The following is a 461,373-nucleotide window of genomic DNA, read 5'->3' as shown; positions in this document are numbered from 1 at the left end:
TACTTTTTATTAAAAATAACAAGCAAGGAAAAATGCTATGTCGAATCGCAAGCAAGCGAGACTGGAAGCAAAACAGTTTATTGAAACTCTCTCGGTACAGCCGTACCCAAATTCAAACAAAGTCTATGTAGAAGGTTCACGCCCGGATATCCGCGTCCCGATGCGTGAGATCTCTTTAGCTGACAGCCTTATCGGTGGTACCAAAGAGGCTCCTGTTTTCGAGCCAAACGAATCAGTACGTGTTTATGACACCTCTGGTGTATACACTGACCCAAATCACTCTATCGACCTTTACAATGGCTTACCGAAGCTTAGGGAGGGCTGGATTGAAGAACGAAACGACACTGAAGTTCTTCAAGATGTCAGCTCTGTTTACGCAAAAGAGCGTTTGGAAGATGAAACGCTGGACGAGCTGCGTTATGGCAACCTGCCTCATATCCGACGTGCTAAAGAAGGGCACTGTGTCACTCAGCTTCACTATGCACGTAAAGGGATTATTACGCCTGAAATGGAGTTCATCGCTCTGCGTGAAAATATGGGGCGCGCTAAGTATCGTGATGAAGTGCTAAACCAGCAGCACCCAGGCCAAAACTTTGGAGCCAATCTACCAAAAGATATTACTGCTGAGTTTGTCCGCAAAGAAGTGGCAGAAGGTCGTGCCATCATTCCATCAAATATCAACCACCCAGAATCAGAACCAATGATTATCGGGCGTAACTTCTTAGTCAAAGTGAACGCGAACATTGGTAACTCGTCGGTGACATCTTCAATCGAAGAAGAAGTAGAAAAACTCGTATGGGCCACGCGTTGGGGTGGGGATACCGTTATGGATCTCTCTACCGGGCGCAACATCCACGAAACCCGTGAATGGATTTTACGTAATAGCCCGGTGCCAATTGGTACTGTTCCAATGTATCAGGCGCTAGAAAAAGTAAATGGTATTGCGGAAAACCTAAACTGGGAAGTGATGCGTGACACCTTAATCGAGCAGGCAGAGCAAGGCGTGGATTACTTTACTATTCACGCAGGTTTGTTACTCCGTTATGTTCCGATGACGGCAAAACGTGTTACTGGCATCGTTTCTCGTGGTGGCTCCATCATTGCTAAATGGTGTTTAGCACATCATCAGGAGAGCTTCCTTTACACTCACTTCCGCGAAATCTGTGAAATCTGTGCTAAGTATGACGTTGCACTTTCGTTGGGGGATGGCCTACGTCCTGGCTCAGTCGCAGACGCTAATGACGAAGCACAGTTTGCTGAATTAAGAACTCTTGGCGAGTTGACCAAGATTGCCTGGGAATATGATGTACAGGTGATCATCGAAGGCCCAGGACATATCCCAATGCACATGATCAAAGAGAACATGGATCAGCAACTGGAACATTGTCATGAAGCGCCATTCTACACGCTCGGTCCACTAACTACTGATATTGCACCGGGCTACGACCACATTACTTCCGGTATTGGTGCGGCGATGATTGGTTGGTATGGCTGTGCAATGTTGTGTTATGTCACACCTAAGGAACACTTAGGTCTGCCAAACAAGGAAGATGTGAAGACTGGCATGATCACCTACAAGCTGGCTGCACATGCTGCTGACTTGGCAAAAGGACATCCAGGTGCACAGGTCCGTGATAATGCGCTATCTAAAGCACGTTTTGAATTCCGTTGGGAAGACCAATTTAACTTGTCATTGGACCCGGATACCGCGCGTTCTTTCCATGATGAAACACTGCCGCAAGAGTCTGGGAAAGTGGCTCACTTCTGTTCAATGTGTGGTCCTAAATTCTGCTCGATGAAGATTTCTCAGGAAGTAAGAGAATATGCGAAAGATACTGAGCAAGTTGCTGCTGATCAGGCGATTTCTATCAAAATGCTGGATGATCCGTTAGAAGGCATGCGTCAAAAGTCAGAAGAGTTTCGTGCCACAGGGTCAGAACTTTATCACCCAGCTGTACACGCTGAGGTGGATGAGTAATGACTAAAATCCTTATTCCGTCACCATTAATAGAGCTAACGGGTTTCGTTCAGCAAAGTTTATTATTGGCGAAAGAACAGGGTTTTAGTACTGAAAAACTTGAGTTGGGCATTAGCCCAACTCATTTAATTCAGCTTGTTCTCGACCCAAATAAAACACTGAGCGTGGGCACGGATCTAGTTGATGGATTCGATGAAGCTTTAACTGGTGATTTTACGCTTTATTACCAATCGAATTTACCTTTGAAGGAAACGAGTCAGCAAAGTTCCTCGGCTATTTTTATTGGTATTGCGGATACTTCTCCAACGCCAAACAGCGATGGCAACACCGCTCTGTTAGATATCTGGCGTCATCCAATTACTGATGAAGTAAGAGCGTTGTCAGCGAACTTGTCAGCATCAAACACCTTCCAAGCAGAGCATCACTTAGCTTGGACAGTGACGCTGTTGGCTCTCGAATTTCCAATTGAAGACGCTTTGACATTAGCTCGTGCAATGACGAATGTTTCACGTGAAACACTGTTTAACGGTGAAACATGCACGCTTCACGAGTGGGCATCTCACTTTACTGATTTTCCGACTCCGATTCTAGAAGACGCTCGCTTGGGTATTCAAGTTGGTTGGTCATCGCAAAGCGAAGCGGTCAGTTTTCCCTGCCTTGATAAAGAGAGCTTAGGGCTTTATCCCGTTGTTGATGACGTCAGTTGGATAGAGCGGCTTCTGCCGTTGGGTATTAAGACCATCCAGCTGCGTATCAAAAATCCTGACCAGTCTGATCTCGAAGAACAGATTATTCGCGCTATTGAACTGGGACGTCAATATGATGCGCAGGTCTTTATTAATGACTATTGGCAGCTTGCTATTAAGCACGGCGCGTTTGGTGTGCACCTTGGTCAGGAAGATATCGAAGAATCTAACTTGATTCAGTTGAGTGAAGCGGGGATTCATTTAGGACTGTCAACGCATGGTTACTATGAGCTGCTGCGAATTGTCCAAATCAATCCAAGCTATATCGCGCTAGGTCATATATTTCCGACCACGACCAAGCAAATGCCATCAAAGCCACAAGGTTTGATTCGTTTAGCTTTGTATCAAAAGCTGATAGACAGCATTCCATATGGAAAGCAAGTTGGCTATCCAACTGTCGCTATTGGCGGTATTGATCAATCAAATGCAGAGCTGGTTTGGCGATGCGGTGTATCCAGTTTAGCTGTGGTTAGAGCCATAACGTTGTCTGAGTCGCCAAAATCGGTGATTGAGTTTTTCAATCAATTGATGGGTAGCGCTCAGCCATTGCATGTAGTGGAGAATGAAAGTGCTTACTGATAAAGAATTCATTCGCTATCAACGTCAAATTGCGTTACCTGAAATCGGTGAATCAGGACAAGCGAATCTAAGTCAATCTCATGTCCTGGTTATTGGCTGTGGCGGACTAGGAAGCGCTGCGGGGTTGTATTTGTCAGCCGCTGGAGTGGGTAAGTTGGTTGTTGTTGATGATGACCATGTCGATAGTAGCAACTTACAACGACAGGTTGTTTATCGAGAGCGTGATATCAACCGGATGAAAACTGAAGCTACTGCTCAGCAGTTAGGTGCCCTTAACTCACTGGTTCAAGTTAGAACTATTCCGAAACGTCTCGATAAATCTCAGCTGCAATTAGAAGTGATGCTTGCCGATGTTGTGCTCGACTGTAGTGACAACATGCCAACTCGGCAGCTGATTAATCAAGTCTGTTTTCAGCAAAATACGCCTTTGATATCTGCGGCTGCTATTGGTTGGCAGGGTCAGTTTGCTGTATTTGATTACTCAGAGGAACAACAGAGTTCGGGGTGTTACCGTTGCCTGTATCCATTTGATGAGTTGAAGCAAGGCATGAAGTGCAGCGAAATGGGGGTTGTCGGTCCTGTGGTTGGAACACTAGGAAACTACCAGGCCTTGGCAGCTATTCAAAAGCTGGCGACAGGTAAGTTTCATGTGGCTAGTGGTCACTTGCACCTATTTGATGGTGCATGCATGACTTGGCAAACCATGGTGATCAACAAGGACCAAGAATGCCAGGTTTGTAGAAATGCGAACGAGCCACAGCACTGAGTTAGGAGAAGAGTCACAAATGACACCACCAAATCATTTGATAACTGAATTGAACGACGCCACAAGTGGAAAAGATAAGTTGGTCATCATCACTATTAATGACCAACCTCAGCAGGTCGCGTTAAACGCTAACTTACAGCAAATCATCACACAGTTTTCTCTACCAGAGGTAGGCTGTGTTTTTGCCATAAATAATCAAGTTGTACCGCGTAGCGAATGGGCAAGCACGGTACTGTCAGAGGGAGATAGTATCTCTCTGTTTCAAGCCATCGCAGGGGGATAATGTCGATGCTGAAAATTGGTGATAAAGAATTTCAATCTCGCTTGTTCACAGGAACGGGCAAGTTTTCCAATAGCGCTCTTATGGCTGAAGCAATTCAGGTTTCAGGCTCTCAACTTGCAACGATGGCACTTAAGCGTGTAGACGTAAATGACCAGCAAGATGATATTTTGCAGCCTTTAATTCATGCTGGCGTGAATTTGTTACCGAACACTTCGGGTGCCAAAAATGCTAAAGATGCAGTTTTTGCCGCTCAGCTTGCGCGTGAAGCGTTAGGAACCAATTGGGTCAAACTCGAGATTCACCCTGACCCGAAATATTTAATGCCTGATCCGATTGAAACTTTAGCTGCTGCAGAACAACTGGTTCGAGAAGGCTTTATTGTTTTGCCATATTGCCACGCCGACCCTGTGTTGTGTAAACGACTAGAAGAAGTTGGCTGTGCAGCTGTTATGCCGTTAGGTGCACCGATCGGTTCGAACAAGGGCATTGTTTCTCATGACTTTCTAGAAATCATTATCGATCAGGCAAATGTGCCTGTCGTGGTTGATGCTGGAATTGGTGCACCTTCACATGCTGCACGTGCGATGGAAATGGGTGCGGATGCAGTACTGGTCAATACAGCGATCGCCGCAGCAAACGATCCAGTTGCTATGGCAAAAGCATTTAAGATGGCAGTAGAGTCGGGTCGGATGGCTTATGAAGCAGGTCTTGCAGGGCAGGTTTCTCATGCAGTTGCTTCAAGCCCGCTAACGGCTTTTCTTGATGATCTGTAAAAGAGAGGTCTTAACATGAGCTTTTATGACCACTTTAAGCAGTTCAACTGGGATGATATTTCCATGTCGATATACGCCAAATCGGCCAAGGATGTGGAAAGGGCGCTGGCAAAACCCAAACGAGATTTGGAAGATTTCAAAGCGCTCATTTCTCCTGCTGCAGAACCGTATCTTGAACAGATGGCGAAGGTTTCTTATTCGCTGACGCGTAAGCGCTTTGGCAATACCATGTCGCTCTATATTCCATTGTACCTTTCTAACCTTTGTGCCAATGCTTGTACTTATTGTGGTTTCTCTATGGAAAATCGCATTAAGCGCAGAACGCTAAACAAAGAAGAAGTGGCGGCGGAAATTGAAGCCATCAAGCGAATGAAATTCGACAATGTCTTGCTGGTAACAGGCGAACATGAAACCAAAGTAGGAATGAAGTACTTTCGCGAAATGGTGCCGATGATAAAGCAGCGCTTTAACTATTTGGCGATGGAAGTACAGCCTCTGGATCAGGATGAATATGCCGAGCTGAAATCACTGGGCTTGGATGCCGTGATGGTTTATCAAGAAACGTATCATCCATCGACCTACGCAGAGCATCACCTGCGCGGAAACAAAATGGACTTCCGATACCGCTTAGAAACACCAGATCGGTTAGCTAAGGCGGGAATCGACAAGATAGGTATTGGCGCGCTTATCGGGTTAGAAGAGTGGCGAACGGATTGCTTTTTTGCCGCGGCTCATCTTGATTACCTTGAGCGTACTTATTGGCAATCACGTTACTCGATTTCATTCCCTCGACTCCGTCCGTGTGCAGGTAATGCGCCGACCAGTGGCTTACAACCAAAATCAGTGATGACAGATAAACAGCTCGTCCAACTGATTTGTGCATACCGACTGTTTAACCCCGAAGTAGAGCTTTCGTTGTCGACACGTGAATCACCAAAGTTTCGTGATAATGTTTTGCCTCTTGGGATTACTAGTATGTCTGCGGCTTCTAAAACTCAGCCTGGTGGTTATGCGACAGAAGAAGTAGAACTCGAACAGTTCGAAATCAGCGATGAAAGAAGTGCAGCTTCAGTAGAAGATATGATCAGAGCAAAAGGTTTCGATCCAGTATGGCGAGACTGGCACTCTGTTTATTCAGGATAATTTAGGTGTGCCAGATGGTAAGTGTTTCACGTGAAACATCGTGAGTGGCTAGATGATAATAAAACGAAGTATTGAACTTTATCTGACGACCTTTAAAAAAGGCTCTCCATTTGGAGAGCCTTTTGATTTTGCATCTTAGATAAGTTTGAGCGTATTTATTACGAATGTGCCAAAGGCAGAGTGGCTTCGCGTAGCCAGTCTTTTACATCGCCTTCGACAAGAGGGCTGATTTGCTCCCAGACTTTTTGGTGGTAATCATTTAACCAAGCCAGTTCTGGACGAGTCAGCATATCCACGTTGATGTTACGTTTGTCTATTGGGCAACGAGTCAGTGACTCAAATGACAGAACAGGGAAGTCACCGTTAGTTTGTGTTTCCACTACGAGCTCTAAGTTTTCGATACGGATACCGAATGCGTCAGTACGGTAATAACCTGGCTCATTGGATAGCACCATACCTTCTGTTAGCGGTACATTGATTTGTCTTTTAGAAATGCTTGCAGGACCTTCATGTACACTAAGGAAGTGACCGACACCATGGCCAGTACCGTGGTCGTAATCGTAACCTTCTGCCCAAAGGTGTTGGCGAGCCAATGTATCGATCTGGTAGCCACAAGTACCTTTCGGGAAACGCGCACGAGCAACACCAATATGTCCTTTTAACGCCAGAGTGAATTGCTTGATCATTTCCGCTGATGGTTGGCCAATCGCAATGGTACGCGTGATGTCGGTTGTACCATCTAAGTACTGACCTCCAGAGTCAACCAGATAAAGCGTATTCATTTCTAGCTTACCTGGAACTGGTTGGTTCTCGTGGTTGTAGTGACACATTGCGGCGTTACCACCGGCTGCTGAGATCGTATCGAAGCTTAGGTCCATCAATGTTGGGTCTTCTTTACGGAATGCTTCTAATGTGTCTGCGAGTGTTGCTTCATCATGAAGATTACCAGCCGCTACTTCTGCATCTAACCAACATAGGAACTTACTCATCGCAACGCCGTCGCGTACGTGACACGCTTTCATACCCGCAATTTCAACCGCGTTCTTCGCTGCTTTCGGCATTAGACATGGATCTGCCGCCGCGATAACCGATGCGCCGGAATTCTGTAGAACCAGCTTAAACCATGCATTGCTGATTGCTGGATCGACTAATACCTTTTTGCCAGTCATCGCTTCAAGACGAGACTGAAGTGCTTCAGGATGATGAACGGTGACACCAGAACCTACGTGTGCTTCAAATTCATTTGGCAGTCTAGCTGGGTCAAGGAAGTATTCCACGGTGGAATCCGCATGAAGAATAGCATGGGACAGAAGTACGGGTAGGCGAGATACATCCAAGCCACGAACGTTCAATAGCCAGCAAATAGAATCAAGTGCGGTGATGACTGCACTGTCAGCGCCAGCATTTTTAATTAGCTGAGCGATCTCCTGACGTTTACTTTCGCTAGATTGACCAACCGCTTCCGTTGGCATCAGGCGAACATCAGACACCACTGGAGCTGGGCGATCATGCCACAATTCATCAATCGGATTACTGGTTAGCATGTTAAGCTCAAACTTACCGGCCAGTTTCGCCTGCGCCGTATCTAGCCATGCGGAGCTATGCATACGTGGGTCAATCGCTACTGATGCTCCCGCTGCAAGATTGTCTTTGATCCAATCAAGCGCTGGCTCTTCAATCAGGTGGCGGTATTCAAATAGTTCTGCAGGCACTTGTTTGGTGACTTGAACGGTATAGCGGCCATCAACAAACATAGCTGCTTTATCTTTCGTAATGACGGCTGCTCCGGCTGAACCAGTAAATCCGGTTAGCCAATGTAGGCGTTCGTTATGAGCCGGAACGTATTCACCCAAATACTCGTCTTCGTGTGGGATGAGTAGGGCATCAATATTGTGTTGAGCAAGCCATTCGCGAATCGCGTTCACGCGGCTTTGTGTATCGTTATGCATCTGTGTTATTCCTTCAATTACGGCTCCTTCATGCTCAATTTGGGAGCTGTTTCCTTCTGCTTAGTGCAGTATCGAATTAAACATTCTTAAGTTTAATCCTGGGTACAACAGGCCTAGATGAGCCAAAAAGGACTATCGACTGTTAAGCTACTCATTTTAACCGTTAAGCGCAAATTGAGTCCGAGTTTTTATCTAAGGTGATCGGTTTTTTGCGTGATCATCGTGCGTAACCAGTTCAGTGCCGGGTCGTTTTCTCTGTCTCTATGCCAGAACAAAGTATATGCCATTGGCGGAAATTCGAGTGGCAATGGCAGAACGGCTAAGTCGAGTTGCTTAGCTGCCAACTGAACAAAGTGACTTGGTGCTGTGAAGATAAAATCGGTATAAGAACACAAACTTGCGGCACTATTGAAATCTGGAACTGTGACCGCGATGTCCCGTTCTGCGCCAATATCGGCAAGGCGATAATCCAATAACCAGCGATCATTACCGTCGCAACGCACCTGAACATGTCGCAGAGATAGGTAAGACTCAAGGTTCCATTTTTGGTTGAGTGCTGGATGGTTCTTACGGATAATACACATTTGATGATCGCGATAGATTTCCTGCTCGCAAATATCATCCGGCGGCAGTAGGGTAAGTTTGGCATCGTTAATGTCGATGTCTTTCCCAGTTAAACCCAAATCCAACTCGCCGCGTTGTAGCATTTTAAACGTGTTATCCGACCACGGATGGGTGCTGATGGTCACGCCGGGTGCCTGCTGAAAGATTGCGGGTAAAAAATGAGGCAATATTAAAGGGTAGACGCTTTCCACCGCAGCGATTTGAAAGCGGTACTCACTGCTTTGTGGAGAAAACTCTTCAGGCTGCGTTAGTACTTCCAGCTGGTTAATCAACAGATCGAGTTTCGGTTTTAGGAATAGAGAACGAGGCGTGGGTGTCAGTCCATGTGAATTACGAGTAAACAAAGGGTCGTCAAACTGAGTGCGCAGTTTGGCGAGTGATTTACTCACCGCTGATTGGCTAAGGCAAAGTCGATGCGCGGCTCGGGTCACGTTGAGCTCTTCCATCAGAACTTTAAAACAAACCAGCAGATTCAGATCAATACGTGCCAACTTCTCTATATTCATTATGATTTTCCTTAAAGGAATAATGGTCATGAGTATACATCATTTCCATTCATATCATCAGATGATTAAGCTTCACAAATAGTTCTTGTTCAATTTGGAGTGTAGTGTGTCTAGCCATAGTTCTAACAGTAAAATGCAGATGGCGTTATTGACCCTTTTGGTACTTTTTAGCCCGCTTGCGATAGATATTTATCTTCCTGCTTTACCTCTTATCGCTTCCACGTTTCAGGTAGATAATGCGCTAGCACAAGACACGATCACTTGGTTTTTGTTTGCTATGGGTGTCGGTCAGCTTTTTGCCGGCCCGCTAGCAGACAAACTCGGACGTCGAACTGTTGCATTGGGTGGTATCACCATTTACGCAATGAGTGCTTTATTGGCGTGGAGTGCTCAAAATATTGAGTGGATGTTGATGTCCCGACTGCTACAAGGCTTAGGCGCATGTGCGACATCAGTGGCAGCCTTTGCAACAGTTCGCGATATCTTTGGCCCTGAAAAAAGTGGCAAGATGATTAGCTACCTTAATGGTGCTATCTGCTTTATCCCGGCTTTGGCTCCTATCCTGGGTAGCTGGTTGACGCAGCAATTTGACTGGCGTGCGAATTTCAGTTTTATGGCTGGTTTCGCGGTGGTTTCTGGTGTGTTGATGTTCTTTATGATGAAGGAAACCAACCCTGCGACAGAAAAACAAGCGGTATTCAAACTCAGTCGTTACTGGGCTGTGCTCAGTACGCCGTCTTTCATTTTCCACGCATCGCTGTGTTTGATGGCAATGGCCGTAATCCTTGCCTATGTGACTTCTGCGCCGTCGGTACTGATGACAGGAATGGGTCTATCGATGAATGAGTTTACGTTCTGGTTTGGCGTGAACGCAGTAATCAACATCGCTGCGTGTATGCTCGCACCTAAGTTTATGGATCGTTTTGGTACGCATAACACGCTGGTTGTGGGTATTTCGACCTTAGGTCTGGCAGGTGTGGTTATGATGCTGATGAATGGTCAGAACACCGCGTTCTCTTTTATGCTGCCAATCTTTATGTCTTCGATCGGTTTCGCTCTCATTCTTGGCGGAGCGGCGGGTAAGGCGCTAGAACCGTTTGGTGATAAAGCGGGTACGGCGGCAGCGTTACTTGGATTGTTCCAAATGAGTGGCTCTGGTTTATTGGTTGGTACGTTGCAGCGTTTATCATTAGATCCGCAAACACTAATTGCACTTCAAATGTGGATTATGCTACCTGCACTTGTCATATTGTTTACCAAAGTAGGTAAGAATTGGCATTCAAGCTTCGCGAAAGCGTAAAACTGTGTAATTTAGTATTTTCCAATATGAGGATCGAGTGTATATTTGTCGTTCACACTTTTCCTGACACCATAATGGAATTCAAAAAGTAATGTCGTTAACTACGTATGAAATGGCTCGTATTTTAGAGCAAATGGAAGAATCACCAGAAAAGGTGATGTTTGGTAAGTTGCTTAATGAGCTGGGCAATCAAAGCTCCGAGCGCATTCGTAGTGCGGCAAAACAAGTACCACTGCCAATCCTGCGTGATATTGTGTACCAATTCCAGCAAGTGATTGAGTCACGTAAAGGCGAGCAAGTAGAGCTATTAGCGAAAGATATCGCTCAGAAGGGTATCTCTGCTGATGAGTTGTTAGCTTACCTAAACAAACAATAAAAAATCCCCGCTACTGCGGGGATTTTTTTATTTCATCAGTTTATTTTTCAAAGCTTGATCCAGAGAAAGCGGACCTGCGCCCCATACGATGAGCATTAGAATCATCAGCCCCCAAAGCTGGTGATCGTAGAATCCTTTTTCCCAAAGTAACGGATAGGACACTACGGCGACAATATTAAAGAGAAATAAAATCGCAGCCATTGGGCGAGTCATAAACCCCAGAGCGACGAACAGTGGCAGCGTTAACTCAGCTGCCGTCCCTAGATAAGCAGCTAACTCCCAAGGTAATAACGGCACCTGATATTCCAGCTCGAATAAGTAAAGTGTGCTATCCCAGGAGGTGATTTTGACTAAGCCTGAATTCAGAAACACCCAAGCGACCCATAAACGGCAGAAAAGCAGCAGCAAAGGTACAAACGCAGCTTGTAGGGTATGAATCCACTGATCATATCGTCCAACTAAGTTTTTTACATTTTCTGTCATCGTGGACTCCTTACATCTCTTTTATGGTAAAGCCGTCAATCAGGCCAAGAGCGGTAATGTGGTTAAGTTCGTCTAGCATTACTTTTGGCATTTCACTCAACGAGAGTTTGTTTTCTAGAGCACACAACACGCGAAATGCCTGAGGCGTCAGCTTATAACAGACGACTTGGTCGCGTTGATACGCAATCACTCCTTGCTGAGGTTGATTGATATTGAGTTGTTCAAGTTGTTGGCTTTGAATCGCATGGAACAAATCAAACACGGCATAATTGGAATCAAAGCCTGAGCAGCCAGCTCTCAAGTGGAAGACTAAATTGGGCTGTTGTGATTCATTTACATGAGCAAGGTCGGCCAGGGGAATCAGATTCTCTGTCGTTCTTGCGTTGCAGTGAGTTTGTCTTGTCACATCGAGACACCATTCAAATCGGGCGACTTCGGCGCAATAGGGCGCATGCGACATGACTTGGTCAAACTTCTTAATGGTTTTATGAAAGCCTTTGCCATAGTGAGTAACGTGACCTTCGGTCAATGGATGGCTCAGCACATGTTGCCTAGCTATTTGTGTAAAACACGCTTCACCCACTAATGCTTCAACCATAGGGTAAGTTGCCGACAAAACTTCACTTAAGCTAATGATGAAGTTGTTGCGATAAATCTGTATGCGTTCATCTGCGCTGAATTGATCAGCGGTGATACCGCAGTCTTCTCCCGATGTTTGATAGTGAAGTGCTTTGGCGAACTGGCTTTGTAAGGTAGCAAGGTTCATGATGCCTTCCTCGCAGATTCTAAAGCGGAAAAGGTTTGGTATTCTGAAAGAACACGTTTGGCTTTATCGGCTTCTGCTAGCAACACTTCAGGTGCGGGAATATCAAGATCCCACTCAATTAAAGTCTGTCGAGGACCATGCTGTTTGACCCAACGGCGATAGAGTTGCCATACTTCTTCGCTGACAGGACGGCTATGGGTATCAATCCAAATCTCACCTTTTTCCAATTTTTTGATAGTAAACCCGGCGAGGTGAATTTCATCGACTTTGTCAGCAGGGATTCCTGCTAAATAAGTGTCGCAATCAAAACCATGATTGAATGCCGAAACGTAGACATTGTTTAGATCGAGTAATAATCGGCAGTCTGTACGTTTCTGAACTTCAGCTAAAAACTCCCACTCACTAATGGTGGAATGCTGAAATTTCACATAACTTGATGGGTTCTCGATTAAGATTTCACGCTGCAGATAGTCCTGTACTTCTTGTACGTTTCGCGTGAACACGTTCAGAGCTTCTTCGGTATATGGCAAGGGTAGCAGGTCGTTAAAATAGTGACCTCCATGCTCACTCCAGCTTAAGTGGTCAGAAACAAACATCGGATCAATCACATCGATAAGGCTTTTAAGCTGGGCGAGATGCTCCTGACTGACTCGTGCTACCGAACCCAGTGACAAGCCAACACCATGGCAGCTAATTTGATAATGGTTACGAAGCGCCTGTAGCTGAATTCTTTCGGCCGAGTTGGGTTGAAAATAGTTCTCGCTGTGAACCTCTAGCCACGACAAGTCCGACGGGTTGCGACTGAAATAATCTAGGTGAGGCATGCGTAACCCAACCCCAACGAGGTTTTGCAAAGCTTGATGTTTCACGTGAAACTCCTTTTCCAACGAGTTCTGGAGAAAAAGGGCGTGTGGATAGAGCCTTCACACACCCTGACGAGCATCATGGGGACAATTAAGATGAAGAAGTGCTACCGCCCGCCAATTTGTCACATAAACCTTTTGGCACAACCACGAAGGCATCTTTTTGGCTGTCTTGTTTAGAGGTGCCGGCACAAGAGCTGTTTTTGGTTGCACAGTCGTTCTTACCTGCCTTGGCTACGCCATAACACTTTTCTTGTTCAGCTGCGACGGCAGATGTTGCAGTCAGCATTGTGCCGCCTAGTGCGATTAGACCCGTTACGGCAGCGGTAATAGCAAGATTCGAATTTTTCATAATAATTTCCTCTGAGTAGTTTACTTTACTTCCATTTCGCAAGAAGAAGCGACACCATGTTGTTCAGTATTTGTCCACTTGCTTAATTTATGAGATAGGAAGGAGAGGTAAAAACTTTCAGTGAAATTTGCCATTAGTCTCTATTTTGGTTGCTCTTTTGATATAAGCGACTGAAGAGGTGAGTAAAAAAACAGCGAGTTTTTTCTCAAGTTTTGTCTAAACAGCGCCCAGCTGTTTAGGTTATAATCGGTTTTTATGTATAAATAACCAGTAGCTCATCATGATGGATCCATCTCTATTACTCGACGGTTTGAACGATAAACAGCGTGAAGCCGTTGCAGCACCTCTAGAAAACTTGCTCGTCCTTGCTGGTGCAGGGAGTGGTAAGACTCGTGTTCTTGTTCACCGAATCGCCTGGCTGATGTCTGTAGAACAAGCTTCTCCGTTTTCAATTATGTCAGTAACTTTTACTAACAAAGCGGCAGCGGAAATGCGTGGCCGTATTGAAGAGTTAATGATGGGCAGCGCATCTGGCATGTGGAATGGTACTTTCCATGGTATTTGTCATCGTATTCTTCGCGCGCACTATCTTGATGCCAAGCTACCGGAAGATTTTCAAATCATCGATAGCGACGATCAACAGCGACTACTTAAACGCCTGATCAAAGCACAAAATCTGGATGAAAAGCAGTGGCCTGCACGTCAGGTTGCTTGGTGGATTAACGGTAAAAAAGATGAAGGTCTTCGCCCGGCGCACATCGATGCGTACCACGATCCGGTCACCAAAACTTACTTACAGTTATATACCGCTTATCAGGAAGCGTGCGATCGCGCTGGTCTGGTCGACTTTGCGGAAATTTTGCTTCGCGCTCATGAGCTACTGCGCGATAACAAGTTTGTCCGCGAACATTACCAAGCGCGCTTTAAACATATTCTGGTCGACGAATTTCAGGATACCAACAACATCCAATACGCTTGGCTGCGTATGATGGCAGGGCCTGAGTGTCATGTGATGATTGTGGGTGATGATGACCAGTCCATTTATGGCTGGCGTGGTGCGAAAGTGGAGAACATTGAGAAATTTACTCTTGAGTTCCCAAGTGTTAGCACCATTCGTCTGGAGCAAAACTACCGCTCGACCAAAACGATTCTGGAAGCATCGAACACGCTAATTTCGAATAATACTGAGCGTATGGGTAAAGAGCTTTGGACCGATGGTGTCGTTGGTGAGCCAATCTCGGTCTACAGTGCTTACAACGAGTTGGACGAAGCCCGTTTTGCCGTTACCAAAATTAAAGAGTGGCAAGACAAGGGCGGTGTCCTTAATGATGCCGCAATGCTCTACCGTAATAACGCCCAGTCTCGTGTACTGGAAGAAGCGTTGATTCAAGCGGGTCTTCCATACCGTATTTATGGTGGTATGCGATTCTTCGAACGTCAGGAAATCAAAGACGCCCTGAGCTACCTTCGTCTGATTGCCAACCGTAATGATGATGCGGCGTTTGAGCGTGTGGTGAATACACCAACGCGTGGTTTAGGTGATAAAACACTTGAGACGATTCGCCGTGCGGCTCGTGATCGTGGTTGCACTATGTGGGAAGCCAGTATCGCGATGTTGGATGAGCAGGTACTTGCTGGTCGTGCTGCAGGCGCATTAAGCCGTTTTATCGAACTCGTTACCGCACTGGAAGACGATACGCTAGAGAAGCCTCTGCACGAGCAAACTGACCATGTGATCAAGTATTCCGGCTTATTTGCAATGTACGAGAAAGAGAAGGGCGAGAAGTCCAAAGCGCGTATTGAGAACTTGGAAGAACTGGTCACCGCAACGCGTCAGTTTGAGAAACCTGAAGAAGCAGAAGAAATGTCACTGCTTACCGCATTCCTGACTCATGCGGCTCTGGAAGCGGGTGAAGGCCAGGCAGACGAGTTCGAAGATGCGGTTCAATTGATGACTCTGCACAGTGCGAAAGGTCTGGAGTTCCCATTAGTGTTCATGGTGGGTGTCGAAGAAGGCATGTTTCCAAGCCAGATGTCTGCCGAAGAGGCCGGGCGTTTAGAAGAAGAACGTCGCCTTTGTTATGTCGGTATGACGCGTGCGATGCAAAAACTCTACATCACTTATGCAGAAATGCGTCGTTTGTATGGTCAGGATAAGTATCACAAACCATCACGTTTTATTCGCGAACTGCCGGAAGGTTGTCTGGATGAAGTACGCATGAAAGCGCAAGTCAGCCGCCCGGCAAGTAGTGGTCGCTTTAGCCAAACCACGGTAAAAGAGAACTTTAACGAGACGGGTTTTGCGTTAGGCTCACGCGTGATGCACCCTAAGTTTGGCGAAGGGACCATTATTAACTTTGAAGGTAGTGGCCCGCAAAGCCGCGTGCAAATTGCCTTTAATGGTGAAGGGATTAAATGGTTAGTGACTGCTTACGCAAGACTTGAGAAGCTGTAAGGCCTACAAGAAAAAGTGAATATAAGAGCTGCTTCGGTGGCTCTTGTTATTTCTGGCGCTTTTAAAAAGAAAAACCCCGAGGGCTTGCGCCCGTCGGGGTTATAGTCTTACTCGCAGCAATCCAGCTACTAAAAGTGCTCCATGCATCAAATCCATGATAGTGTGCTGATTCCTTCAGCTTATTCCTTTCGTCGCCTTCCTAGCGGTGTCCTTGACCTTATCCTGGTCTGCTAACAATCCTCGTTAGCTCTCATCACTTGTTCCCTGAGCGGTGTCCCTGACATCATCCTGATGTTCAATCCTTGCCTCGTCCAGAGGTGTCCATTTCCCGTCCTTAGTAGCAACCATCCTAGTCACTATTGATTCCGTTCAATGTCCAGTTTTGCATTCCATGCCCGACTATTCATCCTGAATAACCGTTTCTTCATCCTGAAGTCTACCAAATCCTTGGTAATTCCTGTTCCGTGTCAGCATCCTTCCGACAGGTTTAATATTACGTTTTTCATGCCTCTCGGCAATGGTGGAAATTCACATTTTTATGGTTTTAATGCAGCTTAAAATAGCACTTTTCTTATTATTCAATGTCTTATGCATTTTGTAGGGTGCTTTTTCTACTAAAAAAGCGTGTTTTACCTAACCCTTTGTGCGAGATCTCGCACAAAGGGGTGGGCCAAAGACGCCTAGTTGCCGATCGCGATTCCTTCTCGGCGTGGATCGGCTGCACCTTCTAGGCCATCTGAGGTGATTCGAATGGCGTGTAAACCAGAATTCAGATCTCGAATTTCTGTAGTAAAGCCAATCTTTTCTAACTCTGGTTGTAAGCGGGTGGCCGCAGTACCTTGCTCTATATCCAATGTGCCAAAGCGGTTTAATAGCCTTGGTTGATTGATAGCATGCTGGATATCCATATCCCATTGAGTATGAGCAATAATGGTTTGAGCGACGTAACCAATAATGCGGCTGCCTCCCGGCGAACCGATGGCCATATAAGGTTTATTGTCTTTGAGCATGATCGTTGGAGCCATAGAGGAACGCGGACGTTTACCTGGCTCTAAGCGGTTAGCTATCGGAGTTCCATCTTGATGAGTTCGGAAAGAGAAGTCGGTCAATTCGTTGTTGAGTAAAAAGCCACGAACCATTAACCGTGAGCCAAAAGCGTTTTCAATCGTTGTGGTCATGGATACCACATTGCCCTGTTTGTCGACGATATTGAAATGGCTGGTGGACGGAAGCTCTATCGATTCATCCATGCTGAGATTCATTGCATGAGACCATGGAGGGTTTCCGGCAGAGGCTTCTGGCAGTGCTTTACCAACTTCTATCAAGCTAGCTCGCTCTTTGAGGTAGTCGGCATCCAGCAGACCTGCGGTTGGCATGGGTACATAGTCCTGATCTGCCATGTATTTGCCACGATCCGCGAAGGCGAGGCGAGAGGCATCCGCAATCACTTGCCAAGATTTGGCACTTTCTGCGCCCCAGCCTTTGAGATCGTAATGCTCACTGATGGCCAGAATTTGTCCTACCGTTAATGCGCCGGAGCTTGGTGGCCCCATACCGCAGACATCATAGCTTTGATAAGCCACACATACCGGTTCGCGTTGCTTTATTTGGTAGGTATTAAAGTCTGACTGTGCGAGTACTCCCGGATTACCTGGCGCATTTTGGACCGTATCGATGATGTCCTGGGCGATATCACCCTGGTAAAAGGCCACAGCGCCTTTCTCTGCAATCGCAGTTAAAGTTTGCGCGTATTGAGGGTTTTTAAGGGTTGTTCCCGCCGATTTAGGTGAACCATCTGGATTAAAGAAATAAGCTTTGGTCGCAGGGAATCGTGATAGACGTTCAGCGTCGCCTTCTATCAGGCTTGCAAGTCGGGGACTGATGCTAAATCCTTGTTCAGCAACCTTGATAATGGGTTGAATAATCTTTTTCCATTCTAACTTGCCGTGCTTTTGATGCGTATCCCACAACAACTTAACGGTACCAGGTGTGCCGACAGAGCGGCCGCCGACAACCGCATCGTAAAATTGCAGTGGCTGGCCGTTGTCGTCCAGAAACAATTGTGGGGTAGCAGCCAGTGGTGCGGTTTCTCGGCCATCAAAAGTGGTGAGCTTTTGCTTATCGTTATCCCAATACACCAAGAATGCACCGCCTCCGATACCTGAAGATTGAGGCTCCACTAAACCAAGCATCAATTGAACGGCCACCATCGCATCTATCGCATTACCACCTTGTTTAATTACGTCGGCACCTGCTTGAGTCGCAATCGGGTTTGCGGCCGTCACCATGTAGTTTTTGGCTTTTTTCAGCTGCTTTTGCTCGACGCCAGTACTTTGCTCAGGTGCTATCGCGTCAGTGGCTTGATTGGCGAGGACTTGGCTCGTCAGAGTTAAGGTGGAAGTAAGGAAAAGACCCGTAGTGACGAGCCGATTAAACGTCCATTGCATGATGACTCTCCATGTTACCAGTTGAATATCCAGCTTGGCAGTCATGGAGAGGATCGTCGAGTAAGCGGTCTTAGAAATGTCGGTTGTGCGACGCTTTTAAATCAGCCAGTTATACCGAAAAGGTACGGATGGTTTGCAGTAAGATGCTGCCACCGACTAGCGTGAACACCACACCGCATAAACCATCGATGTAAATACCGGCTTGTTGTAATCGTCGCTGCAATCTTTGTGTAGAGAGCATCCAGGCCAGGCTGGAAAACCAAAGAAGTGATAAACCAAATAGAATCACTAAAGCGATACCTTTTCCAGTAACAGACATGCCAGCAGGAACCAAACTCGACATTAAGCTGACGAAAAATACTAAGGCTTTTGGATTCAGAATGTTGGTCGCAAAGCCCTTAGTGAATGCCTGACGTTTATTACTGATCACCAGATTGTTGGCTTGATTTGACTGATCTGATTGTGGATTTTGGATCATCGCGATCACGGCTCGCAGTGCGCCAATACCTAAATAAAGTAAATAACTGCCACCGATTAATTGTAGAACGGAGTAAAGCGTTGGGTGTTGATGTACTAGGTAGCTCACACCAGTCAGGCTGAAAAAAGAGTGCAGCAAAATACCGAAGGACAATCCAAGCGCGATGTATAAACCAGTCTGGCGTCCATGACGAGTGGCGTTTTGTACGACTAACGCGAAATCGGGGCCGGGACTCATTAAAGCAATAAAGTGAATGCTGGCCAGAGTCAGCAGGATGGTTGATTCATTCATAAGACATCTCAAAACATAATGAAGAGGTTTATTCTCTCCGACACTGGCATGACGCGCTTGTAAAAAACTGACAGTAAATGGCTGAAAGGGACTAGCGTGTTACTTGCGAGGGAGAAACGCCGTAAGTCTGCTTAAAGGCTTTACTGAAATGGGCCTGATCGTAAAAGCCAATTTGATGTGCGACTTCGGTTCCGCATTGTCCTGACTGAAGCAGCTTCATTCCTTGTTCGAGACGAAGCCGTGCAAACCAGGCATAGGGCGTCATCCCTGTCTGGGCTTTAAAGTGGCGTTGAAACTGGGTAGGACTTAGTTGGCAGAGTTCAGATAACGACTCCAAACGAACGGACTGATCGAGATTTGCCATTAAGTAATCTTTCAAGGTGTTGAGCGACTGTTTTCCGAGGGGGATGACCCTTTTTCTGGCAAGTGATCCATAGCGATCAAAAAGCAGGTTAAATCCCTCAAATGGAAGACAATCTTTGGTTAACCGACTGAGATTATTGCGTCGAAGATGGCAGTGTAAGTTACTAAGTTGTGAAAATATCTGTGGATCGGAGATGATCAGCTCATTAAAGCTGATTATTTGACCGTTTTGTTTAAGATCGGCCAGATCACTAAATAGGTGCGGTTCGATCGAAAAGACATTCACTTCATAACCGTCAGCAAGTCTCGATTGACCATCGTGCAGCTCATCGGGCGGCATAATCACGATTTGTCCGTGCCCGACTTGGTGGTGACTGCCCTGATAATGGAACTTCTGCTCGCCATGCGTGATCAGACCTAGGTGAAAATCCAGGTGATAGTGCTTTTGAAAAGCAAATTTCTGGTATTTCGCCTCAATCAGACTTAGTTGGTCATGGTCGGTTGCGTAGTATTGAATCTGTTCCATTACATACAAAAAAGCTTGGTCATATAATGACCAAGCTTATCTATGAATTGGTGACTTGTCTTGTAAAAAACGATCACTGAGCTTGAATTGCCCTGCGGGAACGGCGACTGCTGCGCAGTCCATCAAAGCTAAACACTACTAATGCTCCCCAGATAAAGGCGAATGTAATCGCTTTATCCATGGTGAAGGCTTCACCGTAAATCAAGACCGCGAGCAAGAACATCAGACTTGGCCCAATATACTGGAAGAAGCCCAGTGTAGAGAGTTTCAATCGAGTCGCTGCGCCCGTAAAGCAGAGTAGTGGCAGTGTCGTCACCACGCCAGCGGCTATCAGCAATGTATTTAACTGCCATGCGTTGTCTGCCATGCTCGAAGTCGGTGAGCTTGCGATAAAGAACAAATAAATCGCGGCTGCAGGAAGCATGACGAGCGTTTCGATGAATAATCCGGTTTGCGCTTCAACGCTGACTTTTTTGCGCAGTAAGCCATAAATACCGAAGCTCGTTGCTAATGCCATAGCAACAATAGGTACCGAACCAAATACAACGAGTTGTACCAAGACACCGCAGGCCGCAAGTACGACAGCGAACCACTGCAGTTTACGCAGCCTTTCTCCGAGGAATATCATTCCAAGCAGCACGTTTAGCAGAGGGTTAATGTAATAACCTAAACTGGCATCAAGCATGTGGTTTGCGTTGACCGCCCAAATGAAAATCAGCCAGTTAGCCCCGACTAAAATCGCGGTAGAAACCAGATACAGCATCTTGGTTTTGTTTCTGATGATATCGCTAACCGAGCGCCAATGACGGCCAAAGTGGAGGAGTGCAGCAAGCAAAAAGAAAGACCAAATCACGCGATGGCTGAGGATTTCTAAAGCTGATACATCAGTAATTGATTTAAAGTATATTGGGGCGATACCCCACATCGTGTAAGCGCCAATTGCAAGCAGGACGCCTTGCCGTGCACGTTGCTGTTCTTCTTGTATCATGACGTGTCACCTAATTGTGTTTATAGAGCGGACGAGCAGTATACGAGTGGTGTTGGCAAACACCTAGTAATTTGCGGTTTTATTCACCATGAAACCCCATTACAATGTGCCCTCATTTTGTATGCTGGTGGCATACAAAAGCATTCCTATGATCACCCAATCTGAGACAATTCATGACCTCGACCTTGTTAGCCGAACCTTCAGACTCGCCTGTAACGCCTCAACGTGTGTTGGAGGACGTCTTCGGTTATCAAAAATTCCGCGATGGTCAGCAAGAAGTTATCGATGCTGCTATTGATGGACAAGACAGCTTGGTGATCATGCCTACCGGCGGTGGTAAATCTCTCTGCTATCAAATTCCCGCGCTGGTACGAAACGGGATCACCTTGGTTATCTCTCCGCTGATTTCTTTGATGAAAGATCAGGTGGACCAGCTAAAAGCCAATGGTGTCGCGGCGGAATGCGTGAACTCGACCATGAACAGAGAAGAACTGCTGAGTGTATATAACCGTATGCACAACGGGCAGCTGAAGCTGATTTATGTTTCTCCAGAGCGGGTCTTGATGCGTGATTTTATTGAACGCCTTGAAAGTCTGCCTCTGGCGATGATTGCGGTTGACGAGGCGCACTGTATCTCGCAGTGGGGACATGATTTCCGTCCTGAATACGCGTTACTGGGCCAGCTTAAACAGCACTTTTCTCATGTTCCATTTATGGCGTTAACGGCGACCGCTGATGATGCCACCCGTCGGGATATCTTAGAGCGTTTAAGACTGAATGACCCGCAGGTTTATCTCGGCAGCTTTGACCGCCCAAACATTCGCTATAATCTGGTGGAAAAACACAAGCCTGTTTCTCAGATCATCCGCTATTTGGAAACCCAGAAAGGGAACTGCGGCATTATTTATTGTGGTAGCCGCAAGAAAGTGGAAATGGTGACAGAGAAACTGTGTAACAACCATATTCGCGCAGCAGGTTATCATGCTGGCATGGATACCGATGAACGCGCTTATGTTCAGGAAGCGTTTCAGCGTGACGATATCCAGATCGTAGTAGCGACCGTCGCTTTTGGTATGGGCATCAATAAACCTAACGTGCGCTTCGTGGTGCATTTTGATATTCCGCGCAATATCGAGTCCTACTATCAGGAAACGGGCCGAGCAGGGAGAGATGGCTTACCAGCAGAAGCGATGATGCTTTTTGACCCAGCCGACATCAGCTGGCTGAGACGCATGCTGGATGAAAAAGACGATGGTCCGCAGAAGCAGGTAGAAAGCCATAAGCTGAATGCGATGAGTGCGTTTGCTGAAGCTCAGACTTGTCGCCGTCAGGTTCTGCTCAACTATTTTGGCGAATATCGTGAGAAACCATGTGGTAACTGCGATATCTGCCTCGATCCACCGAAACACTTCGATGCAACCGAAGAGGCACGCAAAGCGCTGTCTTGTGTCTATCGTGTGAACCAAAGCTTTGGCATGGGTTATGTCGTGGAAGTACTGCGCGGTATGCAAAATATCCGCGTGCGTGAAAATGGCCACGATAAGATATCCACTTATGGAATCGGCCGTGACCACAGCCATGATTATTGGGTAAGTATCTTCCGCCAGTTAATCCACAAAGGTTTGTTGTTCCAGAACATTACCCGCAACTCAACATTGCAGCTTACGGAAGAAGCGCGTCCATTACTGCGTGGCGATGTGGCACTGGAGCTCGCGGTACCACGTCTGGATACCGCAGCACGAGCGGCTAAGTCGGATAAACTGACCAGTAAAAACTACGATAAGAAGCTGTTTGCCAAACTGCGTAAACTGCGTAAGTCGATTGCGGATGAAGATGGCTTACCACCTTATGTGGTCTTCAGTGATGCGACACTGATTGATATGGCGGAGATTCTGCCAACCTCTTATGGCGAAATGCTTGCAGTCAGCGGGGTGGGTCAACGTAAACTTGAGAAATACGCCGATCCATTCTTAGATCTTATTCAAGAACATATTACCCATCACGGTTAAGGATATTACATGCACAAGGAATTTGGCCTTGCTGAATACATTGCCGAAGAAGGTCGTTTACTTATTACTGCGCCAAGCTTCGATTTGGATACGTTTCCGGTGCTGGGTGAGCGTTTGGTAGGCTTGCTGTCGGCCTCGGTTGTCGAGAAGCAGTGGGATGCCGATATTCATTCGTGGCTTATCGATTTTGAAGGTTGCCGTCTGTTTATGAAGGCAGAACACTACAGTGAAGCGATATGGTTTGAAGCTCTAGCAGTAGAAGAGAGCAGGGAAGAGCTCGATTATCTTGCGGGATTATTTCAACGCGGATTTTGAACAAAGCAGTATGATCTTGTTAAGGGTGTTTCACATGAAACACCCTTTTTTGGGTATAAACGTTTGCGTAAAAAGCACTGCTTGCGAGCAAAATTGGTTAATGTATAATCGCCCACCGCTTAGCTCTTAGGAGCCAAGTCAGTTTATTTTTTCATTTTACATTGTTGGTAAGAGTCGTTTTTATTTTAAAAGCGCTCGATTTGGGTTCCCTCGCCCCCAAACCAAACTAAAAAGGTATCGCATGAGTAACTTTACCCCTGCGCAGCAGCGCAACGCCCTTATTTATCTGGTTTTATTTCACCTGATCATTATTGCATCCAGCAATTACCTGGTTCAGCTACCCTTTACGATTTTTGGTCTCCATACCACATGGGGCGCATTTACCTTTCCGTTTATCTTTTTGGCAACGGATTTGACGGTACGTATCTTTGGCGCAGGATTAGCGCGTAAGATCATTTTCTTAGTCATGTTACCAGCGCTGGCCGTGTCTTACCTTTTATCAGTGGTGTTCTTTGAAGGTCAGTTCCAAGGGTTTGGACACCTAGGAGAATTTAACCTGTTCGTGGCGCGTATCGCGGTGGCGAGTTTTATGGCGTACCTATTGGGTCAAATTCTGGATGTGCATGTATTCAATCGCCTGCGCCAGATGAAACAATGGTGGGTGGCACCAACCTGTTCAACGCTGTTTGGTAATGCGCTTGATACCATCGCGTTCTTTGCTATCGCATTTTACCAAAGTCCAGATCCATTTATGGCGGAACACTGGACTGAAATTGCGCTGGTGGACTATGGCTTTAAGCTGGTGATCAGCCTTGGCTTGTTTGTTCCTATGTACGGTGTATTGCTGAATTATCTGATCAAAAAGCTGACCGCAGTGAATCCGGACTTCAAAGTGACGACGACTGCTTAGTCAGGAAGCGTTCCGCGAATACCAAAAAGCCGCTTGTTTTTAACAGCGGCTTTTTTGTGTTTTGTAGGGGGATGTACAGCATAGGAAGCATTTAGATCATGGGTGTCCAAAAGCTCTTTGAGCTGTACAGAACCATCATTAAGGCAATAAAAAAGGCTCCCAATGGAGCCTTTTACCTATCACTAATTCATTGTTAGAGCGCTGAAATTGTCAATGGCCAGCCAATATCGGTCTGGCGGTTTGATTCAATTTCCAACTCTGCGGCGGTTAGCGGGTTGGCTTCTAACCACTTAGCATCAATGCTTAATGTCAGGTTGTCACCTTCGGCAGAAAGTTCCACTTGAGGCTCTAAGCTTTGATTACGTCGATGAGTTAGCAAGACTGCAAGTCGCAATAAGCGCAATAGGCGTTTTGCACTGTTACCAGATAGTGCATGTTGCTCTGGTAATGAAGTGAGCTGCTCACGGTAACGGCGGGCTATCTCACCAATAAAGAATTTTTGTGCGCGTGTGAACCCCGGTAAATCCAAGTTTTGCAGCAAGTAAGCGCTGTGTTCACCACCTTTTTTAAAGTCGATGGTTAAGCCAATTTCATGTAACTTGGCTGTGGTTTCCAGTAGAACTTCACCCTGAGGCTCCGCAATCCACGCATCACCACCGGCTTGCTGCAATAGCTTACTTGCAAGGGTTGCTACTTGTTCACCGTACTCGCAATCCAATTGATAACGACTTTGAACACTGCAGATAGTGCGTGAGCGAATGTCTTTTTGGCGCAATTCTTCGACCATTTCGTACACCAGACCTTCACGCAGAGCGCCGCCAGCCAGTGTCATCGCGTCTATCTCAAGTAACTCAAACACAGCAATCAGAATGGACAGACCGCTTGGGAAGACCAGTGCACGCTCGAGCGTCAGGCCTTCTATGTCGAGCTCTTCTAAATGATCGGCTAACATGGCTTGCTTTTGCAGGCGTTTAAGTTTGGAGTGAGTAATTACTTCGTCCATTCCCTGCGCCAGCATTATCTCTTGTAGCGCCTGAACGGTACCTGAAGCCCCGACACAAACATCCCAACCCAAGTCGATATACTGCTCTAAAATCGGCTTGATAGTCTGTTTTGCACCTTCTATGGCGGCATCGAAGTTACGAGCATTCAGTTGACGGTCTTTGAAGAAGTTCTCCAACCAGGTCACGCAGCCCATTTTTAAACTGGTGAGTGCTTTGGCTTCAAAACCCTCTCCGATGATAAGTTCAGTGCTGGCACCGCCAATATCGACCACAAGACGGCGGCCACTGCCACCAGAAGTATGAGCGACGCCTTTATAAATAGTCGCCGCTTCTTCTTCACCGGAGATAACTTCGATCGGATGACCAAGAATTTGACGTGCTTTCTCGAGAAACTCATCCACATTCGTCGCAGTACGTAATGTCGCAGTACCGACGATACGAATGTTCTGTTTAGGAATATCTTGCAAGCGTTCCGCAAATAGACTTAAGCAGTCCCATCCTCGCTGCATAGCTTCCATACTAAGAGAATTATGTTCATCTAAGCCCGCCGCTAGACGAACTTTGCGCTTAATTTTAGCCATTGTTTGAACGCTGCCATCGATGTGACGCACAACGAGCATGTGAAAACTGTTCGACCCGAGGTCGATGGCGGCGTATAGCGGTGATGATCCTGCTTGACTCATATACGACTTAACATTCCTTTATGATTGTTTTGGCGCTGATTGACGTGGCTGACGAGGACGACGTCCTTGTTGCTTACGGTTACCAGAGCGAGTACCACCTGTATTCGTACGGCGTTGTTGCGTTCGTGGTGCACGCATACGGATTGGAGCTGGCAGATCTTGAATTAGAGCTGATGCATCATATTCCGATACAGGGATAGTGTGTTCAATGTATTCTTCAATCGCAGGTAGGTTGATCGCGTACTCTTCACAAGCAAAGCTGATAGAGTTACCACTCGCACCTGCACGACCGGTACGACCGATACGGTGTACGTAGTCTTCACAATCGTCTGGCAGATCGTAGTTGAATACGTGTGTTACTTGAGGAATATGCAGGCCACGAGCCGCTACATCCGTCGCCACTAGGATATCAACATCACCTTTAGTGAACTGCTCAAGAATCTTTTCACGTTTCTTCTGCGGTACATCACCAGTTAATAGACCAACACGATGGCCGTCTGCCGCCAGGTGGCCCCAAACTGATTCACATTTGTGCTTGGTGTTAGCAAATATAATCGCACGATCTGGCCATTCTTCTTCTATAAGTGTTTGAAGAAGCGCCATTTTGTCTTCGTTTGAAGGGTAGAAAAGTTCTTCCTGGATGCGGTGACCAGTTTTTTGCTCTGGTTCTACCACAACATGTTCTGGGTTATGCATGTGTTCAAACGCGAGTTCTTGTACGCGGTAAGACAGCGTTGCTGAGAACAGCATGTTCAGACGTTCTTTTGGCTCTGGCATACGACGGAACAAGAAACGGATGTCTTTAATAAAACCAAGATCGAACATGCGGTCGGCTTCATCTAACACTACCGCTTGAATGTAGTTTAGATTAAATACACGCTGTTTATAGAAGTCGATAATACGACCAGTGGTACCGATCAGGATATCGACGCCGTCTTCTAGCTTAGCCAGTTGCTTGTCGTAGCTTTCACCACCGTAAGCCAGTGCTGCTTTTAGGCCCGTGCTTGCAATCAGAGTTTCAGCATCATTGTAGATCTGAATCGCTAACTCACGCGTAGGCGCCATGATGATGGCACGTGGTTGTGTTGGTTTGCGACCTTCGTGCTCCGGTGTCGTCATTAGGTGGTTGAAGGTTGCAGTGAGAAACGCGAGTGTTTTACCAGTGCCCGTTTGGGCCTGGCCTGCGATGTCTTGGCCGGTGAGCAGTACCGGCAACGCCAAGGCTTGGATAGGGGTACAAAACTCAAACCCTTTTTTATCCAATCCATCAATAACTTGGGGCTCTAACCCCAAATCGGCGAACTTTTGCTCTGTGATATGCGTCTTTTTCATGGCTATAGAATATCAGCTAAAGCTTGCATTACGAAAGTAAATACATTCCAATAGGGCATCAAATTACTGGTTATCATCCAACCAGTTTCGAAAAACACATTGGAGTGGAAGATGAGTGATAAGATTTTGCAGCTAACTGATGACGGTTTTGAAAACGATGTAATCAACGCTGCAGGCCCTGTATTAGTAGATTTTTGGGCAGAATGGTGTGGTCCTTGTAAGATGATCGCTCCTATCCTGGACGAAGTCGCTGAAGAGTACGAAGGCAAACTCACTATCGGTAAACTAAACATCGACCATAACGCAGGCACACCACCTAAGTTTGGTATTCGTGGCATTCCAACGCTACTGCTATTCAAAGACGGCAACGTAGCGGCAACGAAAGTTGGTGCTCTGTCTAAAACTCAACTTAAAGAGTTTTTGGACGCAAACATATAATCACCAAGTGATTACAGATAAAACCGTGCAACCATCAATGCACGGTTTTGTTTTTCTAACTCTGGACTAGAATATTAATTAGTGCTAACTTATCGCGCGTTAATTGAACAAATTTCTCTTCTTGGTCGATCCTGTGACCAAATCCATCTTAACTAGAAAACAGATCTTATTTTGACTAAACAAGAATCCACTACCATGAACCTTACCGAACTGAAGAACAGACCTGTGTCTGACCTTGTAAAACTGGGCGAAAGCTTAGGATTAGAGAACCTAGCGCGCTTAAGAAAACAAGACATCATCTTCGCGATTTTAAAAGCGCATGCTAAAGGCGGCGAAGACATCTTTGGCGATGGGGTTCTGGAAATTCTGCAAGACGGCTTTGGTTTCCTACGCAGTGCCGATAGTTCATACCTTGCTGGTCCGGACGATATTTATGTATCGCCAAGTCAGATTCGTCGTTTTAACCTACGTACAGGTGACTCAATTGCTGGTAAAATTCGCCCACCAAAAGACGGCGAACGTTACTTTGCACTTCTGAAAGTCAACACGGTTAACGATGACAAGCCAGACAACGCTCGTAACAAGATCCTATTTGAAAACTTAACGCCTCTGCATGCGAATGAGCGCATGGTAATGGAGCGCGGTAACGGTTCGACAGAAGATATCACTGCACGTGTTCTAGATTTGGCATCGCCAATCGGTAAAGGCCAACGTGGTTTGATTGTTGCTCCGCCAAAAGCGGGTAAGACAATGCTTCTGCAAAACATTGCTCAAAGCATCGCTTACAACCACCCTGAGTGTGAACTCATGGTACTTCTTATCGACGAACGTCCGGAAGAAGTAACAGAGATGCAGCGTCTGGTTAAAGGTGAAGTGGTTGCTTCAACATTTGATGAGCCAGCATCTCGTCACGTTCAAGTAGCGGAAATGGTTATCGAGAAAGCGAAGCGCTTGGTAGAACACAAGAAAGATGTGGTTATCCTACTTGACTCGATTACTCGTCTGGCTCGTGCATACAACACGGTTGTACCTTCATCAGGTAAAGTACTAACAGGTGGTGTGGATGCGAACGCACTGCACCGTCCTAAGCGTTTCTTCGGTGCTGCACGTAATGTAGAAGAAGGCGGTAGCTTAACAATCATCGCAACAGCGCTAGTTGATACTGGTTCTAAGATGGATGAAGTTATCTACGAAGAATTTAAAGGTACAGGTAACATGGAATTGCACCTGAACCGTAAGATTGCAGAGAAGCGTGTTTTCCCTGCGATTGACTTCAACCGCTCAGGTACTCGTCGTGAAGAGCTACTGACTAAGACTGACGAACTGCAGAAAATGTGGATTCTGCGTAAGATTGTTCATCCAATGGGTGAAATCGACGCAATGGAATTCCTCATCGATAAGCTAGCAATGACGAAGACGAACGATGAATTCTTCGATGCGATGCGCCGTCAGTAACAACTGAGTTCTTATTTTGAAAAAGCCACCATAAATTATGGTGGCTTTTTTATTGCTTTCTACCGATAGAAGCCTCAAAATGAGGACTAATGTTATCGGGAGGTTAACATGCAACAAGGAATGTTGTCGTCATTACTCCTGAGTTTGTCACTCGTGACCATACCTATGACCGCGCCTGCGAAGGAAATGCAGGAGTCAGTGGTAGAACAGTGGCTTCAGGATACCCAAATACAAACCAAGGTCTCTGAACTTCTAGAATATGTTGTCAGGGATGAGGTTGACTCGCTTAAATTTTCCCTCAATCGACTGGCGTTACCTCAACAAGAGGTGGTGCGTTTCCGCTTACTCGAAAAACTAGAACAGCAAGACGTGATTCTTACGCCGCGTATGGCGCTGTTTGTTGAATCGCAAAGCCGTATTACTCCCACTTATCAAGTACTCGAGCGTGGTGAAGGTTACGAATTCACTGTGCCAGCTTTTAACTTTCCCGCCGTTGCAAGCCGCTTGATCAAGCGCTGGAAGCAAGACCAGAGTACACTAGAATTTGTTCTACAAGCGGAGCGAAAAGAGCTCGATCTCAGCCAGTGGTTAACTGCAGGGACTTCACAGCAAACTCAGGCTCGTGAGGCATTATTGATTCGCGAACTCGATAGCTTGTCTCCCGGCGCGTTAAATGCGTTAACCGTACAGTTAACTCAAATAGATGTGACCAGTTGGTTACCGTCCACCGCCGTCATTGCTCGTTTAGCGCAAGTGAGCCAGGATCAGTCGATGTACGATTTGTTGTGGAGAATGAGAGCGGACTACAACAGCCATGCCGAGCTGGAGAGATTAGCAGAAGCAGGCGATGCTTTTTCATTGCAGCAGTTGATGAACTCCACGGTGAATCCAACGCTCAAACCTTATGCTATCGGTCTTTTAACCAAAGCGAATCCATTAAGCCCCGAAGTGAAACAGTTTTTAATCACTAAGATGGCTTTGTCTGAAGAAGCGACATTGGTGGCGAGAGAGTTAGCGCAACAGGGCCATCAAAGCTGGCTTAAAGAGTTAGTGACGGGGAATTATCAGGTTAAAGCCCGTCAAATAGAGCAAGTGTTGCAGTAATACAATCCTTATACCCACATAAAATAGGAGGACCTTAGTGTCCTCCTATTTGTTATACTGCGAAAAGTTTAATCAGTCAGTAGTCATGAAGGCCTATGAGTTTTAAGGATTTACGCGAATATATTGATCACCTGGAACAGAAAGGTCGACTCAAGCGCATTACTCACCCTGTTGATCCCGCTTATGAAATGACAGAGATCAGCGATCGTACTCTGCGAGCTGGTGGTCCTGCATTATTATTCGAAAACCCTATTGGTTACGATGTTCCGGTTTTAACCAACCTGTTCGGCACCCCGGAAAGGGTCGCGATTGGTATGGGACGTGAAGACGTAAAAGAACTGCGTGAAGTCGGTAAACTGTTGGCTTATCTCAAAGAGCCTGAGCCGCCAAAAGGCTTCAAAGATGCGTTAGAAAAGCTACCTGTATTTAAGCAAGTCTTGAATATGCCAGCTAAGCGTCTGCGTAAAGCGCCTTGTCAAGAAATCGTGTGGCAGGGCGACGAAGTCGATTTGGATAAAATTCCGGTAATGAGCTGCTGGGCAGAAGACGTGGCACCGCTATTAACGTGGGGTTTGACGGTTACCAAAGGGCCGAATAAAAAACGCCAGAACCTAGGTATCTATCGCCAGCAAAAAATTGCTAAAAACAAAATCATCATGCGTTGGCTTGCCCACCGTGGTGGCGCGTTAGACCTTCGTGACTGGATGGAGACCAATCCAGGGAAACCATTCCCAGTCTCGGTGGCATTCGGTGCGGACCCTGCGACTATTCTCGGTGCGGTAACGCCAGTACCTGATACGTTATCAGAATATGCTTTTGCTGGCTTATTGCGTGGCAGCAAAACGGAAGTCGTCAAATCCATCAGTAACGAGCTGGAAGTGCCAGCGAGTGCTGAGATTGTGATGGAAGGCTACATCGACCCGACTGAGTTTGCGGATGAAGGTCCGTATGGCGATCACACGGGCTACTATAACGAAAAAGAAAAGCATCATGTCTTTACCATTACGCACATCACCATGCGTAAAGACCCGATTTATCACAGTACCTACACTGGTCGTCCGCCCGATGAGCCCGCCGTTCTGGGCGTGGCACTGAACGAAGTCTTTGTGCCTATTCTGCAAAAGCAATTTCCTGAGATAGAAGATTTCTATCTGCCTCCAGAAGGTTGTTCGTACCGTATGGCGGTCGTGACGTTGAAGAAGCAATATCCGGGACATGCGAAACGCGTCATGATGGGCGTCTGGTCTTTCTTACGCCAGTTTATGTACACCAAGTTTGTAATTGTGTGTGATGAGTCGGTAAATGCGCGTGACTGGAATGACGTGGTGAAAGCCATGACTGACCATATGGACCCAGTGCGTGATACGGTAATGATTGATAACACGCCGATAGACTCACTGGATTTTGCTTCTCCGGTTGTTGGTTTGGGCTCCAAAATGGGACTCGATGCGACCATAAAATGGGAAGCGGAGTTGGCGACTCGCACGCAAGTCAATCCTTCAGAGAGCAAACCGATCACTCAAGAAGACTTAGACTCACTAAAAGCCCTTCGTCCGGACATTGTCGATATCTATCTACCTCCGACGGCAAACAACCAGTTCGCTGTGGTAACAATGAAGAAAGACGAAGCGGGTCAATCCCAGGCATTGCTTGAAAGTCTGTGGGCATACTTTGCCGACTACACAGACATTAAGTTCATCATTTTATGTGATGACGACGTTAATGCTCGGGATTGGAATGATATTATTTGGGCAGTAACGACTCGCATGGATCCTGATAGAGATACGATTCAACTTCGGGGAAGTACGTCTAGCAGTTCGAAACTAGCGCTCGATGCGACCAATAAGTTTGAGTCTGAGGTAACGCGCGAGTGGGGTATCCCAATTAAGAAAGATCCTAAACTTGTCGCTAAAATTGATGAGATTTGGGACCAGTTAGGTATTCTATGAGTCATACAGTCCTCCTTCTTCCTATAAACGTATCATTTGAGGTTGAAGCTGGGGAGACGGTGTTGGAAGCTGCGCTCAACAATAATATTCGCTTCCCACATCGTTGCCGAGTTGGCGCTTGTGCCATGTGTATGTGTAAAAAGGTAACGGGCGAGGTGAGTTATCATCTGGAACCCATGTTAACCGACAAAGAACAGCAGCAAGGTTGGATATTTCCTTGCCAAGCCTATACAGAAAGTAATTTAGTGCTTACTTTTGATGAGTAAGCGAGAGGGACATCATGACCATCCAATGTAAAGTAAAGTCTATTCAGCCGTTAGCTTGTAATACTTATCAAATTCTACTTCACCCAGAATCACCAGTGTCTTTCAAAGCTGGCCAATACCTTATGGTTGTGATGGGCGAGAAAGACAAGCGCCCGTTTTCTATCGCAAGTAGCCCTTGCCGACATGAAGGTGAGCTGGAATTGCACATTGGTGCGGCAGAACATAACGCTTACGCAATAGAAGTCGTAGAATCGATGAAAGCGGCATTAGAATCGGGTGATGATATTGAAATTGATGCGCCTCATGGAGACGCTTGGATTCAAGAAGATAGCGAGCGTTCTTTATTACTGATCGCTGGTGGTACAGGATTCAGTTACGTACGCTCGATCTTGGATCATTGTGTTGCACAGAATAAGACTAATGAAATCTACTTGTACTGGGGTGCTCGTGACGAAAGCCAGTTATACGCAAAAGATGAACTTATCGCTATCTCAGAGAAGTTTTCTAACGTGCACTTTATTCCTGTAGTAGAAGACGCTCCCGCTGAGTGGCAAGGTAAAGTTGGAAACGTGCTACAAGCCGTCAGTGACGATTTCGAAAGTCTGGAAGACTATGATATCTATATTGCTGGTCGCTTTGAAATGGCGGGCGCAGCTCGAGAACAGTTTACTCAAAATAAGAAGGCCAAAAGCGAACGTATGTACGCAGACGCGTACGCTTTCATTTAAATACGGCTTTTATGCGATGAAAAAGAGGGTTTATTACCCTCTTTTTTACGTTTTTGATTAAATAATCATCGAGTGTTCGTTTTTTTGGTTTTTTTTATAAAAAAGGGTTGCGCTCCAATCGTAACTCCCTATAATGCGCATCCACCGACACGGCAGATGCGATAAGGCTTCAGCAAGGTCGGAGAGGTAAAAAGCTTCTACGAAAAATTAGTTGAAAAAAGTGTTTGACACTTACAATTAAATCGCTAGAATTCACCTCCGCTTTGAGAGAAAAGTTTCTCGCAAAGTAAGCTCTTTAACAATATAGACCTATCAATCTGTGTGGGCACTCGTTGATGATAATCCAATTAGAAACTTCGGTTTCAAATTAGGTTTCAATGATACGAAGTGACCATTGAATCTTCGGATTCAGCACAGTCAATTCAAACATTACTTTATGTAATGTTCAGTATTCATTGAGCCGACAAAATCTTAAATTGAAGAGTTTGATCATGGCTCAGATTGAACGCTGGCGGCAGGCCTAACACATGCAAGTCGAGCGGAAACGAGTTAACTGAACCTTCGGGGGACGTTAACGGCGTCGAGCGGCGGACGGGTGAGTAATGCCTAGGAAATTGCCCTGATGTGGGGGATAACCATTGGAAACGATGGCTAATACCGCATGATGCCTACGGGCCAAAGAGGGGGACCTTCGGGCCTCTCGCGTCAGGATATGCCTAGGTGGGATTAGCTAGTTGGTGAGGTAAGGGCTCACCAAGGCGACGATCCCTAGCTGGTCTGAGAGGATGATCAGCCACACTGGAACTGAGACACGGTCCAGACTCCTACGGGAGGCAGCAGTGGGGAATATTGCACAATGGGCGCAAGCCTGATGCAGCCATGCCGCGTGTGTGAAGAAGGCCTTCGGGTTGTAAAGCACTTTCAGTCGTGAGGAAGGTAGTGTAGTTAATAGCTGCATTATTTGACGTTAGCGACAGAAGAAGCACCGGCTAACTCCGTGCCAGCAGCCGCGGTAATACGGAGGGTGCGAGCGTTAATCGGAATTACTGGGCGTAAAGCGCATGCAGGTGGTTTGTTAAGTCAGATGTGAAAGCCCGGGGCTCAACCTCGGAATAGCATTTGAAACTGGCAGACTAGAGTACTGTAGAGGGGGGTAGAATTTCAGGTGTAGCGGTGAAATGCGTAGAGATCTGAAGGAATACCGGTGGCGAAGGCGGCCCCCTGGACAGATACTGACACTCAGATGCGAAAGCGTGGGGAGCAAACAGGATTAGATACCCTGGTAGTCCACGCCGTAAACGATGTCTACTTGGAGGTTGTGGCCTTGAGCCGTGGCTTTCGGAGCTAACGCGTTAAGTAGACCGCCTGGGGAGTACGGTCGCAAGATTAAAACTCAAATGAATTGACGGGGGCCCGCACAAGCGGTGGAGCATGTGGTTTAATTCGATGCAACGCGAAGAACCTTACCTACTCTTGACATCCAGAGAATTTTCCAGAGATGGATTAGTGCCTTCGGGAACTCTGAGACAGGTGCTGCATGGCTGTCGTCAGCTCGTGTTGTGAAATGTTGGGTTAAGTCCCGCAACGAGCGCAACCCTTATCCTTGTTTGCCAGCGAGTAATGTCGGGAACTCCAGGGAGACTGCCGGTGATAAACCGGAGGAAGGTGGGGACGACGTCAAGTCATCATGGCCCTTACGAGTAGGGCTACACACGTGCTACAATGGCGCATACAGAGGGCGGCCAACTTGCGAAAGTGAGCGAATCCCAAAAAGTGCGTCGTAGTCCGGATTGGAGTCTGCAACTCGACTCCATGAAGTCGGAATCGCTAGTAATCGTGGATCAGAATGCCACGGTGAATACGTTCCCGGGCCTTGTACACACCGCCCGTCACACCATGGGAGTGGGCTGCAAAAGAAGTAGGTAGTTTAACCTTCGGGGGGACGCTTACCACTTTGTGGTTCATGACTGGGGTGAAGTCGTAACAAGGTAGCGCTAGGGGAACCTGGCGCTGGATCACCTCCTTATACGATGATTACTCACGATGAGTGTCCACACAGATTGATACGGTTTATGTAAAAGAGACGATACTGGGTCTGTAGCTCAGGTGGTTAGAGCGTTCGCCTGATAAGCGAGAGGTCGGTGGTTCGAGTCCACTCAGACCCACCAATTCCCTTCCCAAGGAATTGGCATACAGTATCGACACACCTTGATGGGGCTATAGCTCAGCTGGGAGAGCGCCTGCCTTGCACGCAGGAGGTCAGCAGTTCGATCCTGCTTAGCTCCACCATCTTTAAGCGCATTAGCGATAGTGCTTTTAAAAATGGTTCTTAAATGAATCTAGCTCTTTAACAATTTGGAAAGCTGACAAAATAATCTTTAAGATTATTTGTAAAGTTCTCAAAGTATTCATGTATTTGAATACAACTAAAAACACATTCAAGTGTTCTTGGAATTTGAGTCCGGCAAAATCGAAAGCTGTCTCGCTCATTCAAATAATGAGACAGCAACTTTGGTTGTTTAACTTCAATTCGAAACTCCTTCGGGTTGTATGGTTAAGTGACTAAGCGTACACGGTGGATGCCTTGGCAGTCAGAGGCGATGAAGGACGTATTAACTTGCGATAAGCCCAGATTAGGCAGTAAAAGCCACTTGAGTCTGGGATTTCCGAATGGGGAAACCCACTTACATAAGTAAGTATCCTGTTGTGAATACATAGCAACAGGAGGCGAACCGGGGGAACTGAAACATCTAAGTACCCCGAGGAAAAGAAATCAACCGAGATTCCGAAAGTAGCGGCGAGCGAAATTGGACTAGCCCTTAAGCTTTATAAGCGTTAGGTGAACAAGCTGGAAAGCTTGGCGATACAGGGTGATAGCCCCGTAACTGACGACGCATATTCAGTGAAATCGAGTAGGGCGGGACACGTGATATCCTGTCTGAATATGGGGGGACCATCCTCCAAGGCTAAATACTACTGACTGACCGATAGTGAACCAGTACCGTGAGGGAAAGGCGAAAAGAACCCCTGTGAGGGGAGTGAAATAGAACCTGAAACCGTGTACGTACAAGCAGTAGGAGCAGGCTTTGTCCTGTGACTGCGTACCTTTTGTATAATGGGTCAGCGACTTATATTCAGTGGCAAGGTTAACCATCTAGGGGAGCCGTAGGGAAACCGAGTCTTAACTGGGCGTTCAGTCTCTGGATATAGACCCGAAACCAGGTGATCTAGCCATGGGCAGGTTGAAGGTTGAGTAACATCAACTGGAGGACCGAACCGACTAATGTTGAAAAATTAGCGGATGACTTGTGGCTAGGGGTGAAAGGCCAATCAAACCTGGAGATAGCTGGTTCTCCCCGAAAGCTATTTAGGTAGCGCCTCGGACGAATACTACTGGGGGTAGAGCACTGTTAAGGCTAGGGGGTCATCCCGACTTACCAACCCTTTGCAAACTCCGAATACCAGTAAGTACTATCCGGGAGACACACGGCGGGTGCTAACGTCCGTCGTGGAGAGGGAAACAACCCAGACCGCCAGCTAAGGTCCCAAATTACTACTAAGTGGGAAACGATGTGGGAAGGCTCAGACAGCCAGGATGTTGGCTTAGAAGCAGCCATCATTTAAAGAAAGCGTAATAGCTCACTGGTCGAGTCGGCCTGCGCGGAAGATGTAACGGGGCTAAGTAGTAAACCGAAGCTGCGGCAATACTCTTTGAGTATTGGGTAGGGGAGCGTTCTGTAAGCGGTTGAAGGTGTGTGGTAACGCATGCTGGACGTATCAGAAGTGCGAATGCTGACATGAGTAACGATAAAGGGGGTGAAAAACCTCCTCGCCGGAAGACCAAGGGTTCCTGTCCAACGTTAATCGGGGCAGGGTAAGTCGACCCCTAAGGCGAGGCCGAAAGGCGTAGTCGATGGGAAACGGGTTAATATTCCCGTACTTCTTACAATTGCGATGGGGGGACGGAGAAGGCTAGGTGGGCCTGGCGACGGTTGTCCAGGTTCAAGTGCGTAGGCTTGAGAGTTAGGTAAATCCGGCTCTCTCTAAGGCTGAGACACGACGTCGAGCACCTACGGGTGTGAAGTCATTGATGCCATGCTTCCAGGAAAAGCCTCTAAGCTTCAGATTGTAAGGAATCGTACCCCAAACCGACACAGGTGGTCGGGTAGAGAATACCAAGGCGCTTGAGAGAACTCGGGTGAAGGAACTAGGCAAAATGGTACCGTAACTTCGGGAGAAGGTACGCTCTCGACGGTGAAGTCCCTCGCGGATGGAGCTATTGAGAGTCGCAGATACCAGGTGGCTGCAACTGTTTATTAAAAACACAGCACTGTGCAAAATCGTAAGATGACGTATACGGTGTGACGCCTGCCCGGTGCCGGAAGGTTAATTGATGGGGTTAGACTTCGGTCGAAGCTCTTGATCGAAGCCCCGGTAAACGGCGGCCGTAACTATAACGGTCCTAAGGTAGCGAAATTCCTTGTCGGGTAAGTTCCGACCTGCACGAATGGCGTAATGATGGCCACGCTGTCTCCACCCGAGACTCAGTGAAATTGAAATCGCTGTGAAGATGCAGTGTACCCGCGGCTAGACGGAAAGACCCCGTGAACCTTTACTACAGCTTGGCACTGAACATTGACCCTACATGTGTAGGATAGGTGGGAGGCTTTGAAACGAGTACGCCAGTATTCGTGGAGCCGTCCTTGAAATACCACCCTTGTAGTGTTGATGTTCTAACGTTGACCCCTTATCGGGGTTGCGGACAGTGCCTGGTGGGTAGTTTGACTGGGGCGGTCTCCTCCCAAAGCGTAACGGAGGAGCACGAAGGTGGGCTAATCACGGTTGGACATCGTGAGGTTAGTGCAATGGCATAAGCCCGCTTGACTGCGAGAATGACAATTCGAGCAGGTGCGAAAGCAGGTCATAGTGATCCGGTGGTTCTGAATGGAAGGGCCATCGCTCAACGGATAAAAGGTACTCCGGGGATAACAGGCTGATACCGCCCAAGAGTTCATATCGACGGCGGTGTTTGGCACCTCGATGTCGGCTCATCACATCCTGGGGCTGAAGTCGGTCCCAAGGGTATGGCTGTTCGCCATTTAAAGTGGTACGCGAGCTGGGTTTAGAACGTCGTGAGACAGTTCGGTCCCTATCTGCCGTGGGCGTTGGAGAATTGAAAGGGGCTGCTCCTAGTACGAGAGGACCGGAGTGGACGAACCTCTGGTGTTCGGGTTGTGTCGCCAGACGCATTGCCCGGTAGCTAAGTTCGGGATCGATAACCGCTGAAAGCATCTAAGCGGGAAGCGAGCCTTGAGATGAGTTCTCCCTGATACTTTAAGTATCCTAAAGGGTTGTCGTAGACTACGACGTTGATAGGCAGGGTGTGTAAGCGTTGTGAGGCGTTGAGCTAACCTGTACTAATTGCCCGTGAGGCTTAACCATACAACACCCAAGGGGTTTTGATGGACTCAATGTAAGAACGTTGAATGTGTAAATTGAGAATTAAAAACAGCTTTCCGAATTAAAGAATTTGCTTGGCGACCATAGCGTTTTGGACCCACCTGACTTCCATTCCGAACTCAGAAGTGAAACGAAATAGCGCCGATGGTAGTGTGGGGTTTCCCCATGTGAGAGTAGGACATCGCCAGGCTTTAAATTTTGGACACTTGCTCAGGCGAGTGATACCACTGCGGAGTGGTAGTTCAGTTGGTTAGAATACCGGCCTGTCACGCCGGGGGTCGCGGGTTCGAGTCCCGTCCACTCCGCCACTTATTAGAAAGCCTAGTCGAAAGACTAGGCTTTTGTCGTTTATGGCGTATAGTTTCCCTTTCAGGGACATCGAGTCCTGCTTGTGCGCAAGCCCGGCCATTCCACTACTTATACCAATCTGGAAAATTAACTGGTCAGGTCTATCCATCTTCTCGAGCACATTTTGGTGACTCTTTTGGAGCTATCTAAAAACGATTCCATGCATCGCAGACTTTGGAGATGATGTCGTCGTAATCAGTAAAAGATTGGTTGGCTAAATAGCGTTGCCTCAACCAACTCCATACTTGTTCGATAGGGTTTAGCTCTGGAGAATAGGGTGGAAGTTTGATGACACTGACATTCTTAAAGTCATTGGTAATGTCTTCTGTATGCCATCCTGCTCCATCCATAACAACGACGGCGTGACGTCCCTTCTCTGTGACTGCCGATATTTGTTTTAAGTGCTCTATCATGATGTCTTTACTAACCCAAGGGACAACGATAGCCTCACCAATTCCTTTACTGGGACAGACTGAACCGAACAGATAGGCATACTCAAATTGTTGTTGCTTCACGGCTCTTGGGAGAGTTCCTTTTTCAGCCCATAAACGTGTGGTCGTGTTTTGTTGCCCAAATCTGGCTTCGTCCTGAAACCAGACATCGACACACTCTAAAGCTATATGTCCTGGGATCTTAAGGATCGTTTCGATTTTGAATTTTTTTAAAATCGTCTTGTATTTGTTGAGATTGTTTGGGGTGTTTTGAGCGGGAAGTTATCCATGAAAAGCCCATGTGGTCGAGCAGGTAATAGATAGAATCAGGGTGGTAGTGCTGGCCAAATTCTTTAACGATATAAGCGTGGATGTCGGCACCAGTCAGTCGTCCGCCTTGTGTATCATTGGCTTTATCTTTTATGTATTGGCTCAATTGCTCTTTTTGCTCGGAAGTTAAGAATGGTGGTCTTCCTGTCCTTGGCTTTTCTTGCAGTCCTTCCAGCCCTTCTTCAAGAAAGGTCTGAACCCACTTATTGACACTGGTTCGGCTTACCTTGAGAAACTTGGCGATTTGTGTGCGTGAGTGCCCATCTTTGAAATGAGCGAGGGCCAGCAGTCTCATTTTCATCTGGATGGATTTCTGCTGGCTTGCGAGCTTTTTAAAGTCGATATTATTGAGGCTATCCATAGCGAATCAGTTCTATTGTTGGATGACCTCAATTAGATCATATTTTTACTTAGATTGGTATAAGTTGGTCTTCGACCAATGAGTCCCGCAAAAGGTTTGCCCGTCGTCTGCGACCCCAGCCACTCTGCCACATATTACAAAGCCTATTCTGAGTGCTCGGTTTTATCGCTCTGATACTTTTGACTTTACTAGCTAGAGCGCTCCTACTTAAGGCGCTCTGTAGTCACCACAATTATCTTCGACTCTACCAAGTCCTTCTTCTATCGAATGTAATCAAGAAGGTCTTATCAGTTTTTCCTATTCACGTTTCTAAAAGTCAGAACCTATCTACAACGCAGTCTACAGAGAGTAATAAGGTGTATTCGGCAGCATTAATGAGTGAAAGAGGAGATGCATAATAGAGTCTATTTGCTGGTTAGTTTCAACAATAGATCCCGCCTGATAATCCAATTCTTTTAGTAAAGCCCTGTCCGCTTACGTCGCCTGAACGCAGCTATCCTTTTCTTTACTTAGAATAAAGATGACGACAAGGAAAAGTCTAGATTGAACTGAGAATGCCTATTTCGTTGCTGTAGAGAAGCTCCAGCAATTCCGTTCCTATATCTCTAGTTTGTCGTCTTAAATGTGGAATGAACTCTGAGAGTGGGCTTGTTTGTGGATTGAGGTTATTGGGAGGAATGAGGGGATGTTTGAAAGGTGATAAAAAAGCCGACACTTGCATGTCGGCTTTTAGCTATGGGTTGAACCATCTACTTAATCGTTTTGAACGAGTGTCAGCGCTTTACGAGAAACTTCGTGTGCCGCTTTAGTGAGATTTTGCTTCTCTAGTGTGTCGGCTAGGAAAGCGTAATCAGAAACGTCTGAACGAAGTTTTAAGGCTGCTTCAAATTGCTCCTGAGACTCATGCCATTTCTCTTGGCGGAAGTAGAAGTGAGCCAGTGCACTGTGTGCAGCTGCATTATCTGTCTCTTTCCTCACTACGCCTTCAAGGAAGACAACGATAGGATGGATGTCTGGTACATTTAACTCAGGAAGAAGCTCGTATAACTCCGGTGCTGGTGTTTTATTTAACGCTTCTTTTAATACAGTAAATGCTTCGTTATCTGCTTTACGGGCAATCAACTCGCGAGCAAAACATGCGATCAAATGAGGGTCTTGTTTTACTTTGCGAGCCAAACTGTTCCAGTGAGAAATCAATCCTTCACTACCTTGTTGTTGAGCAACATCGTGTAGCAATCCGCATTGTGCTGTTTTAATCAGCTCAATTTCTTCGTCTTCAGTCACCTGTTTTGCTTTGTTTAGCTGAGGCATCAAGTCAATTAATGGTTGCCATAGCTTCAACTGCATGTAGGTAGTTTTCAGCAGGTTTAATACAATCGGGTTGTTTGCGTGCTGATTTTTTAGTGAAGATAGCGTGTCAAATGCCGCTTCAAACTCATTGTCGCGAATAAACTGTTTGGCACGGGTCAGCTCAACGGCTAGGTGCGCGTTTTCTTGCTGACTCGCTAGCTCTAAGTATTTGTCACGTTTCTCTTTATCACCTTGGCCTTGTGCAGCTTCTGAGGCGACTAGGTAGCAAAGAAGTGGCATATCGTGGTGATTTGCCCAGCGAGTGACTTTCTTCTCTGCACCTTTCCAGTCACCTTCTAGCAATTTGATGATACCTTCATTGGTGTAGCGACGAGAGCGACGCATTTTTCGTACACTGAAATAGTTCCAGGTACTTGAACTTGCGTAGACCAGTTTCTTAATTAGGTATTCTAAAATGAACAGACCAGCAAGCGCCGCGATAACAAAAATGACCAGTGTCGTTACACTCATCTCAATGGTTTTCTCGGCGATCGAGATCAGAACGTAACCCTGTTGGCCTGAGTATTGCGTACCCACAAATAGGCCGGCTCCTAGAATGGCAAATAGGAAAATAAGACGAAACATTACTTATCCTCCGTGCCTGTCATAGTGGTTACTTCACGACGTAGGCGCTCACGAATAACATCTGATAGCTGAGACTGAGTTTCCAGTTTAGCCGGGTATTCAACCTGGATGTTTTGCTGGCTAAGCTGGCCGATTGTTTTGTTGAACTCTTTTACTGAGTTATCGTCCTGATTAAAGAACGCTAACGCCCATTTATCTGCTGTTTTTAGCGAGGTCGAGTACACTTCGCCTTGCTCTTGATAAACCGCTTTAATAGCCGTTTCTAGCTTAGCTTTGATGTTCTCTTTAAGGTAGAAATGCTGCTGAGGAGAAAGCAGTGGGATGACGTTGCCATCGCGAGTACGGAAAGTAATGAAGTTTTCTGAGAAGTCTTTCAAAGACGTCATCAAGTTATCTTGCCAGTTGGCAATGTCTTCAGACACTTCTTGCTCAGTCACAGCCGCAGCTTCAGGAAGTAGGGCATTAGCCAGTGGCATTTTGTCGACTTGTTGTTGTAAGGCTGTCAGACGCAGCACTAAGCCGTCACGGTCGATTAATGGCACGGTACGTAATTTAGTGATGTCATTCGCCATCGCTTTACGAAGGTTAACTAAACTCGGGTCATTGAGTGCAGCAATACGTTGGTCTGCGCTTTCCATCAATTGAGTTGCGCTTTCAACGTCGTGCTCTAGGAACAGCTTGCGACCAGCCAGTTTAACTAAGTAATCGGCTTCGGCCAGTAACCAGTCGTTTGGACGGCGGCCTTTCACGTCAGCCACAGCCAATTGAAGGCTTTCGATACTTTTTTGTTGCTGACCAAGAACCACTTCAGCTTTATGCGTTACCGTAGTCGCCTTCTCAATAGTTTCTTCTTTAACCTGAGTCAGTTCCTGCTTCATAGAAGCTTGAGCTTGTTCTAGTTGGCTTTGAAGCTGAGCTATTTTTGCTTGGTAGTCAGTCTGCTGTTCGTGAAGCTTATACGCTAAGCCTCCACCAAAGATGATCGACAAGATGATTGCGACTGTGCCCAGTTTGACGCCTCGCTTGCCTTGTTTCTCTTCAAACTCAACTTTCTTTTGTTCTGCTGGCTTTTCTGTATCAGCAGGTTGTGATGATTCCTTGGTAGGCTCAGCATCCTGTTTCGGGGTATCTTTTTCAGCTAGCGGTGCCGAAGAGGTTTCTTCAGCAAGGTTTTTATCGTTATTTTTTTGGTCGTTATTTTTACTTGTCATGCCTTTATCCTGTGTAGCTAGGGCTGGAGAGCAGCCAGTAATTCTTGGTTGGATGCGCTTCCTGTGCACCTCACCTGAGTGAACCCCTTTTGAATTGCGATGTCGGCGATACGCTGACTGGGTATATACAACTCTCGTTGATTAAGCCAAGCCAATTGATCTGACGTTAATTGGCTGCACAAATAATCAAGTTGTTCACCACTAGTGACGATGATCTGATTGATTTGTTGGGCTTTCCATAGTGAGACACAGCTTACTGGATCGAATGGGATGAATTCTCTCTTGTAAGTCTCACTATAGTGAACTTTTGCTCCACGTCTCACCAATGCATCTTTAATAAGCTCTCTTCCACCGTTTCCACGCAGAATAACAACGTTCTGTTTTTCTACATTGTTTAACGCTGGAAGTTGCAATAAGTGTTCACTATCACTGACTTGAGGATAGTGTACTTTTTGTTGCGTGCATTTGCTTAAATAGTGTGCTGTTTTTTGACCAACGGCAAGGTAAATGGCGTGTTTAGGCCATGATATACCGTTGTTTGATAATATTTGCTGTGCGCACTGCACCGCATGTCTGCTGACAGCAATAATGAAGTGTGCGTGATTGAGATGATCGGAGAGCTGTGTATCCGAAAGATCGGCAACAATGTCGATCAATGGATGGTGGTATGCGGGAATGCCGTGCCTTTCGAGCAGAGAGCAAAGCTCAATGCCTTGCTCTCCCGGCCGAGTGACCAACACTGCCATGATTAGTCGTGATCTGCGTACAGCTTTGTGAGAATGTCGCGAGCACCATTATCCAGCAGTTCATTTGCTAATTGGATACCGAGTGCTTCGCCATCTTTACGGTGGCCACGAATTTCGCCACGGACAATTTCGCTGCCGTCTGGTTCTCCGACTAGTGCGCGTAACCAAACGTTGTCGCCATCAAGCAGAGCGTAGCTACCGATAGGAACCTGACAGCCACCTTCCAGCGTTAGGTTCATTGCACGCTCACACAGCACTCGATCTTCAGTATCTTTGTGGTTAAGTGGCTCAAGCAGTTTGAGTAAGCGGTCGTCGTCTAAGCGGCATTCAATACCCACTGCACCTTGACCTACAGCTGGAAGTGATTGCTCAGGTTCAATAAAACTTCTGATACGTTCTTCAAGCTTTAATCGTTTCAGGCCTGCGGCTGCCAGAATGATAGCGTCGTATTCGCCAGCATCTAATTTACCAAGGCGTGTGCCTACGTTGCCACGCAGCTCTTTGATGATGAGATCTGGTCGATATTCCTTGAGCTGGCACTGACGGCGTAAACTGCATGTGCCGACAATCGCGCCTTGAGGTAATTCATCAACGCTGCTATAGGTATTAGAAACAAAAGCATCACGAGGGTCTTCTCGTTCGCAGATGGTGACAAGGCCTAATCCTTCAGGGAAGTCGACAGGTACGTCTTTCATTGAATGTACCGCCAGATCCGCACGGCCTTCCAGCATAGCGACTTCCAGCTCTTTAACGAATAAACCTTTACCGCCTACTTTAGCCAACGGTGTATCTAGGATCACGTCACCTTTGGTCACCATAGTTACTAACTCGACTTCTAAACCCGGGTGAGCGGCTTGAAGGGCATCTTTAACAAAGTGAGCTTGCCATAAAGCAAGTGGGCTTTTTCGAGTTGCAATGCGAATTGGTGTGGATTGTGTCATGATCTTCTCAAAGCTGTTTGGATTTGGCTTTATCCTACCATCCTCATCAAGAAATTCTTACTGTTAGTTGGATATCTGGCGGTGCTATGAATGGAATTACATGATGTTATGAAAATAGTGTGACTAGATTCTCAATTAGACTAAGGACTATTATTAGTTTGAGGCGTTTACAAGCGACACTAGCTCGCTGTTAATTTTGTGACTGGGGTATAGTTTTTTCTCTGCAATGAATTAGAGAGCAGAAACTTTACCATACACAATAAAAGTGTTAAATTGATCACGTTTTTAGGCTTTTTGGGCTTAAAATATCATCAGGTATCTTTGATTGTTCAACCAAGGAATTACCCTTGCAGGCTTACACCCAAAAAATAATTCAGCGATTAGATAAATTGAATCAGCAACGTGTTGAACGTGCGCTGGCGCTTATGGATTCGCAAAGCCAGCAAGTTTTTCACTTGATTCCTGTCTTATTGAATTACAACCACCCTGTCATTCCGGGCTACTACGATGCTGACGTCCCAGTTGGTGTCTATGGTCTGGAGCCTAATGACGTTCAACAGCAATTCATCGACGATACACAACTTACCATTGGCGATAAGCTAGAGGATGCAGCGCAACCAGCGATCCTTGGCCTTTACACCATGGGCAGTACTTCATCGATTGGTCAAAGTACATCGAGTGACTTAGACATTTGGGTATGTGTTTCTCCGCAGATGGACTGTGATGAGCGTGAATTACTCACCAACAAGTGTTTATTGATCACTGATTGGGCGCAGACGAAAGGTGTCGAGGCGAACTTCTTCCTGATGGATGAAGAGCGTTTCAGAAGTAACCATTCTGAAGAGATGACTGGTGATAACTGTGGTTCATCACAGCACTTATTGTTACTTGATGAATTCTATCGCAGCGCCGTGCGTATCGCTGGTCAGCGATTGTTGTGGCAAATTGTGCCACCAGAGATGGAAGAGTCTTACGACGAGTACGTTTCTCAACTTTGTCGCGATGGCTACATTGACTGTAAAGAGTGGATCGATTTTGGCAAATTGAACCGAATTCCAGCAGAAGAATACTTTGGCTCGAATTTGTGGCAGTTGTACAAAAGTATCGATTCTCCTTACAAGTCGGTATTAAAAGCCATTTTGCTTGAAGCTTACTCGTGGGAATACCCTCACACTCAACTGTTAAGTATCGATACTAAGCGTCGTTTCTTTGCCCATGAGCCTGATCTCTACGGTATGGACGCGTATTATTTGATGCTGGAAAAAGTCACTCGCTATCTTGAACGTATTCAAGACTACACGCGTTTAGACTTAGTTCGCCGCTGTTTTTACCTTAAAACCCATGAAAAACTCTCTCGTCAGCCGGGTGTTGGCTCTGTTGCTTGGCGTCGTGAAGCCTTGAGCGACATGATTACCCGCTGGGACTGGGATGAAAGCGTGGTGGCAGAACTTGACGACCGCCGTAACTGGAAGGTCGAACAGGTGAAAGTAGTGCATCATGCGCTGTTGGATGCGTTGATGCAGAGTTACCGTAACCTTATCCAGTTTGCGCGTCGTAACGACATCACGTCGGCGATCAGCCCACAAGACATCAGTATTCTGGCTCGTAAGCTTTATGCGGCATTTGAGGTGCTTCCGGGGAAAGTGACGCTGCTGAATCCTCAAATCTCACCAGATTTACATGAGCCGGATTTGAGCTTTATCGAAGTGAAGAATGGTGGTGTGAATAAGTCCGGTTGGTATCTGTACAAACAGCCGCTGGTTGCACACCGTATTCTGGGTCAGCCATACCTTGAACACCATGAATATCTGAGCAAACTGGTTTCGTGGGCATTCTTCAATGGCCTGATCACGGAATCGACTCGTTTGCACGCTGTCGTACGTGAAGCGCAGTTAGATATTGATAAGTTCTACCAAATGGTGAGCGATTTACGTAACACCTTTGCATTGCGTAAGCGCCGTCCGACTATGCAAGCTCTGGCGAGCCCATGTGAAATCAGTCAATTGACGATGTTCATCAACTTTGAAAGTGATCCTACTGAAGAGTTATCCGGTCGTTCGCTCAAAGTAGATGTGAAGAATACTGATATTTTCAGTTTTGGTCCTGAGCATAAAAACTTAGTCGGCAGTGTTGATTTGGTTTACCGCAATTCCTGGCATGAAGTTCGTACTCTGCATTTTAAAGGCGAGACGGCGATGCTTGATGCACTAAAAACCATTTTGGGCAAAATGCACCAGGATGCGCTTCCGCCAGAATCGGTGGATGTGTTCTGTTACGCGAAAAACATGCGCGGTGTGATGCGTAATAAAGTGTATCAGTTGCTGGCTGAGTGTATCGACTTACGTTTGAAGCCTGTCGAACAAGAAAAACGTCGCCGCTTTAAAGCGATGCGTCTTGGCGAGAAAACCTATGGTTTATTCTTCGAGCGCCGCGGCGTATCGGTACAGAAGCTAGAAAACTCCGTCGACTTCTATCGCAGCATCTCAACTAATAAGCTGAAAGGTTCTCCGCTACTAATGCTCGATCGTGAGCAAGAATATCAAATGCCGGATGCGGTGGATGGCTTTGCTAGTGAAGGGTTAGTGCAGTTCTTCTTCGAAGACAGTGAGAAGGGGTTTAACATCTACGTACTTGATGAGTCGAATCAGGTGGAAGTGTATCACCAGTTCAGTGGCTCTAAAGATGAGATGATTGCTTCGGTTAACAGTTTCTATACCTCGGTGAAAGACGATACTCGTGTGGCTTCGAAGTTCATTAACTTTAACTTGCCGCAGTACTATCAGATCATTCATCCCGAAGAAGGTAACGCTTACATCATACCTTACCGTAATGATTGTCCTCCTCATCGTCCCAACAAAGCGGTGAATGCATAACAGCAAATCGAACAAAAATAAAAAGAGCACCGCGGTGCTCTTTTTCTGTATTGGTCAGGACAAAATGAACTTATGCCCAGTCGATCTCTTCACCAGCGTGCTTTTCACACTCTTGCTTGACCATTTCAAACAGTTCCATGCCAGTCTTCGAGCAGGTCCATTTATCTTCGATAAGCTTGAAGTGGAAGCCACCTGATTTTGATGCCAGCCAAATTTCATGCATCGGTTCCTGGCGGTTGATGATGATCTGGCTGCGGTCTTCAAATTCTAATGTCATTACGTTACCAGACACTTCGTAATCAATGTCTGCACCTGAATCATCGATGGATTCTTCAATGATTTGCATCTGTACATCCACCAGTTGATGAAATTCAGTATCGTTCATCCGTCTGTCCTATTGCTTTTCCTGAGTGTGGTGCGATTATAGGGGGCATTGATTCAATAATCACGATATGCCAAATGAAAAAATTAGTTACTGTGTTGTTTGTGATGGCTGCCGCTACGCTGGCAGGGTGTGGACAGTCAGGTTCACTCTACATTCCAGATGACACACAACAAAACGAGCAATCACAATAAATATCCGCACCTTTGGGTGAAATTAGGGTTCTGCAGTCGAATAAAATAAGGGAAGCGAATTTTGGATTACTTCAACTATCAGGATGATGGCCAGCTTTGGGCCGAAGACGTCTCACTTCAAGCTCTGGCCGAGCAATATGGCACTCCTCTTTATGTATACTCTCGAGCCACGCTAGAGCGCCACTGGAAGGCGTTTGATAGTGCAGTGGGTCAACATCCTCATCTGGTTTGTTATGCCGTAAAAGCAAACTCAAACTTAGGCGTACTGAATGCACTGGCTCGTTTGGGTTCAGGCTTTGATATCGTATCTGGTGGTGAACTAGAACGTGTTATTGCTGCCGGTGGTGACGCGAAGAAAGTGGTATTTTCTGGCGTAGGTAAAACCCCAGCAGAAATGAAACGCGCACTGGAACTTGGTATCAAGTGCTTCAACGTTGAATCTGAGCCTGAACTTGAGCGCCTGAATAAAGTGGCAGGCGATCTTGGTGTGATTGCTCCTATTTCACTGCGCATCAACCCCGATGTAGACGCAAAAACTCACCCTTATATTTCGACTGGTCTTCGCGACAACAAATTTGGTATTGCGTTTGATCGTGCACCTGAGGTGTACAAATTCGCCCAAAGCTTGCCGAACCTAAACGTACAGGGTATCGACTGCCATATTGGTTCTCAGTTAACTGATATTGAACCTTTTATCGATGCGACTGATCGCTTGCTTGCTCTGATTGATGATCTGAAAGCGCAAGGCATCAACATTCGTCACTTGGATGTTGGTGGCGGTCTTGGTGTGGTTTACCGTGATGAGCTTCCTCCACAGCCATCTGATTATGCGAAAGCGCTGTTGGGACGTTTGACTAATCACCAAGATCTGGAACTGATTTTTGAACCTGGTCGTGCGATTGCAGCGAATGCGGGCATCTTGCTGACTCGCGTTGAGTTCTTAAAGCACACTGAGCATAAAAACTTTGCCATTATTGATGCAGCAATGAACGACCTGATGCGTCCTGCTCTTTACCAGGCATGGCAAGATATCGTGCCAGTTTCGCCACGCGATGGTGAAGCGCAAACTTACGACTTGGTTGGACCAATTTGTGAAACTGGTGATTTCCTGGGTAAAGATCGCGCGTTGGTTTTACAAGAAGGTGATCTACTCGCGGTTCGTTCTGCTGGCGCCTATGGTTTTGTTATGTCTTCGAATTACAATACTCGTACCCGAGCGGCGGAAGTGATGGTGGACGGTAAGCAAAGCCATCTTGTTCGTCAGCGTGAGGAGCTGACAAGTTTGTGGCAGCTGGAACAGATTCTACCGGAGTAACACAAAGCAAATGCATTTCCACTTTTCCAAAATGCACGGTTTGGGTAACGACTTCATGGTCGTCGACTGCATTACCCAGAACGTGTTTTTCTCGCAAGATTTGATCCGCCGCCTGGCGGATCGACACACTGGTGTTGGTTTTGACCAATTGCTCGTGGTAGAAGCGCCGTATGACCCAGAAACCGACTTCCACTATCGCATATTTAATGCCGATGGCAGCGAAGTTGAGCAGTGCGGAAACGGTGCACGTTGTTTTGCACGCTTTGTTCGCCTTAAAGGTTTGACCAACAAATACAGCATTAGCGTGAGTACCAAGAAAGGGAAAATGATCCTTAACGTCGAAGACGATGGCGAAGTAACGGTCAATATGGGCGTGCCAGAGTTTGAGCCGAACAAGATCCCTTTCAAAGCGAAGCAAAAAGAGAAAACCTACATTATGCGCGCTGGTGACAACACCCTGTTTTGTGGTGCTGTTAGTATGGGCAACCCTCATGTTGTGACGGTCGTGGATGATGTCGATACAGCTGATGTCGATACATTAGGTCCGCTGCTAGAGTCTCACGAGCGTTTCCCTGAGCGAGTGAATGCAGGCTTTATGCAGGTTGTCGATCGCAGCCATATCCGTCTGCGTGTTTATGAGCGCGGTGCGGGCGAAACTCAGGCATGCGGCAGTGGCGCCTGTGGTGCGGTTGCAGTTGGTATTCTACAAGGCTTGCTTGATGAAAATGTCAAAGTGTCGCTACCTGGTGGTGAACTGAATATTTCTTGGCAAGGTCCGGGTAAACCGCTGTTTATGACTGGCCCTGCTACTCATGTCTTTGACGGGCAACTGTCGTGCTAGTGGAAGAGAAAGGAAACGTTTTGTCTGAAGTGGAAGCCGATACGTTGACGGCCGAAGTGGTTGCTGAGTACCTCAAAGATCACCCGGACTTTTTTGTTCAGCGTCCAGAACTGGTAGACCGTTTGTCATTTCCACATGTGGATTTGGGGGCGGTTTCACTGGTTCATATTCAGATGAACCGTCAGCGTCAACGCATCGAAGAGCTCGAAGAAGAGATTACGACACTGATGTCTCTGGCTGCCAATAATGACCGAACTTTTTACGAGTTCATGGATTTGCAAGGACAGATTCTCAAGTGTGGTGATTTCAAGCAGGTGATTCATGCCATTGAGCAGAAAGCGCATGATCTCGGCTTGCGTGCTTACGTTCGTCTGTTTAGTCAATGTGATGCATCTGTTCAACTGGGTAAGGAAAGCTACCAGCGTTTTGCTACGACGCACCTCAATGGCAAAGATGCTTACTTAGGTCGCTTACGCAAAGTCGATCGTGAAGCCTTGTTTGGCAGTTTGGAAATGCCAGAAATGGGGTCTTATGTGGTATTGCCGTTAATCAAGAAACAGACACTGGGTGTTCTTGCATTTTCGAGCCAGGACGGCGGACATTTCCAACCAGATATGGATACCTTGTTCTTGCGTCATCTATCCTTAGTAGTGGCACATCTTGCTCAAACATTGGTATGGCAACGTTACGATGACGACAACTCCAAACACTCCTCTGCCAAATAGTCTGCAAAAGCCTCTTGAACGCTTCTACGAATTTCTGCGAAGTGAAAAGGGGCTAAGTTTGCATACCCAGCGTAATTACAAACAGCAGCTGGAAACCATGGCGCACCACTTAACCGAAATGGGGTTGAAAGACTGGTCTCAGGTTGACGCGGGCTGGGTTCGACAACTGGCAGGTAAAGGCATGCGTGAAGGAATGAAAGCCAGTAGTCTGGCCACTCGTTTATCTTCACTGCGCAGTTTCTTCGATTTTCTTATCCTGCGCGGCGAAATGTCGGCAAACCCAGCCAAAGGTGTTTCCGCACCGCGTAAGCAGCGTCCGCTGCCAAAAAACCTCGATGTCGATGAAGTTAACCAGTTATTGGAAGTGAACGAAGACGACCCGCTAGCGGTTCGCGATCGCGCCATGATGGAGCTGATGTACGGTGCGGGTTTACGATTGGCTGAGTTGGTTAGTGTCGATGTGCGTGACGTGCATTTACGCAGTGGCGAACTTCGTGTCATTGGTAAAGGTGATAAAGAGCGTAAAGTTCCGTTCTCAGGCATGGCGACCGAGTGGGTAGGCAAGTGGCTTAAAGTGCGAGGTAACCTCGCAGATCCCGGAGAACCAGCATTATTTGTGTCCAAGCTTGGTACGCGTATTTCGCATCGTAGTGTGCAAAAGCGTATGGCAGAGTGGGGACAAAAACAATCGGTAGCGAGCCACATCAGCCCACACAAGTTACGTCACTCATTTGCGACCCATATGCTGGAATCAAGTAACAACTTACGTGCGGTCCAAGAGCTGTTAGGTCACGAAAATATTTCGACCACGCAGATCTACACCCATTTGGATTTCCAACATTTGGCGCAAGCCTACGATCAAGCACATCCACGAGCACGTAAAAAGAGCGGGGACTGAACCAGAGCATGAAATTTTACCGCCGTATTGCGCCAATTAAGGCGATGACGTTTGACCTTGATGACACTCTCTATGACAACTATCCGGTCATAGTACGCATGGAGCGTGAGCTTTTGACTTGGCTCCAACAAGCACATCCTGCGGTCGCCCATATGGAAAAACCGGACTGGGTCAAAGTGAAAAAGCAGGTTTTGCAGCAGGATCCAGAATTAAAAAGTGACGTGACGCTTTGGCGCTTGGTGCAGCTGAAGCAGGGCTTTCTCGATGCTGGTTATCATGAAGAGCAAGCGCAAACTGCGGCGGAAAAAGGCGTGCAAGTCGCCCTTGATTGGCGTAATCGTTTCAAGGTTCCGCAACTGAGCCTTAACGTACTCGCGCAGCTTGGTGAGCAAATTCCTTTGGTTGCCATCACTAATGGTAATGTTGACTTAGATAAAGTCGGTCTGACCCCCTATTTTAAAAGTGTGCTGAAAGCGGGACCGGATGGATTAGCCAAACCAGCCGGAGACATGTTTGCTAAAGCGCAACAGATTTTAGATCTGCCAGCAGAGAATATTTTGCACGTCGGTGACCATATCGTAACGGATGTTCACGGAGCTAAACTGGCTGGTTTTGCGGCTTGTTGGTTTAACGACGTAAACAAGAATATCGCGCAATTACCTAGAGCCAGAACGTTGCCGGATATGGAAATTCATAGCTTACCGCCGTTACTCTCACTGATTTGATGTGGCAGAGACTCAGAGTTTAAATTGTTTCACGTGAAACACGTCTAATAAAGCGCAGCCAAGGCTGCGCTTTTTTGTTGTTACTTTCTGCGCTAGTGCTTAAGCGCATGGCCGCTTTTTTCTGCCTGAAAGGCGGCAAGGTAGTGCGTAAAGAAGCGTTGCATCTGCTGTTGGTTATCTACTTCCCCTAATTGCCCTAACAATTGCGCCGCGACTTCAAACGTACATAGGTTGCCTTGTTGCTGGTTGCGACGCAGCTGATATTGAGAATCGCCCTGGGTTACAAGCCCCATCAATGGCACGTTCTCCAGCCAGCGACTTTTATTGATCATTTTGCGCGCCTCTTGCCAGGTTGCATCCAAAATAATAAACAAAGGCTTTCGGCTTTGTTTCTGGCTCTGCTCTGCCACTTGTTCGAGAGTCAGGCTTTCATCGCTGGGAAACAGTAACACCGGGTACAGGCTTGAATCTTCTAGGTGAGCGATCAACTCACCAGGTGGTTGCTTGCGATCCCAAATGGCTTGCTTCACATTCAGTTTGCATTGCAGCAGCAGTTTACCTGTGTTGGTTTCTCGCGCCAGTTCATTGGGGTGCATCAATAGCATGATGCTGTGCTCGCTGCTGAGGTTAGGCAGCAGTGAGCAAATGCAGTTGAACTGAAAACCACAGTCAGGGCATGGTAGTGCCATTACAAGCGAACTCCTTCGCGGACTGGGCTAATACCATCCGAGAACAGGCGCACACCACTCACTTGTGTTGACGTTGCCTTTGGCGCCATGCTCGGATTGATTGGGTAGCTGACGCCAGTGTATTGCATGACGTGTTGAGCCGGTGTTGCACCACCTCCACTGACATTAAAAACCAGGTCTCGCCAGCCGTGTGAGGTTTGCTGGCCCAGCATTATCGGGCTATGTACTAGAGTGATACGGCTGTTAAAACGCCACTCACTTTGATGATTTTCAAACACGAGTAAGGTACAGCCGCCTGAACCACACCAATCTAGCTGTACGAACAGTTCTTCGTTTCCATCACCATTCAGATCGTAAGTCAGCCAGCGGTATTGGTTATTGCTAGGATTGGTTTGATTGATAAAAAAGTAATTCCGCACCGCTGCATCGACTTTGGAGTTGAAGTCGGCACTAGAGGGAATATCTGCGCTGCTGATAGGACTGTTAGCTCGCTCTTGGGAGGAGGTCTTCGTTCCTGATTGACGTACTGTTGCCGGATACAACACCAAGCCGCCATCAGCAATTGGGTAAACCATAGTGCCAACTTTTTCTTGCGTGGCTTTAAGCTGGTTTCCTTCGCGGATGAAAAGTCGCTCTGACTGTAAACGCTGTTGCTGGTGGTGGGTCATTACGACCTGAATCTGTGACGGACTTAACTGCTGCCAGTAACCACGTTCAATCAGTGGCGCTTGACCGTCAGAGTAACTGTATTGGGTTGTCGCACTGTGATCTGGTTTTAAAGTCATCTGTACTTCAAACCCTTGTGATTGCGTTGACGTTGCGACGTAAGTGTTTGCCCATTCGAGTGTCGAGTCGACATTCGATGCCATGCCACAGCCCTGATATGTTGTACCGTCGTGTTTAAGCGTCGCTGTCCAGCCATAGATGGAATCACTCATGGTGTCAGAACAAAGGTTTTCCGTCATGCGCAGTTCGCCATCCGCAAGTTGATAAGTGCGTTGACGTGCTTGTAGCTGTCTGGATTCAATGGTTATAGATTGTGCCGGTTTACCCGGTTGCTGAAATTGCAGTGCGTCCGACTCAAAACTTGCTGACCAGAATGGCTCATTACCAAATACGCGAGTGGGTTTACTTGGCTGACTGCAGCGCTGCGGGTTTTCACTGGTGAGGAGGTTAACCTGTTCAACGACAAAGTTGGCGTCGAAATCGGCAGAGAAGCCTTCATTGCCTGGAGGATTCAGGTGGCCAATCATTTCCCCATACATGGGTTGATAAGGCTCGTTACTCAACGACATGGCGCGTTGAGCTTGTTGTGGTGACAGTTGCAGCCAGTATTGTTTGTCACTGCCACAAGGCATGATGTACTGACTTTCGTGGCCAATGACCACTTCACCACGCAGCATAAATGTTTGAGGTTGAATGGTTTCAGGCTTATCTAGTGATGCTGGTGGGGTGGTTATTTCCTCGTTACCATTTTCTGGCAGTTGCGAGCTACATGCTTGCAGAACCAGCAGAGTGGCCAGGGCCACTGGGTTTTTCAAAGCCTTCATGTTATATCTTCCTCATTATTGTTACTCAATCAGCATCGGATGGCATTATGGCATATTGGTTATTTAAAACTGAACCAGATACCTTTTCTATTGACACGCTTCGAACCCAAAAGGTTTCATGTTGGGAGGGCGTTCGTAATTATCAGGCGCGTAACATGATGCGTGATCAGCTGAAATTGGGCGATTTGGTTCTGATTTATCACTCTTCGTGTAAAAACGTTGGTGTCGCAGGAATTGCCAAAGTCGTACGCGAGGCGTATCCAGACCATTTTCAGTTCGATCCAGAAAGCGATTATTACGACCCGAAATCGGATCCGGACAATCCTCGCTGGATAATGGTTGATGTAGAGTTTGTGCGTAAAACGGACCGCGTGATTCCGTTGTCAGTGATGAAAGCGATGCCTGAGCTGGAGAACATGCCTTTGGTCAAACGCGGAAATCGTTTATCGATCATGCCAGTGGCAGAGGAAGAGTGGGAAGCGATTCTTGGCCGAGAGAAGCTGCCCAGCCAGCGTTAGACTAGATAAAAACAAGGGCTGATTTATACAGCCCTTGTGAAGATTTTCTTATTGCTCGTCTTGCAGCAAATGCTTTTGCAGATAGCGTGCAACCGCATCGTCAGCGTTACTGCCAATCACTTCGTTGTTTGGTAGCGCTTTCATTACTTTTTCGTGCGCAGTCCCCATAATCAGCCCTTTACCTGCCATTGACAGCATTTCTACGTCATTCATGCCGTCACCAAATGCAAGGCAGTTTTTCAGTTCTAGATCGAGTGACTCCGCGATGGCTTGCAGAGCATGACCTTTAGAGACTTCTCCGTTCATGACTTCCAGACACCAAGGCGTTGAGAAGGCGATATTTAGCTTGTCTCCAAACTTGTCACGTAACTGAGTTTCGAACGCGACCAGACGTTCATGATCTTTGTCTGCATGGGTAAAGAAGATTTTCGCGATGCCGTCAGTTGGTGCCTGATTTTCATCGAACAGCTTGTAAGTAAACTCTTCATGGAATTCACGCAGCGTTTCATCGTCTTTGTTTAGCAACCAGTCGTCATTCTGATACATGTGGATAAGTATTTCATGATCGTGCTTGATCGTGTCGATCACACCTTGAACGAGCTCCTGTGGGACGTTTTCGCTGTACATCAGCTTATCGTTTTGATCATGCACGCGCGCACCGTTTGAGGTGATCATGTAAGCCGGAATTCCAACCTGAGAGCGAATACCAGCGACGTCTACGTGGTGACGACCTGTAGCAAAGACAAAGGTGTAGCCCATTTCATGTAGTGTTCGCATCGTCATTTTTGAGTAAGCGCTGAGTTGATGATTGGGCGCAAGTAAAGTGCCATCCAGATCTGAGGCAACGATTTTAGTGATCTCTTTGCAAGGTAGCGATGTGCTCATGAAGTCCTCGTAAACGGTTTGGATAGTGTCGATTAAGTAGAGTGCAGACGGAGCCCTGCAGACTGACTAGATCATGCGGCTCCGAATGCTAGGGGGAACTTAAGGTGCTATTCACCTTTCGGGGTTACATCTCGGTTGAAAGCTGAACAAGCCTAATCAGTGTACGTTAAAATAGGGATGAAAAAGAGGGTAAATCGCGTTGCATACATTTCCTCTTTAAATTGCTCAGAGAATAGGGGCGTATAAAGTCCACTTCGCGTGTCTGGCGGCGGACTGTTTTTTATGAAACGGAAGAAGGCTTAGGCTGTTTCATAAAACGGAAAATCGCATCCAGAGCCTGATTACGGTATTTATCGGCTTCGAACAAAATTTCATGATGAGCTCCTTCTACGGATACCAGCTCGGCATTCGGGTTGGTTTTACTCAGTTTATCGATGAAACGTTTCTGAGCCAGATTACTGACAATACGGTCTTCTCCGGCTTGAATAAGCAACACGGGTATTTTTACCTGACGTGTTAATAAAAAGCATTGTTTGGCTGCCATCAGCCCTTGCCATACCCAGCGGGTACTTGGTCCACCAACTTGTAGCTCCGGCATGTCTGAATAAAGTCCACGAAACCAACGATAGCGATCATGGCTCTGGCTGAGGAGATTATTCTCAAACGGTTTGGGGAAGTACGGCTGATGACCAGGCGCATAACGTGGCAGCGTTGATACTGCTGAAAGAATTTGTGTCACCGGCAGGGCAATCGGAGATAAGTACCACGGCAGGTTAATCCCGAACATTGGAGCACTTAAAATCAACCCAGTAAAATGATGCTGCGGGTGAGTTTGAAGATAACGAGTGGCGATGGCTCCCCCCATGGAGTGCGCGACGATAAAACACTGGTCATAGTGGCCGAGATCGTGCTTTTTTATCACTATGTCCATATCTTCAACATAGTCTGCAAAGTCATAGACGTGACCCATGTCCGAGTCTTCTAGTAGCCGGTCGGATAATCCTTGCCCACGGTGGTCAAATGAGTAAACGTCGTAACCTTGGCGGTAGAAATCATAAAACAGTTCTTGGTATTTCCAGGAAGACTCGATTCGTCCATTAACAACCAGCACCGCTTTTTTGTGTTCAGGGTGGGTGAGTTTGCACCAGTAGATCTTCTTTTTTTCTGTCCCTTTCACAAAGCCTTCTTGGCGACTTTGCCAGAGTTCAGCGATCGGACCACCTATCGCTTGCTCAAATAAGTTCTCTTGAGTATAAGTCGTAGGGGAATGGTGAGTAGCCATTAGTCGATTACCTGAAAATACATTGTAGACGCGATGTATCATCGAAGAATTAGTGAGGAAATGCAATGGATACCCATGTTTGGTTTGCCTATTTGGTCACAGCAATTGTTTTTAGCCTTGCTCCGGGTTCAGGTACCGTAAACTCGATCAGTAATGGTCTGAGCTATGGTACACGTAAGTCACTTGGCGCGATTATGGGTTTGCAAATTGGTTTAGCGATTCATATTGCTATGGTGGGTGCTGGTATTGGTGCGCTGGTGGCGCAATCGGCCACGGCGTTTGCGGTTATCAAATGGGTTGGAGCGGCTTATCTTGTCTGGCTTGGTTTTCAGAAGTGGCGCGATACGTCTGGTTTGGTGGCGGCAGAGAGTCAAAAAGAGATGTCAGCAACAGCGCTGATGTATAAAGCGATCCTCATTAATTTAACCAATCCAAAATCGATTGTTTTTCTCGTGGCTTTGTTCCCGCAGTTTATTGATCCGGCAAAAGACCAGCTAACTCAGTTATTGGTACTCGGGGTAACAACAGTTGCGGTGGATTCATTTGTGATGCTTGGTTACACGTCGCTGGCATCAAAGATGGGCCGTTTTATTCGCTCAGATAAAATTATGGCGAACATAAATAAAGTCTTTGGTTCCATGTTTATGGGATGTGGTGCACTATTAGCAGCGGCAAAATCATAAGTCGCTAATTATTAGGTTGTTTTTAGTATGAATACCACGTATGTCGCTCGCCAGCCTATCTTTAATCGTAAAAGACAAACGCTTGGCTACGAACTGCTGTTTCGGGATGGGGAGCGCAATGTTTTCCCTTCTCATATTGATGCAGACCGGGCGACATACCGATTAGTTGTCGAAAACTTCTTATCTGTTGGCTTAAATCCGGTGATTACATCATCACGATGTTTCATCAACTTCCCTCATCAGAGTTTACTGCGCCGTTTACCGCACAGCTTGCCGAAACATAAAATCGTCGTCGAAGTACTAGAAACTTGTCAGCCTACTGATGAGCTATTTGAAGCGATTCGAGAGCTTTATCGAGAGGGCTACCTGATCGCATTGGACGACTTCACCCTCACTCCAGAATGGAAACGTTTCTTGCCTTACGCACACATTGTAAAGCTGGACATTATGGCAATGGGGTTAGAGGCCGCGTGTGAATTGGTTAAAACGCAGCTAGCGCAACGAGTTAAATACCATTTTCTTGCTGAGCGGGTAGAGACAGAGGAAGAGTTTAATCAGGCAAAAGCAGCCGGTTTCAAATTCTTCCAGGGTTACTTTTTCAGTAAGCCTCTGGTGTCTCAAACCCATTATGTCAGCCCAGAGCAGGTTGTGGCACTGCAGCTATTTCGTGAAGTGTGTGTGCCAGAACCAAATTTTCAGCGTATTGAAGACCTGATAACGCAAGATGTGGCGCTGTCGTACAAACTACTGCGCTTTGTGAACATGCAGGCGACCAAGCTGGAAGTAGAAATCCGTTCGTTTCGTCAGGCTCTGATTTACCTTGGGCAGGATAATCTAAAGCAGTTCGTCTCACTTGTCGTGGCGTCTTATATTTCGACTAACAAACCACGTGAACTGTTTAACCTCTCACTTCAACGAGCTCAATTTTGTCAGTTGATGTCTCGTCACCAGCCATTCTCTCATTTGAACGAGCAAGGTTTTATGGTCGGCTTGTTGTCGATTCTAGATGCCATACTGGACCTGTCTACTGAATCCTTAATCAAGCAATTACCGCTCAGTGAGTCTGTTCAACAAGCGTTGCTGCATCGAAAAGGGGAATATGGAGCGCTTATTTCTCTGGAAGAATGCTACGAACGCGCTGACTGGCTTGGAGTGGAAAAATTTTCTAATCAGCTGGGTCTTTGTTTTGAGCAGGTACAGGCCTCTTTGGGTGAAGCGGTTCGTTGGAGCCAAAGCGTCGCTAACGCCTAGTTTTTCCATTATTAAACTTTTGTGACGTTAAGTGCTGAGTGCTTGACGCTGTCGTGGTTTTAAATAAACATATACGCATATCCATATATAGGTATGTTTACTATGCTTCCACATCAGTTTTTCAAACTTTTATCTGACGAGACTCGCGTGCGTTGTTTAATGCTGGTGGCTCGTGAAGGAGAAGTTTGTGTGGGCGATTTAGCGTTTGCACTTCAAGAGAGCCAACCGAAAGTTTCTCGTCATCTTGCCCAGTTACGATCCAATGGCATCTTAGTTGATAAGCGTCAGGGACAATGGGTGTTTTACCAGTTGTCACAAGAGTTGCCAGGTTGGATGAGAAAAGTGATTAACGATTTAGTGGCATCGAACTGTTTGAAGCAAGAGTACCAGCAAGATATTTCGCGCCTGCACGATAAAAATCGTGAGGCCTGCTGCTAACAGCACACAACGGATAAATATTTCAACGCAGAAGATTTGAAGGGAAAATTATGACGATTAAAGTAGGAATTAACGGTTTTGGCCGAATTGGCCGTTTGGCATTGCGTGCGGCGTTTGACTGGCCTGAATTGGAATTTGTTCAGATTAATGATGTCGCTGGTGATGCGGCAACGCTAGGGCATTTGCTGGAGTTCGATTCGGTTCAGGGGCGTTGGCACCATGAAGTTCAGGTCGAAGGCAACGAACTGATCATTGATGGTAAGTGTATCGTCACTACCCAGCAGCGAGACATAGATGCCGTTAATTGGTCAGGCTGTGATGTTGTGATTGAAGCAACTGGCGTACATCGCAAAACGTCGTACTTAGATCAATACCTTGACCAAGGTGTTAAGCGAGTTGTCGTCAGTGCGCCAGTGAAAGAAGAAGGTATTGCCAACATCGTTGTGGGTGTGAACGACCATATCTTTGACCCGGAAAAACACCGTATCGTGACCGCGGCATCTTGTACTACCAACTGTATTGCGCCAGTGGTGAAAGTGATTCATGAGAAACTTGGTATCGAGCAATCTTCCTTCACAACCATTCACGATTTGACCAACACACAGACTATTCTGGATGCGCCACACAAAGACCTTCGTCGTGCTCGTGCTTGTGGCATGAGTCTTATCCCAACCACGACAGGCAGTGCGACGGCGATTGTGGAAATTTTCCCTGACCTGAAAGGCAAAATTAACGGCCATGCCGTACGTGTTCCTTTAGCCAATGCATCTCTGACTGACATCATCTTCGATGTTAAGCGTGATACCACAGCAGAAGAAGTGAATGCGTTACTGAAAGAAGCGTCTGAAGGCGAATTGAAAGGTATTCTTGGTTTTGAAGAGCGCCCATTGGTATCGATTGATTACAAAGGCGACCAGCGTTCTACTATCGTCGACGCACAATCAACCATGGTCGTGGGCTCACGCATGGTGAAGATTTACGCGTGGTACGACAATGAAATGGGTTACGCAACACGTACAGCAGAGCTGGTACGTAACGTTGGTCTGGCTTAAAGAGGTTTAACTATGTCTCATCCTACATGGCAATTAGCGCTAGAGTCGGGCGCATTGGTATTAACACCGTGTCCGGGTACTAAAGATGTTGCGCTACAAGCATCACTTGAGCAGTTGAAAGAGCAGGGAGTTCAAGCCGTCGTTACCGCATTGGATAACACTGAACTGGCAGCTAAAAATGTCTCTGAGTTGGGTGAAATCACTCAGCAACTGGGTATGAAATGGTTCCAGGTCGAGATAGAAGACGATTGTGCACCAGATGATGCGTTTGCGACGAAATGGCAGCACGCGAGTCCTGAGCTACACGCCATTCTTGCCGAGGGCGGTAAAGTTGCTATGCACTGTATGGGCGGCTCCGGCCGGACTGGTCTTTTGGCTGCGCACTTACTGCTTGAGAAAGAGTGGGCGCTCGACGATATCGTGCGTGAAGTGCAGGCTTTGCGCCCTGGCGCATTTACGAAACCCGTGCAGGTAGAGTACATCGAGCGCGTAGCACAGAGTGCTTGATCAGCTTATAGAGCTTTTGGAACATCATGATCCAAAAGCTCTAGTTCAGTCAGCTTAGCGTCTATTTTGAATACATAAATTAAATTTAAATTACTGTTATATAGCTGATTTAAATAATCTTTTTGTTTTTATCCTGAAAGATTATTGAGCTTGCACGTTTGTACCAATACCGATAGAAACTTATTGGTGTTCAGGTTTTACAGTATTTGGCACATCATGATCCAAATGCTTTTATTGCTGTACATCTGAGGTCAAAATGATTTCACAACTAAGCAAAAGCATTCGTCAGTACATGTTAGTGACGTTCAATTATTGGAACTTTACGGTTACCGATGGTGCGTTACGCATGCTGGTGGTGCTTTACTTTCATGACTTGGGTTACTCAACCCTGGCGATTGCGTCACTGTTCCTTTTCTATGAATTTTTTGGCGTGGTCACCAACCTGATTGGTGGTTGGTTAGGGGCGAGACTTGGCCTGAACAAAACCATGAATATTGGTTTAGCAATGCAAGTTTTTGCGTTATTGATGCTTGCTGTGCCAAATGCTTGGCTGACTATCCCTTGGGTGATGGCGGCACAGGCACTGTCAGGTATTGCTAAAGACCTCAACAAAATGAGTGCGAAGAGTGCCATTAAAACCTTAGTCCCCGATGAACAACAAGGTGCGTTGTACAAATGGGTGGCTATTTTGACTGGCTCGAAGAATGCGCTCAAAGGTGCGGGATTCTTTATTGGTGGCTTATTGCTGTCTTGGGTGGGTTTCCAACATTCCATGTTCATTATGGCTGCCGTTCTGGCCGTAGTGTTTGTTTGTAGCATGATCTGGCTGGAAGCCGATATGGGCAAAGCGAAAAGCAAACCCAAGTTTCGCCATATTTTCTCTAAATCAGAATCAGTGAATATCCTGTCAGCAGCGCGTATGTTCCTGTTCGGAGCCCGTGATGTTTGGTTTGTGGTTGCTCTGCCAGTCTACCTCGGCAGCGTTTTTGGCTGGGATCACTTGTGGGTCGGTGGCTTCTTAGCGGCCTGGGTGATTGCGTATGGCTTTGTTCAAGGCTTTGCACCACGTATTACGGGTAAAGCTCAAGGTCGCGTACCTGATGGTAGTGCCGCACTTGTATGGGCGGGCATATTAGCTCTGATTACAGGAGGAATTGCCTACGGAGTACAAGTCGGTTGGCAACCAGAAATTGTTATTGTGGCTGGGCTAATGATTTTTGGCGCGGTATTCGCGATTAACTCTTCGCTTCATTCATATTTGATTGTCAGCTATGCCAAAGGCGATGGCGTGTCGCTGGATGTCGGCTTTTACTACATGGCCAATGCGATGGGCCGTTTGATAGGGACCGTTCTGTCGGGCTGGATTTATCAGGAAGCCGGATTAGCCGCTTGTCTGTGGGTCTCGTTTGCTTTCCTTGCTTTGACCACTCTGATTTCAATCAAGTTGCCCAAAGCCAAGACAGTGACGGCTTAAGCGTACGCATTTACATTTATCGGGCTCCTCTATGGAGCCCTTTTTTGTATCGATATGGTTCGTTCTATTCTTGTGTTCTGGTTTTCGCCTTGGTTCTGGCTCTCTACGGGCAAAAATAGGCTGTTTTGTCGCACTGCGTTAAAAATAAGCAAAAACAGTTTGTTAAGCATTCCCCTGACTGGAAATTACCCTATGCTATAAACAAACGATAAGCGACTCAGTTTAGGAAGAAGTATGAGAGAAAGGGTTCTGTTTTTTGATCTATTGCGCTGTGTGGCGGCAGTAGCTGTGATCGCTATTCACGTCTTAGCGCCATATCGAAATGAATTAGGGGTCATTCCTTTCGATCAGTGGCTTACGGCCGTGGGAGTCAATAGTGTAACCCGTTGGGCGGTGCCAGTTTTCATCCTGATCACAGGCGCATTAATGCTCACAGACACTCGACCATTTGATGGAAAATATTATTTGAGAAGGCGCTTGGGCAAGGTGTTGGTGCCTTTTCTTTTATGGTCGGTTTTCTATGCTTACTTGTCCGGATGGACGGCTGAGGGATTTAACTTTGAAACGGTTAAAGAGGTATTAAGTAACAGTGTCCACCATGAAACCTATTACCACTTAGGTTTTTTCTATTACTTTATTCCGCTCTATTTCGTGATTCCTCTGTTTCAGTGGATGGTACGGAATGTCGACGACAACGTTTTATATACTTACCTGGCATTCTGGTTGTTCACCAGTACCTTATTCCTTTTTAAGGTAGACGGTCCTTGGAGTAATCAGTTATGGCTCTATATGGGCTATTTACCACTGGGTTACGTGTTGTACCAAAAGCTGCCTTTGAACCGCTCGAACGTTACTCTGTTTACTGGCTTGGGACTAGTCGCATTGGCGGTTACCTTTACGATGGTTGTGACCAACAGTCTGGAAGCGGAGAAATACACAGTAGGGCGCTGGCTGTCATACAAAACTCTGAATGTGATTCTGGCCGCGTCGATGATTTTTATGTTGGCACGCTATTTTGGCGAAGGACTATCGCCTAAGGTACAAAAAGTGGTGAGCTTTATCAGCCAGCACAGTTTAGGTATCTATTTACTGCATCCAATCTTTTTGTGGCCGATGAAGGAGTTTGGCTGGTATGAAGGGCATCCGGCGTGGGTGATCCCAGTGTGGATAATATTAAGCGGCGCTGGAGCCTTGGCGATGAGTTATCTCTTCTCTCGTTCGGCCAAGACTCGCTGGCTACTGCCTTAATTGATACCAATCGTAGTATTACTGCTTCAGGGCGAAATGGAGAAACTTATCGCCCTGGTAGGTAAGTTTGCCTTTGTCGCCCGGATTGAGCGCATGGTAATAGTGGACACCAATCTGGAACTCGCGTTTAGGGCCGATAGGGCCTCTCTGCACGTAAATCCAATACTCTTGATCATCTTCTCCCGGCTCTGCATCCGGAATATCGATGGCCTGTTTATCTAAAATGGTCACTTGGACGCATTGCTCAGGGGCATCTTCACCAACATAGTGTTTGCTGTAAAAGCGAAAGAAAACCCAGGCTCCTAGCGCTATCAGAGCAAAAAGAGCCAAAATAAGTGGAATTGGCATGATGATCTCCAGTGTTTCGATAGCGCTTATTTTACAGAACTCCCCGTTTAAACGATGCGTTGAGATACAGGATTCGTGATCCATCAAAATGCGGTGAGATTTTATTCGGCGCACTTCACATTTTATATGCGCACAAGGACACAGTTTGAATGGAAAGTAGTACTTAACAGCTCGAAAAAGCTCTAAATTTATAGAAGAATAAAATGAGTAATAAAGAAAGCGTCATGTGAGGAGGGTTACGATGTCAGATATTGAAAAAGTAGTCATGCGTACCCGAACGATCGAAAAACTTTTGCGTACTCAATATCATGCAGAGGGGAAAGGGTTACATCAGCTCATCAATAGCTGTGAAGAGCGGTTACCGCATGATGTGATTGCCAAGCTACGTTATATCGCCACGGTGCGGAATAAGATTGTTCACGAAGAAGATTTTCAGTTAGAGAATCGAAAGAATTTTATGGCAGTGTGTGATGATTGTGAAAAAGAACTCACACCAAGAAGCTCGCGCTTTATCTGGAGGGCGGCAATTTTGTTGATGGCGCTGATTACGCTTGCGGCTCTGGGTTTTTATTACATGCATTGGGACGTACTGTCTGAGCACATACAGTAGGGTCATATTGAGAAAATAAAAAAGGACGCGTTAGCGTCCTTTTTTATTTTTAATCAGTAGCTTAGTACATCATTGGCAGTGTCATTAAACCCACAACCACTGCAATCATTACCAGCCCTTGTTTTTGAGAAGATGAAATCATAACACTACCCCTTAATCTTGATGAACTCTATGCATTTAATATAGCACCATTTTTTAGGTTTGATCAACGTATCTAATGAAAAGTTTTTAAAACTTACAGTTAACTGACCTGTTTTTACCTTGTTTTGACTAATTGAACTGTGTTTTTTACGTTGTGTTTAAAGTGTTCGCTTTGTGTCTTTGTTGTTCGTTTTTGATGTAAGTGTATGATTTTAAATTGTAAGAAAGGTCTTACATATTGTTTAAATATTGTTTTTTGTCTCAGGGGTTGGGTTGGTGCTTAATGTTGCCTGTGTTTCTCAAAATCTGAGAAAACCTAGTTAATTCTATTTCGGTGAGAGGCGAGGAGCTGCTATCTCGAAGGTATATTTCTCAACTGGTGAGATAATCTAAGTGCCAAAAGGGTTTAGCACGCAACGATAATACGAACCTGTGGTTTATGAGTCTAACTTTATTAATACTCTTAAATATCATTATGTTAGTGTTGGTTTGGTCAACTTTATTATCTGTATTTATACCTGATATTAGGCTCTTATGTTGGCCCTGTAGGGGTTAATGGTGCATTCTATGGCGTACAATGGGGCTTTTGTTTTTTATGTTTGTTCTTTGTACGTATTGACTGATGAGTAGGCATCTTGACTGAATAGTTAGCAACTTTTCTATTTAAGTATTGAGTGAGTTGATGTCGTATTTAGTTGCTCTAAATAGAAGGTCAAATGTCCCGAATCGCTAGCGAGATCCAACTTTCGTAGATTGTGCCTTTACATCAACATCGGTCTACCTAGACTAGCGGCGAGTTTAAGTAAAAGGTATGTACAGCATGTGGAGTTGGCTGGCTATAGGGCTATCAGGTGTGTATTCCGTGTTGGGGGCAAAACAAGCCAATCCGACGCAATCTCTCGTATTTAAAATCTTTACTCTGGTACTCCTTCTTGTTCTGGTATTAACCCAAGGTACTCCAGCCACTTATACCTATTGGATTGCTGGTGGTTTGGGCGTATCAATCATTGCCGACACGTTACACTCGTTCCGTTCGCGTAAACTGATTTATTTCTGCGGTTATTTAGTTGCGCAGATTTGCTACAGTAAGTCGTTCTGGATGCAGTTGAACGGAGACATTATTTGGTGGCTATTGGCGTTATTGCTGGCGGCTAGTATCGTGGCGTTCTTTTTGTTGTTACCACAACTCGACTCGTTGGTTTTCCCTGTGGTGATTATGGGAATGATGCTGGTGCAGATGGCGTGGGCTGCAGGCGAGGTTTGGTTGCAGTCACCTACTTACGCGAATGCGATAGGATTCAGTGGAACCTTGGTCATGACCTACTCTGCACTAGCCTATGCAATACATGGTTACCGTAAGCCTATGAAACGTGCTTATGTGTGGGTTAGTGGAAGCTATTTCTTGGCTCATGCACTTATTGTGGCTTCTATCGTCTACTAATCTCGTTTACTAACCTAAATCAAAGCAGAGCTGGAGGATGTGGGTAAACTGGTCGTATCCAATTTGATAACTGGAGTTGATGATGAGTGATATTCACGCTCACGAGCTGTTAAACCTGCTTCGTGAAATCCCGATGAATCGTGAAGAGCTTGCCGCGCATTTTGGCTTAGAAGTTCGCTTCCACACGTGCAAACTGAATGATCTAGATTTAGACGCACTGCTTGCGTTTTTGCAGCAACGCGAAAAAATCCAAGAGTTGGAAGGGAAGTATGTGGTTAATATGGCGCGTATTTGTAATCACTAAACGGCAACACGCTCTCAGATAGCCTCTGATGACCAATACGAAACAGCCGCTCATGAGAGCGGCTGTTTTATTATCTGGTGTTTACATCATGTGCTTACGACGAATGTCGAGCAGAGCAAAGATGCCAAAAATTAGGATGGAGTATTTCTCCCAACTGCTCATTTTTATCTTATCGCCAAATGCGCCGATGAAAATCGCCATTTGCAGGCCATGCATAATGAACAGGAACGCAGTCATAATATAGAGCGCGATGGCTGCATTACCTGGAAACGGCGCAACAATGTTAATGATCAATACCAACCAAACAAAGGCGATGGCCGCTTTGGCTAAGATGATTAGTGCTTTCATTTTGGTATCCTTTTGAATTATGGCACTACACGGACGTGCGTTCGTACAGGCGGTAACTGACCTGGCCAGCGGTTTTTTCTCTATGCAGATGCCAGCTTTCCGGTAGGTCGATAATATTCAGTTCTTTCTCGGTTTCAATATAAATCATCGCATCCTCAGCAAGCCAGCCGTTTTGCTCTAGCAAGGTCACGGTTTCATCTAATAAACCTTTACGAAATGGTGGGTCAATAAAGACCACATGATGAGGCGTCCCAGGTTGCTTTAGGAAGCTCAGAGCATCGGTATTCACCACTTCAATGTTGGTTGCATTTAAAGACGCGACGTTTTTCTTCAGTTGCTGAAACGCTTGCGGGTTCAGTTCAACCATGGTTACTTGCTCTGCCTGACGCGAGGCGGATTCAAAACCCAAGCCGCCAGAACCAGCAAACAAGTCGAGACACTTTGCCTGCGGCACATCTTGTGCCAGCCAGTTAAATAGCGTTTCTTTTACGCGATCGGTGGTTGGACGTAAGCCCTCAGCGTCATGAACTGGGAGTTTTCGGCCTCTCCATAAGCCACTAATAATACGAACGAAGCCCGTTGTTGGCTTTTTTTGTGATGAGTTTTGCTGGCGACGTCTTACCATAGATTTTTTGACCGCTAATAAAGTGATACTATACCCAATCGCCCAAGCATTGAGCTTGGATACAGCCCAGAATATTCAAGATGACAGAGTGTAACACTAATAAGATTAGATTCACCTAGTTGAAAAGTTTTCACAGCTTTGTCATTCGCCTTTTTTAGACGGATAATAATCTTGTCAAAAAAGAGTCATTAATAGATAAAAAGATAATCTAGGATAGCCCCAGATGACGGAAAAAAAGAAGCGCGGATTACTTTCGTGGCTAGGTTTTGGTGATGAAGAACAAAGCCAACAACCAAAAACTGAAGAAACAGTAAAAGAAGAAGCAGTGGAAGCGGCTTCTGAAGAGCAACCTTCCGAAGAGGGTGCTCTGCAAGCAGAAGAAAAAAATAGAGTTGAAGACGAGCCTGAAAAGGCTGAGGCTGTCCCAGCAGAAGCAGAAGCAGAAGCAGAAGCAGAAGCAGAAGAGCCTGAAGTGCCAGTGGCACCTCGCGTTCAGGAGCAGGAAAAGCCGACTGAGAGTTTCTTCGCGCGCCTCAAACGCAGTTTAAGCCGCACCAAGGCAAACATCGGTGCTGGCTTCTTTGGTTTGTTCAGCGGTAAAAAAATCGATGACGACCTGTTTGAGGAGCTGGAAGAGCAACTGCTTATCGCGGATGTGGGTATGAATACCACAACAAAAATCATCAACAACCTGACAGATAAAGCCTCTCGCGGTGATCTTAAAGATGGCGAAGCTCTTTACGGCTTGTTGAAAGAAGAAATGGCAGAGATTCTGTCTAAAGTAGAACAGCCGCTAGAAATCGATACCAGTAAAACGCCTTACGTTATCTTAATGGTTGGCGTAAATGGTGTAGGTAAAACTACGACGATCGGTAAGCTGGCGAAGCAGTTCCAGAATCAGGGTAAGAAAGTGATGTTGGCTGCTGGTGATACTTTCCGTGCGGCAGCGGTAGAGCAGCTTCAAGTATGGGGTGAGCGCAACAACGTTCCTGTGATTGCTCAACATACTGGTGCTGACAGTGCCTCTGTTATCTATGATGCGATTGAAGCGGCAAAAGCACGTGGTGTGGATGTAGTGATCGCTGATACGGCAGGTCGTCTGCAAAACAAAGCGAACCTGATGGAAGAGTTGCGCAAGATCATTCGTGTGATGAAGAAGATTGATGACTCTGCACCTCACGAAATCATGCTGACACTCGATGCCGGAACGGGTCAAAATGCGATCAGCCAGGCGAAGCTTTTCAGTGACGTTTCACCTATCACTGGGATTACATTAACTAAGCTTGATGGTACAGCGAAAGGCGGCGTGATTTTCGCTATTGCTGATCAGTTTGGTATTCCAATTCGTTACATTGGTGTAGGCGAAGGCATCGAAGATTTGCGTCCTTTTGAAACTCAAGAGTTCATTGACGCACTGTTCAGCCGCGAAGAGTAAATTAAGTGAGAGGGAATCAAGGGTGATCAAATTTCAGCAAGTGAGTAAAGCTTACCGCGGTGGTCGACAAGCACTGCAAAAAGTCGACTTTCACCTGAGGCGTGGAGAGATGGCGTTTTTAGGCGGGCATTCTGGCGCTGGTAAAAGTACCTTGCTGAAACTGATCTGTGCGATTGAACGCCCGACTGATGGCACCATTCATTTTAATGATCATGACATCACTCGTATTTCGAACCGAGATATCCCGTTTCTACGCCGTAATATCGGCATCGTATTTCAGGATCACCGTTTGTTGATGGATCGCAGTGTGTACGACAATGTCGCACTGCCGATGCGCATCGAATCGATTTCTGAAAATGAAATTAAACGTCGCGTTTCGGCATCGTTGGATAAAACCGGTCTGCTCGACAAAGCGCGTTGTTTGCCAAGTCAGCTTTCGGGCGGTGAGCAACAACGTGTTGGGATTGCCCGCGCAGTTGTGAATCGACCAACCTTGCTGGTGGCGGATGAGCCTACGGGTAACCTTGACCCTGAGTTGTCTAACCGAGTCCTGCGACTGTTTGAAGAATTTAATCGAGCAGGCGTCACCATCCTACTCGCAACGCACGATATCGGGTTAGTGAACACTCGCCCACAATATCGTCATTTTGAATTGAATCAAGGTTTCCTAAGCGAGGTAGAAGACTATGGCAGGTAAAAAACTCTCGCAAAAGAAAGGTAAAGGCAGCAGTGCTAAGCGAGCCAATACCGATGGGTTTTTCTCTGTTCATATTAAACAGGCAAAAGCGTCTTTTTCTGCCTTGTGGCAACGGCCTTTAGGCAACATATTAACGCTGGCGGTGGTCTCCATTGCGTTGGCGATGCCAGCCTGTCTGTACTTATTAGGTAAGAATGTCGCGGGTGCAGCAGAAGATGTCGCCTCACCATCACAAGTGAGTGCGTATTTAGTAGAAGGTATGCCTGATGCACGCGTGATGGTGCTTAAGGACGAAATCGAAACCTGGCCATTAGTGAAAACTGTGGAATATATTTCTCCGCAGCAAGGGTTGGCTGATCTAAGCCAATATGCGGGCTTCGATCAGGCGCTTAGTTTGTTAAGTGGCTATGCACTGCCAGGCGTACTGGTGATTACACCGGACTCTGAACTGAAAAGTGATATTCAGTCGATAGCTCAGGACGTACGTAAGCAGCAAGATGTTACCGATGTTCGCCTCGATGAAGATTGGCTGGCTCGTCTTGATGCCATCAAAACACTGGCCAGTATTATCGTTATCACACTGACGGTACTGATGTTAGGCGCGGTATTTTTAATTGTCGGCAATACGCTACGATTCAATGTGTTGGCGAATAAAGAAGAAATTCAGACCATGAAGCTGATTGGTGCAACTGACAGCTTTATTCTTCGCCCTTATTTATACACTGGCATGTGGTTTGGTGTATTGGGTGCAATCATCGCTTGGTTAGCGACGACGGTAATGACCTTTGTCATGAATAGTGCGGTGGAAGATTTAGCGGCATTGTATGACAGTCAGTTCCGTTTGAATGGTCTAAACTGGGATGAATCTCTGCTGCTTATCATCACGGGTAGCTTGATAGGTTGTATCGCTGCGCGTATTTCTGCACAGCGTCACCTAAAAGAAATTGAACCAGTTTAAGTGATGACGGTCTTATACTTGGAATTTATTAGCACAAGCTAATTTGTACCTCTTGTATAGAACACTTGTTTATGGATAATTGCTCGCCCTTCTTGAAACTTGTTCATTTTGAGTTCAAGATATCGAAGCTAAATTGCAATGTAATGCTCCAGATCAGAGATTGATGAGGAATTGAATGACAAAAGAAGCGTATCCGATGGCTCTAGTCACGCAAGATAGCCTTGATAGCTATATTCGCTCCGTTAACAGCTACCCAATGCTGACGGTAGATGAAGAGCGTGAGCTGGCAGAACGATTACACTACAAAGGTGAGATTGAAGCAGCGAAAGGGCTGATCCTGTCGCACCTGAGATTCGTTGTTCACGTTGCTCGAGGTTACTCAGGCTACGGTTTGCCAATGGCAGACTTAGTGCAAGAGGGCAATATCGGCCTAATGAAAGCGGTTAAGCGTTTTAACCCAGAAGTGGGTGTGCGTTTGGTGTCTTTTGCGGTCCACTGGATTAAAGCTGAGATCCATGAATACGTGCTACGTAACTGGCGTATTGTTAAGATCGCAACGACTAAAGCACAACGTAAATTGTTCTTTAACCTACGCAAGTCGAAAAAGCGTCTGGGTTGGTTCAATAACGGCGAAGTAGAAACCGTTGCTCGTGAATTAGGTGTTGAGCCTTCAGAAGTTCGTGAGATGGAATCCCGTCTGGCGGCCGTCGACTCTACGTTCGATATGCCAACCGACGAAGACGACAGCTCAAACAACTACACAGCACCGATGCTTTATCTAGAAGATAAATCGTCAGATGTTGCTGATAACGTTGAAGCAGCAAACTGGGAAATGCATACCAACAATCGTCTTGGACATGCATTGGCAAGTTTGGATGAGCGTAGTCAGCGTATTGTGCGTTCTCGTTGGTTAGATGATGAGAAAGCCACACTGCAGGATTTGGCTGATGAGTTTGGTGTATCTGCCGAGCGTATTCGTCAGTTAGAAAAGAATGCAATGAAGAAGCTCAAACTGGCCGTTGGTGAGTTCTAACGCTAGCTTCTAAATAAAAGCAAATTTTCATAGAAAGCCGAGATCATGTGATCTCGGCTTTTTTATTTTGGATCGAAAGTCGATAACGTTTGCGATCTAAATTTTATGTGCTACCTGTGCATAACTCTGTGTAGTAATTATTTATCAACTGTTCGAAAGCGGGGAAAAATAAGGCGTTCGGGCGTTTTTCCGGCTGGGGATAGTTAGTAATATACACACAGCTAGATCAAGATCATCACTACATATTGTGGATCAAAAGATCAAAATATACTTTATCAACGCAATCCACAGCTTTATCCACATGTGGTTGTAATGTGTACACTTTTAAATTCCCGGATAATTCTTGTGTCTAAATTTAGCGTTGGATAGGTTACAATGGCAGCATATACCCAAGTGACTTTATGACGCAGAACCTCAGCTACCATTGTGATAATGGCTCAATCGCACGTTACTAGGTTATTTGGGTATATTAATAAGACAATGAGAAAGTAAATGGATCAGTTTCAGCATATCGATGTGCAAGGTGCACAAGCACTGCTCGAGCAGGGCGAAGCAAAACTTGTAGATATCCGTGACCCTCAATCGTTTGCCGTAGCGCATGCAGAGTCAGCCTTTCATTTAACCAACGACTCGATCGTCTCTTTCATGGACGATGTGGAGTTCGAGCAGCCAGTGCTTGTAATGTGCTACCACGGCATTAGTAGTCAGGGTGCCGCGCAATACCTGGTCAATCAAGGCTTTGAGCAAGTGTACAGTGTCGATGGTGGTTTTGAAGCCTGGCAACGAGCCGAGCTACCGATAGTGAGAAGTTAATGAAGAGATTGGTAACGTTAAATAACCCACGCATGGCACAGGCTTTCATCGATTATATGGCGTCTCGTCATATTGAAATTCAGATGATGCCCGAGGGCCAGGGGCAGTTTGCGCTATGGCTGACGGATAGCCAGCATGAAATCGAAGCAGAGGCAGAGCTGAAACATTTCTTAGCCAATCCTTCCGATTCCAAATACAGCGCAGCTTCGTGGAACGTTGCCGAGACTCGCAAGAGTCAATTTCATTATTCAAGCCCAAGTATCATGAGCATGGTCAAAGCGAAAGCTGGCCCTGTGACACTTTTGATCATGACAGTGTGTGTCATTATCTACGGTTTACAGATGATCGGCTTTGGTCGGGGCGTGTTTGCATTGCTGCATTTCCCAGCGTTTGAAGGTCAACAATGGCAATTGTGGCGTTGGTTGAGTCATGCTCTGCTGCACTTCTCTGCAACCCATATCATCTTTAACTTGCTGTGGTGGTGGCAACTGGGTGGCGATATTGAACGTCGCCTGAGTTCCGGAAAACTACTGCAAATTTTTGTTGTTTCTGCAGCCTTGTCTGGCGCGGGGCAATTTTATGTTGAAGGTGCGAATTTTGGTGGGTTGTCTGGTGTTGTATACGCGCTGCTCGGTTATCTGTGGATCTTAGGTTATCGCCTACCTCATCTAGGGTTGACGTTACCAAAACCGATCATTGTGTTTATGTTGGTGTGGCTAGTGCTAGGTTTCGTTCAGCCGTTTATGGCGATTGCCAATACCGCGCACTTGGTAGGACTGATTTCGGGAATGGCGATTGCGCTGTTTGACTCCGGAAAAATGAAGTACCAGCAGAAAGCTTAAGGCATAAATAAGAGATAAAAAAGACCGCCAGTAGCGGTCTTTTCGTATCAGTGCAAGCCGCGTTTACTGATAGAGATATTTGGTAAACAGCAAATCCGCAATAACGGTTTTCCCAGTTTCCGGCAGGAGTGTTTCGTTTAACCTCGTTACCAAGGTCTTACGCAAATCTTCCCGACCAGAAAGAGACTTGATGGTATCTTCTGTCTGCTTACCGAGTAACTCGATGATGGCATCGCGAATCAGTGGTTGGTGATGTTCAATGATGGTCAGGTCTTGCTGGCTCATGACCATGATATCGATACGCACCTGAACGTAACCTAACTTTTTTCCTTTAGTGTAAAAGTTTGTCGTTAAGTCTGGTTCTAAAGTGAAGTACGCCAACTGAGGTCCAGCTTGTTCCGTTTCAGCCCAGGTTGGTGTGGAGATAAGCATGGTTAACGCAAAAATAGTTTGGGCTATATAACGTTTGTACATATTTCTAACTTTTCTTTCTCTGGATCGCGATATTCGAATCGCTTCAGTCTTGGTACAATAGACCGTCTATAACAAATAATGAACTTACGGTTTCAGTAAGACGGTAAGTTGTTGCTTTATTCTACGCATAAAGCCTCTAATTGAATACTAGTATGAATCAGCCAACATCACTCTATCTTGCTTCTTTATTGGAAGTAGAGTGGCAAAAGCCCGAAGAATTTGAATTTCCAAATGAATTGTCCAAGCATTGGCTTGAAGAACAAGGGTCTTTGTCACGTCGTTTAAAGCAACACTGTCAGGCTTTGACAGTGGAATTGCTACAAAATCAAATTGTCACTGCCAAGACACTGAAACAGGATGAAAGTCAGTTATTGTCTGAGCAAGATTGCCTGTTACGAGAGGTCGTTTTGTGTGGTGATGACAGTCCTTGGGTTATAGGACGTACGCTCATTCCATGCACGACTCTGGTGGATCAGCAATACGATTTGGCTGAACAAGGGGATATCCCTTTAGGCCTGACCGTTTTTAGTGCGGATAACGTAGAGCGAGACTCACTGCAAATGGGGTGGGCCAACCTGCCTCAAGGACGATTTTTAGCGCGACGTTCAAGGTTGTGGATGAATCACAAACCAATGTTAGTCGCCGAGTTATTCTTATCTCTTTCACCTATTTACGCTAAGGAGAGGGTGTAAATGTCCGCAGAAAAAGCCAAAGCATATTGGCAACTGACGCGAATGGATCGACCAATAGGGTCCTTGCTACTACTGTGGCCTACCGTTTGGGCACTTGTTATTGCCGCTCAGGGTATGCCGAGTTGGGATGTATTGCTTGTGTTTGTATTAGGCGTATTTCTAATGCGAAGTGCAGGTTGTGTGATTAACGACTTCGCTGATCGTAAAGTCGATGGTCACGTTAAGCGCACCAAACAACGCCCGTTACCGTCGGGCAAAGTCACGGCGAAAGAAGCAATAGGCCTGTTTCTTGTGTTAGCCGTGAGCTCATTCTTATTGGTTCTGACCATGAACCCACTGACGATTCAACTGTCGTTTGCAGGTGTTGTGTTGGCTTTCATCTACCCATTTATGAAGCGCTACACCCATCTTCCACAATTGTTTTTGGGGCTGGCGTTTAGTTGGGCAATCCCGATGGCGTGGGCAGCACAAACGGGTGAACTGCCTTTGATCGTATGGTTTATCTTTGTGATTAATGCGCTGTGGACCATTGCTTACGACACCCAATATGCTATGGTTGACCGTGATGACGATTTAAAAATTGGTATCAAATCGACCGCGATTCTGTTTGGCCGTCATGACAAGTTAATCATTGGTATTTTACAGCTCATTACCTTAGCGATGTTGGTTGGACTAGGGCAGTATTACCAGTTAGGGCAGAGCTACTACTGGACGATTCTGATTGCCGCTTCACTGTTTGTTTATCAGCAGCATTTGATTCGCCACCGAGAACGCGATCTATGCTTTAGAGCATTTCTCAACAATAACTATGTCGGTATGGTTATCGCCGTCGGTTTATTAGTGGCGTTTTGGTAATAATTCGAAAATTGAAAAGGCATCCGATTGGATGCCTTTTTTGTTTGTGCTTTTTGTTATGACTGAAGCTGGTGAATACTTTCTTCTATCGTTAGCTTCACTTCTGGATAAAGCAGAGTAAATAACAGTTTGGCAAATTGCTGCGTATTTTCTGTATCGCAGTTGCCATCATTGTCTAGGTACGCTTGTTGCTTCAGGGTATTGAACATCGCGCTAAATACACCTTTATCAAAGAACTCCGGTGCGTTAATGCCATGCAGTCGACCCAGACGCTGAGCGATATCCTGACTTTTCTGCTCTAGGTCTGATTTACCTAACTCAGGGTACGCGACCAACAAGTTCGTTGCGATGGAGTAGCGCTGCAGTGTTTCAGTAATCGTGCGACCCAGCAGAACCAGTGACTGATTGTTGGACTGATTGATTTCCAGCTTATTGCCATCAAGACAGATCATCTTTTGCTCGACAAATTCGTTAAGAATTTTCTCGACCAGCTCATTCAAATCCTCTTCCTGATAGCTTAAGAACAGCTCTTTTTTCAGGAATGGGTAGATTAGCGCAACGTTCTGTTGAACGCTTTCCACCGTGACGTTGCGCTGACGAATAATCATCTGAGCGATCAGTGACGGAAGCGCAAACAAGTGAATGATGTTATTGCGGTAGTAAGTCATCAGAATCGACTGGTTGCGATCCAGTGAAATGATATCGCCCATGCTGTCTGTTTCAATCACAAACTTATCAAGTGAGATTGCGTGATCAACCAACTCTTCTGCGCTTTCGCTTGGAATGGTAGAGGTGCTTGAGTACGGGTTGTTCTTGAGTAGCTTCAGGTAACACTCAATCTGACTGATTAGAGAGTCACGAGATAACGCGCGCTGACGGGAAGCAAGCAAGGCAGTCGCGCAGAGTGTCAGTGCGTTAGCTGCAGCCGCATCGTTAATATGCGTCATCATCTTGTTGGCCAGCCCGTTCACCACCGGATTCATCCATTGTGGTTTGCTGCTACCCATCGGGTCGATATCTTTAGTCCACTCCGGAGCATGCTCGTTAAGGTATTGGTTAAGCTGAATTGGCTCACCAAAGTTGACGTAGCCCAAACCAAAGTTGCGCAGTTTACGCAGAGTACGCAGTACCAAACCGGCATTCTCTTTCTCTTTACGCTTACCGCGAAGTTCTTTAGCGTAAGTACTTACTTCCATTACATGCTCGTAGCCAATGTAAACCGGCACTAAAGTAACTGGACGGTTTAGACCACGTAGCATGGCCTGAATCGTCATCGCCAGCATACCTGTTTTGGCTTGCAGTAATCGCCCAGTACGCGAGCGACCGCCTTCGCTGAAGTATTCAACTGAGTAGCCTTTCGCGAAAAGCTCGGCCAGATACTCGCGGAAAATCGTCGAGTACAGTTTATTGCCTTTAAAGCTGCGGCGGATAAAGAATGCACCACCACGGCGGAAAATAGGACCAGCCGGAAAGAAATTGAGGTTAATACCGGCAGCAATATGTGGCGGAACCATGCCTTCGTTGTAAAGCACGTACGAAAGCAGTAGGTAGTCCATGTGGCTACGGTGACATGGAACGTATACGATCTCGTGACCATCTTGTGCTAAACGGCGTACCGTAGAGGCATTATTGATATGCAGACCCTGATACAGCTTATTCCAAAGCCAGCCGAGAATGCGGTCACCTCTTTTCACCAAGCCATAAGAAAAGTTCGCGGCAATTTCATCCATGATGTCATGGGCTTCTTTGCGCGCTTTTTCAATCGAGATATTTTTGCTCTTAGCTTCATCAGCGATGGCTTGCTCAATCGCGGGTGATTTCATTAAACGCGCAAACAATACCTGACGCTGGGGTAGGTTAGGACCCGATGCTGCCAGCTTTTGGCGAGAGAAGTGGATACGAGCCACTCGCGCGAGCTTGTGAGCAATCGCACTGTCCGTGCCATGAGAATCTGCCATGTAGCGCAGCGATACCACTGGGCTAAAACGCACTAAACAGTCACGGCCAGATGCCATCACTGCTTTGGCTTTTTGTGGACCATTCATTGGCTGAAGGTACGGTTTACTATTCTTTTCTTTACCTGGCTTGCGTCCCCACAGCACGGTTGCTGGGATCATTTGTACATCTAGTTCGCTGTCCAGTTTGTGCAGTTCTAATAACTCACGAAAGAGAGAGTCAGATTCTGTTGGTACGTCATTGTCATTTCCCATCACGGTTGGACGAGCAGCAATAAATACGTAACGGTTGAGAGTTTTGCCATTAATTTCCAATGGACTGAGCGGGTCTGGCAGACCAAGGCTCATGGCTTGTTTTTGCAGTGTCAGCAAATCCACGTTCGAACGGAACGGTAAGGCATACACAATCGGTTTAGCCAGATCGATATCAAGATCGTCAATAGGGTTTGATGGGATTGTTGTGCCCTTTACCAGTACCGATAAAGGTAGTTTTAGTAATGAACGTGAAAATGATTGTCCAGAAGACATAAAGTTCACAGCCTCGATAGGTATTCAAACAGGCCCTAGCTTATTTCTGTGTCCGCATGGCCCATCTTGAGAGAAAATGAGTACGGCAATAGAAATAAGCCTAGGCGATAAAATTTAAGCGCAGCAAGGATAACAGAAACTGGTCGAACCTTTTAATTTTATTGAGCATGAATTAGTCAAACACCCGAGCCGTTGCTTCCACTCGATCCACTTTAAGCGTGCTGTTTTAAACGTTTATGACGAAAAGGATGCTGCGTAACTTAAGTAAGCCAAGCAAATAAATTAAAAAACAACCAATTGGGTTTCCATTTAACCATTTACTGGATATACTCACAGTTAACTGTATAAAAAGACAGGTGAGACATGAAGCCGTTAACGCCACGCCAACAACAAGTCTTCGATTTGATTAAAAGTAAAATCGATGACACCGGAATGCCACCAACCCGTGCAGAGATTGCGCGTGAGCTTGGCTTCCGCTCTGCAAATGCTGCAGAGGAACACCTAAAAGCACTTGCTCGTAAGCAAGCGATTGAAATTATTCCGGGTGCATCTCGAGGGATTCGTATCCTGCTTGAAGATGCTGCAAATGATGATCAGGGCTTGCCTCTGATTGGTCAGGTGGCAGCGGGTGAGCCGATTCTGGCTCAAGAGCATGTGGAAGCCCACTACCAAGTTGATCCTGCGATGTTTAAACCGCAAGCGGATTTCTTACTTCGCGTAAACGGCGAAAGTATGAAAGACATCGGTATTATGGATGGTGACTTACTCGCTGTGCATAAAACGCAAGACGTACGTGACGGTCAAGTTGTCGTTGCTCGTGTTGACGACGATGTGACGGTGAAGCGTCTGGAGCGTAAAGGTTCTACCGTATTGCTGCATGCAGAGAATGAAGAGTTTGCGCCTATCCAGGTGGATCTGACTTCTCAGCACCTGACGATTGAAGGTCTGGCCGTCGGTATTATTCGCAATACTGACTGGATGTAAGCTCAAGCTTTGAAACAACAGTCCAGCTTTACTGGGCTGTTGTTTATTACGCTTTTTAATTTCCCCACCTCTCTCATTTCACACTTCCTATCTTTTGATATGCATCCATGCTTGATAATGTAATTGATATTCATTATCATTTATTTCCGTATCCATTACTTTCATTGGCGCAGGAAATGCCATGTCTCAGTCTAAACATCAAGTTCCTAACCATTTATTAAAACCTTTGTTGTTACGCAGTCGTGAAAGTATGGTCGACAATGGCTTAGTGTATGACCCTATCGCAGCCAAAGCCTGTTTAAACTGCCAAATGGCGCCTGATTGTCTTGGCGGAGATGTGGCGCAAAAGCAGTTATTGCATGTAACGTTAACTCAACTGTGTGACCAACAGGTCAATCAATTCCTGCAGCAACATCCTGAGGCGTGGGTGATTAATGTCGGCGCAGGTCTCGATACGCGTTTTTACCGTCTGGATAACGGACGTTGTCATTGGGTCGAGCTGGATGTTACGGAGAATCTGGTTTGGCGACAGCGACTTTTCCATAAAAACGAACGTTATAAAAATCATATCGGTAGCGTAGAAGAAATGTCATGGCTGGACTCTCTGAATATTCCAGACAAAACGCCAGTTTTGGTGGTATGTGAAATGGCGCTGCTGGATTGCTCAGAATCGCAGGTTGCTCGTTTTATTCAAACGTTGGGACGACACTTTGTGTCTGCTGAAGTGTGTATGGTTCTGGCTGGGGATCTCACTGAAAGTAAATGGGGACAGAAGCTGGGCTCTGATCGCTATGCGCATGGCTTTGAAGCACCATCAGAACAATTTCTGCAATGGCTGCCTTGGGCTGAGTGGGTGAAAGTATTTTCGCCTTTCGATCGTTTTTGCTCTCGATGGAAGGCATGGCAACGCTGGCTCAACAAGATCCCTGTACTTAAATACCGTCTGACACCTGTCCTCGTTCATATTAAGTGGTGATTGGCTAGCTTCACATTGCTCAGGTACACTCGTTAATCCAGTTAACGAGGTGCTTGTGACAAACTCTATTTTCTCTCCTTTATCTAATCCTCAGGTGCACCGTCAGGTCTTGGCACTTGCGATCCCAATGGTGCTGTCGAATATTACCGTTCCTTTGCTTGGTCTGGTTGATGCCGCTGTCATTGGCCATCTTGAACATGCTTGGTATCTGGGCGGTGTCGCCTTGGGTAGCACGATGATCAGTGTGACTTTTTGGCTGCTCGGTTTTTTGCGTATGTCGACAACAGGGTTAGCCGCACAATCTTACGGAAGTGATGATCGTAAGCAACTTGCTTTAGTTTTCCTGCAAGGCGCTTTGATGGCGTTGCTGTTCGCAGTGCTGTTTTTAGTTGCACACAGTTCTATTGCTGACCTTATCTTTAGCTGGAGTGATGCCAGTGAGGAAGTGAAACACTATGGTATGCAGTATTTCTCTGTCCGTGTCTGGAGTGCGCCTGCGGCGTTAATGAATTTCGTATTGTTGGGCTGGCTACTTGGTACTCAAAACTCCAAGGCACCGATGTGGATGGTGATCATTACTAACCTTACTAATATCGCATTGGATGCCTTGTTTGTGATTGGCTTAGGCTGGAAAGTAGAAGGGGCGGCTTTAGCCTCAGTGATCGCAGACTACTCAGGCATGGCATTTGGCTTAGTTTGTGTTTGGAAAACATGGCAAGAGCGACAGTTACCTTCACCTAAGCGTCTCCTTGCAGACACGCAGAATGGGATAGGTCGGTTTATAAAACTTAATCGAGATATCTTTTTACGCTCTTTGTGTTTGCAGGCGGCATTTAGCTTTATGACCTTTCAGGGGGCGAGTTTTGGTGATGATGTGGTGGCTGCGAATGCCGTGCTGATGAGTTTTTTGATGATCATTTCTTATGGCATGGATGGCTTTGCGTATGCTATGGAAGCCATGGTGGGTAAAGCTATTGGGGCGAAAGACAGGCAGCAACTGAGCGCATCGCTTATTGGGACATTCTTTTGGAGCCTGGTTATCTGTTTGGGCTTAACGGCAGTCTTCTCTTTAGCAGGATCGATCCTGATCGCCATGATCACCTCAATAGAAGAGGTACAGCAGCAGGCGGCGATTTATCTGCCATGGCTGGTGGTGATGCCACTTGCTTCGATGTGGTGCTTTCTCTTGGATGGAATTTTTGTCGGAGCGACTAAAGGTAAAGACATGCGCAACAGTATGTTTTTTGCGACCAGCAGCTTCTTTGTTGTCTTTTACTTATTTTCGGGATGGGAAAATCACGCGCTTTGGTTGGCGATGACCAGTTTTATGTTGATGCGCGGCATCGGGCTTGGCGTGATTTTTCTTTATCAATGGCGCAAGGAAACCTTTCTCGCTTGACGGTTACCACAAACAAAAACAGCAGGCGGAGTGCCTGCTGTTTTACGTTTTAGGGGGCTGCTCTCATTAGAACAGTCGGTTCAAACCATTCAATGCTGCCACGCGGTACGCTTCGGCCATGGTTGGGTAGTTGAACGTTGTGTTAACGAAGTACTCGATGGTATTCGCTTCCCCTTTTTGTTCCATGATGGCTTGTCCGATATGGATGATTTCCGCAGCTCGTTGACCAAAACAGTGGATACCAAGGATCTCTTTGGTTTCGCGGTGGAACAAAATCTTCAAACTGCCAATGTCTTTTCCTGCGATCTGAGCACGCGCTAGATGTTTGAAGGAAGATCGACCCACCTCGTAAGGCACTTTCGCTGCAGTCAGTTCTTGCTCTGTTCTACCAACAGAACTGATTTCCGGAATGGTGTAGATGCCGGTTGGGATATCTTCAATCAGATAGTTATCCGCTTGCCCTTTGGTGATTGCTTGCGCCACAAAGCGCCCTTGATCGTAGGCAGCACTTGCCAGGCTAGGGTAACCAATCACATCACCGACCGCGTAAATGTGCTCCACTACAGTTTGATAGTTGCGGTTTACTTTCAATTGTCCGCGCGAGTCCGCTTCCAGACCAACCGCACCAAGGTTGAGTTTATCCGTGTTACCTGTTCGGCCGTTGGCGTACAGCAAGCAATCCGCAAACATCTTTTTGCCGGACTCTAAATGGATAATCACACCGTCTTCTGTACCTTCAATTTTCTCGTAAGTTTCATCATTACGAATCACCACACCGCTGTTCCAGAAGTGGTATGACAGCGCATCAGAGACTTCGTTGTCTAAGAAAGATAACAAACGGTCACGGGTGTTAATCAAGTCAGTTTTCACCCCAAGCCCGCGGAAGATAGACGCATACTCACAGCCAATGACACCTGCACCGTAGATAATGATATGACGAGGGTCATGCTTCAGGCTTAGGATGGAGTCACTGTCGTAAATGCGTTCGTGAAGGAAGTCGACATCATCTGGCTGGTATGGACGAGAGCCTGTCGCAATGACAAATTTATCTGCTGAGTAGACTTCTTCTGTGCCATCACTTTGCATAACCGCGACAGAGTAATCATCGATAAAACGTGCGGTTCCGAAGAGCAGGGTACATTGATTACGATCGTAGAACCCCTGACGCAGGCGCGTTTGTTTGTCGATGACCGACTTCGCATGGCCTAAAATGTCAGAAAATGTTGCATGTAAACTGGTGCTATTGCGGCAGAATAGCGGGTTGCTATTAAATTCGATGATTCGGCTAACCGCATGACGCAGTGCTTTTGATGGTATGGTTCCCCAGTGCGTACAGCCGCCACCAACGCTGCTCTCTTTCTCAATGATGGCTACATTCAGTCCCGCTTTGGTTAATCCCATTGCAGCCCCTTCTCCGCCAGGGCCACTACCAATTACGATCACGTCAAAGTGATTTACATGCGCCATGATGTATTTCCTTGTTATATTTGCTTAACATTGCCTTAGCGCAATTTTAACTCATTTGCTCTATACGTACACGTAATGGCTGCGAGAGAGTGGAAGTGATCACGCAGAAACGACCAAAAGCACGAATTGGTATGTTGGATGTCTATAAATTGCATTGAGAATATTGCATTCAGACGGTTGCCAATAGTAACGTTTGCGCGGTTAACGCTGGCAAAGGCAACATATCTTTCTCCGTAGGGGGTAATTGCGTTATATTGAAGCTCTTGTACCCTACATAAAAAGAGCAAGTTAAGAATGAAATCGATGGGCATCCGCGCGCAACAAAAAGAGAAGACACGTCGATCATTGATCGACGCGGCATTTAGTCAATTAAGTGCGGATCGTAGCTTTTCCAGTCTCAGCTTGCGAGAAGTTGCCCGAGAGGCAGGAATTGCACCTACTTCTTTCTATCGCCACTTTAAAGACATGGATGAACTAGGCTTAACCATGGTCGATGAAGGGGGGTTACTGTTACGTCAGTTGATGCGTCAGGCGCGTCAACGTATCGTAAAAGAAGGAAGTGTGATTCGAACTTCAGTTGAAACATTTATGGAATTCATTGAAAGTAGCCCTAACGTATTTCGTTTGTTACTGCGTGAACGTTCAGGAACTTCTTCTGAATTCCGTACCGCTGTTGCTCGAGAAATTCAGCATTTTGCGGCAGAATTAACTGAGTACTTGATGAGCACCGGCGTGACCAGAGAAGAGGCGTATACTCAAGCAGAGGCGTCGGTTACTTTGGTCTTCAGCTCGGGTGCTGAAGCTTTAGATTTAGATCGCCGTGAGCGCGATGAACTCGCGGAACGATTGATTATGCAATTGCGAATGATAGCCAAAGGGGCTTATTGGTATCGCAAAGAACGTGAACGTAACCGATTAAAAGGCAGGATAGAATAATGTCGAATGGAAATAAATCTGAAAAGAAAACGCTGATTTTAGCGTTGGTTGCAGGTGTGTGTGGTGATGCTTTGTTGTCATGGTTGACGATGAGCGAAGTCTCTTTCTCAATCTTCCCGTTAATCGCTCTTGTACTAGCAGTACAGGCGCTGTACCAAGAATACTTGAGTAACCCGGTATCGGAAGATATCCCACTGGTTGGTCTGGCATGTTTCTTCGTCGGGGCGTTTGGTCACTCTGCGTTTATCAAAGCGCAATACCCAGAAGCAGGTTCAAACTTCTTCGCTATTATGGTTTCTATGATCCTTCTAGTGTGGATCGGTAAGAAGCTTGGCTTTATGGAAAGCAAGAGCAAAACTTCAGCGGAATAACGCCGCAAGGTTAAATAAAAAAGCGAGCTATTGAGCTCGCTTTTTTTATACCTGCTTTACGCTTATTTGCGTTCCAGGAATACACCCGCTTCCATGTGGTGGGTGTATGGGAACTGATCGAACAGAGCAAAACGTGTGACTTTGTGTGTTTCGCTCAAAATGTCCAAGTTTTCTTTCAGAGTGTCAGGGTTACAAGAGATGTACATGATACGCTCGTAACCTTGCACCATTTTACAGGTGTCCACATCCATACCTGAACGTGGCGGGTCCACAAAAATTGTGTTGCAGTTGTAGCTCTTCAAATCCACGCCAGCATCTTGCAAGCGGCGGAACTCACGTTTACCTTCGATCGCCTGAGTAAACTCTTCTGCTGAAAGACGCAGGATTTGTACGTTATCAATCTCATTCGCTGCGATATTGTATTGAGCAGATACCACAGAAGGCTTCGCCAGTTCGGTTGCCAAAACGCGGTCAAAGTTTTGTGCCAATGCCAGCGAGAAGTTACCGTTACCACAGTAAAGCTCTAACAGGTCACCAGTGCTGTCTTGAGTACAGTCTACTGCCCATTCCAGCATCTTCTCTGCTACTTTACCGTTTGGTTGTGTAAAGCTGTTTTCTACTTGTTGGTAAATGTACGACTGACCATTCACATCTAGTTTCTCGATGACATAATCTTGGTCGAGGACGATTTTCATCTTGCGTGCGCGGCCGATGATGTTGAGGTTGAAACCTTCATCATTCAGACGCTGCTTCATTGCTTTCGCGTTTTCAATCCACTCATCATCCAACTGGCGATGGTAAAGCAGAGAAACCAGAATCTCACCGCTCAGTGTAGACAGAAAGTCCACTTGGAATAATTTACGACGCAGAGAGTCGTTGTCTTTCATCGCTTCAATCAGTAGCGGCATCAAATCATTGATAAGACGGCTTGCTGCAGGGAACTGGTCAACGCGGTATTTTTCACGAGTTTCCTGATTGAACATGATGTAGTAAAGGTCTTCACCTTCATGCCAAACACGAAACTCAGCACGCATACGGTAGTGCTGCTCTGGTGATTCAAACACTTCCAGCTCTGGCACGTTGTATGGCGAGAACATATCAGTGAGACGTTCAACTTTTTCCGCCAGTTGTTCTTGGTAGTGTTGTGGGTTTACATCAAGAGTAGCCATGATCTTACCTTTTATGGTGCATTCAATTTAAGAGCGCAGATTTTATTCAATCTCAACAGTATGTCCAGTTTTGTACTTGAATTGATCTAAAGATAGTGTGTACAGGTTAAGTAGAAAGCGCAATTAATCAAAACGTTACAATTTATAGGGGTAATATTGGCTGGACAAATAATCCATAGCTGAATAATATCAGCCTCAAGCTGGTGCTATCTAGCAATCTAGATGGCTGAAATGGGAATCTGGTGGAACTCCAGAACTGACGCGCAGCGGTAAAAGAGAACGAAAGCTTATTAAGACACTGCATTGGTTGATGTGGGAAGTCGAGCGAGTAGGAGGGGTAAAAGCCAGGCTCTTAAGTCCGAATACCTGCCAGCAACTGAGCCACAGCACTGGTCTGCCATTAAATGGCAGGGCTCGGAAGGAATTACGCGATTTAGGACAATATAATGAAAAAATCCGCATTGGCGATCACTCTGGCATCGCTGCTTTCACCTGTCTCTTATCTACAGGCCCAAGAAACCTCCGCTGACGAAACGCTCGTTGTTACCGCTAACCGATTTGAACAAGCTGAAAGCAATACGCTTGCTGATGTGGAAGTTGTGACTCGAGAAGATATCGACCGTATTCAAGCTAAGACTCTACCGGATGTATTGCGTCGACTTACTGGTATTCAGGTTACGCAAAATGGTGGCCGTGGTCAGTTAGCTTCGCTATTTGTGCGTGGCACAAGTTCAGACCAAGTTTTGGTGCTGGTCGATGGTGTACGTTTTGCTCGTGCAGCAAAAGGTGCGGTTGATTTCAACCAGATCCCACTGACTTATGTTCAGCGCATTGAATATGTGCGTGGCGCTCGTGCATCTCTGTACGGTTCTGAAGCGATTGGTGGTGTTATCAATATCATTACCGTGGCTCGCGCGGAAGATGAAAGCACCAAGTTGAGCGCAGGTCTGGGTAGCCTTGATTATCAAGAACTGAGTATCGCATCGGGTATCAAAGTTGGTGACAATGGTCAGTTGAATCTTGCACTGGGAACTGAAAGTGATGACGGCTACAACGTTCGCCCGGTTGCTGGCATCAACGATGGTGATCGTCATGGCTTTGAAACCAAGAATGGTCTGATTGGCTACGTGCATAATTTTGATAAGCAGTGGTCAGCATTTGGTAACTTCCGTGCATACGAGAACGTTTACCAGTACGACAGCAGCTATGGCAGTCGCGCCTACTACGAAGCAGAGAAAGATGATTTCTCGGCAACGATTGGCGGCAAATACCAATCTGACAATCTGATGTCTGAGTTACAAGTGACGGCACAGAAGCAAAAGTCATGGAATTACCAACAGTCGGCAGGTAAGCACTCAGGTACAGAAGACGAGCTAGAACAGCAAAATGTGCAGTGGACCAACAGCTACCTTCTAAACAACAATACAACGTTTGCTGGTGGTATTGATTGGCGTGACGAGTCTTATGTTGATAAGAACGCAAATAAAACGTTCGATCGCACCAATGGCGCGTTATTTGGTATCGCGACCGCAACGATTGATAACGCTATGCTCGAAGGCAGTGCCCGTATCGATGATAACGAAGAGTACGGCAGTGAGTTTACTTACAGTCTGGCTGCGGGTTACCAGTTCGTCCCAGAGTTTGGCGCTAAAGCCTCTTTTGGTACTGCATTTAAAGCGCCGAACCTTTATCAGCAATACGACCCAACTTACGGTGAAAAAGATCTTAAGCCAGAAGAGTCAGATGCATGGGAAATCAGCTTTAGTGGTGATGTTCAGGGCGTTTTCTGGTCACTGACAGGTTACGACTACAAGATCACCAATCTTATCGACTACCATCCGACGACATACAAGTACCTGAATGTTGACGGTGAAACACACATTCAAGGTGTTGAATTAGTTGCCGAGTTTGACACTGGTATTGTACAGCATCAAGTGAGCGCTGATTACAAAGATGCAGAAGATGACAATGGCGATCAGCTGCAACGTCGTGCCAAAGAAATGTACAAGTGGAACGCGATTGTAAACTTTGACAAGGTTGATTGGTCAATTAGCTATCTATACGTAGGTAAGCGCCCAGATGTTGATTACAGCACTTGGCCATCTCAAGACGTATACATGCCTTCTTACTCTCTGGTAGATACAGCAGTTACTTACTACCCTAATGAGTCAACCACGGTTAGTGCTCGTATCGATAACTTGTTTGATGAAGAGTATGAAATGGCGTTGGGTTATCCTGCGGCAGAGCGTGCTTACTACGTAAACATCGGTTACCAATTCTAACCTTAGTTATGAATGAAAGCCGCCTTCGGGCGGTTTTTTCTTTTCAAGAATCGTATGGAGGCATCATGAGTACACCAAAACGCGTCGTGATCAGTTGGTCGAGTGGTAAAGATTCCACTTTGACGTTAGAAAGATTGCAAGAAGACCCAAATTACGAAGTAGTTGGACTCTACACAACTTATGTTGACGACGAAGTTCCCTTTCAAGCAACTCCTCTTGAAGTTGTGCAGATGCAGGCTGACTTACTTGGCCTTCCATTGATCACCATTGAGTTGCCTGCTGTCTTCCCAAGCAATGACATCTACCAATCTACCATTGTCACCGCATTGGCAGAGAGTAAATTAAATATACAAGCTGTCGCTTTTGGTGACATGTTCTGCAATGGTATCGCTGATTATCGACGTAGCTATATAGAATCTGCTGGCTGGGAATGTGTATTCCCTCTATTAGGGGAGAGCAGCAAAGCGCTGGCGATGGAAATCATTGATCGCGGTATTCAAACGATGCTTATCACCACTGATGGAGAAGTCTTGTCATCAGATTGGTGCGGGCGTTGGTATGACAAACCGTTGGTTGATTCGCTACCAAGTCATATTGACCCTTGTGGAGAAAATGGTGAGTTTCATACCTTGGTGACATCTGCCCCTTCATTTCAAGGCCATATAGAACTGGTTAAGCGAGAGGTCGAAACTGGGGAGAGGTTTAGTCATCAAAGATACAGTGCCAAAGCATTGCCAAAACAAATCTAGCCAGTATGATCGCAACGTTTATATTACTTAGGTAAGACTCGTGCGAGTAGCGAATAAGAAAAAGGTTTTGGTGTTTGACTCCGGTGTCGGAGGGCTTTCTGTATTTAAAGAAATCCATCGTCTATTGCCGCAAATGGACTACCTATATCTATTCGACAATCAGGCATACCCATACGGAGAGCTTGAACAAAGCGTTCTCATTTCTCGTGTGAACCAACTGGTATCCGCGCTAGTGGAAGAGTATCAGGTCGATATTGTTGTCATCGCGTGTAACACCGCAAGTACGATAGTGCTCCCGTCACTACGTGCAAAGCTAGCGATTCCTGTTGTTGGAGTTGTCCCTGCTATTAAGCCGGCGTCATTACTTGCTTCTAAAGGCGTGGGACTGATCGCGACGCCAGCCACAGTTACTCGACAATATACCCACAAATTGATTCGTGATTATGCTCAGGGAAAACCAGTAGAGTTATTGGGCTCTACCCGTCTGGTCGATATAGCGGAAGAAAAGCTGCGTGGGAAAGAGGCTTGCATTGAAGAACTAAAAGACATCTTGGAACCTATCCGCAATAAAGTGGATGTCGCTGTATTAGGTTGCACTCACTTTCCACTTCTTAAAGAAGAAATTCACCAGGCACTGGATGGTGAGGTCACATTAGTTGACTCAGGAAAAGCGATAGCACGTCGAGTAAAGACGTTATTAGATAGTGAGCAGTGTAAGGAAACCACAGAGGAGGGGACTAAACGAATTTTTGCCAGTGCACCTCCTTGGCAAGAAGATGCACTGAATGTGTGTCTGGCGAAGCTAGGTTTTACTCCTGTTCAAATTTATCGCCTTCCGGGTGTTTCGGATCGTTAGCGATACGCACTTTAAGTGTACGATCCATATATAGCTTTTCATTTAACTTGGCGATGGCTGGTTCAGCATCTGCAGCAGCCATCACAACAAATCCAAATCCTCTTCTTTTACCAGTACGTTTATCTTTCATTAAGCGCACGGCATAGACTTGTCCATATTCCGCAAATAAATCGCGAACATGACTTTCATTTGCCTTATAAGGCAGGTTTCCCACATACAAGGTTTTGGTTGATGGGTCAGAGTCGGTTGATTGATCAATTGGTGTCTGGCTAGAAAATGAAAACAGAAAAGCAGTAGCGACAACACCGATAAGAAAGCTCAGTACGGGTGAAACGGCGAATTGAGAGAAGATGACTCCCCCAATGACGGCCAACCCGGCACATAAAATCAGATTTTTTTTAGACGTCATTTTGATTACTACACATAGGTGATAAAGAGATTGTTTGCCTATTAACATAATAGACACATGAATCTTACGTATATGGTTGGTGTTTTTCCAACCAATTGCTGTGATATGTCTCAAATGTGACGAAGAAATATGCGAATTTCGCCATTTTGATTAATAACTGACCGCTTAAATCTTTTTTTTAAAAAAAGAGTTGCGCTCTTCAAACATCTCCCTATAATGCCGCCTCACCGACACGGAGTGAGACGAGAGTCACACAGCGAGTTGGAAAGAGAAGAAAAAGAAATTTGAAAAATTTCTTGACTCTCAAACCGGGCAGCGTAAGATACGCACCCCTGACAACGAGACGCGAAAGCGGCAAGTTAAGTCAGAAAAGCTCTTTAACAATATAGACCTATCAATCTGTGTGGGCACTCGTTGATGATAATCCAATTAGATACCTCGGTATCAAATTAGGTTTCAATGATACGAAGTGACCATTGAATCGAAAGATTCAGCACAGTCAATTCAAACATTACTTTATGTAATGTTCAGTATTCATTGAGCCGAACAAAATCTTAAATTGAAGAGTTTGATCATGGCTCAGATTGAACGCTGGCGGCAGGCCTAACACATGCAAGTCGAGCGGAAACGAGTTAACTGAACCTTCGGGGGACGTTAACGGCGTCGAGCGGCGGACGGGTGAGTAATGCCTAGGAAATTGCCCTGATGTGGGGGATAACCATTGGAAACGATGGCTAATACCGCATGATGCCTACGGGCCAAAGAGGGGGACCTTCGGGCCTCTCGCGTCAGGATATGCCTAGGTGGGATTAGCTAGTTGGTGAGGTAAGGGCTCACCAAGGCGACGATCCCTAGCTGGTCTGAGAGGATGATCAGCCACACTGGAACTGAGACACGGTCCAGACTCCTACGGGAGGCAGCAGTGGGGAATATTGCACAATGGGCGCAAGCCTGATGCAGCCATGCCGCGTGTGTGAAGAAGGCCTTCGGGTTGTAAAGCACTTTCAGTCGTGAGGAAGGTAGTGTAGTTAATAGCTGCATTATTTGACGTTAGCGACAGAAGAAGCACCGGCTAACTCCGTGCCAGCAGCCGCGGTAATACGGAGGGTGCGAGCGTTAATCGGAATTACTGGGCGTAAAGCGCATGCAGGTGGTTTGTTAAGTCAGATGTGAAAGCCCGGGGCTCAACCTCGGAATAGCATTTGAAACTGGCAGACTAGAGTACTGTAGAGGGGGGTAGAATTTCAGGTGTAGCGGTGAAATGCGTAGAGATCTGAAGGAATACCGGTGGCGAAGGCGGCCCCCTGGACAGATACTGACACTCAGATGCGAAAGCGTGGGGAGCAAACAGGATTAGATACCCTGGTAGTCCACGCCGTAAACGATGTCTACTTGGAGGTTGTGGCCTTGAGCCGTGGCTTTCGGAGCTAACGCGTTAAGTAGACCGCCTGGGGAGTACGGTCGCAAGATTAAAACTCAAATGAATTGACGGGGGCCCGCACAAGCGGTGGAGCATGTGGTTTAATTCGATGCAACGCGAAGAACCTTACCTACTCTTGACATCCAGAGAACTTTTCAGAGATGAATTGGTGCCTTCGGGAACTCTGAGACAGGTGCTGCATGGCTGTCGTCAGCTCGTGTTGTGAAATGTTGGGTTAAGTCCCGCAACGAGCGCAACCCTTATCCTTGTTTGCCAGCGAGTAATGTCGGGAACTCCAGGGAGACTGCCGGTGATAAACCGGAGGAAGGTGGGGACGACGTCAAGTCATCATGGCCCTTACGAGTAGGGCTACACACGTGCTACAATGGCGCATACAGAGGGCGGCCAACTTGCGAAAGTGAGCGAATCCCAAAAAGTGCGTCGTAGTCCGGATTGGAGTCTGCAACTCGACTCCATGAAGTCGGAATCGCTAGTAATCGTGGATCAGAATGCCACGGTGAATACGTTCCCGGGCCTTGTACACACCGCCCGTCACACCATGGGAGTGGGCTGCAAAAGAAGTAGGTAGTTTAACCTTCGGGGGGACGCTTACCACTTTGTGGTTCATGACTGGGGTGAAGTCGTAACAAGGTAGCGCTAGGGGAACCTGGCGCTGGATCACCTCCTTATACGATGATTATTCACGATGAGTGTCCACACAGATTGATATGGTTTATGAAGTTTAAGAGATAGAACATCCCCCAAGATGTTCAACTTAGTGTCCCGTTCGTCTAGAGGCCTAGGACACCGCCCTTTCACGGCGGTAACAGGGGTTCGACTCCCCTACGGGATACCATCTTTAAGCGCATTAGCGATAGTGCTTTTAAAAATGGTTACTTCATTAGAAGTGATTAGCTCTTTAACAATTTGGAAAGCTGACAAAGTAATCTTTAAGATTACTTGTAAAGTTCTCAAAGTATTCATGTAATTGAATACAACTAAAAACACATTCAAGTGTTCTTGGAATTTGAGTCCGGCAAAATCGAATGTCTCTCGCTCATTCAAATAATGAGAGACAACTTTGGTTGTTTAACATCAATTCGAAACTCCTTCGGGTTGTATGGTTAAGTGACTAAGCGTACACGGTGGATGCCTTGGCAGTCAGAGGCGATGAAGGACGTATTAACTTGCGATAAGCCCAGATTAGGCAGTAAAAGCCACTTGAGTCTGGGATTTCCGAATGGGGAAACCCACTTACATAAGTAAGTATCCTGTTGTGAATACATAGCAGCAGGAGGCGAACCGGGGGAACTGAAACATCTAAGTACCCCGAGGAAAAGAAATCAACCGAGATTCCGAAAGTAGCGGCGAGCGAAATTGGACTAGCCCTTAAGCTTTATAAGCGTTAGGTGAACAAGCTGGAAAGCTTGGCGATACAGGGTGATAGCCCCGTAACTGACGACGCATATTCAGTGAAATCGAGTAGGGCGGGACACGTGATATCCTGTCTGAATATGGGGGGACCATCCTCCAAGGCTAAATACTACTGACTGACCGATAGTGAACCAGTACCGTGAGGGAAAGGCGAAAAGAACCCCTGTGAGGGGAGTGAAATAGAACCTGAAACCGTGTACGTACAAGCAGTAGGAGCAGGCTTTGTCCTGTGACTGCGTACCTTTTGTATAATGGGTCAGCGACTTATATTCAGTGGCAAGGTTAACCATCTAGGGGAGCCGTAGGGAAACCGAGTCTTAACTGGGCGTTCAGTCTCTGGATATAGACCCGAAACCAGGTGATCTAGCCATGGGCAGGTTGAAGGTTGAGTAACATCAACTGGAGGACCGAACCGACTAATGTTGAAAAATTAGCGGATGACTTGTGGCTAGGGGTGAAAGGCCAATCAAACCTGGAGATAGCTGGTTCTCCCCGAAAGCTATTTAGGTAGCGCCTCGGACGAATACTACTGGGGGTAGAGCACTGTTAAGGCTAGGGGGTCATCCCGACTTACCAACCCTTTGCAAACTCCGAATACCAGTAAGTACTATCCGGGAGACACACGGCGGGTGCTAACGTCCGTCGTGGAGAGGGAAACAACCCAGACCGCCAGCTAAGGTCCCAAATTACTACTAAGTGGGAAACGATGTGGGAAGGCTCAGACAGCCAGGATGTTGGCTTAGAAGCAGCCATCATTTAAAGAAAGCGTAATAGCTCACTGGTCGAGTCGGCCTGCGCGGAAGATGTAACGGGGCTAAGTAGTAAACCGAAGCTGCGGCAATACTCTTTGAGTATTGGGTAGGGGAGCGTTCTGTAAGCGGTTGAAGGTGTGTGGTAACGCATGCTGGACGTATCAGAAGTGCGAATGCTGACATGAGTAACGATAAAGGGGGTGAAAAACCTCCTCGCCGGAAGACCAAGGGTTCCTGTCCAACGTTAATCGGGGCAGGGTAAGTCGACCCCTAAGGCGAGGCCGAAAGGCGTAGTCGATGGGAAACGGGTTAATATTCCCGTACTTCTTACAATTGCGATGGGGGGACGGAGAAGGCTAGGTGGGCCTGGCGACGGTTGTCCAGGTTCAAGTGCGTAGGCTTGAGAGTTAGGTAAATCCGGCTCTCTCTAAGGCTGAGACACGATGTCGAGCACCTACGGGTGTGAAGTCATTGATGCCATGCTTCCAGGAAAAGCCTCTAAGCTTCAGATTGTAAGGAATCGTACCCCAAACCGACACAGGTGGTCGGGTAGAGAATACCAAGGCGCTTGAGAGAACTCGGGTGAAGGAACTAGGCAAAATGGTACCGTAACTTCGGGAGAAGGTACGCTCTCGACGGTGAAGTCCCTTGCGGATGGAGCTATTGAGAGTCGCAGATACCAGGTGGCTGCAACTGTTTATTAAAAACACAGCACTGTGCAAAATCGTAAGATGACGTATACGGTGTGACGCCTGCCCGGTGCCGGAAGGTTAATTGATGGGGTTAGACTTCGGTCGAAGCTCTTGATCGAAGCCCCGGTAAACGGCGGCCGTAACTATAACGGTCCTAAGGTAGCGAAATTCCTTGTCGGGTAAGTTCCGACCTGCACGAATGGCGTAATGATGGCCACGCTGTCTCCACCCGAGACTCAGTGAAATTGAAATCGCTGTGAAGATGCAGTGTACCCGCGGCTAGACGGAAAGACCCCGTGAACCTTTACTACAGCTTGGCACTGAACATTGACCCTACATGTGTAGGATAGGTGGGAGGCTTTGAAACGAGTACGCCAGTATTCGTGGAGCCGTCCTTGAAATACCACCCTTGTAGTGTTGATGTTCTAACGTTGACCCCTTATCGGGGTTGCGGACAGTGCCTGGTGGGTAGTTTGACTGGGGCGGTCTCCTCCCAAAGCGTAACGGAGGAGCACGAAGGTGGGCTAATCACGGTTGGACATCGTGAGGTTAGTGCAATGGCATAAGCCCGCTTGACTGCGAGAATGACAATTCGAGCAGGTGCGAAAGCAGGTCATAGTGATCCGGTGGTTCTGAATGGAAGGGCCATCGCTCAACGGATAAAAGGTACTCCGGGGATAACAGGCTGATACCGCCCAAGAGTTCATATCGACGGCGGTGTTTGGCACCTCGATGTCGGCTCATCACATCCTGGGGCTGAAGTCGGTCCCAAGGGTATGGCTGTTCGCCATTTAAAGTGGTACGCGAGCTGGGTTTAGAACGTCGTGAGACAGTTCGGTCCCTATCTGCCGTGGGCGTTGGAGAATTGAAAGGGGCTGCTCCTAGTACGAGAGGACCGGAGTGGACGAACCTCTGGTGTTCGGGTTGTGTCGCCAGACGCATTGCCCGGTAGCTAAGTTCGGGATCGATAACCGCTGAAAGCATCTAAGCGGGAAGCGAGCCTTGAGATGAGTTCTCCCTGATACTTTAAGTATCCTAAAGGGTTGTCGTAGACTACGACGTTGATAGGCAGGGTGTGTAAGCGTTGTGAGGCGTTGAGCTAACCTGTACTAATTGCCCGTGAGGCTTAACCATACAACACCCAAGGGGTTTTGATGGACTCAATGTAAGAACGTTGAATGTGTAAAAACGAGAATTAAAAACAGCTTTCCAGATTAAAGAATTTGCTTGGCGACCATAGCGTTTTGGACCCACCTGACTTCCATTCCGAACTCAGAAGTGAAACAAAATAGCGCCGATGGTAGTGTGGGGTTTCCCCATGTGAGAGTAGGACATCGCCAGGCTTTTATTTTGCACTTGCTTAATATTTAAGCAAGTCACCATAGGGTTCTAAAGTTTTTTAGAATTTTATGTTGACTTTCAAAGTGGAAAGCGTATTATACGCACCTCGCTTAAGTGCTAAGGCACTGAAAGCCAAGCTCTTTAACAATATAGACCTATCAATCTGTGTGGGCACTCGTTGATGATAATCCAATTAGAAACTTCGGTTTCAAATTAGGTTTCAATGATACGAAGTGACCATTGAATCTTCGGATTCAGCACAGTCAATTCAAACATTACTTTATGTAATGTTCAGTATTCATTGAGCCGAACAAAATCTTAAATTGAAGAGTTTGATCATGGCTCAGATTGAACGCTGGCGGCAGGCCTAACACATGCAAGTCGAGCGGAAACGAGTTAACTGAACCTTCGGGGGACGTTAACGGCGTCGAGCGGCGGACGGGTGAGTAATGCCTAGGAAATTGCCCTGATGTGGGGGATAACCATTGGAAACGATGGCTAATACCGCATGATGCCTACGGGCCAAAGAGGGGGACCTTCGGGCCTCTCGCGTCAGGATATGCCTAGGTGGGATTAGCTAGTTGGTGAGGTAAGGGCTCACCAAGGCGACGATCCCTAGCTGGTCTGAGAGGATGATCAGCCACACTGGAACTGAGACACGGTCCAGACTCCTACGGGAGGCAGCAGTGGGGAATATTGCACAATGGGCGCAAGCCTGATGCAGCCATGCCGCGTGTGTGAAGAAGGCCTTCGGGTTGTAAAGCACTTTCAGTCGTGAGGAAGGTAGTGTAGTTAATAGCTGCATTATTTGACGTTAGCGACAGAAGAAGCACCGGCTAACTCCGTGCCAGCAGCCGCGGTAATACGGAGGGTGCGAGCGTTAATCGGAATTACTGGGCGTAAAGCGCATGCAGGTGGTTTGTTAAGTCAGATGTGAAAGCCCGGGGCTCAACCTCGGAATAGCATTTGAAACTGGCAGACTAGAGTACTGTAGAGGGGGGTAGAATTTCAGGTGTAGCGGTGAAATGCGTAGAGATCTGAAGGAATACCGGTGGCGAAGGCGGCCCCCTGGACAGATACTGACACTCAGATGCGAAAGCGTGGGGAGCAAACAGGATTAGATACCCTGGTAGTCCACGCCGTAAACGATGTCTACTTGGAGGTTGTGGCCTTGAGCCGTGGCTTTCGGAGCTAACGCGTTAAGTAGACCGCCTGGGGAGTACGGTCGCAAGATTAAAACTCAAATGAATTGACGGGGGCCCGCACAAGCGGTGGAGCATGTGGTTTAATTCGATGCAACGCGAAGAACCTTACCTACTCTTGACATCCAGAGAACTTTTCAGAGATGAATTGGTGCCTTCGGGAACTCTGAGACAGGTGCTGCATGGCTGTCGTCAGCTCGTGTTGTGAAATGTTGGGTTAAGTCCCGCAACGAGCGCAACCCTTATCCTTGTTTGCCAGCGAGTAATGTCGGGAACTCCAGGGAGACTGCCGGTGATAAACCGGAGGAAGGTGGGGACGACGTCAAGTCATCATGGCCCTTACGAGTAGGGCTACACACGTGCTACAATGGCGCATACAGAGGGCGGCCAACTTGCGAAAGTGAGCGAATCCCAAAAAGTGCGTCGTAGTCCGGATTGGAGTCTGCAACTCGACTCCATGAAGTCGGAATCGCTAGTAATCGTGGATCAGAATGCCACGGTGAATACGTTCCCGGGCCTTGTACACACCGCCCGTCACACCATGGGAGTGGGCTGCAAAAGAAGTAGGTAGTTTAACCTTCGGGGGGACGCTTACCACTTTGTGGTTCATGACTGGGGTGAAGTCGTAACAAGGTAGCGCTAGGGGAACCTGGCGCTGGATCACCTCCTTATACGATGATTACTCACGATGAGTGTCCACACAGATTGATATGGTTTATGAAGTTTAAGAGATAGAACATCCCCCAAGATGTTCAACTTAGTGTCCCGTTCGTCTAGAGGCCTAGGACACCGCCCTTTCACGGCGGTAACAGGGGTTCGACTCCCCTACGGGATACCATTGGGTCGTTAGCTCAGTTGGTAGAGCAGTTGACTTTTAATCAATTGGTCGCAGGTTCGAATCCTGCACGACCCACCATTCTTCTCCACGAAGAATTAAAACTTATGTGGGCGATTAGCTCAGTTGGGAGAGCACCTGCCTTACAAGCAGGGGGTCACTGGTTCGAGCCCGGTATCGCCCACCATTCTCTAAGCATTTTTGGAATAAAACGTCCAAACCAGAGCAAGCAATTGATACTGGTTGGCATTTTTGACTCTGAAAGTCTTTAGAAAATGTACTTCCTTGTGAAGAAACATAGCTCTTTAACAATTTGGAAAGCTGACAAATCAAACTTTTTAAGTTTGATTGTAAAGTTCTCAAAGTATTCCTAATGGAATACAACTAAAAACACATTCAAGTGTTCTTGGCTTTTTGTTTTCACTTTTTATAAAAAGTAAAATAAAAAGATATTTGAGTCCGGCAAAATCGAAAGCTGTCTCGCTCATTCAAACAATGAGACAGCAACTTTGGTTGTTTAACATCAATTCGAAACTCCTTCGGGTTGTATGGTTAAGTGACTAAGCGTACACGGTGGATGCCTTGGCAGTCAGAGGCGATGAAGGACGTATTAACTTGCGATAAGCCCAGATTAGGCAGTAAAAGCCACTTGAGTCTGGGATTTCCGAATGGGGAAACCCACTTACATAAGTAAGTATCCTGTTGTGAATACATAGCAACAGGAGGCGAACCGGGGGAACTGAAACATCTAAGTACCCCGAGGAAAAGAAATCAACCGAGATTCCGAAAGTAGCGGCGAGCGAAATTGGACTAGCCCTTAAGCTTTACACACGTTAGACGAACGGTCTGGAAAGGCCGACGATACAGGGTGATAGTCCCGTAGTTGACGATGTGTGTTCAGTGAAATCGAGTAGGGCGGGACACGTGATATCCTGTCTGAATATGGGGGGACCATCCTCCAAGGCTAAATACTACTGACTGACCGATAGTGAACCAGTACCGTGAGGGAAAGGCGAAAAGAACCCCTGTGAGGGGAGTGAAATAGAACCTGAAACCGTGTACGTACAAGCAGTAGGAGCAGGCTTTGTCCTGTGACTGCGTACCTTTTGTATAATGGGTCAGCGACTTATATTCAGTGGCAAGGTTAACCATCTAGGGGAGCCGTAGGGAAACCGAGTCTTAACTGGGCGTTCAGTCTCTGGATATAGACCCGAAACCAGGTGATCTAGCCATGGGCAGGTTGAAGGTTGAGTAACATCAACTGGAGGACCGAACCGACTAATGTTGAAAAATTAGCGGATGACTTGTGGCTAGGGGTGAAAGGCCAATCAAACCTGGAGATAGCTGGTTCTCCCCGAAAGCTATTTAGGTAGCGCCTCGGACGAATACTACTGGGGGTAGAGCACTGTTAAGGCTAGGGGGTCATCCCGACTTACCAACCCTTTGCAAACTCCGAATACCAGTAAGTACTATCCGGGAGACACACGGCGGGTGCTAACGTCCGTCGTGGAGAGGGAAACAACCCAGACCGCCAGCTAAGGTCCCAAATTACTACTAAGTGGGAAACGATGTGGGAAGGCTCAGACAGCCAGGATGTTGGCTTAGAAGCAGCCATCATTTAAAGAAAGCGTAATAGCTCACTGGTCGAGTCGGCCTGCGCGGAAGATGTAACGGGGCTAAGTAGTAAACCGAAGCTGCGGCAATACTCTTTGAGTATTGGGTAGGGGAGCGTTCTGTAAGCGGTTGAAGGTGTGTGGTAACGCATGCTGGACGTATCAGAAGTGCGAATGCTGACATGAGTAACGATAAAGGGGGTGAAAAACCTCCTCGCCGGAAGACCAAGGGTTCCTGTCCAACGTTAATCGGGGCAGGGTAAGTCGACCCCTAAGGCGAGGCCGAAAGGCGTAGTCGATGGGAAACGGGTTAATATTCCCGTACTTCTTACAATTGCGATGGGGGGACGGAGAAGGCTAGGTGGGCCTGGCGACGGTTGTCCAGGTTCAAGTGCGTAGGCTTGAGAGTTAGGTAAATCCGGCTCTCTCTAAGGCTGAGACACGACGTCGAGCACCTACGGGTGTGAAGTCATTGATGCCATGCTTCCAGGAAAAGCCTCTAAGCTTCAGATTGTAAGGAATCGTACCCCAAACCGACACAGGTGGTCGGGTAGAGAATACCAAGGCGCTTGAGAGAACTCGGGTGAAGGAACTAGGCAAAATGGTACCGTAACTTCGGGAGAAGGTACGCTCTCGACGGTGAAGTCCCTTGCGGATGGAGCTATTGAGAGTCGCAGATACCAGGTGGCTGCAACTGTTTATTAAAAACACAGCACTGTGCAAAATCGTAAGATGACGTATACGGTGTGACGCCTGCCCGGTGCCGGAAGGTTAATTGATGGGGTTAGACTTCGGTCGAAGCTCTTGATCGAAGCCCCGGTAAACGGCGGCCGTAACTATAACGGTCCTAAGGTAGCGAAATTCCTTGTCGGGTAAGTTCCGACCTGCACGAATGGCGTAATGATGGCCACGCTGTCTCCACCCGAGACTCAGTGAAATTGAAATCGCTGTGAAGATGCAGTGTACCCGCGGCTAGACGGAAAGACCCCGTGAACCTTTACTACAGCTTGGCACTGAACATTGACCCTACATGTGTAGGATAGGTGGGAGGCTTTGAAACGAGTACGCCAGTATTCGTGGAGCCGTCCTTGAAATACCACCCTTGTAGTGTTGATGTTCTAACGTTGACCCCTTATCGGGGTTGCGGACAGTGCCTGGTGGGTAGTTTGACTGGGGCGGTCTCCTCCCAAAGCGTAACGGAGGAGCACGAAGGTGGGCTAATCACGGTTGGACATCGTGAGGTTAGTGCAATGGCATAAGCCCGCTTGACTGCGAGAATGACAATTCGAGCAGGTGCGAAAGCAGGTCATAGTGATCCGGTGGTTCTGAATGGAAGGGCCATCGCTCAACGGATAAAAGGTACTCCGGGGATAACAGGCTGATACCGCCCAAGAGTTCATATCGACGGCGGTGTTTGGCACCTCGATGTCGGCTCATCACATCCTGGGGCTGAAGTCGGTCCCAAGGGTATGGCTGTTCGCCATTTAAAGTGGTACGCGAGCTGGGTTTAGAACGTCGTGAGACAGTTCGGTCCCTATCTGCCGTGGGCGTTGGAGAATTGAAAGGGGCTGCTCCTAGTACGAGAGGACCGGAGTGGACGAACCTCTGGTGTTCGGGTTGTGTCGCCAGACGCATTGCCCGGTAGCTAAGTTCGGGATCGATAACCGCTGAAAGCATCTAAGCGGGAAGCGAGCCTTGAGATGAGTTCTCCCTGATACTTTAAGTATCCTAAAGGGTTGTCGTAGACTACGACGTTGATAGGCAGGGTGTGTAAGCGTTGTGAGGCGTTGAGCTAACCTGTACTAATTGCCCGTGAGGCTTAACCATACAACACCCAAGGGGTTTTGATGGACTCAATGTAAGAACGTTGAATGTGTAATAACGAGAATTAAAAAACAGCTTTCCAAGTTTTCTCTAGAAATAGAGAGTAAGAATTTGCTTGGCGACCATAGCGTTTTGGACCCACCTGACTTCCATTCCGAACTCAGAAGTGAAACGAAATAGCGCCGATGGTAGTGTGGGGTTTCCCCATGTGAGAGTAGGACATCGCCAGGCTTTAAATTTTGGATGTTCGCTTTAAAGCGGATGATACCACTGCGGAGTGGTAGTTCAGTTGGTTAGAATACCGGCCTGTCACGCCGGGGGTCGCGGGTTCGAGTCCCGTCCACTCCGCCACTTATTAGAAAGCCTAGTCGAAAGACTAGGCTTTTGTCGTTTATGGCACATAACTCCCTTTTAGGGAAATCGAGTCAGGCTTATGTGCGAATCCAGTTGTACGCATGCCCAGCTATTTGACCGTTTAAGAAACCTCGCTAAAACAAACAGGCTTCTTTCTAACGTTCTAGATTACCTCCCCGTCTATCATGCTATAGGCAGCTGTTTTACTTCTTCGCATATTTACTAATGTGAATAATCGTGAATTCTCCAACTTGTATGTCATTAGCTGTAAGAAGTCACACGTCAGTTCTTAAGCTTTGAACCATTAGGAGAAGAGACTGCCTAGATTCGAATTCATGTATAGCTCTTCGCTTCAAGTAATAAGCCGCCAAAAAACTATTAGCAATGCATTAGAAATAAAAACGCCCAACAGTTGTTGGGCGTTGATCGATTATGTTTGAAGCCGCTAGATTACAGAATGCGTTTTAATACTCCATCGGCTTTCAAGCGAGTAATTTTTCTTACCAGCTTTTGTACACCGAACGGATAATCTTCGACTTTTTCTAGCTGTCTGTAAGTGCAGATTAAGTGGGTGTGCTCTAGGATTCGTGAAACTTCTTCCTCGAACTTATTGGTGAGCTGAGCGTAGTTATCTTGAATCAATAAGCCATTCTCTAGGTCAAGTGACCACGCTCGCGGATTCAAGTTATTACCTGTCAGTAGCATGTATCGTTTATCGACCCAAATACCTTTTAGGTGGAAGCTGTTATTGTCGTGCTTCCATAAGTGAATCGATAGTTTTCGTGCTGCTATGTTGGCTTCATTTGCTTTAGCAAAGCGACGCAGGTTCACTTCATAAAGATAAGGTAAACCACCAATGGTTTTAAAGTCTTCTTCAGGAGAGATATAGAAATCATTGGCTATCTTATCGCCGACCACGATGGTGACTTTAACACCACGCTTCATAGCACGTTTCACTTCACGGTGAATCGCTTTAGGAAAGTTGAAGTACGGAGTACAGATGAAGATTTCATTTTGAGCCGCCGCGAGTAACTTTACTATCTGTTGATTTAATATATTACGTCGTTTACCTAAACCAACCAGTGGCGTGACTTTTACGTCTTCTTCGGTTTCTGCCTGACTTTCAAACTGGTAACTTGCTTGAGATAGTGAAGCGCGTAATTGGCGAATAGCCGATTTGATTTCTTTTGTTTCTGGCTTGTATTGGTTAGCAAGGTCATTAACTGCAGGATGAGCGATCATCTCATTCTGAATAAATTGCGCCATTGAGTCTGCGAGAGATTCATTGCGAATGACATGGTAGCGATCAAAGCGATAACGGCCATGATAGTTCAGATAGACATTATTTAAGCTTGCTCCGCTGTAAATAACAGTGTCATCGACAATGAAGCCTTTCAAATGCAGAACACCAAAGACTTCTCGACCACGTACGGGAATGCCATATACAGGAATTCGGTGTTGGTACTTTTGCGCGAATGCCTTATACAGAGCTGAGTTACCTTCAGAGGTTTCTGCACCAATCAAACCGCGTTGTGCTCGGTGCCAATCTACACAGATATTGATGTCCAGCCCTGGATTACGTTGCTTCGCCTCGTAAAGTGCTGTGAGTATTTCACGTCCAGCCTCGTCATCTTCCAGATATAGAGCGACTAGGGAAATTCGTGACGTTGCTTTGCTTATCGCATCCAGAAGGCGAGTCCTGAATTCTTGTGCAGAATACAGAACGTCAAAGTCCTCAGGATTTACTGCGAGGCTTGGCAACTGTTCGAATGGATTCCTACTTACTATCATATCGGTGTGAGTACCTTTATTTAGTGCAATATTGCGAACCTGATATTTTATCAAAGATATGATTTATCTGGCTACAAAAGCACGCGGTTTGAAGTCTAGGATGGGATGAATTGCATTGGAATGAGATCTTTACCGCTATCAACGTAGCGCTGAAAGGCCATTTTCAATGAGTTTGGGAGTTTTGAGCTATCGATGGTCTTAAAACCATGTTGAGAGTAATAAGTCTCTAAGTGCATAAACGCAAAGCAATAATCACCATCGGAGAAAACTTTGTTTTTGCAGTGAGTCAGTAATGCATTCCCCACACCGGTTCCCCTATATTCAGGAACAACAAGCATCCCAGTTAATAATCGATAGTTTTCCACGCTCTTCATACGCAGTAGAGCTACGATAGATCCTTCATGACTTGCCGTGATGATCAATTCATCTCTTTTCGCTCGCCCTGAGGGATAGTGTGCTTTATACAACCTCTTAATGAGAGGAAGCTTGATGGGATTTAACACTTCTATGATTAATGAGTTAGGTATTGTCACTGCGGTTAAAAGAGTTCTAAGGTAGAATGTTGACAGTTTAAGAGAATCTTATCTGGCGTTGCAAACCACTATGCAAATTAAAACAAATGCGAGCCTTAAGGCTTATCACACTTTTGGTATCGAACAGACATGTTCGTATTTAGCCGTCGTTGAGTCTGTTGACGATGTTATTCAACTTTTTCAGGAACCTGCTTTCAAAAGCTTACCTAAGCTGTTCCTGGGCAAAGGAAGTAATGTGCTGTTCACTGAGCATTACGAAGGTCTGGTTATCGTCAATAGACTGCTTGGCAAAGTAGTAGAAGAGACTGACGAGCATTACTTGCTACATATCGAAGGTGGTGAAGATTGGCCTGAATTAGTTTCCTGGTGTGTTGAGCGAGGCTTAGGTGGCATAGAAAACCTAGCGCTCATCCCTGGTTGTGCAGGCTCTGCGCCCATCCAAAACATTGGTGCTTACGGATTAGAATTGAAAGATGTTTGTGACTACGTGGATATCTTAGATCTCACAACATTTGAATCGCGACGCATGAACGCAGATGAGTGCGAATTTGGTTATCGTGACTCTATCTTTAAGCATGCTTTTTATGGTGAATGTTTTATTTCTGCTGTTGGACTTAAGCTGAACAAAGAATGGAAACCGATCAACCAATATGGTCCCTTGCAAAGTATTCCTACTGAAAAGTTAAGTCCAGCATCCATATTTGAACGTGTTTGCCAGGTTCGCCAAGAAAAATTGCCTGATCCTGCGAAAGTGGGTAATGCAGGCAGCTTTTTTAAGAACCCTGTGATCTCTCAAGATCATTATGATCAACTGGTTGAGGCGCATCATGACCTGGTGGCATACCCTGCAGAAAATGGAATGAAAGTGGCTGCGGGTTGGCTCATTGATCAATGTGGTCTTAAAGGGATCTCTGTTAATGGCGCGCAAGTTAACCCTTTGCAAGCATTAGTGCTAACTAACGTGGACAACTGCAGTGCGCAAGATGTATTGGCTCTGGCATCTCTCGTTAAGCAGACGGTATGGAATAAATACCAGATAGAGCTCGAGCATGAAGTTCGGTTTATCAATCGTGGTGGTGAAACCAATCTTGCTGAGATAGAGGCTGCGCAATGAGAAAAGAGCATGCAACAAAACTGCATATCCTGAAAACACTCAGTGATGGCGAGTTCCATTCAGGTGAAGCCCTAGGTCATGACCTTGGTATCTCAAGAGCCGCCATTGCTAAGCATATTAAAGGTCTGAGTGAATGGGGTGTGGATATATACCGTATTCAAGGACGTGGTTATCAATTGGCTCATCCCATGCAATTGTTAGACGAGACGAGACTCACGGATAGCTCCGAGCCAAAACTGGAGTTAATCCCAGTGATTGATTCCACCAACCAGTACTTGTTAGAGCGGGTGAATGAATCCGAAAAAGGCCGTGTTTGTGTCGCTGAGTACCAAGCTAGCGGTCGTGGCCGTCGTGGTCGCCAATGGGTTTCTCCGTTTGGCTCCAACTTATATTTGTCTATGTACTGGCGTCTTGATGCGGGGATGGCCGCAGCAATGGGCTTGAGTCTCGTTATTGGTATCGCTGCGGTTGAAGCATTAGAGGAAATGGGCATCCAGGGCGTTAAGCTCAAGTGGCCAAACGATCTCTATTATCAAGATAAAAAGCTCGCGGGCATTCTGGTAGAAATGTCAGGCCAAGCCGGTGGTGCAGCTAATCTCGTAATAGGAATGGGTCTAAACATTGGTATGCCAGATAAACAGCCTGATATTGACCAGCCCTGGACGACGTTAAATCAAGTGTGTGCTGATCTCCGCTTAGACAGAACTCAGCTTGCTTTGACGCTAATTGAGCATTGGAAGACGATACTGGTCGATTACGAAATGATGGGACTGGCAGGCTTTGTTGATCGCTGGAATCGTCTGGATAACTTCATTGGACGCCCGGTCAAACTCTTAATGGGAGCCAGAGAAGTGAAGGGGATTGTTCAAGGTATCGATCAGCAAGGTGGTGTGGTACTTGAGACTGACAATGGATTAGAAACCTACATTGGTGGAGAGATTTCTTTGAGAAAAGGGGATTGAGTTATCCCCTTACTTTCGTAGAGATACTTTGTCTACGAGGTGATTAACCCCTTTATGTAAGATCAAATGGGCTCTTTCTCGGGTAGGAAGAATATTATGCTCTAAGTTGAGCCCATTAATACTCTGCCAGATCTCTTTTGCCTTATTTTTCGCTTCTTCAGTCGACAGCTGAGTATAGTGACTAAAATAAGACCCTGGTTTGGTAAAAGCCCCTCGGCGGAACTTCAAAAATCTTTCCACATACCATTGTTCAATGGTGTCAGATTCCGCATCGACGTAAATAGAGAAATCCAAAAAGTCTGAAACAAACACTCTATGAGGATCGTGGGGATAATCCATACCGCTCTGTAATACGTTTAACCCTTCAATGATCAGAACATCAGGCCTGTCGACTTTCTTGAGTTCGTCGGTAATGTCATAAGTAATATGCGAGTAGACAGGAACTTCAAGATCCGGCTTCCCGGCTTTTACATCAGACATAAACTCAACTAAGCGTTTGATGTCGTAAGACTCAGGGAAACCCTTGCGATGCATGATGCCTTTTTCTTCCAAGACTTTCTTGGGATACAAAAAGCCATCCGTCGTAACCAAAGATACTTTAGGATGATTTTCCCAGCGGGAAAGCAGCGCTTTTAGAATACGAGCTGTTGTGCTTTTGCCTACCGCTACACTCCCGGCGATTCCAATCACAAAGGGAGGGGCATGTTCTTCAGTATTCAAAAACTGTTGAAGAACCGTATTACGACTCTGGCGAGCCTGTACATACAAATTTAATAGGCGAGACAATGGCAGGTAGATTTCTACTGCCTCCTCCATGGTAAGATTTTCATTTATGCCCTGAAGTGCAGTTAAGTCTTCTTCAGAAAGTGTCATTGGCACAGAGTTTCTTAAATCTGCCCAGTTGGCACGGTCAAATGACAAAAATGGACTCATGGGGCTCTTTCATCCTTGGTTTCATTGAGAGCATGAACATACATCAAGCGCACTTTAAAGCAAGCGACAGAGGTCGAAGTTTGCTTTAAAAAAGCGAAGTTTGTACGTTTTTGCAGCAAACGAATGCAAAAAATCGAAATTTATGATTTTTTTTTAAATTCCTATTGCAACCTAGAAAATCATTCAATAGAATGCGCACCACTTATGCCGACTTAGCTCAGTAGGTAGAGCAACTGACTTGTAATCAGTAGGTCACCAGTTCGATTCCGGTAGTCGGCACCATTCTCTCCTGTTTCTTAAAGAAACAACGAGTAGTGAGAATGGCTAGAAATTTTGGAGGGGTTCCCGAGTGGCCAAAGGGAGCAGACTGTAAATCTGCCGGCACTGCCTTCGATGGTTCGAATCCGTCCCCCTCCACCATATTCTTTAGGAAATAGCTCTCAGAGTTACGTGTTGCGGGCATCGTATAATGGCTATTACCTCAGCCTTCCAAGCTGATGATGCGGGTTCGATTCCCGCTGCCCGCTCCACTCTAATTTGAGTGCTGATATAGCTCAGGTGGTAGAGCGCATCCTTGGTAAGGATGAGGTCGGCAGTTCGAGTCTGCCTATCAGCACCAGCTCTAAAGTTTATTTCCTTTTGATATTAGATTTACCAATAATCTTTTTTTTGGTTGCGTGGTCAAACTGGGCCACCAAAATCCGTACCTAGAGGGACCACTCATGTCTAAAGCAAAATTTGAACGTGTAAAACCGCACGTAAACGTTGGTACTATCGGCCACGTTGACCACGGTAAAACAACTCTAACTGCAGCTATCTGTACTACTCTTGCTAAAGTTTACGGCGGTGAAGCGAAAGACTTCGCATCTATCGATAACGCTCCAGAAGAGCGTGAGCGCGGTATCACAATCTCTACTTCTCACGTAGAGTACGACACTCCAACTCGTCACTACGCACACGTAGACTGCCCAGGACACGCTGACTATGTTAAAAACATGATCACTGGTGCTGCGCAAATGGACGGTGGTATCCTAGTTGTTGCTGCAACAGATGGCCCAATGCCTCAAACTCGTGAGCACATCCTACTAGGCCGTCAGGTTGGTATCCCATACATCATCGTATTCATGAACAAATGTGACATGGTTGACGATGAAGAGCTACTAGAACTAGTAGAAATGGAAGTTCGTGAGCTTCTATCTGAGTACGATTTCCCAGGTGATGACCTACCAGTTATCCAAGGTTCTGCACTAGGCGCACTAAACGGCGAAGAGCAGTGGGAAGCGAAAATCGTTGAACTAGCAGAAGCGCTAGATTCATACATCCCAGAACCAGAGCGTGCAGTAGACCTACCGTTCCTAATGCCAATCGAAGACGTATTCTCGATCCAAGGCCGTGGTACTGTAGTAACTGGTCGTATCGAACGTGGTATCCTAAACGTAGGTGACGAAGTTGCTATCGTTGGTATCAAAGACACCATCACTACTACATGTACTGGTGTTGAAATGTTCCGTAAGCTTCTAGACGAAGGTCGTGCGGGTGAGAACGTTGGTGCACTTCTACGTGGTACTAAGCGTGACGAAGTAGAACGTGGTCAAGTACTAGCTAAGCCAGGTTCAATCACTCCACACACTAAATTCGAATCAGAAGTATACGTACTGTCTAAAGATGAAGGTGGTCGTCACACTCCATTCTTCAAAGGCTACCGTCCACAGTTCTACTTCCGTACAACTGACGTAACTGGTGACATCACGCTACCAGAAGGCGTAGAAATGGTAATGCCAGGCGACAACGTACAAATGACTGTTGAGCTAATCGCACCAATCGCAATGGACGAAGGTCTACGTTTCGCGATCCGTGAAGGTGGCCGTACAGTAGGTGCTGGTGTTGTTGCTAAGATCTTCGACTAATTCATAGCGAATTAGACGGATGCTATCGGAAAATCTTGAATTAGATTTGACGAACCAGTAGCAAAAAGGGCATCATTTGATGCCCTTTTTCTGCACTCAACATAATTTTTGCTGTTTTCTTGTCCAGAAGTTGCTTGAGTGCGGAGCAAGATTAAGCAAACGGGCTTAATCTTATTAAGAGTACGCTGATTTTTTCAGCGATTTGGAGTTTGCCCTGCAACAGCGGGGTTGTTGTCGTCTATATTAAGACTTGAAACAGGTTGGTTTTATGAAAGCAAATAATGCTGAAACTCCTGATAGCTCAAATGCAGCAGATACGTTCAAGTGGATCGTCGCTTTCGTATTGGCAGCTGCCGCTGTTGTGGGTAATTACCTGTATGGTGAAATGTCTGTAGTGATTCGCGCTGCAGGTGTTGTTGTTCTTATTGCAGCTGCTCTAGGCGTTGCAGCAACAACGACTAAAGGTAAAGCAGCGATCAGTTTTGCAAAAGAATCGCGTATGGAAGTACGTAAAGTTGTTTGGCCTACTCGCCAAGAAACCATGCAAACAACACTGATCGTTTTAGCTGTAAGTATTGTAATGGCTCTAGCGCTATGGGGTATTGACGGAATTATGGTTCGTCTAGTAGCTCTAGCGACTGGGGTATAGAGGGTTTTAATTCATGAGTGAAGCTCCAAAAAAACGCTGGTATGTGGTTCAAGCCTTCTCTGGATTTGAAGGTCGTGTAGCTCAATCTCTGCGCGAGCATATCAAAATGCACGGCATGGAAGAGCTATTCGGTGAAGTACTAGTTCCTACTGAAGAAGTAGTAGAAATGCGCGCGGGTCAGCGCCGCAAATCTGAGCGTAAGTTCTTCCCAGGTTACGTCCTTGTTCAGATGATTATGAACGATGAATCATGGCACCTTGTACGCAGTGTGCCGCGTGTCATGGGCTTCATTGGTGGTACCTCGGACCGTCCTGCTCCTATCACAGATAAAGAAGCTGACGCGATTCTTAACCGTCTTGAGAAAGCGAGCGAAGCGCCACGTCCTCGTACTATGTACGAAGCGGGTGAAGTGGTACGTGTTAATGAAGGTCCATTTGCTGACTTCAACGGTACTGTTGAAGAAGTGGATTATGAGAAGAGCCGCCTGAAAGTGTCTGTATCGATCTTTGGTCGTGCAACACCAGTTGAGCTTGAATTTGGTCAGGTTGAAAAACTAGACTAAGACTCTTAATTTAAAGAGTATAAAAAATCACCTTTTTAGGGTTGTATAAGGCGCGAATTATTACTATAATTTCGCGCCTTTTTACTTCTAGTGAAGTAAAAAGTATCTTACACAAACGGGGAGCTGATCTGTGATTAGCGCGAGTACCCAAATTTAGGAATTATCATGGCTAAGAAAGTTGAAGCTTACATCAAGCTACAAGTTGCTGCTGGTATGGCTAACCCTAGTCCACCAGTAGGTCCTGCACTAGGTCAACACGGTGTTAACATCATGGAATTCTGTAAAGCGTTCAACGCGAAAACAGAATCTATCGAGAAAGGTCTACCGACTCCAGTAGTTATCACTGTTTACAACGACCGTTCTTTCACGTTCGTAACTAAGACTCCACCTGCTGCTGTTCTACTTAAGAAAGCTGCTGGCGTTAAGTCTGGTTCAGGTCGTCCAAACACTGAAAAAGTTGGTACTGTAACTGACGCTCAAATCCAAGAAATCGCAGAAACTAAAGCTGCTGATATGACTGGTGCTGACATCGAAGCGATGAAACGCTCAATCGCTGGTACTGCTCGTTCAATGGGCCTAGTGGTAGAGGGTTAAGATCATGGCAAAACTAACTAAGCGCATGCGCGTAATCCGCGAAAAAGTTGACGTAACTAAAGAATACGAAATCAACGAAGCTGTTGCTCTTCTTCAAGAACTAGCGACTGCTAAATTCGTTGAGTCTGTAGACGTTGCTGTTAACCTAGGCATCGATGCTCGTAAATCTGACCAGAACGTACGTGGTGCAACTGTACTACCTCACGGTACTGGCCGCGAAATCCGCGTTGCAGTGTTCACTCAAGGTGCAAACGCTGAAGCAGCTAAAGAAGCTGGCGCAGACATCGTTGGTATGGAAGATCTTGCTGAGCAAGTGAAGAAAGGCGAAATGAACTTTGACGTAGTTGTTGCTTCTCCAGATGCAATGCGCGTTGTAGGTCAACTAGGTACTATCCTAGGTCCTCGCGGTCTAATGCCAAACCCTAAAGTTGGTACTGTAACTCCTAACGTTGCTGAAGCAGTTAAGAACGCTAAAGCTGGTCAGGTTCGTTACCGTAACGACAAAAACGGCATCATCCACACTACTATCGGTAAAGCTAACTTCTCTGCAGAGCAGATCAAAGAGAACCTAGAGTCTCTTCTAATCGCTCTTAAGAAAGCTAAGCCATCTTCAGCGAAAGGTACTTTCCTGAAGAAAGTAAGCATCTCTACTACTATGGGTGCTGGTGTTGCTGTTGATCAGGCTAGCCTGAACACTCAAGCATAATTTATTTGCTTAGGTGCAAAATTAGTGTATAATTTTGCGCCTAATATTTGTGGTTGGGGCTGAACTTTGGTTCTTTGAACTGTCTCCTAGTTCGAATTGAATTAAGACCCAGTCTCCGTCCAAGACCGTAGGTGTTTGCTAATTAGTAAACTTAATTACCCTACGTAGATGGTGCCCGAACTGACAGAAAGCTCTATTTTAATAGTTAACTTTCTTCTGGGAATGCACCTCAATAGCTCTCACTGTCGTGATGATAGTGAGTGGTGTAACGACAACCAGGAGTAAATCCAAGATGGCTTTAAACCTTCAAGACAAAAAAGCAATTGTTGCTGAAGTCAACGAAGCTGCCAGTGGTGCACTTTCTGCAGTTGTAGCTGATTCTCGTGGCGTTGAAGTTGGCGCAATGACTTCTCTACGTAAACAAGCTCGTGAAGCTGGCGTTTACATGAAAGTCGTGCGTAACACTCTAGCACGTCGTGCGGTTCAGGGTACAGACTACGAATGTCTAACTGAGACATTCACTGGTCCTACTCTAATCGCGTTCTCTAACGAGCACCCAGGTGCTGCAGCGCGTCTTTTCAAAGACTTCGCTAAAGAGAACAAAGACTTCGAGATCAAAGCTGCTGCATTTGAAGGCGCGCTAACTGACGCTGAAGTACTAGCGACACTACCAACTTACGACGAAGCAATCGCACGCCTAATGATGTGCATGAAAGAAGCTTCTGCTGGCAAGCTGGTACGTACCTTCGCTGCTATCCGCGATCAAAAAGAAGAAGCAGCGGCGTAAGCCTTGCTTTTTACTGGTTGCTTAATAAACTTATTGTTGACTTAAAAGAGAATTGTTATGTCTATTACTAACGAGCAAATCCTAGACGCAGTTGCAGAAATGTCTGTAATGCAAGTTGTTGAACTAATCGAAGCAATGGAAGAGAAATTCGGTGTTTCTGCTGCTGCTGCTGTTGTAGCTGGCGGCGCTGCTGCAGGCGAAGCTGCTGCTGAGCAAACTGAATTCGACGTAATCCTAGAAGCTGCTGGCGGTAACAAAGTTGCTGTAATCAAAGCAGTACGTGGCGCAACTGGCCTAGGTCTTAAAGAAGCTAAAGCTCTTGTAGACGGCGCTCCAGCACCTCTTAAAGAAGGTGTTGACAAAGCAGAAGCTGACGCTCTTAAAGCTCAGCTAGAAGAAGCTGGTGCAACTGTTGCTGTTAAGTAATTATTGCATAGTTTCTTAGCCTAACGGCTAATTGGCTGGTGGTTTTTTAACCACCGGCCTTTTTGCGCTGTAGGGTATAGGTGAATTTTCCCGCTGTTTAAGCGCCTTATACCCATGCAAAAAACATTTCATTCTATCGAAATGAAATGTCACTACAGTAAACAGCTATTTAGTCACTGTCCCTTACCCCCCTTAAGTAACTAGGAGCGGGCGGACAGTTTGGGTCACTTATCAGCGAGCTGAGGAACCCCATGGTTTACTCTTATACCGAGAAAAAGCGCATCCGTAAGGACTTTGGTACTCGTCCACAAGTTTTGGACATTCCATACCTGCTATCGATCCAGCTCGATTCGTTCGACAAATTTATCGAACAGGATCCTGAAGGTCAATACGGTCTTGAAGCCGCTTTCCGTTCTGTATTTCCAATTCAGAGCTACAACGGCAATTCTGAGCTGCAATACGTTAGCTACCGTCTTGGTGAGCCAGTTTTTGACGTTAAAGAATGTCAAATCCGCGGTGTAACTTACTCAAAGCCACTACGTGTAAAACTACGCCTAGTTATCTTTGATAAAGACGCGCCAGCAGGTACTGTAAAAGACATTAAAGAACAAGAAGTCTACATGGGTGAAATTCCACTCATGACAGACAATGGTACCTTCGTAATCAACGGTACCGAGAGGGTTATCGTATCCCAGCTGCACCGAAGCCCAGGCGTGTTCTTCGACAGCGATAAGGGTAAGACCCACTCATCAGGTAAAGTTCTATATAACGCACGTGTTATTCCTTACCGTGGTTCATGGCTTGATTTCGAGTTTGATCCTAAGGATAACCTGTACGTACGTATCGACCGCCGTCGTAAGCTACCAGCATCGATCATCCTTCGTGCACTAGGTAAATCGACTGAAGAAATCCTAGATATCTTCTTCGAGAAAGTGAACTTCGAAGTGAAAGACCAAACTCTACTGATGGAGTTGGTTCCTGATCGTCTACGCGGTGAAACTGCGTCATTCGACATCGAAGCAGATGGTAAAGTTTACGTTGAGCAAGGTCGTCGCGTAACGGCTCGTCATATCCGCCAACTAGAAAAAGATGGCGTTGATCACATCGAAGTACCCGTTGAGTACATCGTTGGTAAAGTTGCATCGAAAGATTACATCAACGAAGCAACAGGCGAGATCATTGTTACTGCTAACCAGGAAATCAGCCTGGAAGCACTAGCGAACCTATCTCAGGCTGGCCACAAAGCGCTAGAAGTTCTGTTTACGAACGATCTAGACCACGGTCCATTCATGTCAGAAACACTACGTATCGACAGCACTGTTGATCGTATTTCTGCATTGGTAGAAATCTACCGCATGATGCGCCCTGGTGAGCCGCCAACAAAAGAAGCTGCAGAAGCACTATTCGAAAGCCTATTCTTCTCTGAAGAGCGTTACGATCTATCGACTGTTGGTCGTATGAAGTTCAACAGCTCTATCGGTCGTGAAGATGCTCAAGAGCAAGGCACACTAGACGAAACTGATATCGTCGAAGTGATGAAGAAGCTTATCGCGATCCGTAACGGTAAAGGCGAAGTGGACGATATCGACCACCTAGGCAACCGTCGTATCCGTTCTGTAGGCGAAATGGCTGAGAACCAGTTCCGTGTAGGTCTAGTACGTGTTGAGCGTGCAGTTAAAGAGCGTCTAAGCCTAGGCGATCTTGATGCTGTTATGCCTCAAGACCTGATCAACGCGAAGCCAATTTCTGCAGCAGTTAAAGAATTCTTTGGCTCTTCACAGCTTTCACAGTTCATGGACCAAAACAACCCGTTATCAGAAGTAACGCACAAGCGTCGTATTTCTGCATTGGGTCCTGGCGGTCTGACTCGTGAACGTGCTGGCTTCGAAGTACGTGACGTACACGTAACTCACTACGGTCGTCTATGTCCTATCGAAACGCCTGAAGGTCCAAACATCGGTCTGATCAACTCTCTATCTGCGTTTGCGCGTTGTAACGAGTACGGTTTCCTAGAGACTCCATACCGTCGCGTTGTAGATGGCGTTGTTACAGACGAAGTAGATTACCTATCTGCAATCGAAGAAGGCCAATTCGTTATCGCACAGGCTAACGCTGCGTTGACTGAAGAAGGTACGTTTGCAGATGAGCTGATCACAGCTCGTCAGAAAGGTGAATCTGGTCTACACCCTCGTGAGCACGCTCAGTACATGGACGTTGCGACAAACCAGGTTGTATCTATCGCTGCATCGCTTATCCCGTTCCTAGAACACGATGATGCGAACCGTGCATTGATGGGTGCGAACATGCAACGTCAGGCAGTTCCAACACTGAAAGCTGACAAACCGCTTGTTGGTACTGGTATTGAACGTAACGTAGCCGTTGACTCAGGTGTAACTGCAGTTGCGAAACGTGGTGGTGTAATCCAGTCAGTAGATGCTTCTCGTATCGTTGTTAAAGTGAACGAAGAAGAGCTAGTACCAGGCGAAGCTGGTATCGACATCTACAACCTGACTAAATACACACGTTCTAACCAGAACACATGTATTAACCAGCGCCCATGTGTGATGCCAGGTGAACCTGTATCACGCGGCGACGTACTTGCTGATGGTCCTTCAACAGACCTTGGTGAGCTAGCGCTTGGTCAAAACATGCGTATCGCGTTCATGCCTTGGAACGGTTACAACTTCGAAGACTCGATCTTAGTATCTGAGCGCGTAGTTCAAGAAGACCGCTTCACGACAATCCACATTCAAGAACTGACTTGTGTGGCACGTGATACTAAGCTGGGCTCTGAAGAGATCACAGCGGATATTCCAAACGTAGGTGAATCTGCTCTGTCTAAACTAGACGAGTCAGGTATCGTTTACATTGGTGCTGAAGTTAAGGGTGGCGACATCCTGGTTGGTAAAGTAACACCTAAAGGTGAAACTCAGCTGACTCCTGAAGAGAAGCTACTACGTGCGATCTTCGGTGAAAAAGCATCTGATGTTAAAGATACGTCACTACGTGTACCGAACTCTGTATCAGGTACGATCATCGACGTTCAAGTCTTCACTCGCGATGGCGTAGAGAAAGACAAGCGTGCGCTTGAAATCGAACAGATGCAGCTTAAAGAAGCGAAGAAAGACCTAACTGAAGAATTCCAGATTCTTGAGGGTGGCCTTCTAAACCGTGTTAAAGCTGTTCTGATTGAAGGCGGTTACTCTGAAGCGAAACTAGAGTCTACTGAACGTAAGAAGTGGCTAGAGCTAACGCTGGAAGATGACGCACTACAAACTCAGCTAGAGCAACTTGCTGAGCAGTGGGACGAGCTAAAAGCTGACTTCGATAAGAAGTTCGAAACTAAGCGTCGTAAGATCACTCAAGGTGATGATCTAGCACCTGGCGTACTGAAGATCGTTAAGGTTTACCTAGCGGTTAAACGTCGTATCCAGCCTGGTGATAAGATGGCCGGTCGTCACGGTAACAAGGGTGTAATCTCTAAGATCAACCCTGTTGAAGACATGCCATACGATGAAAAAGGTCAGCCTGTAGACATCGTACTTAACCCACTGGGTGTACCTTCGCGTATGAACATCGGTCAGATCCTAGAAGTTCACTTAGGTCTGGCAGCGAAAGGTATCGGTGACAAGATCAACCAGATGGTTAAAGAGCAGCAAGAACTAGCGAAATTCCGCGAGTTCCTACAAAAAGTTTACGATCTAGGTGAGACTCGCCAGAAAGTAGACGTTGCTTCTCTGTCTGATGATGAAGTTCGTACACTGATCAAGAACCTGCGTGGCGGTCTACCAATCGCGACGCCAGTATTTGACGGTGCTTCTGAGCATCTAATCAAAGAGCTTCTAAAACTAGCAGACCTACCAACATCTGGTCAGCTAACGCTGTTTGATGGTCGCACAGGTGATGCGTTTGAGCGTCCTGTAACTGTTGGTTACATGTACATGCTGAAACTGAACCACCTTGTTGATGACAAGATGCACGCTCGTTCAACTGGTTCGTACAGCCTAGTAACTCAGCAACCACTTGGTGGTAAAGCTCAGTTCGGTGGTCAGCGTTTCGGTGAGATGGAAGTATGGGCACTAGAAGCATACGGTGCTGCTTACACTCTACAAGAAATGCTAACCGTTAAGTCGGATGACGTTAACGGCCGTACTAAGATGTACAAGAACATCGTAGACGGAAGCCACAGCATGGAACCTGGTATGCCAGAATCGTTCAACGTATTGTTGAAAGAGATTCGCTCGCTAGGTATCAACATCGAGCTAGAAGACGAAGAGTAATCCCTTTCTCATTTGAGAAAAGTGATTATCTGGTAGAAAGCAGCTAGCGCTTGGCTGGCTGCTTTTAACTCCTTACAGGAGCTGATTGTGAAAGACTTATTAAACTTTCTAAAAGCACAGCATAAGACCGAAGAGTTTGATGCAATCAAAATCGGTCTATCTTCACCAGACATGATCCGTTCATGGTCTTTCGGTGAAGTTAAAAAACCTGAAACGATCAACTATCGTACGTTCAAACCTGAACGCGATGGTCTGTTCTGTGCGCGTATTTTTGGTCCAGTTAAAGACTACGAATGTCTTTGTGGTAAATACAAGCGCCTGAAGCACCGTGGTGTTATCTGTGAGAAGTGTGGTGTAGAAGTTACACAAACTAAAGTTCGTCGTGACCGTATGGGCCACATCGAGCTTGCTTCACCAGTAGCTCACATCTGGTTCCTAAAATCGCTACCGTCTCGTATCGGTCTACTAATGGATATCCCTCTACGTGATATCGAACGTGTTCTTTACTTCGAAATGTACGTAGTAACTGAACCAGGTATGACTGATCTAGAAAAGAGTCAGATGCTTACTGAAGAAGAGTATCTAGACCGTCTAGAAGAGTGGGGCGATGAGTTCACTGCTAAGATGGGTGCAGAAGCTATCAAGGACCTTCTAGGTTCTATGGATATGCACGCTGAAGCGGAACAAATGCGCGAAGAGTTAGAAACGACTAACTCTGAAACTAAGCGTAAGAAAGTTACTAAGCGTTTGAAGCTGGTAGAAGCGTTTATTCAATCTGGTAATAACCCAGAATGGATGATCCTGACTGTACTTCCTGTACTTCCGCCAGATCTACGTCCTCTAGTACCACTAGATGGCGGTCGCTTTGCGACTTCTGATCTAAACGATCTATACCGTCGTGTGATCAACCGTAACAACCGTTTGAAGCGTCTTCTAGAGCTAGCAGCTCCGGACATCATCGTACGTAACGAAAAACGTATGCTGCAAGAGTCTGTTGATGCGCTACTAGATAACGGTCGTCGTGGTCGTGCGATCACAGGTTCGAACAAGCGTCCTCTGAAATCTCTTGCTGATATGATCAAGGGTAAACAAGGTCGTTTCCGTCAGAACCTTCTAGGTAAACGTGTAGACTACTCTGGCCGTTCTGTTATCACAGTAGGTCCATACCTTCGTCTACACCAGTGTGGTCTTCCTAAGAAGATGGCACTTGAGCTATTCAAACCATTCATCTACAGCAAGCTAGAGACTCGTGGTCTTGCGACTACAATCAAAGCTGCTAAGAAAATGGTAGAGCGTGAAGAAGCGGTTGTTTGGGATATCCTGGACGAAGTAATCCGTGAACACCCAGTACTATTGAACCGTGCACCTACACTTCACCGTCTAGGTATCCAGGCGTTCGAACCAGTACTAATCGAAGGTAAAGCGATTCAGCTACACCCACTTGTGTGTGCGGCGTACAACGCGGACTTCGATGGTGACCAAATGGCGGTTCACGTACCTCTAACTCTAGAGGCACAGCTTGAAGCTCGTACTCTGATGATGTCGACAAACAACATTCTGTCGCCAGCGTCAGGTGATCCGATCATCGTACCTTCTCAGGACGTTGTATTGGGTCTGTACTACATGACTCGTGAAAAGATCAACGTGAAAGGTGAAGGCATGTACCTTTCTGGCCCAGCAGAGGCTGAGAAAGCATACCGCACTAAACAAGCTGAACTTCACGCACGCGTTAAAGTACGTATTACTGAAACAGTCGTAGACGAAGACGGCAACAGCACAACATCTACTGGTATGGTTGACACCACTATCGGTCGTGCAATGCTTTGGCAAATCGTGCCAGCTGGTCTTCCGTACAGTATCGTTAACCAAAAGCTAGGTAAGAAACAAATCTCTAACCTACTTAACGAGGCGTACCGTAAGCTAGGTCTGAAAGACACAGTAATCTTCGCTGACCAAATCATGTACGCAGGTTTTGCTTACGCAGCACTATCTGGTGTATCTGTTGGTATCGACGATATGGTTGTACCGCCAGCTAAGTACACTGAAATCGCAGAAGCGGAAGAAGAAGTACGTGAAATCCAGGAACAGTACCAATCTGGTCTTGTTACTGCGGGCGAACGCTACAACAAAGTTATCGATATCTGGGCATCGACCAACGACCGCGTTGCGAAAGCAATGATGGAGAACCTGTCATCTGAAACGGTAGTTAACCGTGACGGTGAAGAGGAACAACAAGAGTCGTTCAACAGCATCTACATGATGGCCGACTCAGGTGCTCGTGGTTCTGCAGCACAGATTCGTCAGCTTGCGGGTATGCGTGGTCTGATGGCGCGTCCAGATGGTTCAATCATCGAAACGCCGATCACAGCGAACTTTAAAGAAGGTCTAAACGTACTTCAGTACTTTATCTCAACGCACGGTGCTCGTAAGGGTCTTGCGGATACGGCACTGAAAACAGCGAACTCGGGTTACCTAACTCGTCGTCTAGTAGACGTTGCTCAAGACGTTGTTGTAACTGAACATGACTGTGGCACTCACGAGGGTGTTGACATGATGCCTCATATCGAGGGTGGTGATGTTAAAGTTGCACTTTCTGAGCTAGCTCTAGGTCGTGTAGTTGCTGAAGACGTTCTAAAACCTGGTACTGAAGATGTTCTTATTCCACGTAACACCCTGATCGATGAGAAGTGGTGTCAAATCATGGAAGAGAACTCAGTAGACAGCATGAAAGTACGTTCTGTTGTTACTTGTGATTCTGACTTCGGTTGTTGTGCTCAGTGTTACGGTCGTGACCTAGCACGTGGTCACCTAGTGAACCAAGGTGAAGCAGTAGGCGTTATCGCTGCTCAGTCTATCGGTGAGCCGGGTACACAGCTTACGATGCGTACGTTCCACATCGGTGGTGCGGCATCGACAGCAGCAGCAGAAAACAGCGTTCAAGCGAAGAACAACGGTTCTATCAAGCTACACAACGCTAAATCAGTAGTGGCAGATGACGGTAAGATCGTTATCACTTCTCGTGCGACTGAACTAACCATCATTGATGAGTTTGGCCGTACTAAAGAGAAGCACAAACTGCCTTACGGTACACTACTAAGCAAAGGCGACGGTGACACAGTTCAAGCTGGTGAAACTGTAGCTAACTGGGAAGCGCACACACTACCAATCATCACTGAAGTAGCGGGTCGCATCCAGTTCGTAGACATGATCGACGGTGTAACAGTTTCTCGCCAAACAGATGACCTAACAGGTCTATCTTCAAGCGAAGTAACTGACGCAGCAGCGCGTCCATCTGCAGGTAAAGATATGCGTCCAGCTATCAAACTTGTTGATGAGCAAGGTAATGATGTAATGATCCCTGGTACTGATATGCCAGCTCACTACTTCCTACCTGGTAAAGCGATTGTAAACATCGAAGATGGCGCAGCAGTAGGCGTAGGTGCAACACTTGCACGTATTCCTCAGAAATCTGGCGGTAACAAAGATATCACCGGTGGTCTTCCACGCGTTGCTGACCTGTTCGAAGCACGTAAGCCTAAAGAGCCTGCGATCCTTGCTGAACACACAGGTACAGTTAGCTTCGGTAAAGAGACCAAAGGTAAGCGTCGTCTAGTGATCACTCGCGACAGCGGTGAAGCATACGAAGAGATGATTCCTAAGCATCGTCAGCTTAACGTTTTCGAAGGTGAGAAGGTTGAGCGTGGTGATGTAATCGCTGATGGTCCAGAGTCTCCACATGACATCCTACGTCTACGTGGCGTACACGCGGTAACTCAGTACATCGCTAACGAAGTACAAGAAGTTTACCGTCTACAAGGCGTTAAGATTAACGATAAGCACATTGAGACTATCGTTCGTCAAATGCTACGTAAGTGTACTATCACATTTGCTGGTGATTCTGAGTTCCTACCTGGTGAGCAAGTAGAATACTCACAAGTTAAGATTGCTAACCGTAATCTAGAAGCTGAAGGCAAAGAGCCTGCGCGTTTCGAACGTGAACTTCTAGGTATTACCAAAGCGTCTCTAGCGACTGAGTCGTTCATCTCTGCGGCATCGTTCCAGGAGACAACTCGCGTACTAACAGAAGCTGCGGTTTCTGGTAAGCGTGATGACCTACGTGGTCTGAAAGAGAACGTAATTGTTGGTCGTCTGATCCCAGCTGGTACTGGTTTCGCATACCACCAAGAGCGTCAAGCTAAACGTACTGAAGCGCAAGAAGGCCCGTCTGCTGAACAAGCAACGGATAACCTGGCAGCACTTCTAAACGCTGGCTTCTCTTCTGAAGAATAAGCCTCTGACGAGTCATCGTTAAGAGCGAAAAAAGGCACCCTCGGGTGCCTTTTTTAATATTTATGTACCGTCCTAAACAAAAAAGGATTGATGCTTTCACATCAACCCTTCATTTCAATAGCTGCTATAGATTAGCCAGAGTTCGTTTAAGCCCCTGGTGGCATTGCTAAACTATCAGAGATCTGTTGAATTAAGTGATCTTCTACTTCGAAACGAGTCTCAAGAATCTCTCCTACCAGGGACATATCCGAGTTAAAGTCTGGTAACTCGTCGTCTTCTGTTACTTCAGAGTATTTATCGTTAAAGTTCAGCAGTGGCTCAGTCGTAATGACGATTTTTCCGTACGTCTGATTGATTTCGTCTGTCACGATAAAACCAGTCGATTTCCAGCGATCCATGACCATATCGTAAATTTTGAAATGGCCTTCAGAGATATAGTCGACCAGGTGTTGGCAGAAGTTTTGCAGCTCGGAAGGGGTAGGAAGTTCAATCACGTTAGCTTTCGAACAAGGTTGCAGCGCTGCAAGCTTACAGTATTCAACGATCAGCGATTGTCTCGTTTCTAACCAATGATCAATGACATCACTGGAGCCACCCCACTGGTCTTGTGTTTGTTTGAATTTTTTTAGCATGACCATGCCCTCATGATCGGTTCGCCATTTGGCAAACGTATCCTTTGCATAGCAAAGTTAGTAAAGTTATTACAAACTCTTGTCCTTACTAAAATTTATAGTTTCATATTTACCTAACGATAAACTCTAGTATGAAATTAGATTGCCAGTAAAATGGTTGAACTTCAAGCAAAGGGAGGGTGTCATGTTAAGAAAAGGTGATGTTAACCGCGTAGAAAATGCGCATTGGTGTGTTGTTTCAGGAAGTGAAATTTGGCTGGTGGATGGTGCTGTTCCTTTTGGTTCTGCGGAACAGTTCGCATTGCCGGAGGCGAGTGCAAGAAAAATTGGTGAGTATCAACAACATCCGGTTATGTGGATAAACCTGGCCGATCTTGAGCAAGACTTACCGATGACTTCATTGCGAGATTGCCTGCATTTCCCTGAGGCGCTCTTTTTGCTGCTAAGTAAGGCTATTCAGTATGGACACATGACGCAAAGTCTGCGTTTTTGTCCTCAATGTGGTGGTAGGAACTTCATCAATAATAATCAGCTCGCAATGCAATGTGGCGAGTGCAGAACGCTACACTACCCACGCATCTTCCCATGCATTATCGTCGCTGTACGTAAAGATAAGCAGATTTTATTAGCGCAGCACCCAAGACATCGAAATGGTATGTATACCGTCATAGCGGGCTTTCTGGAGGTCGGAGAGACGCTAGAAGAGTGTGTTGCGCGCGAAATACATGAAGAAACCGGTGTATACGTAAAAAATATTCGTTACTTCGGTAGCCAACCTTGGGCGTTTCCATCCAGCATGATGATGGCATTTCTGGCCGACTATGAGTCTGGGGAATTAAGCCCCGATTATACGGAATTATCAGATGCTCAGTGGTTTAATGCTGATGACATGCCAGATGTCGCTCCAAAAGGCACGATTGCTCGAGCGTTAATAGAACAAACTCTGCAAGATATTAAAGCTAATCACCTGGGAAAATAGATAAAAAAAACCCTCCGAGAGGGAGGGGGTAAGTAAGATGTCGTTATGAGATGCCGAGTACTGGGTACTCAGTTTATAATTGTAGTTTTCGCTAGCGAACAAATTTTTAACACTGATACGGATTGGGTGCAAATTAAGCATTGATTTAAAAGTTGATAACATGATCCAGGTTGCAAAGCACACAGCTATTGGCTTCAAATCAGTGATAGAATACCCCCTTTCAAAGAAAGCCTAACAATTGGAATTACGGAATGACTGAATTAAAAAATGATCGTTATCTACGTGCACTACTAAAAGAGCCTGTAGATTACACGCCAGTATGGATGATGCGTCAGGCAGGTCGTTACCTACCAGAATACAAAGCAACACGTGCACAAGCGGGCGATTTCATGTCTTTGTGTAAAAATGCGGAGCTGGCGTCTGAAGTAACGCTTCAACCTCTACGCCGTTTTCCTCTTGATGCAGCAATCTTGTTCTCAGATATCCTGACGATCCCTGATGCAATGGGACTTGGTCTGCGCTTTGCTGCGGGTGAAGGCCCGGTGTTTGATAACCCAATCACTTGCAAAGCAGACGTGGAAAAAATTGGTCTTCCAGATCCAGAAGGTGAGCTGCAATACGTGATGAACGCAGTGCGTCAGATCCGTAAAGACCTAAAGGGTGAAGTGCCACTGATTGGTTTCTCGGGCAGCCCATGGACACTCGCGACTTACATGGTTGAGGGTAGTAGCTCAAAAGCGTTCACTAAGATCAAGAAGATGATGTACGCAGAGCCACAAACACTGCATCTATTGCTTGATAAGCTTGCTGACAGCGTCATTGAATACCTGAATGCACAAATCAAAGCGGGTGCGCAATCGGTGATGGTATTTGATACATGGGGCGGTGTACTGACTCCTCGTGACTACAACTTGTTCTCACTGCAATACATGCACAAGATCGTTGATGGCCTGATTCGTGAAAACGACGGTCGTCGCGTACCAGTAACGCTATTCACTAAGAATGGTGGCATGTGGCTAGAGCAAATCGCAGCAACAGGCTGTGATGCAGTTGGCCTGGACTGGACGATTAACATCGCAGACGCGAAAGCACGCATCGGTGACAAAGTCGCATTGCAAGGCAATATGGACCCATCAATGCTTTACGCATCACCTGAGCGTATCCGTGAAGAAGTTGCTGACATCCTGGAAGGTTTTGGCGATGCGGGCACAGGCCATGTGTTTAACCTTGGTCACGGCATTCACCTAGATGTTCCGCCAGAAAACGCAGGCGTATTTGTGGACGCGGTACACGAGTTATCTAAGCCGTACCACAAATAATCTCTATTTTTTGAAATCTATACCGGCATCTATTGCCGGTATTTTTTTGCCTGAAATTTACCGATGTACAGCTCTTATAGTATTTGGCCTACTATGATCTAATTACTCAACAATCTAAGCATAATGTTTTATTTTTAATTAAAACAATTGTTTATGTTATTGGTCTGCTTGTGTCTTTTTACTCTGTACAGGTGAGGCAGTATTTAGAACATAGGTAACCTAAAGCATCGAATGAATGCGACTTTGTAGGTAAGGGACGACGTTTGCCTCAAACCATGGGTTCTTTTTAAGCCATAACGTATTGCGTGGTGAAGGGTGAGGTAGAGGGATAAAGTCCGGTTCCCAGTCTTGCCAATGTTGAACCGTTTCGGTCAGTGTTTTGGGTTTATTAGTCAGGTAGTAGTTCTGTGAATATTGGCCGATGAGTAATGTCAGTTCGATATTTGGCAGTTGTTGCAGTAGCTTTTGGTGCCAGGCTGGCGCGCATTCCTTACGTGGAGGCAGGTCTCCGGATCGTCCCTTACCCGGATAACAAAACCCCATTGGAATAATGGCAACTTTGGTCGGGTCGTAGAAGGTGTCTTTATCGATATCTAGCCACTGACGTAGCCGGTCACCACTTGGGTCATTCCACGGAATGGATGTGTTGTGGACCCGAGTACCAGGAGCCTGACCAATAATCAGTAATCGGGCTTCTTTTGCCGCTTGTACGACAGGGTTTGCGCCTAGCGGTAAATCGCTGGCGCAAAGCTGACAGGCTCTAACTTGCTTCAGTAGTGCGTCTAGTGACATGAACGAATTAATATCCTTTATCGAAATCGACTTGGTAGTTGAGTGTGAATCCATCTCGCCAGTTTAGGTAATTCTCGGCAAATATCTCCACCACTTGTTCCGGGAAGCTGAGAGCGGCAATGTGCGGTGTGAGCGTAATTTGCGGCAATCTCCAGAAAGGATGCTCCTTGGGAAGTGGTTCTTGCTCAAAAACATCCAGAATCGCGTGTTCTATCCAGCGGTTTTTAATCGCCAGTAAGAGTCCCTTGTCCTCGAGCACATCCCCGCGTCCGACATTAATCAGTATGGCTTGGTTTAGATGACAGAGCGTTTCGCTATTAAGCAGGTAAAGGGTCTCTGGTGTACTTGGCAAGGTGTTGACGACGATGTCTGCTTGCTTAAGGGCGCTCGTAAGTTCATTGATATGAAAAGTCTGGTTAAATTCCCCTCCTGAGGTTGGAATACCGGTGCGATTCACACCGATGGCCTCTATTCCCATGGCTCTAACCGTTTTGGCTAAGTAACTGCCTATGCTGCCAGTGCCGAGAATGACCATCTTTTTACTTTGCAGAGAAGTATAGAGGTGTGGCTGCCACTGTCGATTCTGTTGCTGCTGGTGGTAAAGGATAAAGTGACGATAGTGGCTAATACAGTAGCCAATCACATATTCGGCAATGAGCGGGCCAAAGATGCCTCGTACATTTGTGAGAGTATAATTCTGACGTAACTCAGGCGACATCAAGGTGTTTACGCCTGCAAACGTGGATTGTACCCAGTCAAGTTGTGAAAACTCGTCTAACCTTTGTGATAGCAGAGGTGGATCCGCCAGAACTATTTGAGCGTCATTCGGGTTATCCGTAAGGCTAAGACCAGGCAGGTTTTTCTCTGCCAACAATGTTTGGTAGGTGCTTTGATGCTCTGAGAGCAGGAAAATCTTATTTGGTTGCGGCATTAACTTTTTTCCCTGTGATGAATCAAGTACACTTTCGCTGTTTTTTTCTTCAATGATTGAGTGACTATGCTTAAGAATCCTCTTCAGGTTCGTTTGGAAAAACTAGAACCTTGGCAACAAATTACCTTTATGGCGTGTCTGTGCGAGCGCATGTATCCAAACTACGCAATGTTTTGTGAGAATACAGAATTTGCGGAACCGCGCGCTTACCGAGCGATTCTTGATAGTGTATGGGAAATTCTGACAGTTAAGAGCGCGAAAGTGAACTTTGAGCGTCAGTTAGAAAAACTAGAAGAGTTATTCCCAAGTGCCGATGAGTTTGATTTTTACGGTGTATACCCAGCAATGGACGCGTGTCAGGCGTTGTCTACACTGCTGCATGGTCTGTTGGATCGCGACTACCTATTTGACTCAATGATTAAAGTGAGCCAACAGTCGGTACAAACTGTTGCGGATCTTGAGCAAGCTCAAGGGAGCGAGCCAATCACCAATGACAATCAAAAAGAAAACCAAGCTGTATGTGAAGAATGGGATGTTCAGTGGGCGATTTTCCGCCCATTACGCGAGGCAGCAGAGCGCGACATCGGTTTGATTAAAGATCTGCGTGAAGAGCTACGAGAAGAGGGCGTTAGCAATATTGGTATTGCGTTATAACTCCTCTACGAAGAATATGAAAAAGGCATCCAACTGGATGCCTTTTTGCTGTGTATGCCGATAAATATTGAAACTACTTGGAGTCTGGCTTCGTTGCCTCGGTTGGTTCAGGCTTCGTTTCCTGATTCTCCAGTGGGGTCTCTTCTTCGTCATCATCTCGGCTTTCAATTACGCCGTACTTCTCTTTCCAGTTTTCCCAGCGCTGGTACGCCAGTTCTTGCATGTCTGTACTTTTGTCTGCTTCATCGATGATCTCCTCGCCTACAAGGTGCTCGAAGATATCTTCCAGCGTTACCAAGCCTTGTACAGTGCCGTACTCGTCAACCACAAGTGCCAATTGCAGGCGGTGAGTCATCATTTGGTCGAAGACTCTCGGTAGCGCTGTATTGTTCAGAACTACCTGAATAGGACGCATCACTTCACCAAGCTTCTTCTGACCGCTGCCAGACTGTTGCAGTTTAAACAGCTCCAAGCGGTGCACAAAGCCGATGATGTTGTCTTTCTGCTCGCTATAAATCAAAGGTCGAGAGAATGGCGTATCTTTGTGTTTCTCTAAAAACTGGTCAATCGTCTTAGTCGCGTTGACACGGAATACCACCGGGCGAGGCGTCATCACCTGAGTAACGGGCACATCTTGAATGCCAAGCAGGTTACTCAGAATTTTTGATTCGCCTTCTGCAAACTCGCCGCTTTCACGAGCAAGAATCGCCATCGCGGATAACTCATCACGCATCTTAGGCGCTACGTGGTTGCGAGCCAGGCGCTTGGTGATTTGCTCAGAGAACCAGACAAATGGTGTTAAGGCCCATACCATCCAGCGTAAAGCGACCGCAGTGGTTGGAGCGAGCTGGCGCCAGTAAGTTGCACCAATTGTCTTAGGTACGATTTCAGATAGAACCAAAATCGCCAAAGTCAGTACCGCAGAGAAGATGCCCAGCGCTTCGCTACCGAATACCACGGCAGCTTGTGCACCAGCTGTTGCTGCACCGATCGTGTGTGCGATGGTGTTAAGAGTCAGAATCGAGGCTAACGGGCGGTCGATGTCTGATTTAAGTTTAGAAAGCTGCTCAGCAGCAGGGTGCCCTTGTTGGTTGAGCTGTGCGATGTAACTTGGACTGATACTCAGTAATACTGCCTCCAGCACCGAACAGATAAACGAAATGCCGATAGCAATAGAGATATAAATGGATAACAGCAGCATAGTTGCCCTTGAAAGTCGTTAGATAGTAGTTGTTTGCAGCTATTATAGCCGCGTATGTGCGATATAAATTGCGCCAAATCCCTTGGAAAGCAAGGGAATTCGGATGCTATGTGGTAACAAATTGTGAGTTATTACTCATATTATGGCTAAAAGTACGTCATAAAATCGAAAGTTCACCTACAAACCTTTGCCAGATGGGGCATTTATGTTTTAGAGTGAGACGAATTCGATAACCTATAAGAAGGGAAACCTAATGAACAAGACCCAATTAATCGACTTTATCGCAGAAAAAGCAGACCTATCAAAAGCACAAGCAAAGGCTGCTCTTGAAGCGACTCTTGAAGGTGTAACTGGCGCACTTAAAGAGGGTGACCAAGTTCAACTAATTGGTTTTGGTACATTCAAAGTAAACCACCGTGCAGCGCGTACTGGCCGTAACCCTAAGACTGGCGATGAGATTCAAATCGCAGCGGCTAACGTTCCTGCATTCGTAGCAGGTAAAGCACTGAAAGAATCAGTAAACTAAGTTAGAATGCACCGAGGTATCCTGCCTCGGTGCAATTTTATGAAAAAACAGCTATACACTTCTCTTCTCCTTGCTAGCCTTTCTCTCGTTGGCTGTTCATCTGTTGAAACCCCCAATCTCGAACAATTTACTCATTTCACTGGCGGTAAAGCCGAAGGTGATGCAAGCAGTTTGTATTGGATGACGGAACGACTTACCCGTGTCAGTACAGCAGCAGACTATGTAACATCGGGTGACTACGGTTGGTACCAAAGTGATTATCGTTGGGATGCCGGAGAATTACGGGAGTTGACTCGAAAGGGTGACCAGATTGATGCCAAGCTGGGTATGGTACCTTTTCAAATCCACATCCGATTCAATAAAGATGGTGAAGCGGTTTATCAGCAATATCGAGTTAATAACAAAGTTCTGCCTTTACAGCGTGACCAGTTAGCACGTTTTAAGTCTGAAGCTAACGATGTTGTTGCCTCTGTCAAAGAGCGCTCTCGCAACGGCCAGAGCCTGATCCAAGGTTACTGGGATGGGGAGTCCTTAGAAGTTTGTGATGGCAAAGAATTCACGACATTAGAGTTTAATCAAACGTTGCCGAAATTTGTCATTGACCGGTTGGCATCCGTTGATAGTTACATTGCCTTCATTGGTAAAGAGTCACGTAATAAAGTGATAGTTGATGAACTGCTTTTACTCAAAGATGACGAGTTTGATTGCGTTCAGCGACCTAAATTCATTGCTGAATAACCGCCCTTTCTTTGAATAAAAAAAGGCGCATTAAGCGCCTTATTATTTTATAGCCAACTGATGTTGTTTTTATTTTGATTGCTCTCGTGCGATAGCGCGGTAGCCAATATCATTGCGATGGAACATACCATCCCAGCTGATCTGTTTCGCTAGCTCATACGCGCGTTGCTGAGCTTCTGAAACGCTATGGCCAAGTGCTGTAGCACACAGTACGCGACCACCGTTTGTTACGACATCGCCGTCTTTGCTCTCTGTACCAGCATGGAAGACTTTCTCGCCTTCAACTTCGGTCTGAGGCAAACCTGAAATCACATCGCCTTTGTTGTATGCCGCTGGGTAACCGCCTGCAGCAAGAACAATACCGATAGACGCGCGTGGATCCCATTTAGATTCCACTTGGTCAAGTTTCTTGTCCACAGCTGCCAGACAAAGTTCAACTAAATCTGACTGCATACGCATCATGATTGGTTGAGTCTCTGGATCGCCGAATCGACAGTTATATTCGATCACTTTTGGCGTGCCGTCTTGATCGATCATTAGGCCAGCGTATAGGAAACCTGTGTATGGGTTACCTTCTGCTGCCATACCGCGAACGGTTGGGTAAATGACTTCTTCCATAATGCGATTGTGGATTTCTGGTGTAACCACTGGTGCTGGAGAGTAAGCACCCATACCACCTGTGTTAGGACCTGTATCTTTGTCACCTACGCGTTTGTGGTCTTGGCTGGTGGCCATTGGTAGTACGTTCTCACCATCAACCATCACGATGAAGCTTGCTTCTTCGCCATCCAGGAACTCTTCAATAACCACACGGCTGCCAGCGTCACCAAAAGCGTTGCCAGCAAGCATGTCTTTGATTGCGTCTTCCGCTTCTTCTAGCGTCATTGCGACGATAACGCCTTTACCTGCAGCAAGGCCGTCAGCTTTCACAACGATTGGTGCGCCTTGCTCACGAACGTAAGCCAATGCAGGTTCAATCTCGGTGAAATTAGCGTAAGAACCCGTTGGGATCTTATGGCGTGCAAGAAAGTCTTTGGTGAACGCTTTTGAACCTTCAAGCTGAGCAGCAGCCTGAGTTGGGCCGAAAATTGGCAGGCCAGCTTCATTAAACGCATCAACGACACCAATTACAAGTGGTGCTTCAGGGCCAACGATAGTTAGCTCAATCGCATGTTCTTGTGCAAATGCAACCAGTGCTGCCGTGTCTTCTACGCCGATGTTGACGTTCTTCAATTTAGGCTCAAGAGCAGTACCAGCGTTACCAGGAGCAACGAATACCGTTTCAACATTTGGGTTTTGAGCGGCTTTCCAACCTAGTGCGTGTTCACGACCGCCTGCGCCGATAATCAATACATTCATTGTATTTTACCTTTGATAGCTTCGTCATATTGCCGATTTCAGCGTCAAACATGCTCACTTATAGCCATAAGCTCAGCGTGTTTTCCTTGAGCTAGGCAATCTGACTTTGCTCTAAAATTAAAATTTTTTAATTAATGTTGATAAGCAAAAGCGACAACACTAATGAAGAATTAAACGGATCAAAATGGCCCTAGGTCATCCCTAGAGCCATGTTCTGATTAGTGACGGAAGTGACGCATGCCTGTGAAGATCATCGCCATACCGTGCTCATCTGCTGCTGCAATAACTTCGTCATCGCGCATAGAGCCACCTGGCTGAATCACACACTTGATGCCCGCTTCGGCTGCCGCATCAATACCATCACGGAATGGGAAGAATGCGTCTGATGCCATTACGCTACCAGCGACTTCCAGACCTTCATCGGCTGCTTTAATACCAGCGATTTTTGCAGAGTAAACACGGCTCATTTGGCCAGCGCCCACGCCGATAGTCATGTCACCTTTTGCGTAAACGATCGCGTTTGATTTCACGAATTTCGCTACTTTCCAGCAGAATAGCGCGTCTTTTAGCTCTTCTTCTGTTGGCTGACGCTTAGACACTACTTTAAGGTCGTCCAGGCTTACCATGCCTTGGTCACGGTCTTGAACCAGCAGGCCGCCGTTAACGCGTTTAACATCAAAGCCAGTTGTCTTGGTTGTCCACTCACCGCACTCAAGCAGGCGAACGTTTTTCTTCGCTGCAACCACTTCGATAGCTTCCGCTGATACTGAAGGTGCAATAATGACTTCAACGAATTGACGCTCAACAATCGCTGTAGCAGTTTCTGCGTCTAGTTCTTTGTTGAATGCGATGATGCCGCCGAATGCTGATGTTGGATCAGTTTGGTAAGCGCGGTTGTACGCTTCTAGGATGTCTTTACCTAGTGCTACACCACATGGGTTTGCGTGTTTCACGATCACACATGCTGGCTCGTCGAACTCTTTCACACACTCAAGTGCTGCATCAGTGTCAGCGATGTTGTTGTAAGAAAGTGCTTTACCTTGGATTTGACGAGCAGTAGATACAGATGCTTCTTCCGGATTCGCTTCAACATAGAATGCAGCTGCTTGGTGGCTGTTCTCACCGTAGCGCATATCTTGCTTCTTCTCGAACTGCTGGTTGAAAGTGCGAGGGAATTTCGACTCTTCATCACCTTCTTTGTTCTCACCGTAAGATGGAACCATAGTGCCGAAGTAGTTTGCGATCATGCCGTCGTAAGATGCAGTGTGCTCAAATGCAGCGATAGCAAGGTCGAAGCGAGTTTCCAGAGTCAGAGACTTGTCGTTTACATCCATTTCAGCGATTACGCGATCGTAGTCTGAAGCGTTTACAACGATAGTCACGTCTTTGTGGTTTTTCGCAGCAGAGCGAACCATTGTTGGACCACCGATATCGATGTTCTCAACAGCGTCTTCTAGAGTACAGCCGTCTTTAGCAACAGTTTCTGCGAATGGGTATAGGTTAACGACAACCATGTCGATTGGATTGATGCCGTGTTTTTCCATCACTTCATCGTCCTGACCGCGACGGCCTAATACGCCACCGTGAACTTTCGGGTGAAGCGTTTTTACGCGACCGTCCATCATTTCTGGGAAACCAGTGTAGTCAGAGACTTCTGTTACTGCGATACCTTGCTCAGCAAGTAGGCGAGCTGTACCACCAGTAGATAGGATATCGACACCACGCTCAGCAAGAGCTTGTGCAAACTCAACAATACCTGTTTTGTCTGATACGCTGATTAGCGCGCGGCGAATAGGACGAGCGTTGTTCATGCTTCCATTTTCCTCAAATTCACGGAGTTAAAGATGTTTGCCAAAAATGAACTTGTTTTTACCTCTTGGGGTAAAATATTGGCCAGTTTTGGTAAAGACCTTTTCAGGCGTTTTCCTGTCAGAAAACAGTCTCCACTATTTGATGGCGCGTATTCTAACCAATTTATTACAAAAAAGCTCGCGCAATCGTTTGGCATCTCAAAAATAATTGCAAAAAAGTCGATCTTTAGCTTTAAAAGTAACGAGATAGTTAATAAGGACAGTTATGTTTCAGATAGGTGAACTGGCGAAACGCTGTGGTGTGACCGCCGATACATTACGATTCTACGAAAAAAATGGGCTAATTAAGCCAGCGGGACGAAGTGAGTCAGGCTATCGACTCTATAATGAAGAGAATCAAAAGCAGGTTCGATTTATCCTCAAAGCCAAAGAGCTTGGTTTAAGTTTGGGTGAGATTAGAGATCTTCTGGAAATAAAACTAGAAGCGACAGAGCACAGCTGCGCCGAGGTTAAAGCGATTACTACTGCTAAGTTAGAGCTGGTGGATGAAAAAATTAATGAACTGACTAAAATTCGCCGAGCGCTCAAAAAGATTAATGATGCCTGCTGCGGCCATGTGGATGACGATGCGAGTCACTGCTCCATCTTAGCTGCGCTCGAGTAGCTGGCTTTTTATTCTGCCCAGATTGCATCTGAATTAGATGGTTTACTAGGAACCAGCCGCTCTCCACCCTATAATCCCTCCTCTTTATTTACGGTAAGAGATGGTGTCCTGTCATTTCTGCTGCTTTACCTGGTAGATGTGAGAGTGTAATTACATGGTTGGAGTCTATTTTCAAATCAACGATTGGGTGATGGACGTTGGTGAAAATAAGCTTTACCGAAAAGGTAGGGAAACCTCCGTCGAGCCACGATTAAGTAACCTTCTATATTTCTTTGCTAAGAACGCGAACCAAGTATTCACACGCAAAGAGTTAATACAGTCGGTTTGGGATAGGGCGGCTGTCACCGACCAAGTGGTGACTCAGTCTATCTCTGAGCTGCGTAAGTTATTGCGTGATAGTCGTGAAGAGAACCCCAGCTATGTCATCACAGTACCCAAGCGAGGGTACAAACTCGTCGCTGAAGTCACACGCTTAACGGCAAAAGAGTTTATGCGCGTTAGTCGTGAGGACCTGTCTACTCTTATTGGAGAAGCTGATGGCTGTTACTCAAACGACGCTCAAGCACAACTTGCCACTGACTCAGATGCGGTTGGTGGGGAGTTTAAACAAAAACATCAAGGACGCTATTGGCGTAAGGGATTATTTAGCCTTCCTTTGATCGGTATTGTGGTTGCGATGATAGTCACGTTTACCTTCAAGCAACCAGAAGTCAGTGATAACCCAAACAACGACATACATCTGATTGAATTCACGCTCCACAACAACGCCAGTCATACAGGTATTAGCGATGACTTAGCTGACGGTATAACGAAAAAGTTAATGTCGGATGTGGCTCAGGTTAGTGACTATCGCGTGATGCAGAAGAGTTCTTCATTAAATAGCCATGCGGAACCGGGCAAATCTGTGGTGGTGAAGATAAGGCAAAGCGATGTAGCCCGCTTATTAGAAATCGAGTATCGGACCAGTTTCTCTGATAAAGCGTTATTTCGTCGTTTATATACTTTGGCGGATCGTGATTTAAAGACGGTTTTACAGCAAGCGTCGCTGGGGATGATGACAATACTGAGTGTGCCCGACGCCAAACTGAAATCAACGATGCTGGTGGCTGGGCTTCCCATGACGCCCAAGGCACTAAAACTGTTTATTCAAGCGCATCATTATTTAAACATTTCGGCTGCTAATCAGTATCAGCATGGTATTGAGCTCATGGAAAACGTTTTAGACATTGAACCACACAATGCTTATGTCCAAGCTGAGTTGCTGATTGCCTACTATGTACAAAAAGCACTGCACCCTGAACAAGCTCAGAAAAAGAGACAGACCCAAGCTCTCCATGATGCATTGGAAGTAGGTGCAAAAATGGCTATTGGTCAAATTCAGCCTCGTATTTATGAAGCGCTCGCTTTACATGAAACAGTTGCTGGTGATTTAGCGAAGGCAAAGCAATATCTAGCACAAGCTCTTCAGTTACGTGACTCTGTGCTTTCCAATGTTATTCGCGCTAAACATGCGGAGTTGGAGCAAGATATAAAGTCAGCGAGCAAGTTCTATCGCCAAGCCCTCTATATAGATAGTTCATTAAAGACGTACGTATTGTGTAAGTCGCTAGTGTTTAAAAGTGACGTGAAGGTGGATGACACCAAGCATCAAGCCATTTCGCTCAAAGTGAGTGATATTTAATAAACGAATGCTGATAACTATATAAGCCCTTCACTATTGGTGAGGGGCTTTTTGTATCCCTAATTTCTACAGAAGGTATGCCGTGTAGTCATCGTGATTAACACTAAATGGCAAAAGTTTACGGTGATATCGAAAAAATCGGTGATAGAAGCATAAGTGAAAAGGAAAAAGTTGGCGCTTTTTCTAACAAGGGATGACCTCGATCAGTAGAAAAGATCCGATTTATCCAAGAAAAATAGGCCGAATCGTTCTTTATTTGCGCAAAGTGTTTGTTGTTTGTTCGGTTGAAAGTTTTTTTGCAAAAAACGCTTGTGCTAATTTCTTAACTCCCTATACTGCGCATCCACCGACACGGAGTGAGACGAAAGTCACACAGCGAGTCGGAAATGAGAGAAAAAAGAAATTTGAAAAAATGCTTGACTCTCTCACGGTGCGGAGTAAGATACGCACCCCTAACGACGAGCAACTGAGTTGCTGGGTAAGTTAGAAAAGCTCTTTAAAAATAAGAACCTATCAATCTGTGTGGGCACTCGTTGATGATAATCCAATTAGAAACTTCGGTTTCAAATTAGGTTTCAATGATACGAAGTGACCATTGAATCTTCGGATTCAGCACAGTCAATTCAAACATTACTTTATGTAATGTTCAGTATTCATTGAGCCGAACAAAATCTTAAATTGAAGAGTTTGATCATGGCTCAGATTGAACGCTGGCGGCAGGCCTAACACATGCAAGTCGAGCGGAAACGAGTTAACTGAACCTTCGGGGGACGTTAACGGCGTCGAGCGGCGGACGGGTGAGTAATGCCTAGGAAATTGCCCTGATGTGGGGGATAACCATTGGAAACGATGGCTAATACCGCATGATGCCTACGGGCCAAAGAGGGGGACCTTCGGGCCTCTCGCGTCAGGATATGCCTAGGTGGGATTAGCTAGTTGGTGAGGTAAGGGCTCACCAAGGCGACGATCCCTAGCTGGTCTGAGAGGATGATCAGCCACACTGGAACTGAGACACGGTCCAGACTCCTACGGGAGGCAGCAGTGGGGAATATTGCACAATGGGCGCAAGCCTGATGCAGCCATGCCGCGTGTGTGAAGAAGGCCTTCGGGTTGTAAAGCACTTTCAGTCGTGAGGAAGGTAGTGTAGTTAATAGCTGCATTATTTGACGTTAGCGACAGAAGAAGCACCGGCTAACTCCGTGCCAGCAGCCGCGGTAATACGGAGGGTGCGAGCGTTAATCGGAATTACTGGGCGTAAAGCGCATGCAGGTGGTTTGTTAAGTCAGATGTGAAAGCCCGGGGCTCAACCTCGGAATAGCATTTGAAACTGGCAGACTAGAGTACTGTAGAGGGGGGTAGAATTTCAGGTGTAGCGGTGAAATGCGTAGAGATCTGAAGGAATACCGGTGGCGAAGGCGGCCCCCTGGACAGATACTGACACTCAGATGCGAAAGCGTGGGGAGCAAACAGGATTAGATACCCTGGTAGTCCACGCCGTAAACGATGTCTACTTGGAGGTTGTGGCCTTGAGCCGTGGCTTTCGGAGCTAACGCGTTAAGTAGACCGCCTGGGGAGTACGGTCGCAAGATTAAAACTCAAATGAATTGACGGGGGCCCGCACAAGCGGTGGAGCATGTGGTTTAATTCGATGCAACGCGAAGAACCTTACCTACTCTTGACATCCAGAGAACTTTTCAGAGATGAATTGGTGCCTTCGGGAACTCTGAGACAGGTGCTGCATGGCTGTCGTCAGCTCGTGTTGTGAAATGTTGGGTTAAGTCCCGCAACGAGCGCAACCCTTATCCTTGTTTGCCAGCGAGTAATGTCGGGAACTCCAGGGAGACTGCCGGTGATAAACCGGAGGAAGGTGGGGACGACGTCAAGTCATCATGGCCCTTACGAGTAGGGCTACACACGTGCTACAATGGCGCATACAGAGGGCGGCCAACTTGCGAAAGTGAGCGAATCCCAAAAAGTGCGTCGTAGTCCGGATTGGAGTCTGCAACTCGACTCCATGAAGTCGGAATCGCTAGTAATCGTGGATCAGAATGCCACGGTGAATACGTTCCCGGGCCTTGTACACACCGCCCGTCACACCATGGGAGTGGGCTGCAAAAGAAGTAGGTAGTTTAACCTTCGGGGGGACGCTTACCACTTTGTGGTTCATGACTGGGGTGAAGTCGTAACAAGGTAGCGCTAGGGGAACCTGGCGCTGGATCACCTCCTTATACGATGATTACTCACGATGAGTGTCCACACAGATTGATAGTTCACAAGCGAAAGCTTGTAGCTAACATAGCTCTTTAACAATTTGGAAAGCTGACAAAATAATCTTTAAGATTATTTGTAAAGTTCTCAAAGTATTCATGTATTTGAATACAACTAAAAACACATTCAAGTGTTCTTGGAATTTGAGTCCGGCAAAATCGAAAGCTGTCTCGCTCATTTAAATAATGAGACAGCAACTTTGGTTGTTTAACTTCAATTCGAAACTCCTTCGGGTTGTATGGTTAAGTGACTAAGCGTACACGGTGGATGCCTTGGCAGTCAGAGGCGATGAAGGACGTATTAACTTGCGATAAGCCCAGATTAGGCAGTAAAAGCCACTTGAGTCTGGGATTTCCGAATGGGGAAACCCACTTACATAAGTAAGTATCCTGTTGTGAATACATAGCAGCAGGAGGCGAACCGGGGGAACTGAAACATCTAAGTACCCCGAGGAAAAGAAATCAACCGAGATTCCGAAAGTAGCGGCGAGCGAAATTGGACTAGCCCTTAAGCTTTATAAGCGTTAGGTGAACAAGCTGGAAAGCTTGGCGATACAGGGTGATAGCCCCGTAACTGACGACGCATATTCAGTGAAATCGAGTAGGGCGGGACACGTGATATCCTGTCTGAATATGGGGGGACCATCCTCCAAGGCTAAATACTACTGACTGACCGATAGTGAACCAGTACCGTGAGGGAAAGGCGAAAAGAACCCCTGTGAGGGGAGTGAAATAGAACCTGAAACCGTGTACGTACAAGCAGTAGGAGCAGGCTTTGTCCTGTGACTGCGTACCTTTTGTATAATGGGTCAGCGACTTATATTCAGTGGCAAGGTTAACCATCTAGGGGAGCCGTAGGGAAACCGAGTCTTAACTGGGCGTTCAGTCTCTGGATATAGACCCGAAACCAGGTGATCTAGCCATGGGCAGGTTGAAGGTTGAGTAACATCAACTGGAGGACCGAACCGACTAATGTTGAAAAATTAGCGGATGACTTGTGGCTAGGGGTGAAAGGCCAATCAAACCTGGAGATAGCTGGTTCTCCCCGAAAGCTATTTAGGTAGCGCCTCGGACGAATACTACTGGGGGTAGAGCACTGTTAAGGCTAGGGGGTCATCCCGACTTACCAACCCTTTGCAAACTCCGAATACCAGTAAGTACTATCCGGGAGACACACGGCGGGTGCTAACGTCCGTCGTGGAGAGGGAAACAACCCAGACCGCCAGCTAAGGTCCCAAATTACTACTAAGTGGGAAACGATGTGGGAAGGCTCAGACAGCCAGGATGTTGGCTTAGAAGCAGCCATCATTTAAAGAAAGCGTAATAGCTCACTGGTCGAGTCGGCCTGCGCGGAAGATGTAACGGGGCTAAGTAGTAAACCGAAGCTGCGGCAATACTCTTTGAGTATTGGGTAGGGGAGCGTTCTGTAAGCGGTTGAAGGTGTGTGGTAACGCATGCTGGACGTATCAGAAGTGCGAATGCTGACATGAGTAACGATAAAGGGGGTGAAAAACCTCCTCGCCGGAAGACCAAGGGTTCCTGTCCAACGTTAATCGGGGCAGGGTAAGTCGACCCCTAAGGCGAGGCCGAAAGGCGTAGTCGATGGGAAACGGGTTAATATTCCCGTACTTCTTACAATTGCGATGGGGGGACGGAGAAGGCTAGGTGGGCCTGGCGACGGTTGTCCAGGTTCAAGTGCGTAGGCTTGAGAGTTAGGTAAATCCGGCTCTCTCTAAGGCTGAGACACGATGTCGAGCACCTACGGGTGTGAAGTCATTGATGCCATGCTTCCAGGAAAAGCCTCTAAGCTTCAGATTGTAAGGAATCGTACCCCAAACCGACACAGGTGGTCGGGTAGAGAATACCAAGGCGCTTGAGAGAACTCGGGTGAAGGAACTAGGCAAAATGGTACCGTAACTTCGGGAGAAGGTACGCTCTCGACGGTGAAGTCCCTTGCGGATGGAGCTATTGAGAGTCGCAGATACCAGGTGGCTGCAACTGTTTATTAAAAACACAGCACTGTGCAAAATCGTAAGATGACGTATACGGTGTGACGCCTGCCCGGTGCCGGAAGGTTAATTGATGGGGTTAGACTTCGGTCGAAGCTCTTGATCGAAGCCCCGGTAAACGGCGGCCGTAACTATAACGGTCCTAAGGTAGCGAAATTCCTTGTCGGGTAAGTTCCGACCTGCACGAATGGCGTAATGATGGCCACGCTGTCTCCACCCGAGACTCAGTGAAATTGAAATCGCTGTGAAGATGCAGTGTACCCGCGGCTAGACGGAAAGACCCCGTGAACCTTTACTACAGCTTGGCACTGAACATTGACCCTACATGTGTAGGATAGGTGGGAGGCTTTGAAACGAGTACGCCAGTATTCGTGGAGCCGTCCTTGAAATACCACCCTTGTAGTGTTGATGTTCTAACGTCGACCCCTTATCGGGGTTGCGGACAGTGCCTGGTGGGTAGTTTGACTGGGGCGGTCTCCTCCCAAAGCGTAACGGAGGAGCACGAAGGTGGGCTAATCACGGTTGGACATCGTGAGGTTAGTGCAATGGCATAAGCCCGCTTGACTGCGAGAATGACAATTCGAGCAGGTGCGAAAGCAGGTCATAGTGATCCGGTGGTTCTGAATGGAAGGGCCATCGCTCAACGGATAAAAGGTACTCCGGGGATAACAGGCTGATACCGCCCAAGAGTTCATATCGACGGCGGTGTTTGGCACCTCGATGTCGGCTCATCACATCCTGGGGCTGAAGTCGGTCCCAAGGGTATGGCTGTTCGCCATTTAAAGTGGTACGCGAGCTGGGTTTAGAACGTCGTGAGACAGTTCGGTCCCTATCTGCCGTGGGCGTTGGAGAATTGAAAGGGGCTGCTCCTAGTACGAGAGGACCGGAGTGGACGAACCTCTGGTGTTCGGGTTGTGTCGCCAGACGCATTGCCCGGTAGCTAAGTTCGGGATCGATAACCGCTGAAAGCATCTAAGCGGGAAGCGAGCCTTGAGATGAGTTCTCCCTGATACTTTAAGTATCCTAAAGGGTTGTCGTAGACTACGACGTTGATAGGCAGGGTGTGTAAGCGTTGTGAGGCGTTGAGCTAACCTGTACTAATTGCCCGTGAGGCTTAACCATACAACACCCAAGGGGTTTTGATGGACTCAATGTAAGAACGTTGAATGTGTAAAAACGAGAATTAAAAACAGCTTTCCAGATTAAAGAATTTGCTTGGCGACCATAGCGTTTTGGACCCACCTGACTTCCATTCCGAACTCAGAAGTGAAACAAAATAGCGCCGATGGTAGTGTGGGGTTTCCCCATGTGAGAGTAGGACATCGCCAGGCTTTTATTTTGCACTTGCTTAATATTTAAGCAAGTCACCATAGGGTTCTAAAGTTTTTTAGAATTTTATGTTGACTTTCAAAGTGGAAAGCGTATTATACGCACCTCGCTTAAGTGCTAAGGCACTGAAAGCCAAGCTCTTTAACAATATAGACCTATCAATCTGTGTGGGCACTCGTTGATGATAATCCAATTAGAAACTTCGGTTTCAAATTAGGTTTCAATGATACGAAGTGACCATTGAATCGAAAGATTCAGCACAGTCAATTCAAACATTACTTTATGTAATGTTCAGTATTCATTGAGCCGAACAAAATCTTAAATTGAAGAGTTTGATCATGGCTCAGATTGAACGCTGGCGGCAGGCCTAACACATGCAAGTCGAGCGGAAACGAGTTAACTGAACCTTCGGGGGACGTTAACGGCGTCGAGCGGCGGACGGGTGAGTAATGCCTAGGAAATTGCCCTGATGTGGGGGATAACCATTGGAAACGATGGCTAATACCGCATGATGCCTACGGGCCAAAGAGGGGGACCTTCGGGCCTCTCGCGTCAGGATATGCCTAGGTGGGATTAGCTAGTTGGTGAGGTAAGGGCTCACCAAGGCGACGATCCCTAGCTGGTCTGAGAGGATGATCAGCCACACTGGAACTGAGACACGGTCCAGACTCCTACGGGAGGCAGCAGTGGGGAATATTGCACAATGGGCGCAAGCCTGATGCAGCCATGCCGCGTGTGTGAAGAAGGCCTTCGGGTTGTAAAGCACTTTCAGTCGTGAGGAAGGTAGTGTAGTTAATAGCTGCATTATTTGACGTTAGCGACAGAAGAAGCACCGGCTAACTCCGTGCCAGCAGCCGCGGTAATACGGAGGGTGCGAGCGTTAATCGGAATTACTGGGCGTAAAGCGCATGCAGGTGGTTTGTTAAGTCAGATGTGAAAGCCCGGGGCTCAACCTCGGAATAGCATTTGAAACTGGCAGACTAGAGTACTGTAGAGGGGGGTAGAATTTCAGGTGTAGCGGTGAAATGCGTAGAGATCTGAAGGAATACCGGTGGCGAAGGCGGCCCCCTGGACAGATACTGACACTCAGATGCGAAAGCGTGGGGAGCAAACAGGATTAGATACCCTGGTAGTCCACGCCGTAAACGATGTCTACTTGGAGGTTGTGGCCTTGAGCCGTGGCTTTCGGAGCTAACGCGTTAAGTAGACCGCCTGGGGAGTACGGTCGCAAGATTAAAACTCAAATGAATTGACGGGGGCCCGCACAAGCGGTGGAGCATGTGGTTTAATTCGATGCAACGCGAAGAACCTTACCTACTCTTGACATCCAGAGAACTTTTCAGAGATGAATTGGTGCCTTCGGGAACTCTGAGACAGGTGCTGCATGGCTGTCGTCAGCTCGTGTTGTGAAATGTTGGGTTAAGTCCCGCAACGAGCGCAACCCTTATCCTTGTTTGCCAGCGAGTAATGTCGGGAACTCCAGGGAGACTGCCGGTGATAAACCGGAGGAAGGTGGGGACGACGTCAAGTCATCATGGCCCTTACGAGTAGGGCTACACACGTGCTACAATGGCGCATACAGAGGGCGGCCAACTTGCGAAAGTGAGCGAATCCCAAAAAGTGCGTCGTAGTCCGGATTGGAGTCTGCAACTCGACTCCATGAAGTCGGAATCGCTAGTAATCGTGGATCAGAATGCCACGGTGAATACGTTCCCGGGCCTTGTACACACCGCCCGTCACACCATGGGAGTGGGCTGCAAAAGAAGTAGGTAGTTTAACCTTCGGGGGGACGCTTACCACTTTGTGGTTCATGACTGGGGTGAAGTCGTAACAAGGTAGCGCTAGGGGAACCTGGCGCTGGATCACCTCCTTATACGATGATTACTCACGATGAGTGTCCACACAGATTGATATGGTTTATGTAAAAGAGACGATACTGGGTCTGTAGCTCAGGTGGTTAGAGCGTTCGCCTGATAAGCGAGAGGTCGGTGGTTCGAGTCCACTCAGACCCACCAATTCCCTTCCCAAGGAATTGGCATACAGTATCGACACACCTTGATGGGGCTATAGCTCAGCTGGGAGAGCGCCTGCCTTGCACGCAGGAGGTCAGCAGTTCGATCCTGCTTAGCTCCACCATCTTTAAGCATTCTTACGAGTGTGTTTAAAAATGGTTCTTAAATGAATCTAGCTCTTTAACAATTTGGAAAGCTGACAAAATAATCTTTAAGATTATTTGTAAAGTTCTCAAAGTATTCATGAATTTGAATACAACTAAAAACACATTCAAGTGTTCTTGGAATTTGAGTCCGGCAAAATCGAAAGCTGTCTCGCTCATTCAAATAATGAGACAGCAACTTTGGTTGTTTAACATCAATTCGAAACTCCTTCGGGTTGTATGGTTAAGTGACTAAGCGTACACGGTGGATGCCTTGGCAGTCAGAGGCGATGAAGGACGTATTAACTTGCGATAAGCCCAGATTAGGCAGTAAAAGCCACTTGAGTCTGGGATTTCCGAATGGGGAAACCCACTTACATAAGTAAGTATCCTGTTGTGAATACATAGCAACAGGAGGCGAACCGGGGGAACTGAAACATCTAAGTACCCCGAGGAAAAGAAATCAACCGAGATTCCGAAAGTAGCGGCGAGCGAAATTGGACTAGCCCTTAAGCTTTACACGCGTTAGACGAACGGTCTGGAAAGTCCGACGATACAGGGTGATAGTCCCGTAGTTGACGATGTGTGTTCAGTGAAATCGAGTAGGGCGGGACACGTGATATCCTGTCTGAATATGGGGGGACCATCCTCCAAGGCTAAATACTACTGACTGACCGATAGTGAACCAGTACCGTGAGGGAAAGGCGAAAAGAACCCCTGTGAGGGGAGTGAAATAGAACCTGAAACCGTGTACGTACAAGCAGTAGGAGCAGGCTTTGTCCTGTGACTGCGTACCTTTTGTATAATGGGTCAGCGACTTATATTCAGTGGCAAGGTTAACCATCTAGGGGAGCCGTAGGGAAACCGAGTCTTAACTGGGCGTTCAGTCTCTGGATATAGACCCGAAACCAGGTGATCTAGCCATGGGCAGGTTGAAGGTTGAGTAACATCAACTGGAGGACCGAACCGACTAATGTTGAAAAATTAGCGGATGACTTGTGGCTAGGGGTGAAAGGCCAATCAAACCTGGAGATAGCTGGTTCTCCCCGAAAGCTATTTAGGTAGCGCCTCGGACGAATACTACTGGGGGTAGAGCACTGTTAAGGCTAGGGGGTCATCCCGACTTACCAACCCTTTGCAAACTCCGAATACCAGTAAGTACTATCCGGGAGACACACGGCGGGTGCTAACGTCCGTCGTGGAGAGGGAAACAACCCAGACCGCCAGCTAAGGTCCCAAATTACTACTAAGTGGGAAACGATGTGGGAAGGCTCAGACAGCCAGGATGTTGGCTTAGAAGCAGCCATCATTTAAAGAAAGCGTAATAGCTCACTGGTCGAGTCGGCCTGCGCGGAAGATGTAACGGGGCTAAGTAGTAAACCGAAGCTGCGGCAATACTCTTTGAGTATTGGGTAGGGGAGCGTTCTGTAAGCGGTTGAAGGTGTGTGGTAACGCATGCTGGACGTATCAGAAGTGCGAATGCTGACATGAGTAACGATAAAGGGGGTGAAAAACCTCCTCGCCGGAAGACCAAGGGTTCCTGTCCAACGTTAATCGGGGCAGGGTAAGTCGACCCCTAAGGCGAGGCCGAAAGGCGTAGTCGATGGGAAACGGGTTAATATTCCCGTACTTCTTACAATTGCGATGGGGGGACGGAGAAGGCTAGGTGGGCCTGGCGACGGTTGTCCAGGTTCAAGTGCGTAGGCTTGAGAGTTAGGTAAATCCGGCTCTCTCTAAGGCTGAGACACGATGTCGAGCACCTACGGGTGTGAAGTCATTGATGCCATGCTTCCAGGAAAAGCCTCTAAGCTTCAGATTGTAAGGAATCGTACCCCAAACCGACACAGGTGGTCGGGTAGAGAATACCAAGGCGCTTGAGAGAACTCGGGTGAAGGAACTAGGCAAAATGGTACCGTAACTTCGGGAGAAGGTACGCTCTCGACGGTGAAGTCCCTTGCGGATGGAGCTATTGAGAGTCGCAGATACCAGGTGGCTGCAACTGTTTATTAAAAACACAGCACTGTGCAAAATCGTAAGATGACGTATACGGTGTGACGCCTGCCCGGTGCCGGAAGGTTAATTGATGGGGTTAGACTTCGGTCGAAGCTCTTGATCGAAGCCCCGGTAAACGGCGGCCGTAACTATAACGGTCCTAAGGTAGCGAAATTCCTTGTCGGGTAAGTTCCGACCTGCACGAATGGCGTAATGATGGCCACGCTGTCTCCACCCGAGACTCAGTGAAATTGAAATCGCTGTGAAGATGCAGTGTACCCGCGGCTAGACGGAAAGACCCCGTGAACCTTTACTACAGCTTGGCACTGAACATTGACCCTACATGTGTAGGATAGGTGGGAGGCTTTGAAACGAGTACGCCAGTATTCGTGGAGCCGTCCTTGAAATACCACCCTTGTAGTGTTGATGTTCTAACGTTGACCCCTTATCGGGGTTGCGGACAGTGCCTGGTGGGTAGTTTGACTGGGGCGGTCTCCTCCCAAAGCGTAACGGAGGAGCACGAAGGTGGGCTAATCACGGTTGGACATCGTGAGGTTAGTGCAATGGCATAAGCCCGCTTGACTGCGAGAATGACAATTCGAGCAGGTGCGAAAGCAGGTCATAGTGATCCGGTGGTTCTGAATGGAAGGGCCATCGCTCAACGGATAAAAGGTACTCCGGGGATAACAGGCTGATACCGCCCAAGAGTTCATATCGACGGCGGTGTTTGGCACCTCGATGTCGGCTCATCACATCCTGGGGCTGAAGTCGGTCCCAAGGGTATGGCTGTTCGCCATTTAAAGTGGTACGCGAGCTGGGTTTAGAACGTCGTGAGACAGTTCGGTCCCTATCTGCCGTGGGCGTTGGAGAATTGAAAGGGGCTGCTCCTAGTACGAGAGGACCGGAGTGGACGAACCTCTGGTGTTCGGGTTGTGTCGCCAGACGCATTGCCCGGTAGCTAAGTTCGGGATCGATAACCGCTGAAAGCATCTAAGCGGGAAGCGAGCCTTGAGATGAGTTCTCCCTGATACTTTAAGTATCCTAAAGGGTTGTCGTAGACTACGACGTTGATAGGCAGGGTGTGTAAGCGTTGTGAGGCGTTGAGCTAACCTGTACTAATTGCCCGTGAGGCTTAACCATACAACACCCAAGGGGTTTTGATGGACTCAAAGTAAGAACGTTGAATGTGTAATAACGAGAATTAAAAAACAGCTTTCCAAGTTTTCTCTAGAAATAGAGAGTAAGAATTTGCTTGGCGACCATAGCGTTTTGGACCCACCTGACTTCCATTCCGAACTCAGAAGTGAAACGAAATAGCGCCGATGGTAGTGTGGGGTTTCCCCATGTGAGAGTAGGACATCGCCAGGCTTTAAATATCGTTACCTGTGGGAACATGTAACAACATCATCAGTGTACTAATCTGAAGATGACAATTTGTGGAGAGATGGCTGAGTGGTTGAAAGCACCGGTCTTGAAAACCGGCATACGTTAATAGCGTATCTAGGGTTCAAATCCCTATCTCTCCGCCACTATTAAGAAGCCTCGCTAGAAATAGCGAGGCTTTTTTCATTTCTACACTGTCCTGAAAAAATGTCTTCATGCGTTGAAGACAGTCGACGAGTTCAGACAACTTCAACAAGCCCTTATACCACGTATACCAATTACATTAATTAATACCAATCTGGAAAATTAACTGGTCAGGTCTATCCATCTTCTCGAGCACATTTTGGTGACTCTTTTGGAGCTATCCAAAAAACGATTCCATGCATCGCAGACTTTGGAGATGATGTCGTCGTAATCAGTAAAAGATTGGTTGGCTAAATAGCGTTGCCTCAACCAACTCCATACTTGTTCGATAGGGTTTAGCTCTGGAGAATAGGGTGGAAGTTTGATGACACTGACATCCTTAAAGTCATTGGTAATGTTTTCTGTATGCCATCCTGCTCCATCGATAACAACGACGGCGTGACGTCCCTTCTCTGTGACTGCCGATATTTGTTTTAAGTGCTCTATCATGATGTCTTTATTAACCCAAGGGACAACGATAGCCTCACCAATTCCTTTGCTGGGACAAACGGAACCGAACAGATAGGCATACTCAAACTGTTGTTGCTTCACGGCTCTTGGGCTAGTTCCTTTTTCAGCCCATAAACGTGTGGTCGTGTTTTGTTGCCCAAATCTGGCTTCGTCCTGAAACCAGACATCAACACACTCTAAAGCTATATGTCCTGGGATCTTAAGGATCGTTTCGATTTTGAATTTTTTTAAAATCGTCTTGTGTTTGTTTAGATTGTTTGGGGTGTTTTGAGCGGGAAGTTATACCAATCCGGAAAATTAACTGGTCAGGGAGCAGGGTTCGATAAACAAACTCGATTTGCCATGGATGGCAAATCGAATCCCCATGGATGGGTTCATGCGTATTTGTGTCCGATACTAAGAGCTTTTTTCTAATAGGAGCTCTGTGGTAGTAACCCGGCAGTTGATGCCTTGCTCCTGCAGACGGGTGCATTGGGACTGGGCCTGTGCTCTGTTCAGGTAGTAGGTGCCCAGTTGTAACCTGAGGTGCTCGCTGCCTTCCCTAGCCACCTTAGAATAAGATGCCTGAGGCAATATATTGGCGTGCGAACGGTAGAGCAGGTGCCAGTAGGCCTTCATGGTTGTTTCCGAGCTAAACTCACCCAATGAAACCAGAAACGCTGGCTGGAAGCTCAGGGCAGCAAGACTGAAATTGTTGCCGCGCAACACATCGCCATCACCCTTTATCGTTACCTCGACGGCCGCAAGCGGATACAGTTTCTTATCCTCGATATACTGCTTATCGATCTCCACCCGGACCTTACCCGGCAACACATTCATAAAGAGGTAGAAGCCATCATATTCACTCTCCCCCCTCTGTACCACTTTACCCTGCTCGTCCAGCAGGACAAGTGGGGCATAGGCTGCCGGCTTTTCACCGCCATGACCATCCTCTAGGTAGACCATACCTTCGATTTCACCAGTGGTGACCACAGGTATATCCAGGGTCTCCACCAACCCCGGTCTGGGCGTAATCGAGATTCCGGGGCGACTGGGCATCCAGTAGGGGTCCTCCAGACTTCCTATCTCTAGTTCAATATCCGTGGTGCGATAAGCGGGCAGGCCACGCAAAAAAGCAATCCCCTTGTCATTAGTAGAAGCTCTGCGGTATACCTGGGTGCCTTTTACCTTGGCACCCACCACTGGCGGCTCATCTTGGTCGTAGCGGCCGTTTAGGTTCAAGTCCTGAAATACGCGCACACTGATGGCACCGTTTTGCGCCAGGCGGCGGCGGTCTATATAAAGGTCACTTTCCTGAGGATCCCAGCCCAGGCTAAGTAGGGTGTTCAGGCCCAGAAACCATTCGCCGCGATCATCGTAGGAGAGGGTAGAGCTCAGATAAAATGTATCGGCTTTCCAGTTCAACCTCATATCCGCTTTATACCTTTCGGTTTGGGGCCAGTAGTTAATGCCAAACTCGCTGTTAAGGGAGGAGCTGAGGGCGCGGCTGAACTCGGTATCCAGCTGGGTTAGCTCGGCTTCGGGCGACAGGCTATAGTCAGCCCCCAGCTCCCAGGTGAATGCTGAAAAGCGCTTACGCAACAAAGCGCTGCCGCTTTGCCAGTCCTCTGCCTCACCCACCTCAGGCTCGGTTCTTTGATAAGTAAAGCTGTTGCTCAGGTAAAAGGACGGCCGGTAGAGGCTGAGACGGTTTTGTAGCGAAAAGCTCGGTTGGTCGATATCGCCATAGCGGCGGCTAAACCCCTGCTCATAGTTGAGCGCAGTCTGCCGGCCCTGGAAAAGCGAGCCTGCCAGCGTCACATTGTCATTAAACTTACCATCATCAGCATTGTGCGAGAAATTCAGTGCATGTTTGCCCAAAAAGGTTTTCCCCCCCATCCGGTAGGCACCGTTGTTGTCAACTCCGGCCTGCATCAGCAGGCGGTCAAACAGGGAAAAACTAGCGTCTAAAGAGTAAGCTGCGTTATGTCTTTCCACCTTGGAAATGGTTGCATCTAACAACAATTTGTCGCTAAGGCTTTTGCTATACTTGCCAGCCAGATGCCAGTCAGCAGTACTGGCGGCTGGCTCGTTGAGAAACAGACTGCCGGGCTGGGTAAGGGAGAGATCGAAATAGTGCTGCTTTTGTACTGTGCGGCTGCCGACCAGCACCTGCTTGGTCTTTTCCCGGATCTGGCCTTGCGGACCGTAAAAGACCAGTCTAAGGGTGTTGTTGCCGTAGAGCAGCTCGATATCGTTAAACACATAGCGACCATCTGGCCCGGCGGTCAGCGCACTTATCAGTACATCATTACGGTAAAGCTCCACATCCCAGCCGGGCTGAATATCTCCCTGCAAATCCAGAGTGTCTAACTCGGTATTGCCCGTCAACGGCCTGTTGCTGAAGCTAACTCCCCGCTCCTGATTGCCTGCACCGACCACTGGTAAAATATCGCCAAAGCGATATTGGGTGGCATTTATGGGACCCAACAGACCGCCCTCCAGCGAGGTTTTTTCCAACGTCAGGCGCGCATAGTCCAGTTCATTTTCCGAGCCGCCGCCAAGGTAATACTGACTGCTAAAAAAGCCCAAATCATGGCGACCCAAGGCAGAATAGCCGAAGTTGACATCTTTTCCTGAATAGGTGGCGTTGGTACTGATATCCAACAGGGGCGCGGACAACAGTTTGTGATCGCTTTTGCGCAGTGGTAAAGCCGGCTTGGCGCTGGTTGTTTTTGCCCTGCTTTTTTGTCTCCGTTTGCGTGCCAGAGCTGCCTGGATCGGCAGGGGTTGATCTGGCTTAAGCATCAACATCATAGCACCGAAGTCAAATGTCATGTTGATATTAAACCAGCGGCCGAGATCGTCGGCATGAATATAGAGGTCGTCCGGCAGGATCTGAAAGTGCGAGGCCGGCAGATGGTAGGTAACCCCGTTTGCTTCGGCTTTAGCCTGGCTGTCGGCGGCAGTTTGTTCACCATCCTTTTCGGGCAGGTTCAGGCTAAAGCTCTGTCCCTCATTGATATACCAGCCAGATGCCGCTGATGTTTCGCTGTCCAGCTCAATGGCGAAATCCAAAAGCTCGACAAACTGGCCAAAGGCGATAAGGGCGCTACCTTGATGCTTGATGGCAAACAGATCGCCGATCACCAGATCGTCGATGCGCACCTCCAGTATCAGCTCTTCACCATCGGCGATGCCCCGGCCATCATCTGTCGTTGGAGCGTCGGCAGGCATCAGTCCAAAATCTGGTTCCTGATATTTGTGGTTGATCGTTCGGATCAACTCAAACAGTTCTGACTGGGCAATAGCGGGCGTGCAGACAGGCCAAAGCAAGCCCAGCAGCAGCCACTTACACGGATGGTACAGGGACATAAAGTTAAGGTGCTAATTGGTAGTCGCTGATGGTCAGTTGTTGCTCTGCCAGAACTCGGCCTCCGAACTCGTCGTCTCCCTCATAAATCAGACGCAGCGTGCCGTCCTGCGCAATGGGATCGTGAAAGGGCAGACTAATCACGCGTTGTTTGTTTTCATGGAAAACTGCAACGTTGTTAAGGGTGGCCACCTGGCGCTCTTCGCCGCCGTCATACGAGCGCCAGAAGGCTTTCAGGCTACCGAAGGTGCTGTGCAGACCGGAGCGGTTAAGGGCAAAGGTTAACCCATCTGGCTTGGCGCTGCTGGCATCCCTATAGAGATCCACCGGGCCAAACTCCGCAGCAGCGTCCAGGCCGCCGGCACGTATGATCACCGGAATGGAAAAGCTCAGCCTCAAGTTTAACTGAATACCCACGCCCTCGGTTTGCTTGCGTTCCTTATTACCGGGCAGAGCGGCAAGCAGCAGGTGGGAGCGATACTCCCCGGGTGCAAGATCCTTAGGGCGGCGCACCGCGATGCGAACCTGCTGGCGCTCGCCTGGGCCGAGCGTTACCTGTCTGGGGCTAAATCTGAGCATGCTGCTGGCAATATTAAAGTTGGCTAACTCTTCCTCGTTCAGAGCCTGGTAGCGGCCGTCGGGTAATTGCTTTTGCTGCTGAAACTCCAGTCGGTAGGTCTTGGTCTCGCTGCTGGTATTCATCAAAAAGACCTTAGAACTGCGTTCTCTCTCGGCAAAGCTTAATCGGGTCGGCGAGATCAAAAGGCTGGCGCTGGCGTTGCTGGCAAGTAAAACTGGCAGCAGCAAGGTGGCGAGCAGGGACAGGGTTTTTCTGCTAATTATCAACAGCATGGAATTCCTAAACTTTATTAATGGGTGATATGTAGAGTTATATGGGGATTAGTGTATTTGGCGTCCAGGTAGTAGCCTGTACCTGAGGTGGCCAGGGTAGCGCCAACCCATACCCGCGCCTCGCCCTTAGTATTTGTTCTGACCCAGGGCTTGACGTTTAGTTGCTTAATGGTGAAGCGGCTACCAGCGTTGCCGCCGTGGCTCAGGCTTTTGGCACCCTCCGGCAGACTGGTCGTGATATGGAGGTAACTGCCTGCCTGAAAACCGGAAAGCAGAAACTCGGCCGGGTGACCTTGCTCAATAACCACGATATTGGTGTCATACTTTCGTGAGCCGTCCGGGTTAATCTGGTAGTTATAGATATTGTCGTTGTTGCGCAGTGCAATAACCCCGAAGTCAAGCGGCTTAACCTGAGTGATCTCCCCAGCCCAGGCTCCCCCGGCGAGCAGGCATATTGCCAGCAACGATAACAAGTGGTTACGCATGACTTTTCCAATAAACTATTGAACTGGTTAATTTAACAGAGGCAAGCCGGTAAGCCGGCTCGCTCCTTTGCTTTAGTATTTAATGGTCACGTCATATGTACCGCTGTATACAGCATCGTCATAAGAAGCATCTCCCCCTTTTTGGGTGTTCAAGGTTGCACCTACCAGTAATACCAGGTTGCCGTTCTCATCTGTTCTGGCTTTTCCTGCACCAGTAGTAGCATTTAATTCAACCGCTTTATCATTGGCATAAGCTGTAAATTTACCTAGGGTAAACTTCAGTGATTCCGGCGCTGCGTTTTCCATTTTCAACTCGATAGTATCTGCATCTTTCGGCAACGTGATATTCAGGTTGGTATACCTAGCCGCGTTGCTCACCGTAAAGGTACCTGGCGATACATTGGTTTTGTCAATTGGGGTTATGCTGCCGGAATCAGCAGTAGCTTTTGCTGTCACCTCACCGGTGCTGGGATCTAATACCAGTGTGGCGGCATTTGTATCATCGCTACCAGCTACTGCCGCGATGGTGCCGAAGTTTAATGAAGTCGTTTCGACGATATCCAGGGTATTTTTGACTTCGACCGATGCCGTCCCTTTTTTGTTAAACTCAGGTGCTACGCCCTCTGCGTAGGCAGAGCTCGCAAATACTGCCAGTGCTGCATAAGCCAGTTTTTTGTTATTTTTCAATGTTAACTCCTTTTGTTTTCAAGATAAGCGGGCGGCTAAGCGCCACCGTTAGATTATTCAATCAAGAGAACTTACTAAACCAATAGACGTGGGCGTATCGTTTAAGCACGGCCAATAAGCGTAGGGGCAGGGTTAACCAATCAGCTATCCTTTAACCTTACTGTCAGCACATACTTACGCCGGTTGAGTTACTTCATATACGCGATATTTTGTTCATCGGACAAAGGCTTGCCGGTCAGCGGCCTCACCATACAGTCCAGCCCGTCGGTCTTAAGTTGCCGACACAATGCTTGTGCTGTCACCTTATCCTTTACAGGGCCGGCAAGTAGACGATAAAGCCTCTCCTTTTTTGGCCCGATATAAACGGGTGTTAGATAAAAGCGTTTGTCTGACAGAAGTTCAGGCGACTTCTTCACCAGTTTCCTTTTATTTGACTCGATATATTGAAGCCATCTATAGGTGCCAACTTGTAATGCATATTGTTGGGTTTTAGGCTGAGCGTCTTTCTCTTTCTTAGCTGAAGCCTTGATTGCTTTATCGCCTGCATCGGCCACTGCCATCAACTTATGATCTTTTACTTCAGGGAGGATCTTATTTGGTGCTGGCTTAGGAGTAGAGGAAGCCATTTTATCCAACTGGCCAATCAGATTTTTAAAGTCCGACTCCAACGCGGCCAACCGGTTAATGCCTGGGCGGTATTGCTCCCACTCCGTATTTTGTTGATCAAGACGATCTCTCAACTCTTCGACTTGTGCTTGAATAGCCTGGTACTCAGATGTGTTTGTGGGTTTACTGGTTGCACAGGAAGCCAGTAATAGACAACAGCCAACGACTAACAACTTTGATATCGCTGTGCTTGTATATGGACCTTGAACTGTATTCGACCGACAACCTTGCCTTGTAAGCTTATTATTGGATGCTTTAATTATTCGCACGCATTATACCTAGAAGACAACTTATTGATATTTATAATATGATGCGGAGTTTAATCAAGGGGGTAAAACTAATCAATAGCTAAGAACAAGATTACGCGATGGGGTTAAAAGAACAGTCAAGCAAGAGCTTCTCTCTGAGCTTGCCATCCCAAGCAACTTATGACTGTTTTCCTACAACGTTCTTTTCTATGAGGAAAGTGTGATATTTGCTCTTCGGTGGGTAGAGAACAACAGTGCATTAAATGGCTAGCTGGAATAGCACGTGCAATACCTTTGCTGGGACAGACGGAACCATGCTGACAGGCTCGCTCACATTAAGAAACTTGGCAATTTGGAGCGTGAGTGTCGATCGTTGAAATGAGCAAGGGCAGGCTAGTCGCATGAGTGAACTTGCTATTAAGCACAGTTGGGGAGGGGCATTGAATGGCCAACATAAATAGCATGATGGCTTTGGAAGAGTTGGGTCTTTATTTTTAAGCGCTTGTTATCGAGAGCTTATGTATCTCGAGGCTATCCACGCCTGAGAGGCGAATATGAAATGTTTCTATCTGGCAGATAAAGAAAAGCCGCGACCTAAAAAGGTAGCGGCTTGTTCTATAACAATTTTTAATTACGGTCTTAGTTCATGCCGTATTTTTTAAGTTTCTTGCGAAGAGTACCGCGGTTGATACCCATCATAGTTGCTGCGCGAGTTTGGTTACCGCGAGTGTACTGCATGATGGTATCTAGTAGTGGCTGTTCAACTTCAGCTAGAACTAATTCGTATAGCTCTGTTACTTCCTGGCCGTTTAGTTGAGCAAGGTAGTTTTTAAGAGATGCTTTAACAGAGTCACGTAAAGGCTTTTGAGTAATCTGGTCTTGTGACGTTACTGTAGTTACTGTTAATGCTTCTGAAGTCAGATTTTGTTCGAACATATTCGGTCTAGCTCTTCTCTTAATTATGATGCAACGTTATCAAAATAACCTTCTAACGCCTCTATTTGCAGCGGGGCTGCATCGATAGCGTTGAAGGTACGGCGAAACTCACTCGCTTGCTCATGCTCTTTTAGGTACCAACCAACGTGCTTACGCGCGATACGTGGGCCTAAGTACTCTCCATAAAATTCATGCAGAGCATTCACATGGCCAAGCATAATGGTTTTCACTTCCTCTACTGGAAGCTCATCCATCGTGGTGCCGTTTTCCAAATAGTGATGGATTTCCTGGAAAATCCAAGGACGACCTTGGGCAGGGCGTCCAATCATTAAAGCGTCCGCACCGGTGTACTCCAGTACAAATTTGGCTTTCTCCGGGCTATCGATATCACCGTTCGCGATAACCGGAATTGAAATCGCCTCTTTTACCGCTTTAATGCTGTCGTATTCGGCCTCACCTTTGTACATACATGCTTTTGTTCTACCGTGTAGTGCAAGAGCCTGTATGCCGCAGTCTTCGGCTAATTTAGCGATTTGGAGACAGTTTTTGTTTTCTGTATCCCAGCCAGTTCGGGTCTTCAACGTTACAGGAACGTCAACAGCATTCACTACCGCTTTCAAAATCTCTTCGATAATGTTTGGGTACTGAAGCAGTGCAGAGCCCGCTAGCTTCTTATTCACTTTCTTTGCTGGGCAACCCATGTTGATGTCGATGATTTGCGCACCGTTTTCAACACTAAATTGAGCTGCATCCGCCATAAGCTGTGGATCGGAACCGGCAATCTGTACAGAGCGAATGCCCGATTCGCCTTCATGCACCATGCGCTGTTTCGACTTCGACGTTTTCCATAGCTTTGGGTTGGCAGACATCATTTCACTGACGGCCATTCCCGCACCATAACGAAGACACAACTCGCGAAACGGTCTATCCGTTACACCAGCCATAGGGGCTACGATTAGATTGTTCTTAAGTTGATAGTTTCCGATTCTCAAAACGTCATCACAGTTCTGTACCAGCAAGGGCGCGCATTTTACGCATTTTTTTACTGCGTGAAAAGACTAATATTTGAGCATTTACAAATTGTTTTTGTAAATTGTATGAATTTCAAACAATTAGCCGTCAAATCCTTGTCTAGCCTTGCTTACGACCAGAGATGCGACACCACTCTTTTTGCTCAACGATAGGATCTATGTGAAGCTCATCACGGTAGTAGTTAGCGACATCTTCTGCTTGGGTATCTAAAACGCCCGACATAGCAAGGTCACCATTTGGCTTCACCAGACCTTTAATGATAGGAGCAAGTTCGCGCAGAGGACCTGCAAGAATATTGGCAACCACCACGTCAGCGATCAGGCCTTCAGGTTGATTTTGAGGTAGGTAAACTTCAAGTTGATCGGCAACGCCGTTACGCTCTGCGTTGTCGCGAGAAGCTTGTAGAGCTTGAGGATCAATGTCGATCCCGATGACTTTCTCTGCGCCTAGTTTGATCGCAGCGATCGCCAGAATTCCAGAGCCACAGCCGAAGTCGATAACTGTCTTACCCGTCAGGTCCAGACCTTCTAGCCATTCCAGACAAAGTGCTGTCGTTGGGTGAGTACCCGTACCGAATGCGAGGCCAGGATCGAGCATAACGTTTACTGCGTCTGGCTCAGGAACGTCACGCCAGCTAGGACAAATCCATAGGCGCTCACCAAATTTCATTGGGTGGAAGTTTTCCATCCACTCACGTTCCCAGTCTTTGTCTTCCAGCTGTTCTACTTTATAAGCAAAATTGTCTGCAAGCATGTTACTTGCTTTGATTTGGTCGATGATGAAGTTGGTATCGGCTTCTGCATCGTACAGTGCCAGAATGTCAGTATCGCCCCATAAGCGAGTTTCGCCAGGAAGAGGTTCGAATACAGGCGTATCTTGCGCGTCTAGGAAAGTTACAGACAGCGCTCCAGTCTCTTCCATTAGCATGTCGCCGATTTGCTCAGCGTTTTCATTGGTCGCGTTGAGTTTGATTTGAATCCAAGGCATTGGTTTTTGCTCTTACAGTAAATGAAGTGGCGCAGAGTTTACCAGAACTCTGCGATTTGTTTGAGTATAGATAGTATACAAAACAAAAATGCCCACAGATGTGGGCATTTTTCAGGAGTTCAACTAAGGCTTATTGTAGGCCTAGTTTCTTCTCTAGGTAATGAATGTTGGCACCACCGTGCTGGAAGTTCTCATCATTCATGATTGAAACTTGCAGAGGCACGTTAGTTTTGATGCCTTCGATGATCATCTCACCAAGTGCGTTCTTCATACGTGCAATCGCCACATCACGGTTCTCACCGTAAGTGATCAGTTTACCAATCATTGAATCGTAATGAGGTGGTACTGAGTAACCGGTGTAGATGTGCGATTCCCAACGTACGCCCATGCCACCTGGAGAGTGGAAACGCTCAATCTTACCTGGAGATGGCAGGAAGCGCTCTGGGTCTTCTGCGTTGATACGACACTCAATCGCATGGCCGCGGATCTTAATATCATCCTGAGTGAATGACAGAGGCTGGCCAGCTGCAACACGTAGCTGCTCTTTGATTAGGTCGATACCTGTAACCATTTCTGTTACTGGGTGCTCTACCTGAATACGAGTGTTCATTTCGATGAAGTAGAACTCACCGTTTTCGTATAGGAATTCGAACGTACCTGCGCCGCGGTAACCGATTTCGATACATGCACGAGTACAACGCTCACCGATGTACTTACGCATTTCTTCAGTGATACCTGGTGCTGGTGCTTCTTCTACCACTTTCTGGTGACGACGCTGCATTGAACAGTCACGCTCACCTAGGTGGATTGCGCCGCCTTGGCCGTCAGCAATAACCTGAACTTCAACGTGACGAGGGTTTTCCAGGAATTTCTCCATGTAAACCATGTCGTTGTTGAACGCTGCTTTCGCTTCTGCACGTGTCATAGCAATAGCTTGTACTAGTTCTTTTTCAGAACGTACAACACGCATACCACGACCGCCGCCGCCGCCTGACGCTTTGATGATGACTGGGTAACCAATGCGTTTAGCAAACGCTTTGTTTTTATCTTCATCATTGTCTAATGGACCGTCAGAACCTGGTACACAAGGAACGCCAGCTTTCTTCATTGCGTTGATCGCTGATACTTTGTCGCCCATCAAGCGGATAGTTTCTGCTTTAGGACCAACAAAGATGAAGCCGCTACGCTCAACTTGCTCTGCGAAGTCTGCGTTTTCTGACAAGAAGCCGTAACCAGGGTGGATAGCAACCGCACCCGTTACTTCTGCTGCAGAAATGATACGTGGGATGTTTAGGTAGCTGTCGATACCACGAGCAGGACCGATACATACGGTTTCATCTGCAAGTAGTACGTGCTTAAGATCGCGGTCAGCTGTTGAGTGAACAGCAACGGTCTTAATACCTAACTCTTTACAAGCGCGAAGAATACGAAGTGCGATTTCACCTCGGTTCGCGATGACTACTTTGTCTAGCATAAGGCAAGCCTCGCTTATTCGATTACAACTAGAGGTTGGTCGAATTCAACTGGTTGGCCGTCTTCAACAAGGATAGCTGTAACAACGCCAGATTTGTCCGCTTCGATTTGGTTCATCATCTTCATTGCTTCAACGATACATAGAGTATCGCCAGCGCTAACTTTTTGGCCTACTTCTACGAATGCTTTCGAGTCAGGGCTTGGAGAACGGTAAAAAGTACCAACCATTGGAGAAAGAACTTGGTGACCCGCAGGTACTGCTGGAGCTTCAGCTGCTGGTGCTTCTGCTACTGGAGCCGCTGCTACTGGCGCAGGTGCTGCTACTGGAGCTGCTGCGTAGTGTACTGGTGCTGGCGCAGCTGCAGTGCCGTGACGACTGATGCGTACTGATTCTTCACCTTCTGAAATTTCTAGCTCAGCAATGCCAGACTCTTCAACTAACTCGATTAGCTTTTTGATTTTACGAATATCCATCTTTTCTTTCTCTTTTATCTTGTGATTAAGACAACCCCGTAGGATTGCAGAGTGTAAGGGTTACTTTGTCTGAAGTTTGTTAATTACAGCAGACAGAGCAAATTCATAACCTTGTGCGCCTAGACCGCAAATCACCCCTTCTGCCTTATCTGACAGGTATGAGTGATGGCGAAACGGCTCACGTGCGTGCACGTTTGATAGGTGCACTTCGATAAATGGGATGGCGACGCCAAGTAATGCATCTCGCAGTGCTACACTGGTATGAGTGAAAGCAGCTGGATTGATGATGATGAAATCAATCTTGCCATGTGCGGCATGAATGGCTTCAATCAGTTCGTACTCACGATTTGATTGTAGGTGTTCTAATTCCACCCCTGCGTTGTGAGCTTGCTCCGTTAGCGTGTTCACAATCTGTGCTAAGGTGTTATTACCATAGTGTGTCGGTTCGCGCAGACCTAACAGGTTAAGGTTTGGTCCGTTTAGAACAAGAATCCGTGACTTTGCAGACATTATGTTGCTATCTTCCCTTATCGTGAGTGGAACGTTTATTTTCCCAAATATACGATAATTCAACACGATTTTTTTGTTAAAACCGAGCAAAATTTAAAAAATCGACCAAGATTATAGCTAATTCATAGCAATTAGCAGCAATTTACTGGTCTAATCTCCCAATAGCTCATGTTCTTTCTGCAACCAAGTTAACAAAAATAACCTAATGACCACATCAAGGGTGTGGCTAACTTGCGTCCCAAAGCAAAAAAACCGCCATCAAAGTGGCGGTTTTTTGTTATTTGTTTAAAACTGGCTAGTTAGCTTACGCCAGCTCAGCTTTTTCAGCGATAAGTTTGTCTACAACGCTAGGGTCGGCAAGCGTTGACGTGTCACCCAGGTTGCTCGTATCGCCAGTTGCAATCTTACGCAGAATTCGACGCATGATCTTACCAGAGCGAGTCTTCGGTAGGGAATCCGTCCAGTGCAGTACATCTGGTGTTGCAATTGGACCGATCTCTTTGCGCACCCAGTCTTTAACTTCTTTGTGCAGTTCCGCTGAAGGGAACTCACCATCGTTTAGCGTGATGTAAGCATAGATAGCCTGACCTTTGATGTCGTGCGGGATACCTACAATGGCTGCTTCTGCAATCTTGTGGTGCGCGACTAGGGCAGATTCAATCTCTGCGGTACCCATACGGTGTCCAGAAACGTTCAATACGTCATCCACACGGCCTGTGATCCAGTAGTAACCATCTTCGTCACGACGAGCGCCATCACTGGTGAAGTACATGCCCTTGAAGGTTGAGAAGTAAGTTTGTTCGAAGCGTTCATGGTCACCATAGACCGTACGCATCTGACCTGGCCACGAATCAAGAATCACAAGGTTGCCTTCAGCTGCACCTTCAATAATGTTACCCATGTTATCGACAAGCGCAGGTTGTACGCCGAAGAATGGACGGGTCGCGGAACCTGGTTTTAGATCTGTAGCGCCTGGTAGTGGAGCAATCAAGATGCCGCCTGTTTCAGTTTGCCACCAAGTATCGACAATCGGTGAATTTTCGTTACCGATGGTCTTGTAGTACCACTCCCATGCTTCTGGGTTGATTGGCTCACCTACCGAACCCATGATGCGAAGGCTTGTACGAGACGTGCCTTCAACCGCTTCATTACCTTTTGCCATTAGCGCACGAATCGCAGTTGGCGCAGTGTAAAGGATGTTCACTTGATGCTTATCAACCACTTCGCTCATACGGCTTGTGCTTGGGTAGTTTGGCACACCCTCAAACAAGATGGTTTTAGCGCCGTTCGCTAGTGGACCGTAGATAAGGTACGTGTGACCAGTAATCCAGCCCACGTCAGCAGTACACCAGAAGGTTTCGCCCGGCTGGTAGTCGAAGACGTATTTAAATGTCATTGCGGCATAAACAAGGTAGCCACCAGTGGTATGCAGTACGCCTTTAGGTTTACCCGTAGAGCCTGAGGTGTAAAGGATGAAAAGTGGATCTTCGGCTTTCATCTCTTCTGGTGGGCAAACGTCAGAAACACTTGCGGTTGCTTCATGCCACCAAACATCACGGTGATCATGCCATTCAACATCGCCACCAGTACGTTTAAGAACCAACACTTTGCTGATGGTTTTCACGTCTGGGTTAGTCAGTGCTTCATCAACATTCTTTTTCAGTGGAACCGCACGTCCGCCACGAACGCCTTCGTCTGCGGTGATGACAACTTTAGCGTCTGAGTCAATGATACGGCCAGAAAGTGCTTCTGGTGAGAAACCGCCGAATACCACAGTGTGGACTGCGCCGATGCGGGTACAAGCCAGCATCGCGATTGCAGCTTCAGGTACCATTGGCATGTAGAGACAAACTACGTCGCCTTTACGTACGCCTTGATCTTTCAATGCGTTTGAGAATTTACATACTTCTTTGTGCAGTTCATTGAACGTCAGCGTTTTATCGTCTGCAGGGTCATCGCCTTCCCAGATTATTGCTACGTCGTCGCCGTGTTCTGCTAGATGGCGGTCAATACAGTTTGCTGAAACGTTAAGTGTGCCGTCTTCAAACCAGCGGATGTCGACGTGACCCGTGTCGAAAGAGGTGCTTTTTACTTGGGTGAAAGGTTTAATCCAATCAACGATTTTGCCGTGCTCGTTCCAGAAGCCCTCTGGGTCGGTTACCGACTGCTGATACATGGCTAGGTAAGTTTCATTATCCGCGTGTGTATGAGTTTTAATGTTTTCTTTTACCGGATAAACGTGGGCTTCGCTCATGGCTTCTCTCCTTGTGCCTTTATTTCTCGGCCTTACAACAATCTACATAAGACTTTGAATCTTTACTTTGTCGGGCTGTTGTATTTACCCGCTCTATCAACATTATGATTTTCTAAAACATAAAGAATAGAACGGATATTTGTTTTAAACAGTTGGTCGTCGCAAGACTGACCTTGTGCTAATAACTTTCAGTCACAGCGCGTATTTCCACAATTAGACTTTAGGATGATAGAGAGGGATCTACCGAAAAAGGGTTGAAATAAAAGTAATTATGGGAGCCAGGTCAACAGGAATTATGTGTATGGCACGCTGAGACTCGGTAAATCGCCTTTGGTTAAACGAACAAATACCAATGCTGCGGATATCGCATCTTGCAAAGCGTCGTGCTTATCTTGAATTGGCAGCTCAAGGTGCTTGCAAATCGCCTCCAGACTTAAGTCGAAATAGGCGTTCGGTAAATGTCGCTCCAGCTTGTCGTGGTAAATCTGGCTTACTTCAATAAGAGGGTTGGGCAGAGGGAATCCCAGTTGTCTTTGACAGGCGAGGTCTAAGATTTTTTTGTCGTAACGGATGTGATAGCCGACGAGCGGACGATTGCCGATAAAGTCTATTAATTTTAGTAGCGCATCCTTTTCGCTGATGCCGTCGACTAAATCCTGATGGCGAATTTTATGGATTTTTACCGAGCCGGAGTCGAGAGATTGTGGCGCTCGCAAATGTACTTCGAATGGTTGGCTGGTGATAATGCGGTTATCAATGATTTTAGTGGCTGCGATGGTCACCAGCTCTGCTCTATTCGGGTCTAGGCTGGTGGTTTCGCAGTCGAGAGAAACCAGCTCGGTTTTATCTGGTGCACAAAATAGCGACTGATAAGGCGAGCCTTTCAGTTTATAGTGCCAATATTTTCGTTGTAGCCAATTCATCCCAGATACCTCTTTTACAACTTACCGGGCTTAATCACGGATCTGATAGTGGAAACCTAAAAACTGCTTAAACTTTTTCACGACATGCAGGCTATGACGCAGCAAGTCGCGCTCTGTTCGGTCGAGTTGTTTGAGGTCGATATTATTCTGTGCCTCTTGTTGGTTAAGTTGCTGATTGAGCCGAAGCTTAAAGAACAACTTGAGTGCTTCGTTTAAGTTATCCGCCGTTTCTGGTTCTAAAATTCGCTTGTTTCTCAGGGCTTCTATGCGGGCAAAGGTATTTTTCTCTTCAATGGCATATTCGAGAGACAGAGTTCTAATGCCGTGCACTATCGGGAAAATACCGCCGCGTTTGATATCTAAGCCATCTTTGGCACTTTTTACGTTACCAAACAGAGTCAGAGGCACAGAAAACTGCAACGCTGGCCGGGTAAAGTCGGACAGGATCAACATGCGATCTTTCATTGTGTCTCTGAGATGGTTGGCGACGGGAGTGAGTAATTCTCGATTGCCGGCAACGGCTTGAGCATCACTGAAGATGGCTAAGTCCATGATTTGTTCTGGCTGCGCTTTTGAAATCCAATTATCAAGGGTTCGAATCCACTCTGATTGAGAGTTTACCCACTTAGGATTGTTGACCATCACTTTGCCAGGGCAGAGCGGATAACCCAGTTGCTGCAGGGTGTGGGTGAATGATTGCATCACCTGTTCACTGTGCGACCACTCTAAACCGTCTTTAATGATCAGCGCGTTATCTTGGTCGGTCTTGAGGATCTGCTCACCTCGGCCTTCCGAGCCTAAAACAATTAGGCAGCAGTGGTCGTGGAGTGCTGGTGGCACAACCAATTCAAACGCTTTCTCGATAATTTGTTCATTAACGGCAGATATCAATTCCATGATAAATCGGGTGCGGATGCCGTTTCTGACCAGACTCTCTACCAACTGGCGTTGTCGGTTGGACGCCAGAGCGAGTTCTTCCACACTGCTGGCTCTGGCGATGCTGAGGGTGAGCACGTGTGAATGAGTGGAGAATGCACTGAGGATCTGAGTCATATCCAACATGCCAATGGCTTGATTACCATCGCAGACCATCAGGCGCTTCATCCTGTGGCGCGTCATCGTAATCATGGCATTAAACAGGAAGTCGCCTTCATCAACGTGGTAAACCGGGAAGGTGGCGATCTCGCCCACCGGTGTATCGACAGCGCAGTTATCTAACATCACGGAATGGAGCATGTTTGTTCGCGTGACAATGGCGTACGGATGCGCTGAAGGCCATTTTTCGAGGCGTGCATCATCTGGGTTGAGCTCAACTAATGCGGCGTCGATGCCGTTTTCTTTTAAGGTTCGTGTGACCTCATTGATAGGCATGTCGGGCTTAAGAATCATCGGAGGATGGTAAATGCTCTTATCGACTTTAGTCAGAATAAACTCGGCCAGATTTTGCTGTTGCTGCGCGGCTTCGATTAATGCCTGTCGTTTAGATAGGTTGTTATCGAAGTACGCTGCGAATTGTCCATTCTCGTTATAGAGTTCAAGAAACACTTCTTTTGGCAGCAAATAGGACAGCGTATCCTCAAGCGCTACATATTGATGACGCACACTCTCTTCAAACAAAGAACGGACATCAAACATATCGTCATTGGCATAGTGAGCGAAAACTTCGCTCTGGTCTTTGGAGCGCTCTTCCACGGCACCTTTGATCAAAATATGCAAATGAGGGTTGGTTTGCCCACAAGATAAAATCACATCTCGAGTTCGATAATATGCCACGTCGAGAGACGAACGCAGTCGCGCTTGCTGCTTGCTGGTCAGGCGATCGAACGGGGGAGATTGCATATTAAACTTATCAGGCATAAAGAACCCTAAAATTGGGAGGAACACATTCTAAGTCTGACAAATTTCCTCCCATAAGCCAGACGACTTTGGTCTAAATCCAGGGCGATAAAATCCACGCTTTCTGATTTTTAAAAGTTTGTATCCCATCGAGGAAACGGTAAGTTGCCGATTCTTCCCTTTTTCTACTCCGTTTCGCGATCCATAATCCACGCTCACAACGTTGGTGTTCCCATTTTAGGAAAATAATAATGCTAAAACCCTCTCCGTATGGCTGGATCTCCCAGTACTTTCTCGGATTCTTTTTTGCGTATGGCGTCTATCTGCCATTTTGGTCATTGTGGTTTAAAGAGCAGGGTGTCACGCCGACTGATATTGGCTTGCTAGTAGGTTTAGGCTTGGCAACTCGCTGTGTTGCGAATCTGGTGATTACTCCTCGAGTGCATAGAGTGGAGCGTTTGATGCCAGCATTACGTTGGTTGAGTTTCGCCGGTCTTATTTTTGTAGGATTCCATTTTTTTACCGGCGGTAACTTTTGGTTAATGGCGTTGGCTACCATTCTATTTAACTTATGTTGTGGCCCCATTATCCCGCTCTCTGATGCGATGGCGAATTATTATGCGCGTTTAAAAGTGCTCGATTACGGGCGTTCACGTTTATGGGGATCGATCGCGTTTATCGCTGGTTCTACCGTGGTTGGTTACTTAGTGGCAGGTTTTGGTGCGGATATGATTCTGTACACCGCAATGGCGGGTTTAACGATCGCCTTGTTGTTTGCGATGCGTATGACTAACCCAATGCCGGTAACGCTCAGTGATCAGCATGCTGAACGTCCTAAATTGTCGGCACTGTTAACCGAGAAATCTGTCCTTAAGTTTTTAGTGCTTGTGTCGCTGATTCAGGGCAGCCATGCGGCGTACTATGGCTTTAGTGCGATCCACTGGAAATCTGCTGGTCACTCTGAAGATGTGATTGGTTACCTTTGGAGTCTGGGGGTGGCAGCAGAGGTTGCCGTGTTTGCGTTGAGCAAGCGCATCTTTGCTGGTCGTTCTCTGCGTTCACTGTTTGTTATTGCGGCTTGCGGTGTGATGTTGCGTTGGGGGATCACGGCAGGCACAACGTCAATTCTAGCTTTGGTTATCGTCCAGCTGTTACATGGCGTGACGTTTGCGGCTGCGCATATTGCTGCGATTCAATACATCCAAAACTCTTCAGAGAATAAAATGGTTGCGTTACAGGCGCTATATAACGCGATTGCGCTTGGGGCATTTACTGCACTGATGACGGTGCTCAGTGGTTGGGCTTATGAACACTGGGGCGCGTTTGTGTTCTGGGGGATGGCTGTGATGGGATTGATTGCACTGTTCATTAAACTGGATCCACAAGAGCCAGCAAGGCATGTTGCTGACCTGTCGGATAAAACACTTGAAACACAGAATTAGACTTCTGTGACAAAGGTTAAAAACTAATCTTTGTCTCTGTTGTGAAAGCAGTGTTAAATGAAACCTCTCCCTTACGGAGAGGTTTTTGTTTTTTGTAAGCAAGGTCATAAAGGATATCGGATGCAAGGATGGCTGGTGGTTCCCGTTTCTTTGGCGTACTTGGGAGCCCTATTTATAATCGCGTGGTATGGAGACAACCAGAGAAGGTGGCTAGCCAGATGGCGGCCTTGGATCTACAGCTTGTCTATTGCTGTGTATTGTACCTCCTGGACCTTCTACGGCACGGTGGGTCAAGCGAGCAGTAATCCCTGGTCTTTTCTGCCGATCTACATTGCACCGATTCTGGTCTTTACGCTTGGTTGGCGGGTGCTTGCCAGGCTGATATTAATCGCCAAGCGTGAACACATTACCTCTATTGCTGATTTCATTGGCGCACGTTATGGAAAATCGCAGGGACTAGCGGTTGCCGTGACGCTGATTGCCGTCGCGGGGATTCTTCCTTATATCGCATTGCAGTTACGTGGCATCACCATGGGACTGGAAATCATTGCGCCTGAGCTTGCGTCAGACTTTGGTTATCAGAACGACAGTGTCTCGTGGTTTGTGGTAATGGCACTGGCCATCTTTACCATCTTATTCGGTACGCGTCATATCGATAACACCGAGCACCACCGGGGCATGATGATGGCGATCGCCTTTGAATCGATCATCAAGCTGATGGCATTTTTAGTGGTTGGTGTTTTTATTGTCTGGTTGGCAATGAGTGCAGAAAACCTCAGTCTGATAGATGTCGCTACCGAAACCTATCAGCCACCCAACATTCCTACCATTCTGATCCATACCGTACTTACCATGTTGGCGATCGTTTGTTTGCCTCGTCAGTTTCATACCATGGTGGTGGAAAACGAGCGCGCTCAGGATCTGCATGTTGCCCGCTGGTTGTTCCCACTGTATCTGATTTTAATGGGTATTTTTGTCTTGCCGATTGCGTGGGTAGGGCAAGGACTGCTGAGTGATGCGTCGCCAGATACTTTTGTTATCAGTGTGCCGATGGCGGTTGGTGCGAGCGAGATTGCGTTACTGGCATTCCTTGGTGGCACTTCCGCAGCAAGTGGGATGGTGATCGTTTCGACTATCGCGTTAGCCATCATGGTATCGAATGATCTGGCGATGCCACTGCTTTTACGTCGTATGCGCCTGTCCCAACGTAATCATCAGCACTTTTCTCAGTTGCTGCTACGCATTCGTCGCGCACTTATCCTGATTCTTTTGATTGGTGCATGGGGCTTTTATCAGGCACTTGATAGTATCCACTCACTCTCTGCGATAGGCTTTCTCTCGTTTGCAGCCATCACTCAATTCGCGCCGGCACTGATTGGCGGGATGTATTGGCGTCAGGGAAACAAGAAGGGCGTTTATGTCGGTCTTGCGGTTGGTTTTACTATTTGGCTTATCACCCTCATGAGCCAGACCGACATGCTTGCAGGTAACGCCAGCAGTAACTTTCTGATTTGGCTTATTACGCCACCAGAGATGCTAACTCAGTTTGATATTGCGATCTCTGACTGGGGAATGATTCTCAGTGTCGCGGCCAATACCGCCTGTTTTGTCGTCGTTTCTCTGATTACTCGTCCAAGCCTAAGTGAGCGCTTACAATCGGCTTCGTTTGTTGGTACACCGTTACCAGAAAGCGAAAATATGAGCCTTTACCAGAGCCGCGTGACCGTGGCTGAACTGGAAATGCTCGCCTCTCGTTTTGTTGGGCGATCTCGCGTTAAAGTGGCGTTTCAGGCCTATTGGAGCCAGCAACGTGAAGAGCTGATGCCGAACCAGCAAGCGCCGTCTTCATTGATACGACACACAGAACGTGTGCTCGCGGGGGTCTTCGGTGCTTCTTCCGCTAAGTTAGTACTTACTTCTGCCTTGCAGGGAAGAAACATGCAGCTCGAAGAAGTCGCGACCATCGTTGATGAAGCTTCTGAACTGTACGATTTTAGCCGAGGGCTACTGCAAGGGGCGATCGAGCATATTGGCCAGGGTATCGCTGTGGTCGATAAACAATTGCGGCTGGTGGCATGGAACCAACGTTATCTTGAGTTGTTTGAATTTCCTCCGGGGTTAATCCAGGTCGGCCGTCCAATCGCAGATGTCATTCGCCACAATGCCGAGCAAGGTTTATGCGGCCCTGGTGATCCAGATGACCATGTTCGTCGCCGGGTTTACCATCTTGAGCAAGGAACGCGGCATACATCTTCTCGTGTTCGCCCTGACGGTCGAGTGATTGAAGTGCAGGGGAATCCAATGCCGGGTGGTGGTTTTGTAATGAGTTTTACTGACATCACCGTGTTCCGCGATGCCGAACAAGCACTAAAAGAAGCCAATGAGACGCTTGAGGAACGCGTGCGACTTCGTACCCGTGAACTTGAACGGCTTAACAAACAGCTGGTGGCGGCGACGCAGCGTTCAGATTTAGAATCGAAGTCAAAGTCACGATTCCTCGCGGCGGTGAGCCACGACCTGATGCAGCCTCTTAATGCTGCAAGGCTGTTTGCCTCTTCCCTTTCTGAAGTCGCCAAAGACGACGAGACGAAAAAGCTCTCTTCTCATATCGAAAGTGCACTCGGTGCAGCAGAGGATTTGATTGGCGACTTGTTGGATATTTCCCGTCTGGAGTCGGGCAAGCTTGAAGTGCATGTTTGTGGGTTCGCCGTTAATGATGTATTGGCAAATTTAAATGCGGAGTTCAGTGCGCTGGCGAAACAACAGGGTATTGAGTTTACGATGATCCCTTCCTCGCTGACGGTGAATTCTGACCCCAAACTTCTGCGCCGAGTGGTGCAAAACTTTCTTACTAATGCGTTCCGCTATAGTCCAAACGGCAAAGTCGCTTTGGGTGTGCGCCGCGTCAAAGGTCGAGTGCGTATTGATGTCTGGGATAATGGTATGGGCATTGAAGAAGAGAAACAGCAGGAGATCTTTGAAGAATTTAACCGAGGCTCTCAAGTTCGCTCTGATCAGGGCTTAGGGTTGGGGCTGGCGATATCGAAAGGGATAGCGCAGGTGCTGGGACATGAAATCTCGATGCGCTCCTGGCATGGCAAAGGCAGTGTCTTCTCGATTACGCTCGACAGAGCCGAGAGCGTACAGGTCATCAGCACAGTGACGATGCCAAGCAGTACTCAGTCTGAGCTATGCCACCTGAAAATTCTGTGTGTCGACAATGAGCCAGATATTTTAGTGGGAATGGATAACCTGTTGTCGCGTTGGGGTTGTGATACACGACTGGCTGCCGACTTAGTTGAAAGTCTGAAAGCGTTGGATGATGGCTGGGTGCCGGATGTGATTTTCTCGGATTACCGACTGGATAACGGACGCACTGGATTGGAAGTGCTGCAACAGTGCCGTCTTCGTCTGGGTAATCGCTTTGAAGGTGTCATCATCAGTGCGGACCGTACCGATGATATGCTCGATGGCATCAAAGCGAATGGATTTAGCTTTATCGCCAAACCCGTTAAACCGTTGAAGTTGCGTTCGGTACTAAACCGAGTGGCCTAGTTTTAGTTAGTTTCAGTTATTTAAAGTTAGATAAAGACCTCCAGTTGGAGGTCTTCGTGTTTGAGGCTGGACGAATTACTCAGCTACCCCGCCTTGCGTCAATTTGGTTGGATTCAGCAGTTTCTCCAGTGTCGCACGATCTAAGTCGGTTTCCTCTTCAGCGACATCAATGATCGCCCGTCCTTGTTTATAAGCCTTTTTCGCGATTTCGGCGGCTTTCAGGTAACCAATAACCGGATTAAGTGCGGTGACCAGAATAGGGTTCTTGGCTAACGCCACATCAAGATTATCTTGCCTGATTTCAAACGTGGCGACGGCTTTGTCTGCCAGTGCTGTGGCACTGTTGGATAGTAGCTCAATGCTTTCTAATACATTATGAGCAATGACAGGCAGCATCACGTTGAGCTGAAAGTTACCAGACTGACCCGCAATGGTGATGGTGGTGTCATTACCAATTACTTGGGCGCAGGCCATGGCGACGGCTTCTGGAATAACAGGGTTTACTTTCCCCGGCATGATGGAAGAACCGGGCTGAAGCCCTTTTAACTCAATTTCTCCCAACCCTGCTAGCGGTCCGGAATTCATCCAGCGAAGATCGTTTGCGATCTTCAGGATCGCAACTGCTGACGTTTTGAGCTGTCCGGATAGGGCGACGATCGCATCCTGACTGCTGAGATTAAAAAAGAAATTTGGACTGGAACAAAACGCTACATTTGTTGATTGTGAAAGATTGTCTGCGAAAAGTGGCGCGAATCGCGGATCGGCATTGATCCCAGTACCTACTGCGGTACCTCCTTGCGCCAGTGCCTTCACGGCTGGCAAAGCTTGTTCAATCGCTTGTTTGGCGTGTTCGATTTGGTACTGCCATCCTCCAAGCTCTTGCGCAAAGGTGATCGGCATGGCGTCCATCAGATGAGTTCGACCTGTTTTTACCACGTCTTTCAAGGCTTGTTGTTTAGTGCCGAGTGTCTGGCAAAGGTGTTCCAAAGCGGGAATCAGTTGCTTTTCGATCGCCAGTGCTACGCTGACCTGAATCGCCGTTGGCACGACATCGTTACTGCTTTGACCCATATTGACGTGATCATTTGGGCTTACGCTTTCTCCAAGAGTCTGGGTAGCCAGCGTTGCGATCACCTCATTGGCATTCATATTTGAGCTGGTTCCAGAGCCGGTTTGGAAAACATCAATCGGAAATTGCTCCAGATGTTGCCCGTCGATGATCGATTGCGCTGCATTCGCTATCGCATCGGCTATTTTACTGTCTAATAATCCTAATTGAGCATTAGTCAGTGCTGCGGTTTGTTTGATATGTGCCAAAGCAAGGATGAAGCCTTGTGGCATGGTGTGTCTGCTGATGGAAAAATTGTCTACGGCACGTTGAGTTTGAGCCTGATAGAGAGCATCAGAAGGGACTTTCACCTCACCCATGCTGTCGGTTTCAATACGAAAGTCTCTGGTCATGACGTGCTCCTCGGTTCTCAATCCTAAGTCTCTTATCAACCATAGGTGATTTACGAGGATTTTGATGACAAAAAAGCCGATGCATGAATACAGGCATCGGCTTGGAGCAAGTGAGCTATATCCCTACAATTAAGCCCAGCTTTCTATTTTGTTCTTTATTTCAGTTATTCGGTAAACAGGGTTTCGTATTTCACAAAAGCCGTTTGAGTCTCGCCGTAGTAGAGTGTTCCTTCTGACTGAATGACCACTCTTAACCAGCTTTCTGCTGATTTTGGTTTCGGTAAGGTGATGTACCAGTTTTTACCTGCTTGATCAGCGGGCTTCATATCGACTGGCTGTGCGTTCTTTTCCTGATTTGCGACCACAGAAACTTTCACGCCTTCCAGTGGGAAAGCCGCATTGAGAGACAATTCTAGACTATCTTTCGTTAGCTTCTCAGAGCGAAACTTCACTTTAAAATCGCCATTTTCCATATCACAAAGACCACTGGTGTAGCGACAATTGGACTTGCTGGCCAATTTATAACTTTCACCTTCTTTCGCGGCATGAGGCTTTTCACTTAACGCTAAATCCGTACCGAAGTAGGCAATTAACGATAGGATCGGAGCGATTAACAGGGCGATAATTAAGTGCTTGTTTTTGAACATCTTGGCTTCCTTGCAACGACAGACTTCGAAATAGTAACTGAAAATAGAGAATAAAAAAGCCCCGGACAGATGTTTCCAGACGGGGCTTTGTGGTTCTAATTATAATTAGTGATCGACAGCTTGGCCCGCACCTACTGGTACACGTACGTGCTCAACCAGATCTTTCACTTCTTGTGGTGTTTCTGCTGTTACTCTCGATACTGCGAACGCCACGATGAAGTTGAATAGCGCACCAATTGCACCAAACGCGTTTGGCTCAATGCCTAGGAACCAGTTGCTGCCCCAGCTTTCCAGGTAAGTCCAATCCGCGATGAATAGGATACCTTTGTGTTGGAATACGTAGAACAGTGTAATACTGATACCTGCGATCATACCTGCGATAGCGCCTTCTTTGTTGATGCTCTTACTGAAGATACCCATCATCAATGCAGGGAAGATAGAGGACGCTGCCAGACCAAAGGCCAGTGCAACGGTACCTGCTGCGAAGCCCGGTGGGTGTAGACCTAAGTAGCCTGCTACCGCAATTGCCACTGCCATGGAAATCCGGCTGGCAAGGAGCTCTTTCTTCTCGGAGATATTCGGGTTAATGACCCCTTTGATTAAGTCGTGAGATATCGCGGACGAAATCGCCAGTAGTAGACCCGCAGCGGTTGATAGTGCTGCTGCCAGACCACCTGCCGCAACCAATGCGATTACCCAGTTTGGTAGCTTAGCAATCTCTGGGTTAGCCAGTACCATGATGTCGTTATCAACTTTTAGCTCGTTAGTAGCCGCATCAGAAGTGTACTGAATGTTGCCATCACCGTTCTTATCATCGAAACCTAGCAGGCCTGTTTTTTCCCAGTTTTTAAACCAAGCAGGACGCTCGTCGTAAGCTAGGTGTTGGCCAGGCGCCGGGTTAACTGTGTTCATTAGGTTTAGGCGCGCCATTGCTGATACTGCAGGTGCTGTTGTGTAAAGAATAGCAATGAAGATTAGTGCCCAACCTGCTGATGTACGTGCGTCACGAACCTTAGGTACCGTAAAGAAACGGATGATTACGTGTGGCAGACCAGCCGTACCGATCATCAGTGACATGGTGTAAGCAAACATGTTTAGTGTATCACCACGAACTTGAGTGGTGTATTCACTAAAGCCGAGTTCGGTCACCACCTGATCGAGCCGATCGAGTAGATAGACATCGGTTCCCGCCATGGTACTACCAAGGCCAATTTGCGGAATTGGGTTACCAGTCAATTGCAGAGAGATAAATACTGCTGGGATAGTGTAAGCAAGAATGAGTACACAATATTGAGCAATCTGCGTGTATGTGATGCCTTTCATGCCGCCTAGTACTGCGTACATAAATACGATACACATACCAATCAGTAGACCTGTTGCGTAATCTACTTCTAAGAAACGACCGAATGCAACACCTACGCCTTTCATCTGACCGATAACGTATGTTACTGATGCGATGATCAGACACACAACCGCTACGATACGCGCTGTCTTAGAGTAGAAACGCTCACCGACAAACTCTGGCACGGTAAATTTACCGAACTTACGTAGGTAAGGAGCAAGAAGCAGAGCAAGCAGAACGTAACCGCCAGTCCAACCCATTAGGAATACAGAACCACCGTATCCCATGAAGGCAATCAGACCCGCCATCGAAATAAACGACGCCGCTGACATCCAGTCTGCTGCTGTCGCCATACCGTTCGCGATTGGGTTTACACCGCCACCCGCAACATAGAACTCTTTGGTTGAGCCTGCGCGCGCCCAAATCGCAATCCCGATGTACAGGATGAAGGTTGCGCCAACAACCAGGTAGGTAATAGTTTTCAAATCCATCTGAGTGACTCCTTACTCATCCACGCCGAATTCACGGTCTATTTTGCGCATCTTCCACGCGTAGTAGAAAATAATACCCAGGAAGGCGTAGATGGAGCCTTGTTGAGCAAACCAGAAACCAAGTTTGTATCCACCTAGTTGAAATTGATTTAGTACATCGACAAATAAAATGCCGCAGCCGAAAGACACTAAGAACCAGATGACCATTAGGCCAATCATTAGCTTCACGTTCTTGTCCCAGTAGGCTTTGGCTCTTTCTTCGCTTTCAAACGCCATTGCCGTCTCCTTACGATTGGTATTGTTGTTAAAAAAATGTTTCACCATGTACATTAGCAAGGTGTTGGCAAGAACTCTTTTCAACTTTAGTCGGGGCATAAAAATCAAAAAACGCCCGTAGAATGGGCGCTTAAGGCAATTGTAAGAGAATTTTAGTATGTTAACGTGGTGTTAAATTAGCCTAAGGTCTAATGCGAAATGACATATTTCACTAATTATTTTTGCTGGCGTTATCTTTTCTTCATTTGTTTCATGAAACCTATACTCATTGCTACAAGTTATTTGTTTACATAAAGTTTTCGTTTCAACTAAAGCATTGAGACACGATAAGGGGTTAGACTAACGGTCTTAGTACGTTGGTCATAACTTTTATATTAGGGAGAGTGGAATGGACGCAAACACCATCAATAGCTTTTTTCTCGTCGGTGCATTGCTGATTGCACTGAGCGTTCTTCTAAGCCCTGTGTCCTCTAAACTGGGTATTCCTATTCTTCTCGTGTTTCTTGCGGTTGGTATGTTGGCCGGAGAAGATGGCTTAGGCGGAATATTATTTGATAATTACTCAATTGCTTATTTAGTCAGTAACTTAGCTTTAGCGATTATTCTGCTTGATGGTGGCATGAGAACACGAGTCGCGAGCTTCCGGGTGGCGTTGTGGCCTTCGGTGTCATTAGCCACGCTGGGTGTGGCAATGACGACGCTTTTAACCGGTTTGATGGCGACCTGGCTGTTTGATCTGGACTTACTGCAAGGGATTCTTGTGGGCGCTATCGTGGGCTCTACCGATGCTGCTGCGGTGTTTTCACTACTGAAAGGGCGCAGTCTCAATGAGCGTGTCGGCTCAACGCTGGAAATCGAATCCGGTACCAACGATCCGATGGCCGTATTTCTCACCGTTACCTTAATTGCTATTTTGTCGAGCTCAGGTGCGGAGTTAAGTGTCGGCTTTTTAGCACTGAGCTTTGTGAAGCAGTTTGGCATTGGTGCATTGCTTGGTATTGCTGGTGGCTGGTTGTTATGGAAGATCATAAACCGCAATCAGCTACCGGATGGCTTGTACTCCATTCTGACCGTCAGTGGTGGTCTGCTGATTTTTGCCTTATCGAATACATTCGGTGGTAGCGGCATTCTGTCCATTTACCTGGTCGGTCTGTTATTAGGTAATCGCCCTACGCGCAGCCGTCACTCGATTCTTCATGTGCTGGATGGAATGACATGGTTGGCCCAGATAGGCATGTTCCTAGTGCTTGGTTTGCTGGTCACGCCTTCGAATTTGTTGTCGATCGCCTTGCCGGGGCTGGCACTCGCCTTTGGTATGATTCTGTTTGCTCGTCCAATTTCTGTGTGGGTAGGCTTACTGCCATTCAAAAGTTTTACGCCACGTGAAAAGTGGTTTGTTTCCTGGGTGGGGTTGCGTGGTGCCGTGCCGATCATTTTGGCGGTGTTCCCGATGATGGCTGGCCTTCCTGATGCACAGCTTTATTTCAACCTCGCGTTCTTCGTCGTTATGGTCTCGCTGATTGTTCAGGGAGGCACGTTGACCAAAGCAATGTCGCTAGCCAAGGTAGAACTGCCTCCAAAACCGGAGCCAATATCGCGAATTGGTGTCGAGGTTTATCCTACCAGCGAGTGGGAGCTATTTATCTATCGATTGAAAGCAGACAAATGGTGTATCGGGGAACCATTGCGTAGCTTGTCTATGCCGGAAGGCACGCGTATTGCGGCGGTCTTTCGCCACCAGGAATTGATGCACCCATCAGGAAGTACCAAGCTGGAAGAAGATGATACTTTGTGTGTCTTTGCTCAAGAGAAAGATTTAGATGCGTTGAGCCTGTTGTTTAGTGAAGCACCAGAAAAAGCATCAATGACCCGTTTCTTTGGTGATTTCTTTTTGGATATTGAAGTCAGATTGGCCGATGTTGCCATGATGTATGGTTTGGATCTTGGCGAGGAAGCGCTGGGTATCACACTGAGAACCTTGGTGGAAGAACAGCTGGGAACAGCCCCTGTACTGGGTGACCAGTTTGAATGGCAAGGGCTGCATTGGATTATTGCTGATGTAGTCGATCAGCAAGTGACCAAAGTAGGCTTACGCTTGCCTACTGAACAAGAGGAACTGACGGAAGAATAAACCTTAGTTGTTCATTTCCGTTAACATGATGACAGCTTGAGTTCGGTTCTTCACGCCAAGCTTGCGGAAAATCGCCGTCATGTGCGCTTTGATGGTGGCTTCTGATACATTCAGCTCATAAGCGATTTGTTTGTTCAGCAAGCCATCTGACAACATCCCCAACACTTTGTATTGCTGCGGCGTCAACGTGGCAATCTTCTCTGCCAAGTCACTACATGCAGCATTATTGGTAATCAGACCTTCAGGGAAGTACGGGTCGCCGTTAAGAACCTGATTGATCGCATTAACGAGTTCACGCATATCACTTGATTTAGGAATGAAGCCGAAAGCGCCGTGACTTTTAACCTGAGTTACGATAGCAGGCTCTTCACTGGCTGAAACGACAACTACTGGTAAGTCAGGGTATTCAGCACGCAGGTGAATCAGGCCCGACATACCATTTGCGCCAGGCATCTTGAGATCCAATAGCACTAAGTCTGGCTCCTCTTCCCTCTCCAATAACGCAAGTAAGGCATCGAGTGAGTCAGCTTCGAGAAGATTGGCACCACTCACCGCCATGTGTACCGATTGGAACAAAGCATTACGGAAGAGAGGGTGATCATCAGCAATGATGATGGTGTAGGTCGAATCCATGACGTTAAACACTTTTGACTATTTGGTTAAATTTATTATTGTCCAGCTTTGAGATTGTGGACAATATTTATTCGCTAAAAGTCTGAACCAAATCGACTTTTATTAGAGAAAATGCATATAACCCTCATTTTATTTTTTTGTTTTGTGCAATCAAAACGCCAGTAGAAAATTACTGGCGTTTGAATTTGTCTGATTAGAACTGATTGATGTGCTCTAAGAAAGGTTCTGCCTGCATGAAACCCGTTAAACGAGCGTTTGAAACGTGTTCTCCTTTACTGTTCCAAAACTCAATCGTTGGTAGGCCAAGGACGTTCATACGCTTGAGTAATTCAATATCTTGAACCTGATTTTTGGTCACATCTGCTTGCAGTAGCACAAAATCTCGCAACTTTTCTTCGACTTTTGGCGAATGGAAGGTGTACTTCTCAAACTCCTTACATGCCACACACCAGTCGGCATAAAAGTCGAGCATGACCGGTTTACCTGCCGCTTTTGCTAGCGCCAGTTGTTCTTCAAGCTCTGCGACATTCGCAATTCGGGTGAAACTGACACTGGCTTGCTGAGCATGAGTTTCGTTGTTACCAAACCAATAATTCAACGCAGGTTGTGCGGAAGCGAATAATCCCAGAACGGCAATAATTCCAACGGCACTCTGTTTCCAGCCGCCAAACTCGAGGCTGTTTTTTACATGATATAGCCAGCCAAAAGCAGCCACACCCAACACAGACCAAAGTAATGTTGACCACATTTCAGGTAACAGGCGTTCAAGCAGGAAGATAGGGGCAGCGAGCAGAATGAACCCGAATAGCGTTTTAACCCGACCCATCCAGTTACCCGCTTTCGGCAGCAGTTTATTGCCGAAGACCGCAACCAGAATCAGAGGAATCCCCATCCCCATAGCCAGGGCGTACAGAGCAACACCACCGGTTAGCATATCGCCACTTTGCGCGACGTAAAGCAGCGCACCAGAGAGCGGCGCAGTGGTGCATGGTGAGCATACCAAACCGGAAATGGCACCCATCACAAACACGCCAGTACCGCTGCCACCGTGCTGTTTGTTACTTAGATTATTGAGCCAGGTTTGCACGCTACTTGGGAGTTGCAGCGAATACAGGCCAAACATCGACATTGCCAACGCGATGAATAATACACTCAGACCGATGAGTACATACGGGTGCTGCATTGCCGCCTGGAACTGCATACCCGCAGAAGCAACGACCAGACCAAGCAGGGTATAAGTCAGCGCCATACCTTGTACGTAAATAAACGACAAGCCAAGTGCACGTCGTTGGCTGAGTTTCCCGCTGCCAAGCACAATGCTGGTCAGGATCGGGTACATAGGCAGTACACAAGGAGTAAAAGCAAGGCCGACACCTAAAGCTAGAAACAGCAGTGGCGTCCACCAGCTTTCAGCCAGGTTTGCCGCCAGACTGTCTTGCTGCGTAACAGGCGCTTTTGGCGCTGTGTTTGTTACTTTTGGCGAGGCTTGTGCAGTTTGTTTTTGGGTTGGCTGTAGTGGTGCAGTGGCAGCTGCGGAACCTGTCGGTGACGCAAATGCGTTGATAGGAATGACACGGGTTTCTGGTGGGTAGCAGAAACCTGCAGAGGCGCAGCCTTGATACTGGACGATAACACGTGCACCTTCCTGCCAATTTGAAAGCGGAACATTGACAAATAGTGGCATGGTATAGATATGCACCTCTCCAAAGAACTCATCTTTGTGTGGTGTACCACGTTCCATGTCTAACTCACCAAGCGTGACATTCTCGCCGGATACCGACAAACGTTCTTGATACAGGTAGTAGCCGTCACGTACCTGCCAGTCGAGCATCAGCTTGTCATCTTGCTGATAAAAATTAAACGGAAACGCTTGATCAACAGGAACAAAGCTGTCGCTGCTGTTACCGAAGTTGTTGTTCTGACTATTGTTAAACTGGTCCTTGCCGAATAAGGCTAAAGAAGGCGCAGAAAAGGTAATCAACCCTAAGAGTAATACGGAAAGTAATGCACGCATAAAATGTTCAATTCGTCTTAGCTAATTGCCGTAAGTGTAACTCAATCAGACCTGCTGACTAACCGATAAGTTTCATCAAAGTGAAGATTTGTTAATCAATACGTTCAAATTCTGGCAATAAAAAAGGGAGCCGAAGCTCCCCGAGTAAGACTCTGTTTCTGCTAGATCAGCAGGCCACCGAAGATGAAGCCTAATGTCACCGCTGACGCGATGGTTGCGACACCTGGTAGGAAGAATGGGTGGTTGAACACGTACTTACCAATACGTGTTGAGCCTGTATCGTCCATCTCAACCGCGGCAAGTAGCGTCGGGTAAGTTGGTAGTACGAACAGCGCACTTACCGCCGCGAATGATGCAACCGCAGTCAGTGGTGCGACACCAATCGCTAATGCTGCAGGCATCAATGCAACAGTCGTTGCGCCTTGTGAGTAAAGCAGCATAGAAGCGAAGAAGAGCACCAATGCAAGCATCCATGGGTAGTCTGCTAGAAGTGCACCAGCCACTTCCTTAATGCCATCAACGTGAGCGTTCACGAATGTAGAGCCTAGCCATGCCACACCAAGTACACAAACACACGCTGTCATACCAGAACGGAATGTTGCTGCCGCTGGGATTTTGCTCGAGTCGATCTTACAGCTCATTACGATAGCTGCTGCTGCCGCAAGCATGACTGTCATGATCGCTTCGTTACGACCCAGTGCTGGGTTCTCGATAAGACCCACAGAGCCAGAGATTGCTGCTGCGTAGCACACTACGAAGGCGATAGCGCCAAGGAAGATAAACGTTGCTTTCTTCGCTGTTGGTAGAATCTCGCGTTTTTCTTCAGTATTGAGTTTGATGAGGCCATTTTCCAGACGATGTTGATATTCAGGATCGTCTTTTAGTTCACTGCCCATGAAGTTCGCAATGAACGCACCGACCATACAAGCGATGAATGTGGTTGGAATACACACAGCGAGTAGAGTGAGGTAATCGACGCCAAATGGAGCAAGCATGGCTGCGAAAGCGACCACAGCCGCAGAGATTGGAGATGCTGTGATGGCAATTTGCGATGCGACAACGGCGATAGACAAAGGACGAGAAGGACGAACGCCCTGACCTTTAGCCACTTCGGCAATTACTGGCAAAGTAGAGAAAGCAGTGTGACCAGTACCCGCCATTAGTGTCATTATGTATGTCACGATTGGCGCATAGAAGGTGATGCGTTCAGGGTGTTTACGCAAAAAGTTTTCGGCAACTTGCACCATCCAGTCCAGACCACCTGCAACTTGCATTGCTGCAATAGCGGTAATCACTGACATGATGATCAAAATTACATCAACAGGGATGTAAGCCTGGCTAGTAGGAACGCCTAGGATCAAAGACAATGCAATGACACCCGCACCACCGGCAAAACCGATGCCGATACCGCCGATTCTCGCTCCCAAATAGATAAAGAGCAGAACCACGAAGAGTTCGACCATGACCATTATAGATACCTCTTTAGTTTGTATAGATTCTGATTTTTTGAACACTCAGGAACAGGAGTAAATGTTCAGAGAATCAGAGCCCAAGAGCTATGGCATTAAAAAGCTTAGAAAAAGTGTGGTTAACCGTACGGAACCCTAAAAAGGGGCCTTATAGGCCCCTATGGAAGATGACTTACTCGTAGCGTTTCGCTTTGTAAGTTGGATGCATGAAGTTTTCAACAGTTAAGATTTCGTCGAGTTCTTCTTCTGTTAGCAGACCGCGCTCTAGCACGACTTCACGAACACTCTTACCAGTTTCCGCACAAATCTTACCGACGATGTCGCCTTCATGGTGACCGATGTATGGGTTCAGGTAGGTTACGATACCGATGGAGTTGTATACGTAGTTTTCACAGACTTCTTTGTTCACTGTGATGCCATCGATACATTTGTCACGCAGGTTAATACACGCATTTTGCAGTAGTGAGATGGACTCAAACATGCTTTGCGCGATCACTGGTTCCATTACGTTTAGCTGTAGCTGGCCGCCTTCTGCTGCGAAAGATACCGTGTTGTCGTTACCCAGTACTTTAAAGCACACTTGGTTTACAACTTCAGGGATAACAGGGTTCACTTTCGCTGGCATGATAGAAGAGCCGGCTTGCATTTCAGGAAGGTTAAGTTCATTCAGACCAGCACGTGGGCCAGATGAAAGCAGACGCAGGTCGTTACAAATCTTAGACAGTTTCACTGCCAGACGTTTTAGGGCACTGTGTGTCATCACGTAAGCACCACAGTCTGACGTCGCTTCGATAAGGTCTTCTGCAGGAACCACGTCCAGACCTGTTACTTCAGCCAGGTGTTTTACCGACAGAGCTTGGTAACCTGTTGGAGTGTTCAGGCCCGTACCGATAGCGGTCGCGCCCAAGTTAATTTCTAGAAGTAGTTTTGATGTGTAGTCCAGAGCACGAATTTCTTCGTTTAATGTTACCGCCCAAGCGTGGAACTCTTGACCAACCGTCATTGGTACCGCGTCTTGTAGCTGAGTACGGCCCATTTTAAGCACATCTTTGAACTCAATTGCTTTAAGTTCGAATGCGCCTTTCAGGTACTCAATCGCTTCCATCAACTTGTGTACGCTGTTGTAAACTGCAATACGGAAGCCGGTAGGGTAAGCACAGTTAGTTGACTGACTTTTGTTTACGTGATCATTCGGGTTGACGAATTCGTACTGGCCTTTCTCCTTGCCCATGATTTCAAGAGCAACGTTGGCGATCACTTCATTGGTGTTCATGTTGACAGAAGTGCCAGCGCCACCTTGGAATACGTCTGAAGGGAATTGATCCATGCACTTGCCTGTTTCCAGGATCAAATCACATGCTTCGATGATGTAGTTAGCAACATCTTTTGGAATCGCACCAAGTTCTTTGTTTGCCAGCGCTGCGGCTTTCTTGGTCATTACCATACCACGTACAAATTCAGGTACGTCAGAAATGGTTACGTTAGAGATGTTGAAGTTTTCGATGGCACGTAGAGTGTGAATACCGTAGTACGCATCTGCAGGGACATGACGTTGACCTAATAGATCTTCTTCAATACGAGTGGCTGAGTTAACTGCTTTTTGAGCATCAGATAGAGTAGCCATAACAGGATCCTTAGATGATAATTCTAATAATATGGTTGAGTATTAGCCTATTCTGCAATCTAGAATCCATTCATCAGAATTTTGGGCTGGAAAATCCGTCCTGACTTATGTGGCACATCATACTTTACCTAGCACATAAAAATAGTAACTAGATCACCTTTTTGGTTTTTAATGCGTCAATAGTTTGCAAAGTATGAACAGGTTATTGCCTTACGTTTCAGGGCAGTGTTTCTACTGTTCATGTTTGTGATTATGGCTATCTGCTTCGTGCCAATGGAAAGGCATCTTTTACTTCATCAACAAGTGCTGAACACGCTTTTTTACAACGATTCGTTTGAGCTTGGTTAGCTTTTACCATTACACTGAATTAAACAAAGGAGGGCGTGTGTTTCCTATCTTATTATTGGCGTTTATTTTTGTTCCGATCATTGAAATCGGCTTGTTTATTCAGGTGGGCGGGTTTTTAGGCCTCTGGCCGACCATTGCGTTGGTGCTCATCACCGCGTTTGTTGGGGCGTCACTCGTGCGTAGTCAGGGTATTCAAACACTGATGTCAGTTCAGGGGCGTCTTGAGCAAGGTGAAATTCCTGCTCAGCAGATTTTTGAAGGTGTCATGCTGGCTGTAGCTGGCGTGCTGCTGTTAACTCCGGGCTTTATGACGGATGCACTTGGTATGTTGGTATTGTTGCCTGCGCCTAGAGCTGCGATTGCAAAATACCTGATGAGTAAAATGGTGGTGAAAACGGTCCACGGTGGTGGCTTCCACAGCGGTTTTTCTGGGCAGCAGGGGCCATTTGACGAAGATCCATTCCGTCGTGGTCCATTCGATTCTCGCTCGGATAATGGCAATACCTTCGAAGGTGAATACGAGCGTAAAGACGACGATGACGATCGTAATGACCGAAATAAGCTTAACTGATTAATTATCAGTTCCTGCAGAAGACAAAAGGGCGCATCTGGCGCCCTTTTTTGTCACTATAATCCAGCGATTATTGAGCACCTTCAAAGCCCATCTGACGCCATGCTTCAAATGCAATAATAGCGACGGCATTCGACAAGTTCAGGCTGCGGGCATCTGGCATCATTGGAATACGAATACGTTGCTCCATAGGCAGGCTTTCAATCACTTCCGCAGGTAAACCACGGGTCTCCGGACCGAAAAGCAGCACGTCACCGGCTTGATACTGAGCATCTACATGGTGACCTGTCGTTTTGGTTGTACAGGCGAACAGGCGGTAGTTACCTTGCTTCTCTTCCTCTAAATAATCTAAGAATGCCTGATAGTTTTTATGACGTGTTACTCGAGCCAAGTCATGATAATCCAAGCCCGCACGGCGCACTTTTTTCTCTTCCAGATCGAAACCCAGTGGCTCAATCAAATGAAGGTTTGCACCGCAGTTGGCACAAAGTCGAATGATGTTGCCGGTGTTCGGCGCGATTTCTGGTTCGTATAAAGCGATATCAAACATGGTATAGAAATAGAGTTAGTCAAAAGAGAGAGGCAGTATATACCGTAGCTACGACTGGGGTATACACCCAAGTACTGGCAAAGCTACACATGCGACTCCAATGGAAACTGAGTCGCCATTGGACAGTGTTGAGAAAAAGTAAACCCTCCTGAGACGGAGGGTTTACCTGGTCAGTTGAATGGTGCGAGCTTTGGCTACAAACTCAAAGGCAATGTTATTGTCATGCGCAAACCACCCAGTGGGCTGCGACTGGCGACAATGGTCCCGCTGTGTTGACGAATGGCACTTTCGGTGATCGTCAGCCCTAATCCTGTTCCGCCAGAGTGACGGTCACGAGCGGTAGAGACTCGGTAGAATGGTCGGAAGATGGCTTCCAGCTCGGCATCTGGCACTCCTTCACCATTATCATCTACAGTGATGTGCAGAGTGTTACCTTGCGTTTCTAGATTAATTTCAACCTGATCTTTCCCGTAGTAAATGGCGTTGCGAATGATGTTTTCCACAGCGCTCATTAGCAACTTAGGGTTGCCGGAAATACTGCCTTTCGGTAGCGGGGAGTAACGCAATTGTTTACCCATTTGTTCCGCTTCAAATTGAGTGTCCTCAATGATCTCTTCCCACAAACTTTGAATCGGTTGAGTTTCACGTGTCATGTGGCTATTCGCCTGCATTCGGGACAGCTCCAGTAGCTCACTGATCATTTGCTCAAGCCTCTGAGCCTCGGTATCAATCCTTGTTAGCTCTGGGCTTTCGCCTTGTTTGCGTGTCGCTAATGCATTGGCCATTCTCAGTCGAGTCAGAGGTGAACGCAGTTCATGAGAGATATCTGAGAGCAGACGTTGCTGACCGGATATCATCTGATTTACGGCTTCGACCATCTGGTTGAAACTGCTGCCCGCCTGACGGAACTCTGAAGTCCCTTTCTCCAGATTAGGGTCTGTGACAAATTCTCCTTTGGCTACGCGCTGTGCGGCGGCTTCGAGTCGACGTGCAGGCTGACTCAATGCCCATGCCAGCCAAAGTAGCAAAGGTGTACTCGCCAGCATGACGGCAAGTAATAACTGAACAGGGTGATCAAACAGTCTCAGCAGCAATGGCGGTGGCTCATTCCATTTAAAGCCGACGTACATCAAAAGATCAGAACCGGCTAATGTAATTGGCACTGGCCCGGCGACCATGTATCGGCCATAGAGCTTTTGTTTCGGTTGGTTATTGTCTTCGATGATGGAAACAAAGTTTTGCATCGCCCGCATTTGAAAGTTGTTGCGGTGGTCAGTGGTTAATATTTTTCCGTTATAGTCAGAAAAGAACATCCGTGGCCGAGGGTCGTTTTTATTTTGGCGATGTCCCTCAATACTAAATAGAATGCGGCCAAGGTCAGTTTCTTTACTGTATTGATTCTGAATTTCGTCACGCACTTCTAGCATGCGCTGATAAGGCGCACTTGGAATATCACGCGCTTTACGTGGATCCAGATGCGGTAGTGATAGCACAGCGATTAACACTAACAGCATAGTGAACCAGAAGATGGCAAATATGCGTCCATACAAGCTGTTAATATTTGGCAGTTTGATGCGTGATATTTGGCTCATTAATCTTCCTCAAGCAACATATAGCCTCGGCCACGCAAGGTTTTGATACGTGGTTTGCCATTACTTTGGTCGGGCAGCTTTTTGCGTAAGTTGGAGACGTGCATATCAATCGCGCGGTCAAAAGCGGCGAGTCGCTTGCCAAGCACATCCAAGCTCAGGGTTTCTTTCGTCAGGACTTGCCCAGGGTGTTGTACAAAGTGTGTGAGCAAAGCAAATTCTGTTGCCGTTAAATCAAGCAGCAGCTGATCGCAGTAAGCCTCTTGCTTGCCTGGGTAAAGGCGAAGTTCTTGATACTCAATGCAGTCACTGCTTTTACTGTCTTTTTGCGTTGCACTGGTACGGCGTAAAATGGCGCGAATGCGAGCCAGTAGTTCTCTGTCACTAAAGGGTTTCGGTAAGTAATCGTCTGCCCCTAGCTCTAAGCCAATCACTCGGTCTATTTCTTCCCCTTTAGCGGTCAGCATTAGTACCGGGGTTTCCCAGTTTTCACGCAAGCGCTTTAATGTTTCCATGCCGTTGAGTTTAGGCATCATGACATCCAGCAAAATCAAATCGACTTCACTTGTCACGGCAGCTAAACCTGCTTCTCCGTCATTCGCTTCACTGACTTCAAACCCTTCGAAGCTGAGCACTTCTTTTAACAGGCTAGTTAGCTCTATATCGTCATCAATCAAAAGAATGTTTGCCATTTAGGGACCTACCATCAATTACCTTTTATTTAATATTACATTGGAATGATGGGTGACGAAGAGTATAAAAATCACTCTTTACGAATCTTTACGCTCCCTATACGTCACTTTACTTAGCGCGTCCTATTCTATACTCAAGCGCTGGGAGAACAGCCCAGAAGAAGCAATCAGATGTATGAGGAATCAAATTATGAAATCTGCAAAAAAAATTGTGTTAGCTGCCGTTGTTCTACCACTTACTCTTGGTGCTGCAGGTGCCTTCGCCTACGGTGGTAAAGACCAGCAAAAAGGTCCTCGCGACGAATGTGGCCCGGGAATGGACCGAGGAATTATGCGCCAAATGGATCTGACTGACGCGCAAAAAGAGCAATTACAATCATTTCGTGACGCTAACCGTGCGGAGATGAAAGGTAAAAATGCGGCAGAACGTGATGCTCGTAGAGCGGAGCGACAAGCTTACCACGCAAAAATGCAGGCTCTTGTGCTGGCGGATAACTTTGATGAAGCCCAAGCGAATGCGTTAGCCAAAGAAATGGTAGAAAAACAAACTGAGCGTCGTGTACAAATGCTGGAAAGAAAACACCAAATGTTGAGTGTACTGACTCCTGAGCAAAAAGCAGAGTTTGTGAAGTTGCAAAATGAACGTATGCAACAGTGTGGTGAAAGAATGCAAAAACGCATGACTAAACCAAGCAGCAACTAACCGACACAACGAAAAAATCTTAAGAGGCAGCCATGGCTGCCTCTTTTTGATCTGGCTATTTCATACTCATTAAATAATTATCGAGGTATACTTTGGTTATGGTTTGAGTTAACTCTTTGATTATGAAACATCAATACGCACGCTTAGTGACGACAGCAGCCTGGACTGCAACAATCACGGCAACGCTTCTTTTACTGGTTAAGGTCATCACTTGGTGGGTGACAGGTTCGGTCAGCCTTTTAGCCTCTCTTATTGACTCTATGCTGGACATTGCCGCGTCGGTGGTGAATTTAGTTGTGGTTCGTTATGCCTTGCAGCCAGCAGACAGGGAACATACTTTTGGCCACGGCAAGGCGGAGTCATTAGCGGCCCTTGCACAAGCCATGTTTATCTCTGGCTCCGCGGTATTCTTGATCCTCAATGGGGTTGAGCGTTTCTTCCGTCCTCAGGCTTTACATACTCCTGAGCTCGGTGTCTATGTCTCGTTGTTTGCTATTGTCGTCACGCTTGGTTTGGTGACGTTTCAGAAACACGTAGTGCGAGTGACAGGCAGCCAAGCCATTGCAGCCGATTCACTTCACTATCAGACTGACCTTTATATGAACGCGGCGATTATGGTTGCGCTCGGGTTAAGTTATTTTGGTGTCACCCAAGCGGATGCAGTGTTTGCGATTGGTATTGGCGTGTTCATTCTTTACAGTGCTTTCAAAATGGTGAATGAAGCGACTCAGACGTTATTGGACAGAAAACTGCCTGATACAGAATTAGAGGAAATTCACACTCAGTGCTTGAGCGTGAAAGGGGTGAGAGGTGTTCATCAGTTACGAACTCGGATGTCCGGGCCGACACGTTTTATTCAGTTGCATCTCGAGCTGGATGATGACTTACGTTTAATCGAAGCCCATTATATAGCTGATAAAGTGGAAGAAAACCTCTTGTCTGTCTTTCCTGAAGCGGATGTATTGATCCACCAAGATCCGATATCTGTCATTTATGGACCAGAGAAAGAACAGAAAGAGCAAGATTGGTAGAGCTCGAAAAATACAAAAGCGTCTGACGACAAATAGGCGCTTATTGTCTATCTTTCCATCAATACGCTTTAAGAATCCTGATACTGATGTGAATCAACGAAGTTGATAGTAGAAGCTGTAATACTCTTACATAAGTAGAAAAGTTACATAAAAATGTGTGTTTTCATTGGTAATCCGGTATAGGAAATGTAACATAACGCACAGTTCTGGATTATGCAGGTTGCTTGGTGACAAGGGGCCTAGAAGAAAATTAAATAAATTGATTGCCAAAGATCGAGGGTGAGCATGATTAAGAAGATCGGTGTTTTAACAAGTGGCGGTGACGCACCTGGTATGAACGCTGCAGTACGCGGCGTGGTACGCACAGCGCTTTCTGAGGGATTGGAAGTGTTTGGTGTGTACGATGGCTACCTAGGTCTTTATGAAGGCCGCATCGAGAAGCTAGATCGTTCTAGTGTTTCTGATGTTATTAACAAAGGTGGTACGTTCCTGGGTTCTGCACGTTTCCCTGAGTTCAAGGAAGTGGCAGTACGCGAAAAAGCTATTGAGAATCTGAAGAAACACGGTATCGACGCACTGGTCGTGATTGGTGGTGACGGTTCTTACATGGGTGCAAAAAAACTGACTGAAATGGGTTACCCATGTATCGGTCTGCCAGGCACTATCGATAACGATATTGCGGGTACGGATTACACTATCGGTTACCTAACTGCACTAAACACAGTTATTGATGCAATCGACCGTCTACGTGACACTTCTTCATCTCACCAACGTATTTCAATTGTAGAAATCATGGGCCGTCACTGTGGTGACCTGACTCTGATGTCTGCTATCGCTGGTGGTTGTGAGTACATCATCACACCAGAAACGGGTCTTGATAAAGAGAAGCTGATCGGCAACATTCAAGACGGTATCGCAAAAGGTAAGAAACACGCAATCATTGCTCTTACTGAACTGATGATGGATGCAAACGAGCTTGCACGTGATATTGAAACGGCAACAGGTCGTGAAACTCGTGCGACAGTACTAGGTCATATCCAACGTGGTGGTCGTCCTACTGCATTTGACCGTGTTCTTGCATCTCGCATGGGTAACTACGCGGTCCATCTTCTGATGGAAGGTCACGGTGGCCGTTGTGTTGGTATCGTGAAAGAGCAGCTTGTTCATCACGATATTATTGATGCGATCGAAAACATGAAGCGCCCTGTACGTAATGACTTGTACAAGGTTGCAGAAGAGCTGTTCTAAGTCGACCGCTCTTAGCTAAAATAAAAAACCGCGTTGATACGCGGTTTTTTTGTCTCTGTTTTTCTAAAGCTAGGGGAGGACAGGGTTCATGAAGAGGAAATGCTGTGTTCTACCAGCATTAACTTTCGTTCGCGAAGCGCAAACATGTAACCAAGCAACCCACCTAATATATTACCCACCGCAATACCGATAAATAGCCCTTCAACATCGTACAGGTAGCTGCCAATCCAAGCTGCAGGCAGCATGAATAAGAACAAGCGCATAAAGCTCCATTGGAAAGCGCGTAATGGCTTGTGCATCGCATTCAGCCCGCTCACTAATATCATCACAATACCCTGGAAACCGTAGCTGAACGGCACAACAAGGAGATAATGCCAAAGCAGATTTTTAACTGCTTCTTCTTGTGAGAAAAGAGCCGCCAGAGGGATGCTCAAAGGCACCATTGCAAGGAAGATAAGCCCCTGAAACACAACTGCGAAGCGCATGCTGAGGAATAATCCTGCGAATGCCCGCTGTGGGTTATTAGCGCCGAGATTTTGTGCCATGAACGGCGTTAAAGCTGAGGTCAGTGACATCAAGACCAGAATCAGTATCGACTCGATGCGCTGTGCGGCGCCATAAGCGGCAACGGCTGCGGTTCCGTGGCTTGACAGCAGCATCATCAAAATAGCGCCAGACAGCGGCGTCATTGCGGTAGAGAAGGCCGCTGGCGTACCGATTTTCAATGTCTGTTGCCAATCTTGTTTCAGATGTAACCACTGCGGCTTAGCCAGAAGTTTCTCCCGTTTAACTAGTAGGTATGACGAGCCGACTAAAGCGCCTAACCAACTAAAAGCACTCGCAATTGCTGCGCCCTGGATTCCAAGTTCAGGAAAAGGCCCAAAGCCGAAGATCAGTAGCGGATCCAGCATTCCGTTGATCAACCCTGCCAGCATCATGATTTTAGCTGGGGTTTTCGTATCACCCGTCGCACGGATTGCACTGTTGCCAGCCATTGGGATCACCAGTAATGGAATGGTGAGATACCACACTTGCATGTACTGTTCGATGAGTGGAAGAAGATCGTCAGTCGCACCAAGAAAACCAAACAGTGGTCTGATGGTCACAAAGCCAACTGATGACGCAATCACAACTAGCATGACAGCTAACAGTAGACCATGAGTAGTAAAACGTGCGGCTTGCGCAGAGTGCCCCTGTCCGAGTAATCGGCCGATATTGGTCGAAAGGCCCATGCCAATGCCCATCGTAATGCAATTCACACCAAAGGTGACCGGAAAGGTGTAACTAATGGCGGCTAGGGCTTGAGTGCCGAGCAGAGAAATAAAGAAAGTATCGACCAGATTGAACATCAATATCGCGATCATGCCCACCGTCATCGGGACCGTCATTTTTCTCAGTGTTTCGGGAATGGGTGCGCTCAACAAACCATGTTTATCTGTTGCTTGGTGTTCCGGCTTGTTTCTTTCCAGCATGTTTAACGTCTATCTGGTGGATAAACTGCAAGGATACAAGAAAGCAAGAAGGTGAGCGAGTGCGCATTTCTCACGCAAACCGTTGCGATCTTTTAACTAAGTCACAAAAAAATCATGCTCGCCCCTTGGGATCGTTCATTGGACCCCTTATATAGTGATCACGTGTCCCAGAAGGGCAATTATCAAATAAACATGGAAATTTTCAGGAGAGACGACCAATGAACATTCGTCCATTACATGACCGAGTTATCGTTGAACGTAAAGAAGTTGAATCTAAGTCAGCTGGTGGAATCGTTCTGACTGGTTCTGCTGCGGAAAAATCAACTCGCGGTGTTGTTCTAGCTGTAGGCAAAGGCCGCATTCTAGAGAACGGCACAGTGCTACCGCTGGACGTTAAAGTTGGTGATACTGTTATCTTCGCTGAAGGTTACGGCACTAAGACTGAAAAAATCGACGGTAAAGAAGTGCTAGTGATGTCTGAAAACGACATCATGGCAATCGTTGAATAATAGCAATCATTGAGTAATTTTTTGCTCAGATTCAAAAACCAAGTCGAACTTAAAGAATTGTAGAAAGGAAATCAAAGATGGCTGCTAAAGACGTTAAATTTGGTAATGACGCACGAGTTAAGATGCTAGAAGGTGTAAACGTTCTGGCTGACGCGGTAAAAGTGACATTAGGTCCTAAAGGCCGTAACGTCGTTCTAGATAAATCTTTCGGTGCACCAACAATCACTAAAGATGGTGTATCTGTAGCGCGCGAAATCGAACTGGAAGACAAGTTCCAGAACATGGGCGCTCAAATGGTTAAAGAAGTAGCATCTAAAGCAAACGATGCTGCAGGTGACGGTACAACAACAGCAACAGTACTAGCGCAATCAATCGTAAACGAAGGTCTGAAAGCAGTAGCTGCGGGTATGAACCCAATGGATCTTAAGCGCGGTATCGACAAAGCAGTAGCAGCAGCAGTTGAACAGCTAAAAGAGCTGTCTGTTGAGTGTAACGACACTAAAGCTATCGCACAGGTAGGTACTATCTCTGCGAACTCTGACGTAAGCGTAGGTAACATCATTGCTGAAGCAATGGAACGTGTTGGCCGTGACGGTGTTATCACTGTTGAAGAAGGTCAGGCGCTACAAGACGAGCTAGACGTAGTTGAAGGTATGCAGTTCGACCGCGGTTACCTATCTCCTTACTTCATCAACAACCAAGAAGCTGGTTCTGTTGATCTAGAAAACCCATTCATCCTTCTGGTTGATAAGAAGATCTCAAACATCCGTGAACTTCTACCAACACTAGAAGCAGTGGCTAAAGCATCTCGTCCACTGCTAATCATCGCAGAAGACGTAGAAGGTGAAGCGCTAGCAACACTAGTTGTGAACAATATGCGTGGCATCGTGAAAGTTGCGGCAGTAAAAGCACCAGGTTTTGGTGATCGTCGTAAAGCAATGCTACAAGACATCGCGGTTCTAACTGGCGGTACAGTAATTTCTGAAGAAGTAGGTCTAGAGCTTGAAAAAGTAACGTTAGAAGACCTAGGTCAAGCTAAGCGCGTTGCTATCACGAAAGAAAACACGACTATCATCGATGGTATCGGTGAAGAAACAATGATTCATGGCCGTGTTGCTCAGATTCGTCAGCAAATCGAAGAGTCAACTTCAGACTACGACAAAGAGAAACTACAAGAGCGCGTAGCTAAGCTAGCTGGCGGTGTTGCAGTAATCAAAGTTGGTGCAGCAACTGAAGTTGAAATGAAAGAGAAAAAAGACCGCGTAGAAGACGCACTTCACGCAACTCGCGCAGCGGTTGAAGAAGGCGTAGTAGCAGGCGGTGGTGTTGCTCTAATCCGTGCAGCATCTATGATCGCTGGCCTTGAAGGTGACAACGAAGAACAGAACGTTGGTATCCGCGTTGCACTACGTGCAATGGAATCGCCAATCCGTCAAATCACGAAGAACGCGGGTGACGAAGAGTCAGTAGTAGCGAACAACGTGAAAGCAGGCGAAGGCAGCTACGGCTACAACGCAGCAACAGGTGAATACGGCGACATGCTAGAGATGGGTATCCTAGACCCAACTAAAGTAACTCGTAGCGCACTTCAATTCGCAGCATCGGTTGCAGGTCTGATGATCACAACGGAAGCAATGGTTACTGATATGCCACAGAAAGACGGCGCAGGCATGCCTGATATGGGCGGCATGGGCGGTATGGGTGGTATGGGCGGCATGATGTAACAATCTATGCCGTAACTTGCTATTGATTTATAAGGGTTTTTTCTGGGTGTGTAGAGACGCATGTAGAGACATTTATAGACCCGTTTGGGGTATCAATGGCATGTCCTTTAGGGACGTTACGACCGCTATCTAAGCTCAATAAGAGGCTATCAGGCTTAACCGCTTGGTAGCCTTTTTGCTATTAGCTTTCCTCTAACTATGGATACTTGTTGGAGGGGTAAACAGTATCTATCCTCAGATATCAATATAACGTTGCACGTTTAAGGATGACCTATGGAACCTAATGGAATAATTACCCTAGTCGTGAGCGTTATTGGGTGTCTAGCTATTTGCTTGTATTACATGGACAAAGATAAATCTGTTTGCTGTGAATGTAAGAAGTCCATTAGCCATCAGAAAGTGAATCGGTATTACTTTGAAAGGGATGGTGAGAAGCTTGCACTTTGTAAACAGTGCTACAACCGATCTATTAAACAAGCTTCGTTAAAAGCTCAGGAATGCTCTTGCTGCGGCAAGTCGTTTACAACGCGCATGAAAATTCTAGAGTGGAACGGAAAGGATAGAACTTACTTTCTCTGTGTAACATGTAACGGTAAAGCTATAAAAATGGTGACACACCACTTTGTTCTTGATGATGTGTTTCCCTCTGAGTTTATCCAGTCTTGTTCACATTATGAGAACTTAAATAGTTTAGTTTCAGCTTCAAATCTTAAGCTTACGTCTCAAGATGATTTTAATTCTTCCAGTTGGGATAAATTTGTTGTTGAAAATACTTCATTTTCTAGTTGGTCTGAAATGAAGGATGAGGCAGAAAGAGAGTTACTTAAAAAGCAAAATGACAACATAGTGGCCAAGCTATCAAGTTCTTACCAATAACATTGGATTCTATTTTAAGACACTAACTTTTAAGCAAGACCAAATAATCATTGTGGCTGTCGTTGAGGTCTGTCTGACTAGTAAGTGAATACGGTGTTATCTTTCCTCAAACAAGCGCCTCAGAGACGCATACAGAGCGTTTTAGAGACGCATTGAGGTCTAGTGTTTACTAATGCAATCAACTGCTTGAGGTATTGATTAGTAGTTTGTGCTCTATACGCTAAATGTCCCTATTTTCTCCCTTTAGGGAATTTTCCAATAACAGGGATTTTTCCCTATCATTGGACAGAAACAAAGCTCCCTTCCTTTAGGAGAGGAGAGAAACAAAAGACCCCTTAAGATAACTTAAAGATAACGTTAAGGTACTAACTTAAAGACTCCCTTAAGATTTTCCTTAGAGTGTTAACCACTAACTATTAACCACTTAGATTAAATAACTTTAGAGAGTGAGACTTAGTAGTTATAGGTACAGGGGGGAGGGTATGGGGTGTTAGGTCTTCTCTACAATTGCATCGTCTCACTACGTTCACACAAAACGTGTCTTAGAAAACCTTAGTTTTTACCACTAGCTGCTAATGCTCTCTGAACCGTAGACAAAGACACACCAACCTCAGAAGCAATCTTACGTAGTGATACCCCTTCAGTACGTAGCTCTATGATCCGCTGGTGGTTCGTTTCGTTGCTAGGTCTGCCTTTGTACTTACCAGCCGCTTTAGCCTTCTCTATGCCTTCCTGACGCCTCTCTTGAATCATGGCTAACTCAAACTGAGCTACAGCTCCTAGCATATTCAGCATTAACTCAGACATGTGGTCACTGCCACCAGCGTTAAAGCTAAGGTTCTCTTTGTGGAACTTAACGCTCACACCTTGCTCATTCCAACCATTTACTAACTGCTTTAAATCAACCAAGTTACGAGCTAGACGGTCAATGCTGTGTACGTGAATGGTGTCTCCATCCCTTACGTATTCCTTTAGTTCCGTTAAGGCTGGTCGTTTAGTTGAGCCACCACTGCACTTGTCAGTAAAAGACTTATCAAATGAGATACCAGTATCAGTAAGTTGACGGTCTGTGTTTTGGTCTACAGTAGAGACCCTTAGATAAGCTATGTGTGCCACTGAGTGTACCCGTTTGGTTCTTAGAAGTGCTTAAGGTTAGAGTACCTATAAATACAAATCAACCCTAACGGGTACTGTTAGATCAGTGTTTGACCGTAGTCATATGGGTATACCTAACGGGTACAACTAAAGCAGATAATACTTACTAGTTTAACCAGTCCCTTTTAATTACTTCTTCCGCTTTGTCTATGAACTCTTTGAGGGTCTTTAACTCATCCCCTTTGGCGTAGTAACCATAAGTCATGGTCTTACCGCCTTCATGGCCTACTATGAAAGCAGAGCGGTTTTCTTGAATTCCAGCTCTAAGCAATGCTGTTGACACGTGAACACGGAGACTGTGAAAGCATTGAGATGAGTCTTTGCTGATATTAGTTACCTTAAATCGGGAGAAATCACGACTAGCCTTGTCTCCGTTCAATCCAAGCAGCTTGCTTTCAGGATCTCTACCATCCATTAGCTGTAATACTTCTGAAGCTAGTGAGTCTGTTAATGGCACTGTTCGTTGAGCCGCAGAGGTTTTACCAATTCTGATTTTGATTGCAGTAATCCCAGAGTCTGTATATACATCTTTAACCTTGATTCTACACAGCTCTCCAATCCTGCTCCCAGTGAAGAGACCAAGGCGGAACAGTAGACCCATATTTGAACCTTTAGCCGTTTGCTCATCAGCCCATTTAGCCAATAAGTGGATTTGCTCTCTACTAAACAATTGCTTAGGGTTCTTTTCCTTCTTCGTTTCAAGGTGAGCCAATGAATGGTCTGCAAAAGGGTTGTCTTTGTTTTTAATGCGTCCCATGTCCCATGCATGTTTATAGACAGTCTTCAGTCTACTTAAGTGAGCTCTAATCGTTGATACTGAGCACTCGTCTGCTAGCTCGCTAATGAAGCCAACAACGGAAGACCGCTCAATACTGAGTAGTGGTAAATCAAACACTTCACAATGCTTAAGGAATCGTTCAGTTGTAGATTTTACTTTGGATATAGTGTCTTTATTTTTATTTCTGTTTAGCTCTAACCACTCAGTCATGGATTCCCGTAACGTACAGGTGTACTTGAGTGGTGTTTCACCTGAATACACTGCCTTTAACGCATCTCGTTGTATTTCTGGGTAACGGTCTGTGTTCGTTACATCTTCTAAATCAATGTTATGGTGCACACCGTAAGGCTCATAGCCGTGTATATCTTTAGCTTCTTTGAGTGTTCTATAGAAGCTTATGAAAGTAGCTCGTCCCCCGTCTATGGCTTGCTCTTCCTGTAAACTCATTTCTGCAAGCAGAGCGTTTCTGCGCAATCGTGCTGTTTTAATGCAGGAGGTCTTCAAGGACTTGGTTAAGACTTCTTTGCCTTCATAGAGGTGTTGTAGTTGCTTAGGGATACGCTTAGAGAAAAGCCATACATCGCGGTTATTACGCTTCTTTAAATACTTATTATCTTGAGACACTGTATACTCAAAAGTGGAGACTAATGTAGAGACAAATGTTAACACAAAGTCTTATATTACGGTAGGTTAAGGGGTTTAAGGGTTATTTGGGCGGCATGATGTAATACGCTGCTTACCTTATCGCTGTAACGTTTTTATAGCGAAGAGGTATCTGACCAAACCAAGAAGAAGCCGAGGTTTTTACCTCGGCTTTTTTGTGCTTGGCGTTTTTGATTTGTTGATACGTCATCGCAGTTCAATTTGTCGTTTATGCAGTGCGATGAAATACTGATTTAAAGGCGATGCGTCGTACTTGTTTATCCAGATTCGTGGCTGAACATGACATCATCATTGTGTGGGACTGGTACAAGAAATACTTCAGAAAATATTGAAATATGGTCGTTGTAGATTTTTTCTATTATAGTCAACTTGTTAAATATGGCATGCGAGTGAAATTTTTTCATACGATTAGTAGAAAATGAGTACACATACGCTATGTTGTAAGTAATGCTTAATATAACGGAGATAAGAATGAAAAAGCTTTTGACGTCTTTGGCAGTGGTAGCCGCTGTTGCATCACCTGTTGCGCTTGCTGACAGCACTCCTGTGATGTTTTCTACAATTGATCACATTAATGCGCCGTCTCGCTCTGAAGTGGGCGGTGTTCGCTTAGCTGTTCTACACGGACAGGTTAACGAAGTGAAAGGGGTCGATTTCTCTCTACTTGGTATGTCTGAAACCGATCGTACAACCGGTGTTAACTTTGGTCTGTTCTTCGGCGCAGCGAAAGTAAACCAAGAAATGAAAGGGGCTTCACTTGGCCTTGTTAACTGGAACCGTGGCCAAACAACAGGCCTAAACCTGGGTGCGGTTAACATTACTAACAATGTGAAAGGCCTTAACTGGAGTGCGGTTAACTACTCCCAAGGCTACACAATGGCGGATGTTGGTCTGGCAAGTATCTCTAAAAAGTCTAACTTCCAGCTAGGTTTCTTCAACATGACAGACCAAATCGACGGTATTCAAATTGGTCTGCTTAACTGTGCGGATAACGGCTTCTTGAAGTGTTTCCCACTGATTAACTTCGCGAAATAATCTGCAGTTATAGTAATACTTAAACAGAAAGACCCCGAACTGATGTCGGGGTCTTTTTATATCTCACGTTTGAGCTTATTTGATTAAGCGAGACGACTTTCTGCGCTGTATTCTTTGATGCACACCGCGACGTAAGGACTTGATGTGTCGCTCCGCTTCATCAACGCCCAGTAACACAGTTAAAGTCAGTACGGTGATGACCACTGATTGAGACAAATAACCAAGACCAATCATTAAGCCTAACCCGGCTAGTACCCAGATGACCGCCGCAGACGTCACACCGTGGATTTTGCCATCTAGCGTCATCATTACACCAGCGCCCAGAAATCCGACACCGGTAATGATTTGACCCAGTACACGTGCTTGATCAAGCGTGTTTGGCGATAAGGATACCGCCATCGACATGAAAAGGTAGGTGCCTGAAATAATGAGTATTGCAGTGCGAATGCCAACCGGTTTACCACGGGTCTGGCGTTCTATGCCAATCATTAACCCATTGATGGCACAGCATAGAAGAGCAGACCAACTAAATGGGCCAAGATCGAAAATTTGTTCGAATGTTGTATGCATCTTGACCTCCAAAAGCGCGGAGTATGCATAGAATCACCCCTCAAAGCGAACAAAAAGAAACGCTCGTGACGACAAATTTAATTCAACTTCAACTGGTCTCGCTATTTACTCTAAATGGAGGTCTAGCGGTGTTTTACTTGGCCTGCCGCCGATCTCTCGCGTAAGTTTTGGCACCAGGTAACCAGACACACGAGTTATTACTCCGCGCATGATCGTTTTTGCCTCCTCATCGGAAACAAAGTAATGCGCAGCACCTTGGACTTTGTCTAGTACATGCAAGTAGTAAGGTAACACTCCCGCATCAAATAAGGCTTCACTCAAGTCGACCAGGGCATCCACAGAGTCATTGATATCTTTAAGCAGCACACTTTGGTTGAGTAGAGTCACACCAGATTGTTTGAGTTTGAACAGCTGTGAGGCGAGTTCGCTACTTAATTCGTTCGCATGGTTGATGTGAGTGACCAAGATAACCTGCAAGCGGGAGTCGCGAAGTATCTGGCATAGTTCATCGGTTATACGCGCTGGGATTACCACAGGTAAGCGGCTGTGAATTCGAAGACGTTTGATATGCGGAATTTGTGTAATCCGCTCTATCAGCCACTGAAGTTCATCATCTTTCGCCATTAATGGATCTCCGCCGGAGAAGATCACTTCGTTCAGCTCGGGCTGCTGCGCAATATACTCGAGACTTTGAGCCCAGGCTTGTTTACCACTTTTGTTATCCTGATACGGGAAATGTCGGCGGAAGCAGTAGCGACAATTCACCGCACAGCCTCCTTTAACAATCATCAGTGCACGATTACGATATTTGTGCAGCAAGCCGGGAATCTCGTTGTCTTGCTCTTCAAGTGGATCGCTGGAGTAGCCCTCATGCACTTCGAACTCTTCACTTAACGGTAAAACCTGACGTAAAAGAGGGTCTTTGGGATTGCCTTTTTCCATTCTATCGACAAAACTTTGCGGTACACGCTGTGCAAACAGCTTGCGCGCAGCAAACCCGTCTTGCCACGGTGAGGGATCTATTTCCAGTTTTTCGAGCAATTTTGCAGGATCAGAGATCCCATTCGCCAACTGTTTGAGCCAGTTTTGCTCAACAGAATCGACTTTTCGGGTTATTATGTGCGGCATTGAATTTAGCTCTAAGAATGTAAGAGGAAAAAATGGCTACAGTTAGCACCAATGAATTTAAAGGCGGTCTTAAGTTAATGCTTGATAATGAGCCTTGCGTAATTCTGGAAAACGAATACGTTAAACCAGGTAAAGGCCAAGCGTTCAACCGCGTAAAAATTCGTAAACTTCTTTCTGGTAAAGTGCTAGAGAAAACATTCAAGTCTGGTGACACTTGTGAAGTGGCAGACGTAATGGATATCGACCTAGATTATCTATATTCAGACGGCGAATTCTACCACTTTATGAACAATGAAACGTTCGAACAGATCGCTGCTGATGCGAAAGCGGTAGGTGAGAACGCTAAATGGTTGGTAGAAAACAACACTTGTATGATCACGCTTTGGAACGGTAACCCAATCTCAGTTACTCCACCAAACTTTGTTGAGCTGGAAGTTACTGACACAGATCCAGGTTTGAAAGGTGATACTCAAGGTACTGGTGGTAAACCAGCTACGCTATCAACTGGCGCTGTTGTACGTGTTCCACTATTCATCGCAATTGGCGAAGTGATCAAAGTTGACACTCGTACTGGTGAATACGTAGGTCGTGTGAAGTAATTCACTTAAACGTATCGAATAAAAAAGGTCGCTTCGGCGGCCTTTTTTATTGCCCGCAGTTTTGACATGTGGCTAAAACAAGAAGCGCACCGCATAGTTTTATTATTTTTGTATTATTCGTTAAAAACGTATTTGTTTGATGAATCTTTCGATTATTCCTTAAGGTTACCATTTGATAGATTATCTCCAGAGGTCGTTGAGTTGCATAGCAATTTGATTTTTATCGATTTAACTCAATGACAACCGCAATAAGGAGAACAATATGGAAAGCACAGGTTTAGGACAAAGCTTAAAAGTTGAAGAACGACGTCGATTACTTCACCGAGGGATAAAAGCGGCAGTTTTTGGTATACCGTTGTTGGCTATAGGGTTAACCATTAACAGTTCTGTTTTGATGACCGATGCAGGTTACAGTTATGTGCACCAGAACAATATTACCGGTGAATTGGATGTGTTCACTGAACCGGGTATTCATTTTCGTATGCCCTTTCTGTCTAAAATCACCCAATATGACCAAGTCATCACTGTGTCATTTGGTAACAACAAGGGTGAGGATTTTTACCAGAGGCTTGAGCCGGTACAAGTACGCTTTGCGGATACTTATATTGGTCAGATTCCCGTCACATTCCGTTTTAAATTGAGTAATGATCCGGAAGCAGTGAAGAAAATGCACCGAGAGTTTCGTAATAACAGCAATCTGATCGATGCGTTATTAGTAAAAAATGCCCGAAACGTAACGGTGATTACCGCGACTCAGTATACTGGAGAAGAGTTCTTTCAGGGCGGTTTGAACCAGTTTAAATCTAAGTTGGGTGATCAGCTTCGAGAAGGTATTTATCTGACTGAGCGTCGTCAGGTGGAAGTTGAAGAGCTTGACCTGGCTCCTGTTGGTGCAAATCAGGCCAACGCCAATCAATTGCAGCGTACGAATCAGTTAGTCTGGAAAACGGTACCGGTCGTAGACAAAACAGGCCAACCTATCCGACAGGATAACCCGTTACAGCAATACGGCATTCAAGTTACTCAGGTAACCATTGGTGACCCGCAGCCAGAGAAGCAGCTTGATCAGTTATTGGCAGATAAAAAACGCTTGGTCGCAGATCGCATTCGCGCAATTCAGGAGCAGGAAACTTCTAAAGCTCAGGCCGAAACTGAGCAGCTGCGTAAAGAAATTCAGCGTACTCGTGAAGTTCAGGATGCACAACGTCAGAAAGAGCTCGCTATTATTTCTCAGCAAAAAGAGGTCGAGGTTGCTCGTCAAATAGCTGAGCGTGAAATCGTTGAAGTGGAGAAAACCAAGCGACTTGCTGAAGTGGAGAAAGAAAAAGAGCTGGCAATGGCAGAAGCGAACTTAGCGATTCAGAAAGCCAATGCTCTTTCCGCTCAATATGAAGCGAAAGCGATTTTAGAGAAAGGCCGCGCAGAAGCCGAAGTCCTGAAAGCGAAGTATGCGGCATTAGGAGCAAACCGAGAAGTTTACCTAGCTGAGTTGAACCGTGAGGTTGCAAACTCGTTGTACAGTAATCTGCAAAACTTCCAAGTTCAAATGCCGCAAAACTATATTGGTGGTAATCAGGAAACAGGCCTGAAAACGAACTTAGATGTGATCACTGGTTTTGGTGCTCTTGGCTTAATGGATCAAACTAAGAAGATTACTCAGCAATAAGATCATAGGTGGCCAAAAGCTTTTAAAGCAAAAAGATCATGGGTGTCCAAAAACAAAAAAAGCTGGCATAAAGCCAGCTTTTTTCATTTATAACAGTGTCTTAAATCATGAAGATAAAGATAACTGATAGCGCACTGATAAGGCCAGCAAACGCGTAGCATGCCACTTTGCCCACCACACCAGTGTGGAACTTAAGGTCGTGCATACCGTGGTGAACACGGTGCATTGCATGCCACATTGGCAGCGCTAGTGTACCGATGATAAATAGCGCACCAATGATGCTGGTCGCGAATTCAGATACTCGCTCGTAGCTCATTGCATCAGCATCAATCACGCCCAGTGGAACTAGGATACCAAGGACAAGTACGGTGATAGGAGTGATCATCGCAAACCAGGTACCGCCTGCACCAAACAGTCCCCACCAGATTGGCTCATCCGAACGTTTTGGTGATGTATTTACACTATAATTTGGTTTCATTGTTCAGCTCCTTACACCACGATGAGAACGATCAGTGAGATAAACGCGACCGCTGCCCACTGAGTCAGTACGATGATATTCTTACCTACAGGTTTGCCTTTTAGGCGAATTGGCATCACCTGTGGCATCATGCTGAAGAAGGTTTGTGCGTGGAACAGGCTTCCAAGTAGCGCAACAATGTTGATCGCGACTACGATTGGGTTTGCCATGAACTCTAACCAGCCTTGCCAAGCTTCAGGCCCTTTCACTAGTGAACCCAGACCGAAAGTCAGGAAGATGGTGAATAGAATCAGTGGCAGTACCGTCGCTTCACGTAACATGTAGAAGCGGTAGAAAGGATGGTCCTTCCACCAAGTGCGTTTTACTTCACGAACGTAAGGTTTACGGTTACTCATCCTTCTGCCTCCTGAGGTTTCAGCATCGCAATTACGAAGTCCATAGAAGACTCTACTTTGCCTTGGTTTACTGCTGCTGCAGGGTCAACGCTCTTTGGACAAACCTCAGAACAGTAACCTACAAACGTACAACCCCAGGCGCCATTCTCACCGTTAATCAGCTTCATACGTTCAGCTTTACCGTTATCACGGCTATCTAAGTTGTAACGGTGCGCCAAAGTCAGCGCTGCCGGGCCGATAAACTCTGGATTGAGACCGAACTGCGGACACGCTGCGTAACACAGACCACAGTTGATACAACCAGCAAACTGCTTGTATTTCGCCATTTGCTCTGGCGTTTGCAAGTTTGTGCCGTCTTCAGGTTTGCGGTCGTTGCCAATGATGTAAGGTTTGATCGCTTCAAGACGCTCGATAAATGGCGTCATATCAACGATCAAGTCTTTCTCAATCGGGAAATTCGCTAATGGCTCGATTTTCAGACCATTTTGGTAGTCACGTAAGAAGCTCTTACAAGCTAGCTTAGGCACACCATTAACCATGATGCCGCATGAGCCACAGATTGCCATACGACAAGACCATCGGTAAGACAGGTCTTTGTCTAGGTTATCTTTGATGTAACCAATCGCGTCGAGCACAGACATTGTTTCATCGAATGGTACTTCGAAAGTTTGTAAGTGCGGTTCTGCGTCTTTTTCTGGGTCATAACGCAGAATGTCTACTTTCTGGATGCGGTTTGCTGACATTATGCTTGCTCCTCTGCGTTCTTCGCTGCTTCTTCTGCTGCGGCTTTTTCTGCAGCTTCACCGTATAGACGCGCTTTAGGCTGAGACTTAGTAATAGTTACATTGCTGTAGTCGATGCTAGGCGCTGCGTCTGGTTGATAGAAAGCAAGTGAGTGTTTCAGGAAGTTCACGTCGTCACGTTCAGTGCAGCCATCATCGAGACGTTGGTGTGCACCGCGAGATTCTTTGCGCAGGATTGCAGAGTGAACCATCGCTTCTGCCACTTCCAGGCCGTAACCGACTTCGATTGCGTACAGAAGGTCAGTGTTGAACACTTTGCCTTTGTCTTTGATGCTAATGCGTTTGTAACGTTGTTTAAGTTCCGTGATCTTATCGATGGTTGCTTGCATCAGATCTTCTTGGCGGTAGATACCACAACCCGCTTCCATGGTGTGGCCCATTTCGGTACGGATGTCTGCCCAGTTTTCATCGCCTTCTTGGTTCATTAGGCTGGCAATGCGTTCTTCTACAGCTTTCACTTGATCTGCGATAGCGTCGTCGTTCCAGCCTTTGAATTCTGCTGCACGTTTCACTGCGTTTTCACCCGCAACTCGGCCAAATACCACGAACTCAGCCAGAGAGTTAGAGCCAAGACGGTTCGCACCATGCAGACCAACTGACGCACACTCACCAACTGCGAATAGACCTTTAACGCGAGTCTCACAGCCACCATCAGTTTCGATGCCGCCCATGGTGTAGTGCACGGTCGGACGAATTGGAATTGGTTCTTTTGCAGGATCAACGTTCACGTAAGCTTTTGCTAGCTCACAGATGAAAGGTAAACGTTCTTGTAGGTACTCTTCACCAAGGTGGCGAAGGTCTAGGTGCACCACGTCACCCAGTGGGTGTTTGATGGTGTTGCCTTTCTGTTGCTCATGCCAGAAAGCTTGAGAAACTTTGTCACGTGGACCCAGTTCCATGTATTTGTTTTTCGGTTGACCCACTGGAGTTTCAGGGCCCATGCCGTAGTCTTGTAGGTAGCGGTAGCCGTTTTTGTTGACAATAATACCACCTTCACCACGACAACCTTCTGTCATTAGGATACCAGTACCTGGTAGGCCAGTAGGGTGGTATTGAACAAATTCCATATCACGTAGCGGAACACCGTGACGGTAAGCCATTGCCATGCCATCGCCCGTTACGATACCGCCGTTGGTGTTACAGTGGTAAACTCGTCCTGCGCCACCAGTAGCAAGCACAACAGATTTCGCTTTGATGGTTACCAACTCACCTTCAGACATGTGAATGGCGATTAAGCCTTGTACTTCACCATCGTCAACAAGCAGATCTAACACAAAGTACTCATCAAAACGTTTGATGTTGCTGTACTTCATTGAAGTTTGGAATAGGGTGTGAAGCATATGGAAGCCGGTTTTATCCGCTGCAAACCAAGTTCGTTCAACCTTCATACCGCCAAAGCGGCGAACGTTAACTTCCCCGTTCTCTTTACGGCTCCAAGGACAACCCCATTGTTCCATTTGGATCATTTCGCGGGTTGCGTTTTCTACAAAATATTCAACGACGTCCTGTTCACATAGCCAGTCGCCACCGCCAACCGTATCGTTGAAGTGGTTATCTAAGCTATCTTCATCCTTGATAACTGCTGCTGAGCCACCCTCCGCTGCGACCGTGTGTGAGCGCATAGGATAAACTTTAGAAATCAGAGCGACTTCTAAATCTGGGTTTGCCTCTGCCGCTGCAATAGCAGTACGAAGACCAGCGCCGCCAGCGCCGATGACTGCGATATCTGTGGTGATAATTTGCACAGTTATCCTCCAGTGAGTAATTGCGGAAATCCGCTTGTTATTGTGATTGTGAGGGGTTCTCGAAGAGAAGCTCCCCGAAAGTAGTAGAGATTAGTGTAGTGGAGCTGTATGAGATAAATATTGATGTAATTAGGTTTTTTCTTTGGTAATGCACTTAAGAGCATAAAAATTACAGGTTATGTGATTACTATCACGGCGAGAATATTTGTAACCTCTAACTGAAATTATTGAGTGTTAATGGAGTGTTGCTTGTTGTTGGCGAGGTTGATAACAGGTTTTGTGGTGAGTGTTGATTTTGCTTTGTAGTACGAAAAATTTTGGCTTCATGTTGCTTTGTCGCACAGTAATAACCGGTCTTTAAAAGCGAATGAAATCGTTTCTCGCCCCAAAGTAAAAACATGTAGAATGTGGGCTTTAGCTGCTAGCCCTAAGCTTTGAGAGACTTGTTATGCAAACCAATTGGCAACCGACTGCTTCCATTGAACAACTTCGTCAACGTGCGGCGTTGATCGCCACTATTCGCCGATTTTTTGCCGAGCGACAAGTGATGGAAGTGGATACGCCTGCCATGAGCCACGCGACGGTGACGGATATTCATTTGCATACCTTTCAAACCGAGTTTGTTGGCCCTGGCTACGCTGACGGCAGTAAGCTGTTCTTTATGACCAGTCCCGAATTCCATATGAAACGTTTATTGGCGGCGGGTAGTGGCTGCATCTACCAGATCAATAAAGCGTTTCGCAACGAAGAGAATGGCCGTTACCACAATCCAGAATTCACCATGCTGGAATGGTATCGAGTTGGTTTTGACCATCATCAGTTAATGGATGAGATGGATGAGTTGCTACAGCGAGTGCTGAAGTGTGGCTCGGCTCATCGTATGACGTATCAGCAGGCGTTTCTTGATGTTCTAGGCGTGTGTCCGCTTGAAGGCTCAATGTCAGAGCTTAAAGTCGTCGCCGGAAAGCTGGGGCTGAGTGATATTGCTGATCCGGAAGATGACCGCGATACTTTACTGCAACTCCTGTTTAGTATTGGTGTCGAAAGTAAGATTGGTCAGGATGCGCCTGCGTTTGTTTATGACTTTCCTGCATCGCAAGCGGCATTAGCAAAAATAAACCCTCAAGACAGCCGTGTTGCTGATCGCTTTGAAGTGTATTTTAAAGGGATAGAGCTCGCTAATGGTTTCCATGAGTTAGACAATCCTAAAGAACAACTTACGCGTTTTGAACAAGACAATGCGAAACGCTTAGAGATGGGTTTGAAGCCTCAGCCGATTGACTATCATCTTATTGCGGCACTAGAGGCTGGGTTGCCGGACTGTGCTGGCGTAGCGTTAGGCGTTGATCGACTCATCATGTTGGCTTTAGGCTGTGATCATATTGATCAGGTAACAGCATTCCCGTTCCCTATTGCATAAGGATATCCAATGAACCGAACGGTTGGACGTTTGATTATTTGCGGTTGCGCTGTTGTGATTGCGTATTTATCGCTCAGCTCAGGAGAGCTACAAAAGTGGGGGTCGTTTACTTACCTCGATAAGCTACAACATTTAATGGCATACACGAGTTTTGCTTTTGTTGCTTGTTGCTGTGTTCGTCATTGGCGAAAACGCTGGATAGTGGCAATTAGTATCCTGTTGTTCAGCGCGGTGATTGAATGGCTACAAGGTTATGTCGGTAGAGAAACCTCTTGGTTAGACCTTGTCGCTAATGGCACGGGGATTCTGACTGGTCTGCTAAGTTATCGTATTTGGAGCCTCTATCGACCTAGGTTGGTGAAGTCGCTATACTCGATTCGTTAAAGAAAAGGGAATACGATAATAATGAAAACGCGCGACAAAATAGTCTACGCGGCACTGGAGTTGTTTAACCAACATGGTGAGCGAAATATCACCACTAATCACATTGCCGATCACATCGAAATCAGTCCAGGTAATCTTTATTACCACTTTCGCAATAAGCAAGAAATCGTCCGCGAAATCTTTGCGCTTTATTCAGCAGAACTTTTAGAAAGATTTACCCCTCTTAAAGGCTCTCAAGAGAGTCTGACTATGCTGAAGAGTTACCTAGATTCGACCTTTACGCTGATGTGGAAGTACCGTTTTTTCTACGCCAATTTACCAGAGATTTTGTCGCGTGATGAGCAACTTCACGAGCAATACATCGAGGTGCAGGACAAACTGCAAGCCAATTTGATTGCGATCATGCAGGAATTCGTTGCCCTCAAATTGCTGAACGTTGATCAGCAGCAATTAACATCTTTGGTATGCACGCTGCACCTCATCGCTTGTAGTTGGTTGTCTTACCAATCTGCGATGCTACCTAAATCCAACATTACCGAGCAAATGGTGCGACAAGGCATGCTTCAGATGATAAATGTTGTAAAACCACTCGCAACGGAGCAAGGGTTGGAGCAGTTGTTACTGTTGGAAGATGGCGTAAGTGCTATGCAGGGCTAATGGCGTATTATTTTAAGCTTAATTTCATTTTCGAATCGTAACTTGAGTTGACTTGTGGCACGCGCAGCGCACAATAGTTACAAACCTCAATTTATACCTGAGCAAAGTTATCTCGATAAAGGAATTATCTTTCAATGAATTACGACATATTTAATGGTGATGCGGACGGCATTATCGCTCTGCTGCAACTGCGCTTAGCTGATCCTCTGGAAGCCAAATTGGTAACGGGTGTAAAACGCGGTATCAAGCTGGTAGAAACCGTGGATGTACAAGCGGGCGACGAGCTGACGGTTTTAGACGTTTCGATGGAAAAGAACATGGCAGGTCTGGAGCATGCTTTGGCTCAGGGCGCTCATGTTTTTTACGCCGATCACCATAAAGCGGGTGACATTCCACAGCATGGTAACTTAGATGCGCACATCGATCTCGATGCGAATATGTGTACGGCTTTGATTGTCGATAAACTGTTGCAGGGACGTTTTCATGCCTGGGCTATAACGGCAGCGTATGGTGATAACCTGATTGCTAAAGCTGATGAACTGGCTGACCTTGCTGGCTTTTCGGCAGAGCAGAAAGCGCAACTGAAAGAGCTGGGCACGTTGATCAATTACAACGGCTATGGTTCGAAGGTTGATGATCTACATTTTCATCCGGCGGATTTATATCAAGCATTGATGAAATATACTTCGCCATTTGATGTCATTGCAGATGCGTCTTCTCCATTCTACTTGCTGCAATCGGCCTATCAGCAAGATATGGATGCCGCCCAAGCGATTCCTGCCACCCATGAAAGCAATAAACTGAAACTGTTTGAGCTACCAGACAATGCCGCTTCACGTCGTATCAGCGGAGTTTATGGTAACTGGTTGGCGAATCAAAACCCAGATTCAGCTCATGCTGTTTTAACCGAAAACGTAGATGGTACTTATACGGTATCACTGCGCGCTCCATTGAATAACAAGCAGGGTGCGGTGGCGGTTTGTGGACAGTTCCCGACAGGCGGTGGTCGAGAGGCTGCGGCGGGAATCAATGCGTTAAGCAAAGACGATGTGAGCGCATTTATTGACGCGGTTGAAACGTATTACGCGTAACGATTTAGAGTCATTCATTTGTGTAAAAAGGAGCCATCGGCTCCTTTTTCTTTAGGCTATTTTTACTTACAGGCGTTTTAACCAGGATTTCGGGTTTTGTGCTTCGCTGTTACGACGAATCTCAAAGTAAAGGGATGCTCTGTCTTGACCCCCGGTATCACCAGCAAGAGCAATAACCTCACCAGCTGTCACTCTATCACCTTCTTTTTTCGTTAGTGCCTGATTGTATCCGTAAAGGGTCATGTCTCCTTTACCGTGGTCGAGGAGTACCACCAATCCATAACCACGTAAGTACTCAGCGAATACGACAGTGCCGGGATAAACCGCTTTGACTTGCTGGCCATAGTTGGCGGATAGCACCATGCCTTTCCAGTTAACCTGACCAGTCTGACGAGTGCCGAAGTTATGCAGCACACTACCTGTTATTGGCCAAGGTAGTTTACCGCGCTGCTTACCTAAACCATCCATTGGCACCGCATTGCGCTTAGCGGCTTTAGCTATTTCGGCTTTAAGGCGAGTTTCATTACGCTGCAACTCTGCCAGATAGCGTTTGTCGTTGGTAATGCTGCCCTGAATTTTGCTCAGCGTTTGTTTACGTTTCGACTGCGTACTTGCCAGCGCGGTACGCTTTTCGGATTGCTGTTTTAGCAGCGTTTCAATTTGCTCTTTTTCCAGCTCAAGTTGGTTCTTATTGTGTTCCAGCTTCTGAGTGGTTTGGGTAATGGCATCAATGATTTCGGAGCGTGCTTTTGCCAAGTGTTGAAAGTACTGGCTGATACGATCTTCTTCGACGCCCTGATTGAGCAAGTGCCCATTGGCTTTAGCACGCTCAGTCACGTAATAGGTTTGCAGAAGCTGTTTCAGCTCTTCTTCCTGCGCCTGACGCTGACCCTCTTGTAAGGCGATCTTTTCTTCTAAGTTATTGATGTTTTTATCGGCTTGAGTGAGCTCTGCTTTGGTCTGTTTGATCTCTCTTTCTAGAGCTGAGATCCCCAGCTCTTGGTCTTTCAGAGATTTTTGCAGTTCATTCAGTTGCTTTTCTTGAGAGGTGAGGGCTTTCTTCTGGCGATTGATTTCGCTGGAGACCCCTTTCAACTCTTGCTGACTCACAGCGGAAGAGGTGAGAGGGAACGTGGCAGATAAAGCACAAGTTAATAAAATAGCCGAGCGGAGCACTGGATGATTTTGTTTTCGCACTTGAGAGTTACCTACCACATTGTTGTTATATAAAAATTAGAGAGCGATTAAATACCATCTCCATGGATAAAGCTTTGAGATTTGCCATTGAAGCCCTGGTCCATATCGAGTGATGGCTTATCTGTTTTTGGTCGGCCCACGATTTTTGCTGGTACCCCTGCCACGGTCGTGTGAGGGGGAACCGGTTGTAGAACCACGGAGCAAGAGCCAATTTTTGCACCTTCACCCACTTCGATGTTACCAAGAATTTTTGCACCGGCACCAATCATCACGCCTTCACGGATTTTCGGGTGACGATCACCGCACTCTTTACCCGTACCACCTAAGGTCACGTCCTGCAGGATAGATACATCATCTTCCACAACGGCGGTTTCACCAATCACGATGCCTGTCGCGTGGTCGAGCATGATCCCACAGCCAATTCGCGCCGCAGGGTGAATATCCACCTGACACGCAACCGAAATTTGGTTTTGCAGATAGGTCGCTAATGCATGACGGCCTTGTGACCACAACCAGTTTGCGACACGATATCCTTGCAGCGCGTGGTAGCCTTTTAAATACAGCAGGGGCATTGAGTACATAGAAACCGCAGGGTCACGATTCACTGTGGCACAAATGTCGCAGGCCGCACAGTCGGTAATGTTTGGATCGGCGATAAACGCCTCTTCAATTACCTCCCTCACTGCCATAGCTGGCATCGAGGCTGTGTCTAATTTGTTGGCCAAAATGTAACTCAGGGCAGCGCCGAGACTTTCATGCTTGATGATCGTCGCGTGGTAAAAGCTGGCCAGCATTGGCTCCTGCTCTGACATTTCGCGGGCTTCTGCAACAATTTTGTTCCAGACTTTTTGTTTTTCGCAGTGTTTCATTCTCAATATCCTGAGTAGTTCTTCTTCCGTGACCCGACAACTTATATTCTTCTCAGATGAGGCGTTAGGGTGCTATTTACCTTCAGACTTTTTGTCACGAGCAAGTAAATCTTGTGCTGCCAGGCGCGCGTCTTTTCCTTGATACAATACTTGATAAATTTGGTCAACAATTGGCATTTCAACACCCATACGTTGGGAGAGCATCCATACCTCTTTGGTGTTGCGGTAACCTTCCACAACCTGACCAATTTCTTCCTGCGCGGTATCGACGTCTTTACCTTGACCTAATGCCAAACCAAAACGACGGTTACGGGATTGGTTATCGGTACAGGTGAGAACAAGATCACCCAACCCAGCCATACCCATAAAGGTTTCTGGTTTCGCACCCAGAGCGGCACCTAAACGGCTCATTTCAGCCAAGCCTCGGGTGATCAGTGCAGTTCGTGCGTTAGCACCAAATCCGATACCATCTGACATACCAGCGCCGATCGCAATGACATTTTTTACGGCACCACCAAGCTGCATGCCAATGAAATCACTATTAGCGTACACGCGGAATGTTTTGCTGCAGTGGATCTTTTCTTGCAGATCAGCAACAAATTCAGCATCTGGTGACGCAACGGAAATTGCCGTTGGCAGCCCCATGGCCAGTTCTTTGGCGAAAGTTGGGCCAGACAATACTGCCAGCGAGTAGTTTTCCCCGATGATATCAAAGGCGACATCTTTTAACAGACGACCAGTTTCTGGCTCTAGGCCTTTGGTTGCCCAGCAGATGCGTGTATCTTCACGTAGGAAAGGCTTACAGCTTTTCAGAACGATACCAAATACATGGCTCGGAACGACAACCAACAAGTCACGACTTGCTTGCACCGCTTTTTCCAGATCCGATTCGATAATCAGACTTTCTGGAAAATCGATATCAGGTAAGAATTCGTGGTTAGCACGATCTGCTTCAAGGCGAGCCATGTGCTCTGGGTCATGACCCCAAAGGATCACGTTTGCACCGTTACGGGCAAGAGAAATAGCCAGTGAGGTGCCATACGAGCCTGCGCCAATCACAGTCATTGCGATGTCTTTACCGTAAGCATTGTTGGTATTTGCTTGTGTCATGCTACCGCCTAATCGTTGTTCTACTAGTAGAATCTAGTTCATTATTGCCAGATTTTACGCTGTCTAGGGGCTAGGAACTAGGGTTTGTCTTGCAACTTATTCAGAAATAAAAAATGCACATCGCATCGCTCGGTGGACGCTTTGTGCATTTTCTTAGGTATGTGACACTTTCGGCTGTCTTCAAACCGACGTGTCACTTACAAATGTGAATTACGCTTCAGCTTCGCCTTCACCTTGTTGAGCTTGCTGTTGTAGGTAGTTCATGAACAGAGCGTCAAAGTTTACTGGTGCTAGGTTCAGTTGAGGGAACGTACCTTTAACCACTAGGCTTGAGATAGTTTCGCGAGCGTATGGGAATAGGATGTTAGGGCAGAATGCACCTAGGCAATGCGCTAGTTGACCAGCTTCCATTTTTTCAGCTGTGAAGATACCACCTTGTTGAACTTCACATAGGAACGCTGTTTCTTCTTCGTTCTTAACAGTAACTGTCAGACGTAGAACGACTTCGTAAACGCCTTCACCAAGCTCACGGCTTTGAGTGTCTAGGTCTAGTTTAACGTCTGGGTTCCACTCTTTTTGAAAGACTACTGGAGAGTTAGGCGCTTCGAAAGAAACGTCTTTCAGGAAGATGCGTTGAATTGCGAAGTTTTGTTGTGCGTCTTGTGGTGTAGCTTCTGCCATTTTTAAATCCTTAATAAACATTTGTTGGGTTTAGAACGCCTAAACCCAGAAATCTGGTTTGTCCTGAGACTAACTGAGCAAGTTTACCGTGACTAGATGAAGCGTGTATTACGTGCAAAGCGTCACAACTTAGGGCTTCAACTGCTTTTTATTTGCTCAGTTTGTTATCCACTAGGCTCCCAATCGCGATGAAGGCGACCTTTGTACTACTTTTTACCGCGTACTAAAGGAAGGTTCGCTTCGTTCCATGCGATCAAACCATTCTTAAGTAGACTTACGTTTGTAAAGCCTGCTTTTGCTAGTAGGTTTGCGCTCTCCTGAGCGGTTTGGCCCGTCTTGCATACTAGGATGATTGGGTCGGATTTATGGTTTTCAAGGCTACCAAAGCTACCTGATTTGATATCTGACGGTAAAATGTGAAGTGAGTCAGTGATATGGCCTTTTTTGTACTCATCTTGTGTACGAATATCCACCACAACACCGTTTTCACGGTTAATAAGGTGAGTCAGTTGGTTTACGTTGATTTCTTTGTATGCCGCTGTCGCTGACTTAACGATATTCAGGATAAATGCGATAAGAAGACCTACCCAAACCAAAGATAGAATCATGTTTTGTTGGAAAAATTCAATGTACTCTTGCATGTCTTGAGCTCTTGCACTGTTGGCGGAAAATTAAAGCAGGAGTATAGCGAGGTTAGGCCTCTTAGGCGAGAGGGTTAAAATTTTCTAACGAATAATTGAGATCTCTACAAATTCATCACGCCAGAATTACCCTGCCACTGGCCGCGGCTTTATTCATCAAGATTTCCTATTGTAGCTATTGGTCTAAGTGACTTCTGTTTTTCAGGAAAAGGAGAACAATAAGCGATAGGTTTTGTCTTTCAAGCAACAACACAGGTCTAAAACGCGACTCGCTTAGAAAGATCTACCGCCAAAATCGGACGTAAAAATCGAATATAGACCGGGTGTACAAAGCTTGTGGGGAGTGACTATGCTTGTTGGACAGGTTTGCTGACAGAGACTCGTTGTTTCCTAAACTTGTAAGATAGCAACGATAAATCGCAAACAATATTTGATCTTACCCTACAGTTTTGGTTAAAAAGTGTAGTAAAATTACGCTAGTTTTGTTTCAGGGTTAGATGGGGCAGAGAAGCCCTACACGCCAAAAAGTTACTAAATTTGATGAGGTCATCACTATGTCAGCTAAGAAGCCATTGGCTCTAGTTATCCTTGACGGTTACGGTTACCGTGAAGACACAGCAAGTAACGCAATTGCGAATGCGAAAACGCCAGTAATGGATGCACTGATTGCGAACAACCCAAATACTCTAATCTCTGCTTCAGGTATGGATGTTGGCCTTCCTGATGGTCAAATGGGTAACTCAGAAGTTGGTCACACTAACATTGGCGCAGGTCGAGTTGTATACCAAGACCTAACTCGTATTACTAAATCTATCGCTGACGGCGAATTCGCTGAAACACCAGCGTTGGTTGAAGCTATCGATGCAGCTGTAAAAGCTGAGAAAGCAGTACACATCATGGGTCTGATGTCTCCAGGTGGCGTACACTCTCACGAAGATCACATCTACGCAGCGGTTGAAATGGCTGCAGCTCGTGGCGCAGAAAAAATCTACCTACATTGCTTCCTGGACGGCCGTGATACGCCACCTCGCAGTGCAGAAAACTCGCTACAACGTTTCCAAGATCTATTTGCGAAACTAGGTAAAGGCCGAGTTGCTTCTCTAGTGGGCCGTTACTACGCAATGGACCGTGATAACAACTGGGAACGTGTTCAGGTAGCTTACGATCTTCTAACTCAAGCGAAAGCAGAATTCACAGCTGAAACAGCAGTAGCTGGCTTGGAAGCGGCTTACGCTCGTGAAGAAAACGATGAGTTCGTGAAAGCGACAGCAATCAAAGCGGAAGGCGAAGAAGATGCAATCATGCAAGATGGCGATGCTGTTATCTTCATGAACTACCGCGCAGACCGCGCACGTCAAATCACACGTGCATTCGTACCTGAATTTGATGGTTTTGAGCGCGAAGCATTCCCATCACTTCACTTCGTGATGCTGACTCAATACGCAGCGGATATCCCACTAGCAATCGCATTCCCACCTGCGTCTCTAGAGAACACGTACGGTGAGTGGTTGTCTAAGCAAGGTCAAACTCAGCTACGTATCTCTGAAACAGAGAAATACGCGCACGTTACTTTCTTCTTCAACGGCGGTGTTGAAAGCGAGTTTGACGGTGAAGAGCGTCAACTTGTTGCTTCTCCAAAAGTTGCAACTTACGACCTTCAACCAGAAATGAGCTCTCCAGAGCTAACTGAGAAGCTGGTAGCGGCTATTAAATCTGGTAAGTACGATACTATCATCTGTAACTACCCGAACGCAGACATGGTTGGTCACACTGGTGTTTACGAAGCGGCTGAAAAAGCGATCGAAGCGCTAGACGAAAGCGTGGGCAAAGTGGTTGAAGCTATCAAAGAAGCGGGCGGCCAGCTACTTATCACTGCTGACCACGGTAACGCAGAAATGATGGTTGACCCAGAAACTGGCGGTACTCACACAGCGCACACAAACCTACCAGTACCTCTAATCTACGTAGGTGACAAAGCGGTTGAGTTTAAAGAAGGCGGTAAACTGTCTGATCTAGCGCCAACCATGCTTTCTCTGGCTGGTCTGGAAATCCCTGCAGAAATGTCAGGTGATATTCTGGTTAAGTAATTAACTGAAATGCAGAATGATAAAAGCCCGAGTTAATCTCGGGCTTTTTTGTTTCTGATGCTCTATGGATTCTAGTGGACCAAAATCCCTGCTCCAATCACCGCGAGAGCGGCGCCTAGCCAGGCAAATCTGTTTGGTCTGCGCTTAGTATAAATCCAGAGCAGTGGGAGCAGCATGATTGGAGTGGTGGAAGACAATAGAGCGACCATGCCTACATTCCCCTCACGAAGTGCGTAAAGAATCAGTGTCATACCAACCGCCATGGCGAGAAAACCGTTCAGTGCAGTAATACCAAAAACACGCCACGTAATATGTTGTGTTGGTCTGGCGACTTTTACTCCGATGACCAGTAACAAGCAGTGAGCAATAAAAGCGCTGATCATACGAATCGCCGATGCTGCGACGGGGTCAACGCTCGTTTGCATCACTGGCTTGGCTATGATGCCACCAAGCGCCTGACACATTGCTGCAGTGAGCCCTAATCCTATCCCTAGCCAGATATTGCCTTTGACCTCTTCTAAAACGTTATTCGTTTGCCCGCGTCGGCCAAAGAAAATAGCCATGACGACGCCACTAAAAACCAACGCTGAGCCGAGCAATTCCGTATTGGTCATGCTTTCACTAAATAGGAAATAGCCAAGGATGGTTGAGAATACGGCGTGACAGGAGAACAGCAAACCCGCTTGCCTTGGTCCCATACGGTTCATACAGGCAAACAGGGCGGTATCACCAATGAAAATACCAATTAAGCCAGATGCCATCATTGGTGTGACGTGTTCCATCGACACACTTAACCAGCCGCCAGTAATCCACGCCATGGTTGTAAGGATGACTGCCGTGCATCCCATACGCCAACGGCTATAAGCGAAAGCGCCCAAATGCTGCGCCGGAATGACGGAAATTAAGCTAGAGATCGCCCACAAAAAAGCAGCACAAAGTGCCAGCCATTCATAACCCATGATTGAGTAAAGTCCTGTTGGTTCGGGAGGGAGCATTAATATGCATTAAATTGTATCGATGTAAAAGAACAAGTTAGCGGCAAAGAAAAAGCAGCGTGATAAGCTGCTTTTTCTCCAAAACCAAGATTGGCTTTCCGATTGTATCTGATGGTCAGGCTTGAGAGCTAAAAGAGAATAAGCACGGCGCCATAAACGATAAACAAGCCGACCAGTCCAAGGATAAGACCGACTTTCGCCATGTCTTTACTTTCTATCAAGCCTGTAGAGTAAGCCAGAGAGTTTGGCGGGGTCGAGACAGGTAAAATCATGCCGAGTGATGCGGAGAAGGCGACCACGACCAACAGCCCCTGAAGCCCACCGATAGTAGCCAGACTAGGCATGGACGCACCAATAGCGGCAGCAATTGGCATCAATAAGTTTGCTGTCGCGGTGTTCGACATAAAGTTCGCCATTAGCCAGCAGACAATCGAGAGAGCGATCACAACCGCAAACGGAGAGAGTGACTCGTAGTCTATTGCGTGGGCTAGGGCTTCTGCTAAGCCCGTTTTATCCAGTGCAATGCCAATCGCAATACCACCGGCTACCAGCCAAAGCACGTCCCAGTTAATCAATTTCAGCTCTTCTTTGCCCATGATGCCCGTCAAGGTGAAGATTGCCAGTGGGATAATGGCGACGACATAAGTGTTCATACCGTGGGCTTTGGTTGTCATCCACAACAGAATGGTCATTGCAAACGTTACGTAGACCACATAAGCACGCCAACTTCTTTTAAACGTACCATTTAGCTTGAGTTTCATTTCCGCCTCGCTAGAGGGGAAAAGCTTTTGCAGTAAAAACCAGGCAATGGTGAGTTGTATTAATACAAACGGCAGACCCATCATCATCCAGGTCAGAAAGTCTATCGTGTTTTCACCGGTTAGATACTGCAGAGCAATCGCATTGGGTGGCGTACCAATCGGTGTTGCGATACCACCAGTGTTTGCCGCGATAGGGATACATAACACCAGTGCTTTAATGCCTAGATCGCCCTTAGGGGCAGAAGCCACAATTGGGCCTAATAGAGCCAGCATCATCACCGTTGTCGCGGTATTGGACATAAACATCGAGAATACGGCGGTGATCAGCATCAGGCCAAGCATAATGAATTTAGGCTGTGTACCAAATGGTTTGAGCAGAACACGTGCAAGGTTGTTGTCGAGATCGTATTTTGAGGCAGCAATTGCAAGGGCAAAACCACCCATGAAGAGAATGATGATCGGCGATGAGAATGCAGAAAAAATATCGGTGTAGGCGATCAGGTCACCGAGATCGTGACCTGCTGGTGGAGCACGAAAGAGATGCAATCCTTTATCCGAGATCATGATCAGCTCAAGAGCGATGATCAGAATTGAGGTAGCGAAAACCGGAACGGGCTCTAGTACCCAAAGTAAGGCGGCAAGAAGAAAAATAGCCAGTAGACGATGTTGAATTAAAGTCAGGTCATCAATAGGAATAGCATCGATCGGCATCATTAGGACGCCAAGCGGAATCAAAAAACACACCAGCAATTTGACCAGCGTACTCGCACTCATCTTTGGCATTGGTAGCCCCTTTAAATAGTCACTCCATTGCACAGAATAATTGATTGCGCTTTTAAGTACTTAGAGGCAGGTATGAGTTTGAAAATATTAGGCTAAATTTCGAACAGAGTTTTGTTTTTTATCAATAAAAAAGCCTCCGCATTTGGAGGCTTTGAAATCAGCTTTTTTACAGGAAAACTTACTGCTTATGAGCGTAAGGCGTACCCATTACCGTTGTCTTACCATTTTCCATGCTTTCATCGAATGTGATGGCATCTTTTGCGAACAGGTTGATAACGGTTGAACCTAGCTTAAAGCGACCCATCTCTTCACCTTTTTTCAGGATAACTGCTTTGTTACCTTCTGCTGGGTAGTCCCATTTGTAAACGGTATTACCGCGAGGAGGCGTAATCGTACCAGCCCAAACTTGTTCGATGCTGCCTACGATGGTTGCGCCAACCAGAACCTGAGCCATTGGGCCAAACTCGGTATCAAAAATACAAACGACGCGCTCATTACGCGCAAATAGGTTTGGCACATTTTCCGCAGTCAGTGGGTTTACTGAGAACAGATCGCCCGGTACGTAAATCATTTGACGCAGCGTTCCGTCGCACGGCATGTGCACACGGTGGTAGTCACGAGGTGACAGGTATAGCGTTGCAAATGAGCCGTCTTGGAACTCTTCTGCCAGCTTTGCATCACCGCCAAGCAGTTCTTGTGCCGAGAAGTTGTGGCCTTTTGCCTGAATCAACTGACCGTCTTCGATCGGGCCAAATTGACTGACACAAGCGTCTGCAGGGTGAGTGATCACCGCTTCGCCTTCAGCAATCGGACGTGCGCCTTCTTTAAGTTCACGAACAAAAAACTCGTTGAACGTTTTAAAGTGCTTAGGGTCAGAGTGCTTCGCCTCGTCCATGTTCACATTGTACTGTTTGATAAACCAGCGAATAACTGCTGTGGTCAGACTGCCAGCTTCTGATGAAGCTAGTTTACCCATCAGGCGAGTTAAGCCATGTTGTGGGATCCAGTACTGCAGTCCAACTTTAATCTTGTCCATCTTTAATTCCGATACTTCTGTTAGATACGCACGTTAGGGCGCGTGATGTTACTGAAATTTAATTGGCTTGTCAGTATTCGGTGAAGAATTATTACACAGTTGCGGCGACAATTCGGTTACAGATCCGCTTTCTTACTGCGAGAATATTGACGGTTTGCCTTATTCTCGCCCATGCTTTCGAGAATACGATGGTAGTTCTCAAACCGAACTTCGCTTACTTCACCTTTCTCCACGGCTTCACGCAGAATACAGCCAGGATCATCATTGTGTTTACAGTCTCGGAATTTGCAGCCACCAAGATATGGACGGAACTCGACGAACGCTTTCGTGACTTCTTCTGCTTCTAAGTGCCACAGACCAAACTCACGAACCCCCGGGGAGTCAATCAAATCGCCACCTGTCGGGATGTGGTAAAGACGTGCGGCCGTTGTTGTGTGTTGACCTAATCCTGAGTTTTCAGAAATTTCGCCTTCTTCCACTTCTTGCTCGAGTTCTGGCATCAGGGCGTTTACCAGGCTGGATTTGCCTACACCCGATTGACCGACGAATATGTTAATACGATCGCGTAACTGAGCTTCCAGCTCCTTAATGCCTTCACCAGATTTCTTGCTGACAAACAGTACCTTATAGCCAATGCGCTCATATTCTTTTAGCCATTCTTCATACGTCGTACGATCATCATCTTCAAGCAGATCGACTTTGTTCAGAACGAGTAAAGGCGCAATGCTGAGTGTCTCTGCAGCAACTAAGTAACGGTCGATGATATTGAGCGAAAGCTCTGGCAAAACAGAAGAGACAATCACCATTTGGTTGATGTTCGCCGCGACGGGTTTTAGGCCATCGTAGTAGTCCGGTCGAGTCAGCATTGAAGTACGAGGTTCAACCGCTTCCACCACACCAGATATTCCAGCCATCGACTCGAGACCTTCGCGCCACAGTACTCGGTCTCCAGAAACCAGAGATTCAACACCGCGACGAAGGTTACAGCGTTGGACCTGCCCCGTATCTAAATCTTCAATATCAGCATGTTGGCCAAAACGGGTGATCACTAAGCCCTGTTTACTCGCGCCTAGCATGTTCTCATCCCATTGGATGGACTCTTCTTGTTTCTTCAAACGTTTCTGTTGGTTGTTACGAACGCGTCGTACCTGACCTTTGGTTAACTTTTTCTTTTTAGCCACAATTTTGTACTTAATATGAGTTAACTCAAGCTATTGAGCTCGCTCTCGGCTCAAGTTAGTGAGTATCGTGTTTCAAGTATTTTGAGGTATAGTACCTTTTTTATCGATAAACAAATAGGCGGCGTAACCATGTCCTTTAGCGATCAAAACCTGATATGGGTTGATTTAGAGATGACGGGGCTCGATCCTGAAACGCACAAAATCATAGAAATTGCTTCTATTGTCACCGATAGCGAATTAAATATTTTGGCTGAAGGGCCGGTACTTGCAGTTCATCAGCCGGAAGAAGAATTGGCTAAGATGGATGACTGGTGCACCAATACCCATACCGCAAGTGGCTTGGTTGAGCGTGTTCGCAACAGCAAAGTGACTGAACAAGATGCGGTTGCTCAAACTATTGCTTTCCTAGAGCAGTGGGTGCCTAAAGGCGCTTCTCCAATTTGTGGTAACAGCATTGGCCAGGATCGTCGCTTCTTGTACAAGCACATGCCAGAGCTGGAAGAATATTTTCACTACCGTTATTTGGATGTCAGCACGCTGAAAGAGCTTACTCGTCGATGGAAACCAGAAGTGCTGGATGGTTTTTCTAAACAAGGTACACATTTGGCTTTAGATGACATTCGTGAGTCTATTGCTGAACTGAAGTACTATCGCGAGACAATCTTTAAGATTTAATTGTTAAGGCTGCGATCTAAATAGTTGTCATTCATGGTTGTTTTGCTTGCTTTTTCATCATTCAGTAAAAATTTAAAGTTTTTTTGAAGGAAGGACTTGCATCACAAAAAAATGCTCTTATAATTCGCAGCCCTGAACAACGGAAACGTTGTGAATGCGACACTAGCTCAGTTGGTAGAGCGCAACCTTGCCAAGGTTGAGGTCACGAGTTCGAACCTCGTGTGTCGCTCCAGTTTGATAAGCGCTCATCATGCTTTGAATGATGATTACGGACGCGGGGTGGAGCAGCTTGGTAGCTCGTCGGGCTCATAACCCGAAGGTCGTCGGTTCAAATCCGGCCCCCGCAACCAATTCTCTTATGAGAATATGCGACACTAGCTCAGTTGGTAGAGCGCAACCTTGCCAAGGTTGAGGTCACGAGTTCGAACCTCGTGTGTCGCTCCAATTTGATAGCTCTCATTGTGCTTAACAATGAAATACGGACGCGGGATGGAGCAGCCTGGTAGCTCGTCGGGCTCATAACCCGAAGGTCGTCGGTTCAAATCCGGCTCCCGCAACCAATTCTCTTGTGAGAATATGCGACACTAGCTCAGTTGGTAGAGCGCAACCTTGCCAAGGTTGAGGTCACGAGTTCGAACCTCGTGTGTCGCTCCAATTTGATAGCTCTCATTGTGCTTAACAGTGAAATACGGACGCGGGGTGGAGCAGCTTGGTAGCTCGTCGGGCTCATAACCCGAAGGTCGTCGGTTCAAATCCGGCCCCCGCAACCAAATTAAGATTAAACGCACTAGCGGTTAATCATGCGACACTAGCTCAGTTGGTAGAGCGCAACCTTGCCAAGGTTGAGGTCACGAGTTCGAACCTCGTGTGTCGCTCCAATTTGATAGCCCTCATTGTGCTTAACAGTGACAAAATGCGACACTAGCTCAGTTGGTAGAGCGCAACCTTGCCAAGGTTGAGGTCACGAGTTCGAACCTCGTGTGTCGCTCCATTTTGATAGCTCTCATTGTGCTTAACAGTGACAAAATGCGACACTAGCTCAGTTGGTAGAGCGCAACCTTGCCAAGGTTGAGGTCACGAGTTCGAACCTCGTGTGTCGCTCCAATTTGATAGCTCTCATTGTGCTTAACAATGAAATACGGACGCGGGGTGGAGCAGCTTGGTAGCTCGTCGGGCTCATAACCCGAAGGTCGTCGGTTCAAATCCGGCCCCCGCAACCAAATTAAGATTAAGCGCACTAGCGGTTAATCATGCGACACTAGCTCAGTTGGTAGAGCGCAACCTTGCCAAGGTTGAGGTCACGAGTTCGAACCTCGTGTGTCGCTCCAGTTTGATAGCTCTCATTGTGCTTAACAGTGAAATACGGACGCGGGGTGGAGCAGCTTGGTAGCTCGTCGGGCTCATAACCCGAAGGTCGTCGGTTCAAATCCGGCCCCCGCAACCAAATTCAAGACAGTTTGATTGTTATTTATCATAACCCTCAGGTCGTCGACGGATGCGCCGCTCGGATCAAATCCAGCCCCCGCAACCAATCCACATCGCTCTTTTCATCATGCTGTGAAGCATAACTCCCCTAAAATAAATTTTAATCCGCATTGTATGATGTCGGGTGTTTTCGTTTGTGTTGAAAACATTATATGAATCGGCAGACACAATAGTGCTCTGGTATGCGAGTGTTTTTGCTATCTTTCATTAACAGACTTATCCACATACAGCGTTCTGTGGATAACTTGGTTGATAAAGTGTTTTTAGCTTGACATTATTTGTTAGTAAACGAAGATCTTTTATTTTTTAAGTGTTTGAATTGTGATTGGATTTTGTTTTAACTAGCTGTTAAATAAAGAAAAAAAGCACAACTGCATAGATCTTGGTTGTTAAAATACGATCATTACATTGTATTTTTTTGATCCTAGTCATTTACTGGGATTGTGTTTAACTTTTTTTTCCTACCTCTTTTTTATCTAATCTCAAATTTTTTTCCACATTACAAAATTGAGAACGAGGTCATGAATTGCGCATGAAAAAAGCATTTCAATCTTTTGCATATAGACTACGCCTTATGCATCTCTCGGTAAGCCTTTCTCTACAATCCTGATTAAACGGTTTTTCTTCGTTTCAACTGACTCAGTCTCATTGACCGGAGTTTGGTTCAGCTGCTGATTCAATGCCCAGATAATATGTTCATCGAGTAAGTCACTTTCTCCCTGACGAGAGACAAGCGCATCAATGACACGTTGACTGTATTCTGCGTTGCCAAGTGCGACAGCAATATTACGCAGCCATTGTAAGTGACCAATTCGGCGAATCGCGGAGCCTTCCATGTTCTTTAAGAAAGCGGCTTCATCCCAACCAAACATATCGACTAAGTCTGGGTGTTGAAAACTATCACGGCGGTGAAAGTCTTCTTGTTCGGTGATATCGGCATATCGGTTCCATGGACACACCAGTTGGCAATCATCACAGCCGTAAATTCGGTTCCCCATTGGTTTTCGAAATTCTTCTGGAATGATGCCATCGAACTCGATGGTCAGGTAGGAGATACAACGTCGTGCATCCACCACTTTGTCGTCTACAATCGCTTGCGTCGGACATGAAGTGATACACGCTTTGCATTTTCCACACTGATCAACACTTGGTTGATCAACCGGCAATGGCAAATCAATCAGTAACTCGCCCAGAAAGAACCAAGAACCACAGTCTTTATCCAAGATCAGAGAATGTTTCCCGGTCCAACCTAGCCCAGCTTTTTGAGCCAGTGGTCGCTCTAATATCGGGGCGGAATCAACAAAAGGGCGGTAGCCAAACTTACCGACTTCTTCTTCAATTAATTTACCGAGTTTATTGAGCTGCTTTCTTACGAGTTTGTGATAGTCACGTCCTAGGGCATAACGACTGATGTAGGCGTGGTTTTTATTGGCAAGGTTTGAAGCGAATTGCGCTTCTGGCGGTAGGTAATCCATACGCGCACTGATAACACGTATGGTTCCCGGCAGTAATTCATGTGGTCGCGCGCGCATCATGCCGTGTCGAGCCATCCAGTCCATAGAACCGTGATACCCGGCATCCAGCCACTGTTGCAGTGCGGCCTCATGCTCACTTAGGTCAACATCGCAGATCCCCACTTTTTGAAAGCCGAGTTCTTTTCCCCAAATTTTGATTTGTTGTGCGAGTTGTTCGTAGTTCATGGTTACCACCGAGATAAATGGGGGGCGGATCTTAACGGATCTCTTGTATTGGTTCTAGCGTAAAGTCGCACTTATAAAAGTATGCTATTTAATGATATTTATAATGGAACCTTTTGCTATCTCCTGCATTCTTATATTGGAGAGCTAAACTCATATGGCTTGAAGTAGAGAGCTGACAAATAAGATACCGTTTTGTGGCTACTTTTTTCGCATATATGACATTTGAAAGCTTGTCTCTCAAAACCAACACGGTTTACTATTCCTGTTCTTTTGATTTTTATATAGTCAACGATCATTAGTTAGAGAAGCATCAATGAGCACGAAACAATTTAATTTAAAAGATGAGCATGAAACGGTAGCACTGGGCACCGCTCTGGCTCAGCTTTGTTCTCAACAAACGACAATTTATCTGCATGGTGATTTGGGCGCAGGTAAAACAACCTTCAGTCGTGGGTTTGTCCGTGCTCTTGGGCATCAAGGAAATGTAAAAAGTCCAACTTATACCTTGGTTGAACCATACCAATTGGATAAGTGGCAAGTTTACCATTTTGACCTATATCGTCTTGCGGATCCTGAAGAGTTAGAATTCATGGGAATTCGAGATTATTTCACTGATGATGCGATTTGTTTGGTTGAGTGGCCAGAAAAGGGTCAAGGCTTACTGCCTGAGCCAGATCTTGATGTGAACATCCGTTATCAAGGTGAAGGCCGTATCGCCGAACTCATCGCGAATAATGATTATGGTGTGCAGTTACTCAGTCGATTGGAGCTATGTTGAGTTTTTCAAATTTTAGAGTAGTGGCGACGTTTGTCGCCACTTTTCTCCTTATCATCCCCAGTTTAGCATTTGCTAACGTCGTTAAAAGCTTTCGAGTTTGGCCTTCTCCAGATGAGACTCGCGTTGTCATCGATTTAGGCTCGGAAGCGGACTACTCCTATTTCTCATTATCCGAACCGGATAGACTGGTTGTGGATTTGAAAGACGCCACCATGCAAGCCAAATTGCCGGTGACTGTCTCTGATAGCCCTGTTTTGACGCGAGTGCGAAAAAGCTCACCTCCGGAAACGGGCACTTATCGTCTCGTTTTTGAACTGAAAAAAAGCGTTCAAGCTGAGCTATTCAAACTGAGCCCGACACCAGGTGGGCAATATGGTCACCGTTTGGTCATTGATCTTCCGCATGGTACAAAAACGGCGACAACCACAACGAAGTCAGAAGAAAAAACCACAACCAGCAAAGACATGAGCTCAGTTCAGCGTGCTCAAGAGGTGTTGATTGTTATCGACCCTGGTCATGGTGGTGAAGATCCGGGATCAATTGGACCTTCTCGTCGTAAGTATGAAAAAGACGCGGTATTGAGTATTTCTCGTAAGATTGCTGCTCAGTTGAATGCGACACCGGGCATCAAAACTCGACTGACCCGCAGTGGGGACTATTTTGTTAACCTGAATCGACGTGTCGCGATTGCTCGCGAGAATGATGCTCATCTGCTGATATCAATTCACGCGGATGCGTTTACCTCTCCACGACCTCGTGGTGGTTCGGTATTCGTACTGAACACGCGTCGTGCGAATACGGAAATTTCCCGTTGGGTTGAGAATCATGAGAGGCAGTCTGAGCTTTTAGGTGGATCGGGTAACGCATTTGTCAGCAATACCAAAGATCGTAACGTCAACCAAACGTTGCTGGATCTGCAGTTCAGTCATTCGCAGAAGGAAGGCTATAAGCTAGCGACCGAAATCCTTGGTGAAATGGGACGTGTTGCTCACTTGCACAACACGAAACCTATCAACACTAGCTTGGCGGTATTACGCTCTCCGCAGATCCCATCGGTATTGGTCGAAACGGGCTTTATCTCAAACCCGACCGAAGAGAAATTATTGTTCCAGCGTGCACACCAAGACAAACTGGCACAGTCGATATCGAAGGCGGTAGTCAAGTATCTAAAGGATAACCCGCCAGAAGGCACCGTATTCTCACCTTCATCGAAACCGATGGTGCATATTGTGAAGCGCGGCGAATCTTTATCGGTGATTGCGAATAAATACGGGACAAGCTCGAAAGCGATAATGGCTGAAAATAACTTGAAATCGAGCGGGTTAGGAATTGGCCAGAAACTGAGAATTCCGTCGGCTGGTAACATCAACGTGCCAAGCAAGCCGATCACGGTGGAGACAGAAACCATCACTCACACCGTTAAGTCTGGTGAATTTTTAGGTAAGATTGCCAGCCATTACAAAGTGAAGGTTTCTGATATTCGCCGCGAAAACAATCTCAAATCAGATACGCTGTGGGTAGGTCAGAAACTGAAGGTGACGGTTGCGGTGAAGGACAAGCCGATCCGTAAACATAAAGTCTCACGAGGTGAGTACCTTGGTAAGATCGCATCGAAGTACGACGTGAGCGTGCAAAGTATTCGTGAAGCGAATAACTTACGTTCAGATGAACTTGCGGTAGGACAAGTGCTGATCATCCCAAATAAATAAGTGATCTTTAACGCGTTATGACGATTAAAATACTACCAGCCAGGCTCGCCAACCAGATAGCAGCAGGGGAGGTGGTCGAAAGACCTGCCTCTGTCATCAAAGAGTTGGTTGAGAACAGCCTCGACTCCGGCGCTACCCGCATCGATATCGATATCGAGAAAGGGGGAGCTAAGCTCATCCGTGTTCGTGATAACGGTAAAGGGATTGCGAAAGATGAGTTAGGCTTGGCATTAAGTCGTCATGCCACATCCAAAATTCATAGTTTGGATGACTTAGAAGCGATCATGAGTTTGGGCTTTCGTGGTGAGGCCCTCGCGAGTATCAGTTCAGTCTCACGCTTGACCTTAACCTCGCGTCCCGCAGCGCAAGAAGAGGCGTGGAGTGCGTATTCCGAAGGGCGCGAAATGCAGGTCAAACTGCAACCTGCCGCACACCCTATTGGTACCACGGTAGAAGTGTTGGACCTTTTCTTCAATACCCCTGCACGTCGTAAATTTCTTCGTACCGAGAAAACGGAATTTTCCCATATTGATGAGCTGCTAAAGCGTATCGCACTGAGCCGGTTTGACGTGTCGATTACTGTGCGCCATAACGGAAAAATTATCCGCCAATATCGCGCAGCAAAAAATCAACTACAAACGGAAAAGCGCATTGCAGCCGTATGCGGTAATGCTTTTGTCCGTAACATGCTCCGTATTGAATTAGAGCATCAGGGTCTGAAGCTGCATGGTTGGATCACAACGCCAGATGGTGCTCGGCAGCAAAGTGATTTGCAGTATTGCTATGTGAATGGCCGCATGATGCGTGACAAGCTGATTAATCATGCTATCCGCCAGAGCTACGAAATGAGCTTAAAGCCGGATCAGTTTGCGGCATACGTGCTGTTCATTGAACTCGATCCGCATCAGGTGGATGTGAATGTCCACCCAGCCAAACATGAAGTGCGTTTCCATCAGGCTCGACTGGTGCATGACTTTATCTATCAGGCATTAACCGATGCACTGGTACAAAGTGCGGTCATTGAACAGCCACATGTCAATGAATCTGCCTTTCATCACGCTGAGCCGTCTTCCCCAATTCAGGAACGCGATGTTGACTCAGCCCCCTCGATTTCAGAAGCCTCGATTAAAGAAGACAAGGTCTCTTCTCCCGTTCCTGAACGAGTTTATCAGGCGATAGACAAAACACCGACTTATCCGGGACGAAGTGACTATGAGGCAAAACCACGCGAGCGTTCTTCTTCAGAGTCGTCTGTGCGTGAGGCTCGTCAGTCAGATTCTTATCATCGTTCGGACTGGATTGAATCTAAGCCCGCTCCAAAGCCGACTCAGAGCAAAGAGCGTCATGCGGAACCTGCTCCGAGTAAACAAGAAGTTCGTGCTTATCATGAGCTTTTGAAAACGCCAGACTTCGAACCTAAGCCGATCGAAAATGCGGTTGTCGCTACATCGAGAGAGCAAGCACCTTTGCCTCAAGTGACGGCATTAGGTAAAGCACTCGCTGTGGTGGATGAGCAGTTTGTCCTGATGAGCAGTGACAGTGGCGTGGCATTGGTTTCATTACCACGCGCGGAATTTTATCGAGTCAAGGGGCAGCTAACGCCAAGTGAAGGCGCATTAAAAGCACAACCTTTACTCGTACCTTTGTCGTTAAAGTTGGACGCAGAGTTAGTCAGGTTAGCAGAGGATTATCAACAAGATTTCGCCCAGCTCGGTATACAGCTTAAAGCCAGAAATGACAAAGCATTGATGGTCATGGGCGTACCAGCACCATTGCGTCAACAAAACTTACAAAATTTGGTACCAGATCTGTTATCTTACGCGCAAACGTGGGTGAAGGGTGAGAAGACTGCCACTCAAATGCTTTCTGCACTGATCGATTGGCTTGCTTTGCGGGTAACGACAGTAAAAAGCAATTATACTCTCTCCGAAGCCATTCAAATTATTGCGGAACTTGAACAGCTAAGGCATGGCCAATTGCCATTAGAAGATACTCAGTTTGTATCTGCTGTTGATTTCTCTGCCACGATAGCCAAATTAACACCATGACAGAAAAACTACCGTTGGCTCTATTTTTAATGGGACCAACTGCATCAGGTAAAACAGAACTCGCGATTAGACTTCGTCAGAAGTTTCCGGTTGAGATCATCAGCGTCGATTCGGCTTTGATCTACAAAGGAATGGATGTCGGGACTGCCAAGCCTGATGAACGTGAGCTTAGCTTAGCGCCTCACCGACTGATTGATATTTTGGATCCTAGCGAGTCATACTCCGCAGCGGATTTCCGTCGCGATGCGTTACAGGCTATGGATGATATTGTTGCAGAAGGAAAAATTCCGTTACTTGTTGGCGGTACAATGCTCTATTACAAAGCATTACTTGAAGGCTTATCACCTCTTCCTGCTGCAAATCCTGAAATTCGTCAGCAAATTGAACAAGAAGCATTGACTAAAGGTTGGTCGGTGTTGCACGATGAACTGAAAGAGATTGATCCTGTCTCTGCGGAGCGAATTCATCCTAATGATCCCCAGCGTTTATCTAGGGCATTGGAAGTTTTTCGAATTTCAGGTAAAACTCTAACTGAGTTGACTCAAACGAAAGGTGAACGCCTTCCGTACCGGGTCAAGCAGTTTGCAATAGCTCCCAAGGATAGGGCAGAACTTCACCGTCGCATTGAACTGCGCTTCGAAAAAATGATGGAAGCGGGCTTCGAAGATGAAATGAAAGCATTATATGCTCGCAAAGATCTTCACCCAGATCTTCCGTCTATCCGTTGCGTCGGTTATAGACAGATGTGGGAGTATTTAGATGGGGAGTGCACTCGCGAAGAAGCCATTTTTCGCGGAGTATGCGCGACTCGTCAATTGGCCAAGCGTCAAATCACCTGGTTACGCAGCTGGGATGACTTAACTTGGTTGGATAGTGATAACATTGAACAGTCTCTCGAAACCATTTCGGAAGCAATAGCATCTGATTGAGATAGCTGTGTATAATGTGATCGTTTTTGCGTGAACGCGCTCTGAAAGGAACAGTGGTTGGCGGTTTTTAGACTATGCTGCTAATTACTTAGAGTGCATTTTGATTCGTTTAGCTCAGATGCAAAAGCAGTACTTTTTGCATTGCACCACTAGCTAAATAATTACAACTACAAATTAAATAAGGAAAATAAAAATGGCTAAGGGGCAATCTCTACAAGACCCATTCTTAAACGCGCTACGTCGTGAGCGTATCCCAGTGTCTATCTACCTTGTGAATGGTATTAAACTACAAGGTCAGATCGAATCATTCGATCAATTCGTGATTCTTTTGAAAAACACTGTTAACCAAATGGTGTACAAGCACGCGATCTCAACAGTTGTGCCGGCTCGTCCAGTGAGCCACCACAGCGGTGAACGTACCCAAGGTGATCGTCCACAAGAGAAATCTGAAGATTAATTCTTCATCGAATATTTTTAAAGTAAGGAGTTGATTGCTTGTTTGACCGTTATGAATCCGGTGAGCGAGCCGTACTTGTTCATATCAACTTCACGCAAGAAGGTGAATGGGAAGATCTGGCTGAGTTCGAAATGCTGGTTTCTTCTGCTGGGGTAGAGACGCTACAAGTGGTAACTGGTAGTCGTCAATCCCCACACCCGAAATACTATGTCGGAGAGGGTAAGGCTCAGGAAATTGCTACAGCAGTACAATTAACTGGCGCTGAAATTGTGATTTTTAATCACTCCCTCTCTCCTGCCCAAGAACGTAACCTCGAAACACTGTGCAAATGTCGAGTTCTCGATCGCACTGGTCTCATCCTCGATATCTTTGCTCAACGAGCGCGAACACATGAAGGTAAGCTACAGGTAGAGCTGGCTCAACTTCGTCATATCTCTACTCGTTTGATTCGTGGTTGGACGCACCTAGAAAGGCAGAAAGGTGGTATTGGTCTACGTGGTCCTGGTGAAACCCAGTTGGAAACCGACCGTCGTTTATTGCGTGACAGAATCAAAGCCATCCTGCGCCGCTTAGAAAAAGTGGCCAAGCAGCGTGAACAAGGGCGTCGCGCCCGAAATCGAGCTGAAATCCCAACGATTTCTCTCGTGGGCTACACCAACGCGGGTAAGTCGACACTGTTTAACCGTATTACTGAAGCGGGTGTATATGCCGCAGACCAGTTGTTTGCTACTTTGGACCCTACATTACGTAAGATCGAGCTAGCAGACGTGGGACCTGCCATACTTGCAGATACCGTTGGTTTTATTCGACATTTGCCTCACGATTTAGTTGCAGCCTTCAAAGCAACCTTGCAAGAAACGCAAGAAGCTGACATTTTGTTACATGTTGTTGATGCCAGTGATGAGCGTTTTCGTGAGAATATTCAAGCTGTTCATGAAGTACTAGAAGAGATCGACGCGCACGAAGTGCCGAGTCTGGTTGTCATGAACAAAATTGACAATCTAGAATCGCAGAATCCGCGTATAGAGCGTGATGAGGAAGGCGTACCTCGTTCGGTCTGGGTATCTGCAATGGAAGGAATGGGCATCGAGCTCCTGTTTGAAGCGCTGACAGAACGTCTGGCGTCACAAATGGTTGAGCATCAGTTGTGTATTCCTCCACAGTATCAAGGACGGTTCCGTAGTACATTCTTCCAAATGAATTGTATTCAGCGTGAAGAATACGACCAGGAAGGTAACTTGTTGATCGATATTCGAATGCAGCAAGTAGATTGGTCTAGACTTGAAAAAAGAGAAGGGGCAGTTTTGACTGGCTTTATAGTCACTTAAAGGACTGCTACAGTATAACGTCATATCAAATGATGGAGCTTTCTAATGGCGTGGAATGAGCCTGGAAATAACAACGGCAATGATGGCCGCGATAACGACCCTTGGGGTAATAATAATCGTGGTGGCCAGCGTCCTGGTGGCCGAGATCAAGGTCCGCCAGATTTAGATGAAGTGTTCAATAAACTGAGTCAGAAGCTGGGCGGCAAATTTGGTAAAAAAGGCGGCGGTGGTTCTCCACTCGGCGGTGGTGGCAGCGCAATTGGCTTTGGTGTGATTGCATTGATTGCTGTTGCTGTTTGGTTCTTCGCTGGTTTTTATACCATCGGTGAAGCAGAGCGTGGTGTAGTACTGCGTTTAGGTAAATACGATCGTATCGTAGAGCCAGGTCTGAACTGGCGTCCTCGCTTTATTGATGAGTATGAAGCGGTTAACGTACAGGCGATTCGTTCACTTCGTGCATCTGGTCTAATGCTGACTAAAGATGAAAACGTTGTGACGGTAGGCATGGACGTTCAGTATCGCGTTACTGACCCATACAAATACCTATACCGAGTAACCAATGCTGACGACAGTTTACGTCAGGCAACGGACTCTGCTCTACGTGCGGTAATTGGCGACTCACTGATGGATAGCATTCTAACCAGTGGTCGTCAGCAAATTCGTCAAACAACTCAAGAGACACTGAACCAAATCATGGATAGCTATGATATGGGTCTTGTGCTTGTTGATGTGAACTTCCAGTCTGCACGTCCGCCAGAACAGGTTAAAGATGCGTTTGATGACGCGATTGCAGCGCGAGAGGATGAAGAGCGTTTCATCCGTGAAGCAGAAGCTTACAAAAACGAGATTCTGCCAAAAGCAACGGGTCGTGCTGAGCGTTTGAAGAAAGAAGCGCAAGGTTACAGCGAACGCGTTACCAATGAAGCTCTTGGTCAGGTTGCACAGTTTGAACAGCTACTTCCAGAATACCAAGCAGCTCCAGGTGTAACTCGTGACCGTCTGTACATCGACGCGATGGAAGAAGTTTACACAAGTACTTCTAAAGTGCTGATTGACTCTGAATCAAGCGGTAACCTGCTTTACCTACCGATTGATAAATTGTCGGGTCAAGAAGGTCAAACTGACACCAAACGTAAGTCGAAGTCTTCTTCAACCTACGATCAAATTCAACTAGAGTCTGAGCGTACACAAGAAGACACCTCGAACACGCAGTCTCGTTCAACTGGTTCACGTCAAGGGAGATACTAAGAATGCGTAAGTTAATGATCCCTGTATTGGTAATCGCACTGGCATTGATGCTGATGTCTCTATTTGTGATTCCTGAAGGTGAGCGCGGTATCGTCGTTCGATTTGGTCGTGTTCTGAAAGACAACAACGACATCACTCGAATTTACGAACCGGGTCTGCATTTCAAAATGCCATTGTTTGATCGTGTGAAGACTCTGGATGCACGTATCCAAACAATGGACGGCCGTGCTGACCGTTTTGTAACGTCTGAGAAAAAAGACGTTATCATTGATACCTACGTGAAGTGGCGTATTGAAGATTTTGGACGTTACTACCTGGCAACAGGTGGCGGTAACTCGCTAACGGCAGAAGCACTTCTTGAACGTAAAGTGACTGACGTGCTTCGTTCTGAAATCGGTGCTCGTGAAATCAAGCAAATCGTTTCTGGCCCACGTAATAACGACGTTCTACCAGAAGATGCAAGCAGTGATGAAGTTACGACTGAAGCTGCTCGTGAAGCACTAGAAATCGATGGTGAGCGTGACTTAATCATGTCTAACGTGTTGAAAGACACACGTGAAAGCGCGATGAAAGACTTAGGTGTGCGTGTAGTTGACTTCCGAATGAAGAAAATCAACCTGCCAGATGAGATCAGTGAATCTATCTACCGTCGTATGCGCGCAGAGCGTGAGTCGGTAGCTCGTAAACACCGTTCTCAAGGCCGTGAGAAAGCGGAAGTTATTCGTGCTCAAGCTGAGCTTGAAGTTGCGACAATTCTGGCTGAAGCCGACAAAACAGCTCGTGTTACACGAGGTGGAGCGGATGCAGAAGCAGCGAAGATTTACTCTAATGCTTACAACAAGGATCCTGAGTTCTTCAGCTTCCTACGTTCACTAAGAGCCTACGAGAAGTCGTTCAGCTCTAAGAACGATATCCTTGTTCTGGATCCGAAGAGTGACTTCTTCCAGTACATGAATAATTCTAAAGGTGTAAAAGCTGAATAAAGCTTCCCTCTAGTTATGCAAAAGGCTCCATCAGGAGCCTTTTTTGTATCTAGTAGTTATGTAAGGTGAGGGTCGTTAACTCATCATGATAGCAATGACAGCACCAGCAACGACCAGACAGCCGCCAATACGACGCAGCTGATTATTGGGTTGCTCACTGAGTTGGGCGACCATATTTCGCCAGCCATTCGGCGCTACCAGCGGACCAATCCCTTCAACAATTAATACTAGCCCTACAGCCAGCCATATCGACTCAGACATAAAGCTTCCTAAACCAATTTATAAAGCTAAATATTATCAGTGATATGTTGCTTCTGAAATGGTCGATTACGTTGCAGCTCTAAGTCTGTGAACAAAAAATGACTGCAAGAAGTCCGATTCGGTGCTAGAATCCATTTTTAACTAGCAATCAGACTTGGAAAGATGGGAAATAACGTAGTCGTTCTAGGCACCCAATGGGGTGACGAAGGTAAAGGTAAAATCGTAGACCTTTTAACTGAAGATGCAAAGTACGTGGTACGCTACCAAGGCGGTCACAATGCAGGCCACACTCTCGTAATTGACGGTGAAAAAACCGTTCTTCACTTAATTCCATCAGGTATCCTTCGCGATAACGTAAAATGTGTTATCGGTAACGGTGTAGTACTATCACCTGAAGCTCTACTTAAAGAAATGAAACCTCTTGAAGAGCGTGGTATTCCAGTACGCGAACGTCTTTTCATTTCTGAAGCATGTCCTCTAATTCTTCCATACCATATTGCAATGGACCAAGCTCGCGAAATCGCTCGCGGTAAAAAAGCTATCGGTACAACAGGTCGTGGTATCGGTCCAGCATACGAAGATAAAGTTGCTCGTCGCGGTCTACGCGTTGGCGACCTATTCGATATGGAAGCATTTGCTGAGAAGCTAAAAGAAGTTATGGAATACCACAACTTCCAGCTAGTAAACTTCTACAAAGCGGAACCAGTAAGCTACGAAGCTGTACTGGAAGAAGCGAAAGGCTACGCTGAGCTACTAACTTCAATGGTTATCGACGTAACTGACGAGCTAGACTCTGCTCGTAAACGCGGCGACAAGATCATGTTTGAAGGTGCTCAAGGTACGCTACTAGATATCGACCATGGTACTTACCCATACGTAACTTCTTCTAACACAACTGCTGGTGGTGTTGCTGCAGGTTCTGGTTTTGGTCCTCGCCACATTGGTTACATCCTTGGTATCGCGAAAGCTTACTGTACGCGTGTAGGTTCTGGTCCATTCCCGACTGAACTATACGACGGTCTAGACAAGCAAGATCCAATCGGTAAGCACCTAGGTACTGTAGGTCATGAGTTTGGTGCAACAACTGGTCGTCTACGTCGTACTGGTTGGTTTGATGCTGTAGCAATGCGTCGTGCTATCCAAATCAACTCTATCTCTGGTTTCTGTCTAACTAAACTAGACGTACTAGATGGCCTAGAAGAGCTAAAAATCTGTACTGGTTACAAGATGGAAGATGGCTCCGTACTAGAAGTTTCGCCAATGGCTGCTGAAGCATTTGAAAAAGCAACGCCAATCTACGAAACAATGCCAGGTTGGTCTGAAAACACATTTGGTGCTAAAGCACTAGAAGACCTACCAAAAGCGGCTCTAGACTACATCAAGCGTATCGAAGAGCTAACTGGCGTGCCAGTAGACATCGTCTCAACTGGTCCTGACCGTAACGAAACTATCATCAAGGTTCACCCATTCGAATCTTAATGACGACTCGTTAGAGATTTTGAAAGCCGACCTTAAGGTCGGCTTTTTTGTGTCTGATACTTTTGTGCAATGGAATGCTGCGGTTGTGGAACACGCGTCTCAATGTGGCAACTTGTTGCCGTCTCTCGGTGGTGAGGGGCAAAAATTGTCTAAAGCTCAGGGCAGGTTTGCCGATAATCTTATCAAGCAGAGCAGATCCTTTGGCGATTTTTTGTTTCTCAGACACCTTGAAGAGTACGTTTATGAAGTTACGAACAGTGGCTGCTTCACTGTTACTGATGCTGGCGACGGTTGCATCTCGGGCGAGTGCCTCTGATGTTGGAGCGCCTGTTCCCATTTACACCGAAGCAGAACTGATAACGCTTATTGAGCAGAATAAGCACTTACAGCGTGTGCGCGCTGACAACTGCCAGTTGGTGGAAGACATTGTTGCTCGCGCGACTCGAATTAGCCTGCCTGCGTATGAGTTTTTGTATGGCGATATGCTGGCTTGGGGTGTCTGTGTTGAGCAAGATGTGGAACTTGGGCTCTACTATATGGAGAATGCTGCCCAGCAAGGATTACCAGCCGCGCTAGAACAAATTGGGCGCTATTACTCTCTTGGTACCTTGGTTCAGCAGGACAAAGAACGTGCGATCCCTTATCTGCGCGAAGCGGCATCCATGGGGAACCTCAATGCACGCATTCAACTTGCGGAGTTGCTCCTGCGTGATTACGGCAGCCCTCTGGACTATGAAGATGCTTACCGCTGGTTGTATAACTCGGTAACGGCCGATAAACGCCAGCACAAACGAATTACTCTTTTACGAAATGGCCTTGAGCAGCGTATGCCTGAAAATATTATCGCCCGAGCTAAGCGGCGAGATACTTTCTGGTAAAATTGCTCACGATTGAATACATACAACAAAGCCCACAGATGTGGGCTTTGCTGTTTTTAACGATATGACTTTAAATGACTTTATGTGGGCCAAAGCACTCGTAATGAAACTGTTCTTGTGGAACGCCAAGGTCGATAAGCTGCTTGGCGACATACTGCATAAACCCAACAGGGCCGCAGAAGTAAATCTGAACATTGGTTTGCTTAAGCGCAGCTTCAATTTCCTTTAGGTTGACGAAACCAGTGAAGTGGTAGTCTTCACCAAGTTTATCTTCGGCTGTCGGTTGGTTATACCAGACAAGCGCATTGACGTTATCTTGTGAGCTGACAATTTGGTTCACATGCTGCTTAAAGGCATGCTGTTGACCATTTTCCGTCGCGTGTACCCAAGTTACTGGCGCTTGATGCGCAGACAAGCTCTCCAGCATAGAAAGTGTCGGCGTTAAGCCTACGCCAGCAGAGAGCAGTACGACAGGAGTGTTCGATTCTACGTCCATAAAGAAGTCACCCGCCGGAGCGACCAGTTTTACTTTATCGCCAACGTTAAGCTCATCGTGCAGATAGTTGGATACCTTACCATCTTGTTCACGTTTAACCGAGATGCGGTACGTGTTCTCTTGTGCCGCAGAAGAGAGGCTGTATTGGCGGATCTCTTGGTTATCAAACTTATCGCTGTTGATGTAGATACCCACATATTGCCCTGGCTTATAGGCTGCGACGTTAAGACCATCTGTTGGTTTAAACACAAAACTGCAGATGTGTTCGCTTTCTGCTTGTTTTGTGACAAGTTCGAATTCACGCAATCCACGCCAGCCACCTTCCAAGGCTTCATTCGCCTGATAAATTTGCTCTTCTCTTTGAATGAACACATTGGCTAGCACGCCATAAGCTTCTGCCCATGCATCCAATACTTCCTGACCCGGATTGAATAGTTCGTCAATGGTTGCTAATAGATGTGAACCGACAATTTGATATTGGTCCGCTGTGATCAAAAAGCTGGTGTGTTTATGCGCAATTTTTTCTACCGCACCAAGCAGAGCCGGTAAATTTTCAATATTCGCCGCGTATGCACAGATAGCATTAAATAACGCTTCACGCTGATCACCATTGCGCTGGTTGCTCATGTTAAAAATGTCTTTTAACTCAGGGTTGTGAGTAAACATACGATCATAAAAATGTGCGGTCAGTTTTGGTCCTGTTTCGGCGATAAGTGGTGCGGTTGCTTTTACGATTTCAATGGTCTGATTGCTGAGCATGGGGCTTCCTAATTTAAGTTGTATTTATAATGCATGTTTAAAGTTGTATCTCAAATGTATCTTTCAATCAAGAAAAGATTTACACTTTTCCTATTAGAGAGGATAGCAATATGCAGTTAACCAGCTTCACCGATTACGCGCTGAGAACCTTGATCTATCTGGCTTCATTGCCAAAAGATGAGTTGACAAATATCACTGAAGTGACTGATTTATTTGGTGTATCACGTAACCATATGGTTAAGGTGATTAACCGGCTTGGTCAATTGGGTTATGTACAGACTGTACGTGGCAAGAATGGCGGTATCCGTCTGATGAAGCCTGCTGCTGAGATCACGGTTGGTGGTGTTGTCCGCGATTTGGAACCGTTAGATTTGGTGAACTGCAGCGCAGATTTTTGCCACATCACGCCAGCCTGTCGACTGAAAGATAAGTTAGCGAAAGCCAAAAGCGCTTTCTTAGCGGAATTGGATTACTGCACGATTGAAGAGTTACTCAGGGACAATTCTGAGCTTTTGATCTTATTAGAGCGTCCATAAACTATCTTGTCTGTTTAGTGCCGATCTCGATCGTTCTTTTTTCAAAGCAATTCTGTAGCTTATCGAGAGACTCGGATATACTAGCTCTATACCTTCCTTGCTAGATAGGCGTGCCTATGTCAGACAATATTCCAAACGATCCATTCGCAGATCGTGAATCCCAGAATTACGAAAATCCAATTCCAAGCCGAGAGTTCATTATCGAGTTCTTAACCCAAGCAGGCGTTCCAATGAACCGCAATGACCTGTTTGAAGCGTTAAAGCTAGAAGGCGAAGAGCAATACGAAGGGTTGCGTCGTCGTTTACGTGCGATGGAACGAGATGGCCAGCTAGTGTTCACTCGTCGTCAGTGCTACGCATTACCTGAAAAGCTGGAAATGGTGAAAGGTTACGTGATCGGCCATAAAGACGGTCACGGCTGGGTGCGTCCAGAAGGCAGTGTCGGCAAGGATAATGATATTGTACTTCCACACCATCAGATGAAGAACATTATTCATGGCGATTATGTGCTGGTTCAGCCAACTGACAACAGCAAACGTGGTCGACGTGAAGGTCGCTTAGTGCGTGTGCTTGAAGAGCGGAATGATCAAATCGTCGGACGCTTTTTCCTTGAATACGGTTACTCGTATGTTGTGCCTGATGACTCGCGCATCAGTCAGGATATTCTGATCCCGAATGAACACAAAGCGGGTGCCCGTATGGGTAACGTCGTGGTGATTGAAATCACCGATCGCGGTTCACGTTCGCGCGGCATGATGGGAAAAGTGGTCGAAGTACTGGGCGAAAACATGGCGCCGGGTATGGAAACTCAAATTGCGATTCGCACCCATCAAATTCCTCATGAGTGGCCTGAAGAGGTCAATCAGCAAGTCGCTAATCTTGGCGAAGAAGTTCCGGAAGAGGCTAAAGAAGGTCGTGTTGATCTGCGTGAATTACCATTGGTTACGATTGATGGTGAAGACGCGCGTGACTTCGATGATGCGGTTTTCTGTGAGAAGAAGAAAAGCGGTGGCTGGCGTCTTTGGGTTGCCATTGCTGACGTAAGTTACTACGTGCGTCCGGATTCGGCTTTGGACAAAGAAGCGATCAATCGTGGTAACTCCGTCTACTTCCCATCTCAGGTTGTCCCAATGTTGCCGGAAGTGCTTTCTAATGGTCTATGCTCGCTGAACCCACAAGTGGATCGCTTGTGTATGGTGTGTGAGATGACCATTTCAGAAACGGGTAAGCTGTCTGGTTACAAGCATTATGAAGCGGTGATGAACTCACATGCTCGTCTGACTTACACCAAAGTGCATCACATTTTGGAAGGTGATGAAGAACTACGTGAGCGTTACAAAGAGCTGGTTCCGCATCTTGAAGAACTGCACAGCATGTACAAAGTGCTGAAAGGAGCTCGTGAGCAGCGTGGTGCGATTGAATTCGAAACCGTCGAAACCAAGTTCATCTTCAATGCTGAGCGCAAGATTGAAAGCATTGAACCTGTGGAACGTAACGATGCCCACAAACTGATCGAAGAGTGCATGATCATGGCGAACATTGCGTCGGCATCACTGGTGGAAAAAGCCAAAGAGCCTGCGTTATACCGTATCCATGAAACGCCTGGGGAAGAACGCCTGATGGGATTCCGTGACTTCCTTGCTGAGCTTGGCTTAGAGCTTGGCGGTGGTCTGGAGCCGTCACCAACCGATTACGCGCATCTGATGAGCCAGGTTGGCGATCGTCCGGATCAAGAGTTGATTCAAACCATGTTGCTGCGCTCGATGAAACAAGCGGTGTATAACGCTGACAATGCCGGTCACTTTGGTCTGGCGCTACAGCGATATGCTCACTTCACCTCGCCAATTCGTCGTTACCCGGATTTGCTGTTGCACCGAGCTATCAAGTATCTGATTGCCAAACACGAAGGCCGAAATCAAGATCGCTGGACACCAACCGGTGGCTACCATTACTCGTTTGATGACATGGACTTCTATGGTGAACAATGCTCCATGACTGAGCGTCGAGCCGATGATGCAACTCGCGACGTCGCCGACTGGCTGAAATGTGAGTACATGCAAGACCATGTTGGGGATGAGTTAGACGGTGTGATCGCTAACGTGACCAGTTTTGGTTTCTTTGTTCGTCTAACCGATCTGCATATTGATGGTTTAGTGCACATTTCGACCTTGGCAAATGACTACTACCAGTTTGATCCGATTGGTCAAAGACTTATCGGTGAAAGCTTCGGTAATATCTATCGCTTAGGTGACGCGGTAAAAGTCAAAGTGTTAGCCGTAAACTTAAATGATAAACAAATTGACTTTGAATTGGTCGAAACAAGTCGTAAGCTACGCGGCGAAGGTAAGACCGCGAAGAAACGAGCGGCAGAAGCAAAACGTAAAGCGAAAGAGAAAAAACGCGCAGCGACACGTTCCTCATCGAAAGAAGGTGGTGCAGTGCGTGCCGTTCCTGCAATTGAACCGACCAAACGCCCGGAAGAAAGTGCAGCAGGAGGCCAGCGCAATGGTCCTAAGCGCGGTACTAGGAATGGTGAAACGGAAGGCAAAAAGAAGCCTAAAGTAAGAAAAGCGAGTAAGAAAAAGCCACACAGTAAGCCAAAGAAAACCAAACGCTCGAAACAAGACGAGTCGTAGGCTGAATAGCCAGTCTGGTGGTTGCTGGACTGGCTAAGGCACTGATACCAACTTATGAGATTGATTCCTATTGGTGTCATCAGAACAACAGGTTAAATAATGAGTAACGATTTTATTTACGGTATTCATGCCGTGAAAGCGGTATTGGAACGTGAACCAGAACGATTTATCGAAGCGTACGTGCTAAAAGGGCGCCAAGATGATCGTTTAATGCCAATCCTGAACGATTTACAGGTATGTGGCGTTTCCATTCAGCAAATGACACGTAAGACCTTGGATGATAAAGCACAAGGTGCGAACCACCAAGGCATCATCGCACGCGTAAAAGCGGCAAAGCAGCTGAATGAAAATGACATTGATGCGATTCTGGCGCAACATGAATCACCGCTTTTACTTGTGCTGGATGGTGTGACGGATCCACACAATCTTGGTGCGTGTCTGCGTAATGCGGATGCTGCTGGCGTAGCAGCTATTATCGTGCCAAAAGATCGCTCGGCACCGATGAACGCGACAGTAAGTAAGGTCGCGTGTGGCGCAGCTGAAGTGGTGCCACTGATTCGTGTAACTAACCTAGCTCGCACGATGCGTACGCTGCAAGAGCAAGGCATCTGGTTTGTTGGTACTGCTGGTGAAGCGACACACGATATTTACCAAGCGAAACTGACAGGGCCTCTGGCAATTGTAATGGGCGCAGAAGGCGATGGTATGCGCCGCTTGACACGTGAAACCTGTGATGATTTGATTAAAATCCCAATGGCAGGTAGTGTATCAAGCCTGAACGTATCGGTTGCGTCTGGCATCTGTTTGTTTGAAGCGGTGCGTCAGCGACTAGCCTCAAAATAGGCGTAGAACCAATTTTAAAGGTCAGTGACAATGACCAAAACTCAGGATGGGCAACCATCCTTTGTTATTTTTAGCTCATGCGTAGGGAAGTTATGACTCAACAATCTATAAAATTCATCGCCTTTGACCTAGACGGTACATTACTTGATAGCGTACCCGATTTGGCCATCGCGGCAGACCAGGCTGTTCAGGCACTTGGTTACCCATCGGTATCAATAGAGCAAGTTCGTGACTATGTCGGGAATGGCGCAGATGTACTCATTGGTCGCTCATTGAGTCAAAGTCTGACCATCAACCCTGAACTGAGTGAAGAGCTACGTGCAGAAGCGCGAGAACTGTTTGATGAGTTTTACGAGCAGAGTGGTCATAAACTGAGTCACCTTTACCCAACAGTAAAAGAGACACTGGCAGAGTTGCACCAGGCGGGTTTTACCCTTGCAGTCGTTACGAACAAACCTTCTAAGTTTGTACCGCATATCCTGGAGCAACATGGCATTGCCCATTACTTTGTCGATGTGTTGGGCGGTGATGCTTTCCCTGAGAAAAAACCAAATCCAGTGGCACTGAACTGGTTGATGGAAAAACATAAGATTCAACCGGGCGAAATGTTAATGGTAGGGGATTCGAAAAACGACATCCTTGCCGCGAAAAACGCAGGCTGTACTTCATTTGGTTTAACTTACGGTTACAACCATGGTGAGCCAATTTCTGCATCAAATCCGGACTTTGTCGCAGACAAGATGTCGGAATTATTGGAAGTTGTCGCCGTTTCTGCATAAGCGCGACAAAAAATCTTCCAAAATACTTGTTAATGAGTACACTGAGCTAACCGTGCATCAAAAAGTGCGCGGTTTTTCATTTAATTAGATTAAGAAGTCAAAGGAATCATTCTAATGAGCAAACCCATTGTATTGAGTGGTGTTCAACCTTCAGGTGAACTAAGTATCGGTAACTACTTGGGTGCTCTACGTCAATGGCACCAGATGCAAGACGATTATGATTGCCAATATTGTGTAGTAGACCTTCATGCGATTACGGTTCGTCAGGACCCTAAAGCGCTACATGAAGCAACTCTGGATGCACTGGCGATCTGTCTGGCTGTGGGTGTTGACCCTAAGAAGAGCACGCTATTCGTTCAGTCACACGTACCAGAGCATGCTCAACTAGGTTGGCTTCTTAACTGTTACACTCAGATGGGTGAGCTGAGCCGTATGACTCAGTTTAAAGACAAATCAGCTCGCTACGCGAACGACGTGAATGTTGGTTTGTTTGATTACCCAGTGCTTATGGCTGCGGATATTCTGCTTTATGGCGCACATCAGGTACCAGTAGGTAGCGACCAGAAGCAGCACCTTGAGCTAGCACGTGATATCGCAACGCGTTTCAACAACATCTATTCGCCAGAGAGCCCAATCTTTACGGTTCCTGAGCCATATATCCCGACGGTAAATGCGCGCGTAATGAGCCTTCAGGACGCGACTAAGAAGATGTCGAAATCAGATGATAACCGTAAGAACGTTATCACGCTGCTTGAAGAGCCTAAGTCGATCATTAAGAAGATCAATAAAGCGCAAACAGACACAGAAACACCACCAAGCATTCGTCATGATATTGAGAGCAAAGCGGGTATCGCGAACCTGATGGGCTTGTACTCAGCGGCGACAGGTATGAGCTTTGAAGAAATCGAAGCGAAGTACAAAGGTGTAGAAATGTACGGTCCGTTCAAGAAAGACGTTGGTGAAGCGGTTGTGGCTATGCTTGAGCCAATTCAGGCTGAATACCACCGTATTCGTGCCGATCGTGCTTATATGGATGAAGTGATGAAGCAAGGTGCAGAAAAAGCATCGGCTCGTGCAGCAGAGACGTTGAAGAAAGCTTACGCAGCGGTAGGTTTTGTGACTCGTCCATAGTCATAGCGTTAAGTACACAGTCTTCTAAAAAGCTCCGTAATGCGGAGCTTTTTTTGATCTGTTGACCGTGAATAGACTTCGCGTGTGAGTATATACGGGCTTTTTATTCAGTAAAAACTTGCCTTTCTGGTTTGGTGTTGCAAAATACCGCCCTCCATATATCACAAAAGTGTGGTTGAGACGGTAATGCCAAACGGATTGGGAGCAAGCGACACCTTATGTTGTTGATCATCGATAACTACGACTCTTTCACTTATAACCTTTATCAGTATTTTTGCGAACTTGGCGCAGAGGTAAAGGTAGTGCGCAATGACGAAATCGATATTCAGGGAATTGAAGCACTTAATCCGACTCACTTAGTCATCTCTCCTGGTCCTTGTACGCCAAACGAAGCGGGGATTTCGTTACAAGCGATTAAGCACTTTGCAGGTAAGCTGCCAATTCTGGGTGTCTGTTTGGGGCATCAAGCCATTGCTCAGGCCTTTGGTGGAAACGTGGTACGTGCGCGACAGGTGATGCATGGCAAAACCTCTCCGGTACGTCACAATGGCCGCAGTGTGTTTAAAAACCTCAATAATCCTCTTACTGTGACGCGCTACCACTCTCTTGTGGTTGAGAATGGAACATTGCCTGATGTGTTTGAATTGACCGCCTGGACGGAACTGCCAGACGGCAGTATGGATGAAATCATGGGCTACCAACACAAGACGCTGCCCATTGATGCGGTGCAATTTCATCCTGAATCTATCAAAACAGAACAGGGCCATGAACTGCTGGCAAACTTTCTAGCGCGTGAACTGATCTGATCTTGATCACTTTTCTTAACAAATAATTCATCTTTTAGGCGGTATGAGTGGATTGCAAAACTATGCGTTTCACTATTCTGCCTCGCCTTATTCATTTCTTTTTTCTCCTTCTAGCTCCTGTATTACCAGCCTTTTATAAAAAAAATCTTCGCTATTTTTGTTTCTTCATGCATAAATAATCACGAGTGGTGATTATTGGCAGTTTTGAGTCAATGTAAAAAGAATAAATCACTATTGAAATGGTTAATTGAATGTAAATACAATGCCGCGATAGCTTAAATGCAAAACATTATTTGCTGGTAAAGGGAACCGATTAAGTTCGCTTATCTGCTAAGCATGCGGTATTAAGAAGGAATGTGCGATGACAACGGAAATTAAAGTAGAGCGCGGTTTATTCGATGAGGTGATGGTACCTTGTTATAACCCAATGGAAATGATCCCAGTGAAAGGTGAAGGTTCACGTATCTGGGATCAGGAAGGTAATGAATACATCGACTTTGCTGGTGGTATTGCGGTGAGCTGTCTGGGTCATTGTCACCCTGCGATGGTAGAGGCGTTAACTGAGCAAGGCAAGAAGCTTTGGCACCTAAGTAACGTAATGACTAACGAGCCAGCTCTTCGTCTGGCTAAAACGCTGACAGAATTGAGCTTTGCTGAGCGTGTTTTCTTTGCTAACTCTGGCGCAGAAGCGAACGAAGCGGCACTAAAACTGGCTCGTCGTTACGCTGCCGATGTACATGGTCCTGAAAAATCAGAAATCATCGCATTCAAACAAGGCTTCCACGGCCGTACGTTCTTTACGGTAACGGTGGGCGGTCAGGAAGCTTACTCTGATGGCTTTGGTCCTAAGCCAGGTGACGTAACACACCTACCTTACAACGACATTGAAGCACTTCAGGCGCACATTTCAGACCGTACCTGTGCAGTGATGATGGAACCACTACAAGGTGAAGGCGGTATCGTGCCACCAACACCAGAATTCGCTCAAGCAGTACGTGAGCTGTGTGACAAGCACAACGCACTATTGATTTTTGATGAAGTTCAAACAGGTAACGGCCGTACAGGTCACTTCTACGCGTACCAAGGTCTTGGCATCACACCAGATATTCTAAGCACAGCGAAATCACTAGGTGGCGGTTTCCCTATCGGCGCAATGCTAACAACGGCAAAACTGGCTGAGCACCTTAAAGTTGGTACTCACGGTTCAACTTACGGTGGTAACCCACTGGCATGTGCAGTAGCTGAAGCGGTGGTAAACGAAGTAACTAAGCCTGAAACATTGGCTGGCGTTCTTGAGCGTGAAGCAATGTTCCGTGAAGGCTTGGAAGCGATCAACGCAAAATACAACATCTTCTCAGAAGTGCGTGGTAAAGGCCTATTACTAGGTGCAGCACTGAACGAAGAATGGAAAGGTCGCGCACGTGATGTATTGGTCGCTGCGGGTAAAGAAGGCCTGTTGGTACTGATTGCGGGCGCGAACGTCGTGCGTTTCACACCATCACTGGTTATTACACAAGAAGAAATTGAAGAAGGTTTGGCGAAACTGGATAAAGCGATCGCGACTTTAGTGTAAGCGATACAACAGAATAAACGTCAACGTATTTACCCCCGTTAAGGATTTCTGACGGGGGAGTTTTTCCTAAAATATAAATAACCTTAACTCGGGATAATTTAAGCCAGTCAGCACCGACTCAAGGCTTTAGTAACGAAATGAAAGTTGCATTTGTTGCGACTTTCTTATCCCTGCTTAAGGTTTATTAGGATTTTCTTGCATCTGGAGGGAGTATTGATGCTAGTAGTTCGCCCTATCGCGATGTCGGATTATGATTCGCTGCACACTTGTGCGGTTGAGTCTGGTCACGGATTTACATCTCTACCGGTTAACGAAGAACTGTTAACCAATCGAATCAAACATTCAGAGTACAGCTTTAGCAAACCGGACGTAAATGAGCCGGGTGATGAAGGCTACCTAATGGTCGGCTTTGACTCTGAAACGGGTGAAGTTGCAGGTACGACCGGAATCGAAGCATCTATTGGTTGGGATGTACCTTTCTACTCTTACCACATCAGTAAAGTCGTTCACTCATCGCCTAAATTAGGCGTGAATAATGTGGTGAAGTTGCTGACGTTTGGTAATAACTACACGGGTAACAGCGAAATCTGTACTCTTTTCTTGCGTGAGAAATTCCGCCAGGGTCTGAATGGTCGCCTGATGTCTAAATGCCGTTTCTTAATGATGGCAGAGCACCCAGAGCGTTTCTCTGAAACCATTTTTGCTGAGATGCGTGGTGTCTCTGATGCAAATGGTAATTCTCCATTCTGGCAGTGGTTACAAGAACACTTCTTCTCGATTGACTTCACTCTTGCGGACTACCTGACAGGTATTGGTAAGAAAGGCTTTATCGCGGACTTAATGCCTAAGCTGCCAATCTACATCAACTTACTCAGCCCAGAAGCACAAGCGGTGATTGGCCAGGTGCACGACAAAACGCGTCCGGCCCTCAAACTTCTGGAGCGTGAAGGATTTACTAACCGTGGCTACGTCGACATTTTCGATGCAGGTCCAACGGTAGAGTGCGATCTGCGCAATGTTGAATCTGTGCGCCATTCGTTCCGTGCTCGCGTAAAAATCGCAGCGCATAACAGCACGCAAGACTTCCTGATGTGTAACGCATCATTCGAGAACTTCCGTGCCGCAGCAGCAAAAGCAGCGTATGACCCTGAAACACAGAGTGTTGTACTAGCACCAGAACTTGCCGACGCACTTTTAGTCGAGGAAGGGGACTTCGTTCGCCTTCTACCGCAGTAACAGACGACAGAATTTAAGGATAGTAACAATGACACATTGGATTGCAGGTGAATGGGTACAGGGTCAGGGTGAAGAGTTTACGTCACTGTCTCCATACAATCAGGAAGTGATTTGGCACGGCCAAGGTGCGACGGCTGAGCAAGTAAACCAAGCTGTAGCGGCAGCTCGTGCTGCTTTTGTTGACTGGAAAAATCGTCCATTTGCAGAGCGCGAAGCCATTGTGCTGGCGTTTGCAGAAAAAGTGAAAGAAAACAGCGAAAAAATTGCTGAAGTGATCGCGAAAGAAACGGGTAAACCAATTTGGGAAACCCGCACAGAAGCGGCAGCAATGGCAGGTAAGATAGCAATTTCAATCCGCGCTTACCATGAGCGTACTGGTGAAGCAACGCGTGAAGCTGCGGGTAACCAAATCGTTCTGCGTCATCGTCCTTTGGGCGTGATGGCGGTATTTGGCCCTTACAACTTCCCAGGTCACCTGCCAAACGGCCACATTGTTCCTGCTCTTTTAGCAGGTAATACAGTGGTATTCAAACCATCAGAGCAAACGCCTTGGACTGGCGAGCTGGCGATGAAACTGTGGGAAGAAGCAGGTCTGCCTAAAGGTGTGATTAACCTGGTTCAGGGCGCGAAAGAGACTGGTATTGCCCTAGCGGATGCGAAAGGCATCGACGGTGTCCTATTTACCGGTAGCGCAAACACTGGCCACATTCTGCACCGCCAATTTGCAGGTCAACCTGGCAAAATGTTAGCGCTAGAAATGGGCGGTAACAACCCAATGGTTATCTCTGATAACTACGGTGATCTAGACGCAACGGTTTACACCATCATTCAATCTGCATTCATCAGTGCTGGCCAGCGTTGTACCTGTGCACGTCGCCTGTACGTACCGTTTGGTGAAAAAGGTGATGCATTGATTACTAAATTGGTTGAAGCGACGAATAAGATTCGCGTAGACCAACCATTTGCAGAACCAGCACCGTTTATGGGACCACAAATTTCTGTGGCGGCGGCGAAGTTCATTCTTGATGCTCAAGCTAACCTACAGTCACTTGGTGGAGAGAGCCTAATCGAAGCGAAAGCAGGTGAAGCGGCGTTTGTTTCTCCGGGCATCATTGATGTGACTAATATCGCTGAGTTGCCAGATGAAGAATACTTCGGCCCACTGCTGCAAGTTGTACGTTACGAAGGCTTGGAAAAAGCAGTGGAACTGGCGAATGATACTCGCTTTGGTCTTTCAGCAGGTTTGGTTTCAACCGACGACCAAGAGTGGGAATACTTTGTTGACCACATCCGCGCAGGTATCGTAAACCGCAACCGTCAGTTGACCGGTGCAAGTGGTGACGCGCCGTTTGGTGGTCCTGGTGCATCTGGTAACCTTCGTCCAAGCGCATACTACGCGGCTGACTACTGTGCTTACCCAATGGCATCAATGGAAGGTGGCGAAACACTGCTTCCTGCGACATTGAGCCCAGGTGTAGAACTTTAAGTTTCAGAAATAGAGCCACGGCGGTACTTCGTGGCTCGGATTGCCGATGCATCATTAAAGTATGGAGTCTTAATGAGGTCGGCATGAAAATAATTAAAAATGAGTGTGTGACTGACTGATACTTCATCACAGGTTAGGCTGCTCGTTCATTATTCTGGACAGTGTTATACCAATCGTAGTAAATAACTGACCATTCTAACTTGTTAAAACGTTCGATAACTGCGTTAGAATTTTTGATTGTAGAGTAACTACTTATCGAAAATTCTGCCTTGTTCTCAAACGTTTTTCCTACGTTATTTATGTTCTCTTACTTACTGTGATTGGTATTAGCGCTGTGAACGAGCCGCCAACATTCTTACCCTACATCTCGTAACAAGGAGCCGTTATGACCCCTGATGTGTTATTTGAATCTTTATGGCAAGACTACATTCAGCGTCTTTGCCCCTCTGCTGCTAAAGTTCATCAACTTCTTCAAGAAGATGAGCCTTTGATTAACGACCATATTGCACTGCGCACATTCAATGTTGAGCCTCTTGGCATTGAGACGCTGGCGAAGCCATTTTTAGCGATTGGTTACAAGGCGTGTGGTGACTATGTATTTGAAAGCAAAAAGCTTGTCGCTAAGCACTACGAGCACCCAGACCCAAAACAGCCTAAAGTGTTCATCAGTGAGCTCAAAGTAGAAGAGTGTTCGCCAGAGCTACAAGCGATTGTTGCTAAACTGGCAGCACAAGTGGATGCAGATAAACTCGCAGATAGCGCATTTTTACATGGCGGCCGCTTATGGGATCTCAGTTTTGCAGATTACCAGGTTTTGGCAAAAGAGAGTGAATACGCGTCCTGGCTGGCGGCACATGGATACGGCGCTAACCACTTCACGGTCAGTGTAAATCAACTGAATCAGCTTGATGAAGTGAAGCAAGTGAACGATCACTTGCGCCAAGCTGGATTTGTGATTAACGAGTCGGGTGGCGAAGTGAAAGGCTCGCCTGAAGTCCTGTTAGAACAGTCTTCAACCATGGCAGATAAAGTGCCGGTTAACTTTACTGAAGGCTCTGAGATCATTCCGGGTGGTTTTTACGAATTCGCGAAACGCTACCCAATGGAAAATGGTGAACTTTATCCGGGTTTTGTTGCAGCTTCGGCTGATAAAATCTTTGAGAGCACTAACGGTTAAGGCCTTCTCGGCTAGCAATACGTTTTCCTGATCTAAATAAAAAGCCACCAATGTTGCCATTGGTGGCTTTATTCTTTATTTGCGTTACTCGAATCTTAGATTAACGAGTACCGTAAACTACGATAGTTTTACCGTGCGCAGAGATTAGATTCTGCTCTTCTAGCATCTTCAAGATACGACCAACTGTCTCACGAGAACAGCCAACGATTTGACCGATTTCTTGACGAGTGATCTTGATTTGCATGCCATCTGGGTGAGTCATCGCGTCTGGTTGTTTTGCAAGGTTCAGAAGCGTCTGAGCGATACGACCAGTTACGTCTAGGAACGCTAGGTCACCCACTTTTTGGCTGGTTACTTGAAGGCGACGAGCCATCTGCGCAGAAAGACGCATTAGGATGTCTGGGTTTACTTGGATAAGCTGACGGAATTTCTTGAAAGAAATCTCAGCAACTTCGCAAGGAGATTTAGCTCGAACCCAAGCTGTGCGCTCTTGGTCTTCCTCGAATAGACCAAGTTCACCAATAAAGTCTCCTTGGTTTAGGTAAGAAAGGATCATTTCCTTACCTTCTTCGTCTTTGATAAGAACCGCAACAGAACCTTTAACGATGTAGTACAAGGTTTCAGCTTTTTCACCTGCGTGAATCAGCGTGCTCTTTGAAGGGTACTTATGAATGTGACAGTGTGAAAGAAACCACTCTAATGTCGGGTCGGTTTGAGGTTTACCTAGAACCATAATATCTCACTTCCTCTGCAGGGTACGCTTGCGCTATCCATATTTTAGCTAAGCCTGAATCAGGCTTACTAGAATAAGAGCACTTTTTATATGCTGCAAGCTATCTTGTGTTTCGGTAAGAAATAGTATCCTTTTTCTAGGATGATTTCTTGATTTTAATCGTGCCATGGTTGCTATTTTGTACGCAAAACTGTGCACATGATCACGGTATGAAAAGTAAACACTCCGAAAGCGAGATTTTTAGCCAATTTTTCCTGTTTCTATCAGTTGTTGTAGGATAGGCCTCACGATCAGCTCCATTGCAAAACTCATCTTGCCGCCCGGCACGACTATCGTGTTGTGACGTGACATAAACGAGCCGTCAATCATGGCCAACAGGTAAGGGAAGTCGACATTCTTGATCCCACGTAGTCGGATGACGACAAAACTTTCATCCAGACTCGGGATGCCTTTCGCGTTGAGTGGGTTCGATGTATCCACGGTTGGCACGCGCTGAAAGTTGATATGAGTACGTGAAAACTGCGGAGTAATGTAATTCAGATAGTCATCCATCGAGCGTACGATGGAGTCCATGACGGCCTCTCTTGAGTGGCCGCGGTCACGCGTATCCCGGACGAATTTTTGGATCCATTCCAAGTTCACAATCGGTACCATGCCAATAAGAAAATCGACATGTTGCGATACATTCACTTCACCATCGACCACGCCACCATGCAGCCCTTCATAGAAGAGTACGTCGCTGTTGTCTGGTAGGTCTTGCCACGGTGTGAAAGTGCCTGGCATCTGGTTATACGGTACTGCTTCATCAAAGGTGTGCAGATAGCGACGTATGCTGCCCGTACCTTCTTCGCCATATTGGCGGAAAAACTTTTCCAAGCCAGGAAAGTCATTGGCCTGAGGACCAAAATAGCTGATGTGTCTGCCTTGCTCGCGCGCTTTACGAATTTCGATATCCATTTCCGGGCGAGTAAAGCGATGGAAGCTGTCACCTTCAACCCAGGCTGGTTTGACGTTCATCATATTGAACATCTTACGGAAGGCTTCAGATGTAGTGGTCGTGCCGGCTCCGGATGAGCCGGTAACTGCAATAATTGGGTGTTTAGCTGACATGACAAACCTTGTCGAAAATTACTTTCCTTTAAGTGCAGCAGGCATCTACTGCACAAGTGATGGTCCACTATAGCACGTAACAACGGCTTGTCATTGGGTGGGGTACGGTAAAATGTGAAGGGCTTGGGGAAAAGAACCTAGTACTTTGCTTTTAATTGAATATCCACCGTTTCATGCAGTTCGGAATACACGATAACCGCTTCGCCTTTCTCTAGCTGTAATTTAACTTGGTCGATCTTATCTTGCAGAGATACTTCCAGCGTGCCGTAATCTGTCCCTTCACGCAGAACAAATTCACGAATCAGGTTTTCCAGTGTTTCTGGCGCAATGTCTTGCCAAGGAATGATCATAAATACCTCAAAATTTTATGACGAGTAGTTAGTCTAGGTTGACCTTTGCAGCAAAAAACTGAGTGCTAAAGGCCAACTTCTCCAAGTCTACTGTGTCTTACGTTTTGATACAGCAGAAAGGTGCTCCGCAGCGATACTCTCGTAATAGGATGGCAACGCTTCTTCGAGCCAAAACTTCGGCTTTAGTGCAGACCCTGAGATAAAACCAACATGCCCGCCGTGTTCATACAGGCGATAGTCAATATTGGCGGGTAGGACAAATTTAGGGATAACCTCATCAGTCATAAATGGGTCATCCTTAGCGTGAATGATCAGCGTCGGCAGTTTGATTTGTTGTAACTTGCTCAACCCAGAGCATTGGGTGTAATAGTCTTGAGCATCTTTAAACCCATGCAGAGGGGCGGTGATCAAATCATCGAACTCTTGTAAGCGCGTGACACGCTTGATTGAATTGTAAGAGAGTGCCAGCTCTCCATGGAGTAACGTGTGCTTTTGTAAGGCGTTCCGTTTTAAAGATGAAAGCAAATAGCGGCGGTAAACCTTGGAAAAACCCTGTTCAATGCGGTTAGCGCAAGCCGCTAAGTCGAGAGGAGCAGACACAATCGTTGCCGCTTTCAGTATCGGGTTATCTTGATATTGCGCTAAGTAGTTTGCCAGCATATTCCCCCCTAAGGAAATACCAATGGCGACTTTAGGGTTGTCCGGAAATTGCTTTTCAAGATGTTCAAGGAAAAAGCGAGCGTCTGTCACTTCTCCTGAGTGATAAGCGCGGGCTTTTTTGTTTGGCTTTCCGCTACAGCCACGAAAGTGCATCATCACCGAAAGCCAGCCAGACTGAGCAAACGCGTTCATGAGTCCGTTGGCATACGGGCTGTAGAAGCAGCCTTCCAAGCCGTGAAACAGGATAAAAATAGGTTTGTGCTGAGCGGTTTCTTTGTTTGGATCTTCACTCCAGGCGATATCAAGAAAGTCACCATCCGTGGTATCCAGCGTTTGCCAGACAGGGGCAAACAACGCTTTTTTACGAATAAAGCGTGGTAGAAGGGTCTGGAGGTGTGGGTTTTTCATCCCAGCGGCTGCTAAAAATTGTGTCATACCTAACTGCTCTTATGCGTCCTCCAACATCCATGGGAGAACTTATTAATATAATCCTTTATAAATATTATAGGTACTTTATACCTAAATGACTTCAAGATGCAGGATTCAGAGTGTTGTCACCGGAGCCAGTTCAAGGAACCAGCATTCCACGTTGTTTAATACAATTTATGGATGCTTTGGCGGGTGAATATTTGGCACTGGGATAGCAAAAGCTTGTTGTAAATGTTCACCGCCTAACTGACGGCAATATCTGAGCGTGAGAGGATCACCGTCGTTTTTTATCAGGCTGAGCGAGTTGATGCAGTCGACTAAATCGGATTGCTGCTGTTTTTCTAGCTGAAGCTCAAACTGCAGTGTTTCGCGATACAATGCATCATTGACTTGAGATTTGAGGTGGCGTCTCAGGTCGCGAAAAGAGTGTAGCAAGGTCTCACTTCGGCCTAGACAGCTTTGAACCAAATGCCAGTCTTTTTCTTGGAAGATAAGCTGCTGCTCGTCGAGCCATCGGAGCAGCAGTAACAGATTCACGTTGCCGTGATAGTTGTTTTGTAATGATAAGCACGCTTCTTTTACTTCCCGGACACCATAAAACTGCAAACTGAATTGCCATAGATGCTCTAAGGTAAGGGTGTATTCTGCGTGCTTATTTGTCATTGATTAAACTCTAGCTCCATCTGCTCTAACTCTTCCTGAACAGACATCCATTCCATCTCAACTTCTTCGAGCTCTGATTTGCTCGATGATTGAAGCGCTAACACTTCATTTAGTTTAGCTTTATTTTCGGCTTCATACAGTGAGTTATCCGCCAATTGCTCTTCTGCTTTTGCTAGTGCTGCACCCAACTTATCCATTTTATTTTCTAATTGTGTCAGCGTTTTGCGAATTGGTGCCGTTTGTTTACGAAATTCGGCTTCGCGGCGCTTCTGCTCTTTTTTGGCAGAGGCACTGTTGGCAGTGTCCTTTGCGGGTTGTGATGCCTGCGCCTCTTTACGCTCAACTCTTTGTTGCTCTGTTAGCCATTTGTAGTAGTCATTTAAGTCACCATCAAATGGCGCAACTTGGCGGTCATGAACGAGATACAAGTCATCTGTCGTTGCACGTAACAGGTAACGGTCGTGCGACACGATCACCATTGCGCCTTCGAACGTTTGCAACGCCAACGTCAATGCCTGACGCATGTCTAAGTCTAGGTGGTTGGTTGGTTCATCGAGTAGTAACAGGTTTGGTTTCTGCCAAACGATCAATGCCAACACCAAACGTGCTTTTTCACCGCCAGAGAATGGTGCGACCTTCTCCAGCGCTTTATCACCCTGGAAGCCAAAACTACCCAGATAATCACGCAATTGTTGCTCGGTTTGATCCGGCGCGATTTGCATCATGTGTTGCAGCGGCGTTTCTTCCGGGTGGAGAGTTTCAAGCTGGTGCTGAGCGAAGTAGCCAATCTTCACGCCTTGTGAGTAGGTCAGGTCGCCACCTTGTGCTTTGAGCTCGCCAGATAGCAGTTTGATCAGCGTTGATTTACCCGCGCCGTTACGACCAAGTAGACCGATGCGGCTGCCCGGGACTAGGTTAAGGCGGATTTTCTCCAGAATTAAGTTGTCATCGTAGCCTGCCGAGACATCATCCATCATCATGATTGGATTTGGCAAAGCGGCAGGTTCACGGAATTCAAAGCTGAATGGGTTATCGAACTGCGCTGGTAGCACTTTCTCCATACGTTCCAGTGCTTTAATCCGGCTTTGCGCCTGACGTGCTTTGGACGCTTTGTAGCGGAATCGGTCGATGTAGCTTTGCATGTGCGACATCTGCTTCTGCTGCTTTTGGTACATTGCTTGCTGCAGAATCATTTTTTGTGCGCGCTGGTTTTCGAATGACGAGTAGTTGCCCGTGTATTCATTGAGCTGCTGGTTCTCGATGTGGATGATGCGTCCCACGATAGGATCGAGAAAATCACGGTCGTGCGAGATCAGAATCAGCGTACCCGGGTAGTTTTGTAGCCAGCGTTCCAGCCACATTACCGCATCCAAATCCAAGTGGTTGGTTGGCTCATCGAGCAATAGTAAATTTGAGCGACAAAGCAGCGCTTGAGCCAGGTTAAGGCGCATACGCCAACCACCAGAAAATTGAGTCAGACTCCAGCTCATCTGTTCCTGACTGAACCCTAAGCCATCAAGCAACTCTGCTGCACGGGCGCGAATACTGTAACCACCAATGGTTTCGATTTTGCCGTGAATTTCCGCTACCAGAGTACCGTTGTCTTGCTCTTCAGCCGCTTCGAGTTGCTGTTCAAGGCCGCGAAATTCACGATCGCCATCAATGACATACTCTAATGCACTGCGTTCCAGCGCCGGGGTTTCCTGTGCTACCCATGCCAGTTCCCAGTGCTGAGGTTGGCTGAACGAGCCGGCATCAATGGACAATTCGTCTTTTAGCAAAGCAAACAGGGTGGACTTACCACAGCCATTTTTGCCCACTAAGCCGACTTTATCTCCGGGATGGATAGTCGCAGAAGCTTGATCTAAAAGAGGTTTACCGCCACGCAGTAACTGAATATCAGAAAAGGTAATCATAGAGTCGTCATTCACTTTGCGCAGTGCGCGTTGCTTTGTCACTAAGGTCGTTATCTAGCGGTGAATAGTAGGGGTATTGGCGCTAAAAGTCGATCTCTGCGCACGAATTGCATTATGCTGCACAAAAACGTATAACATTTTGATAACGGATAAAAATGACCACAAGGACGACCATTTGGCTGTAACAGCGTCTAGCCCCCCAAGAGTTCTGGTTATCTATGCACACCCAGAACCCTATAACTCCATTGCCAATCAAGTGATGATAAAGAGAATTCAATCGCTTGATCACGTAACGGTGCACGATCTGTATGGTGCGTATCCAGACTTCTTTATTGATATTAGCCACGAACATGAGCTCCTGATGGCGCATGATGTGATCGTATTTCATCATCCTCTTTATATGTATTCCTGTCCTGCTTTGTTAAAAGAGTGGCTGGATCGTGTGCTTGGTAAAGGCTTTGCGTTCGGCGATGGTTGCGCTCTGAAAGGGAAATACTGGCGCAGTGTGATCACCACGGGCGGCAAAGAGGAAGCATTCAGTACTAAAGGCTACAACAAATATCCGTTAGAGCAGATTCTTCAGCCATTTGAGTTGACTGCGGCACTGTGTCAAATGCATTGGCTGGAACCACTGGTTCTGTATTGGTCACGAAATGTCTCCGATATTGAGCGTTATGACCATGCGGAGCAGTATCGTCGATGGTTGGGCGATCCTTTGAAAGACTGGAACGCAGCAAAAGAACAGGGAGTCCAGCATGGCAGTCACCAGTGAGTTTCTTCAAAGCAGTGTGGTGTTCCTTTCCGCTGCGGTTATCGCCGTACCACTCGCCCAGCGACTTGGTCTGGGCTCGGTGCTGGGTTATCTATTAGCAGGCGTCTTGATTGGACCATGGGGATTAGGGCTGATCAGTGATGTAGATGCAATTTTGCACTTTGCTGAGCTCGGGGTCGTATTGCTGCTGTTCTTAATTGGCCTCGAATTGAATCCCAAAAAACTGTGGCAGATGCGAGGGCCGATTTTAGGACTTGGTGGTGCGCAGGTTGTGGTGACCACATTTGTTATCGGCAGTATTGTCAGTTTGTTCGGGCTGAGCATGCAAGTGAGCCTGGTGATTGGGATGGGACTGGCGCTGTCTTCAACCGCTATTGCGTTGAGAGTGATTGAAGAGCAAGGGCTGAATGGCACGGAAACCGGGCAGTCAGGCTTTGCAGTCCTTCTGTTTCAGGATATTGCCGTCATCCCGATGTTGGCCATACTGCCTCTGTTAGCCGGGGGGCAAACCGGCGGAGATTGGTTAGATGTATTGACGGTGCTCGGCAGCGTTATTGCGTTACTGATTGGCGGCCACTTTTTGCTGCGTCCTCTGTTTCGATTTGTTGTCATGAGCGGGGTGCGTGAGCTATTTACCGTTGCAGCTTTATTGGTTGTTCTGGGCATTTCGGTTGTGATGCAAAAGCTGGGTTTATCGATGGCGCTTGGCACCTTTCTGGCTGGTGTGCTACTGGCGGAAAGTGAATATCGTCATGAGTTAGAGATAGCTATCGAGCCTTTTAAAGGTTTGCTACTCGGGTTGTTTTTCATCGCAGTTGGGATGGCGGTGAACCTTGGCTTACTGGCTCTGCAACCTTTGGAGATCCTTGCTGCAGTTGTGGTATTGGTATCGGTGAAAGGGTTGGTTCTTTACGCACTGGCGCGTGCTGCCCGTGTTCGCACAAAAGCACGTAGCCGTATGGCGGCCATTTTGAGCCAGGGCGGGGAATTTGCGTTCGTGATTTTCACAGCGGCGAGCCAGGAAGGCATCTTAACTCAACAGCAAGTCGCGTTTTTGTTGGTCGTGGTCAGTTTATCGATGGTGACCACACCGCTCATTTTGATGGGACAAAAGAAGTGGTTTGCACATACGCTTAACCAAGAAGAGGAAAGCGTCACCAGCAATGTGGTCGACCGTCGTCCACGGGTAATCATCGCGGGTTTTGGTCGTTTCGGTCAGGTGGTTGGGCGTTTGATGTATGCCAACAAAATTAAAGTGACGGTATTAGAAAGTGATGCCAGCCAAATTCACCTGCTACGTAAATATGGCTACAAAGTGTTTTATGGTGATGCAACCCAGATTGATTTGTTGCGCGCAGCTGGCGCGGATAAAGCGGAAGCGCTGGTGATTTGTACTGATTCGCCAGATGAAGTGATGGCGATTGTTGACATCTGCCGGGCACATTTTCCTAAGCTTAAATTACTTGCCCGAGCCCGAAGCCGGGTTGAAGCCTACCAGCTGATGAGCCATGGTGTGCAAAACTACTCGCGTGAAACCTTCTTAGGGGCACTTGATCTTGGTCGTCAGACGCTGGTCGAACTCGGCATGCACCCATATCAAGCAAAGCGGGCAGAAGCACATTTTCGTAAGCTAGATAATGCTATGCTTAAAGACTTACTGCCTCAACACAGTGAAGATAAGAAACTCGCTCAAAGAGCGAAAGAAGCTCGTAAAGAGCTAGAAGAAATTTTTGGTCGTGAAATGGAAAGCGATCATCAGTCGCCCAATCATTGGAAGTAGTACTTGAACTTAGGTTCAAGATAAGGAAATAGCGTGAAAATTAAAAAACGTTTTATTGCTGGTGCAAGTTGTCCACAGTGCAGCCAGCAAGATACCCTACGCTGGTGGATAGAGAACAACATTGAGTTGGTAGAATGCGTTGAGTGTGATTATACAGAGCAGCGTAAACCGCAATCTGTAGAGAAAAATAAACACTCAGGGCAGGAAATGATCGGGATTTTTAAGCCGGAGTAATTGAACTTCGATAATAGATCCCCATAATACACCGTATCAACTCAGTACTTAACCCCGTTCAGGTTAAGTCAATTAATCTCTCTGGAGTTAGTATGAAAATCGAAAAGAACGTTGTTGCAAGCCTTGCATACAAAGTAATGTTGGAAGACGGTGTTGTTGTTGATCAATCAACAACTGAAGCACCTCTTGATTACCTTCACGGTCACAACAACCTAATCACAGGTCTTGAAAAAGAACTTGAAGGTAAAGTGGCAGGCGACAAGTTCTCTGCAACTGTAGCTCCTGAAGATGCTTACGGCGAGCACAACGACGCGCTTGTTCAACGTGTTCCTGCAGAAGTGTTCCAGGGTGTTGACCAAATCGAAGTAGGTATGCGTTTCCTAGCGGATACTGATCAAGGTCCAATCCCTGTAGAAGTAACAGAAGTAGACGGCGAAGAAGTAGTGGTTGATGGTAACCACATGCTTGCTGGTCAAACACTGACGTTTGAAGTTGAAGTTGTAGCAACTCGCGAAGCAACTGCAGAAGAGATCGAACACGGTCACATCCACCAAGGTGGTGGTTGTTGTGGTGGTCACGATCATGACCACGATCACGATCACGACCATGATCATGAAGGCGGCTGTTGTGGCGGCGGTAGCTGCGGTTCTCACTAATTCGCAGTTAACACCTTCTAAATTCTGAATGAAAAAGCGCAAGTTGATCGTCAACTTGCGCTTTTTGTTTATCTGATGTTTAGTGCTGAATAGTTAATTCAGTTGTTGGTAACGTTATGAACAAACCATTCTCCATCGCCATTCACGGCGGCGCTGGCACAATATTACGTGAACAAATGAGTGATTCACTGCAACAGGCTATTTTGACGGATCTGGAAGCTGCCGCAAAAGCGGGTCATCAGATATTGGCGAACGGCGGCGCGTCACTCGATGCGGTCGTTGCCGCAGTCAAAGTGCTGGAAGATTCCCCTCACTTCAATGCTGGTAAAGGCTCAGTATTAACACACAATGAAATGGTTGAGATGGACGCTTCAATCATGGATGGCAGTAATTTGGCTGCTGGTGCGGTGGCGGGCGTAAGGCATATTAAAAACCCGATTGAGCTGGCGCGAGATGTGATGCAAAAGAGCAATCATGTCCTGCTGGTTGGTGAGGGGGCCGAAACATTCGCTTTTGAAAATGGACACCAATATACCGAACAAGATTACTTCTTTACTGATCGACGTTACGAACAGCTGATCTCGATGCGAGAGAAAGGGGAGTTCGCGCTTTCTGAGTCTCGTTATCCTGATGATCGTAAACACGGAACGGTCGGTGCGGTTGCTTTGGATCAGCATGGTAACTTAGCGGCGGCGACCAGCACGGGTGGCGTGACGAACAAAAAATACGGTCGGATTGGTGATTCAGCGTTGATCGGCTGTGGAACCGTGGCTGAAAACGGTGTGGTTGCGGTTTCTACCACGGGCATGGGCGAGTTCTTTATTCGTAAACGCGTCGCAGAAGATGTGGCGGCACGAATACGCTATCTCAAAGAAGATGTACATACCGCCTGTGAGACAGTGATTCAGGGCGATCTAAAAGCCATGGGTGGGGAAGGTGGTTTGATTGCTATCGATGCAGAGGGAGAACTGCATTTTGCGATGAACAGTTCCGGCATGTACCGGGCGGGTATCAACACTCAAGGCGAGTTGAGTGTAAAAATCTATGCGGATGAATAGCCTTTGAAATAGAGCCCAAAAACAAAGCCCAGCTTATTGCCGGGCTTTGTTTCGTCTTTCTCGCCACACATTAGTAGTGTGGTGGTGGCGGCTCGTTGGCTGGATCTTCCATATTGGATGAGTCCATATTTTTTACTTTGCCCACCACGTATTTCATCTGATCTTGCATCTTAGTAATCAGCAATTGTTGCTGAGATAACGCTTGGTTCAGATCGTCAATCGTCTGTTCTTGGAACGCAGCCTGACACTCAAGGTCATTAATGCGCGCTTCCAGTTGCTGAATAAGTTTTTCTGTCATGATCCGTTCTCTAACTGCCAAGCCTGGGCGATACCTGCGGAAGTGGCAGTAATTACACGTTGTTTGGCATCAAAGGCTGCATCATACACGACCGCACGAGGAGGGCGAGTATCTTTTTTCGGCTCGACTTCGAATCCATCGACTCGTTTACCGCTCTGAGTATCCCACACGGACACGCGACCGGATGGGCTACCTGTGACCAGTTGAGAGCCGTCATCAGAGAACCTTGCGGTGGAGAATATCAGCTGACGAGACCAGCTGCTCAACTCCGACACTTTTTCACCTGTCTCCAAATTCCAGATAATGGCTTGGTTGCCGCCATCCGAGCTCATCGCCAGTTTCCCATCGCGTTGCAAAGCAACCCTTACCACTCGTTGTTCATGCTCAAAGGCTCGAAGAATTTGTCCGGACTCGGTATCCCAGAGAAAGGCCTTATAGTCATTGCCACCCGTTAGCGCAAAACGGCCATTGGGAGAGATAGCCACGCTGTTGACTTTTTCTTGATGAGCAAGGAACTCCAGACGACGCCCGGTGACTAAGTTGACATAAATCGCTTTACCGTTTGAAAGGCCAAGCAGCACTTGTTCGCCGTTACTGGTGATGTCTATATCGCGAATCAGAGCATCTGAAATCGACCAAAGCCCTTTGGCTTGTGTCCAGCCGAGATCCCAGACCGCGAAGTTCATCTGGCCTGCGGTCACCGCATAACGACCGTTGTCTGAGATGCGAATATGAGACACCACATTCGCCTCAGCATCCAGTTCGCCCAGTTTGGCTAATTGTTCATTTTGCTCAAGGTCCCATAATATTAAGTGATCTATTTGAGAGTAGAGCAGTGCGAATCTGCCATCGCGGCTCAGTGCAAAACTGGTCGACCCTTGCGGTTCAAGGGGCCAGCGTTGCACTTCAGACTCGGTAAAAAAGCAACCATTTAACGTGGTGATGACAATTAAATATAGGAATAAATGAGAAATTCTTTGCATCACATCTAATAATCCAGTTTGTGTCTTAAGACATATAGCTAGTATATTGGTATAACGATTGTCTTCACTAGTCTCATAGAAGAATTGTGCACAACAACCAATGGCTAAGCCATTATTGGGAGAATTTAATGAAATCAGTTTTAAAAGTGTCGCTACTTGCTGCAACAGTAATGCTAGCGGTAGGCTGTCAGAAAGAAGAAACAAAAGCAGAAGAAGCTGCACCTCAAGCTGAGCAAGTTCAAGCAGAAACTGGCAAAGCAGTTCACTTTAAAACCGACGATGACAAAGCGGCGTACGCAATTGGCGTTTCATTTGCTAACTACCTAAGCACCAGCATCGAGAAACCAAGCGAAATCGGCATCGACCTAAACAAAGATCTTGTTCTTAAAGGTATTGAAGATGTATTTAAAGGTAACGCTGAGCTAAATGAAGAAGAAACTCGCGCAGCGCTGGAATCTCTGGATAAGCGCGTAGCGGACAAGATGCAAGCGCAAGCTGCTGAGAAAGCGGCAGCAGCGAAGAAAGCTGGCGATGACTTCCGCGCTGAGTTTGAGAAGCAAGAAGGCGTAGTGAAAACGGAATCTGGTCTTCTTTACCAAGTGATCACCCAAGCAGAAGGCGAGAAGCCAAAAGATACTGACACAGTACAGGTTCACTACAAAGGCACACTGACTGATGGTACTCAGTTCGATAGCTCATACGATCGTGGCGAGCCAGCAACATTTCCTCTAAACCGTGTAATTCCAGGTTGGACGGAAGGCGTGCAGCTAATGCCTGTAGGTTCAAAATTCAAGTTCGTTATCCCGCCAGAGCTTGCTTACGGCGACCAAGACACGCCAAGCATTCCTGCTAATTCAACGCTCGTATTCGAAGTTGAACTGCTAAAAGTAGAGAATGATAAAGCTGAGTAATCAGAAAGACTCAAGCTAAGTTATTGAAAAAGGTCCGTTTAACGGGCCTTTTTTGTTCTAGGTCACTAGTTGGAGAGTTTGCTAGGTTGACTTTCAAATTTTCTGATAAACTTACACCAATTTGTTGATTTTTCGCTCGAAGGCTTATGACAACTACAGAAACAATTAATGCGGAGATGTTGCTCGAAATGGAATCCGTCAACGTGATGCCATTCACTGAGCACGATAAAATCATCTTGAGGTCTTACGAGGCGGTCGTTGATGGTATTGCCAGTCTGATTGGCCCGTTCTGTGAAATCGTTCTTCACTCTCTGGAAGATCTAAATACCTCTGCGATTAAAATAGCCAATGGTGAAAATACAGGTCGTCAGGTTGGTTCACCTATCACAGATTTAGCACTGAAAATGCTCAAAGACATCGAAGGCTCTGAGCGCAATTTCTCTCGTTCGTACTTTACGCGTGCGAAAGGCGGCGTGTTGATGAAGTCGATCACGGTCGCTATCCGTAATGGCGAGAACCGTGTTATTGGCCTGCTATGTATTAACGTCAATCTGGATGCGCCATTCTCGCAAGTGTTGCAATCTTTTATGCCTACTCAAGAGGCCAAAGAGGCGGCATCATCAGTGAACTTCGCAAGTGATGTTGAAGAGCTGGTGGATCAGACGGTTGAGCGCACGATTGAAGAAATTAATGCGGACAAATCGGTATCAAACAACACCAAGAACCGTCAGATCGTTATGGAACTGTACGACAAAGGTATTTTTGATATCAAAGATGCGATTAACCGCGTCGCTGATCGCCTGAATATCTCTAAGCACACGGTCTATTTATACATTCGTCAGCGTAAAACTGAGGACGAATCAGAGTGAGTGGATTAACTTACACTTTGCTTGTAAATGGCCCGGTTTACGGTAGCCAGTCTGCCCGCAGCGCCTATCAATTTGCCAAAGCGGTGATTGAGCAAGGGCACACGGTAGTGAGTGTGTTTTTCTACCAAGAGGGCGTGAGCAATGGTAGCGCACTGAGTGTACCAGCCAACGATGAGTTCGATTTGAATAAAGCATGGCAAGTCTTCGCTGAGGATCACAGCGTGCGCCTTGAAACTTGCGTGGCAGCGGCATTGCGTCGCGGGATTGTGAGTGAAGAAGAAGCCAACCAGCACGGCTTAACTCAAAACAATTTAGCGCAAGGTTTTACTCAGGCAGGATTAGGCAGTTTAGCCGAAGCAATGCTAACCCAGGACCGAGTGGTGCAGTTTTGAGCCAGTTAACTTATTTATTTCGTAGCGCGCCTCACGGGCAGTCTTCTGGACGCGAAGGTGTGGATGCCCTGCTTGCCGCTTCCGCCTATTGCGAAGACATTAGTGTGATATTTATCGGCGATGGTGTTTACCAGCTTTTGCTAGGGCAAGATCCATCAGCCATTCTAAGCAAAGATTACGCGCCTATGCTCAAGCTGTTCGATCTGTATGACATCGAACAAGTATTTGTTTGCTCTGATTCACTTGCGCAGCGAGGATTAGCCCAAGCCGACCTGGTCATCGATGCACAGGCGTTAACGCTTGAACAAGTTAAAGCGAAACTGCAACAAGCAGGCAAACTACTGTCATTCTGAGGACGTCATGTTACATATCATCAAAACCATCTCTGCCCTAGAAGATGCCGTGGCTCTGTGGAGTGAACAAGACGACATTTTACTCATTGAAGATGCTGTGTACGCTGCAAACCCGCAGCATCAAGCGTTCCATCACGTCAAGAATGCGGCTGTCTTCGCTCTCGAGAGCGATATTCAAGCCAGAGGAATGGCAAATCGCATCAGTCCTTCCGTTAGTGTAGTGACCTATACTGGCTTCGTTGAATTGACCGTAAAACAAGATAAATCCCTTACTTGGGATTGAACATGAATTACTGTCGATAAAGCTTTACGGACTAATTACCCCAATTGAACAAAAAAGATCCGTATATTTCTTGACACACCTCTCACTGCTGCATAGAATTTTGCGTCCCTAAATGCCTAAAGGTAATTAGGGCTAGATTTTTCACAAAGCTTACTTTCAAGTAAATCAGGAGCTAGTTAATGGCAACTATTAACCAGTTGGTACGTAAGCCACGTGCAAAGCAAGTTGTTAAAAGCAACGTGCCTGCACTAGAAGCGTGCCCACAAAAACGTGGTGTATGTACACGTGTTTACACTACTACACCTAAAAAACCTAACTCAGCACTTCGTAAAGTTTGTCGTGTTCGTCTGACAAACGGTTTCGAAGTTACTTCGTACATCGGCGGTGAAGGTCACAACCTTCAAGAGCACTCAGTTGTTCTAATCCGTGGTGGTCGTGTTAAAGACCTTCCAGGTGTGCGTTACCACACTGTTCGCGGCGCACTAGACTGTGCTGGCGTAAATGACCGTAAACAAGGTCGTTCTAAGTACGGTGTGAAGCGTCCTAAGTCTTAATGGATTCCGTTAAGTAAGGCCAAACACTAAATTATTTTTAATTTTTTGAAAAAACTGAAAAGTTTTGGATAAAACCTGAAGAAGACAACGGAGATAAATCCATGCCACGTCGTCGCGTCATTGGTCAGCGTAAGATCCTTCCAGATCCAAAATTCAAATCTGAATTGCTGGCAAAATTCGTTAACATCCTAATGGTTGACGGTAAAAAATCTACTGCAGAGAAAATCGTTTACACTGCACTAGATGCTATGGCTGAAAAGTCTGGTAAAGACCACTTAGCTATTTTTGAAGAAGCTCTTGAAAACGTACGCCCTGCGGTAGAAGTTAAATCTCGCCGTGTTGGTGGTTCAACTTACCAAGTACCTGTAGAAGTACGTCCGGTTCGCCGTAACGCACTTGCTATGCGTTGGTTGGTTGAAGCTGCGCGCAAGCGTGGTGAAAAATCTATGGCTCAACGCCTAGCTGCTGAAATGCTAGACGCGTCTGAGAACAAAGGTACTGCGGTTAAGAAACGTGAAGACGTTCACCGCATGGCTGACGCAAACAAAGCGTTCGCTCATTACCGCTGGTAATACCTTCTGTGCTGCGAGGTTCTCTCGCAGCACTTTTCTATACTCTAAGGTACACCTTAGTAAGAGGATACAATCGTGGCTCGTAAAACTCCTATTGAGCGCTACCGTAATATCGGTATCTGTGCTCACGTAGATGCAGGAAAAACAACCACAACTGAGCGTATTCTGTTCTACACTGGCCTTTCTCACAAAATCGGCGAAGTTCACGATGGTGCAGCAACCATGGACTGGATGGAGCAGGAGCAGGAACGTGGTATCACTATCACTTCAGCTGCGACTACTACTTTCTGGCGTGGTATGGAAGCACAATTCCCAGAGCATCGCGTAAACATCATTGATACCCCTGGACACGTTGACTTTACTATCGAAGTAGAGCGTTCTCTTCGTGTACTTGATGGTGCTGTGGTTGTGTTCTGTGGCTCATCTGGTGTTGAACCTCAGTCTGAAACTGTATGGCGTCAAGCAGACAAATACCACGTTCCACGTATGGTTTTTGTTAACAAGATGGACCGTGCAGGCGCAGACTTCCTACGCGTTGTGGACCAAATTAAAAATCGTCTTGGTGCGAACCCTGTTCCAATCCAACTTAACGTTGGTGCTGAAGAGGACTTCAAAGGTGTCATCGACCTTATCAAGATGAAAATGATCAACTGGAGTGAAGCCGACCAAGGCATGTCGTTCACATACGAAGACATTCCAGCTGACATGATCGAGCTTGCCGAAGAATGGCGCAACCATATGGTTGAATCTGCTGCGGAAGCTAGCGAAGAGCTGATGGACAAGTACCTTGAAGAAGGTGAGCTGACTGAAGCTGAGATCAAACAAGCGCTACGTACTCGTACACTAAATAACGAAATCGTACTTGCCACTTGTGGTAGTGCGTTTAAGAACAAAGGTGTTCAAGCGGTACTAGATGCAGTGATCGAATTCTTGCCATCACCAGCTGATGTACCTGCAATTAAAGGTGTTGATGAAAGAGAAAATGAAGTTGAGCGTCACGCTGACGACAACGAACCTTTCTCTGCGCTAGCGTTTAAGATCGCGACTGACCCATTTGTGGGTACGCTTACTTTCATGCGTGTTTACTCTGGTGTAGTAAACTCAGGTGACGGTGTCTACAACTCTGTAAAAGAGAAGAAAGAGCGTTTTGGTCGTATCGTTCAGATGCATGCCAACAAGCGTGAAGAAGTTAAAGAAGTTCGCGCTGGTGATATCGCCGCTGCTATTGGTCTGAAAGACGTAACTACAGGTGACACTCTGTGTGACCAGAACCACAAAGTGATTCTGGAACGTATGGAATTCCCTGAGCCAGTTATTCAGATTGCTGTAGAACCTCGTTCTAAGGCAGACCAAGAAAAAATGGGTATCGCGCTAGGTAAACTAGCTGCTGAAGATCCATCATTCCGCGTGGAAACGGACGACGAAACAGGTCAGACTCTGATCTCAGGTATGGGTGAGCTTCACCTAGATATCATCGTTGACCGTATGAAGCGTGAATTCAGCGTTGATTGTAACGTTGGTAAACCTCAGGTTGCTTACCGTGAAACCATTCGTGGTAAAGCGGAAGTGGAAGGTAAGTTTGTTCGTCAATCAGGTGGTCGTGGTCAATACGGTCATGTGTGGATCAAACTTGAGCCTTCAGAGCCTGGTGAAGGTTTCGTATTCGTAGACGAAATCGTGGGTGGTGTGGTTCCTAAGGAATACATCAGCTCGGTATCGAAAGGTATCGAAGAGCAAATGAATAGTGGTGTTCTAGCGGGTTACCCTGTACTAGATATTAAAGCTACACTATTTGATGGTTCTTACCACGATGTAGACTCAAGTGAGATGGCGTTTAAGATCGCTGGCTCAATGGCATTCAAGAAAGGTGCACTAGAAGCGCAACCTGTGATTCTAGAGCCAATGATGAATGTCGAAGTAACCACTCCGGAAGATTGGATGGGTGACGTTGTTGGTGACCTAAACCGTCGTCGCGGTATCATCGAAGGTATGGATGAGGGTGTGGCTGGTCTGAAGATCATCCGTGCTCAAGTTCCACTATCTGAGATGTTTGGTTACGCAACAGACCTACGTTCTGCAACTCAAGGCCGTGCGTCTTACTCTATGGAGTTTCACGAGTACGCTGAAGTGCCGAAAAACTTCGCAGATAAAATTATTGCAGAGCGTGGTTACTAATTGACGACTGAACGGCAAAAAGTTTACGACTTTTTGCCAGATCAAGCCGTCCAAATATTGCGCTAACGAGCGTTGGCGCATAAAATAACAATTTCTGGCGCGTCGTCGATCAATAATGATCGCGGCGAATCATAACTAGGAAGGAACACGATCGTGTCTAAAGAAAAATTTGAACGTACGAAACCGCACGTTAACGTTGGTACAATCGGCCACGTTGACCACGGTAAAACAACTCTAACTGCTGCAATCTGTACTACTCTAGCTAAAGTGTACGGCGGTGAAGCGAAAGACTTCGCATCTATCGATAACGCTCCAGAAGAGCGTGAGCGCGGTATCACAATCGCAACTTCTCACGTTGAGTACGACACTCCAACTCGTCACTACGCACACGTTGACTGTCCAGGACACGCTGACTACGTTAAAAACATGATCACTGGTGCTGCACAGATGGACGGTGGTATCCTAGTTGTTGCTGCGACAGATGGCCCAATGCCTCAAACTCGTGAGCACATCCTACTAGGCCGTCAGGTTGGTATCCCATACATCATCGTATTCATGAACAAATGTGACATGGTTGACGATGAAGAGCTACTAGAACTAGTAGAAATGGAAGTTCGTGAACTTCTATCTGAGTACGATTTCCCAGGTGATGACCTACCAGTTATCCAAGGTTCTGCACTAGGCGCACTAAACGGCGAAGAGCAGTGGGAGGCGAAAATCGTTGAACTAGCAGAAGCGCTAGATTCATACATCCCAGAACCAGAGCGTGCAGTAGACCTACCGTTCCTAATGCCAATCGAAGACGTGTTCTCGATCCAAGGCCGTGGTACTGTAGTAACTGGTCGTATCGAACGTGGTATCCTAAACGTAGGTGACGAAGTTGCTATCGTTGGTATCAAAGACACCATCACTACTACATGTACTGGTGTTGAAATGTTCCGTAAGCTTCTAGACGAAGGTCGTGCGGGTGAGAACGTTGGTGCACTTCTACGTGGTACTAAGCGTGACGAAGTAGAACGTGGTCAAGTACTAGCTAAGCCAGGTTCAATCACTCCACACACTAAATTCGAATCAGAAGTATACGTACTGTCTAAAGATGAAGGTGGTCGTCACACTCCATTCTTCAAAGGCTACCGTCCACAGTTCTACTTCCGTACAACTGACGTAACTGGTGACATCACGCTACCAGAAGGCGTAGAAATGGTAATGCCAGGTGACAACGTACAAATGACTGTTGAGCTAATCGCACCAATCGCAATGGACGAAGGTCTACGTTTCGCGATCCGTGAAGGTGGCCGTACAGTAGGTGCTGGTGTTGTTGCTAAGATCTTCGACTAATTCTTAACGAATTAAACGAAATCTCGCACGTTTCTTCATCTTGAAGAAAACGCAGCAGAAAAAGGGAGGCTTTGGCTTCCCTTTTTCATATCTACTGATCCATTCAGTTATAAGCAGATAAAAAACGATCCTACTTTTTCTTTCTTTAAAACAGCGTGTTACCCTCTTACCAATATCTTCATTTTATCTATTCATTCTAAGTGCTTGATCCTTTCTTATTCTTCCAAGATTAATATAACCAAATGTTCTGAATTGACCTTTCAATACGACTGGTAACAAGAACTATTCTTGTTTATATTGTTTTTTCGATAGTTACTGTTTATGGGTTTTGAGTATGTTTGTATGTCTTTGTCATGGTGTTTCTGACAAGAAAATTAGGAAGTTGGCAGTTGATGAAGGCATAACGGATATCAGGGGGATAAAGCGATGTACAGCTTTGGGTAGCCAATGCGGGAAGTGCATCCGACAAGCCAAAGAAATTTTAGCAGAACACTACACCGAACTAAAACAAGCTAGCTAATCACTGTAATTGCTCTGGTGAAAGCGCTGAGCCTTTTGACACCTTCTCATTTGCTTCTACATTTAAATGAAGCCTAAATAGAGGAGGGGCTAGTCAATGAAAGGCGATCCAATAATAATCCAACATCTCAACAAAATACTTGGTAACGAACTCGTCGCTATTAATCAGTATTTTCTTCATGCTCGTATGTATAAAGACTGGGGTTTAAAGCACCTGGCTGATAAGGAATATCACGAGTCTATTGATGAAATGAAGCATGCCGATCATCTCATTGAACGTATTCTATTCTTAGAAGGTTTACCTAACCTGCAAGATCTCGGCAAGCTGATGATCGGTGAAGATACCAAAGAAATGCTTGAATGCGATCTTAAACTGGAAATGGCCGCTATTCCTGATCTAAAAGATGCGATTGCTTACGCAGAAGATATTCGAGACTACGTTTCACGTGATTTGTTTCAGGATATCCTCGAAGATGAAGAAGAACATGTCGACTGGCTTGAGACTCAGCTTGGCTTAATCGAGATGTCTGGCATCGAAAATTATCTGCAAGCGCAGTATGTCGATGAGGAATAATCTCGGCAATTTCCTCGTTATGTTTACAAATCTGATGCTTACAGCAGTGCACCTGACTTAAAAGTTGGGTGCTTTTCCTGCTTATCTGGTCTAATCTCTTTTAATATCGATTTTTTAAGGATATTGCTCGCAATCTTACCTATGAAGATTGACTTCTATCCATTAGAATTTATTCCCCCTTACCTAAAAAATAAAAAGAGAAACGCCCACATGTCTGAAGACAAAGCAGTAACTCCCGAAGAAGAACAGCGCCAACGAGCCCTTGACTATCATGCATACCCAACCCCAGGGAAGATTGCAGTCGAGCTGACAACACCCGCAGAAACTGCCGGTGATCTTGCACTAGCTTACAGCCCAGGTGTAGCTGAGCCTGTACGTGAAATCGCGCAAAACCCAGACAATGTATACAAGTACACCGCGAAAGGTAACATGGTTGCCGTTATTTCTAACGGTACCGCGATTCTTGGCTTGGGTAACTTAGGTCCGCTTGCTTCTAAACCTGTAATGGAAGGTAAAGCGCTACTGTTTAAGCGTTTCGCTGGACTTGATTCGATTGATATCGAAGTAAAACACCGCACGATCGACGAGTTCGTTAATACCGTAGCAAGCATTGCTGATACCTTCGGTGGTATTAACCTTGAAGATATTAAAGCGCCAGACTGTTTCGAAATTGAAAAGCGTCTTATCGAACGCTGTGATGTGCCTGTATTCCATGATGACCAGCACGGTACCGCTATCGTAACGGCCGCTGGCATGCTGAACGCAATTGAGCTGCAAGGTAAGAAGCTTGAAGACTCTACGATCGTTTGTCTTGGTGCAGGTGCGGCTGCAGTAGCGTGTATGGAACTACTGATCAAATGTGGCGCGATGCGTGAAAAGATTTACATGTTGGATCGTAAAGGCGTGATTCATACTCGCCGTGATGATCTTAACGAGTACAAAGAGCTATTCGCAAATAACACCGACAAGCGTACTTTAGAAGATGTAATTGAAGGTGCTGATCTGTTCCTTGGCGTATCAGGTCCAAACCTGCTTCCACCTGAAGCATTAAAACTGATGGCGGATAAGCCAATTGTTTTCGCATGTTCAAACCCAGATCCTGAAATTAAGCCAGAGCTAGCACATGAAGTTCGTGATGACTTAATTATGGGCACGGGCCGCAGTGATTACCCGAACCAGGTAAACAACGTACTGTGTTTCCCATTTATTTTCCGTGGTGCGCTTGATGTGCGCGCAAGCGAAATTAACGATGAGATGAAACTTGCTGCGGTTGACGCTATTCGTCAATTGGCGAAAGAGCCAGTACCAGAAGCGGTACTGAAAGCGGCGGGTGTCGATAAGCTTGAGTTTGGCACTGACTACATCATTCCAAAGCCAATGGATGCTCGCTTGCTGCCTCGCGTTGCAAAAGCTGTTGCTCAAGCGGCGGTTGACTCTGGTGTTGCTCGTATTGAAATGCCTGAAAACTACATGGCAGAGTAAGACAAAGATTTAAATGACATAAAAAAATGGGACGCGATGGCGTCCCATTTTTTTATGTCATTTTTAGTATTAGGCGCTAAATAACCGCTTGGTGTATTCAACGTGCTACTAATTACTCTTCGTCAAATGACTCAAATTCGATGCCCATTTCGGTCATCAGAGCTTTTGCTTCAGTCGGAATATCGTCAGGGCGATCTTTACGAAGGTCCTCGTCCGTTGGAAGTGGCTGACCCGTATATGCATGTAGGAATGCTTCGCATAGGAGTTCACTGTTGGTTGCGTGGCGTAAGTTATTGATCTGACGACGAGTACGTTCATCAGTTAGCACTTTTAAAACTTTCAGCGGGATAGATACAGTGATTTTTTTTACTTGTTCGCTTTTCTTTCCATGCTCAGCATATGGGCTAATGTATTCGCCATTCCAGTCAGCCATTGCGTACCTTCATATTTGTAATAGGTTAAAAACTAATTGAGGTGCTGATTTTAGCTGCATTTACTGCCATAAGCAAAGACATATAGACGTCTAGAAGTGTTGACGTCTTAATTTTTGACGAGTAAAGTGACAAGAACAGTAAGGGAAGTGTGCAATTCATTGAATCTGACCATTTAGATATAGCGCATTCCCATTTAGAAGTCATCACCTGTGAAAGGATACACCCATGAGCTCCCGTAAGCCTGCAACTATTGCTGTACGCACCGGTATTGAGTCTGACACTCAATATCATGCTGTCGTTCCACCAATCTACCTTTCAACGAATTACGGCTTTCCTGCGTTTGGGGAAGTGCCTAAGTACGATTACACGCGTTCTGGTAACCCAAACCGTGGATTATTAGAAAGTGCATTGTCTGAGCTGGAGTCTGGCAAAGGGGCTGTCATCACTAACTGTGGTACGTCCGCGCTGAACTTATGGGTGTCTGCTTTTATTGGACCTGATGATCTTATTGTCGCGCCGAACGACTGTTATGGAGGCACTTATCGTCTTTTTAACACACGTGCAAACAAAGGCGATTTCAAGGTGCTGTTTGTCGATCAAACTGACGAACAGGCGCTGGATGCAGCATTAGCACAGAAACCAAAACTGGTTCTGCTAGAAACGCCATCTAACCCTCTGGTTCGTGTTGTCGATGTTGCTGTCGTGTGTGAAAAAGCGAAGCAGGTTGGCGCATTAGTCGCCGTAGACAATACCTTTTTGACTCCTGTGTACCAGAAGCCATTAGAACTAGGCGCTGACTTTGTTATTCACTCTACAACGAAATACATCAATGGACACTCAGATGTGATTGGTGGTGTGATTATCGCTAAAACGGAAGAGCATGCAGAAGAGTTAGCGTGGTGGGGCAACTGTATTGGGGCGACAGGCACACCTTTTGATAGCTACATGACCTTGAGAGGTCTTCGTACCTTAGGTGCGCGCATGCGAGTGCATGAAGAAAGCTCACAGCAGGTGCTGGCTTACCTGCAGAAGCAATCTTTGGTGGCGAAAATTTATCATCCAAGTCTTCCACAGCACCCTGGCCATGAGATTGCTAAAAAGCAACAGTCTGGTTTTGGCTCTATGTTGAGCTTTGAGTTTGCGGGCTCGTTTGAGCAGCTTAAAGCCTTTGTCAAAGAGCTTCAGTTGTTCTCACTTGCAGAGTCTCTGGGCGGGGTAGAAAGCTTGATTTGTCACCCAGCATCTATGACGCATCGCGCGATGGGTGAAGAAGCCTTGGCTGAAGCGGGTGTATCACAGCAATTGCTGCGCCTTTCTGTAGGGCTAGAAGATGCACAAGATCTTATTGCCGACCTAGAACAAGCATTCACTAAATCTGCACAGCAATAGGAGTTAATAATGACTGTACAACGTCAGCTACACAAGTTTGGTGGTAGCAGCCTGGCAAACCCAGAGTGTTACTTACGTGTAGCGGGAATTCTCAAGGAATACTCTGCAGAAAATGACTTGGTGGTGGTCTCTGCAGCAGGTAAAACAACCAACCGCCTGATTGAGTTCCTTGAAGGCTTAGAAAAAGATGGTCGAATTGCGCACGAAGCTTTGCAGAGCTTGAGACAGTTTCAAATCAGTCTCATTGAAGAGTTATTAGAGGGAGACGCGCAAGAACAGCTGCTTGCCTCCTTACAAGATGAATTCAGTACATTAGCGGAACTGACCTCTCCGCTGACCGAAGCGCAAAAGGCGGCGGTATTAGGCCACGGAGAAGTATGGTCTTCTCGATTACTGGCCGCTTTACTGACGCAAAAGCAACTGCCTGCTGTAGCGCAAGATGCGCGAGCATTCCTACGCGCAGAAGCGGGCACTCAACCAGAAGTTGATCGTGCTCGTTCATATCCGCTTATCAAAGAGGCACTGGCACAACATAGCCACAAACGTGTGATCATTACCGGCTTCATGGCACAAAACGATAACGGTGAAACTGTTCTGCTTGGCCGCAACGGTTCAGACTACTCTGCAACCGTAATTGGTGCGCTTGCAGAAGTGAGCACAGTGACGATTTGGAGTGATGTGGCTGGTGTTTATAGCGCAGACCCTCGTTTGGTATCAGATGCATGTTTACTACCTCTCTTAAGGCTGGATGAAGCGAGTGAGCTGGCTCGTTTAGCTGCGCCAGTTCTGCACAGCCGAACCTTGCAGCCTGTGGCTCAAAGCACCATGGATCTGAGCCTTAAATGCAGTTACCTGCCAGAGTCAGGTTCGACCCGCATTGAGCGAGTTCTGGCTTCTGGTCGCGGGGCGAAAATCATCACCTCACTGGATGACGTGCTATTGGTTCAGCTAGCATTTGCGCATGGACATGACTTTGAGAAAGCACAGAGTGATGTTCTGGAATCCCTAAAACGCGTTCAGTTGGAGCCACTGGCATTTGAAGCTCAGCCTGAACAGCAGATATTACGACTGGCATACACAGCAGAAATTGCTGGCGGTGCACTCAAGTATCTACAGGAATCTGATCTGGATGCGGAGATTAACCTCACTGATGGTTACTCTCTGATTGCTGCCGTAGGTGCTGGTGTGACAACTAATGCCAACCACTGTTTTGGTTTTCAGCAAAAGCTGAAACACTCTCCGGTGGAATTTATCGCTGAGACGGAGTCTGGTTTAAGTCTGGTCGCAGTATTACGTAACACTGATACCGAAGAACTGGTACAGACGGTTCACAGCCAGTTATTTCAGGCACAGAAGCGCGTTGCTGTCGCATTATGCGGGAAAGGGAATATCGGTTCGAGCTGGCTGAGTTTATTCGCTTCACAGAAGAATGAACTTGAAAAACGTCATGGCATGAGCTTTGACTTAGTCGCGGTGGTTGATAGCCAAATGTATTGGTTTGATAGCCAAGGCATTGATGCATCCAGTGTTTCAGCACGCTTCAATGACGAAAGTATCGCAAACGATGGCTCTTGGTTATCTCGTCTTGGTGCTTTGCAGGACTACGATGAAGCTGTGGTCCTCGATGTTACCGCCAGTCAGGAATTAGCGAAATGTTACGTTGATATCGCTCAGCAAGGTATTCACCTAATTTCAGCGAATAAAGTCGCAGGTTCAGCTGATAGTCAGTATTACCATCAGGTCCAGGATGCGTTTGCCAAAATTGGACGTCACTGGCTGTATAACGCTACGGTAGGTGCCGGGTTACCAATCAACCATACGGTGCGCGATCTTCGTGAGAGTGGTGATGAGATTATTGCACTCTCTGGTATTTTCTCCGGTACGCTTTCATGGTTATTCCAACAGTTTGATGGCTCAGTGCCATTCAGCGAGTTAGTGGATTTAGCCTGGCAGCAAGGATTAACAGAACCTGACCCTCGCTCTGACTTAGATGGCTCTGATGTGATGCGTAAGCTGGTTATTCTGGCGCGTGAGTCTGGTCTGGACATCGAGCCGGGAAGCGTAAAGGTAGAGTCGTTAGTTCCTGAAGAACTGCGCACGCTCAGCTTAGATGAGTTTTTTGATAACGCCGCACTGCTGAGCCAGACTCTGCAAGAACGTTTGTCCAAAGCGCAGAAAAACGATCAGGTACTGCGTTACGTTGCGCGTTTAGAGAAAGATGGCAAAGCGACCGTCGGCATTGAAGCCTTGTCCCGTGAGCATGCGCTGGCTAACCTACTGCCGTGTGACAATATTTTTGCTATTGAGAGCAAGTGGTACAAAGACAACCCGCTTGTTATCCGCGGTCCTGGCGCTGGACGTGAAGTTACGGCAGGGGCGATTCAGTCCGATTTAAACCGCCTTGCTGGGCTATTCTAAACACTCAAAACCCCGGAATTCATCCGGGGTTTTTTATTCCTGTCTTGGTGCCATAATTAATCTCAGAACCGTTATTGGCGAACTATTTTTGTGGATAAATATTAGCCAACAATCAACTTGAACTATCCTCATCATTAACGTGAAAAAAATTCATAATCACAAGGTTGACATTAAATCGTATTCAATACATTCTGTAGACATATAGACGTCTAAACGTCGATTTGAGAATTTGATTTCGTGGCGGGTTGCCACAGGGAGAGTAAGATGGGTTACACGCACGCAGGCCATATCGATGCCTTAAACCAGAATATCGCTGAATTGTCAGACAATATTAATGTTTCATTTGAGTTTTTTCCGCCAAGCAATGAAAAGATGGAAGAGACGCTATGGAACTCTGTGCACCGTCTAAAAACACTCAAGCCTAAGTTTGTTTCTGTTACTTACGGAGCTAACTCAGGCGAGCGTGACAGAACTCATTCCATCATCAAAGAAATCAAATCAGAAACAGGCTTAGTGGCAGCACCGCACCTGACTTGTATCGATGCGACTCGTGAAGAATTGATTGAGATTGCCGATGATTACTGGAACAACGGTATCGAAAATATCGTCGCACTACGTGGTGATATTCCACCAGGTGGCGGCGCTCCTGATATGTACGCATCTGACCTGGTTGAACTGTTGAAGTCTCGTCATGATTTCGATATCTCAGTTGCAGCTTTCCCAGAAGTGCATCCTGAAGCAAAAAGCGCACAGGCTGATCTGCTAAACCTGAAGCGTAAGGTCGATGCAGGTGCGAACCGAGCGATTACTCAGTTTTTCTTCGATGTAGAGTCTTACCTACGTTTTCGTGACCGCTGTGTTGTCGCTGGTATCGACGTAGAAATCGTACCGGGTATCTTGCCAGTATCTAACTTTAAACAGGCGTCTCGCTTTGCTGCGCAGAATAACGTAAAAGTTCCAGGCTGGATGAGCAAGCAGTTTGAAGGTTTGGATGATGATCCGGTAACTCGTCAATTAGTTGGTGCAAGTCAGGCGATTGATATGGTGCGTGTACTGAGCCGTGAAGGTGTGAAAGACTTCCACTTTTACACTCTAAACCGAGCTGAGATGACTTACGCGTTGTGTCACACCTTGGGTGTACGTCCTCAAGTTGCAGTCTAAAACGTGAGTGAAAAAGAAAAGGCTTGCCCAATGGCAAGCCTTTTTTGTTGTTAAGCTATGAGCTGTTTGAAGTGGATTAGCCGATAACTTCAAGTTCAGTTAGCACTTCTTCTGCCCACGTGATCCACGTTTCGCGTAGTAGAAGGTTGCGGCGTAGTGTCAGGCGCTCCAGACGTGCTTGTTTATCCAGAGTAGATGGCGTCGCGTAGTATGCAGCTTCGATTTCTTTGTAGTGAGAAACCAGTTTGCGTGACTCTTCAACCAGTTCAGATAGTTGCTCACGGAAAGGTGCAGACGGTTGCACAGCACAAGCCATCAGCTTCGCTGAGAACTCGTCACGAACTGTTGGGTGTGCAGTTGGCTGATCAAACCATTCACCTAGTGCGCTACGTCCAGCATCTGTGATGGAGTACACTTTACGGTCTGGTTTGCCTTCTTGAGGCTCTAGTACGCAAGTAACCAGTTCTTTCTCAGCCATTTTGTTTAGCTCACGGTAAACTTGCTGGTGGCTCGCTTTCCAGAAGTAACCAATGCTAGCTGAGAATTCTTTTGTGATATCGTAACCGGTTGCATCGCGCGTGCTAAGCACAGTTAAGATTACGTGTGGTAATGACATGTCTTCAATCCAAATGGTCAATAAACTTGTAAACAAGCTACTTATACTTTCAGCTGCGCTCTTAATGGCGTTTTGAGTTTTTATGCATAAGTAGCACCAACAAATGTTGGTCCTGTCACCTTAAAGCCGTTTATCACCTAGAAAGATGGGTGGAACCCATCGAGGCTGGAGCTGATATGGTTGGATTTATTCGCTCTCAGCAAGGCGAGTAGTATATAAATAATAAGCATGAAGTGGAATACTAGGAAAGAATAACACTAAAAAACTAACATAATACTCAGTAATGTATTTTTGTGGTTATTTATTCTGATTTATTGGTTCTTTTTGGGTTGTTTTTAGGGGCTTTATCTGGTTAATTGCTGTTCAATTTGATGGGTATAAGAAAGGCTGAGCGATTGCTCAGCCTTTTATATCATAATCTGTTACAAGTAACAGGCTATTTTAACCAGTGTTACGCATACCTGCCGCGATACCCGCAATAGTCACCATCAGCGCTTCTTCAAGGTCTGCTGATGCTTCCTCATTTTGACGTGTACGATACAGCAACTCGGCTTGAAGCATATTCAATGGCTCAACGTAGATGTTACGTAAACGGATGGACTCCAGACCCCAAGGGTCATGTTGCATCAGGTTCTCGTTGTTTTCTACATTCAGAACCGCTTTGATGTCCTTCTGAAGCTGCTCTCGTAATCTTTCGCCTAATGGACGAAGTGACTCATCAACCAAGCGCAGGTCGTAGTAGCGAGAGATATCGATGTTACACTTTGAGTACACCATTTCTAACATGCCAAGGCGCGTTGAGAAGAATGGCCACTCACGACACATCTCTTCCAGTAACGCTTGATGACCTTTGTCGATCGAGTACTGGATTGCTTCACCGGCACCTAACCATGCTGGCAGAACCAAACGGTTTTGGCTCCATGAGAAGATCCATGGAATGGCGCGTAAGCTCTCTACACCACCTTTAGGGTTACGCTTCGCAGGGCGCGATCCCAGTGGCAGTTTACCGAGTTCCAGTTCTGGGGTCGCCTGACGGAAGTAAGGTACAAAATCTGGTTCGCCGCGTACAACGCTGCGGTACGCTTCACAGCTCACCTGAGACAGTACTTCCATCAGATCACGCCACTCTTGTTTTGGCTCTGGTGGCGGTAGCAGGTTCGCTTCCAGAATCGCACTGGCGTATAGGTTAAAGCTGTTTACGGCAACGTCTGGTAGACCCAGCTTAAAGCGAATCATCTCGCCTTGCTCGGTAACACGCAGGCCACCTTTAAGACTCTTAGGTGGCTGAGACAGTAACGCAGCATGCGCAGGAGCACCACCACGACCAACCGTACCACCACGACCGTGGAATAATGTCAGTTCCACGCCTTCCTCTTCAGCAACTTTAACCAGAGACTCCATTGCATGGTACTGAGCCCAGCCTGCAGACATAACACCCGCATCTTTTGCAGAGTCAGAGTAGCCAATCATGACCATTTGGTGGTTTTGGATAAAGCCACGGTATAGGTCGATATCCATCAGTTGTTTGATCACTGACTCAGCGTTATTCAAGTCGTCCAGGGTTTCAAACAGAGGACAGACATCCATACGGTAAGGACAGCCAGATTCTTGTAGCAGTAAGTGAACTGCCAGTACGTCTGACGCGGTACGTGCCATGGAGATAACGTAAGCACCGAATGCTTCACGAGATTGTGCAGCAATGATCTTACAGGTGTCCAAAACCTCTTGAACTGGTTCAGATGGTTCCCAGTCACGAGGTAGAAGAGGGCGTTTGGAAGCTAGCTCATTGGTTAGGAACGCAAGCTTGTCTTGCTCACTCCACTGCTGGTAGTCGCCAATACCAAGATGGCGAGTCAACTCAGATAGTGCATCTGCGTGACGAGTACTTTCCTGACGAATATCCAGACGAACTAGGTGAACACCAAATGCTTTCACGCGGCGCAGAGTATCAAGCAATGAGCCATCTGCGATTACACCCATACCACACTCGTGTAGTGATTGGTAACACGCGTATAGAGGTTCCCAAAGCTGTTCTACTTTTTGTAGTGGTGCTTTGACTGCTAGTTTCTGACCATTGATCTTCGCATCAAGAATATCTTTGGTTTCGTTGAGCAGAGAGCGAAGCTGCTTGAGGATCGCACGGTATGGTTCGTGTTGATCATCTCCAGCCAGTTCACGCACTTGATCGTTGCTGACTGTCATCGACAGTTCACTGATCAGTTCGTTGATGTCATTTAGATAAAGATCCGCCGCCTTCCAACGCGATAGAAGCAGAACTTCACGCGTGATGCTGTGCGTAACAAACGGGTTGCCGTCACGGTCGCCGCCCATCCAAGAGGAGAAATGCACCGGACGTGCGTCGATTGGTAAACCTTCGCCAAGATAAGATTCCAGACGATCGTTCATCTCGCGTAAAAACTCAGGTACGGCTTCCCATAGTGAGTTTTCTACAACAGCAAAGCCCCATTTCGCTTCATCAAGCGGTGTCGGGCGTTGTTGGCGGATTACGTCTGAGTGCCAGCCTTGGGCAATCAGCTGCTCCAGACGACGTTCAGTTTTCTTGCGCTCTTTCGATGAAAGGTCGCTTAACTCTAGCTTTGATAAACACTCGTTGATTTTCACCAGTTTGTTGATCATGGTGCGACGAGTGATTTCAGTAGGGTGAGCCGTCAGTACCAGTTCAATATTCAGGTCACGTACAGCCTGAGCGGTATCAAGCTTACTAACATCGTTTTGTACCAGTTTAGAAAATAGCGAGTTGATCGCGTCTGGTTCGCAGATGTGCTCTTCACAGTGACGTGAAATCGTGTGGTATTGCTCAGCAATATTCGTGAGGTTTAGAAATTGGTTAAAAGCTCGAGTGACTGGTGTCAATTGCTCATCAGGAAGGTGTTTAATTTCTTCTATCAAGCTTTCTTTGTCTGCTTGATTTCCTGCTTGGGCTGATTTGGATAATTTACGAATAGTTTCCACTTTCTCGAAGATTTCTTCGCCATGGGCATCGTGAATAGTATTACCCAGTAAGTGGCCTAACATGCGCACATTGCTTTTGAGTGCGGCGTATTTCTCGTTCATTGTCGTCCTGCCTCGTAAAAAAACTACATCCATTGTCCTTGTTAAGACACCAATCTAGCGAAAAGCACCAGTTCTAGTCAAATAAAGCCGACTATGTTTGTAATTATTCCGCTTCTCTCCTGATTTAGAGCAAAGTTACTAGGCCTATGGCGTAATAAATGAAAATTAATTACAAAATAACAAGTTAAATTAGTGTTAACGGTTAACTCATTGTAGTGATAAAGAACCGTCTGTACAGCTCATCGGAGCTGTACATGTTCGTTGTCTTTTTATTACGCTAACAACAGTATTTGACCATCGCTTTAGACAGTACATCAATGGTCGGGTCAATAAAATCAAAAGCAAGAAACTCATCTGGCTGGTGGGCCTGATCGATAGAGCCCGGTCCAAGTACCAACGTTGGGCACAGTTCCTGTAGAAATGGCGCTTCTGTACAGTAGTTCACGGTTTGAGAGCTGGTTTCACACAGTTCTTCTACACCACCAATGAACGGGTGGTCATGAGGACACTCGTAACCCGGAATCGATTCGTGCAGAGGTACTATCTCAATACGTCCCGGCCATTTGGCTTCCACTTCTTTTAAAGCTCCGCGCAGCATGTTCTCCAGACCATCTAAGCTAATGCCAGGTAATGGGCGAACGTCGTAATGCAATTCGCAGCAGCCACAAATACGGTTTGCACTGTCACCACCGTGAATATGGCCCAAGTTCAATGTTGGGTTAGGGATAGCAAACCCCGGGTGGTGGTACTCTTTAATTAACTTATCGCGTAGCTGCATCATGGCAAACATCACTTCATACATGATCTCAATGGCGTTAACGCCAAGCGCAGGATCGGATGAATGACCTGACTTACCCGTCACACGAATGGCGTTGGCGACATGACCTTTATGGCCACGAATTGGAACCAGGCTGGTCGGTTCGCCAATAATGCAGTAGTCCGGTTTAAAAGGCGCATTGGCGGTAAAGTGTCTAGCACCTAACATCGTGGTTTCTTCATCACAGGTCGCTAATACATAAAGTGGCTTCTTCTGTTTACTCCAATCGACTTTCTTGACGGCTTCATAAATGAAGGCAAAGAAGCCTTTCATGTCTGCTGTACCCAGACCGTAAAAGCGATTGTCTTTTTCAGTCAGTTTATGCGGGTCGAAGTTCCAGCGCCCTTCATCAAATGGCACCGTGTCGCTGTGACCGGCTAAGAGGAGGCCACCTTCGCCTTCGCCCATACGTGCGATCATATTGTGTTTGCCAGGTTCGACTTCTACCACCTCAACACTGAACCCAAGATCTTTGAACCAGGATGCGAGTTTCTCAATGACTTTGGCATTGCCTTGGTCCCATTTTGGGTCGGTGGAGCTGATCGAAGAGGTGCTGATGAGTCCTTCATAGACCTCTAGAAACGTTGGTAATTGCATGGATTCTTCAAATCTCCTATTGACAGACAGAGCACAAAACTGTAAAACACATATTAAATCATATTTAATGAATAAAAAATCAAAATATAGCAAAAATTAAATATGAATAGTCACTTGAGCCTTTAAGTTTACGGATGTTATAGAATGCTAAAAACCACGATTATCGGAGCCAGCGGTTACACCGGCGCAGAGTTAGCTTTAATGGTTAACAAACACCCAGAACTCACGCTATCAGGTTTATACGTTTCCGCCAACAGTGTAGATGCAGGAAAAAGTATTGCCCAACTACACGGCAAGTTAGCTGGCGTTATCGATATGCCAGTGAATCCGTTAACCGATCCAAAACAAGTGGCTGAAGAATCTGATGTGGTGTTTTTAGCAACAGCACATGAAGTCAGCCATGACCTCGCCCCAATTTTCCTTGATGCCGGATGTCAGGTTTTCGATTTATCTGGCGCGTTCCGTGTTCAGAGCGAAGGCTTTTACGACACGTTCTATGGCTTCAAGCATCAATTTAACAACTGGCTAGATAAAGCGGTGTACGGCTTAGCGGAGTGGAACTTCGAAGCAATTAAAAACACTCCTTTAGTCGCGGTAGCTGGCTGCTACCCAACAGCATCGCAATTGGCCATCAAGCCCCTTTTAGAAGGTGGTTTATTGGATACTCAACAATGGCCAGTGATCAACGCGACGAGTGGCGTGTCTGGTGCAGGCAGAAAAGCGTCGATGACCAACAGCTTCTGCGAAGTGAGCCTGCAACCTTACGGAGTGTTCAACCACCGTCACCAACCAGAGATCGCTCAACACTTGGGTTGTGATGTGATTTTTACGCCTCATCTGGGCAACTTTAAGCGTGGCATTCTAGCCACCATCACAATGAAGTTGTCCGCAGGTGTGACTGCAGAGCAAGTGACTCAGGCGTTCGAACAAGCGTATCAAGGCAAGCCTGCGGTACGTCTAAAAGGCGATGGTATTCCACGTATTCAGGATGTTGAAAATACACCTTTCTGCGATATCGGCTGGAAGGTTCAAGGCGAACACGTGATTGTGATTTCTGCCATCGACAACCTACTTAAAGGTGCATCAAGTCAAGCGATGCAATGTTTAAATATTCATTACGGTTACCCAGAACTGACAGCGTTGCTGTAGTCGTTGATAGAGGGAAAAGCAATGACGCAAACCAATCAAGCTCCATTAGTCATTAAGCTAGGCGGTGCAGCTTTATCTTGCACAAAAACCTTAAGCCAACTTTTTGGTGCCATCGCGGCCTATCAGAGTTCGGCGCAGCGACAAATCGCCATCGTTCATGGCGGTGGCTACTTGGTGGACGAGCTAATGAGCAAGTTGCAGCTCGAAACCGTAAAGAAGCACGGATTACGCGTGACGCCATACGATCAAATTCCAGTTATTGCAGGAGCACTAGCGGGTACAGCTAATAAGTTACTACAAGGTCAGGCGATTGCAGACGGTCTTAACGCAGTGGGCATGAGCTTAGCGGATGGCGGTTTATGTCAGGTGGAAGAACTCGATCCAGAGTTGGGCGCAGTAGGTAAAGCCTCTCCGGGTGATTCAACACTGATCCAAGCGATCTTAAACACCGGTGCGCTGCCAATCATCAGTTCAATTGGCCTGACAAAAGAAGGTCAACTGATGAACGTCAATGCGGATCAAGCGGCCGTTGCGGTTGCTGGTGCACTGGATGCAGAGTTGGTTCTGCTTTCAGATGTAAGCGGCGTTTTGGATGGTAAAGGTCACTTGATCAAAAGCTTGTCTGAAAAAGAAGCCGATGCATTGATCGAAGGTCATGTGATCACTGACGGCATGATCGTCAAAGTTAAAGCCGCTTTGGAGGCAGCCAATGATCTTGGTCGTCCTATCGAAGTAGCAACCTGGCGTTACCCTGAGAAGCTGGAGCAGCTATTTGCTGGTCAGAGCATCGGTACGCAATTTCTGCCTCAATAACGTCGCAGTAAAGAATTTAAAGAATTAAACATTAGGAAGTAGTTGGCACTGACCGCCGAGAGCAGAGCCAGTTAAATTTGGAGAAAAAAATGAGCAAAGTGAACGTAAATAAAGTAGTAGTCGCATACTCAGGCGGTCTAGATACTTCAGTAATCATCCCGTGGCTAAAAGAGAACTACAACTGTGAAGTTGTTGCGTTTGTAGCAGATGTAGGTCAGGGCGCAGAAGAGCTAGAAGGCATTGAAGCGAAAGCGAAAGCATCAGGTGCATCTGAGTGTTACATCGCTGACCTGAAAGAAGAAATGGTTGCAGACTATGTCTACCCAACGCTAAAAACTGGCGCTTACTACGAAGGCAAATACCTGCTAGGTACTTCAATGGCGCGTCCAATCATCGCGAAAGCGCAGGTTGAAGTTGCTCGTAAAGTTGGCGCTGACGCACTGTGTCACGGCTGTACTGGTAAAGGTAACGATCAGGTTCGTTTTGAAGGTGCGTTTGCAGCACTAGCACCAGATCTCCATGTTATCGCGCCTTGGCGTGAATGGGATCTAGTAAGCCGTGAGCAATGTCTGGATTACCTGGCTGAGCGTAACATTCCTTGTTCAGCGTCTCTGACTAAGATTTACTCACGTGATGCAAACGCATGGCACATCTCAACCGAAGGTGGCGTACTAGAAGATACTTGGAATGCACCAAACGAAGACTGCTGGGTATGGACAGTTGATCCAGAGCAAGCGCCAAACGAAGCTGAATACGTGACGCTAAAAGTTGAGAAAGGTGCCGTGGTTGCAGTAGATGGCGAAGCAATGACGCCATACAATGCGCTAGTTTACCTAAACGAGAAAGGCGCGAAGCACGGTGTTGGTCGTATCGATATCGTAGAAAACCGTTTGGTAGGTATGAAGTCTCGTGGTTGTTACGAAACTCCTGGAGGCACCATCATGATGGAAGCACTGCGTGCCGTTGAGCAGCTAGTGCTAGACAAATCATCATTCGAATTCCGTGAAGAGCTAGGTCTTAAAGCTTCTCACCTTGTGTACGATGGTCGTTGGTTCACGCCACTATGTAAGTCAATCCTAGCGGCTTCAGAAGAGCTGGCTCAAGATGTGAATGGCGAAGTGGTTGTTAAGCTATACAAAGGTCAGGCAACGGTTACTCAAAAACGTTCTGACAACAGCTTGTACTCAGAAGAGTTTGCTACCTTCGGTGAGGACGAGGTTTACGACCAAAGCCATGCTGGTGGTTTCATCCGTCTTTACTCGCTATCAAGCCGTATCCGCGCTCTGAACAGCCAGAAGAAATAAGCATATTTCATCATTGATTAAAAAGACCTGCCATTGATTGGCAGGTCTTTTTGTTTTCAACGCGTTTTTATGTGTATGAAACTAAATTGTCGTGAATAGATATGTAAAAATATTGAATTTATACTTTATTTTTTCTTCAAATTGCCGTAACGTTGGCCTATAAGAAAAAGTGAGCAAATGACCATCAATTTAGTCATCACTAATTAGAGTACTTTAGAGTTAGCAATAGTCATCAGGAGAGACGCAATGGCATTATGGGGCGGAAGATTTACCCAAGCAGCAGATACCAGATTCAAAGAATTCAACGATTCGTTGCGTTTCGACTACCGATTGGCTGAGCAAGACATTGTAGGCTCAATTGCATGGTCTAAGGCATTGCTGTCTGTCGATGTGCTGTCGGCGGAAGAACAACAGAAACTTGAACTCGCTTTAAACGAGCTGAAACTTGAAGTGATGGAAGATCCGCATCAGATCCTAGGCTCTGACGCAGAAGACATCCACTCTTGGGTTGAGCAGCAACTTATCGGTAAAGTGGGTGACTTAGGTAAAAAACTTCATACTGGCCGTTCACGTAACGATCAGGTAGCCACCGACCTTAAGCTTTGGTGTCGTCAACAAGGCCAGCAATTATTGATTGCTTTAGACCGTCTGCAATCGCAAATGGTCCACGTTGCTAAGCAACACCAAGGCACGGTATTGCCAGGTTACACTCACCTTCAACGTGCACAACCTGTGACTTTTGCGCACTGGTGTCTGGCTTACGTTGAAATGTTTGAGCGTGACCACTCTCGTTTGAGTGACGCATTACAGCGTTTAGACACCTGTCCACTGGGCTCTGGTGCTCTGGCGGGTACGGCTTACCCAATCAACCGTGAGCAACTGGCGCACAATCTTGGTTTCCACCGTGCAACGCGTAACTCACTGGATTCGGTATCAGACCGCGACCACGTGATGGAGCTAATGTCTGTTGCTTCTATTTCAATGCTGCACCTTTCGCGTCTGGCTGAAGATATGATTTTCTACAACTCAGGTGAGTCGAACTTCATCGAGTTGGCTGATACGGTGACTTCTGGTTCATCATTGATGCCACAGAAGAAAAACCCAGATGCACTTGAGTTAATCCGTGGCAAAACTGGCCGTGTTTACGGCGCGCTTTCTGCGATGATGATGACCGTTAAAGCGCTGCCACTGGCATACAACAAAGACATGCAGGAAGACAAAGAAGGTTTGTTCGACGCATTAGATACTTGGAACGATTGCATGGAAATGGCAGCGTTGTGTTTCGATGGTATCAAAGTTAACGGTGAAAGAACGCTGGAAGCGGCGAAGCAGGGTTATGCGAATGCGACTGAGCTAGCAGATTACCTAGTTGCGAAAGGTATTCCATTCCGTGAAGCTCACCATATTGTTGGTGTTGCCGTAGTCGGTGCGATTGAGAAAGGCTGCGCGCTTGAAGAGCTGTCTTTAGAAGAGCTGAAAGTATTCTCTGACGTCATTGAAGATGATGTATATGAGATTCTTACTATCGAATCTTGTCTTGAAAAACGTTGTGCGCTTGGTGGTGTGTCACCACAGCAAGTGGCTTATGCGGTTGATCAGGCAGACAAGCGTTTAATTCAGCGTGATAATGCGGCAGTTAAAGTACGTCCTGCGCGTCTGACTGACATCGAGACGTTAGAAGGTATGGTCGCTTACTGGGCTAACCTGGGTGAAAACCTGCCACGCTCTCGTAATGAATTGGTACGCGATATTGGCTCATTTGCGGTCGCCGAGCATCATGGTGAAGTCACTGGTTGCGCTTCTTTGTACGTCTATGACTCTGGGTTAGCCGAGGTTCGCTCACTGGGCATTGAAGCTGGCTGGCAAGGCCAGGGGCAGGGTAGTGCGATAGTGAACTACCTGGTGGAAAAAGCCCGTCAAATGGCGATCAAAAAAGTCTTTGTGTTAACAAGAACACCTGAGTTCTTTATGAAACAGAACTTTGTACCGACTTCGAAATCTCTATTACCGGAGAAAGTACTGAAAGACTGTGACCAGTGCCCTCGTCAACATGCGTGTGATGAAGTTGCGCTGGAGATCAATTTGGTCGAGCAGTTGATCCAGAAAAGTTACGTAGCATAAATGGTCGATCGTTTTAGCATTCAATAACATAACTGAGTGGCGATATCGTTACATAAGTATTTGCTAAAAAATTCGAAAAAAGATGGAACCTTTAAGAGGAAGCCGGGTCTATTAAAGTACCACTGCTTTTTCTTAGAAGAATCTAAGAGAGCCCCAGAATCGATATTGATTTTGGGGCTTTTTTCTATCTGTAATTTGAGTAATGAGGCTGGTTTAGCCTAAGTAGGTTTCCAGCTCTTCGCTGCCGCCAATGAGTCGACCACCAATGAATACCTGAGGCACAGTAGTACGGCCTGAGATCGCGCGTAGGCTTACCGTCGTTGCATCTTTACCCAGGATCACTTCTTCATACTGAAGCCCTTTATCAATAAGGTTCTGCTTCGCTTTCACGCAGAATGGGCAACCTGGCTTGGTGAAGACCGTAATTGATTCCTGCGTCTTGTAGTCAGGAGCGATGTAGTTGAGCATTGTATCCGCATCTGACACTTTAAACGGGTCGCCTGGCTCATTAGGTTCAACAAACATTTTTTCAACCACACCATTTTTCACCAACATGCTGTAACGCCAAGAGCGTTTACCAAAGCCTAGTTCACTTTTATCAACCAGCATTCCCATACCCTCGGTGAATTCACCGTTGCCGTCAGGGATGAAGGTAATGTTTTCCGCTTCTTGCTCTTGTTTCCATGCGTTCATTACAAACGTGTCATTGACTGATACACATAAAATTTCATCCACGCCGTGTTCTTTAAATACTGGAAGCAGTTCGTTGTAGCGAGGCAAATGGCTTGAAGAACAAGTCGGAGTAAACGCGCCTGGTAAACTGAATACGATGACCGTTTTGTTTTTGAAAAGCTCATCCGTGGTGAGATTAACCCAGTTGCCGTTTTGACGAGTAGGGAAAGTAACTTGTGGGATGTTCTGACCTTCTTTAGAGATAGACATAGTGTTCCTTTTAATTCTTTTTAGTCGTGAGCGTTCGGCTCGTGTCTGTTCTGTTTGATTAGGCTTATTATGATAAAAATCTTTTGATAGCTGTAATCGTTTAGTGTTATGGTTTTGATAGGTGTTAACTATCACTAAATAGAAGCGAATCGTGTGTTATGAATATTAGGGACTTTGAGTACCTCGTCGCGCTTGCGGAACATAAACACTTCCGTAAGGCGGCAGAAGCATGTTTTGTCAGCCAGCCGACCCTTAGCGGACAAATTCGTAAGTTAGAAGACGAGCTTGGAACAACGCTTTTGGAGCGTAGCAGCCGCCGAGTGCTGTTTACTGACTCTGGTTTACAACTGGTGGATCAAGCAAAACGTATTTTAAGTGAAGTGAAAATGTTTAAGGACATGGCGAGCGGCCAAAATGGCGCGATGACCGGTCCATTGCATATTGGCTTTATACCTACAGTCGGTCCTTACTTATTACCTAAAATCCTGCCAGATCTAAAAGTTGAATTTCCGGATCTGGAGTTATTCCTACATGAAGCGCAAACCCAGCAACTGGTGCATCAGTTGGAAGATGGTAAGTTGGATTGTCTGGTACTGGCGTCCGTGGCAGAAACCGAACCATTCAAAGAGATCGAGGTGTATAACGAGCCGTTAAGTGTGGCAGTACCTTGCGATCATGAATGGGCATCGTTAGATAAAATTGACATGATGTCCCTTAAGGGGAAGACGGTACTGGCTCTCGGAGATGGCCATTGCTTACGTGATCAGGCGCTCGGCTTTTGTTTTGCGGCAGGTGCAAAAGATGATGAGCGATTCAAAGCCACGAGTTTAGAGACGCTGCGTAATATGGTGGCTGCAGGCGCTGGGATTACTTTGTTACCTCAGCTATCACTGCCACATGAAAAGCAAAAAGATGGCGTTAGTTACATTCCAGCGGTAAATCCGACGCCCACTCGTAAAATTGTGCTGGTGTACCGTCCTGGCTCACCACTGCGTGCACGCTTTGAAGCACTTGCGGCGAAGATCAAAGATATTCTGGCGAGTTACCCATCTTCTATTGCCGCTTAACAGCGATGAGTTTATATAAAAAAGGGGAGCTATTGGCTCCCCTTGTTGTTTATTGTGCAGGTTTTAGAACAGTTCTTCGGTTGCTCCACCACCGCTGGAGTAAATACTGTCTTCCAAGAAGCTACCTGAGTATTCGGTTGGCTCTGTACCTTTCTCAAAGTATTCCATCATAGAGCTGCCATCTACGTTGTCAGTCAGCATACCGCTACTACGATCAATGCGTACTTGTACAATGTTGTCCGGAACCTGTTTATTCTGCTCTGGTGTGTTTTCAAGCGCTACACGCATAAAGTCGATCCAAGCAGGCTCGGCTGTTTTACCGCCAGCCTCTGCGCCAGATACTTGGCCTTGACCAAGGTTACTGTTCACCGTAGCACGGCCAAGCGCTCGTGAGTGGTCGTCAAAGCCAACCCAAGCGACAGCTACAACACCAGGGCCGTAACCATTGTACCAGGCATCTTTAGAGTCATTCGTTGTACCCGTCTTACCGCCAATATCACGACGTTTCAAAGATTGTGCACGCCAACCTGTGCCATTCCAACCTGTGCCTTCTCGCCAGTCACCGCCACCCCAAATATTGCTGTACATCATTTCACGCATCAGGAATGCATTTTCTTGTGAAATCACTTGAGGGGCGTATTGTGGCTCGTCACTGTCTAGCGCGTTGTCTGTTGCTAACCCTTCAATCTCGACATCTTGTTCACCAAACTCATTCGCAAAGCGATCCTCGGTGTATTGTTCGACGACTTGTGGGCAGTTCTGCTTACAAACGCTCTTAGGGTTTGCTTTAAACAGAACTTCACCGAACGCATCTTCAATTCGGTCGACATAGAACGGTTCGACGTAGTAACCGCCGTTGGCAAACACGGAATAACCTTGCGCGACTTTCATCGGCGTTAAGCTACCAGCACCAAGAGCAATGGTTTCTGAGCGCGGAACATCGTTAATATCAAAACCAAAACGTGTTAGGTATTGACGTGTTTCATCCAGACCCACTTCGCGTAGTGTACGAACAGCCATTACGTTCTTAGATTGAGCAAGGCCGATACGAAGGCGAGTTGGACCACCGTAAGTTGGCGGTGAATTTTTTGGTCGCCATGCAGAACCAGAGCCAGCATCCCATTTGTTAATAGGTGCATCGTTGACGAGCGTCGCCAGCGTCAGACCTTTATCAATAGCGGCAGAATAAATGAACGGTTTGATACTCGAACCTACCTGACGTACCGACATGGTTGCACGGTTAAACTTGCTATGGATAAAGTTAAAGCCACCCACCATAGACAAGATAGCGCCGTTTTCTGGATTCATGGCGACAAACGCGGTGTTGGCATTCGGAACCTGACTCAGCTTCCAATTGTGTACCGTATTACCTTCGTCATCGCTAGAGCTCATCTCACGAACCCAAATCTGATCACCTTCAGAGAGAATATCCTGCGCTGATTTTGGCGCTGAGCCCTGACGATTATCCGTTAGGTATTTACGTGCCCAGTTCATGCCTGACCAAGGGATCGTTTGCATCTGGTTGTTCTTCACCCATACCTGTGCTGTTTTACCTTCTACTTTGGTTACTACTGCAGGAGAAAGGTCGCCGTAGGTAGGCTGCTTCTTAAGGTGCTGTTCAATTTGCTCGGTATCCCAGGCACTTTCACCTTTTTTCCAAAGCGCTTTTTCGGCACCACGATAACCATGACGTTCATCGTAGGCGAGCAGGTTATTTACGGCAGCAGCGTTTGCGGCATCCTGAAGTTTTGAATCTACCGTCATGTAGATGTTCATACCTGACGTGTAAGCTTTTTCTTCACCGAACTCTTTCACCGCCCAAGCACGAGCTAACTCAGCAACATACGGTGCCGATAACTCGATTTCCGCACTGTGATAGCGCGCTACGATAGGTTCATTACGAGCCTCATCGTACTGTTCTTGAGTGATGTAATCCTCATCCAGCATACGCATTAGGACGACGTTACGACGATTAGTTGCACGCTCTAATGAGTAAATCGGGTTCATGGTTGATGGCGCTTTTGGCATACCAGCTAACGTTGCGATTTCACTGAGTGTCAGTTCGTTGAGACTTTTACCAAAGTAAACCTGCGCAGCTGCACCAAAACCATATGAGCGGTAACCGAGGAAGATCTTGTTAACGTAAAGTTCCATGATCTCTTGCTTACTCAGCAATTGCTCAATGTGGATTGCGATGAAAATCTCTTTAATTTTACGCATGAGTTTCTTCTCATTTGATAAGAAGAAATTACGCGCCAACTGCTGAGTAATGGTACTCGCCCCTTGCTTTGCTGAACCAGAAAGCGCAACGACTACTGCAGCACGAGTGATACCGATTGGGTCGATACCAGGATGCTCGTAAAAACGGCTGTCTTCTGTTGCGATTAACGCATGAATCAAGTCTTGAGGAATTTCATCATAAGTTACAGGAATGCGACGCTTTTCACCGAACTGTGCGATCAGCTTCCCGTCTTGACTAAACACCTGCATAGGTGTTTGTAATTCAACGTCTTTTAGAGTTGCAACATCTGGTAATTCAGGCTTCACGTACTGATAGAAGCCAAAAATAGTGGTGACTCCAAGAATTATGCAAATCAATGTTAATAAAAATAAACGCTTTATGAACTTCACCGGAGAATCCCTGATTGGTTGAGGCTGTGTAACTGCAAACCCTTGTACTCTTAGGTCAAAAATTTAGCACATAGAGATATTAACTCTTATTTGGGCGTTAATAACAACCTTTGCGCGAAGAAATTTCGGAGCGAGAGTAGAAGATGGATAAGCGAATCGTTACAGGCATCGATATAGGCCATAACAGCCTCAAAGCCGTCGTACTTAAACCCAATGGCGAGCAATTCGCCTTGTTGGGTTACAAAGAAATATTACTTAAGGATGGTATTGTCGCTGAAAATAACACCATAAATCATCAAGAAATTGTAAATACCCTTAAACAGGTGAAAAAAGACCTGCCATTTGGTGCAAGCAGAGTGGCAATTTCAGTGCCTGATAATGCGGTTATCAGCAAAAAACTGCACATCGAACAAGACCTTGAAGAGAACGAAATAGAGTTCGCGGTCGTGCAGGCATTTTCTCATCAATCTCCTTTCCCCGTAGATGAGTTGAGTCTGGACTTTGTCCGTCTTAATCATGAAGGAGGCCTGCGAGGGCCAGTTAGCTACCAAGTTTTTGCAACACGTAAAGATGTCGTGGAGAGTCGGGTTGAAGCAATACGTAAATCCGGTTTTAAACCTGTCCTCGTCGAGGTCCATTCACAAAGCCTCGGGCAGATATGGAAACTGGCCACAGAACGTTTTCCAGATAAAAGTCAGTACGGTTTGCTTGATGTTGGTTCTGTGTCGAGCTCTTTCACGATGTTCACCGAGCAAAACGAGCTATTTCATAAAGAATTTGCCTGTGGAACAGGTTCCATTCAGTGCTCTGTGCAGGAAAGTCCTCTGTCCGGAGAAAAGCAAGCCAAAACGAGTCAATTTAACCGTCAGATGGTCGATCGTGTCAAACGTCAGATACAGCTTTATACGTCGATTAATGGGTCACAAAACATCAAAGGTCTTTGGTTATCCGGTGAAGGGTCAACAACGCCAATGTTGGCTGAGGAGTTATCTCATCAATTGGCGGTCGAGTGCGAGTTACTGAATCCTTTAGGCCTATTTGAAATGAACGTCGCTAAACGTAAGCGTCGAGCGGTGGAATGGCAGAATTTTTCAACCGCCGCTGGCTTGGCAGTACGAGGTATCCAATGGTTGGGAGGTCATCGTGCTACATCGAATTAACTTATTGCCCTGGAGGGAGAACCAAAGGGAAGAACATCGCCGTCGTTTTGTTGGCATGTTCATTCTGGGCTTGTTTTGTGCTGTTGGTATTCAATGGGGGATTGGGCAGTTTTATGAGATCCAACAAGATCAGCAGCAAGACCGACTCGACTATCTTACTCACTATATTACGGAACTTGATCAACGTATTGAAGCAATGAAAATTGCCGAGCAAGAGCACAGCAAAATATTAGAGCGTTTGAAGGTGGTCGAAGGCTTGCAAAATGGTCGCAACAAAACCACAGAGTTCATGAACCTGATGCCTGCTGTTATTCCTGAAGGCGTTTACGTTGATAAGATCAAAATGAATGATCTGGAAATCGAAATCGCGGGGATTTCTGATAGCACACCACGTCTGGCAACCATGCTCGATAACATGGAGCGTTCGGCAAAACTATTGGACGTTGAAATGCACTCTATTGTCCATGGCAAAGAACGTTTCGGTAAAGAATTTCAGACCTTCAAAGTGTCTTTCATATTTAAAGCGGTAGAGCAGGAAGAGGGAGGTCAGCATGGTTAATTGGCAAGATCTGGAAATGGATGAGATTGCTGAGTGGCCTTTAATCCCTCAGTTGCTAGTCATTAGTTTGTTGATCCTGTTGCTCCAAGGTTTCGGCTATTGGCTGTACTTGGTGCCTAAGGAAGAGCGATTAAATGACCTCATCCAGCAGGAAGAAACACTCAAAGTTGCGTTACGAATTAAAGCCAACAAGGTTGCCGCATTACCGCAGCTCCAATCTCAGTTAGATGAATTGACTACACGTTACGAGTTGTTGTTGCAGCAATTACCCGCCCAGAAAGAGTTAGCCACCATGCTGGCGTCCGTTAATGAGCTCGGCATAGACAATAAACTGACCTTCACCCGAATTGACTGGGGAGAAAAGCAGTCTGATCACTTTTTGTATCAGCTGCCACTTAACATCGAGTTAACCGGTGATTTTCATGACATCGGCCGTTTCTCACAAGCGATTGCAACTTTACCACGCATCATCACTTTTCAAGATGTGACTTGGCAACGCGTCAGTCAGGAGAGTGAAACGCTGCACTTCCGGGTAAGAGCTCATACCTATCAGTTCAAGCCAGAGGAAAAGAAAGATGAAAAATAAATCTTTGCTGATGGTTCTGATGGGAATGTTGCTGGTGGGGTGTCAGGCAAATGATGAGTCGTTAACGGACTTTATTCGTGACGTTGAAAATCAGGCGAGGCGGGATGTTGAGAAGCTCAAACCATCGGACCAATATGTCGCGGTTGCCTACGCACCGCAAATAATGAGAGCGCCTTTTGAATTACCCCGAGAGGCGACGATAGCGACTCAACCTATTGCGAGAAAAGACTGCTGGCAGCCGCCATCCAGAACTCGTACTGGCAAGTTAGAAAAAGTTCCGTTAAGTCAGCTAAGGCTGAAAGGCGTTATGGGGATAGGCAGCACAGTCTCCGGGCTTGTGCAGGCTCCGAATGGAACGGTTTACAAAGTCGCTCCCGGTCAGTATCTCGGACGTAACAACGGTAAGGTCACCAAAATTACCCATTCTTACTTACTGATCGACGAAACGCTGCCTGATGGTTTGGGTTGCTGGCAGAAACGCAAAGTAAAGCTGGCTTTGAGATAGATAAACCTCTAATTATTTTTGATATTGAGTGATGATAATGAGACAAGGACTTACACGTACACCAAGGATGCTCACTGGGCTCTTATCCTTTTGGTTAGTTTTACTTTTCACCCCTTTTGCTTTGGCTGATGGCGGGATGTCTAATGCGTTAAAGAGTATCGACTTTCGCACGAACAAGGACAAAGACGCGGTGATTGTGGTGGAACTGTCTTCACCGGCTGCGATTGTCGATATTCAGCGGGTTCAGGAAGGACTGAGCATCGACTTGCTTAATACGTCAGTGAAAGATGAGCAGTTATATCTCCTCGATGTAAAAGACTTTTCAACGGTAGTGGACAGCGTGGAAGTCTTTCGTGAAGTCTCGACGACCCGTTTAGTCGCGCATATTAGTGATGATTACACCCATGATTACCGTTTGGCAGGGCGCTATTTGGAAATCACGGTCAGTAAACTCAAGTCTGATGAAAAAACACCAGATAAGAGCATTTTAGAGAAAGAAGGCAAACTGATATCGATTAACTTCCAGGATATCCCGGTACGTAACGTCTTACAGCTCATTGCCGACTATAACCAGTTTAACCTGGTGGTATCAGACTCGGTCGAAGGCAACCTGACACTGCGACTTGATGGTGTGCCTTGGCAGCAGGTTTTAGACATTATTCTGCAAGTAAAAGGTTTGGATAAGCGAGTTGATGGTAATGTCATTCTTGTCGCGCCGACGGATGAACTTGACCTTCGAGAGAAGCAGCAACTAGAGAAGCAGCAACTTGAAGAGGAAATGGGCGAACTGTCGTCTGAAATCATCAAAGTGAATTTTGCCAAAGCATCCGATATTGCTGAGATGATTAATGGTGAAGGCAATATCAGCATGCTCTCTGAGCGAGGCAGCATGACGATTGATGAGCGCACTAACTCACTATTGGTCAGAGAATTGCCAGAGAATATCTTGGTTATTCGTGACATTATTGAGTCACTCGATATTCCGGTTAAGCAGGTCCAAATCGAAGCGAGGATTGTCACCGTCAGTGAAGGGAACATGGATGAACTCGGCATTCGATGGGGATTCTCTTCCATCAACGGCAATAACACCGTTGGTGGCTCGATTGAGAATAACCTCGCAACCATTGGCCTTTATGAAGGTGATGGTGAAGAGGGCGAGGGCGGTAGTGTTGGAATTGATGATTTTCTTAACGTCAACCTGGCCGCTACTAACCCGAGCGCAACCAGCATTGCGTTTCAGGTCGCCAAGTTGGGCTCTGACACTTTGCTCGATCTGGAACTTTCTGCACTGCAGCAGGAGTCGAAAGCTGAGATCATCTCAAGCCCTCGTTTAATCACTACTAATAAAAAACCGGCCTATATAGAACAAGGTACAGAAATTCCGTATCTAGAATCATCATCGAGTGGTGCGACAACCATTACGTTCAAAAAAGCTGTACTAAGTCTGAAAGTCACGCCACAAATTACCCCGGATAACCGTCTGGTGCTGGATTTAAGTGTTACTCAGGACAGACCGGGGCAAGTGGTAAAAACGGGAACTGGCGAAGCGGTCACAATAAACACCCAGAGAATAGGTACTCAAGTCTTAGTAAACAACGGTGAGACGGTTGTTCTTGGCGGCATTTTCCAACACAGCATTACCAACTCTGTCGATAAAGTGCCATTACTCGGTGATCTGCCGTTATTAGGTGCACTTTTCCGCAGAAGTTACGAAAAAGTTGGCAAAAGTGAACTGCTGATTTTCGTTACACCAAAGGTTGTTATTCAATAGCCATAAGTGAGCAAAAAGAAGATTAGATCAAAAATAAAGTTGCATTAGTGGCACCATGCTTGGATAATTTCGGGTCTTATCACGAATTATCTGTGAGGAATTGGTGCCACAAGCCTTGTAGAACAGCGGCTTAGCTGTGTTTTCTTGTGGCGATCTTATTGAATCAATGTTGTAAATTACTGCTAAACATGGCTGAGAAACGTAATATTTTCCTTGTTGGGCCTATGGGCGCCGGCAAAAGTACAATTGGTAGACATCTAGCACAGCAGCTGCATATGGAGTTTGTTGACTCCGATACAGTGATCGAAGAACGCACTGGTGCAGACATCTCTTGGGTTTTTGATGTAGAAGGTGAAGAAGGCTTCCGTAAGCGTGAAGAATCGGTGCTTGAAGACCTAACACAAGAGCAAGGCATCGTGCTTGCAACGGGTGGTGGCTCTGTAAAGAGTAAAGAAAACCGTAACCGCCTTTCTGCACGTGGTGTTGTTGTTTACCTAGAAACGACGATTGAAAAGCAACTTGCACGTACTAACCGTGACAAGAAGCGTCCACTACTTCAAACGGATAGTCCTCGTGAAGTATTGGAGCAATTAGCTAAAGAACGTAACCCTCTATACGAAGAAGTAGCGGATTACACTGTTCGCACTGACGATCAGAGTGCAAAAGTGGTAGCCAACCAGATCGTAAAAATGCTAGAAGAGAGATAAGTATTTATCTTTTTTAAATTGGAGCACACCGATGGAACGGATTACGGTCAATCTAGCTGAGCGTAGCTACCCAATCTCTATAGGCGCCGGGTTGTTTGAGGACCCGGCGTACCTTTCTCAAGTTCTCTCAAACAAAAATGCAAATCAAAAAGTGGTCGTGATCAGCAATGTCACGGTAGCCCCTTTGTATGCAGATAAAATTCTTAATCAACTAGAACAACTTGGATGCAGCGCATCGTTGCTAGAACTGCCTGACGGCGAGAAGTACAAAAACCTGGAAGTGTTTAATCAGGTCATGAACTTTCTGCTAGAAGGAAGCTATGCGCGTGATGTGGTTATTATCGCACTCGGTGGCGGTGTTATCGGTGATTTGGTTGGTTTTGCTTCAGCGTGTTACCAGCGTGGCGTGGATTTTATTCAAATTCCAACCACTTTGTTGTCTCAAGTAGATTCCTCGGTCGGTGGCAAAACTGCGGTCAATCACCCCATGGGGAAAAACATGATTGGTGCGTTTTACCAACCTAAAGCGGTAATCATTGACACCAATTGCTTGTCTACGTTGCCTGAGCGTGAATTCGCAGCGGGTATGGCTGAAGTCATCAAATACGGCATCATTTATGACGCAGATTTCTTTGCTTGGCTGGAAGAAAACCTAGAGCGTCTGTATGCGTTGGATGAAGATGCACTAACTTACGCGATTGCTCGTTGTTGCCAAATTAAAGCTGAAGTTGTGGCTCAGGATGAAAAAGAGTCCGGCATTCGCGCGTTACTAAACTTAGGACACACCTTTGGTCATGCGATTGAAGCTGAGCTTGGATATGGTAACTGGCTGCACGGTGAAGCAGTGTCATCCGGCACGGTAATGGCTGCAAAAACTTCGCTTTTGCGTGGACTTATTTCTGAAGAGCAATTTGAACGTATTGTGGCGATTTTACGCCGGGCTAAGTTACCAGTGCATACGCCGGATAGCATGAGCTTTGACGACTTTATCAAACATATGATGCGCGATAAAAAGGTTCTTTCTGGTCAACTAAGGTTAGTTTTACCTACTGGCATTGGTACTGCTGAGGTCATCGCTGATACGACTCAAGAAGTGCTTAAGCAAGCTATCGAATTTGGTCGGAATATTTAATCTTGTAATGGCGCCGTTGGGCGTCATTCTTTTGTGGATTTACGGTTATTAGATGAGTGCTGCTCACGGTCTGGAATTAGATTCTCAAACAGAGCTATTAGAGCGATTGAGGTTATTAACCAACTTTGGTTCCAACCTGATCGTGATAAATGGCGATGTTGGCTTTGGTAAATCTTGGTTGGCACAACGATATCTTGAAGTGGGTGCCAGCAACAAAAACCAATGTTTGCTACTTTGTCATAGAAATCAAGATGATCTTCAGCATCGCATTCTCATATTGAGCCAACTACTATCCGACGCGTTATTCAACCAACAGGAGCCTTTGGTTGATACTCTCGAGCGAGTATTAGGTGACGAGCGTTGTGATATCGTCATTGTCGTTGATGATGCACAGTTGTTGAGTGCGACTCTGATTTCAGAGTTATGGACACTCGTGTTGCAGGCGCAGGAAAAACCGAACTGGACAATCAATGTATTGCTGTTCACTCCACCAGGCCGATTAGATGGTGTACTTTCGCGTATAAGCTACGGGTTAGAAATAAAGCCGGTTGAGGTGGATATCGATATGCTGTCTGAAGTAGAAGCTCGTCGCTTTTTCGAGTTTTTAGTTGCACGGTATGTGGATGATCAATCGGAAAAACGAGTTCGGGATGCATTTAAGAGAGTGGATCCGATCCCGGGTGACATCATGGCATTAGGAGAGATGAAAGTGGAAAAAAGGATCATTATCCGCTCAATTGTCGGCAGCCCGCTCAAGATTACGCTGGTAATTTTGGTGTTGTTATTGCTGGTCGCTGGTGGTTATTGGTGGATGTTCAGCCAACCGAGCCCAGATGATAGAGCGCAACAATTGACCGGTAACATTGAACAAACGGCGATCCCGACTTTATCAGAGACGGAAAGTGGTAGATTGACTTCCGTGACAGGTGATTCCACTGGTTCAGGTGCTTTTAATGCAAGTGATGATTCTGACTCATTACCACCAACAGTCACCGAAGAGGTGGCCAGTGTCGGTATTGATGATACGCACCAACGTGTAGTGATTGAGTCTGATGTTGTTGACGCCCTGCTTGAAGGAAAAGAAGATCAACCTGCTGAATCTGACGACGAACAAGCCGAAGAAGCGACAACACCAGATCAAGGAGAGACGAACTCGTCTTTGATAAAAGTGGTGAAGCCAAATGATGCTTCGTCAGTGCAAAACGCTGAATCATCGGTGACGGCGACTAAGCCCGTTGTTAAGTTTTCATTTGCTCGCGAAGAGCTAAAGGCGTTGTCACCTCGCGCTTATACCATCCAACTTGCTGCCATGACCTCAATGGAAGATGTACAGATATTCCTTGATGAGTATCAGTTGAATAACGAAGTGCGTATTTATCCAACGGTCCGTAATGAAGTGGAATGGTTTATCATCACCTACCGAGATTATCAGACAATTCAATTGGCTCGTGATGCCGTTGAAGCGCTGCCAGATTCACTTAAGTCGCTCAGTCCATGGGCAAAATCTTTAGGCCAGGTACAGCGTGAAATTGACCGCGTGAAATAAACCTGAGCTTCGCCGAAAAATATGTTACATTCCGCAACCTTAATTTTGGGTCGATAGATAGAGCAGTAGATGAAAAAGCAACGAGCCTTTCTAAAGTGGGCAGGAGGAAAATACGGACTGGTTGAAGACATCCAACGTCATTTACCACCGGCTCGAAAGCTAGTTGAACCTTTTGTTGGCGCTGGCTCTGTTTTTTTGAATACAGATTACGATCAGTATTTACTGGCTGATATCAATCCGGATTTGATCAATCTGTATAACCTTATTAAAGCGCGTCCGGAGGAATATATCTCTGAGGCGAAGCGCTGGTTCGTGGCCGAAAATAACCGCAAAGAAGCTTATCTGAGTATTCGCGCTGAGTTCAACAAGACTGACGACGTGATGTATCGCTCACTTGCTTTTCTTTACATGAACCGTTTTGGTTTTAATGGCTTGTGCCGTTACAACAAAAAAGGCGGTTTCAATGTTCCGTTTGGGTCATACAAGAAACCGTATTTCCCTGAAGCTGAACTGGAATTCTTTGCAGAAAAAGCCAAGAAAGCCACGTTTGTTTGTGAAGGCTATCCCGAGACGTTTCGCCGTGCGCGTAAAGGCAGTGTTGTTTACTGCGATCCACCGTATGCGCCGCTTTCAAATACCGCAAACTTCACCTCTTATGCAGGAAATGGTTTTACGCTCGATGATCAGGCGGCACTGGCCGATATCGCGGAAAGAACCGCCACTGAACGCGGCATTCCGGTACTGATTTCAAACCACGATACAACATTAACGCGTCGTTTATACCACGGAGCGGATTTGAGCGTGGTAAAAGTGAAGCGCACCATCAGCCGTAATGGCAGTGGTCGAAATAAAGTCGATGAACTGCTGGCACTTTTTAATACTCCTGATTCAGACAGCGCTGCTTCATAGTTCTCACACTATTTGTTCTAAATAGTGGATCTCCCCACTGGCTTCGGTAGAATTGCGCGCAAATTGGTTTGCTCGTCACTACTGAGGTCAGGTATGAAAGATTTTCTTATTGCTCCATCCATTTTATCCGCAGATTTCGCTCGTCTAGGTGAAGACGTAGAAAAAGTTCTCGCAGCGGGTGCAGATGTGGTGCATTTCGATGTTATGGATAACCACTATGTGCCAAACCTGACTTTTGGTGCACCAGTGTGTAAAGCGTTACGTGATTACGGCATCACTGCACCAATCGATGTTCACCTAATGGTTAAGCCGGTTGACCGCATTATTCCTGACTTCGCGAAAGCTGGCGCATCGATGATCACCTTCCATGTTGAAGCGTCTGAGCACGTTGACCGTACTCTGCAGCTTATCAAAGAGCACGGCTGTAAAGCGGGTGTAGTACTAAATCCGGCAACGCCGTTGGCAAGCCTTGAGTTCATTATGGACAAAGTAGATATGATTCTGCTGATGTCGGTCAACCCAGGTTTTGGTGGTCAATCTTTCATTCCTCATACGATGGATAAGCTACGCGCGGTACGTAAGATGATTGATGAATCAGGTCGTGATATTCGCTTGGAAATCGACGGTGGCGTTAAAGTGGACAATATCCGTGAAATTGCTGAAGCGGGCGCAGACATGTTTGTTGCTGGTTCAGCAATTTTTGGTCAGCCAGATTACAAAGCCGTGATCGACCAAATGCGTGAAGAGCTATCTCAGGTAAGATAAGTAATTTAACCTGCTGATTTGAAAGGCTGTCCAATGAGTGGCAGCCTTTGTTGTTTCTGGTTTTCGCGAAAAGAAAATATCCACCGCGCTTAGCAAATAATCACTTGCCTAATTTGCGTCCTTTCTGTACTATTCGTGCTCCTTAAAACTCAGTCAATTATCTTTAGTTCCTTGCTTCCTCTGGACGACTGAGCCAATTGTGGAAGCTGAATAATCCGTAAGGAGCAACCAATGCGTCATTACGAAATCGTATTCATGGTGCACCCAGATCAAAGCGAGCAAGTTGCTGGCATGATCGAGCGTTACACTGGTTCTATCACTGAAGCTGGCGGTAAAATCCACCGTCTAGAAGACTGGGGTCGTCGTCAACTGGCTTACCCAATCAACAAGCTTCACAAAGCTCACTACGTTCTAATGAACGTTGAAGCTGACCAAGCTGTAATTGATGAACTAGAAACTGCTTTCCGTTTCAACGATGCAGTTCTACGTAACATGGTCATGCGTACTAAAGCAGCGATCACTGAGCAATCTATCATGCTTAAGCAAAAAGAAGAGCGTGCTCCACGTCGTGAAGAGCGTTCTGAAGCTAAGCCTGAAGCTAAGTCAGAAGCTGCTGAGTAATATTTGTTATGACCAATCGAATGGAGCTGAGCGGCACTATTGCCAAACCGCCCATTCGTAGTAAAAGCCCTGGTGGCATTGAACACTGTCGGTTTTGGCTAGAGCATCGCTCTACTGTTATCGAAGCTGATTTACCGAGACAAGTTTATTGTCGTATGCCGGTTGTAGTCAGCGGGCTTGGGTCACAAGCAATAACTCAGAATTTAGTACAAGGTAGTAACATTAAGGTAAGTGGCTTTGTCGCTTATCAGACCGGCCGAAATGGTGTTGGGAAATTAGTGTTACATGCCGACAACATTACTCAAATTTAAGATCAGGAGATAGCCCATGGCTCGTTTCTTCCGTCGTCGTAAATTCTGCCGTTTCACTGCAGAAGGCGTACAAGAGATTGATTACAAAGACGTAGCAACTCTTAAAAACTACATCACTGAAGCTGGTAAAATCGTACCTAGCCGTATCACTGGTACAAGCGCTAAGTACCAGCGTCAACTAGCACGTGCTATCAAGCGTTCACGCTACCTAGCTCTACTACCGTACACTGACAAGCATCAGTAATCGGTTCCGTTTATTAAGAAAGAGGATTAAGCAATGCAAGTTATTCTACTTGATAAAATCGGTAACCTAGGTGGTCTTGGCGATACAGTTAACGTTAAATCTGGTTACGCTCGTAACTTCCTTATCCCACAGGGTAAAGCAGTTATGGCTACTAAAGGCAACGTTGAAATGTTCGAAGCACGTCGTGCTGAACTAGAAGCTAAAGTTGCTGAGCAACTAACTGCTGCAGAAGCTCGCGCTGAGAAAGTTAACGCTCTAGAAGCTGTTGTTATCGCTTCTAAAGCTGGTGACGAAGGCAAACTATTCGGTTCTATCGGTACTCGTGACATCGCTGACGCTATTACAGCTGCAGGCGTTGAAGTTGCTAAGAGCGAAGTTCGCCTTCCTGAAGGTGCTCTACGTACAACTGGTGAGTTCGAGATCAGCGTTCAACTTCACTCTGAAGTTTTCGCAACTGTGAACCTACAAGTTGTTGCTGCTGAGTAATTCAGTATCAAGACGAAATACTAAAAAGCACCTCTTCGGAGGTGCTTTTTTTATGTCTGCTGTTTTGGCATGAACGGTAAATGGATATTAGAAAACGAAAAGCAAATTTACAGAGAAAACACTATCCGCTTTACTTAACCCCTCAGGCACTCTGTCGTGATATTGACGAGAGTGAGTCAGTTTTAACGCAATATCTTCAGTAATGTCGTTAGTAACACTGAATTCGCTATCCAAGCTGGTATTACTGCTACCGGTTACCAACGTGAGATCCGCTGCGAAACTTAGGTTGTCCAATGCATGCCAAGTTGCGTTCAGGTTGCCACGAAAGATCCCTTCACGGACGATATCCGGAAATACAATATCGTCGTCATCTATTTCATCCAGATTAGGCTCCTGGTAACGATAACCCGGACCTACCTCGACCTCTAATACGAGATCTTCCGTGTAGGAGAACTGGTAACCCAGACCTCCAGAAAGCGTATAATCTTTAAAGTACGCGCTATAGCGCGAATCCACGCCTTTAAAGCTGCTGTACAAATAGGTTCTAGGGCCGAGTTTGTAGTCGCTCTGCACCGAATAAGTGGAAGAGCGTTTATCTTCTTCACCGTCTTTATACAGGTTGTAGTATTTCCACTCCCCATAAGAACGATGTCGACCAGATATGTATTCAGCACTCAAACGAGCATTCAGGGAACGAGAGTCCGTGTTACCTGTGTGAGCTTGATAACCAAATTCCACTTCTGTTTGCAGTGGATCTGGCACATCAATAGTTTGCTCTGGTTGTACTGATTCATCAGCGTACGATGCTCCCACGCATAGTATGCTAACGCTTAGTAACCAGTATCGGGACACATGAACCTCGAACGTAATGAAAAGGAGGGGCATGATACTGATACAGATGCTCGCTTTGGTCAATGGTAGGTTAAATTTTATTAGACCTGGTTAGGCTAACTAAATCTTAGGAAAGAGCAAAATTACAGGATTAAAGAAGCTAAAATCTCCCATAAAGTAGGCACTTATCTTAGGGCTTTAACTATCCAGCGGACCTGGTTATCAAAATGTCTTTCAGCCGAACGCATTCCGATTCTTAACAAGTAATTTTCGCTTCAAGGGAGCATCTCTGTTGGGTTAAGGTTATAATCTTGGGTCATTAGTAGTTATCGAGCAAAATCATGGCGGAAAACAGAAATCGCAAACCTTCAGATAGTCAGGTCGACGCAATCAAAGTGCCACCTCACTCACTAGAAGCAGAGCAATCAGTGATTGGTGGTCTCTTACTGGACAATGAGCGTTGGGATACCGTTGCCGAGCGCGTTGTCGCCAGTGATTTCTATAGCCGTCCACACCGCCTTATCTTTGAAGGTGTAAAAACCATTCTTGAAGATGGCAAACCACTCGACCTTATCACGTTGTCGGAATACCTCGAACGTCACGAGCAGTTAGATGATGTGGGTGGCTTTGCTTACTTAGCTGACTTAGCGAAAAACACACCGAGTGCGGCTAACATCAATGCGTATGCCGATATCGTAGCCGAGCGTGCGATCGTGCGTGGCTTGATTGGCGTGGCCAACGATATCGCTGACGCAGGTTATGATCCGCAAGGCCGCAGTTCAGAAGATTTGATCGATTTAGCGGAAAGTAAAGTTTTCGCGATTGCAGAGTCTCGTACCAGTGAAAACGAAGGGCCACAAAACGTCGACAACATCCTGGAAAAAACCCTCGAGCGTATTGAGTTGTTATATAAAACTCCGCAGGATGGTGTAACGGGTGTCGACACTGGCTTTACCGATCTCAACAAGAAAACCGCAGGTCTACAAGGTTCTGATTTGGTTATTGTCGCGGCACGTCCATCGATGGGTAAAACCACTTTTGCGATGAACTTGTGTGAAAACGCGGCAATGCAGCAAGATAAACCCGTGCTAATTTTCTCGTTAGAGATGCCTGCTGAACAGTTGATGATGCGTATGCTGGCATCCTTGTCGCGTGTTGACCAAACTAAAATTCGTACGGGTCAGCTGGATGATGAAGACTGGGCGCGTATTTCTTCTACCATGGGTATCCTGATGCAGAAGAAAAACATGTACATCGACGATAGCTCTGGTCTAACGCCGACAGAGGTACGTTCTCGTGCTCGTCGTGTTGCCCGTGAACACGGTGGTTTATCCATGATCATGGTCGACTACCTTCAGTTGATGCGAGTACCTGCGTTAACAGACAACCGTACTCTGGAAATCGCTGAGATCTCGCGCTCGCTTAAAGCGCTGGCGAAAGAATTGAATGTACCTGTTGTGGCACTTTCGCAGCTAAACCGTTCTTTGGAGCAACGTGCAGATAAACGTCCGGTAAACTCGGACTTGCGTGAGTCGGGCTCTATCGAGCAGGATGCCGACTTGATCATGTTTATTTACCGTGATGAGGTTTACCACCCAGATAGCGCATATAAAGGTACTGCTGAAATTATTATTGGTAAGCAGCGTAACGGTCCAATCGGTTCTGTACGTCTCACTTTCCAAGGCCAACACTCACGCTTTGACAATTATGCGGGTCCAGCATTCGACATTGATGATGAGTAATGCCATGAGCTACATGAAAGCCGCGAAGGCGTGTATTGACCTGTCTGCGTTGCAACACAATTTACGTCGAGTTAAAGCTCAAGCGCCAAACAGCAAAGTGATGGCAGTGGTGAAAGCCAACGGTTATGGCCATGGTTTGCGTCACGTAGCAAAGCATACTGGTGAGGCCGACGCTTTTGGTGTTGCGCGTATTGAAGAAGCGCTGCAACTGAGAGCTTGCGGTGTCGTGAAGCCAATTTTGTTGTTAGAAGGGTTTTATTCTTCGGGTGATTTACCTGTATTGGTGACCAATAACATCCAAACCGTTGTGCATTGTGAAGAGCAGTTGATAGCTCTTGAACAAGCCGAGCTGGAAACACCAGTGGTGGTATGGCTCAAAATTGACAGTGGTATGCATCGACTGGGTGTACGCCCTGAGCAGTTTGATGAATTAGCCTCACGACTCAAATCGTGTCCTAATGTGGCTAAACCGCTGCGTTACATGAGCCACTTTGGTTGTGCTGATGAGTTAGACAGTGAAATTACATCTCAGCAGATAGAACTGTTTAATTCATTGACGCAGGGCTGTCATGGTGAGCGTTCACTAGCGGCCTCGGCGGGGCTACTGGCGTGGCCACAAAGCCACCTCGATTGGGTTCGTCCGGGAATCATCATGTACGGCGTATCTCCGTTTGGGGATAAAACGGCACAAGATTTAGGTTACCAACCCGCAATGACACTTAAGTCTCACCTGATCGCAGTGCGTGAAGTGAAAAAAGGCGAGAGTGTTGGTTACGGTGGAGCCTGGACGAGCGAGCGAGACACCAAAGTAGGTGTGATTGCTGTTGGTTATGGCGACGGTTACCCAAGAGGCGCGCCGAATGGCACACCAGTGTGGGTCAACGGGCGTAAAGTGCCTATCGCCGGTCGGGTCTCGATGGATATGCTGACCGTCGATCTTGGGCCGGATGCGAAAGACAAAGTCGGTGATGAAGCAATTCTGTGGGGAAAAGAGTTACCTGTTGAGGAAGTGGCTCATCACATTGGCACCATAGCGTATGAGTTAGTGACCAAGCTAACGCCACGTGTCGAAATGGAATATTCAAAGTAACTTTCGGATAATAGCAATTCAAGAATAGGGGCTAACCAATGCGTTAGCCCCTATTTTTTATTCACCATTTATCGTTGCGATGATGCGACGGCCGCCACCAAAATCTCGGTGTTCACCTAAGTATATGCCCTGCCAAGTTCCTAACGCCAAGCGACCATTCTGAATTGGAATCGTCACACTGCTGCCAAGTAGTGATGCTTTAATATGGGCAGGCATGTCGTCATCACCCTCATAAGTATGCTGGTAATAAGAAGCGCGCTCAGGAACATACTTATTGAAATGCGCTTCCATATCCATACGAACGGTGGGATCAGCGTTCTCATTCAAGGTCAGACTCGCAGAGGTATGCTGAATAAAAAGGTGTAACAAACCTACTGAAAGAGTACTTATTTGCGGTAATTGTTGTTCAATTTCATCAGTAATCAGGTGAAAACCGCGACTTCTTGCTTTTAAATTTAGTGTTTTTTGCGTCCACATACGCGTTCCTTTGGACATTTCTAATTTGGCGTCTATTCTAATCCAATTAGAGCCTGTCATTACTTGATGATATTATTCTATACCTATGAATGAATTGTTCAAATTCAGGGCAGCTAACGTGACCTAACTCAATGTGAGGGTAAATGCTCTCGGTCATAATTGTTGCCTGAAAAAAAATTACAAAGACTTGTTTTGTGGCAAAACGCCCAAACATCTACATTTAAATTCTTTTTGCTAAATCGGGGATTCCGCAGTTTTCGCTAGACTGTAAGGAATGGAACCTACTGTAACATCGGGATAAAGACCATGTTGAAAAATATCAATCCAACGCAAACACAAGCTTGGAAAGCGTTAACAGCGCACTTCGAATCTGCACAAGATATGGATCTAAAAGAGCTGTTTGCTCAAGACGCGGATCGTTTTGACAAATACTCTGCACGTTTCGGCTCAGACATTCTTGTCGACTACTCAAAGAACCTCATCAATGAGGAAACTCTGAAGCACCTGTTCACTCTTGCTAAAGAGACTGAGCTGAAATCTGCAATCGAAGCGATGTTCAGTGGTGAAGCGATCAACCAGACAGAAGGCCGTGCAGTTCTGCACACCGCTCTGCGTAACCGTGCGAATACACCGGTTATGGTTGATGGTGAAGACGTAATGCCAGCTGTAAATGCCGTTCTGGAAAAAATTAAGTCTTTCACAGAGCGTGTGATTGGCGGTGAATGGAAAGGTTACACTGGTAAAGCGATTACAGATATCGTAAACATCGGTATCGGTGGTTCTGACCTTGGTCCTTACATGGTGACGGAAGCACTGGCACCATACAAAAACCATCTAAACCTGCATTTCGTGTCTAACGTTGATGGCACTCACATCGTAGAGACACTAAAGAAAGTCGATCCTGAAACAACACTATTCCTGATCGCTTCTAAAACATTCACAACTCAAGAAACCATGACTAACGCGCATTCTGCTCGTGATTGGTTCCTGGAAACGGCTGGCGATCAAGCACACGTTGCTAAGCACTTCGCGGCACTTTCTACTAACGCGACAGCAGTTTCTGAGTTCGGTATCGACACAGACAACATGTTTGAATTCTGGGACTGGGTTGGCGGTCGTTACTCTCTATGGTCTGCAATCGGTCTTTCAATTGCACTAGCCGTTGGCTTCGACAACTTCGTTGAGCTACTTGATGGCGCACACGAGATGGACAAGCACTTTGTCTCAACAGAACTGGAAAGCAACATCCCAGTGATCCTGGCGCTTATCGGCATTTGGTACAACAACTTCCACGGCGCAGAGTCTGAAGCTATCCTGCCTTACGATCAGTACATGCACCGTTTCGCAGCGTACTTCCAGCAAGGTAACATGGAGTCAAACGGTAAATACGTTGACCGTGACGGTAATGCTGTGACTTACCAAACTGGCCCAATCATCTGGGGTGAACCAGGTACAAACGGCCAGCACGCGTTCTACCAGCTAATCCACCAAGGTACTAAGCTGATCCCATGTGACTTCATTGCACCTGCAATCAGCCACAACCCAGCAAGCGATCACCATCAGAAACTGATGTCGAACTTCTTCGCACAAACAGAAGCGCTTGCGTTTGGTAAGTGTGTAGAGACAGTGAAAGAAGAGTTGGTACTATCTGGTAAAAATGCAGAAGAAGTAGCGGCTATCGCTCCATTCAAAGTATTTGAAGGTAACCGCCCAACTAACTCTATCTTAGTTAAGCAAATCACACCTCGCACGCTAGGTAACCTAATCGCAATGTACGAGCACAAGATCTTCGTACAAGGCGTTATTTGGAACATCTTCAGCTTTGACCAATGGGGTGTTGAGCTAGGTAAACAACTAGCAAACCAAATCCTGCCAGAGCTAGCTGATGAATCGGCAATCAGTTCACACGATAGCTCTACAAATGGTCTGATCAACGCATTCAAAGCTTTCAAAGCGTAATGCACGATTAGAATAAAAAGGTCAGCAATTGCTGACCTTTTTTGAATCTCTGAGTTGAGTGCGTTAGTTTCACTCATTAATAGAGAGGGTTATTCGAAGCAAATCTCGATAAACGCATTTCCCCATTGTGAGGAGAAAGGCATGATAATTATCGAACCTTCACACTTGTGACGAATAGTATGGCCTCGGCCAGAAACCACAACCGGCGTTGCCATATCAAAATCAAACCCACTCTCAGCCAGAATTCGTTTTGCTCCACCTGTCACCATATTAGTGATTTCACCGACCATATCGGTCACTTCTTCATTGAGTCCGTTCGGGCGCTCACCAAGCATGTTCTGCATGATTTCCAGTGCTAACGCTTCATCGAAGGTAATCGACATTGAGCCACGAGTTTGCGGACCAACCATGCCTATTAAACCTGAAACATCACCTCGTGCGATTTCATCTTTTTTGATTCGAGGTTTTTGAGGCTTCAGCTCCAGAGAAGCCATTGTTTTCAGCACGTTCATTAAAGAAGCTAAAAACGGGTTTACAAATTCAGCGCGCATATTGGTCTTCTATACTTATTCTTTCGTTTCGGAAGCACAGGCTTGGCATTCACCATGTGTTTCAATAACTTGATTAGTGAGTTTGAATCCATGCTTTTCAGCATTTTTAGCTAACAGGGCGATCAAGTTTTCGTCTTCGAGTTCAACAACAGCACCACATTTATCACAAATTAGTAATTGAAAAAAGTGTTGTTGCGTATTGAAAGAACAACAAGTTATAAAACTGTTGGTTGATTCTACTCGATGGATAAAGCCTTGCTCGAGGAGAAAGTCCAGGGCGCGATAAACCGTAGGTGGTTTCGCTTGTGGTTCGCTCTCTTTTAATTGCTCCAATAGCTCATACGCACTTGATGCACTGCGATTCGAACAGATAAGTTCAAACACACGTCGGCGCTGGGGAGTCAATCTTACTCCGCGCTCGGCGCAGATATTTTCAACTTGTTCAATGATTGTTGGGGTCAAACCTTTCACCATAACTATTGGACGTGCTTAATTATAAATTCTTTCTCTACGAAGTTCGTCTAGAGATATTTCATTTTACCTACTATCACTGCGAAAATCATGAATTAAAGCAAATCGCTCCTCGCATCGTGACGAAGTGGTCATAACAGAATGGTAAGACGGTGCAGAAATCGTTTTAATCGACCAGTTCTTCTTTGCTGGAGACAGTATTCACATCATCTGCGGATTGGTTTTATGGCCAAGAACTTCATGCGGAAACTAGCACCTTAAGGTGACTGGGTATACAATACCCGACTTATTTTTTGGGCGTACTGCTGCGCTCGACCTTGGTAACATAAAAACGGGTGTTTAAATCATGACTCATTCTTGCAGGCTCTCCGTAGCACCAATGTTAGATTGGACCGATCGTCATTGTCGCTACTTCCATCGCTTAATGACCAAAGAAACCCTGTTGTACACTGAAATGGTGACCACAGGCGCGATCATTCATGGAAAAGGAGACTTTCTTGCTTACAACGAAGAGGAGCATCCGTTAGCCCTTCAGTTGGGTGGTTCGAACCCTGAAGACCTGGCTAAGTGTGCCAAGCTTGCCGAGGAGCGTGGTTATGATGAGATCAACCTGAACGTGGGTTGCCCATCTGATCGTGTGCAAAACGGGCGCTTCGGTGCGTGTCTGATGGCGGAGCCTCAGCTGGTCGCAGATTGTGTAGCCGCAATGAAAGACGTGGTTGATGTACCCGTTACAGTAAAAACACGTATCGGTATTGATGATCAAGACTCGTACGAGTTCCTGACGGATTTTGTGTCGATAGTGTCTGAGAAAGGCGGTTGTGAGCAGTTTACCATTCACGCGCGCAAAGCCTGGCTAAGTGGCCTTAGCCCGAAAGAAAACCGCGAGATTCCACCATTGGATTACCCGCGTGCTTACCAGTTAAAGAAAGACTTCTCTCATCTAACTGTCGCTATCAATGGCGGGGTAAAATCGTTAGAAGAAGCGAAAGCGCATCTACAACATCTTGATGGTGTGATGATTGGCCGCGAAGCTTATCAAAGTCCGTATATTCTTGCCTCGGTCGATCAAGAACTATTTGGTTCGAGTGCTCCGGTGAAAAAGCGCAGCGAAATTGTAGAAGAAATGTACCCTTACATTGAAGAGCAACTCGCAAAAGGCGCATATATCGGTCATATTACTCGTCATATGCTGGGTTTATTCCAAAGCATGCCGGGTGCTCGTCAATGGCGTCGTCATATCAGTGAAAATGCGCACAAGCCTGGTTCTGGACTAGAAGTGCTGCAAGATGCGTTAGCGAAGATCCCAAAAGAGTTGAATGTGTAAAATTCACCAGTGGTTGGTTAAAATGACCAACTAGAGAATGAGTAAGCCAGAGTGCAGAAATGCCTCTGGTTTTTTTATTATTATATATCAATAGATTATGTAAATTTATCCAAGTTGGCATGTTACCTGCTCTGTTATTTGAAAAATGTATGGAGAAGTAATTATGTTGGAGCTGATCTTTCTTTTAGTCTTTGCGGCGACCCTATTAGTAACGGGTATCACGATGGTGACAGTATTCGCGGCAACAGGTATTGCTCTGGTTGTGATGTTTTTACTGGGGATGATAGGTGCGGTACTAAAACTGTTACCTTGGCTAATTGTCATCGCATTGGGTATTTGGTTTTTCAAAAACGTGGTTGCGCAGCCTCGCTACAAATAGGCGATCCGTTGATCTCATTGATTTAGTTGATGGAGGGGTATGAGAGTGTGGTATATTTCTACTCATACCCTAACTGTTGAATATCAGCTATCTCGGAGAACACACGACATGACAAATAAAGCGACCATCGCTTTAACAGCACTATCGCTGGCAGCCACTTTTCCTGTTTTCGCTGAGTCTTCCGTTTCAACTAAAGTTGGCGTGGATGTCTGGGCGGCAGATACAAAAGTTAACGAAGTCAGAAGAGATAGCAGTACGACTGGCGCATTCTATGCCGCAATTGAACATGACGTAAAATACGTTCCTAATGCACGCTTGCGATATACCAGCATTGATGCTGATTACATGGGCTTTGATAAATTAGATCTGACGCTGTATTACCAAGTGTTAGAGCATGATTTATTGCACTTTGATGCCGGCCTTACTTTCAGTAATTTAAGTGATACGAAGTACATTGATGCTGGCACCTCTCCTCGCACTGAAGATTTTGATGACCTCATTTGGGCATGGTACGGCTACGCGGAAATAACCGTTCCAAATACCAATTTTGATGTGATTGGAGAAATGAACTTTGGTGACAGTAAAGGCATTAAAAGCACAGATCTAATGGCAGGCATTCAATACAAACTGCCTTTGCAAGAAAACCAACTGGCATTTCGTGGTGGCTATCGAGTGATAGACTTGGAATCAGAACAATTTCTTTCAAGTTTAGGTAAAGAGTTCATTTTCGCCGATGGCTTTTTCTTGAGTGCTGAATACACTTTTTAAGCCGATTAACGGTTCTGGTTTTAAAACGTCGCATTATAAGCGGCGTTTTTTTATACCTCTTCATTATATGTAATCGAATTTTTCTGCCTATTTTCTCCAGTTAGACCATGCTTATCTAGGATCAATGTGAAAGTTAGAGCAGGGATAGCGATGACAATAAATGAATTAAGACATCTATTTCGTGAAAACCAGCTTGTGGAAGCCATTATTGAACCGTCGATCCAAGAAGGTGGTTGGGTCGTGGAGTTTAGGCATGCACGAGGTGGATTCGTGTTTCTGACAGACAATCATGGCGAAGAATGTCTTTATGAAGATTTGGATGCAGCATCAAAGTCAGCGATGGCCGTAGGGTTTCAACAAGTCCGCATTGAAGACCGTTGAGCAAAAACTAAGCCGTTCTTACTTCCAAAAAGTTATAAAACATTCACTTCTATTCTTTCTTGTTATTAAGGAGAGTGGGTACTCTATCGTCACGCAATGAATAGGGATGTCGTGATAATGTCTTTTCAAAAGAATGAGTATTCACACAATAATGTGTCTGATGATAATAACGGGCAAGGGGGAGTTCCTCCAATCGCTAGCCCGCTGAATGACCAACAATTTAATTCACTCCAAAACACTGTCTCTGGGTTGTCTTCGCAACAACTTGCTTGGGTCAGTGGCTACTTCTGGGGTTTGGCTCAAAATCAACCGAGTGCAGCGGCTACGCCAATTACGCAAGCTGCAGCCGCTGTATCAGCAAAACCAGCAGGTAAACTGAGTGTTATTTTTGCTTCTCAAACAGGTAATGCCAAAGGTGTTGCTGAAGCTTTAGAGCAAGAAGCAAAAGCAGAAGGAATTGCCGTTGAGCTATTTGATGCCAGCGATTACAAAGGCAAAAACCTAGCTAAAGAAACGCACGTTATTTTCGTCGCGTCTACGAATGGTGAAGGCGAAGCGCCAGATAATGCCATTGAACTGCATGAGTTCTTGCAATCTAAGAAAGCGCCAAAACTGCCTAACCTTCAGTACGGTGTTATTGCGCTTGGCGATTCAAGCTATGAATTCTTCTGTCAAACAGGTAAAGACTTCGACACTTATTTGTCAAAATTAGGTGCGAAGCCGTTTATCGACCGTATTGACTGTGACGTTGACTACGAAGCACCTGCCACTGAATGGCGTAAGAGCGCACTGGAGAAAGTAAAAGAAACACTTTCATCTGGTAACGAAGCTGAAGTTGTGCAACTTCCTGTTGGACAAGCAGCGACAACGCATTCGCAATACAACAAGCAGAACCCATACACAGCAACACTGTTGACCAGCCAAAAGATCACTGGCCGAGATTCAGGTAAAGACGTTCGCCATATCGAAATCGATCTGGAAGACTCTGGTCTTACTTACCAGCCAGGTGATGCGTTAGGTGTGTGGTATGAAAACAGCTCAGAACTAGCAAATGCGGTTCTTGGCAAAGTTGGCCTATCAGGTGTTGAAACGGTAGAAGTCGATGGCGAAAGTCTGTCTATTCACAGTGCACTAGTGAGTAAATACGAAATCACGACATCTAACCCTCAGTTTGTGACAAAGTTTGCAGAGCTTTCTGGTAGCAAGAAGCTGCAAAAGCTGGTTGAAGATAAAGACAAGCTTCGTGAGTACTCGGCTAACACGCAAATCGTAGATGTGCTGGCAGAGAAGAAAACTAAGCTAACGGCTGATGAGCTGGTCGGTTTACTACGCCGTCTAACGCCTCGTCTTTACTCTATTGCTTCAAGCCAAGCAGAAGTGGATGAAGAAGTACACTTGACGGTTGGTTTGGTCGAGTACGATCACAACGAAGAGAAACGTTATGGTGGTGCGTCTAGCTTCTTGGCACAACGCCTGGAAGAAGGTGGTGAAGTTAAAGTGTTTATCGAACACAACAACAACTTCAAACTGCCTGAAGACGACAATACACCAATCATCATGGTCGGCCCGGGTACTGGTATTGCTCCATTCCGTAGCTTTATTCAAGAGCGCGAAAACCGCGATGCAGAAGGTAAAAACTGGTTGTTCTTTGGCGACCGCACATTCACGCAAGACTTCTTGTACCAAGTTGAATGGCAAAAATACCTTAAGTCAGGTGCACTAAGCCGTTTGGATGTGGCATTTAGCCGTGACCAAGTAGAAAAGGTTTATGTACAACACCGTATTCTGGAAAACGCTGAGCAAGTTTGGCAGTGGATTCAAGAAGGCGCTTACATCTATGTATGTGGTGATGCTACCCGCATGGCAAAAGATGTTCATGACGCACTTGTCATTGTTGCTGAGCAGGAAGGTAAACTGGCTCGCGATGAAGCAGAACAATTTATTAATGACTTACGTAAAGCGAAACGTTATCAGAGGGATGTGTACTAATGACTTTTTCGACTGAGAATAATAAGCAGGTTGTATTAGGCGAAGAGCTAGGACCACTATCTGATAACGAGCGTCTAAAAAGAGAAAGTAACCTATTACGTGGCACTATTGAGCAAGACCTACAGGATCGTATTACTGGTGGTTTTACCGCAGATAACTTCCAGTTAATTCGTTTCCACGGTATGTATCAGCAAGACGACCGCGATATCCGTAACGAGCGTACCAAGCAAAAGCTTGAGCCTCTTCATAACGTGATGCTTCGTGCTCGTATGCCTGGAGGTATCATTACCCCAACGCAGTGGTTAGCGATTGATAAGTTTGCAACAGAGCACTCTCTATATGGAAGTATTCGTCTGACGACACGTCAAACGTTCCAGTTCCACGGTGTACTGAAGCCAAACATCAAGTTGATGCACCAAACGTTGAACAGCATTGGTATCGATTCAATTGCAACGGCAGGTGACGTTAACCGTAACGTACTGTGTACTACTAACCCAGTAGAGTCTGAACTACACCAGGAAGCATACGAGTGGGCGAAGAAGATCAGTGAGCATCTTCTACCGAAAACGCGTGCGTATGCTGAGATTTGGTTAGACGGTGAGAAAGTCGAATCAACAGAAGAAGACGAGCCGATTCTGGGTAAAAATTACTTACCACGTAAGTTCAAAACGACCGTTGTGATCCCACCGCAAAATGATGTGGATGTACACGCGAACGACCTGAACTTTGTTGCGATTGCAGATAACGGCAAGCTGGTTGGTTTCAACGTGCTTGTTGGCGGTGGTCTGGCAATGACGCATGGCGATACGTCAACTTACGCTCGCCGTGCAGACGACTTTGGTTTTGTTCCACTAGAAAAGACACTCGATGTTGCCGCTGCAGTTGTAACGACTCAGCGTGACTGGGGTAACCGTTCAAACCGTAAGAACGCGAAAACTAAGTACACACTCGATCGTGTTGGTATTGACGTCTTTAAAGCGGAAGTAGAAAAACGTGCTGGCATTCAGTTTGAAGAAAGCCGCCCATACGAGTTTACCGAACGCGGTGATCGAATCGGTTGGGTAGAAGGCATTGATGGTAAGCACCACTTAGCGATGTTTATCGAGAATGGTCGTTTATTGGATTACCCAGGTAAGCCACTAAAAACGGGTGTCGCTGAAATCGCGAAAATTCACAAAGGTGATTTCCGCATGACAGCGAACCAAAACCTGATTGTTGCGGGCGTACCAGCTGATCAAAAAGAGCTAATCGAGAAGATCGCTCGTGAGCATGGCCTGGTTGATGATAGCGTCAGTGAACAGCGTAAAAACTCAATGGCGTGTGTGGCCTTCCCGACTTGTCCGCTTGCAATGGCGGAAGCCGAACGCTTCCTACCTCAGTTTGTTACTGATGTAGAAGGTATCCTGGAAAAACACGGTTTACCTGAAGAAGACAACATCATTCTGCGTGTCACTGGTTGCCCTAACGGTTGTGGCCGCGCAATGTTGGCGGAAATTGGTTTAGTAGGTAAAGCTCCGGGTCGTTACAACCTTCACCTAGGCGGTAACCGAGCGGGTACACGTATTCCGAAGATGTATAAAGAAAACATCACTGACAAACAGATACTAGAAGAGATTGATCAGCTTGTAGGTCGTTGGGCTGCAGAGCGTGAAACTGGCGAAGGATTTGGTGATTTTGCAATCCGCGCTGGCATCATTCAAGAAGTCAAAGTATCTAAGAGGGACTTGCATGCTTGATTCTGTAGCTTCCAAACCGGAGCTGGCAGAGTTGCTGACATTAACTAAGACGGAGCAAATCCTCCGTCTTGCCCAAATCAATGTCGAACTTGAACAGCTTTCGGCACAAGAGCGAGTAAAATGGGCTTTGGAAAACCTAGACGGAGAGTTTGCCGTTTCGTCTAGTTTTGGTATCCAAGCCGCAGTAATGCTTCATCTTGTGACTCAAGAAAAACCAGACATCCCAATTATCTTAACGGATACCGGGTATTTGTTTGCTGAAACCTATCGCTTTATTGATGAGTTAACCGAGCAACTGAACCTCAACCTAAAAGTTTACCGAGCAGTAGAAAGTGCTCATTGGCAAGAAGCTCGTTATGGAAAACTTTGGGAGCAGGGTGTTGAAGGGATCGAGAAGTACAACAAACTCAATAAAGTTGAACCAATGCGTCGTGCATTGAAAGAGCTTAAAGTCGGAACTTGGTTTTCTGGCCTTCGCAGAGAGCAAAGCAAATCTCGAGCAGGTTTGCCGATACTATCAATTCAGAATGGCGTATTTAAGTTTTTGCCAGTAATCGATTGGACGAATAAAGATGTCCACTATTACTTAGAGCAACACGGACTGAAATACCATCCACTTTGGGATGAAGGTTATCTCTCTGTAGGTGATACACATACTACGCAGAAGTGGGAACCTGGAATGTCAGAGGAAGAAACTCGATTCTTTGGTTTGAAGCGTGAATGTGGACTTCACGAAGATGATGACTCTGAACAAGATGGTTCGGGTATATAAGAAGAGATAGAGCTCGGTCTCCATCTCCTATAAAAAGAGAGCTGCTGTAAAGCAGCTCTCTTTTTTACTTATAGAAGTAAAAAGCAGGGGGCAAAAACAGGTATTTAAGGATAACTCTGTGGATAACCTGTTTGATTGTTAGGGGTAAAGTTGGATAAATAAGGCTTTGAGTGAAAAGTCATCGTTTAACCATTATTTTTGCAAATTTTGCAAAATAACGCTTGCCAACGTGAGCGCGATCTCTATAATGCCACCTCGTCGACAGGGCAAGCGCTCATAAGGGTTCAAGCAAAGTCGGCAAGGTCAAAAAGAAAAGCGAAATAGTTAATTGCCTTTACTTTTAAAAAGTAAAATAAAAAGCAAAAAGTGTTTGACACGGAAAATTATCTCGCTAGAATGGCCGCCTCTTCCGAAGTGATGCGAATCGCAAAGAAGAGTAGCTCTTTAAAAATAAGAACCTATCAATCTGTGTGGGCACTCGTTGATGATAATCCAATTAGAAACTTCGGTTTCAAATTAGGTTTCAATGATACGAAGTGACCATTGAATCTTCGGATTCAGCACAGTCAATTCAAACATTACTTTATGTAATGTTCAGTATTCATTGAGCCGACAAAATCTTAAATTGAAGAGTTTGATCATGGCTCAGATTGAACGCTGGCGGCAGGCCTAACACATGCAAGTCGAGCGGAAACGAGTTAACTGAACCTTCGGGGGACGTTAACGGCGTCGAGCGGCGGACGGGTGAGTAATGCCTAGGAAATTGCCCTGATGTGGGGGATAACCATTGGAAACGATGGCTAATACCGCATGATGCCTACGGGCCAAAGAGGGGGACCTTCGGGCCTCTCGCGTCAGGATATGCCTAGGTGGGATTAGCTAGTTGGTGAGGTAAGGGCTCACCAAGGCGACGATCCCTAGCTGGTCTGAGAGGATGATCAGCCACACTGGAACTGAGACACGGTCCAGACTCCTACGGGAGGCAGCAGTGGGGAATATTGCACAATGGGCGCAAGCCTGATGCAGCCATGCCGCGTGTGTGAAGAAGGCCTTCGGGTTGTAAAGCACTTTCAGTCGTGAGGAAGGTAGTGTGTTTAATAGATGCATTATTTGACGTTAGCGACAGAAGAAGCACCGGCTAACTCCGTGCCAGCAGCCGCGGTAATACGGAGGGTGCGAGCGTTAATCGGAATTACTGGGCGTAAAGCGCATGCAGGTGGTTTGTTAAGTCAGATGTGAAAGCCCGGGGCTCAACCTCGGAATAGCATTTGAAACTGGCAGACTAGAGTACTGTAGAGGGGGGTAGAATTTCAGGTGTAGCGGTGAAATGCGTAGAGATCTGAAGGAATACCGGTGGCGAAGGCGGCCCCCTGGACAGATACTGACACTCAGATGCGAAAGCGTGGGGAGCAAACAGGATTAGATACCCTGGTAGTCCACGCCGTAAACGATGTCTACTTGGAGGTTGTGGCCTTGAGCCGTGGCTTTCGGAGCTAACGCGTTAAGTAGACCGCCTGGGGAGTACGGTCGCAAGATTAAAACTCAAATGAATTGACGGGGGCCCGCACAAGCGGTGGAGCATGTGGTTTAATTCGATGCAACGCGAAGAACCTTACCTACTCTTGACATCCAGAGAACTTTCCAGAGATGGATTGGTGCCTTCGGGAACTCTGAGACAGGTGCTGCATGGCTGTCGTCAGCTCGTGTTGTGAAATGTTGGGTTAAGTCCCGCAACGAGCGCAACCCTTATCCTTGTTTGCCAGCGAGTAATGTCGGGAACTCCAGGGAGACTGCCGGTGATAAACCGGAGGAAGGTGGGGACGACGTCAAGTCATCATGGCCCTTACGAGTAGGGCTACACACGTGCTACAATGGCGCATACAGAGGGCGGCCAACTTGCGAAAGTGAGCGAATCCCAAAAAGTGCGTCGTAGTCCGGATTGGAGTCTGCAACTCGACTCCATGAAGTCGGAATCGCTAGTAATCGTGGATCAGAATGCCACGGTGAATACGTTCCCGGGCCTTGTACACACCGCCCGTCACACCATGGGAGTGGGCTGCAAAAGAAGTAGGTAGTTTAACCTTCGGGGGGACGCTTACCACTTTGTGGTTCATGACTGGGGTGAAGTCGTAACAAGGTAGCGCTAGGGGAACCTGGCGCTGGATCACCTCCTTATACGATGATTACTCACGATGAGTGTCCACACAGATTGATAGTTCACAAGCGAAAGCTTGTAGCTAACATAGCTCTTTAACAATTTGGAAAGCTGACAAAATAATCTTTAAGATTATTTGTAAAGTTCTCAAAGTATTCATGTATTTGAATACAACTAAAAACACATTCAAGTGTTCTTGGAATTTGAGTCCGGCAAAATCGAAAGCTGTCTCGCTCATTTAAATAATGAGACAGCAACTTTGGTTGTTTAACTTCAATTCGAAACTCCTTCGGGTTGTATGGTTAAGTGACTAAGCGTACACGGTGGATGCCTTGGCAGTCAGAGGCGATGAAGGACGTATTAACTTGCGATAAGCCCAGATTAGGCAGTAAAAGCCACTTGAGTCTGGGATTTCCGAATGGGGAAACCCACTTACATAAGTAAGTATCCTGTTGTGAATACATAGCAACAGGAGGCGAACCGGGGGAACTGAAACATCTAAGTACCCCGAGGAAAAGAAATCAACCGAGATTCCGAAAGTAGCGGCGAGCGAAATTGGACTAGCCCTTAAGCTTTACACACGTTAGACGAACGGTCTGGAAAGGCCGACGATACAGGGTGATAGTCCCGTAGTTGACGATGTGTGTTCAGTGAAATCGAGTAGGGCGGGACACGTGATATCCTGTCTGAATATGGGGGGACCATCCTCCAAGGCTAAATACTACTGACTGACCGATAGTGAACCAGTACCGTGAGGGAAAGGCGAAAAGAACCCCTGTGAGGGGAGTGAAATAGAACCTGAAACCGTGTACGTACAAGCAGTAGGAGCAGGCTTTGTCCTGTGACTGCGTACCTTTTGTATAATGGGTCAGCGACTTATATTCAGTGGCAAGGTTAACCATCTAGGGGAGCCGTAGGGAAACCGAGTCTTAACTGGGCGTTCAGTCTCTGGATATAGACCCGAAACCAGGTGATCTAGCCATGGGCAGGTTGAAGGTTGAGTAACATCAACTGGAGGACCGAACCGACTAATGTTGAAAAATTAGCGGATGACTTGTGGCTAGGGGTGAAAGGCCAATCAAACCTGGAGATAGCTGGTTCTCCCCGAAAGCTATTTAGGTAGCGCCTCGGACGAATACTACTGGGGGTAGAGCACTGTTAAGGCTAGGGGGTCATCCCGACTTACCAACCCTTTGCAAACTCCGAATACCAGTAAGTACTATCCGGGAGACACACGGCGGGTGCTAACGTCCGTCGTGGAGAGGGAAACAACCCAGACCGCCAGCTAAGGTCCCAAATTACTACTAAGTGGGAAACGATGTGGGAAGGCTCAGACAGCCAGGATGTTGGCTTAGAAGCAGCCATCATTTAAAGAAAGCGTAATAGCTCACTGGTCGAGTCGGCCTGCGCGGAAGATGTAACGGGGCTAAGTAGTAAACCGAAGCTGCGGCAATATACTTTTGTATATTGGGTAGGGGAGCGTTCTGTAAGCGGTTGAAGGTGTGTGGTAACGCATGCTGGACGTATCAGAAGTGCGAATGCTGACATGAGTAACGATAAAGGGGGTGAAAAACCTCCTCGCCGGAAGACCAAGGGTTCCTGTCCAACGTTAATCGGGGCAGGGTAAGTCGACCCCTAAGGCGAGGCCGAAAGGCGTAGTCGATGGGAAACGGGTTAATATTCCCGTACTTCTTACAATTGCGATGGGGGGACGGAGAAGGCTAGGTGGGCCTGGCGACGGTTGTCCAGGTTCAAGTGCGTAGGCTTGAGAGTTAGGTAAATCCGGCTCTCTCTAAGGCTGAGACACGACGTCGAGCACCTACGGGTGTGAAGTCATTGATGCCATGCTTCCAGGAAAAGCCTCTAAGCTTCAGATTGTAAGGAATCGTACCCCAAACCGACACAGGTGGTCGGGTAGAGAATACCAAGGCGCTTGAGAGAACTCGGGTGAAGGAACTAGGCAAAATGGTACCGTAACTTCGGGAGAAGGTACGCTCTCGACGGTGAAGTCCCTCGCGGATGGAGCTATTGAGAGTCGCAGATACCAGGTGGCTGCAACTGTTTATTAAAAACACAGCACTGTGCAAAATCGTAAGATGACGTATACGGTGTGACGCCTGCCCGGTGCCGGAAGGTTAATTGATGGGGTTAGACTTCGGTCGAAGCTCTTGATCGAAGCCCCGGTAAACGGCGGCCGTAACTATAACGGTCCTAAGGTAGCGAAATTCCTTGTCGGGTAAGTTCCGACCTGCACGAATGGCGTAATGATGGCCACGCTGTCTCCACCCGAGACTCAGTGAAATTGAAATCGCTGTGAAGATGCAGTGTACCCGCGGCTAGACGGAAAGACCCCGTGAACCTTTACTACAGCTTGGCACTGAACATTGACCCTACATGTGTAGGATAGGTGGGAGGCTTTGAAACGAGTACGCCAGTATTCGTGGAGCCGTCCTTGAAATACCACCCTTGTAGTGTTGATGTTCTAACGTTGACCCCTTATCGGGGTTGCGGACAGTGCCTGGTGGGTAGTTTGACTGGGGCGGTCTCCTCCCAAAGCGTAACGGAGGAGCACGAAGGTGGGCTAATCACGGTTGGACATCGTGAGGTTAGTGCAATGGCATAAGCCCGCTTGACTGCGAGAATGACAATTCGAGCAGGTGCGAAAGCAGGTCATAGTGATCCGGTGGTTCTGAATGGAAGGGCCATCGCTCAACGGATAAAAGGTACTCCGGGGATAACAGGCTGATACCGCCCAAGAGTTCATATCGACGGCGGTGTTTGGCACCTCGATGTCGGCTCATCACATCCTGGGGCTGAAGTCGGTCCCAAGGGTATGGCTGTTCGCCATTTAAAGTGGTACGCGAGCTGGGTTTAGAACGTCGTGAGACAGTTCGGTCCCTATCTGCCGTGGGCGTTGGAGAATTGAAAGGGGCTGCTCCTAGTACGAGAGGACCGGAGTGGACGAACCTCTGGTGTTCGGGTTGTGTCGCCAGACGCATTGCCCGGTAGCTAAGTTCGGGATCGATAACCGCTGAAAGCATCTAAGCGGGAAGCGAGCCTTGAGATGAGTTCTCCCTGATACTTTAAGTATCCTAAAGGGTTGTCGTAGACTACGACGTTGATAGGCAGGGTGTGTAAGCGTTGTGAGGCGTTGAGCTAACCTGTACTAATTGCCCGTGAGGCTTAACCATACAACACCCAAGGGGTTTTGATGGACTCAATGTAAGAACGTTGAATGTGTAAAAACGAGAATTAAAAACAGCTTTCCAGATTAAAGAATTTGCTTGGCGACCATAGCGTTTTGGACCCACCTGACTTCCATTCCGAACTCAGAAGTGAAACAAAATAGCGCCGATGGTAGTGTGGGGTTTCCCCATGTGAGAGTAGGACATCGCCAGGCTTTTATTTTGCACTTGCTTAATATTTAAGCAAGTCACCATAGGGTTCTAAAGTTTTTTAGAATTTTATGTTGACTTTCAAAGTGGAAAGCGTATTATACGCACCTCGCTTAAGTGCTAAGGCACTGAAAGCCAAGCTCTTTAACAATATAGACCTATCAATCTGTGTGGGCACTCGTTGATGATAATCCAATTAGAAACTTCGGTTTCAAATTAGGTTTCAATGATACGAAGTGACCATTGAATCTTCGGATTCAGCACAGTCAATTCAAACATTACTTTATGTAATGTTCAGTATTCATTGAGCCGACAAAATCTTAAATTGAAGAGTTTGATCATGGCTCAGATTGAACGCTGGCGGCAGGCCTAACACATGCAAGTCGAGCGGAAACGAGTTAACTGAACCTTCGGGGGACGTTAACGGCGTCGAGCGGCGGACGGGTGAGTAATGCCTAGGAAATTGCCCTGATGTGGGGGATAACCATTGGAAACGATGGCTAATACCGCATGATGCCTACGGGCCAAAGAGGGGGACCTTCGGGCCTCTCGCGTCAGGATATGCCTAGGTGGGATTAGCTAGTTGGTGAGGTAAGGGCTCACCAAGGCGACGATCCCTAGCTGGTCTGAGAGGATGATCAGCCACACTGGAACTGAGACACGGTCCAGACTCCTACGGGAGGCAGCAGTGGGGAATATTGCACAATGGGCGCAAGCCTGATGCAGCCATGCCGCGTGTGTGAAGAAGGCCTTCGGGTTGTAAAGCACTTTCAGTCGTGAGGAAGGTAGTGTAGTTAATAGCTGCATTATTTGACGTTAGCGACAGAAGAAGCACCGGCTAACTCCGTGCCAGCAGCCGCGGTAATACGGAGGGTGCGAGCGTTAATCGGAATTACTGGGCGTAAAGCGCATGCAGGTGGTTTGTTAAGTCAGATGTGAAAGCCCGGGGCTCAACCTCGGAATAGCATTTGAAACTGGCAGACTAGAGTACTGTAGAGGGGGGTAGAATTTCAGGTGTAGCGGTGAAATGCGTAGAGATCTGAAGGAATACCGGTGGCGAAGGCGGCCCCCTGGACAGATACTGACACTCAGATGCGAAAGCGTGGGGAGCAAACAGGATTAGATACCCTGGTAGTCCACGCCGTAAACGATGTCTACTTGGAGGTTGTGGCCTTGAGCCGTGGCTTTCGGAGCTAACGCGTTAAGTAGACCGCCTGGGGAGTACGGTCGCAAGATTAAAACTCAAATGAATTGACGGGGGCCCGCACAAGCGGTGGAGCATGTGGTTTAATTCGATGCAACGCGAAGAACCTTACCTACTCTTGACATCCAGAGAACTTTTCAGAGATGAATTGGTGCCTTCGGGAACTCTGAGACAGGTGCTGCATGGCTGTCGTCAGCTCGTGTTGTGAAATGTTGGGTTAAGTCCCGCAACGAGCGCAACCCTTATCCTTGTTTGCCAGCGAGTAATGTCGGGAACTCCAGGGAGACTGCCGGTGATAAACCGGAGGAAGGTGGGGACGACGTCAAGTCATCATGGCCCTTACGAGTAGGGCTACACACGTGCTACAATGGCGCATACAGAGGGCGGCCAACTTGCGAAAGTGAGCGAATCCCAAAAAGTGCGTCGTAGTCCGGATTGGAGTCTGCAACTCGACTCCATGAAGTCGGAATCGCTAGTAATCGTGGATCAGAATGCCACGGTGAATACGTTCCCGGGCCTTGTACACACCGCCCGTCACACCATGGGAGTGGGCTGCAAAAGAAGTAGGTAGTTTAACCTTCGGGGGGACGCTTACCACTTTGTGGTTCATGACTGGGGTGAAGTCGTAACAAGGTAGCGCTAGGGGAACCTGGCGCTGGATCACCTCCTTATACGATGATTACTCACGATGAGTGTCCACACAGATTGATATGGTTTATGTAAAAGAGACGATACTGGGTCTGTAGCTCAGGTGGTTAGAGCGTTCGCCTGATAAGCGAGAGGTCGGTGGTTCGAGTCCACTCAGACCCACCAATTCCCTTCCCAAGGAATTGGCATACAGTATCGACACACCTTGATGGGGCTATAGCTCAGCTGGGAGAGCGCCTGCCTTGCACGCAGGAGGTCAGCAGTTCGATCCTGCTTAGCTCCACCATCTTTAAGCATTCTTACGAGTGTGTTTAAAAATGGTTCTTAAATGAATCTAGCTCTTTAACAATTTGGAAAGCTGACAAAATAATCTTTAAGATTATTTGTAAAGTTCTCAAAGTATTCATGAATTTGAATACAACTAAAAACACATTCAAGTGTTCTTGGAATTTGAGTCCGGCAAAATCGAAAGCTGTCTCGCTCATTCAAATAATGAGACAGCAACTTTGGTTGTTTAACATCAATTCGAAACTCCTTCGGGTTGTATGGTTAAGTGACTAAGCGTACACGGTGGATGCCTTGGCAGTCAGAGGCGATGAAGGACGTATTAACTTGCGATAAGCCCAGATTAGGCAGTAAAAGCCACTTGAGTCTGGGATTTCCGAATGGGGAAACCCACTTACATAAGTAAGTATCCTGTTGTGAATACATAGCAACAGGAGGCGAACCGGGGGAACTGAAACATCTAAGTACCCCGAGGAAAAGAAATCAACCGAGATTCCGAAAGTAGCGGCGAGCGAAATTGGACTAGCCCTTAAGCTTTACACGCGTTAGACGAACGGTCTGGAAAGTCCGACGATACAGGGTGATAGTCCCGTAGTTGACGATGTGTGTTCAGTGAAATCGAGTAGGGCGGGACACGTGATATCCTGTCTGAATATGGGGGGACCATCCTCCAAGGCTAAATACTACTGACTGACCGATAGTGAACCAGTACCGTGAGGGAAAGGCGAAAAGAACCCCTGTGAGGGGAGTGAAATAGAACCTGAAACCGTGTACGTACAAGCAGTAGGAGCAGGCTTTGTCCTGTGACTGCGTACCTTTTGTATAATGGGTCAGCGACTTATATTCAGTGGCAAGGTTAACCATCTAGGGGAGCCGTAGGGAAACCGAGTCTTAACTGGGCGTTCAGTCTCTGGATATAGACCCGAAACCAGGTGATCTAGCCATGGGCAGGTTGAAGGTTGAGTAACATCAACTGGAGGACCGAACCGACTAATGTTGAAAAATTAGCGGATGACTTGTGGCTAGGGGTGAAAGGCCAATCAAACCTGGAGATAGCTGGTTCTCCCCGAAAGCTATTTAGGTAGCGCCTCGGACGAATACTACTGGGGGTAGAGCACTGTTAAGGCTAGGGGGTCATCCCGACTTACCAACCCTTTGCAAACTCCGAATACCAGTAAGTACTATCCGGGAGACACACGGCGGGTGCTAACGTCCGTCGTGGAGAGGGAAACAACCCAGACCGCCAGCTAAGGTCCCAAATTACTACTAAGTGGGAAACGATGTGGGAAGGCTCAGACAGCCAGGATGTTGGCTTAGAAGCAGCCATCATTTAAAGAAAGCGTAATAGCTCACTGGTCGAGTCGGCCTGCGCGGAAGATGTAACGGGGCTAAGTAGTAAACCGAAGCTGCGGCAATACTCTTTGAGTATTGGGTAGGGGAGCGTTCTGTAAGCGGTTGAAGGTGTGTGGTAACGCATGCTGGACGTATCAGAAGTGCGAATGCTGACATGAGTAACGATAAAGGGGGTGAAAAACCTCCTCGCCGGAAGACCAAGGGTTCCTGTCCAACGTTAATCGGGGCAGGGTAAGTCGACCCCTAAGGCGAGGCCGAAAGGCGTAGTCGATGGGAAACGGGTTAATATTCCCGTACTTCTTACAATTGCGATGGGGGGACGGAGAAGGCTAGGTGGGCCTGGCGACGGTTGTCCAGGTTCAAGTGCGTAGGCTTGAGAGTTAGGTAAATCCGGCTCTCTCTAAGGCTGAGACACGATGTCGAGCACCTACGGGTGTGAAGTCATTGATGCCATGCTTCCAGGAAAAGCCTCTAAGCTTCAGATTGTAAGGAATCGTACCCCAAACCGACACAGGTGGTCGGGTAGAGAATACCAAGGCGCTTGAGAGAACTCGGGTGAAGGAACTAGGCAAAATGGTACCGTAACTTCGGGAGAAGGTACGCTCTCGACGGTGAAGTCCCTCGCGGATGGAGCTATTGAGAGTCGCAGATACCAGGTGGCTGCAACTGTTTATTAAAAACACAGCACTGTGCAAAATCGTAAGATGACGTATACGGTGTGACGCCTGCCCGGTGCCGGAAGGTTAATTGATGGGGTTAGACTTCGGTCGAAGCTCTTGATCGAAGCCCCGGTAAACGGCGGCCGTAACTATAACGGTCCTAAGGTAGCGAAATTCCTTGTCGGGTAAGTTCCGACCTGCACGAATGGCGTAATGATGGCCACGCTGTCTCCACCCGAGACTCAGTGAAATTGAAATCGCTGTGAAGATGCAGTGTACCCGCGGCTAGACGGAAAGACCCCGTGAACCTTTACTACAGCTTGGCACTGAACATTGACCCTACATGTGTAGGATAGGTGGGAGGCTTTGAAACGAGTACGCCAGTATTCGTGGAGCCGTCCTTGAAATACCACCCTTGTAGTGTTGATGTTCTAACGTTGACCCCTTATCGGGGTTGCGGACAGTGCCTGGTGGGTAGTTTGACTGGGGCGGTCTCCTCCCAAAGCGTAACGGAGGAGCACGAAGGTGGGCTAATCACGGTTGGACATCGTGAGGTTAGTGCAATGGCATAAGCCCGCTTGACTGCGAGAATGACAATTCGAGCAGGTGCGAAAGCAGGTCATAGTGATCCGGTGGTTCTGAATGGAAGGGCCATCGCTCAACGGATAAAAGGTACTCCGGGGATAACAGGCTGATACCGCCCAAGAGTTCATATCGACGGCGGTGTTTGGCACCTCGATGTCGGCTCATCACATCCTGGGGCTGAAGTCGGTCCCAAGGGTATGGCTGTTCGCCATTTAAAGTGGTACGCGAGCTGGGTTTAGAACGTCGTGAGACAGTTCGGTCCCTATCTGCCGTGGGCGTTGGAGAATTGAAAGGGGCTGCTCCTAGTACGAGAGGACCGGAGTGGACGAACCTCTGGTGTTCGGGTTGTGTCGCCAGACGCATTGCCCGGTAGCTAAGTTCGGGATCGATAACCGCTGAAAGCATCTAAGCGGGAAGCGAGCCTTGAGATGAGTTCTCCCTGATACTTTAAGTATCCTAAAGGGTTGTCGTAGACTACGACGTTGATAGGCAGGGTGTGTAAGCGTTGTGAGGCGTTGAGCTAACCTGTACTAATTGCCCGTGAGGCTTAACCATACAACACCCAAGGGGTTTTGATGGACTCAATGTAAGAACATTGAATGTGTAAAAACGAGAATTAAAAACAGCTTTCCAAGTTTTCTCTAGAAATAGAGAGTAAGAATTTGCTTGGCGACCATAGCGTTTTGGACCCACCTGACTTCCATTCCGAACTCAGAAGTGAAACGAAATAGCGCCGATGGTAGTGTGGGGTTTCCCCATGTGAGAGTAGGACATCGCCAGGCTTTAAATTTTGGACGTTCGCTTTAAAGCGGATGATACCACTGCGGAGTGGTAGTTCAGTTGGTTAGAATACCGGCCTGTCACGCCGGGGGTCGCGGGTTCGAGTCCCGTCCACTCCGCCACTTATTAGAAAGCCTAGTCGAAAGACTAGGCTTTTGTCGTTTATGGCGTATAGTTTCCCTTTCAGGGAAATCGAGTCCTGCTTGTGCGCAAGCCCGGCCATTCCGCCATTTATGAGATAGCCTAGTCGCAAGATTAGGCTTTTGTCGTTTATGGCACATAGTTTTCTTTTCAGGGAAATCCGCTACTTATACCAATCTAACTAAACATATGATCTAATTGAAGCCATCCAACATTAGAACTGATTCGCTATGGATAGCCTCAATAATATCGACTTTAAAAAGCTCGCAAGTCAGCAGAAATCCATCCAGATGAAAATGAGACTGCTGGCACTTGCTGATTTCAAATATGGGCACTTACGTACACAAATCGCCAAGTTTCTCAAGGTAAGCCGAACCAGTGTCAACAAGTGTGTTCAGACCTTTCTTGAAGAAGGGCTGGAAGGACTGCAAGAAAAGCCAAGAACAGGAAGACCCCCATTCTTAATTTCCGAGCAAAAAGAGCAATTGAGCCAATACATAAAAGATAAGCCAATGATACACAAGGCGGGCGACTGACTGGTGCCGACATCCACGCTTATATCGAGCACTACCACCCTGATTCTATCTATTACCTGCTCGATCACATGGGCTTTTCATGGATAACGTCCCGATCAAAACACCCCAAACAATCTCAACAAATACAAGACGATTTTAAAAAAACAAAATCGAAACGATCCTTAAGATCCCAGGACATATAGCTTTAGAGTGTGTCGATGTCTGGTTTCAGGACGAAGCCAGATTTGGGCAACAAAACACGACCACACGTTTATGGGCTGAAAAAGGAACTCGCCCAAGAGCCGTGAAGCAACAACAATTTGAGTATGCCTATCTGTTCGGTTCCGTTTGTCCCAGCAAAGGAATTGGTGAGGCTATCGTTGTCCCTTGGGTTAATAAAGACATCATGATAGAGCACTTAAAACAAATATCGGCAGTCACGGAGAAGGGACGTCACGCCGTCGTTGTTATGGATGGAGCAGGGTGGCATACAGAAGACATTACCAATGACTTTAAGAATGTCTGTGTCATCAAACTTTCACCCTATTCTCCAGAGCTAAACCCTATCGAACAAGTATGGAGTTGGTTGAGGCAACGCTATCTAGCCAACTATCTTTTACTGATTACGACGACATCATCTCCAAAGTCTGCGATGCATGGGATCGTTTTTTTGATAGCTCCAAAAGAGTTACCAAAATGTGCTCGAGAAGATGGATAGACCTGACCAATTAATTTTCCAGATTGGTATTATTCTAGACCCTTGCAGTAATGCTAGGGTCTTTTGATTTGTGCTGAGTTAAGTTGGTCTTCAACTAATTAGTCCGGCAGGAGGCTTGCCCGTAGCCTCTCCCCCACATGATGAGCAGACTTTTTCTGTATAAAGCATGGCATTCGTTTAAGGGAATAAGGAAAGGGAGCGTGTTCTATTGGGTTTAGTTCTGGTGAATATAAATGTTGCTGAGTGCGGTTTTAGGTGAATGATGTTTAAGAGTTTGTGGTGAATATCCCTTTATAAAAAAAGCAGCCATATGGCTGCTTTTTAGTGATGTAAGACTCTAAGATTCAAGCTGCTCTTTCGGCTCTTGCACTACGCTATGCTCTTTGGTTTCGGAGGCGGCTAAAGCGTTACGCTCTTCCTCCATCTTCTTTTCTTCTTCTTTGGCTTTTTCAATCATTGGTGTAATGGTTGAGCCTTGAATCAAAATAGAGAACACAACAACGGCGTAAGTCATTACCAGGATGATCTCTTTTACGTCGATCAACTTGTCTTGTACGACCCATATTCCTGAAGGGATAGAAAGTGCCATTGCAAGCGCTAAACCGCCACGCAGGCCACCCCAGGTCAGGATTTTTACTGACCAACGGTTATATGTTCTGTATCGCTTAAAGCCAATGTATGAGAAAAATACACTAAGGTAACGCGATGCTAGTACTAGAGGCACAGCAATAGCCATCATGATCCAGTCTTCTTGGTGGAATTTGAACAGCAGCATCGACATACCGATTAAAAGGAACAGAACGCCATTTAGAAACTCATCGACTAATTCCCAGAAGTGGTCGAGGTGGTCTTCACTCTCTTTAGAGAAGCCGATAAAGCGTGTCCAGTTGCCAATCATAATCCCAGAGACAACCATCGCTAATGGGCCTGAAACGTGAAGGTATTCTGCGAAAGCATAGCCTGCAGTTGGCACACCAATAGTAAGTAGCAACTCCATTGAGTGGTCATTGGTCGCACTAATTAAGTAGTGGAACAGCAAGCCAAGTAGGAAACCATAAAAGATCCCCCCAATCGCTTCCTGGATAAAGAGCATAGTGACGCTGCCTACGGTAGGTGCTTCAGTGCCAAATGCGATGGTAAATAAGGTGACAAAAATAACCAGACCGAAGCCGTCATTGAACAATGACTCACCTTCAATTTGTGTCGAGATGCGTTTTGGAGCATCTAATTTTTTCACAATGGCGAGAACGGCTATCGGGTCAGTTGGGGAGATCAATGAACCGAATAGTAGGCAGTAAATTAAGTCAAACTTAATTCCGATCAGTAAGCAGATTCCGTATAGAGCAAAACCGATGAAGAATGTCGAAAACAGAGTGGCTGCGAGTGCTAATACTGTGATCTCCCACTTCTGATCTTTCAGGTTAGGTAGTTTAATACCTAAGCCGCCTGCAAATAGCAAAAATCCAAGGATACCTTTGAGCAAGAAGTCTTCGAAGTTGATTCTGGTTACTGTTTCTGTCGCTATCTCTGTGAGATGGAACCAGTTATTTTGACCAGCAATTAGGATGAGGAGAGAAAGTACCATTGAACCTGCGGTAATGGCGATGGTGGTTTGCATCTTTCCTATTTTGCTGTTTACAAAGGCTATTAGCATCGCAGCAGCGGAGAGAAAACATAAAGTATGATAGACCGACATTAGAACACTCTGTTTGTAACATTTTATGAATGGAATTCTCGGCTGATGCTGCTTAAATAGCAAACATTTTTTCGTGATTATTTGATAAGAGAAGAGGTCGATAAAATAATCATGAAATCTGCATTTAGACGTCTAGACTCCTGAAGTTTGTGTGATAGGATGACAGCATAACGAAAGGAATGAGGCTGTACTGTGGGAACTAATGTAAGACAACAGATTGAAGCTCAATTGAAGCAACGTATTCTTTTGATTGATGGTGGTATGGGCACCATGATTCAGGGATACAAACTTGAAGAGCACGATTATCGAGGAGAACGCTTTGCGGACTGGCACAGTGATCTAAAGGGTAACAACGACTTGTTGGTACTTAGTCAGCCTCAATTGATCAAAGAAATACACAGCGCTTACCTCGAAGCTGGTGCTGATATTTTAGAAACCAACACCTTTAATGCGACTACTATCGCTATGGCTGACTACGATATGGAAAGCCTAAGTGAGGAGATCAACTTTGCAGCTGCGAAGTTAGCTCGTGAGGTGGCGGATGAATGGACGGCTAAGACACCGGAAAAACCGCGCTATGTAGCAGGTGTTCTAGGCCCAACAAACCGCACGTGTTCTATCTCTCCGGATGTAAACGATCCTGGTTACCGCAATGTGAGTTTTGATGAGTTGGTCGAAGCTTACTCTGAATCTACTCGAGCCTTAATCAAGGGTGGTTCAGACTTAATTCTTATCGAAACAATATTTGATACCTTGAATGCTAAAGCGTGTGCATTCGCTGTGGATTCAGTATTTGAAGAGCTTGGTATCGAGCTTCCTGTGATGATTTCTGGCACTATTACCGATGCCTCTGGCCGAACCTTATCAGGTCAAACGACGGAAGCCTTTTACAATTCATTACGCCACGTGAGGCCTATCTCATTTGGCTTAAACTGTGCGCTTGGCCCTGATGAACTGCGCCCATATGTCGAAGAACTTTCACGTATTTCTGAATCTTTCGTGTCTGCTCACCCTAATGCCGGGTTGCCAAATGCATTCGGCGAATATGACTTGTCTCCTGAAGATATGGCGAAGCATGTTAAAGAGTGGGCCGAAAGTGGATTCTTGAACTTGATTGGCGGCTGTTGTGGTACAACGCCTGAACATATCCGCCAAATGGCAGAAGCGGTTAATCAGGTTACTCCTCGTCAGTTACCAGAGCTTCAGGTTGCATGCCGTTTATCTGGCCTAGAGCCCCTGACCATCGAGAAAGAATCCTTGTTTATTAACGTTGGTGAACGTACTAACGTAACGGGTTCAGCTCGCTTTAAGCGCTTAATCAAAGAAGAGTTATATGATGAAGCGCTCGATGTTGCTCGTCAGCAAGTCGAAAACGGCGCGCAAATCATCGATATCAACATGGATGAAGGTATGCTGGATGCAGAAGCATGTATGGTTCGCTTCCTGAACCTTTGTGCTTCTGAGCCTGAAATCTCCAAAGTGCCTATCATGGTTGACTCTTCAAAGTGGGAAGTCATCGAAGCCGGCCTGAAATGTATTCAGGGTAAAGGCATCGTGAACTCGATTTCTCTAAAAGAAGGTAAAGAAAAGTTTGTCGAGCAGGCGAAACTGATTCGCCGCTATGGCGCTGCTGTTATCGTGATGGCATTCGACGAAGCCGGACAAGCAGATACCCGTGAGCGCAAAATTGAAATTTGTACCAATGCTTACCGTATCTTGGTTGATGAAGTTGGCTTCCCACCAGAAGATATTATCTTTGACCCAAATATTTTTGCGGTTGCAACAGGTATCGATGAGCACAACAACTACGCTGTCGATTTTATCGAAGCTGTTGGCGACATCAAACGTGACCTGCCACATGCGATGATATCTGGTGGTGTGTCTAACGTATCGTTCTCTTTCCGTGGCAATAACTACGTTCGTGAAGCGATTCATGCCGTGTTCCTTTACCACTGTTTCAAAAACGGTATGGATATGGGTATCGTTAACGCTGGTCAGCTGGAGATCTACGATAACGTGCCTGAAAAGCTGCGCGAAGCGGTAGAAGACGTCGTGCTTAACCGTCGTAACGATGCTACCGAAAGGCTTTTGGATATCGCTTCAGAATACGCCGATAAAGGTGTGGGTAAAGAGGAAGATGCCTCTGCACTGGAGTGGAGAACTTGGCCAGTCGAAAAGCGTTTAGAACATGCTCTAGTTAAAGGCATTACCGAGTTTATCGTTGAAGACACTGAAGAAGCTCGTGTTAACGCTTCTAAACCATTAGAGGTCATCGAAGGCCCATTGATGGATGGTATGAACGTCGTCGGTGACTTGTTTGGTGAAGGTAAGATGTTCCTTCCTCAGGTAGTAAAATCAGCGCGCGTAATGAAACAGGCGGTGGCTCATTTAGAACCATTTATCGACGCGGAAAAGCAGGTCGGTCAGACCAACGGTAAGATCTTACTAGCGACGGTAAAAGGCGATGTACACGATATCGGTAAAAATATCGTTGGTGTTGTACTGCAATGTAATAACTACGAGATCATCGACCTTGGCGTTATGGTGCCATGTGAAAAGATCCTAAAAGTCGCCAAAGAAGAGAACGTCGATATTATTGGTCTGTCGGGTCTGATTACGCCGTCATTAGATGAGATGGTTCATGTAGCTAAAGAGATGGAGCGTCTTGACTTTGATCTGCCATTGCTGATTGGTGGCGCGACAACGTCGAAAGCGCATACTGCGGTTAAAATTGAACAGAACTACAAACATCCGGTCGTTTACGTCAACAATGCTTCACGTGCCGTAGGTGTTTGTACGTCACTATTGTCTGATGAACGTCGTCCTGATTTCGTCGAAAAATTAAATGCCGATTACGAGCGTGTTCGTGATCAACACAACCGTAAAAAGCCACGAACCAAGCCAGTTACTCTGGAAGACGCTCGCGCAAACAAAGTGGCAATTGACTGGGAGGCGTATACACCTCCAGCACCAAAGCAGTCGGGCATTCATATTTTTGACGATTTTGATGTTGCGACCTTACGTAAGTACATCGACTGGACCCCGTTCTTTATGACCTGGTCTTTGGTTGGAAAATACCCGACCATTTTCGATCACGAAGAAGTGGGTGAAGAAGCGAAGCGTTTGTTCCATGATGCGAATGAGCTACTTGATCGCGTTGAAAGCGAAGGCCTGATGCAGGCGCGAGGCATGTGTGGCTTGTTCCCTGCCGCGAGTGTGGGTGACGATATTGAAGTGTACACTGATGAATCGCGTACAGAAGTCGCGAAAGTCCTGTGTAACCTTCGACAGCAAACTGAGAAACCAAAAGGCTTTAACTACTGCTTGTCGGATTATGTCGCACCAAAAGACTCGGGTAAGCACGACTGGATTGGTGCGTTTGCGGTCACTGGTGGTATTGGTGAGCGTGAACTGGCGGATGAGTATAAGGCTAAGGGCGATGATTATAATGCCATTATGATCCAAGCGGTGGCCGATCGTCTGGCAGAAGCTTTTGCTGAATACCTGCATGAGCGTGTTCGTAAAGAAATCTGGGGTTATGCTGAAGATGAGAATTTATCTAACGATGAGCTAATCCGTGAAAAATACCAAGGTATTCGACCTGCGCCTGGCTACCCAGCATGTCCAGAGCATACGGAAAAAGGACCGCTATGGGATCTTTTGAACGTAGAAGAGAATATCGGTATGTCTTTGACGTCTAGCTATGCCATGTACCCTGGTGCCTCAGTGTCTGGTTGGTACTTCTCTCATCCGGATTCTCGCTACTTTGCGATCGCGCAGATCCAGGAAGATCAGTTAGAAAGCTATGCTGAACGTAAAGGTTGGGACAGGCTTGAAGCAGAAAAATGGTTAGGTCCGAATATTAACGGCTAATCCAACGGAAAGAGAAAGGGCTGCCATCAGGCAGCCCTTTTTATATTGTGAGATGAACAGCGTTTATTTTTCAAATAGCTCAGCATGCAGTTTTTGAATCGCCTGTTGCGATTCTGACTTGTGCAGTAGGAAGCACAAGTTATGCGGGCTCGCACCGTAGCAAATCATACGCAGGTTAAAGTCTTCTAATGTACCGAATACTTGTTTGGCGTATCCTTTGCTACCGCTCATGTTGTTTCCGATAAGAGCCACCAAGCATAGGTCGTGCTCTACTTCCACTTTACACAATTCTTCTAGCTCTTCTCTTACGGCTTGAGGTAGTTGTGGTGCACCACCAGAGGTGTCTGTTTGGTCTAGAGTTAACGAAACACTGATTTCTGAAGTGGTAATCAGGTCCACTGAAATTTTGTGTTTAGCCAGAATCTCGAACACTTTAGCCAGGAAGCCGTATGCATGGAACATGCTTGCACTACGTAGAGTGACCATGGTTTGGTTGCAACGCAATGCAAGAGCTCGGTATAGCGGCGAGCTTTCTACTTGGTGACGAATCCATGTGCCACCTGCTTCTGGATCTTTAGAAGAGCCAACAAACACTGGAATGTCGTGGCGCAAAGCAGGAACGAGTGTAGAAGGGTGGAGGATCTTAGCACCGAAGTTTGCCATTTCTGACGCTTCGCTAAAGCTGATCTCTGGAATAGGAGACGCTTTTGGCGCAATACGTGGGTCTGTTGTGTAGATGCCCGGAACATCAGTCCAGATTTCTAAGCCAGAAGCTTTAACGCCTTCAGCAATGAGTGCGGCACTGTAGTCACTGCCACCACGACCTAATGTGGTTGTATTGCCTTCTTCGTCTGAGCCGATGAAGCCTTGAGTAATGACTACTGACTCCTGACATAGAGGGACTAACTTCTCTTGAGCTAGCTGAGAAATCGCTTCGACATTTGGCTCAGCACGTCCGAAGTTATCGTCGGTTCTTAGCACATCACGAATATCAAAACGCACCGCATTGATACCACGCTCTCTCATCAGTTGAGCCAAAATGTGCGTCGACATTAACTCACCACACGCAACTAAATGGTCTGTCAGTTTAGAGCTAGCTTGGATAGAAGCTGCTTCTGCAAGGCTGGTTACCGTATCAAGGATTGCGTAAACCTCTGCACTTGCTTCTGCTGCATCTCTTAGTTGACTAAGGATGTCATCATGAATTTCTGCTAGCTTACGTAGCAACTCGGCACGCTGTTCCTGATCCTGAACACCATTGGCCAGTTCTACCAATAGGTTCGTTACACCAGAGCAAGCGCTGCTAACGACAAGGCGAGTATTTGGATTGTTTTCAATAATGGCGGCACAACGGCTCATTGCCTCGAAATTGGCAACACTGGTTCCACCGAATTTTGCTACGTTAAATGCGCTCACTGAGTTCTCCCACGACTTCTTAAACTAATATATCCGATATTTAGTGAGGAAAGGAACAGAGCAAAAAGAGAGGTATTTAGAGTGATATTTGAAATATGTACCCTCAGAAGCTCTTCATCAGACAATGCTGATGACAGTTGATGGGACTCAACCCACGTCAACCGACAAGTCAAACCCTGCAAATTTGACTTACCTCGGCACTACTCCCCCTGAATAATTCGTATTGGAATTGCGGTTCCACAAATTATCTACCTGGGTAGTGCTCCTCTTCCACATAAAGCTCAAACATTGAACGGTTTTGGCGTCACAAAGTCAATGAATATTTCAACTATTCCAAGATTTTTTATTAGTGAAATTGTGACAGTGGTTTGAACTCAATACCTACGGCTAATTGCCGAGCACTATAAAATCCATTAGTGTGAGTTCTTTGATGCCCGAGACTTATTCAAAATTCTAAAAACTATTGTCCGCGCTCGGGTTAAGTAACGTCAAACAAGGAGCTCACATGCCGATCCAAAGCTTTATTCCCCCTCACCGTACCCTAATGGGACCAGGTCCTTCAGATATCTATCCGCAAGTGCTGCAAGCGCTTAGCCGCCCAACGGTTGGTCACTTGGACCCTCTGTTTATCGCAATGATGGATGAGCTGAAACAATTGCTAAAGTACGCGTTCCAGACAGAAAACGACTTTACTATTGCCGTTTCTGCTCCAGGTAGTGCGGGTATGGAGGCATGTTTTGTTAACCTTATCGAGAAAGGTGACAAAGTTATCGTATGCCGAAATGGTGTTTTTGGTGAGCGCATGCGTGAAAACGTTGTTCGTGCTGGTGGTGAAGTTGTCTTGGTTGATGACGAGTGGGGCGCGCCAGTCTCTGTCGATAAAGTCGAACAAGCACTGCAGCAGCATCCTGACACAAAAATTTTAGCATTTGTTCACGCGGAAACATCGACAGGTGCGGTCAGCGACGCTCAAGCTTTGGGTAAGTTAGCCAAGCAACACAATGCGCTCTCTATTGTCGACGCAGTTACGTCATTAGGTGGGGTACCGTTAAAAGTAGATGAATGGCAACTGGATGCAGTGTACTCAGGTAGCCAAAAATGTTTGTCGTGCGTACCTGGCTTGTCTCCGTTGACATTCTCCCAGGCTGCCATTGATAAGATTCAATCGAGAACAACACCAGTACAAAGCTGGTTCCTTGATCAAAGCTTAGTGCTTGGTTACTGGAGTGGAGAGGGTAAGCGCAGCTACCATCATACAGCACCAGTGAATAGCCTGTATGCTTTGCATGAAGCGTTATTGGTTCTGCAAAATGAAGGTTTGGAAAATGCTTGGGCTCGTCACCAATTGATGCATGAAAAACTAAAAGAAGGTCTACAAAAGCTCGGTTTTGAGTTTGTTGTTGAAGAAGCGCATCGCCTACCTCAATTAAATGCTATTTATGTACCGGAAGGTATTGATGAAGCGAAGGTTCGAGCTCACTTGCTGGAAACCTATAATCTGGAAATTGGTGCAGGTTTGGGTGCCTTGGCAGGCAAAGCGTGGCGTATCGGCTTGATGGGCTACGCAGCTCGTCCAGAAAACGTCGCGCTATGTTTGAAAGCGCTGGAAGAGTCGCTGACAGAGTAGTGACACCTAAAGTAAAAAAGCGAAGGTTATCCTTCGCTTTTTTCGTTTATTTACTGCTCGTCTGACAGCTTAGGTGAAGCAGATTGAGCTTGTGATGGTGGTTGGTAATTCACTTTACTGAAATCTACCCGAGGAAATAAGAACTGCGCCTCTGCACGAATTTGCTCGGCTTTACTTCCATCGTCTAGTCCCTGGTAAGCCAGGATCAAATTGTTATAGAAGGCCGGGCGTGGCTTATCTTTAATGATATTCAGTGACCAATCAATGTAAGGCTGAATCAAGCTTGGATCTTGTGTTTGTAACCCGATAGTTAGAAAGGTGCTGTACACATCCCAGTCGAATCTATCTTTCCAAACCACAGGGTTACTGACTTGGCTAAGAATATCTGGGTTTGTCGGACGTGTGGTTTCAAATTTCGTTAGTATGTAGTTGGTATGTAAGGCACTCACCATGTAGAACGTAAACACGGCTGGCACAGCCAAGCTTACGATGCGCAGCAAGCTTTTCGTGATTTTTGTAAAGCCGCCTTGGCGATAACGCGCAACTCGCTGATCCACCCAATATATTAAAATGATAAAGATTACCCAATGCACTAACGAGTGATAAAACGGGTATTCGAGCTGCGAGTGGAGAACAATGGGTATAAACAATGCCAGTAAGGCTAAACGTGTCCCGCGCTTGGCCTGATAGATTCTGTGCAGCACTAATGTCATGGCCAAGAAGATACCGATAATTGGCAGTAACCCACCTTCTACGGCCCAGTACAATAATTCATTGTGCGGGTGATCCATTGCAGGCAATCCCGCAGGATATTTCTCATTTAACGAATGTTGGCGAGCGGTATAAATCATGTACTCCGACTCAAACTTTCCGTAACCATAGCCGGTGAACGGTTTCTCAATCACCATATCTACCGTTTGCGGGAAAGTGTAAGCGCGAGCCGATTCCATGTTGACTTTCTCGGCGGCTAACCCGTTACCTTGTGGGAAAGCGATTTGCATGACCACTACTGATAACAACAGCCCGGCTGCGAGTGAAATCACCCAATGCGTAAAGCGCCGCTTGGTATTGTAGCGGTACATGTACGGGATAATCAGAAGGACCGCAAACAGAGAAGCCAGCCAACCTGTTCGTGAAGCAAGCGCAACGATCAAAGGTATCGTTAAAACGGGTACCGCATAAAGTAAGTAGACATCACTGAGCTTACGATCGTACTTGTATGGCTGACGCGCCAGTAAGTAACTGGCAATGACTAAGCCAGTTGCTAGAAAGCTAGCCATGACATTGGGTTGTTGAAAGATACCGTATGGACGGTTAGCTACGGTGTTGTATCCGAAAGGATTATCTGGTTTTAAGTAGAGATATTGCGTCAGACCGAAAATAGCCTCTATCACCACCGCTAACACGATAAACCACAAGATTCGTTGACGATGCTTATTGCTGAAATGGAATTGCTGAAGTACAACGAAAAACAGTAAACCACTCCACAGGCCAATGAGTTTATTCGCAGCTAAGTGACTGTTTGCGTTTGGGTAAAAAATCGGGATGGTCATAATGATGACACTGATAAATAACCCGATAGTTAATTTTGAATATCTTAATGCCTGATTACGGGCAATTTGATAGCAACCAATCCCTAACGCAAAGCTAAACGCTATCCAAGATGTCGCATTGAAGGATAAAGCCAACCCTGAACCACCTGGATTTGGCATAAAAAAGTGCATCGCCAGCACAAACAGTACTGCCAAAGAGAGGAGAAACTTGCGATTGAGAGGAACCTGAGTTTTTCCCGGAGAAAGCCTTGTTCCACTTACATGTATAGTTGCCATAGACATTGCGTTGTTTTGAATGAAAAAAGACCAGCAATGGCTGGTCTTTGTACTTTACCTGTTTTTTCTATTTCAACATAGGGCTAAGGAAGCGAGCCGTGTGTGAACCTTCGATCAAGGACACATCTTCTGGCGTTCCTTGAGCAATGATCTCACCACCGCCTTGGCCTCCTTCAGGGCCGAGATCGATAACCCAGTCGGCCGTTTTGATTACGTCCAGGTTGTGTTCAATGACTACGACTGTGTTGCCGTGATCACGCAGACGGTGCAGTACCGATAATAGTTGCTGGATGTCATGGAAGTGCAGACCTGTCGTTGGCTCATCCAGAATGTAGAGCGTTTTGCCAGTATCGCGCTTTGATAGCTCTCTGGCCAATTTTACGCGTTGCGCTTCCCCACCGGACAGGGTTGTTGCCGCTTGACCAAGGCGAATATAAGACAGGCCTACATCCATTAAAGTTTGCAGTTTACGTGCAATGACTGGGACGGGTTCAAAAAATTCACGCGCGTCTTCTACCGTCATCTCCAACACTTCATCAATCGTTTTACCTTTGTAGCGAACTTCTAAGGTTTCACGGTTGTATCGCTTGCCCTTGCACACATCACAAGGAACGTAGACATCCGGCAGGAAGTGCATTTCTACTTTGATTACGCCATCGCCCTGACAAGCCTCACAACGACCACCTCGAACGTTAAAACTAAAGCGCCCTGGTTTGTATCCGCGTGAACGTGATTCTTGCGTACCAGCAAACAATTCGCGAATTGGAGTAAAAATGCCAGTGTACGTAGCAGGGTTAGAACGAGGTGTACGACCAATTGGACTTTGATCGATGTCGATGACTTTATCAAAGTGTTCCAGACCTTTTATCGACTTATAAGGCGATGGATGTGCGGTCGTGGCTCCATTGAGTTGCGTATGAGCAATCTTGAAGAAAGTATCATTAATCAGCGTTGACTTGCCTGAACCTGACACGCCGGTAATACAGCTAAACAAACCAACTGGCACTGACAAGTTAACGTTTTTCAGGTTATTACCCGTTGCACCGATAAGCTCGACGGTTTTTTTAGGATCGCGAGGTGTGCGCTCTTTCGGTATGGCAATTTCTTTTACACCACTCAGATACTGGCCCGTTAGTGAGTTAGGATTCGCGATGATCTCTGCCATTGTGCCTTCTGCTACGACGTTGCCACCATGAACGCCAGCGCCAGGACCAATATCGATCACATGGTCTGCACAGCGAATGGCATCTTCATCGTGTTCCACAACTAAAACAGTATTCCCCAGATCGCGCAGGTGAGTCAGTGTTTTTAGCAGACGTTCATTATCTCGCTGGTGGAGGCCAATCGATGGCTCATCAAGTACATACATTACCCCAACTAAGCCCGCACCAATTTGGCTTGCTAATCGAATACGCTGTGCCTCACCGCCAGACAGGGTTTCAGCACTGCGAGATAAGTTGAGGTAATTTAGCCCCACATTCACTAAAAATTGCAGGCGGTCATTAATTTCTTTCATGACCTTTTCAGCAATCTGTGCACGCTGACCTTCCAGTTTAAGCGTTTGGAAGAAGCTCAAGGCATCCGCAATGCTCAGTTCTACGATCTCTGGGAGTGTGGTGTCGGCAATAAATACATTACGCGCTTCAAGACGCAGACGTGTACCGCCACAACTTGAACAAGATTTAGTCGAGATATATTTAGCTAATTCTTCACGAACAGAGTTGGACTCCGTGTCTCGATAACGACGCTCGAGTGTGTTCAGAATGCCTTCAAATGGATGACGTTTAACTCGAATGTCACCACGATCATTGATGTACTTAAACTCAATTTCCGTGCGGCCAGAACCCTTTAATATGATCTCTTGCGTCTTCTTCGGCAGAGAATTAAACGGAGCATGAAGATCAAAACCATAGTGATCCGCAATTGAGGTGAGCATCTGGAAGTAGTAATAGTTCTTTTGATCCCAGCCACGGATAGCACCTTGTGCCAGACTCAATGAATCATCCTGAATGACTCGGCTTGGATCAAAATATTGCTGCACACCCAAACCATCACAAGTACCACAAGCTCCCGCAGGGTTATTGAATGAAAACAGGCGAGGCTCTAATTCCTGCATGCTGTAGCCACATTTAGGGCAAGCAAAGTTTGCAGAGAAGATAATTTCTTCACCGTCACCATCCATTGGCGCGACAACAGCAATACCGCCAGACAACTCCAGTGTGGTCTCGAAAGATTCAGCTAAACGTTGTTGCAGATCCGGACGAACTTTAAAACGATCGACGACGACTTCGATCGTGTGTTTTTTGTGTAATTCAAGTGTTGGTGGATCGGAAAGATCGCAAGTTTCACCGTCAATACGAGCTCGGATAAATCCCTGTGCTGCGAGGTTTTCTAACGTCTTTACGTGCTCACCCTTACGCTCTTTAACGATGGGTGCCAGTAGCATCATTTTACTGCCTTCAGGCAATTCCAATACTTTATCCACCATTTGGCTGATTGTTTGGGCAGCAAGAGGCGAGTGGTGGGTCGGACAGCGAGGTTCACCAACACGGGCGTAAAGCAGACGTAAGTAGTCATAGACCTCGGTAATCGTACCTACGGTTGAGCGTGGGTTATGAGAGGTCGACTTCTGTTCGATAGAAATAGCTGGTGATAAGCCCTCGATATGATCGACATCGGGCTTTTCCATAAGAGACAAAAACTGACGCGCATAAGCCGAAAGAGACTCAACATAACGTCGTTGACCTTCCGCATATAAGGTGTCGAAAGCGAGGGAAGACTTACCGGAGCCACTTAATCCTGTAATAACCGTCAGTTTATCGCGAGGGATAGTCAGGTTGATATTTTTAAGGTTATGGGTTCGGGCACCGCGAACTTCTATTTTATCCATCGTATTTGCTCTATGTATAACCAAGTTGGGCAAGTATTACATAGTGTGAGAAATGTGCAAAGGAATACTGGACAAAAAAACAGTAAACAAAAGCCCAGCATTTGAGCTGGGCTTAATCATGTGAGAATAAGTGATAAGTTTTAAAAACTTATGCTTCTCGTTGAGTTGCGTGTTTGCCTAGCTCAGACTTCTTCTCGTCTTTTAGGTACAGGTTTTCGAAACAGTAATTCGTTGCTTCGATGTAACCTTCTACGCTACCACAATCAAATCGCTTACCTTTGAACTTGTACGCAAGTACGCAGCCAGCTTTCGCTTGCTTTAGTAGGGCATCAGTAATCTGAATTTCACCACCTTTTCCTGGCTCTGTGTTTTCAATTAACTCGAAAATGTCAGGAGTCAGGATGTAACGGCCAATGATGGCCAGGTTACTTGGCGCTGTGCCTTTCTCTGGTTTTTCAACCATGTCATCCACACGGAAGATATCATCTTTGATCATCTCACCTGAGATAACGCCGTATTTGTGGGTTTCTTCTACTGGGACTTCCTGCACCGCAACAATAGAGCAGCGGAACTGTTTGAAAAGCGCGACCATTTGAGCCAGAACGCCTTCGTCTTCATTGACACAAAGGTCATCAGCTAAAACAACAGCAAAAGGTTCATCACCAACCAGCTCACGACCAGTCAGGATCGCGTGTCCCAGACCTTTCATCTCTCGTTGACGGATGTAGGTAAAGTTAGCTGACTCAATGATTTCACGAATGTCTACCAACAGCTCTTCTTTGTTAGTGCCGCTGATTTGGTGCTCGAGTTCGTAGTTTTTATCAAAGTGATCCATGATTGAGTGTTTGCCACGACCAGTCACAATACACATGCCGTTCATACCAGCTTGGATCGCTTCTTCAACGCCATATTCAATCAGTGGCTTGTTCACTACCGGCATCATCTCTTTTGGCATTGACTTGGTCGCAGGTAAGAAGCGCGTACCATAGCCTGCAGCAGGGAACAGACATTTTTTAATCATTGGGGGAATTTCCTTTCTCGTCATTATCTTCAAGAATTTGCGCATAACTTTAACACGAGTGTTATGTCTTAATCATGAATAAAGTAGGAAAAATTGTGAGGCAGGGGCCGGAAAAAGAATGAGCGGATCAAACTAAGTGTTAGAACCGCATTAACTTAGTTAACGGGAGGTTACGTTAATTAAGACATCAGATTCTGATCAGCCCAAGCAATCGCTTGTACGCGGTTTTTCACCGAGAGCTTTTTAAAAATCTGGTACAGGTGAGACTTAATCGTAAACTCGCTCACAAATAACTCTTCTGCCATTCGGCTATTGGATGCCCCATTTTGAAGACAGCGCAACACCTGTAATTCCCGAATGGTAAGATCCACGGTCGCGGGTGCGGTATGGGTATTGATCACATTGCGGTAGTAGTGAAGCAGCTGGCTGGACACATTGCGAGGTAACCAGTTTTGGCCATTAATGATGCCTTTTAATCCTTCCCCAATTCGTTCAAGCGATTCGTCGGCATAGAATACGCCTTTTAGCTGGCCGAAAGAGAGCAGCTCATCCGTAGTCAGGCGTTTTGGGACATTAAAAATCACTGTTTCAAAGTTTTTCCACACCAGTGGCAAATTCTTAATCGACTGAACAAGCGATTTATGTTCACTGAAATCGATGAGTAAGATTTTATTACGATGTTTCGGCTTCGCTTCCATTAAAGCATCCGTCGAGATCACTGGGATACCGATTTCGATGTACTTCTCCAGTGCCGCTACCTTTTGGGGCGTATTCTCTTCCATACTGATCAGAAATAGCTTTCTGGCGTAAGCTGACTTTTTCATGATGTCAAATCTCCCAATCTTCAGTGAAGGTTGTACGTTGGCATCAAAGAAACGTCTGCGCTATACGCTTGGTGAATAAATGCGTTCAGATTCAAAGGTTCACGCTGCGATGTCTGCAACGTGAATTAAAAATGCTACATGTGCTGGTTGTATAGAGATTTTGGTTCTAGATAATAACTAGATAGAACACTATCGTATTAGACTTTAATCAAGTCAGCAAAGCGTGCTATTCTAATGCGCTAAAATTTTAACTACCCAGAGTCAAACGGAGCACATCATGGCCAGCCGTGGAATTAACAAAGTTATTTTGGTGGGGAACCTAGGTAACGACCCTGAAATTCGTTACATGCCGAATGGCGGTGCAGTAGCAAACATTACTATTGCAACCTCTGATTCATGGCGTGATAAAGCGACTGGCGAACAGCGCGAAAAAACTGAGTGGCACCGAGTTGTGCTGTTTGGCAAACTTGCGGAAGTTGCTGGCGAATACCTACGTAAAGGCTCACAAGTTTACGTTGAAGGACAACTTCAAACGCGTAAATGGCAAGATCAGAGTGGTCAAGACCGTTACTCAACTGAAGTTGTGGTTCAGGGCTTCAATGGCGTAATGCAAATGCTGGGTGGTCGCGCTCAAGGTGGCGCTCCTGCTATGGGTGGCCAGGCACCTCAGCAAGGTGGTTGGGGTCAGCCTCAGCAACCAGCTCAGCCGCAATACAATGCGCCTCAGCAACAAGCTCCAAAGCAATCGGCTCCACAACAGCCTCAGCAGCAGTACAATGAGCCACCAATGGATTTTGACGACGATATTCCGTTTTAATCTTAATTGCACTGAAATTTCAAGGGCCGCGAATATCGCGGCTTTTTTATTATCTGTGTCCCATACTGAATAGTATGAGATGTCCTCAAGTGATTACATTGTTTGCCGCTAACTAAACTATGGTGGTAAAAACAGTATGCCTCTCACAATCAAACTAATCAGATTGTTTATTAAATATCGATCAAGTATAAGTATTTCAATAAGGTATATGGTGAATAGAAAAGGAATTCGGTGTTCATGAGGTATACCCCAACTCTTAAACTAAGCACGCGGCTGGTGGCTTTTGTCACTATGATCGTGATATGCGCAATGTTTATCTTATTTGTCGGCGGCACCCTCTCTTTTAAACGGCTTGGGCAAGAATATCTTACCCATTATTTAGAAGGGATCGTCGAGGTGGTCGACAAGGAGATGGAAGATCCGGATGCGGCATATTCCATGCAGCGCTGGATGCCAAAAATGCTGCAGGCCAGCAACATCGTTGAAATGACGTTGACGACCAATGATGCGGTCGTATATCGGTTTAAAGACACGTCCCATAAGATGGACGCGTCGGTCTTGTTTGAAAAAGAGTATCCGCTTACTCACAACCAGGACTATGTGATCTATTTTAAGGCAATTCCTCCTTACTTAGGTTACGGCTATTCAATGCAGGCACTATGGTCGATCACTCTGGCGGTGATTTTGATCATTTTTTGTCTGATGCGTGGCGTCGCTTGGTTAAAAGAGCAGTTAGCTGGTTCAGAAATGCTGGAGGAGCGTGGCCGAATGATTTTGGCCGGCCGTGTTGAGCAATACGCAAAAGGTGATAAATCCGAGTGGCCTTACACCGCCAGTGAAGCGCTCGATGTGCTCATTGAAGAGCTACAAGATGCGCGTCAGGAGCGCAGTAGGTTTGATACTTTCATTCGAACGCAGACTTTTTTAGACAAGTTAACGGGAACGGCGAACCGAGTGCTGTTCGACAGTAAGTTGGAATCCTCTTTACTAGAAAGTGGTGCGCGTGGCGCAGTGATGCTTGTACGTCTTCATGACTGGAAGTTAGCTGAAGAGGAACAAGATAAGCAAGTTACCGATGATTTTATCGTTGAGGTAGGCAGCCTGCTATCTAACCTGGTTCAGCGTTACCCTGACGTGGTTTTTTCGCGCTATTACGACTCTGACTTTGCGTTGTTTTTGCCTCATCAGGATGCAAAAGGGGTAGCAAACCTTGCTTCACAATGTATTCGTCAGCTTGAGAAATTGACGCCACCAGAACCATTGGAACCAGATAACTGGTGTCACATTGGTATCACAATGTTTAAAGAAGGTGAGCGTCATAGCCAGATTATTGATGAAGCAGAAACCGCATTACGCAGTGCACAGCTACAAAATAACAATAACTGGAGTCGCTTCAAAAAGTGGAATCACGATGAGGAAGTTCGGGGAAGTGTTAGATGGCGTACTTTGTTTGATAAAGCGCTGACCCCAGAAAATTTGCTACTGTATGCACAGCCGGTTTTTGTAATGAATGATTCATCACACAAAAAACCGCTGTATGAAGCGTTAACCTGCCGCCTTCAAGACCCGGAAAACGGCATTGTGAAAGCGTCCAGGTTTATCTCAGCCGTTAGACAGGTAGGTTACGAAACTCAAATGGATAAGGCTGTGGTTAATAAATTCTTAAGAAGTTTTAAGGATAATTTTGACCACTCAAAATCATATGCACTGAGTTTAACTGTAGTTCCATTTGCTAATCGAGAATATTTCAAATGGTTTCGTTATGAATTGCTACAGTTGTCACGTGAGCAAAGAAAGTGTCTCAATTTTGAGTTTGTGGAAGCACAATTTGTAAGACACTTAGACTTTATGCGCCCAGTGGCTAAAATGCTGGCAGGTTTAGGATGCCAGCTAATGATTGGGCAAGCTGGACGAACTATCGTCAGTAGCCATTATTTGAAAGAGGTCGACATTCGTTACCTTAAGCTCCATCGTAGCTTGGTGACCAAGATAGATCAGCGGCATGAAAACCAGCTTTTTATTCGCAGTATGTTAGGTGCTGCCGCAAACAGTAAAACTAAAATTGTGGCAGTGGGTATTGAGAACCGGAATGAATTAAATACTTTACTTGAGTTAGGTGTATACGGTGGTCAAGGTCGCTATTTCGCTACAGAGCGACAATTCCTTCCCCGTCCGCAAAAGATGCAGCCCACTCGGTCAGAATCCCAAGTTAAGCCAGGGAGACGAAATCGCTGGCGTAAAAAATAAAGATAATATTCATGGATCTTAAAGCAGTAGTAGACAAGTTTGTGCGATCGTCAGGTAGCGGTCGCGCTTGTTTTTTAGTTATTCAGCCAGACGCAATCTATTTATCATCATCACTGAAAAGTGCCCGACCGACCCGGTTTGAAGTCTCTGACTCAAACTGGGAGAGAGCGGTTGAGCAGGCACTCAGTGTCGCAGCCAGTTCTTACGATTCATTAAAGGTAGTACTGTCTCACAACTACTACCAGATGTACCAAATCGATAAACCAGCAATGCCTCGTCACGAGTGGCCTGCTGCATTGCCGTTTTTGTTGAAAGAGCTTATTTCGGAACGCGCAATAGATATCGTTGCGGACGCTGTAGAACTGCCAAACTCGAGTAAGGTTCAGGCGTATGTGTTATCAAGAAAAACACTTGATAAGCTTGTGCAGATCGCGAATCACGCTCAGCTGTCATTAGACGCTATTATTCCTGAAGACTGCGTTTGGGGTCATACCGCAGGGGAGCTCGGTAATTTCATTTTGCTGCAACGCAGTGTTCGAGGGCACTTCCGCATCAGTGCATTTGTCGAACGTACGATTGCATTTCATCGTTCCATTCGCAGTGTGACGCCGCCGTTGACTGGTGTTCCTTCCACTGAGCTGCAAATGGACAGTCTGTCATTGGAACTTCAGCGCTCGATTGACTACTTGTCTTCACAGCTACGCCATGTCCAACTGCATCAGATGAAAGTGTGCTGTGATGAAGAAGATGAACACGAGCTGGTTCAATCTCTTAATTACCGCCTGAGCACTAAAGTTTCGCCATTAATTCATGAAGATAATGAGTTATCAGGACATGTGCTGGCCAATACTGCGACAGCAGCTAACGCGCTACACGTTAACTTATACCCTGACTACTTAAAGCCGAAAAAAGAGCTTCTGACTTTAAAAAATGTGGTGATTTCTTGGGGGGTTGCGGCGGCGGCTATTTTTCTGTCCTATGGCTACGTAACCTGGCAGAGTGAAGGATTAGAAGATGAAATTGCCATTGTGAAGAGCAAAGGCGAGATCATGAAGTCTGAGCTGGAGAGAGCTCAGGTCAAGTTACGCAAGCATCAGCCTGACACCAGTAAGTTAGCCGCGAAAGAGCGTCTTGAGCGCACTGTGAAGGCTAAGCGAGACTCGCTAAAAGCGGTCGGGAAATATGACGACTCACAACTGACAGGGTACTCCGGTGTCATGCATTCTCTTGCTAAGTTAGGCAATAGAGAGATTTCTTTATCAGAAATTCGAATTAACAATAATACCCTGAACTTAAAGGGGTTGGCTAAAGCGCCAAGCTCAGTGCCTAGCTGGGTGAACCGATTTAAAGATGAGATCAACCTTGTTGGTCGTACTTTCGATGACGTGAATATTGGTCGCAATGAAAAAGGTATTGTCACGTTTGAATTGAAGGCCGGGGAGGAGAAAAAGAAATGAACGAGTTCTGGCTTTCTCTGGAAGAACGTTTTGGTGAAATGAGTGCACGAGAAAAAATACTGATCGCCTTGTGTGGTTTGGTGACAGTGGTGATGCTGCTGTTCACGCTCGTGCTCGAACCTAAACTTAACCAAATAAATAACAATGAAAAACAGCTGAGTAACTTAAAGCAGGCCAACCAAAAAACTGAGATTGATATTTTGCGTATACAAGCGCAGCTAAAGAAAGATCCAAATTCGGAAATTGATTTGCAGGTTTCAGGTCTGCTTGCTGAAAGCCAGCGCCTTTCGCAGCAGCTTTCAGAGATCATTGAGCACCTTATTACCCCTTCGCAGATGGCGGGGTTACTTGAGCAAGTGTTAGAGCAACAAACGGGGATTCATTTAGTCTCTTTGCAAACGTTGCCTTCAGAGCCGATCTCTGACGACAAAGAAGTATCTCAATATTCAGGGTACTACGTACACCCTGTGCGTATGGAAGTGACGGGAGATTACTTCTCTATTGCGAATTACTTGGGTAAGTTGGAAAAGCTACCTGCAAGCTATTACTGGCGCAGTTTTTATTACAAAGTGGATGAATATCCTAAAGCAACATTAGTGTTGGAAGTGTACACATTAGGCTCTAGAGAGGCGTTTATCGGTGGTTAAGAAATTCATTATCTCAATAGCCTTAACGGTCATTGCGGGAGGAGTATGGGCAGACCAAGACCCTACCGCACCACTTGGCTGGCAGAAGCCGGCTGCCGAATCTAACGCCAAACCAACAAAAAAACGGTCGAGGCTACCGACACTAAACAGCATTGTTTGTAAAGTTGGCAGCCAATGTAGCGCCATTATGGATAACCAAATTGTAGAGCAGGGTGAACTGTTCAAAGGTTATCGCGTGGTGAGTATCACCAGTGAATTTGTAACTTTAAAGCAGAGTAACCGTCAGTGGAAGCTGGAGCTTTTTGGTTTAAACGTAAAAAAATAAGAGTCAGAGCCTGATCAGATATGCGCAAATTAGTTGTAGGAATTATTACTGCTTCTTTAATGGGATGTTCCATGGGGCATCGAGATCCTGTTGAAGTGAAACAAGCTCTCAATGAGTCGATCAATCAAGCCAACAGTCGAGCTTTAGAAGAGCTGCCTTCTTCTGTTGAAGCCGACCTAATGCCGAACTTAGATACCAGTTCGTCTTCGGAGCAAGCGACATCCAAGCGTTTTCGTATTCAGGCGAACGCCGTTGAAGCGAGAAGCTTTTTTGCTTCACTCGTCAAAGGAACTGAATACAGTGCCGCGATTCATCCGGCCGTTGCGGGCAATATTACCGTTAATTTGACTGATGTAACCTTAGATGAAGTACTGAGTGTTGTGCAGAACATGTACGGCTATGATGTGATTAAATCAGGCAAAGTGATCCAAGTTTATCCAGCGGGCATGCGCACGGTAACGATTCCTGTCGATTATTTGCAGTTTAAACGCACTGGCCGCTCACTAACGAGCATCAGTACGGGCTCTGTTACTTCTGCGGGGACGTCCAACTCCGGAGGTAGCTCAGACAGTTCAAGCTCGTCAAGTTCGTCAGACTCTGAAAACAGTAGTGATAGCTCAACGTCTCCAACCGGTGGCACGCGCATTGAAACGGTCACTGAAAGTGATTTCTGGCCAATGTTGCAACAAGCGGTCGCAAACCTGATTGGCTCGGGCAAAGGGCAAAGCGTTGTCGTTACGCCACAGGCTAGCGTCATTACGGTTCGAGCGTTTCCTGATGACATTCGTCAGGTACGTGAGTTCTTGGGGGTTTCTCAAGAACGTATGCAGCGCCAGGTCATTCTCGAAGCCAAAATTTTGGAAGTGACGTTGAGTGACGGATATCAGCAAGGCATTAACTGGTCTAACTTATCTGCGTCGATTGGCTCTGGTGGTGTCTCTTTGGGTCGTCCTTACGCTGGTGGAACAACGTTACCAGGTACTGGAGTTACAATACCAACGTTACCAGGCTTAGATACGATCGGTAACTTGCTGGGTGGCCAGACGAACGTCACCATTTCTGATGGTAACTTCGATGCCGTCTTGAGCTTCATGTCGACCCAGGGTGACCTCAATGTGCTATCAAGTCCACGCATAACCGCAGCGAACAACCAAAAGTCGGTCATAAAAGTAGGCACAGACCAATATTTTGTTACCGAGCTTTCAAGTAACGTGGGTAACGGTGATAACTCAAATGCCGTACCAGAGGTGGAGCTAACGCCTTTCTTCTCTGGTATATCACTCGATGTGACGCCTCAGATCGACGATAAAGGCAATGTGTTCCTCCATGTTCACCCTGCGGTGATTGAGGTTGAAGAAGAAACTAAAGTTCTGAACCTTGGCGGAGATTTCGAAGATGTGCAGTTGCCACTGGCAAAAAGTTCGATTCGTGAGTCTGACTCTGTTATTCGTGCCAAAGATGGTGATGTTGTCGTGATTGGCGGTCTGATGAAGCAGCAGAACTTAGAACAAGTATCTAAAGTTCCTTTCCTGGGCGATGTTCCAGCTCTTGGGCACCTGTTCCGTAATGTGAACAACGTGACACAAAAAACCGAGTTAGTGATTTTGCTTAAACCGACGGTAGTTGGTGTGAACTCTTGGCAAAAAGAGCTGGAACGCTCGCGTGATCTGCTGCAAGAGTGGTTCCCTGATGCGGAATAACGGCTTTGAGACGTTAAGTTGTTCAAAATGTTTGTGATTTGAATATGTACTTGTCGCATTTTGGATTTCGAGTTCAGCCTTTTTCACTAACCCCAAACACAGAAATGTTTTTGGGGTTAGTCCCTCATTATGAAGCGATTCAGACCATTCTGGCCGCAGTTCAAATGGGGGAAGGGGTAATTAAGGTAACTGGAGAAGTCGGCACCGGAAAAACCATGGTGTGCCGTAAGCTGATTGAGCAGTTGGATTCACAAGTAGAGTTGGTTTATCTGCCGAATCCAGTCTTAAATGGTGAGCAGTTACAGTTCGCTGTCGCCAGAGAATTAGGGATAGAGAACAACGATCCTTTACTTATTGTGTCACTCATTCAGGAACATTTGATTCGCGTTCATTCATCAGCCAAGAAAACGGTACTGATTGTGGATGAAGCGCAGGCACTTTCTCCTCAGGCATTAGAAGCATTACGCTTGCTTGGCAACTTAGAAACTGAACATGACAAGCTGATCCAGATCGTGTTATTTGGTCAGCCAGAGCTTGATGAACGCTTAGCGACTCATGAGCTGAGACAGTTTCGCCAGCGCATTACGTTCAGCTGTGAGTTACGTCCACTCTCACTCGATGAGGGAGTGGCATACATCAATAATCGTCTGGATATTGCAGGAAATGGAGCTCATATCTTTTCAGTAGAGCAGAAAAAAGCGATTTGGCGTTCAGCAATGGGCATACCAAGGCTGATTAATCAAATCTGCCATAAAGCCCTGTTAGCGGCGTTTAACGAAGGTTGTACTTTATTGAAAAATCAGCACGTTTATCTAGCAATACACGACACATTTGATGCCCGTAAACCCAAATTTAAAACACCCGTATTCTGGGGATGGAGTCAACCTTGAGTGCCATCAATAAAGCATTATCAGAAATTACAGAAAAAACATCACCGTCTGAATTAACCAGGGCCGAGATACCCCATGTTTCTCGCAGCAAGCCTTGGTTATGGCTGGTGGCGGGGTTTTCATTGAGCCTTGCGGTCGGAGGCTGGGCTGTATCTCGAGGTCCGGTTGCATCAGATGAATTCGCACAATATCAATTAGGGGAAGGCTTGCAGGTTAAATCCACGCTTGATGAACCTGCTTATTCACCGACCAGTAAAATGACGCCAGAGACAAGTCGTCAGGTTTACACTACGCCAGCTCAACAACAGCAAGTTATTGAAGCACCAGTAACAAAAAGTGAACCAGTACCAAAGACTCCTGCACCTGAAGTGGACTCGTTTACTCCAAGACAAGAAGTGAGAGCGGTTGCGCAAGCGCCAATCCTGCTTGCTCAAGTTGCTAGTGTTCCAAGTGAAAGTGCTCCATCAGGCTTTGGTATTGAAAGTTCGATGAATATCGAACAAGTTGAGCTGACGCATCATCAGTTAGCGATCAAAGCGTTAGGTCGAGCAGAGAAAGCTTTGGATGCCAATGATATGCAAACCGCGCTTTCTGCGTACCAAGAAGCCCTGCGCTATGAACCAACCAATGTAGATACACGCCAAAAACTCGCGGCGCTTTATTTTGGAAAAGGTGACACGAGAAAAGCTTATGAAATTATGCAGGAAGGCATCAGCCTAGACATCAACAATCAAACACTGCGACTGGCGTTATCCAAGCTGTTGGTCAAAGCCAAACAGCCTCAAGCGGCGCTTAGCCCGTTGGTTCACATGCCGCCAATGCCAAATCGAGATTATTTGGCAATGCGTGCCGTGTTGGCACAAAAGCAGAAGCAGGATGAAATTGCATTGGAGAGCTATCAATTGCTCACCCAGCGCGATCCAGAAAATGCTCGTTGGTGGATGGGGTTAGGTATACAGCAGGAGCGAGCACTGCAGTTCTCTTCGGCTATCAACTCATACAATAAAGCGCTGGGGAAAGTTGGGATATCGAACCAGTCACAAGCCTTTATTCGCGATCGATTGACGGTTCTTAAGCAGTTGGAGAATGCGCAATGAAAATTCAGTTAAGAAAACGCTTGGGTGACCTTCTGGTTGATGAAGCCATTGTCACCGAAGAGCAGATTCAACAAGCGCTAACGGCACAACGCAGTACAGGTCAGAAATTGGGTGATGCGCTGATTGACCTTGGTTTTATCACCGAGAAACAGATGCTCAATTTCTTATCGCAGCAGCTAGGCTTGCCGTTGATTGATCTTGGCCGAGCTCCGGTCGATCCTGAAGCCGTACAAATCTTACCTGAAGTTCATGCTCGTAGACTGCGCGCGATGGTGGTTGCTCGAAATGGCCACACGTTGCGTGTTGCGATGAGTGATCCTGCGGATCTGTTCACGCAAGAGTCGCTAATGAATCTGCTTGGCGAATACAGTCTGGAATTTATCATTGCGTCGGAACGCCAACTGATCGACAGCTTTGATCGTTACTATCGTCGTACTAAAGAGATTGCTTCATTTGCTGAGCAATTACAGGCGGAGCACCAGGATGTACAGAGCTTTGATTACGGAATCGACGAGACTGACAGTGAAGAAGTAACGGTAGTAAAACTGGTTAACTCCATGTTTGAAGATGCGGTTCAGGTCGGTGCGTCAGATATTCATATTGAGCCTGATGACAAAGTACTGCGTCTTCGTCAGCGTATTGATGGTGTGTTACATGAAACGCTGTTAAATGAAGTCAAGATTGCTTCTGCGCTGGTTCTGCGTTTGAAGTTAATGGCTCAGCTGGATATTTCTGAAAAACGTTTGCCGCAAGATGGCCGTTTTAATATCAAAGTTCGCGGACAATCGATTGATATTCGTATGTCGACCATGCCGACTCAATATGGTGAGTCAGTGGTTATGCGTCTGCTTAACCAGTCTGTGGGTTTACGTCCGTTGGAAGAATCAGGTTTACCTCCTGAATTACTTGCTCGCTTGCGACGTCAATTGTCTCGCCCGCACGGGATGATTCTGGTCACCGGGCCGACCGGTTCCGGTAAAACGACCACATTGTATGGCGCTCTGAGCGAGTTAAATGAGCCCGAAAAGAAAATCATCACCGCAGAAGATCCGGTTGAGTATCGATTGCCGCGAATTACTCAGGTTCAGATCAACAGCCGTATCGATCTGACGTTCTCTCGTGTGCTGCGCACGTTTCTGCGTCAGGACCCGGATATCATTCTGGTTGGTGAGATGCGTGATCAAGAAACGGTAGAGATAGGTTTACGTGCTGCACTGACCGGCCACTTGGTACTCAGTACACTGCACACGAACGATGCTATCGACAGTGCCCTGCGAATGATTGATATGGGCGCGCCAGGTTACTTGGTGGCGAGTGCTGTACGAGCAGTGGTTGCCCAGCGTCTTGTCCGCCGTGTCTGCCCAGACTGTAAAACAGAAGAGAGTTTGGATGAATCACGTAAGCAATGGTTAGCTGGACGTTTCCCTAATCAAGTCGGCGTGACTTTCTACAAAGGAAGCGGTTGCCAAAACTGTAACCTGACGGGTTACCGTGGTCGAATCGGTGTATTTGAAATGCTCGAATTAGAAAACGAGATGATGGATAAACTGCGTGCTAACGATGCGGTTGGCTTTGCACAGGTGGCACGTAGATCCGAAAAATACAAACCACTATTGGCTTCGGCGATGGAGCTCGCACTGCAAGGCACCGTAAGTTTGGATGAAGTCATGGCCCTTGGTGAAGGGGATGCTTCTGGTAAAACTGACCCAATTTTACTATAGGTAAGTGAATGCCAACTTTTCGTTATCAAGGTCGTACTCTAGACGGTTCATCAACCCGTGGCAGAATCGAAGCGGTTAACTCTGAATCTGCTGCTGAAGCGTTGATGAATAAAGGGGTGATCCCATTAAATGTACGTTTAGAGAAAGAAGGAATGAAAAACCAGTTTAGCTTGTCGCAGCTACTGGTTCCGGCTATTCCATTAGAAGTGATTATTCTGTTCTCCCGCCAGCTGTTCAGTTTGATTAAAGCGGGTGTGCCGTTACTACGTTCAATGCGGGGATTACTGCAAAACTGCGAAAACAAACAGCTTAAAGAAGCGCTAGAAGATGTGGTTTCTGAGCTGAGTAATGGCCGCAGTTTGTCATCTGCGATGCAGCAACACCGCAAAGTGTTCAGCCCTCTGTTTGTGTCGATGATTAACGTGGGCGAGAACACGGGTCGGTTGGATCAGGCGTTATTACAACTGGCCAATTATTATGAGCAGGAGCTGGAAACCCGTAAGCGAATTAAAGCGGCGATGCGCTATCCAACGTTTGTTATCGTATTCATTACCATCGCAATGTTTGTGCTGAATATATTGGTGATTCCTGAGTTCGCTTCTATGTTCACGCGTTTTGGCGTTGATCTGCCATTGCCAACTCGCATCTTGATTGGGACCTCTAACTTCTTTGTGAATTATTGGGTACTGCTTATCGCTATGATGATCGCGGGATTTATTATCTTTAAATCTTGGGTTGCGACGGCAGATGGTCGGGAGGCGTTTGACCGATTCCGTCTGCGCTTGCCGATCGTTGGAGATATTGTCAATCGAGCCCAGTTATCACGTTTTTCTCGCACCTTCGCTCTTATGTTGAAGTCGGGTGTACCGCTCAATCAGTCATTGGCACTTTCTGCTGAAGCATTAGGTAACCGCTTTTTAGAAAACCGTATTTTAGAGATGAAGTCAGCCATTGAAGCGGGTAGCACAATCTCTGTTACGGCCATCAACAGTAAGATTTTTACCCCATTGGTGATCCAGATGATCGCGGTGGGGGAAGAAACGGGCCGCATTGATGAGTTGTTACTTGAAGTGTCCGATTACTACGACAGAGAAGTGGATTACGATCTCAAAACACTGACGGCACGGATAGAACCGTTACTTTTGGTTATCGTGGCAGGCATGGTTATGGTGCTGGCACTTGGTATATTCCTGCCAATGTGGGGGATGCTGGACATCATCAAAGGCGGCTAATGCGTGGTTGAAAATCAAAACCGAGCCGCGCTGATACTCTGCGGCCTGGTCGCTATTATTTTTGTTGGATTAGTGTTTAAATTCCAAACAGTTGCAAAAGAAGCGCGAGTGACAGGTGCAAGGTTGGCGAAAGTCTGGATGCTCGATAGTGTTCAGCGCTATAGAGAAGCCTGGCTACTGCAAGGTGAGCCAAAACAATTGGAGATGGACGGTTTTCTCCTAACAATGACAGAAGGAGGGCTAGTCTCTCCCTTTAGCAAACAAGGCGACTTAGATTGTGATTACTGGTTAGCGGTTCATTACCCTCAGCGTAAGATCATGACTATTGAACCGTCCGAAATAGGTGGGGCGATAAAAAATGGCCTTTATATATGCAGCTATATATACAAAAAATCTTACAAGGTGATAGTCACCGCTAACACGAATGACCTAATAAGTGTCGAAATATTGTCGGAGTAATTTTTTTGACACTTTAGTACTATAAACAAGCAGATAAAATAGATATAATACTCGGATTAAGATAGGTAAATAGTTGTAATGTTGAGCAAATGAATGCATATTAAACGCGTTGCGTTTGCAACCAAATGATGGTCAACTGTCACTATTTTTCGCGAGCAGTTCCGTTTCTATTTCGCTATCTGACTTAGTGAACTTTAAAGCCCAACGCCATTTTGTCTCCTTTACAAATGGTGTCACCAAATTTATCTGTTGCAGTCTTACTGCATGCTTACATAGAGAGAGTAAACAATGAAAAGACAAGGTGGTTTCACCCTTATCGAACTAGTAGTGGTAATTGTAATCCTAGGTATTCTAGCGGTAACTGCGGCACCACGTTTCTTAAACCTGCAAGATGATGCGCGTAATGCGACTATTGATGGATTGCGCGGAGCAATTGTAGGAGCTATGGGGATTTCTTATGGTAAAGCAGCAATCGATGGAATTGAAGACGTTCAGTTTGTAACAGGTACGTCAATAAATGAAATTGAAGGTGTGCAACACTCGTATGGATACCCAACTGCTGACGATACAAATGGTATTGGCGCAGCATTTGATCAATCTGGAGACTTTGTTGTTTTAAGTACCGGTGGGGTAATTGGTACTAGTGGCACTATTACCTATGGAATTGCAAACTACACTGGTAGTTGTGTTGTGTATACGGAAGCGACTGCTACCACTCCAGCTACAGCCGTTGTTAGTGAAAATGCAACAACGTGTACTGCTACACCATAAAGATAAATTTAAAGGCCAGCTAGTCTGGCCTTTATCTCTTTATTTTGATTAATCTCGGAATAGTTCATATGCGTAAATCATCGGGTCTTAGTGCAATCGAATTTGTGGTTGTGCTCATTATCTTAGGTGTAATCGGTTATGTGGTATTACCAAGATTTATCAGTTTTGAACCAAAGACATACGAAGCGAAATGGGAACAAACCAAGCAAACCGCTGAGCATGTTTCTGAGACGCTAAGTAATAAAGAAACCTACGATAGAATTGAACAAGAATTAGGACGCTCAAAAGCAGACAAATAACCTGTGCTGATTATTTGTACACTTGGTCGCAATTCGAATTGAAAACTGATAAACCTATCATAATACTCATAAATTCATCGTATACTTAAGTCGCTTGTCCTAAGTTTTAGCCTAAGGTCGGGTTATGAAAATTCGCAGCTCTACATTAGGGTTTACATTAACAGAATTGATCCTAGTGATCGTTCTTCTCTCCATCCTTTCTCTCTTTGCGGCTAGTCGTTTTATCGGCAAGAGCAGCTTTTCTGCATTTGTACTTCAGGAGCAAGTCATTTCTGTGATTCGTCAGGTACAAGTCAATCGAATGCAGTCGAATATTGATGACTCAGATGACAATTTTCGTCTACAAGTTTCAAGTTCATGTATTGGCTCAGTGGCCGCCTGTGCGCTTGGAGATAGTCAGCAAGATTCTCGTAGTGATTTTGTCGCTGATGATTCTACTCAGTTCTCCATTAAAGGTGATGTCGAAAGACCCATTGATTTTAGCTTACTTGGAAATCCCCTGAACTCGGCAAGTAGCGGTGTCTCCATTCTCATTGAGAATAAGAATGGCGGCAGTCGTTGTGAAGTTGATATCAACAGCCAAGGTTATGTTTCAAAAGGATTGTGCTTATGAAAAAAGTTCGCGGCATGACCTTAATTGAAATGATTATCGCGATTGTCTTAATGGGCATAGCGATGGTGGCATTCACCTCTTTTCTCGTTCCTCAGGTTAGAGATTCTGCCAATCCCCATTATCAAACCCGTGCCTCTGCTCTAGCTCAAAGCTTTATGTCACAAATTCTTGCGCGTGGTTTTGACGACAACAGTAACTTTGATGGTGGGCTGGTTCGTTGTGGTGAGAACTCCGTCAATTGCACCCCGTCTGAAGAGCTTGGCGCTGAAACAGGGGAGTCACTTCCTACAGATTTTAATGATGTTGATGATTTTATCGGTTGCTGGAGTACTCCTAATACGCTCGCTCAATGTAAGAGCGTGTCTCGAGGAAATATTACCGATGTTTTGGCGAACGTTGGAGAAGATAGTGCGGAACAATATAAAAACTTTAGAGTAGAAGTCCAAGTTGCCTATGATGATTTAGGTGGCTCGGAGACAAGTTCTCTACCTAAGTATAAAAAAGTGACTTTGACTATCTTTGCGGGAACGACTCAACCACTGACTTTAACAGCTTTAAAAGGGAACTACTAATGAAAGAGCGTGGTTTCACTTTAATTGAAATGGTCATTACGATAGTTATCGGTAGTATCATCATGTTGGGTATTGCCGGTTATATTAAATTAGGGATAAAAGGTTATGCAGACAGCATTGACCGTCAGCGAGTGCAGACAGAAGCACAGTTTGTGATCGAGAAAATGTCCCGTGAAATTCGCCATGCCGTGCCAAATAGTTTTCATGAGCCAGATGGGACAAGCAATTGTTTGGAGTTTGTACCTATTGAATATTCAGGCTTTTATGCTTTTAGTGGTAGTACTCTGGAGTTTCTTATTGGCAACGATACTAATCTAAAACGCATTCCTAGCAAGCGCTGGTTGGTGATAAATCCCAGTCGGTATGAAGATCTTTTCCCAAAAGATCCAGATAACCCAGAATCATTTCAACGAATTGAATTAAAAAATATATCAAGAGATAAAGTTGATGAGCCTTTTATTGTTTCTATAGATGAAAGCGGCATCAGCTCTAACTCTATTTCTAGCCGCCATTACATTTACCAAGATAAATCTGAAGTTCGTTATTGTTTCGATAATGGCCGAGTACTTCGTAATAATGTCATTGTCACGGATAGTATTGATACCTCAGCGAGTTACATGCGTTATGTTGAGCCAACTCTACAACGTGGTGGACTAGTACATATTAACTTAGAGTTTTTACAGGATGGGGAGCGTAGTGTGTATCAGCAAGACGTGCAGGTGCTCAATGTTCCGTAAACGAAATCAGCAAGGTAATGTACTTATCGTGGTGCTTTTTGTCATTATCGTTATGGGTTATTTAGCCGCCTCTCTTATGAGAATCAGTTGGTCAAATCAAAGTGGACTAACCAGGGAGTTTTTAGGCACAAAAGCTTGGTTTGTCGCTCAATCTGCCAACGAATGGGCGCTGACACAGTTGTACCCGCTTAACGGCTCAAGTGATAGCGTAACAACAATTTGTGTTGATCAAGTCAGTGGTGCAACCCCTAATGTTACACAGAATACGGCATGTAGGATTAATAAGATGAGTTGTTTAAGGTTGGGGGTTCTGAATGAGGGAACCTCAGAGGCACAGTCTTTATTTAGAGTGCAAGCAACAGCCATTTGTGGTTCTGGACTGTCTCAAGTACAGCGACAGCAAGAAGTTTGGGTTAGGGAGTAGAACAATGAACAAGATAGTCTTAATGTTTGCTTTGATAACTATGCCGTTTTTTTCTCATGCTGACGATTGGGATGAGACTGAGTCGTGTCGTGTAAAACTCAAAGATTCATTTGCTATTGAAGCTAAGTATTGCGATGACTGCGATACTGATGACATCAAATTTTATGTTCGAGGGAAAAAAGACAACACAATAGAACTGAAAGAGGATGTTATTTATCTAAAAAAAGAAGGTAATGTTAATGGCAATGGCAAAAGTGTTTTATACCGTTTATGGTCTGCCAATGACGATGTCGATGGTATTTTTAATGAAGACGAAGACCATTTAGATGGGGATACAGTTTATACCATTCGTATTGAATTTAATGATATCGAAAAGAGCGGGAATAGTTACACCGTAAACTTGTCTTACTTTTTATATGATGGAACAACACTTCTTAAACCAGGAATCGAAAGTAGAGTTGAGTTTGATCATCTGTCGAACAGCTCTGATGTGTTTTTCGAACAAGATGAAGACTTATTCGATTTAAACTGTAGACCTTCATCGAGACCAGAACCTAATCCAGAGCCAGAATTTTCAGTACCTGACAATGTTTGTGAATCGTTTCCTGAACCGATTCAAGGCTGGAAACAGAGTCAAAGTAAGCTTGTGGTTACTAACAAGGAAGTAAGGATTACAGGCTGGTCAGATGAATATTTGGCAGATAGTCAAAACTACTATACCTATAAGCAGGACTGGGAGAACGGAAGTGAATGGTCCACTCTGCGTATAGGTTTTGATAAAGGGGGCCAAGCTTGGCAACTTTATCAAAACCCAGATTCAAAGGTTTGTAACGATGCTATGGGCTGTCTCCCTGGAGATGGTGTCGCAGGGGATGGCAGTTTGGCAGGCAACGATGGTTTAGTTGAAAGTCGCAAAGCACAGACACCAACGCCTCTTGCTGCTGCTTTTAATTCCAGTCGCGTTCTAGTTATTCGCATGAAAGAAACTGACGCGAACTTCTATGGCAAAGTGTGTTTGTCGGAATCTGATGCTTGCTCGTTCACTGAGTCTGGGGGAAAGGTTGTGATTCGCCTGAAGCGCGACCTGAAGAGCCTAGATATTAAAGGTTACAACACTAATAAGACGGTAGAGCTTCAGTTGGACGGGAAACGAGTGATCGAAAGGTTTTCTTATGATTCAGGCAATGATCTGTCCCTTTACTTCAGTGACAATGCAGAACTAACGGTAAAAACGTTTATAAATACCGGTTCCAATCCAAAACTTATTTTTGGTAGTAATGTTACCGTTAATGTCGTGGGTACAGACCAACCACCAGGCTCTTACCTCAATAAGAATGCAGACTTTGCTTTAGAAGGTGCCTATTTTGATTATCGAACTTATCAAAAAGAGCTCACTTTACCTGTAATTTATGGTCCGCAAGCGAGCTTTCATTTCAAGACTAATTCAGGACAGGTATTCAAAGGCTTTATTCTGGCTAAGAGTATAGTTCTTGATACCAGTGAGCATATGTACGGTGCGATCACGAGTCTTTGGTTAGATATGCGAGGATCCTCTAAAGTAAGTAAGCCCGATTACTCTTGTAGCTCAATCGAACCTAATGAGGATGATTATTCTCTTGAGCTTACCCCTGAATCTGCATTTTCACTGATTTGTGAGGGTATAAGTCCGACGGTGTCTGTTTTATCTGATGGAAAGCTAGCATCAGATTTTAACGGTACGGTAGTCGTTTCTATCGATGGTGTTGAACAAAGTTATTCTAGCCCAAGTGAAAAATTTTCGATCGAGAGTGGAGAGGAGAATAAAGTTGTCTCTGTCAGTGCTTATATTGAAGGTGATCAAGACGATACCTTAGTCACAGGTAGTTACGAATTTGTACCGTTTAAATTTTCAGCTGACGACCAGTATGTAGTTGCAGGAAAGTCGAAAGTGGTAAAAGTAAAGACTCTGGCCTGTGATGATAATGGTGGGGTGGTTGATGTTGATAACGGATACAATGGTACTTTAACTTCCACATCATCTTGGATTGTCCCTGCGAGCGGTTCAAAAGGTAACGTAACTTTTGCGCCAAAATTTGTTGACGGAACAGCGAAAAGTGAGTTCGTGGTTGATGAATCAGGACAAATAAAAGTAAGCCTAGAAGATTCTAATTTTGATTGCACAGGTATCGAAGGTTGTCCAATTGAAGGCAGTGGGACGCTGAAAGGGAACTTCATGGTGTACTCTCGACCGTGGGCATTCGCGTTGTGCTCAACCGCTGATACAAATCTTGATACAGCAACCGGCACCTCCTCAGGAGGGAAAGCGTTTATTGCAGCAGGTGAAGAGTTTGATATCCAAGTGCTACCAATAAAATATCAGGCAGAAAATACCGGAGAAGTTGAGTCCAGTAGTGCATGGTGTAATGCCGCAAGTATCACGTCCAACTTTTTCTTAGATGGCTCCATTAGCAATCAAGTGAAGCTAACGAGCGAAGTTGCTTCACCGATCTCTTATGCATCCAATGAACTGCTTGTTTCCAATGATTCGCTCTTACAGCCAAGAGTAAACGGTGACAAGCAATATAACTTCACCGACTTATATTGGAATGATGTCGGTAGCTTAAAAGTGATGGCATCCACTAAAAATTATGATTCGACGTGTAGTTCGCCAATCGGATTAGAAGGGTGGTATGAATGTACACAGTTAGGCTACCGAAATATCGGTCGTTTTTATCCAGAACACTTCAAAATCACTAAGACAACTTGGGACTATCCTGATACTCAAGAAGACGCTTCCTACATTTATATGGAACAGAAGTTTGATCTTGTTCAGTTCGATGTTTCCGCCTTTAGTAGTAAAGGCGAACTGACTCAGAATTACGGTTTGTTTAGTAATGCTTACAAGGTGAATTTTGAATTGTCTGGTGATTATGCTGAACGCTTGAATATTGATGATGAGAGCGAGTTCAACAAATCAGATTGGAGTGGTGCAGTTTGGAGTAAGTCTTGGTCGAACTCAATAGAGTGGAGTAAGTTAGCTTTACCCGACGGTCCTTTTAACTCAGGTATTGGTGAAAAACCTACGGTTACTAAAATAGGACTATCCATAAGACAAGAAAAGAATGAACTCAAGGATCCGAGTCAATTTAAATATATTCAGAAAGTTGAGGGTGAGACCGAGAAGACGACAACAAGTAATACTCAAAGCCTTCTTTCTCAACCGGATGTTCGTTATGGTCGAATCAATTTAGATGATGTTGGGGGGAGATCTGGTTCCCGGCTAACGGTACCATTGCGAGTGGAGTACTGGAATGGCATTCGGTTTGTTCGGCACGCTGATGATGGTGGAACGACAATAGAGGCGGAACTAGAGAAACAGACTGTGATATGGCCAGGTAACGAAGTTGGTTGTGATGTTATAGTTGAAGTTGTTGACGACGATGTTACCAAGCCTGAGGGCTACAATACTATTTCTGATGCTCAAGTAGACCAAGGTACATTACCAAATGATTTAAATGAAAGGTTATTAGCTCATCAGGATTGTAGTAATCCACCACGCCAACAGTCTCAGGTTTGGTTAGACTTGGATGCAAATGGTTTACCTTGGCTCCAATACAACTGGAGAGGCAAAGGAGAAGAAAACCCATCCTCTGTCGTCACCTTCGGTATTCACCGTGGTAACGATCGCGTGATTTACCGTGGTGAGCCGGGGTTAACTGCTCAGTAACAAACTTCGGTTTTTGCGCTTAAGTTAGGAAACTGCAAGAAATTGGTGCTTTCCGCCCATGTTTGTGTACCAATACCTTGCTGTGACAGCGAGGCATTGGTACATTTAGGACAATTTTTGTCTTTTATATCTTTGCAGGATGAACGAAGAGTATGTTTAAGAAACTTCGTGGCATGTTTTCTAACGATCTATCTATCGATTTAGGTACAGCCAACACTCTAATTTACGTAAAGGGGCAAGGTATTGTCCTTGATGAACCTTCTGTAGTTGCTATTCGTCAAGATCGTGTAGGTTCTGCAAAAAGCGTTGCTGCAGTCGGTCACGCAGCAAAGCAAATGCTTGGTCGTACACCAGGTAACATTTCTGCTATTCGTCCGATGAAAGATGGCGTGATTGCTGACTTCTACGTGACAGAAAAAATGCTGCAGCACTTCATTAAGCAGGTGCACGACAACAGCATCCTGAAACCGAGCCCACGCGTTTTGGTTTGTGTTCCTTGTGGTTCGACTCAAGTTGAGCGTCGTGCGATTCGCGAATCGGCACTAGGTGCTGGCGCTCGTGAAGTTTACCTAATCTATGAGCCTATGGCGGCAGCAATCGGTGCTGGCCTGCGTGTATCTGAGCCGACGGGTTCAATGGTGGTCGATATCGGTGGTGGTACCACTGAAGTAGCAGTTATCTCGCTTAACGGTGTGGTTTACTCGTCTTCTGTTCGTATCGGTGGTGACCGCTTTGATGAAGCGGTTATCAATTATGTTCGTCGTAACTACGGCAGCTTGATTGGTGAAGCAACAGCAGAGAAAATCAAACACGAAATCGGCTCAGCTTACCCTGGCGATGAAGTTCTAGAGATTGAAGTTCGTGGCCGTAACCTTGCAGAAGGTGTACCTCGCAGCTTCAGCCTGAACTCAAATGAAATCCTTGAAGCGCTGCAAGAGCCGCTGTCTGGTATCGTATCGGCAGTGATGGTTGCACTAGAACAGTGCCCACCAGAGCTTGCGTCAGATATCTCTGAAAACGGCATGGTTCTGACTGGTGGTGGTGCACTACTTAAAGATCTAGACCGTCTACTAATGGAAGAAACGGGTATTCCAGTTGTTATCGCTGAAGATCCACTGACTTGTGTGGCTCGTGGTGGCGGTAAAGCACTAGAAATGATCGACATGCACGGCGGCGATCTATTTTCTGAAGAATAAAAGTTTAGGTGGAGCTCAAAGCGAGCTTCACCTTCATTTCTGCTCTCTCTGTAATTCAAATATGCTCCATACCTGAACGTATTTAATGCAAAATTTCAGGTTGCCAATTAAGGCTCAATAGCTATGGAAGCAATCAGGTCAAAAACAAGATGAATCCGATCTTTGGCAGAGGACCATCTCTGCAATTACGTCTGTTTTTTGCTGTCATCATGTCGGCGAGCTTAATGCTGGCGGATAGTCGTCTGGATACGTTCTCTAACGTTCGATTTTTACTGAACAGTGCGGTCGCGCCAATTCAGTATGCCGCTAATTTGCCTCGTAGTATGTTCGATGGTGTCTTTGAGCGTTTTAATACTCGTCAGACGCTCGTGGAAGGCAATCGTAATTTAAAGCGAGAAGTGCTACGTCTGAAAAGCGAGCTGATCTTGCTCGATCAATATAGAGAAGAAAACCAACGCTTACGCAAACTGTTGGGATCATCCTTTGTCCGCGATGAGAAGAAAGTCGTGACGGAAGTCATGGCGGTCGACACGTCACCTTATCGCCATCAGGTCGTGATAGATAAAGGTCAGATCGACGGTGTGTACGTGGGTCAGCCAGTTATCAACGAAAAAGGCATTGTGGGCCAGGTAACGTTTGTCGCTGCGCATAATGCTCGAGTATTGCTGCTGACTGATGCTAAGAACGCCATTCCTGTTCAGGTTATCCGTAACGACATTAGAGTGATCGCGTCCGGCAATGGTGAAATGGATGAAATCCAGCTCGAACATATTCCAACCAGTACTGATATTCAGGTTGGCGATTTGTTAGTGACGTCAGGATTAGGCGGTATTTATCCAGAAGGTTATCCGGTTGCGAATGTCACTATCGTGGATCACGATACTCGTCAGGAGTTCGCGTCCATTAAAGCCGAGCCAGTGGTTGAGTTTGATCGTCTGCGATACCTACTACTCATTTGGCCAAATGAAGATCGTCAGCACAAAGTGTTGCAATCCAATGTTGATGAAGATTCAGAGCAAGTGGAACAAGAGGTAACTGATGGCGAGTAATGTATTTCGAAGCCGAATGGTTATTGGCGTTAGCTTCTTTGTTGCGCTGGTTTTGCAAACTATTCCGTGGCCGGGAGATCTGGAGCTATTCCGTCCGTCATGGCTGTTTTTAGTCACCTGTTACTGGGTGTTGGCTCTGCCGAACCGCGTTAACGTTGGTAGTGCTTTAATTCTGGGCCTGATATGGGACATATTAGTCGGTTCGACATTGGGAATTCGGGGCATGATGATGTCGATCATCATCTATTTGGTCGCGCTGAATTTCTTGTTAATCCGTAATATGGCATTGTGGCAACAATCGATTTTAATTGCGTTTTTTACCGTGTTACTGGAACTTTTGATATTCTGTGGGGAATATTTGAACCAGGACGTAGTATTTAACCCATTATCCCTGTGGACGGCGGCAATAAACTGTATACTTTGGCCATGGATGTTTTTATTAATGCGACGAGTGCGTCGAGCATGGCACGTTAGGTAAAAGTGTGAAAAAAAGCTTATCACTCGTTCTCGCTTCGGGCTCTCCAAGAAGAAAGGAGTTGCTTGCTCAACTGGGTTACGATTTTGACATCGTATTACCGGATGTTGAGGAAGCCAAACAGGCTCATGAGCAGGCGCAAGAATATGTGTTGCGCCTTTCTCTGGAAAAAGCTCAGGCAGGCTTAGCGTTGGCTAAGCCTGATTCCGTTGTATTAGGCTCTGACACTGTGGTGGTATGTGATGACCACGTGTTAGAGAAACCAACAAATTTCGAAGATGCGAAGCGTATGCTTACTCGCTTATCTGGTCGTCGCCATCAGGTAATGACCGCGGTGAGTGTCGTTTCATCGCAAAAACAACATTCAGTGGTGGTTATCACTGATGTTTGGTTCAAGCCATTGACTCACGAAGAAATCGAACAATATTGGCAGTCAGGCGAACCATGCGATAAAGCTGGAAGTTATGGTATTCAGGGACTCGGAGGACGTTTTGTCACCCGAATCGAAGGCAGTTATCACGCAGTAGTAGGCTTACCTTTGTTCGAAACCGATCAGCTAATTCAAGAATTTTTATAATTATTTTGAGGTGTGCACATGAGTGCAGAATTGCTGCTAAACGTGACCCCGAGTGAAACTCGTGTGGCCATGATTGAAGGTGGAGTGCTACAAGAAATTCATATCGAACGCGAGTCTCGTCGCGGTATCGTAGGTAACATTTATAAAGGTAAAGTCAGCCGCGTACTTCCGGGTATGCAGGCGGCTTTCGTTGATATCGGTTTAGATAAAGCGGCGTTTTTGCATGCGTCTGATATCGTACCGCATACAGAGTGTGTGGCCGAAAACGAAAAGCAACAGTTTCAGGTTCGTGATATTTCTGAACTGGTTCGCCAGGGTCAGGATATCGTTGTGCAAGTGGTTAAAGATCCGCTTGGCACTAAAGGCGCACGTTTAACGACCGACATTACCCTTCCTTCCCGCTATCTGGTTTTCATGCCTGGCGCAAGCCACGTAGGCGTATCACAACGCATTGAAAGTGAACGTGAACGTGAACGCTTGAAGAAAGTCGTTAACCAATACTGTGATGAACACGGTGGCTTTATCATTCGTACCGCGGCAGAAGGTGCGGATGAAAAAGAACTGTCTCAGGACGCGGCCTTTTTAAAGCGCTTATGGCTTAAAGTCATGGAGCGTCGTTCTAAATATAAAACGCGTTCGACGCTTTACGGTGAGCTCGGCCTCGCGCAGCGTATTCTGCGTGACTTTGTTGGCACAGAGCTGGATAAGATTCTGGTCGACTCGCGTTTGGAGTATGACAATCTCCAAGAGTTTACCTCGGAATATGTCCCTGAACTGACCGACAAACTTGAGCTTTATGAAGGCGATAAGCCTATCTTCGATATGTACGATACGGAGAACGAGATTCAACGCTCATTGGAACGTAAAGTTGAGCTTAAGTCTGGCGGTTACCTGATCATCGATCAAACCGAAGCGATGACGACCATTGATATTAACACTGGTGCATTTGTCGGACGTCGTAACTTAGAAGAGACGATTTTCAACACCAATATTGAAGCCACGCAGGCGATAGCCCGTCAGCTGCGCTTGCGTAACCTTGGCGGCATCATCATTATCGACTTTATCGACATGGCCTCTGAAGTACATCGTCAACGTGTTCTCACTTCTCTTGAAGCTGCGCTATCGAAAGACCGCGTAAAAACCAACATTAACGGCTTTACGCAACTGGGTCTGGTTGAAATGACTCGTAAACGTACGCGCGAAAGTATTGAACATATTCTTTGTTCTGGTTGTCCTACTTGTGAAGGTCGCGGCACAGTGAAAACGGTCGAGACGGTATGTTTCGAGATTCTGCGCGAAATCACCCGAGTGAATCGAGCGTACGATGCTGACAACTTTGTTGTTTATGCGTCACCGTTCGTTGCAGAAGCGTTACTTGGTGATGAGTCACATGCGCTGGCAGAACTCGAAGTCTTTATTGGTAAGCAAGTTCGAATTCAGGCTGAGCCTCTGTACATTCAGGAACAGTTTGACGTTGTAATGATGTAATTGGGACATTTGTGAATTTTGGTTTTAACCGTTTGGGGCGATTTTGTGCGTGGAGTTTAGCCACTGTTTTGGTTTTACTCGCGATTGTCGTAACGACACTGCGTGTCACATTACCACAGCTCGACCATTTCCAAGATGAGATCAAAACCTGGGTCAAACAAGGCACAGGTTTTGACTTTTCTATCTCCAGCGTTGCTGGCTCTTGGCAAAACAGCCACCCGTCTATTGCGTTACTTGGTTTAGAAGCGAACCTGCCGAACAACCAGGAAGCGCGTTTCGCCGTTGATGAACTTCAGATTGAATTTGATTTGATTCAGTCACTTCTTCAGTTCAAACCCGTCGTAGCGGATCTCACTATCCACAATTTAGCGCTGGATATTCGCAGCGTCAGTCTTCTGCCGAATGCTGAAAGCGAAATGCCCGTGGCGACATCCGAGGAAAGTGAAGTGAAGCTAATTGACCAATTAGATTCACTGTTGTTGCGTCAGTTTGAAGACTTCACCATCACGAATTCGCGTATCTGGTATAAATCCGTTTCCGGTGAAACGAGACGCTTAGATATCGAAAGACTCCGTTGGAGCAATCAGGGTAGGCGCCATCTAGCAGAAGGGACGGTTAGTATCGCCGATGCTAAGATTAACTCCCTGTTGGTAAGTGCTAACTTTAAAGACCATGGTTCATTGCGCGATGTCTCGGGTGAGTTTTATGTCAGTGCTCAGGATGTCTCTGTTGCGCCTTGGCTAACCACGTATATGCAAGTGGAATCCGGCGTCGAGTCGGGTAAAGTGAGCTTAAATACCTGGCTAACCCTGAAACACAGTCAGCCTAATTACGCTTATGTAGAGCTGCAGCCGTCAGAGTTAGTCTGGAACGAAAATGGCAGCCATGAACTATTCATTGAATCCGGTATCTTTAAGCTGCTGCCCGATAAACATGGATGGAAAGTAAATGGTCACTCACTTCAAATTCGTACCGATGAAAAGCAATGGCCAGAGCTAGATGTTGCGTTCGACTGGCAGCCTTCCGGGTGGGCGCTTAACCTCTCTGAAATCGATATTGAATCCATCACGCCGCTGATAAAGCTTGCGCCAGAGTCTGAGTCGACCAGTAAATTTATCAATCAAATAGAGCCGAAAGGACGACTGGAAGATATCCGTCTATCAATGAATGGTGGATGGGAGACGTTACGCTATTCCGCTGAGCTTGATGAGCTGGGGTTAACGCAGTGGAAGCTGTTGCCGGGTTTCCAGCATGTTCAGGGAAGTGTGTCGGGTAACGTTAATCAGGCTAAAGCCAATGTGACTGTGATTGATGATGTCTTCCCTTATGGTGACGTTTTTCAGGCACCGCTGAATATCAAGCAAGGCGAAGTCGAGATTGTCTGGCAACAAGACCAACAAGGTTGGCGTTTGTGGGCAGATAAAGTGACTGCCGCTACTCCCGATTTACAGGTTTTGGGTGCTTTCCGCTTAGATTTCCCGAAAGACCAAAGTCCGTTCCTGTCATTCTACGCTGAGGCGGATCTGTACAATGCTGGCGAAACCTGGCGTTACTTACCGACCTTAGCCCTAGGGCAAGATCTGACCGATTACCTCTCTACCGCGATTCAAGGCGGTAAAGTGAATACCGCCAAGTTGCTGTGGTACGGCGAACTTGGCGATTTCCCGTATAAGCAACATAACGGTATGTTTCAGGCTTGGGTCGGCCTTAAAGACGCAAAATTCAGCTTTGATACTGCTTGGCCGCCTATTACCGATTTGCAGTTGGACTTGTTATTCGAAAATGATGCCATGTACCTGGATTCAAAGTCGGCGACACTCAATGGCGTTGCTGCTGAGCGAATTACTGGCCGCATTCCGAGACTGGCTCCGGACGGACATATTGAGATTGAAGCCAAAGCCAGAGCGCCGGGTAATGAAGTCCGCGATTACATGATGGCGACGCCATTAGTTGACTCGGTCGGTGCGGCGTTGACGGCGTTACAAGTTAGTGGTTCGGTTTACTCGGAGTTCCAGCTCAATATTCCGTTTAATCAAGAAAATGAACCTAGAGCGTGGGGTTACGCGGATCTGAAAGACAATCGCGTCGATATTGATGCGCCGCCAATGACTTTGGAAAACGCCACCGGACGCATCAATTTTGATAATGATGTGGTTACGACGTCAGGCCTCGCAGCAGAATTAATCACGCAGCCAATTTCAGTCGACTTCCGCGGCGAAAGTGCTGAGCAAGGCTACGATGTGACTATCAATACACTGGGCGACTGGGACGTAGAACCTCTCAAACCTTATGTTGGGGAGCGATGGCTGAACTTAGTTTCTGGTCACGCACCGTGGCAAATGGACATCGGCTTACAGCTTAATGATGTGGGTTTTACCTATCAAGTTGACGTACTAGCGCAACTCAATCGAGTCGTCAGTAAGTATCCGTATCCGCTAGCGAAAAAAGCCGGTGAGTCTGGTCTGGCGAAGTTGCAGGCATCAGGAAACCAAGAGAACATTTCTGCCCGTTTGGAGATTCCTAACGCAAAATACCAGACGGAGATAGATATTACTGGTGAGGTACCGCTCCTCACAGCGACCAATTTGATGATTGGACAAGGTGGTTTCAAGACGACCCCAGTTATCGGACATGATGCCTCAATACGTCTTGATGAAATTGATGTCGACAAGTGGTTAGAATTGCTGAATGTACCTTCGAATAGTGCCCCTTCAGTGCTCTCCAATATGAAGACGCCAACAATCCCGTTACCAACCCGGGTAGACATTGAGGCTCAGAGCTTAAGGCTCGCCAAGATTGAATTTCATGACGTTGACCTTAATGCCAGTAAAAAGAAAGAAAACTGGCGAATGCGGGTGAACAGTCAGGAAGTCAAAGGCACAGCGAACTATCTGAAACCGAATGACTTGTCGGTATCGTTAGATCATCTGCATTTGTACATTCCAGGTTTCGATGAAATTGAGAAAGAGCGAAGCTCCATCTTTGCTAGTGAAGATCAAAGTGCGCCGTTAATCACCAAATTTGACCGCCAATTTCACGATGAAATGCCAAACTTAAAACTGAAAATTAATGATTTCTGGTTGCAAGGGTATAAAGTGGGCAAGGTGAATGTTGACTTGCAACGTAGCGATGATCGTCTGGAGTGGAAAAAGCTTAACTTCAGTAGTGGCAAGAACAGCATTGATATGAGTGGTTGGTGGGAACTGACTGACGAGCGCAGTCATTCCAATTTGAGCTTCAAGGTTAAAGGCGATAACAATACTGATCTTATGGAACGCTTTGGCATTACTTCAGGGATCCAGCAAGCGCCATTTGAACTGAATGCCAATATGGAGTGGGATGGCGCACCTTGGTCGATGAAAACCCAAACACTACAGGGTGATGTATCGACGGAATTTGGCAAAGGGGTCATCAGCGAAGTAAGTGGAGCGGCTCGTCTGCTTGGCTTGTTCAGCCTGGATTCTATCATTCGTAAGATGCAGCTCGATTTTACCGACGTATTTGATAACGGAATGGCGTTCAATTCGATTACAGGCACGGGCAAGATTCAAGATGGCATCTTCGTCACCAATGATATCGTCATGGATGCGCTCGCCGGGGAAATGCAGATTCGTGGCATGGCTGACGTAACGAAAAGATTAGTGGATGCTGAGGTGAAATTTACTCCTGATATCACGTCTGGCTTACCAATGCTGACAGCCTTCGCCGTTGCGCCACAAACCGCTTTGTACGTGTTGGCTATCTCGACGGTTATTTCTCCAGTGGTTGAGGTATTTACTCAAGTAAACTATGAAGTCAAAGGGCCGCTCGAATCACCGACGGTTAAAGAGATATCGCGTAGTCAGGGTGAATATAAGCTGCCAGAAAAGCTGCGTGAGCAGGCGCAATAAACCACCTCAGTTTTCAAAGGAATTTAAGGAAGGAAAAACACATGGAACGTGTTGGCATCATTCAAATGACTTCTGGTCCAGATATCGAAGCGAATCTGGCCTTTATCGAAAAACAGTGTGAATTAGCGGCTAGTCAGGGAGTGAAACTTGTTCTTACTCCCGAAAATTCAGTATTGTTTGCCAGCCGAGAAGAGTACCATCAACATGCCGAACCGCTCGGAAGTGGTGTGTTACAACAGCGTTTGGCTGATATTGCTAAACACAACCAACTGACTTTGATCGTCGGTAGCATGCCTATTCAAACGGCCAGAGGGGTGACGACAACCACCGTAGTCCTTCCGCCACATGGTAAATGCATTGCTCATTATGACAAACTGCATATGTTTGACGTTGAAGTCGCAGACGGCCATGGCAGCTATCGAGAATCTGATACCTTTACAGCGGGTAACCAAATGGTGGTCGCAGAAACGGATATTGGCAGTGTTGGTTTGAGTATTTGCTATGACTTACGTTTTCCTGAATTATACAAAGAGCTGCGTTTAGCTGGTGCGGAGATGATTGTCGTTCCTGCTGCCTTCACAGCTGTGACCGGTGAAGCACATTGGGAGATACTATTGCGTGCCAGAGCGATAGAAACTCAGTGCTGGATATTAGCCAGCAATCAAACCGGTACCCATCCTTGCGGACGAAAAACGTGGGGGCACTCGATGGTCATTGACCCTTGGGGACGCATTCACAAACAATTTCAAGACCAAGTCGGTTTGTTGGTGGCAGAGATAGATTTGTCACAAACCCAGCAAGTAAGGCAGAATATGCCGCTGACTCAACACAGTCGCTTTCAAAATGAATTGAGACGGAAATAAAAGAGCTAACTATGAGCACAAACCAAATAGAACAGGCACTCATCGCCCCAAATGGTCTGACAGAACAAGACATTGCTGACACACTCGCCAGCATTGCGACACGTCAGATCGATTATGCGGACATTTACTTTCAGTCCAGCTGGCATGAGTCTCTGGTTCTAGAAGACAGCATCATCAAAGATGGCTCTTTTAATATTGATTGTGGTGTCGGTGTTCGTGCTGTAACCGGTGAAAAAACCGGCTTCGCATACTCCGATCAAATTAATCTGGACGGTCTTAAACAAAGTGCTATCGCGGCGCGAGGGATTGCCCAGCAAGGTCAAAATGGTAAGGTACAGGCCTTTAAACGCACGGATAACCAAGCTTATTATGAAGCGGTTAACCCTCTGGCAGGTTGGGAAAAACAGCAAAAAACCGAACTGCTGAAATCGCTTGATGCTTACATCCGTACTAAAGAGCCGTTGATCAAAGAAGTCTCTATCAGTATCAGTGGCGTACATGAACAAATGTTAGTGGCCGCAACAGACGGGACTTACGCAGGTGATATTCGCCCATTAGTGCGTTTGTCTATCAGCGTATTAGCCCAGAAAGGAGAACGCCGCGAGCGTGGTAGTGCAGGCGGTGGCGGTCGTTTTGGTTACGACTTTTTCCTTTCTGAAACGGACGGCGTGAAACAAGCCTTCCATTATGCAGACGAAGCGATTCGCATGGCTTTGGTTAACTTAGAAGCCGAAGCGGCACCAGCTGGCATGATGCCTGTGGTACTTGGCTCTGGCTGGCCGGGCGTCTTGCTGCATGAAGCGGTAGGCCACGGCTTAGAAGGTGACTTTAACCGTAAAGAGTCGTCGGTTTTCTCGGGTAAAATGGGGCAGCAAGTGACGTCTTCGCTTTGTACCATTGTGGACGATGGCACACTGAAAGATCTGCGCGGCTCTTTGAACGTCGACGATGAAGGCGTCAATGGCCAGTACAATACACTGATCGAAAATGGCGTATTGAAAGGCTACATGCAAGATAAGCTTAACGCGCGCCTAATGGGTGTTAACCCAACCGGTAACGGCCGCCGTGAGTCTTACGCGCACTTGCCGATGCCGCGCATGACTAATACTTACATGCTGCCGGGTGAACACACACCGGAAGAGATCATCTCTACTGTGGAAAAAGGTCTGTACGCGCCAAACTTTGGTGGCGGTCAGGTCGATATTACCTCAGGTAAGTTTGTCTTCTCTGCGTCTGAAGCGTATTTGATTGAAAACGGTAAAATCACACGTCCGGTGAAAGGGGCGACACTGATTGGCTCTGGTATAGAAGCCATGCAGCAAGTTTCGATGGTTGGTAACGATCTGAGCATCGACAAAGGCGTCGGTGTGTGTGGTAAAGCAGGGCAAAGTGTGCCTGTTGGCGTAGGTCAGCCAACGTTGAAGCTGGACTCACTGACGGTTGGTGGTACAGAGTAACGCTAACGCTACAAATCATAAAAAGAGCGCTCATTGGAGCGCTCTTTTGTTTTGAGTAAAAGATAATTTAAGCCTATAGGTTTTCTTCCGCAAACTCTGCCAGACGGCTACGTACCACACCGTTAAGGTGAATGTTCGCACTGCCTTCAAAGTTCTTGAAGCGTTCAACCATGTAAGTCAAACCAGATGTGACTGGTGTTAGGTAATGGGAATCGATCTGGGCCAGGTTACCGGAACAGACGATTTTGGTGCCTTCACCACAACGGGTGATGATGGTTTTGATTTGTGAAGCGGTTAAGTTTTGGCATTCATCAAGAAGTACGAACGCATTTTGAATCGAACGGCCGCGCATGAAGTTTATCGATTTGAACTGAATGTTGGCTTTATCGCAAATGTATTTCAGAGATCCTTCTGTGCAATGGTCGTGCTTATGCAGCGCTTCCAACGTATCGGTCACCGCAGCCAACCATGGCATCATTTTTTCCTCTTCCGAGCCAGGCAGGAACCCGATCGATTCGCCGATATCTGGCGTGTTACGGGTTACGATGATCTTATCGAACATCTTTTTCTCGATAGTTTGTTCAAGGGCTGCCGCCATGGCTAACAGGGTTTTACCACTACCCGCGGCACCTGTCAGGATCACCAAATCGATGTCAGGATCAACGAGTGCATCTAATGCCATCGCTTGGTAGATGTTCTTCGGCGTAATATCCCAGACTCGGCGATGCATCATACGTTCGCGACTAAGATCGAGCAGGGTAAGCTTGTCTTCATTGATGGTTTCAACGCGGCCCGCAAAGTCGCTGTCTTCATCAATCACATATTGGTTTATGAATGTTGGATCAAAAGGCTCACGGCTGAGCTTGTGGTAGGTTTTTCCGCCCAGAGCGTAGCTTTCAACTTCATCAATGCCACTCCAGAAATCGCCTTCACGTTGCTGAAAGCCTTTGGTGAGGTATTGAACATCGTCAATCAGTTGGTCGGTTCGGTAGTCTTCAACAAAACGTACGCCAGCTCCTTTGGCGCGAAGACGCATGTTGATGTCTTTTGTTACTAACACCACTTCACGTGGTGCTCGTTTGTTTTGCAGATAAAGTACCGCGTTGAGGATGCGGTTGTCACCAGCTTTGTCGGCGAAGGCTTTGACGGTTTCCTGCAATTCGAAGTCCGCCAAAATGGAAATAGCTCCTTGATCTGGATTGTCTTTTGATACTGGAATGCCTTCTGAAATCTCATCTGGCGTAGCATCTTTAAACATGTCTTCCAAAGCGCGAATCGCAACACGAGCATCTCGTGCAACATCGCGTTTGCTGTCTTTAATTCGGTCGAGTTCTTCCAAAACGGTCATAGGTATGACGACATCGTGTTCTTTGAAAGAGAATATAGCGAAGGGCTCGTGAAGAAGAATATTGGTATCAAGTACAAAAAGTTTCCGATCGGTATCGCCCATAGCGTCTCCTTGCCTAAATGCGGCTGTGCTTGCGAGTTGTTAAGTCACTTTAAGGGTGAACTGACTTAACTCTGATTGCTTGCAATAGAGGTTGTCGGGCTATCGTCGGTTAGTGTGCAACTGAGTAGCAAGACAACTTATGCAAACCCGTGTTGATCCTAATCGTGTACCTATGCGCTTAAACTCTATGCCAATGGTATATGCAATAAATTTAAACGCTCCTAATCAAAAGTATACGTAATATTTGCTTGCAGCAATGTAATAATTGACATGGTTTTTTTACAATTTGATTGCACTTACGATTTGGGAAAAAAAGTTCCCTGTTAGTGCGGTTTCGGCGTGACCTAAATCACAGCTTAAAGTAATATTAGCGGCCTTTTTCTGCGCATAGGCTACAAGCAATTTATCATGTTGAGCTGACTGAATATTGCTCAGCCCAAAGTGGCATGACAAGTGCGATCGGCGTAGCAGAAGCCAGAATCAGATCTAAACTATTATCCATGCCTGAGGGCATGAGTAGACCGACAAGAAATACGAATCAAGAATTAATAACGAGGTAGTCAATTCATGACATTTGCTTTGGGGCAGCGCTGGATTAGTGATACGGAAAGCGATTTAGGTTTGGGTACGGTAGTTGCGATGGATGCTCGTACTGTGACGTTGATGTTTTCAGCATCAGAGGAAAACCGAGTTTACGCACGCAATGATGCACCTGTTACCCGAGTGACGTTTAACGTTGGTGATGTTATCGATTGCCAGGAAGGTTGGTCTCTGAAGGTCGAAGAAGTGCTGGAAGATGAAGGTCTGTACACTTACTTTGGTACCCGTGAAGATACTCAGGAAACCGCAGTCGTACTGCGCGAAATTTTCCTCAGCAACCAAATTCGCTTCAACAAACCTCAAGATAAGTTGTACGCAGGTCAAATTGATCGTATGGACAACTTCGTTCTGCGTTACCGTGCACTCACCAATCAGTTTGAACAACATAAGAGCCCAATGCGTGGTCTTTGCGGTATGCGTGCTGGTCTGATTCCCCATCAGCTTTACATTGCGCATGAAGTCGGTCGCCGTCACGCGCCTCGTGTACTCCTGGCCGATGAAGTTGGTCTGGGTAAAACCATCGAAGCGGGTATGATCATTCACCAGCAAGTCTTGTCGGGTCGCGCTGAGCGTATTTTGATTGTGGTGCCTGAAACACTGCAACACCAATGGCTGGTAGAGATGATGCGTCGTTTCAATCTGCATTTCTCAATCTTTGATGAAGAGCGTTGTATTGAAGCCTTCGCGGATGCAGAAAACCCATTTGATACCCAGCAATACGTATTGTGTTCACTGGATTTCCTGCGCAAGAGCCGTAAGCGCTTTGAGCAAGCTCTGGAAGGCGAGTGGGATCTACTGGTTGTCGATGAAGCGCATCACCTAGAGTGGAGCCAGGACAAACCAAGTCGTGAATACCAAGTCGTTGAAGGTTTGGCTGAACGCACACCAGGCGTATTACTACTGACCGCAACACCTGAACAATTAGGTCGTGAGAGTCACTTTGCTCGTCTGCGCCTGCTTGACCCTGATCGTTTCTACGATTACGAAGCGTTTGTTGAGGAAGAAGAGCAATACGCACCAGTTGCTGATGCGATTACTTCACTGTTTACTGGTGAAAAACTGCCTAACGACGCTAAAAACCAAATCACTGAACTGTTGTCTGAGCAGGATGTTGAGCCGCTTTTCCGAATTATTGAAAGCAACAGCGATGAAGAGGACAAAGCGTCAGCTCGTCAGGAATTGATCGACAACCTGATGGATCGCCACGGTACAGGTCGTGTTTTGTTCCGAAACACACGTGCGGCCATCAAAGGTTTCCCAGCGCGTAATGTGCACTTGATGCCAATGGATATCCCACAGCAATACACAACCTCAATGCGTGTCGCTGGCATGATCGGCGGCAAGATGAGTTCTGAAGCTCGTGCTATGAAAAACCTCTATCCGGAAGAGATCTTCCAGGAGTTTGAAGGTGACGAATCAAGCTGGTGGCAATTTGACTCACGTGTGAACTGGTTACTGGAAAAAGTAACAGAAAAACGCAGTGAGAAGATCCTGGTTATCGCATCTCGTGCAAGTACCGCTTTGCAGTTAGAGCAGGCGTTGCGTGAACGTGAAGGCATCCGCGCGACCGTGTTCCACGAAGGCATGTCAATCCTAGAGCGTGACAAAGCAGCCGCTTACTTTGCTCAGGAAGAGGGTGGCGCTCAGGTTCTTATCTGTAGTGAAATTGGCTCAGAAGGTCGTAACTTCCAGTTCGCCAACCAGTTGGTGATGTTTGATCTGCCGTTCAACCCAGATTTGCTTGAACAGCGTATCGGTCGTTTAGACCGTATCGGTCAAAACCGCGACATTGATATTCACGTTCCTTACCTGAAAGGTACGTCACAAGCGATTCTGGCTCGTTGGTTCGACGAAGGCTTGAATGCGTTTGCTGAGACTTGTCCAACCGGTCGTGCGGTTTACGATAAATACTCGGATGCTCTGATTGAGATTCTGGCATCTGGTGACACCAGTGAACTGGACGACATTATTGAAGAATCAGCGAAAATGAACAAACAGCTGAAATCTCAATTGGAGCAAGGTCGTGATCGTCTGCTAGAAATGCACTCTAACGGCGGTGAGAAAGCGCAGCAAATCGTTGAGAAAATCTCTTCAACGGATGGTGATACCAATCTGGTGACTTTTGCTTTGTCACTGTTCGATACGATTGGCCTGAACCAGGATGACAAAGGTGAAAACGCATTGGTTGTGACGCCATCTGAACACATGATGGTACCTAGCTACCCGGGTCTGCCTTATGAAGGTGCGACCATTACGTTTGATCGTGAAACTGCGCTGTCGCGTGAAGATATGCACTTTATCAGCTGGGAACACCCGATGATCCAGGGTGGTATCGATCTTCTGATGAGTGAAGGCGTGGGTACGTCTGCGGTGTCTTTACTGAAGAATAAAGCACTGCCAGTTGGTACGATTCTGCTTGAACTGATTTACGCTGTGGATGCTCAGGCTCCGAAACGCAGCGGAATTGCTCGCTTCCTGCCAAAAACACCAATTCGCCTAATGATGGATGCGCGCGGTAACGACTTATCTGCGCAAGTTGAGTTTGAAAGCTTCAACCGTCAGCTGAGCCCGGTAAACCGCCATCTTGGCAGTAAGCTAGTGACGTCGGTACAAAAAGATGTGCACCGTTTGATTGAAGCAGGTGATGGACTGGTTGAGCAGAAAGTCGAAGAAGTGCGCAAGCAGGCTCAGCAAGATATGCAGCATAGCTTGAACGCAGAGCTTGAGCGTTTGCAGGCACTGAAAGCAGTCAACCCGAACATTCGTGACGAAGAAATTGAAACGATTGATGCACAGATTAAAGAGCTGACAGGCTACATTAATCAAGCTCAGGTACAGCTGGACTCATTACGTTTGATTGTTGTCAGCCACAACTAATAATCCGTATTTAAACCAAATAACAAAGGCCTTCTATTGAAGGCCTTTTTCTTTTTATCTGCGTACGTTTTAGATACTTTGAAGCTAATTACATTAGCCACTTCCACCAGACAAACACCGCCAGGAAGCCGAACAGATAAATCAAACCTACAATCGACAACCACTTCAGTTTAGGTCCAACTGCTAATGCTTTAGGCAAGTCAGTTTTACTCACAAGAATGTAGTTTAATAGCGCAAAGAACGGTGTGGTCATGAACGCCAGAATCATTGCAAAGTTCAACATTGGTAGTAGTGCCGAAGCCCAGAAGGTCACAATACCCAGCGCTAGCAAAGAGACCACTAGCATGATAGCTGAGGTTGCTTTCGGATTTGTGTCTGGTTGCGAACGTAACAGACGTTGCGAGTCCGAAATCACGCGTGAGTAGCCATCAATGACAGTGATCGTACTACCGAAGATACAGAAGAACGCAATGACCGCGATTAGGTAACGAGACCACTCACCGATCGTTGAGGCATACAATCCCACAAGCTGGTGAGAGAAACCGACGCCAGAACTTTTCAGCTCAACACCTGAGCCATGCAACATCAGTGAGCCCAGCGATAAAAAGACAATCGCAAGAATCGCTGTACCAATGTAGCCGACGTTAAAGTCGAACAGAGCCGAGCGGGCCGTCACTTCTTGCTCACTGGACTGACGTTTTAACCATGCAGAGGTTAAACACGAAATCTCGATAGGAGCCGGCATCCAGCCCATCGTCACAACAATAAAGCCAATTGCAGCAATGGACCACACTGATGGTGATTCAAAATTCGCAACTTGTTCCACCGGATTACCAAACGCAATCGCAGCGGCAAGCAGAGTTGCAATGGTCAATACCGACATGATGACTTTAGATAGCGTGTCGAGCGCTTTGTAGTGCCCAGCAAAAAGAATGATCAGACACGTCGCGATCACAATGATACTCAGCGAAGCCATGGATAACGAAAATGGAATGAAATAGCCCAGCAGGCTCGCACTGAACATTAACAAGGCTGCGGTATTAATCACGGCGGAAACGGCGCTTAAGAATAAAAATGCCCAGAGGTAAGGGCGGCCCATCTCAGCATAGCCTTCAACCAGTGTTTTACCTGTGCCCATGGTGTATTGCACGCCTGCGCGGAAAAATGGGTACTTAAAAAAGTTTACCAGCAGAATTAGCGCAGCGAGCTGCCAGCCATAGATAGCACCGGCTTTTGTCGAGGCAACCAGGTGAGAGCCACCGACGGCCGCAGAAGCCATAAGGATCCCTGGGCCTAGCGAGCGAAAGAATAAGGATATTTTGGATTGGGGTGGTGATGTTACGGCGGAGTCCATGCTTCGTGTCCTTGTTATTTTATTTGTTCCCAAGCGAGCCTTGGGGAGCAGCACCTCACAGCATTATTTCGCTATATCTGAGAAGTAATGGCGTTAAGCGCACGGTAATGTTTAAAAATGATGTGTTTGAACCTGAATGTATTTATTTTTTTGTATGTCTAATAGTGAGGCTTCAAGGATATGAAGCATCAGGAATAGCAGGCTTTCTCTAGCACTCTATAAACTTATTGCTTACCTTGTCAAACTAATTTTACATCCCGATATTTTTTGTTTTTTGCATCCTTGTTGACATTGCAATGCCTTTTGGTTTGTAGGGTTTTTAATTTCAAATAAAATGTCTTTTTGACAAGGCCTCGTTATAATCGCGGCGTTTTTAATTTCTTGAGACTCTGCCAATGGCAATGCTTGAATACACGCCACCAACCGACCCTTGGATTGACATCGTTTTTGAAGACGAACAAATTTTGGCCGTGAATAAGCCTTCTGGCTTATTATCCGTTCCGGGACGTCTTGCCGAGCATCACGATAGTATGTGGAGCCGCCTGCAAGAGCAGTACCCAGATATTCAGGTCGTACATCGCTTAGATATGTCGACTTCAGGCTTGATGGTGTTAGCGAAAAACAAGCGAGCAGAGAGTGCCTTGAAGAAACAATTTCAGTTTCGCTTAACGCACAAAATCTACTATGCAAGAGTGTGGGGGCATATCGATGAGCAAGAAGGTGAGATTGATCTTCCATTGATTTGTGACTGGCCGAACCGCCCGCTGCAAAAAGTCTGCTTTGAAGATGGCAAACCATCTAAAACACTTTTCCAGGTTGCGAAACTCGAAGAGCACGAAAATGGTGTTAAGACGACGATCGTGCGTCTACTGCCTATTACCGGGCGTTCTCATCAACTACGCGTGCATATGCAAGCTTTGGGTCATCCTATTGTGGGCGATGAATTCTATGCAATGGACGAGGCCAAAGCATTCTCAGAACGCTTGGAGTTGCACGCAGCGGAGTTGAGCTTTTACCATCCAAAAAACCATTGGTTACGCAGTATTTTTGTTCCGTGTGATTTTTATCCGGAAGCGGAAGAGATGATCTTTGACTATTTCGACCCAGAGCGTAAATTACCAGATTACAAAACACTGCCACGTCCATAAACTTATTCTAAGGCAGTGAACAAGGAGCCGTTATGTTACTGCCAAAAGTCGTCTTTCTTGATCGAGCTACGATCCCTGACCATATTCAAGTGCCACGTCCTAGCTTTGAGCATGAGTGGGTTGAGTATGGTCTTACTTCCCCAGATCAAGTTGTTGAACGACTTGCTGATGCTGATATTGTCATCAGCAATAAAGTCATTCTTGATCAGCAAGTGCTGACTCAATTACCTAAGCTACGAATGGTGGCGGTTGCCGCGACGGGTTTTAATAACGTCGATGTGGATTACTGCTCAGCGCATAATATTGCTGTTGCGAATGTTCAAGGCTATGCGATCCAAACCGTTCCGGAACACGTGATTGCTATGTTGTTCGCGCTACGCCGCAACCTCTTCGGTTACCATCAAGACATCGCAGCAGGCGAGTGGCAACGCAACAAGCAGTTTTGCTTTTTTACTCACCCTATTGGCGATATTAATGGAAGCACATTAGGCATTATTGGTAGTGGTGCGCTAGGGCAGGCAACAGCAAAATTAGCACAAGCTTTAGGAATGAAAGTATTGTTTGCTGAACGAAAAGGTGCAGCTGAATGCCGACAAGGCTATGTACCGTTTGAAGACGTTCTCAAACAATCGGATGCAATTACACTGCATTGCCCACTGAATGAACACACGCGTAATCTCATTGCCGACGCGGAGTTAAAGCAAATGAAGCCCACGGCTATCCTGATTAATACCGGCCGCGGTGGTTTGGTTGACGAACAGGCGACGGTGGATGCATTACAAAGTGGTGAAATTTCGGCGGCGGGTTTTGATGTCTTTACTCAAGAGCCGGCTGATGAAAGCAATCCTTTGATCGCAAACATGGCAATGCCAAACTTGCTGCTGACCCCTCATGTTGCATGGGGCAGTGACTCTTCTATTCAGCGCTTAGCTGACATCTTAATTGAAAATATTAATGCATTTGAACGCGGAGAAAGCGTAAACCGCGTAGTGTGAGCACCATTTTCTCAATAAAAAAGCAGACGAAGTCGTCTGCTTTTTTCGGGCTTATTTTTCAAAGAATTAGTATTCTTCTTCGTTAAGGCCTTTAAGGATTTGGAAAATTTCGCGGTACGCTTTCGCTGGTTTACCTGCTTTTTTCTCTTTCGCTGCCTGGCGAGCCAGTTGACGTAGACGTTGACGATCGGCTTCTGGGTACAGCTCCACTACGTCATCAATGGCTTTATCGCCTTCTTCCACTACACGATCACGCAATGCTTCCAGCTTGTGGAAGACTGCCGTCAATTGAGAGTGCTTGTTACGAATTTTATCCAGTGCTGCCTGGATTGGCTCTGGATCTTCATAACGCATCAGTTTACCGATACGTTGCAATTGGCGACGACGCGCTTCGTTTTTAAAGCGTTGTGCATCCGCAATTGCTTCTCTTAGGTCTTCACTCAATGGAAACTTTTCGAGAACTGAAGGCTTTAGGCCGACAAGCTCTTCGCCTAGCTTTTGCAGTTCTTCCATGTCTCGCTTCATCTCGGATTTACTTACCCAGATGATCTCTTCTTCTGGTTCCCATGGCGCTTTTTGATTCTTACGTGCCATTTCAGTTGCCTGTGTTTTGATTAATATTATGACTATTTTAACAAGAATCGTGGGGAGAAAGCGAAATTCTTGTTATTCTATTGAACATCAAATACAAGATGTGAAAGACAATGGATATTAAACAGCAGGTTGCTGAGCAACGTACCGAGCTAGAACAGGCAGTCGCAAGAGCGTTAAAGCTTGCATCGACTAAGTCTGATGCCGCAGAAGTCGCAATTACTAAAAGCACTGGTTTAAGTGTTTCTACCCGCATGGGGGACGTAGAAAATGTCGAATTCAACAGCGATGGTGCACTTGGCATTACCGTTTACCGAGGTCAGCGTAAGGGCAGTGCGTCTACGTCCGATCTGAGTGAGGCTGCGATTGAACAAACGGTTATCGCGGCGCTGGATATTGCTCATTACACATCCGAAGACCCGTTCGCAGGGCCAGCAGCAAAAGAGTACATGGTTGACTCGATTCCAGATTTGGACCTGTTCCACCCAGACTCTCCAGATCCGGATTACGCTGCAGAAGTGGCGATCGCGGCAGAAAAAGAAGCGCTTAGCTACGACAGCTCAATCAAACAAAGTGACGGCGCGAGCTACGATAGCCACTATGGTGTGAAAGTCTACGGCAACAGTCACGGCCTGCTGGCAAGCTACGCTTCGAGTCGTCACAGCACCAGCTGTTGTGTGATTGGCGTTGGTAAAAACGGTGAAATGGAGCGTGACTACAGCTACACGGTCGCTCGTCATCGTGATGACCTCTGGACACCTGAAACGGTAGGACGTAAAGCCGCTGAAAACACCGTTAACCGTTTGGATGCACAGAGACTCAAAACGGGACAATACCCAATTATGTTTGCTGCAGATGTTGCGACAGGCTTGATTGGGCATTTGGTTATGGCGATAAGTGGCGGCAACCTCTACCGTCAATCGTCCTTCCTTCTCGATCACCTTGGTAAGCAAATTCTGCCAGAGTGGTTCAATGTTTCAGAGCGTCCGCACGTATTGCGCGGATTGGCATCTAGCCCGTTTGACAGTGAAGGTGTCTACACACAAGATCGTGAAATTATCACTGATGGTGTGCTGGCTACGTATCTATTGACCAGTTATGCGGCGCGTAAAATGAAAATGGACCCAACTGGCCATGCTGGTGGTATTCATAACTGGTACGTGAAATCGACGGGACAGAACTTCGAGCAAATGCTAAAAGAGCTTGGTACTGGCCTTCTTGTTACTGAAGTGATGGGGCAAGGTGTGAATGTTGTCACGGGTGATTACTCTCGTGGTGCGGCTGGTTTCTGGGTCGAAAACGGTGAAATTCAGTACCCAGTGTCTGAAATTACCATTGCAGGTAATTTAAAAGATATGTTCAACAAGATTGTTGCCGTTGGCAGTGATGTGGAAACACGTTCTCAGATTCAGACTGGCTCTATCTTACTGGATACTATGAAGGTTGCTGGCGAGTAAGTTTAAGCCTGATTCAAATACCAAAAAGCCTGATGTGAACTTTACATCAGGCTTTTTTATTGTTCGTTAGCGGCAACTTTAGATCATGATGGTTGCGAGCCCGAGGAACACCGACAGGCCAATGACATCCGTGACGGTTGTCAGCGCCATACCACCAGCCAGAGCCGGATCGATGTTCATCTTTTTAAGCAGAATTGGAATGCTCACCCCGGCGATACCAGCAACGAGTAAATTGGTCAGCATGGCGGCAGAGATAATGCCACCTAGCATCCAGTTGCCTTTCCAGGCTACGACAATACCACCGATGATCAGCGCCCACATAATGCCGTTAAGCAAACCGATGGCCGCTTCTTTCATCAACAGCTCTCGCTTGTTTGCGTCACCGATATGACCAAGGGCAAGGCCACGAATGACAAGGGCTACTGTCTGGTTACCAGCAACCCCACCCATAGATGGTACGATGGTCATCAAGACCGCAATCGCCGCCATTTGGTCCAGAGTCGCTTCAAACATGTTAGAAACAGAGGCCGCCGCTAGTGCAGCGAGAACATTGGCACCCAACCAAATACTGCGTTTGCGCGCAGATTTAACGACAGGTGCGAAGGTATCTTCATCATCGTCCATACCCGCCATACTCATCATCGAGTGTTCAGCGTCTTCACGAATAACGTCAACCACGTCATCGATTGTAATACGGCCAACGAGATGTTGGTTTTCATCCACGACTGGAGCCGACACCCAATTACGACGTTCAAACAGGCTCGCGACATCAGAATCACTGGTATCCACCGTGATTGCTTCGTCCGCGTCTTCCATAATGTCGATAATTTTGACATCAGGCTGGGTCGTGATAAGCATTGTGATTGGCAGTTCACCAATCAGTTTGCTTTCTTCATCAATGACATACAGTGCATCTGTTGCTTCTGGCAGTTCGCCTTTCATGCGTAGATAGCGTAAGACTACATCGACGTCGACGTCACCACGGATAGTGATAACGTCGGTGTTCATTAGACCACCAGCGGTATCTTCGGGGTAGGAAAGGGCCGTTTCTACGCGAAGACGATCTGCTGAGTCCATTTGGGATAGGACTTCGCGTGAGAGGTCATCTGGCAAACTACGCAGTACGTAAGCAACGTCATCGGTATCCATGCCTTCTGTTGCTTCAGCAAGCGCTTCAGGGGCCATTTTGGATACAAGGTTGTCTTTGACGTCTTCGTTGAGTTCGTCAAGAATCTCACCGTAGTCTTCAGGGTCGGTCAGTTGCCAAAGCACGTCACGGCTTTTACGTGGCGCCGCTTCTAAAAGGTGAGCGATATCCTCAGGTTCCATGTCCTGGAGCTGACGGCGAACATGGACGAAGCGTCCGTTTTCCAACGCTTCTGTGACTTCTTGGAGGGCTTGGTGAGCTTGGTCGAATTCTATTTGCTCTGCCATTCGTTCCTCCCAATTCCTGATGTTTACAATGCGTTGAATAATAACTTAATTCTAGGCGCCTTTTAATAACAACTTGTGAAACTAAACAAAATTATTTGCTAAAAGAAAGCAACTCAGTAAAAGAACGGAAGGAGATATGACTAAAACTGAAGACAAACACAAAGTTGTTTGCTTACTTCAGGATAATGGAGTTGGAAAGGTTTGGTTTGAAGTTGTTGATTACATTAGATAAAAGGTGAGTGTGTTACTCACCTTCTTCAAACTTATCTTCAATGAGCAGACACACCGCATCCAGTGCTTGTTCTGCTTGGTCGCCAGCGGCATGAATCGTGACGTATTGACCTTGAGCCGACTCAAGCATAAGAAGTCCCATCACACTATCAGCTGTCGCGGTGATGTCTTCTTCGTTATCAATGGTGATGACGGCTTCAAAACTTTGTGCCAGTTCCACTAGCTTTACTGCGGCACGCGCGTGAAGGCCGAGACGATTTTGGATCAATACTTTGCGACTTAATTCCACCGTTACTCCTTAGCATTTTTTTCTAGTGAGGTATGACGAATCTGCACTTTGTGTCCCTTCTTCGCGAAGTACTCACCGATTTGTTGTGTCAGGTACACCGAGCGGTGTTTCCCTCCCGTACAACCTATGGCGACAGTGAGGTAGCTGCGATTATTCTTTTCTAACAGCGGAAGCCAATTCTCAATAAAGCTCTCTATTTGATGCTTTAGATCGAGGACAGATTGATGCTGTTCTAAAAACGCGGCGATCGGGGCATCTAAACCCGTATATGGGCGTAGTCCCGGCTCCCAGTGTGGGTTAGGTAAAAATCGCACATCAAAGACATAATCGGCATCGGAAGGCAGGCCATATTTGAACCCAAAAGATTCAAATACCATCACCAGCCCTTTGCTTTCGCGCGCCACAACTCGCATGCGAACCGTCTCACTCAACTCATGCAGCGACTGTCCACTACTATTAAGTACCAAATCCGCATGAGTTTTAAGTGGCCTCAAAATCTCTTTTTCTCGTTCGATAGCTTGATCAAGCGAGAGCGATTCATTGCCAAGTGACAGGGGATGGATACGACGGGTTTCACTGTAGCGTTTAAGTAGCGTTTCCTTATCCGCATCTAAGAATAGCATGGTCACGTCTAACTCTTGTTTGAGCTTTTCCAGTGTCCCTGTGAATTCTTTGAGCTTTTTAGGAATGTTGCGGATATCGATACTCACCGCAACGTTCTGTTTGCTATCGGCAACGGACTGAACAAATGCGTCAAGCAAATTGACTGGCAAGTTATCAACGCAGTAGTAACCTAAGTCTTCCAGTACACGCAGCGCAATACTCTTGCCCGCACCGGAATGCCCGCTTACAACGATTAGTCGCATGGTTAATTGTCCTGCTTATTGGTGAATCATGATGTCGTAAAGTTCTTGATCACTTTGAGCATTGCGCAACAACTTGAGTACTTGCTTGTCGCTCAGACGCTCTGCCATAGAGGATAGAGTCTTGAGATGCTCTTTGCACTGTTCTTCTGGTACAAGGAGTGCAAAAAGTAAATCGACAGGACGATTATCGATCGCATCAAATTCAATCGCTTCATCACATTGAAGAAGCACAGCAACGGCTTTATCGCTTGATTGCATTCTTGCGTGCGGAATAGCAATACCGTTTCCGATACCAGTACTGCCCATTTTCTCTCTGTTGAGCATGCACTCGAACAGTTCGGTAGAATCTTGACCCGTATGATCGGCGACGATGCGGCTGATCATTTCAAGGGCTCGTTTTTTACTTGTACAGTGGACTGCACTTTTCGTGCAGTCCAATGACAGTATTTCGCTCAGTTGCATGATTAATGACTGTGTAGTTTTTCTTTGTGCTTGTTAAGTTGGCGAACCAGTTTATCTACCAGCGAATCGATCGCGGCATACATATTTTCGTCATCAGCTGACGCGTGGATTTCACCTTGATTTACGTGGAGCGTAGCTTCCGCGATTTGAGTTAATTTTTCAACTTTTAGTACAACGTGGACCTGATTTATATGGTCGAAGAATCTTTCGAGCTTCTGAAACTTAGTTTGAACATAGTCTTGCATTGAATCGGTAAGATCAACGTGATGGCCTTGAATATTGATTTGCATAGACTTTCCTTTTCAGTTAGTGCCTAAAGTAGGCGTTTACGCTGACTTGAAGGGGCGATACCCAAGGATTCTCGATATTTTGCTATCGTACGTCTCGCGACCTGAATCCCTTGGTCAGCCAGAAGAGCGGCAATCTTACTGTCACTAAGTGGTTTTGCAGTATTCTCTGCCGCGACCAGTTTCTTAATGAGTGCACGAATTGCCGTTGACGAACATTCTCCACCATTATCTGTACTAACATGGCTGGAGAAGAAGTACTTCAATTCAAAAATACCACGTGGCGTATGCATGAATTTTTGTGTTGTAACACGAGAAATCGTGGACTCATGCATATCGACCGCCAAGGCTACATCATTTAATACCATCGGCTTCATGGCTTCTTCACCATACTCGAAGAAATCTTGCTGATGTTCAACAATACATCTTGCAACTTTGAGTAGCGTCTCGTTTCTACTCTCTAAGCTCTTAATTAACCACTTTGCCTCTTGCAAATTGCTACGAATGTACTGGCTATCTGCACTATTGCCTTTTCCGAGCTGGGCGTACTGTTGATTTACTTTTAGTTTTGGAATGCTATCTGGGTTAATGGAGACCATCCATTTCCCATTATCTTTAAATACGGACACGTCAGGAATAACGTATTCGGTGTCATCTGGAGTGATGCGGCTCCCCGGGCGAGGGTCCAGCTGCTGAATGAGTTTGAGAACTTCACGCAGATCCGCTTCTTTTAGTTTGGTTTCTTTGATAACCAGTTTGTAATCGCGATTACCAAGATGATCAATGTGATCGGTCAGAATCATTCTGGCTTCTTCAAGCCACGGCGTATCTTCAGGGAAGGTCGCTAATTGAAGTAGCAGACACTCTTGTAGATTTCGTGATGCCACGCCAAGAGGATCGAACTGTTGAATGCGTTTACGTACCGCTTCTACTTCATCAAGTTCAATATCTTCGTTATCGAAGCTTTCATGAATCTCTTCTGGAGAGAGGGTTAAGTAGCCGTATTCGTCAACGGCATCAATGATCGCCATTGCGATGGTGCGGTCGGTTTCACTAAACGGGGTTAAATCCAACTGCCACATCAGGTAGTCGTACAGTGACTCAGTCGTTTCACCTTGATACACCGGCATATCGTCATCCAGAGCGAGCCCTGTACTGCCAGTGTTTGCACTGTAAACATCATCCCAAGTGGTGTCGATTTCAAGTTCTGAACTGATTTCAGATTTCTCAATTACATCGGAACTGTCAGGAACGTCAATTTCTGTAGGTTCGTTAGCGCTGGTGCTATTTTCAGATGCATCCAGCTCTGATTTATCTTCACCGTTAGCTAGAGGCTCATCTTGGCCATCTTCAACTTCCAATAATGGGTTTGAATCCAATGCTTCCTGAATTTCTTGTTGAAGGTCGAGGGTCGACAACTGCAATAAACGGATCGCTTGTTGCAGCTGAGGTGTCATGGCTAACTGCTGACCTAGCTTTAATTGTAATGAAGGTTTCATTCAGTGTTACTTACCTTGTAATGCTCAGAATCTTACCGTTCCTAATATAATCATAGACGGAATTGTTCACCGAGATAAACTTGTTTCACCTGTTCATTGTTGAGAACTTCATCCGGAGTTCCCGATGCAATTAGGTGTCCTTGACTTACGATATAGGCTTTTTCACATACGTCTAGTGTTTCGCGTACGTTATGGTCGGTGATAAGCACACCGAGGCCTCTGTCGCGCAGGTGTTCAATAATTTTTTTGATGTCACCAACTGAAATTGGGTCCACACCAGCAAAAGGTTCGTCCAATAAAATAAACTGAGGATTTGCCGCTAAAGCTCGTGCAATTTCAACCCTTCGACGTTCACCACCCGATAGTGCCATGCCTGCGCTGGCACGGATGTGCTGTATGTGGAATTCTTCCAACAAATCTTCCAGTTTATCCTGGCGTTCTTCTCTGGTCATTTCCTGACGAGTTTCCAGAACGGCCATAATGTTGTCTTCAACCGACAGCTTACGAAAAATAGATGCTTCCTGAGGAAGGTAGCCAATACCAAGACGCGAACGACTGTGCATTGGCAAGATGCTGATGTCTTGGTTATCGATGGTGATGACACCTTCATCACGAGGCACTAATCCGACAATCATGTAGAACGATGTCGTTTTACCTGCACCGTTAGGACCCAGTAGACCAACAATCTGACCTGATTCCACTTCTAAGCTGACATCGGTAACCACCTTGCGTTTTTTGTAGCTTTTCGCCAGGTTTTTCGCACTCAGTACCGCCATATTATTTCTCTAGCTGATTAGGTTGCAAAATAGTCGTGACACGCTCGTTTTCAGAGCTGTCTGCCACCAGTTTTTGTTGACCGATTTGGTAACGGATTGTCGAGCCTTTTATGGTGTTACCGTCTTGGGCTAGCTGAGCGTGACCTTTCATGGTTAATTCGTCAGTCGATATACGGTAATCCAACTCGGTCGCCTGACCACTCAATGTTTTACCGTCGTCCATCAATTGTGAGAACGTCGCTGGCTGGCCAAATGCCTGAATTTGATTAATTGTTTCTGTTTTAGGATCGCGAGTGACAACGATCTTATCAGCATCGATATTGATGCTACCTTGCTTAAGAGATACATCACCACTGAAAATTACCTGGTTACTCTTCATGTCCACCTGTTGGGTGTCAGAGTTTATGTAAACCGGCTGTTGAGTATCCGACTTAAGTGCCAGCGCATGAGGCGCCGCCAAAACCAGTGCTAGTAGGCTAAGGTGTAACGGTTTCATATCGACCTTGAACGTTATCTGTCAGAGTCGCAGTATGCTGTTTCAAGTTCCCTTGCATTGCGCCTCCTGTAGTTTCAAATTGTGGTCCAACCAACATCACTTGTTGGTCAGCTTTAAAATCACGATTGGTTAGGTTAATCACCAGCTTATCCGTTGCCATGGTATCAAAGCTTGCCCCTTCTAATAGGTTCTGCATTAATACTTTGTCATATAAGGTCAGCGTTTGGTTTTCATCTAACACAGCTCTTGTAGCTGTCACCTTCCACTCAACGACACTACCTTCACGGTAAACCATTAATGTCGGGTTGTTAAATATAGTTTCTCCACTCTTAGCATAATAATCTAAGTTGGAGGAGCGAATGATGTAACTGCGAACACCATTTTCACCATAGGTGATATTTTCCAGTCCAGTACCACTGAACATGGGCAGTTCCGAATCTGGTGCGACTTGAATCGTATCTGTGCTTTTTGGTGTCACTATATAATAAGCACACCATGCAATAACGAATATCAAGATCAAATAAATAAGGCGAGTAAAACTCATAAATTAGAGGCCTATCTTCTAGCTCAGTACGTCCCTGACTATTGCCTTAATCTGTGTAATAAGTGGTTGTGATGAGTTTACATCACACCCGCTTTTAGTAAATCATGCATATTAAGTGCACCGACCACTTTACCGTTATTACATAAAATCAGCGCATTGATATTTTTGCTTTGCATTAGGTTGAGACCTTCAACTGCAAGCATGTCCGGATGCGCAGTTGTTGGGCTTTGCGTCATCACTTCGCCAATGGCGGTTGTATGAATATCAATACGCTTGTCTAAAGTTCTGCGTAAGTCGCCATCAGTGAATATACCAAGCATAGCATCGTGCTCATCGACAATGGCGGTCATACCCAGTCCTTTTTCAGAAATCTCCAGAAGTGCGTCGCGAATCAGCGAATCAGGAGAGACTTTTGGCAGAGCATTTCCAAAATGCATAATATCAGACAACTTAAGCAGCAGTTTTCTTCCTAAAGCGCCACCAGGGTGTGATAGCGCGAAATCTTCAGCGGAGAATCCACGAGCCTGAAGCAGCGCAACCGCCAAGGCATCGCCCATGACTAACGTTGCTGTTGTACTGCTGGTTGGTGCCAAACCAAGAGGGCAGGCTTCTTGTGGTACCGTGATCTGTAAGTGCAAATCTGAAAGTTGCGCCATGTTCGATTCTGGCTTGCCCGTCATGCTGATGATCTTGATGTTCAAGCGTTTCAATACCGGGAACAGAGACAGGATCTCATGAGATTCACCGGAGTTTGAAATGGCAATCACAATGTCTCCGGCGCTGATCATACCTAAGTCACCATGCGAAGCTTCACCCGGATGAACAAAAAACGCCGAAGTCCCTGTACTTGCAAGCGTCGCCGCAATTTTATTTCCAATGTGGCCTGATTTGCCCATGCCCATGATGACCACTTTTCCGCTATTGGAAAGTATCATTTCGCAAGCTTGTTCAAATTGGTCATCAAAGTATTTATCCAGCTCTTGCAGAGCGGCAACTTCGATATCAAGAACTTGCTTTGCAGCAGCGCGAAAATCAAATTGACGGGACATATCAGTGCTCCAATTTATGTCTACGAAAAGATAAGGAGGTTAAGCGGTCATGTTCGCGAACAGGTAAACTTGGTAGCCAATGAAGCAAACAAAAAGAACAGCGCCTTCCACACGGTTAATGCTGCGAGATCTTCCCAAACACATTGCAACCAGCAATAGCGAAACGCCCAGCATGACCCAGAAGTCACGACCCATTGCGTACTCACTTAACATGGATGGATTGATGATGCCAGGGATGCCCATTACCGCGAGAATATTGAATACGTTCGAGCCAATGATGTTACCCACTGCCATGTCGTCTTCACCTTTGAGTACCCCAGCAAGAGAAGCGGCAAGCTCTGGCAGACTGGTACCAATAGCGATGATGGTTAAGCCGATCACGAGATCGCTCATGCCAAAATGCTTAGCAATGATAACCGCGTTATCCACCAAAATGTTCGCTGACACAGGCAGTAATACTAACCCTAGTACTACCCAGATTGCGGCTTTTGAGTTGCTTACACCTTCAGGGATTTCCGATTCCTGATCATCGAGGAATGCGTCACCCGATTTTTGCTCTTTGCGGCTGATCTGCAACATCACAAATAAAAATGCACCAAACAGCACAAACAGAAGGGCACCTTCGTAAAAGCCGAGGTGGTTATTCCAAAGAATTACACCGGCAAGTAATGTGACTGCTATCATCAAAGGCAGTTCACGACGAATAACTCCTGAACTGATCGAAAGGGGCTTAATCAGCGCCGTGATCCCCAGAATTAATGCAATATTCGCAATGTTAGAACCCAGAACGTTACCAACTGCGGTGTCGGTCTTTCCATCCAGGGCTGCGGTAGCAGAAACCATCATTTCAGGGGCTGAGGAGCCCATAGCCAGGATTGTCATACCAATCACAAGAGGTGAAATGCCAACGTTGCGGGCTATGGCTGCAGAACCAAAAACAAGTTTATCTGCACTCCAGACAAGTAAAACAAGACCGACGATAAGCAACGCTACGGCTTCGAGCATGATAATTCCTAACTATTAAATGAGAGTGATGAGTAACCGCTAATTTTGACCTTTTGCAGCGGAAAATGGAAGATAAACAACGAATAAATTAAAGGTTAGTAACGAAATTGTGTTTAATTTTCTCTCATCTAATCACTACTGTTAAAGCAATGATTCTGCATTAAGATTTAAATATTAAGCCATGACTCTGTCATCGTTCATCAAGAATTGATTGAATTTGACCGACTTTATTTAATCGAACAGTGCTTTTAATTCGCAGCTAATGTGCTTATGATTGCAGCCTAATAAATGAACCGAAGCCGTTTTTCGCTTTCTAACCACCGCTCTTGTGTACGAAGGTTGTCAACCATACACCTTAACGTTGTTGGAGCACGATGGTTACAAATTAAAAACATTCGGACGTGAGTTGGCTTGATGATACAGCGAGTTCCAACGCTCCGATAGTAGAAGGGATGATATGTCGAACAACGATTTAGTCACCGTTAACAATCTCACTTTTTCACGCGGAAATCGCACGATCTTTGATGGTATCGATCTGCACGTTCCTGAAGGTAAAGTGACCGCAATTATGGGGCCATCGGGAATCGGTAAGACCACGCTGTTACGCTTGATCGGCGGTCAGTTGTATCCCGAACAAGGCGAGATCTGGTTTGATGGCGATAACATTCCAACCCTGTCACGCAAAAAACTTTATCATGCTCGTAAAAAGATGAGCATGTTGTTCCAGTCTGGCGCTTTGTTCACAGATTTGAATGTATTTGATAATGTGGCTTTTCCTCTCCGTGAACACACCAATCTTTCAGAAGAGTTGATTCGTACAATGGTACTGCTCAAGCTCGAAGCGGTTGGTTTACGCGGCGCGGCTCAGTTAATGCCAAGCGAACTCTCTGGTGGTATGGCACGTCGCGCAGCACTGGCCAGAGCGATAGCGCTCGATCCTGATTTAATCATGTATGACGAGCCATTTGTTGGACAAGACCCCATCACTATGGGCGTGTTGGTCGAACTGATCAGCAACCTGAACCAAGCTTTGGGTTTGACCTCTATCGTCGTTTCTCACGATGTGCCAGAAGTCATGAGTATTGCCGATTGGGTTTACTTACTTGCCAACGGTAAGATCATCGCTTTTGGTACACCAGATGATCTAAGAAAGAATCCTGATCCGCGTGTGCAGCAGTTCTTACAGGGCGATGCAGATGGCCCTGTGCCGTTTAGCTACCCTTCTCAAAGTATCGAAAAGGATTTATTTGATGGTCGATAGCTTTATTCAATTTGTCGCCTCATTAGGTCGACGCACATTATCCATCTGTGAAGCTTTTGGCCGTGCAACGTTAATGTTGTTGGGGGCTTTGTTATCAAAGCCTCAACCGACGAAGGGCTTTCCTTTACTCATCAAACAGCTTTACTCCGTAGGTGTTCAGTCTCTGGCGATTATTGTCGTATCGGGCTTGTTTATCGGTATGGTATTGAGTCTGCAAGGTTATGTTGTACTGGTGGATTACGGCGCAGAAGGCAGCCTTGGCCAAATGGTTGCGCTTTCTTTGCTGCGTGAACTTGGTCCTGTGGTCACTGCACTGCTGTTTGCCGGACGTGCTGGTTCTGCCTTAACCGCAGAAATCGGTTTGATGAAAGCGACGGAACAGCTTTCCAGCTTGGAAATGATGGCGGTGGATCCGTTGAAGCGAGTGATTGCACCACGCTTTTGGGCTGGCGCAATCTCGATGCCTTTGCTAGCAATGATCTTCATGGCGGTCGGTATCTGGGGAGCTCAGCTTGTCGGCGTTGACTGGAAAGGGGTCGACCACGGCAGTTTTTGGGCGGCGATGCAATCTTCTGTCGAACTGGGGCAGGACATTGGCAACAGTATGATCAAATGCTTTGCGTTTGCGATTACCGTTACTTGGATCGCTCTGTTTAATGGCTACGATGCGATTCCGACTTCGGAAGGGATCAGCCGAGCAACTACACGCACTGTTGTGCATTCTTCTTTAGCAGTACTGGGGCTAGACTTTGTACTGACAGCATTGATGTTTGGGAATTAATCATGCAACAAACACGTAAAACAGAATTATGGGTTGGCAGCTTTGTATTAGCGGGAATTTGCGCGATTCTTGTGATGATTTTTCAAGTTGCTGACGTAAAAAGTATGGGCTCTGGTGATACTTACACCCTCAAAGCCGAGTTTGATAATATTGGTAGTTTGAAAGTCCGCTCACCAGTCAAGGTAGGTGGCGTTGTAATTGGTCGAGTGAGTGATATTACTCTCAACCCAGACAACCTGTTGCCAGAAGTCAGTTTATCGATCAATAGCCAATACAATCAGTTCCCTGAAACATCGAGTGTTCAGATTCTGACATCGGGACTGATCGGTGAGCAATACATTGGCTTAGTACCTGGCTTCGTTTTTGATGACGAAGTGATGTTGGTTGACGGCGATACCATCGAAGACACGAAATCTGCTTTAGTACTTGAAGACTTAATTGGTCAGGTGCTTTACAGCGTGGGTGGCTCAGACGATTCAAGTAAGGAATAACTATGTTGAAGAGATTACTACTTTCAGTTGTCGCGGTTTTCGCAGCTTTTAACTTGAATGCGGCAGAAGTTGATAAAACACAGCCTTATCAAATGATGAAGCAAGTGTCAGAAGTTACGTTTGACCGCTTAAAAGCGGAGCAGCCAAAAATTAAACAAGATCCCAACCATCTTAAAGTGGTTGTGGAAGAAGAGTTGATGCCTTACGTCAACTACCGTTACGCCGCATTAAAATTGTTAGGTCCAAACCTCAAAGGGACTAAACGGGAAGATGTGCTCGAGTTTATTGATGCGTTTCATGGCTACCTGATTGCGTCTTACGCGCAAGTGCTGACTCAGTACAGCGATCAGAAAATTGAGTTTGGCCCGGAGCCAAAACTTGATCCATCTGATCGAATTACGAGTGTTAAAGTCGATATCATTGATGCTCCGCGTCCTAACATCAAGCTAGAATTTAAACTGCGTAAAGATAACAAAACCAGTGAATGGGAAGCGTTCGATATGATTGCTGAAGGCATAAGCCTGTTATCAAGCAAGCAGTCGGAGTGGAACTCGAAAATTCGCCAGGATGGTATTTTGGCAGTAGCGAAGGATCTTGAGAAATTGGCGGCGGAACCGATTCGTTTTGAGGCGAAAAAGTAATGGCGCAGTCTCACGCTCAGTGGAACTTTACCACGAATAACCTGAAGCTCTCTGGAGCGCTGGACAGAGATTCAGTGCCTTCATTGTGGGCACATGCTCTGCAATGGAAGCCTTCTCAAGCGGAGATTGAGTGTTCGCTAGAAGATGTGGTGCGAGTCGACTCTGCGGGAATGGTGATGCTAATTCACTTAATAGAGCATGCAAAAAAGCAAAACTGTCATATAATGCTCAGTTTCGTGCCCGCGCAACTGCGCACTCTGTTTCAACTAAGTAACGTTGAATCGTTAGTGGACAAACACATACAGAATTATCAGGGGTAAATTGTGGACAGCGCAAAAGTACAACAGTTATTAGAAGAAGCACTAAACCTTCAAGAAGTGCATGTGAAAGGTGAAGGTAGCCACTATGAAGTGGTTGCTGTTGATGCTTGCTTTGAGGGAATGAGCCGCGTCAAGAAGCAACAATTAATTTATGGTCCTCTGATGGATTACATCCAGCGTAATGACATTCATGCATTATCAATTAAAGCGTTCACACCAGAAGAGTGGGCTCGTGATAAGAAACTGATGTCGCTTTAAGGTTTATTGATGGAAAAGTTTCGAGTTATTGGGTCAGACAAACCGTTAGTCGGTGAAGTGACCATTTCAGGTGCAAAAAACGCAGCACTGCCGATTTTATTTGCGTCTATTTTGGCTGAAGAGTCAGTAGAAGTGGCTAACGTACCACACCTTCGTGATATTGATACAACCATGGAATTACTTAAGCGTTTAGGCGCTAAAGTAGACCGTAACGGTTCGGTTCACGTCGATCCAAGCAGCATCAATGAATACTGTGCCCCTTACGACTTGGTGAAAACCATGCGTGCTTCAATCTGGGCTTTAGGCCCTCTAGTTGCGCGTTTTGGCCAAGGTCAGGTTTCTTTACCTGGTGGTTGTGCGATTGGTGCTCGTCCGGTTGATCTACACATTACTGGTCTAGAACAATTAGGCGCAACTATCACTTTAGAAGATGGTTACGTAAAAGCAGAAGTCGATGGTCGCCTGAAGGGCGCGCATATCGTGATGGATAAAGTGAGCGTAGGCGCCACTATTACTATTATGTGTGCGGCGACACTTGCTGAAGGCAAAACCACACTAGACAATGCTGCTCGTGAACCTGAGATTGTGGACACGGCGGAGTTCCTAAACAAACTGGGTGCAAAAATCACTGGTGCTGGTACAGATACCATCACGATTGAAGGTGTTGAGCGTCTTGGCGGTTGTAAGCACAGTGTTGTTGCTGACCGTATTGAAACGGGAACATTCCTCGTTGCTGCAGCGGTATCTGGCGGTAAAGTTGTATGTCGCAATACCAACGCACATTTGCTTGAAGCAGTACTCTCGAAACTTGAAGAAGCAGGTGCTTTGGTAGAAACCGGTGAAGACTGGATTTCTGTTGATATGACCGATCGTGAGCTAAAAGCCGTGACTGTCCGTACTGCCCCTCACCCGGGTTTCCCAACCGACATGCAAGCGCAATTCACGCTATTGAACATGATGGCGAAAGGCGGCGGCGTAATCACGGAAACCATTTTTGAAAACCGTTTTATGCACGTTCCTGAACTGATGCGTATGGGCGCTAAAGCTGAGATCGAAGGCAACACGGTTATCTGTGGTGACGTTGAATCTTTGAGCGCAGCACAAGTAATGGCAACAGATTTACGTGCTTCTGCAAGTCTGGTTATTGCAGGTTGTATTGCGAAAGGCGAAACCATCGTCGATCGTATCTACCACATCGACCGTGGTTACGACAAAATTGAAAATAAACTGGCTGCACTTGGCGCAAATATTGAGCGCGTGAGCGTGACAAGTTAAACTGCACAGCAGATGATTTGGATATGAAGAGCCGAAACTCAGGTTTCGGCTTTTTTATATCACTCTCTTTTTCATAGTAAGAGAAATTAATAGCTGTATCTGTTAGAAGTCGGTTTCTGGAGAATAAGAATGATTGCACTGTTACGTGTGTTTGCTATCGCAATTTTCGCTATTGTGATGTTTATTGGTGGTTGTGGTTACTGCCTGTTAAGTCCACGAAACCCTAAACACGTATTCACCTTTGGCCGTCTGTTTGCCAAGATGTCGCGTGTTTTTGGGGTTAAACTTGAACTACGTCTTCCCGAAGATGCTTACTCGCGTGGTCAGCACATTTACATTGCAAACCACCAAAACAACTGGGACATGTTTACGGTTTCTGCGGCGGTAACACCAAAAGTGGTCACGGTGGGTAAAAAGAGCCTGGCGTGGATGCCACTGTTTGGCCAGCTTTACTGGTTGACGGGTAATATTCTGATTGACCGTGCGAACCGCTCAAAAGCGAAAGGCACGATTGATCAAGTGGTTAAGAGCATGAAAGAGAGTGATGTGTCGGTTTGGATGTTCCCAGAAGGTACGCGTTCTCGTGGTCGTGGTTTACTGCCATTTAAGACAGGTGCATTTCACGCAGCAATTGGTGCGGGCGTGCCAATTATCCCTATCGTTTGTAGTTCAACTGATAAGCTCAAGCTGAACCGCTGGAATAACGGTCATGTCATTGTGGAAATGATGCCACCAGTTAGCACAGAAGGTTGTACTAAAGAAGGGATTCGTGAGTTAGCGAACACTTGTCGTGAGCAGATGAAAGAGAAGCTGCAAGAGTTGGATGAAGAAGTTAAACAGCGTAACGCCGCTTAATCTTCCAAATACAAGCATATAAAAATGGGTAGCTCAGGCTACCCATTTTTAATTCAAATGAACTAACGCGTTTACTTATTTGCGAACCGCGATAGCTTCGATTTCGATACCAACATCTTTAGGCAGGCGAGCAACTTCAACACAAGAGCGAGCAGGGTAGTTTGCTACTTGGTGCTCGTCGAAGAATTTGCCGTACACTTCGTTAACTGTGCCGAAGTCGTTCAGGTCTTTAACGAAAACCGTCATTTTCACGATATCCGTCACTTTAAGGCCAGAAGCTTCTACAACAGCTTTTACGTTGTCTAGAGACTGACGCGCTTGTTCTGCGATATCCGCAGATACTTCACCTGTTGCAGGGTTAACAGGGATTTGGCCAGAAGTAAGAACCATGTTGCCAAGATCTACGCCTTGTACGTAAGGGCCGATTGCTGCTGGTGCTGATTCCGTGTGAAGTACTTTTGTCATTTTATTTGTTCCATCTGTTTTAGCGAATAAAGAGTGTCAGTGTGCCTCTAAATCTATGGTAGGTAAAGAGCAAAATGCCCCGTAAATACAGGGCATTTGAACTTATTAGAGGTCTGAAATGTTTACTGAATTATCGCTCAGTAACGATCTCTCTTGAGAACACTTTTTCACAGTATTTACACTTCAGGCGAATCTCTTCTTTCTTCTCAAATACCTTGAAGCTGCTCTCTACTGGCTCGTTGTGAGAAATACAGTTTGTATTTGGACATTCAAATACGTCGTTGATTCTTTCTGGAAGCTCTAGCGCCAGCTTTTTCACTACTTCGTAGTTTTCGATTTGGTTCACGGTTGCGTGTGGTGCATACAGTGCCAACTTACTCGCCTGCTCTTCGTTGATGAAGACATTTTCAATTTTCAGCAGGTCTTTATGACCTAGCGCTGACGACGGCAAATTAAGGCCGATGGTCACTCGCTGAGACGAGTTATGCATATCGAACAACTTCAGTACTTTGATGCCGATTTGTGCTGGAATGTGGTCGATTACGGTACCGTTTTTGATTGCTTCTACCTGCAATTGAGTTTCTTTAGCCATGTCTTTTCTCCTCGATTACAGTGTTTCGTTAAGAACTAGCGCCAACAAAGCCTGACGGGCGTATACGCCGTTTTGAGCCTGCTGGAAGTAGTAAGCGTGCGGTGTTTTATCAACATCCGTTGTGATTTCATCTACACGTGGTAGAGGGTGCAGTACTTTAAGGTTTTCGCGCGCACCTTCTAACATTGCGGCTGTCAGGATGTAAGCGGATTTGATGTGTGCGTATTCTGACTCATCAAAACGCTCTTTCTGTACGCGGGTCATGTACAGGACATCAAGCTCAGGAATGACGGTTTCCATGTCAGTGAGCAGGGTGTATTCAATACCCGCTTCATCCAGTTCTTCACAAAGGTAGTCAGGCATTGCCAGTGCTTCAGGAGCGATAAAGAAGAAGCGGATGTTATTGAACTTCGCCAGAGCCTGAGTCAGTGAGTGAACGGTGCGACCGTATTTTAAGTCACCAACGAATGCCACATTAAGGTTATCTAAGCGGCCTTGCGTTTCAGCGATGGTGTAAAGGTCTAGCAGAGTTTGAGTTGGATGCTGGTTTGCACCGTCACCTGCGTTAATCACCGGTACGCCGTTTGAAAACTCAGACGCCAGACGTGCAGCACCTTCCTGAGGGTGACGCATCACGAAAGCGTCTACATACGAAGAGATGACTTGTACGGAATCAGAAAGGGTTTCGCCTTTCTTCGCCAAAGAAGTATTTCCATCGTTATCAAAACCAATGACGTCGCCGCCCACACGTTGAATTGCCGTCTCAAACGACAGACGTGTGCGTGTTGATGGCTCAAAGAAACAGCTCGCAACGACTTTATTTTTAATCAGTTCTGGTTGAGGTTCCTTTTTCAGGCTACCTGCGGTTGCGACAATAAGTTCCAGCTCTTCACGTGAAAGCTCTGGAATAGAGATGATGTGCTTCTGGTAAAGCGAGTTCGCCATGATCTTCTTCCCTATAACAGTGATGACTATCTCCAAAATTAACCTTGAGGAATTTTGGACATAAAAAAACCTCCCAAATAGGGAGGTTTAAAAATCGATAGAATTAACGAAAATAACACCACGCAAGCGTAGTCGCTTAGTTAGAGCAAATCGCGTTGTTACGGCAGCAATCAGCGTGGTCATTTCTTAATCCTCAGACAAATTGCCGAGCATTATACGCCTAACTTTTACTAGTGCAAGCGATTACATCATGGTTTTTGTTACTAAAATCCGTTAACTTCCCAGCGTTGCCACCATCACGGCTTTGATCGTGTGCATGCGGTTTTCTGCTTCATCGAAGACGATAGAATATTCAGACTCAAACACGTCTTCCGTCACTTCCAAACCTTTCATGCCGTATTTCTCAGCCACTTCTTTACCGACTGTAGTTTCATCATTGTGGAAAGCGGGTAGACAGTGCATAAACTTCACATGTGGATTGCCGGTCTGTTTAATCACATCCATATTGATTTGGTAAGGCTTCATTAGGGCAACACGCTCGTCCCAAGCTTCTGCAGATTCACCCATCGATACCCAAACATCGGTATACAAGAAGTCACAGCCCTTAACGCCTTCTTCAACGCTTTCGGTCAGAGTGATCTTGGCACCTGTTTGCTGCGCGATTTCCTGACATGTGGCAACAAGCTCCTCTTCAGGCCAGAACGCTTTTGGCGCAATAAGACGAATATCCATGCCCATTTTAGCTGCGCCGACCATCAGTGAGTTGCCCATGTTATTGCGAGCGTCACCTAGGTAGGCAAAGGTGATGTCATGCAGTTTCTTCCCACGTCCATGCTCTTGCATGGTCAGGAAGTCAGCGAGGATTTGCGTCGGATGGAATTCATCGGTTAGACCATTCCAGACTGGAACGCCTGCGTAAGCACCGAGATCTTCCACGATCGCCTGACCAAAACCACGGTATTCGATACCATCATACATACGGCCCAATACACGCGCGGTATCTTTCATCGATTCTTTGTGGCCGATTTGTGAGCCAGAAGGACCAATATATGAGACCTGAGCGCCCTGATCAAAGGCCGCAACTTCGAACGCACATCGGGTTCGAGTAGAAGATTTCTCAAAGATGAGTGCAATGTTTTTACCTTGGAGTTTCTTCTGCTCTGTTCCTGCATATTTCGCTTTTTTTAGCTCTGCAGACAGTTCGAGCAAGAACTGGATTTCTTTGGTTGAGAAATCCAACAGCTTCAAAAAGTTGCGATTTCGTAAATTGAAAGCCATAGCTCGTCCCTTTGTACGTGTGATTGATTTTGAATCACTGCATTAAAACATATAAATGCTTTTATTGTGAATAATTATTTTAATTAAAAACTAAAAAAGGTTGATGTATTCACATCAACCTTAGTTTTTATTCACTGATTCGGAAAGAGATTAAATATCGTCTCGTTCAATCGGACAGCTCATACAGCGAGCACCACCACGGCCACGACCTAACTCGTTACCTGGTACCGTCAATACTTGAATGCCGGCTTTATCGTACTTCTCGTTGGTGTAGACGTTACGTTCGTAACCAATCACCACACCTGGTTTCACGGTCAGTACGTTGTTGGCATCGTTCCACTGTTCACGCTCTGCTTCGTAGCTGTCACCACCGGTTGTGATGATTTTCAGCTGATCTAAGCCAAGTGCTGATTCAATCGCATGTAGGTAGTTGTGCGATGCTTCAACATTCATTTCTCCTTCAGTGCCTTTCGGAGTCAGACGCCATGTATCCAGATCTTTACGCATGATCTCTGGGTAAACAGAGAAGGTATCGACATCCATGTGTGTCATGACCGTATCCAGGTGCATACATGAACGGTGTTTAGGAAGATCAATCGCAATCACTTCTGTTGCCTGACCCGCTTTAAACAGGTTAGCAGCCAGGTTTTCTACACCTTGCGCTGTGGTACGTTCAGACATACCTACCAGAACTGCGCCTTTACCGATAACCAGAACATCACCGCCTTCAACGTTAGCGTTATCGTAGTGTAGGTCTTCATCGCCAAAGTATTTAATGAAGTCTTGACCTGCAAAGATTGGGTGCCAGCGGTAAATTGCACGCAAATGGTTTGTTTCGCGTTGACGTGCAGGCATCATCATTGGGTTCAGAGAAACACCGCCGTATACCCAGCAAGATGTATCGCGGGTAAATAGATGGTTTGGCAATGGTTCAATAACAAAGTCTAGAGGGCGACGCATCTTCGGTAGCATAGAAGATGATTTGATAGGAAGCTCAGAGTAGGCCAAACCACCTAGCAATACTGAAGCAAGGTGTTCATTGTCCATCTCTGTAAAATACGCGCGAAGATCACGGGCAAAGGTCGGGCCGTAACGGAAATCAGAGATCTGAGTATCCAATAGCCACTTTTTCGCTTCTGGAACCGCGAGGGTTTCGACTAGTAAATCGTGAAGTAGAAGTACTTCTACATCTTGATCGCGTAAAGTACGAGCGAAAGCATCATGCTCTTCGCCTGCTGCTTCTACCGCAAGAACATCATCAAACAATAACTCATGACAGTTAGATGGCGTTAAGTGGGTTAGGGCGCGCTCAGGGCGATTTAATAGAACTCGTCTTAATTGACCAACTTCTGATCCAACGTACAGCTTACTCATTTTGTGTCCTTACAGATTTACCAGCCGCTATTTATGACAACCTTATGGATAAGATGCAAGTTAGTTAACTTTGATAATGTTTTGTTAATTGTTTTAATTTTAAATTAAAACTCCAAATTTATTTATAATGGTTATTGTTGGTGGTTTTTTGTGTTGTTTTTGTGCTTTGGCGTTAAGTGCGTTTTTATTCTTTTGGTCTGACTTGAGTATATTACATGCTTAGTGCATAAAATGTGCATATATATTCTAAAATATGCATTTTTGGGTTCTCTTTATTCGCTGAGTAGAGAATACAAGGCGTCTCGGTATTCAATATAGAACCATAAACACGCATTGAGAGCCGGTTTGTGCCCTATTTATGCGAATTAGGATCTTCTGAATATTACAAAACAGCATTTCTTGTTAACTTTTTGTGACCTTGTGAGAGGGGTTTAATATTTATCAAGGAATAATTGACAACAATCGCTGTGGTTTGGCGTTTGTTAGTGGCTTTTCGTCGCAATCCGTGCCATATTTCACCGGATCGTTTCCACCAAGTAACTAATCTGGAGCCAAAACATGTCTCACGAAGATGAATATCTATCAGTAGAAGAATTAATTGAGATTCAAAAGGAAGAGACTCGCGATATCATTGCAGCATTGCTAGAAGATGGCAGCGATCCAGATTCGCTATACGAAATTGAGCACCACCTATTTGCAGAAGATTTCGATACGCTAGAAAAAGCGGTTGTTGAAGCATTTAAGATGGGCTTTGAAGTACTTGAAGCAGAAGAGACAGAAGACGAAGACGGCAACAAACTACTTTGCTGTGATGCGACGATGGAATCTGCACTCGATGCAGAAGCAATTGATGCTCAAGTTGAGAAGCTGGTTCATCTCGCTGAAAAGTACGACATTATTTATGACGGTTGGGGTACCTATTACGAGGGCGAAGACGCTCTATACTCTGACGAAGATGATGAAGACGAAGAATAGTCTCTCCTTGATTGAAAAAGCCAGCTATTTAGCTGGTTTTTTTATGTCTAACAATTGATAACGATAAGGTATGAAACTAATTCACATTGAGCTTGTGTGGTTTTTTTACCATAATGCGTAGAAAATTGATCTAGCTCAAGGTGTATATGCAACAGTCACTCGCCGGTTTATGGCAAGTCTCTCCACTTACGGACCTATCTATCCCTCAGGATGACATCACTTTCCCGGCTCCATTAAGTCAGGTACTTCCCGATGAATTGTCAGAAGAAGTAATCTGTCAGCAAGAATGGCACTTAATGCATGATATTGAAGTGGATGAGTCCATGATGGCATTCCCTGCGGTAGAAATGGTATTAGGTGGCGTCGACTACCATGCCGAAGTACGGTTGAACGGCGTGGCACTGTTTGACTGCGATGGTACTCAGAATGTGTATAAGAAAGACATTCGTCCGTTCATGCAGATGGGACGTAACCGCTTTGAGATTTTATTCTTAGAGGAAGAAGAAGACTTACTGTTTGAGGAAGATCGGCCGGAACTGTGCGCTCTTACCGATCAAGAGTATAAGAAAAGCGACGATCGAATCGGTGTGTGGAAGGAGCCTTACCTGCAGTTTATTCGCAACGTCCGTTTAGAGCGCGTTGCCACTGAGCAGATCTGGCACCATGGTGGTGGTTGTGAGTTTAAGGTTGATCTTTATTATCAGACATTCGCACCGGGGTTGGTTTCTGCATCGGTCAAATTCAACGGCATGACTTACCATATACCAATTGATGTGCGTGCTGAGCATGCTAGCGCTCTGTTTCAGATCGAAGCGCCAAAATACGCTGATCTCAATAACCCAAATCCAAGCGATCTCTACCAATTGTCAGTAGAGCTAGATGGGCAACGCCAAGATTTTTCAGTGGCATTAAGCCAGGATCTTTGTGTTACCCACTTAGTACTCTAAAATTGGGGGTGCTTAAATTCCTACAGCGATTTGAGCATCACGACTTCACACGCATCATGCCCTGTTTGTCCAAGCGGGGCATCTAAATGCTTAAACCCCAACTTCTCATACAAACCAATGGCTTCTTTTAAGCACTCGGTGGTTTCCAAATAACACTTCTGATAACCAAGTTGCTTTGCTAATTGCAGACTCAGAGCCACAATACGTTTGGCCAGCCCGTGTCCACGAGTTTGTGGCAAGAAGTACATCTTTTGTAGCTCGCACACGTTAGGTTCTCCTGCCAGTGGCGCAAAACCTCCACCACCAACGATCACGCCATTGTGCTCAATCACCCAATACGCTGCGCCTTGTTGGTTGTAGACAGAATACATGTCATCAAGCGTTGGGTCTGCCACGCCATAGCCTTTGTCAGCGGTTAGACCATACTCTGCTGAAACCTGGCGAATGACGCTTGCTATGTTTGGGTTATCTTCTGGTGTGAGAGAGCGGAGAGTGAAGTGTGCTATTTGTTCCATGCTTTGCCTACAAAAATGAGCCCTTAAGGGCTCAATATATTGCGGTTAGGCATGTCGATGCAAACCAAAGTGAGATGAAGGTGTTTGGTTTGCAGATTTACGTAACCAAACTTTCTCATGGAAATAGTACGCCACCGTGTTTATAGATGGCTCTAACATTGCCATGACACCACCAATGAATGCATCACCCGTTAACAAGTAAACCACCGTAAACGCTACGCTAAAGTGTACTGTTGCGAAACTTGCGGTTTTTAGCTTGGTCATGCATTGACGAGCTTTTAAAGCGGGAACACTTGTCCAAGCTTTTTCATGAAAGTAGAAAGCGACCGTGTTTACTGATGGCTCGATCATGGCAATTAAACTACCAATCAAGATGTCGCCAGTAAGTACGTAAGCGACACTAAATGCGATAGTAAAATGTAATGCAGCGAAAGTTAGTGTCTTTTTCATGATAATTACTCATCGTGTTTGTTTAGATGAGTTTATTATCGATAATAATTCTCATTGTCGCCAATGGGTGGTGAGTATTAATTCAATAGGGGAAAGCTATCAATGAGGGCGTTGCGAAGGGAAGATACAAAAAAAGGTTGGCCTTGATGACCAACCTTTTTGATTCAAGCATAGAAGCGTTTGGCTTCTGTTTTTGCTTTAGCGATTAAAGAGCCGCAATTGTGGTTTTTTGCTCTTCTAGCTTAGCCAGTGTTTCTTTGTAGCCTTCAAGCTTCTCACGCTCTTTAGCAACAACCGCTTCAGGTGCTTTCGCTACGAAGCCTTCGTTACCAAGTTTGCCTTCAATACGCTTGATCTCGCCGTGCGTTTTCTTGATTTCGCCATCAAGACGCGCAAGTTCTGCGTCTTTGTCGATAAGACCCGCCATTGGGATCATCAGCTCAGACTTACCAACCAATGCTGTTGCACACGCTGGTGTTTCTTCGCCAGCTTCAAGAACGCGTACCGCTTCTAGCTTCGCCAGAGACATCAGTACTTGCTTGTTCGCTTCTAGACGAGTCGCATCTTCTTCACTTGCTGCTTTTAGCATCACATCAAGTGGTTTACCCGGGTTGATGTCGTACTCAGCACGTAGGTTACGGATGCTAGTGATGAACGCTTTAACCCACTCGATGTCGTCTAGCGCTTCTTGATGGAAGTTCGCTTCGTCGAATTGAGGTAGAGCTTGAAGCATGATTGTCTCACCTTCAACACCATCGACTAGTGGCTTGATGCTTTGCCAGATAGTCTCTGTGATGTAAGGAATCACTGGGTGAGCCAAACGTAGCGTTTTCTCAAGAACCGTGATTAGCGTACGACGAGTACCACGTTGCTGCGCTTCAGTGCCTTTCCATAGAACAGGTTTCGTTAGCTCTAGGTACCAGTCACAGAATTGGTTCCAGATGAATTCGTAAAGCGTGTTCGACGCCATATCCAGACGGAAGTTGTCGATATGGTTGTTGAACGCTTTCGCTGCTAGTTCAAACTGAGACTCGATCCACTTGTCCGCTAGTGAGTATTCAATGTCACCACCGTTGAAGCCACAATCTTGCTCTTCTGTGTTCATCATTACGTAACGGCTAGCGTTCCATAGTTTGTTACAGAAGTTACGGTAACCTTCAAGACGCTTCATATCCCAGTTGATATCGCGGCCTGTTGATGCCATTGCTGCAAGTGTGAAACGCAGTGCGTCTGTACCGTATGCTTCGATACCGTTTTCAAACGTCTTACGAGTGTTCTTCTCGATCTTCTTCGCTAGCTGAGGCTGCATCATGTTGCCAGTGCGCTTCTCAACCAGAGACTCTAGGTCGATACCATCGATCATGTCGATTGGGTCAAGCACGTTACCTTTCGACTTAGACATCTTGTCGCCGTTTTCGTCACGGATTAGACCGGTAACGTAAACGGTTTTGAATGGTACTTGTGGCTTGCCGTCTTCGTCTTTCACGAAGTGCATGGTCATCATGATCATGCGCGCAACCCAGAAGAAGATGATGTCGAAACCAGTGACTAGTACGTCTGAAGGGTGGAACACTTTCAGATCGTCAGTTTGCTCTGGCCAACCTTGAGTACCGAACGTCCATAGAGCAGAAGAGAACCAGGTATCCAGTACGTCTTCGTCTTGGTGCAGCTCAATGACTGACTCTAGGTTGTTGTTGTTACGAACTTCTTCTTCAGTGCGTCCTACGTAAACATTGCCTTGGTTGTCGTACCAAGCTGGGATACGGTGACCCCACCATAGCTGACGAGAGATACACCAGTCTTGAACGTCACGCATCCAAGAGAAGTACATGTTTTCGTATTGCTTAGGCACGAACTGGATGTCGCCGTTTTCAACTGCTTCAACCGCTGTTTTCGCTAGAGGCGCAGTACGTACGTACCATTGGTCAGTTAGCATTGGTTCGATAACCACGCCACCACGGTCGCCGTAAGGAACTTGTAGATCGTGATCTTTCACTTCTTCAAGTAGGCCTAGCTCGTCGAATTCAGCAACGACAGCTTTACGCGCAGCAAAACGCTCCATGCCATGGTATTTAGCTGGAAGCTCTGTGCTGTATGCGTCGCTTGCTTCGCCGTTGGTGTTGAATACTTCAGCCGCGTCACGGATGTTGGCGTCAAAAGTCAAAATGTTGATCATTGGTAGCTGGTGGCGCTTACCAACTTCGTAGTCATTGAAGTCGTGCGCAGGTGTGATTTTCACACAACCAGTGCCTTTTTCCATATCCGCGTGATCATCACCTACGATAGGGATGCGACGGTCAACGATAGGAAGAATGATTTCTTTACCGATAAGATCTTTGTAACGCGGATCTTCTGGGTTTACAGCAACACCGGTATCACCAAGTACGGTTTCTGGACGAGTGGTTGCAACGACGATGTAATCTTTACCGTCAGCCGTTTTTACGCCATCCGCTAGTGGGTAGCGGAAATGCCACATGTTGCCTTTAGTGTCTTTGTTTTCTACTTCCAGATCTGAGATTGCTGTGTGTAGCTTTGGATCCCAGTTAACCAGACGCTTACCACGGTAGATTAAATCATCTTCGTACAGACGAACAAAAACTTCCTGTACTGCATTTGAGAGGCCATCATCCATCGTAAAGCGTTCACGATCCCAGTCTACTGACGCGCCAAGACGACGTAGCTGTTTAGTGATGGTGCCACCAGATTCACCTTTCCATTCCCAGATTTTGTCAATGAAAGCTTCACGACCGTAATCGTTTTTGGTTTTGCCTTCTTCTGCCGCGATCTTGCGCTCAACAACCATCTGAGTTGCGATACCAGCGTGGTCAGTACCTACTTGCCAAAGGGTGTTTTTACCCTTCATACGTTCACAACGGATAAGCGTATCCATGATCGTATCTTGGAACGCGTGGCCCATGTGTAGGCTACCAGTGACGTTCGGTGGCGGGATCATGATGCTGTATGATTCTTTAGTAGTGTCACCGTGTGGCTTGAAGTAGCCTTTCTCTTCCCAAGTCTGATACAGAGCTTGTTCGATTGAAGTTGGGTTATATGTTTTTTCCATAGCGCTCATTTTTCCTCGTCATATTTGGGCGGATTGTGGCTTTAATTGCCTTAATCGAAGCTCAACTATTTAGAGGTTTGATTCTGGTTAATGGTAAATCTTAGTCAATCTCTATAAGTGAACTCTCTAAAGAGAGAGCTTAACTATAAGGATTGACCCTTAAGGATATTGAATTTCTATCGTCTGCAGTTGGTAGCCTGCTTGTCGGTAAATTTTATATCTTTCTCTTGCGAGCTGTTTAGCTTTTTCTTCGCAGGGCACGAAGTCTACCACTTGAGCAAACTTGTTCGCAAAGGTTGTCTCATTTTCCGCCAAATTAATTACTAATTGGCGATTCCAAGACGGTTTTACACCATGATGTCCAATTTCAATGTTGGTGGCGTATTTAGGGCCTTCACCTACGAGATTATGTGCCATGAACTTGTCTGCATCAATTTGCCAGAAAGCTTCAGCGAGCTGCTCGGCATGCATTTTGTCGTTGCAGTTCAGATATACTTTAGCGCCTTGGCGGGCAAAGTGCTGAGCCAAAAATACGACATACTCTTCAAAGCCAGTGAGCTGCGCTTGTGGGCTGTCTTCTTTGATGATGTAGAAAGTTGCGGTTTGCATCATTCTCTCGCTTAGTTCTGATCTCACCTTACGACTCTTGTTATAGAGAATATGGTGACAATAAAAAAGGGCCTTGCGGCCCTTTTCGATTTAGTTCAGAAATTATTCTTCTGTCTCTTGGCCGCTGCGGTTCAAAAGGAATTGGACTAGCATTGAGACAGGACGGCCTGTTGAGCCTTTCGCTGCACCTGATTTCCAAGCAGTACCTGCGATGTCCAAGTGTGCCCAGTTGTACTTTTTAGCAAATTTTGACAAGAAACAACCAGCAGTGATAGTACCAGCAGGACGACCACCGATGTTTTGCATGTCAGCAAATGGGCTCTTCAGCTGCTCGTGGTACTCGTCTGCCATAGGTAGACGCCATGCACGGTCACTTGCTTGCTCAGAAGCGTTTACCAGCTCATGTGCAAGTGGGTTATGGTTTGAAAGTACGCCACTGATATGGTGACCAAGTGCGATAACACAAGCACCTGTTAGCGTAGCAACGTCTACCACACAATCTGGTTCGAAACGCTCTACATAAGTTAGTGCGTCACAAAGAACCAAACGGCCTTCCGCGTCAGTATTAAGTACTTCAACGGTTTGACCAGACATCGTTGTTAAAATATCACCTGGACGGTAAGCGTTGCTACCCGGCATGTTTTCACAGCCAGCCAGAACACCAATCACGTTAATAGGCAGGTTTAGTTTCGCTAACGCTTTCATTGTACCGAATACAGATGCCGCACCACACATGTCGTACTTCATCTCATCCATACCTTCACCAGGTTTCAGTGAGATACCGCCTGAATCGAACGTTAGGCCTTTACCAACCAGTACAATCGGTTTTGCATCTGAGTCAGGGTTACCCTTGTACTCGATGATTGACATCATAGATTCGTTTTTCGAACCACGACCTACCGCTAGGTATGATGTCATGCCCAGTTTTTCCATCTCTTGCTCACCAATGATTTTGGTGGTCACGGTTTCGTAATCGTCCGCTAGACGACGAGCTTGTGACGCAAGGTATGCTGGGTTTGCTACGTTTGGTGGCATGTTGCCAAGGTCTTTTGACGCTTTTACGCCAGACGCGATAGCAAGACCATGAGTGATCGCTTTTTCACCCAGGCTCAATTCACGACGAGTTGGTACGTTGAAAACAAGCTTACGCAGTGGGCGGCGAGTTTCTGGCTTAACGCTCTTGAACTGGTTAAATGTGTACAGACCATCTTTAGTCGCTTCAACTGCCTGACGAACTTTCCAGTAAGTGTCGCGGCCTTTAACGTGCAGCTCAGTCAGAAAACATACGGCTTCCATTGAGCCTGTTTCGTTAAGTGTACTGATCGTCTTTTGAATGATTTCCTTGTACTGGCGCTCGCCTAGCTCACGTTCTTTACCACAACCGACAAGTAAAACGCGTTCAGACAACACTCCTGGTACTTGATGCAGTAGTAGCATCTGGCCAGGTTTACCCTCTAGATCACCACGGCGAAGTAATGAACTGATGTAACCGTCACTGATTTTATCAAGTTGTTCGGCTACTGGAGAAAGGCGACGTGGTTCAAACACACCAACAACGATACATGCGCTACGTTGTTTCTCTGGACTGCCACTTTTTACACTGAACTCCATGCGTACTCCTACATCCTGAAGACAAATTGCTCTAAATGTTAGATAATGATCGCTTACTTGTTGAATTTTAGCTCCAGGCTTACATGCAGAGCTAATTAAGCGACTAACATTTAGTTTATAATTTTTCAAAAAATAAATGGTTCAACGGGAAACTATAGTGATTCGACCAAAAAAACAAGTTTTGTATAGGTAATTTCAGCGTGATTATTGTTAGATATTTGATCCGCGAAACACTCAAGAGTCAATTTGCGATCTTTTTCGTACTTTTTTTGGTGTTTCTGAGCCAAAAGTTCATTAGTGTTCTCGCAGACGCTTCTGACGGGGATATTCCTGCTGGATTGATCTTCTCAATTGTTGGTTTGAATATGCCAGCAATGGGCTTATTGATGCTGCCGTTGAGTTTGTATATCGGCATATTGATCACTTTTGGTCGTCTTTATGCGGAGAGTGAAATTGTCGTTATGAATGCGACGGGGATCGGAAACAAGTTTTTGGTGCAAGCGGCACTTTACTTAGCTCTGATTACTTCTGCTGTGGCGGCATTTAACGCTCTGTGGTTATCACCATGGTCGCAAGAAAGAGTGGAACAGCTCTACGAGCAGGTTGCGGCTGAAAATAGCGTCGACCTTCTTCAAAAAGGCCAATTTCAGGGTACGCCTGATGGTTCTTCTGTGGTGTTCATCGATGATATTAAAGACAACACGCTGAGCAATGTGTTTGTTGCCCAGATGCGCCCTCGGGATTCTGTTCTGCCTAGCGTGATGTTTTCTTCTTCTGGCGAGGTGAAAGAGCTGTCAGATGGACGACAGATCATTACGATGAAAGAAGGTACGCGCTATGAAGGCGTGCCTACTCGCGTGGAGTATATGATCACCAAGTTCGATCAGTACGAAGGGGTGATTGGTCAGCGCGAAGTGAAAAAGAAAGGCAGGGACTGGGAAGCTTACCCTACGGCCGATTTGATTGGTCACCCGGATCCTGAAGCGCAAGCTGAGCTGCAATGGCGAATTTCACTGTTTGTATGTATTCCATTGCTCACGATGTTGGTTATTCCGTTGTCTGCAGTTAACCCGCGTCAGGGACGATTCGCCAAAATGGGCCCTGCGATTCTGATTTATTTGGCTTACTTCCTGGCGATCAGCGCAACGAAATCGGCACTGGAAGATGGCTCTATACCGACGACCGTTGGAATGTGGCCAATCAACGCGATGTTACTGATAGTCGCTATTTTGGCTAACATGATGGACAGCGTTCCAGCTCGACGAATGAAAGAAAAATTCCGCAAGAAGAGGCTAGCGTAAGCCGTGTTCAAAATCTTAGACCTTTATATCGGTAGAACCATTATTTCGACCACAGCCTTGGTTTTGGCCACCTTTGTTGGCTTGTCTGGCATCATCAAATACGTAGAACAATTACGTAAAGTTGGTCGAGGTGTGTATGACCTAATGCATGCACTTTACTTTGTACTGTTGAGTATTCCTCGCGACATAGAAATGTTTTTCCCAATGGCGGCACTGCTGGGCGCTTTGATTGGTTTGGGGATGCTAGCATCAAGCTCTGAGCTGGTGGTTATGCAGGCTGCAGGCTTTTCCAAATTGGATATCGGTTTATCCGTATTGAAAACTGCCGTGCCTTTAATGCTTATTGTTATGACGCTTGGTCAGTGGGGCGCGCCAGAAGCTCAAAAGATGGCTCGTGACCTACGCTCTTTTGCAATATCCGGCGGTAGTATTGTGTCCGTCCGGGCCGGAGTTTGGGCTCGGGATGCGAACGATTTTATCTTTATCGGCAAAGTCGAAGACGACAAATTGTATGCGCTGAATATGTGGCGCTTCGATGAGGATAAGAACCTCCAGAAAGTGATTTTTGCTGAAGAAGTGGATTATGAGCAAGACAACAACTGGGTCATGAAAGACGTGCAAATCACCGATATGCAAGGTGAGACCGTCATATCCAAGCAAAGTGTCGACCAAATGGAATGGCAAACGTCACTTGCGCCAGACAAGCTTGCCGTTGTGACGGTTAAGCCAGAAGAGTTATCACTTAGCGGCTTGTACGATTACGTGACCTACTTGAAAGCATCAGAACAGGATGCTTCACGTTACGAGCTTGCGTTCTGGCGTAAGCTGACTCAACCACTCTCCATAGCGGTCATGATGTTGATGGCATTGTCGTTTGTATTTGGTCCGCTGCGCAGCGTGACGATGGGCGCAAGGGTGTTGTCAGGGGTAGTCGCTGGCTTTACTTTCTATATTTCCAGTGAGTTTTTCGGACCGTTGACTCTGGTATACGGGATACCTCCCGTGTTTGGCGCATTGGCACCAAGCCTGGTATTCCTCGCTATTGCGGTATCGCTGCTGAGAAGAAAATTGTAAAAAGAAAAAGGAAGGCCAACGCCTTCCTTTTTTTATTGTGCTTTCGGTAACACAACCACTTTAGTTTTGGCCCACATGTCGTGAAAACCGCGTTTCTGCGGATCGATAGGTACAGTCAGGTTGGCTAACCCGAAGCCTGAAGTTGCAATACGAATCAGCGCTTGAGTAACAGTGATTGGTGCATCGTCAGCGGCGTTACGTACTTGAAGTTTCCAGGCACGCATACCAAGTGTTTGACCTGCGCGAGTCCAGAAGAAAACAAAGAAATAGATCCAAACTACCGCTAAATACAGCGTAAAGATCGGGCTTATTACAGGGTGCTTCGATAACATATCCGCAGCATCGACATATTCCCCATAGCTCAGTAACCCAGCGGCATTGAGTGCAAAGACAATGGCCATAACCACGCCGGCTGCCATCATTTCTATCGCAATGACAATCAACGAGTCATAGACCAAAGCTGCTAGTCGACGAAAGAGTCCTGCCGTTGGAAGAGTTGTAGAAGTAGTCATAATTCCATCACTTACCTTAACAAATTGTGCGTCAGAATATAGATTCCCTCCCCATGTGAAAAGAGAGCCAACGCACAGAGTCTCCAATTGTGGCGAAATCCAGCCTTTTACAGCAGTACTTATCGTTGATAGGGGCGGGATAAGAGAGAATGTATTGGGAGTTTTTCAATTCAGTTCGAATCGTTTTGGTTTTCAGCCATGAAATTTCTGGTCTATTACCTGATGAGAAAGCTGCGAGAGTTGGTGTTTTTCGTCTTCGGTATAATGTTGAGACAGTGCGAGTTCCAATGCTTTTTCTGACAGTTTTTGGGCGGGAGAGGCGAAGAGTTTGGGATGCATGCTCGATATCGCTAACAATGATTTTTGCAAGCGAATCTGAACTTGGAGTTGGGCTGCGCCATCATGTGCTATTGGCAAAAAGACATCATCAAACAAATCTTGGCAGCTTAATGAAGGCACAAACAATCGAGGAAAACGTGTTTTTATGGGTCTTTGCTTTAGTAACTCCCCCCAAAGTGATAATGCCCTTATAGCGCGCCCGAGTACATCAATGGCGGTGCCGTTGTCATTGACTGCAGGGGAGAGCGCTCTTGAAGCGATTTCCGCCAAAACGACCAAGCCAAAACGAGGGTCTTGGTCGAAGGAACGCTCTGTTCGAATAGTGAAAGCTGCGCTAACTTCGCTTTCTTCTTCTAGCTCTCCACATAACCAAGCGATGGGTTGCCCTGAGTAAACAAAGTTACCCGGCTGACGTTCTATGTAAATGGTGCATTGGTTATCTTCGGCAATGCTATCAAGATGGTGCATATCAATATGCTGTAAGTAACCAATTTCTTGGCTGTAAATAGGTTTGCTTCCCCTAGGTTTATGTTCAGGGTTACTCCAGGGGCGGGCTCCAAGCCAAGGCTCATTTCCACGCTTGCGAATCGCACTTATCAGAGCTTGTTCGACTTTTGACGTTGTTTCTGAAACTCTTCCAAGTACCGATAAATGCTGAATCCAGCGCAACAGCGTAAGTATGATCATCACGATGACAACCATAGTTACGATGAACAGATAGATGCGCGCCTGTTCGTGATAGGCACCAACACCAAGCGCGATAATCCCCACCAGACTAAATAAGAACGAACCAAGAAACGTCGCCAGTGCATTTTGCGTTGTGCTGTCTTCCATTAATAGCTTCGTGGCTCTTGGTGTCACTCCCGCACTGGCGGCGGTGTAGGCTGAGACCATGATATTGAGCGAAAAGGTAGTTACCGCCAACATTGAGGTCGCCAGAATATTGAGTATGTTATTCAGTAGTTCACTGCTGACGTTAATCGCGGGAGGCAGTACGACGAATTCGTTTAGAACAATCGACATCAAAGCGGTAGCGACCGCAAGTAAGGCGAATAATGATGTTCGAACCCATAGTTTGCGGGTTACCTGTTTTAACAACCACTGCCATTTAGATCCTGTCATTCTCTGACTCCTATCGAACAATAATTCGAAAGTGGATATAAAATTCAAAACGTTAGTATTGTTAAAGCATAGGTTAAATTTTTTGAAGTCTGATTAATGTTTGATGAGTCATAATGAAAAGGCACGTATATCAGCATATTTTCAAACGTACAGATGGTGTGAAGTAGTGAGGTAAAAAATGATTCTAATTACAGGCGCTAGCAGCGGACTAGGGGCTGAGTTGGCTAAGCTTTACGATTGCGATGGTCAGCCAACATACCTTACGGGACGAAGCGAGGGTAAGCTCTCTGAAATCACAAACAGACTATCTAACAACATTGGTTACCAAGCTTGTGATCTCTCTTTGCATCAGGATGTTGGACAATTATTTGATCAATTAGACCAGCCTCCCCAAACAGTGATTCATAGTGCGGGAAGTGGTTATTTTGGGCTGTTGGAAGATCAAGAGCCAGAACAGATTCAAAAGTTGATTAACAACAACCTTAATTCTGCCATTAATGTCTTGCGAGAGTTGGTTAAGCGTTACAAGGATCACTCGGTAAATGTGGTTGTGATTATGTCGACTGCATCGCAACAGCCGAAAGCTCAGGAGTCCACATACTGCGCAGTTAAGTGGGCGGTAAAAGGTCTGATAGAGTCTGTTCGTTTAGAACTAAAAGGCAAACCAATGAAAATTATTGCGGTCTATCCGGGAGGGATGGCGACGGAGTTTTGGGAAACCAGTGGCAAGTCATTAGATCTCAGCAGTTTTATGCAAGCAGAAGATGCGGCCCAAATGATTCATGATGCGGTGTCGAGCATCGGTAACGGCTATGTTTCTGATATCACGGTTAACAGGTTATAAACGCCATAGATATTGGGAAGATAGCTGTAAACTAGGTGGGCGGAGATAATATTACGGGGTTCGAGCTCTCCTTTGTCACAGTTTGTGGCGAAATTATCAGCAAACGATAGTTATTAAAGGTTTTTCTGCTTGCGCAGGTCAAAAGCTTACGTATAATGCCAGACATCAAAGGGCAATAGCCCAGAGATGCCGGTGTGGTGAAATTGGTATACACGACGGATTCAAAATCCGTTGCCTTCGGGCGTGGCGGTTCAAGTCCGCCCACCGGTACCATATTAGAAAGGTCGCTTTTATAGCGGCCTTTCGTCGTTTTGGGCGTTTGAAAATTGAAATTGACGGTCAAGCGTTGCCTCCGCGGTGGCGGCAGGAATGCCTGTCCAATCAGTCCGCCCACCGGTACCATATTTTAAGACAGAGCCTCGACGAAAGTCGGGGCTTTGTTGTTTCTGGAGTTTGTGAATTCAAATCCAGCGTGGCGGCTTGGATGCAAGCCCAGTCAAGTCGCCCAGCAGTACCACATTAGAAAGTTCGCTTTTATAGCGGCCCTTTGTCGTTTTAGGCGTTTGAAAATCTAAGGCTTGCTCGGTTTATCTATAAACTTTTCCCTTACTTTGCTGATGATCCATGATTTGGTTCATCGGTTGCCATTTCCGTGTACTAGTTTGGTTCGGAGGTAAGTTCGCGATATTTTTCTGGCGCTGGAGGTTTTTGGTTAAGCTTGCCGAAGGTAGAGGAAGGCTATCCGAGAGAAAGTTGTATTCACTAGTATGGTCTGGAAGTTTGCAAACTTTGCACTAGTGACTTTCACTACTTTGGTGCAATGCTGAGCTCTCTATGTTTAATGATGAAATATCAAACCGTATTGGTATGGTTGTCTTTTTTGATAATGAGATATGTGAAAAGATGCTCGTCTTAACTATCTAAATTTTGGCACTACAAACTTTGTTATGAAAAGGCAAAGCTTCGTGGAGTGCCAACATCATTATTAAAAGAAAAGGACCATCTAAATGATAGGGAGATTAACCCAGCTGTTCCCCGTTTGGGCAGTTATATTCGCCTTAACCGCTTACTTTTCACCAAGTCTATTTGTCGATTTAAAATCTCAAATCGTCCCTTTACTTACTATTATCATGCTTGCAATGGGAATCAGTTTATCTCCTAGTGATTTCCTCAATGTTCTCAAGCATAAAAAGGCAGTGGGCGTCGGTGTATTTCTTCAGTTTTTAATTATGCCTCTTGCCGCTTTGCTCATCAGCTTCTTATTAGGGTTTAGTACGGAGCTTACTGTCGGCATGGTACTGGTTGGTAGCGTTGCTGGTGGAACATCCTCTAACGTAATGGTATTTCTGGCCAAAGGTGATGTTGCGCTTTCCATTTCAATGACGGCTATATCTACATTATTAGGCGTGATATTAACGCCATTACTTGTAGAAGGGTTGATTGGTCAAAGTGTTGATGTGCCTGTTTCTGGGATGTTGATGAGCTTAGTTAAGATCGTACTACTTCCTGTCTCAATAGGCGTCATTATTAACACTTTTATTCCTAAAGCGGTTGCTAAGGTCAATGCGATATTACCGTTGATATCAATGCTTGCTATCGTCGTTATTATTGCCATCGTTGTGGCTTTAAACGCTGAAAACCTAAATACCATTGGGCCATTGGTGGCACTGGCAGTCATTTTACACAATGGCCTAGGTTTGACGGCGGGCTACTATTGTTGTCGTCTACTTGGCTTTAATGAATCGACTTGTCGGACAATTGCATTTGAAGTGGGATTACAGAACTCAGGTTTAGCTACGGCGCTCGCAATGAAGTTCTTCTCGCCAGCATCGGCAATTGCCGGAACAATATTCTCAGTTTGGCACAATATTTCAGGTTCTCTGTTAGCTGGATACTGGGCAAGCAAAAAGGCTCGTAAAGCTAAAGCTGTAACTAATAGCCTATAGGTTCAACTGATTAACAAGTATCAAGTTAAGTTATCGGCAGAGGTATTTATCTTGTTAGATATTTACTTAGGCTTCAAACGCCTGTTATCCCCCTGAATACTAAATCTTACTCAGGGGGTAATAGGTGCTTTCGGTTGAGCTATTCAAGTTCAACAAGCGGTCTAAAGACCATTTCATGTACCACTACATCTTCCGGAAGCTTTAATAACCCTAAAATAGTACGAGCCACGCTTTCGGGTTGCATGTACTCAGGTCGGCTGGCTGCCCTAAAGTTGGTATCAGTGCCGCCCGGGAATAAGTTGGTAACTTTAATGCCATGAGGTTGAGCTTCTTTCATTAGCACGCCGGTAAAACCTGCTAACCCTTGTTTCATGGTAGTGTAAACCGCCATCGTTTCGCTCGCCCGTTTGGCAACGGTACTGGTGACGTTAATGATGTAGCCCGACTTCTGCTCTTTCATTAACGATAGCGCTTCTCTACATAGAATTGCAGGCGCTCTTAAGTTGATCGCGTACTGCTGTTCAAACTCTTCTAGCGAAAACTCATCAATCGCACATTTACGAGTATTCATGCCTGCGTTGTTAATGAGGACATCCAGCCCGCCTAGTTCTTCAGTCGCTTGCTTGAACATATCCATCACTTGCTGAGACTCAGTGAGGTCATAGGAAGCAAACTTACAACCAGTCAGTTGATGTAGCTCTGTTAACTTATTCTTATTTCTGCCTGTAGCAAAAACATCGTGATGATCCGCGCAGAGCTGTTTTGCTAGCTCAAATCCTATACCGCTGCTGGCACCTGTAACGAGAATTTTCATTTACTGACTCCGGGTTTTTAAAGAATGTTCAAATTTTATTATGCCTTGCTTAAATACAACGATAAATGGAAGTAAGCCTTTTCAACTGAGATAGCGATTGATTTGTGACTGAGCACCGACCAAAGTTTCTGCTTTGAAGCATCATCTTTTAATATAGAAAAAGCGTTATTTCACTTGGTAGAAGTAGTGGCAATTAACTGATGAATGCTATTGATCTCATTGATAATCATTACTAATGAATTTTATTATAAATTCCCTTAAAATTGAGGGTTTATATTGAAACCCCAGTCAGTAGTGAATAGTGGCAGCAATTAAACTTACCGTAGATCGCATTCAGCCAGGGTTACATATCCGTCTACCGTTGAAATGGAACGATCACCCATTCTTACTTAATAGCTTTAAAATTAAAGATCAGGGACAAGTTGAGATGATTCGTCATCTTGGCGTTAAGTTCGTGTACTTTAATCCTGAGCAAAGCGATTCATTGCCCTTACCTGTCAACCAAGATAGGGAAGATAAAGTAAAGAGCGATGATTCGTTAGATCTAGAAACGAAAGCATTATGGCAAGAGAAGCAGAAACGAATAGAAAAGCTAAGTGCTTATCGACGCAGAGTGATTCAATGTGAAAAAGAGTTTGAGCGTTCTCTCGCTCGTATGCGCTCAGTAATGATGAAAATTCGTAATCGTCCGGTCGCTGCGGTTAACGAAGCAAAGCAGCTAACCGAAGATATCGTAGATAAGTTAATGTGTGACGATAATGTCACGCTGCATCTCATGAATGGCAAAAACGAATATGAAGATATCTATTTTCACTCGCTGAATGTTGCGGTTATCGCGATGATGATCGGACGAGCAAAAGGTTACTCTGCTGAACAATTGAAAGAGCTGTCCTTTGCCGCATTGTTTCACGATATGGGTAAAGTGAAAATTCCAACAGCTATATTAAGAAAGCAAGAACCACTGACGGTTCCCGAAGAGAACTATTTAAAGCTGCATACTAAGTATGGTTTGGATCTGGCTAACCAAATAGAGGACTTTCCTGAAACGGCAAAGACAGTTATTGAGCAGCATCATGAGTTAAGAGACGGTTCTGGCTATCCTAAGGGGTTGCAAGGTGATGAGATAAACGAGTTTGCACAAATCATTATTGTCGCAAATGCATTTGATAACTTGTGTCATACGAGAATTACTTCAGAACAAAAGATCCCGTATACCGCACTTTCCCATCTATATAAGAATTGCAAACATCTATATAAAGAAGAAAACCTCAAATTCCTGATTAAGTTTATGGGCGTCTTCCCACCGGGAACAGTCGTACAGCTGACCAATAACATGATTGGGTTAGTTATCTCAGTGAATGCTTCGAATCTATTATTCCCTAATGTTTTGGTTTATGACCCCTCAGTACCGAGAACCCAAGCCCCAATACTTGATTTAGCGTCGAAGGATTTAAGGATAGTAAACGCAATACATCCTTCTAAACTGCCAGAGAATATAAAAGAGTATCTTAATCCGCGTTCTCGAATTTCATACTTCTTCGATACTGATGCTTAGTTATCCACAGGGTTTTGTGGGTAATATGTAGAAATGCTGAGTGTTATTTTGGGGTAATTTTAAGGTTGGATGGAAAATGTCCACTTGGCATGTTTTTTTGAAATAATTGCATTTTTAGTATTGCCAAAGAAATTCTTCTCCCTATAATGCGCATCCACCGACACGGCAGACGCGATAAGGCTTCAGCAGGGTCGGAGAGGTAAAAAGCTTCTACGAAAAATTAGTTGAAAAAAGTGTTTGACACTAACAACCAAATCGCTAGAATGCACCTCCGCTTTGAGAGAAAAGCTTCTCGCAAAGCAAGCTCTTTAACAATATAGACCTATCAATCTGTGTGGGCACTCGTTGATGATAATCCAATTAGATACCTCGGTATCAAATTAGGTTTCAATGATACGAAGTGACCATTGAATCTTCGGATTCAGCACAGTCAATTCAAACATTACTTTATGTAATGTTCAGTATTCATTGAGCCGACAAAATCTTAAATTGAAGAGTTTGATCATGGCTCAGATTGAACGCTGGCGGCAGGCCTAACACATGCAAGTCGAGCGGAAACGAGTTAACTGAACCTTCGGGGGACGTTAACGGCGTCGAGCGGCGGACGGGTGAGTAATGCCTAGGAAATTGCCCTGATGTGGGGGATAACCATTGGAAACGATGGCTAATACCGCATGATGCCTACGGGCCAAAGAGGGGGACCTTCGGGCCTCTCGCGTCAGGATATGCCTAGGTGGGATTAGCTAGTTGGTGAGGTAAGGGCTCACCAAGGCGACGATCCCTAGCTGGTCTGAGAGGATGATCAGCCACACTGGAACTGAGACACGGTCCAGACTCCTACGGGAGGCAGCAGTGGGGAATATTGCACAATGGGCGCAAGCCTGATGCAGCCATGCCGCGTGTGTGAAGAAGGCCTTCGGGTTGTAAAGCACTTTCAGTCGTGAGGAAGGTAGTGTGTTTAATAGATGCATTATTTGACGTTAGCGACAGAAGAAGCACCGGCTAACTCCGTGCCAGCAGCCGCGGTAATACGGAGGGTGCGAGCGTTAATCGGAATTACTGGGCGTAAAGCGCATGCAGGTGGTTTGTTAAGTCAGATGTGAAAGCCCGGGGCTCAACCTCGGAATAGCATTTGAAACTGGCAGACTAGAGTACTGTAGAGGGGGGTAGAATTTCAGGTGTAGCGGTGAAATGCGTAGAGATCTGAAGGAATACCGGTGGCGAAGGCGGCCCCCTGGACAGATACTGACACTCAGATGCGAAAGCGTGGGGAGCAAACAGGATTAGATACCCTGGTAGTCCACGCCGTAAACGATGTCTACTTGGAGGTTGTGGCCTTGAGCCGTGGCTTTCGGAGCTAACGCGTTAAGTAGACCGCCTGGGGAGTACGGTCGCAAGATTAAAACTCAAATGAATTGACGGGGGCCCGCACAAGCGGTGGAGCATGTGGTTTAATTCGATGCAACGCGAAGAACCTTACCTACTCTTGACATCCAGAGAACTTTCCAGAGATGGATTGGTGCCTTCGGGAACTCTGAGACAGGTGCTGCATGGCTGTCGTCAGCTCGTGTTGTGAAATGTTGGGTTAAGTCCCGCAACGAGCGCAACCCTTATCCTTGTTTGCCAGCGAGTAATGTCGGGAACTCCAGGGAGACTGCCGGTGATAAACCGGAGGAAGGTGGGGACGACGTCAAGTCATCATGGCCCTTACGAGTAGGGCTACACACGTGCTACAATGGCGCATACAGAGGGCGGCCAACTTGCGAAAGTGAGCGAATCCCAAAAAGTGCGTCGTAGTCCGGATTGGAGTCTGCAACTCGACTCCATGAAGTCGGAATCGCTAGTAATCGTGGATCAGAATGCCACGGTGAATACGTTCCCGGGCCTTGTACACACCGCCCGTCACACCATGGGAGTGGGCTGCAAAAGAAGTAGGTAGTTTAACCTTCGGGGGGACGCTTACCACTTTGTGGTTCATGACTGGGGTGAAGTCGTAACAAGGTAGCGCTAGGGGAACCTGGCGCTGGATCACCTCCTTATACGATGATTACTCACGATGAGTGTCCACACAGATTGATACGGTTTATGTAAAAGAGACGATACTGGGTCTGTAGCTCAGGTGGTTAGAGCGTTCGCCTGATAAGCGAGAGGTCGGTGGTTCGAGTCCACTCAGACCCACCAATTCCCTTCCCAAGGAATTGGCATACAGTATCGACACACCTTGATGGGGCTATAGCTCAGCTGGGAGAGCGCCTGCCTTGCACGCAGGAGGTCAGCAGTTCGATCCTGCTTAGCTCCACCATCTTTAAGCGCATTAGCGATAGTGCTTTTAAAAATGGTTCTTAAATGAATCTAGCTCTTTAACAATTTGGAAAGCTGACAAAATAATCTTTAAGATTATTTGTAAAGTTCTCAAAGTATTCATGAATTTGAATACAACTAAAAACACATTCAAGTGTTCTTGGAATTTGAGTCCGGCAAAATCGAAAGCTGTCTCGCTCATTCAAATAATGAGACAGCAACTTTGGTTGTTTAACATCAATTCGAAACTCCTTCGGGTTGTATGGTTAAGTGACTAAGCGTACACGGTGGATGCCTTGGCAGTCAGAGGCGATGAAGGACGTATTAACTTGCGATAAGCCCAGATTAGGCAGTAAAAGCCACTTGAGTCTGGGATTTCCGAATGGGGAAACCCACTTACATAAGTAAGTATCCTGTTGTGAATACATAGCAACAGGAGGCGAACCGGGGGAACTGAAACATCTAAGTACCCCGAGGAAAAGAAATCAACCGAGATTCCGAAAGTAGCGGCGAGCGAAATTGGACTAGCCCTTAAGCTTTACACACGTTAGACGAACGGTCTGGAAAGGCCGACGATACAGGGTGATAGTCCCGTAGTTGACGATGTGTGTTCAGTGAAATCGAGTAGGGCGGGACACGTGATATCCTGTCTGAATATGGGGGGACCATCCTCCAAGGCTAAATACTACTGACTGACCGATAGTGAACCAGTACCGTGAGGGAAAGGCGAAAAGAACCCCTGTGAGGGGAGTGAAATAGAACCTGAAACCGTGTACGTACAAGCAGTAGGAGCAGGCTTTGTCCTGTGACTGCGTACCTTTTGTATAATGGGTCAGCGACTTATATTCAGTGGCAAGGTTAACCATCTAGGGGAGCCGTAGGGAAACCGAGTCTTAACTGGGCGTTCAGTCTCTGGATATAGACCCGAAACCAGGTGATCTAGCCATGGGCAGGTTGAAGGTTGAGTAACATCAACTGGAGGACCGAACCGACTAATGTTGAAAAATTAGCGGATGACTTGTGGCTAGGGGTGAAAGGCCAATCAAACCTGGAGATAGCTGGTTCTCCCCGAAAGCTATTTAGGTAGCGCCTCGGACGAATACTACTGGGGGTAGAGCACTGTTAAGGCTAGGGGGTCATCCCGACTTACCAACCCTTTGCAAACTCCGAATACCAGTAAGTACTATCCGGGAGACACACGGCGGGTGCTAACGTCCGTCGTGGAGAGGGAAACAACCCAGACCGCCAGCTAAGGTCCCAAATTACTACTAAGTGGGAAACGATGTGGGAAGGCTCAGACAGCCAGGATGTTGGCTTAGAAGCAGCCATCATTTAAAGAAAGCGTAATAGCTCACTGGTCGAGTCGGCCTGCGCGGAAGATGTAACGGGGCTAAGTAGTAAACCGAAGCTGCGGCAATACTCTTTGAGTATTGGGTAGGGGAGCGTTCTGTAAGCGGTTGAAGGTGTGTGGTAACGCATGCTGGACGTATCAGAAGTGCGAATGCTGACATGAGTAACGATAAAGGGGGTGAAAAACCTCCTCGCCGGAAGACCAAGGGTTCCTGTCCAACGTTAATCGGGGCAGGGTAAGTCGACCCCTAAGGCGAGGCCGAAAGGCGTAGTCGATGGGAAACGGGTTAATATTCCCGTACTTCTTACAATTGCGATGGGGGGACGGAGAAGGCTAGGTGGGCCTGGCGACGGTTGTCCAGGTTCAAGTGCGTAGGCTTGAGAGTTAGGTAAATCCGGCTCTCTCTAAGGCTGAGACACGACGTCGAGCACCTACGGGTGTGAAGTCATTGATGCCATGCTTCCAGGAAAAGCCTCTAAGCTTCAGATTGTAAGGAATCGTACCCCAAACCGACACAGGTGGTCGGGTAGAGAATACCAAGGCGCTTGAGAGAACTCGGGTGAAGGAACTAGGCAAAATGGTACCGTAACTTCGGGAGAAGGTACGCTCTCGACGGTGAAGTCCCTCGCGGATGGAGCTATTGAGAGTCGCAGATACCAGGTGGCTGCAACTGTTTATTAAAAACACAGCACTGTGCAAAATCGTAAGATGACGTATACGGTGTGACGCCTGCCCGGTGCCGGAAGGTTAATTGATGGGGTTAGACTTCGGTCGAAGCTCTTGATCGAAGCCCCGGTAAACGGCGGCCGTAACTATAACGGTCCTAAGGTAGCGAAATTCCTTGTCGGGTAAGTTCCGACCTGCACGAATGGCGTAATGATGGCCACGCTGTCTCCACCCGAGACTCAGTGAAATTGAAATCGCTGTGAAGATGCAGTGTACCCGCGGCTAGACGGAAAGACCCCGTGAACCTTTACTACAGCTTGGCACTGAACATTGACCCTACATGTGTAGGATAGGTGGGAGGCTTTGAAACGAGTACGCCAGTATTCGTGGAGCCGTCCTTGAAATACCACCCTTGTAGTGTTGATGTTCTAACGTTGACCCCTTATCGGGGTTGCGGACAGTGCCTGGTGGGTAGTTTGACTGGGGCGGTCTCCTCCCAAAGCGTAACGGAGGAGCACGAAGGTGGGCTAATCACGGTTGGACATCGTGAGGTTAGTGCAATGGCATAAGCCCGCTTGACTGCGAGAATGACAATTCGAGCAGGTGCGAAAGCAGGTCATAGTGATCCGGTGGTTCTGAATGGAAGGGCCATCGCTCAACGGATAAAAGGTACTCCGGGGATAACAGGCTGATACCGCCCAAGAGTTCATATCGACGGCGGTGTTTGGCACCTCGATGTCGGCTCATCACATCCTGGGGCTGAAGTCGGTCCCAAGGGTATGGCTGTTCGCCATTTAAAGTGGTACGCGAGCTGGGTTTAGAACGTCGTGAGACAGTTCGGTCCCTATCTGCCGTGGGCGTTGGAGAATTGAAAGGGGCTGCTCCTAGTACGAGAGGACCGGAGTGGACGAACCTCTGGTGTTCGGGTTGTGTCGCCAGACGCATTGCCCGGTAGCTAAGTTCGGGATCGATAACCGCTGAAAGCATCTAAGCGGGAAGCGAGCCTTGAGATGAGTTCTCCCTGATACTTTAAGTATCCTAAAGGGTTGTCGTAGACTACGACGTTGATAGGCAGGGTGTGTAAGCGTTGTGAGGCGTTGAGCTAACCTGTACTAATTGCCCGTGAGGCTTAACCATACAACACCCAAGGGGTTTTGATGGACTCAATGTAAGAACGTTGAATGTGTAATAACGAGAATTAAAAAACAGCTTTCCGAATTAGAGAATTTGCTTGGCGACCATAGCGTTTTGGACCCACCTGATTCCATTCCGAACTCAGAAGTGAAACGAAATAGCGCCGATGGTAGTGTGGGGTTTCCCCATGTGAGAGTAGGACATCGCCAGGCTTTAAATTTAAAGAGCCCGTTTGAAAGAACGGGCTTTTTTAGTCTTCAGGGACATCTTGATGCTGATATAGCTCAGGTGGTAGAGCGCATCCTTGGTAAGGATGAGGTCCCCAGTTCGAGTCTGGGTATCAGCACCATTTACAATTAGAATTTTACTTGGCGACCATAGCGCTTTGGACCCACCTGATTTCCTTTCCGAACTCAGAAGTGAAACGAAGTAGCGTCGATGGTAGTGTGGGGTTTCCCCATGTGAGAGTAGAACATCGCCAGGTTCTTATTAGACTCAAATAGTCTGACCAATGCGGAGCGGTAGTTCAGTTGGTTAGAATACCGGCCTGTCACGCCGGGGGTCGCGGGTTCGAGTCCCGTCCGCTCCGCCACTTATTCCAGACCCCAGCAGAAATGCTGGGGTCTTTTTATTTGTACAGAGTTAAGTTGGATTTCGACCAATGAGTCCCGCAAAAGGCTTGCCCGTTGTCTGCAACCCCAGCCTCTCTGCCACTTATTCTAAAGCCTTGCTAGAAATAGCAGGGCTTTTTTCCATTTAAGTTTATGTTGGCCCTTCGGCAGAAAGAGTCCCCTCAGAATGCCGAATCAGCCACTCCGCAATTTATCCAGACCCTAGCAGAAATGCTGGGGTCTTTTAGTTTGTGCTGAGTTAAGTTGGTCTTCGATCAATAAGTCCAGCAGGAGAGCTTGCCTGTGGCTCTGGTCTTCTGATATGCATTCCCGATCCCAGCAGAAATGCCAGGATCTTTTAGTTTGTGTTGAGTGACTTTACTCAAATCTATAAGTTCCTAGTGTTGGGAGCTTGCTTGATCTCAAGCTCTACAGATCCTCTGCTGATTCTGAACGTCAGAAGAAACCTCATGTTCTTTTTGCCCGCTGTCACCTGCCTTGAGTTTTAGCTAGAAAGGTAATATCTATTAACTGTGGAATTTCAAAGTGGGTTATACGCTTGTATGTGGTGTGTGTTGGGCGCTGTATGGTGAAGTCTCTAGTCGATCCATGTTTACGGTGTTGTCGGCGTAAGGTGTACTGATATAACTGCTTAGGATTAATTTCAGGGCTTTCTCTGCTGAAATGAATGGGCGCATTTCTCGGCTTCACTGCACTTGCGTAGGCTCTTAGTGAGTGTTTTTCTTGATTTATCGTTATAAAGAAAGAGCTTACTTTTAAAGCCTGTTCCTAGCTCTGTAAGCTCTCTAGAGCGTTACAGGTTGGTGATTACGATTATTATGGGATCATTACGCACTAACAACTTATAAAGTCATTGAAGGGCTGTTAGAGAGCCAATACTGGTATTTGATGAGTATCTATAGAGTGTTGGTGCTGGGACTGAGTGTAAAGTGGATAACGAAAGAGGCAAATGTGATTTGTGCTGTTGCTAAGCCTTAGGAGCCATACTTCTATTTATATCGCGAACTAATAAGAGAGGGGAGTAAAGATAAACTCTCTGGCAGCATATTGGTTACGCAAAATTTTTAAATCTAATGACGCAGGGACACAGACTTGCTGGTGAAGATTAAGAAGAGCTATTTGGGCATTTTAAACGAAAAAAAAGCCGCATCAATGATGCAGCTTTCCAAAAGTGGCTCCTCCTGCTGGGCTCGAACCAGCGACCTGCGGATTAACAGTCCGTCGCTCTACCAACTGAGCTAAGGAGGAATTATCTTTTTAAATATTCTTATCTTTAAATAAAGTGGTGCCGACTACCGGAATCGAACTGGTGACCTACTGATTACAAGTCAGTTGCTCTACCTACTGAGCTAAGTCGGCACGTTTTCATTAACAAGCAATAATCTTGCTAATTGAAAGTGGCTCCTCCTGCTGGGCTCGAACCAGCGACCTGCGGATTAACAGTCCGTCGCTCTACCAACTGAGCTAAGGAGGAATTGTCTTTTTAAGAATAAATGGTGCCGACTACCGGAATCGAACTGGTGACCTACTGATTACAAGTCAGTTGCTCTACCTACTGAGCTAAGTCGGCACACCTTATTCTTTTAACTATTGTTCGTGCAAAGCACCAACAATTAATAAATTGTGGTGCCCGGAGGCGGAATCGAACCACCGACACGAGGATTTTCAATCCTCTGCTCTACCGACTGAGCTATCCGGGCGACGAGGTGTATTAAACGGTTTTTCGCTTCTTAGGTCAACAATAAAATTCAAATAAAATATCGTTTGATGAAATTGTGCTCGGAGTGGGCTGTTTTTATGCGTTTTAAATGGTGATACACCTTGCTTTAAGCGTTCTTGGGAATTAAACGACGAGTTTGCTTGCCTGATTAGTAAGCCAAAAATAATAAAGCACGTTTGAAAACGTGCTTTAAGTTAGTAAATTGGCTCTAAGCTAGTGCTTTACAGAGAACTTATTGACCCATCCTTCCAGATCATTCGCTAAAGAAGCCAGGCTTTGAGTGCTTGATTGACTCTCTGTGACCACTGAATTTAGCTGATAACCGCTTTCTTCAATCAGGTTTATGCGGTGTGCAATATCGTCGCTGACATGGGTTTGCTCCGCAGCGGCCGTTGCGATTTGTTGGCTCATTGTCGTAATGGCTTCTAATGCTGTCACTATCTGTTGTAGAGCTTCAGAAGCACTTTGGGACTGTGTGACTGTGCTTTGACTGGTCTCGGCGCAAATCTCCATTGTTTGGATAGCATGGCGAGAACCTTGCTGGAGGTTTGAGATCATGTTCTGGATCTCTTTTGTACTATCTTGAGTGCGGCCAGCAAGTTTGCGAACTTCATCGGCCACAACAGCAAACCCTCTGCCTTGCTCACCCGCGCGAGCAGCTTCAATGGCTGCGTTTAGCGCCAGTAAGTTAGTTTGCTCTGCGATATCACCAATGACATCTAAAACTTTGACGATGTTGTTTACATCCTGATCTAAATTAGCTACCGCCAGACTGGCTGTACTTAACTGATTTGCAAGTCCCTGGATATTATCCACTGTACTGCAGATCAGTGATTGGGTTTGTTGGCTTTGTTTGTCTGCCTCATCCGTATTTCGCGCGGTATCATTTGCTGACGTTGCGACTTGATTAGCTGATGAGGCCATTTCTGTCATCGCTGTCGCAATCATAGCGGTTGATTCCTGTTGTGATAGGGTCAAATCAGCAATGGTTCCAGAGCGTGATTCAACTGCGGATAACTCTGAGCGCAGAGCGAGCATAGAACTATCGAGATTCGTTACCATTATGGCCAGAGACTGACTCATGTTCTGCACAGCATCGTAAATACTATCTTTTGGGGCTACCGTATCGAAACTTGTCTGTATATTGCCCTGAGAGACTGCCTGAACGGCTTGGCGTACGTCATGAGGCTCTCCTCCTAATACGTTCAGCATCTTGCGGATAGCGATGATTAGGCTGGTAAGAATAGCACCTGCGATGAAGAGGCATAGAACGAGTTGCCATTGTGCAGTAGCCCAAAATCGTGCATTTACCTCGTTAAATCCAATACCAGTACCAACAACCCATCCCCAGTGAGGCGTTTTTTCTGCTATTGAATGCTTCTCTTCAATGCTTCCGTCAGTTTGTGTTTGGCTCCATGTATATTCGACAATCTGGCCTGTTTTGTTATCCAAAATATCTAATATTAATTGGCCAACGCTATTGTTATTGCTGTCTTTGAAGTCATGGAAGCTGGTGCCATGCAATTGTGGGTCGAGAGGCGCAGCGACAAATATCATGTTCTCATCGGCAACATAAACGTATTCATTATCTTTATAGATATTGTTACGAAGCAGGCGAGTCGCCAGTGCTTTTGCTTCATCTTCCGGAAGTTCACCACTTGCAGCCATTGCTTCTACTTCTGTCAGAATACTATATGCGCTCTTGAACAGTTCTGTCACTCGAGCTTTGTTATCAAGGTTACTTGCAACTCTCAGAGTCCATAAACCTGTAGCGGTTAATGCGAGCAACGCCAGCAATATAATCGCAGACAGTAAATAGGCTTGAGTTTTTAGTTTCATATTTGGGCTCACAAAATTTTTAGTTGCTATGCAAAGCATGGCTTATTTTAGAAATTGAATAGACAAGGCATCTTATTGAAGAAGGAAATGAGCGCCTACAAGTGCTTGTTTAAACTATGATGGAGATTAAATTTTTATCGTGAAATAAGTTTTTCAGGAAGCGAGCTTTATATGTGGGGTGGTGGAATGAGTGAAAGTCGTGATTGGGTAGGGGAGAATATATAGATAAAAAAAAGCCGCATCATGTGATGCGGCTTCTTGAAAGTGGCTCCTCCTGCTGGGCTCGAACCAGCGACCTGCGGATTAACAGTCCGTCGCTCTACCAACTGAGCTAAGGAGGAACTATTCTGTTTGTGTCTTGCTAATCAATTAAATTAAGCAAGTGCACCAAATAATGGTGCCTCGAGGCGGAATCGAACCACCGACACGAGGATTTTCAATCCTCTGCTCTACCGACTGAGCTATCGAGGCAAAAGAATGGTGCCGACTACCGGAATCGAACTGGTGACCTACTGATTACAAGTCAGTTGCTCTACCTACTGAGCTAAGTCGGCACACTTTATTCTTTTTAGAAGAGTGGACTCTTCTTTTTTAGAATTCCAACTAAATGAAACTCTAGAAATTGGCTCCTCCTGCTGGGCTCGAACCAGCGACCTGCGGATTAACAGTCCGTCGCTCTACCAACTGAGCTAAGGAGGAATTATTCTTTTAACAACAAGAAGTTGTTTGTGTCTTGCAAATCAAATTAGATTAAGCAAGTGCACCAAATAATGGTGCCTCGAGGCGGAATCGAACCACCGACACGAGGATTTTCAATCCTCTGCTCTACCGACTGAGCTATCGAGGCAAAAGAATGGTGCCGACTACCGGAATCGAACTGGTGACCTACTGATTACAAGTCAGTTGCTCTACCTACTGAGCTAAGTCGGCACACTTTATTCTTTTAACTATTGTTCGTGCTAAGCACCAACAATTAATAAACTGTGGTGCCCGGAGGCGGAATCGAACCACCGACACGAGGATTTTCAATCCTCTGCTCTACCGACTGAGCTATCCGGGCAACGGAGCGCTATTAAACGGATTTTCCCGCTTTCCGTCAACCACTTTTTTTAAATAATTTCAAAAAAGTGGTTGTTCGAACGCTTTTTGTTCAACTCGTGCTAGAAAGTTTGCACAGAGTTAAATTCCTTTTTGAAATTTGTAACTTTTTCTAGGTAGCGTCGTGCTTCTGCATTGGGATGTTTTTTAGTTAGTGCCCAATAAACCTGGTTAGGTTGCAGAGAATTCAGATCCCGCATCGCACGTTTTCGGTCACTGCGGTTAAAGGTATTGAGAACGCCACCAGTACCGCCGTTGTACGCGGATATCATACTGTATTCGAGCGAGGTCGGGTGACTAACATCTTTTAAATAACGATTCTTCAAGATGTAGAAGTAAGCCGTTCCGGTATCAATATTGTTTTCTGGGTTAAACAAATACTCTGGGCTTGGTTGGCCCGAGCGATTTTTTACCAGCGCGAAAACGTCTCTGCCTGCTGTTTTTGGTACGACTTGCATCAAGCCATAGGCATTCGCCCAACTGACGGCATATGGATTAAAACTGCTTTCTGTTTTGATAATGGCGTAAATTAAATCTTCGGGGATGTCGTATTTCTCTGCGGCTCGGCGCACGATGTTCGCATATTGATAGCTGCGTTGGATGAAGTGATCTTCCACCATGGGAATTTCTACGTAGTACGCTTTTTTGAAGTCGACGTCTTTGGTTTTTATTTCGTGGTTAAGCAGGTAATCGGCAAAGCGGTTAGCTCGCCATGACCACTGAATGGGCTTGTTATCTTGGTCGACGACTTGTTTATAGAGAAAAGGCTGACCTTCAAGTTTGATATCTTTGGAAGAAAATAGATCGACATTCGCCGGATCATCAGGAGTGAGTAGTGTTGTGATGATGGCGTTTTTGAGGTGCTTTTGTGGTTCGGTTGGCGATACGGTTTCTATAGTGATCACGCCTTTTTGGAAATCAACTTCAGCGCGACTGAGGTAGTTATCGATATATTTTACGTAATTGCTTTTACCTGCGAGCTTAACTTCTCGTTTTCCCCATTTTTTTTGGATATTACCGGAGAAGCTATTGATCAACGAATCGAGAGCTGCGGTGTCTTTCTCAAATTGTCCTGGTAACTCGGCTAAGTTATTGGCGAAGCGATTGGTTGGCTCGTACTCGACATCATAAAACTTTTCGACGACCTCGCGACTACAGCCTGCCGTTAATAGAAGGGCTGCAACGATAAAGACAATTTTTTTCATGGCTAATTATTTGATGGGATGGTGTGGCAATGACACCACAAGGTTCTATGTGATGTCATTGTTTCTGAATAAACTTATTTTATTTTAACAAGTTATTCGCTAGGTGGTGTGTAACCATCGATGTGAACGTCTTTGCCTTCGAACAGGAAGTTCACCATTTCAGTTTCGATCAGTTTACGATGCTCTGGATCCATCATGTTAAGCTTCTTTTCGTTGATCAACATGGTTTGTTTGTGTTGCCATTCAGCCCAAGCTTCTTTAGAGATATTATCAAAAATACGTTTACCTAGCTCACCTGGGTAAAGTTGAAAGTCTAGACCTTCGCCTTCTTTCTTTAGTCGAGCACAAAACACAGTGCGGCTCATAATGACTCCTTGCATTCAATTAACGAAGTTCGTGGGGTAGCGTTTCCAGCAATAGTTTAACTGGCGCGGCTAAGCCTACTTCTTCAGGTTTAGATAAGTTATACCAAAGACCTTTGTTACCTTCCATTATCACGTCGGGTTGCTTTGACAGGTCAATCAAAATTGGTGTGATATCGAGATGGTAATGACTAAAGGTATGGCGGAAAGTGATCAGCGTTTGCTGCTCTTTAATGTCATTGGTTTGAATGCCGCGTTGTTCCAACAGCAAATCAATATCGCTTTCGACATCAACATGTTCGGTTTGTGGAAAGCAGAAAAGCCCGCCCCAAATTCCAGTTTGAGGTCTTTGTTCCAGCCATACTTCGTGCCCATTTGCATTTTTATGATGCAGCATGACAAAGCGGGTTTGCTTCACCGGTTTGTCTTTCTTGGGCTTTTTACCAGGGTAGTCGAGGATATTACCTTGTTTTTTCGCTACACAAAGATCAGCAACAGGACATAGTGTGCATTTGGGTTTGCTGCGTGTGCAGACCATCGCCCCCATGTCCATCATGGCTTGGTTATATTTGTCGACATCTGTTTGTGGGGTATGTGCCTCGGCAATTTCCCACAACTTGTTTTCCACTTTCTTCTGGCCCGGCCATCCTTCAACGGCAAAGCATCGAGAAAGTGTTCGCTTCACGTTACCATCGAGGATCGCATGAGGCTGTTTATGTACGGATGACAGTACAGCAGCCGCAGTTGAGCGGCCAATGCCTGGCAGTGCATTCATTTGCTCGATATCTAGAGGGAATTCACCGTTATATGTTTGGGCCACCTCTTTTGCTGCTTTATGAAGGTTGCGTGCTCGGGCGTAATAACCGAGACCCGTCCATAGGTGCAGCACTTCATCTTGCTCTGCATTAGCAAGATCGACCACGGTCGGAAATCGCTCTAAAAAGCGTTGGTAATAAGGAATCACCGTAGTGACCTGTGTTTGCTGAAGCATGATTTCAGACAACCAGACACTGTATGCGGTTTTGTTCTGTTGCCACGGAAGATCTTTTCTTCCATATGCGTCATACCATTCTAAAATGGCACTGGCGAAAGGGGTCACGACTTGCTCTGTATTCTATTATTGGTTAGGAGCAAAATTGCACCACATATATTGGGTGATAAGTACAACGGATAAAGTGTGGGGATATTACAGGGATCATCATAGCTTTTGAGTCATGATAGACCGAGAGCTCAACAAAAACTTGCACCCGAGTAAATTCTTTGGATAATCCCCGCTTTGATTAATCAATGTGCAGGCAAAATCAATGAGTGAAGTAACCACTAACGAATACAACGAAGACGGCAAACTGATCCGTAAAATCCGCAGTTTCGTTCGTCGCGAAGGCCGCCTAACTAAGGGCCAAGAGAGTGCGATGAATGAGTGCTGGCCAACGATGGGTATCGATTACAAAGCAGAACTTCTTGATTGGAAAGAAGTCTTTGGTAACGACAACCCGGTTGTACTTGAGATCGGTTTTGGTATGGGCGCTTCACTGGTTGAAATGGCAAAGAACGCACCTGAGAAAAACTTCATCGGTATTGAAGTACATAGCCCAGGTGTTGGCGCTTGTCTTGCTGATGCACGTGAAGCGGGTCTGACTAACCTGCGCGTAATGTGTCACGATGCGGTTGAAGTGTTTGAGCACATGATCCCAAATGATAGCTTGGCGACTCTACAACTGTTCTTCCCTGACCCATGGCACAAAAAACGTCACCACAAGCGTCGTATCGTACAGCTAGAGTTTGCTGAAATGGTTCGCCAGAAGCTTATCCCTAATGAGGGTATCTTCCATATGGCAACGGACTGGGAAAACTACGCTGAGCACATGATTGAAATCATGAACCAGGCACCAGGCTTTGAAAATATTGCTGAAGAAGGTGACTTTGTTCCTCGCCCTGAAGAGCGTCCATTGACTAAGTTTGAAGCTCGCGGCCACCGTCTTGGTCACGGTGTGTGGGACATCAAATTCAAGCGTACTGCTTAAGGAGCCAGGTGATGTACCACTATGCGATATTAGCGAATCCGGGCCACAACCGTATTTATTTTGATAGCGCAATGACCATCGCATGTTCAGAGCTAAAAGCAATGCTGGCTGCTGAAGGTGTTGAAGTGACTGAAATTGGCAGTAAAGATGTCGGCTTACCTGCAGCATTGGTGTTCTCGTGTGCAGAAGCGCTCAACGACGAGCAGTCACGCAAGATTGCCGCATCATCTATCTACTACGCGCTGTTTGAAGTGCGTGAAGATGGTTTGCTACGTCCAATTCAGGCGCCTGCGTTCAACACTTTCCCTGAGAGCATGAGTCAGATCCTGCGTTATACCGGAAAAACAAACGAACAGTTTACGCGTTTGATGGTAAACCTTGGCGTGAGTGCCGCTAACACAGATAGCGCGCAACTGACGTTAATGGATCCGATGTGTGGTAAGGGTACAACACTATTTGAAGGTTTGATCCATGGCTTGAACGTGGTGGGTGTTGAGATCAACCAGAAATGGGTTCAAGAGATCCAAACCTTCGTCGTTAAGTTTATGAAGAACGGTCGCTTTAAGCATAAAGTGAGCAAAGAAAAGCGCACTTCTGGTGGTAAAAAAGTGGCCGATGGTTTCGTGGTTGAAGCCGCAGCGACAAAAGAAGATTACAACCAAGGTAACCTTCAGACCATGAAGCTGTACTCGGCGGATACCCGTATCGCAGACCAAGTTGTGAAGAAGAACTCGGTGGATGTCATGGTGTCTGACTTGCCTTACGGCGTGCAGCACGGCAGTAAAAATGCCAAAGACAGCAAACTGAACCGCAGCCCGTTAGAGCTATTAAAAGAAGCCCTGCCTGCATGGAAAGTGGTACTGAAAAAGCAAGGCTCAGTGGTGTTGTCTTTCAACGAGTTCACACTGAAATGGAAAGATGTCGCGGCATTATTTGAAGAACAGGGATGGAAGGTGCTTTCAGAAGACCCTTATATCGGTTATCTTCACCGTGTGGATCAATCTATCAACCGCAACATTATTGTGGCAGTGAAACCATAATTGATTGTTCGATAACGAATATTTGAAAAGCCAACACACTGTTGGCTTTTTTTACCTCTGAATTAAATCAGTGATAATAAGGTGAACAATGAAACCTACAGTGGAAATTTTGACAGATATTCTGACCGAAGTTCGTCCTTTGATCGGTCAGGGAAAAGTAGCAGACTACATTCCAGCTCTGGCAAAAGTGCCCAGCAACAAGTTAGGTATTGCGGTATACACCAATGACGGCGAAGTGATTAAGGCGGGAGACGCCGACGAGCCTTTTTCTATCCAGTCTATTTCTAAAGCCCTGAGCCTGACGCTGGCGATGTGCTTATATAAACAAGAAGAAATATGGGCAAGGGTAGGCAAAGAGCCTTCTGGCCAGGCTTTTAACTCTTTAATCCAGTTAGAGATGGAGCAGGGCATTCCACGTAACCCGTTCATCAACGCTGGTGCGATAGTGGTTGCCGATCTGCTGCAAAGCCGTTTGTCTGCACCGCGTCAGCGCTTGCTTGAATTTGTTCGTCAGCTTTCCGGCGATACCCACATTGTGTACGACAAAGTGGTGGCCGCTTCTGAAATGATGCATGGTGACCGCAACGCTGCGATTGCTTATCTGATGCGCTCATTTGGTAACTTCGAGAATGAAGTTATTCCAGTGCTGCAAAACTATTTCCACGCCTGCGCATTGAAGATGAGCTGTGTTGATTTGGCGAAAACCTTTAGCTATTTAGCCAACAAAGGTACGTCTGTGCATACCGGGAAGCCGATTGTCTCACCGACTCAAACTAAGCAGTTGAATGCGCTGCTCGCAACGTGTGGGCTTTATGACGGCGCAGGTGAGTTTGCCTACCGAGTCGGTATGCCGGGCAAATCTGGCGTGGGCGGCGGCATTATTGCCGTCGTACCGGGGGATATGACGATTGCAGTCTGGTCTCCGGAGCTCGACCCCGCTGGTAACTCATTAGCTGGCACTAAAGCTTTGGAATTGCTTTCTGAGCGAATCGGTCGTTCCATTTTCTAGAGCTGGCCATTTTTCTCAGAATAAATAAAATGCCTCTCACATAGAGAGGCATTTTTTATCGCTTGATATCAGATACGCTTATTCGTCTTCTTCTGCCATAAACGCTTCGAGCAAGTCGTTCAGGAAAAGCTTACCTTTTTCAGTGATTTGCCAATGTGTTTCTGTCTCACTCAAATACCCCAGCTCTAACGCCCAGTCGATGGTGTCTTGAATGCTACTCAGTGGTAACCCTGTAGTGTCGATAAAGTCTTGTTTTGGACACGCTTCCATTAAGCGAAAACGGTTCATAAAGAACTCAAACGGACGGTCTTCATCTTCGACGAATTGTTCAGTATGCAGGTACGGCTTAACCATATTTTGGTATGCAGCAAGATACCCACGAGGGTGTTTTACTTTTGTGGTACGAATGATACGCCCATCAGCAAAACTCAGCTTACCGTGTGAGCCACAACCAATGCCGAGGTAATCCCCAAAGCGCCAGTAGTTGAGGTTGTGCTGGCACTGGAATCCCGGCTTACTGTAACCAGAAATCTCGTATTGTACGTACCCAGCAGCCGCCAGTTTTTTATGTCCTAGCTCGAAGATGTCCCATAAGTCATCGTCGTCAGGTAGCGTCGGCGGCTTGTAGTAGAACATAGTATTCGGCTCAATGGTGAGCTGATACCAAGACAGGTGCGGCGGTGCCAGTTCAATCGCTTTGTCCAAATCGGCCAGAGCCTGCTCAATACTTTGATCTGGCAAGCCGTGCATTAAATCCAGATTAAAGCTATTTAAGCCAATTTGGTGAGCAAGGTTAGCCGCATTGACGGCCTCATCTTTGCCATGAATCCGACCAAGACGCTCTAGCTTCTCTTGCTCAAAACTTTGCACACCAATGGAAATACGCGTCACCCCTGCTTTTCGATAGCCGGCAAAACGTTCCGCTTCAATTGTGCCCGGGTTAGCTTCCATCGTAATTTCGATGTCAGTTTTGAATGGAATACGTTCTTCAATGCCTTTTAACAGGCGCTCAATCCCTTGTGCTGAAATCAGGCTAGGCGTACCGCCTCCGATAAAGATCGAATGCAGAGGACGCGGCGCATCGTTCAAGCGATACTTCTCAATGTCGGTATCCAGATCTTCCAGCAGGGCGTTGATGTATTGCTCTTCTGGGATCTCTGCCTTGAGCTCATGCGAGTTGAAATCACAGTATGGGCACTTTTGCACACACCATGGGATGTGAACATAGAGACTGAGTGCTGGGGGCGTTAATATGGTCAAACTCGTTTACCTTACTGAGCGGCTTGTTCAGACAGCTGAGCAAACAGAGACTTAAGCGCTTTACCACGGTGTGATAGCTGCTTTTTACGCGCAGGTTCTAGCTCCGCAGATGCGCAGTTATCCTCTGGTACGAAAAAGACAGGGTCATAGCCAAAGCCATTCTCACCGTGTGCTTCTGTCAGGATACGGCCTTCCCATTTGCCATGACAAACGACAGGCGTTGGATCGTCTTTATGACGCATCAGAACCAATACGCAGTGGAAACGTGCGGTGCGCTCCGCCTCTGGCACACCTTCCATTGCTTTTAACAGCTTTTCTAAGTTGTCTTGATCTGTCGCGCCTTCGCCTGCGTAACGCGCAGAGTAGATGCCAGGTGCACCGTTAAGGTAGTCGACTTCTAAACCAGAATCATCAGCGATTGCCGGTAGGCCGGTTTCTTGTGCTGCGTGGCGGGCTTTGATGATCGCGTTTTCAATAAACGTGGTGCCTGTTTCTGCAACTTCAGAGACGTTGAATTCGCTTTGTGCTAATACTTCGAATCCGAAATCGGAGAGCAAATCAGCCATCTCACGTACTTTGCCTTGGTTGCCGGTTGCTAACACAATCTTTTTCATGGGGTTCTCTTTTCATTGTGATAAGGAGAACATGTCGTTCTCCTTATCGTTTTATTTCTAACTTTGTAAGGCTTTTGGCCTGCTGGTGTCCAAAAGCGTTTAGATCATCATGATCTAATTACTTTTCGACATATCACTCTTCAACATAAAACTTCTGGGTAAATTGAAGCTTTCCTGAGCCTTTGTTTCCCGATTTTACATCAATATCGAAGGTAAAAGTTTCTTCATGTGTGACTGGCAGTTCCGCTAGGTAGTAAATGGCGTCACCTTCTTTGACTTCTCGGAAGGTTAACTGCTGAGTTTGACCAATCAGGTTCTTAGCTTGCCCAGCAACTTGTGCTTCTAACGCCGGTTTTCCGAGTGAGGCTCTGTCCAGCACACTAATATTGATGATCGCAAGATAGCCATTACGTTTGATGTCATAGCTTCGCGCTATTTTAGGCGTCAAAAAGGTAGAGTTAAACGCTACGTAATGCACTTCGATGTCTTTCATGTTTTTGAACTGTTCAGCGAAAGTTGGGAAAGACAATAGGCTGATCAGTAACGCGGTAATCCATTTGTTCATTGTGAAATCCTCAAGGAGACACTTCCATTTAAGTTTAATTTAAATAACCGGTTCGAAGGTTAAATAAAAAGCCATCATAAGATGGCTTCTATGTCAGTAGGTATCTGGGTAGGCGATTCTATCCGAATTTGTTTGTGTCGTCCCAGTTCGCCTTTTTCTATGTGAACCAAACCTTTAGCGACTTTAAACTGCTTAGCCAAGAACTTGGTGAGATGCGCATTGGCTTTACCATCGACAGGCGGCGCAGTAATGGCGATTTTTAACTCTTCTCCATGCAAGCCAACGATTTTATCGCGGCTTGCTTTGGGTTGAATATAGAGTCTTAGGACAATGTCCTCGCCATCGCGCCAAACTGCGGCTGACACTACAGTTGGAACCAGATAGGGCCGATAATATCGCCCATCAGGAAGTTGGCGAATTGTAGACCAATAAACAGAACCAGTACGCTAAGATCCAGACCACCGAATGCAGGAAGAATACGACGGATTGGCGCGCACATTGGTTCTGTCAGCTGGTGGAATACATATTCGATAGGGCTGCGGCCTTGGCTAACCCAGCTTAGGATTGCACGAATCAGCAATACCCAGAATAACAAGCCGCCAGCAGCTTTAATCAGAGACAGTAAGCCCAGGAATAGGAACTCGATACTGAAAGACACAGAACCGCTAGATGCGATTAGGATCAGTGCAACGAACTTAAGTACACACAATAGATACGCAAAGAGAACAGTAGCCAGGTCGATATTGCCGACAGACGGAATAAAACGACGCAGAGGGCCAATCACAGGCTGAGTAGCTTTAACGATAAATTGCGAGAAAGGGTTATAGAAGTCTGCGCGCGCAGCTTGCAACCAAATACGCAATATAACGACCATGATATACAGGTCAAATAGGGTTGAGATGAGAAAACTCATTGAATTCATAAGGTACCCTTAACAAGTGGTGGATGGCTTTTCTCTGTAAGCATCCAGATAATTAAAATAGTTTTTCCATTTCTTCCGCACGAGCAACCGCTGCCTGCATTGCTTTTGCTACGATATCAGAAAGTTGATGTTCGTTGAATGTGCGTAGTGCTTCCGCTGTTGTGCCACCTTTAGAGGTGACATTTTCACGGAATGTGGATAGTTCAGTCTCTGGATTAGCCACAACCATGCTTGCAGCACCTAATGCAGCTTGCTGAACCAGCAGACGAGCTGTGTCTTTATCAAAGCCTTGTGCTATTGCTTCTGCTTGCATTGCTTCCATAAACAAGAAGAAGTAAGCCGGCGCGCTACCTGCAGCCGCAATCACGTTGTTGATGCCAGACTCTTGTTCTACCCAACACACTTTACCTACCGCTTCCATTAATTGAGCGGCAAAGTCTTTATCTTGCTCAGTAACGTGTTTTGGAGCGAAAAGACCACTCATGCCTAAACCAAGTTGGGAAGGCGTATTTGGCATCACACGAACCAAGTTCAATTTGGTCGCTAGCATCTCATCTAAACGTGAACAATTGATGCCAGCAGCGATAGAAATCACTAACTTGTTACTGAAATCGACAGATTGCAGTGGCTTACATACTTCCGCCATCATTTGTGGTTTCACAGACAACACCACCACATCCGCTTTTGATGCAGCGAGGATGTTATCGCTGGTAGTACGGATGCCAAAATCTTGCTCGAGTGGCAAGCGGCGTGTTTCTGAAGGTGCAGTTGCCACAATATTTTGTGCCGGGTAACCATTTGAGACTAAGCCAGAAATGATGGCTCGCACCATGTTACCTGCACCGATGAAGGCAATCTTTTTATGTTCCATTTGTCTGATTTCCATTGTGATACTTTACTATTTATAATGCACAGGTGTGCATAGTGACAATTAAGTCTTACCGCTTAACTTTGTGATGCGAAGATTGAGCTTTTTTCGCTTACTGGTAATGGCTATTCACTTTTTGAGTTATAGTCACGTGCGCCAAAAATCGCTGTTCCGATACGAACCATAGTACTACCGGCTTCTATCGCCGCCTCCATGTCGCCACTCATCCCCATGGACAATGTGTCGATGTCCGGATACTGCTGCATAAGCGCTTGCTTCAATGCCGCCAGTTTCTGGAACTCATGAAGTTGTGCATCATAGTCCGATACGTTAGCAGGAATAGACATCAATCCTCTTAAGGTGAGGTTCGGAAGGCGAGAAATCAACTCAGCCAGTTCGAATATTTCTGCATCGGTTACGCCAGACTTTGAGTCTTCGCCACTGGTGTTCACTTGAATCAGTACCTGTAAGGGTTCTAATTCGTTGGGGCGTTGATCATTAAGACGTTGCGCGATCTTTGCGCGGTCGATGGTGTGAACCCAATCGAAATGTTCAGCGACAAGGCGTGATTTATTGGACTGAATTGGGCCTATGAAGTGCCATTCTATGCAATTATCTGGATAATGCTGTGCAAAGTGCTGAACTTTATCCACGCCCTCTTGCACATAGTTTTCACCAAATGCGGTTTGACCAGCTTGGTAAGCTTCAAGAATGGCTTCAACGGGTTTGGTTTTACTTACCGCTAGAAGTTGCACTGACTCCGGAGCACGACCGCATTTTTGCTCGTCGTTGCGAATTTGAGAGGTGATATGTTCAATATTTTGTTGAATACTACTCATAGCTGTACTTTAGACTTAAGGATTTTAAATGGATATCACTGAGTTACTGGATTTTAGTGTAAAACATAATGCCTCAGATCTACATCTTTCTGCAGGTGTACCACCTATGGTCAGAATTGATGGCGATGTGAGAAAGCTCGGGATTCCAGCGTTTACACACCAAGAGGTTCATCGCTTGGTATTCGAAATCATGAATGACGCTCAACGCAGTGAGTTCGAAGAAAAACTCGAAGTCGATTTTTCTTTTGAACTACAGAACGTTGGTCGCTTTCGTGTCAACGCCTTTAACCAGTCCCGTGGCTGCGCAGCGGTATTTCGTACCATTCCAAGCAGCATACCAACGCTTGATCAACTCGAAGCTCCAGAAATCTTCAGCAAGATTGCCAGCGGGCAAAAAGGCTTAGTTCTGGTAACCGGACCAACCGGCTCTGGTAAATCGACGACTCTAGCTGCCATTGTCGACTACATCAATCGTAATCACAATAAGCACATTCTCACAATTGAAGATCCAATTGAATTTGTTCATACCAACAACAAATGTTTGATCAACCAGCGTGAAGTTCACCGTGACACTCATAGCTTCCAAAACGCCTTACGCAGTGCGTTGCGTGAAGACCCGGATGTCATCTTAGTTGGTGAGATGCGTGATAAAGAAACCATCAGCCTTGCATTGACCGCCGCAGAAACCGGTCATTTGGTTTTTGGAACGCTACACACCAGCTCAGCCGCAAAAACCATCGACCGTATTATCGATGTATTCCCGGGTAGCGACAAAGACATGGTGCGTTCAATGTTGTCAGAATCGTTGAGTTCAGTCATTGCCCAGAAGTTACTTAAGCGTAATGGTGGTGGTCGAGTCGCCTGCCATGAAATCATGATGGCGACACCAGCAATCCGTAATTTGATTCGCGAAGATAAAGTCGCACAGATGTACTCGATAATTCAAACTGGTGCGGCACACGGCATGCAGACTATGGAGCAAAATGCTCGTCAGCTATTGGCGCAAGGTATTGTTTCTCACGAAGAGGCCGACAGCAAAGTTGGGCTTGATGTACAGCAGTTCTCGTAACACTCATACAGGTAATGGTGAATACGGAAAATGGATCTGAATAAATTTCTTGAAGGTATGCTGGCGCTGCAAGCGTCGGATCTTTATATCACGGTCGGCGCGCCGATTTTGTTTCGTGTCGACGGCGAGTTACGTCCGCAAGGTGACAAGCTGACAGAAAATGATGTGGCGCAGTTGCTGGATAATGCAATGGATCCTGAGCGTCGTCAGGAGTTTCGAAAAAGTCGAGAGTCTAACTTTGCTATCGTCAGAGATTGTGGTCGATTCCGTGTCAGTGCCTTTTTCCAGAGAGAATTGCCGGGCGCGGTTATTCGCCGTATTGAGACCGACATCCCTACCTTTGAGCAGCTCAAACTGCCTCTGGTGTTGCAAGATTTAGCGATAGCCAAGAGAGGTCTGGTGCTGGTGGTTGGTGCGACTGGCTCTGGTAAGTCGACCACAATGGCGGCGATGACAGGCTACCGAAACAGTAATAAGACCGGGCATATCCTGACGGTAGAAGATCCGATCGAATTTGTTCATGAACACCAGCGTTGTATCGTAACCCAGCGTGAAGTCGGTTTAGACACCGAAAGTTACGAAGTGGCACTGAAAAACTCCCTGCGACAGGCTCCAGATATGATTTTGATCGGCGAAATCCGCAGTAGAGAGACGATGGAATATGCGATGACTTTTGCTGAAACCGGGCATTTGTGTATGGCGACTCTCCATGCTAACAACGCCAACCAGGCATTAGAGCGGATTCTTCATTTAGTACCTAAAGATCAAAAAGAGCAGTTCTTGTTTGATCTGTCTATGAACTTAAAAGGCGTGGTTGGTCAGCAGTTGATCCGCGATAAGAGTGGGCAGGGACGTCATGGCGTATTTGAGATCCTGCTGAACAGCCCGCGTGTTTCGGATTTAATCCGTCGTGGCGATCTGCATGAACTTAAGTCGACGATGGCTCGTTCAAATGAGTTTGGTATGCTGACTTTTGACCAGTCGCTTTACAAGTTAGTGATGCAAGGCAAAATCAGTGAAGAAGATGCACTGCACAGTGCTGATTCGGCAAATGACCTGCGTCTCATGCTGAAGACCCAACGCGGTGAGCCTCTGGCAACAGGAAGCTTGGCGAACGTTAAGATTGATATGGACTAGGATTTCCCATATTCCAGACATTAAAAAAGGTTGGCACAAGCCAACCTTTTCTTTTTCAGACAAATTTACTCATTCCAAAGGTTTTCAAACCAGCTTTCTAGAATGACAACTGCCGATTGACAGTCGATATTTCCTTTCGACAGCGCTTTATAGCCACCCATTTCGAATAGGTCTGCACGAGCTTCTGCCGTGGACAAACGTTCATCGTGAAGCTCGACTGGTAAGCCATAACGACCTTGTAGACGATTAGCAAACTTCTTCGCGCGTGGAGTAATGGTTTCCAAGTCTTTACCGTGTAGGTCTGTTGGTAAACCCACAACCAATAAATCCGGTTGCCATTCTTTGATCTGTTTTTCGATGTCGTCCCAGTTTGGAATACCATCATTGGCTTTAAAAGCCTTGAGCGGAGAGGCGGTACCGGTAATTTCCTGGCCAATCGCGCTGCCGATGCTTTTGGTTCCAAAATCAAAAGCCATAATTGTACGTGACATAAGGTGTCTCAAATCTCAATCTAGGGGAACAGTCTGCCTTATCAGGCATGTCCTGCATCAGAAGAAAGCTGACTCGGATCGATCCCCAGTTTTTCTACTGCTTTTTTCCAACGGTCTGTAATTGGAGTATCAAAGATGATTTCTGGCGTAGCTTCTATGGTCAGCCAAGAGTTTTCAACTAACTCATTTTCCAGCTGCCCTGCGCTCCAACCTGCGTAGCCCAAAGCAACCAAATAGTCGCTTGGCTCAGCTTCGGTCCCCAACACAGTCAGAATGTCTCGCGAGGTTGTCACTGCAAGCTCATCAGTCATCTGAATACTGGATTCATAGTAATCTTTCGGTTTATGCAGAATAAAGCCACGATCTTCTGAGATCGGGCCGCCGTTATATACAGGCCGGTCAAGGCTTGCTTCGAACAAACGCGGGTGTACAGGTTGTACTTTGACTTGCTTAAGCATGTTACCCACGGTGATATCGACTGGCGCATTGATTATCAACCCCATTGCGCCTTCTTCGTTGTGCTCGCAGACGTAGATCACGCTATTCTGGAAATAGGGATCTTTCATTCCAGGCATGGCAACTAAAAAATGGTTTGTGAGGTTCATATTCATACTGATCCTTAGGACTCAGAAGTGCACTTAAGCAAATTGGCAATATATGCATGAATTTGCTTAAGTTTGCATTTAGCTCTCTACTATAACTTTACTATATATTTAGGGTCTGTTGACCTTTCGCGCTGATTTTTGCAGCTGTTTGTGGGTTCTTTATACAAGGCAGAGGCTTTGAAATGTAGTTGGCCTACCTGATAAGCCGATAACGCAGTAGAAAGTATCCACAAACGCTGCCCGAAGGGTTCGGCTAAAAGCGCTTTACTCTTTGTTGAGAGGTATTTTGCTTAGAATGACTAGGCTATAAACCTCTCGCCGCGATTAAAACGCTTTTATCTCGAACAAAAATTAACCACGCAAGATAAACAGACCCTATTTATTCGCCTTTTACTCGGCGTTCAATGGCATCCATTAGTTTGCCCGTAATTGAGATATCAAATGCTGCTTCGATTTCACGAATACAGGTCGGGCTGGTTACGTTGATTTCTGTCAGCTTATCGCCAATCACATCAAGACCCACAAAAATAAGACCTTTTTCTTTCAGAGTTGGTGCTACGGTTTGGGCAATTTTAATGTCTGTTTCACTTAGAGGACGAGCTTCACCCGTGCCGCCCGCCGCAAGGTTACCGCGCGTTTCGCCTTTCGCCGGAATACGTGCCAGACAGTAAGGCATTGGCTCGCCGTCAACCACGAGAATGCGCTTGTCACCATTGCTGATATCAGGCACGAATGTTTGTGCCATCGCGTAATGCTGACCATGGTTAGTCAGCGTTTCGATGATCACTGATACGTTTGGATCGTTCTCATTTACGCGGAAAATAGACGCACCGCCCATACCGTCAAGAGGCTTTAAGATCACATCGCCGTGTTCTTCACGGAATGCTTTAATCTTTTCAGCTTTACGGGTAACGATAGTGGTTGGAGTCAATTCAGGGAACCATGCTGTAAACAACTTCTCATTGCAGTCACGAAGGCTCTGAGGTTTGTTGACGATCAGTGTGCCTTGCTCTTCTGCACGCTCAAGGATGTACGTTGCGTAGATGTATTCAGTGTCAAACGGAGGATCTTTACGCATCAGAACCGCGTCTAACTCAGATAGCTCGATAGTTTGCTCTGATTTGAATTCGTACCAGCCGTTTGGATCTTCTTTTAGCTCAACCACTTTGGTGTCGGCAATGGCCACACCTTGGTCGAGGTGAAGATCATTCATTTCCATGTAGTGGATTTCGTAGCCGCGGCGTTGCGCTTCAAGCATCATGGCAAAGCTAGAGTCTTTCTTGATGTTAATGGACGAAATTGGGTCCATTACAATACCGAGTTTGATCATTATTTTTCTCCGTTTTAACCAAGATCGCCGAAACGAACTTGTAAAGCTGTAATTGCGGTAAGAGCCGCTGTTTCGGTGCGAAGTACACGCGGACCGAGAAGCGTCTCTTCAAATTGGTACTCGCGCGTCATATCGATTTCTTCAGCTGACAAACCGCCTTCAGGGCCAATCAGCAGGCGCACTTTTTCAACTGGTGTAGGCAGGGTGTTGATCGAGTATTTGGCACGAGGGTGAAGGTTGAGCTTAAGTCCATCGTACTCTTCTTTGCTCCACTCTTCCAAGCTCATGATTGGGCGAATTTCTGGAACGATGTTACGTCCACACTGCTCGCAAGCACTGATAGCAATCTTCTGCCATTGGGCCAGTTTCTTCTCAAATCGTTTTTGATCGAGCTTTACGCCACAACGTTCAGAAATAAGGGGAGTGATGGTATTTACTCCGAGTTCGACTGACTTCTGAATGGTGAACTCCATCTTGTCGCCTCGTGAAATCACCTGTCCTAGGTGAAGATCCAAAGGGGATTCAATGCTGTTCTCTACGCGCTCAGAGATGTCTACGAGGACATTCTTTTTGCTGACTTCTGCGATAACTGCGGGAAACTCTGCACCACTACCGTCAAATAGGAGAACTTCCTGACCTTCCTTCATACGAAGTACGCGGCCAATATGGCCAGCGGCGTCGTCACTTAAAGCGAGTGTACCAAGTTGGTGAATGGTTTCTGGATGATAAATTCGAGGGATACGCATGAGATTTCCAGCAAGAGAATAAACTTAGTTCCTAACATGGATGCTTTCCATCGAAAAAACAAGGGGCAAGAGGCGTTTCAATTGGAGTAAATGAAACGCCTCAAACAGAAAGATTAGCGATTGTCGCGATTGGTGAGGATTACAGTGCGCGACAGGCCTCTTGAACGAATGGATTATGGTTGCCTTGTACTTTGGCAATGCGCTTATCGCGTTCGCATTCCCATTTATCGGCTGGGTAGGTTTTGTTCCATGCACTCATTAACTGAGTTTGTTGCTTGGACAGTTTGAAGCCGTACTCCTTGCTCATATAAAGATAGGTACGAGCGATGGAGCCGCGTGCTCGATCGGGTGGCATGACTTTGCGTTGCTTGAAGTTTACCTGGACTTCACAACGACCATAGGTTGCGCCATCGATCCCATTCCACTGACTGAAATTGTAGTTAGAGCGATCACCATTTACCTCACCAATCGCAGGAGTCAGGTTGTGCAGATCGGCTTCCATTGAGCGGAATGTTTTGTCATTACGCGAGCAGTTTTTACGACCACCGCTTTGCCAGCATTGCAGCTGGTGCCCAAATTGCCAAGCTGGAACGACATGTTCCCACTCGATGCGTGAAGCACGCTTTTCTTGTTTGCGAACCTGGTAACCACAAGAGGAAAGATCAGGTAAGCCTTTCTTGCCTTGCCATTGAATATCACAGCCGCAATAAAAGCTGGTGGGATGATCTTGATAGATTTTTACCGCTTCGCGCTTAGCGGCTGAAAATGAACTTGGTGGCGCGGCCACGGCGGCACTGGATAGTGCAAGAATGAATAAAGAGAACAGGTATTTCATAGTTAAAGTCTTTAAAAAGTATGACTTTATCCATTCTATCACTCAGATATTAGCTTTCGTAATAAGCAAGTTAATAATAACAAAAGAAATGTTGGTCAATATTTCCTATTGAGACTTAATTGAACTGAGGATTAGGAAAGCTGGACACCAGTGAAGCTAAGAGGCTGACGACATTTTTGACACGAATACACGGCTTGTTTGCGCAGCACTTTGTTGTGACGGCGAATAGAAAGGGGATATGTCGTGCAGCGACATCGGTATTCGAAGGTTTTGCCTTGAACGGAAGAGACTTCGAAACTATGTGTGGTTTTGGCCGGAACGTTAAATACGGATTCCATTACGGTTTGCCACTCTTTGCCATGAGGACGGACGCGACCGTAAACCTGATATGTGATTAAGTGAGCGACCTCATGCGGTATCACTTCTTGCAAGAACGCTTGGGTGTTTTCTTTAAATAAAACCGGGTTAAGGCGAATCTCATTGAGCTGAAGGTACGCTTTTCCTGCTGCTTTACCTCGGACTTTAAAGGTCAGGCTGGGAATAGGGAATGAACGCTTAAAAGCATGTTCAGCTAATGCGATATAGTGCGCCATCACCTGTTTTGCTTTGTAGCTTAGTTCAATGTCCATTCGTTCCTCTCAAGTTCAATAAAAAGCCCCCGCAGTTGCGAGGGCCGGATCATAGCATCACTGAATTAAGGTGTGTGTTTTTTCTTAATCGTTGCATGGTAGGCGTGCCAAGTACCGTAGCCGAGAATAGGCATAGTAAACAGCATACCGATTCCGTAGGTGGCGAAACCAATTAAGATACCCCCACAGATGATTGCCGCCCACACGATCATTGCTGGAATGTTGGATTTGACCGCATTAAAGCTGGTGAATACCGCCGTCATCATGTCAACTCTGCGCTCCATCATTAATGGAATAGAGAAGGCAGAAATGCTGAATACCACGCTTGCTAGTACAAAACCAATGAGTGACCCAATCACTAAGAAGGGCAAGAACTCTGTCAGCGGTGCACCTTGAACGGAAGGGTACAATGCATGGAGAAGTGCGGCGATTCGCATCCAGAAAATCATACAAACCGCAAGCAGAACCGCAAATGCCCATTGAGAGCTTGAGTTACGACCTATCGCTTTCATTGAGTGGAACAGGCGAGCTTTGTGGCCGCGCTCTCGTTCCCAACTGGCATCATACAAACCTAGGGCTAAAAATGGCCCAATAAGCATATAGACGATCAAACTCGGCATCACGACAAGGTGCGTCCCTTGCCATTGCACAAGCAATACGATGCCAATCGCTGCTGCCATGAAGCACAGTCCATAAAAGGCACTAATGAGTGGCATACGCACGAAGTCATGAAGCCCTAGCGCGAGCCAGTGGAAAGGCGCGCTAAGATTGACCGTGTTGCACGGAATGGTTCTAGCGTATTCGTTATCAGGGACTTCCTTTCGTTTACTATGGAAGTCGGATGGATTGACTGTTCGAGGCATAACTCCTCCTTGGCTTATTCCTACACAGTTGTCTGTCAAATGACTTGTACCCATCGGAGTAAATAATTGTTCATTCTAACGCGTTCAAATACTCGATAATTCCGCGACAATGTTTGACTGGAAAATAATTATTTATCAAAACATTACGCGTTAATTTCAGGCGTTTTGACTACGCTATTCCTGACAGTTTGCTTACTTGGATTGGTACTAACCCCTATAAGTTTTAAAAGCATAAAGGATGTTTAGCTAACGTTTTCCCCAAGGTTGCTGTCGTCACACTAGCTTACATCCACGTTGTTACGGAAACGCAATTTAACAATATTTTAACTATTGGCGGAGTTGGGGGAATTTACAACTATTTGCTTAAAATTTGTTCTTAGTGGGTGGGGCTGGAGGATAGAGAAGGAGGGGAGTCGGGGGAAACAAAAAGCCCCCACCATAAGGCGAGGGCTTTGGAAATTCAGAGCAAGCTCGATTACTTGATGCCAGCGAATTCGCGAAGAAGTGCTGCTTTATCAGTCGCTTCCCATGGGAACTCTTCACGACCAAAGTGGCCGTATGCTGCTGTCTTCTTGTAGATTGGCTGCAGAAGGTTAAGCATTTCTTGCAGACCGTATGGACGTAGGTCGAAGAACTGACGTACTGCTTCGATGATGATGTCGTGAGATACTTTCTCAGTACCAAACGTTTCCACCATGATTGACGTTGGATCTGCCACACCGATAGCGTAAGAAAGTTGGATTTCACAACGGTCAGCCATACCAGCTGCAACGATGTTTTTCGCTACGTAACGCGCTGCGTATGCTGCACTACGGTCAACTTTTGATGGATCTTTACCTGAGAACGCACCACCACCGTGACGAGCCGCACCGCCGTAAGTATCTACGATAATCTTACGACCAGTTAGACCACAGTCACCCATTGGACCACCGATTACGAAACGGCCAGTTGGGTTGATGAAGAAGTTAGTCTCTTTGTTGATCCACTCTGAAGGTAGAACTGGCTTGATGATCTCTTCCATTACCGCTTCACGCAGTTCAGGAGTTGAGATTGAATCACAGTGCTGAGTTGATAGAACAACAGCATCGATACCTACGATCTTACCTTGGTCGTATTGGAACGTTACCTGAGATTTCGCATCTGGACGTAACCAAGGAAGTGTACCGTTCTTACGTACTTCTGCTTGTTTTTCAACAAGACGGTGAGAGTAAGTAATTGGAGCTGGCATTAAAACTTCAGTTTCGTTACATGCGTAACCGAACATGATGCCTTGGTCACCGGCGCCTTGCTCTTTTGGATCCGCTTTATCAACACCTTGGTTGATATCTGGTGACTGTTTACCAATTGTGTTTAGTACTGCACAAGAGTTCGCATCAAAACCCATATCTGAGTGTACGTAGCCGATTTCACGAACGGTTTCACGAGTTAGCTCTTCAATGTCAACCCATGCTGAAGTCGTGATTTCACCACCCACCATTACCATACCGGTTTTAACGTAAGTCTCACATGCAACACGAGCCTTTGGATCTTGCTCTAGAATCGCGTCAAGAACCGCATCAGAAATCTGGTCTGCAATTTTATCTGGATGACCTTCTGATACTGACTCAGAAGTAAACAGGTGCTTAGCCATGTTAGCTCCACTATATCTGGTTTAAAACTGGAGCATGATAAACGCTCCAGCGCAAAATAATACTAATATATGCAGGTGTATCTACATCTAGACGGCTATTCTAAGTTTGATTGCTCGAATTACAAGCTCTTTTTTGGTTTTTGTCACAACTAAACGTTTGCGTGAGTTATTTATTATTTTGGGAGTTTCAGGGGATTTAAATTCACAGATGCAATATTTGTGAGGTTTTGGGGTGGAAATCGTTTGCACACCCTGAGGGGCTTTGAGAGAATTATGACCAATTTTTTCGTTTCGCTTAACGTACTCAGGAGCAGACATGTCGTCTCGTAAACATCTTGCCAATGCAATCCGTGCTCTAAGCATGGATGGTGTTCAACAAGCTAACTCAGGTCACCCAGGTGCACCTATGGGTATGGCTGATATCGCTGAAGTTCTTTGGCGCTCTCATCTAAACCACAACCCATCGAACCCAGAATGGGCTGATCGTGACCGTTTTGTACTTTCAAACGGCCATGGCTCAATGTTGATTTACTCTCTACTACACCTAACGGGTTATGAGCTATCAATCGACGATCTGAAAAACTTCCGTCAGCTTCATTCAAAAACTCCGGGTCACCCAGAGTACGGTTATGCACCAGGTATCGAGACAACAACAGGTCCTCTAGGTCAAGGCATTACTAACGCAGTTGGTATGGCAATGGCTGAAAAAGCACTTGCTGCACAGTTCAACAAAGAAGGCCACGACATCGTTGACCACTTCACTTATGCGTTCTTAGGTGATGGCTGTCTGATGGAAGGTATTTCGCACGAAGCTTGTTCTTTGGCGGGCACACTAGGTCTTGGCAAACTGATCGCGTTCTGGGATGACAACGGCATCTCTATCGATGGTCACGTTGAAGGTTGGTTCTCTGACGATACACCTAAGCGTTTTGAAGCGTACGGCTGGCACGTAATCCCTGCAGTAGACGGTCACGATCCTGATGCGATCAATGCTGCAATTGAAGCGGCTAAAGCAGACCCTCGTCCTACATTAATCTGTACTAAGACGATCATCGGTTTCGGCTCTCCTAACAAGTCTGGTTCTCACGACTGTCACGGTGCGCCTCTAGGTCAAGATGAAGTTCAAGCGGCACGCGAGTACCTTGGTTGGGAATTCGGTCCATTTGAAATCCCTGCAGATGTATACGCAGAGTGGGATGCAAAAGAAGCTGGCGCAGCAAAAGAAGCGGCTTGGAACGAGAAATTTGATGCTTACGCTGCGGCTTACCCAGCAGAAGCGGCTGAGCTGAAGCGTCGTCTAAACGGCGAGCTACCTGCACAGTGGGAAGAGAAAGCAAACCAAATCATTGCTGATCTTCAATCAAACCCAGCAAATATCGCGTCACGTAAAGCCTCTCAAAATGCGCTAGAGGCGTTTGGTCAAATGCTTCCAGAATTCATGGGCGGCTCTGCTGACCTTGCACCTTCTAACCTTACTATGTGGTCTGGCTCTAAGTCTCTTGAAGCGAATGACTTCTCAGGTAACTACATCCACTACGGTGTGCGTGAGTTTGGTATGACAGCGATCATGAACGGTATCGCGCTACACGGCGGTTTCGTTCCTTACGGTGCAACGTTCCTGATGTTCATGGAATACGCTCGTAACGCAATGCGCATGGCGGCTCTGATGAAAGTTCAGAACATCCAGGTATACACGCACGATTCTATCGGTCTTGGCGAAGATGGCCCAACTCACCAACCAGTTGAGCAAATGGCTTCTCTACGTCTGACTCCAAACATGAGCACATGGCGTCCATGTGACCAGGTTGAATCAGCAGTGGCTTGGAAACTAGCGATTGAACGTAAAGATGCACCAACAGCACTTATCTTCTCTCGTCAGAACCTAGCACAACAAGAGCGTACTGCAGAGCAAGTAGCAGACATCGCGAAAGGTGCTTACATCCTGAAAGATTGCGAAGGCAAGCCAGAGCTTATCCTTATCGCAACAGGTTCAGAAGTTGAGCTAGCGGTTGAAGCAGCAGCGCAGCTAACTGCAGAAGGCAAGCAAGTACGTGTTGTTTCAATGCCATCAACAGATGCATTCGACAAACAAGACGCAGCTTACCGTGAAGCAGTACTGCCATCAGACGTTACAGCGCGTATCGCTATCGAAGCGGGCATCGCAGACTTCTGGTACAAGTATGTAGGCTTCGGCGGCAAGATCATCGGTATGACTACCTTCGGTGAATCTGCACCAGCAGGCGAACTGTTCAAGATGTTCGGTTTTACTACAGAAAACGTAGTAAATACTGCAAAAGAGCTATTAGCGTAATTAAATACGTTAATGAAAAGCCGAGCAGCGATGCTCGGCTTTTTTATACCCATAGTGTCGGTAAAAAGCACATACTTAATGCGTTTTTGTTTGTCATCGGGTACTATCTGTGACACGAATTATTGGTAGGGCGAAGGATAAATGCTAAAGGTTGCGATCAATGGATTTGGGCGTATAGGTCGTAATGTTCTGCGAGCTGTGTACGAAAGCGGCAAACATCAGCAGATTAAGGTTGTAGCGGTAAATGAGCTGGCTCAGCCTGAAGCGATGGCGCACTTACTTCAATATGACACCAGTCATGGCCGTTTTGGCAAAAAGATCTCTCATGACCAAGAGCACTTATATGTTCACCACAACTCATGCCACCAAGATGCTGGCGAATATGATGCTATCCGGATCTTACACCTAGCCGACATTGAACTTCTTCCTTGGCGTGACCTCGAAGTTGACATCGTATTAGATTGTACGGGTGTCTATGGCTGTAAAGCTGACGGCTTAGCGCATATAGAAGCGGGTGCTAAAAAAGTACTGTTTTCCCACCCAGGGGCAGCCGACATCGATAACACTATTATCTACGGTGTAAACCACGAAACCCTTAAAGATGAACATGTCGTTGTTTCTAATGGTTCCTGCACGACAAACTGTATCGTTCCTATCATCAAAGTCTTAGATGAAGCATTCGGAATTGAGTCTGGCACCATTACGACTATCCATTCATCTATGAACGATCAACAGGTCATCGACGCTTACCATAGCGATTTACGTCGTACCCGTGCTGCAAGCCAATCTATCATTCCTGTTGACACCAAGTTGCATAAGGGGATTGAAAGAATCTTCCCGAAATTTTCTAACAAATTTGAAGCTATTTCCGTTCGCGTTCCGACAGTTAACGTTACTGCAATGGATTTAAGTGTCACAATTAGTACAAATGTGAAAGTTAATGACGTAAATCAAACCATTGTTAACGCATCTCAGTGTACATTACGTGACATTGTTGACTATACTGAATCGCCACTCGTTTCCATCGATTTTAATCACGACCCCCATAGTGCGATTGTGGATGGAACTCAAACAAGAGTGAGTAACGGGCAGCTAGTAAAAATGCTCGTATGGTGCGATAACGAATGGGGCTTTGCTAATCGGATGCTGGATACCGCTTTAGCAATGCAAGCTGCGAAGTAATCCGTAAAGCAGCAGTGGAAAAATATTTATTTTTAACCTTGAAATAAATATTGGATGTCTCCATATTCTATAACCAGTTTGAAGAATTAACAGGCTTGGCAGGGTTGCCGAGTTTTCAAAAACTTTAATTTTTAAATATTTGAGAGGACACAACATGTCTGTAATCAAGATGACTGACCTGGATCTTGCAGGTAAACGTGTATTTATCCGTGCTGACCTAAACGTGCCAGTAAAAGACGGAAAAGTAACTTCTGATGCACGTATCATCGCATCTCTTCCAACTATTAAGCACTGCCTAGAAGCAGGCGCTAAAGTAATGGTTACTTCTCACCTAGGTCGCCCAACTGAAGGTGAATACGCTGAAGAGTTCTCTCTACAACCTGTTGTTAACTACCTAAACGACGCACTAGATTGCGAAGTTAAGCTAGCAAAAGACTACCTAGATGGCCTAGAGCTAAACGCTGGTGAACTTGTTGTTCTAGAAAACGTTCGCTTCAACAAAGGCGAAAAGAAAAACGAAGAAGAGCTATCTAAGAAGTACGCAGCACTATGTGACGTATTCGTAATGGATGCATTCGGTACGGCTCACCGTGCTCAAGCGTCAACTCACGGCGTTGGTATGCACGCTCCAGTAGCTTGTGCTGGTCCTCTACTAGCAAACGAACTAGATGCACTAGGCAAAGCAATGGACAACCCAGCTCGTCCAATGGTTGCTATCGTAGGTGGTTCAAAAGTTTCTACTAAACTGACTGTTCTTGAGTCTCTATCTAAAATCGCTGACCAGCTTGTTGTTGGTGGCGGTATCGCAAACACATTCATCGCAGCTGCGGGCCACAACGTTGGTAAGTCTCTATACGAAGCAGACCTAGTAGACACAGCTAAGAAGCTAATGGATGAGTGTGCAATTCCAGTAGCAACTGACGTTGCATGTGCGAAAGCATTCGATGAAAACGCAGAAGCTGAAATCAAAGACGTTTCTGAAGTTCAAGACGACGACATGATCTTCGACCTTGGCCCTGACTCAACAGCGGCACTAGCTGAGATTCTTAAAAACGCGAAAACTATCCTTTGGAATGGTCCAGTAGGTGTATTCGAGTTCAAGAACTTCGAAGCTGGTACTAAAGGTATCTCTGAAGCTATCGCAACTTCTGAAGGCTTCTCTGTTGCAGGTGGTGGTGACACGCTAGCAGCTATCGACAAGTTCGGTATCAAAGCTGACGTATCTTACATCTCTACTGGTGGCGGCGCTTTCCTTGAGTTTGTAGAAGGTAAAGTTCTTCCTGCAGTAGAAATGCTAGAAGCACGCGCTAAGTAATTAAAGCAAAGCGGGGGAGTTATTCTCCCGCTTTGTTGTTTGCTGCAACGTGAGAGGAACTCTGCTAGAATAGCCTCTGTTGTGAGCAAACGTTTGCAAGATTTTCAACTTAACAAGTTTTGTTTAAAAACGACAGATAAATAGGATTGAATCCATGTCTAAGATCTTCGACTTCGTAAAACCAGGTGTTATCTCTGGCGATGACGTTCAGAAAGTTTTTGAAGTAGCGAAAGAAAACAACTTCGCACTTCCAGCTGTAAACGTTGTAGGTACTGACTCTGTAAACGCAGTACTAGAAGCAGCAGCAAAAGTTAAAGCTCCAGTTGTTGTTCAGTTCTCTAACGGCGGCGCAGCTTTCTTCGCTGGTAAAGGCGTGAAACTTGAAGGTCAAGGTGCTCAAATCCTTGGTGCTGTAGCTGGTGCTAAATACGTTCACGCTGTAGCTGAAGCTTACGGTGTACCAGTAATTCTACACACTGACCACGCTGCTAAGAAACTTCTACCTTGGATCGACGGTCTACTAGATGCTGGTGAAGAGCACTTCGCTCAAACTGGTAAGCCTCTATTCTCTTCTCACATGATCGACCTTTCTGAAGAGTCTCTAGAAGAGAACATCGAAATCTGTGCTAAATACCTAGAGCGTATGGCTAAGATGAACATGACTCTAGAGATCGAACTAGGTTGTACTGGTGGTGAAGAAGACGGCGTAGATAACTCTGACATGGACGCATCTGAGCTTTACACTTCTCCAGAAGACGTTGCTTACGCATACGAGAAACTAAGTGCAGTTAGCCACCGTTTCACTATCGCAGCATCTTTCGGTAACGTACACGGCGTTTACAAGCCAGGTAACGTTGTTCTTACTCCAACTATCCTACGTGATTCTCAAGCGTACGTTTCTGAGAAGTTCGGCCTACCAGCTAACTCTCTAAACTTCGTATTCCACGGTGGTTCTGGTTCTTCTCAAGCAGAAATCCAAGAGTCTATCGGTTACGGTGTTATCAAAATGAACATCGATACAGATACACAGTGGGCAACTTGGGATGGTATCCGTAAGTACGAAGCTGAAAACCACGATTACCTACAAGGTCAAATCGGTAACCCAACTGGCGAAGACGCGCCAAACAAGAAGTACTACGATCCACGCGTATGGCTACGTGCTGGTCAAGCTTCAATGGTTACTCGTCTTGAGCAAGCATTTGCTGACCTTAACGCAGTTGACGTACTATAATTCGATTGAATTAAAGTTGTTAAAAACCCGCTCATTGAGCGGGTTTTTTTATGTCTTCAATCTGCTGTTTATCTGATTGGCGCTCTTTAAAACCTACGATCGTTATTGAATAATTTACTACCAGCATTGGTTGTGTATGATTGGTATACAACAGGTTGCTTTTTGTAGACTGCATGTTTGGATTTAGGTAATAAAAGTAGCGAAATGGGTTAGCATTGCGTAACCTGTAACAGGCAGATATAGGAAAACTCTGATAACGTCTTGTTTTGCTTCTCTTTGCGAAATTCTGACTTTGCAAAACGTCAAAGTTGATATATCGTGCCAAAATTCTGACACTGTTCAGTTTTATAATAGTGATATTGTTACAGATAAGAACCTATAAAAAATAAGGTTCATAAATAAGCGGCAATTGGTTTTATATCTTGATTTGAGGATAAGCATTATGGCAGGTGAATCGGTGGGTATCGATAACACATTAACAGATGGGCTGACTAAAGCTGAGACTTGGCTTTCAAACAACTCAGACCTTCTTGTTCAATATGGTGTAAACATTATTTCAGCACTGATTATTCTATTTATCGGTAATATTATCGTTAAAGCAGTCGCTGGAAGTGTAGCTAAAGTACTTGAAAAGAAAAACATGGATAAGGCTGTCGTTGAATTTATTCACGGTCTTGTTCGTTACTTACTGTTCGTTATCGTTCTTATCGCCGCTCTTGGTCGTGTAGGTGTTCAAACTGCCTCTGTAGTTGCGGTAATCGGTGCGGCTGGTCTTGCTGTTGGTCTTGCTCTGCAAGGTTCACTATCAAACTTTGCGGCAGGCGTGCTTATCGTTGCATTCCGTCCATTTAAGTCTGGCGATTATGTAGAAATCGGTGGTGTAGCGGGTAGTGTTGAAGCAATTCAAATTTTCCAAACGATTCTAAAAACGCCTGATAACAAAATGGTTGTAGTTCCTAACTCTTCAGTTATTGGCGGTGCAATCACTAACTACTCTCGTCACGCGACTCGCCGTGTTGATTTGGTTATTGGTGTTTCTTATAAAGCGGATCTGAAACTAACTAAGAAAGTTATCCGTGAAACACTAGAAAAAGATCCACGCATCCTTAAAGATCCAGATATGACAATCGGTGTACTGGCTCTAGCGGATTCTTCAGTTAACTTTGTTGTTCGTCCTTGGGTTAAAACGGCAGATTACTGGGGCGTTTACTTTGACTCAATGCAAGGCATCAAAGAAGCTTTGGATGCAAATGGCATCGAGATTCCATTCCCACAAATGGATATTCACCTGAACAAAGTAGAAGCGTAATCAAAGCGAATTTCTATTTAGAGAGCGAGGCAAATTTGCCTCGCTTTTTTTATGCATATTTTTTATGCATAGTAGAGAAGGTTATCTACATTAAGTTTCTGCATAACGAGAGTTATCACCAGTATTTGGCTAGCAACTCGCTCGCTAGAACATAGGCGATAGCAAACATCATCAATGCGACACCAATATCTATGCCTTTTTTCACTTTAGGCTTAGACAGAGTCGGACCCAATTTGGCTGCACCCAGAGATAGGGTAAAGAACCACACAAACGAGGCCATCATGGTGCCCAGTGCAAATGCGATGCGGTCATGTCCCTCAAACTGGCCACCAATAGAACCAAGAATAACGACGGTGTCTAAGTACAAATGTGGGTTCAATACCGTAACTGCAAGTGCGCCTAAAATCACGGTGCGACGACCACGAGCTATTACTTCCCCTTTGGTTTCCGATTCATTTTCTGGCTTGAATGCACTTCTCATTGATAGATAACCATAGACACTTAGGAAAGCAATACCACCGAGCGTTACAGCGGTCAGAAGCATTTCATTTTGCGATAAAACCGCACCACCACCGAATATACCAAGAGAAATAAACAGCATATCCAGAATGCTGCAGATGGTGGCTGTGGTGAGATGGTGGTTGCGTTTTATGCCTTGATTCAAGACATAAGCATTTTGCGCGCCAATCGGAATGATCATCGATGCCCCTAATCCAAACCCTTGCAATACAACCCAAAAACTCACAATTCACCTCAAAAAATAGCAATTAAATTCACGAAGAGGAGCAAGATAAAGGCTTTGATGAAATAAGTATAATTAATGATTTTAATATATTATTAGTAAAACTTATCAAGATGGATGAAGAGGGAAATTTTCATGAGAGGGCTGGATTATAAGTGGATAGAAGCGCTTGATGCCGTCGTCTATCAAGGAAGCTTTGAGCGAGCCGCTGAGAGCCTTTATGTCTCTCAATCTGCTATTTCTCAGAGAATTAAACAGTTAGAAAAGTTTCTTGCTCAACCTGTACTTATTCGTGAGCAGCCACCTAAGCCGACGCCAATAGGCAAGAAGCTGCTCGGGTTGTATCGTCGGGTTCGCATGCTGGAACATGAAATCCTACCTGAACTAAAAAATGACACCACTACACGCCCGGTTCAGTTGTCGTTGGCGACGAATGCGGACAGCTTGGCTACGTGGCTGTTACCTGCATTGCAAGATGTGATGAAAACTCGTCAAGTTGAGTTAAAACTCGCTATTTATGGTGAATCGCGCTCTATTGAAAAGCTAAGAAGTGGGGAAGTTGCAGGAGCCATCAGCCTGGAATCTCAGGCTATTCCTGGCTGTAGAGCGGACTATTTAGGACGTATTGATTATGTCTGTGTTGCTAGCCCTGAATTCTATCAACGTTATTTTTCTGAGGGCGTAAACAATAAAACACTCTCTAAAGCCCCAGCCGTATCGTACGATCAATATGATGATCTACATAAAGCCTTTCTTACCAAGCATTTTAATGTGCGCCCCGATAGCGTGATTCATCATAATATAAGCAGCTCTGAAGCGTTTCTGAAAATGGCGATGGCGGGTGTTGCGTATTGCCTGATTCCCCGTTTACAGATCTCGAATGAATTGGAGCAAGGTTCGCTCATTGATATTACTCCGGGATTCCTGATGACCTATCGAATTTACTGGCATCACTGGCAATTGGAAACCGGCGTATTACAAGAAATTTCGCAGGCAATCGTCGGTTATGCTCAACGTCATTTACCGCAGTAGAATGCAATAACAATGACGTTAACGCGTACCTCTTGCATTGATTTGGTTAAAAATTACACCAAAGTTACACAGTCAAAGTTGTGTTAGAAGTGGGCGAGGGTGGTTGGATAATCGTCGAAAGTTCCTATTATCAAGCATTATATGCTCAAAGCTTTCTAAGTTTTTGGGTATTCCCCCGGACGGCTTCAGTGGTTTTCGCTACTGTATTTTTGCTCTGGGACATGTCTTTTATATATGGATGGATCTGTCGAATGAAACTGTATTCGTGTTTGCTGGCTACTTTGCTCAGCCTTACCAGTGTTTCAGCCCTAGCTACTACACCTGAATTTGCACACGTAACGACAACAGGTTATGGCGAGGTAATTGCTACGCCAGATATGGCGACTTTTTCGGTTAAAGTGGTGGATACGACGATGACTGCCGAGCAAGCGAAGCTGTCGGTGGATACGACTGTCGATGAGTTTTTGCAAAAACTGTCAGATGCAGGATTATCTAAAGACAGTATTACCAGTTCGAATCTGTACCTGGCTCCTCAATACCATTATCCAAAATCGGGTAAGGCTGAGCTGGTAGGTTATCGCGCCTCTCGCAGTATTAACGTTACGGTTAAGGATTTAGCCAACCTTAATCAGTACCTTGATATGGCAATACAAGCGGGTATTAACCAGGTTGATAATATTCAGCTTAAGGTGAGTAATCAGGCTGAGTATCAACAGAAAGCTCGCTTGGCTGCGATCAAAGATGCCAGAGAAAGTGCTGCCTCTTTAGCTTCTGGCTTTGATAAGACTCTGGGGGATATCTGGCGGGTCAACTAC

At 46.3% G+C, this 461,373-nt stretch carries 371 protein-coding genes, 47 tRNA genes, 25 rRNA genes, 4 pseudogenes and 2 riboswitches (1 of these 449 only partly in view); of the genes and pseudogenes, 278 read left to right on the top strand and 169 right to left on the bottom strand.

The window, feature by feature from the left end:
• The first annotated feature begins 37 nt into the window (after window positions 1–37).
• From thiC to thiH, 6 genes are read left to right on the top strand one after another with little or no spacing between them, the layout of a single operon-like run.
• Window positions 38–1,978 (top strand): phosphomethylpyrimidine synthase ThiC, encoded by a 1,941-nt coding sequence (gene thiC, locus VER99_RS14225; RefSeq protein ID WP_020333407.1) that lies wholly within the window; start codon window positions 38–40, stop codon window positions 1,976–1,978.
• Entirely contained in the window at window positions 1,978–3,303 is a 1,326-nt protein-coding gene (locus VER99_RS14220) for a thiamine phosphate synthase (RefSeq protein WP_020333406.1), read from the top strand. The genes thiC and VER99_RS14220 overlap by 1 nt, the downstream gene beginning before the upstream one ends.
• Window positions 3,293–4,069 (top strand): thiazole biosynthesis adenylyltransferase ThiF, encoded by a 777-nt coding sequence (gene thiF, locus VER99_RS14215; protein ID WP_024372572.1) that lies wholly within the window; start codon window positions 3,293–3,295, stop codon window positions 4,067–4,069. The genes VER99_RS14220 and thiF overlap by 11 nt, the downstream gene beginning before the upstream one ends.
• Before the next feature lie 19 nt (window positions 4,070–4,088).
• Complete coding sequence (gene thiS / locus VER99_RS14210; RefSeq protein WP_020333404.1) at window positions 4,089–4,352, top strand: sulfur carrier protein ThiS; 264 nt, start codon at window positions 4,089–4,091, stop codon at window positions 4,350–4,352.
• 5 nt (window positions 4,353–4,357) lie between these two features.
• Window positions 4,358–5,125 (top strand): thiazole synthase, encoded by a 768-nt coding sequence (locus VER99_RS14205; protein ID WP_024372573.1) that lies wholly within the window; start codon window positions 4,358–4,360, stop codon window positions 5,123–5,125.
• Window positions 5,126–5,140: 15 nt separating this feature from the next.
• Window positions 5,141–6,268 (top strand): 2-iminoacetate synthase ThiH, encoded by a 1,128-nt coding sequence (gene thiH, locus VER99_RS14200; protein ID WP_020333402.1) that lies wholly within the window; start codon window positions 5,141–5,143, stop codon window positions 6,266–6,268.
• Between the two features lie 158 nt (window positions 6,269–6,426).
• Here thiH and VER99_RS14195 read toward each other — a convergent pair whose 3' ends face one another.
• On the bottom strand, window positions 6,427–8,217 hold the full coding sequence (locus VER99_RS14195) for an aminopeptidase P family protein (RefSeq protein WP_020333401.1): 1,791 nt from the start codon (window positions 8,215–8,217) through the stop codon (window positions 6,427–6,429).
• Window positions 8,218–8,405: 188 nt separating this feature from the next.
• A complete protein-coding gene (locus VER99_RS14190; protein WP_020333398.1) occupies window positions 8,406–9,347 on the bottom strand; it encodes a LysR family transcriptional regulator in 942 nt (313 codons plus the stop codon).
• A gap of 133 nt (window positions 9,348–9,480) precedes the next feature.
• On the opposite strand from VER99_RS14190, the gene VER99_RS14185 reads away from it, so the two are divergent.
• Window positions 9,481–10,647 (top strand): multidrug effflux MFS transporter, encoded by a 1,167-nt coding sequence (locus VER99_RS14185; RefSeq protein WP_020333397.1) that lies wholly within the window; start codon window positions 9,481–9,483, stop codon window positions 10,645–10,647.
• A 91-nt stretch (window positions 10,648–10,738) separates the two neighbouring features.
• Window positions 10,739–11,023, top strand: a complete 285-nt coding sequence (gene tsrA / locus VER99_RS14180; RefSeq protein WP_014233364.1) for an H-NS-like global regulator TsrA — start codon at window positions 10,739–10,741, stop codon at window positions 11,021–11,023.
• A gap of 27 nt (window positions 11,024–11,050) precedes the next feature.
• Here the strand turns inward: tsrA and VER99_RS14175 are convergent, their stop codons facing one another.
• The 4 genes from VER99_RS14175 to VER99_RS14160 form a co-directional block, all read right to left on the bottom strand.
• Window positions 11,051–11,506, bottom strand: a complete 456-nt coding sequence (locus VER99_RS14175) for a DoxX family protein (protein ID WP_020333396.1) — start codon at window positions 11,504–11,506, stop codon at window positions 11,051–11,053.
• A 10-nt stretch (window positions 11,507–11,516) separates the two neighbouring features.
• Window positions 11,517–12,272 (bottom strand): HvfC/BufC N-terminal domain-containing protein, encoded by a 756-nt coding sequence (locus VER99_RS14170; protein WP_020333395.1) that lies wholly within the window; start codon window positions 12,270–12,272, stop codon window positions 11,517–11,519.
• Window positions 12,269–13,141 (bottom strand): MNIO family bufferin maturase, encoded by an 873-nt coding sequence (gene bufB / locus VER99_RS14165; RefSeq protein WP_020333394.1) that lies wholly within the window; start codon window positions 13,139–13,141, stop codon window positions 12,269–12,271. Before bufB ends, VER99_RS14170 begins: the two co-directional genes overlap by 4 nt.
• 85 nt (window positions 13,142–13,226) lie before the next feature.
• Complete coding sequence (locus VER99_RS14160; RefSeq protein ID WP_014233360.1) at window positions 13,227–13,487, bottom strand: BufA1 family periplasmic bufferin-type metallophore; 261 nt, start codon at window positions 13,485–13,487, stop codon at window positions 13,227–13,229.
• Window positions 13,488–13,767: 280 nt separating this feature from the next.
• Between VER99_RS14160 and uvrD the strand changes: the two genes are divergently transcribed.
• Entirely contained in the window at window positions 13,768–15,942 is a 2,175-nt protein-coding gene (gene uvrD, locus VER99_RS14155; RefSeq protein WP_020333393.1) for a DNA helicase II, read from the top strand.
• A gap of 680 nt (window positions 15,943–16,622) precedes the next feature.
• Here the strand turns inward: uvrD and ggt are convergent.
• The 4 genes from ggt to rarD form a co-directional block, all read right to left on the bottom strand.
• Window positions 16,623–18,389, bottom strand: coding sequence for a gamma-glutamyltransferase (gene ggt / locus VER99_RS14150; protein ID WP_020333391.1), 1,767 nt, complete (start codon window positions 18,387–18,389; stop codon window positions 16,623–16,625).
• A gap of 109 nt (window positions 18,390–18,498) precedes the next feature.
• Window positions 18,499–19,158 (bottom strand): LysE family translocator, encoded by a 660-nt coding sequence (locus VER99_RS14145; RefSeq protein WP_020333390.1) that lies wholly within the window; start codon window positions 19,156–19,158, stop codon window positions 18,499–18,501.
• A 91-nt stretch (window positions 19,159–19,249) separates the two neighbouring features.
• Window positions 19,250–20,047 carry an AraC family transcriptional regulator gene (locus VER99_RS14140; protein WP_020333389.1) on the bottom strand — a complete coding sequence of 266 codons (798 nt, stop codon included), beginning with the start codon at window positions 20,045–20,047 and terminating at the stop codon, window positions 19,250–19,252.
• Window positions 20,048–20,120: 73 nt separating this feature from the next.
• Window positions 20,121–21,035, bottom strand: a complete 915-nt coding sequence (gene rarD / locus VER99_RS14135; RefSeq protein WP_020333388.1) for an EamA family transporter RarD — start codon at window positions 21,033–21,035, stop codon at window positions 20,121–20,123.
• Window positions 21,036–21,208: 173 nt separating this feature from the next.
• On the opposite strand from rarD, the gene recQ reads away from it, so the two are divergent.
• From recQ to VER99_RS14120, 3 genes are all read left to right on the top strand, one after another.
• The gene (recQ, locus tag VER99_RS14130) at window positions 21,209–23,044 is read left to right on the top strand and encodes an ATP-dependent DNA helicase RecQ (RefSeq protein ID WP_020333387.1); all 1,836 of its coding nucleotides are present in this window, start codon (window positions 21,209–21,211) and stop codon (window positions 23,042–23,044) included.
• 9 nt (window positions 23,045–23,053) lie between these two features.
• Window positions 23,054–23,359 carry a DUF3630 family protein gene (locus VER99_RS14125; RefSeq protein ID WP_014233352.1) on the top strand — a complete coding sequence of 102 codons (306 nt, stop codon included), beginning with the start codon at window positions 23,054–23,056 and terminating at the stop codon, window positions 23,357–23,359.
• 241 nt (window positions 23,360–23,600) lie between these two features.
• On the top strand, window positions 23,601–24,269 hold the full coding sequence (locus VER99_RS14120) for a 7-cyano-7-deazaguanine/7-aminomethyl-7-deazaguanine transporter (protein ID WP_014233351.1): 669 nt from the start codon (window positions 23,601–23,603) through the stop codon (window positions 24,267–24,269).
• Window positions 24,270–24,462: 193 nt separating this feature from the next.
• On the opposite strand, the gene gppA is transcribed toward VER99_RS14120, so the two are convergent.
• The gene (gene gppA, locus VER99_RS14115) at window positions 24,463–25,956 is read right to left on the bottom strand and encodes a guanosine-5'-triphosphate,3'-diphosphate diphosphatase (RefSeq protein ID WP_014233350.1); all 1,494 of its coding nucleotides are present in this window, start codon (window positions 25,954–25,956) and stop codon (window positions 24,463–24,465) included.
• 18 nt (window positions 25,957–25,974) lie between these two features.
• Entirely contained in the window at window positions 25,975–27,288 is a 1,314-nt protein-coding gene (gene rhlB / locus VER99_RS14110) for an ATP-dependent RNA helicase RhlB (RefSeq protein ID WP_020333384.1), read from the bottom strand.
• Between the two features lie 111 nt (window positions 27,289–27,399).
• Here rhlB and trxA point away from each other — a divergent pair, with 111 nt between their 5' ends.
• The 12 genes from trxA (at window position 27,400) to VER99_RS14050 (ending at window position 38,996) form a co-directional block, all read left to right on the top strand.
• On the top strand, window positions 27,400–27,726 hold the full coding sequence (gene trxA, locus VER99_RS14105; protein WP_014233348.1) for a thioredoxin TrxA: 327 nt from the start codon (window positions 27,400–27,402) through the stop codon (window positions 27,724–27,726).
• Between the two features lie 195 nt (window positions 27,727–27,921).
• Entirely contained in the window at window positions 27,922–29,181 is a 1,260-nt protein-coding gene (rho, locus tag VER99_RS14100; RefSeq protein ID WP_005378757.1) for a transcription termination factor Rho, read from the top strand.
• Between the two features lie 108 nt (window positions 29,182–29,289).
• Window positions 29,290–30,285, top strand: a complete 996-nt coding sequence (locus VER99_RS14095) for a hypothetical protein (protein ID WP_020333381.1) — start codon at window positions 29,290–29,292, stop codon at window positions 30,283–30,285.
• Between the two features lie 95 nt (window positions 30,286–30,380).
• Window positions 30,381–32,234 carry a 4-hydroxy-3-polyprenylbenzoate decarboxylase gene (ubiD, locus tag VER99_RS14090; RefSeq protein ID WP_020333380.1) on the top strand — a complete coding sequence of 618 codons (1,854 nt, stop codon included), beginning with the start codon at window positions 30,381–30,383 and terminating at the stop codon, window positions 32,232–32,234.
• Window positions 32,231–32,500 carry a 2Fe-2S iron-sulfur cluster-binding protein gene (locus tag VER99_RS14085; protein WP_020333379.1) on the top strand — a complete coding sequence of 90 codons (270 nt, stop codon included), beginning with the start codon at window positions 32,231–32,233 and terminating at the stop codon, window positions 32,498–32,500. Before ubiD ends, VER99_RS14085 begins: the two co-directional genes overlap by 4 nt.
• Before the next feature lie 14 nt (window positions 32,501–32,514).
• On the top strand, window positions 32,515–33,228 hold the full coding sequence (fre, locus tag VER99_RS14080) for an NAD(P)H-flavin reductase (RefSeq protein WP_020333378.1): 714 nt from the start codon (window positions 32,515–32,517) through the stop codon (window positions 33,226–33,228).
• A 473-nt stretch (window positions 33,229–33,701) separates the two neighbouring features.
• Window positions 33,702–35,254 (top strand): 16S ribosomal RNA (locus tag VER99_RS14075).
• A gap of 65 nt (window positions 35,255–35,319) precedes the next feature.
• Window positions 35,320–35,396: transfer RNA gene (locus VER99_RS14070), tRNA-Ile, on the top strand.
• 45 nt (window positions 35,397–35,441) lie between these two features.
• Window positions 35,442–35,517 (top strand) — tRNA-Ala (locus VER99_RS14065).
• Window positions 35,518–35,780: 263 nt separating this feature from the next.
• Window positions 35,781–38,670: ribosomal RNA gene (locus VER99_RS14060) — 23S ribosomal RNA — on the top strand.
• 91 nt (window positions 38,671–38,761) lie between these two features.
• A 5S ribosomal RNA gene (gene rrf / locus VER99_RS14055) occupies window positions 38,762–38,878 on the top strand.
• Together the 16S, 23S and 5S rRNA genes with 3 tRNA genes alongside form the textbook arrangement of a ribosomal RNA operon.
• A 41-nt stretch (window positions 38,879–38,919) precedes the next feature.
• A tRNA-Asp gene (locus tag VER99_RS14050) sits at window positions 38,920–38,996 on the top strand.
• A gap of 127 nt (window positions 38,997–39,123) precedes the next feature.
• Here the strand turns inward: VER99_RS14050 and VER99_RS14045 are convergent.
• The 5 genes and pseudogenes from VER99_RS14045 to hemC form a co-directional block, all read right to left on the bottom strand.
• Window positions 39,124–40,158: pseudogene (locus VER99_RS14045) on the bottom strand (IS630 family transposase).
• A gap of 753 nt (window positions 40,159–40,911) precedes the next feature.
• Window positions 40,912–42,093 (bottom strand): heme biosynthesis protein HemY, encoded by a 1,182-nt coding sequence (locus VER99_RS14040; protein ID WP_014233343.1) that lies wholly within the window; start codon window positions 42,091–42,093, stop codon window positions 40,912–40,914.
• Window positions 42,093–43,304, bottom strand: a complete 1,212-nt coding sequence (locus tag VER99_RS14035; RefSeq protein WP_014233342.1) for a uroporphyrinogen-III C-methyltransferase — start codon at window positions 43,302–43,304, stop codon at window positions 42,093–42,095. Before VER99_RS14035 ends, VER99_RS14040 begins: the two co-directional genes overlap by 1 nt.
• Before the next feature lie 17 nt (window positions 43,305–43,321).
• Complete coding sequence (locus VER99_RS14030) at window positions 43,322–44,050, bottom strand: uroporphyrinogen-III synthase (protein WP_014233341.1); 729 nt, start codon at window positions 44,048–44,050, stop codon at window positions 43,322–43,324.
• 2 nt (window positions 44,051–44,052) lie between these two features.
• A complete protein-coding gene (gene hemC, locus VER99_RS14025) occupies window positions 44,053–44,991 on the bottom strand; it encodes a hydroxymethylbilane synthase (RefSeq protein WP_020334065.1) in 939 nt (312 codons plus the stop codon).
• Window positions 44,992–45,338: 347 nt separating this feature from the next.
• On the opposite strand from hemC, the gene VER99_RS14020 reads away from it, so the two are divergent.
• Window positions 45,339–47,864: a class I adenylate cyclase gene (locus VER99_RS14020; protein ID WP_020334064.1), complete on the top strand. Its 2,526-nt coding sequence runs from the start codon at window positions 45,339–45,341 to the stop codon at window positions 47,862–47,864.
• A 70-nt stretch (window positions 47,865–47,934) separates the two neighbouring features.
• Here VER99_RS14020 and cyaY read toward each other — a convergent pair whose 3' ends face one another.
• Window positions 47,935–48,249: an iron donor protein CyaY gene (gene cyaY / locus VER99_RS14015; protein WP_014233338.1), complete on the bottom strand. Its 315-nt coding sequence runs from the start codon at window positions 48,247–48,249 to the stop codon at window positions 47,935–47,937.
• Window positions 48,250–48,323: 74 nt separating this feature from the next.
• On the opposite strand from cyaY, the gene lptM reads away from it, so the two are divergent.
• The 6 genes from lptM (at window position 48,324) to yigB (ending at window position 52,944) form a co-directional block, all read left to right on the top strand.
• On the top strand, window positions 48,324–48,440 hold the full coding sequence (lptM, locus tag VER99_RS23010; RefSeq protein WP_014233337.1) for an LPS translocon maturation chaperone LptM: 117 nt from the start codon (window positions 48,324–48,326) through the stop codon (window positions 48,438–48,440).
• A 61-nt stretch (window positions 48,441–48,501) separates the two neighbouring features.
• Window positions 48,502–49,755, top strand: a complete 1,254-nt coding sequence (gene lysA, locus VER99_RS14005; RefSeq protein ID WP_020334062.1) for a diaminopimelate decarboxylase — start codon at window positions 48,502–48,504, stop codon at window positions 49,753–49,755.
• A gap of 10 nt (window positions 49,756–49,765) precedes the next feature.
• The gene (gene dapF, locus VER99_RS14000; protein ID WP_020334060.1) at window positions 49,766–50,596 is read left to right on the top strand and encodes a diaminopimelate epimerase; all 831 of its coding nucleotides are present in this window, start codon (window positions 49,766–49,768) and stop codon (window positions 50,594–50,596) included.
• A complete protein-coding gene (locus VER99_RS13995) occupies window positions 50,590–51,321 on the top strand; it encodes a DUF484 family protein (protein WP_024372612.1) in 732 nt (243 codons plus the stop codon). Before dapF ends, VER99_RS13995 begins: the two co-directional genes overlap by 7 nt.
• Window positions 51,287–52,219, top strand: a complete 933-nt coding sequence (gene xerC / locus VER99_RS13990; RefSeq protein ID WP_014233333.1) for a tyrosine recombinase XerC — start codon at window positions 51,287–51,289, stop codon at window positions 52,217–52,219. Before VER99_RS13995 ends, xerC begins: the two co-directional genes overlap by 35 nt.
• Before the next feature lie 8 nt (window positions 52,220–52,227).
• Window positions 52,228–52,944: a 5-amino-6-(5-phospho-D-ribitylamino)uracil phosphatase YigB gene (gene yigB / locus VER99_RS13985; RefSeq protein ID WP_020334058.1), complete on the top strand. Its 717-nt coding sequence runs from the start codon at window positions 52,228–52,230 to the stop codon at window positions 52,942–52,944.
• 92 nt (window positions 52,945–53,036) lie between these two features.
• Here the strand turns inward: yigB and VER99_RS13980 are convergent, their stop codons facing one another.
• Both VER99_RS13980 and VER99_RS13975 read right to left on the bottom strand, forming a co-directional pair.
• Window positions 53,037–53,633, bottom strand: a complete 597-nt coding sequence (locus VER99_RS13980) for a tRNA-uridine aminocarboxypropyltransferase (protein ID WP_020334057.1) — start codon at window positions 53,631–53,633, stop codon at window positions 53,037–53,039.
• On the bottom strand, window positions 53,633–55,183 hold the full coding sequence (locus VER99_RS13975; protein WP_020334056.1) for a COG3650 family protein: 1,551 nt from the start codon (window positions 55,181–55,183) through the stop codon (window positions 53,633–53,635). The genes VER99_RS13980 and VER99_RS13975 overlap by 1 nt, the downstream gene beginning before the upstream one ends.
• 47 nt (window positions 55,184–55,230) lie before the next feature.
• Here VER99_RS13975 and VER99_RS13970 point away from each other — a divergent pair, with 47 nt between their 5' ends.
• Window positions 55,231–55,701: an EVE domain-containing protein gene (locus VER99_RS13970; protein WP_014233329.1), complete on the top strand. Its 471-nt coding sequence runs from the start codon at window positions 55,231–55,233 to the stop codon at window positions 55,699–55,701.
• Between the two features lie 48 nt (window positions 55,702–55,749).
• Here the strand turns inward: VER99_RS13970 and VER99_RS13965 are convergent, their stop codons facing one another.
• Complete coding sequence (locus tag VER99_RS13965) at window positions 55,750–56,586, bottom strand: Cof-type HAD-IIB family hydrolase (RefSeq protein ID WP_020334055.1); 837 nt, start codon at window positions 56,584–56,586, stop codon at window positions 55,750–55,752.
• A gap of 280 nt (window positions 56,587–56,866) precedes the next feature.
• Window positions 56,867–57,868 (bottom strand): alpha/beta fold hydrolase, encoded by a 1,002-nt coding sequence (locus tag VER99_RS13960; protein ID WP_020334054.1) that lies wholly within the window; start codon window positions 57,866–57,868, stop codon window positions 56,867–56,869.
• Window positions 57,869–57,933: 65 nt separating this feature from the next.
• Here VER99_RS13960 and rhtB point away from each other — a divergent pair, with 65 nt between their 5' ends.
• The 7 genes from rhtB to VER99_RS13925 all read left to right on the top strand — a co-directional run bounded on the left by rhtB (window position 57,934) and on the right by VER99_RS13925 (window position 64,521).
• Window positions 57,934–58,551: a homoserine/homoserine lactone efflux protein gene (rhtB, locus tag VER99_RS13955; protein ID WP_020334053.1), complete on the top strand. Its 618-nt coding sequence runs from the start codon at window positions 57,934–57,936 to the stop codon at window positions 58,549–58,551.
• A 27-nt stretch (window positions 58,552–58,578) separates the two neighbouring features.
• A complete protein-coding gene (locus VER99_RS13950; protein ID WP_020334052.1) occupies window positions 58,579–59,802 on the top strand; it encodes an EAL and HDOD domain-containing protein in 1,224 nt (407 codons plus the stop codon).
• A gap of 102 nt (window positions 59,803–59,904) precedes the next feature.
• Window positions 59,905–60,240, top strand: coding sequence for a metalloregulator ArsR/SmtB family transcription factor (locus VER99_RS13945; protein WP_014233324.1), 336 nt, complete (start codon window positions 59,905–59,907; stop codon window positions 60,238–60,240).
• Between the two features lie 50 nt (window positions 60,241–60,290).
• The gene (locus VER99_RS13940) at window positions 60,291–61,292 is read left to right on the top strand and encodes an ArsJ-associated glyceraldehyde-3-phosphate dehydrogenase (RefSeq protein ID WP_020334051.1); all 1,002 of its coding nucleotides are present in this window, start codon (window positions 60,291–60,293) and stop codon (window positions 61,290–61,292) included.
• A gap of 12 nt (window positions 61,293–61,304) precedes the next feature.
• Window positions 61,305–61,799 carry a cyclin-dependent kinase inhibitor 3 family protein gene (locus VER99_RS13935; RefSeq protein ID WP_020334050.1) on the top strand — a complete coding sequence of 165 codons (495 nt, stop codon included), beginning with the start codon at window positions 61,305–61,307 and terminating at the stop codon, window positions 61,797–61,799.
• Between the two features lie 256 nt (window positions 61,800–62,055).
• Window positions 62,056–63,273 carry an organoarsenical effux MFS transporter ArsJ gene (gene arsJ / locus VER99_RS13930; protein WP_020334049.1) on the top strand — a complete coding sequence of 406 codons (1,218 nt, stop codon included), beginning with the start codon at window positions 62,056–62,058 and terminating at the stop codon, window positions 63,271–63,273.
• 234 nt (window positions 63,274–63,507) lie between these two features.
• Window positions 63,508–64,521: an acyltransferase gene (locus VER99_RS13925; RefSeq protein WP_020334048.1), complete on the top strand. Its 1,014-nt coding sequence runs from the start codon at window positions 63,508–63,510 to the stop codon at window positions 64,519–64,521.
• A gap of 18 nt (window positions 64,522–64,539) precedes the next feature.
• On the opposite strand, the gene VER99_RS13920 is transcribed toward VER99_RS13925, so the two are convergent.
• Window positions 64,540–64,869 carry a DUF2500 domain-containing protein gene (locus VER99_RS13920; RefSeq protein ID WP_014233319.1) on the bottom strand — a complete coding sequence of 110 codons (330 nt, stop codon included), beginning with the start codon at window positions 64,867–64,869 and terminating at the stop codon, window positions 64,540–64,542.
• Between the two features lie 241 nt (window positions 64,870–65,110).
• Here VER99_RS13920 and VER99_RS13915 point away from each other — a divergent pair, with 241 nt between their 5' ends.
• The 3 genes from VER99_RS13915 to VER99_RS13905 all read left to right on the top strand — a co-directional run bounded on the left by VER99_RS13915 (window position 65,111) and on the right by VER99_RS13905 (window position 67,365).
• Window positions 65,111–65,479 (top strand): hypothetical protein, encoded by a 369-nt coding sequence (locus VER99_RS13915; protein WP_020334046.1) that lies wholly within the window; start codon window positions 65,111–65,113, stop codon window positions 65,477–65,479.
• 961 nt (window positions 65,480–66,440) lie between these two features.
• A complete protein-coding gene (locus tag VER99_RS13910; protein ID WP_014233317.1) occupies window positions 66,441–67,061 on the top strand; it encodes a lysoplasmalogenase in 621 nt (206 codons plus the stop codon).
• 82 nt (window positions 67,062–67,143) lie between these two features.
• Window positions 67,144–67,365, top strand: coding sequence for a YecH family metal-binding protein (locus tag VER99_RS13905; RefSeq protein ID WP_014233316.1), 222 nt, complete (start codon window positions 67,144–67,146; stop codon window positions 67,363–67,365).
• Window positions 67,366–67,446: 81 nt separating this feature from the next.
• Here VER99_RS13905 and VER99_RS13900 read toward each other — a convergent pair whose 3' ends face one another.
• Together VER99_RS13900 and rsmD are read right to left on the bottom strand one after the other, a co-directional pair.
• Complete coding sequence (locus tag VER99_RS13900; protein ID WP_020334045.1) at window positions 67,447–67,713, bottom strand: DUF1145 domain-containing protein; 267 nt, start codon at window positions 67,711–67,713, stop codon at window positions 67,447–67,449.
• Between the two features lie 25 nt (window positions 67,714–67,738).
• Window positions 67,739–68,338 carry a 16S rRNA (guanine(966)-N(2))-methyltransferase RsmD gene (gene rsmD / locus VER99_RS13895; RefSeq protein WP_020334044.1) on the bottom strand — a complete coding sequence of 200 codons (600 nt, stop codon included), beginning with the start codon at window positions 68,336–68,338 and terminating at the stop codon, window positions 67,739–67,741.
• 223 nt (window positions 68,339–68,561) lie between these two features.
• Here rsmD and ftsY point away from each other — a divergent pair, with 223 nt between their 5' ends.
• The 6 genes from ftsY (at window position 68,562) to glpG (ending at window position 74,116) form a co-directional block, all read left to right on the top strand.
• The gene (gene ftsY / locus VER99_RS13890; RefSeq protein ID WP_020334043.1) at window positions 68,562–69,773 is read left to right on the top strand and encodes a signal recognition particle-docking protein FtsY; all 1,212 of its coding nucleotides are present in this window, start codon (window positions 68,562–68,564) and stop codon (window positions 69,771–69,773) included.
• A gap of 22 nt (window positions 69,774–69,795) precedes the next feature.
• A complete protein-coding gene (gene ftsE / locus VER99_RS13885) occupies window positions 69,796–70,470 on the top strand; it encodes a cell division ATP-binding protein FtsE (RefSeq protein ID WP_014233312.1) in 675 nt (224 codons plus the stop codon).
• Window positions 70,460–71,428 (top strand): permease-like cell division protein FtsX, encoded by a 969-nt coding sequence (gene ftsX, locus VER99_RS13880; protein WP_014233311.1) that lies wholly within the window; start codon window positions 70,460–70,462, stop codon window positions 71,426–71,428. The genes ftsE and ftsX overlap by 11 nt, the downstream gene beginning before the upstream one ends.
• 175 nt (window positions 71,429–71,603) lie before the next feature.
• Window positions 71,604–72,461: an RNA polymerase sigma factor RpoH gene (rpoH, locus tag VER99_RS13875; protein WP_014233310.1), complete on the top strand. Its 858-nt coding sequence runs from the start codon at window positions 71,604–71,606 to the stop codon at window positions 72,459–72,461.
• A 492-nt stretch (window positions 72,462–72,953) separates the two neighbouring features.
• Window positions 72,954–73,274, top strand: a complete 321-nt coding sequence (gene glpE / locus VER99_RS13870; RefSeq protein ID WP_014233309.1) for a thiosulfate sulfurtransferase GlpE — start codon at window positions 72,954–72,956, stop codon at window positions 73,272–73,274.
• Window positions 73,274–74,116 carry a rhomboid family intramembrane serine protease GlpG gene (glpG, locus tag VER99_RS13865; protein WP_020334039.1) on the top strand — a complete coding sequence of 281 codons (843 nt, stop codon included), beginning with the start codon at window positions 73,274–73,276 and terminating at the stop codon, window positions 74,114–74,116. The genes glpE and glpG overlap by 1 nt, the downstream gene beginning before the upstream one ends.
• 63 nt (window positions 74,117–74,179) lie before the next feature.
• Here glpG and VER99_RS13860 read toward each other — a convergent pair whose 3' ends face one another.
• Complete coding sequence (locus VER99_RS13860) at window positions 74,180–74,590, bottom strand: flagellar basal body-associated protein FliL (RefSeq protein ID WP_014233307.1); 411 nt, start codon at window positions 74,588–74,590, stop codon at window positions 74,180–74,182.
• Window positions 74,591–74,742: 152 nt separating this feature from the next.
• On the opposite strand from VER99_RS13860, the gene VER99_RS13855 reads away from it, so the two are divergent.
• Both VER99_RS13855 and ubiA read left to right on the top strand, forming a co-directional pair.
• Entirely contained in the window at window positions 74,743–75,282 is a 540-nt protein-coding gene (locus tag VER99_RS13855; protein ID WP_020334038.1) for a chorismate lyase, read from the top strand.
• Window positions 75,283–76,137 carry a 4-hydroxybenzoate octaprenyltransferase gene (gene ubiA, locus VER99_RS13850; RefSeq protein WP_020334037.1) on the top strand — a complete coding sequence of 285 codons (855 nt, stop codon included), beginning with the start codon at window positions 75,283–75,285 and terminating at the stop codon, window positions 76,135–76,137.
• A gap of 56 nt (window positions 76,138–76,193) precedes the next feature.
• On the opposite strand, the gene plsB is transcribed toward ubiA, so the two are convergent.
• On the bottom strand, window positions 76,194–78,620 hold the full coding sequence (gene plsB / locus VER99_RS13845) for a glycerol-3-phosphate 1-O-acyltransferase PlsB (RefSeq protein ID WP_020334036.1): 2,427 nt from the start codon (window positions 78,618–78,620) through the stop codon (window positions 76,194–76,196).
• 363 nt (window positions 78,621–78,983) lie between these two features.
• Between plsB and lexA the strand changes: the two genes are divergently transcribed.
• The 3 genes from lexA (at window position 78,984) to dinF (ending at window position 81,979) form a co-directional block, all read left to right on the top strand.
• Window positions 78,984–79,604, top strand: coding sequence for a transcriptional repressor LexA (lexA, locus tag VER99_RS13840; protein WP_014233303.1), 621 nt, complete (start codon window positions 78,984–78,986; stop codon window positions 79,602–79,604).
• A 181-nt stretch (window positions 79,605–79,785) separates the two neighbouring features.
• A complete protein-coding gene (locus VER99_RS13835) occupies window positions 79,786–80,580 on the top strand; it encodes a class I SAM-dependent methyltransferase (RefSeq protein ID WP_020334034.1) in 795 nt (264 codons plus the stop codon).
• A gap of 55 nt (window positions 80,581–80,635) precedes the next feature.
• On the top strand, window positions 80,636–81,979 hold the full coding sequence (gene dinF / locus VER99_RS13830; protein WP_020334033.1) for an MATE family efflux transporter DinF: 1,344 nt from the start codon (window positions 80,636–80,638) through the stop codon (window positions 81,977–81,979).
• A 66-nt stretch (window positions 81,980–82,045) separates the two neighbouring features.
• Here dinF and sthA read toward each other — a convergent pair whose 3' ends face one another.
• Complete coding sequence (gene sthA / locus VER99_RS13825) at window positions 82,046–83,446, bottom strand: Si-specific NAD(P)(+) transhydrogenase (protein ID WP_014233300.1); 1,401 nt, start codon at window positions 83,444–83,446, stop codon at window positions 82,046–82,048.
• Between the two features lie 294 nt (window positions 83,447–83,740).
• Between sthA and fabR the strand changes: the two genes are divergently transcribed.
• On the top strand, window positions 83,741–84,382 hold the full coding sequence (gene fabR, locus VER99_RS13820) for an HTH-type transcriptional repressor FabR (RefSeq protein ID WP_014233299.1): 642 nt from the start codon (window positions 83,741–83,743) through the stop codon (window positions 84,380–84,382).
• Window positions 84,382–84,753, top strand: a complete 372-nt coding sequence (locus VER99_RS13815; RefSeq protein ID WP_014233298.1) for a YijD family membrane protein — start codon at window positions 84,382–84,384, stop codon at window positions 84,751–84,753. Before fabR ends, VER99_RS13815 begins: the two co-directional genes overlap by 1 nt.
• Before the next feature lie 62 nt (window positions 84,754–84,815).
• Here the strand turns inward: VER99_RS13815 and trmA are convergent, their stop codons facing one another.
• The gene (trmA, locus tag VER99_RS13810) at window positions 84,816–85,922 is read right to left on the bottom strand and encodes a tRNA (uridine(54)-C5)-methyltransferase TrmA (protein ID WP_020334032.1); all 1,107 of its coding nucleotides are present in this window, start codon (window positions 85,920–85,922) and stop codon (window positions 84,816–84,818) included.
• A gap of 186 nt (window positions 85,923–86,108) precedes the next feature.
• Window positions 86,109–86,310: riboswitch (cobalamin riboswitch) on the top strand.
• Between the two features lie 58 nt (window positions 86,311–86,368).
• Between trmA and btuB the strand changes: the two genes are divergently transcribed.
• The 3 genes from btuB (at window position 86,369) to murI (ending at window position 89,809) form a co-directional block, all read left to right on the top strand.
• Window positions 86,369–88,204 (top strand): TonB-dependent vitamin B12 receptor, encoded by a 1,836-nt coding sequence (btuB, locus tag VER99_RS13805; RefSeq protein ID WP_020334031.1) that lies wholly within the window; start codon window positions 86,369–86,371, stop codon window positions 88,202–88,204.
• Between the two features lie 65 nt (window positions 88,205–88,269).
• Entirely contained in the window at window positions 88,270–88,953 is a 684-nt protein-coding gene (locus VER99_RS13800; RefSeq protein ID WP_020334030.1) for a Dph6-related ATP pyrophosphatase, read from the top strand.
• Window positions 88,954–88,993: 40 nt separating this feature from the next.
• Window positions 88,994–89,809 (top strand): glutamate racemase, encoded by an 816-nt coding sequence (murI, locus tag VER99_RS13795; protein WP_014233294.1) that lies wholly within the window; start codon window positions 88,994–88,996, stop codon window positions 89,807–89,809.
• On the opposite strand, the gene VER99_RS13790 is transcribed toward murI, so the two are convergent.
• Window positions 89,763–90,218 carry an RNA recognition motif domain-containing protein gene (locus VER99_RS13790; RefSeq protein ID WP_024372606.1) on the bottom strand — a complete coding sequence of 152 codons (456 nt, stop codon included), beginning with the start codon at window positions 90,216–90,218 and terminating at the stop codon, window positions 89,763–89,765. The genes murI and VER99_RS13790 overlap by 47 nt on opposite strands.
• Window positions 90,219–90,774: 556 nt before the next feature.
• Between VER99_RS13790 and VER99_RS13785 the strand changes: the two genes are divergently transcribed.
• From VER99_RS13785 to VER99_RS13735, 11 genes are all read left to right on the top strand, one after another.
• Window positions 90,775–92,327, top strand: a 16S ribosomal RNA gene (locus VER99_RS13785).
• 91 nt (window positions 92,328–92,418) lie between these two features.
• Window positions 92,419–92,494, top strand: a tRNA-Glu gene (locus VER99_RS13780).
• Between the two features lie 266 nt (window positions 92,495–92,760).
• Window positions 92,761–95,650, top strand: a 23S ribosomal RNA gene (locus VER99_RS13775).
• Window positions 95,651–95,742: 92 nt separating this feature from the next.
• A 5S ribosomal RNA gene (gene rrf / locus VER99_RS13770) occupies window positions 95,743–95,859 on the top strand.
• 318 nt (window positions 95,860–96,177) lie between these two features.
• Window positions 96,178–97,730, top strand: a 16S ribosomal RNA gene (locus VER99_RS13765).
• Between the two features lie 91 nt (window positions 97,731–97,821).
• A tRNA-Glu gene (locus VER99_RS13760) sits at window positions 97,822–97,897 on the top strand.
• A 2-nt stretch (window positions 97,898–97,899) separates the two neighbouring features.
• Window positions 97,900–97,975: transfer RNA gene (locus tag VER99_RS13755), tRNA-Lys, on the top strand.
• Between the two features lie 30 nt (window positions 97,976–98,005).
• Window positions 98,006–98,081: transfer RNA gene (locus VER99_RS13750), tRNA-Val, on the top strand.
• Window positions 98,082–98,444: 363 nt separating this feature from the next.
• Window positions 98,445–101,334 (top strand): 23S ribosomal RNA (locus VER99_RS13745).
• A gap of 111 nt (window positions 101,335–101,445) precedes the next feature.
• Window positions 101,446–101,562: ribosomal RNA gene (rrf, locus tag VER99_RS13740) — 5S ribosomal RNA — on the top strand.
• A 43-nt stretch (window positions 101,563–101,605) separates the two neighbouring features.
• Window positions 101,606–101,682, top strand: a tRNA-Asp gene (locus VER99_RS13735).
• Between the two features lie 453 nt (window positions 101,683–102,135).
• Here the strand turns inward: VER99_RS13735 and pssA are convergent.
• Together pssA and VER99_RS13725 are read right to left on the bottom strand one after the other, a co-directional pair.
• Entirely contained in the window at window positions 102,136–103,476 is a 1,341-nt protein-coding gene (pssA, locus tag VER99_RS13730; protein ID WP_020334021.1) for a CDP-diacylglycerol--serine O-phosphatidyltransferase, read from the bottom strand.
• 95 nt (window positions 103,477–103,571) lie between these two features.
• Entirely contained in the window at window positions 103,572–103,979 is a 408-nt protein-coding gene (locus VER99_RS13725) for a GNAT family N-acetyltransferase (protein WP_029791383.1), read from the bottom strand.
• 100 nt (window positions 103,980–104,079) lie between these two features.
• Between VER99_RS13725 and murB the strand changes: the two genes are divergently transcribed.
• Together murB and birA are read left to right on the top strand one after the other, a co-directional pair.
• On the top strand, window positions 104,080–105,123 hold the full coding sequence (gene murB / locus VER99_RS13720; protein WP_020334019.1) for a UDP-N-acetylmuramate dehydrogenase: 1,044 nt from the start codon (window positions 104,080–104,082) through the stop codon (window positions 105,121–105,123).
• Window positions 105,120–106,085: a bifunctional biotin--[acetyl-CoA-carboxylase] ligase/biotin operon repressor BirA gene (gene birA, locus VER99_RS13715; RefSeq protein ID WP_020334018.1), complete on the top strand. Its 966-nt coding sequence runs from the start codon at window positions 105,120–105,122 to the stop codon at window positions 106,083–106,085. The genes murB and birA overlap by 4 nt, the downstream gene beginning before the upstream one ends.
• A 9-nt stretch (window positions 106,086–106,094) precedes the next feature.
• Here birA and coaA read toward each other — a convergent pair whose 3' ends face one another.
• Window positions 106,095–107,018, bottom strand: a complete 924-nt coding sequence (gene coaA / locus VER99_RS13710; RefSeq protein ID WP_020334016.1) for a type I pantothenate kinase — start codon at window positions 107,016–107,018, stop codon at window positions 106,095–106,097.
• A 206-nt stretch (window positions 107,019–107,224) separates the two neighbouring features.
• Here coaA and VER99_RS13705 point away from each other — a divergent pair.
• The 13 genes from VER99_RS13705 (at window position 107,225) to rpoC (ending at window position 121,219) form a co-directional block, all read left to right on the top strand.
• Window positions 107,225–107,300 (top strand) — tRNA-Thr (locus tag VER99_RS13705).
• Window positions 107,301–107,353: 53 nt separating this feature from the next.
• Window positions 107,354–107,438: transfer RNA gene (locus VER99_RS13700), tRNA-Tyr, on the top strand.
• A 35-nt stretch (window positions 107,439–107,473) separates the two neighbouring features.
• Window positions 107,474–107,548, top strand: a tRNA-Gly gene (locus VER99_RS13695).
• Between the two features lie 13 nt (window positions 107,549–107,561).
• Window positions 107,562–107,637, top strand: a tRNA-Thr gene (locus VER99_RS13690).
• 103 nt (window positions 107,638–107,740) lie between these two features.
• Complete coding sequence (tuf, locus tag VER99_RS13685) at window positions 107,741–108,925, top strand: elongation factor Tu (RefSeq protein WP_014233170.1); 1,185 nt, start codon at window positions 107,741–107,743, stop codon at window positions 108,923–108,925.
• 268 nt (window positions 108,926–109,193) lie between these two features.
• Window positions 109,194–109,574 carry a preprotein translocase subunit SecE gene (secE, locus tag VER99_RS13680; protein WP_020334711.1) on the top strand — a complete coding sequence of 127 codons (381 nt, stop codon included), beginning with the start codon at window positions 109,194–109,196 and terminating at the stop codon, window positions 109,572–109,574.
• 13 nt (window positions 109,575–109,587) lie between these two features.
• A complete protein-coding gene (gene nusG, locus VER99_RS13675) occupies window positions 109,588–110,136 on the top strand; it encodes a transcription termination/antitermination protein NusG (protein ID WP_005384681.1) in 549 nt (182 codons plus the stop codon).
• Between the two features lie 165 nt (window positions 110,137–110,301).
• Entirely contained in the window at window positions 110,302–110,730 is a 429-nt protein-coding gene (gene rplK, locus VER99_RS13670) for a 50S ribosomal protein L11 (RefSeq protein WP_008078231.1), read from the top strand.
• Between the two features lie 4 nt (window positions 110,731–110,734).
• The gene (gene rplA, locus VER99_RS13665; protein ID WP_014233286.1) at window positions 110,735–111,436 is read left to right on the top strand and encodes a 50S ribosomal protein L1; all 702 of its coding nucleotides are present in this window, start codon (window positions 110,735–110,737) and stop codon (window positions 111,434–111,436) included.
• A 292-nt stretch (window positions 111,437–111,728) separates the two neighbouring features.
• A complete protein-coding gene (gene rplJ / locus VER99_RS13660) occupies window positions 111,729–112,223 on the top strand; it encodes a 50S ribosomal protein L10 (RefSeq protein WP_020334710.1) in 495 nt (164 codons plus the stop codon).
• Window positions 112,224–112,280: 57 nt separating this feature from the next.
• Window positions 112,281–112,649: a 50S ribosomal protein L7/L12 gene (gene rplL / locus VER99_RS13655; protein WP_014233284.1), complete on the top strand. Its 369-nt coding sequence runs from the start codon at window positions 112,281–112,283 to the stop codon at window positions 112,647–112,649.
• A gap of 251 nt (window positions 112,650–112,900) precedes the next feature.
• Window positions 112,901–116,929, top strand: a complete 4,029-nt coding sequence (rpoB, locus tag VER99_RS13650; protein WP_020334708.1) for a DNA-directed RNA polymerase subunit beta — start codon at window positions 112,901–112,903, stop codon at window positions 116,927–116,929.
• 87 nt (window positions 116,930–117,016) lie between these two features.
• Window positions 117,017–121,219: a DNA-directed RNA polymerase subunit beta' gene (rpoC, locus tag VER99_RS13645; protein WP_014233282.1), complete on the top strand. Its 4,203-nt coding sequence runs from the start codon at window positions 117,017–117,019 to the stop codon at window positions 121,217–121,219.
• Window positions 121,220–121,365: 146 nt separating this feature from the next.
• Here the strand turns inward: rpoC and VER99_RS13640 are convergent, their stop codons facing one another.
• Window positions 121,366–121,857, bottom strand: a complete 492-nt coding sequence (locus VER99_RS13640) for an Rsd/AlgQ family anti-sigma factor (RefSeq protein ID WP_020334706.1) — start codon at window positions 121,855–121,857, stop codon at window positions 121,366–121,368.
• A gap of 178 nt (window positions 121,858–122,035) precedes the next feature.
• Between VER99_RS13640 and nudC the strand changes: the two genes are divergently transcribed.
• Both nudC and hemE read left to right on the top strand, forming a co-directional pair.
• Complete coding sequence (gene nudC / locus VER99_RS13635; RefSeq protein WP_020334705.1) at window positions 122,036–122,830, top strand: NAD(+) diphosphatase; 795 nt, start codon at window positions 122,036–122,038, stop codon at window positions 122,828–122,830.
• Between the two features lie 251 nt (window positions 122,831–123,081).
• A complete protein-coding gene (hemE, locus tag VER99_RS13630; protein WP_020334704.1) occupies window positions 123,082–124,149 on the top strand; it encodes a uroporphyrinogen decarboxylase in 1,068 nt (355 codons plus the stop codon).
• Window positions 124,150–124,368: 219 nt separating this feature from the next.
• On the opposite strand, the gene VER99_RS13625 is transcribed toward hemE, so the two are convergent.
• Together VER99_RS13625 and VER99_RS13620 are read right to left on the bottom strand one after the other, a co-directional pair.
• Window positions 124,369–124,941: a uracil-DNA glycosylase family protein gene (locus tag VER99_RS13625; protein WP_020334703.1), complete on the bottom strand. Its 573-nt coding sequence runs from the start codon at window positions 124,939–124,941 to the stop codon at window positions 124,369–124,371.
• Between the two features lie 7 nt (window positions 124,942–124,948).
• A complete protein-coding gene (locus VER99_RS13620; protein ID WP_020334702.1) occupies window positions 124,949–125,872 on the bottom strand; it encodes a D-2-hydroxyacid dehydrogenase in 924 nt (307 codons plus the stop codon).
• 66 nt (window positions 125,873–125,938) lie between these two features.
• Here VER99_RS13620 and VER99_RS13615 point away from each other — a divergent pair, with 66 nt between their 5' ends.
• A complete protein-coding gene (locus VER99_RS13615) occupies window positions 125,939–126,526 on the top strand; it encodes a YjaG family protein (protein ID WP_014233276.1) in 588 nt (195 codons plus the stop codon).
• Between the two features lie 73 nt (window positions 126,527–126,599).
• Here VER99_RS13615 and VER99_RS13610 read toward each other — a convergent pair whose 3' ends face one another.
• Window positions 126,600–127,727: a CNNM domain-containing protein gene (locus tag VER99_RS13610; protein ID WP_020334701.1), complete on the bottom strand. Its 1,128-nt coding sequence runs from the start codon at window positions 127,725–127,727 to the stop codon at window positions 126,600–126,602.
• Between the two features lie 253 nt (window positions 127,728–127,980).
• Here VER99_RS13610 and hupA point away from each other — a divergent pair, with 253 nt between their 5' ends.
• Both hupA and VER99_RS13600 read left to right on the top strand, forming a co-directional pair.
• Entirely contained in the window at window positions 127,981–128,253 is a 273-nt protein-coding gene (gene hupA / locus VER99_RS13605) for a nucleoid-associated protein HU-alpha (RefSeq protein ID WP_005433627.1), read from the top strand.
• 39 nt (window positions 128,254–128,292) lie between these two features.
• Window positions 128,293–128,991, top strand: a complete 699-nt coding sequence (locus VER99_RS13600; RefSeq protein WP_020334700.1) for a DUF1481 domain-containing protein — start codon at window positions 128,293–128,295, stop codon at window positions 128,989–128,991.
• Window positions 128,992–129,060: 69 nt separating this feature from the next.
• Here VER99_RS13600 and purD read toward each other — a convergent pair whose 3' ends face one another.
• Together purD and purH are read right to left on the bottom strand one after the other, a co-directional pair.
• Window positions 129,061–130,350, bottom strand: coding sequence for a phosphoribosylamine--glycine ligase (gene purD, locus VER99_RS13595; protein ID WP_014233273.1), 1,290 nt, complete (start codon window positions 130,348–130,350; stop codon window positions 129,061–129,063).
• A gap of 218 nt (window positions 130,351–130,568) precedes the next feature.
• A complete protein-coding gene (gene purH, locus VER99_RS13590; RefSeq protein WP_020334699.1) occupies window positions 130,569–132,161 on the bottom strand; it encodes a bifunctional phosphoribosylaminoimidazolecarboxamide formyltransferase/IMP cyclohydrolase in 1,593 nt (530 codons plus the stop codon).
• Between the two features lie 265 nt (window positions 132,162–132,426).
• On the opposite strand from purH, the gene zntR reads away from it, so the two are divergent.
• The 11 genes from zntR to VER99_RS13535 all read left to right on the top strand — a co-directional run bounded on the left by zntR (window position 132,427) and on the right by VER99_RS13535 (window position 145,787).
• A complete protein-coding gene (gene zntR, locus VER99_RS13585) occupies window positions 132,427–132,825 on the top strand; it encodes a Zn(2+)-responsive transcriptional regulator (RefSeq protein WP_014233270.1) in 399 nt (132 codons plus the stop codon).
• 154 nt (window positions 132,826–132,979) lie between these two features.
• Window positions 132,980–134,506 (top strand): lysine decarboxylation/transport transcriptional activator CadC, encoded by a 1,527-nt coding sequence (gene cadC, locus VER99_RS13580; protein WP_020334697.1) that lies wholly within the window; start codon window positions 132,980–132,982, stop codon window positions 134,504–134,506.
• 675 nt (window positions 134,507–135,181) lie between these two features.
• Window positions 135,182–136,734 (top strand): 16S ribosomal RNA (locus VER99_RS13575).
• Window positions 136,735–137,014: 280 nt separating this feature from the next.
• Window positions 137,015–139,904, top strand: a 23S ribosomal RNA gene (locus tag VER99_RS13570).
• A 92-nt stretch (window positions 139,905–139,996) separates the two neighbouring features.
• A 5S ribosomal RNA gene (gene rrf, locus VER99_RS13565) occupies window positions 139,997–140,113 on the top strand.
• A 318-nt stretch (window positions 140,114–140,431) separates the two neighbouring features.
• A 16S ribosomal RNA gene (locus VER99_RS13560) occupies window positions 140,432–141,984 on the top strand.
• Between the two features lie 65 nt (window positions 141,985–142,049).
• A tRNA-Ile gene (locus tag VER99_RS13555) sits at window positions 142,050–142,126 on the top strand.
• Between the two features lie 45 nt (window positions 142,127–142,171).
• Window positions 142,172–142,247, top strand: a tRNA-Ala gene (locus VER99_RS13550).
• 261 nt (window positions 142,248–142,508) lie between these two features.
• Window positions 142,509–145,398: ribosomal RNA gene (locus VER99_RS13545) — 23S ribosomal RNA — on the top strand.
• 111 nt (window positions 145,399–145,509) lie between these two features.
• Window positions 145,510–145,626 (top strand): 5S ribosomal RNA (gene rrf / locus VER99_RS13540).
• A 70-nt stretch (window positions 145,627–145,696) separates the two neighbouring features.
• Window positions 145,697–145,787: transfer RNA gene (locus VER99_RS13535), tRNA-Ser, on the top strand.
• 160 nt (window positions 145,788–145,947) lie between these two features.
• Here VER99_RS13535 and VER99_RS13530 read toward each other — a convergent pair.
• The 15 genes and pseudogenes from VER99_RS13530 to VER99_RS13460 all read right to left on the bottom strand — a co-directional run.
• A pseudogene (locus tag VER99_RS13530) lies at window positions 145,948–146,599 on the bottom strand (IS630 family transposase); the annotation flags it as partial.
• Window positions 146,600–146,691: 92 nt separating this feature from the next.
• Window positions 146,692–149,649, bottom strand: a complete 2,958-nt coding sequence (locus VER99_RS13525) for an MSCRAMM family protein (RefSeq protein ID WP_236614682.1) — start codon at window positions 149,647–149,649, stop codon at window positions 146,692–146,694.
• A gap of 4 nt (window positions 149,650–149,653) precedes the next feature.
• A complete protein-coding gene (locus tag VER99_RS13520) occupies window positions 149,654–150,499 on the bottom strand; it encodes a fimbrial biogenesis chaperone (protein WP_020336230.1) in 846 nt (281 codons plus the stop codon).
• A gap of 17 nt (window positions 150,500–150,516) precedes the next feature.
• A complete protein-coding gene (locus VER99_RS13515; RefSeq protein WP_020336229.1) occupies window positions 150,517–150,984 on the bottom strand; it encodes a DUF4402 domain-containing protein in 468 nt (155 codons plus the stop codon).
• A 72-nt stretch (window positions 150,985–151,056) separates the two neighbouring features.
• Window positions 151,057–151,671 (bottom strand): DUF4402 domain-containing protein, encoded by a 615-nt coding sequence (locus VER99_RS13510; protein WP_020336228.1) that lies wholly within the window; start codon window positions 151,669–151,671, stop codon window positions 151,057–151,059.
• A 188-nt stretch (window positions 151,672–151,859) separates the two neighbouring features.
• On the bottom strand, window positions 151,860–152,510 hold the full coding sequence (locus tag VER99_RS13505; protein ID WP_236614681.1) for an SPOR domain-containing protein: 651 nt from the start codon (window positions 152,508–152,510) through the stop codon (window positions 151,860–151,862).
• Window positions 152,511–153,224: 714 nt separating this feature from the next.
• Window positions 153,225–153,521 (bottom strand): DNA-binding transcriptional regulator Fis, encoded by a 297-nt coding sequence (fis, locus tag VER99_RS13500; RefSeq protein ID WP_000462885.1) that lies wholly within the window; start codon window positions 153,519–153,521, stop codon window positions 153,225–153,227.
• A gap of 23 nt (window positions 153,522–153,544) precedes the next feature.
• The gene (gene dusB / locus VER99_RS13495) at window positions 153,545–154,513 is read right to left on the bottom strand and encodes a tRNA dihydrouridine synthase DusB (protein ID WP_014233263.1); all 969 of its coding nucleotides are present in this window, start codon (window positions 154,511–154,513) and stop codon (window positions 153,545–153,547) included.
• Window positions 154,514–154,652: 139 nt separating this feature from the next.
• On the bottom strand, window positions 154,653–155,540 hold the full coding sequence (gene prmA, locus VER99_RS13490) for a 50S ribosomal protein L11 methyltransferase (RefSeq protein WP_020336225.1): 888 nt from the start codon (window positions 155,538–155,540) through the stop codon (window positions 154,653–154,655).
• A 130-nt stretch (window positions 155,541–155,670) separates the two neighbouring features.
• A complete protein-coding gene (gene accC, locus VER99_RS13485; protein ID WP_014233261.1) occupies window positions 155,671–157,014 on the bottom strand; it encodes an acetyl-CoA carboxylase biotin carboxylase subunit in 1,344 nt (447 codons plus the stop codon).
• Window positions 157,015–157,028: 14 nt separating this feature from the next.
• Entirely contained in the window at window positions 157,029–157,487 is a 459-nt protein-coding gene (gene accB, locus VER99_RS13480) for an acetyl-CoA carboxylase biotin carboxyl carrier protein (protein ID WP_014233260.1), read from the bottom strand.
• A 60-nt stretch (window positions 157,488–157,547) separates the two neighbouring features.
• A complete protein-coding gene (aroQ, locus tag VER99_RS13475; RefSeq protein WP_014233259.1) occupies window positions 157,548–157,997 on the bottom strand; it encodes a type II 3-dehydroquinate dehydratase in 450 nt (149 codons plus the stop codon).
• Window positions 157,998–158,301: 304 nt separating this feature from the next.
• Window positions 158,302–160,251, bottom strand: coding sequence for an acetate--CoA ligase (acs, locus tag VER99_RS13470; protein ID WP_020336224.1), 1,950 nt, complete (start codon window positions 160,249–160,251; stop codon window positions 158,302–158,304).
• Window positions 160,252–160,544: 293 nt separating this feature from the next.
• The gene (locus tag VER99_RS13465; protein WP_014233257.1) at window positions 160,545–161,174 is read right to left on the bottom strand and encodes a 3'-5' exonuclease; all 630 of its coding nucleotides are present in this window, start codon (window positions 161,172–161,174) and stop codon (window positions 160,545–160,547) included.
• A 30-nt stretch (window positions 161,175–161,204) separates the two neighbouring features.
• Window positions 161,205–163,031: a DUF294 nucleotidyltransferase-like domain-containing protein gene (locus tag VER99_RS13460; protein WP_020336222.1), complete on the bottom strand. Its 1,827-nt coding sequence runs from the start codon at window positions 163,029–163,031 to the stop codon at window positions 161,205–161,207.
• Between the two features lie 230 nt (window positions 163,032–163,261).
• Between VER99_RS13460 and VER99_RS13455 the strand changes: the two genes are divergently transcribed.
• Window positions 163,262–164,452, top strand: a complete 1,191-nt coding sequence (locus tag VER99_RS13455; protein ID WP_020336221.1) for a 3-phenylpropionate MFS transporter — start codon at window positions 163,262–163,264, stop codon at window positions 164,450–164,452.
• A 120-nt stretch (window positions 164,453–164,572) separates the two neighbouring features.
• Complete coding sequence (locus tag VER99_RS13450) at window positions 164,573–168,007, top strand: hybrid sensor histidine kinase/response regulator (protein ID WP_014233254.1); 3,435 nt, start codon at window positions 164,573–164,575, stop codon at window positions 168,005–168,007.
• 75 nt (window positions 168,008–168,082) lie between these two features.
• Here VER99_RS13450 and VER99_RS13445 read toward each other — a convergent pair whose 3' ends face one another.
• From VER99_RS13445 to VER99_RS13430, 4 genes are all read right to left on the bottom strand, one after another.
• Window positions 168,083–169,468 (bottom strand): class II fumarate hydratase, encoded by a 1,386-nt coding sequence (locus VER99_RS13445; RefSeq protein WP_020336219.1) that lies wholly within the window; start codon window positions 169,466–169,468, stop codon window positions 168,083–168,085.
• 164 nt (window positions 169,469–169,632) lie between these two features.
• Window positions 169,633–170,115 (bottom strand): hypothetical protein, encoded by a 483-nt coding sequence (locus tag VER99_RS13440; protein ID WP_014233252.1) that lies wholly within the window; start codon window positions 170,113–170,115, stop codon window positions 169,633–169,635.
• 105 nt (window positions 170,116–170,220) lie between these two features.
• A complete protein-coding gene (locus VER99_RS13435) occupies window positions 170,221–171,948 on the bottom strand; it encodes a sodium:solute symporter family protein (protein WP_014233251.1) in 1,728 nt (575 codons plus the stop codon).
• A gap of 12 nt (window positions 171,949–171,960) precedes the next feature.
• Window positions 171,961–172,224 carry a DUF4212 domain-containing protein gene (locus VER99_RS13430; RefSeq protein ID WP_020336217.1) on the bottom strand — a complete coding sequence of 88 codons (264 nt, stop codon included), beginning with the start codon at window positions 172,222–172,224 and terminating at the stop codon, window positions 171,961–171,963.
• A gap of 388 nt (window positions 172,225–172,612) precedes the next feature.
• Here VER99_RS13430 and VER99_RS13425 point away from each other — a divergent pair, with 388 nt between their 5' ends.
• Window positions 172,613–174,355, top strand: a complete 1,743-nt coding sequence (locus VER99_RS13425; protein WP_020336216.1) for a potassium/proton antiporter — start codon at window positions 172,613–172,615, stop codon at window positions 174,353–174,355.
• 3 nt (window positions 174,356–174,358) lie between these two features.
• Here VER99_RS13425 and VER99_RS13420 read toward each other — a convergent pair whose 3' ends face one another.
• The 4 genes from VER99_RS13420 to aspA all read right to left on the bottom strand — a co-directional run bounded on the left by VER99_RS13420 (window position 174,359) and on the right by aspA (window position 180,095).
• The gene (locus VER99_RS13420; protein WP_014233248.1) at window positions 174,359–174,988 is read right to left on the bottom strand and encodes a response regulator transcription factor; all 630 of its coding nucleotides are present in this window, start codon (window positions 174,986–174,988) and stop codon (window positions 174,359–174,361) included.
• 193 nt (window positions 174,989–175,181) lie between these two features.
• Window positions 175,182–177,002 carry a protein-disulfide reductase DsbD gene (locus VER99_RS13415; protein WP_020336215.1) on the bottom strand — a complete coding sequence of 607 codons (1,821 nt, stop codon included), beginning with the start codon at window positions 177,000–177,002 and terminating at the stop codon, window positions 175,182–175,184.
• 161 nt (window positions 177,003–177,163) lie between these two features.
• Window positions 177,164–178,471, bottom strand: a complete 1,308-nt coding sequence (locus VER99_RS13410; RefSeq protein WP_014233246.1) for an anaerobic C4-dicarboxylate transporter — start codon at window positions 178,469–178,471, stop codon at window positions 177,164–177,166.
• A 172-nt stretch (window positions 178,472–178,643) separates the two neighbouring features.
• Window positions 178,644–180,095: an aspartate ammonia-lyase gene (gene aspA, locus VER99_RS13405; RefSeq protein WP_020336214.1), complete on the bottom strand. Its 1,452-nt coding sequence runs from the start codon at window positions 180,093–180,095 to the stop codon at window positions 178,644–178,646.
• Between the two features lie 385 nt (window positions 180,096–180,480).
• Here aspA and VER99_RS13400 point away from each other — a divergent pair, with 385 nt between their 5' ends.
• Window positions 180,481–181,014: an FxsA family protein gene (locus tag VER99_RS13400; protein ID WP_020336212.1), complete on the top strand. Its 534-nt coding sequence runs from the start codon at window positions 180,481–180,483 to the stop codon at window positions 181,012–181,014.
• A gap of 70 nt (window positions 181,015–181,084) precedes the next feature.
• Here the strand turns inward: VER99_RS13400 and trmL are convergent, their stop codons facing one another.
• From trmL to VER99_RS13385, 3 genes are all read right to left on the bottom strand, one after another.
• Window positions 181,085–181,564, bottom strand: coding sequence for a tRNA (uridine(34)/cytosine(34)/5-carboxymethylaminomethyluridine(34)-2'-O)-methyltransferase TrmL (trmL, locus tag VER99_RS13395; RefSeq protein ID WP_014233243.1), 480 nt, complete (start codon window positions 181,562–181,564; stop codon window positions 181,085–181,087).
• Between the two features lie 194 nt (window positions 181,565–181,758).
• On the bottom strand, window positions 181,759–183,156 hold the full coding sequence (cpxA, locus tag VER99_RS13390; protein ID WP_020336211.1) for an envelope stress sensor histidine kinase CpxA: 1,398 nt from the start codon (window positions 183,154–183,156) through the stop codon (window positions 181,759–181,761).
• Window positions 183,156–183,845, bottom strand: a complete 690-nt coding sequence (locus tag VER99_RS13385; protein WP_020336210.1) for a response regulator — start codon at window positions 183,843–183,845, stop codon at window positions 183,156–183,158. The genes cpxA and VER99_RS13385 overlap by 1 nt, the downstream gene beginning before the upstream one ends.
• A 190-nt stretch (window positions 183,846–184,035) precedes the next feature.
• Between VER99_RS13385 and VER99_RS13380 the strand changes: the two genes are divergently transcribed.
• The 3 genes from VER99_RS13380 to pfkA all read left to right on the top strand — a co-directional run bounded on the left by VER99_RS13380 (window position 184,036) and on the right by pfkA (window position 186,827).
• A complete protein-coding gene (locus VER99_RS13380) occupies window positions 184,036–184,548 on the top strand; it encodes a CpxP family protein (protein WP_020336209.1) in 513 nt (170 codons plus the stop codon).
• A 122-nt stretch (window positions 184,549–184,670) separates the two neighbouring features.
• Window positions 184,671–185,579, top strand: a complete 909-nt coding sequence (fieF, locus tag VER99_RS13375; protein ID WP_014233239.1) for a CDF family cation-efflux transporter FieF — start codon at window positions 184,671–184,673, stop codon at window positions 185,577–185,579.
• A gap of 285 nt (window positions 185,580–185,864) precedes the next feature.
• Window positions 185,865–186,827 carry a 6-phosphofructokinase gene (gene pfkA / locus VER99_RS13370; protein ID WP_014233238.1) on the top strand — a complete coding sequence of 321 codons (963 nt, stop codon included), beginning with the start codon at window positions 185,865–185,867 and terminating at the stop codon, window positions 186,825–186,827.
• Between the two features lie 86 nt (window positions 186,828–186,913).
• On the opposite strand, the gene VER99_RS13365 is transcribed toward pfkA, so the two are convergent.
• Window positions 186,914–188,299 carry an MATE family efflux transporter gene (locus tag VER99_RS13365; RefSeq protein ID WP_020336208.1) on the bottom strand — a complete coding sequence of 462 codons (1,386 nt, stop codon included), beginning with the start codon at window positions 188,297–188,299 and terminating at the stop codon, window positions 186,914–186,916.
• A gap of 218 nt (window positions 188,300–188,517) precedes the next feature.
• Between VER99_RS13365 and VER99_RS13360 the strand changes: the two genes are divergently transcribed.
• From VER99_RS13360 to VER99_RS13350, 3 genes are all read left to right on the top strand, one after another.
• Entirely contained in the window at window positions 188,518–188,808 is a 291-nt protein-coding gene (locus tag VER99_RS13360) for a co-chaperone GroES (protein ID WP_005381516.1), read from the top strand.
• A gap of 77 nt (window positions 188,809–188,885) precedes the next feature.
• Window positions 188,886–190,532 (top strand): chaperonin GroEL, encoded by a 1,647-nt coding sequence (gene groL, locus VER99_RS13355; protein ID WP_020336206.1) that lies wholly within the window; start codon window positions 188,886–188,888, stop codon window positions 190,530–190,532.
• A 273-nt stretch (window positions 190,533–190,805) separates the two neighbouring features.
• Entirely contained in the window at window positions 190,806–191,408 is a 603-nt protein-coding gene (locus VER99_RS13350) for a hypothetical protein (protein WP_020336205.1), read from the top strand.
• Window positions 191,409–191,960: 552 nt separating this feature from the next.
• Here the strand turns inward: VER99_RS13350 and VER99_RS13345 are convergent.
• Both VER99_RS13345 and VER99_RS13340 read right to left on the bottom strand, forming a co-directional pair.
• Window positions 191,961–192,524, bottom strand: coding sequence for a recombinase family protein (locus VER99_RS13345; RefSeq protein WP_020336204.1), 564 nt, complete (start codon window positions 192,522–192,524; stop codon window positions 191,961–191,963).
• Between the two features lie 145 nt (window positions 192,525–192,669).
• The gene (locus VER99_RS13340) at window positions 192,670–193,965 is read right to left on the bottom strand and encodes a tyrosine-type recombinase/integrase (protein ID WP_020336203.1); all 1,296 of its coding nucleotides are present in this window, start codon (window positions 193,963–193,965) and stop codon (window positions 192,670–192,672) included.
• Window positions 193,966–194,475: 510 nt separating this feature from the next.
• Here VER99_RS13340 and VER99_RS13335 point away from each other — a divergent pair.
• Window positions 194,476–195,039: a VC2662 family protein gene (locus VER99_RS13335; protein WP_020336202.1), complete on the top strand. Its 564-nt coding sequence runs from the start codon at window positions 194,476–194,478 to the stop codon at window positions 195,037–195,039.
• A 75-nt stretch (window positions 195,040–195,114) separates the two neighbouring features.
• Here VER99_RS13335 and VER99_RS13330 read toward each other — a convergent pair whose 3' ends face one another.
• Both VER99_RS13330 and epmB read right to left on the bottom strand, forming a co-directional pair.
• Window positions 195,115–195,609 carry an MgtC/SapB family protein gene (locus tag VER99_RS13330; protein ID WP_014233234.1) on the bottom strand — a complete coding sequence of 165 codons (495 nt, stop codon included), beginning with the start codon at window positions 195,607–195,609 and terminating at the stop codon, window positions 195,115–195,117.
• Window positions 195,610–195,714: 105 nt separating this feature from the next.
• Window positions 195,715–196,737 carry an EF-P beta-lysylation protein EpmB gene (epmB, locus tag VER99_RS13325; protein ID WP_020336201.1) on the bottom strand — a complete coding sequence of 341 codons (1,023 nt, stop codon included), beginning with the start codon at window positions 196,735–196,737 and terminating at the stop codon, window positions 195,715–195,717.
• 32 nt (window positions 196,738–196,769) lie between these two features.
• Between epmB and efp the strand changes: the two genes are divergently transcribed.
• Together efp and VER99_RS13315 are read left to right on the top strand one after the other, a co-directional pair.
• Window positions 196,770–197,336 carry an elongation factor P gene (gene efp, locus VER99_RS13320; protein WP_014233232.1) on the top strand — a complete coding sequence of 189 codons (567 nt, stop codon included), beginning with the start codon at window positions 196,770–196,772 and terminating at the stop codon, window positions 197,334–197,336.
• Between the two features lie 262 nt (window positions 197,337–197,598).
• The gene (locus tag VER99_RS13315; protein ID WP_020336200.1) at window positions 197,599–199,002 is read left to right on the top strand and encodes an SPFH domain-containing protein; all 1,404 of its coding nucleotides are present in this window, start codon (window positions 197,599–197,601) and stop codon (window positions 199,000–199,002) included.
• 100 nt (window positions 199,003–199,102) lie between these two features.
• Here VER99_RS13315 and frdD read toward each other — a convergent pair whose 3' ends face one another.
• The 4 genes from frdD to frdA are packed head-to-tail and all read right to left on the bottom strand — an operon-like array spanning window position 199,103 to window position 202,423.
• On the bottom strand, window positions 199,103–199,480 hold the full coding sequence (gene frdD, locus VER99_RS13310; protein ID WP_020336199.1) for a fumarate reductase subunit FrdD: 378 nt from the start codon (window positions 199,478–199,480) through the stop codon (window positions 199,103–199,105).
• A gap of 11 nt (window positions 199,481–199,491) precedes the next feature.
• Window positions 199,492–199,875, bottom strand: coding sequence for a fumarate reductase subunit FrdC (gene frdC, locus VER99_RS13305; RefSeq protein ID WP_014233229.1), 384 nt, complete (start codon window positions 199,873–199,875; stop codon window positions 199,492–199,494).
• On the bottom strand, window positions 199,872–200,618 hold the full coding sequence (locus VER99_RS13300; RefSeq protein ID WP_014233228.1) for a succinate dehydrogenase/fumarate reductase iron-sulfur subunit: 747 nt from the start codon (window positions 200,616–200,618) through the stop codon (window positions 199,872–199,874). Before VER99_RS13300 ends, frdC begins: the two co-directional genes overlap by 4 nt.
• Window positions 200,618–202,423, bottom strand: coding sequence for a fumarate reductase (quinol) flavoprotein subunit (frdA, locus tag VER99_RS13295; protein ID WP_020336198.1), 1,806 nt, complete (start codon window positions 202,421–202,423; stop codon window positions 200,618–200,620). The genes VER99_RS13300 and frdA overlap by 1 nt, the downstream gene beginning before the upstream one ends.
• Before the next feature lie 448 nt (window positions 202,424–202,871).
• Between frdA and epmA the strand changes: the two genes are divergently transcribed.
• The 4 genes from epmA (at window position 202,872) to VER99_RS13275 (ending at window position 205,975) form a co-directional block, all read left to right on the top strand.
• Window positions 202,872–203,843 carry an elongation factor P--(R)-beta-lysine ligase gene (epmA, locus tag VER99_RS13290; RefSeq protein ID WP_020336197.1) on the top strand — a complete coding sequence of 324 codons (972 nt, stop codon included), beginning with the start codon at window positions 202,872–202,874 and terminating at the stop codon, window positions 203,841–203,843.
• 9 nt (window positions 203,844–203,852) lie between these two features.
• A complete protein-coding gene (locus VER99_RS13285; protein ID WP_014233225.1) occupies window positions 203,853–204,227 on the top strand; it encodes a VanZ family protein in 375 nt (124 codons plus the stop codon).
• Window positions 204,228–204,248: 21 nt separating this feature from the next.
• The gene (locus tag VER99_RS13280; protein WP_014233224.1) at window positions 204,249–204,884 is read left to right on the top strand and encodes a TetR/AcrR family transcriptional regulator; all 636 of its coding nucleotides are present in this window, start codon (window positions 204,249–204,251) and stop codon (window positions 204,882–204,884) included.
• 134 nt (window positions 204,885–205,018) lie between these two features.
• Window positions 205,019–205,975 (top strand): acetyltransferase, encoded by a 957-nt coding sequence (locus VER99_RS13275; protein ID WP_020336196.1) that lies wholly within the window; start codon window positions 205,019–205,021, stop codon window positions 205,973–205,975.
• A 66-nt stretch (window positions 205,976–206,041) separates the two neighbouring features.
• Here the strand turns inward: VER99_RS13275 and VER99_RS13270 are convergent, their stop codons facing one another.
• The 5 genes from VER99_RS13270 to VER99_RS13250 form a co-directional block, all read right to left on the bottom strand.
• Entirely contained in the window at window positions 206,042–207,190 is a 1,149-nt protein-coding gene (locus tag VER99_RS13270) for a murein hydrolase activator EnvC family protein (protein WP_031779273.1), read from the bottom strand.
• 29 nt (window positions 207,191–207,219) lie between these two features.
• Entirely contained in the window at window positions 207,220–208,041 is an 822-nt protein-coding gene (gene cysE, locus VER99_RS13265; protein WP_014233221.1) for a serine O-acetyltransferase, read from the bottom strand.
• 72 nt (window positions 208,042–208,113) lie between these two features.
• Window positions 208,114–209,151, bottom strand: a complete 1,038-nt coding sequence (gene gpsA, locus VER99_RS13260) for an NAD(P)H-dependent glycerol-3-phosphate dehydrogenase (RefSeq protein WP_020336194.1) — start codon at window positions 209,149–209,151, stop codon at window positions 208,114–208,116.
• 210 nt (window positions 209,152–209,361) lie between these two features.
• Complete coding sequence (gene secB / locus VER99_RS13255) at window positions 209,362–209,832, bottom strand: protein-export chaperone SecB (protein WP_020336193.1); 471 nt, start codon at window positions 209,830–209,832, stop codon at window positions 209,362–209,364.
• A gap of 206 nt (window positions 209,833–210,038) precedes the next feature.
• Window positions 210,039–210,473, bottom strand: a complete 435-nt coding sequence (locus VER99_RS13250) for a rhodanese-like domain-containing protein (RefSeq protein WP_014233218.1) — start codon at window positions 210,471–210,473, stop codon at window positions 210,039–210,041.
• A 554-nt stretch (window positions 210,474–211,027) separates the two neighbouring features.
• On the opposite strand from VER99_RS13250, the gene gpmM reads away from it, so the two are divergent.
• Window positions 211,028–212,560, top strand: coding sequence for a 2,3-bisphosphoglycerate-independent phosphoglycerate mutase (gene gpmM, locus VER99_RS13245; RefSeq protein ID WP_014233217.1), 1,533 nt, complete (start codon window positions 211,028–211,030; stop codon window positions 212,558–212,560).
• A 71-nt stretch (window positions 212,561–212,631) separates the two neighbouring features.
• Here gpmM and VER99_RS13240 read toward each other — a convergent pair whose 3' ends face one another.
• The 4 genes from VER99_RS13240 to rsgA form a co-directional block, all read right to left on the bottom strand.
• Window positions 212,632–213,519 carry a DMT family transporter gene (locus tag VER99_RS13240; RefSeq protein ID WP_020336192.1) on the bottom strand — a complete coding sequence of 296 codons (888 nt, stop codon included), beginning with the start codon at window positions 213,517–213,519 and terminating at the stop codon, window positions 212,632–212,634.
• A 164-nt stretch (window positions 213,520–213,683) separates the two neighbouring features.
• Entirely contained in the window at window positions 213,684–215,099 is a 1,416-nt protein-coding gene (locus tag VER99_RS13235; RefSeq protein WP_020336191.1) for an SLC13 family permease, read from the bottom strand.
• A 178-nt stretch (window positions 215,100–215,277) separates the two neighbouring features.
• Window positions 215,278–216,135 carry an archaetidylserine decarboxylase gene (asd, locus tag VER99_RS13230; protein WP_020336190.1) on the bottom strand — a complete coding sequence of 286 codons (858 nt, stop codon included), beginning with the start codon at window positions 216,133–216,135 and terminating at the stop codon, window positions 215,278–215,280.
• Window positions 216,136–216,251: 116 nt separating this feature from the next.
• A complete protein-coding gene (gene rsgA / locus VER99_RS13225; protein WP_020336189.1) occupies window positions 216,252–217,316 on the bottom strand; it encodes a small ribosomal subunit biogenesis GTPase RsgA in 1,065 nt (354 codons plus the stop codon).
• Window positions 217,317–217,445: 129 nt separating this feature from the next.
• Here rsgA and orn point away from each other — a divergent pair, with 129 nt between their 5' ends.
• The 13 genes from orn (at window position 217,446) to VER99_RS13160 (ending at window position 219,435) form a co-directional block, all read left to right on the top strand.
• Window positions 217,446–217,991 carry an oligoribonuclease gene (orn, locus tag VER99_RS13220; protein WP_020336188.1) on the top strand — a complete coding sequence of 182 codons (546 nt, stop codon included), beginning with the start codon at window positions 217,446–217,448 and terminating at the stop codon, window positions 217,989–217,991.
• Window positions 217,992–218,147: 156 nt separating this feature from the next.
• Window positions 218,148–218,223 (top strand) — tRNA-Gly (locus VER99_RS13215).
• 41 nt (window positions 218,224–218,264) lie between these two features.
• Window positions 218,265–218,341 (top strand) — tRNA-Met (locus VER99_RS13210).
• Between the two features lie 18 nt (window positions 218,342–218,359).
• Window positions 218,360–218,435 (top strand) — tRNA-Gly (locus VER99_RS13205).
• A gap of 39 nt (window positions 218,436–218,474) precedes the next feature.
• A tRNA-Met gene (locus tag VER99_RS13200) sits at window positions 218,475–218,551 on the top strand.
• A gap of 18 nt (window positions 218,552–218,569) precedes the next feature.
• Window positions 218,570–218,645: transfer RNA gene (locus VER99_RS13195), tRNA-Gly, on the top strand.
• A gap of 39 nt (window positions 218,646–218,684) precedes the next feature.
• Window positions 218,685–218,761: transfer RNA gene (locus VER99_RS13190), tRNA-Met, on the top strand.
• Between the two features lie 32 nt (window positions 218,762–218,793).
• Window positions 218,794–218,869, top strand: a tRNA-Gly gene (locus tag VER99_RS13185).
• A 37-nt stretch (window positions 218,870–218,906) separates the two neighbouring features.
• Window positions 218,907–218,982, top strand: a tRNA-Gly gene (locus VER99_RS13180).
• A gap of 37 nt (window positions 218,983–219,019) precedes the next feature.
• A tRNA-Gly gene (locus VER99_RS13175) sits at window positions 219,020–219,095 on the top strand.
• 39 nt (window positions 219,096–219,134) lie between these two features.
• Window positions 219,135–219,211, top strand: a tRNA-Met gene (locus VER99_RS13170).
• 32 nt (window positions 219,212–219,243) lie between these two features.
• A tRNA-Gly gene (locus tag VER99_RS13165) sits at window positions 219,244–219,319 on the top strand.
• A gap of 39 nt (window positions 219,320–219,358) precedes the next feature.
• Window positions 219,359–219,435: transfer RNA gene (locus VER99_RS13160), tRNA-Met, on the top strand.
• Window positions 219,436–220,048: 613 nt separating this feature from the next.
• On the opposite strand, the gene queG is transcribed toward VER99_RS13160, so the two are convergent.
• Window positions 220,049–221,176, bottom strand: a complete 1,128-nt coding sequence (gene queG / locus VER99_RS13155) for a tRNA epoxyqueuosine(34) reductase QueG (RefSeq protein ID WP_020336186.1) — start codon at window positions 221,174–221,176, stop codon at window positions 220,049–220,051.
• A gap of 313 nt (window positions 221,177–221,489) precedes the next feature.
• Between queG and tsaE the strand changes: the two genes are divergently transcribed.
• The 8 genes from tsaE (at window position 221,490) to hflC (ending at window position 230,656) form a co-directional block, all read left to right on the top strand.
• Complete coding sequence (gene tsaE, locus VER99_RS13150) at window positions 221,490–221,954, top strand: tRNA (adenosine(37)-N6)-threonylcarbamoyltransferase complex ATPase subunit type 1 TsaE (RefSeq protein ID WP_014233210.1); 465 nt, start codon at window positions 221,490–221,492, stop codon at window positions 221,952–221,954.
• Window positions 221,948–223,663 (top strand): N-acetylmuramoyl-L-alanine amidase, encoded by a 1,716-nt coding sequence (locus VER99_RS13145; RefSeq protein WP_020336184.1) that lies wholly within the window; start codon window positions 221,948–221,950, stop codon window positions 223,661–223,663. Before tsaE ends, VER99_RS13145 begins: the two co-directional genes overlap by 7 nt.
• A gap of 17 nt (window positions 223,664–223,680) precedes the next feature.
• On the top strand, window positions 223,681–225,711 hold the full coding sequence (gene mutL / locus VER99_RS13140; protein WP_020336183.1) for a DNA mismatch repair endonuclease MutL: 2,031 nt from the start codon (window positions 223,681–223,683) through the stop codon (window positions 225,709–225,711).
• Complete coding sequence (gene miaA / locus VER99_RS13135; RefSeq protein WP_014233207.1) at window positions 225,708–226,640, top strand: tRNA (adenosine(37)-N6)-dimethylallyltransferase MiaA; 933 nt, start codon at window positions 225,708–225,710, stop codon at window positions 226,638–226,640. The genes mutL and miaA overlap by 4 nt, the downstream gene beginning before the upstream one ends.
• A 193-nt stretch (window positions 226,641–226,833) precedes the next feature.
• Complete coding sequence (gene hfq / locus VER99_RS13130) at window positions 226,834–227,097, top strand: RNA chaperone Hfq (RefSeq protein ID WP_014233206.1); 264 nt, start codon at window positions 226,834–226,836, stop codon at window positions 227,095–227,097.
• A gap of 38 nt (window positions 227,098–227,135) precedes the next feature.
• A complete protein-coding gene (hflX, locus tag VER99_RS13125) occupies window positions 227,136–228,425 on the top strand; it encodes a ribosome rescue GTPase HflX (protein WP_014233205.1) in 1,290 nt (429 codons plus the stop codon).
• Between the two features lie 45 nt (window positions 228,426–228,470).
• Entirely contained in the window at window positions 228,471–229,673 is a 1,203-nt protein-coding gene (gene hflK / locus VER99_RS13120) for an FtsH protease activity modulator HflK (protein WP_014233204.1), read from the top strand.
• A 2-nt stretch (window positions 229,674–229,675) separates the two neighbouring features.
• Window positions 229,676–230,656 carry a protease modulator HflC gene (gene hflC, locus VER99_RS13115; protein ID WP_014233203.1) on the top strand — a complete coding sequence of 327 codons (981 nt, stop codon included), beginning with the start codon at window positions 229,676–229,678 and terminating at the stop codon, window positions 230,654–230,656.
• A gap of 75 nt (window positions 230,657–230,731) precedes the next feature.
• On the opposite strand, the gene VER99_RS13110 is transcribed toward hflC, so the two are convergent.
• Complete coding sequence (locus VER99_RS13110) at window positions 230,732–230,917, bottom strand: DUF2065 domain-containing protein (protein WP_014233202.1); 186 nt, start codon at window positions 230,915–230,917, stop codon at window positions 230,732–230,734.
• A 162-nt stretch (window positions 230,918–231,079) separates the two neighbouring features.
• Between VER99_RS13110 and VER99_RS13105 the strand changes: the two genes are divergently transcribed.
• Both VER99_RS13105 and motX read left to right on the top strand, forming a co-directional pair.
• Window positions 231,080–232,396, top strand: coding sequence for an adenylosuccinate synthase (locus VER99_RS13105; RefSeq protein WP_014233201.1), 1,317 nt, complete (start codon window positions 231,080–231,082; stop codon window positions 232,394–232,396).
• 242 nt (window positions 232,397–232,638) lie between these two features.
• The gene (motX, locus tag VER99_RS13100) at window positions 232,639–233,274 is read left to right on the top strand and encodes a flagellar protein MotX (protein ID WP_020336182.1); all 636 of its coding nucleotides are present in this window, start codon (window positions 232,639–232,641) and stop codon (window positions 233,272–233,274) included.
• A 70-nt stretch (window positions 233,275–233,344) separates the two neighbouring features.
• On the opposite strand, the gene hmpA is transcribed toward motX, so the two are convergent.
• Entirely contained in the window at window positions 233,345–234,529 is a 1,185-nt protein-coding gene (gene hmpA, locus VER99_RS13095) for an NO-inducible flavohemoprotein (RefSeq protein ID WP_020336181.1), read from the bottom strand.
• Between the two features lie 110 nt (window positions 234,530–234,639).
• Here hmpA and nsrR point away from each other — a divergent pair, with 110 nt between their 5' ends.
• From nsrR to VER99_RS13045, 10 genes are all read left to right on the top strand, one after another.
• Window positions 234,640–235,065, top strand: coding sequence for a nitric oxide-sensing transcriptional repressor NsrR (gene nsrR, locus VER99_RS13090; protein WP_014233198.1), 426 nt, complete (start codon window positions 234,640–234,642; stop codon window positions 235,063–235,065).
• A gap of 116 nt (window positions 235,066–235,181) precedes the next feature.
• Window positions 235,182–237,701 carry a ribonuclease R gene (gene rnr / locus VER99_RS13085; RefSeq protein WP_020336180.1) on the top strand — a complete coding sequence of 840 codons (2,520 nt, stop codon included), beginning with the start codon at window positions 235,182–235,184 and terminating at the stop codon, window positions 237,699–237,701.
• Between the two features lie 99 nt (window positions 237,702–237,800).
• A complete protein-coding gene (gene rlmB, locus VER99_RS13080) occupies window positions 237,801–238,544 on the top strand; it encodes a 23S rRNA (guanosine(2251)-2'-O)-methyltransferase RlmB (RefSeq protein ID WP_014233196.1) in 744 nt (247 codons plus the stop codon).
• A gap of 92 nt (window positions 238,545–238,636) precedes the next feature.
• Window positions 238,637–239,323: a phosphoglycolate phosphatase gene (locus tag VER99_RS13075; RefSeq protein ID WP_020336179.1), complete on the top strand. Its 687-nt coding sequence runs from the start codon at window positions 238,637–238,639 to the stop codon at window positions 239,321–239,323.
• Between the two features lie 114 nt (window positions 239,324–239,437).
• Window positions 239,438–240,454, top strand: coding sequence for a tryptophan--tRNA ligase (trpS, locus tag VER99_RS13070; RefSeq protein WP_014233194.1), 1,017 nt, complete (start codon window positions 239,438–239,440; stop codon window positions 240,452–240,454).
• 218 nt (window positions 240,455–240,672) lie between these two features.
• A complete protein-coding gene (locus tag VER99_RS13065) occupies window positions 240,673–241,260 on the top strand; it encodes an aminodeoxychorismate/anthranilate synthase component II (protein WP_014233193.1) in 588 nt (195 codons plus the stop codon).
• A 361-nt stretch (window positions 241,261–241,621) separates the two neighbouring features.
• On the top strand, window positions 241,622–242,833 hold the full coding sequence (locus VER99_RS13060) for an aspartate aminotransferase family protein (RefSeq protein ID WP_014233192.1): 1,212 nt from the start codon (window positions 241,622–241,624) through the stop codon (window positions 242,831–242,833).
• A 216-nt stretch (window positions 242,834–243,049) separates the two neighbouring features.
• Window positions 243,050–244,069 (top strand): arginine N-succinyltransferase, encoded by a 1,020-nt coding sequence (gene astA, locus VER99_RS13055; RefSeq protein ID WP_014233191.1) that lies wholly within the window; start codon window positions 243,050–243,052, stop codon window positions 244,067–244,069.
• A 28-nt stretch (window positions 244,070–244,097) separates the two neighbouring features.
• Entirely contained in the window at window positions 244,098–245,555 is a 1,458-nt protein-coding gene (gene astD, locus VER99_RS13050; protein WP_020336178.1) for a succinylglutamate-semialdehyde dehydrogenase, read from the top strand.
• Window positions 245,556–245,940: 385 nt separating this feature from the next.
• Window positions 245,941–246,732 (top strand): DUF1338 domain-containing protein, encoded by a 792-nt coding sequence (locus tag VER99_RS13045; protein ID WP_020336177.1) that lies wholly within the window; start codon window positions 245,941–245,943, stop codon window positions 246,730–246,732.
• Window positions 246,733–246,832: 100 nt separating this feature from the next.
• Here VER99_RS13045 and crp read toward each other — a convergent pair whose 3' ends face one another.
• The 6 genes from crp to VER99_RS13015 all read right to left on the bottom strand — a co-directional run bounded on the left by crp (window position 246,833) and on the right by VER99_RS13015 (window position 252,593).
• Window positions 246,833–247,465 carry a cAMP-activated global transcriptional regulator CRP gene (crp, locus tag VER99_RS13040; RefSeq protein ID WP_005381432.1) on the bottom strand — a complete coding sequence of 211 codons (633 nt, stop codon included), beginning with the start codon at window positions 247,463–247,465 and terminating at the stop codon, window positions 246,833–246,835.
• Window positions 247,466–247,705: 240 nt separating this feature from the next.
• Complete coding sequence (locus VER99_RS13035; RefSeq protein ID WP_014233188.1) at window positions 247,706–248,575, bottom strand: phosphoribulokinase; 870 nt, start codon at window positions 248,573–248,575, stop codon at window positions 247,706–247,708.
• Window positions 248,576–248,712: 137 nt separating this feature from the next.
• On the bottom strand, window positions 248,713–248,925 hold the full coding sequence (locus VER99_RS13030; protein WP_014233187.1) for a YheU family protein: 213 nt from the start codon (window positions 248,923–248,925) through the stop codon (window positions 248,713–248,715).
• 87 nt (window positions 248,926–249,012) lie between these two features.
• The gene (locus VER99_RS13025) at window positions 249,013–250,020 is read right to left on the bottom strand and encodes a hydrolase (protein WP_020336174.1); all 1,008 of its coding nucleotides are present in this window, start codon (window positions 250,018–250,020) and stop codon (window positions 249,013–249,015) included.
• Window positions 250,021–250,188: 168 nt separating this feature from the next.
• Window positions 250,189–250,677, bottom strand: a complete 489-nt coding sequence (locus VER99_RS13020) for a TIGR02444 family protein (protein WP_014233185.1) — start codon at window positions 250,675–250,677, stop codon at window positions 250,189–250,191.
• A complete protein-coding gene (locus VER99_RS13015; RefSeq protein WP_031334810.1) occupies window positions 250,674–252,593 on the bottom strand; it encodes an ABC transporter ATP-binding protein in 1,920 nt (639 codons plus the stop codon). Before VER99_RS13015 ends, VER99_RS13020 begins: the two co-directional genes overlap by 4 nt.
• A 175-nt stretch (window positions 252,594–252,768) precedes the next feature.
• Here VER99_RS13015 and kefG point away from each other — a divergent pair, with 175 nt between their 5' ends.
• The 5 genes from kefG (at window position 252,769) to VER99_RS12990 (ending at window position 257,093) form a co-directional block, all read left to right on the top strand.
• Complete coding sequence (gene kefG, locus VER99_RS13010) at window positions 252,769–253,365, top strand: glutathione-regulated potassium-efflux system ancillary protein KefG (protein ID WP_020336172.1); 597 nt, start codon at window positions 252,769–252,771, stop codon at window positions 253,363–253,365.
• The gene (kefB, locus tag VER99_RS13005) at window positions 253,349–255,145 is read left to right on the top strand and encodes a glutathione-regulated potassium-efflux system protein KefB (RefSeq protein ID WP_014233182.1); all 1,797 of its coding nucleotides are present in this window, start codon (window positions 253,349–253,351) and stop codon (window positions 255,143–255,145) included. The genes kefG and kefB overlap by 17 nt, the downstream gene beginning before the upstream one ends.
• 33 nt (window positions 255,146–255,178) lie before the next feature.
• On the top strand, window positions 255,179–255,379 hold the full coding sequence (locus tag VER99_RS13000) for a YheV family putative zinc ribbon protein (protein WP_014233181.1): 201 nt from the start codon (window positions 255,179–255,181) through the stop codon (window positions 255,377–255,379).
• A 92-nt stretch (window positions 255,380–255,471) separates the two neighbouring features.
• Window positions 255,472–256,035, top strand: a complete 564-nt coding sequence (slyD, locus tag VER99_RS12995) for a peptidylprolyl isomerase (protein ID WP_020336171.1) — start codon at window positions 255,472–255,474, stop codon at window positions 256,033–256,035.
• A gap of 116 nt (window positions 256,036–256,151) precedes the next feature.
• Window positions 256,152–257,093, top strand: a complete 942-nt coding sequence (locus tag VER99_RS12990) for an isoaspartyl peptidase/L-asparaginase family protein (RefSeq protein WP_014233179.1) — start codon at window positions 256,152–256,154, stop codon at window positions 257,091–257,093.
• A gap of 70 nt (window positions 257,094–257,163) precedes the next feature.
• On the opposite strand, the gene VER99_RS12985 is transcribed toward VER99_RS12990, so the two are convergent.
• Window positions 257,164–257,391 (bottom strand): SlyX family protein, encoded by a 228-nt coding sequence (locus VER99_RS12985; RefSeq protein WP_014233178.1) that lies wholly within the window; start codon window positions 257,389–257,391, stop codon window positions 257,164–257,166.
• Window positions 257,388–258,374, bottom strand: a complete 987-nt coding sequence (locus VER99_RS12980; protein ID WP_020336170.1) for a WD40 repeat domain-containing protein — start codon at window positions 258,372–258,374, stop codon at window positions 257,388–257,390. Before VER99_RS12980 ends, VER99_RS12985 begins: the two co-directional genes overlap by 4 nt.
• Window positions 258,375–258,502: 128 nt before the next feature.
• On the opposite strand from VER99_RS12980, the gene fkpA reads away from it, so the two are divergent.
• The 12 genes from fkpA (at window position 258,503) to VER99_RS12920 (ending at window position 268,396) form a co-directional block, all read left to right on the top strand.
• Window positions 258,503–259,285: an FKBP-type peptidyl-prolyl cis-trans isomerase gene (gene fkpA, locus VER99_RS12975; RefSeq protein WP_020336169.1), complete on the top strand. Its 783-nt coding sequence runs from the start codon at window positions 258,503–258,505 to the stop codon at window positions 259,283–259,285.
• 146 nt (window positions 259,286–259,431) lie between these two features.
• The gene (locus VER99_RS12970) at window positions 259,432–260,154 is read left to right on the top strand and encodes a helix-turn-helix transcriptional regulator (RefSeq protein ID WP_014233175.1); all 723 of its coding nucleotides are present in this window, start codon (window positions 259,432–259,434) and stop codon (window positions 260,152–260,154) included.
• Complete coding sequence (gene tusD / locus VER99_RS12965; protein WP_020336168.1) at window positions 260,151–260,546, top strand: sulfurtransferase complex subunit TusD; 396 nt, start codon at window positions 260,151–260,153, stop codon at window positions 260,544–260,546. Before VER99_RS12970 ends, tusD begins: the two co-directional genes overlap by 4 nt.
• The gene (gene tusC, locus VER99_RS12960; protein WP_020336167.1) at window positions 260,543–260,899 is read left to right on the top strand and encodes a sulfurtransferase complex subunit TusC; all 357 of its coding nucleotides are present in this window, start codon (window positions 260,543–260,545) and stop codon (window positions 260,897–260,899) included. The genes tusD and tusC overlap by 4 nt, the downstream gene beginning before the upstream one ends.
• Before the next feature lie 7 nt (window positions 260,900–260,906).
• Window positions 260,907–261,182, top strand: a complete 276-nt coding sequence (tusB, locus tag VER99_RS12955; protein ID WP_020336166.1) for a sulfurtransferase complex subunit TusB — start codon at window positions 260,907–260,909, stop codon at window positions 261,180–261,182.
• A gap of 179 nt (window positions 261,183–261,361) precedes the next feature.
• Window positions 261,362–261,736 (top strand): 30S ribosomal protein S12, encoded by a 375-nt coding sequence (rpsL, locus tag VER99_RS12950; RefSeq protein WP_004399892.1) that lies wholly within the window; start codon window positions 261,362–261,364, stop codon window positions 261,734–261,736.
• 101 nt (window positions 261,737–261,837) lie between these two features.
• Window positions 261,838–262,308, top strand: a complete 471-nt coding sequence (gene rpsG, locus VER99_RS12945) for a 30S ribosomal protein S7 (protein WP_005382796.1) — start codon at window positions 261,838–261,840, stop codon at window positions 262,306–262,308.
• A 75-nt stretch (window positions 262,309–262,383) separates the two neighbouring features.
• A complete protein-coding gene (gene fusA, locus VER99_RS12940; RefSeq protein WP_014233171.1) occupies window positions 262,384–264,483 on the top strand; it encodes an elongation factor G in 2,100 nt (699 codons plus the stop codon).
• A 153-nt stretch (window positions 264,484–264,636) separates the two neighbouring features.
• A complete protein-coding gene (gene tuf / locus VER99_RS12935) occupies window positions 264,637–265,821 on the top strand; it encodes an elongation factor Tu (protein ID WP_061778638.1) in 1,185 nt (394 codons plus the stop codon).
• A gap of 334 nt (window positions 265,822–266,155) precedes the next feature.
• Window positions 266,156–266,341, top strand: a complete 186-nt coding sequence (locus VER99_RS12930; protein WP_076633424.1) for a (2Fe-2S)-binding protein — start codon at window positions 266,156–266,158, stop codon at window positions 266,339–266,341.
• 96 nt (window positions 266,342–266,437) lie between these two features.
• Window positions 266,438–266,914 carry a bacterioferritin gene (gene bfr / locus VER99_RS12925; protein ID WP_014233168.1) on the top strand — a complete coding sequence of 159 codons (477 nt, stop codon included), beginning with the start codon at window positions 266,438–266,440 and terminating at the stop codon, window positions 266,912–266,914.
• A gap of 210 nt (window positions 266,915–267,124) precedes the next feature.
• Window positions 267,125–268,396 carry a malic enzyme-like NAD(P)-binding protein gene (locus tag VER99_RS12920; protein WP_014233167.1) on the top strand — a complete coding sequence of 424 codons (1,272 nt, stop codon included), beginning with the start codon at window positions 267,125–267,127 and terminating at the stop codon, window positions 268,394–268,396.
• Window positions 268,397–268,508: 112 nt separating this feature from the next.
• Here VER99_RS12920 and metJ read toward each other — a convergent pair whose 3' ends face one another.
• Window positions 268,509–268,829 carry a met regulon transcriptional regulator MetJ gene (gene metJ, locus VER99_RS12915; protein WP_014233166.1) on the bottom strand — a complete coding sequence of 107 codons (321 nt, stop codon included), beginning with the start codon at window positions 268,827–268,829 and terminating at the stop codon, window positions 268,509–268,511.
• Window positions 268,830–269,055: 226 nt separating this feature from the next.
• Here metJ and VER99_RS12910 point away from each other — a divergent pair, with 226 nt between their 5' ends.
• The 3 genes from VER99_RS12910 to metF all read left to right on the top strand — a co-directional run bounded on the left by VER99_RS12910 (window position 269,056) and on the right by metF (window position 273,798).
• A complete protein-coding gene (locus VER99_RS12910) occupies window positions 269,056–270,219 on the top strand; it encodes an O-succinylhomoserine (thiol)-lyase (protein WP_020334622.1) in 1,164 nt (387 codons plus the stop codon).
• A gap of 9 nt (window positions 270,220–270,228) precedes the next feature.
• A complete protein-coding gene (locus VER99_RS12905) occupies window positions 270,229–272,637 on the top strand; it encodes a bifunctional aspartate kinase/homoserine dehydrogenase II (RefSeq protein ID WP_020334621.1) in 2,409 nt (802 codons plus the stop codon).
• Between the two features lie 264 nt (window positions 272,638–272,901).
• Window positions 272,902–273,798 (top strand): methylenetetrahydrofolate reductase, encoded by an 897-nt coding sequence (metF, locus tag VER99_RS12900; RefSeq protein WP_014233163.1) that lies wholly within the window; start codon window positions 272,902–272,904, stop codon window positions 273,796–273,798.
• 76 nt (window positions 273,799–273,874) lie between these two features.
• On the opposite strand, the gene VER99_RS12895 is transcribed toward metF, so the two are convergent.
• The 3 genes from VER99_RS12895 to argE all read right to left on the bottom strand — a co-directional run bounded on the left by VER99_RS12895 (window position 273,875) and on the right by argE (window position 278,903).
• Complete coding sequence (locus tag VER99_RS12895) at window positions 273,875–274,414, bottom strand: PadR family transcriptional regulator (RefSeq protein ID WP_014233162.1); 540 nt, start codon at window positions 274,412–274,414, stop codon at window positions 273,875–273,877.
• Window positions 274,415–274,855: 441 nt separating this feature from the next.
• Window positions 274,856–277,489 carry a phosphoenolpyruvate carboxylase gene (gene ppc, locus VER99_RS12890; RefSeq protein ID WP_014233161.1) on the bottom strand — a complete coding sequence of 878 codons (2,634 nt, stop codon included), beginning with the start codon at window positions 277,487–277,489 and terminating at the stop codon, window positions 274,856–274,858.
• A 277-nt stretch (window positions 277,490–277,766) separates the two neighbouring features.
• Window positions 277,767–278,903, bottom strand: a complete 1,137-nt coding sequence (gene argE, locus VER99_RS12885) for an acetylornithine deacetylase (RefSeq protein WP_014233160.1) — start codon at window positions 278,901–278,903, stop codon at window positions 277,767–277,769.
• Between the two features lie 144 nt (window positions 278,904–279,047).
• Here argE and argC point away from each other — a divergent pair, with 144 nt between their 5' ends.
• From argC to argH, 4 genes are all read left to right on the top strand, one after another.
• Window positions 279,048–280,052 carry an N-acetyl-gamma-glutamyl-phosphate reductase gene (gene argC / locus VER99_RS12880; protein WP_020334620.1) on the top strand — a complete coding sequence of 335 codons (1,005 nt, stop codon included), beginning with the start codon at window positions 279,048–279,050 and terminating at the stop codon, window positions 280,050–280,052.
• Window positions 280,053–280,073: 21 nt separating this feature from the next.
• Window positions 280,074–280,865 (top strand): acetylglutamate kinase, encoded by a 792-nt coding sequence (argB, locus tag VER99_RS12875; protein WP_014233158.1) that lies wholly within the window; start codon window positions 280,074–280,076, stop codon window positions 280,863–280,865.
• Window positions 280,866–280,954: 89 nt separating this feature from the next.
• Window positions 280,955–282,169 carry an argininosuccinate synthase gene (locus VER99_RS12870; protein ID WP_014233157.1) on the top strand — a complete coding sequence of 405 codons (1,215 nt, stop codon included), beginning with the start codon at window positions 280,955–280,957 and terminating at the stop codon, window positions 282,167–282,169.
• A gap of 246 nt (window positions 282,170–282,415) precedes the next feature.
• Window positions 282,416–284,290 (top strand): argininosuccinate lyase, encoded by a 1,875-nt coding sequence (argH, locus tag VER99_RS12865; RefSeq protein ID WP_014233156.1) that lies wholly within the window; start codon window positions 282,416–282,418, stop codon window positions 284,288–284,290.
• A 213-nt stretch (window positions 284,291–284,503) separates the two neighbouring features.
• On the opposite strand, the gene VER99_RS12860 is transcribed toward argH, so the two are convergent.
• The gene (locus VER99_RS12860; protein ID WP_020334619.1) at window positions 284,504–285,232 is read right to left on the bottom strand and encodes a redoxin family protein; all 729 of its coding nucleotides are present in this window, start codon (window positions 285,230–285,232) and stop codon (window positions 284,504–284,506) included.
• A 158-nt stretch (window positions 285,233–285,390) separates the two neighbouring features.
• On the opposite strand from VER99_RS12860, the gene oxyR reads away from it, so the two are divergent.
• Window positions 285,391–286,299, top strand: a complete 909-nt coding sequence (gene oxyR / locus VER99_RS12855; protein ID WP_014233154.1) for a DNA-binding transcriptional regulator OxyR — start codon at window positions 285,391–285,393, stop codon at window positions 286,297–286,299.
• Window positions 286,300–286,362: 63 nt separating this feature from the next.
• Here the strand turns inward: oxyR and VER99_RS12850 are convergent, their stop codons facing one another.
• Complete coding sequence (locus VER99_RS12850) at window positions 286,363–288,930, bottom strand: penicillin-binding protein 1A (protein ID WP_020334618.1); 2,568 nt, start codon at window positions 288,928–288,930, stop codon at window positions 286,363–286,365.
• Window positions 288,931–289,073: 143 nt separating this feature from the next.
• Between VER99_RS12850 and pilM the strand changes: the two genes are divergently transcribed.
• The 14 genes from pilM to rplI all read left to right on the top strand — a co-directional run bounded on the left by pilM (window position 289,074) and on the right by rplI (window position 300,232).
• The gene (gene pilM, locus VER99_RS12845) at window positions 289,074–290,090 is read left to right on the top strand and encodes a type IV pilus assembly protein PilM (RefSeq protein WP_020334617.1); all 1,017 of its coding nucleotides are present in this window, start codon (window positions 289,074–289,076) and stop codon (window positions 290,088–290,090) included.
• Window positions 290,074–290,649 (top strand): PilN domain-containing protein, encoded by a 576-nt coding sequence (locus tag VER99_RS12840; protein WP_024372660.1) that lies wholly within the window; start codon window positions 290,074–290,076, stop codon window positions 290,647–290,649. The genes pilM and VER99_RS12840 overlap by 17 nt, the downstream gene beginning before the upstream one ends.
• Window positions 290,642–291,235: a type IV pilus inner membrane component PilO gene (locus VER99_RS12835; protein WP_020334615.1), complete on the top strand. Its 594-nt coding sequence runs from the start codon at window positions 290,642–290,644 to the stop codon at window positions 291,233–291,235. Before VER99_RS12840 ends, VER99_RS12835 begins: the two co-directional genes overlap by 8 nt.
• Window positions 291,225–291,740, top strand: a complete 516-nt coding sequence (locus tag VER99_RS12830; RefSeq protein ID WP_020334614.1) for a pilus assembly protein PilP — start codon at window positions 291,225–291,227, stop codon at window positions 291,738–291,740. The genes VER99_RS12835 and VER99_RS12830 overlap by 11 nt, the downstream gene beginning before the upstream one ends.
• Window positions 291,741–291,807: 67 nt before the next feature.
• Window positions 291,808–293,511, top strand: a complete 1,704-nt coding sequence (locus tag VER99_RS12825) for a type IV pilus secretin PilQ (protein ID WP_020334613.1) — start codon at window positions 291,808–291,810, stop codon at window positions 293,509–293,511.
• A gap of 188 nt (window positions 293,512–293,699) precedes the next feature.
• Window positions 293,700–294,218: a shikimate kinase AroK gene (gene aroK / locus VER99_RS12820; RefSeq protein ID WP_014233147.1), complete on the top strand. Its 519-nt coding sequence runs from the start codon at window positions 293,700–293,702 to the stop codon at window positions 294,216–294,218.
• 31 nt (window positions 294,219–294,249) lie between these two features.
• Window positions 294,250–295,350, top strand: a complete 1,101-nt coding sequence (aroB, locus tag VER99_RS12815) for a 3-dehydroquinate synthase (RefSeq protein WP_020334612.1) — start codon at window positions 294,250–294,252, stop codon at window positions 295,348–295,350.
• 52 nt (window positions 295,351–295,402) lie between these two features.
• Window positions 295,403–296,896: an SPOR domain-containing protein gene (locus VER99_RS12810; RefSeq protein ID WP_020334611.1), complete on the top strand. Its 1,494-nt coding sequence runs from the start codon at window positions 295,403–295,405 to the stop codon at window positions 296,894–296,896.
• 69 nt (window positions 296,897–296,965) lie between these two features.
• Window positions 296,966–297,805: a Dam family site-specific DNA-(adenine-N6)-methyltransferase gene (locus VER99_RS12805; protein ID WP_020334610.1), complete on the top strand. Its 840-nt coding sequence runs from the start codon at window positions 296,966–296,968 to the stop codon at window positions 297,803–297,805.
• A gap of 93 nt (window positions 297,806–297,898) precedes the next feature.
• Window positions 297,899–298,570, top strand: coding sequence for a ribulose-phosphate 3-epimerase (gene rpe, locus VER99_RS12800; protein WP_014233143.1), 672 nt, complete (start codon window positions 297,899–297,901; stop codon window positions 298,568–298,570).
• Between the two features lie 231 nt (window positions 298,571–298,801).
• Window positions 298,802–299,191 carry a 30S ribosomal protein S6 gene (rpsF, locus tag VER99_RS12795; RefSeq protein ID WP_014233142.1) on the top strand — a complete coding sequence of 130 codons (390 nt, stop codon included), beginning with the start codon at window positions 298,802–298,804 and terminating at the stop codon, window positions 299,189–299,191.
• An 8-nt stretch (window positions 299,192–299,199) separates the two neighbouring features.
• The gene (priB, locus tag VER99_RS12790) at window positions 299,200–299,502 is read left to right on the top strand and encodes a primosomal replication protein N (protein WP_014233141.1); all 303 of its coding nucleotides are present in this window, start codon (window positions 299,200–299,202) and stop codon (window positions 299,500–299,502) included.
• 16 nt (window positions 299,503–299,518) lie between these two features.
• The gene (gene rpsR, locus VER99_RS12785) at window positions 299,519–299,746 is read left to right on the top strand and encodes a 30S ribosomal protein S18 (RefSeq protein ID WP_000090472.1); all 228 of its coding nucleotides are present in this window, start codon (window positions 299,519–299,521) and stop codon (window positions 299,744–299,746) included.
• 33 nt (window positions 299,747–299,779) lie between these two features.
• The gene (gene rplI, locus VER99_RS12780) at window positions 299,780–300,232 is read left to right on the top strand and encodes a 50S ribosomal protein L9 (RefSeq protein WP_014233140.1); all 453 of its coding nucleotides are present in this window, start codon (window positions 299,780–299,782) and stop codon (window positions 300,230–300,232) included.
• An 87-nt stretch (window positions 300,233–300,319) separates the two neighbouring features.
• Here the strand turns inward: rplI and VER99_RS12775 are convergent, their stop codons facing one another.
• A complete protein-coding gene (locus VER99_RS12775) occupies window positions 300,320–301,084 on the bottom strand; it encodes a DUF481 domain-containing protein (RefSeq protein ID WP_024372658.1) in 765 nt (254 codons plus the stop codon).
• Window positions 301,085–301,404: 320 nt separating this feature from the next.
• Between VER99_RS12775 and VER99_RS12770 the strand changes: the two genes are divergently transcribed.
• Both VER99_RS12770 and alr read left to right on the top strand, forming a co-directional pair.
• Window positions 301,405–302,805 (top strand): replicative DNA helicase, encoded by a 1,401-nt coding sequence (locus VER99_RS12770; RefSeq protein WP_020334607.1) that lies wholly within the window; start codon window positions 301,405–301,407, stop codon window positions 302,803–302,805.
• 13 nt (window positions 302,806–302,818) lie between these two features.
• Complete coding sequence (alr, locus tag VER99_RS12765) at window positions 302,819–303,895, top strand: alanine racemase (RefSeq protein WP_031779226.1); 1,077 nt, start codon at window positions 302,819–302,821, stop codon at window positions 303,893–303,895.
• Between the two features lie 57 nt (window positions 303,896–303,952).
• On the opposite strand, the gene VER99_RS12760 is transcribed toward alr, so the two are convergent.
• A complete protein-coding gene (locus VER99_RS12760) occupies window positions 303,953–304,372 on the bottom strand; it encodes a secondary thiamine-phosphate synthase enzyme YjbQ (RefSeq protein WP_020334605.1) in 420 nt (139 codons plus the stop codon).
• A gap of 306 nt (window positions 304,373–304,678) precedes the next feature.
• On the opposite strand from VER99_RS12760, the gene pgi reads away from it, so the two are divergent.
• Window positions 304,679–306,331: a glucose-6-phosphate isomerase gene (pgi, locus tag VER99_RS12755; protein WP_020334604.1), complete on the top strand. Its 1,653-nt coding sequence runs from the start codon at window positions 304,679–304,681 to the stop codon at window positions 306,329–306,331.
• 89 nt (window positions 306,332–306,420) lie between these two features.
• On the opposite strand, the gene VER99_RS12750 is transcribed toward pgi, so the two are convergent.
• Entirely contained in the window at window positions 306,421–306,882 is a 462-nt protein-coding gene (locus tag VER99_RS12750) for a chemotaxis protein CheX (protein ID WP_005381269.1), read from the bottom strand.
• A 15-nt stretch (window positions 306,883–306,897) separates the two neighbouring features.
• Window positions 306,898–307,356 (bottom strand): zinc uptake transcriptional repressor Zur, encoded by a 459-nt coding sequence (gene zur / locus VER99_RS12745; protein ID WP_014233134.1) that lies wholly within the window; start codon window positions 307,354–307,356, stop codon window positions 306,898–306,900.
• A 343-nt stretch (window positions 307,357–307,699) separates the two neighbouring features.
• Here zur and dusA point away from each other — a divergent pair, with 343 nt between their 5' ends.
• From dusA to VER99_RS12660, 17 genes and pseudogenes are all read left to right on the top strand, one after another.
• Window positions 307,700–308,680 carry a tRNA dihydrouridine(20/20a) synthase DusA gene (gene dusA / locus VER99_RS12740; protein WP_014233133.1) on the top strand — a complete coding sequence of 327 codons (981 nt, stop codon included), beginning with the start codon at window positions 307,700–307,702 and terminating at the stop codon, window positions 308,678–308,680.
• A gap of 163 nt (window positions 308,681–308,843) precedes the next feature.
• The gene (pspG, locus tag VER99_RS12735) at window positions 308,844–309,059 is read left to right on the top strand and encodes an envelope stress response protein PspG (RefSeq protein ID WP_014233132.1); all 216 of its coding nucleotides are present in this window, start codon (window positions 308,844–308,846) and stop codon (window positions 309,057–309,059) included.
• A gap of 108 nt (window positions 309,060–309,167) precedes the next feature.
• A complete protein-coding gene (locus VER99_RS12730; RefSeq protein WP_020334602.1) occupies window positions 309,168–309,827 on the top strand; it encodes a TIGR04219 family outer membrane beta-barrel protein in 660 nt (219 codons plus the stop codon).
• Window positions 309,828–309,977: 150 nt separating this feature from the next.
• The gene (locus VER99_RS12725) at window positions 309,978–310,208 is read left to right on the top strand and encodes a hypothetical protein (protein WP_014233130.1); all 231 of its coding nucleotides are present in this window, start codon (window positions 309,978–309,980) and stop codon (window positions 310,206–310,208) included.
• A gap of 117 nt (window positions 310,209–310,325) precedes the next feature.
• A complete protein-coding gene (locus tag VER99_RS12720; RefSeq protein WP_020334601.1) occupies window positions 310,326–312,197 on the top strand; it encodes an assimilatory sulfite reductase (NADPH) flavoprotein subunit in 1,872 nt (623 codons plus the stop codon).
• Complete coding sequence (gene cysI / locus VER99_RS12715; protein ID WP_020334599.1) at window positions 312,197–313,933, top strand: assimilatory sulfite reductase (NADPH) hemoprotein subunit; 1,737 nt, start codon at window positions 312,197–312,199, stop codon at window positions 313,931–313,933. Before VER99_RS12720 ends, cysI begins: the two co-directional genes overlap by 1 nt.
• The gene (locus tag VER99_RS12710; protein WP_020334598.1) at window positions 313,926–314,705 is read left to right on the top strand and encodes a phosphoadenylyl-sulfate reductase; all 780 of its coding nucleotides are present in this window, start codon (window positions 313,926–313,928) and stop codon (window positions 314,703–314,705) included. Before cysI ends, VER99_RS12710 begins: the two co-directional genes overlap by 8 nt.
• Window positions 314,706–315,327: 622 nt before the next feature.
• Window positions 315,328–316,880 (top strand): 16S ribosomal RNA (locus VER99_RS12705).
• Between the two features lie 280 nt (window positions 316,881–317,160).
• Window positions 317,161–320,051 (top strand): 23S ribosomal RNA (locus tag VER99_RS12700).
• Window positions 320,052–320,143: 92 nt separating this feature from the next.
• A 5S ribosomal RNA gene (gene rrf, locus VER99_RS12695) occupies window positions 320,144–320,260 on the top strand.
• A gap of 317 nt (window positions 320,261–320,577) precedes the next feature.
• A 16S ribosomal RNA gene (locus VER99_RS12690) occupies window positions 320,578–322,130 on the top strand.
• A 65-nt stretch (window positions 322,131–322,195) separates the two neighbouring features.
• Window positions 322,196–322,272, top strand: a tRNA-Ile gene (locus VER99_RS12685).
• A gap of 45 nt (window positions 322,273–322,317) precedes the next feature.
• Window positions 322,318–322,393, top strand: a tRNA-Ala gene (locus VER99_RS12680).
• A gap of 261 nt (window positions 322,394–322,654) precedes the next feature.
• A 23S ribosomal RNA gene (locus VER99_RS12675) occupies window positions 322,655–325,544 on the top strand.
• Between the two features lie 110 nt (window positions 325,545–325,654).
• Window positions 325,655–325,771: ribosomal RNA gene (rrf, locus tag VER99_RS12670) — 5S ribosomal RNA — on the top strand.
• A 43-nt stretch (window positions 325,772–325,814) separates the two neighbouring features.
• Window positions 325,815–325,891, top strand: a tRNA-Asp gene (locus VER99_RS12665).
• 249 nt (window positions 325,892–326,140) lie between these two features.
• Window positions 326,141–327,157 (top strand): annotated as a pseudogene (locus VER99_RS12660) (IS630 family transposase).
• A gap of 323 nt (window positions 327,158–327,480) precedes the next feature.
• Here the strand turns inward: VER99_RS12660 and VER99_RS12655 are convergent.
• Window positions 327,481–328,839 carry a cation:proton antiporter gene (locus tag VER99_RS12655; protein WP_024372849.1) on the bottom strand — a complete coding sequence of 453 codons (1,359 nt, stop codon included), beginning with the start codon at window positions 328,837–328,839 and terminating at the stop codon, window positions 327,481–327,483.
• A 192-nt stretch (window positions 328,840–329,031) separates the two neighbouring features.
• On the opposite strand from VER99_RS12655, the gene metH reads away from it, so the two are divergent.
• Window positions 329,032–332,712 carry a methionine synthase gene (metH, locus tag VER99_RS12650; RefSeq protein ID WP_020334526.1) on the top strand — a complete coding sequence of 1,227 codons (3,681 nt, stop codon included), beginning with the start codon at window positions 329,032–329,034 and terminating at the stop codon, window positions 332,710–332,712.
• A gap of 63 nt (window positions 332,713–332,775) precedes the next feature.
• Here metH and lysC read toward each other — a convergent pair whose 3' ends face one another.
• Window positions 332,776–334,128 carry a lysine-sensitive aspartokinase 3 gene (gene lysC, locus VER99_RS12645; protein ID WP_020334525.1) on the bottom strand — a complete coding sequence of 451 codons (1,353 nt, stop codon included), beginning with the start codon at window positions 334,126–334,128 and terminating at the stop codon, window positions 332,776–332,778.
• Window positions 334,129–334,227: 99 nt separating this feature from the next.
• A riboswitch (Lysine riboswitch) is annotated at window positions 334,228–334,406 on the bottom strand.
• A 227-nt stretch (window positions 334,407–334,633) separates the two neighbouring features.
• Here lysC and VER99_RS12640 point away from each other — a divergent pair.
• Window positions 334,634–335,755: a pyridoxal-phosphate-dependent aminotransferase family protein gene (locus VER99_RS12640; protein WP_020334524.1), complete on the top strand. Its 1,122-nt coding sequence runs from the start codon at window positions 334,634–334,636 to the stop codon at window positions 335,753–335,755.
• Window positions 335,756–335,805: 50 nt separating this feature from the next.
• Here VER99_RS12640 and VER99_RS12635 read toward each other — a convergent pair whose 3' ends face one another.
• From VER99_RS12635 to VER99_RS12620, 4 genes are all read right to left on the bottom strand, one after another.
• The gene (locus tag VER99_RS12635; protein WP_024372850.1) at window positions 335,806–337,584 is read right to left on the bottom strand and encodes a PglL family O-oligosaccharyltransferase; all 1,779 of its coding nucleotides are present in this window, start codon (window positions 337,582–337,584) and stop codon (window positions 335,806–335,808) included.
• Between the two features lie 67 nt (window positions 337,585–337,651).
• On the bottom strand, window positions 337,652–340,474 hold the full coding sequence (uvrA, locus tag VER99_RS12630) for an excinuclease ABC subunit UvrA (protein WP_020334520.1): 2,823 nt from the start codon (window positions 340,472–340,474) through the stop codon (window positions 337,652–337,654).
• 148 nt (window positions 340,475–340,622) lie between these two features.
• Window positions 340,623–341,495 (bottom strand): UTP--glucose-1-phosphate uridylyltransferase GalU, encoded by an 873-nt coding sequence (gene galU / locus VER99_RS12625; protein ID WP_014233119.1) that lies wholly within the window; start codon window positions 341,493–341,495, stop codon window positions 340,623–340,625.
• Between the two features lie 179 nt (window positions 341,496–341,674).
• On the bottom strand, window positions 341,675–342,319 hold the full coding sequence (locus VER99_RS12620) for a LuxR C-terminal-related transcriptional regulator (RefSeq protein WP_020334518.1): 645 nt from the start codon (window positions 342,317–342,319) through the stop codon (window positions 341,675–341,677).
• A gap of 277 nt (window positions 342,320–342,596) precedes the next feature.
• Here VER99_RS12620 and VER99_RS12615 point away from each other — a divergent pair, with 277 nt between their 5' ends.
• The 26 genes from VER99_RS12615 (at window position 342,597) to tldD (ending at window position 373,028) form a co-directional block, all read left to right on the top strand.
• A complete protein-coding gene (locus VER99_RS12615) occupies window positions 342,597–343,136 on the top strand; it encodes a single-stranded DNA-binding protein (RefSeq protein ID WP_014233117.1) in 540 nt (179 codons plus the stop codon).
• A 237-nt stretch (window positions 343,137–343,373) separates the two neighbouring features.
• Complete coding sequence (gene csrD, locus VER99_RS12610; RefSeq protein WP_031334688.1) at window positions 343,374–345,383, top strand: RNase E specificity factor CsrD; 2,010 nt, start codon at window positions 343,374–343,376, stop codon at window positions 345,381–345,383.
• Window positions 345,384–345,394: 11 nt separating this feature from the next.
• Window positions 345,395–346,840, top strand: coding sequence for a hypothetical protein (locus tag VER99_RS12605; protein ID WP_020334516.1), 1,446 nt, complete (start codon window positions 345,395–345,397; stop codon window positions 346,838–346,840).
• Window positions 346,837–347,487, top strand: coding sequence for a type II secretion system protein GspM (gspM, locus tag VER99_RS12600; RefSeq protein ID WP_020334515.1), 651 nt, complete (start codon window positions 346,837–346,839; stop codon window positions 347,485–347,487). Before VER99_RS12605 ends, gspM begins: the two co-directional genes overlap by 4 nt.
• On the top strand, window positions 347,480–347,812 hold the full coding sequence (locus VER99_RS12595; RefSeq protein ID WP_020334514.1) for a hypothetical protein: 333 nt from the start codon (window positions 347,480–347,482) through the stop codon (window positions 347,810–347,812). Before gspM ends, VER99_RS12595 begins: the two co-directional genes overlap by 8 nt.
• A 20-nt stretch (window positions 347,813–347,832) precedes the next feature.
• Window positions 347,833–349,512: a pilus (MSHA type) biogenesis protein MshL gene (gene mshL / locus VER99_RS12590; RefSeq protein ID WP_024372853.1), complete on the top strand. Its 1,680-nt coding sequence runs from the start codon at window positions 347,833–347,835 to the stop codon at window positions 349,510–349,512.
• A gap of 44 nt (window positions 349,513–349,556) precedes the next feature.
• Entirely contained in the window at window positions 349,557–350,402 is an 846-nt protein-coding gene (locus VER99_RS12585) for an ExeA family protein (RefSeq protein WP_020334512.1), read from the top strand.
• A complete protein-coding gene (locus tag VER99_RS12580) occupies window positions 350,399–351,499 on the top strand; it encodes a tetratricopeptide repeat protein (RefSeq protein ID WP_020334511.1) in 1,101 nt (366 codons plus the stop codon). The genes VER99_RS12585 and VER99_RS12580 overlap by 4 nt, the downstream gene beginning before the upstream one ends.
• Complete coding sequence (locus tag VER99_RS12575) at window positions 351,496–353,220, top strand: GspE/PulE family protein (protein WP_020334510.1); 1,725 nt, start codon at window positions 351,496–351,498, stop codon at window positions 353,218–353,220. The genes VER99_RS12580 and VER99_RS12575 overlap by 4 nt, the downstream gene beginning before the upstream one ends.
• An 8-nt stretch (window positions 353,221–353,228) precedes the next feature.
• Complete coding sequence (locus tag VER99_RS12570; RefSeq protein WP_020334509.1) at window positions 353,229–354,452, top strand: type II secretion system F family protein; 1,224 nt, start codon at window positions 353,229–353,231, stop codon at window positions 354,450–354,452.
• Window positions 354,453–354,455: 3 nt separating this feature from the next.
• Window positions 354,456–354,911 (top strand): hypothetical protein, encoded by a 456-nt coding sequence (locus VER99_RS12565; RefSeq protein WP_020334508.1) that lies wholly within the window; start codon window positions 354,456–354,458, stop codon window positions 354,909–354,911.
• Window positions 354,912–355,199: 288 nt separating this feature from the next.
• The gene (locus VER99_RS12560; RefSeq protein WP_020334506.1) at window positions 355,200–355,682 is read left to right on the top strand and encodes a type II secretion system protein; all 483 of its coding nucleotides are present in this window, start codon (window positions 355,200–355,202) and stop codon (window positions 355,680–355,682) included.
• A 68-nt stretch (window positions 355,683–355,750) separates the two neighbouring features.
• A complete protein-coding gene (locus VER99_RS12555) occupies window positions 355,751–355,981 on the top strand; it encodes a type II secretion system protein (RefSeq protein ID WP_020334505.1) in 231 nt (76 codons plus the stop codon).
• Window positions 355,982–356,105: 124 nt separating this feature from the next.
• Entirely contained in the window at window positions 356,106–356,594 is a 489-nt protein-coding gene (locus VER99_RS12550; protein WP_020334504.1) for a pilus assembly FimT family protein, read from the top strand.
• Window positions 356,591–357,166, top strand: coding sequence for a type II secretion system protein (locus VER99_RS12545; protein ID WP_020334503.1), 576 nt, complete (start codon window positions 356,591–356,593; stop codon window positions 357,164–357,166). The genes VER99_RS12550 and VER99_RS12545 overlap by 4 nt, the downstream gene beginning before the upstream one ends.
• Window positions 357,166–357,903, top strand: a complete 738-nt coding sequence (locus VER99_RS12540; RefSeq protein ID WP_020334502.1) for a PilW family protein — start codon at window positions 357,166–357,168, stop codon at window positions 357,901–357,903. Before VER99_RS12545 ends, VER99_RS12540 begins: the two co-directional genes overlap by 1 nt.
• Entirely contained in the window at window positions 357,893–358,327 is a 435-nt protein-coding gene (locus VER99_RS12535) for a hypothetical protein (protein WP_020334501.1), read from the top strand. Before VER99_RS12540 ends, VER99_RS12535 begins: the two co-directional genes overlap by 11 nt.
• Before the next feature lie 4 nt (window positions 358,328–358,331).
• A complete protein-coding gene (locus VER99_RS12530; RefSeq protein ID WP_020334500.1) occupies window positions 358,332–362,033 on the top strand; it encodes a DUF6701 domain-containing protein in 3,702 nt (1,233 codons plus the stop codon).
• Window positions 362,034–362,185: 152 nt separating this feature from the next.
• On the top strand, window positions 362,186–363,229 hold the full coding sequence (locus VER99_RS12525; protein WP_324705637.1) for a rod shape-determining protein: 1,044 nt from the start codon (window positions 362,186–362,188) through the stop codon (window positions 363,227–363,229).
• Window positions 363,230–363,378: 149 nt separating this feature from the next.
• On the top strand, window positions 363,379–364,278 hold the full coding sequence (gene mreC / locus VER99_RS12520) for a rod shape-determining protein MreC (protein ID WP_020334499.1): 900 nt from the start codon (window positions 363,379–363,381) through the stop codon (window positions 364,276–364,278).
• The gene (mreD, locus tag VER99_RS12515; RefSeq protein WP_014233097.1) at window positions 364,268–364,756 is read left to right on the top strand and encodes a rod shape-determining protein MreD; all 489 of its coding nucleotides are present in this window, start codon (window positions 364,268–364,270) and stop codon (window positions 364,754–364,756) included. Before mreC ends, mreD begins: the two co-directional genes overlap by 11 nt.
• 4 nt (window positions 364,757–364,760) lie before the next feature.
• Window positions 364,761–365,330: a Maf family protein gene (locus VER99_RS12510; protein ID WP_020334498.1), complete on the top strand. Its 570-nt coding sequence runs from the start codon at window positions 364,761–364,763 to the stop codon at window positions 365,328–365,330.
• 18 nt (window positions 365,331–365,348) lie between these two features.
• A complete protein-coding gene (rng, locus tag VER99_RS12505; protein WP_014233095.1) occupies window positions 365,349–366,818 on the top strand; it encodes a ribonuclease G in 1,470 nt (489 codons plus the stop codon).
• An 11-nt stretch (window positions 366,819–366,829) separates the two neighbouring features.
• Window positions 366,830–370,708 (top strand): YhdP family protein, encoded by a 3,879-nt coding sequence (locus VER99_RS12500; protein ID WP_020334497.1) that lies wholly within the window; start codon window positions 366,830–366,832, stop codon window positions 370,706–370,708.
• 41 nt (window positions 370,709–370,749) lie between these two features.
• Complete coding sequence (locus tag VER99_RS12495) at window positions 370,750–371,571, top strand: carbon-nitrogen hydrolase family protein (protein WP_020334496.1); 822 nt, start codon at window positions 370,750–370,752, stop codon at window positions 371,569–371,571.
• An 11-nt stretch (window positions 371,572–371,582) separates the two neighbouring features.
• Window positions 371,583–373,028: a metalloprotease TldD gene (gene tldD / locus VER99_RS12490; protein WP_020334495.1), complete on the top strand. Its 1,446-nt coding sequence runs from the start codon at window positions 371,583–371,585 to the stop codon at window positions 373,026–373,028.
• Between the two features lie 73 nt (window positions 373,029–373,101).
• Here tldD and VER99_RS12485 read toward each other — a convergent pair whose 3' ends face one another.
• Window positions 373,102–374,478 carry a PhoH family protein gene (locus VER99_RS12485; protein WP_014233091.1) on the bottom strand — a complete coding sequence of 459 codons (1,377 nt, stop codon included), beginning with the start codon at window positions 374,476–374,478 and terminating at the stop codon, window positions 373,102–373,104.
• Window positions 374,479–375,045: 567 nt separating this feature from the next.
• On the opposite strand from VER99_RS12485, the gene rapA reads away from it, so the two are divergent.
• The gene (rapA, locus tag VER99_RS12480; RefSeq protein WP_014233090.1) at window positions 375,046–377,955 is read left to right on the top strand and encodes an RNA polymerase-associated protein RapA; all 2,910 of its coding nucleotides are present in this window, start codon (window positions 375,046–375,048) and stop codon (window positions 377,953–377,955) included.
• 88 nt (window positions 377,956–378,043) lie between these two features.
• Here rapA and VER99_RS12475 read toward each other — a convergent pair whose 3' ends face one another.
• Window positions 378,044–379,309 carry an NRAMP family divalent metal transporter gene (locus VER99_RS12475; protein ID WP_024372854.1) on the bottom strand — a complete coding sequence of 422 codons (1,266 nt, stop codon included), beginning with the start codon at window positions 379,307–379,309 and terminating at the stop codon, window positions 378,044–378,046.
• Between the two features lie 395 nt (window positions 379,310–379,704).
• Between VER99_RS12475 and rluA the strand changes: the two genes are divergently transcribed.
• Window positions 379,705–380,457, top strand: coding sequence for a bifunctional tRNA pseudouridine(32) synthase/23S rRNA pseudouridine(746) synthase RluA (rluA, locus tag VER99_RS12470; protein WP_020334493.1), 753 nt, complete (start codon window positions 379,705–379,707; stop codon window positions 380,455–380,457).
• A 32-nt stretch (window positions 380,458–380,489) separates the two neighbouring features.
• Complete coding sequence (locus VER99_RS12465; RefSeq protein ID WP_020334492.1) at window positions 380,490–381,452, top strand: D-2-hydroxyacid dehydrogenase; 963 nt, start codon at window positions 380,490–380,492, stop codon at window positions 381,450–381,452.
• A 66-nt stretch (window positions 381,453–381,518) separates the two neighbouring features.
• On the opposite strand, the gene yjgA is transcribed toward VER99_RS12465, so the two are convergent.
• Window positions 381,519–382,046: a ribosome biogenesis factor YjgA gene (yjgA, locus tag VER99_RS12460; RefSeq protein ID WP_014233086.1), complete on the bottom strand. Its 528-nt coding sequence runs from the start codon at window positions 382,044–382,046 to the stop codon at window positions 381,519–381,521.
• A gap of 110 nt (window positions 382,047–382,156) precedes the next feature.
• Between yjgA and pmbA the strand changes: the two genes are divergently transcribed.
• Window positions 382,157–383,500 (top strand): metalloprotease PmbA, encoded by a 1,344-nt coding sequence (gene pmbA, locus VER99_RS12455; protein ID WP_020334491.1) that lies wholly within the window; start codon window positions 382,157–382,159, stop codon window positions 383,498–383,500.
• Window positions 383,501–383,578: 78 nt separating this feature from the next.
• Here the strand turns inward: pmbA and mgtE are convergent, their stop codons facing one another.
• The 11 genes from mgtE to VER99_RS12400 all read right to left on the bottom strand — a co-directional run bounded on the left by mgtE (window position 383,579) and on the right by VER99_RS12400 (window position 392,438).
• Window positions 383,579–384,934: a magnesium transporter gene (mgtE, locus tag VER99_RS12450; protein ID WP_014233084.1), complete on the bottom strand. Its 1,356-nt coding sequence runs from the start codon at window positions 384,932–384,934 to the stop codon at window positions 383,579–383,581.
• 244 nt (window positions 384,935–385,178) lie between these two features.
• A complete protein-coding gene (locus VER99_RS12445) occupies window positions 385,179–385,454 on the bottom strand; it encodes an HPr family phosphocarrier protein (protein ID WP_014233083.1) in 276 nt (91 codons plus the stop codon).
• 2 nt (window positions 385,455–385,456) lie between these two features.
• Complete coding sequence (rapZ, locus tag VER99_RS12440) at window positions 385,457–386,320, bottom strand: RNase adapter RapZ (RefSeq protein WP_014233082.1); 864 nt, start codon at window positions 386,318–386,320, stop codon at window positions 385,457–385,459.
• A 15-nt stretch (window positions 386,321–386,335) separates the two neighbouring features.
• Window positions 386,336–386,782: a PTS IIA-like nitrogen regulatory protein PtsN gene (gene ptsN, locus VER99_RS12435; RefSeq protein ID WP_014233081.1), complete on the bottom strand. Its 447-nt coding sequence runs from the start codon at window positions 386,780–386,782 to the stop codon at window positions 386,336–386,338.
• A 2-nt stretch (window positions 386,783–386,784) separates the two neighbouring features.
• Window positions 386,785–387,072 carry a ribosome hibernation promoting factor gene (gene hpf / locus VER99_RS12430; protein ID WP_014233080.1) on the bottom strand — a complete coding sequence of 96 codons (288 nt, stop codon included), beginning with the start codon at window positions 387,070–387,072 and terminating at the stop codon, window positions 386,785–386,787.
• 23 nt (window positions 387,073–387,095) lie between these two features.
• Complete coding sequence (locus tag VER99_RS12425) at window positions 387,096–388,568, bottom strand: RNA polymerase factor sigma-54 (protein WP_020334488.1); 1,473 nt, start codon at window positions 388,566–388,568, stop codon at window positions 387,096–387,098.
• A 50-nt stretch (window positions 388,569–388,618) separates the two neighbouring features.
• On the bottom strand, window positions 388,619–389,344 hold the full coding sequence (gene lptB, locus VER99_RS12420; RefSeq protein ID WP_014233078.1) for an LPS export ABC transporter ATP-binding protein: 726 nt from the start codon (window positions 389,342–389,344) through the stop codon (window positions 388,619–388,621).
• A gap of 1 nt (window position 389,345) precedes the next feature.
• The gene (gene lptA, locus VER99_RS12415) at window positions 389,346–389,840 is read right to left on the bottom strand and encodes a lipopolysaccharide transport periplasmic protein LptA (protein ID WP_014233077.1); all 495 of its coding nucleotides are present in this window, start codon (window positions 389,838–389,840) and stop codon (window positions 389,346–389,348) included.
• Window positions 389,821–390,384: an LPS export ABC transporter periplasmic protein LptC gene (lptC, locus tag VER99_RS12410; protein WP_020334487.1), complete on the bottom strand. Its 564-nt coding sequence runs from the start codon at window positions 390,382–390,384 to the stop codon at window positions 389,821–389,823. Before lptC ends, lptA begins: the two co-directional genes overlap by 20 nt.
• A gap of 77 nt (window positions 390,385–390,461) precedes the next feature.
• Window positions 390,462–391,433: an arabinose-5-phosphate isomerase KdsD gene (gene kdsD / locus VER99_RS12405; protein ID WP_014233075.1), complete on the bottom strand. Its 972-nt coding sequence runs from the start codon at window positions 391,431–391,433 to the stop codon at window positions 390,462–390,464.
• Between the two features lie 39 nt (window positions 391,434–391,472).
• A complete protein-coding gene (locus tag VER99_RS12400; RefSeq protein WP_014233074.1) occupies window positions 391,473–392,438 on the bottom strand; it encodes a calcium/sodium antiporter in 966 nt (321 codons plus the stop codon).
• A gap of 457 nt (window positions 392,439–392,895) precedes the next feature.
• On the opposite strand from VER99_RS12400, the gene mlaF reads away from it, so the two are divergent.
• The 8 genes from mlaF (at window position 392,896) to VER99_RS12360 (ending at window position 398,320) form a co-directional block, all read left to right on the top strand.
• Window positions 392,896–393,699 (top strand): phospholipid ABC transporter ATP-binding protein MlaF, encoded by an 804-nt coding sequence (mlaF, locus tag VER99_RS12395; RefSeq protein WP_014233073.1) that lies wholly within the window; start codon window positions 392,896–392,898, stop codon window positions 393,697–393,699.
• Window positions 393,689–394,480 (top strand): lipid asymmetry maintenance ABC transporter permease subunit MlaE, encoded by a 792-nt coding sequence (gene mlaE / locus VER99_RS12390; protein ID WP_014233072.1) that lies wholly within the window; start codon window positions 393,689–393,691, stop codon window positions 394,478–394,480. Before mlaF ends, mlaE begins: the two co-directional genes overlap by 11 nt.
• Window positions 394,481–394,482: 2 nt before the next feature.
• Complete coding sequence (gene mlaD / locus VER99_RS12385; RefSeq protein WP_014233071.1) at window positions 394,483–394,971, top strand: outer membrane lipid asymmetry maintenance protein MlaD; 489 nt, start codon at window positions 394,483–394,485, stop codon at window positions 394,969–394,971.
• Window positions 394,972–394,973: 2 nt separating this feature from the next.
• Window positions 394,974–395,612: an MlaC/ttg2D family ABC transporter substrate-binding protein gene (locus tag VER99_RS12380; RefSeq protein WP_020334486.1), complete on the top strand. Its 639-nt coding sequence runs from the start codon at window positions 394,974–394,976 to the stop codon at window positions 395,610–395,612.
• Window positions 395,612–395,932 carry an STAS domain-containing protein gene (locus VER99_RS12375; RefSeq protein WP_014233069.1) on the top strand — a complete coding sequence of 107 codons (321 nt, stop codon included), beginning with the start codon at window positions 395,612–395,614 and terminating at the stop codon, window positions 395,930–395,932. The genes VER99_RS12380 and VER99_RS12375 overlap by 1 nt, the downstream gene beginning before the upstream one ends.
• Window positions 395,933–395,935: 3 nt before the next feature.
• On the top strand, window positions 395,936–396,190 hold the full coding sequence (ibaG, locus tag VER99_RS12370; RefSeq protein WP_014233068.1) for a BolA family iron metabolism protein IbaG: 255 nt from the start codon (window positions 395,936–395,938) through the stop codon (window positions 396,188–396,190).
• Window positions 396,191–396,199: 9 nt separating this feature from the next.
• On the top strand, window positions 396,200–397,465 hold the full coding sequence (murA, locus tag VER99_RS12365) for a UDP-N-acetylglucosamine 1-carboxyvinyltransferase (RefSeq protein WP_020334485.1): 1,266 nt from the start codon (window positions 396,200–396,202) through the stop codon (window positions 397,463–397,465).
• A 129-nt stretch (window positions 397,466–397,594) separates the two neighbouring features.
• Window positions 397,595–398,320, top strand: coding sequence for a 1-acylglycerol-3-phosphate O-acyltransferase (locus tag VER99_RS12360; RefSeq protein WP_014233066.1), 726 nt, complete (start codon window positions 397,595–397,597; stop codon window positions 398,318–398,320).
• Window positions 398,321–398,395: 75 nt separating this feature from the next.
• On the opposite strand, the gene VER99_RS12355 is transcribed toward VER99_RS12360, so the two are convergent.
• The 5 genes from VER99_RS12355 to arcA form a co-directional block, all read right to left on the bottom strand.
• The gene (locus tag VER99_RS12355) at window positions 398,396–398,785 is read right to left on the bottom strand and encodes a RidA family protein (RefSeq protein ID WP_014233065.1); all 390 of its coding nucleotides are present in this window, start codon (window positions 398,783–398,785) and stop codon (window positions 398,396–398,398) included.
• A gap of 130 nt (window positions 398,786–398,915) precedes the next feature.
• Window positions 398,916–399,377, bottom strand: coding sequence for an aspartate carbamoyltransferase regulatory subunit (gene pyrI / locus VER99_RS12350; RefSeq protein ID WP_014233064.1), 462 nt, complete (start codon window positions 399,375–399,377; stop codon window positions 398,916–398,918).
• A 15-nt stretch (window positions 399,378–399,392) separates the two neighbouring features.
• Window positions 399,393–400,322: an aspartate carbamoyltransferase gene (gene pyrB, locus VER99_RS12345; RefSeq protein ID WP_020334484.1), complete on the bottom strand. Its 930-nt coding sequence runs from the start codon at window positions 400,320–400,322 to the stop codon at window positions 399,393–399,395.
• Window positions 400,323–400,595: 273 nt separating this feature from the next.
• On the bottom strand, window positions 400,596–401,600 hold the full coding sequence (locus VER99_RS12340) for an ornithine carbamoyltransferase (protein ID WP_020334483.1): 1,005 nt from the start codon (window positions 401,598–401,600) through the stop codon (window positions 400,596–400,598).
• Window positions 401,601–401,750: 150 nt separating this feature from the next.
• Entirely contained in the window at window positions 401,751–402,974 is a 1,224-nt protein-coding gene (gene arcA / locus VER99_RS12335; protein WP_020334482.1) for an arginine deiminase, read from the bottom strand.
• Between the two features lie 558 nt (window positions 402,975–403,532).
• On the opposite strand from arcA, the gene rraB reads away from it, so the two are divergent.
• On the top strand, window positions 403,533–403,949 hold the full coding sequence (gene rraB / locus VER99_RS12330) for a ribonuclease E inhibitor RraB (RefSeq protein ID WP_014233060.1): 417 nt from the start codon (window positions 403,533–403,535) through the stop codon (window positions 403,947–403,949).
• 146 nt (window positions 403,950–404,095) lie between these two features.
• Window positions 404,096–404,896 carry a glycosyl hydrolase 2 galactose-binding domain-containing protein gene (locus VER99_RS12325; protein ID WP_020334481.1) on the top strand — a complete coding sequence of 267 codons (801 nt, stop codon included), beginning with the start codon at window positions 404,096–404,098 and terminating at the stop codon, window positions 404,894–404,896.
• A 20-nt stretch (window positions 404,897–404,916) separates the two neighbouring features.
• Here the strand turns inward: VER99_RS12325 and VER99_RS12320 are convergent.
• From VER99_RS12320 to pepA, 5 genes and pseudogenes are all read right to left on the bottom strand, one after another.
• A pseudogene (locus tag VER99_RS12320) lies at window positions 404,917–405,387 on the bottom strand (GNAT family N-acetyltransferase); the annotation flags it as partial.
• A gap of 69 nt (window positions 405,388–405,456) precedes the next feature.
• Window positions 405,457–405,861 (bottom strand): DUF2061 domain-containing protein, encoded by a 405-nt coding sequence (locus tag VER99_RS12315; RefSeq protein WP_020334479.1) that lies wholly within the window; start codon window positions 405,859–405,861, stop codon window positions 405,457–405,459.
• A 205-nt stretch (window positions 405,862–406,066) separates the two neighbouring features.
• Window positions 406,067–408,925, bottom strand: coding sequence for a valine--tRNA ligase (locus VER99_RS12310; RefSeq protein WP_020334478.1), 2,859 nt, complete (start codon window positions 408,923–408,925; stop codon window positions 406,067–406,069).
• A 159-nt stretch (window positions 408,926–409,084) separates the two neighbouring features.
• Window positions 409,085–409,534 carry a DNA polymerase III subunit chi gene (locus VER99_RS12305; protein ID WP_014233055.1) on the bottom strand — a complete coding sequence of 150 codons (450 nt, stop codon included), beginning with the start codon at window positions 409,532–409,534 and terminating at the stop codon, window positions 409,085–409,087.
• 102 nt (window positions 409,535–409,636) lie between these two features.
• Complete coding sequence (gene pepA, locus VER99_RS12300) at window positions 409,637–411,145, bottom strand: leucyl aminopeptidase (protein ID WP_020334476.1); 1,509 nt, start codon at window positions 411,143–411,145, stop codon at window positions 409,637–409,639.
• Between the two features lie 200 nt (window positions 411,146–411,345).
• Here pepA and lptF point away from each other — a divergent pair, with 200 nt between their 5' ends.
• Entirely contained in the window at window positions 411,346–412,446 is a 1,101-nt protein-coding gene (lptF, locus tag VER99_RS12295; protein WP_020334475.1) for an LPS export ABC transporter permease LptF, read from the top strand.
• A gap of 3 nt (window positions 412,447–412,449) precedes the next feature.
• A complete protein-coding gene (lptG, locus tag VER99_RS12290) occupies window positions 412,450–413,520 on the top strand; it encodes an LPS export ABC transporter permease LptG (protein ID WP_014233052.1) in 1,071 nt (356 codons plus the stop codon).
• A gap of 32 nt (window positions 413,521–413,552) precedes the next feature.
• Here the strand turns inward: lptG and VER99_RS12285 are convergent, their stop codons facing one another.
• Window positions 413,553–414,032, bottom strand: a complete 480-nt coding sequence (locus VER99_RS12285; RefSeq protein ID WP_014233051.1) for an RDD family protein — start codon at window positions 414,030–414,032, stop codon at window positions 413,553–413,555.
• Window positions 414,033–414,224: 192 nt separating this feature from the next.
• A complete protein-coding gene (locus VER99_RS12280) occupies window positions 414,225–415,493 on the bottom strand; it encodes a DUF2254 domain-containing protein (protein ID WP_020334474.1) in 1,269 nt (422 codons plus the stop codon).
• 178 nt (window positions 415,494–415,671) lie between these two features.
• Between VER99_RS12280 and VER99_RS12275 the strand changes: the two genes are divergently transcribed.
• From VER99_RS12275 to VER99_RS12265, 3 genes are all read left to right on the top strand, one after another.
• Complete coding sequence (locus tag VER99_RS12275) at window positions 415,672–416,337, top strand: SDR family NAD(P)-dependent oxidoreductase (RefSeq protein ID WP_020334473.1); 666 nt, start codon at window positions 415,672–415,674, stop codon at window positions 416,335–416,337.
• A 188-nt stretch (window positions 416,338–416,525) separates the two neighbouring features.
• Window positions 416,526–416,610, top strand: a tRNA-Leu gene (locus VER99_RS12270).
• Window positions 416,611–417,344: 734 nt separating this feature from the next.
• The gene (locus tag VER99_RS12265; protein ID WP_014233048.1) at window positions 417,345–418,283 is read left to right on the top strand and encodes a bile acid:sodium symporter family protein; all 939 of its coding nucleotides are present in this window, start codon (window positions 417,345–417,347) and stop codon (window positions 418,281–418,283) included.
• 139 nt (window positions 418,284–418,422) lie between these two features.
• On the opposite strand, the gene VER99_RS12260 is transcribed toward VER99_RS12265, so the two are convergent.
• Window positions 418,423–419,097: an SDR family oxidoreductase gene (locus VER99_RS12260; RefSeq protein WP_020334472.1), complete on the bottom strand. Its 675-nt coding sequence runs from the start codon at window positions 419,095–419,097 to the stop codon at window positions 418,423–418,425.
• Window positions 419,098–419,398: 301 nt separating this feature from the next.
• Here VER99_RS12260 and VER99_RS12255 point away from each other — a divergent pair, with 301 nt between their 5' ends.
• The 9 genes from VER99_RS12255 to VER99_RS12215 all read left to right on the top strand — a co-directional run bounded on the left by VER99_RS12255 (window position 419,399) and on the right by VER99_RS12215 (window position 426,696).
• The gene (locus tag VER99_RS12255) at window positions 419,399–420,652 is read left to right on the top strand and encodes an HD-GYP domain-containing protein (RefSeq protein WP_020334471.1); all 1,254 of its coding nucleotides are present in this window, start codon (window positions 419,399–419,401) and stop codon (window positions 420,650–420,652) included.
• Between the two features lie 486 nt (window positions 420,653–421,138).
• Window positions 421,139–422,691, top strand: a 16S ribosomal RNA gene (locus VER99_RS12250).
• A gap of 65 nt (window positions 422,692–422,756) precedes the next feature.
• Window positions 422,757–422,833, top strand: a tRNA-Ile gene (locus VER99_RS12245).
• A 45-nt stretch (window positions 422,834–422,878) separates the two neighbouring features.
• Window positions 422,879–422,954: transfer RNA gene (locus VER99_RS12240), tRNA-Ala, on the top strand.
• Between the two features lie 263 nt (window positions 422,955–423,217).
• Window positions 423,218–426,107: ribosomal RNA gene (locus VER99_RS12235) — 23S ribosomal RNA — on the top strand.
• Window positions 426,108–426,200: 93 nt separating this feature from the next.
• Window positions 426,201–426,316, top strand: a 5S ribosomal RNA gene (gene rrf / locus VER99_RS12230).
• A 61-nt stretch (window positions 426,317–426,377) separates the two neighbouring features.
• A tRNA-Thr gene (locus VER99_RS12225) sits at window positions 426,378–426,453 on the top strand.
• An 18-nt stretch (window positions 426,454–426,471) separates the two neighbouring features.
• Window positions 426,472–426,588: ribosomal RNA gene (gene rrf / locus VER99_RS12220) — 5S ribosomal RNA — on the top strand.
• A 31-nt stretch (window positions 426,589–426,619) separates the two neighbouring features.
• Window positions 426,620–426,696: transfer RNA gene (locus tag VER99_RS12215), tRNA-Asp, on the top strand.
• A 1,212-nt stretch (window positions 426,697–427,908) separates the two neighbouring features.
• On the opposite strand, the gene VER99_RS12210 is transcribed toward VER99_RS12215, so the two are convergent.
• From VER99_RS12210 to mutY, 16 genes are all read right to left on the bottom strand, one after another.
• Window positions 427,909–427,984: transfer RNA gene (locus VER99_RS12210), tRNA-Asn, on the bottom strand.
• A 35-nt stretch (window positions 427,985–428,019) separates the two neighbouring features.
• A tRNA-Thr gene (locus VER99_RS12205) sits at window positions 428,020–428,095 on the bottom strand.
• Between the two features lie 39 nt (window positions 428,096–428,134).
• A tRNA-Asn gene (locus tag VER99_RS12200) sits at window positions 428,135–428,210 on the bottom strand.
• Window positions 428,211–428,230: 20 nt separating this feature from the next.
• Window positions 428,231–428,306 (bottom strand) — tRNA-Thr (locus tag VER99_RS12195).
• 54 nt (window positions 428,307–428,360) lie between these two features.
• A tRNA-Phe gene (locus VER99_RS12190) sits at window positions 428,361–428,436 on the bottom strand.
• 233 nt (window positions 428,437–428,669) lie between these two features.
• Entirely contained in the window at window positions 428,670–430,295 is a 1,626-nt protein-coding gene (locus VER99_RS12185) for a methyl-accepting chemotaxis protein (protein WP_020334007.1), read from the bottom strand.
• A gap of 265 nt (window positions 430,296–430,560) precedes the next feature.
• Window positions 430,561–430,636 (bottom strand) — tRNA-Asn (locus VER99_RS12180).
• Between the two features lie 54 nt (window positions 430,637–430,690).
• Window positions 430,691–430,766 (bottom strand) — tRNA-Phe (locus VER99_RS12175).
• A 7-nt stretch (window positions 430,767–430,773) separates the two neighbouring features.
• A tRNA-Thr gene (locus VER99_RS12170) sits at window positions 430,774–430,849 on the bottom strand.
• A gap of 69 nt (window positions 430,850–430,918) precedes the next feature.
• Window positions 430,919–430,994 (bottom strand) — tRNA-Asn (locus tag VER99_RS12165).
• A 72-nt stretch (window positions 430,995–431,066) separates the two neighbouring features.
• A tRNA-Phe gene (locus VER99_RS12160) sits at window positions 431,067–431,142 on the bottom strand.
• Window positions 431,143–431,149: 7 nt separating this feature from the next.
• Window positions 431,150–431,225, bottom strand: a tRNA-Thr gene (locus VER99_RS12155).
• A gap of 54 nt (window positions 431,226–431,279) precedes the next feature.
• Window positions 431,280–431,355 (bottom strand) — tRNA-Phe (locus VER99_RS12150).
• Window positions 431,356–431,455: 100 nt separating this feature from the next.
• On the bottom strand, window positions 431,456–432,598 hold the full coding sequence (mltC, locus tag VER99_RS12145) for a membrane-bound lytic murein transglycosylase MltC (RefSeq protein ID WP_020334006.1): 1,143 nt from the start codon (window positions 432,596–432,598) through the stop codon (window positions 431,456–431,458).
• 92 nt (window positions 432,599–432,690) lie between these two features.
• The gene (locus VER99_RS12140) at window positions 432,691–432,963 is read right to left on the bottom strand and encodes an oxidative damage protection protein (RefSeq protein ID WP_014233043.1); all 273 of its coding nucleotides are present in this window, start codon (window positions 432,961–432,963) and stop codon (window positions 432,691–432,693) included.
• Between the two features lie 19 nt (window positions 432,964–432,982).
• Entirely contained in the window at window positions 432,983–434,059 is a 1,077-nt protein-coding gene (gene mutY / locus VER99_RS12135; protein WP_020334005.1) for an A/G-specific adenine glycosylase, read from the bottom strand.
• 205 nt (window positions 434,060–434,264) lie between these two features.
• On the opposite strand from mutY, the gene trmB reads away from it, so the two are divergent.
• From trmB to glsB, 3 genes are all read left to right on the top strand, one after another.
• A complete protein-coding gene (gene trmB, locus VER99_RS12130; protein WP_014233041.1) occupies window positions 434,265–434,984 on the top strand; it encodes a tRNA (guanosine(46)-N7)-methyltransferase TrmB in 720 nt (239 codons plus the stop codon).
• Between the two features lie 11 nt (window positions 434,985–434,995).
• Window positions 434,996–436,024: a TRM11 family SAM-dependent methyltransferase gene (locus tag VER99_RS12125; protein WP_020334004.1), complete on the top strand. Its 1,029-nt coding sequence runs from the start codon at window positions 434,996–434,998 to the stop codon at window positions 436,022–436,024.
• Window positions 436,025–436,112: 88 nt separating this feature from the next.
• Window positions 436,113–437,033 carry a glutaminase B gene (glsB, locus tag VER99_RS12120; protein ID WP_014233039.1) on the top strand — a complete coding sequence of 307 codons (921 nt, stop codon included), beginning with the start codon at window positions 436,113–436,115 and terminating at the stop codon, window positions 437,031–437,033.
• A gap of 78 nt (window positions 437,034–437,111) precedes the next feature.
• On the opposite strand, the gene hemW is transcribed toward glsB, so the two are convergent.
• From hemW to VER99_RS12085, 7 genes are all read right to left on the bottom strand, one after another.
• A complete protein-coding gene (hemW, locus tag VER99_RS12115) occupies window positions 437,112–438,287 on the bottom strand; it encodes a radical SAM family heme chaperone HemW (RefSeq protein WP_024372823.1) in 1,176 nt (391 codons plus the stop codon).
• A 17-nt stretch (window positions 438,288–438,304) separates the two neighbouring features.
• Window positions 438,305–438,907 carry an XTP/dITP diphosphatase gene (locus VER99_RS12110; RefSeq protein WP_014233038.1) on the bottom strand — a complete coding sequence of 201 codons (603 nt, stop codon included), beginning with the start codon at window positions 438,905–438,907 and terminating at the stop codon, window positions 438,305–438,307.
• Between the two features lie 133 nt (window positions 438,908–439,040).
• Window positions 439,041–439,472 carry a DUF4426 domain-containing protein gene (locus VER99_RS12105; protein ID WP_020334002.1) on the bottom strand — a complete coding sequence of 144 codons (432 nt, stop codon included), beginning with the start codon at window positions 439,470–439,472 and terminating at the stop codon, window positions 439,041–439,043.
• Between the two features lie 74 nt (window positions 439,473–439,546).
• On the bottom strand, window positions 439,547–439,837 hold the full coding sequence (gene yggU, locus VER99_RS12100; protein WP_014233036.1) for a DUF167 family protein YggU: 291 nt from the start codon (window positions 439,835–439,837) through the stop codon (window positions 439,547–439,549).
• Complete coding sequence (locus VER99_RS12095) at window positions 439,837–440,394, bottom strand: YggT family protein (protein ID WP_014233035.1); 558 nt, start codon at window positions 440,392–440,394, stop codon at window positions 439,837–439,839. Before VER99_RS12095 ends, yggU begins: the two co-directional genes overlap by 1 nt.
• Before the next feature lie 52 nt (window positions 440,395–440,446).
• The gene (gene proC / locus VER99_RS12090) at window positions 440,447–441,265 is read right to left on the bottom strand and encodes a pyrroline-5-carboxylate reductase (protein ID WP_020334000.1); all 819 of its coding nucleotides are present in this window, start codon (window positions 441,263–441,265) and stop codon (window positions 440,447–440,449) included.
• Window positions 441,266–441,387: 122 nt separating this feature from the next.
• On the bottom strand, window positions 441,388–442,101 hold the full coding sequence (locus tag VER99_RS12085) for a YggS family pyridoxal phosphate-dependent enzyme (RefSeq protein ID WP_020333999.1): 714 nt from the start codon (window positions 442,099–442,101) through the stop codon (window positions 441,388–441,390).
• A gap of 28 nt (window positions 442,102–442,129) precedes the next feature.
• Between VER99_RS12085 and VER99_RS12080 the strand changes: the two genes are divergently transcribed.
• Window positions 442,130–443,170 carry a type IV pilus twitching motility protein PilT gene (locus VER99_RS12080; protein WP_014233032.1) on the top strand — a complete coding sequence of 347 codons (1,041 nt, stop codon included), beginning with the start codon at window positions 442,130–442,132 and terminating at the stop codon, window positions 443,168–443,170.
• Between the two features lie 30 nt (window positions 443,171–443,200).
• Window positions 443,201–444,307 (top strand): PilT/PilU family type 4a pilus ATPase, encoded by a 1,107-nt coding sequence (locus VER99_RS12075; protein ID WP_014233031.1) that lies wholly within the window; start codon window positions 443,201–443,203, stop codon window positions 444,305–444,307.
• 65 nt (window positions 444,308–444,372) lie between these two features.
• Here VER99_RS12075 and ruvX read toward each other — a convergent pair whose 3' ends face one another.
• From ruvX to metK, 8 genes are all read right to left on the bottom strand, one after another.
• On the bottom strand, window positions 444,373–444,798 hold the full coding sequence (gene ruvX, locus VER99_RS12070; RefSeq protein WP_014233030.1) for a Holliday junction resolvase RuvX: 426 nt from the start codon (window positions 444,796–444,798) through the stop codon (window positions 444,373–444,375).
• A gap of 41 nt (window positions 444,799–444,839) precedes the next feature.
• Window positions 444,840–445,403 carry a YqgE/AlgH family protein gene (locus tag VER99_RS12065; protein ID WP_014233029.1) on the bottom strand — a complete coding sequence of 188 codons (564 nt, stop codon included), beginning with the start codon at window positions 445,401–445,403 and terminating at the stop codon, window positions 444,840–444,842.
• Between the two features lie 379 nt (window positions 445,404–445,782).
• Window positions 445,783–446,733 (bottom strand): glutathione synthase, encoded by a 951-nt coding sequence (gene gshB / locus VER99_RS12060; RefSeq protein ID WP_020333997.1) that lies wholly within the window; start codon window positions 446,731–446,733, stop codon window positions 445,783–445,785.
• A 14-nt stretch (window positions 446,734–446,747) separates the two neighbouring features.
• On the bottom strand, window positions 446,748–447,479 hold the full coding sequence (gene rsmE / locus VER99_RS12055) for a 16S rRNA (uracil(1498)-N(3))-methyltransferase (RefSeq protein ID WP_020333996.1): 732 nt from the start codon (window positions 447,477–447,479) through the stop codon (window positions 446,748–446,750).
• A gap of 139 nt (window positions 447,480–447,618) precedes the next feature.
• Window positions 447,619–448,314, bottom strand: coding sequence for a deoxyribonuclease I (gene endA, locus VER99_RS12050; RefSeq protein WP_020333995.1), 696 nt, complete (start codon window positions 448,312–448,314; stop codon window positions 447,619–447,621).
• A gap of 131 nt (window positions 448,315–448,445) precedes the next feature.
• On the bottom strand, window positions 448,446–448,943 hold the full coding sequence (locus tag VER99_RS12045; RefSeq protein ID WP_020333994.1) for a SprT family zinc-dependent metalloprotease: 498 nt from the start codon (window positions 448,941–448,943) through the stop codon (window positions 448,446–448,448).
• Window positions 448,944–449,008: 65 nt separating this feature from the next.
• The gene (locus VER99_RS12040) at window positions 449,009–449,806 is read right to left on the bottom strand and encodes a DUF2189 domain-containing protein (protein ID WP_014233024.1); all 798 of its coding nucleotides are present in this window, start codon (window positions 449,804–449,806) and stop codon (window positions 449,009–449,011) included.
• 475 nt (window positions 449,807–450,281) lie between these two features.
• The gene (gene metK, locus VER99_RS12035; RefSeq protein ID WP_014233023.1) at window positions 450,282–451,436 is read right to left on the bottom strand and encodes a methionine adenosyltransferase; all 1,155 of its coding nucleotides are present in this window, start codon (window positions 451,434–451,436) and stop codon (window positions 450,282–450,284) included.
• A gap of 316 nt (window positions 451,437–451,752) precedes the next feature.
• Between metK and tkt the strand changes: the two genes are divergently transcribed.
• The 5 genes from tkt (at window position 451,753) to mscS (ending at window position 458,784) form a co-directional block, all read left to right on the top strand.
• Window positions 451,753–453,747: a transketolase gene (gene tkt / locus VER99_RS12030; RefSeq protein WP_020333990.1), complete on the top strand. Its 1,995-nt coding sequence runs from the start codon at window positions 451,753–451,755 to the stop codon at window positions 453,745–453,747.
• Window positions 453,748–453,888: 141 nt separating this feature from the next.
• On the top strand, window positions 453,889–454,929 hold the full coding sequence (gene epd / locus VER99_RS12025; protein ID WP_014233020.1) for an erythrose-4-phosphate dehydrogenase: 1,041 nt from the start codon (window positions 453,889–453,891) through the stop codon (window positions 454,927–454,929).
• A gap of 154 nt (window positions 454,930–455,083) precedes the next feature.
• Window positions 455,084–456,244 carry a phosphoglycerate kinase gene (locus tag VER99_RS12020; RefSeq protein WP_014233019.1) on the top strand — a complete coding sequence of 387 codons (1,161 nt, stop codon included), beginning with the start codon at window positions 455,084–455,086 and terminating at the stop codon, window positions 456,242–456,244.
• Window positions 456,245–456,398: 154 nt separating this feature from the next.
• On the top strand, window positions 456,399–457,475 hold the full coding sequence (gene fbaA / locus VER99_RS12015; protein ID WP_014233018.1) for a class II fructose-bisphosphate aldolase: 1,077 nt from the start codon (window positions 456,399–456,401) through the stop codon (window positions 457,473–457,475).
• A gap of 442 nt (window positions 457,476–457,917) precedes the next feature.
• Window positions 457,918–458,784 (top strand): small-conductance mechanosensitive channel MscS, encoded by an 867-nt coding sequence (mscS, locus tag VER99_RS12010; RefSeq protein ID WP_014233017.1) that lies wholly within the window; start codon window positions 457,918–457,920, stop codon window positions 458,782–458,784.
• Between the two features lie 115 nt (window positions 458,785–458,899).
• Here the strand turns inward: mscS and VER99_RS12005 are convergent, their stop codons facing one another.
• The gene (locus VER99_RS12005) at window positions 458,900–459,529 is read right to left on the bottom strand and encodes a LysE/ArgO family amino acid transporter (protein ID WP_024372923.1); all 630 of its coding nucleotides are present in this window, start codon (window positions 459,527–459,529) and stop codon (window positions 458,900–458,902) included.
• 132 nt (window positions 459,530–459,661) lie between these two features.
• Here VER99_RS12005 and VER99_RS12000 point away from each other — a divergent pair, with 132 nt between their 5' ends.
• Both VER99_RS12000 and VER99_RS11995 read left to right on the top strand, forming a co-directional pair.
• Window positions 459,662–460,558 (top strand): LysR family transcriptional regulator ArgP, encoded by an 897-nt coding sequence (locus tag VER99_RS12000; RefSeq protein WP_020333988.1) that lies wholly within the window; start codon window positions 459,662–459,664, stop codon window positions 460,556–460,558.
• 251 nt (window positions 460,559–460,809) lie between these two features.
• Window positions 460,810–461,373, top strand: the 5' portion of a protein-coding gene (locus tag VER99_RS11995; RefSeq protein ID WP_014233014.1) for an oxidative stress defense protein. The gene runs 129 nt beyond the window's last position; 564 of the gene's 693 nt are visible here — the first part of the coding sequence; its start codon is at window positions 460,810–460,812; its stop codon lies beyond the right edge, outside the window.

Origin of the sequence: Vibrio natriegens NBRC 15636 = ATCC 14048 = DSM 759, assembly GCF_035621455.1 — a bacterium.
Taxonomy (GTDB): Bacteria; Pseudomonadota; Gammaproteobacteria; order Enterobacterales; family Vibrionaceae; genus Vibrio; species Vibrio natriegens.
The sequence above is the reverse complement of the archived record's forward strand: the minus strand, read 5'-3'. Positions and strand labels throughout refer to the sequence as shown.

What these genes read in the sequence shown, in the direction of transcription:
- VER99_RS12770 (WP_020334607.1), top strand. Translation starts at nt 301,405, where the DNA reads ATGGCGGAAAACAGAAATCGCAAACCTTCAGATAGTCAGGTCGACGCA.
- VER99_RS13625 (WP_020334703.1), bottom strand. Translation starts at nt 124,941, where the DNA reads ATGTCACTAGACGCACTACTGAAGCAAGTTAGAGCCTGTCAGCTTTGC.
- tusB (WP_020336166.1), top strand. Translation starts at nt 260,907, where the DNA reads ATGTTACATATCATCAAAACCATCTCTGCCCTAGAAGATGCCGTGGCT.
- VER99_RS12495 (WP_020334496.1), top strand. Translation starts at nt 370,750, where the DNA reads ATGGAACGTGTTGGCATCATTCAAATGACTTCTGGTCCAGATATCGAA.
- VER99_RS13440 (WP_014233252.1), bottom strand. Translation starts at nt 170,115, where the DNA reads ATGTTCAAAAACAAGCACTTAATTATCGCCCTGTTAATCGCTCCGATC.
- VER99_RS12485 (WP_014233091.1), bottom strand. Translation starts at nt 374,478, where the DNA reads ATGGGCGATACCGATCGGAAACTTTTTGTACTTGATACCAATATTCTT.
- pyrI (WP_014233064.1), bottom strand. Translation starts at nt 399,377, where the DNA reads ATGGCTAAAGAAACTCAATTGCAGGTAGAAGCAATCAAAAACGGTACC.
- accC (WP_014233261.1), bottom strand. Translation starts at nt 157,014, where the DNA reads ATGCTAGACAAAGTAGTCATCGCGAACCGAGGTGAAATCGCACTTCGT.
- VER99_RS12355 (WP_014233065.1), bottom strand. Translation starts at nt 398,785, where the DNA reads ATGACAAAAGTACTTCACACGGAATCAGCACCAGCAGCAATCGGCCCT.
- VER99_RS12930 (WP_076633424.1), top strand. Translation starts at nt 266,156, where the DNA reads ATGTTTGTATGTCTTTGTCATGGTGTTTCTGACAAGAAAATTAGGAAG.
- VER99_RS12110 (WP_014233038.1), bottom strand. Translation starts at nt 438,907, where the DNA reads ATGAAAAAGATTGTGTTAGCAACCGGCAACCAAGGCAAAGTACGTGAG.
- VER99_RS13060 (WP_014233192.1), top strand. Translation starts at nt 241,622, where the DNA reads ATGACAACGGAAATTAAAGTAGAGCGCGGTTTATTCGATGAGGTGATG.
- ubiD (WP_020333380.1), top strand. Translation starts at nt 30,381, where the DNA reads ATGAGTTTTAAGGATTTACGCGAATATATTGATCACCTGGAACAGAAA.
- cadC (WP_020334697.1), top strand. Translation starts at nt 132,980, where the DNA reads ATGGTTGGAGTCTATTTTCAAATCAACGATTGGGTGATGGACGTTGGT.
- VER99_RS12400 (WP_014233074.1), bottom strand. Translation starts at nt 392,438, where the DNA reads ATGCTCGAAGCCGTAGCGTTGCTTATCGTCGGTCTTGTTTTACTTGTC.
- nudC (WP_020334705.1), top strand. Translation starts at nt 122,036, where the DNA reads ATGTTAAGAAAAGGTGATGTTAACCGCGTAGAAAATGCGCATTGGTGT.
- bfr (WP_014233168.1), top strand. Translation starts at nt 266,438, where the DNA reads ATGAAAGGCGATCCAATAATAATCCAACATCTCAACAAAATACTTGGT.
- galU (WP_014233119.1), bottom strand. Translation starts at nt 341,495, where the DNA reads ATGATTAAAAAATGTCTGTTCCCTGCTGCAGGCTATGGTACGCGCTTC.
- VER99_RS13915 (WP_020334046.1), top strand. Translation starts at nt 65,111, where the DNA reads ATGTCAGATATTGAAAAAGTAGTCATGCGTACCCGAACGATCGAAAAA.
- frdD (WP_020336199.1), bottom strand. Translation starts at nt 199,480, where the DNA reads ATGAAACCAAATTATAGTGTAAATACATCACCAAAACGTTCGGATGAG.
- VER99_RS13525 (WP_236614682.1), bottom strand. Translation starts at nt 149,649, where the DNA reads ATGTCCCTGTACCATCCGTGTAAGTGGCTGCTGCTGGGCTTGCTTTGG.
- rhtB (WP_020334053.1), top strand. Translation starts at nt 57,934, where the DNA reads ATGGATACCCATGTTTGGTTTGCCTATTTGGTCACAGCAATTGTTTTT.
- thiS (WP_020333404.1), top strand. Translation starts at nt 4,089, where the DNA reads ATGACACCACCAAATCATTTGATAACTGAATTGAACGACGCCACAAGT.
- VER99_RS12835 (WP_020334615.1), top strand. Translation starts at nt 290,642, where the DNA reads ATGGTTAATTGGCAAGATCTGGAAATGGATGAGATTGCTGAGTGGCCT.
- VER99_RS12830 (WP_020334614.1), top strand. Translation starts at nt 291,225, where the DNA reads ATGAAAAATAAATCTTTGCTGATGGTTCTGATGGGAATGTTGCTGGTG.
- rarD (WP_020333388.1), bottom strand. Translation starts at nt 21,035, where the DNA reads ATGATACAAGAAGAACAGCAACGTGCACGGCAAGGCGTCCTGCTTGCA.
- rplJ (WP_020334710.1), top strand. Translation starts at nt 111,729, where the DNA reads ATGGCTTTAAACCTTCAAGACAAAAAAGCAATTGTTGCTGAAGTCAAC.
- mlaD (WP_014233071.1), top strand. Translation starts at nt 394,483, where the DNA reads ATGCAACAAACACGTAAAACAGAATTATGGGTTGGCAGCTTTGTATTA.
- VER99_RS13965 (WP_020334055.1), bottom strand. Translation starts at nt 56,586, where the DNA reads ATGAGCACATCGCTACCTTGCAAAGAGATCACTAAAATCGTTGCCTCA.
- fre (WP_020333378.1), top strand. Translation starts at nt 32,515, where the DNA reads ATGACCATCCAATGTAAAGTAAAGTCTATTCAGCCGTTAGCTTGTAAT.
- VER99_RS12530 (WP_020334500.1), top strand. Translation starts at nt 358,332, where the DNA reads ATGAACAAGATAGTCTTAATGTTTGCTTTGATAACTATGCCGTTTTTT.
- ptsN (WP_014233081.1), bottom strand. Translation starts at nt 386,782, where the DNA reads ATGCAACTGAGCGAAATACTGTCATTGGACTGCACGAAAAGTGCAGTC.
- ubiA (WP_020334037.1), top strand. Translation starts at nt 75,283, where the DNA reads ATGTCCGCAGAAAAAGCCAAAGCATATTGGCAACTGACGCGAATGGAT.
- nsrR (WP_014233198.1), top strand. Translation starts at nt 234,640, where the DNA reads ATGCAGTTAACCAGCTTCACCGATTACGCGCTGAGAACCTTGATCTAT.
- VER99_RS14095 (WP_020333381.1), top strand. Translation starts at nt 29,290, where the DNA reads ATGCAACAAGGAATGTTGTCGTCATTACTCCTGAGTTTGTCACTCGTG.
- aspA (WP_020336214.1), bottom strand. Translation starts at nt 180,095, where the DNA reads ATGGCTACTCTATCTGATGCTCAAAAAGCAGTTAACTCAGCCACTCGT.
- rpoB (WP_020334708.1), top strand. Translation starts at nt 112,901, where the DNA reads ATGGTTTACTCTTATACCGAGAAAAAGCGCATCCGTAAGGACTTTGGT.
- VER99_RS12535 (WP_020334501.1), top strand. Translation starts at nt 357,893, where the DNA reads ATGTTCCGTAAACGAAATCAGCAAGGTAATGTACTTATCGTGGTGCTT.
- VER99_RS14085 (WP_020333379.1), top strand. Translation starts at nt 32,231, where the DNA reads ATGAGTCATACAGTCCTCCTTCTTCCTATAAACGTATCATTTGAGGTT.
- rplL (WP_014233284.1), top strand. Translation starts at nt 112,281, where the DNA reads ATGTCTATTACTAACGAGCAAATCCTAGACGCAGTTGCAGAAATGTCT.
- VER99_RS14170 (WP_020333395.1), bottom strand. Translation starts at nt 12,272, where the DNA reads ATGAACCTTGCTACCTTACAAAGCCAGTTCGCCAAAGCACTTCACTAT.
- rnr (WP_020336180.1), top strand. Translation starts at nt 235,182, where the DNA reads ATGTCAGACAATATTCCAAACGATCCATTCGCAGATCGTGAATCCCAG.
- VER99_RS12085 (WP_020333999.1), bottom strand. Translation starts at nt 442,101, where the DNA reads ATGAGTAGTATTCAACAAAATATTGAACATATCACCTCTCAAATTCGC.
- VER99_RS13250 (WP_014233218.1), bottom strand. Translation starts at nt 210,473, where the DNA reads ATGCAAGAGTACATTGAATTTTTCCAACAAAACATGATTCTATCTTTG.
- mutL (WP_020336183.1), top strand. Translation starts at nt 223,681, where the DNA reads ATGACGATTAAAATACTACCAGCCAGGCTCGCCAACCAGATAGCAGCA.
- gpsA (WP_020336194.1), bottom strand. Translation starts at nt 209,151, where the DNA reads ATGACACAAGCAAATACCAACAATGCTTACGGTAAAGACATCGCAATG.
- VER99_RS14175 (WP_020333396.1), bottom strand. Translation starts at nt 11,506, where the DNA reads ATGACAGAAAATGTAAAAAACTTAGTTGGACGATATGATCAGTGGATT.
- rplA (WP_014233286.1), top strand. Translation starts at nt 110,735, where the DNA reads ATGGCAAAACTAACTAAGCGCATGCGCGTAATCCGCGAAAAAGTTGAC.
- VER99_RS13110 (WP_014233202.1), bottom strand. Translation starts at nt 230,917, where the DNA reads ATGTCTGAGTCGATATGGCTGGCTGTAGGGCTAGTATTAATTGTTGAA.
- trpS (WP_014233194.1), top strand. Translation starts at nt 239,438, where the DNA reads ATGAGCAAACCCATTGTATTGAGTGGTGTTCAACCTTCAGGTGAACTA.
- rpsF (WP_014233142.1), top strand. Translation starts at nt 298,802, where the DNA reads ATGCGTCATTACGAAATCGTATTCATGGTGCACCCAGATCAAAGCGAG.
- VER99_RS14040 (WP_014233343.1), bottom strand. Translation starts at nt 42,093, where the DNA reads ATGTTTCGTCTTATTTTCCTATTTGCCATTCTAGGAGCCGGCCTATTT.
- mreD (WP_014233097.1), top strand. Translation starts at nt 364,268, where the DNA reads ATGGCGAGTAATGTATTTCGAAGCCGAATGGTTATTGGCGTTAGCTTC.
- yjgA (WP_014233086.1), bottom strand. Translation starts at nt 382,046, where the DNA reads ATGGCACGTAAGAATCAAAAAGCGCCATGGGAACCAGAAGAAGAGATC.
- VER99_RS13025 (WP_020336174.1), bottom strand. Translation starts at nt 250,020, where the DNA reads ATGACACAATTTTTAGCAGCCGCTGGGATGAAAAACCCACACCTCCAG.
- aroQ (WP_014233259.1), bottom strand. Translation starts at nt 157,997, where the DNA reads ATGTCTGCAAAGTCACGGATTCTTGTTCTAAACGGACCAAACCTTAAC.
- VER99_RS12720 (WP_020334601.1), top strand. Translation starts at nt 310,326, where the DNA reads ATGTCTTTTCAAAAGAATGAGTATTCACACAATAATGTGTCTGATGAT.
- VER99_RS14205 (WP_024372573.1), top strand. Translation starts at nt 4,358, where the DNA reads ATGCTGAAAATTGGTGATAAAGAATTTCAATCTCGCTTGTTCACAGGA.
- cpxA (WP_020336211.1), bottom strand. Translation starts at nt 183,156, where the DNA reads ATGAGCCAAATATCACGCATCAAACTGCCAAATATTAACAGCTTGTAT.
- VER99_RS14145 (WP_020333390.1), bottom strand. Translation starts at nt 19,158, where the DNA reads ATGAATGAATCAACCATCCTGCTGACTCTGGCCAGCATTCACTTTATT.
- VER99_RS13030 (WP_014233187.1), bottom strand. Translation starts at nt 248,925, where the DNA reads ATGATCATTCCTTGGCAAGACATTGCGCCAGAAACACTGGAAAACCTG.
- VER99_RS13900 (WP_020334045.1), bottom strand. Translation starts at nt 67,713, where the DNA reads ATGAAAGCACTAATCATCTTAGCCAAAGCGGCCATCGCCTTTGTTTGG.
- rpsG (WP_005382796.1), top strand. Translation starts at nt 261,838, where the DNA reads ATGCCACGTCGTCGCGTCATTGGTCAGCGTAAGATCCTTCCAGATCCA.
- arcA (WP_020334482.1), bottom strand. Translation starts at nt 402,974, where the DNA reads ATGAGTAAGCTGTACGTTGGATCAGAAGTTGGTCAATTAAGACGAGTT.
- hflC (WP_014233203.1), top strand. Translation starts at nt 229,676, where the DNA reads ATGCGTAAGTTAATGATCCCTGTATTGGTAATCGCACTGGCATTGATG.
- rho (WP_005378757.1), top strand. Translation starts at nt 27,922, where the DNA reads ATGAACCTTACCGAACTGAAGAACAGACCTGTGTCTGACCTTGTAAAA.
- VER99_RS13855 (WP_020334038.1), top strand. Translation starts at nt 74,743, where the DNA reads ATGAATCAGCCAACATCACTCTATCTTGCTTCTTTATTGGAAGTAGAG.
- VER99_RS14220 (WP_020333406.1), top strand. Translation starts at nt 1,978, where the DNA reads ATGACTAAAATCCTTATTCCGTCACCATTAATAGAGCTAACGGGTTTC.
- secE (WP_020334711.1), top strand. Translation starts at nt 109,194, where the DNA reads ATGAAAGCAAATAATGCTGAAACTCCTGATAGCTCAAATGCAGCAGAT.
- VER99_RS13905 (WP_014233316.1), top strand. Translation starts at nt 67,144, where the DNA reads ATGAGTGATATTCACGCTCACGAGCTGTTAAACCTGCTTCGTGAAATC.
- VER99_RS12475 (WP_024372854.1), bottom strand. Translation starts at nt 379,309, where the DNA reads ATGGACTCCGCCGTAACATCACCACCCCAATCCAAAATATCCTTATTC.
- mscS (WP_014233017.1), top strand. Translation starts at nt 457,918, where the DNA reads ATGGCAGGTGAATCGGTGGGTATCGATAACACATTAACAGATGGGCTG.
- gspM (WP_020334515.1), top strand. Translation starts at nt 346,837, where the DNA reads ATGAACGAGTTCTGGCTTTCTCTGGAAGAACGTTTTGGTGAAATGAGT.
- VER99_RS13035 (WP_014233188.1), bottom strand. Translation starts at nt 248,575, where the DNA reads ATGTCAGCTAAACACCCAATTATTGCAGTTACCGGCTCATCCGGAGCC.
- argH (WP_014233156.1), top strand. Translation starts at nt 282,416, where the DNA reads ATGGCATTATGGGGCGGAAGATTTACCCAAGCAGCAGATACCAGATTC.
- rsmE (WP_020333996.1), bottom strand. Translation starts at nt 447,479, where the DNA reads ATGCGTATCCCTCGAATTTATCATCCAGAAACCATTCACCAACTTGGT.
- VER99_RS12075 (WP_014233031.1), top strand. Translation starts at nt 443,201, where the DNA reads ATGGATCTGAATAAATTTCTTGAAGGTATGCTGGCGCTGCAAGCGTCG.
- priB (WP_014233141.1), top strand. Translation starts at nt 299,200, where the DNA reads ATGACCAATCGAATGGAGCTGAGCGGCACTATTGCCAAACCGCCCATT.
- tuf (WP_014233170.1), top strand. Translation starts at nt 107,741, where the DNA reads ATGTCTAAAGCAAAATTTGAACGTGTAAAACCGCACGTAAACGTTGGT.
- slyD (WP_020336171.1), top strand. Translation starts at nt 255,472, where the DNA reads ATGAAAATCGAAAAGAACGTTGTTGCAAGCCTTGCATACAAAGTAATG.
- VER99_RS12575 (WP_020334510.1), top strand. Translation starts at nt 351,496, where the DNA reads ATGAAAATTCAGTTAAGAAAACGCTTGGGTGACCTTCTGGTTGATGAA.
- argB (WP_014233158.1), top strand. Translation starts at nt 280,074, where the DNA reads ATGACGCAAACCAATCAAGCTCCATTAGTCATTAAGCTAGGCGGTGCA.
- hupA (WP_005433627.1), top strand. Translation starts at nt 127,981, where the DNA reads ATGAACAAGACCCAATTAATCGACTTTATCGCAGAAAAAGCAGACCTA.
- acs (WP_020336224.1), bottom strand. Translation starts at nt 160,251, where the DNA reads ATGAGCGAAGCCCACGTTTATCCGGTAAAAGAAAACATTAAAACTCAT.
- VER99_RS13800 (WP_020334030.1), top strand. Translation starts at nt 88,270, where the DNA reads ATGAGTACACCAAAACGCGTCGTGATCAGTTGGTCGAGTGGTAAAGAT.
- VER99_RS13940 (WP_020334051.1), top strand. Translation starts at nt 60,291, where the DNA reads ATGACGATTAAAGTAGGAATTAACGGTTTTGGCCGAATTGGCCGTTTG.
- murB (WP_020334019.1), top strand. Translation starts at nt 104,080, where the DNA reads ATGCAAATTAAAACAAATGCGAGCCTTAAGGCTTATCACACTTTTGGT.
- fis (WP_000462885.1), bottom strand. Translation starts at nt 153,521, where the DNA reads ATGTTCGAACAAAATCTGACTTCAGAAGCATTAACAGTAACTACAGTA.
- lptB (WP_014233078.1), bottom strand. Translation starts at nt 389,344, where the DNA reads ATGGCGGTACTGAGTGCGAAAAACCTGGCGAAAAGCTACAAAAAACGC.
- VER99_RS12730 (WP_020334602.1), top strand. Translation starts at nt 309,168, where the DNA reads ATGACAAATAAAGCGACCATCGCTTTAACAGCACTATCGCTGGCAGCC.
- dusA (WP_014233133.1), top strand. Translation starts at nt 307,700, where the DNA reads ATGACTCATTCTTGCAGGCTCTCCGTAGCACCAATGTTAGATTGGACC.
- VER99_RS12605 (WP_020334516.1), top strand. Translation starts at nt 345,395, where the DNA reads ATGGATCTTAAAGCAGTAGTAGACAAGTTTGTGCGATCGTCAGGTAGC.
- VER99_RS12275 (WP_020334473.1), top strand. Translation starts at nt 415,672, where the DNA reads ATGATTCTAATTACAGGCGCTAGCAGCGGACTAGGGGCTGAGTTGGCT.
- mlaF (WP_014233073.1), top strand. Translation starts at nt 392,896, where the DNA reads ATGTCGAACAACGATTTAGTCACCGTTAACAATCTCACTTTTTCACGC.
- VER99_RS13075 (WP_020336179.1), top strand. Translation starts at nt 238,637, where the DNA reads ATGACTCAACAATCTATAAAATTCATCGCCTTTGACCTAGACGGTACA.
- hemC (WP_020334065.1), bottom strand. Translation starts at nt 44,991, where the DNA reads ATGACACAATCCACACCAATTCGCATTGCAACTCGAAAAAGCCCACTT.
- prmA (WP_020336225.1), bottom strand. Translation starts at nt 155,540, where the DNA reads ATGCCTTGGATTCAAATCAAACTCAACGCGACCAATGAAAACGCTGAG.
- VER99_RS13610 (WP_020334701.1), bottom strand. Translation starts at nt 127,727, where the DNA reads ATGCTGCTGTTATCCATTTATATCTCTATTGCTATCGGCATTTCGTTT.
- VER99_RS13790 (WP_024372606.1), bottom strand. Translation starts at nt 90,218, where the DNA reads ATGACGTCTAAAAAAAATCTGATTTTATGTGCCGGGTTGGCCGTCATT.
- zur (WP_014233134.1), bottom strand. Translation starts at nt 307,356, where the DNA reads ATGGTGAAAGGTTTGACCCCAACAATCATTGAACAAGTTGAAAATATC.
- VER99_RS13465 (WP_014233257.1), bottom strand. Translation starts at nt 161,174, where the DNA reads ATGAATTGGCTACAACGAAAATATTGGCACTATAAACTGAAAGGCTCG.
- glsB (WP_014233039.1), top strand. Translation starts at nt 436,113, where the DNA reads ATGAAACCTACAGTGGAAATTTTGACAGATATTCTGACCGAAGTTCGT.
- pepA (WP_020334476.1), bottom strand. Translation starts at nt 411,145, where the DNA reads ATGGAGTTCAGTGTAAAAAGTGGCAGTCCAGAGAAACAACGTAGCGCA.
- murA (WP_020334485.1), top strand. Translation starts at nt 396,200, where the DNA reads ATGGAAAAGTTTCGAGTTATTGGGTCAGACAAACCGTTAGTCGGTGAA.
- VER99_RS13105 (WP_014233201.1), top strand. Translation starts at nt 231,080, where the DNA reads ATGGGAAATAACGTAGTCGTTCTAGGCACCCAATGGGGTGACGAAGGT.
- VER99_RS14160 (WP_014233360.1), bottom strand. Translation starts at nt 13,487, where the DNA reads ATGAAAAATTCGAATCTTGCTATTACCGCTGCCGTAACGGGTCTAATC.
- VER99_RS14185 (WP_020333397.1), top strand. Translation starts at nt 9,481, where the DNA reads ATGCAGATGGCGTTATTGACCCTTTTGGTACTTTTTAGCCCGCTTGCG.
- ftsX (WP_014233311.1), top strand. Translation starts at nt 70,460, where the DNA reads ATGGCAGGTAAAAAACTCTCGCAAAAGAAAGGTAAAGGCAGCAGTGCT.
- VER99_RS12895 (WP_014233162.1), bottom strand. Translation starts at nt 274,414, where the DNA reads ATGTCATTACCACACGTAATCTTAACTGTGCTTAGCACGCGCGATGCA.
- mlaE (WP_014233072.1), top strand. Translation starts at nt 393,689, where the DNA reads ATGGTCGATAGCTTTATTCAATTTGTCGCCTCATTAGGTCGACGCACA.
- rapA (WP_014233090.1), top strand. Translation starts at nt 375,046, where the DNA reads ATGACATTTGCTTTGGGGCAGCGCTGGATTAGTGATACGGAAAGCGAT.
- rsmD (WP_020334044.1), bottom strand. Translation starts at nt 68,338, where the DNA reads ATGGTAAGACGTCGCCAGCAAAACTCATCACAAAAAAAGCCAACAACG.
- trmL (WP_014233243.1), bottom strand. Translation starts at nt 181,564, where the DNA reads ATGTTTGATATCGCTTTATACGAACCAGAAATCGCGCCGAACACCGGC.
- argC (WP_020334620.1), top strand. Translation starts at nt 279,048, where the DNA reads ATGCTAAAAACCACGATTATCGGAGCCAGCGGTTACACCGGCGCAGAG.
- fkpA (WP_020336169.1), top strand. Translation starts at nt 258,503, where the DNA reads ATGAAATCAGTTTTAAAAGTGTCGCTACTTGCTGCAACAGTAATGCTA.
- VER99_RS12375 (WP_014233069.1), top strand. Translation starts at nt 395,612, where the DNA reads ATGGCGCAGTCTCACGCTCAGTGGAACTTTACCACGAATAACCTGAAG.
- VER99_RS12095 (WP_014233035.1), bottom strand. Translation starts at nt 440,394, where the DNA reads ATGAATTCAATGAGTTTTCTCATCTCAACCCTATTTGACCTGTATATC.
- pyrB (WP_020334484.1), bottom strand. Translation starts at nt 400,322, where the DNA reads ATGGCGAACTCGCTTTACCAGAAGCACATCATCTCTATTCCAGAGCTT.
- pilM (WP_020334617.1), top strand. Translation starts at nt 289,074, where the DNA reads ATGGATAAGCGAATCGTTACAGGCATCGATATAGGCCATAACAGCCTC.
- VER99_RS12380 (WP_020334486.1), top strand. Translation starts at nt 394,974, where the DNA reads ATGTTGAAGAGATTACTACTTTCAGTTGTCGCGGTTTTCGCAGCTTTT.
- sthA (WP_014233300.1), bottom strand. Translation starts at nt 83,446, where the DNA reads ATGGCGCATGTAAATCACTTTGACGTGATCGTAATTGGTAGTGGCCCT.
- VER99_RS13950 (WP_020334052.1), top strand. Translation starts at nt 58,579, where the DNA reads ATGAATACCACGTATGTCGCTCGCCAGCCTATCTTTAATCGTAAAAGA.
- VER99_RS12140 (WP_014233043.1), bottom strand. Translation starts at nt 432,963, where the DNA reads ATGAGCCGCACTGTGTTTTGTGCTCGACTAAAGAAAGAAGGCGAAGGT.
- metJ (WP_014233166.1), bottom strand. Translation starts at nt 268,829, where the DNA reads ATGGCTGACTGGAATGGCGAATACATTAGCCCATATGCTGAGCATGGA.
- VER99_RS12080 (WP_014233032.1), top strand. Translation starts at nt 442,130, where the DNA reads ATGGATATCACTGAGTTACTGGATTTTAGTGTAAAACATAATGCCTCA.
- secB (WP_020336193.1), bottom strand. Translation starts at nt 209,832, where the DNA reads ATGGCAGAAGCTACACCACAAGACGCACAACAAAACTTCGCAATTCAA.
- VER99_RS13640 (WP_020334706.1), bottom strand. Translation starts at nt 121,857, where the DNA reads ATGGTCATGCTAAAAAAATTCAAACAAACACAAGACCAGTGGGGTGGC.
- VER99_RS12325 (WP_020334481.1), top strand. Translation starts at nt 404,096, where the DNA reads ATGCAACAGTCACTCGCCGGTTTATGGCAAGTCTCTCCACTTACGGAC.
- epd (WP_014233020.1), top strand. Translation starts at nt 453,889, where the DNA reads ATGCTAAAGGTTGCGATCAATGGATTTGGGCGTATAGGTCGTAATGTT.
- VER99_RS12810 (WP_020334611.1), top strand. Translation starts at nt 295,403, where the DNA reads ATGAGTGCTGCTCACGGTCTGGAATTAGATTCTCAAACAGAGCTATTA.
- VER99_RS13935 (WP_020334050.1), top strand. Translation starts at nt 61,305, where the DNA reads ATGTCTCATCCTACATGGCAATTAGCGCTAGAGTCGGGCGCATTGGTA.
- VER99_RS13315 (WP_020336200.1), top strand. Translation starts at nt 197,599, where the DNA reads ATGGAAAGCACAGGTTTAGGACAAAGCTTAAAAGTTGAAGAACGACGT.
- pfkA (WP_014233238.1), top strand. Translation starts at nt 185,865, where the DNA reads ATGATTAAGAAGATCGGTGTTTTAACAAGTGGCGGTGACGCACCTGGT.
- rplK (WP_008078231.1), top strand. Translation starts at nt 110,302, where the DNA reads ATGGCTAAGAAAGTTGAAGCTTACATCAAGCTACAAGTTGCTGCTGGT.
- VER99_RS12640 (WP_020334524.1), top strand. Translation starts at nt 334,634, where the DNA reads ATGCCGATCCAAAGCTTTATTCCCCCTCACCGTACCCTAATGGGACCA.
- glpG (WP_020334039.1), top strand. Translation starts at nt 73,274, where the DNA reads ATGAAGAGATTGGTAACGTTAAATAACCCACGCATGGCACAGGCTTTC.
- epmB (WP_020336201.1), bottom strand. Translation starts at nt 196,737, where the DNA reads ATGCCGCACATAATAACCCGAAAAGTCGATTCTGTTGAGCAAAACTGG.
- VER99_RS13620 (WP_020334702.1), bottom strand. Translation starts at nt 125,872, where the DNA reads ATGCCGCAACCAAATAAGATTTTCCTGCTCTCAGAGCATCAAAGCACC.
- hmpA (WP_020336181.1), bottom strand. Translation starts at nt 234,529, where the DNA reads ATGCTCAGCAATCAGACCATTGAAATCGTAAAAGCAACCGCACCACTT.
- kdsD (WP_014233075.1), bottom strand. Translation starts at nt 391,433, where the DNA reads ATGTCCCGTCAATTTGATTTTCGCGCTGCTGCAAAGCAAGTTCTTGAT.
- VER99_RS14195 (WP_020333401.1), bottom strand. Translation starts at nt 8,217, where the DNA reads ATGCATAACGATACACAAAGCCGCGTGAACGCGATTCGCGAATGGCTT.
- VER99_RS13235 (WP_020336191.1), bottom strand. Translation starts at nt 215,099, where the DNA reads ATGCCAAAGATGAGTGCGAGTACGCTGGTCAAATTGCTGGTGTGTTTT.
- VER99_RS13515 (WP_020336229.1), bottom strand. Translation starts at nt 150,984, where the DNA reads ATGCGTAACCACTTGTTATCGTTGCTGGCAATATGCCTGCTCGCCGGG.
- thiC (WP_020333407.1), top strand. Translation starts at nt 38, where the DNA reads ATGTCGAATCGCAAGCAAGCGAGACTGGAAGCAAAACAGTTTATTGAA.
- VER99_RS12870 (WP_014233157.1), top strand. Translation starts at nt 280,955, where the DNA reads ATGAGCAAAGTGAACGTAAATAAAGTAGTAGTCGCATACTCAGGCGGT.
- VER99_RS14190 (WP_020333398.1), bottom strand. Translation starts at nt 9,347, where the DNA reads ATGAATATAGAGAAGTTGGCACGTATTGATCTGAATCTGCTGGTTTGT.
- VER99_RS12805 (WP_020334610.1), top strand. Translation starts at nt 296,966, where the DNA reads ATGAAAAAGCAACGAGCCTTTCTAAAGTGGGCAGGAGGAAAATACGGA.
- VER99_RS13460 (WP_020336222.1), bottom strand. Translation starts at nt 163,031, where the DNA reads ATGCCTGATAAGTTTAATATGCAATCTCCCCCGTTCGATCGCCTGACC.
- VER99_RS13385 (WP_020336210.1), bottom strand. Translation starts at nt 183,845, where the DNA reads ATGGCAAACATTCTTTTGATTGATGACGATATAGAGCTAACTAGCCTG.
- fabR (WP_014233299.1), top strand. Translation starts at nt 83,741, where the DNA reads ATGAAATCGATGGGCATCCGCGCGCAACAAAAAGAGAAGACACGTCGA.
- rpe (WP_014233143.1), top strand. Translation starts at nt 297,899, where the DNA reads ATGAAAGATTTTCTTATTGCTCCATCCATTTTATCCGCAGATTTCGCT.
- cysE (WP_014233221.1), bottom strand. Translation starts at nt 208,041, where the DNA reads ATGAAACACTGCGAAAAACAAAAAGTCTGGAACAAAATTGTTGCAGAA.
- aroK (WP_014233147.1), top strand. Translation starts at nt 293,700, where the DNA reads ATGGCTGAGAAACGTAATATTTTCCTTGTTGGGCCTATGGGCGCCGGC.
- hpf (WP_014233080.1), bottom strand. Translation starts at nt 387,072, where the DNA reads ATGCAAATCAATATTCAAGGCCATCACGTTGATCTTACCGATTCAATG.
- VER99_RS12985 (WP_014233178.1), bottom strand. Translation starts at nt 257,391, where the DNA reads ATGACAGAAAAACTTATTCAGCAACTGGAAGCGCGCATTAATGACCTT.
- hfq (WP_014233206.1), top strand. Translation starts at nt 226,834, where the DNA reads ATGGCTAAGGGGCAATCTCTACAAGACCCATTCTTAAACGCGCTACGT.
- fbaA (WP_014233018.1), top strand. Translation starts at nt 456,399, where the DNA reads ATGTCTAAGATCTTCGACTTCGTAAAACCAGGTGTTATCTCTGGCGAT.
- recQ (WP_020333387.1), top strand. Translation starts at nt 21,209, where the DNA reads ATGACCTCGACCTTGTTAGCCGAACCTTCAGACTCGCCTGTAACGCCT.
- rapZ (WP_014233082.1), bottom strand. Translation starts at nt 386,320, where the DNA reads ATGCGACTAATCGTTGTAAGCGGGCATTCCGGTGCGGGCAAGAGTATT.
- VER99_RS12105 (WP_020334002.1), bottom strand. Translation starts at nt 439,472, where the DNA reads ATGAACAAATGGATTACCGCGTTACTGATCAGCCTATTGTCTTTCCCA.
- VER99_RS12265 (WP_014233048.1), top strand. Translation starts at nt 417,345, where the DNA reads ATGATAGGGAGATTAACCCAGCTGTTCCCCGTTTGGGCAGTTATATTC.
- VER99_RS12425 (WP_020334488.1), bottom strand. Translation starts at nt 388,568, where the DNA reads ATGAAACCTTCATTACAATTAAAGCTAGGTCAGCAGTTAGCCATGACA.
- rpoH (WP_014233310.1), top strand. Translation starts at nt 71,604, where the DNA reads ATGACAAAAGAAGCGTATCCGATGGCTCTAGTCACGCAAGATAGCCTT.
- ruvX (WP_014233030.1), bottom strand. Translation starts at nt 444,798, where the DNA reads ATGTCACGTACAATTATGGCTTTTGATTTTGGAACCAAAAGCATCGGC.
- arsJ (WP_020334049.1), top strand. Translation starts at nt 62,056, where the DNA reads ATGATTTCACAACTAAGCAAAAGCATTCGTCAGTACATGTTAGTGACG.
- VER99_RS13280 (WP_014233224.1), top strand. Translation starts at nt 204,249, where the DNA reads ATGAAAACGCGCGACAAAATAGTCTACGCGGCACTGGAGTTGTTTAAC.
- trxA (WP_014233348.1), top strand. Translation starts at nt 27,400, where the DNA reads ATGAGTGATAAGATTTTGCAGCTAACTGATGACGGTTTTGAAAACGAT.
- frdC (WP_014233229.1), bottom strand. Translation starts at nt 199,875, where the DNA reads ATGAGTAACCGTAAACCTTACGTTCGTGAAGTAAAACGCACTTGGTGG.
- VER99_RS12990 (WP_014233179.1), top strand. Translation starts at nt 256,152, where the DNA reads ATGAACAAACCATTCTCCATCGCCATTCACGGCGGCGCTGGCACAATA.
- VER99_RS12065 (WP_014233029.1), bottom strand. Translation starts at nt 445,403, where the DNA reads ATGAACCTCACAAACCATTTTTTAGTTGCCATGCCTGGAATGAAAGAT.
- accB (WP_014233260.1), bottom strand. Translation starts at nt 157,487, where the DNA reads ATGGATATTCGTAAAATCAAAAAGCTAATCGAGTTAGTTGAAGAGTCT.
- VER99_RS13240 (WP_020336192.1), bottom strand. Translation starts at nt 213,519, where the DNA reads ATGGGTTATGAATGGCTGGCACTTTGTGCTGCTTTTTTGTGGGCGATC.
- VER99_RS12860 (WP_020334619.1), bottom strand. Translation starts at nt 285,232, where the DNA reads ATGTCTATCTCTAAAGAAGGTCAGAACATCCCACAAGTTACTTTCCCT.
- VER99_RS13910 (WP_014233317.1), top strand. Translation starts at nt 66,441, where the DNA reads ATGTGGAGTTGGCTGGCTATAGGGCTATCAGGTGTGTATTCCGTGTTG.
- VER99_RS13275 (WP_020336196.1), top strand. Translation starts at nt 205,019, where the DNA reads ATGAATTACGACATATTTAATGGTGATGCGGACGGCATTATCGCTCTG.
- gpmM (WP_014233217.1), top strand. Translation starts at nt 211,028, where the DNA reads ATGTCAGCTAAGAAGCCATTGGCTCTAGTTATCCTTGACGGTTACGGT.
- VER99_RS12260 (WP_020334472.1), bottom strand. Translation starts at nt 419,097, where the DNA reads ATGAAAATTCTCGTTACAGGTGCCAGCAGCGGTATAGGATTTGAGCTA.
- proC (WP_020334000.1), bottom strand. Translation starts at nt 441,265, where the DNA reads ATGGAACATAAAAAGATTGCCTTCATCGGTGCAGGTAACATGGTGCGA.
- VER99_RS13945 (WP_014233324.1), top strand. Translation starts at nt 59,905, where the DNA reads ATGCTTCCACATCAGTTTTTCAAACTTTTATCTGACGAGACTCGCGTG.
- VER99_RS14125 (WP_014233352.1), top strand. Translation starts at nt 23,054, where the DNA reads ATGCACAAGGAATTTGGCCTTGCTGAATACATTGCCGAAGAAGGTCGT.
- VER99_RS13410 (WP_014233246.1), bottom strand. Translation starts at nt 178,471, where the DNA reads ATGGTCATGGTCGAACTCTTCGTGGTTCTGCTCTTTATCTATTTGGGA.
- VER99_RS13045 (WP_020336177.1), top strand. Translation starts at nt 245,941, where the DNA reads ATGACCCCTGATGTGTTATTTGAATCTTTATGGCAAGACTACATTCAG.
- hemE (WP_020334704.1), top strand. Translation starts at nt 123,082, where the DNA reads ATGACTGAATTAAAAAATGATCGTTATCTACGTGCACTACTAAAAGAG.
- VER99_RS12710 (WP_020334598.1), top strand. Translation starts at nt 313,926, where the DNA reads ATGCTTGATTCTGTAGCTTCCAAACCGGAGCTGGCAGAGTTGCTGACA.
- VER99_RS12125 (WP_020334004.1), top strand. Translation starts at nt 434,996, where the DNA reads ATGTACCACTATGCGATATTAGCGAATCCGGGCCACAACCGTATTTAT.
- mgtE (WP_014233084.1), bottom strand. Translation starts at nt 384,934, where the DNA reads ATGGCAGAGCAAATAGAATTCGACCAAGCTCACCAAGCCCTCCAAGAA.
- VER99_RS13380 (WP_020336209.1), top strand. Translation starts at nt 184,036, where the DNA reads ATGAAATCTGCAAAAAAAATTGTGTTAGCTGCCGTTGTTCTACCACTT.
- rpsR (WP_000090472.1), top strand. Translation starts at nt 299,519, where the DNA reads ATGGCTCGTTTCTTCCGTCGTCGTAAATTCTGCCGTTTCACTGCAGAA.
- rng (WP_014233095.1), top strand. Translation starts at nt 365,349, where the DNA reads ATGAGTGCAGAATTGCTGCTAAACGTGACCCCGAGTGAAACTCGTGTG.
- VER99_RS12315 (WP_020334479.1), bottom strand. Translation starts at nt 405,861, where the DNA reads ATGAAAAAGACACTAACTTTCGCTGCATTACATTTTACTATCGCATTT.
- alr (WP_031779226.1), top strand. Translation starts at nt 302,819, where the DNA reads ATGAAAGCCGCGAAGGCGTGTATTGACCTGTCTGCGTTGCAACACAAT.
- rlmB (WP_014233196.1), top strand. Translation starts at nt 237,801, where the DNA reads ATGAGTAACGATTTTATTTACGGTATTCATGCCGTGAAAGCGGTATTG.
- VER99_RS13920 (WP_014233319.1), bottom strand. Translation starts at nt 64,869, where the DNA reads ATGCCAATTCCACTTATTTTGGCTCTTTTTGCTCTGATAGCGCTAGGA.
- rpsL (WP_004399892.1), top strand. Translation starts at nt 261,362, where the DNA reads ATGGCAACTATTAACCAGTTGGTACGTAAGCCACGTGCAAAGCAAGTT.
- uvrA (WP_020334520.1), bottom strand. Translation starts at nt 340,474, where the DNA reads ATGGATAAAATAGAAGTTCGCGGTGCCCGAACCCATAACCTTAAAAAT.
- VER99_RS12185 (WP_020334007.1), bottom strand. Translation starts at nt 430,295, where the DNA reads ATGAAACTAAAAACTCAAGCCTATTTACTGTCTGCGATTATATTGCTG.
- VER99_RS12040 (WP_014233024.1), bottom strand. Translation starts at nt 449,806, where the DNA reads ATGCCTCGAACAGTCAATCCATCCGACTTCCATAGTAAACGAAAGGAA.
- VER99_RS13285 (WP_014233225.1), top strand. Translation starts at nt 203,853, where the DNA reads ATGAACCGAACGGTTGGACGTTTGATTATTTGCGGTTGCGCTGTTGTG.
- VER99_RS13615 (WP_014233276.1), top strand. Translation starts at nt 125,939, where the DNA reads ATGCTTAAGAATCCTCTTCAGGTTCGTTTGGAAAAACTAGAACCTTGG.
- VER99_RS13925 (WP_020334048.1), top strand. Translation starts at nt 63,508, where the DNA reads ATGAGAGAAAGGGTTCTGTTTTTTGATCTATTGCGCTGTGTGGCGGCA.
- VER99_RS12750 (WP_005381269.1), bottom strand. Translation starts at nt 306,882, where the DNA reads ATGCGCGCTGAATTTGTAAACCCGTTTTTAGCTTCTTTAATGAACGTG.
- VER99_RS13350 (WP_020336205.1), top strand. Translation starts at nt 190,806, where the DNA reads ATGGAACCTAATGGAATAATTACCCTAGTCGTGAGCGTTATTGGGTGT.
- gppA (WP_014233350.1), bottom strand. Translation starts at nt 25,956, where the DNA reads ATGAGTCAAGCAGGATCATCACCGCTATACGCCGCCATCGACCTCGGG.
- lptM (WP_014233337.1), top strand. Translation starts at nt 48,324, where the DNA reads ATGAAAAAATTAGTTACTGTGTTGTTTGTGATGGCTGCCGCTACGCTG.
- rraB (WP_014233060.1), top strand. Translation starts at nt 403,533, where the DNA reads ATGTCTCACGAAGATGAATATCTATCAGTAGAAGAATTAATTGAGATT.
- VER99_RS12310 (WP_020334478.1), bottom strand. Translation starts at nt 408,925, where the DNA reads ATGGAAAAAACATATAACCCAACTTCAATCGAACAAGCTCTGTATCAG.
- VER99_RS13860 (WP_014233307.1), bottom strand. Translation starts at nt 74,590, where the DNA reads ATGTACAAACGTTATATAGCCCAAACTATTTTTGCGTTAACCATGCTT.
- VER99_RS13975 (WP_020334056.1), bottom strand. Translation starts at nt 55,183, where the DNA reads ATGAAGGCTTTGAAAAACCCAGTGGCCCTGGCCACTCTGCTGGTTCTG.
- VER99_RS13970 (WP_014233329.1), top strand. Translation starts at nt 55,231, where the DNA reads ATGGCATATTGGTTATTTAAAACTGAACCAGATACCTTTTCTATTGAC.
- VER99_RS12620 (WP_020334518.1), bottom strand. Translation starts at nt 342,319, where the DNA reads ATGAAAAAGTCAGCTTACGCCAGAAAGCTATTTCTGATCAGTATGGAA.
- kefB (WP_014233182.1), top strand. Translation starts at nt 253,349, where the DNA reads ATGGCAGTCACCAGTGAGTTTCTTCAAAGCAGTGTGGTGTTCCTTTCC.
- rluA (WP_020334493.1), top strand. Translation starts at nt 379,705, where the DNA reads ATGGCAATGCTTGAATACACGCCACCAACCGACCCTTGGATTGACATC.
- yigB (WP_020334058.1), top strand. Translation starts at nt 52,228, where the DNA reads ATGAAATTTTACCGCCGTATTGCGCCAATTAAGGCGATGACGTTTGAC.
- VER99_RS14035 (WP_014233342.1), bottom strand. Translation starts at nt 43,304, where the DNA reads ATGACAAGTAAAAATAACGACCAAAAAAATAACGATAAAAACCTTGCT.
- zntR (WP_014233270.1), top strand. Translation starts at nt 132,427, where the DNA reads ATGTTTCAGATAGGTGAACTGGCGAAACGCTGTGGTGTGACCGCCGAT.
- astD (WP_020336178.1), top strand. Translation starts at nt 244,098, where the DNA reads ATGACACATTGGATTGCAGGTGAATGGGTACAGGGTCAGGGTGAAGAG.
- VER99_RS13435 (WP_014233251.1), bottom strand. Translation starts at nt 171,948, where the DNA reads ATGGATTTGAAAACTATTACCTACCTGGTTGTTGGCGCAACCTTCATC.
- mreC (WP_020334499.1), top strand. Translation starts at nt 363,379, where the DNA reads ATGAATCCGATCTTTGGCAGAGGACCATCTCTGCAATTACGTCTGTTT.
- birA (WP_020334018.1), top strand. Translation starts at nt 105,120, where the DNA reads ATGAGAAAAGAGCATGCAACAAAACTGCATATCCTGAAAACACTCAGT.
- plsB (WP_020334036.1), bottom strand. Translation starts at nt 78,620, where the DNA reads ATGTCTTCTGGACAATCATTTTCACGTTCATTACTAAAACTACCTTTA.
- VER99_RS13445 (WP_020336219.1), bottom strand. Translation starts at nt 169,468, where the DNA reads ATGACCAGAGACTTTCGTATTGAAACCGACAGCATGGGTGAGGTGAAA.
- VER99_RS13450 (WP_014233254.1), top strand. Translation starts at nt 164,573, where the DNA reads ATGCAAGGATGGCTGGTGGTTCCCGTTTCTTTGGCGTACTTGGGAGCC.
- lexA (WP_014233303.1), top strand. Translation starts at nt 78,984, where the DNA reads ATGAAGCCGTTAACGCCACGCCAACAACAAGTCTTCGATTTGATTAAA.
- ppc (WP_014233161.1), bottom strand. Translation starts at nt 277,489, where the DNA reads ATGAACGAGAAATACGCCGCACTCAAAAGCAATGTGCGCATGTTAGGC.
- pmbA (WP_020334491.1), top strand. Translation starts at nt 382,157, where the DNA reads ATGGATATTAAACAGCAGGTTGCTGAGCAACGTACCGAGCTAGAACAG.
- astA (WP_014233191.1), top strand. Translation starts at nt 243,050, where the DNA reads ATGCTAGTAGTTCGCCCTATCGCGATGTCGGATTATGATTCGCTGCAC.
- purH (WP_020334699.1), bottom strand. Translation starts at nt 132,161, where the DNA reads ATGAACAACGCTCGTCCTATTCGCCGCGCGCTAATCAGCGTATCAGAC.
- aroB (WP_020334612.1), top strand. Translation starts at nt 294,250, where the DNA reads ATGGAACGGATTACGGTCAATCTAGCTGAGCGTAGCTACCCAATCTCT.
- groL (WP_020336206.1), top strand. Translation starts at nt 188,886, where the DNA reads ATGGCTGCTAAAGACGTTAAATTTGGTAATGACGCACGAGTTAAGATG.
- gshB (WP_020333997.1), bottom strand. Translation starts at nt 446,733, where the DNA reads ATGATCAAACTCGGTATTGTAATGGACCCAATTTCGTCCATTAACATC.
- VER99_RS12540 (WP_020334502.1), top strand. Translation starts at nt 357,166, where the DNA reads ATGAAAGAGCGTGGTTTCACTTTAATTGAAATGGTCATTACGATAGTT.
- VER99_RS12725 (WP_014233130.1), top strand. Translation starts at nt 309,978, where the DNA reads ATGACAATAAATGAATTAAGACATCTATTTCGTGAAAACCAGCTTGTG.
- VER99_RS12825 (WP_020334613.1), top strand. Translation starts at nt 291,808, where the DNA reads ATGCTCACTGGGCTCTTATCCTTTTGGTTAGTTTTACTTTTCACCCCT.
- lptA (WP_014233077.1), bottom strand. Translation starts at nt 389,840, where the DNA reads ATGAAACCGTTACACCTTAGCCTACTAGCACTGGTTTTGGCGGCGCCT.
- VER99_RS13420 (WP_014233248.1), bottom strand. Translation starts at nt 174,988, where the DNA reads ATGGATTCGACCTACACCATCATCATTGCTGATGATCACCCTCTCTTC.
- rhlB (WP_020333384.1), bottom strand. Translation starts at nt 27,288, where the DNA reads ATGAAAAAGACGCATATCACAGAGCAAAAGTTCGCCGATTTGGGGTTA.
- pssA (WP_020334021.1), bottom strand. Translation starts at nt 103,476, where the DNA reads ATGATAGTAAGTAGGAATCCATTCGAACAGTTGCCAAGCCTCGCAGTA.
- VER99_RS13415 (WP_020336215.1), bottom strand. Translation starts at nt 177,002, where the DNA reads ATGCGTGCATTACTTTCCGTATTACTCTTAGGGTTGATTACCTTTTCT.
- trmA (WP_020334032.1), bottom strand. Translation starts at nt 85,922, where the DNA reads ATGGCTACTCTTGATGTAAACCCACAACACTACCAAGAACAACTGGCG.
- thiH (WP_020333402.1), top strand. Translation starts at nt 5,141, where the DNA reads ATGAGCTTTTATGACCACTTTAAGCAGTTCAACTGGGATGATATTTCC.
- VER99_RS13065 (WP_014233193.1), top strand. Translation starts at nt 240,673, where the DNA reads ATGTTGTTGATCATCGATAACTACGACTCTTTCACTTATAACCTTTAT.
- tsrA (WP_014233364.1), top strand. Translation starts at nt 10,739, where the DNA reads ATGTCGTTAACTACGTATGAAATGGCTCGTATTTTAGAGCAAATGGAA.
- VER99_RS13145 (WP_020336184.1), top strand. Translation starts at nt 221,948, where the DNA reads ATGTTGAGTTTTTCAAATTTTAGAGTAGTGGCGACGTTTGTCGCCACT.
- VER99_RS13520 (WP_020336230.1), bottom strand. Translation starts at nt 150,499, where the DNA reads ATGCTGTTGATAATTAGCAGAAAAACCCTGTCCCTGCTCGCCACCTTG.
- VER99_RS12555 (WP_020334505.1), top strand. Translation starts at nt 355,751, where the DNA reads ATGCGTAAATCATCGGGTCTTAGTGCAATCGAATTTGTGGTTGTGCTC.
- VER99_RS12615 (WP_014233117.1), top strand. Translation starts at nt 342,597, where the DNA reads ATGGCCAGCCGTGGAATTAACAAAGTTATTTTGGTGGGGAACCTAGGT.
- endA (WP_020333995.1), bottom strand. Translation starts at nt 448,314, where the DNA reads ATGAAATACCTGTTCTCTTTATTCATTCTTGCACTATCCAGTGCCGCC.
- oxyR (WP_014233154.1), top strand. Translation starts at nt 285,391, where the DNA reads ATGAATATTAGGGACTTTGAGTACCTCGTCGCGCTTGCGGAACATAAA.
- VER99_RS14030 (WP_014233341.1), bottom strand. Translation starts at nt 44,050, where the DNA reads ATGGCAGTGTTGGTCACTCGGCCGGGAGAGCAAGGCATTGAGCTTTGC.
- VER99_RS12635 (WP_024372850.1), bottom strand. Translation starts at nt 337,584, where the DNA reads ATGGCAACTATACATGTAAGTGGAACAAGGCTTTCTCCGGGAAAAACT.
- nusG (WP_005384681.1), top strand. Translation starts at nt 109,588, where the DNA reads ATGAGTGAAGCTCCAAAAAAACGCTGGTATGTGGTTCAAGCCTTCTCT.
- VER99_RS14120 (WP_014233351.1), top strand. Translation starts at nt 23,601, where the DNA reads ATGAGTAACTTTACCCCTGCGCAGCAGCGCAACGCCCTTATTTATCTG.
- VER99_RS12585 (WP_020334512.1), top strand. Translation starts at nt 349,557, where the DNA reads ATGTACTTGTCGCATTTTGGATTTCGAGTTCAGCCTTTTTCACTAACC.
- csrD (WP_031334688.1), top strand. Translation starts at nt 343,374, where the DNA reads ATGAGGTATACCCCAACTCTTAAACTAAGCACGCGGCTGGTGGCTTTT.
- pspG (WP_014233132.1), top strand. Translation starts at nt 308,844, where the DNA reads ATGTTGGAGCTGATCTTTCTTTTAGTCTTTGCGGCGACCCTATTAGTA.
- VER99_RS12340 (WP_020334483.1), bottom strand. Translation starts at nt 401,600, where the DNA reads ATGGCTTTCAATTTACGAAATCGCAACTTTTTGAAGCTGTTGGATTTC.
- mltC (WP_020334006.1), bottom strand. Translation starts at nt 432,598, where the DNA reads ATGAAAAAAATTGTCTTTATCGTTGCAGCCCTTCTATTAACGGCAGGC.
- mshL (WP_024372853.1), top strand. Translation starts at nt 347,833, where the DNA reads ATGCGCAAATTAGTTGTAGGAATTATTACTGCTTCTTTAATGGGATGT.
- dapF (WP_020334060.1), top strand. Translation starts at nt 49,766, where the DNA reads ATGCATTTCCACTTTTCCAAAATGCACGGTTTGGGTAACGACTTCATG.
- hflK (WP_014233204.1), top strand. Translation starts at nt 228,471, where the DNA reads ATGGCGTGGAATGAGCCTGGAAATAACAACGGCAATGATGGCCGCGAT.
- tsaE (WP_014233210.1), top strand. Translation starts at nt 221,490, where the DNA reads ATGAGCACGAAACAATTTAATTTAAAAGATGAGCATGAAACGGTAGCA.
- argE (WP_014233160.1), bottom strand. Translation starts at nt 278,903, where the DNA reads ATGCAATTACCAACGTTTCTAGAGGTCTATGAAGGACTCATCAGCACC.
- btuB (WP_020334031.1), top strand. Translation starts at nt 86,369, where the DNA reads ATGAAAAAATCCGCATTGGCGATCACTCTGGCATCGCTGCTTTCACCT.
- VER99_RS12905 (WP_020334621.1), top strand. Translation starts at nt 270,229, where the DNA reads ATGACTGTACAACGTCAGCTACACAAGTTTGGTGGTAGCAGCCTGGCA.
- VER99_RS12020 (WP_014233019.1), top strand. Translation starts at nt 455,084, where the DNA reads ATGTCTGTAATCAAGATGACTGACCTGGATCTTGCAGGTAAACGTGTA.
- crp (WP_005381432.1), bottom strand. Translation starts at nt 247,465, where the DNA reads ATGGTTCTAGGTAAACCTCAAACCGACCCGACATTAGAGTGGTTTCTT.
- VER99_RS12760 (WP_020334605.1), bottom strand. Translation starts at nt 304,372, where the DNA reads ATGTGGACGCAAAAAACACTAAATTTAAAAGCAAGAAGTCGCGGTTTT.
- tldD (WP_020334495.1), top strand. Translation starts at nt 371,583, where the DNA reads ATGAGCACAAACCAAATAGAACAGGCACTCATCGCCCCAAATGGTCTG.
- orn (WP_020336188.1), top strand. Translation starts at nt 217,446, where the DNA reads ATGTCCTTTAGCGATCAAAACCTGATATGGGTTGATTTAGAGATGACG.
- motX (WP_020336182.1), top strand. Translation starts at nt 232,639, where the DNA reads ATGAAGTTACGAACAGTGGCTGCTTCACTGTTACTGATGCTGGCGACG.
- VER99_RS13020 (WP_014233185.1), bottom strand. Translation starts at nt 250,677, where the DNA reads ATGACAAATAAGCACGCAGAATACACCCTTACCTTAGAGCATCTATGG.
- VER99_RS12655 (WP_024372849.1), bottom strand. Translation starts at nt 328,839, where the DNA reads ATGTCGGTCTATCATACTTTATGTTTTCTCTCCGCTGCTGCGATGCTA.
- glpE (WP_014233309.1), top strand. Translation starts at nt 72,954, where the DNA reads ATGGATCAGTTTCAGCATATCGATGTGCAAGGTGCACAAGCACTGCTC.
- cysI (WP_020334599.1), top strand. Translation starts at nt 312,197, where the DNA reads ATGACTTTTTCGACTGAGAATAATAAGCAGGTTGTATTAGGCGAAGAG.
- xerC (WP_014233333.1), top strand. Translation starts at nt 51,287, where the DNA reads ATGACGACAACTCCAAACACTCCTCTGCCAAATAGTCTGCAAAAGCCT.
- queG (WP_020336186.1), bottom strand. Translation starts at nt 221,176, where the DNA reads ATGAACTACGAACAACTCGCACAACAAATCAAAATTTGGGGAAAAGAA.
- VER99_RS13300 (WP_014233228.1), bottom strand. Translation starts at nt 200,618, where the DNA reads ATGTCAGCAAACCGCATCCAGAAAGTAGACATTCTGCGTTATGACCCA.
- efp (WP_014233232.1), top strand. Translation starts at nt 196,770, where the DNA reads ATGGCTACAGTTAGCACCAATGAATTTAAAGGCGGTCTTAAGTTAATG.
- trmB (WP_014233041.1), top strand. Translation starts at nt 434,265, where the DNA reads ATGAGTGAAGTAACCACTAACGAATACAACGAAGACGGCAAACTGATC.
- cyaY (WP_014233338.1), bottom strand. Translation starts at nt 48,249, where the DNA reads ATGAACGATACTGAATTTCATCAACTGGTGGATGTACAGATGCAAATC.
- VER99_RS12980 (WP_020336170.1), bottom strand. Translation starts at nt 258,374, where the DNA reads ATGCAAAGAATTTCTCATTTATTCCTATATTTAATTGTCATCACCACG.
- lptC (WP_020334487.1), bottom strand. Translation starts at nt 390,384, where the DNA reads ATGAGTTTTACTCGCCTTATTTATTTGATCTTGATATTCGTTATTGCA.
- VER99_RS12550 (WP_020334504.1), top strand. Translation starts at nt 356,106, where the DNA reads ATGAAAATTCGCAGCTCTACATTAGGGTTTACATTAACAGAATTGATC.
- asd (WP_020336190.1), bottom strand. Translation starts at nt 216,135, where the DNA reads ATGGACAAGATTAAAGTTGGACTGCAGTACTGGATCCCACAACATGGC.
- VER99_RS13980 (WP_020334057.1), bottom strand. Translation starts at nt 53,633, where the DNA reads ATGGCACTACCATGCCCTGACTGTGGTTTTCAGTTCAACTGCATTTGC.
- rplI (WP_014233140.1), top strand. Translation starts at nt 299,780, where the DNA reads ATGCAAGTTATTCTACTTGATAAAATCGGTAACCTAGGTGGTCTTGGC.
- VER99_RS13365 (WP_020336208.1), bottom strand. Translation starts at nt 188,299, where the DNA reads ATGCTGGAAAGAAACAAGCCGGAACACCAAGCAACAGATAAACATGGT.
- fieF (WP_014233239.1), top strand. Translation starts at nt 184,671, where the DNA reads ATGAAACATCAATACGCACGCTTAGTGACGACAGCAGCCTGGACTGCA.
- VER99_RS12910 (WP_020334622.1), top strand. Translation starts at nt 269,056, where the DNA reads ATGAGCTCCCGTAAGCCTGCAACTATTGCTGTACGCACCGGTATTGAG.
- VER99_RS12000 (WP_020333988.1), top strand. Translation starts at nt 459,662, where the DNA reads ATGAGAGGGCTGGATTATAAGTGGATAGAAGCGCTTGATGCCGTCGTC.
- VER99_RS13360 (WP_005381516.1), top strand. Translation starts at nt 188,518, where the DNA reads ATGAACATTCGTCCATTACATGACCGAGTTATCGTTGAACGTAAAGAA.
- VER99_RS12465 (WP_020334492.1), top strand. Translation starts at nt 380,490, where the DNA reads ATGTTACTGCCAAAAGTCGTCTTTCTTGATCGAGCTACGATCCCTGAC.
- miaA (WP_014233207.1), top strand. Translation starts at nt 225,708, where the DNA reads ATGACAGAAAAACTACCGTTGGCTCTATTTTTAATGGGACCAACTGCA.
- ftsY (WP_020334043.1), top strand. Translation starts at nt 68,562, where the DNA reads ATGACGGAAAAAAAGAAGCGCGGATTACTTTCGTGGCTAGGTTTTGGT.
- uvrD (WP_020333393.1), top strand. Translation starts at nt 13,768, where the DNA reads ATGATGGATCCATCTCTATTACTCGACGGTTTGAACGATAAACAGCGT.
- VER99_RS13835 (WP_020334034.1), top strand. Translation starts at nt 79,786, where the DNA reads ATGTCTCAGTCTAAACATCAAGTTCCTAACCATTTATTAAAACCTTTG.
- VER99_RS13015 (WP_031334810.1), bottom strand. Translation starts at nt 252,593, where the DNA reads ATGATTACCTTTTCTGATATTCAGTTACTGCGTGGCGGTAAACCTCTT.
- VER99_RS13335 (WP_020336202.1), top strand. Translation starts at nt 194,476, where the DNA reads ATGAAAAAGCTTTTGACGTCTTTGGCAGTGGTAGCCGCTGTTGCATCA.
- purD (WP_014233273.1), bottom strand. Translation starts at nt 130,350, where the DNA reads ATGAATGTATTGATTATCGGCGCAGGCGGTCGTGAACACGCACTAGGT.
- VER99_RS13430 (WP_020336217.1), bottom strand. Translation starts at nt 172,224, where the DNA reads ATGGCGTTTGAAAGCGAAGAAAGAGCCAAAGCCTACTGGGACAAGAAC.
- VER99_RS14140 (WP_020333389.1), bottom strand. Translation starts at nt 20,047, where the DNA reads ATGGAACAGATTCAATACTACGCAACCGACCATGACCAACTAAGTCTG.
- VER99_RS12525 (WP_324705637.1), top strand. Translation starts at nt 362,186, where the DNA reads ATGTTTAAGAAACTTCGTGGCATGTTTTCTAACGATCTATCTATCGAT.
- VER99_RS12920 (WP_014233167.1), top strand. Translation starts at nt 267,125, where the DNA reads ATGTCTGAAGACAAAGCAGTAACTCCCGAAGAAGAACAGCGCCAACGA.
- VER99_RS12045 (WP_020333994.1), bottom strand. Translation starts at nt 448,943, where the DNA reads ATGGACATTGAACTAAGCTACAAAGCAAAACAGGTGATGGCGCACTAT.
- VER99_RS12970 (WP_014233175.1), top strand. Translation starts at nt 259,432, where the DNA reads ATGACAACTACAGAAACAATTAATGCGGAGATGTTGCTCGAAATGGAA.
- VER99_RS12560 (WP_020334506.1), top strand. Translation starts at nt 355,200, where the DNA reads ATGAAAAGACAAGGTGGTTTCACCCTTATCGAACTAGTAGTGGTAATT.
- VER99_RS13455 (WP_020336221.1), top strand. Translation starts at nt 163,262, where the DNA reads ATGCTAAAACCCTCTCCGTATGGCTGGATCTCCCAGTACTTTCTCGGA.
- coaA (WP_020334016.1), bottom strand. Translation starts at nt 107,018, where the DNA reads ATGAGTCCATTTTTGTCATTTGACCGTGCCAACTGGGCAGATTTAAGA.
- ggt (WP_020333391.1), bottom strand. Translation starts at nt 18,389, where the DNA reads ATGCAATGGACGTTTAATCGGCTCGTCACTACGGGTCTTTTCCTTACT.
- metK (WP_014233023.1), bottom strand. Translation starts at nt 451,436, where the DNA reads ATGGCTAAGCACCTGTTTACTTCTGAGTCAGTATCAGAAGGTCATCCA.
- VER99_RS12285 (WP_014233051.1), bottom strand. Translation starts at nt 414,032, where the DNA reads ATGACTACTTCTACAACTCTTCCAACGGCAGGACTCTTTCGTCGACTA.
- epmA (WP_020336197.1), top strand. Translation starts at nt 202,872, where the DNA reads ATGCAAACCAATTGGCAACCGACTGCTTCCATTGAACAACTTCGTCAA.
- pgi (WP_020334604.1), top strand. Translation starts at nt 304,679, where the DNA reads ATGTTGAAAAATATCAATCCAACGCAAACACAAGCTTGGAAAGCGTTA.
- VER99_RS12360 (WP_014233066.1), top strand. Translation starts at nt 397,595, where the DNA reads ATGATTGCACTGTTACGTGTGTTTGCTATCGCAATTTTCGCTATTGTG.
- VER99_RS13815 (WP_014233298.1), top strand. Translation starts at nt 84,382, where the DNA reads ATGTCGAATGGAAATAAATCTGAAAAGAAAACGCTGATTTTAGCGTTG.
- tkt (WP_020333990.1), top strand. Translation starts at nt 451,753, where the DNA reads ATGTCGTCTCGTAAACATCTTGCCAATGCAATCCGTGCTCTAAGCATG.
- VER99_RS12280 (WP_020334474.1), bottom strand. Translation starts at nt 415,493, where the DNA reads ATGACAGGATCTAAATGGCAGTGGTTGTTAAAACAGGTAACCCGCAAA.
- VER99_RS12545 (WP_020334503.1), top strand. Translation starts at nt 356,591, where the DNA reads ATGAAAAAAGTTCGCGGCATGACCTTAATTGAAATGATTATCGCGATT.
- VER99_RS13960 (WP_020334054.1), bottom strand. Translation starts at nt 57,868, where the DNA reads ATGGCTACTCACCATTCCCCTACGACTTATACTCAAGAGAACTTATTT.
- VER99_RS12305 (WP_014233055.1), bottom strand. Translation starts at nt 409,534, where the DNA reads ATGCAAACCGCAACTTTCTACATCATCAAAGAAGACAGCCCACAAGCG.
- VER99_RS13330 (WP_014233234.1), bottom strand. Translation starts at nt 195,609, where the DNA reads ATGCATACAACATTCGAACAAATTTTCGATCTTGGCCCATTTAGTTGG.
- VER99_RS13425 (WP_020336216.1), top strand. Translation starts at nt 172,613, where the DNA reads ATGGACGCAAACACCATCAATAGCTTTTTTCTCGTCGGTGCATTGCTG.
- VER99_RS12570 (WP_020334509.1), top strand. Translation starts at nt 353,229, where the DNA reads ATGCCAACTTTTCGTTATCAAGGTCGTACTCTAGACGGTTCATCAACC.
- metF (WP_014233163.1), top strand. Translation starts at nt 272,902, where the DNA reads ATGGGTTACACGCACGCAGGCCATATCGATGCCTTAAACCAGAATATC.
- VER99_RS13600 (WP_020334700.1), top strand. Translation starts at nt 128,293, where the DNA reads ATGAAAAAACAGCTATACACTTCTCTTCTCCTTGCTAGCCTTTCTCTC.